The sequence below is a fragment of the Novosphingobium meiothermophilum genome, from assembly GCF_003171715.1.
GTDB lineage: Bacteria > Pseudomonadota > Alphaproteobacteria > Sphingomonadales > Sphingomonadaceae > Novosphingobium > Novosphingobium meiothermophilum.
The window spans coordinates 573,504-966,666 of record NZ_QGHL01000007.1; the positions used below are offsets into that span (position 1 = coordinate 573,504).

Annotated in this window: 354 protein-coding genes, 6 tRNA genes and 1 pseudogene (1 of these 361 running past the window's edge); 175 read left to right on the forward strand and 186 right to left on the reverse strand. The window is 63.6% G+C overall.

Annotated elements, in window-relative coordinates:
• The 6 genes from addB to ahcY form a co-directional block, all read right to left on the reverse strand.
• Positions 1-1,410: the start of a double-strand break repair protein AddB gene (gene addB, locus DKM43_RS06770; protein WP_109797668.1), read on the reverse strand. Its footprint begins 1,593 nt before the window's first position; 1,410 of the gene's 3,003 nt are visible here — the first part of the coding sequence; it begins with the start codon at positions 1,408-1,410; its stop codon lies beyond the left edge, outside the window.
• Complete coding sequence (locus DKM43_RS06775) at positions 1,410-2,132, reverse strand: nucleotidyltransferase family protein (protein WP_109797669.1); 723 nt, start codon at positions 2,130-2,132, stop codon at positions 1,410-1,412. The genes addB and DKM43_RS06775 overlap by 1 nt, the downstream gene beginning before the upstream one ends.
• Entirely contained in the window at positions 2,129-3,124 is a 996-nt protein-coding gene (locus DKM43_RS06780) for an aminoglycoside phosphotransferase family protein (RefSeq protein WP_109797670.1), read from the reverse strand. Before DKM43_RS06780 ends, DKM43_RS06775 begins: the two co-directional genes overlap by 4 nt.
• Positions 3,115-3,564 carry a tRNA (adenosine(37)-N6)-threonylcarbamoyltransferase complex ATPase subunit type 1 TsaE gene (gene tsaE, locus DKM43_RS06785; protein WP_109797671.1) on the reverse strand — a complete coding sequence of 150 codons (450 nt, stop codon included), beginning with the start codon at positions 3,562-3,564 and terminating at the stop codon, positions 3,115-3,117. Before tsaE ends, DKM43_RS06780 begins: the two co-directional genes overlap by 10 nt.
• Entirely contained in the window at positions 3,561-5,909 is a 2,349-nt protein-coding gene (locus tag DKM43_RS06790) for a sensor histidine kinase (RefSeq protein ID WP_109797672.1), read from the reverse strand. Before DKM43_RS06790 ends, tsaE begins: the two co-directional genes overlap by 4 nt.
• Before the next feature lie 158 nt (positions 5,910-6,067).
• Entirely contained in the window at positions 6,068-7,483 is a 1,416-nt protein-coding gene (ahcY, locus tag DKM43_RS06795) for an adenosylhomocysteinase (RefSeq protein ID WP_109797673.1), read from the reverse strand.
• 247 nt (positions 7,484-7,730) lie between these two features.
• On the opposite strand from ahcY, the gene DKM43_RS06800 reads away from it, so the two are divergent.
• Complete coding sequence (locus tag DKM43_RS06800) at positions 7,731-8,210, forward strand: peroxiredoxin (protein WP_109797674.1); 480 nt, start codon at positions 7,731-7,733, stop codon at positions 8,208-8,210.
• 66 nt (positions 8,211-8,276) lie between these two features.
• On the opposite strand, the gene DKM43_RS06805 is transcribed toward DKM43_RS06800, so the two are convergent.
• From DKM43_RS06805 to DKM43_RS06825, 5 genes are all read right to left on the reverse strand, one after another.
• On the reverse strand, positions 8,277-8,969 hold the full coding sequence (locus DKM43_RS06805; protein ID WP_236632427.1) for a TorF family putative porin: 693 nt from the start codon (positions 8,967-8,969) through the stop codon (positions 8,277-8,279).
• A 71-nt stretch (positions 8,970-9,040) separates the two neighbouring features.
• Positions 9,041-9,487: a hypothetical protein gene (locus DKM43_RS06810; RefSeq protein ID WP_109797676.1), complete on the reverse strand. Its 447-nt coding sequence runs from the start codon at positions 9,485-9,487 to the stop codon at positions 9,041-9,043.
• Between the two features lie 112 nt (positions 9,488-9,599).
• Positions 9,600-10,214, reverse strand: a complete 615-nt coding sequence (gene folE / locus DKM43_RS06815) for a GTP cyclohydrolase I FolE (protein ID WP_109797677.1) — start codon at positions 10,212-10,214, stop codon at positions 9,600-9,602.
• The gene (locus tag DKM43_RS06820; protein WP_109797678.1) at positions 10,214-11,764 is read right to left on the reverse strand and encodes a phospholipase D-like domain-containing protein; all 1,551 of its coding nucleotides are present in this window, start codon (positions 11,762-11,764) and stop codon (positions 10,214-10,216) included. The genes folE and DKM43_RS06820 overlap by 1 nt, the downstream gene beginning before the upstream one ends.
• Before the next feature lie 63 nt (positions 11,765-11,827).
• Positions 11,828-12,139, reverse strand: a complete 312-nt coding sequence (locus DKM43_RS06825) for an FtsB family cell division protein (RefSeq protein ID WP_109797679.1) — start codon at positions 12,137-12,139, stop codon at positions 11,828-11,830.
• A 154-nt stretch (positions 12,140-12,293) separates the two neighbouring features.
• Here DKM43_RS06825 and DKM43_RS06830 point away from each other — a divergent pair, with 154 nt between their 5' ends.
• From DKM43_RS06830 to DKM43_RS06840, 3 genes are all read left to right on the forward strand, one after another.
• On the forward strand, positions 12,294-14,234 hold the full coding sequence (locus DKM43_RS06830; protein WP_109797680.1) for an acyltransferase family protein: 1,941 nt from the start codon (positions 12,294-12,296) through the stop codon (positions 14,232-14,234).
• Positions 14,235-14,245: 11 nt separating this feature from the next.
• Positions 14,246-14,641, forward strand: coding sequence for a DUF2946 family protein (locus tag DKM43_RS06835; RefSeq protein WP_145960481.1), 396 nt, complete (start codon positions 14,246-14,248; stop codon positions 14,639-14,641).
• Positions 14,642-14,709: 68 nt separating this feature from the next.
• Entirely contained in the window at positions 14,710-16,809 is a 2,100-nt protein-coding gene (locus DKM43_RS06840; RefSeq protein ID WP_109798054.1) for a TonB-dependent receptor domain-containing protein, read from the forward strand.
• Positions 16,810-16,866: 57 nt separating this feature from the next.
• Here DKM43_RS06840 and DKM43_RS06845 read toward each other — a convergent pair.
• The 4 genes from DKM43_RS06845 to grxC form a co-directional block, all read right to left on the reverse strand.
• Positions 16,867-16,943 (reverse strand) — tRNA-Arg (locus DKM43_RS06845).
• 44 nt (positions 16,944-16,987) lie between these two features.
• Entirely contained in the window at positions 16,988-17,470 is a 483-nt protein-coding gene (locus tag DKM43_RS06850; protein ID WP_109797682.1) for a DUF1178 family protein, read from the reverse strand.
• Positions 17,467-18,312, reverse strand: coding sequence for a carbon-nitrogen hydrolase family protein (locus tag DKM43_RS06855; protein WP_109797683.1), 846 nt, complete (start codon positions 18,310-18,312; stop codon positions 17,467-17,469). Before DKM43_RS06855 ends, DKM43_RS06850 begins: the two co-directional genes overlap by 4 nt.
• An 11-nt stretch (positions 18,313-18,323) precedes the next feature.
• Entirely contained in the window at positions 18,324-18,590 is a 267-nt protein-coding gene (gene grxC, locus DKM43_RS06860; RefSeq protein WP_109797684.1) for a glutaredoxin 3, read from the reverse strand.
• A 159-nt stretch (positions 18,591-18,749) separates the two neighbouring features.
• On the opposite strand from grxC, the gene DKM43_RS06865 reads away from it, so the two are divergent.
• The gene (locus tag DKM43_RS06865) at positions 18,750-19,211 is read left to right on the forward strand and encodes an Hsp20 family protein (protein WP_109797685.1); all 462 of its coding nucleotides are present in this window, start codon (positions 18,750-18,752) and stop codon (positions 19,209-19,211) included.
• Between the two features lie 72 nt (positions 19,212-19,283).
• Here the strand turns inward: DKM43_RS06865 and DKM43_RS06870 are convergent, their stop codons facing one another.
• The 4 genes from DKM43_RS06870 to tpiA form a co-directional block, all read right to left on the reverse strand.
• On the reverse strand, positions 19,284-19,973 hold the full coding sequence (locus DKM43_RS06870; RefSeq protein WP_109797686.1) for a Crp/Fnr family transcriptional regulator: 690 nt from the start codon (positions 19,971-19,973) through the stop codon (positions 19,284-19,286).
• A gap of 72 nt (positions 19,974-20,045) precedes the next feature.
• Positions 20,046-21,677, reverse strand: a complete 1,632-nt coding sequence (locus DKM43_RS06875; protein ID WP_109797687.1) for a CTP synthase — start codon at positions 21,675-21,677, stop codon at positions 20,046-20,048.
• A gap of 170 nt (positions 21,678-21,847) precedes the next feature.
• Positions 21,848-22,216 carry a preprotein translocase subunit SecG gene (gene secG / locus DKM43_RS06880; protein ID WP_109798055.1) on the reverse strand — a complete coding sequence of 123 codons (369 nt, stop codon included), beginning with the start codon at positions 22,214-22,216 and terminating at the stop codon, positions 21,848-21,850.
• A gap of 109 nt (positions 22,217-22,325) precedes the next feature.
• Positions 22,326-23,096 (reverse strand): triose-phosphate isomerase, encoded by a 771-nt coding sequence (tpiA, locus tag DKM43_RS06885; protein WP_109798056.1) that lies wholly within the window; start codon positions 23,094-23,096, stop codon positions 22,326-22,328.
• A 240-nt stretch (positions 23,097-23,336) separates the two neighbouring features.
• Here tpiA and DKM43_RS06890 point away from each other — a divergent pair, with 240 nt between their 5' ends.
• The 5 genes from DKM43_RS06890 to trpC are packed head-to-tail and all read left to right on the forward strand — an operon-like array spanning position 23,337 to position 29,273.
• Entirely contained in the window at positions 23,337-25,277 is a 1,941-nt protein-coding gene (locus tag DKM43_RS06890; protein ID WP_109797688.1) for a peptidylprolyl isomerase, read from the forward strand.
• 48 nt (positions 25,278-25,325) lie between these two features.
• Complete coding sequence (locus tag DKM43_RS06895; RefSeq protein WP_109797689.1) at positions 25,326-26,852, forward strand: anthranilate synthase component I family protein; 1,527 nt, start codon at positions 25,326-25,328, stop codon at positions 26,850-26,852.
• Positions 26,853-26,858: 6 nt separating this feature from the next.
• The gene (locus DKM43_RS06900) at positions 26,859-27,446 is read left to right on the forward strand and encodes an anthranilate synthase component II (RefSeq protein WP_109797690.1); all 588 of its coding nucleotides are present in this window, start codon (positions 26,859-26,861) and stop codon (positions 27,444-27,446) included.
• Positions 27,443-28,435, forward strand: coding sequence for an anthranilate phosphoribosyltransferase (trpD, locus tag DKM43_RS06905; protein ID WP_201739799.1), 993 nt, complete (start codon positions 27,443-27,445; stop codon positions 28,433-28,435). The genes DKM43_RS06900 and trpD overlap by 4 nt, the downstream gene beginning before the upstream one ends.
• A gap of 49 nt (positions 28,436-28,484) precedes the next feature.
• Entirely contained in the window at positions 28,485-29,273 is a 789-nt protein-coding gene (gene trpC, locus DKM43_RS06910) for an indole-3-glycerol phosphate synthase TrpC (protein ID WP_109797691.1), read from the forward strand.
• A gap of 34 nt (positions 29,274-29,307) precedes the next feature.
• Here the strand turns inward: trpC and DKM43_RS06915 are convergent, their stop codons facing one another.
• The 3 genes from DKM43_RS06915 to DKM43_RS06925 form a co-directional block, all read right to left on the reverse strand.
• Positions 29,308-30,096: a DUF2189 domain-containing protein gene (locus DKM43_RS06915; RefSeq protein WP_109797692.1), complete on the reverse strand. Its 789-nt coding sequence runs from the start codon at positions 30,094-30,096 to the stop codon at positions 29,308-29,310.
• Positions 30,097-30,201: 105 nt separating this feature from the next.
• Entirely contained in the window at positions 30,202-32,775 is a 2,574-nt protein-coding gene (locus DKM43_RS06920; RefSeq protein WP_109797693.1) for an ABC transporter permease, read from the reverse strand.
• The gene (locus DKM43_RS06925) at positions 32,772-33,476 is read right to left on the reverse strand and encodes an ABC transporter ATP-binding protein (protein WP_109797694.1); all 705 of its coding nucleotides are present in this window, start codon (positions 33,474-33,476) and stop codon (positions 32,772-32,774) included. The genes DKM43_RS06920 and DKM43_RS06925 overlap by 4 nt, the downstream gene beginning before the upstream one ends.
• Before the next feature lie 68 nt (positions 33,477-33,544).
• Between DKM43_RS06925 and DKM43_RS06930 the strand changes: the two genes are divergently transcribed.
• The 5 genes from DKM43_RS06930 to lexA all read left to right on the forward strand — a co-directional run bounded on the left by DKM43_RS06930 (position 33,545) and on the right by lexA (position 36,864).
• Positions 33,545-34,249 (forward strand): arylesterase, encoded by a 705-nt coding sequence (locus tag DKM43_RS06930; RefSeq protein ID WP_109797695.1) that lies wholly within the window; start codon positions 33,545-33,547, stop codon positions 34,247-34,249.
• Positions 34,250-34,355: 106 nt separating this feature from the next.
• A complete protein-coding gene (gene moaC, locus DKM43_RS06935) occupies positions 34,356-34,829 on the forward strand; it encodes a cyclic pyranopterin monophosphate synthase MoaC (RefSeq protein WP_109797696.1) in 474 nt (157 codons plus the stop codon).
• A complete protein-coding gene (locus DKM43_RS06940; RefSeq protein ID WP_109797697.1) occupies positions 34,826-36,046 on the forward strand; it encodes a molybdopterin molybdotransferase MoeA in 1,221 nt (406 codons plus the stop codon). The genes moaC and DKM43_RS06940 overlap by 4 nt, the downstream gene beginning before the upstream one ends.
• Entirely contained in the window at positions 36,030-36,185 is a 156-nt protein-coding gene (locus tag DKM43_RS16460) for a hypothetical protein (protein ID WP_161554047.1), read from the forward strand. The genes DKM43_RS06940 and DKM43_RS16460 overlap by 17 nt, the downstream gene beginning before the upstream one ends.
• The gene (gene lexA, locus DKM43_RS06945) at positions 36,163-36,864 is read left to right on the forward strand and encodes a transcriptional repressor LexA (RefSeq protein ID WP_109797698.1); all 702 of its coding nucleotides are present in this window, start codon (positions 36,163-36,165) and stop codon (positions 36,862-36,864) included. The genes DKM43_RS16460 and lexA overlap by 23 nt, the downstream gene beginning before the upstream one ends.
• On the opposite strand, the gene DKM43_RS06950 is transcribed toward lexA, so the two are convergent.
• Complete coding sequence (locus tag DKM43_RS06950) at positions 36,855-39,422, reverse strand: ComEC/Rec2 family competence protein (RefSeq protein WP_109797699.1); 2,568 nt, start codon at positions 39,420-39,422, stop codon at positions 36,855-36,857. The two genes, lexA and DKM43_RS06950, sit on opposite strands and share 10 nt — an antisense overlap.
• 29 nt (positions 39,423-39,451) lie before the next feature.
• On the opposite strand from DKM43_RS06950, the gene gltX reads away from it, so the two are divergent.
• Complete coding sequence (gene gltX / locus DKM43_RS06955) at positions 39,452-40,915, forward strand: glutamate--tRNA ligase (RefSeq protein ID WP_109797700.1); 1,464 nt, start codon at positions 39,452-39,454, stop codon at positions 40,913-40,915.
• Between the two features lie 47 nt (positions 40,916-40,962).
• Entirely contained in the window at positions 40,963-42,249 is a 1,287-nt protein-coding gene (locus DKM43_RS06960; protein ID WP_109797701.1) for a citrate synthase, read from the forward strand.
• Between the two features lie 126 nt (positions 42,250-42,375).
• Here DKM43_RS06960 and DKM43_RS06965 read toward each other — a convergent pair whose 3' ends face one another.
• The 4 genes from DKM43_RS06965 to DKM43_RS06980 all read right to left on the reverse strand — a co-directional run bounded on the left by DKM43_RS06965 (position 42,376) and on the right by DKM43_RS06980 (position 46,372).
• Positions 42,376-43,782, reverse strand: coding sequence for a sensor histidine kinase (locus tag DKM43_RS06965; RefSeq protein WP_109797702.1), 1,407 nt, complete (start codon positions 43,780-43,782; stop codon positions 42,376-42,378).
• Positions 43,763-44,731: a hypothetical protein gene (locus DKM43_RS06970; protein ID WP_109797703.1), complete on the reverse strand. Its 969-nt coding sequence runs from the start codon at positions 44,729-44,731 to the stop codon at positions 43,763-43,765. Before DKM43_RS06970 ends, DKM43_RS06965 begins: the two co-directional genes overlap by 20 nt.
• Positions 44,732-44,740: 9 nt before the next feature.
• Positions 44,741-46,000 (reverse strand): hypothetical protein, encoded by a 1,260-nt coding sequence (locus DKM43_RS06975; protein WP_109797704.1) that lies wholly within the window; start codon positions 45,998-46,000, stop codon positions 44,741-44,743.
• A 66-nt stretch (positions 46,001-46,066) separates the two neighbouring features.
• Positions 46,067-46,372, reverse strand: coding sequence for an Hpt domain-containing protein (locus DKM43_RS06980; RefSeq protein ID WP_109797705.1), 306 nt, complete (start codon positions 46,370-46,372; stop codon positions 46,067-46,069).
• A gap of 191 nt (positions 46,373-46,563) precedes the next feature.
• On the opposite strand from DKM43_RS06980, the gene DKM43_RS06985 reads away from it, so the two are divergent.
• Complete coding sequence (locus tag DKM43_RS06985) at positions 46,564-49,014, forward strand: coiled-coil domain-containing protein (protein WP_236632428.1); 2,451 nt, start codon at positions 46,564-46,566, stop codon at positions 49,012-49,014.
• Positions 49,015-49,040: 26 nt separating this feature from the next.
• Here the strand turns inward: DKM43_RS06985 and DKM43_RS06990 are convergent, their stop codons facing one another.
• The 6 genes from DKM43_RS06990 to DKM43_RS07015 form a co-directional block, all read right to left on the reverse strand.
• Positions 49,041-52,457 (reverse strand): error-prone DNA polymerase, encoded by a 3,417-nt coding sequence (locus tag DKM43_RS06990; protein WP_109797707.1) that lies wholly within the window; start codon positions 52,455-52,457, stop codon positions 49,041-49,043.
• Positions 52,450-53,904 carry a UdgX family uracil-DNA binding protein gene (locus DKM43_RS06995; RefSeq protein ID WP_109797708.1) on the reverse strand — a complete coding sequence of 485 codons (1,455 nt, stop codon included), beginning with the start codon at positions 53,902-53,904 and terminating at the stop codon, positions 52,450-52,452. Before DKM43_RS06995 ends, DKM43_RS06990 begins: the two co-directional genes overlap by 8 nt.
• Positions 53,901-55,148: a putative DNA modification/repair radical SAM protein gene (locus DKM43_RS07000; RefSeq protein WP_109797709.1), complete on the reverse strand. Its 1,248-nt coding sequence runs from the start codon at positions 55,146-55,148 to the stop codon at positions 53,901-53,903. The genes DKM43_RS06995 and DKM43_RS07000 overlap by 4 nt, the downstream gene beginning before the upstream one ends.
• Positions 55,149-55,233: 85 nt before the next feature.
• A complete protein-coding gene (locus DKM43_RS07005) occupies positions 55,234-56,796 on the reverse strand; it encodes a DNA polymerase Y family protein (RefSeq protein ID WP_236632429.1) in 1,563 nt (520 codons plus the stop codon).
• A complete protein-coding gene (locus tag DKM43_RS07010) occupies positions 56,720-57,544 on the reverse strand; it encodes a hypothetical protein (protein ID WP_236632430.1) in 825 nt (274 codons plus the stop codon). The genes DKM43_RS07005 and DKM43_RS07010 overlap by 77 nt, the downstream gene beginning before the upstream one ends.
• Positions 57,545-57,746: 202 nt before the next feature.
• Positions 57,747-59,285 carry an amino acid permease gene (locus tag DKM43_RS07015; protein ID WP_109797711.1) on the reverse strand — a complete coding sequence of 513 codons (1,539 nt, stop codon included), beginning with the start codon at positions 59,283-59,285 and terminating at the stop codon, positions 57,747-57,749.
• A 274-nt stretch (positions 59,286-59,559) separates the two neighbouring features.
• Here DKM43_RS07015 and panB point away from each other — a divergent pair, with 274 nt between their 5' ends.
• Together panB and DKM43_RS07025 are read left to right on the forward strand one after the other, a co-directional pair.
• A complete protein-coding gene (panB, locus tag DKM43_RS07020; protein ID WP_109797712.1) occupies positions 59,560-60,429 on the forward strand; it encodes a 3-methyl-2-oxobutanoate hydroxymethyltransferase in 870 nt (289 codons plus the stop codon).
• A gap of 56 nt (positions 60,430-60,485) precedes the next feature.
• On the forward strand, positions 60,486-61,553 hold the full coding sequence (locus tag DKM43_RS07025; RefSeq protein WP_109797713.1) for a DUF475 domain-containing protein: 1,068 nt from the start codon (positions 60,486-60,488) through the stop codon (positions 61,551-61,553).
• A gap of 20 nt (positions 61,554-61,573) precedes the next feature.
• Here the strand turns inward: DKM43_RS07025 and DKM43_RS07030 are convergent, their stop codons facing one another.
• The 5 genes from DKM43_RS07030 to DKM43_RS07050 form a co-directional block, all read right to left on the reverse strand.
• Entirely contained in the window at positions 61,574-62,641 is a 1,068-nt protein-coding gene (locus DKM43_RS07030) for a CaiB/BaiF CoA transferase family protein (RefSeq protein ID WP_109797714.1), read from the reverse strand.
• Positions 62,642-62,712: 71 nt separating this feature from the next.
• Positions 62,713-64,335, reverse strand: a complete 1,623-nt coding sequence (locus DKM43_RS07035; RefSeq protein ID WP_109797715.1) for a tetratricopeptide repeat protein — start codon at positions 64,333-64,335, stop codon at positions 62,713-62,715.
• The gene (gene prsR, locus DKM43_RS07040; RefSeq protein WP_109797716.1) at positions 64,301-65,677 is read right to left on the reverse strand and encodes a PEP-CTERM-box response regulator transcription factor; all 1,377 of its coding nucleotides are present in this window, start codon (positions 65,675-65,677) and stop codon (positions 64,301-64,303) included. Before prsR ends, DKM43_RS07035 begins: the two co-directional genes overlap by 35 nt.
• Complete coding sequence (prsK, locus tag DKM43_RS07045) at positions 65,677-67,812, reverse strand: XrtA/PEP-CTERM system histidine kinase PrsK (RefSeq protein ID WP_109797717.1); 2,136 nt, start codon at positions 67,810-67,812, stop codon at positions 65,677-65,679. The genes prsR and prsK overlap by 1 nt, the downstream gene beginning before the upstream one ends.
• Positions 67,812-69,197 (reverse strand): TIGR03013 family XrtA/PEP-CTERM system glycosyltransferase, encoded by a 1,386-nt coding sequence (locus tag DKM43_RS07050; RefSeq protein ID WP_109797718.1) that lies wholly within the window; start codon positions 69,195-69,197, stop codon positions 67,812-67,814. The genes prsK and DKM43_RS07050 overlap by 1 nt, the downstream gene beginning before the upstream one ends.
• A gap of 242 nt (positions 69,198-69,439) precedes the next feature.
• Here DKM43_RS07050 and DKM43_RS07055 point away from each other — a divergent pair, with 242 nt between their 5' ends.
• The gene (locus DKM43_RS07055; protein ID WP_109797719.1) at positions 69,440-71,785 is read left to right on the forward strand and encodes a patatin-like protein; all 2,346 of its coding nucleotides are present in this window, start codon (positions 69,440-69,442) and stop codon (positions 71,783-71,785) included.
• A gap of 42 nt (positions 71,786-71,827) precedes the next feature.
• Here DKM43_RS07055 and dnaJ read toward each other — a convergent pair whose 3' ends face one another.
• On the reverse strand, positions 71,828-72,961 hold the full coding sequence (dnaJ, locus tag DKM43_RS07060) for a molecular chaperone DnaJ (protein ID WP_109797720.1): 1,134 nt from the start codon (positions 72,959-72,961) through the stop codon (positions 71,828-71,830).
• Positions 72,962-73,031: 70 nt separating this feature from the next.
• Positions 73,032-74,951, reverse strand: a complete 1,920-nt coding sequence (gene dnaK / locus DKM43_RS07065) for a molecular chaperone DnaK (RefSeq protein WP_109798059.1) — start codon at positions 74,949-74,951, stop codon at positions 73,032-73,034.
• Between the two features lie 167 nt (positions 74,952-75,118).
• Between dnaK and DKM43_RS07070 the strand changes: the two genes are divergently transcribed.
• The 3 genes from DKM43_RS07070 to DKM43_RS07080 are packed head-to-tail and all read left to right on the forward strand — an operon-like array spanning position 75,119 to position 76,598.
• Positions 75,119-75,658: a copper chaperone PCu(A)C gene (locus tag DKM43_RS07070; RefSeq protein WP_109797721.1), complete on the forward strand. Its 540-nt coding sequence runs from the start codon at positions 75,119-75,121 to the stop codon at positions 75,656-75,658.
• Entirely contained in the window at positions 75,655-76,149 is a 495-nt protein-coding gene (locus tag DKM43_RS07075) for a vgr related protein (RefSeq protein WP_201739800.1), read from the forward strand. The genes DKM43_RS07070 and DKM43_RS07075 overlap by 4 nt, the downstream gene beginning before the upstream one ends.
• A 23-nt stretch (positions 76,150-76,172) precedes the next feature.
• Positions 76,173-76,598 (forward strand): hypothetical protein, encoded by a 426-nt coding sequence (locus DKM43_RS07080; RefSeq protein WP_109797722.1) that lies wholly within the window; start codon positions 76,173-76,175, stop codon positions 76,596-76,598.
• On the opposite strand, the gene DKM43_RS07085 is transcribed toward DKM43_RS07080, so the two are convergent.
• On the reverse strand, positions 76,599-76,859 hold the full coding sequence (locus tag DKM43_RS07085; protein ID WP_109797723.1) for a glycine zipper domain-containing protein: 261 nt from the start codon (positions 76,857-76,859) through the stop codon (positions 76,599-76,601).
• A 216-nt stretch (positions 76,860-77,075) separates the two neighbouring features.
• On the opposite strand from DKM43_RS07085, the gene DKM43_RS07090 reads away from it, so the two are divergent.
• Complete coding sequence (locus tag DKM43_RS07090; protein ID WP_109797724.1) at positions 77,076-77,753, forward strand: cysteine hydrolase family protein; 678 nt, start codon at positions 77,076-77,078, stop codon at positions 77,751-77,753.
• Positions 77,754-77,764: 11 nt separating this feature from the next.
• Here the strand turns inward: DKM43_RS07090 and DKM43_RS07095 are convergent, their stop codons facing one another.
• The gene (locus DKM43_RS07095) at positions 77,765-78,325 is read right to left on the reverse strand and encodes a nucleotide exchange factor GrpE (protein ID WP_109797725.1); all 561 of its coding nucleotides are present in this window, start codon (positions 78,323-78,325) and stop codon (positions 77,765-77,767) included.
• On the reverse strand, positions 78,322-79,386 hold the full coding sequence (gene hrcA, locus DKM43_RS07100; protein ID WP_109797726.1) for a heat-inducible transcriptional repressor HrcA: 1,065 nt from the start codon (positions 79,384-79,386) through the stop codon (positions 78,322-78,324). The genes DKM43_RS07095 and hrcA overlap by 4 nt, the downstream gene beginning before the upstream one ends.
• Positions 79,387-79,464: 78 nt before the next feature.
• On the opposite strand from hrcA, the gene rph reads away from it, so the two are divergent.
• Genes rph through DKM43_RS07120 form a run of 4 tightly spaced genes read left to right on the forward strand, consistent with a single transcriptional unit; the run spans position 79,465 to position 82,864 of the window.
• On the forward strand, positions 79,465-80,181 hold the full coding sequence (rph, locus tag DKM43_RS07105; RefSeq protein WP_109797727.1) for a ribonuclease PH: 717 nt from the start codon (positions 79,465-79,467) through the stop codon (positions 80,179-80,181).
• Positions 80,181-80,813: an RdgB/HAM1 family non-canonical purine NTP pyrophosphatase gene (gene rdgB / locus DKM43_RS07110; protein WP_109797728.1), complete on the forward strand. Its 633-nt coding sequence runs from the start codon at positions 80,181-80,183 to the stop codon at positions 80,811-80,813. The genes rph and rdgB overlap by 1 nt, the downstream gene beginning before the upstream one ends.
• A 9-nt stretch (positions 80,814-80,822) precedes the next feature.
• Entirely contained in the window at positions 80,823-81,974 is a 1,152-nt protein-coding gene (gene hemW / locus DKM43_RS07115; protein WP_109797729.1) for a radical SAM family heme chaperone HemW, read from the forward strand.
• Positions 81,971-82,864, forward strand: coding sequence for a tyrosine recombinase XerC (locus DKM43_RS07120; protein ID WP_109797730.1), 894 nt, complete (start codon positions 81,971-81,973; stop codon positions 82,862-82,864). The genes hemW and DKM43_RS07120 overlap by 4 nt, the downstream gene beginning before the upstream one ends.
• 2 nt (positions 82,865-82,866) lie before the next feature.
• Here the strand turns inward: DKM43_RS07120 and DKM43_RS07125 are convergent, their stop codons facing one another.
• From DKM43_RS07125 to DKM43_RS07135, 3 genes are all read right to left on the reverse strand, one after another.
• Entirely contained in the window at positions 82,867-84,198 is a 1,332-nt protein-coding gene (locus DKM43_RS07125; protein ID WP_109798061.1) for a sensor histidine kinase, read from the reverse strand.
• Between the two features lie 93 nt (positions 84,199-84,291).
• Complete coding sequence (locus tag DKM43_RS07130) at positions 84,292-84,969, reverse strand: response regulator transcription factor (protein WP_109797731.1); 678 nt, start codon at positions 84,967-84,969, stop codon at positions 84,292-84,294.
• 127 nt (positions 84,970-85,096) lie between these two features.
• On the reverse strand, positions 85,097-85,393 hold the full coding sequence (locus DKM43_RS07135) for a PepSY domain-containing protein (RefSeq protein ID WP_109797732.1): 297 nt from the start codon (positions 85,391-85,393) through the stop codon (positions 85,097-85,099).
• Between the two features lie 135 nt (positions 85,394-85,528).
• Here DKM43_RS07135 and DKM43_RS07140 point away from each other — a divergent pair, with 135 nt between their 5' ends.
• Complete coding sequence (locus DKM43_RS07140; protein WP_109797733.1) at positions 85,529-87,334, forward strand: ABC-F family ATP-binding cassette domain-containing protein; 1,806 nt, start codon at positions 85,529-85,531, stop codon at positions 87,332-87,334.
• A 61-nt stretch (positions 87,335-87,395) separates the two neighbouring features.
• Here the strand turns inward: DKM43_RS07140 and DKM43_RS07145 are convergent, their stop codons facing one another.
• A complete protein-coding gene (locus DKM43_RS07145) occupies positions 87,396-89,222 on the reverse strand; it encodes a DUF885 domain-containing protein (protein WP_236632431.1) in 1,827 nt (608 codons plus the stop codon).
• A gap of 275 nt (positions 89,223-89,497) precedes the next feature.
• Between DKM43_RS07145 and DKM43_RS07150 the strand changes: the two genes are divergently transcribed.
• Entirely contained in the window at positions 89,498-90,070 is a 573-nt protein-coding gene (locus tag DKM43_RS07150) for a helix-turn-helix domain-containing protein (RefSeq protein ID WP_109797735.1), read from the forward strand.
• Positions 90,071-90,074: 4 nt separating this feature from the next.
• Positions 90,075-91,262 (forward strand): glycosyltransferase, encoded by a 1,188-nt coding sequence (locus tag DKM43_RS07155; RefSeq protein ID WP_109797736.1) that lies wholly within the window; start codon positions 90,075-90,077, stop codon positions 91,260-91,262.
• Between the two features lie 66 nt (positions 91,263-91,328).
• Here the strand turns inward: DKM43_RS07155 and secF are convergent, their stop codons facing one another.
• The 3 genes from secF to yajC are packed head-to-tail and all read right to left on the reverse strand — an operon-like array spanning position 91,329 to position 94,287.
• Positions 91,329-92,306 (reverse strand): protein translocase subunit SecF, encoded by a 978-nt coding sequence (gene secF, locus DKM43_RS07160; RefSeq protein WP_109797737.1) that lies wholly within the window; start codon positions 92,304-92,306, stop codon positions 91,329-91,331.
• Between the two features lie 15 nt (positions 92,307-92,321).
• Positions 92,322-93,929: a protein translocase subunit SecD gene (secD, locus tag DKM43_RS07165; RefSeq protein WP_109797738.1), complete on the reverse strand. Its 1,608-nt coding sequence runs from the start codon at positions 93,927-93,929 to the stop codon at positions 92,322-92,324.
• Between the two features lie 28 nt (positions 93,930-93,957).
• The gene (gene yajC / locus DKM43_RS07170; protein ID WP_109797739.1) at positions 93,958-94,287 is read right to left on the reverse strand and encodes a preprotein translocase subunit YajC; all 330 of its coding nucleotides are present in this window, start codon (positions 94,285-94,287) and stop codon (positions 93,958-93,960) included.
• A 250-nt stretch (positions 94,288-94,537) separates the two neighbouring features.
• On the opposite strand from yajC, the gene DKM43_RS07175 reads away from it, so the two are divergent.
• The 6 genes from DKM43_RS07175 to accC all read left to right on the forward strand — a co-directional run bounded on the left by DKM43_RS07175 (position 94,538) and on the right by accC (position 98,297).
• Positions 94,538-94,614 (forward strand) — tRNA-Pro (locus DKM43_RS07175).
• A 268-nt stretch (positions 94,615-94,882) separates the two neighbouring features.
• Positions 94,883-95,296: a holin family protein gene (locus DKM43_RS07180; RefSeq protein ID WP_109797740.1), complete on the forward strand. Its 414-nt coding sequence runs from the start codon at positions 94,883-94,885 to the stop codon at positions 95,294-95,296.
• Positions 95,297-95,369: 73 nt separating this feature from the next.
• Positions 95,370-95,729 (forward strand): hypothetical protein, encoded by a 360-nt coding sequence (locus DKM43_RS07185; protein ID WP_145960483.1) that lies wholly within the window; start codon positions 95,370-95,372, stop codon positions 95,727-95,729.
• Positions 95,730-95,870: 141 nt separating this feature from the next.
• A complete protein-coding gene (gene aroQ / locus DKM43_RS07190) occupies positions 95,871-96,326 on the forward strand; it encodes a type II 3-dehydroquinate dehydratase (protein ID WP_109797742.1) in 456 nt (151 codons plus the stop codon).
• 122 nt (positions 96,327-96,448) lie between these two features.
• Complete coding sequence (gene accB, locus DKM43_RS07195) at positions 96,449-96,940, forward strand: acetyl-CoA carboxylase biotin carboxyl carrier protein (protein ID WP_109797743.1); 492 nt, start codon at positions 96,449-96,451, stop codon at positions 96,938-96,940.
• Between the two features lie 10 nt (positions 96,941-96,950).
• On the forward strand, positions 96,951-98,297 hold the full coding sequence (gene accC / locus DKM43_RS07200) for an acetyl-CoA carboxylase biotin carboxylase subunit (protein WP_109797744.1): 1,347 nt from the start codon (positions 96,951-96,953) through the stop codon (positions 98,295-98,297).
• Between the two features lie 58 nt (positions 98,298-98,355).
• Here the strand turns inward: accC and DKM43_RS07205 are convergent, their stop codons facing one another.
• The 5 genes from DKM43_RS07205 to rsmI form a co-directional block, all read right to left on the reverse strand.
• The gene (locus DKM43_RS07205; RefSeq protein ID WP_109797745.1) at positions 98,356-98,583 is read right to left on the reverse strand and encodes a hypothetical protein; all 228 of its coding nucleotides are present in this window, start codon (positions 98,581-98,583) and stop codon (positions 98,356-98,358) included.
• Between the two features lie 84 nt (positions 98,584-98,667).
• Positions 98,668-99,282: a DedA family protein gene (locus DKM43_RS07210; protein ID WP_109797746.1), complete on the reverse strand. Its 615-nt coding sequence runs from the start codon at positions 99,280-99,282 to the stop codon at positions 98,668-98,670.
• Between the two features lie 25 nt (positions 99,283-99,307).
• Positions 99,308-100,255, reverse strand: coding sequence for a glutathione synthase (gene gshB / locus DKM43_RS07215; RefSeq protein WP_109797747.1), 948 nt, complete (start codon positions 100,253-100,255; stop codon positions 99,308-99,310).
• Between the two features lie 26 nt (positions 100,256-100,281).
• Positions 100,282-100,632, reverse strand: a complete 351-nt coding sequence (locus DKM43_RS07220; RefSeq protein WP_109797748.1) for a YraN family protein — start codon at positions 100,630-100,632, stop codon at positions 100,282-100,284.
• Positions 100,629-101,501, reverse strand: a complete 873-nt coding sequence (gene rsmI / locus DKM43_RS07225; protein WP_109798062.1) for a 16S rRNA (cytidine(1402)-2'-O)-methyltransferase — start codon at positions 101,499-101,501, stop codon at positions 100,629-100,631. The genes DKM43_RS07220 and rsmI overlap by 4 nt, the downstream gene beginning before the upstream one ends.
• A gap of 51 nt (positions 101,502-101,552) precedes the next feature.
• Here rsmI and DKM43_RS07230 point away from each other — a divergent pair, with 51 nt between their 5' ends.
• A complete protein-coding gene (locus DKM43_RS07230) occupies positions 101,553-102,722 on the forward strand; it encodes a penicillin-binding protein activator (RefSeq protein WP_109798063.1) in 1,170 nt (389 codons plus the stop codon).
• A gap of 89 nt (positions 102,723-102,811) precedes the next feature.
• The gene (parE, locus tag DKM43_RS07235) at positions 102,812-104,812 is read left to right on the forward strand and encodes a DNA topoisomerase IV subunit B (RefSeq protein ID WP_109797749.1); all 2,001 of its coding nucleotides are present in this window, start codon (positions 102,812-102,814) and stop codon (positions 104,810-104,812) included.
• A gap of 14 nt (positions 104,813-104,826) precedes the next feature.
• Here parE and DKM43_RS07240 read toward each other — a convergent pair whose 3' ends face one another.
• On the reverse strand, positions 104,827-105,606 hold the full coding sequence (locus DKM43_RS07240) for a hypothetical protein (RefSeq protein WP_109797750.1): 780 nt from the start codon (positions 105,604-105,606) through the stop codon (positions 104,827-104,829).
• Positions 105,607-105,846: 240 nt separating this feature from the next.
• Here DKM43_RS07240 and DKM43_RS07245 point away from each other — a divergent pair, with 240 nt between their 5' ends.
• Positions 105,847-106,692 (forward strand): AAA family ATPase, encoded by an 846-nt coding sequence (locus DKM43_RS07245; RefSeq protein ID WP_109797751.1) that lies wholly within the window; start codon positions 105,847-105,849, stop codon positions 106,690-106,692.
• 16 nt (positions 106,693-106,708) lie between these two features.
• Here the strand turns inward: DKM43_RS07245 and DKM43_RS07250 are convergent, their stop codons facing one another.
• Entirely contained in the window at positions 106,709-107,620 is a 912-nt protein-coding gene (locus DKM43_RS07250; RefSeq protein ID WP_236632432.1) for a L,D-transpeptidase family protein, read from the reverse strand.
• A gap of 185 nt (positions 107,621-107,805) precedes the next feature.
• On the opposite strand from DKM43_RS07250, the gene DKM43_RS07255 reads away from it, so the two are divergent.
• The 3 genes from DKM43_RS07255 to DKM43_RS07265 all read left to right on the forward strand — a co-directional run bounded on the left by DKM43_RS07255 (position 107,806) and on the right by DKM43_RS07265 (position 111,480).
• Complete coding sequence (locus DKM43_RS07255; RefSeq protein ID WP_109797753.1) at positions 107,806-108,987, forward strand: vWA domain-containing protein; 1,182 nt, start codon at positions 107,806-107,808, stop codon at positions 108,985-108,987.
• Between the two features lie 60 nt (positions 108,988-109,047).
• Positions 109,048-109,821, forward strand: a complete 774-nt coding sequence (locus DKM43_RS07260; protein WP_109798064.1) for an enoyl-CoA hydratase — start codon at positions 109,048-109,050, stop codon at positions 109,819-109,821.
• Between the two features lie 180 nt (positions 109,822-110,001).
• Complete coding sequence (locus DKM43_RS07265; protein WP_145960484.1) at positions 110,002-111,480, forward strand: hypothetical protein; 1,479 nt, start codon at positions 110,002-110,004, stop codon at positions 111,478-111,480.
• 12 nt (positions 111,481-111,492) lie between these two features.
• Here the strand turns inward: DKM43_RS07265 and DKM43_RS07270 are convergent, their stop codons facing one another.
• Together DKM43_RS07270 and DKM43_RS07275 are read right to left on the reverse strand one after the other, a co-directional pair.
• On the reverse strand, positions 111,493-112,692 hold the full coding sequence (locus DKM43_RS07270; RefSeq protein WP_109797755.1) for an exo-beta-N-acetylmuramidase NamZ family protein: 1,200 nt from the start codon (positions 112,690-112,692) through the stop codon (positions 111,493-111,495).
• Entirely contained in the window at positions 112,689-113,183 is a 495-nt protein-coding gene (locus tag DKM43_RS07275) for a DOMON-like domain-containing protein (RefSeq protein WP_330857621.1), read from the reverse strand. Before DKM43_RS07275 ends, DKM43_RS07270 begins: the two co-directional genes overlap by 4 nt.
• A gap of 96 nt (positions 113,184-113,279) precedes the next feature.
• On the opposite strand from DKM43_RS07275, the gene tyrS reads away from it, so the two are divergent.
• The 5 genes from tyrS to DKM43_RS07300 all read left to right on the forward strand — a co-directional run bounded on the left by tyrS (position 113,280) and on the right by DKM43_RS07300 (position 118,048).
• On the forward strand, positions 113,280-114,509 hold the full coding sequence (gene tyrS, locus DKM43_RS07280; RefSeq protein ID WP_109797757.1) for a tyrosine--tRNA ligase: 1,230 nt from the start codon (positions 113,280-113,282) through the stop codon (positions 114,507-114,509).
• Positions 114,510-114,650: 141 nt separating this feature from the next.
• Positions 114,651-114,989, forward strand: coding sequence for a PilZ domain-containing protein (locus DKM43_RS07285; protein WP_109797758.1), 339 nt, complete (start codon positions 114,651-114,653; stop codon positions 114,987-114,989).
• A 108-nt stretch (positions 114,990-115,097) separates the two neighbouring features.
• Positions 115,098-116,378, forward strand: a complete 1,281-nt coding sequence (locus tag DKM43_RS07290; protein ID WP_109797759.1) for an MFS transporter — start codon at positions 115,098-115,100, stop codon at positions 116,376-116,378.
• A gap of 42 nt (positions 116,379-116,420) precedes the next feature.
• Complete coding sequence (gene cysK, locus DKM43_RS07295; protein ID WP_109797760.1) at positions 116,421-117,338, forward strand: cysteine synthase A; 918 nt, start codon at positions 116,421-116,423, stop codon at positions 117,336-117,338.
• A 5-nt stretch (positions 117,339-117,343) separates the two neighbouring features.
• Complete coding sequence (locus DKM43_RS07300) at positions 117,344-118,048, forward strand: dienelactone hydrolase family protein (RefSeq protein WP_109797761.1); 705 nt, start codon at positions 117,344-117,346, stop codon at positions 118,046-118,048.
• A gap of 39 nt (positions 118,049-118,087) precedes the next feature.
• On the opposite strand, the gene DKM43_RS07305 is transcribed toward DKM43_RS07300, so the two are convergent.
• The 4 genes from DKM43_RS07305 to DKM43_RS07320 all read right to left on the reverse strand — a co-directional run bounded on the left by DKM43_RS07305 (position 118,088) and on the right by DKM43_RS07320 (position 122,060).
• Positions 118,088-119,890 carry an acyl-CoA dehydrogenase C-terminal domain-containing protein gene (locus DKM43_RS07305; protein ID WP_109797762.1) on the reverse strand — a complete coding sequence of 601 codons (1,803 nt, stop codon included), beginning with the start codon at positions 119,888-119,890 and terminating at the stop codon, positions 118,088-118,090.
• Positions 119,891-119,920: 30 nt separating this feature from the next.
• Positions 119,921-120,394 carry a MerR family transcriptional regulator gene (locus tag DKM43_RS07310; protein ID WP_109797763.1) on the reverse strand — a complete coding sequence of 158 codons (474 nt, stop codon included), beginning with the start codon at positions 120,392-120,394 and terminating at the stop codon, positions 119,921-119,923.
• An 85-nt stretch (positions 120,395-120,479) separates the two neighbouring features.
• Complete coding sequence (hisI, locus tag DKM43_RS07315; protein WP_269089609.1) at positions 120,480-120,863, reverse strand: phosphoribosyl-AMP cyclohydrolase; 384 nt, start codon at positions 120,861-120,863, stop codon at positions 120,480-120,482.
• Between the two features lie 426 nt (positions 120,864-121,289).
• Positions 121,290-122,060 carry a ComF family protein gene (locus DKM43_RS07320; RefSeq protein ID WP_236632434.1) on the reverse strand — a complete coding sequence of 257 codons (771 nt, stop codon included), beginning with the start codon at positions 122,058-122,060 and terminating at the stop codon, positions 121,290-121,292.
• Between the two features lie 123 nt (positions 122,061-122,183).
• On the opposite strand from DKM43_RS07320, the gene DKM43_RS07325 reads away from it, so the two are divergent.
• Entirely contained in the window at positions 122,184-122,915 is a 732-nt protein-coding gene (locus DKM43_RS07325; RefSeq protein WP_236632435.1) for a methyltransferase domain-containing protein, read from the forward strand.
• A gap of 3 nt (positions 122,916-122,918) precedes the next feature.
• Here the strand turns inward: DKM43_RS07325 and ppdK are convergent, their stop codons facing one another.
• The 3 genes from ppdK to DKM43_RS07340 form a co-directional block, all read right to left on the reverse strand.
• Positions 122,919-125,582: a pyruvate, phosphate dikinase gene (gene ppdK, locus DKM43_RS07330; protein ID WP_109797766.1), complete on the reverse strand. Its 2,664-nt coding sequence runs from the start codon at positions 125,580-125,582 to the stop codon at positions 122,919-122,921.
• A 75-nt stretch (positions 125,583-125,657) separates the two neighbouring features.
• Complete coding sequence (glyS, locus tag DKM43_RS07335; RefSeq protein ID WP_109798066.1) at positions 125,658-127,847, reverse strand: glycine--tRNA ligase subunit beta; 2,190 nt, start codon at positions 127,845-127,847, stop codon at positions 125,658-125,660.
• Positions 127,844-128,761: a glycine--tRNA ligase subunit alpha gene (locus DKM43_RS07340; RefSeq protein ID WP_109798067.1), complete on the reverse strand. Its 918-nt coding sequence runs from the start codon at positions 128,759-128,761 to the stop codon at positions 127,844-127,846. The genes glyS and DKM43_RS07340 overlap by 4 nt, the downstream gene beginning before the upstream one ends.
• A 131-nt stretch (positions 128,762-128,892) precedes the next feature.
• On the opposite strand from DKM43_RS07340, the gene DKM43_RS07345 reads away from it, so the two are divergent.
• The 6 genes from DKM43_RS07345 (at position 128,893) to DKM43_RS07370 (ending at position 134,098) form a co-directional block, all read left to right on the forward strand.
• A complete protein-coding gene (locus DKM43_RS07345; RefSeq protein ID WP_109797767.1) occupies positions 128,893-129,825 on the forward strand; it encodes a TraB/GumN family protein in 933 nt (310 codons plus the stop codon).
• 3 nt (positions 129,826-129,828) lie between these two features.
• Positions 129,829-130,749 (forward strand): TraB/GumN family protein, encoded by a 921-nt coding sequence (locus tag DKM43_RS07350; RefSeq protein ID WP_109797768.1) that lies wholly within the window; start codon positions 129,829-129,831, stop codon positions 130,747-130,749.
• 132 nt (positions 130,750-130,881) lie between these two features.
• On the forward strand, positions 130,882-131,487 hold the full coding sequence (locus DKM43_RS07355) for a 50S ribosomal protein L25/general stress protein Ctc (RefSeq protein WP_109797769.1): 606 nt from the start codon (positions 130,882-130,884) through the stop codon (positions 131,485-131,487).
• 172 nt (positions 131,488-131,659) lie between these two features.
• Entirely contained in the window at positions 131,660-132,229 is a 570-nt protein-coding gene (gene pth, locus DKM43_RS07360; RefSeq protein ID WP_109797770.1) for an aminoacyl-tRNA hydrolase, read from the forward strand.
• Positions 132,230-132,269: 40 nt separating this feature from the next.
• Positions 132,270-133,397 (forward strand): sterol desaturase family protein, encoded by a 1,128-nt coding sequence (locus DKM43_RS07365; RefSeq protein ID WP_161554048.1) that lies wholly within the window; start codon positions 132,270-132,272, stop codon positions 133,395-133,397.
• A gap of 245 nt (positions 133,398-133,642) precedes the next feature.
• Positions 133,643-134,098: a PEP-CTERM sorting domain-containing protein gene (locus DKM43_RS07370; protein WP_201739801.1), complete on the forward strand. Its 456-nt coding sequence runs from the start codon at positions 133,643-133,645 to the stop codon at positions 134,096-134,098.
• Positions 134,099-134,155: 57 nt separating this feature from the next.
• Here the strand turns inward: DKM43_RS07370 and DKM43_RS07375 are convergent, their stop codons facing one another.
• Entirely contained in the window at positions 134,156-135,673 is a 1,518-nt protein-coding gene (locus DKM43_RS07375) for a tetratricopeptide repeat protein (RefSeq protein WP_109797772.1), read from the reverse strand.
• Positions 135,674-135,788: 115 nt separating this feature from the next.
• Here DKM43_RS07375 and ychF point away from each other — a divergent pair, with 115 nt between their 5' ends.
• Both ychF and DKM43_RS07385 read left to right on the forward strand, forming a co-directional pair.
• Complete coding sequence (ychF, locus tag DKM43_RS07380; protein WP_109797773.1) at positions 135,789-136,889, forward strand: redox-regulated ATPase YchF; 1,101 nt, start codon at positions 135,789-135,791, stop codon at positions 136,887-136,889.
• A 52-nt stretch (positions 136,890-136,941) separates the two neighbouring features.
• Positions 136,942-137,400, forward strand: a complete 459-nt coding sequence (locus tag DKM43_RS07385; protein WP_109797774.1) for a MaoC family dehydratase — start codon at positions 136,942-136,944, stop codon at positions 137,398-137,400.
• A 20-nt stretch (positions 137,401-137,420) separates the two neighbouring features.
• Here the strand turns inward: DKM43_RS07385 and DKM43_RS07390 are convergent, their stop codons facing one another.
• Entirely contained in the window at positions 137,421-137,909 is a 489-nt protein-coding gene (locus DKM43_RS07390) for a hypothetical protein (RefSeq protein ID WP_109797775.1), read from the reverse strand.
• 1 nt (position 137,910) lies between these two features.
• Positions 137,911-139,752, reverse strand: a complete 1,842-nt coding sequence (mutL, locus tag DKM43_RS07395) for a DNA mismatch repair endonuclease MutL (RefSeq protein ID WP_109797776.1) — start codon at positions 139,750-139,752, stop codon at positions 137,911-137,913.
• Positions 139,753-139,952: 200 nt separating this feature from the next.
• Between mutL and DKM43_RS07400 the strand changes: the two genes are divergently transcribed.
• From DKM43_RS07400 to arsH, 12 genes are all read left to right on the forward strand, one after another.
• On the forward strand, positions 139,953-140,999 hold the full coding sequence (locus tag DKM43_RS07400; RefSeq protein ID WP_109797777.1) for a rod shape-determining protein: 1,047 nt from the start codon (positions 139,953-139,955) through the stop codon (positions 140,997-140,999).
• Between the two features lie 116 nt (positions 141,000-141,115).
• Positions 141,116-142,021 carry a rod shape-determining protein MreC gene (mreC, locus tag DKM43_RS07405; protein WP_109797778.1) on the forward strand — a complete coding sequence of 302 codons (906 nt, stop codon included), beginning with the start codon at positions 141,116-141,118 and terminating at the stop codon, positions 142,019-142,021.
• Positions 142,018-142,572 carry a rod shape-determining protein MreD gene (locus tag DKM43_RS07410; RefSeq protein ID WP_109797779.1) on the forward strand — a complete coding sequence of 185 codons (555 nt, stop codon included), beginning with the start codon at positions 142,018-142,020 and terminating at the stop codon, positions 142,570-142,572. The genes mreC and DKM43_RS07410 overlap by 4 nt, the downstream gene beginning before the upstream one ends.
• Positions 142,573-142,574: 2 nt before the next feature.
• Positions 142,575-144,704 carry a penicillin-binding protein 2 gene (gene mrdA, locus DKM43_RS07415; protein ID WP_109797780.1) on the forward strand — a complete coding sequence of 710 codons (2,130 nt, stop codon included), beginning with the start codon at positions 142,575-142,577 and terminating at the stop codon, positions 144,702-144,704.
• Positions 144,704-145,822 carry a rod shape-determining protein RodA gene (gene rodA / locus DKM43_RS07420; RefSeq protein ID WP_109797781.1) on the forward strand — a complete coding sequence of 373 codons (1,119 nt, stop codon included), beginning with the start codon at positions 144,704-144,706 and terminating at the stop codon, positions 145,820-145,822. The genes mrdA and rodA overlap by 1 nt, the downstream gene beginning before the upstream one ends.
• A 121-nt stretch (positions 145,823-145,943) precedes the next feature.
• Positions 145,944-146,019 (forward strand) — tRNA-Lys (locus DKM43_RS07425).
• 45 nt (positions 146,020-146,064) lie between these two features.
• Positions 146,065-146,140 (forward strand) — tRNA-Lys (locus DKM43_RS07430).
• Positions 146,141-146,534: 394 nt separating this feature from the next.
• Positions 146,535-146,900 carry an ArsR/SmtB family transcription factor gene (locus DKM43_RS07435; RefSeq protein WP_109797782.1) on the forward strand — a complete coding sequence of 122 codons (366 nt, stop codon included), beginning with the start codon at positions 146,535-146,537 and terminating at the stop codon, positions 146,898-146,900.
• An 8-nt stretch (positions 146,901-146,908) separates the two neighbouring features.
• Positions 146,909-147,424, forward strand: a complete 516-nt coding sequence (locus DKM43_RS07440) for an arsenate reductase ArsC (protein ID WP_109797783.1) — start codon at positions 146,909-146,911, stop codon at positions 147,422-147,424.
• Complete coding sequence (arsC, locus tag DKM43_RS07445; protein ID WP_109797784.1) at positions 147,421-147,852, forward strand: arsenate reductase (glutaredoxin); 432 nt, start codon at positions 147,421-147,423, stop codon at positions 147,850-147,852. The genes DKM43_RS07440 and arsC overlap by 4 nt, the downstream gene beginning before the upstream one ends.
• Before the next feature lie 10 nt (positions 147,853-147,862).
• Entirely contained in the window at positions 147,863-148,939 is a 1,077-nt protein-coding gene (gene arsB, locus DKM43_RS07450) for an ACR3 family arsenite efflux transporter (protein WP_236632436.1), read from the forward strand.
• Positions 148,936-149,691 (forward strand): arsenical resistance protein ArsH, encoded by a 756-nt coding sequence (gene arsH, locus DKM43_RS07455; RefSeq protein WP_109797785.1) that lies wholly within the window; start codon positions 148,936-148,938, stop codon positions 149,689-149,691. The genes arsB and arsH overlap by 4 nt, the downstream gene beginning before the upstream one ends.
• A gap of 92 nt (positions 149,692-149,783) precedes the next feature.
• Here the strand turns inward: arsH and DKM43_RS07460 are convergent, their stop codons facing one another.
• Genes DKM43_RS07460 through DKM43_RS07500 form a run of 9 tightly spaced genes read right to left on the reverse strand, consistent with a single transcriptional unit; the run spans position 149,784 to position 158,187 of the window.
• Complete coding sequence (locus tag DKM43_RS07460; RefSeq protein WP_109797786.1) at positions 149,784-150,809, reverse strand: acyl-CoA dehydrogenase family protein; 1,026 nt, start codon at positions 150,807-150,809, stop codon at positions 149,784-149,786.
• 15 nt (positions 150,810-150,824) lie between these two features.
• A complete protein-coding gene (locus DKM43_RS07465; protein ID WP_109797787.1) occupies positions 150,825-151,970 on the reverse strand; it encodes an acyl-CoA dehydrogenase in 1,146 nt (381 codons plus the stop codon).
• 30 nt (positions 151,971-152,000) lie between these two features.
• The gene (locus DKM43_RS07470; protein ID WP_109797788.1) at positions 152,001-152,756 is read right to left on the reverse strand and encodes an enoyl-CoA hydratase family protein; all 756 of its coding nucleotides are present in this window, start codon (positions 152,754-152,756) and stop codon (positions 152,001-152,003) included.
• A gap of 3 nt (positions 152,757-152,759) precedes the next feature.
• Positions 152,760-153,827, reverse strand: coding sequence for an NAD(P)H-dependent flavin oxidoreductase (locus tag DKM43_RS07475; protein WP_109797789.1), 1,068 nt, complete (start codon positions 153,825-153,827; stop codon positions 152,760-152,762).
• Positions 153,827-154,765, reverse strand: coding sequence for an enoyl-CoA hydratase (locus DKM43_RS07480; RefSeq protein WP_109797790.1), 939 nt, complete (start codon positions 154,763-154,765; stop codon positions 153,827-153,829). The genes DKM43_RS07475 and DKM43_RS07480 overlap by 1 nt, the downstream gene beginning before the upstream one ends.
• 14 nt (positions 154,766-154,779) lie before the next feature.
• Positions 154,780-155,574, reverse strand: a complete 795-nt coding sequence (locus DKM43_RS07485; protein ID WP_109797791.1) for a CoA-transferase subunit beta — start codon at positions 155,572-155,574, stop codon at positions 154,780-154,782.
• On the reverse strand, positions 155,574-156,470 hold the full coding sequence (locus DKM43_RS07490; protein WP_236632437.1) for a CoA transferase subunit A: 897 nt from the start codon (positions 156,468-156,470) through the stop codon (positions 155,574-155,576). The genes DKM43_RS07485 and DKM43_RS07490 overlap by 1 nt, the downstream gene beginning before the upstream one ends.
• Positions 156,467-157,417, reverse strand: a complete 951-nt coding sequence (locus tag DKM43_RS07495) for a VOC family protein (protein WP_109797793.1) — start codon at positions 157,415-157,417, stop codon at positions 156,467-156,469. Before DKM43_RS07495 ends, DKM43_RS07490 begins: the two co-directional genes overlap by 4 nt.
• Positions 157,418-157,422: 5 nt before the next feature.
• On the reverse strand, positions 157,423-158,187 hold the full coding sequence (locus DKM43_RS07500) for an SDR family oxidoreductase (protein WP_109797794.1): 765 nt from the start codon (positions 158,185-158,187) through the stop codon (positions 157,423-157,425).
• Between the two features lie 396 nt (positions 158,188-158,583).
• On the opposite strand from DKM43_RS07500, the gene DKM43_RS07505 reads away from it, so the two are divergent.
• Together DKM43_RS07505 and DKM43_RS07510 are read left to right on the forward strand one after the other, a co-directional pair.
• Entirely contained in the window at positions 158,584-159,768 is a 1,185-nt protein-coding gene (locus DKM43_RS07505) for a sulfotransferase family protein (protein WP_109797795.1), read from the forward strand.
• A gap of 80 nt (positions 159,769-159,848) precedes the next feature.
• Positions 159,849-160,190: a putative quinol monooxygenase gene (locus DKM43_RS07510; protein WP_161554049.1), complete on the forward strand. Its 342-nt coding sequence runs from the start codon at positions 159,849-159,851 to the stop codon at positions 160,188-160,190.
• A 94-nt stretch (positions 160,191-160,284) separates the two neighbouring features.
• Here DKM43_RS07510 and DKM43_RS07515 read toward each other — a convergent pair whose 3' ends face one another.
• The gene (locus tag DKM43_RS07515; protein WP_109797797.1) at positions 160,285-163,224 is read right to left on the reverse strand and encodes a TonB-dependent receptor; all 2,940 of its coding nucleotides are present in this window, start codon (positions 163,222-163,224) and stop codon (positions 160,285-160,287) included.
• A 475-nt stretch (positions 163,225-163,699) separates the two neighbouring features.
• Between DKM43_RS07515 and ribH the strand changes: the two genes are divergently transcribed.
• Complete coding sequence (gene ribH / locus DKM43_RS07520) at positions 163,700-164,119, forward strand: 6,7-dimethyl-8-ribityllumazine synthase (protein ID WP_109797798.1); 420 nt, start codon at positions 163,700-163,702, stop codon at positions 164,117-164,119.
• Positions 164,120-164,153: 34 nt separating this feature from the next.
• On the opposite strand, the gene DKM43_RS07525 is transcribed toward ribH, so the two are convergent.
• Both DKM43_RS07525 and DKM43_RS07530 read right to left on the reverse strand, forming a co-directional pair.
• A complete protein-coding gene (locus DKM43_RS07525; RefSeq protein WP_109797799.1) occupies positions 164,154-165,245 on the reverse strand; it encodes a hypothetical protein in 1,092 nt (363 codons plus the stop codon).
• Positions 165,239-166,333, reverse strand: a complete 1,095-nt coding sequence (locus DKM43_RS07530; RefSeq protein WP_109797800.1) for a phosphotransferase family protein — start codon at positions 166,331-166,333, stop codon at positions 165,239-165,241. The genes DKM43_RS07525 and DKM43_RS07530 overlap by 7 nt, the downstream gene beginning before the upstream one ends.
• A 352-nt stretch (positions 166,334-166,685) precedes the next feature.
• Between DKM43_RS07530 and DKM43_RS07535 the strand changes: the two genes are divergently transcribed.
• Positions 166,686-167,210, forward strand: coding sequence for a helix-turn-helix domain-containing protein (locus DKM43_RS07535; RefSeq protein ID WP_109797801.1), 525 nt, complete (start codon positions 166,686-166,688; stop codon positions 167,208-167,210).
• Positions 167,211-167,280: 70 nt separating this feature from the next.
• Here DKM43_RS07535 and eno read toward each other — a convergent pair whose 3' ends face one another.
• Positions 167,281-168,567, reverse strand: coding sequence for a phosphopyruvate hydratase (gene eno, locus DKM43_RS07540; protein ID WP_109797802.1), 1,287 nt, complete (start codon positions 168,565-168,567; stop codon positions 167,281-167,283).
• Between the two features lie 255 nt (positions 168,568-168,822).
• Here eno and DKM43_RS07545 point away from each other — a divergent pair, with 255 nt between their 5' ends.
• The 5 genes from DKM43_RS07545 to DKM43_RS07565 all read left to right on the forward strand — a co-directional run bounded on the left by DKM43_RS07545 (position 168,823) and on the right by DKM43_RS07565 (position 171,025).
• A complete protein-coding gene (locus DKM43_RS07545; RefSeq protein WP_236632439.1) occupies positions 168,823-169,449 on the forward strand; it encodes a hypothetical protein in 627 nt (208 codons plus the stop codon).
• Between the two features lie 11 nt (positions 169,450-169,460).
• Complete coding sequence (locus DKM43_RS07550) at positions 169,461-169,877, forward strand: phage holin family protein (protein ID WP_161554050.1); 417 nt, start codon at positions 169,461-169,463, stop codon at positions 169,875-169,877.
• A complete protein-coding gene (locus tag DKM43_RS07555; protein WP_109797804.1) occupies positions 169,874-170,179 on the forward strand; it encodes a hypothetical protein in 306 nt (101 codons plus the stop codon). Before DKM43_RS07550 ends, DKM43_RS07555 begins: the two co-directional genes overlap by 4 nt.
• On the forward strand, positions 170,166-170,699 hold the full coding sequence (locus tag DKM43_RS07560) for a hypothetical protein (protein ID WP_109797805.1): 534 nt from the start codon (positions 170,166-170,168) through the stop codon (positions 170,697-170,699). Before DKM43_RS07555 ends, DKM43_RS07560 begins: the two co-directional genes overlap by 14 nt.
• Positions 170,700-170,803: 104 nt before the next feature.
• On the forward strand, positions 170,804-171,025 hold the full coding sequence (locus tag DKM43_RS07565; protein ID WP_109797806.1) for a DUF4170 domain-containing protein: 222 nt from the start codon (positions 170,804-170,806) through the stop codon (positions 171,023-171,025).
• Positions 171,026-171,116: 91 nt separating this feature from the next.
• On the opposite strand, the gene greA is transcribed toward DKM43_RS07565, so the two are convergent.
• The 3 genes from greA to carA form a co-directional block, all read right to left on the reverse strand.
• A complete protein-coding gene (gene greA, locus DKM43_RS07570; protein WP_109797807.1) occupies positions 171,117-171,593 on the reverse strand; it encodes a transcription elongation factor GreA in 477 nt (158 codons plus the stop codon).
• A 133-nt stretch (positions 171,594-171,726) separates the two neighbouring features.
• Positions 171,727-175,050, reverse strand: a complete 3,324-nt coding sequence (carB, locus tag DKM43_RS07575; RefSeq protein WP_109797808.1) for a carbamoyl-phosphate synthase large subunit — start codon at positions 175,048-175,050, stop codon at positions 171,727-171,729.
• A 71-nt stretch (positions 175,051-175,121) separates the two neighbouring features.
• Positions 175,122-176,297, reverse strand: coding sequence for a glutamine-hydrolyzing carbamoyl-phosphate synthase small subunit (gene carA / locus DKM43_RS07580; RefSeq protein WP_109797809.1), 1,176 nt, complete (start codon positions 176,295-176,297; stop codon positions 175,122-175,124).
• Positions 176,298-176,457: 160 nt separating this feature from the next.
• Here carA and DKM43_RS07585 point away from each other — a divergent pair, with 160 nt between their 5' ends.
• The 3 genes from DKM43_RS07585 (at position 176,458) to rpoD (ending at position 180,878) form a co-directional block, all read left to right on the forward strand.
• The gene (locus DKM43_RS07585) at positions 176,458-176,913 is read left to right on the forward strand and encodes a GatB/YqeY domain-containing protein (RefSeq protein WP_109797810.1); all 456 of its coding nucleotides are present in this window, start codon (positions 176,458-176,460) and stop codon (positions 176,911-176,913) included.
• A 7-nt stretch (positions 176,914-176,920) separates the two neighbouring features.
• The gene (gene dnaG, locus DKM43_RS07590; RefSeq protein WP_109797811.1) at positions 176,921-178,810 is read left to right on the forward strand and encodes a DNA primase; all 1,890 of its coding nucleotides are present in this window, start codon (positions 176,921-176,923) and stop codon (positions 178,808-178,810) included.
• A 64-nt stretch (positions 178,811-178,874) separates the two neighbouring features.
• Complete coding sequence (rpoD, locus tag DKM43_RS07595; protein ID WP_109797812.1) at positions 178,875-180,878, forward strand: RNA polymerase sigma factor RpoD; 2,004 nt, start codon at positions 178,875-178,877, stop codon at positions 180,876-180,878.
• Between the two features lie 58 nt (positions 180,879-180,936).
• On the opposite strand, the gene DKM43_RS07600 is transcribed toward rpoD, so the two are convergent.
• A complete protein-coding gene (locus tag DKM43_RS07600) occupies positions 180,937-181,392 on the reverse strand; it encodes a DUF3237 domain-containing protein (RefSeq protein ID WP_109797813.1) in 456 nt (151 codons plus the stop codon).
• Between the two features lie 31 nt (positions 181,393-181,423).
• The gene (locus DKM43_RS07605; protein ID WP_109797814.1) at positions 181,424-182,716 is read right to left on the reverse strand and encodes a flavin-dependent oxidoreductase; all 1,293 of its coding nucleotides are present in this window, start codon (positions 182,714-182,716) and stop codon (positions 181,424-181,426) included.
• Between the two features lie 278 nt (positions 182,717-182,994).
• On the opposite strand from DKM43_RS07605, the gene rpiB reads away from it, so the two are divergent.
• From rpiB to rpsD, 6 genes are all read left to right on the forward strand, one after another.
• Positions 182,995-183,432 carry a ribose 5-phosphate isomerase B gene (gene rpiB / locus DKM43_RS07610; protein ID WP_109797815.1) on the forward strand — a complete coding sequence of 146 codons (438 nt, stop codon included), beginning with the start codon at positions 182,995-182,997 and terminating at the stop codon, positions 183,430-183,432.
• A gap of 14 nt (positions 183,433-183,446) precedes the next feature.
• Positions 183,447-184,757: a serine hydroxymethyltransferase gene (gene glyA / locus DKM43_RS07615; RefSeq protein WP_109797816.1), complete on the forward strand. Its 1,311-nt coding sequence runs from the start codon at positions 183,447-183,449 to the stop codon at positions 184,755-184,757.
• 4 nt (positions 184,758-184,761) lie between these two features.
• On the forward strand, positions 184,762-184,968 hold the full coding sequence (locus DKM43_RS07620; protein ID WP_109797817.1) for a hypothetical protein: 207 nt from the start codon (positions 184,762-184,764) through the stop codon (positions 184,966-184,968).
• A gap of 4 nt (positions 184,969-184,972) precedes the next feature.
• Positions 184,973-185,434, forward strand: a complete 462-nt coding sequence (gene nrdR / locus DKM43_RS07625; RefSeq protein WP_109797818.1) for a transcriptional regulator NrdR — start codon at positions 184,973-184,975, stop codon at positions 185,432-185,434.
• Positions 185,434-186,186 (forward strand): RNA methyltransferase, encoded by a 753-nt coding sequence (locus DKM43_RS07630; RefSeq protein WP_201739802.1) that lies wholly within the window; start codon positions 185,434-185,436, stop codon positions 186,184-186,186. Before nrdR ends, DKM43_RS07630 begins: the two co-directional genes overlap by 1 nt.
• A gap of 170 nt (positions 186,187-186,356) precedes the next feature.
• Entirely contained in the window at positions 186,357-186,968 is a 612-nt protein-coding gene (gene rpsD / locus DKM43_RS07635) for a 30S ribosomal protein S4 (RefSeq protein WP_109798072.1), read from the forward strand.
• A 93-nt stretch (positions 186,969-187,061) separates the two neighbouring features.
• Here rpsD and tgt read toward each other — a convergent pair whose 3' ends face one another.
• On the reverse strand, positions 187,062-188,189 hold the full coding sequence (gene tgt, locus DKM43_RS07640; RefSeq protein WP_109797819.1) for a tRNA guanosine(34) transglycosylase Tgt: 1,128 nt from the start codon (positions 188,187-188,189) through the stop codon (positions 187,062-187,064).
• A gap of 63 nt (positions 188,190-188,252) precedes the next feature.
• Here tgt and DKM43_RS07645 point away from each other — a divergent pair, with 63 nt between their 5' ends.
• Positions 188,253-189,020, forward strand: coding sequence for a TSUP family transporter (locus DKM43_RS07645; protein WP_109797820.1), 768 nt, complete (start codon positions 188,253-188,255; stop codon positions 189,018-189,020).
• A gap of 15 nt (positions 189,021-189,035) precedes the next feature.
• Here the strand turns inward: DKM43_RS07645 and DKM43_RS07650 are convergent, their stop codons facing one another.
• The 6 genes from DKM43_RS07650 to DKM43_RS07675 form a co-directional block, all read right to left on the reverse strand.
• Positions 189,036-190,226, reverse strand: coding sequence for a cytochrome P450 (locus DKM43_RS07650; protein ID WP_109797821.1), 1,191 nt, complete (start codon positions 190,224-190,226; stop codon positions 189,036-189,038).
• A gap of 62 nt (positions 190,227-190,288) precedes the next feature.
• On the reverse strand, positions 190,289-191,335 hold the full coding sequence (gene queA / locus DKM43_RS07655; protein WP_109797822.1) for a tRNA preQ1(34) S-adenosylmethionine ribosyltransferase-isomerase QueA: 1,047 nt from the start codon (positions 191,333-191,335) through the stop codon (positions 190,289-190,291).
• A gap of 41 nt (positions 191,336-191,376) precedes the next feature.
• Complete coding sequence (locus DKM43_RS07660) at positions 191,377-192,051, reverse strand: peptidylprolyl isomerase (RefSeq protein ID WP_109797823.1); 675 nt, start codon at positions 192,049-192,051, stop codon at positions 191,377-191,379.
• A 107-nt stretch (positions 192,052-192,158) separates the two neighbouring features.
• Entirely contained in the window at positions 192,159-192,671 is a 513-nt protein-coding gene (coaD, locus tag DKM43_RS07665; RefSeq protein ID WP_109797824.1) for a pantetheine-phosphate adenylyltransferase, read from the reverse strand.
• Positions 192,671-193,567, reverse strand: coding sequence for a polyprenyl synthetase family protein (locus tag DKM43_RS07670; protein ID WP_109797825.1), 897 nt, complete (start codon positions 193,565-193,567; stop codon positions 192,671-192,673). The genes coaD and DKM43_RS07670 overlap by 1 nt, the downstream gene beginning before the upstream one ends.
• A gap of 14 nt (positions 193,568-193,581) precedes the next feature.
• Positions 193,582-193,833 (reverse strand): exodeoxyribonuclease VII small subunit, encoded by a 252-nt coding sequence (locus tag DKM43_RS07675; protein ID WP_109797826.1) that lies wholly within the window; start codon positions 193,831-193,833, stop codon positions 193,582-193,584.
• Positions 193,834-193,905: 72 nt separating this feature from the next.
• Here DKM43_RS07675 and DKM43_RS07680 point away from each other — a divergent pair, with 72 nt between their 5' ends.
• The gene (locus DKM43_RS07680; RefSeq protein ID WP_109797827.1) at positions 193,906-194,304 is read left to right on the forward strand and encodes a DUF2177 family protein; all 399 of its coding nucleotides are present in this window, start codon (positions 193,906-193,908) and stop codon (positions 194,302-194,304) included.
• Positions 194,305-194,343: 39 nt separating this feature from the next.
• A complete protein-coding gene (gene purL, locus DKM43_RS07685) occupies positions 194,344-196,503 on the forward strand; it encodes a phosphoribosylformylglycinamidine synthase subunit PurL (protein WP_109797828.1) in 2,160 nt (719 codons plus the stop codon).
• Between the two features lie 101 nt (positions 196,504-196,604).
• Here the strand turns inward: purL and DKM43_RS07690 are convergent, their stop codons facing one another.
• Complete coding sequence (locus DKM43_RS07690) at positions 196,605-197,363, reverse strand: Coq4 family protein (protein WP_236632440.1); 759 nt, start codon at positions 197,361-197,363, stop codon at positions 196,605-196,607.
• Positions 197,364-197,495: 132 nt separating this feature from the next.
• Positions 197,496-198,380 (reverse strand): phosphoserine phosphatase SerB, encoded by an 885-nt coding sequence (serB, locus tag DKM43_RS07695; RefSeq protein ID WP_109797830.1) that lies wholly within the window; start codon positions 198,378-198,380, stop codon positions 197,496-197,498.
• Between serB and miaA the strand changes: the two genes are divergently transcribed.
• The 6 genes from miaA to DKM43_RS07725 all read left to right on the forward strand — a co-directional run bounded on the left by miaA (position 198,373) and on the right by DKM43_RS07725 (position 204,165).
• Positions 198,373-199,362, forward strand: coding sequence for a tRNA (adenosine(37)-N6)-dimethylallyltransferase MiaA (gene miaA / locus DKM43_RS07700; RefSeq protein ID WP_109798073.1), 990 nt, complete (start codon positions 198,373-198,375; stop codon positions 199,360-199,362). The two genes, serB and miaA, sit on opposite strands and share 8 nt — an antisense overlap.
• A gap of 187 nt (positions 199,363-199,549) precedes the next feature.
• On the forward strand, positions 199,550-201,298 hold the full coding sequence (locus DKM43_RS07705; protein ID WP_109797831.1) for an acetolactate synthase 3 large subunit: 1,749 nt from the start codon (positions 199,550-199,552) through the stop codon (positions 201,296-201,298).
• A 15-nt stretch (positions 201,299-201,313) separates the two neighbouring features.
• Positions 201,314-201,829, forward strand: a complete 516-nt coding sequence (ilvN, locus tag DKM43_RS07710; protein WP_109798074.1) for an acetolactate synthase small subunit — start codon at positions 201,314-201,316, stop codon at positions 201,827-201,829.
• A gap of 46 nt (positions 201,830-201,875) precedes the next feature.
• A complete protein-coding gene (gene ilvC / locus DKM43_RS07715) occupies positions 201,876-202,895 on the forward strand; it encodes a ketol-acid reductoisomerase (protein WP_109797832.1) in 1,020 nt (339 codons plus the stop codon).
• A gap of 182 nt (positions 202,896-203,077) precedes the next feature.
• Positions 203,078-203,410: an I78 family peptidase inhibitor gene (locus DKM43_RS07720; protein WP_109797833.1), complete on the forward strand. Its 333-nt coding sequence runs from the start codon at positions 203,078-203,080 to the stop codon at positions 203,408-203,410.
• Between the two features lie 104 nt (positions 203,411-203,514).
• Positions 203,515-204,165: a YceI family protein gene (locus tag DKM43_RS07725; protein WP_109797834.1), complete on the forward strand. Its 651-nt coding sequence runs from the start codon at positions 203,515-203,517 to the stop codon at positions 204,163-204,165.
• A 3-nt stretch (positions 204,166-204,168) separates the two neighbouring features.
• Here DKM43_RS07725 and DKM43_RS07730 read toward each other — a convergent pair whose 3' ends face one another.
• Complete coding sequence (locus tag DKM43_RS07730) at positions 204,169-205,302, reverse strand: epoxide hydrolase family protein (protein ID WP_109797835.1); 1,134 nt, start codon at positions 205,300-205,302, stop codon at positions 204,169-204,171.
• A 214-nt stretch (positions 205,303-205,516) separates the two neighbouring features.
• On the opposite strand from DKM43_RS07730, the gene leuA reads away from it, so the two are divergent.
• The 3 genes from leuA (at position 205,517) to DKM43_RS07745 (ending at position 209,490) form a co-directional block, all read left to right on the forward strand.
• Entirely contained in the window at positions 205,517-207,187 is a 1,671-nt protein-coding gene (gene leuA, locus DKM43_RS07735) for a 2-isopropylmalate synthase (protein WP_109797836.1), read from the forward strand.
• Between the two features lie 183 nt (positions 207,188-207,370).
• Complete coding sequence (locus tag DKM43_RS07740) at positions 207,371-208,417, forward strand: amidohydrolase family protein (RefSeq protein ID WP_109797837.1); 1,047 nt, start codon at positions 207,371-207,373, stop codon at positions 208,415-208,417.
• 92 nt (positions 208,418-208,509) lie between these two features.
• Positions 208,510-209,490, forward strand: a complete 981-nt coding sequence (locus tag DKM43_RS07745; protein ID WP_109797838.1) for an NAD(P)H-dependent flavin oxidoreductase — start codon at positions 208,510-208,512, stop codon at positions 209,488-209,490.
• Positions 209,491-209,565: 75 nt separating this feature from the next.
• Here DKM43_RS07745 and DKM43_RS07750 read toward each other — a convergent pair whose 3' ends face one another.
• The 3 genes from DKM43_RS07750 to DKM43_RS07760 form a co-directional block, all read right to left on the reverse strand.
• A complete protein-coding gene (locus DKM43_RS07750; protein WP_236632441.1) occupies positions 209,566-210,105 on the reverse strand; it encodes an AHH domain-containing protein in 540 nt (179 codons plus the stop codon).
• Positions 210,096-210,791, reverse strand: a complete 696-nt coding sequence (locus DKM43_RS07755) for a hypothetical protein (RefSeq protein ID WP_145960485.1) — start codon at positions 210,789-210,791, stop codon at positions 210,096-210,098. Before DKM43_RS07755 ends, DKM43_RS07750 begins: the two co-directional genes overlap by 10 nt.
• 226 nt (positions 210,792-211,017) lie before the next feature.
• Positions 211,018-211,509: a flavodoxin family protein gene (locus tag DKM43_RS07760; RefSeq protein WP_109797840.1), complete on the reverse strand. Its 492-nt coding sequence runs from the start codon at positions 211,507-211,509 to the stop codon at positions 211,018-211,020.
• Between the two features lie 60 nt (positions 211,510-211,569).
• On the opposite strand from DKM43_RS07760, the gene recJ reads away from it, so the two are divergent.
• The 15 genes from recJ to phoB all read left to right on the forward strand — a co-directional run bounded on the left by recJ (position 211,570) and on the right by phoB (position 232,132).
• Positions 211,570-213,348, forward strand: coding sequence for a single-stranded-DNA-specific exonuclease RecJ (gene recJ / locus DKM43_RS07765; RefSeq protein WP_109797841.1), 1,779 nt, complete (start codon positions 211,570-211,572; stop codon positions 213,346-213,348).
• Positions 213,349-213,426: 78 nt separating this feature from the next.
• Positions 213,427-213,501: transfer RNA gene (locus DKM43_RS07770), tRNA-Glu, on the forward strand.
• Between the two features lie 522 nt (positions 213,502-214,023).
• The gene (locus DKM43_RS07775; protein ID WP_109797842.1) at positions 214,024-214,992 is read left to right on the forward strand and encodes a DUF11 domain-containing protein; all 969 of its coding nucleotides are present in this window, start codon (positions 214,024-214,026) and stop codon (positions 214,990-214,992) included.
• Positions 214,993-215,015: 23 nt separating this feature from the next.
• Positions 215,016-215,501: a hypothetical protein gene (locus DKM43_RS07780; RefSeq protein ID WP_109797843.1), complete on the forward strand. Its 486-nt coding sequence runs from the start codon at positions 215,016-215,018 to the stop codon at positions 215,499-215,501.
• 78 nt (positions 215,502-215,579) lie between these two features.
• Complete coding sequence (locus DKM43_RS07785) at positions 215,580-216,641, forward strand: hypothetical protein (RefSeq protein ID WP_109797844.1); 1,062 nt, start codon at positions 215,580-215,582, stop codon at positions 216,639-216,641.
• 52 nt (positions 216,642-216,693) lie between these two features.
• A complete protein-coding gene (locus DKM43_RS07790) occupies positions 216,694-221,847 on the forward strand; it encodes a carboxypeptidase-like regulatory domain-containing protein (protein WP_236632442.1) in 5,154 nt (1,717 codons plus the stop codon).
• Between the two features lie 176 nt (positions 221,848-222,023).
• On the forward strand, positions 222,024-223,805 hold the full coding sequence (locus tag DKM43_RS07795) for a monovalent cation:proton antiporter-2 (CPA2) family protein (protein ID WP_109797845.1): 1,782 nt from the start codon (positions 222,024-222,026) through the stop codon (positions 223,803-223,805).
• A gap of 4 nt (positions 223,806-223,809) precedes the next feature.
• Positions 223,810-224,640, forward strand: a complete 831-nt coding sequence (locus DKM43_RS07800) for a universal stress protein (RefSeq protein ID WP_109797846.1) — start codon at positions 223,810-223,812, stop codon at positions 224,638-224,640.
• A 165-nt stretch (positions 224,641-224,805) separates the two neighbouring features.
• On the forward strand, positions 224,806-225,987 hold the full coding sequence (locus DKM43_RS07805) for a sensor histidine kinase (RefSeq protein WP_109797847.1): 1,182 nt from the start codon (positions 224,806-224,808) through the stop codon (positions 225,985-225,987).
• 74 nt (positions 225,988-226,061) lie between these two features.
• The gene (locus tag DKM43_RS07810) at positions 226,062-227,108 is read left to right on the forward strand and encodes a substrate-binding domain-containing protein (protein WP_109797848.1); all 1,047 of its coding nucleotides are present in this window, start codon (positions 226,062-226,064) and stop codon (positions 227,106-227,108) included.
• Between the two features lie 36 nt (positions 227,109-227,144).
• Complete coding sequence (pstC, locus tag DKM43_RS07815; RefSeq protein WP_109797849.1) at positions 227,145-228,527, forward strand: phosphate ABC transporter permease subunit PstC; 1,383 nt, start codon at positions 227,145-227,147, stop codon at positions 228,525-228,527.
• Entirely contained in the window at positions 228,520-229,803 is a 1,284-nt protein-coding gene (gene pstA, locus DKM43_RS07820) for a phosphate ABC transporter permease PstA (RefSeq protein WP_407938484.1), read from the forward strand. The genes pstC and pstA overlap by 8 nt, the downstream gene beginning before the upstream one ends.
• Before the next feature lies 1 nt (position 229,804).
• A complete protein-coding gene (gene pstB / locus DKM43_RS07825; RefSeq protein ID WP_109797850.1) occupies positions 229,805-230,620 on the forward strand; it encodes a phosphate ABC transporter ATP-binding protein PstB in 816 nt (271 codons plus the stop codon).
• A gap of 46 nt (positions 230,621-230,666) precedes the next feature.
• Complete coding sequence (phoU, locus tag DKM43_RS07830) at positions 230,667-231,353, forward strand: phosphate signaling complex protein PhoU (RefSeq protein WP_109797851.1); 687 nt, start codon at positions 230,667-230,669, stop codon at positions 231,351-231,353.
• 89 nt (positions 231,354-231,442) lie between these two features.
• Positions 231,443-232,132 (forward strand): phosphate regulon transcriptional regulator PhoB, encoded by a 690-nt coding sequence (gene phoB / locus DKM43_RS07835; protein ID WP_109797852.1) that lies wholly within the window; start codon positions 231,443-231,445, stop codon positions 232,130-232,132.
• Between the two features lie 8 nt (positions 232,133-232,140).
• Here the strand turns inward: phoB and DKM43_RS07840 are convergent, their stop codons facing one another.
• The 21 genes and pseudogenes from DKM43_RS07840 to DKM43_RS07940 form a co-directional block, all read right to left on the reverse strand.
• Positions 232,141-232,416, reverse strand: a complete 276-nt coding sequence (locus DKM43_RS07840; protein ID WP_109797853.1) for a DUF1467 family protein — start codon at positions 232,414-232,416, stop codon at positions 232,141-232,143.
• A 6-nt stretch (positions 232,417-232,422) separates the two neighbouring features.
• Positions 232,423-234,075, reverse strand: coding sequence for a ribonuclease J (locus tag DKM43_RS07845; protein WP_109797854.1), 1,653 nt, complete (start codon positions 234,073-234,075; stop codon positions 232,423-232,425).
• Complete coding sequence (locus tag DKM43_RS07850) at positions 234,072-234,854, reverse strand: type III pantothenate kinase (RefSeq protein WP_109797855.1); 783 nt, start codon at positions 234,852-234,854, stop codon at positions 234,072-234,074. Before DKM43_RS07850 ends, DKM43_RS07845 begins: the two co-directional genes overlap by 4 nt.
• Positions 234,838-235,569 carry a biotin--[acetyl-CoA-carboxylase] ligase gene (locus DKM43_RS07855; RefSeq protein WP_109797856.1) on the reverse strand — a complete coding sequence of 244 codons (732 nt, stop codon included), beginning with the start codon at positions 235,567-235,569 and terminating at the stop codon, positions 234,838-234,840. The genes DKM43_RS07850 and DKM43_RS07855 overlap by 17 nt, the downstream gene beginning before the upstream one ends.
• 4 nt (positions 235,570-235,573) lie before the next feature.
• On the reverse strand, positions 235,574-237,037 hold the full coding sequence (gene nuoN, locus DKM43_RS07860) for an NADH-quinone oxidoreductase subunit NuoN (RefSeq protein ID WP_109797857.1): 1,464 nt from the start codon (positions 237,035-237,037) through the stop codon (positions 235,574-235,576).
• Positions 237,037-238,578 carry an NADH-quinone oxidoreductase subunit M gene (locus DKM43_RS07865; protein WP_109797858.1) on the reverse strand — a complete coding sequence of 514 codons (1,542 nt, stop codon included), beginning with the start codon at positions 238,576-238,578 and terminating at the stop codon, positions 237,037-237,039. Before DKM43_RS07865 ends, nuoN begins: the two co-directional genes overlap by 1 nt.
• Positions 238,575-240,641, reverse strand: coding sequence for an NADH-quinone oxidoreductase subunit L (gene nuoL / locus DKM43_RS07870; RefSeq protein WP_109797859.1), 2,067 nt, complete (start codon positions 240,639-240,641; stop codon positions 238,575-238,577). Before nuoL ends, DKM43_RS07865 begins: the two co-directional genes overlap by 4 nt.
• Before the next feature lie 4 nt (positions 240,642-240,645).
• Entirely contained in the window at positions 240,646-240,951 is a 306-nt protein-coding gene (gene nuoK / locus DKM43_RS07875) for an NADH-quinone oxidoreductase subunit NuoK (protein ID WP_011445933.1), read from the reverse strand.
• The gene (locus DKM43_RS07880; RefSeq protein ID WP_109797860.1) at positions 240,951-241,568 is read right to left on the reverse strand and encodes an NADH-quinone oxidoreductase subunit J; all 618 of its coding nucleotides are present in this window, start codon (positions 241,566-241,568) and stop codon (positions 240,951-240,953) included. The genes nuoK and DKM43_RS07880 overlap by 1 nt, the downstream gene beginning before the upstream one ends.
• A 12-nt stretch (positions 241,569-241,580) precedes the next feature.
• Positions 241,581-242,066 (reverse strand): NADH-quinone oxidoreductase subunit NuoI, encoded by a 486-nt coding sequence (nuoI, locus tag DKM43_RS07885; RefSeq protein WP_109797861.1) that lies wholly within the window; start codon positions 242,064-242,066, stop codon positions 241,581-241,583.
• A complete protein-coding gene (gene nuoH / locus DKM43_RS07890) occupies positions 242,063-243,109 on the reverse strand; it encodes an NADH-quinone oxidoreductase subunit NuoH (RefSeq protein ID WP_109797862.1) in 1,047 nt (348 codons plus the stop codon). The genes nuoI and nuoH overlap by 4 nt, the downstream gene beginning before the upstream one ends.
• A complete protein-coding gene (gene nuoG / locus DKM43_RS07895) occupies positions 243,106-245,115 on the reverse strand; it encodes an NADH-quinone oxidoreductase subunit NuoG (protein WP_109797863.1) in 2,010 nt (669 codons plus the stop codon). The genes nuoH and nuoG overlap by 4 nt, the downstream gene beginning before the upstream one ends.
• Entirely contained in the window at positions 245,115-246,425 is a 1,311-nt protein-coding gene (gene nuoF, locus DKM43_RS07900) for an NADH-quinone oxidoreductase subunit NuoF (protein ID WP_109797864.1), read from the reverse strand. Before nuoF ends, nuoG begins: the two co-directional genes overlap by 1 nt.
• Positions 246,426-246,428: 3 nt before the next feature.
• Positions 246,429-247,097: a complex I 24 kDa subunit family protein gene (locus DKM43_RS07905; protein ID WP_109797865.1), complete on the reverse strand. Its 669-nt coding sequence runs from the start codon at positions 247,095-247,097 to the stop codon at positions 246,429-246,431.
• The gene (locus DKM43_RS07910) at positions 247,097-247,447 is read right to left on the reverse strand and encodes a nuclear transport factor 2 family protein (protein WP_109797866.1); all 351 of its coding nucleotides are present in this window, start codon (positions 247,445-247,447) and stop codon (positions 247,097-247,099) included. Before DKM43_RS07910 ends, DKM43_RS07905 begins: the two co-directional genes overlap by 1 nt.
• Positions 247,444-248,655, reverse strand: a complete 1,212-nt coding sequence (locus DKM43_RS07915) for an NADH-quinone oxidoreductase subunit D (RefSeq protein ID WP_109797867.1) — start codon at positions 248,653-248,655, stop codon at positions 247,444-247,446. The genes DKM43_RS07910 and DKM43_RS07915 overlap by 4 nt, the downstream gene beginning before the upstream one ends.
• A gap of 11 nt (positions 248,656-248,666) precedes the next feature.
• Positions 248,667-249,281 (reverse strand): annotated as a pseudogene (locus tag DKM43_RS07920) (NADH-quinone oxidoreductase subunit C); the annotation flags it as partial.
• Between the two features lie 13 nt (positions 249,282-249,294).
• Positions 249,295-249,855: a NuoB/complex I 20 kDa subunit family protein gene (locus tag DKM43_RS07925; protein ID WP_109797869.1), complete on the reverse strand. Its 561-nt coding sequence runs from the start codon at positions 249,853-249,855 to the stop codon at positions 249,295-249,297.
• Positions 249,852-250,238: an NADH-quinone oxidoreductase subunit A gene (locus DKM43_RS07930; protein ID WP_109797870.1), complete on the reverse strand. Its 387-nt coding sequence runs from the start codon at positions 250,236-250,238 to the stop codon at positions 249,852-249,854. The genes DKM43_RS07925 and DKM43_RS07930 overlap by 4 nt, the downstream gene beginning before the upstream one ends.
• 164 nt (positions 250,239-250,402) lie before the next feature.
• Positions 250,403-251,842 carry a coniferyl aldehyde dehydrogenase gene (locus tag DKM43_RS07935; RefSeq protein ID WP_236632443.1) on the reverse strand — a complete coding sequence of 480 codons (1,440 nt, stop codon included), beginning with the start codon at positions 251,840-251,842 and terminating at the stop codon, positions 250,403-250,405.
• Positions 251,843-251,860: 18 nt separating this feature from the next.
• The gene (locus DKM43_RS07940) at positions 251,861-252,667 is read right to left on the reverse strand and encodes a prepilin peptidase (protein WP_236632444.1); all 807 of its coding nucleotides are present in this window, start codon (positions 252,665-252,667) and stop codon (positions 251,861-251,863) included.
• 103 nt (positions 252,668-252,770) lie between these two features.
• Here DKM43_RS07940 and DKM43_RS07945 point away from each other — a divergent pair, with 103 nt between their 5' ends.
• Positions 252,771-253,967 carry an acetyl-CoA C-acyltransferase gene (locus tag DKM43_RS07945; RefSeq protein ID WP_109797871.1) on the forward strand — a complete coding sequence of 399 codons (1,197 nt, stop codon included), beginning with the start codon at positions 252,771-252,773 and terminating at the stop codon, positions 253,965-253,967.
• A 36-nt stretch (positions 253,968-254,003) separates the two neighbouring features.
• Here the strand turns inward: DKM43_RS07945 and DKM43_RS07950 are convergent, their stop codons facing one another.
• On the reverse strand, positions 254,004-254,540 hold the full coding sequence (locus DKM43_RS07950; protein WP_109797872.1) for an SH3 domain-containing protein: 537 nt from the start codon (positions 254,538-254,540) through the stop codon (positions 254,004-254,006).
• A gap of 114 nt (positions 254,541-254,654) precedes the next feature.
• Here DKM43_RS07950 and DKM43_RS07955 point away from each other — a divergent pair, with 114 nt between their 5' ends.
• Both DKM43_RS07955 and DKM43_RS07960 read left to right on the forward strand, forming a co-directional pair.
• Positions 254,655-255,674: a 2-hydroxyacid dehydrogenase gene (locus tag DKM43_RS07955; protein ID WP_109797873.1), complete on the forward strand. Its 1,020-nt coding sequence runs from the start codon at positions 254,655-254,657 to the stop codon at positions 255,672-255,674.
• 147 nt (positions 255,675-255,821) lie between these two features.
• Positions 255,822-257,135, forward strand: coding sequence for an ammonium transporter (locus tag DKM43_RS07960; protein ID WP_109797874.1), 1,314 nt, complete (start codon positions 255,822-255,824; stop codon positions 257,133-257,135).
• A gap of 82 nt (positions 257,136-257,217) precedes the next feature.
• Here the strand turns inward: DKM43_RS07960 and DKM43_RS07965 are convergent, their stop codons facing one another.
• The 6 genes from DKM43_RS07965 to DKM43_RS07990 all read right to left on the reverse strand — a co-directional run bounded on the left by DKM43_RS07965 (position 257,218) and on the right by DKM43_RS07990 (position 264,795).
• On the reverse strand, positions 257,218-258,627 hold the full coding sequence (locus DKM43_RS07965; protein ID WP_109797875.1) for an NAD(P)H-dependent flavin oxidoreductase: 1,410 nt from the start codon (positions 258,625-258,627) through the stop codon (positions 257,218-257,220).
• The gene (locus DKM43_RS07970) at positions 258,627-259,385 is read right to left on the reverse strand and encodes a class I SAM-dependent methyltransferase (RefSeq protein WP_109797876.1); all 759 of its coding nucleotides are present in this window, start codon (positions 259,383-259,385) and stop codon (positions 258,627-258,629) included. Before DKM43_RS07970 ends, DKM43_RS07965 begins: the two co-directional genes overlap by 1 nt.
• Positions 259,385-260,512 carry a peptide chain release factor 2 gene (prfB, locus tag DKM43_RS07975; RefSeq protein WP_109797877.1) on the reverse strand — a complete coding sequence of 376 codons (1,128 nt, stop codon included), beginning with the start codon at positions 260,510-260,512 and terminating at the stop codon, positions 259,385-259,387. The genes DKM43_RS07970 and prfB overlap by 1 nt, the downstream gene beginning before the upstream one ends.
• Positions 260,513-260,607: 95 nt before the next feature.
• Positions 260,608-261,156: a peroxiredoxin gene (locus DKM43_RS07980; protein WP_109797878.1), complete on the reverse strand. Its 549-nt coding sequence runs from the start codon at positions 261,154-261,156 to the stop codon at positions 260,608-260,610.
• Between the two features lie 87 nt (positions 261,157-261,243).
• The gene (locus tag DKM43_RS07985) at positions 261,244-263,778 is read right to left on the reverse strand and encodes a penicillin-binding protein 1A (protein ID WP_109797879.1); all 2,535 of its coding nucleotides are present in this window, start codon (positions 263,776-263,778) and stop codon (positions 261,244-261,246) included.
• 108 nt (positions 263,779-263,886) lie between these two features.
• Positions 263,887-264,795, reverse strand: coding sequence for an N-acetylmuramoyl-L-alanine amidase family protein (locus tag DKM43_RS07990; RefSeq protein ID WP_109798080.1), 909 nt, complete (start codon positions 264,793-264,795; stop codon positions 263,887-263,889).
• A gap of 620 nt (positions 264,796-265,415) precedes the next feature.
• On the opposite strand from DKM43_RS07990, the gene DKM43_RS07995 reads away from it, so the two are divergent.
• Positions 265,416-268,289 carry an Rne/Rng family ribonuclease gene (locus tag DKM43_RS07995; protein WP_109797880.1) on the forward strand — a complete coding sequence of 958 codons (2,874 nt, stop codon included), beginning with the start codon at positions 265,416-265,418 and terminating at the stop codon, positions 268,287-268,289.
• A 103-nt stretch (positions 268,290-268,392) separates the two neighbouring features.
• Here DKM43_RS07995 and DKM43_RS08000 read toward each other — a convergent pair whose 3' ends face one another.
• Positions 268,393-269,025 carry a class I SAM-dependent methyltransferase gene (locus DKM43_RS08000; RefSeq protein ID WP_109798081.1) on the reverse strand — a complete coding sequence of 211 codons (633 nt, stop codon included), beginning with the start codon at positions 269,023-269,025 and terminating at the stop codon, positions 268,393-268,395.
• Between the two features lie 455 nt (positions 269,026-269,480).
• Here DKM43_RS08000 and DKM43_RS08005 point away from each other — a divergent pair, with 455 nt between their 5' ends.
• Positions 269,481-270,356: a DUF481 domain-containing protein gene (locus tag DKM43_RS08005; protein WP_109797881.1), complete on the forward strand. Its 876-nt coding sequence runs from the start codon at positions 269,481-269,483 to the stop codon at positions 270,354-270,356.
• Between the two features lie 471 nt (positions 270,357-270,827).
• On the opposite strand, the gene DKM43_RS08010 is transcribed toward DKM43_RS08005, so the two are convergent.
• The 6 genes from DKM43_RS08010 to ahpC form a co-directional block, all read right to left on the reverse strand.
• Entirely contained in the window at positions 270,828-271,634 is an 807-nt protein-coding gene (locus DKM43_RS08010; protein ID WP_109797882.1) for an outer membrane protein assembly factor BamD, read from the reverse strand.
• 70 nt (positions 271,635-271,704) lie between these two features.
• Positions 271,705-272,139 carry an RrF2 family transcriptional regulator gene (locus tag DKM43_RS08015; RefSeq protein WP_109797883.1) on the reverse strand — a complete coding sequence of 145 codons (435 nt, stop codon included), beginning with the start codon at positions 272,137-272,139 and terminating at the stop codon, positions 271,705-271,707.
• A 101-nt stretch (positions 272,140-272,240) separates the two neighbouring features.
• Entirely contained in the window at positions 272,241-272,639 is a 399-nt protein-coding gene (locus tag DKM43_RS08020) for a c-type cytochrome (protein ID WP_236632445.1), read from the reverse strand.
• An 82-nt stretch (positions 272,640-272,721) separates the two neighbouring features.
• Complete coding sequence (locus DKM43_RS08025; RefSeq protein WP_109797884.1) at positions 272,722-274,203, reverse strand: ATP-binding protein; 1,482 nt, start codon at positions 274,201-274,203, stop codon at positions 272,722-272,724.
• 157 nt (positions 274,204-274,360) lie between these two features.
• A complete protein-coding gene (gene ahpF, locus DKM43_RS08030; protein WP_109797885.1) occupies positions 274,361-275,920 on the reverse strand; it encodes an alkyl hydroperoxide reductase subunit F in 1,560 nt (519 codons plus the stop codon).
• A 184-nt stretch (positions 275,921-276,104) separates the two neighbouring features.
• Complete coding sequence (ahpC, locus tag DKM43_RS08035) at positions 276,105-276,668, reverse strand: alkyl hydroperoxide reductase subunit C (RefSeq protein WP_109797886.1); 564 nt, start codon at positions 276,666-276,668, stop codon at positions 276,105-276,107.
• A gap of 340 nt (positions 276,669-277,008) precedes the next feature.
• Here ahpC and DKM43_RS08040 point away from each other — a divergent pair, with 340 nt between their 5' ends.
• The 4 genes from DKM43_RS08040 to DKM43_RS08055 all read left to right on the forward strand — a co-directional run bounded on the left by DKM43_RS08040 (position 277,009) and on the right by DKM43_RS08055 (position 282,218).
• Positions 277,009-278,139 carry an HlyD family secretion protein gene (locus tag DKM43_RS08040; RefSeq protein WP_109797887.1) on the forward strand — a complete coding sequence of 377 codons (1,131 nt, stop codon included), beginning with the start codon at positions 277,009-277,011 and terminating at the stop codon, positions 278,137-278,139.
• Positions 278,136-279,740, forward strand: a complete 1,605-nt coding sequence (locus DKM43_RS08045; RefSeq protein WP_407938485.1) for a DHA2 family efflux MFS transporter permease subunit — start codon at positions 278,136-278,138, stop codon at positions 279,738-279,740. The genes DKM43_RS08040 and DKM43_RS08045 overlap by 4 nt, the downstream gene beginning before the upstream one ends.
• Positions 279,740-281,218 (forward strand): efflux transporter outer membrane subunit, encoded by a 1,479-nt coding sequence (locus DKM43_RS08050; protein ID WP_109797888.1) that lies wholly within the window; start codon positions 279,740-279,742, stop codon positions 281,216-281,218. Before DKM43_RS08045 ends, DKM43_RS08050 begins: the two co-directional genes overlap by 1 nt.
• Positions 281,219-281,549: 331 nt before the next feature.
• Positions 281,550-282,218: a TetR/AcrR family transcriptional regulator gene (locus DKM43_RS08055; RefSeq protein ID WP_236632446.1), complete on the forward strand. Its 669-nt coding sequence runs from the start codon at positions 281,550-281,552 to the stop codon at positions 282,216-282,218.
• Here DKM43_RS08055 and DKM43_RS08060 read toward each other — a convergent pair.
• Positions 282,193-283,491 (reverse strand): YceI family protein, encoded by a 1,299-nt coding sequence (locus DKM43_RS08060; RefSeq protein ID WP_236632447.1) that lies wholly within the window; start codon positions 283,489-283,491, stop codon positions 282,193-282,195. The two genes, DKM43_RS08055 and DKM43_RS08060, sit on opposite strands and share 26 nt — an antisense overlap.
• Positions 283,492-283,673: 182 nt before the next feature.
• Here DKM43_RS08060 and DKM43_RS08065 point away from each other — a divergent pair, with 182 nt between their 5' ends.
• Positions 283,674-284,507, forward strand: coding sequence for a TIGR00266 family protein (locus DKM43_RS08065; RefSeq protein WP_109797891.1), 834 nt, complete (start codon positions 283,674-283,676; stop codon positions 284,505-284,507).
• A gap of 85 nt (positions 284,508-284,592) precedes the next feature.
• Here DKM43_RS08065 and DKM43_RS08070 read toward each other — a convergent pair whose 3' ends face one another.
• The 8 genes from DKM43_RS08070 to DKM43_RS08100 all read right to left on the reverse strand — a co-directional run bounded on the left by DKM43_RS08070 (position 284,593) and on the right by DKM43_RS08100 (position 289,678).
• Positions 284,593-284,811, reverse strand: a complete 219-nt coding sequence (locus DKM43_RS08070) for a hypothetical protein (protein ID WP_109797892.1) — start codon at positions 284,809-284,811, stop codon at positions 284,593-284,595.
• Positions 284,812-284,965: 154 nt separating this feature from the next.
• Positions 284,966-285,133 (reverse strand): hypothetical protein, encoded by a 168-nt coding sequence (locus DKM43_RS16465; RefSeq protein WP_161554051.1) that lies wholly within the window; start codon positions 285,131-285,133, stop codon positions 284,966-284,968.
• Between the two features lie 199 nt (positions 285,134-285,332).
• Positions 285,333-285,893: a cytochrome C gene (locus DKM43_RS08075; RefSeq protein WP_109797893.1), complete on the reverse strand. Its 561-nt coding sequence runs from the start codon at positions 285,891-285,893 to the stop codon at positions 285,333-285,335.
• A 24-nt stretch (positions 285,894-285,917) separates the two neighbouring features.
• On the reverse strand, positions 285,918-286,460 hold the full coding sequence (locus DKM43_RS08080; RefSeq protein WP_109797894.1) for a methylamine dehydrogenase light chain: 543 nt from the start codon (positions 286,458-286,460) through the stop codon (positions 285,918-285,920).
• A gap of 64 nt (positions 286,461-286,524) precedes the next feature.
• On the reverse strand, positions 286,525-287,130 hold the full coding sequence (locus DKM43_RS08085) for a redoxin family protein (protein WP_109797895.1): 606 nt from the start codon (positions 287,128-287,130) through the stop codon (positions 286,525-286,527).
• Positions 287,127-287,687 carry a MauE/DoxX family redox-associated membrane protein gene (locus tag DKM43_RS08090; protein ID WP_109797896.1) on the reverse strand — a complete coding sequence of 187 codons (561 nt, stop codon included), beginning with the start codon at positions 287,685-287,687 and terminating at the stop codon, positions 287,127-287,129. Before DKM43_RS08090 ends, DKM43_RS08085 begins: the two co-directional genes overlap by 4 nt.
• Complete coding sequence (locus tag DKM43_RS08095; RefSeq protein WP_109797897.1) at positions 287,687-288,895, reverse strand: amine dehydrogenase large subunit; 1,209 nt, start codon at positions 288,893-288,895, stop codon at positions 287,687-287,689. The genes DKM43_RS08090 and DKM43_RS08095 overlap by 1 nt, the downstream gene beginning before the upstream one ends.
• A 102-nt stretch (positions 288,896-288,997) precedes the next feature.
• Entirely contained in the window at positions 288,998-289,678 is a 681-nt protein-coding gene (locus DKM43_RS08100) for a TetR/AcrR family transcriptional regulator (protein WP_236632448.1), read from the reverse strand.
• 225 nt (positions 289,679-289,903) lie between these two features.
• On the opposite strand from DKM43_RS08100, the gene DKM43_RS08105 reads away from it, so the two are divergent.
• From DKM43_RS08105 to DKM43_RS08120, 4 genes are read left to right on the forward strand one after another with little or no spacing between them, the layout of a single operon-like run.
• Complete coding sequence (locus tag DKM43_RS08105) at positions 289,904-290,410, forward strand: (2Fe-2S)-binding protein (protein ID WP_109797898.1); 507 nt, start codon at positions 289,904-289,906, stop codon at positions 290,408-290,410.
• Positions 290,407-292,569 carry a xanthine dehydrogenase family protein molybdopterin-binding subunit gene (locus DKM43_RS08110; RefSeq protein WP_109797899.1) on the forward strand — a complete coding sequence of 721 codons (2,163 nt, stop codon included), beginning with the start codon at positions 290,407-290,409 and terminating at the stop codon, positions 292,567-292,569. Before DKM43_RS08105 ends, DKM43_RS08110 begins: the two co-directional genes overlap by 4 nt.
• A gap of 10 nt (positions 292,570-292,579) precedes the next feature.
• Positions 292,580-293,554, forward strand: a complete 975-nt coding sequence (locus DKM43_RS08115; RefSeq protein WP_109797900.1) for an XdhC family protein — start codon at positions 292,580-292,582, stop codon at positions 293,552-293,554.
• A complete protein-coding gene (locus DKM43_RS08120) occupies positions 293,551-294,120 on the forward strand; it encodes a nucleotidyltransferase family protein (RefSeq protein ID WP_109797901.1) in 570 nt (189 codons plus the stop codon). The genes DKM43_RS08115 and DKM43_RS08120 overlap by 4 nt, the downstream gene beginning before the upstream one ends.
• Before the next feature lie 55 nt (positions 294,121-294,175).
• On the opposite strand, the gene DKM43_RS08125 is transcribed toward DKM43_RS08120, so the two are convergent.
• Both DKM43_RS08125 and DKM43_RS08130 read right to left on the reverse strand, forming a co-directional pair.
• Complete coding sequence (locus DKM43_RS08125; RefSeq protein ID WP_236632449.1) at positions 294,176-295,105, reverse strand: response regulator transcription factor; 930 nt, start codon at positions 295,103-295,105, stop codon at positions 294,176-294,178.
• A gap of 28 nt (positions 295,106-295,133) precedes the next feature.
• Positions 295,134-298,580 carry a hybrid sensor histidine kinase/response regulator gene (locus tag DKM43_RS08130; RefSeq protein WP_109797903.1) on the reverse strand — a complete coding sequence of 1,149 codons (3,447 nt, stop codon included), beginning with the start codon at positions 298,578-298,580 and terminating at the stop codon, positions 295,134-295,136.
• A 362-nt stretch (positions 298,581-298,942) separates the two neighbouring features.
• On the opposite strand from DKM43_RS08130, the gene DKM43_RS08135 reads away from it, so the two are divergent.
• Positions 298,943-301,351, forward strand: a complete 2,409-nt coding sequence (locus tag DKM43_RS08135) for a TonB-dependent receptor (RefSeq protein ID WP_109797904.1) — start codon at positions 298,943-298,945, stop codon at positions 301,349-301,351.
• A 165-nt stretch (positions 301,352-301,516) separates the two neighbouring features.
• Here the strand turns inward: DKM43_RS08135 and DKM43_RS08140 are convergent, their stop codons facing one another.
• Positions 301,517-303,097, reverse strand: coding sequence for a tetratricopeptide repeat-containing sulfotransferase family protein (locus DKM43_RS08140; RefSeq protein ID WP_109797905.1), 1,581 nt, complete (start codon positions 303,095-303,097; stop codon positions 301,517-301,519).
• Positions 303,098-303,381: 284 nt separating this feature from the next.
• On the opposite strand from DKM43_RS08140, the gene DKM43_RS08145 reads away from it, so the two are divergent.
• Positions 303,382-304,014 (forward strand): hypothetical protein, encoded by a 633-nt coding sequence (locus DKM43_RS08145; RefSeq protein WP_109797906.1) that lies wholly within the window; start codon positions 303,382-303,384, stop codon positions 304,012-304,014.
• Here DKM43_RS08145 and DKM43_RS08150 read toward each other — a convergent pair.
• The 10 genes from DKM43_RS08150 to DKM43_RS08195 all read right to left on the reverse strand — a co-directional run bounded on the left by DKM43_RS08150 (position 304,011) and on the right by DKM43_RS08195 (position 314,325).
• Positions 304,011-305,045, reverse strand: a complete 1,035-nt coding sequence (locus DKM43_RS08150; protein WP_145960486.1) for a hypothetical protein — start codon at positions 305,043-305,045, stop codon at positions 304,011-304,013. The two genes, DKM43_RS08145 and DKM43_RS08150, sit on opposite strands and share 4 nt — an antisense overlap.
• 107 nt (positions 305,046-305,152) lie before the next feature.
• Positions 305,153-306,796 (reverse strand): AMP-binding protein, encoded by a 1,644-nt coding sequence (locus DKM43_RS08155; protein WP_109797908.1) that lies wholly within the window; start codon positions 306,794-306,796, stop codon positions 305,153-305,155.
• The gene (locus DKM43_RS08160) at positions 306,793-308,196 is read right to left on the reverse strand and encodes an aldehyde dehydrogenase family protein (RefSeq protein WP_109797909.1); all 1,404 of its coding nucleotides are present in this window, start codon (positions 308,194-308,196) and stop codon (positions 306,793-306,795) included. The genes DKM43_RS08155 and DKM43_RS08160 overlap by 4 nt, the downstream gene beginning before the upstream one ends.
• Positions 308,197-308,240: 44 nt before the next feature.
• Positions 308,241-310,466, reverse strand: a complete 2,226-nt coding sequence (locus tag DKM43_RS08165) for a TonB-dependent receptor (RefSeq protein ID WP_109797910.1) — start codon at positions 310,464-310,466, stop codon at positions 308,241-308,243.
• Between the two features lie 27 nt (positions 310,467-310,493).
• On the reverse strand, positions 310,494-311,000 hold the full coding sequence (locus DKM43_RS08170) for a cytochrome c (RefSeq protein WP_236632450.1): 507 nt from the start codon (positions 310,998-311,000) through the stop codon (positions 310,494-310,496).
• A 26-nt stretch (positions 311,001-311,026) separates the two neighbouring features.
• Positions 311,027-311,494 (reverse strand): c-type cytochrome, encoded by a 468-nt coding sequence (locus DKM43_RS08175; RefSeq protein WP_109797911.1) that lies wholly within the window; start codon positions 311,492-311,494, stop codon positions 311,027-311,029.
• A complete protein-coding gene (locus tag DKM43_RS08180; protein ID WP_109797912.1) occupies positions 311,491-312,048 on the reverse strand; it encodes a methylamine dehydrogenase light chain in 558 nt (185 codons plus the stop codon). Before DKM43_RS08180 ends, DKM43_RS08175 begins: the two co-directional genes overlap by 4 nt.
• Positions 312,049-312,051: 3 nt before the next feature.
• Complete coding sequence (locus DKM43_RS08185) at positions 312,052-312,639, reverse strand: thioredoxin fold domain-containing protein (RefSeq protein ID WP_201739803.1); 588 nt, start codon at positions 312,637-312,639, stop codon at positions 312,052-312,054.
• On the reverse strand, positions 312,639-313,133 hold the full coding sequence (locus DKM43_RS08190; RefSeq protein ID WP_109797914.1) for a MauE/DoxX family redox-associated membrane protein: 495 nt from the start codon (positions 313,131-313,133) through the stop codon (positions 312,639-312,641). The genes DKM43_RS08185 and DKM43_RS08190 overlap by 1 nt, the downstream gene beginning before the upstream one ends.
• A 1-nt stretch (position 313,134) precedes the next feature.
• The gene (locus DKM43_RS08195; protein WP_109797915.1) at positions 313,135-314,325 is read right to left on the reverse strand and encodes an amine dehydrogenase large subunit; all 1,191 of its coding nucleotides are present in this window, start codon (positions 314,323-314,325) and stop codon (positions 313,135-313,137) included.
• A 149-nt stretch (positions 314,326-314,474) separates the two neighbouring features.
• Here DKM43_RS08195 and DKM43_RS08200 point away from each other — a divergent pair, with 149 nt between their 5' ends.
• Positions 314,475-315,176, forward strand: a complete 702-nt coding sequence (locus tag DKM43_RS08200; RefSeq protein ID WP_109797916.1) for a TetR/AcrR family transcriptional regulator — start codon at positions 314,475-314,477, stop codon at positions 315,174-315,176.
• Here the strand turns inward: DKM43_RS08200 and DKM43_RS08205 are convergent.
• Entirely contained in the window at positions 315,136-315,600 is a 465-nt protein-coding gene (locus DKM43_RS08205) for an Lrp/AsnC family transcriptional regulator (protein ID WP_109797917.1), read from the reverse strand. The two genes, DKM43_RS08200 and DKM43_RS08205, sit on opposite strands and share 41 nt — an antisense overlap.
• A 188-nt stretch (positions 315,601-315,788) precedes the next feature.
• Between DKM43_RS08205 and ald the strand changes: the two genes are divergently transcribed.
• Positions 315,789-316,904: an alanine dehydrogenase gene (gene ald / locus DKM43_RS08210; protein ID WP_109797918.1), complete on the forward strand. Its 1,116-nt coding sequence runs from the start codon at positions 315,789-315,791 to the stop codon at positions 316,902-316,904.
• Between the two features lie 28 nt (positions 316,905-316,932).
• Here ald and DKM43_RS08215 read toward each other — a convergent pair whose 3' ends face one another.
• The 4 genes from DKM43_RS08215 to DKM43_RS08230 all read right to left on the reverse strand — a co-directional run bounded on the left by DKM43_RS08215 (position 316,933) and on the right by DKM43_RS08230 (position 322,931).
• A complete protein-coding gene (locus DKM43_RS08215) occupies positions 316,933-318,540 on the reverse strand; it encodes a phytoene desaturase family protein (RefSeq protein WP_109797919.1) in 1,608 nt (535 codons plus the stop codon).
• A gap of 90 nt (positions 318,541-318,630) precedes the next feature.
• Positions 318,631-320,421 carry a CshA/CshB family fibrillar adhesin-related protein gene (locus tag DKM43_RS08220; protein ID WP_161554052.1) on the reverse strand — a complete coding sequence of 597 codons (1,791 nt, stop codon included), beginning with the start codon at positions 320,419-320,421 and terminating at the stop codon, positions 318,631-318,633.
• A gap of 225 nt (positions 320,422-320,646) precedes the next feature.
• Positions 320,647-321,501 (reverse strand): p-hydroxycinnamoyl CoA hydratase/lyase, encoded by an 855-nt coding sequence (locus DKM43_RS08225; protein ID WP_109797921.1) that lies wholly within the window; start codon positions 321,499-321,501, stop codon positions 320,647-320,649.
• Between the two features lie 29 nt (positions 321,502-321,530).
• Entirely contained in the window at positions 321,531-322,931 is a 1,401-nt protein-coding gene (locus DKM43_RS08230; RefSeq protein ID WP_109797922.1) for an aldehyde dehydrogenase, read from the reverse strand.
• Positions 322,932-323,108: 177 nt separating this feature from the next.
• Here DKM43_RS08230 and DKM43_RS16470 point away from each other — a divergent pair, with 177 nt between their 5' ends.
• Entirely contained in the window at positions 323,109-323,372 is a 264-nt protein-coding gene (locus DKM43_RS16470; protein ID WP_161554053.1) for a hypothetical protein, read from the forward strand.
• On the opposite strand, the gene DKM43_RS08235 is transcribed toward DKM43_RS16470, so the two are convergent.
• Entirely contained in the window at positions 323,350-324,345 is a 996-nt protein-coding gene (locus tag DKM43_RS08235; RefSeq protein ID WP_109797923.1) for an NADPH:quinone oxidoreductase family protein, read from the reverse strand. The genes DKM43_RS16470 and DKM43_RS08235 overlap by 23 nt on opposite strands.
• 419 nt (positions 324,346-324,764) lie before the next feature.
• Between DKM43_RS08235 and DKM43_RS16475 the strand changes: the two genes are divergently transcribed.
• Positions 324,765-325,088: a UrcA family protein gene (locus DKM43_RS16475; RefSeq protein WP_161554054.1), complete on the forward strand. Its 324-nt coding sequence runs from the start codon at positions 324,765-324,767 to the stop codon at positions 325,086-325,088.
• 111 nt (positions 325,089-325,199) lie between these two features.
• On the opposite strand, the gene DKM43_RS08245 is transcribed toward DKM43_RS16475, so the two are convergent.
• From DKM43_RS08245 to DKM43_RS08255, 3 genes are all read right to left on the reverse strand, one after another.
• Positions 325,200-326,132: a response regulator transcription factor gene (locus DKM43_RS08245; protein WP_109797925.1), complete on the reverse strand. Its 933-nt coding sequence runs from the start codon at positions 326,130-326,132 to the stop codon at positions 325,200-325,202.
• Positions 326,133-326,134: 2 nt separating this feature from the next.
• Complete coding sequence (locus DKM43_RS08250; protein WP_236632451.1) at positions 326,135-327,847, reverse strand: ATP-binding response regulator; 1,713 nt, start codon at positions 327,845-327,847, stop codon at positions 326,135-326,137.
• A gap of 229 nt (positions 327,848-328,076) precedes the next feature.
• Complete coding sequence (locus DKM43_RS08255; RefSeq protein ID WP_109797926.1) at positions 328,077-328,280, reverse strand: hypothetical protein; 204 nt, start codon at positions 328,278-328,280, stop codon at positions 328,077-328,079.
• Positions 328,281-328,605: 325 nt separating this feature from the next.
• Here DKM43_RS08255 and DKM43_RS08260 point away from each other — a divergent pair, with 325 nt between their 5' ends.
• The 7 genes from DKM43_RS08260 (at position 328,606) to glgX (ending at position 340,255) form a co-directional block, all read left to right on the forward strand.
• Complete coding sequence (locus tag DKM43_RS08260; RefSeq protein WP_236632452.1) at positions 328,606-329,145, forward strand: cytochrome b; 540 nt, start codon at positions 328,606-328,608, stop codon at positions 329,143-329,145.
• A 320-nt stretch (positions 329,146-329,465) separates the two neighbouring features.
• Positions 329,466-331,877, forward strand: a complete 2,412-nt coding sequence (locus tag DKM43_RS08265) for a glycogen/starch/alpha-glucan phosphorylase (RefSeq protein WP_109797928.1) — start codon at positions 329,466-329,468, stop codon at positions 331,875-331,877.
• Positions 331,878-331,885: 8 nt separating this feature from the next.
• Positions 331,886-334,051: a 1,4-alpha-glucan branching protein GlgB gene (gene glgB, locus DKM43_RS08270; protein WP_109797929.1), complete on the forward strand. Its 2,166-nt coding sequence runs from the start codon at positions 331,886-331,888 to the stop codon at positions 334,049-334,051.
• 18 nt (positions 334,052-334,069) lie between these two features.
• A complete protein-coding gene (glgC, locus tag DKM43_RS08275; RefSeq protein ID WP_109797930.1) occupies positions 334,070-335,329 on the forward strand; it encodes a glucose-1-phosphate adenylyltransferase in 1,260 nt (419 codons plus the stop codon).
• A complete protein-coding gene (glgA, locus tag DKM43_RS08280) occupies positions 335,326-336,783 on the forward strand; it encodes a glycogen synthase GlgA (RefSeq protein ID WP_109797931.1) in 1,458 nt (485 codons plus the stop codon). The genes glgC and glgA overlap by 4 nt, the downstream gene beginning before the upstream one ends.
• The gene (locus DKM43_RS08285; RefSeq protein WP_109797932.1) at positions 336,780-338,408 is read left to right on the forward strand and encodes an alpha-D-glucose phosphate-specific phosphoglucomutase; all 1,629 of its coding nucleotides are present in this window, start codon (positions 336,780-336,782) and stop codon (positions 338,406-338,408) included. Before glgA ends, DKM43_RS08285 begins: the two co-directional genes overlap by 4 nt.
• Complete coding sequence (gene glgX, locus DKM43_RS08290; RefSeq protein WP_236632453.1) at positions 338,405-340,255, forward strand: glycogen debranching protein GlgX; 1,851 nt, start codon at positions 338,405-338,407, stop codon at positions 340,253-340,255. Before DKM43_RS08285 ends, glgX begins: the two co-directional genes overlap by 4 nt.
• Here glgX and DKM43_RS08295 read toward each other — a convergent pair.
• Positions 340,167-341,075: a helix-turn-helix domain-containing protein gene (locus tag DKM43_RS08295; RefSeq protein WP_161554055.1), complete on the reverse strand. Its 909-nt coding sequence runs from the start codon at positions 341,073-341,075 to the stop codon at positions 340,167-340,169. The two genes, glgX and DKM43_RS08295, sit on opposite strands and share 89 nt — an antisense overlap.
• Before the next feature lie 111 nt (positions 341,076-341,186).
• Here DKM43_RS08295 and DKM43_RS08300 point away from each other — a divergent pair, with 111 nt between their 5' ends.
• Positions 341,187-342,377, forward strand: a complete 1,191-nt coding sequence (locus DKM43_RS08300; protein WP_109797934.1) for a cytochrome P450 — start codon at positions 341,187-341,189, stop codon at positions 342,375-342,377.
• Positions 342,378-342,527: 150 nt separating this feature from the next.
• Positions 342,528-343,175 (forward strand): murein L,D-transpeptidase catalytic domain family protein, encoded by a 648-nt coding sequence (locus DKM43_RS08305; protein WP_109797935.1) that lies wholly within the window; start codon positions 342,528-342,530, stop codon positions 343,173-343,175.
• Positions 343,176-343,178: 3 nt separating this feature from the next.
• Here DKM43_RS08305 and DKM43_RS08310 read toward each other — a convergent pair whose 3' ends face one another.
• Positions 343,179-344,039, reverse strand: coding sequence for a LysR family transcriptional regulator (locus DKM43_RS08310; protein WP_109797936.1), 861 nt, complete (start codon positions 344,037-344,039; stop codon positions 343,179-343,181).
• 96 nt (positions 344,040-344,135) lie between these two features.
• Between DKM43_RS08310 and DKM43_RS08315 the strand changes: the two genes are divergently transcribed.
• The 4 genes from DKM43_RS08315 to DKM43_RS08330 are packed head-to-tail and all read left to right on the forward strand — an operon-like array spanning position 344,136 to position 349,304.
• Positions 344,136-345,299 (forward strand): isovaleryl-CoA dehydrogenase, encoded by a 1,164-nt coding sequence (locus tag DKM43_RS08315; protein WP_109797937.1) that lies wholly within the window; start codon positions 344,136-344,138, stop codon positions 345,297-345,299.
• Positions 345,299-346,903, forward strand: a complete 1,605-nt coding sequence (locus DKM43_RS08320) for a carboxyl transferase domain-containing protein (RefSeq protein ID WP_109797938.1) — start codon at positions 345,299-345,301, stop codon at positions 346,901-346,903. The genes DKM43_RS08315 and DKM43_RS08320 overlap by 1 nt, the downstream gene beginning before the upstream one ends.
• A 14-nt stretch (positions 346,904-346,917) precedes the next feature.
• A complete protein-coding gene (locus DKM43_RS08325; protein ID WP_109798087.1) occupies positions 346,918-348,789 on the forward strand; it encodes an acetyl/propionyl/methylcrotonyl-CoA carboxylase subunit alpha in 1,872 nt (623 codons plus the stop codon).
• A gap of 56 nt (positions 348,790-348,845) precedes the next feature.
• On the forward strand, positions 348,846-349,304 hold the full coding sequence (locus DKM43_RS08330; RefSeq protein WP_109797939.1) for a MaoC family dehydratase: 459 nt from the start codon (positions 348,846-348,848) through the stop codon (positions 349,302-349,304).
• Here DKM43_RS08330 and DKM43_RS08335 read toward each other — a convergent pair.
• Positions 349,279-350,178, reverse strand: coding sequence for a LysR family transcriptional regulator (locus tag DKM43_RS08335; protein WP_109797940.1), 900 nt, complete (start codon positions 350,176-350,178; stop codon positions 349,279-349,281). The two genes, DKM43_RS08330 and DKM43_RS08335, sit on opposite strands and share 26 nt — an antisense overlap.
• Positions 350,179-350,300: 122 nt before the next feature.
• Between DKM43_RS08335 and DKM43_RS08340 the strand changes: the two genes are divergently transcribed.
• Genes DKM43_RS08340 through DKM43_RS08355 form a run of 4 tightly spaced genes read left to right on the forward strand, consistent with a single transcriptional unit; the run spans position 350,301 to position 354,470 of the window.
• The gene (locus DKM43_RS08340; RefSeq protein WP_109797941.1) at positions 350,301-351,023 is read left to right on the forward strand and encodes a pirin family protein; all 723 of its coding nucleotides are present in this window, start codon (positions 350,301-350,303) and stop codon (positions 351,021-351,023) included.
• A gap of 30 nt (positions 351,024-351,053) precedes the next feature.
• Complete coding sequence (locus tag DKM43_RS08345; RefSeq protein WP_109797942.1) at positions 351,054-351,632, forward strand: nitroreductase family protein; 579 nt, start codon at positions 351,054-351,056, stop codon at positions 351,630-351,632.
• 43 nt (positions 351,633-351,675) lie between these two features.
• Positions 351,676-353,295 carry an NAD(P)/FAD-dependent oxidoreductase gene (locus DKM43_RS08350; RefSeq protein ID WP_109797943.1) on the forward strand — a complete coding sequence of 540 codons (1,620 nt, stop codon included), beginning with the start codon at positions 351,676-351,678 and terminating at the stop codon, positions 353,293-353,295.
• The gene (locus tag DKM43_RS08355) at positions 353,292-354,470 is read left to right on the forward strand and encodes a BaiN/RdsA family NAD(P)/FAD-dependent oxidoreductase (RefSeq protein WP_109797944.1); all 1,179 of its coding nucleotides are present in this window, start codon (positions 353,292-353,294) and stop codon (positions 354,468-354,470) included. Before DKM43_RS08350 ends, DKM43_RS08355 begins: the two co-directional genes overlap by 4 nt.
• A gap of 12 nt (positions 354,471-354,482) precedes the next feature.
• On the opposite strand, the gene DKM43_RS08360 is transcribed toward DKM43_RS08355, so the two are convergent.
• Positions 354,483-354,686 (reverse strand): hypothetical protein, encoded by a 204-nt coding sequence (locus DKM43_RS08360; RefSeq protein WP_109797945.1) that lies wholly within the window; start codon positions 354,684-354,686, stop codon positions 354,483-354,485.
• Between the two features lie 177 nt (positions 354,687-354,863).
• On the opposite strand from DKM43_RS08360, the gene DKM43_RS08365 reads away from it, so the two are divergent.
• A tRNA-Met gene (locus DKM43_RS08365) sits at positions 354,864-354,940 on the forward strand.
• Positions 354,941-355,014: 74 nt separating this feature from the next.
• On the opposite strand, the gene DKM43_RS08370 is transcribed toward DKM43_RS08365, so the two are convergent.
• From DKM43_RS08370 to DKM43_RS08385, 4 genes are all read right to left on the reverse strand, one after another.
• Complete coding sequence (locus tag DKM43_RS08370) at positions 355,015-355,857, reverse strand: ferredoxin--NADP reductase (protein WP_236632454.1); 843 nt, start codon at positions 355,855-355,857, stop codon at positions 355,015-355,017.
• Positions 355,858-356,222: 365 nt separating this feature from the next.
• Positions 356,223-357,434 (reverse strand): TolC family protein, encoded by a 1,212-nt coding sequence (locus DKM43_RS08375; protein WP_236632455.1) that lies wholly within the window; start codon positions 357,432-357,434, stop codon positions 356,223-356,225.
• A gap of 140 nt (positions 357,435-357,574) precedes the next feature.
• On the reverse strand, positions 357,575-357,778 hold the full coding sequence (locus tag DKM43_RS08380; RefSeq protein WP_109797947.1) for a YgaP family membrane protein: 204 nt from the start codon (positions 357,776-357,778) through the stop codon (positions 357,575-357,577).
• 13 nt (positions 357,779-357,791) lie between these two features.
• Positions 357,792-359,072, reverse strand: a complete 1,281-nt coding sequence (locus DKM43_RS08385) for an NAD(P)/FAD-dependent oxidoreductase (protein WP_109798089.1) — start codon at positions 359,070-359,072, stop codon at positions 357,792-357,794.
• A 227-nt stretch (positions 359,073-359,299) separates the two neighbouring features.
• Here DKM43_RS08385 and DKM43_RS08390 point away from each other — a divergent pair, with 227 nt between their 5' ends.
• The 6 genes from DKM43_RS08390 to DKM43_RS08415 are packed head-to-tail and all read left to right on the forward strand — an operon-like array spanning position 359,300 to position 365,904.
• Entirely contained in the window at positions 359,300-359,641 is a 342-nt protein-coding gene (locus tag DKM43_RS08390; protein ID WP_109797948.1) for a rhodanese-like domain-containing protein, read from the forward strand.
• 26 nt (positions 359,642-359,667) lie between these two features.
• Positions 359,668-360,726 (forward strand): efflux RND transporter periplasmic adaptor subunit, encoded by a 1,059-nt coding sequence (locus DKM43_RS08395; protein ID WP_236632456.1) that lies wholly within the window; start codon positions 359,668-359,670, stop codon positions 360,724-360,726.
• Complete coding sequence (locus tag DKM43_RS08400) at positions 360,723-363,953, forward strand: efflux RND transporter permease subunit (protein ID WP_109797950.1); 3,231 nt, start codon at positions 360,723-360,725, stop codon at positions 363,951-363,953. Before DKM43_RS08395 ends, DKM43_RS08400 begins: the two co-directional genes overlap by 4 nt.
• Positions 363,953-364,264, forward strand: a complete 312-nt coding sequence (locus tag DKM43_RS08405; protein ID WP_109797951.1) for an ArsR/SmtB family transcription factor — start codon at positions 363,953-363,955, stop codon at positions 364,262-364,264. Before DKM43_RS08400 ends, DKM43_RS08405 begins: the two co-directional genes overlap by 1 nt.
• Complete coding sequence (gene trxC, locus DKM43_RS08410; protein WP_109797952.1) at positions 364,257-364,718, forward strand: thioredoxin TrxC; 462 nt, start codon at positions 364,257-364,259, stop codon at positions 364,716-364,718. The genes DKM43_RS08405 and trxC overlap by 8 nt, the downstream gene beginning before the upstream one ends.
• 55 nt (positions 364,719-364,773) lie before the next feature.
• Positions 364,774-365,904, forward strand: coding sequence for a L,D-transpeptidase family protein (locus DKM43_RS08415; RefSeq protein WP_109797953.1), 1,131 nt, complete (start codon positions 364,774-364,776; stop codon positions 365,902-365,904).
• 61 nt (positions 365,905-365,965) lie between these two features.
• On the opposite strand, the gene DKM43_RS08420 is transcribed toward DKM43_RS08415, so the two are convergent.
• A complete protein-coding gene (locus tag DKM43_RS08420; protein WP_236632457.1) occupies positions 365,966-366,430 on the reverse strand; it encodes a VOC family protein in 465 nt (154 codons plus the stop codon).
• A 263-nt stretch (positions 366,431-366,693) separates the two neighbouring features.
• On the opposite strand from DKM43_RS08420, the gene DKM43_RS08425 reads away from it, so the two are divergent.
• Genes DKM43_RS08425 through DKM43_RS08440 form a run of 4 tightly spaced genes read left to right on the forward strand, consistent with a single transcriptional unit; the run spans position 366,694 to position 370,159 of the window.
• Complete coding sequence (locus DKM43_RS08425; RefSeq protein WP_109797954.1) at positions 366,694-367,920, forward strand: aromatic ring-hydroxylating oxygenase subunit alpha; 1,227 nt, start codon at positions 366,694-366,696, stop codon at positions 367,918-367,920.
• Between the two features lie 3 nt (positions 367,921-367,923).
• On the forward strand, positions 367,924-368,727 hold the full coding sequence (locus tag DKM43_RS08430) for an SDR family oxidoreductase (protein ID WP_109797955.1): 804 nt from the start codon (positions 367,924-367,926) through the stop codon (positions 368,725-368,727).
• 8 nt (positions 368,728-368,735) lie between these two features.
• Positions 368,736-369,647 (forward strand): acyl-CoA thioesterase, encoded by a 912-nt coding sequence (locus DKM43_RS08435; protein WP_109797956.1) that lies wholly within the window; start codon positions 368,736-368,738, stop codon positions 369,645-369,647.
• Positions 369,647-370,159 (forward strand): MaoC/PaaZ C-terminal domain-containing protein, encoded by a 513-nt coding sequence (locus DKM43_RS08440; RefSeq protein ID WP_109798091.1) that lies wholly within the window; start codon positions 369,647-369,649, stop codon positions 370,157-370,159. The genes DKM43_RS08435 and DKM43_RS08440 overlap by 1 nt, the downstream gene beginning before the upstream one ends.
• Here the strand turns inward: DKM43_RS08440 and DKM43_RS08445 are convergent.
• Genes DKM43_RS08445 through DKM43_RS16350 form a run of 7 tightly spaced genes read right to left on the reverse strand, consistent with a single transcriptional unit; the run spans position 370,105 to position 376,551 of the window.
• Positions 370,105-370,737 (reverse strand): FMN-dependent NADH-azoreductase, encoded by a 633-nt coding sequence (locus DKM43_RS08445; protein ID WP_109797957.1) that lies wholly within the window; start codon positions 370,735-370,737, stop codon positions 370,105-370,107. The two genes, DKM43_RS08440 and DKM43_RS08445, sit on opposite strands and share 55 nt — an antisense overlap.
• Positions 370,734-372,185, reverse strand: a complete 1,452-nt coding sequence (locus DKM43_RS08450) for a dihydrolipoamide acetyltransferase family protein (protein WP_109797958.1) — start codon at positions 372,183-372,185, stop codon at positions 370,734-370,736. The genes DKM43_RS08445 and DKM43_RS08450 overlap by 4 nt, the downstream gene beginning before the upstream one ends.
• Before the next feature lie 14 nt (positions 372,186-372,199).
• Complete coding sequence (locus DKM43_RS08455; protein WP_109797959.1) at positions 372,200-373,210, reverse strand: alpha-ketoacid dehydrogenase subunit beta; 1,011 nt, start codon at positions 373,208-373,210, stop codon at positions 372,200-372,202.
• A gap of 12 nt (positions 373,211-373,222) precedes the next feature.
• Positions 373,223-374,197 carry a thiamine pyrophosphate-dependent dehydrogenase E1 component subunit alpha gene (locus tag DKM43_RS08460; RefSeq protein ID WP_109798092.1) on the reverse strand — a complete coding sequence of 325 codons (975 nt, stop codon included), beginning with the start codon at positions 374,195-374,197 and terminating at the stop codon, positions 373,223-373,225.
• A gap of 14 nt (positions 374,198-374,211) precedes the next feature.
• Positions 374,212-375,561, reverse strand: coding sequence for an aromatic ring-hydroxylating oxygenase subunit alpha (locus DKM43_RS08465; RefSeq protein WP_236632458.1), 1,350 nt, complete (start codon positions 375,559-375,561; stop codon positions 374,212-374,214).
• Entirely contained in the window at positions 375,561-376,322 is a 762-nt protein-coding gene (locus DKM43_RS08470; protein ID WP_109798093.1) for an SDR family NAD(P)-dependent oxidoreductase, read from the reverse strand. The genes DKM43_RS08465 and DKM43_RS08470 overlap by 1 nt, the downstream gene beginning before the upstream one ends.
• Positions 376,323-376,335: 13 nt before the next feature.
• Positions 376,336-376,551: a hypothetical protein gene (locus DKM43_RS16350; protein WP_145960487.1), complete on the reverse strand. Its 216-nt coding sequence runs from the start codon at positions 376,549-376,551 to the stop codon at positions 376,336-376,338.
• A gap of 98 nt (positions 376,552-376,649) precedes the next feature.
• Between DKM43_RS16350 and DKM43_RS08475 the strand changes: the two genes are divergently transcribed.
• Genes DKM43_RS08475 through DKM43_RS08490 form a run of 4 tightly spaced genes read left to right on the forward strand, consistent with a single transcriptional unit; the run spans position 376,650 to position 380,132 of the window.
• Positions 376,650-377,408, forward strand: coding sequence for a TetR/AcrR family transcriptional regulator (locus tag DKM43_RS08475; RefSeq protein ID WP_109798095.1), 759 nt, complete (start codon positions 376,650-376,652; stop codon positions 377,406-377,408).
• Positions 377,405-378,622, forward strand: a complete 1,218-nt coding sequence (locus tag DKM43_RS08480; RefSeq protein ID WP_109797960.1) for a CaiB/BaiF CoA transferase family protein — start codon at positions 377,405-377,407, stop codon at positions 378,620-378,622. The genes DKM43_RS08475 and DKM43_RS08480 overlap by 4 nt, the downstream gene beginning before the upstream one ends.
• The gene (locus DKM43_RS08485; protein WP_109797961.1) at positions 378,619-378,981 is read left to right on the forward strand and encodes a Zn-ribbon domain-containing OB-fold protein; all 363 of its coding nucleotides are present in this window, start codon (positions 378,619-378,621) and stop codon (positions 378,979-378,981) included. Before DKM43_RS08480 ends, DKM43_RS08485 begins: the two co-directional genes overlap by 4 nt.
• On the forward strand, positions 378,981-380,132 hold the full coding sequence (locus DKM43_RS08490) for a thiolase (protein ID WP_109797962.1): 1,152 nt from the start codon (positions 378,981-378,983) through the stop codon (positions 380,130-380,132). Before DKM43_RS08485 ends, DKM43_RS08490 begins: the two co-directional genes overlap by 1 nt.
• A 93-nt stretch (positions 380,133-380,225) precedes the next feature.
• Here the strand turns inward: DKM43_RS08490 and DKM43_RS08495 are convergent, their stop codons facing one another.
• Positions 380,226-381,863: a class I adenylate-forming enzyme family protein gene (locus DKM43_RS08495; RefSeq protein WP_109797963.1), complete on the reverse strand. Its 1,638-nt coding sequence runs from the start codon at positions 381,861-381,863 to the stop codon at positions 380,226-380,228.
• Between the two features lie 8 nt (positions 381,864-381,871).
• Between DKM43_RS08495 and DKM43_RS16355 the strand changes: the two genes are divergently transcribed.
• Positions 381,872-382,084 (forward strand): hypothetical protein, encoded by a 213-nt coding sequence (locus DKM43_RS16355; protein ID WP_145960488.1) that lies wholly within the window; start codon positions 381,872-381,874, stop codon positions 382,082-382,084.
• A 46-nt stretch (positions 382,085-382,130) separates the two neighbouring features.
• Positions 382,131-382,829 carry a TetR/AcrR family transcriptional regulator gene (locus DKM43_RS08500; protein WP_109797964.1) on the forward strand — a complete coding sequence of 233 codons (699 nt, stop codon included), beginning with the start codon at positions 382,131-382,133 and terminating at the stop codon, positions 382,827-382,829.
• A gap of 7 nt (positions 382,830-382,836) precedes the next feature.
• Here the strand turns inward: DKM43_RS08500 and DKM43_RS08505 are convergent, their stop codons facing one another.
• A complete protein-coding gene (locus DKM43_RS08505; RefSeq protein ID WP_109798096.1) occupies positions 382,837-383,565 on the reverse strand; it encodes a ThuA domain-containing protein in 729 nt (242 codons plus the stop codon).
• Positions 383,566-383,736: 171 nt separating this feature from the next.
• Here DKM43_RS08505 and DKM43_RS08510 point away from each other — a divergent pair, with 171 nt between their 5' ends.
• Both DKM43_RS08510 and DKM43_RS08515 read left to right on the forward strand, forming a co-directional pair.
• Complete coding sequence (locus DKM43_RS08510; protein WP_109797965.1) at positions 383,737-384,642, forward strand: SDR family oxidoreductase; 906 nt, start codon at positions 383,737-383,739, stop codon at positions 384,640-384,642.
• 56 nt (positions 384,643-384,698) lie between these two features.
• Entirely contained in the window at positions 384,699-385,457 is a 759-nt protein-coding gene (locus tag DKM43_RS08515; RefSeq protein ID WP_109797966.1) for an SDR family oxidoreductase, read from the forward strand.
• Between the two features lie 93 nt (positions 385,458-385,550).
• Here DKM43_RS08515 and DKM43_RS08520 read toward each other — a convergent pair whose 3' ends face one another.
• Both DKM43_RS08520 and DKM43_RS08525 read right to left on the reverse strand, forming a co-directional pair.
• Complete coding sequence (locus DKM43_RS08520) at positions 385,551-386,900, reverse strand: aromatic ring-hydroxylating oxygenase subunit alpha (RefSeq protein WP_109797967.1); 1,350 nt, start codon at positions 386,898-386,900, stop codon at positions 385,551-385,553.
• Between the two features lie 80 nt (positions 386,901-386,980).
• Positions 386,981-389,485 (reverse strand): TonB-dependent receptor, encoded by a 2,505-nt coding sequence (locus DKM43_RS08525; RefSeq protein ID WP_109797968.1) that lies wholly within the window; start codon positions 389,483-389,485, stop codon positions 386,981-386,983.
• Between the two features lie 245 nt (positions 389,486-389,730).
• Here DKM43_RS08525 and DKM43_RS08530 point away from each other — a divergent pair, with 245 nt between their 5' ends.
• Genes DKM43_RS08530 through DKM43_RS08545 form a run of 4 tightly spaced genes read left to right on the forward strand, consistent with a single transcriptional unit; the run spans position 389,731 to position 392,885 of the window.
• The gene (locus DKM43_RS08530) at positions 389,731-390,303 is read left to right on the forward strand and encodes a nuclear transport factor 2 family protein (protein ID WP_236632459.1); all 573 of its coding nucleotides are present in this window, start codon (positions 389,731-389,733) and stop codon (positions 390,301-390,303) included.
• Positions 390,304-390,351: 48 nt separating this feature from the next.
• The gene (locus DKM43_RS08535) at positions 390,352-390,654 is read left to right on the forward strand and encodes a putative quinol monooxygenase (protein WP_109797969.1); all 303 of its coding nucleotides are present in this window, start codon (positions 390,352-390,354) and stop codon (positions 390,652-390,654) included.
• Between the two features lie 5 nt (positions 390,655-390,659).
• A complete protein-coding gene (locus tag DKM43_RS08540; RefSeq protein ID WP_109797970.1) occupies positions 390,660-390,956 on the forward strand; it encodes a putative quinol monooxygenase in 297 nt (98 codons plus the stop codon).
• Between the two features lie 18 nt (positions 390,957-390,974).
• Entirely contained in the window at positions 390,975-392,885 is a 1,911-nt protein-coding gene (locus tag DKM43_RS08545; RefSeq protein WP_109797971.1) for an outer membrane protein assembly factor BamB family protein, read from the forward strand.
• Positions 392,886-393,163 lie beyond the last annotated feature (278 nt).

Consider the following 393,163-nt stretch of genomic DNA (forward strand, 5'->3'; position numbering starts at 1 on the left):
GCCGCGCAAGACCAGATCAAGCTGGCGAACGCGTTCCAGCCAAGCTGCCCTGCCCGCACCGGGTTGCACCAGCGGGTGGCCCAGCAGCGCCAGCAGCGGCACCGGCGCGCAGCGCTGCGCCACCACTTCGGCAAGCAGGAGCAGCACGCGCCCGGCTGCCGTCTGCGCCAGAGGTTTGCCCGCAGTATCATCGGCAACGATGTTCCAGCGCCGAAGATGCGCGATCACCCGCGCCGCGAGCGACCGGTCCGGCGTGACGACAGCCACGCGGCGCTCAGGAATGGCCAGCGCCTCGCGCACCAGCACGGCAATGGCCTGCGCCTCTTCTTCGGGGTGCGCCGTCTCCATGACCCTGACCCCGGACATGCGCCGTTCCTTCGCTTCCAGCCTCGCCCACGAAGTGCTGGCTTCTGGCGGAAGAAACAGGTTGGAAATCGCGCGGCTGCGCTCCGGCGGGGCCGCTGCAATGCCTGAACGATGCCACGGCTCAACTTCTGTGCGGGCGATACCCATGCGATTGAGCAGCAGCTTCAGATGATACTGGGGGTGGGTGATGATATCGCCGCGCTCGAACACGCCGCCATGAGCGCCGCCCGCCGAGCCAAGCGAATCCCAGACCGCATCGTCCATTGCCAGATCAAGATCGGGCAGGATCACTCCGCCATCGGGCATATCAGCCACGACGCGCAGCAATCTGGCCACGGCGGGCGAGGCAGACGTAACCCCAGCCGCAACCACAGGATGGCGCGGCGGCGAATTGCGCCATGATTGCGCCGCATGATCGAGCAGGCGATTGCGCCGTTCTGGCGCGTCCAGCTTGCCCATCGCCTTGAGTTCTTCTTCCCACCGGAAGAACACCGCAGCAAAAAGCCGTGTCGCATCCTTCCAGTGATCCGATAGTTCGGCGGCAATACCGACCACCTCGTCCTTGAGGATATCGGGAGGATAGACACCTTCGACGAGGAGCCGGTCGATCGTCTGCGCGATGCCCCGCGCCTGACGCAGAAGCGCCGCCGCGCCCGGCGCCTCATCGCCCAGTTCGAAGCGCAGCAGATCAGCCAGTCTGAGCAGACGGAAGGTGGGATCGACTGCTGAGGGAATATCCGCGCCCGCCCCGATCGGATCAAGCAGCGGCCCCAGCGTCTCGTCGAGATCAAGATCGCCCACCACGGCCATGCGCGGCAGCAGCAGCCCCCCGCGACCGCCGCTGTCGCTCTCCCGCACGAAAGCCTCGGTCACGATCCGCACTGCCCGCTGGCTTGGCAGGAGCAGCGTCAGGCGGGCAAGGCCAAAGCGATCTTCGCGGTAGCGCGGGATCAGTCCGGAAACCAGCGCATCGGCAAAACCCCGATGGGCCGCGATCGACCAGACGCGCGGACCCGAACGCCGACGCGTTTCGTGCGCCGTCATCAATAGCGCTCTAGCGCCGCCTCGGTCGGCGCAATCATCTGCGGCTCGCCCACTTCGAACCAGAGGCCCTGATGCGCAAGGCCATGAAGCCGCCCTTCGGCCATTGCCCGTTGCCACAATGCCATGGTGCCGAACGCCCCTTCGGGCGCGTCGCGCAGCAGACGGTGCGACACAATCTGGATGCCGCTGTAGATGAAGGGCGCAACCCTCCCGGAACGACGGCGGGAGATGCGGCCCAGAGCGTCCATGTGAAAATCGCCCTTCCCGCGATAGTTGAATGCCCGCGCATGGGGCACCAGCAGAAGCAGGGCATCCATCCGCTCGGCATCCCAATGGTCGGAAAGATGCGCAAAGACGTTGCGCGGGCCGTCAAGCCACACGTTGTCGCTGTTCAGGCAGAAGAAGGGATCGGTGTCGATGAGGGGAAGCGCCTTGACCATGCCCCCACCCGTTTCCAGCAGGGCTGAACGCTCGTCGGAAATCGCGATGGCCGGTTCGTTTCGCTGCCCAAGATAGGCTTCCAGCGCATCGGCCAGATAGTGCACATTCACCACCGCACGCGCCACGCCCGCATCGCGCAGTTTGTCGAGCGCGTGATCGATGAGCGGCTTGCCCGCCACCTTGACCAGAGGCTTCGGGCGGGTGGCGGTAAGCGGTCTCATCCGCTTGCCCAGACCCGCCGCAAGGACCATGGCTACATCGCTGGCAAGCGGGCGGTTCATGGATCGAACCTTCCGCCTCCCGCCGCGCGCACTTCGGCCGGTATGTTCGCTGCAAACCACTGCGCCACCGGCTCAAGCGCCGGATGGGCCAGATCGCGTTCCATCGCTGCCCAGACCCGCGGAATGTAATCGAGATAGCGAGGCTTGCCGTCGCGCTTCCACAGGCGCACGAAAATGCCCACGATCTTGGCGTTGCGCTGAGCGCCCAGCCGGGCATAGTCGGCAAGGAACTCCTGCGCCGCAGCGGCTGCAAGACCGGCCTTGTCCAGATAATGGTCGACCATGCGCTGTTCCAGTTCGGCCGATACCTCGCGCCGGGCATCCTGAAGCAGCGACACCAGATCGTAGGCCGGATGTCCGACAAGGGCGTCCTGAAAATCAAGCAGCCCCTGCCGGTCCAATCCTCCAAGCAGCATGATGTTTTCGGCGTGATAGTCGCGCAGCACCGTGACGCCGGGGCGCTGGCGCGGCAGAAGCTGGGTCAGCACGCTCTCCCAGGCCGCGGCCCAGTCTGGCCCGTTCACGTAAAGCCCGCGCGTGGGCACGAACCAGTCGACGAACAGCTTGGCCTCGCGCTGATACTCGGCCAGCGTATAGCCGGTGAACGGACCGGGCGGCAGTCGGTGCAGTTCGACCAGCGCATCGACCGCGCGGCGGTAGACCTCGTCCTCGTCCTGCGGCCATGCATCAAGGTATTCACGCATCCGGATCGTTCCGAAATCTTCCAGCAGCACGAAGCCCCTGTCGGCGTCTTCTGCAAGGATGTGCGGCGCGCGCATTCCGTTTGCATCAAGCCATTTCGCCGCGCGCAGGAAGGGCCTGGGATCCTCGTTCGGAGGGGGCGCGTGCATCAGCATCGCGCTGGCATCCTGCCTGCGGATGCGGAAATATCGCCTGAACGAGGCATCGCCCGGCTGAGGTTCGATAACGCTGCCCAGCCATCCCGCCTTGGTCAGGAAGTCTTCGGTGCCGGGGGGAATGGTCAGGTCCATGAGCCTCGCTCTAGCCAATCGCGGCCCGGCAGGACAATGGCCCGCCTGCCGTTTTCCGTGGATTCCAGAAGGATTTGCAGGCACCCCGCCTCGTGCGCGAAGCCGCCGGCATGTTCGGGCCATTCCGCCAGCAGCGCTGCGCCCTGCCGGTAATCATCCAGCCCGATCTCAAGCGCTTCCGAAGGATGCTCAAGCCGGTAGAAATCGGCATGAACAAGAGGAATGCGCACGGCGGGCGGATCATACAGCTCGATGATCGCGAAACTTGGGCTGGGCACTTCGCCTTCGTGCCCCAGGGCCGCGATGATCGCGCGCACCAGTGTCGTCTTGCCCGCTCCCAGCCCGCCGGAAAGTGCGACCACATCGCCCGTGCGCAGATCATTCGCAATCCGCTTGGCCAGTGCACGCGAAGCGGCCAGATCGGGCAGATCGACGATCACGGCAGCACCACGATGGCGCTGGTGCCAAGGCCGGGTTCGGACATCAGTTCAAGACTGCCGCCATGCGCCTCAACCAGTTGGCGCACCAGCGGCAGCCCCAAGCCCTGCCGTCGTTCTGCGGTCTTGCCATCGACGCTGATCTTCAATCCTTCAAGCGCCCTTGCCAGCATGGCAGCATCCATGCCCTTGCCATTGTCCGAGACCACGACCTGCAAGCGGCCATCCTTGCGGCGCGATGCCTCGACGAGAATGCGTCCCCCATCAGGCGTCGCGGCAATGGAATTGTCGATCAACTGCCCGAACGCGCGGCGCAAGCGCCTCGCATCCCCGGTAATGGACCCGGCAGAACGGTCCCCCCTGAGATCAAGCGTCAATCCGGCAGCAGAAAGCCGCTCGGCCCGCTCGTGCACCACCTCTGTCAGCAAGGGCATGACCTCGACCCGTTCCTGCGCCAGCGGCAATGTGCCCGCCTCGCTTTGCGAAAGCTCAAGGACATTCTCGATCTGCTCGCCCAGTCGCTCGACCGATTGCAGGATCGCGGCGACATATTCGTTCTGCTGCGGGGTAAGTTCCCCGGCAATACCGCTCTGCAAGAGTTCGGCAAAGCCACCGATCGAGGTCAGCGGGGTGCGGAACTCGTAGCTCATGTTGGCGATGAAGCGGGTCTTGACCGCATCGGCCTCCATCAGCGCGGCATTGCGTTCGCGCAGTGCCGCCTCGGCCTTCTGGCTATCGGTAATGTCGAGCACGGTCAGCAGCCCGTTTCCATCGGGCAGCGGCACACCGGCAAGCGCAAGGTGCCGGCCATCGGCCAGTGCAAGCCTGCCACTGCGCTGCTTGCGTTCAAGCGTCGCGCTCTGGATCACCTGCGCGACAGTGCCGATCTGCGCGGGTCTCTTGAGTAGAGGCGCTACCTTGTTCAGCAGGACATCGGCGCGCGGGTGCGTGGAAAGGAACGCTTCCTCCAGACCCCAGTCTGCGGCAAAACGCCGGTTCCAGAGCTGAAGTTTTCCATCAGGCGCAAAAACGGCCAGCGATTCGAACAGGTTGTCAAACGTGGCGGTGCGCGTGCGCAGCAGCGTGTCGCGCGTGGCGGAAAGCTGCAACTGCTCGGTCCGGTCCTCGAAGATCATCAGCAAGCCGCCATCGGGCATGGGCTGGCCGACCACGCGAAGATGGGTTCCATCCGAAAGGTGCCATGCCTCTTCAACCGGAACGCGCGAGAGGAACCACGCCTGCCGTTCACGCCGCCACTCCGGAAAATCGCGCACTTCAGGCAGCCTGCCACCATCGCGCATCCGGTCCAGCACCCGGTCGAACGGCGGGGTATCGACCACCCAGGCCTGCGGCACGGCAAAGATTCGCAGAAACGGCTGATTGGCGAAAACAAGGTTCCGCTTCTCATCGAACTGGGCGATCCCGGCCGATAGCGTATCGAGCATCTCGCGCTGCGCCTCGCGGAAGCGGCGGAACTGGCGGATCAGTTCCTCCATTTCCTCGATGTCGACCGCGTATCCGGCAATGCCCTCCTCGCCCAGTGGCAGGTCGGTCACGCGCACGGCGCGGCGCTGCCCCTTGATCGTGGCCAGAAGCGATCGTTCGACAGGAACGCGCCGTGCCTGCGCCTGCCGGGCAACCTGCGCCGCACTCAACCCGTCGACCGGCTCGATCAGTTCGATACCCTTGGCAATGACCTCTTCCGCGCTCGCCGCGCCCACCGCCTTCACATAGGCGCTGTTGACCAGCCGCAGCCGCAGGTCCGGTCCGCGAAACCACATCGGCAGCGGAGCCGCTTCGATCAGACCCGCCAGCCCGGCAAAATCGGCCCTTGCCCTGCCCGCCTCTTCGCGCAGCCTGACAAGTTCCGCCTGGCTTTCCGAAAAGTCGAAAAACCAGACGAGCGCAGCCCCGCCAGGCGAAACCTGAGGATCGGCAAGGTGGCCATGGGCGGCAAGGCTGCCCCTGCCACCCTTCGGAACCAGCGCCATGCGAAAGGGGGCACCGGTCTTCTGCGCGGCGCGCACGGCATCACCAAGCCGGGAAAGCTGCACTTCATCGAGGCCGCAGCCATCGCCATCCAGCTCGGAAAGGAAGCCCGGCATGGCATCGAAGCCCAGCCACTGGGCCAGCCGCGCGGGCCCTTCGATCCTGCCATCGGCCCGCACGAGCAGTGGCAGCGCAGGGGATTCATCGATCATCCGGGCCAGTTTACGGGCCTGGCGCTGAACCGCTTCGCCCCGCCGTGCGCGCCTGCGGGCATCGAGCACGAGCCACAAGGCCCCAACCGTCCAAGCGGCGAGCAGTGCCCCGATAACTGCCAGTGCGGTCTGGTTAAACAACGGCATCGCCCATTCGCTAGGGCCTGCGTCGCACAATTACAATGGAGCGAATTCATGACAATGGCGCGAATTGATCGGCCCTGAACACATAAAGGCCCCCGCCGGATGGCGAGGGCCAATACTTGCAATACGCTCTCCCGCAGACCTTGCGGGAGAATGCACCATCAATAGCGGTAGTGATCCGGCTTGAACGGCCCGGCTTCGGGCACGCCGATGTAGTCCGCCTGCTTCTTCGTCAGCTTCGTCAGCTTGACGCCCAGTTTCTCAAGATGCAGCGCCGCCACCTTCTCATCAAGGTGCTTGGGCAGGACATAAACTTCGTTCTTGTACTGGCTGTTCTTGGTGAACAATTCGATCTGCGCCAGCGTCTGGTTGGTGAAGCTGGCCGACATCACGAAGCTGGGATGGCCGGTGGCGCAGCCGAGGTTCACAAGACGCCCCTTGGCCAGCACGATGATCTGCTTGCCGTCGGGAAACTCGACAAGATCGGTGCCCGGCTTGACTTCGGTCCACTTGTAGTTGTCGAGCGCCGAGATCTGGATCTCGCTGTCGAAGTGGCCGATGTTGCAAACGATGCTCATCGGCTTCATCGCCTTCATGTGCTCGGCGGTGATAACGTCTTCATTGCCTGTAGCGGTCACGAAGATGTCGCAGCGCTTGACCGCTTCTTCCATGGTGACGACTTCGTATCCTTCCATCGCAGCCTGAAGCGCGCAGATCGGATCGATTTCCGTCACCATCACGCGCGCACCGCCCTGACGAAGCGAAGCGGCGCTGCCCTTGCCTACGTCGCCAAAGCCCGCGACGCAGGCAACCTTGCCTGCCAACATGACATCGGTGGCACGGCGGATCGCATCAACCAGCGATTCCTTGCAGCCATAGAGGTTGTCGAACTTCGACTTGGTAACGCTGTCGTTCACGTTGATCGCGGGGAACGGCAGCTTTCCGTCCTTGGCGATCTGGTAGAGACGGTGGACGCCCGTGGTGGTTTCTTCCGAAACACCCTTGATGTGGGCCACCGACATGGTGAGATAGCCCGGCTTGCGCTTGAGGAACGCCTTCAGCGCACGGCAGAACTCGATTTCCTCGGCATTGGTGGGTTCGAACAGCTCTTCGCCTGCTTCGACGCGCGCCCCCCAGAGGGCAAACATCGTGGCATCGCCGCCATCGTCGAGGATCATGTTGGCAGTGCGGCCAGTGCCGTCATCCCAGTCGAAGATGCTGCCAACATAGTCCCAGTATTCGGCAAGGCTTTCACCCTTCACCGCAAACACCGGAATGCCCGCAGCCGCAATCGCGGCAGCAGCGTGATCCTGCGTCGAAAAGATGTTGCAGGTTGCCCACCGCACTTCGGCGCCCAGAGCGACAAGCGTTTCGATCAGCACCGCGGTCTGGATGGTCATGTGCAGCGAACCGGTGATGCGCGCGCCCTTCAGGGGCTGGCTGGGGCCGAACTCCTCGCGCAGCGCCATCAGGCCCGGCATTTCGGTTTCGGCGATCCTGATCTCGGCCCGGCCAAAGTCGGCCAGTCCGATATCGGCGATCACATAGTCTTTCTTGGCTTCAAGCGCGCTGGCCACGAAGTCTTCTCCTGCAAAAGTTGCGCGCGGTGCGCGCCTTGCCTCAGCCCATAGCGCGGTGCGATGCGCTGCGCAAACTGAATATAAAGATTTCTTTATATCGTCTGTCCGCCAAACGCTGACAAGCACCCGCAATGCGCGAACCAGATGTGCTGCGCGGTTGCGTGTGGCGGTGCCCGTCCTATATCCGGATGGCTGAACCAGTCAGGGCGCTTCTGCCCACGCTGCAACGAAAGGAAGAATGGGGATGACAATCGCTGTTGGAGACAAGCTGCCCGACGTGAAGATCGTCAAGGCAACCGCCGAAGGGCCGGAAGCGGTCCAGTCGGCCGAATATTTCAAGGGCAAGAAGGTTGCTCTGTTCTCCGTGCCCGGCGCGTTCACCCCGACCTGCTCGGCCAAGCACCTGCCGGGCTATGTTGATAAGGCGGCTGAACTCAAGGCCAAGGGCATCGACGAAATCGCCTGCACGGCCGTGAACGATCCGTTCGTGATGAAGGCTTGGGCCGCCGCTTCGGGTTCGCCCGATGTTACCATGCTCGCTGATGGCAACGGCGACCTTGCCGAAGCGCTGGGCCTTACGCTGGACGGAACCGGGTTCGGTCTTGGCAAGCGCGGCCAGCGCTTTGCCATGGTCGTGAACGATGGAGTGGTGGAAAAGCTGTTCGTCGAAGCGCCCGGCGAGTTCAAGGTGAGCGCGGCTGAATACGTGCTTGAAAATCTCTGATGCCAAGGCGCGGTCCCGGCTTCGGCCGGGACCGCATTTCCGGGCCATGCAGGCAGCGCCTTTGGATCAGAAGGAAAGCCGCACTCGTCCCACAACACGGTCGCCCGCGTTGCGCAAATCAGCAAAGGGCGAGATCGAAACCGCATTTGCCGTATCGATACTGGTGCCGACGTAATCCACGCCAAGCGTGAAGGGAAAACGGTTGAACTCGGCCCCGATTTTCCAGTCAGTGTAGTCGCCCACCGGGCGCAGTCTTGCAGAACGGGAATCGCGCGTGTCGCCCGTCGTGTGACCGATCGCGCCGAACACGCTGATCGGGAAACCCGGAAGGCCCGCGTCAGCCGTTGCTCTCAGATGGAGGTTGTCGCCACCTATGCTCGCTTGCTTGGGCGCATACCAGGCGCCCGCGCCGAATTGCAACGGACCGATCGAGTAACGCGCGCCAAGGCCGACCTCGGCGTAATTCATGGATTGGCGAGCACCGCCAAACACATGCCCCAGTGCTTCCGTCCGAATTGTAAACGGGCCTGAGTCCCAGTCCTTGCCCAAAACGAAGTCGGCCACGACATCCGCACCGGCATGTCTGGCAGAACCACGCAGCATCGCCACGCGCACCGAGGCGTCAAGACCGGCGAGACCCACGCGGGCATCGGCCGAAGCGGAGACATCACCTCCGCTCCAGCTCAGGCCGCGACGGACTTCATCCGTCGCAGCCTCGACACCGCCATCGACCGACTGGGCGAATACCGCACCCGGCACGCACGCAAGAACTGCGGCAATCAGGACAAGTCGATCATGGCGATGTCTGCAACTCACAGCTTCATGTGCCCTCAGCCTTCGCGCGATGCAATGGCCTTGTCGGCTTCGGCCATGATGACCGCGCGATCCTGCTCGACCATTGCCATCATCGCGCCGCGCAGTTCGTCGCCGCGGGCTTCGACCATGCGGTCGACACCGCTGTTGCGCTCCGAGCACCAGCCCGGCGCCGATCCCTTGAGCACGTTGGCGCGGGTCATGGTGCGCCGGGTCTGAAGCGCCGAGCCAACCTTGGCATCACGCTCGACCGAAAGCGAGACGGTCCACGTGCAGCGAAGCGAACCCGGCCGTCCGGCAACCCCGGCTGCGCCAATCTGCTTCATCTCGACGATGGTCGAACCCGAATAGTCGGCTGCGATCGGGCCGACCGGATGCTGGATAACGGTCTTGTGCTCCATGGCCTGAACCGGCGCAGCAATCGCCAGAGCAGCAGCCATGCCTGCGAACACGAAAGTCTTCATGTCTTTGTCTCCTGCTATGCCCCGGCCTCTTACCGGTGACACTTGACACATAAGACTCGCTCCAATGCCAACCAAGTGACGAAACTGTAATGTTTCTTTGCTGTCTTGCCGATCAATAGCCCATCAGGCTGAGAACTTCCTTGCGGCTGCGCTCATCCTCAAGGAAAGTTCCGATCAACCGGCTCGTCACCATTCCCACGCCGGGGGTTCTCACACCGCGCGCGGTCATGCAGGCGTGGCTGGCCTCGATCACCACCGCCACGCCGTGCGGGCGAAGGTTGTCCCAGATGCACTGCGCCACTTCGGCCGTGAGCCGTTCCTGGATCTGCAAACGGCGGGCAAATCCGTGCAGCACACGCGCCAGCTTGGAAATGCCGACAACCTTGTGCCGGGGGAGATAGGCAATCGCCGCCTTGCCGATTATCGGCGCCATGTGATGCTCGCAGTGGCTCTGGAAGGGAATATCCTTCAGCAGCACGATCTCGTCATAGCCGCCCACTTCCTCGAACTGGCGGGAAAGATGGGCCGCCGGATCTTCCTCGTAACCCTGACAGTATTCCCGCCACGCGCGCGCGACCCGCTTGGGAGTGTCGAGCAGCCCTTCACGCGCGGGATCGTCGCCTGCCCAGCGGATAAGCGTGCGGATTGCCTCCTGCACATCTTCCGGGACAGGCAATTTGCCGCGGGCCAGATCCTCGTCCTGATCGGCTTCGGACGGATTGCGCATCAAAACTCCCTTCGCTCTTCCGGCCGTCGCAGGAAACGACCCCTGAACAGACCGCGACGGTAGAAGGAAAGCATTTCCTCAGGCCGTTCCGGGTCCAGCACTTCATTGTCCGCCAGGGCCGCTTCCGCATCGCTGAGCTTGCGCGGAACGAAAGGCTTCAGGCGCTTTGCCCCCGTTGGAACCGAAGCGATCATCGCCGCCATCGATCCATTCCGGGCAAGCAGGTCCGCTACCCTTTCAGGCGCAAGACCGCAATGCTCCGCCAGCAGGGAAATGCGCAAATCGCGGATCGGCTGCATGCAATGCGCATTTCCGGGGCGGCGTGCATCAATGAAAACATCGCATTCGCTGTCCAGACCCATCGAGCGGTTGTTGAGGTTGGCCGATCCGATGCGCAGGATCTCGTCGTCCACAATCGTCAGCTTGGAATGGACATAGATCGGCCTGCCTTTCGCGGTGAAAGGATGCCACATCGAGAAGCGCCTGCGGTGATCCACCGCAGCAAGGGCAAGGAAAAGGCGCGTTCTGGCGCTGTCCATGGCAGTCTGTTCGAGCCACCCGTCGGAACTTTCCGGGCAGACAAGCACGATCTCCGGCGGGTCCGCTTCCTGGAGACGCAAGGCAATGGCTTCGGCGATCCGGCGCGAGGCGAAATACTGGTTCTCGAAATAGATGAAGCGCGATGCTCTTGCGATGTGCTCAAGAAACAGCGCCTCGATCTCGCACACTTCGTGGCTTTCGGCGTGCTGGGACCGCGTCCGGGCAATGCCGATCTCGACATCCCGGAACTCCGCCTCGATCCCTGATGGCCATGGCGACGCTTCCTGCGGATGGCAGGGTTGAAACGGCCTGCCTCCCGCCTGAATCCACCGCTCGCGCCCATATTCGCCAAGAACCTTTGCTGCCTCGCCCTCGATCAGCATGGTGCAATCGTGCCAGGGGCCGTGAGCCTTGCCCCCCGGCCTGCGCCGACGCGGATCATGGTCGAGATGCTGGCGCGTATCCCAGCGGTCTCCCGCCATGTCGATCCCGCCGCAGACGGCGAAGCGATCATCGATCACGGCAATCTTCTGGTGATGGCTGCATCCGATGGGATGCGCGCTGTCGAGCTTGAAAGTTATGCGCGGGTGCCGCCACCAGCGCAGCAGATCCAGCATCATGACCCCGCGAAAGAAGGCCCGCAACGCGCCGAAGTTCCATTTGAGCACACGCACTTCCAGACGCCTGCGACGGTTGACCAGCCAGACCACGAATGGTCCCAGCCTTGCCGGCGATACGCGTTTGCGCGGCAGGTTCCACCAACGCCTGCCGCCACCGATCAGGATGCGCGTGTCGAAATCCCAGCCGACGAGCAGGATGCGCTGGCGCGCCCGCATCATGGCCTCGCGCATCAGCGCGAAGTAATCCGCCGCGTCGATGACCGCGTGGGCGCGCGATGCGCGGGCATAGCGCCAGACTGAAGGCGACACCGCATCAGGCGCGCCACCCTCTCCCGAACAGTCGAGCGGATCGGGCTCTGTCAGGGGCGGACCCGACTGTTCAATCGCCATGGCAAGTCAGGCTGCCTGAACCGGCATGAGCGACACCGGACCCGGACAATGATTGCCCGCCCCTTATGGCTCCACCGGGATGACAAGCTCGTCGGGGTGCGCAACGTTCAGGTTCCGGCGCAGGAGCTCGCCGACCAGGTCAGGATCGGCATGGCGGGGATCGAGAAGTTCCACCCGGTTGCGCATTCTGTCCCGCTCTGCCGAAAGACGCGCTATCTCGGCCTCGCGCTGCTCAAGCAGCCGTGCCTTTTCGCCCCAGGCGATCAGCCCGCTTGGACCAGCAACACCGACCGCTCCGAGTGCGAGAACGCACACCAGCGCAAAGGACTGAAACAGGCTTTCTCTGGCACGGAAAACGGAGCGGCGCGCGGTCATGCGGCATTAGAATCACAATTGACCGACCGGATCAAGATTTATCCGCGATATCCGCATACTTACGCCAGCCCTGCCGCTCCGTGCCGCAACCGGACCTAAGCGGACCGGCGTTCATTCCCGAAAATTAACCCGCGCGCGCTAAGCCGTGCCTGCCATGGCTCATACCGCCTCCTACCGCCGCGACATAGATGGCCTGCGCGCGCTGGCAATTCTGCCGGTGCTGGGCTTCCACGCCGGATTGCCGGGCTTTTCCGGGGGTTTTGTCGGTGTTGATGTCTTCTTCGTGATTTCCGGCTTCCTGATAACCGGCATCATCGCCAGAGAGATCGACGAGGGCCAGTTTTCTCTACTGCGGTTCTACGAGCGCAGGGCCAGACGCATCCTGCCCGCGCTTCTGCTGATGATCGCGGTGGTCCTTGGGGCTGCTGCGCTGTTCTATCTTCCGGCAGACTTTGCCGGGGTGCCCCGCTCGGCCCTGATGACGCTGCTGTTCATGGCCAATGCGTGGTTCTTCACGCAGACCGGCTATTTCGGCGGACCTGCCGATTCCATGCCGCTGCTCCACTGCTGGTCGCTGGCGGTGGAAGAGCAGTTCTACCTTGCCTTCCCCTTCCTGCTCTGGGCTTGTGCACGATTTGCACCGCAATATCGCACAAGAGCGCTGGTGCTCGCCGGGCTGTTGAGCTTTGCCATTGCCTGGGCCAAGCAGGCCGATACCGATGGTTTTGCCTTTTATCTCCTGCCTGCAAGAGCATGGGAGTTGCTGGCAGGATCGCTGCTCGCGCTTCACCCGCCGGACACAACCGGCAGCCAGCGCAAGTCCGAGGCCCTTGCGCTGTTCGGTCTTCTCCTGATTGCAGGGGCGGTCTTTGCATACGACCGGTCCACCGTCTTTCCCGGAATCAGCGCGCTTGCACCCGTGGGCGGAGCAGCGCTGCTGATCCGCCATGCACCGGGCACCATGATGGGCCGCTTGCTGTCAACGCCGATACTCGTGGGCACGGGTCTGATTTCCTATTCGCTCTACCTCTGGCACTGGCCGATCATCGTTTTTGCCGATTACCTGACGGATGGACCGCAGAGGCCGCTGTTCAAGGCAGCAATCATCGCGGCAAGCTTTTTGACGGCGTGGGCAAGCTGGCGCTTTGTCGAAAGGCCGTTCCGCGATCCACGGCGGTTCGGCCAGCGCCGCATTTTCCGGCTTGCGCTGGGCGGTATGGGGGCGATTGCGGCCTTTGCGCTCGCCCTTGTCCCGCTCGGAGGCTGGCCTTCGCGCTTCCCCCCGGAAGTGACCCGGCTTGCTCAGGCCGCGCACGATATCAGCCCCAAGCGCGGCCGCTGCATTCTTGATGAAGCGGGAGCGGATCACCCCGATTGCATCCTTGGCGCGCCGGTCGCGCCGACAGCCGCCATCTGGGGTGACAGTCACGGCGTTGAACTCGCGTGGGCGCTGGGCGAAAGCCTTGCCAGTGAAAACCGCTCGGTCGTTCAACGGACGAGGGCAAGTTGCCCGCCGGTCAACGGCTATCATGTGGCGAACGATCCGGGCTGCGCCGCGGGCAATGCGCGGACCATGGCTTATCTTCTGGCCTCGCCGCAAATCTCCCATGTCTATCTGGCCGCGTTCTGGGCCAGCCCGGCCTATCGCCAGCCCGGCATTGCTGGCCGCATTGACGGCACAATTGCGCGGCTTCAGGCGGCAGGAAAGACCGTGACGCTGATCGGTCCGGTGCCGCCTCAGCCGTTCGATGTGCCGCGCCACCTTGCGCAGGCCGCGGCAAATGGGCGGCTCCATCTCGCGCGGGGTGCGCCTCTTGCCGATTATCACCATGAAACCGCGTGGCTGACTCAGCACTATTCCCGCTGGAAGCAGAAGGGCGTCCGCATCGTCGATCCCCTGAGCGTTCTCGCACAGGGCGCACACTCTCGTCTGATGGTGAACGGTCGTCCCGCCTATTTCGATTCGCATCATCTCAGCCTCGCCGGTGCAAGAGCGGTTGTGACTGCCGCAAGACTTGCCTCCGGTGCGCAGCTTGGCCTTGCAGTTTCTGCTTCTGCGCACATTGAGGATGACAAGACCACCGCACGGCACTAAGGGGCCGCGCCATGCGTAGCCTGCGCGCCCTCATGCTGACCTACCGCGCTTTTGCCCTGGCGTTCGTGCTGGGTGCTATGGCGATGAAGGCCGTCATGCCGGCGGGCACTATGCTGGCGCCCATCGGCAAAGTGCTTACCGTTGCCATCTGCGATGGTTCGGCAAACGCCCATGCCTCGCGCGATATAGTGGTTCCGGCGAAGAACGATCAAACACCCGGCAAGACCGAGCAGAGCTGCGCCTTCTCATCGCTTGGCAACGCAGCGCTTGGCCCGATTGATCCGGTCATCCTGACAGCGGCGCTGGTCTTTGCGCTTGCGCTGGCCTTTGCCGCATTGCCGGTCTTGCGCACACGGGCGGGCAATCGCCTCCGCCCGCCGCTGCGCGCACCGCCACACACCTCCTGAACGCTGCACCAAACCCCGTTTGAACGCCGCGCCTGATGCGCGGTGCGAACCTGTTCAGGATTTTTCCGATGATGACTTCCCGTGCCACGCTCGTCGTGTCCCTTGCGCTTGCCCCGTTCGCTTTTCCGACCATCGCCCATGCCGATGAGGCTGCCCCGCCCAACCCTGAAACGATCATCGTCACCGCGCCGAGGCTGACCGCAACGCAACTGTCGCAAAGCGATGGCGACACGCTTTCGACCGCGCCCGATGGCGCGGCATTCATCGCCCGCCAGCCCGGCGCGGCCCTTGTCGACAATGGCGCGCTGTCCGGTCAGGTGCAGCTTCGCGGCCTGTTCGGCGAGCGCATTCTCCTTCGCATCAACGGACAGCGCTTCGCTTCGGGCGGACCGAACGCCATGGACCCGGTCATGCACTATGCGCCCGCGGCTCTCATCGACCGGGTCGAGATTGCGCGCGGCATTTCACCCGTCCGCGATGGACCGGGGCTTGGCGGCGGGATCAACACCGTGCTCAAGCAGGTCAGGTTCGGCGATGGCGACACTCTTGCTCCGCAGGCAGACCTGACGGCCCAGTATCGCAGCGTGGATGACAGCCATGCGATGGGCGGGATGCTGGGCCTTGCCAGCAGCAGCCTGCGTCTCGGCGTCATTGCGTCGAAGGAAAAGGGGGATGACACCCGCTTCCCCGGCGGCCGGATTGCCGCAACCTCGTTCGACAGGACCGTCTATGGCGTGCAGGCGGGCCTGAAAGCGGGACCGGGCGAGTTCAGCTTCGAATATCGGCGTCAGGAAACAGGCAAGTCGGGCAATCCGCCCTTTGCCATGGACATCCTCTACTTCCACACCGATTTTGTCCGCCTGGGCTTCGAGGGCGATCTTGCCGAAAAGGTCAGGCTGGAAGTGCGCGCCAACTATGCTGGCGTTTCGCATCGCATGAACAACTTCACGCTGCGCCCGGTTGCCTCGCCAGCCATGCAACGCCAGTCCGATACCTATGCCGACACACTGACGGGCGATGTGGCCCTGCGCCTTGGCAGTGCGGACCGCAATGTTCGCATTGGCGCCGATTTCGAACTGGGAGACCGGGGCTACAAGCTTTACAATCCGGCCAACCCGGCCTTCTTCATCTATCCCCTCGACAGGGCCAAGGCGCAGAGGTTTGGCGGATTTGCCGAATGGCGGACCGGCATCGGGGCTATCGAGGCGGAGATCGGGCTGCGCGCCGACCGCCATTTCGCCAGCACCGAGGCACCGCGCACCGGGCCGGGCGTTCCTTCAGGCCCGACCAATCTTGCGCTGGCCTTCGCGCAGGCCGACCGCGAATGGCAGGGAACGACCGTGGACGCCTCTGTGCGCCTGTGGGCCGATGCGGGCGCTGTCACCCCGCGCCTGACGCTTGCCCGCAAGACACGCGCCCCCAGCCTCATCGAACGCTTCTCGTGGCTGCCGACCGAGGCCAGCGGCGGACTGGCAGACGGCAACATCTATGTCGGAAATGTCAATCTGCGTCCGGAAACGGCATGGATCGCAGAGGCAGGGTTCGATTGGCAGAATGAACGCGCCTACGCGCGCCCGGTCCTGTTCTACCGCCGCATCGACGGCTTCATTCAGGGCGTCCCGTTCGACGATACACCGGGTATCATCAACACCCCGGTCGAAATGGTCTCTGCGGCCAGTGGCGACCCGACCCCCTTGCGCTTTGCCAACACCGATGCGCGCATTTGGGGCGCGGACATCGCCTTCGGCGCAAGGATTGCCGGACCGCTCCGCATCGACGGGGTGGCAAGCTGGGTTGAGGGCAAGCGTCGTGATCTGGCCGACAATCTCTATCGCATGGCTCCGGCAAACGGACGCCTTGCCCTGACGTGGGAAGAGGCGCGCTGGAGCATCAGTGCCGAAGCGCTCGGCTCCGCCGCGCAGAATCGTGTCTCCACCACGAACAGCGAGGCCAGAACTGCGGGATATGTGCTTGCCAGTCTGTACGGACACTGGATTGTGCGGGATGGTCTGCGCGTGGATGCAGGCGTCGAGAACCTGTTCGATCGGCTCTATGTCGAACATCTCGCCGGTTACAACCGCATTTCCGGATCAGACGTCGCCCCCGGCGCGCGCCTTCCCGGACCGGGCCGATCCGCCTTCATCCGGCTGCGCTGGGCCTTCAACTGAAGCTGAAGAAGGGTGGCCTGCCCGGCGCAGGCCACCTTGGCCCCGCATGGGGTGGAATGGTGCGCCCGACGGGATTCGAACCCATGGCCCCCAGATTAGGAATCTGGTGCTCTATCCTGCTGAGCTACGGGCGCCCGCGCCTCCTTTAGGCAGGCGCCGACGCTCTGGCAACGCTCTTTCAGTTGGCTTCTTCGGGAGGAACAAACGGCACGAGCAGCGGCGCGACGGGAATCCCCTCCTCGATCAGATCGCGTGCCTCCTCGATCGTTGCCTGCCCGTGAATTGCCGCCGGATCCTTTTCGCCATAGTGCATCGCGCGCACATCGTCCGCAAACTTCCGGCCTACCCATGTCGAGGACTTGAGCGCTTCGGCCTGCATGGCGGCCACCGCTTTCAACATGGCCACCGCTTCGGGCGGAAGGGGGGCATTGGCCATGGCCTGCGGCGCAGGATCAGGCTGCCGTGACGGGGATGGCGCCGGCAACTGGTTGCCCTTGCGTCCCACGTTCGGCGCCATGACCGCCTTGTTCACATCCGGCGAACCGCACGAAGGGCACGCCACCAGACCGCGCGCGCGCTGATCCTCGTAATCAGCCGAGGAACCGAACCACCCTTCAAAGCGATGCCCCTGCGGCCCACATTGCAGATCGAAGACAATCATGCTGCCGATCTAGGTATTTCGCGCTTGTTGGCAAGGCTCGGCAATTGTCGACGCACTTCGTCCGTTCGGGCAGGGTCGATCAAGGCAAAGCCAAGCGAGGCTCCCTCGCCGCCATCGTAAACGACATCGCCCCACGGATCGATCACAAGCGAGTGGCCATAGGTTTCGCGCCCGTCCTCATGCCTGCCGCCCTGCGCCGCGGAAATCACCCAAGCGCTGGCTTCGACCGCGCGCGCACGCTGCATCAAATGCCAGTGCGCCTTGCCGGTCGGAACGGTGAATGCCGCCGGAATGCGTATGGCATCGCAGCGCAGCCGTCCCAGCGCCTCGAACAGTGCGGGAAAGCGCACGTCGTAGCAGATGGCCATGCCCAGCCTGCCAATCGGGGTGTCAACCACCACAACCGCATCGCCCGGCGCATAAGCGGCAGATTCGCGCCAGGACTCGCCCGTGGCAAGATCAACGTCAAACATGTGAATCTTGTCGTAGCGGGCGACAATTGCGCCATCCTCGTTGATCACGAAGCCACGATTGGCCCATCTGCCATCATCGCGCAGCACGGCGAGCGAGCCAAGATCTATCCAGATACGGTGGGCGCGTGCCGCCTGACGCGCGGCCGAAAGCACCGGATTTTCCGGTTCGGCCACGACATGCACCGTCGCCCGTGCCCGGTCGCGATCAAGCAGGCCGCACATTTCAGGCGTGAAGAGCATGCGCGCGCCCTGGCCAGCGGCATGTTCGGCCGCATCCGTTATCGTCTTGGCATTGGCCAGCGGATCGATGCCGCTGGTCATCTGACAGACGGCGACCTTTACCGGCCGCGAGGCCGACGCTGCCTTCATTGGCTCACTGTTCACAGGGCCAGTAACGCATCGAGTTTGCCCTGTGCTTCAAGCGCGGCCAGATCATCCGATCCGCCGATATGCCGGCCCGAAATGAAGATGGAAGGAACCGTGAGGTGATGCGGCGCGCGCTGGAGCATCTCGGCCTTCTTCGGGCCGCCCATCGTCACGTCGAACTCTTCGTAGGCGACGCCCTTGCTGTCGAGAAGGTGCTTTGCCCTGACGCAGTAGGGGCAGCCCCATTTGGTATAGATTTCGACCTTCGCGGCGTTCGACATTGGCACCTCATTCAGGGGTCTTGAAATGGCGATTTGGCTAACACACATGTCTGTTCGTGTCATGCGCCGCAAGCCGGGCATGACCATGAACCGTCCCTGCGCGCGCCATGATCCGGGCGCGCGGGGCAAGTGCAGATTGCTCAGAAAGAGGATATTGCCATGAACCGCTTTGATTTTACGCCCTATCGCCGCACCACGGTGGGTTTTGACCGCCTGTTTGACCTGCTGGAGCGTCAGGCCCGCGCCAATGCGGGTGACAACTACCCTCCCTTCAACATCGAGCGCAGCGGTGAGGATGCCTATCGCATCACGCTTGCCGTCGCCGGGTTCAAGGCCGAGGATCTCGACATTACCGCCCAGCAGAACCTGCTGGTCATCAAGGGTCAGAAGCCCGAACCGCAGGACCGCGAGTATCTCCACGTCGGGATCGCCAATCGCGGGTTCGAGCGCCGCTTCGAACTGGCCGATTTCGTCCGTGTCGAGAAGGCCGATCTTGCCGATGGCCTGCTGACGATCGACCTCGTGCGGGAAGTGCCAGAGGCGATGAAGCCGAAGAAGGTTCTCATCGGCGCGCAGAACCAGCTCACCGTGATCGACAGCAACAAGACCGAAGCCGCCTGATCCGGGTTCGGTCCAGGCGGTAGTCGGGGCGGGTCGCAAGACCCGCCCCTTTTGCCTTGTAAACCTTCGTCGTCACCACGCTTCGGCAACGTCCACCAGCGCATCCCGGTCGAGGATTGTCACCTTTCCGCTCTTGAGGGCGACAATCCCGTTTTCCGCCCATGCCGAAAGCTGGCGGTTGATCTGTTCGCGCGACATGCCGGCAAAGTTGCCCAGTTCGCTCTGGCTCAGTGCCAGCTTGAGCCGGTTCTGCTCCCCCGTGCCCTCGCCCATCATCAGGCGCAGCAGGAAACGCGCCAGCCTCGGACCCGATGTATAGGCACGATCTGCCTCGATCACGGCATTGTTCTGGCGCAGGCGCCGCGCCATCGCCTTGAGCAGGCGCAGGGCAAGGCCCTTGTGACGTTCGATAATCTCGGAAAATGCCGCGCGGGTGAGAACGAGCGCCTCGACCGGCTCGATAGCCTCAACCGTCGCCGTGCGCTCGCCGCCATCGAGAAAAGCAATCTCGCCCAGCACATGCCCCGGCTCTGCATAATCGAGGATGATCTCGCGCCCGTTTGCGGCGACCATGCTCACCCGCGCAAGGCCCTTGAGCACGATGAACAGCGTCGAGCCTTCCTCGCCCTGGCTGATGAGCACGTGTCCTGGCTTGAAAGTGCGCACCTGCCCGCGGGCGATGATGTCGGAAAGCTCGGCTTCCTCGCAATCGGCGAAAAGGCTCTGTGCCGTCAGCGCTTCGGCCAGCCGTGCTGCGTCCATTACCCGGTCCCCTGATCATCTGCATTGCAGATAATCGGGAAGGGTCCGGGTGACTAGCCCTTTCCGGGCAGACTATACCAGACGGGCCTGCTTCACGGCGGCCGCGATGAACCCGGCAAACAGCGGATGAGGTTCGAACGGGCGGCTCTTCAGCTCAGGATGGAACTGCACCCCAATGAACCACGGATGATCCGGCCGCTCGACGATTTCCGGCAGGAGACCATCGGGTGACATGCCGGAAAAGACCAATCCGCCCTGCTCAAGCCGCTCCCGGTAGGCCACGTTGACCTCGTAACGGTGGCGATGCCGCTCGCTGATCTCGGTTGTGCCATAGATGCTGGCCACGCGGCTGTTGCCGGCAAGCCTGGCCTGATAGGCGCCAAGCCGCATCGTGCCGCCCAGATCACCACCTTCTGAGCGCTTCTCAAGCCCTTCAGGCGTCATCCATTCGGTGATGATGCCGACCACCGGCTCATCGGTCGGCCCGAACTCGGTCGAAGATGCCCCGGCAATTCCGGCCGTATTGCGGGCGCCCTCGATGCAGGCCATTTGCATACCCAGACAGATGCCGAAGAACGGCACGCCGCGTTCACGGGCGAAGCGAACCGATGCAATCTTGCCTTCGGTGCCGCGCTCTCCGAAACCGCCCGGAACCAGGATCCCATGCAGCGGCTCAAGCGTCGCAGCGATTTCGGCATCGTCCTTTTCGAACAGTTCGGCATCGAGCCACTTGATCCGCACCCTGACGCGGTTGGCCATGCCGCCATGCACCAGAGCCTCGTTGAGCGACTTGTAGGCATCCTGCAAGCCGACATACTTGCCCACGACACCGATCGTTACCTCGCCTTCCGGATTCTGGAACCGGTCCACGATATCGGTCCAGCGCGAAAGATCGGGAAGCGGCGCGCTCAGGCCGAAATGGCGCAGAACTTCGCTATCAAGCCCTTCGGCATGGTATTGCAGCGGAACCGCATAGATGCTTGATGCATCAAGCGCGGGGATGACGGCCGATTTGCGCACGTTGCAGAACTGCGCAATCTTGGCACGCTCGCTTTCCGGAAGCGGTTTTTCGCAGCGGCAAAGCAGAATATCGGGCTGGATACCAAGCCCGGTAAGCTCGCGCACCGAATGCTGCGTGGGCTTGGTCTTGAGTTCGCCCGCCGCCGCGATGTAGGGCACCAGCGTCACGTGGACAAAGCACGTCTGATCGCGGTCGAGATCGTTATGCATCTGCCGCAGGGCTTCGATGAAGGGAAGACCTTCAATGTCGCCCACGGTCCCGCCGATTTCGCACAGCACGAAATCGAGATCCTCGGTATCGGCCTGTGCAAAGTCCTTGATGGCATCGGTGACATGGGGGATCACCTGCACCGTGGCGCCAAGATAGTCGCCGCGCCGCTCCTTGGCGATGATGTCGCGGTAGATGCGGCCCGAAGTGATGTTGTCGGCCTGACGCGCCGAAACGCCGGTAAAGCGTTCGTAGTGACCTAGATCGAGGTCCGTCTCGGCGCCGTCGTCGGTCACATAGACCTCGCCATGCTGATAGGGACTCATGGTCCCCGGATCGACGTTGAGATAGGGGTCGAACTTGCGGATGCGCACGCGGAATCCGCGTGCCTGCAGCAATGCCGCGAGGCTTGCCGCCATGAGTCCTTTGCCGAGCGAGGAGACCACGCCGCCGGTGATGAAAATGTACCGCGCCATGGGAGTCGGGCCTTAGCGTCAGAGGTTGCAATTGCGCAAGCGGTTGCGACTGAAATCGTCGCCGCAATCCACAAGCATGGTTGTGCGGGCGCCGAATCGCCCGCGCGGAATGCCCGGCAGCCACCGCAGGCAGTGGCCGGAAGCACGCCTTAACGGCGCGATAACGCAGTTTATTGCGCGGGCGCGTTGCCGGACGATGCGCCGGAAGGCGCCGCAGGCGCTGCCTCACCCTGCGCGGGTGCAAGCGGATCGGCAGCAGGCGCGTTCTGCACAGGCGCCACGCGCTCAAGCGAGGTGTCGATCTTACGGCCCGACGCGGTCCCTACGGCCAGCGCTGCCAGCGTAATGCTCAGCACCACGAACGCGGTTGCCAGAGTCGTCGTCAGCCGGGTCATGAAGTCTGCCGCACCCCGCGCCGACATGAAACCCGCCGGGCTTCCGCCTACACCCAGACCGCCGCCTTCGGACTTCTGCATGAGGATCACCACGACAAGAAGTGCCGCGACGATCGCCTGGACAATGGTAAGGAAAATGAACAGCGACATCGATCTCTACCTGAAGCGCGCTTGCACGCCGGAACTGGAGGCCATGTAGGCGGGCAAACCTTTCGGTGCAAGCCGCTGGATCACCCGCCAGGCCGTTTGGCGCTCAGGCTTCGCCCGAACCGGCCGCAGCCACGATCGGCAGAAACGTCTCTGCCGTAAGGCTCGCGCCGCCAACAAGAGCGCCATCGACACCCTCGGCCGCCAGCAGTTCGGCAGCATTGGCCGCATTCACCGAACCGCCGTAGAGAATGCGCACCGAGGACCCGGCTTCGCCATAGGCTGCGTTCAGCCGTTCGCGGATGGCCGCATGCATGGCCACAACATCCTCCACCGCTGCCACCCGACCGGTGCCGATGGCCCAGACAGGTTCATAGGCAACGGCAATCCTGCCCAGGGCCAGCGCGTCGGCAAGGCCCTCGCCCTGCGGAAGCGACCGGTCCACCTGCCCGGCAACCACAGCCTCGGCCTTTCCGGCATCGCGCTCGTCCAGCGTTTCGCCAACACAGATGATGACAGCCAGCCCCGCGGCAAGCGCCGCCTCGCCCTTTGCCCTGACAAGCGCGTCACTTTCGCCATGGTCCTTGCGCCGCTCGCTGTGCCCGACGATCACGAAGTCGGCGCCCGCATCAACCAGCATGGCCGGCGAAACGTCGCCGGTATGCGCGCCCTTCGCCTCTGTGTGGCAATCCTGCCCACCAACGCCCATCGCCGTCACGGCCTCGCGCAGGGCGCCGATCAAGGTGAAGGGCGGCGCAAGCGCCACCTGCACGTCGGGATAGCGCCCTGCGGCACGGTCGATCGCGCGGGCCTCGGCCAGCATGGCGCGCGTGCCGTTCATTTTCCAGTTGCCAACGATGTAGGGCCGATGCGGCATGATATTGCGATTCCCCTGAAAATCCGTCTCGCACACAGGGTGCGACTGCGACCAGCGCATTGAGTCGGCGGGCGGCTATCAAACTATGCGTGATTCTGCAAAAGCCTGGATCGAAGGATCGGCACTCGCACCGGCAGAGCAACGCGGGCATTGCGGTGAAGCCGTTTGGCTCCTAAGGCAGGCGCAGTTGGCCTTTGACGGGGCCATGGCCTTATCCGAACAAGAGACGATCGCCCGAAAATGCTCGGTTTTTTCCGCTCCGCGCTAAAGTCCCGCATCGGTGTTGCCGTTGCGCTCGTGTTTCTTGGGCTTATCGCCCTTGCCTTTGCCAGCGCCGATGTGACCGGAAGCGGCTTCGGCGGCATCGCCGGTGGTGACAGGGCGGCCAAAGTCGGCTCCGAGCGGCTGGGAACCGGAGAACTGGCCAAGGCGCTGACCAGTTCGTTCGAGCAGCAGCGGCAGGGCAAGCCCGGGCTGACGATGAAGGATTTTCTCGATGGGGGCGGGCTTGAAACAGTCCTGACCGGGATGACCGACCGGCTCGCGCTGACCGAATGGGGGCGCAAGAACGGCATGCTGGCCAGTGACCGCCTGATCGACAGCGAAATCGTCAAGATCAATGCCTTCCAGGGCGTGGACGGCAAGTTCAGCCAGCAGACCTACGAACAGCTTCTGGCCCAACGCGGACTGACCGACAAGCAGGTGCGCATCGATCTGGGGCAGGGTCTCGTGACCCGGCAAATCCTCCTTCCTGCCGCCTTCGGGGCGCAAATGGCTGGCGAAGCGGTGCAACGCTATGCCGCCCTGCTGACCGAACGGCGCACCGGCACGATCATCACGGTGCCGTCGCTGGCCTTTGCCCCGCCATCCCCGCCCGATGCGAAGACGCTCGAAGCGTTCTACAAGGCCAACCGTTCGCGCTACATGCAGCCTGAGCGGCGCACGATCCGTTATGCGATCGTCGATGAAACCAGCCTGAAGGGCATTCCGGCGCCGACCGAAGCCGAAATAACCGAAAATTACCGCGCAAACACGGCGGTTTATGCCCCATCCGAGCAGCGCAGCGTAACGCAGGTAATCGTTCCGACGGAGGCCGCGGCCAAGGCGCTTCTGGCCGAGGCGAGCGCGAAGGGATCGCTCGATGCCGTCGCTCGCAGCAAGGGACTGGTGGCAAGCCAGCTCAGCGCGCAAACGCCCACGACCCTTGCCAACCAGACGTCCAAAGCCGTCGCCGACGCAGCGTTTGCCGCGGCGCAGGGGGCGTTTGCCGCTCCTGCCAAATCGGGTCTTGGCTGGCATGTGGTGAAGGTCGACAAGGTTGACCGCAATCCCGGAAAGACTCTTGAACAGGCCCGCCCGGAGATCGTGAAGGCCCTTACTCTGGCAAAGCGGCGCAAGGCCCTTTCGGACCTTGCCGCGCAGGCAGAGCAGGAAGTCGATGGAGGAACCGGCCTTGCCGACGTGGCCAAGGCGCTCAATCTCACGCTTGCGACCACGCCGCCGCTGCGTGTGGATGGTTCGGTTCACGGCAAGCCGGGCGAACGCGTGGCTGAAGGTATCGCTCCGCTGGTACAGGCCGCGTTTGCGATGGAACGCGAAGGCGAAGCCCAGCTTGCCGAGTTGAAGGCCGGCGAACAGTTCGCCATTTTCGATGTCGGTGAAATCACGCCTGCAACCCCGGCACCGCTTGACGCCATCCGCGATGCGGTGATGCGCGACTGGGCAGTCGATCAGGGCGCCGCCAAGGCCAAGCAGGCTGCCGACAAGATCCTTGCCGCTCTCAACAAGGGCACCCCCCTTGCCGAGGCGATGAAGCTGGCCGGAGCGGCCCTTCCCGCGCCGCAGGCGGTTGACCTTCCGCGTCAGGCGCTCACGCAGATGAAGGGGCAGGTTCCGGCCCCCCTCGCCCTCATGTTTGCCATGGCAAAGGGCAGCAACAAGCGCCTTGAAGGCGCCGACAACGCAGGCTGGTATGTAGTGACGCTCAAGGACATCGTGCCGGGTGACGTAAAACGCTCGGACCCGGTCTTCACGCAGGCTTCGCGCGAGTTCAGCGACGATGTCGGAGCAGAGTATGCCGAACAGTTCCGTCTCGCCATCCGCAGGGACATTGGCGTGGAGCGCAATCAGGCGGGCATCACCGCTGTTCGCAACCAGTTGACCGGCGCCAACGCGCAGTAATCCGCCCGCAGTGACGAACGAAGCCGACTGATGAGCCCGACCGACATTATGACCCGGACCGAGCGCGATGCGGTGGAAAACCGCGACGAAGCGCTTGCCCTGCTCTCGCAAGGCAAGCCTGCGCTGATCTGGCGCAAGCTGATTGTCGATACGGAAACCCCGGTTGGTGCAGCGCTCAAGCTGATGGAAAGCGGGCGCGGTGATTTCCTTCTCGAATCCGTGCAGGGTGGCGAGGTCCGCGGACGCTACAGCCTGCTGGGGATAGACCCCGATCTCGTCTTTCGCGCCACCGGCACGCAGGCCGAGATCAACCGGATCTGGCGGCACGACAAGGCCGCCTTTGCGCCGCTGACCGGCGATGCCCTGTCAGAACTGCGCGCCCTTGTCGCAGCCTGCCGGATCGACGTTCCCGCAGCGCTGCCGCCCGCGCTTGCCTGTCTTGTCGGCTATTTCGGTTACGAGACGATCGGCCTTGTCGAGAAACTCCCGCGCGCCGCGCCGAGCGATCTTGTCCTGCCGGACATGCTGTTTACCCGCCCTACCGTGGTCATGGTCTTCGATCGTCTGTCGGACGAGCTTTTTGCCATCGCGCCGATATGGGCTGAAGGGGGCAACCCGCAGCATCTGCTCGAAGCGGCCGCCGAACGCATCGACAACGCCTTGCGCAGGCTGGGCGATCCGGCACCGGCCGACGCCCGGCTTGCCCAGAGCATCGACATCAGCCCGCAGCCGGTCATGGCCGCGGCCGACTATGCGCGGATGGTGACGCGGGCGAAGGACTACATCGAGGCTGGCGACATCTTTCAGGTGGTTCTTGCCCAGCGCTTTACCACACCTTTCCCGCTTCCGCCGGTCGCGCTCTACCGTGCCCTGCGCCGGGTCAACCCATCACCGTTCCTTTATTTTCTCGACATGCCGGGCTTTGCCCTGACCGGCTCCAGCCCGGAAATCCTCGTCCGTATCCGCAATGGCGAAGTTACCATCCGTCCGATCGCCGGAACCCGCCCGCGCGGCAAGACCGCCGAGGAAGACCGTGCCAACGAGGAATCGCTGCTTGCCGATCCCAAGGAACGCGCCGAACACCTCATGCTGCTCGATCTTGGCCGCAACGACGTAGGAAGGGTGGCAAAAGCCGGCACCGTCAAGGTGACGGAAAGCTACACGGTCGAACGCTACAGCCACGTGATGCACATCGTCTCGAACGTGGTCGGCCAGCTCGACACGAGCCGCGCCGACAGTGTCGATGCTCTCTTTGCGGGTTTTCCCGCTGGCACGGTCAGCGGCGCACCCAAGGTCCGCGCCTGCGAGATCATCGCAGAGCTGGAGCCGGAAACCCGCGGCGCTTATGCGGGCGGGGTCGGCTATTTCGCTCCCGATGGGTCGGTCGACAGTTGCATCGTCCTGCGCACCGGCATCCTCAAGGATGGGGTGCTCCACGTTCAGGCAGGAGCAGGCATCGTCGCGGATTCCGACCCGGCCTACGAACAGCGCGAATGCGAGGCCAAGAGCGGCGCGCTCTTCGCTGCCGCGCGCGAGGCGATCCGTGTCGCCACACAGGCCAAGTTCGGGCAGTAGGCAGCCATGATCCTCGTCATCGACAATTACGACAGTTTTACCTGGAACCTCGTCCATTACCTGATGGAGATGGGCGCGGAGGTTGAGGTCGTGCGCAATGATGCGCTCAGCGCCGATCAGGCGATCAGATCCGGCGCGCAAGGGTTCCTGCTATCGCCCGGTCCCTGCACGCCGAACGAGGCCGGTATCAGCCTCGATCTGGTAGGCGCGGCGGCCGATGCGGGGCTGCCCTTGCTGGGGGTCTGCCTTGGGCACCAGTCCATCGGGCAATACTTTGGCGGCAAGGTGGTGCGCGGCGGGCTGATGCACGGCAAGACTTCCCCGGTCACGCACGATGGCACCGGCGTTTTCGAAGGGCTGCCCAGCCCGTTCATCGCCACGCGCTATCACTCCCTGATCGTGACGGACATTCCCGATTGCCTTGCGGTCAACGCGCAGTCGGACGATACGCACGTCATGGGCTTTCGCCATGTCTCGCTGCCGATCCACGGCGTGCAGTTCCACCCTGAAAGCATCGCCACCGAGCACGGCCATGCCATGATCGGCAATTTCCTGAAGCTGTGCGGTATCAGCACCAATCCGGTTCCGGCATGATGCGGCTGCCGTCGCCTGCGCAACCGCTTGAGGAAGCCGAAGCCGAGGAAGCCTTCGGCGCGATCCTTGATGGCACCGTGGGCGACGAAGACATCGCGCAATTTCTGGTTGCCCTGTCCGACCGTGGCGAGACGGCAGGCGAAATTGCCGGTGCCGCGCGCGCCATGCGCGCCCGCATGATCCCGATCAGCGCTCCGGCCAATGCCATGGATGTGTGCGGCACGGGTGGAGACGGCCATCATACGCTCAACGTATCCACTGCGGTCAGCCTCGTCGTGGCCGCGTGCGGCGTGCCCGTGGCCAAGCACGGCAACCGCGCCGCCAGTTCCAAGGCCGGGGCGGCCGATACACTCGAAGCGCTTGGCCTGAACCTCGATCGTGCGGCCGAAACGGCGGAGAGCACGCTCAACGATCTGGGCATCTGTTTTCTGTTTGCCGCGCGGCACCATCCGGCCATGGGCCGCATCATGCCCATCCGCAAGGCGCTGGGGCGGCGCACGATCTTCAACCTCATGGGGCCGCTTGCCAACCCGGCAGGCGTGCGCCGTCAGCTTGTGGGCATTGCCCGCCCGGCCTATGTGCCCATCTATGCCGACGCGCTGAGCCGCCTTGGCACCGACCACGCGATGGTCGTCTCCGGCGACGAGGGCCTTGACGAACTCAGCCTAGCGGGCGGCAACGAACTGACCGAAGTGCGCGGCACCAATCTTGCCATGCGCCGCGTCCACCCGGCCGACGCCGGGCTGGGGCGCGCGCCTGTCGACGCGATCCGGGGCGGCGATCCGGCGCACAACGCCGCCGCCCTGCGCGCATTGCTGCTGGGTGAGGAAGGCCCTTACCGCGATGCCGTCCTGTTCAATGCCGCGGCCGCCCTGATCGTGGCGGGCGAGGCGCGCGATTGGCATGAAGGGGTCGAGGAGGCCGCGGAGGCGATCGACAAGGGCCTTGCCAACGCCTTGCTCAACTGTTGGATCGCGGCGCTTCAGTAAGTCCCCGCCCCGTGAAATCCTGCGACAAGACACGCCTGAAGGTGCCGCAATGACCGATATGCTGACCGAAATCTGCGATACGAAACGCGCCGAAGTCGCCGCCCGCAAGGCCGCCGTATCCACCGCCGATCTTGCCGCCCGCGCCAGCGCGCAGGGTGCGCCGCGCGGGTTCGAGGCGGCACTGCGCGCGAAGGCCGCCACCGGTTATGCCCTTATCGCCGAAATCAAGAAGGCCAGCCCTTCCAAGGGCCTGATCCGCAACGATTTTCAGCCCGCGGCCCATGCCCGTGCCTATCAGGCAGGCGGCGCCACCTGTCTCTCGGTCCTCACCGACACCCCCTATTTTCAGGGGCACGAGGACTATCTTGTCGAAGCCCGGTCGGCTTGCACCCTCCCGGTCATCCGCAAGGATTTCATGGTCGATCCGTGGCAGTGCCTTGAAGCGCGCGCAATGGGCGCCGATGCCATTCTCATCATCGCAGCCTGCCTGTCTGACCAGCAGATGGCGGAAATTGAAGCAGCGGCCCTTGAACAGGGGATGGACGCACTTGTCGAAGTGCATGACGAACAGGAAATGGAGCGGGCCAGCCGCCTGAAATCGCGGCTGATCGGCGTCAACAACCGCGATCTCAAGCGCTTTGTCACCGATCTTGCGACAACAGAACGTCTTGCTCCGCTCACCCCCGATGGCGCGCTGCTGGTCAGCGAAAGCGGCATCAACACCCATGCCGATCTTCAACGCATCGAAAGGTGGGGCGCGCGCACGTTCCTTGTGGGCGAAAGCCTGATGCGTCAGGATGATGTGGAGGCGGCCACGCGAGCATTGCTGGGCGGCTGACACCGCCCGGCACGCCAGCGTTCAGGCCGGGCGTTCAGGCCGGGCTGACCACGCGCCGGTAAAGGTGCCATGTCGCATGGGCCAGCACCGGCAGCACCACCAGCAGCCCAAGAAACAACGGAAGCAGCGCAACCAGCAGCAGCGCCGCGATCACGGCTGCCCAGACCAGCATGACAAAGCCGTTGCAGCGGATAGTGGCAAGGCTGGTGATGATCGCGGTCAGGAAGTCCACCTCGCGGTCGACCAGCATCGGCAGGCTGATGACGGTTATGGCATAGAAGGCCAGCGCCATGATTGCGCCAACCATGGTGCCCACGACGAGCATGGCGATGCCTGCCGTGGTGCCGAAAAGCGCCAGTGATTCGGTGCCGATCCCGGATTCGGCGAGAAAGATCGCGAAGATGCCATGGGCCACCATGAGCCAGAAGCCGAATGCCACAAACACGATCACGCCCATCGAAATGATCTGCTCGTCCCCGCGCCCGCGCAGCGCGCCAAGCACGGCCGCCCAGCGCATCGGCTCGCCGCTTTCCCGCCGTCGGCTCACTTCGTAAAGTCCCACGGCCACGAACGGCGCGAGCAGGGGAAAGCCCGCTGCCGCAGGCACCAGCCACGCCACCTGCCCGCCGCGAAACAGCACCGCCCAGATGAGCAGGCCCGCCACGACATAGATCCCGCCGAAGAACAGCCCGAAAACCGGACAGGCCGCAAAATCGCGCCAGCCCGCCAGAAGCGCCGCGCGCAGATCCTGAAGCGCGAGATCCCGCGCCACAGTTACCGGCGCAACCGGCGAACGCGCCCCTTCCTGAACCACCTCACCCATGGCCCAAACTCCTGCAATCCAATCCCGGTGCAAAAGGTGCGGCAATTGTGATCCAAGGGCAAGCGCGACTGACCGGCGATGAACGGCCCGCGGTCGGACGGCACCCTAAAGTTCACGCAGGGCCTGGGCCGGCCGCGTGCGCAGCAGGCCAAGCGAGCCGCCCACCGCAAGAGCCATGATCAGCCCCACGCCCGCCGCCAGCACGCCCAGAATGCGCGGCCAGTCCGGCAACCAGTCGAACTCGAACAGCCAGACCACGATGGCCCACGCCACCCCGCTCCCCAGAAGCAGCGCCAGCAGCGCAAGGATGGCGCCCAGCAGCAGGTATTCGGCCAGAAGCAAGGCCAGAAGCTGCCTGCGGCTTGCCCCCAGCACCCGCAGGATCACGTTGTCATAGGTCTTTCGCTCACGCGCGGCGGCGATCGCACCTGCCAGCACCGCCATGCCGGAAAGCACCGCAACGCTCGCCGCTGCAAGAATGGCCGTGCTCATCTGGCCGAGAATTGCGCGTGCCTGCCCCAGCACCGGACCGATCTCGATCACCGAACTGGAAGGCAGCGCCTTTACCAGACCGCCAAGGATGGCCGCGCGCGTCGCGGCGATCTTTTCGCCTTCGGGCAGGCTGATCGTGGCGGCAAGGTTGTGCGGCGCATCGGCAATGGCATTCGGGCTGAACACGAGCACATAGTTGAAGCCCATGTTCTCCCAGTCGATCCGGCGGAAGGAAGCAATCCGCGCGCTGCGCTCAACCCCCAGAATGGAAACGGATATCCGGTCGCCAAGTCTCAGGTCCAGCGCGGCGCGCAGATCATCGTCAACCGATACCAGCGGTTCGCCCGCATAGTCCCTTGGCCACCACTGCCCCTCGGTCAGGACATTTCCCTGCGGAACTTCGTCGGCATAGGTAAGGCCCCGGTCCCCGCGCAGGGGCCATGCGTTTTCCGGGATCTCCTTGAGATCGGCAACCCGCGTCATCCGGCCTTCCGGACCATAGGCGACGATGCTTCCGCGAAGCGCCGGAACCTTGCGGATTTCCGCGTCCGGTGCCGCGGAACGGATGATCGCATCGAAAGCCGCAACCCTCTCCTGCGGCAGATCGAGAACGAAATAGTCGGGCGCCCGGTTCGGCACGCGGCGCACGATATTGCCATCAAGACTCGTCTGGACCGCCGCGAGCAGCACGAACGCCGATAGACCGAAGCCAAGTGCCACGACCAGCGCCGATGTCTGCGCGCCGGGGCGGTGGAGATTGGCAAGCGCCATGCGGGAAATCGCACCTCTCGGCCGGGGCAAGTGCGCTGCGATCCGGGCGATTGCCCAGCCCAGCCCCGATAGCAGAAGAAACAGCGCGGCCGCTCCGCCAAGAAAGCCCGCGGCAAGGAGTTTCTGCGGCGCAGTCAGCACGGCCAATGCCGCAATTCCCCCCAGCCCGGCGACGACCGGCAACAGGGCGCCGCGCCAGCCCCCCGCCAGAGGGCTGATCCGCGCCCGCATCAGCGCCATGGCCGGAAACGCGCGTGCGCGCACGAGCGGCGGGGCAGCAAAGGTCAGTGCGATCAACGCCCCGTAGGCCGCCGCCACGGCCAGCGCGGGAACATCGACGACAAGACCCGTCTCGACCGGAAGCAGCCCCTGCAAGGCCCTTCCGATCAGGGGGGTCACGCTCACCCCGATGACCAGCCCGGCCAGGATCGCCAGCGCCGAGGCCACGGCAAGTTGCAAAAGATAGATGCGTGCGATGTCCCGGCTCGATGCGCCAAGGATCTTCAGCGTTGCGATGGAGCCGCGCCGCGCTTCGAGATAGGAATTGACTCCGTTGCCGATACCGATGCCCGCAATCGCCAGTGCCGCCAGCGCCACCAGCACCAGAAACTGGCCCATGCGCGAAACGAACCGGTCCAGACCCGGCGATGCCTTCTCCCGCGTGCGCACTTCATACCCGGCGAGCGGAAAACGCGCCTTGATGCCCTCGCCCAGCGCCGCAGGATCGGCCCCGTCAGCAAGCCGCAACCGCAACTTCCATCGCACCATCGAACCGGGCTGCACCAGCTTGGAGGCTTCGAGCGCTTCGCGGCTGATGATGACAGTAGGCCCCAGCGAGAAACCTTCGGCCAGTCTGTCCGGTTCGGCGGCAATGATGCCCCCAACCTTGAGCGATGCTTCCCCCACAAGCAGCGCGTCGCCCATCTTCACACCAAGCCGATCGGCAACGCCCGGTGCAATCCATGCCGTCATGCCCGTGGGCGCGCCCGCTTCGCGGACCGTGGCCGCTGATGCGCTGTCCTGAAGCGTGAAACGGCCATAAAGCGGCCAGCGGGCGTCAACAGCCTTCAGTTCCACAGGCGTGGTGCGGGTCTGCTCGCCCGGCAAACGTGCCATGGCCTGAAGCCTCGCGCCTTCGGAAAGCTCGCCCAGCGCGGCAATCGCGGCCCGCTCCTCAGGCGCTGGCGTGCGCGCGGCAAGCGTGAACTCCAGGTCGGCGCCAAGCATTTCCCTCCCGCGCGCAACCAGTTCGCGCTCGATCGCGCCGGTCAGCGTGCCGATTGCCGCCAGCGCCGCAGTGCCCAGCACCAGACAGACCAGCAGCAGCCGCAGACCCTTGAACCGCCAGTCCAGCCCGCGCCGTGCGATTCGCCAAGCCGCGCGCCACGTCAGCGCCGAGTCCGCGGCCTCGCTCATGCGGCAGGGTCCGATCCACTGTCCGATACGATCCTGCCATCTGCCAGACGCACGATCCGGCTGCACCGTGCTGCCAGCGCTTCGTCGTGCGTCACCATGATGAAAGTGGCACCCGCATCGCCAGCGCGGGCGAAAAGAAGATCCGCCACCGCTTCGCCGGTTGCATGGTCAAGGTTACCGGTCGGCTCGTCGGCAAAGAGGATGGCGGGGCGCGGAGCGAGCGCGCGGGCAATCGCCACGCGCTGCTGCTCACCCCCGGAAAGCTGCGCCGGATAGTGGTGAAGACGATGCCCCAGCCCAACCGCCGCAAGCTCGGCCTCGGCCCGCGCCATGGCATCCTCGATTCCGGCCAGCTCAAGCGGTGTCGCCACGTTCTCGACAGCGGTCATCGTGGGCAGGAGATGGAACGCCTGAAGCACGATGCCGATACGCCCCCGCCGCGCGGCCGCAAGGCCATCTTCATCCAGCGCCGCAAAATCGGCACCTGCCACATGAAGACTGCCGCTGCTCGCGCGCTCAAGTCCGGAAAGGATGGCCAGCAACGACGATTTGCCCGAACCCGAAGGCCCAAGTAGCGCCAGTGCCTCGCCGGACATGACGCGTAGATCGATGCCGCGCAGGATGTCCACCCTCGCCTCGCCAGTTCCAAGCGAAAGCGTGAGGGCGGAAGCGGTGATGACCGGAAGAGGAGAACTTGTCACGGGCCTCAGGTGGCATAGATTGGTTGCAGCGTGCAACCGGCACTTGGGTGCGCGCCGAAGGAGTTTCAATGCGCGTCGCAACCCTGATTTCCACCCTTTTTGCCTGCACCCTGATCGCGGCCTGTTCCTCGAACAGCGCGCAGGATCCCCAGGGTGCCGCTTCTGCCGCAGCGCGCGCGGCGCCCGTTCCGGCCGATGCGCCCGTCATTCTCGCTTTTGGCGACAGTCTCTATGCAGGATACAACCTGCAACCGGGCGAAGGCTTTCCGCCAAGGCTGGAAGCGGCACTCAATGCGGCTGGAACGCCCGCGCGGGTGGTCAATGCCGGGGTCTCTGGCGACACCACTGCGGCGGCACGGCAAAGGCTTGCATTCACGCTCGACAACCAGCCGGTAAAGCCCGCACTGGCGCTGGTCGGGCTCGGCGGCAACGACATGCTGCGCGGCCTTCCCCCTGAGGAAACCCGTGCCAATCTCGATGCCATTCTCGACGAGTTCGACAAGCGGAAAATCCCCGTGGTGCTGACAGGAATGCTCGCTGCGCCCAATCTGGGAGAGGACTATACCCGCCGCTTCAACCCGATCTGGCCAGAGCTTGCCAAGAAGCACAAGGCGGGCCTCGTGCCCTTCTTCCTTGAACCGGTGCTGGGCAATCGCGCGCTCATGCTTGAGGACAACATTCATCCCAATGCCGAAGGGGTGAACCGGATCGTCGCGGCAACGCAGGAACAGATTGCCAGGGCGCTCAAAGAGGCAACAGCCAAGGCGCAGTAAGCTGCCGAAGTCATGCGGAAGCCTTGAAAAGCTGCCACGATCCGGCCATTGCGGCCATGCGGCACACGCCGTTCAGCCAACCCAGATGCGCCACCGAGAGGACGGGATGAGCGGATTGAGCCACATTGATGCCGCCGGAACAGCCCGCATGGTGGACACCGGCGGCAAGCCCGAAACCCGGCGCGTGGCCATCGCCCGCGGCATGATCCGGATGAGCGCGGAAGCGCTGGCGGCGGTGCAATCGGGCAATGGCCCGAAGGGGGAAGTGCTGGGCCCGGCAAGAGTTGCCGGAATCATGGCTGCCAAGCGGACGGGCGACCTCATCCCGCTCTGCCATCCGCTTGCGCTCGATGCGGTGAATATCGATTTCGCGTTCGGCAGTGGCTGCGTGGAATGCACCGCCACGGCATCGCTTACCGGAAAGACCGGGGTCGAGATGGAAGCGCTCACTGCCGTGTCCCTCGCGCTCCTGACGATTTACGATATGGCCAAGGCGCTGGACAAGGGCATGGTGATCGAAGGCATTCGCCTGATCGAAAAGCGCGGCGGAAAGTCCGGCGTCTGGCGACTTGAGGAATGAGAGCGCCGCCCCTCCCCCTTGCCGAAGCGCAGGCACGGCTGCTGGCGCTTGCCCCGTCCCTGCCCGTGGAGGAGCGCAAGGTGGCAGACTGCCTGGGCCACTATCTTGGTGCGCCGCTGCGCGCACGGCGAATGCAGCCCGCCGCGCCGCTTTCCGCCATGGACGGCTATGCCTTGCGCAGCGCCGATCTGCCGGGGCCGTGGCGCATCATTGGCGAAAGTGCGGCCGGCCATCCCTTTGGCGGAACGGTCGGCACGAACGAGGCGGTGCGGATCAGCACCGGCGCAATCGTTCCCGAAGGCGCGGACATGGTCCTGCTTCAGGAAGATGCCGAACGTCTGGACCAGGACCTGCGCCTTGCCGGAGAGCAGCCATCGCCCCCGACCCGGCACGTTCGCCCGGCCGGCATGGACTTCGGGAAAGACACCATCCTGCTTGATACTGGCGAACGTCTGGGGCCGGCGCAGATCGCGCTTGCCATCGCGGGCGGGCATGCCGTCCTGCCGGTTCGGCGGCGGCTGAGGCTCACGGTCATCGACAGCGGCGATGAACTGGTTGCACCAGGACAGATGCCCCAGGCCCACCAGATCCCGGCAAGCAATGGTCCCATGCTCTGCGCCATGGCAGGGGCGCTGCCGGTCGATGTCCGTCACATCGGTCCGGTGCCAGACCGGGTCGAAGCGCTCGTCGCGGCCATCGAAAGCTCGCCGGACGCGGACATCATCGTCACCAGCGGCGGCGTTTCGGTGGGCGATCACGACATGGTGCGCCCGGCGCTGGCAAGGCTTGGCGCCTCGACCGATTTCTGGCGCGTCGCGATCAAGCCCGGCAAGCCGCTGCTGGTTGCCCGGCGTGATAGCAAGATCATTCCGGGCCAGATCATCCTGGGATTGCCCGGAAATCCCGCTTCAGCCTTCGTGACGGCATTCCTGTTCCTTTTGCCGCTGCTGCGAGCAGCGCTTGGCGCGAAGGCGCCATTGCCGCATCCGGTCACGGCACGTCTTTCGACCCAGATGGACAGGGGCGGCGGGCGCATGGAGTTCCTTCGCGCCTGCTGGGACGGAGCAGGCGTAAGCCTTCTGCCTTTGCAGGATTCGGGCGCGCTTTCGCCGCTGGCGCGGGCCAATGCGCTGGTCATGCGCCCTGCCATGGCAGAGCCGCTCGCCCCTGGAACAGATGTTCCGGTCTTCCTGCTCGAAAATGGCGGTATTGCTTGACGCGCTGATCAAAGTTGCTTATCCGTTCCGCATTCGTTCGCCGGTTAACGCAAATGTTCCGGCATGGGTAAGCGCCGCGATTTCGCCGGAAGTCGCTTTTGCGGAAGGTGCCGCCAATGTTGACACGCAAGCAGCATGACCTGCTCATGTTCATCCAGACCCGGCTTGAGGAAACCGGCATATCCCCTTCGTTCGAGGAAATGAAGGAAGCGCTCGATCTCAAGTCGAAGTCCGGTGTGCACCGGCTCATCTCCGCGCTGGAAGAACGCGGCTTCATCCGCCGCTTGCCCAATCGCGCGCGCGCGCTGGAAGTTCTGCGCCAGCCCGAAAGCGCGGTTGGCAAGGCTGCGGCTGCACCCCGTGAAGCCGCTGGTTCGATGGTCTCGGCAACATCCCTGCGGGCATCGCCGAAGCCTGCTCCAACGCCTGCCAATGATATCATCGAACTGCCGCTGCACGGCAAGATTGCCGCCGGCGTGCCGATCGAGGCACTGGAAACAACGGCAACTTTGCCGGTACCGGCCGCTCTGCTTGGCGCAGGGGAGCATTATGCGCTGGAGGTTTCCGGCGATTCGATGATCGAAGCGGGGATTTTCGACGGCGATTATGCCCTGGTCCGCAAGACCGATGTCGCCCGCGACGGCGAGATCGTGGTTGCGCTGGTGCGGGGTGAGGAAGCAACGCTCAAGTTCCTCCACCGCGAGAAGGGCATGATCCGCCTTGACCCGGCAAATGCGGCCTATGATCCCCAGTTCTACCGGCCCGAAGAAGTCGCGGTTCAAGGCAAGCTCGCCGGGCTTCTTCGCCGCTACCACTGATCCGCGTTCCCGGCCGCGTGAAGCGCTCCCGCGCGGCGTGACCGACAGCAGAAGGACCGGGCGTTCGGAGGTGGGCAAGCGATCCGGTTGCCCAAATGCCCCTGCCCCCGACTGTCCGCTCGCCGGGAATGAGCCTGCCCTTCTGCGGTGGTTGCTGTAGGCTTGCCCTGCGGCCGTTGCTTCGTGGCGGAACGCTTTTCAGGCGGTGGCCACGGATACCAGCCATGGCAGCCTTGCGTTTGAGACACAGTGCGCAGCGAAAGTTCGGCGACGCTGAAGGGCAATGCTCTGTGGCCTCGCGTTGAGTCCACTGCGCTTTTCAATCCTTCCGAGCCAAGGCCAAGGCTGATGGCTAGCCCGCCGGACCGGGCAAGGAAGGCCCTGTCTGCCTTGAGCAGACGGGGGCGGCAACTTGCAGGCAGGCGGCGATCCGAGATCACGATGTCGGATTTCTCGCAGGCCGCAGCAAGCGCCAGGTCATCGACGTAATTCGCTGACCGCGAAAGGAGCAGGGCAAGATAGCGCTGCCTGCCTGCACCATCCTTGCGGACCAGAACGGCGCTGCAGAAATCCTCCGAACAGCGCGCTCCTGACCATTCGTCCATCGCTCGCACTTCTCCGGCAATTCCCGCGGATTCGCGCAAGTTTTCGCTGACGTATTCACTGCGGCCATTGCGCAGCACGATCAGTTCGGGCCTTGCGGTATCATCCTGTGCGCCTCTTGCAACCATACCGTGCACGCGCCTGGCCGCAGTGGTCGTCGCCCCGGCAGTAGCAGCCTCGCGCAATGCGAGAAGGCCGACATGCCGGCCATCGCCGGTCACGAGGATATCGGGCACTGGCGCCAGAACCATGCCTGCGACTGCCACCGCAGCGGGCAAGGCGCCCCAATAGCGGACCGGCCCGGTCCAGAGCGCCAGCCACAGCATACCACCAATGAAGATGACAAATGCCGATGGCGCGCTCGCGGGAAGCATTGCGGCGGCACCGGGTTGCGATGCAACGAGGTGGGCCAGAGCCAGCAATGCTTCAAGGCTTTTGCCCGCAAACCACCAGACCGGCGCGCCGCCGCCAACAAGGTCCAGCATCAGTGCCAACCCGACAAGCGGCATGATGACAAACGTCGTGAGCGGAATGGCGATCACGTTGGCCAGTGCGCCGTAAACGCCCGCACGGTGAAAGTGGAACAGGCCGATCGGCATGAGAGCCATTTCGATCACCACACCGGTTGCCAGAAGCAGGACCGGGCCGCGCAGCAGCCTTGCCACTGGACCATGATCGTCCCGCGCGAGAAAGCTGCGGACCGGGGCTGCCGAATGGAATGCAATGATGGCGATGACGGCGGCAAAGCTCATCTGGAAACTGGGGCCGAGCAGCGCCTCCGGCCAGAACAGCATCACGATCATGGCCCCGGCAGCAACCATCCGCAACGACAGGGGATCACGGCCAAGCGCGAGCGCAGCCAGAACCAGCAGCGCACCGATACAGGAACGGATCGTAGGAACCTCTGCCCCCGTCAGCAGGGTATAGGCGACGCCTGCAAGAGCGCCGCAAAGCGCGGCGGCAATCGGCACGCGGATCCTGAGTGCGATCCATGGCACAAGCGCCAGAAGGCGCGCCACCAGCCAATACACCGCGCCAACCAGCGCGCTGACATGCAGGCCGCTGATCGAGAGCAGATGCGTGAGCCCGGCATCGCGCATCGCCTCTTCGTCGCCACGGGCAATCGCGCCGCGATCTCCGCTTGCCAGCGCTGCAGCTATGGCGCCCGGCGATCCGGACAGACTGGCCCGCACATGCGCTGCAAGCGATCGCTGGAGCTTGCGCAGGGCAAGACCATCGGGCGACGGACTGATGACCGCCACCTTGCCGAGCACGGTTCCGGTTGCGGCGATCCCATCGAACCAGGCGGTTCGCGCAAAGTCGTATCCGCCCGGAAGCATGGGCGGGGCGGGCGGCATCAAACGGGCGCGCAGACGCAGAACCGCACCTTCGGCAATCTCAGGCCCGTCCTCGACATCGGCGAGATTGACCCTGACCCGCACCGGACGGGCGAACTCTGCCAGACGAACCTGCAAGAGAAGCCGCGTCCTGCCCCTGGCCGGCTCCTCGCGCCGCTCCAGCAGGATTGCGTGAAGATCCGCTACCGCCGGACGCGCGATTCCGGGCTGGCCGACCAGCGCAGATTTCGTCCAGATCGTGGCGCAGCCCGCGCCGATCATGATTGCCATGCCGAAGAGGGCAAGGCGAAGATGCGGCCAGCGCACCGCATTCACACCCAGCACTGCCGCAAGCGCCATGCCCGAAAGCGCGCCCAACAAAGACAGCCAATGCCAGACCGTGGGCAATGCGATCCATGCAAGGATGCCGGCGGCAAAGCCGACGACGAGCCACAATCCACGCTCGAACGGATGCCGTTCAAGGAAATGATCGGCACGATCAAGCATGCTGGACAATCGCCGCAGGATGCCGCAATGCCGCGCGCGTCCGGCCGGGGCAAAGCCCGGATCGGCGGCGGAACGTTCTGCCGCAGGTCCAACTGCCGCCGGGGACGCCATGACATTCACAGGGAAGGAAAGCGCGGCCGATGGCAAGCGCCAGTGATACCGTTTCTGCAGGATCGCCCGCCAAGGGGCATGTCGTCACGCGCTTTGCGCCATCGCCCACCGGCTTCCTGCACATTGGTGGCGCCCGCACCGCGCTGTTCAACTGGCTCTATGCCCGCCACCACGGCGGCAAATACCTTCTGCGCATCGAGGATACCGATCGGGCCCGATCCACTGACGAGGCCATCGCGGCAATCTTCGACGGGCTGAACTGGCTGGGTCTGGGTGGAGACGAGGCGCCCGTTTTCCAGTTTGCGCGCTCTGCCCGCCACGCCGAAGTTGCCCATGCCCTGCTTGAAGCTGGCCATGCCTATCGCTGCTATCTGACCCCGGAAGAACTGGCGCAGCGCCGAGAGAAGGCCCAGGCCGAGCGTCGCCCGTTTCGCATCGACAGCGAATGGCGCGATGCGACGCCCGATCAGTGGCCGCACGACGCGCCATATGTCGTGCGAGTCAAGGCCCCGCGCGATGGCGAGACGACCATAGCCGATCAGGTGCAGGGCGCGATCACGGTCCAGAATACGGAACTGGATGATTTCGTCATCCTGCGTTCGGATGGAACGCCCACCTACATGCTGGCCGTGGTGGTCGACGACCACGACATGGGCGTGACCCACGTGATCCGTGGCGACGACCATATCAACAACGCCTTCCGGCAGCTTGTGGTAATCCGCGCGATGAACGCGATCGAAGGCGACTGGCCCGATCCGGTTTATGCGCACATTCCGCTGATCCATGGGGCGGACGGCGCGAAGCTTTCAAAGCGTCACGGGGCGCTCGGCGTCGATGCCTACCGCGATGAAATGGGGCTTCTACCCGAAGCGGTGTTCAACTACCTGCTGCGTCTGGGCTGGGGCCATGGCGACGAGGAGATCATCAGCCGCGAACAGGCCGTGGAGTGGTTCGACATCGCCGATGTGAACAAGGGCGCTTCCCGGTTTGACATCAAGAAGCTGCTCAACCTGAACGGGCACTACCTGCGCGAGGCAAACGATGCCCGCCTTGCCGGGCTGGTGGCGCCGCGACTGGCGGCTGCCGAACCCGGTTTCTCCTCCGAAACCGGGCTTGATCTCCTGACACGGGCCATGCCGGTCCTCAAGATCCGGGCGGCCGATCTCAACGAACTTGCCGCCGGGGCGGCATTCCTGTTCGCCCGGCGTCCACTCGCCATGACGGAAAAGGCCGCCGCGCTTCTCACCGAAGAAGCAAAGGCGCTCCTGGCCCAGGTCGTTGCGGCGCTGGAAGCCGAAAACGGCTGGACAACCGAGGGGCTGGAGGCCACGGTAAAACAAATGGCCGAGGAGCTTGGGACAGGTTTGGGCAAGATCGCCCAACCGTTGCGCGCAAGCCTGACGGGACAGACTACCTCGCCGGGTATTTTCGACGTATTGGCCCTGCTCGGGAAGGACGAATCGCTGGCGCGCATTCGCGATCAGTTGGTTTGACCGTGGGCAGGGCTTTGTAAGGGCACAAGAAAAAGGAGAGCTTAGGCGTGAGCGACAATCAGGCTTCGTTGACGGCAGGAGGCAAGTCCCTCGACATGCCGATCAAAAGCGGCACGATCGGACCCGACGTAATCGATATCCGCAAGCTCTATGCACAGACCGGGATGTTCACCTATGACCCCGGCTTCACCTCGACGGCAAGCTGCGATTCCGCACTGACCTATATCGATGGCGATGAAGGCGTTCTGCTTCATCGCGGCTATCCCATCGGCCAGCTGGCCGAACATTCCAGCTTCATGGAAGTCAGCTATCTTCTGCTCAACGGCGAGTTGCCCAGCCAGCAGGAACTTGCCGATTTCAGCCGCACCATCACCCGGCACACCATGCTGCACGAGCAGCTTTCCACCTTCTATCGCGGCTTCCGTCGCGATGCGCACCCGATGGCGATCATGTGCGGCGTGGTGGGCGCGCTTTCGGCCTTCTATCACGACAGCACCGACATTTCCGATCCGCAGCACCGCAAGATCAGCTCGCACCGACTGATCGCCAAGATGCCGACCATCGCGGCCATGGCCTACAAGTATTCGGTGGGGCAGCCTTTCGTCTATCCCGACAACAAGCTGTCCTACACCGGCAATTTCCTGAAGATGACTTTTGGCGTCCCGGCCGAGGAATACGAAGTGATTCCGGAAGTCGAAAAGGCACTGGACCGGATCTTCATCCTCCACGCCGACCACGAACAGAACGCATCGACCTCGACCGTGCGTCTGGCCGGTTCTTCGGGCGCCAACCCGTTTGCCTGCATCGCGGCGGGCATCGCCTGCCTGTGGGGCCCGGCACACGGCGGGGCCAATGAAGCCGCGCTCAACATGCTGAAGGAAATCGGCACGCCCGACCGCATCCAGCATTACATCGAGCGCGCCAAGGACAAGAACGATCCGTTCCGCCTGATGGGCTTCGGCCACCGCGTCTACAAGAACTACGATCCGCGCGCCACGGTGATGCAGCAGACCGTGCGCGAAGTCTTTGCGGCGCTGAACGTGCAGGATCCGCTGTTCGAAACTGCGCTGCGGCTTGAGGAAATCGCGCTGAGCGATCCGTATTTCATCGAGAAGAAGCTGTTCCCGAACGTCGATTTCTATTCGGGCATCATCCTCTCGGCGATCGGTTTCCCGACCACCATGTTCACTGTGCTCTTCGCGCTTGCCCGCACCGTGGGCTGGGTGGCGCAGTGGAACGAAATGATCAGCGATCCCGGCCAGAAGATCGGCCGTCCGCGTCAGCTCTACACCGGACCGACGCAGCGCGACTACGTCCCCCTCAGCCAGCGCTGATCGGAAGGCAGGCAACAAGGCGGCGGGATGGACGGGCTGAACAGCCTGTCCATCCCGCCGCTTCTGTTATCCAAGGGGTGATAATGAACAACAAAGGCGGCGGTGCAGAAGCGGTCGCGTGTTCGGCTATGCGCTGGCGCGCATCTCCTGACCGGAGGGTAGGCTCAGGACGAACCTGGCGCCGGTTGAATGGGGATCGTCCCTGGCAGAAACGACGGACAGGTCGCCATGCATGGCCCTTGCCAGTTTCCGGGAAATGTAGAGACCAAGGCCGCTCCCGCCATCGCCGCTGCGGCCGAGGCGCTCGAACTTGTCGAAAACCTTCTCCGCTTCATCGGGGGAAAGCCCGCTGCCCTCATCGCTGACTGCAAGCCATGATTGCCGCCCATCGCTGCCGCCTTCGATGGTGATCGTGGTTCCTTGCGGAGAATAGCGGATGGCGTTCCCGATCAGGTTCAGCAGGATCTGCAATACGCGCCGAAACTCGCCGCTGGCCGGAATGAGCGTATCCGGGCCGGGAACATGGACTGCTATACCCTTTTCCCTTGCGCGCACGCCCAGAATGCCCGCGGCGCGGCGCGCGCAATCGGCAAGGTCGATATCATCCACCGCCGGAGCGAAACTCTCGTCCTCGACCGTTTCCAGATCGGAAAGATCTTCCACCAGCGAAAGCAGGTGGCGGCCCGCATCGGCAATGTCGGCGGCATAGCCAACATACTGTTCCGCAATCGGTCCAGCCAGACGGGTCCGGATCGTCTCGGCGTTTGCCACGATGCGATTTATCGGCATGCGCAGCGCAGGTGCCAGCTTGCTGCCAAGCAACCCCTTCCAGTCAAGAGCCGCATCCTCGCTTGGCGCCTTCACGCCCTCCTCCGCCGCTTCTGGTGCCAGCACCGTGGTGGCCACCAGCAAGAGTTCGAAACCTGCCTGATCGAGCGGGAGGAGATGCGCCGTCCACTTTCGCGGCGAGCCGGAAACCGCGACCGTGCATTGATCAAGCAGCCGCCAGTGCAAAGGCTGGCGATGCGCATTGCCGGGCAATGTCACGAGATCGGTCCAGTATCGGCCAAAGCCCTGTTCCAGCCCGGCAGCCAGTTCGGCAAGGTCTGCCGCTTCGGCATGGCCCGAAATCACACGCTGTTCGGCATCAAGCACGATGTGCGCTTCGGCAAGTTGCCGCAAGAGCGAGGGATCGTGCAAAGCTCCGCCGCTGGCCGACCAGTGATCGGCCGAGAGACGCCACCGGGTTATGGCGATGCGGGTGCCATCCTCGCACGGGCTGACGCGCGCGTGGAATGTCAGCGGCTGGCCATCATCCTCCACGGCAATCATCTCGGAAAGCGTCGTGCGCGAATGTCGAACCTTGCGCACGAGCAATAGCAGCGGTGCGAGCGCCAGCGTGCCTGGATAGGCACCGCCAAGACGCACCTGTAACCCTGCAAGTGCCTCGTCCGCCTCGACGAGGCGGTCATGGGCATCGCAACGGCCGCTGATTGGCCCGACGCCTGTCACCTCAACCGCCTGCCCCGCCATGCGCGCCGGTCAGCATCGCGCCAGCGCGCGCAGGTGTAAGACCCGCAGGAACCGGCGGCGCGATTGTTTCCGGGAAGAACGCGGCAAAAGCGGTTGCGATCTGCTCCTGCCTGGCACCGGCAGCGATCATCGCCAGGAAAAACCGCGCCATCTGGCTTTCCGTGGTGCACATTATGGCCATTTCGCGGGTCAGCCCGGTCCGCACCGAGAGCGCCGTGAGAAAGAGCGCCGCGCCCGAATGCTCGATATCAAGCGGCCGTTCGCCGCCCGACTGGGGCAGCGACACTGAATAGGCCAGAAGGTCCAGTCGCGATGTTGCGGCAAGCCGCGCCTTGCGCAGTGCCGCCTCGGCAATTTCTGCCGCATCGCGGCCGGCCGGATCATCCGCCACGTAGGCGTGCATGGCAATCATGGCCATCTGGTGCAGTTCGTGCGGAAGCTCAGCCAAGGGGAGCTGCATCCGCCGCAGCCCCTGCCCCGTCCGGGCCTGCGCGGCAAGAAGGTTCATGCCTCTCGCGGCGACATCAGGATCGGGCGAAGCAATCAGTTCCTGCAACATCGGCGGCAGCACCGGATCAATGCCCTGCCTGCCGTGAAGACGGTCCGTAAGCTGCCATTCCAGCGCAAGCATGTGGACGTGATCTAGCAGGGCCTTGTTGCCCGTCAGCATCTCGGCAAGCCCCGGACCGGCTTCATGCGCCCAGCCCGCAGCATCGCGGTGCCCCGCCGCTTCCCCCAGCGCCTGCACAAGCTGCCGCGCCAGATCGGCCATGATGCCTCTGACACGCGCGATTACCTCGTCGCTGAAGATCGAGGTGTCGTCATTTCCAAGCAGGTGCCGCAGAATTGGGCCCATGTGAAACAGGGCCTGATCGGCATGAGCCAGATCTTCCGCCAGGCGCTGCTCGATAACTGCCGGATCGTCGTCAAGAATTGCAGTCGATGCCATGCGATGCTCTTAAGCCCCAGTGGTTAACTGCGGGTTAGGCGAAGCCTTGCCGAACTGAAGATCCCACATGCAACCACCGAGCAGGACCAGCACCGCGACGGCCATCGCAAGGTCGAAAGGCAGCAACAGGCTGGCGCACGCCAGAGCCAGCCCCGCGAGCAGCCGGTCCTTCAGGATCGAGGCCCAGCGCCGATGAGGCAGCGCGAGCGGAACGAGCCGCAAGCTTGCAACCAGCAGGAGAGGAACAAAGGCTGCTGCCCCCGCAGGAAGGCCCGTGATGAGGCGCAATTCGCTGCGCCAGCTCGCCAGTGCCACCAGTGAGGCGTCGATCAGCAGGTGAAATACCGCCGATCCGTGCCTTGTCAGCCCTGCCGCCAGCAACGAATCGCGCTCGACCCTGCCGATCAGGCTGGCGATGCGTTCGATAAACCAGCCCAGACCGACCAGCGCAAAGGCCGTGGCGTGGTATCCCAGCCAGCCCAGACCTGCGGCAAGAAGGAGCACGAGGCCCGCACCAAGCCCGACAAGACCGGGCCGGGTTCCGGCATGAAGCAAGGCCGGGCCGAAGCGCCGCACCCCCGCCACGGCCAAGCGCTCGCCCGGTATCGCCTTGCCCCCATCGCCCGGATCGGTATGCAGGCGCAGCCAGCGCTGCTCTGCCTGCAATGCCTCCGGTTCGCTGCGCACCATTGTCCAGCGGCCATCGTCAAGCATGGCGGAAGGTATGGCCCGCATCGCCGCGCGGGCCTGCACGGCAAGCCGCAGCAGCGCGGACTGCACGTTCCATTCGGGCGGCAAATCGGCAAGACTGGCCACAACACGCCCCGGAAGGCGCATCGCCGCCGCGCTGGCGTGGTTGAGATCGATCCTTTCGAAACCGAGTGGCAAAGCTGTTTCGATCGGCAAGGTCAGAACGGCCGGGCCGCTATCCAGAAAGCCGCGCACGGCATCGGGCATGGCCAGAAGGCCATCGCCCAGCACGATCACATCGTCTTCGGGCAGGATCAGCGGCACTAGGGCACGGGCAGTGGCCACGACATGAAACTGCGCCCCGCCCGCTTCGGCGCAATGCTGAAGGGCAACCAGTTCGGCGCTGATGCCTTCGGCCACGACCACGATACGCTTTGCACCAATATGCAGGGCAAGGCCGATCTGATGACGCAGAAGCGACCTTCCGCCCACAGGCAGAAGGCCCCGCAGCAGTCCGGGCTGGACGCCGGGCTGCGTGGAAGGGACATGTTCGATCAGCGATAGGATTGCGACCCGCAAGAAACTGCCTCCTGACCGCTATCGTAGGGGGTGCGGTCATTGCTGCCAAGGCCGCGCCACAAGTTGTCAGGAGTTAAGCGAAAGCTCCTCCAGCAGCTTCCGCAGGCGGCGCAGCACCGCCGGATCGCCCGGCGCGGTCTCGATCGCCTCATCGGCCAGCGCCATCAGGGCTTCCGCATGAAAACTGGCCGCAAGACCTTTGAGGCGCATGGCCGCAACATGCCAGTTGCCATCGCACCGCGCGCGGGCGAGCAGGTCGATCTGGCGCGCCGCGCTTTCGAGGAAGGCAAGGCGCAACTCCTGCACCAGATGCGGATCGTAGCCCGCCGCAGCGGCAAGGTTCGCATCGAGAGAGCCGCCTTCGTAAGCCATGTCCGGGTGCTAGGGGGGAACACGTTAAGGCGGGGTTTATGCCCCGGTTCAAAACATGTTATGCGATGCGCATGAACGGGGGAACACGGATCATTCCGATCGAAGACGCAGACCGCGAAGGCGGGCCGCGCAAAGCAGACTCGCTTGAAGCCAGCGAAACAATTGCGGGAATGGCGACACCGGCGCATGAAATGGCCACCGCAGATGCCCCGCAGGCAAATGCTTGCCCGGTCGGGACGCCCAGCGCCGGCGCCGGGTGGCCCGGCCTGATACCCGCCATCGTGGCAGCCGCCATTGTGATTGGCTGGACAGCGTTCTTCGTGCACGTGGCCATAATGCCCCAGACCGAGCCGATCCTGCCCCAGCATTGGGCATGGTGGATCAGTCAGTGGGCCGTGCCGGTCCTGCTCGTGATGGTCACGTTTCTGCTGTTCATGCGCACCAGTCGCAAGGAGGCCGCAAGGTTCGCTGATGTGGCCGCCGGGCTGTCGCGCGAATCGGAGCGGCTTGAGCAGCGCCTTCTATCGATCAATACCGAGCTGTCGCTGGCGCGTGATTTCGTGGCGGCGCAATCGCGCGATCTGGAAACGCTGGGCCGCGTGGCGGTTGAGCGTCTGTCCGCGAACGCCAGTCACCTTGAAAATCTTGTATCCCGCAACGGCATGCAGGTTGACCAGATTGCGCAGGTCTCCACCGCCGCGCTCGACAACATGGAAAAGCTGCGCGGCCAGTTGCCGGTCATTGCCAATGCGGCCAAGGACGTAACCAACAATATCGGCAATGCCGGGCGCACGGCCCATCTCCAGCTTGAAGAGCTGGTTTCAGGCTTCCAGCGCCTCAACGAGTTTGGTCTGGCCAGCGAACGTCAGGTCAATTCCTTCCGTGAACGGGTGGATGCTGCGCTTGAACGCTTTTCCGCCTCCGCCGAAAGCCTTGCAAGGCTGGCGGAAGATCGTTTCGAGGCGCTCTCGCGGCAAAGTGCGGATCATCTTGCCCTCCTCTCAAGCGCGGAACAGGACGCGCTCGACCGCTGGCAGGAGCGTTCCGCCATGCAGGCAGCGTCGCTTCGGGAAGCGTTCGCAGAGCTATCGGCCAGTCACGAGGGGCTGGTTGCCGATGCGGCCGGAAGGCTTTCCCGGTTCGAGGACGCGGCGCGCTCGCTCACCGCGATGCTGGAGCAGGAGGCCAAGGCCCTTGACGATGAGCTTGCGCGCAGGCGCGCCGATGCCGAGGCGCAGGCGGCGGCTCTGCGCACCGCGCTCGACGTCCGCCTTTGCGCGATGGATGCCGCCATCGAACAGCGCCGTCTTGCCATGGAGCAGGCCGCGGCCGAAGCGGCAGACGCGCTTGCCGCAAAACTTGCCGGGTTTGATCAGGCCATCGACGCACAGCGCAAGGCGCATCTGGTCGAGGTGGAGACTATTGCCGGACGGATCGAGGAAATCGCACAAAAAATTAAAGGTTTCTCCAGCGTTCTTCAGGAATCGGACAAGCAGGGAGCGCAGACGGCCGCGCTGCTCGACAGGGCCATGGCCGATCTCAACGCGCGATTGGGCGAAGTGCGCCATGCACTTTCGGGAACAGACCTTCAGCTTGGGGAACTGACGGATTCGGCTGTCAGGCTGCTGGAACTGGTGCAGGCCGGAAGCGAGCACACCCGGACCCAGATGCCCGAAGCGCTGCGCAGCACCGAAGCCGGGCTCAAGGGTTTGGAAAACCGCATCTTCACGCTGCGCGACACCTTGCGCGAAGCTGGAGACGGCGGGCGGACTCTTTCGGAAACAGTGGGTTCGGTGCGCAACGATGTTGCCGCCTCGCTGAAAGACATCGAAGCGGCGCAGAAGGTGCTGGCAAACCATGCCGCAAGGCGCAAGAGCGAGCTGGACGCGCTCAGGCAGGCGCTGGCAGATGCCCGCAGCGAAGGGGAAGCCGTTTCCGCCAGCATCGAAGCGCGGCTTGCCGGCGCCATATCCCAGCTTGCGGATGCGGCGGCAACGGCGGGGCAATCCCTTCAGGCAGGCACGGCAGAAGAGATCGAGGCTCTCGCCCGGCAACTTGGCGACCAGACGAGCGAGGCCATGAGCCGTGTGCTCAGAGGCCGCGCCGCCGAACTCGTGGGGCGGCTTGAAGAAGCCATCGATGCGGCTGCTTCCGCGAGCCGGGATACCGTGATCGAAATGCGCGATCAGCTCACCAAGGTGGATGAGCTGGCCGCCAATCTCGAAGCCCGCGTGAGGCAGGCGCGGGAACGCGCGGAAGAGCAGGTCGACAACGACTTTGCCCGGCGTGCGGCGCTCATCACCGAGTCTCTCAATTCATCGGCGATAGACATTGCCAAAGCCCTGTCGGTCGAAGTTTCGGAAACGGCGTGGGCCTCTTATCTGCGCGGCGATCGCGGCATCTTCACGCGCCGCGCCGTGTCGCTTCTGGAGAACGCCGAAGCCAAGGCGGTTCAGGCGCATTACGAGACGGATGGAGATTTCCGCGAGCATGTGAACCGTTACATCCACGATTTCGAAGCCATGCTGCGGCAGCTGCTGTCAACGCGTGACGGTAACGCGCTGGGCGTTACGTTGCTTTCGTCAGACATGGGCAAACTCTACGTTGCGCTTGCCCAGGGGATCGAGCGACTCCGGACATGATGCGGCGGCGCTGATGCAATTTGCGCCTAATGGAAATCGCGTGACCGAGGGATGATCCGGATATCGCGCGGATGAGAGCGGGCACCGGGGCCGCGCGCAGGGACCGGACGGTTGCATTCATCGGCGCGGGCGATGGGCGGCGCAAGCCGCTCGGCATCCGAAAGGGCATCAAGGCTGGCGCTGGCATCGGCCAGATGCACCGCGATGACATGAATCACCTCGTCATCGTATTCCACCCGCCCGCGCACCTCCATCAGCCGCGCGCCCATGATGACCTTGCGTTGCTTCTCCATCAGATCGGGCCAGATTACGAGATTGATGACCCCGGTCTCGTCCTCAAGCGTGATGAAGCACACGCCCTTGGCACTGCCGGGACGCTGGCGCACCAGCACCACCCCCGCCACCTGCACGCTGGCCCGATACTTGTGCTTCCTGAGGTCTGCCGCCCGCACGAAGCCCCGCTCGCCCAGCACGGGCCGCAGGAACGACAGGGGATGCGCTTTCAGCGAAAGCCGGTGCGTCTGGTAATCGGCCACGACTTCCTCCGCAAGCGGCATCATTGGCAACACGGCGCGACTGCGCTCCGCCCCTTCCGAGCGTGACGTCATGGCGGCAAAAAGAGGCAGTTCCTTCGACGCAATCAGACTGCGCGCATCCCACAGGGCTTGCCTTCGCGAAAGACCGAGCGAACCAAGCGCATCGGCGGCCGCCAGACGTTCGATCAACGCGGGCGACAACCCTGCCCGCTCCTTGATGCTGGCGGCATCGATGAACCTGCCCCCCTCGCTGCGCGCCGCGACCAGCATGGCCGCAGCATGTTCGGGAAAGCCGTCGAGCTGCCGCAACCCCAAACGCAGCGCCTGTCCTTCCTGCTCAAGCGTGCAATCCCAGTCCGAATGGTTCACATCCACCGGCAGCACGCTCACACCGTGACGGGCCGCATCGCCCACGATCTGCGCGGGGGCATAGAACCCCATGGGTTGCGAATTGAGCAGCGCACAGGCAAATGCTGCGGGATAGTGGCACTTGAGCCATGACGATACATAGACAAGATGCGCAAAGCTGGCAGCATGGCTTTCGGGAAAGCCATATTCGCCAAAGCCCTTGATCTGGTTGAAGCAGCGCGCCGCAAAATCGGGATCATATCCGCGCGCCACCATGCGGCCCACCATCATGTCCTCCAGTTCATGGACCATCCCGCGTGACCGGAAGGTGGCCATGGCCTTGCGCAGACGGTTGGCCTCAAGACTGGTGAACCTTGCCGCATCAAGCGCGATCTTCATTGCCTGTTCCTGGAAGATCGGCACGCCCAGCGTGCGCGCCAGAATCGAGGACAGTTCATCGGGCGGGCCATGTTCGGGGCCGGGCGCGGGAATCTCCACCCTCTCCTCGCCGCGCCTGCGCTTGAGATAGGGGTGGACCATGTCGCCCTGAATCGGACCGGGGCGGACAATGGCCACCTGAATGACGAGATCATAGAAGCAGCGTGGCCGCAAACGCGGCAGCATGTTCATCTGCGCGCGGCTTTCCACCTGAAACACGCCAAGCGAATCCCCCTTGCACAGCATGTCGTAAACCGCCGGATCCTCGCGCGGGACAGTGGCCAGTGTCAGGCTGCGGCCATGATGCTCCGACAGCAGATCGAGACATTTGCGGATGCAGGTAAGCATTCCCAGCGCCAGGACATCGACCTTGAGAATGCCGAGCGCATCGATGTCATCCTTGTCCCATTCGATGAAGCTGCGATCGGCCATGGCGCCATTGCCGATCGGCACGGTTTCGGTCAGCGGGCCTTGCGTGAGGATAAAGCCGCCGACATGCTGCGAAAGATGGCGTGGCATTCCAATCATTTGACGAGCAATTGCAACAACGCGCCGCAAGTAGGGATCGGCATCGTCAAGCCCGCTTTCGGCGAGATTGCGTTCTTCGATGTCCTTGCCCCAGCTGCCCCATACGGTGCGCGCCAGTGCACTCGTCACGTCTTCGGACAAGCCCATCGCCTTGCCCACTTCGCGGATCGCCATGCGCGGGCGATAGTGGATGACCGTGGCGCACAGCCCGGCTCGCTGGCGGCCATAGCGACGGTAGATATACTGGATCACTTCCTCGCGCCGCTCGTGCTCGAAATCGACGTCGATATCCGGAGGTTCCTTGCGCTCTTCGGATATAAAGCGGTCAAACAGCAGCGCGTGTTTCGCAGGATCGACCGCGGTGATGCCAAGGCAGAAACACACGGCGGAATTGGCCGCTGAGCCGCGCCCCTGACACAGGATTGGCGGATCGCAATTGCGGGCAAAATCAACGATATCCTTGATGGTCAGAAAGTAGGTTGCAAGGTTGAGCTTGCCGATCAGGGCCAGTTCGCGCCGCAGGGTTTCGGCCACTGCATCGGGCACGCCCTCAGGATAGCGTTCGCCTGCCCCCGCCCATGTCCGATCTTCCAGCCATGACTGGGGATCATGGCCATCCGGGCAAATCTCTTCAGGATATTCATAGCGCAGTTCGGTCAGGCTGAACCGGCAGGCATCGGCCACATCACGTGCCGCCTTGATGGCATGGGGCCAGCGCCGGAACAGGCGCACCATTTCTTCCGGCGACTTGAGGTGCCGCTCCGCATTGGGTTCGAGCAGATGGCCCGCAGCGGCAACGCTCGTCCGGTGGCGGATGGCCGTCATCACATCCTGCAACGGACGGCGATCCGGCGTGGCATAGAGCACATCGTTGGTGGCAAGCAGACAAAGCCCATGAGTGCGGGCCAGCGCATCGAGCCGCTCAATGCGGGCAATGTCATCACCCACGTGAAGATAGCTGGCGGCAAGATGCCGCAATGTGGGCAGGCTGTGGACAAGCCGGGGGAGAACTTCAGGAAAAGGCAGGGATTGGCTGTGGCCTGCCTGAGGAGAAACAGCAGGCGCTCCTCCCGGAAAGACGCGGACATTGCTTTCGGTTTCGACGGCAAACGCCTGATCCAGATCGCGCGGCGGAATCAGAATCAGGTGCACTCCCTCGGCATGGGCACAAAGCATGGCCAGATCGATCTCGCACACGCCCTTGGCCTGCCATTGTCCGGATCGGGTGGTCATGCGGCCGGCGGAAATGAGGCGGCACAGGCGGCCATAAGCAGCGCGGTCCTGCGGATAGGCAAGGAAAGCCAGCCCCTCGATCGTCTCGATCCGGCAGCCAATGACCGGGCGCAGACATGCCGCATCTGCCTCAAGATGCAGGCGCACCACGCCTGCCATGGTGTTGATATCGGCAATGCCCAGAGCATCATAACCAAGCCTGCGCGCCGTGGTGACAAGATCAACCGCGTCCGATGCACCGCGCAGGAACGAGAAGCAGCTTGCAAGGCCGAGTTCCACAAAGGCCGCAGGGGCGGGAGCACCTCCCTCGCCAACAGGTTCGACATGACGGCGACCGGGCGTGAGTGGCCGGTCAGGCATGAGACCCGGCGGCAGGTTTCGATAGCTCGGACAGCCTTGAAGCTATCTTATGCAAGTCATCGGAAAATCGGGCTTCCTCCGCCTCTCTCCCCTCGCCGTCGAGGCGCAGGAGATAGCTGGGATGCGTGGTGATCCACAGTTCGCTGCCATCATCGAGCCGATGCGCAGCCCCGCGCACCTGCTGCACGCTCACGGTTCTGCCCAGCAGACCGCGCGCCGCGCTGGCCCCCAGCGCAAGGACAAGGCGCGGACGCACCAGCGCACGTTCGCTGTCGAGCCACCAGCGGCACGTGTCGATCTCCCTTGCCGCCGGATTGTGGTGCAGCCGCTGTTTGCCCCGGTTCTCGAACTTGAAGTGCTTGACCGCATTGGTGACATAGGTCTGCCCGATGGGAATGCCTGCCCTTTCAAGGTGCGCCCGCAACACCTGCCCGGCAGGGCCAAGGAACGGACGCCCTTCGCGTTCCTCGATGTCGCCCGGCTGTTCGCCAACGATCATCAGCGCGGAGGTTTCAGGCCCCTCGCCCATGACGGCGCGCGTGCCGTTGCAGCCGATGGCGCAGCGCCGGCAGGCAAGGATTGCCGCGCCAATGGCCTCAAGGCTCTGCGGCCGCTCGCCGGTCTCCTGCGCTCCGGCCTGAACCATCTGCGCCTCGCGGGCCTGCGCTCCGGCAATCAGTTCGGGGATAAGCGCGGCCTCAGGCAGGTTCTTCCAGTATCTGCGGGGCATTTCCTTGAGCATCGCCCCCACCTTCAGGCGCGAAGGATTGAAGATCGCGGCGTAATATCCGCGCCACAGTGCCTCGACCGGATCGCCCGAAGGAGCATCCGCGCGACTGGCGGGCGGGCCTTCGTGCAAAGTATCGCCATCCCAGTGCAGGCTTGCGCGCGGAGTGAGGATCGACCAGCGCATGGCGGCAAAACGGCGCACGAAGAACCCGCCATTGGCGCGCAGGATGTGATGCTCCGGCTCGAACCAGGCGACATAATGCTCGCCATCCTCGTTCTCGACGCAGCGAAAACGGACAAAGGCGCGCATCTTGTGAATGTCGCGCCGCACCTGCCGGGCAAGGTCTTCCATCAGCCGCACATCGGCATCGGCCCTGTCTTCCATCAGGCGGGAATGCGACTGGAGCCGCCAGAGCACCCTGTAGAGAAGTGAAAATCTTTCAGAATCAGAATGAAGGATCACACTTTGTGCAAGTTGCAGGAAATTGCGCGAGGTGCGCGGCGGCGGTGCATCCGGCAAGGGCGGCGGGCTGTGGCGGCTGACCTGCGCGAACAGGTCCATGCGCTGATCGGCAGGCGTTTCCCACACGATCCGGTCTGGCAGCACACCGGCGCGGATCATGCCGCGCGCGGCATCGCGCCAGCCCTCGAAATCGTCGGGTCTATCGAGCGAGACATGGAACGTCTGGGCAAGCCGCGTGTCGCACACAGGCTTCATCCGAAAAGCTCCAGCTGCTGGCTGCGCGCGGCGGGGGCAACAAGGCTGCGCAGGTCTGCACGGTCGGTAAGCATGACCGGGCGCCAGTCTTCGGTAACGATGAAGGGGCGCACCTTGGCGAGCGAAACGGTCAGTCTGGCGACATCGGCAAGGCGCAGCCGCCGCTGGCGGCGGGCGGTAACGATCGCATTCACGGCCTTCACCCCCAGCCCCGGCACACGCAGCAGCTTCTCGCGCGGGGCACGGTTCACATCGACCGGAAAATCCCCGCGAAAGCGCAGTGCCCAGGCGAGCTTGGGGTCGATGTCGAGCGGCAGCATCCCGTTGCTGTCTGCGGCCTCCTGCACCTCGTGCGGGGCATAACCATAGAAGCGCATCAGCCAGTCGGACTGATAGAGCCGATGCTCGCGCATCAAGGGAGGGCGCTTCAGCGGCAGGACGGCGCTGGCATCAGGGATCGGGCTGAAGGCGGAATAATAGACACGACGCAGGCCGAAGCGGTCATAAAGAGTGCTGGCCCGGTCGACGATATCGGCATCGGTGGCCGCATCCGCGCCGACGATCATCTGGGTGGACTGACCTGCCGGGGCAAACTTCGGCGCATGGCGAAAGCGCTTGCGAGCGTCCCTGGCCTCGACGATGGCTTCCTTGAGCTGCCCCATCGCGCCTTCGATCTGCGGCGCGGACTTGTCGGGGGCAAGGCGCGTGAGGCCAGCCACGGTTGGCAGTTCGACATTGATCGAGACGCGATCGGCGTAAAGCCCTGCCCGGCCAACCAGTTCAGGATCGGCTTCGGGAATGGTCTTGAGATGAATATACCCACGAAAATCATGCTCTTCCCGAAGGATACGGGCAACTTCTATCAACTGCTCCATGGTATGGCTGGAGCTTTTGACAATGCCGGACGAGAGGAACAGCCCTTCGATATAGTTCCGGCGGTAGAATGAAAGCGTGAGATCCACCACTTCCTGCGGGGTGAAGCGTGCCCGGCGGGTATTCGCGCTTTTGCGGTTGATGCAGTAGTGGCAATCGAACACGCAATGATTGGTCAGCAGGATCTTGAGCAGCGAGATGCAGCGGCCATCGGGTGCATAGGCGTGGCAGATGCCCATGCCTTCAGTCGATCCGATGCCCTTTCCGCCCTTGCTGCTGCGCTTGACCGTGCCCGATGAAGCGCAGGAAGCATCATACTTCGCGGCATCGGCAAGGATTTCAAGACGTTCAAGAACACTGTGCTGCGGCATTCGTTCTTTATATGTTCTTTTCGGGATTGGCGCCAGCCCCGACCGAGAAACCTGAACCTCTGGGCAAGGTTCTGGCAGCAAGCGGTCAGGCGAAAAGGCCGTGGATGAACCATTCGGGAATCCCGCCGCGCCCATCGCCGATCACTCCGTGGCGATAGAGCCAGTAGCGGCGTCCCTTCTGATCCTCGATCCGGTAATAATCGCGCAGGCGCACCGTGGAACGTTCGCGCCACCACTCCGGGGCAATGCGTTCAGGCCCTTCGGCGCGGGCGATCTCGTGCACCTGTCCGCGCCAGCGGAAACGGCGCGGCAATCCGTCAGGGGTTTCGTAGATGACCGCGATCAATTCAGGTTTATCCAGAAGTTTCAGTGGCCTGTAGTGGAAAGCCAGCCATTCCTGTGAGGGAGGCGGATCGGCCAATGGTGGCTGCCAGCGCTGCGCGCGTTCGGGAATGTGGCTGGAATGGTGAATGGCGCGCTGGATCGCCTGCCCCCCCAGACGCACGGCAATGCGGTCGATGCACCCGGCAAGGCTTGTGCCGTGGCGTTCGGCAGCGGCATCAAGATCGGTCTGCGCCAGCAGAAGCGGCTCGGTCCATGATGCGCGCAGGCGGATCAGTTCGATGCCGAAGCCCGCATCGAGATCATCGAGGCGGGCAGCGAAGAGACGGCAGATGTGGGCCGGATCGCGCGAGGCGGCGGCCATCTCAAGGCAGCGGACAAGCACATCGCCATCGACCTTCCACATGCCCAGTTCGAGGCGGCGCGCGCCCTGCCCCAGCCCTTCGAGCAGGCGCGCCATGTCTGCGGCCAGATCGGCCACGACCTGATCGAGCAGACTGCGGTGGCGGATCGGCTCCATCAGGCGGCGCTGGACCAGCGGTGCAGGGACATCCGTTACCGGCAGCAGCGGTTCGGGACGCAGGCCGAAGATCTGGTCGAGCCGCAGCAGCGGATTGGCCGCAGCCGAGCGCGTGTTGCGGAAACGGCGCGCCAGATTCTCGCGCGCAAGACCGTCCAGATCGCCAAGCCGCTTCAGACCGAGCCGGCGCAGCAGCAGGATCACGTCCGCATCAAGGCGCAGCGCTGCAACCGGCAGAGGGCCGAGATACTGGCACGGATCGGCATCGGGCGGGAGAATGGCCGCGTCCGGGCCATGACGGGCCAGCGCCCATGCCGCCCCCGCCGTGGGTGCAATCGCGGCACGAACATCCAGCCCGCGCCCGTGAAAAAGATGCAGGGCATCGGCCAGCAGCGTCCTTTCTCCGCCGAACAGGTGGGCAACGCCAGTGGTATCGACCAGCAGGCCGTCGGGCGGGTCCAGCGCGCTCCACGGTCCCCAGCGCTGCGCCCACAGCGCCAGCTTTTCGAGAAAGGCCAGATCGCCTGCCGGATCGGCCGGGCGCACCGCCAGCGCAGGGCAAAGCGTGCGGGCATCGGCAAGCCGCATCCCCGCGCTGGCCCCGCCGGCCCGCGCCAGCGTGTTGGCGGCAAGAATGCGCGGCCCGTGCGCGGTATCCTCGACCAGCACGAGCGGCGCGGCATCGGCCTCTTCGCCGCGGGCGCAGCCCTCAGCCAGCCGCCAGCGATCGATCGCCAGATCCCTGCACCAGACCGCCATGATCCGGCGGGGCGGTGTGAGAGGCATCGGGCTGGTTGAAGGGGGCGGCGGTGAGGACGGCGGCGCCATCACACAGGGTCCATTGTCCGGGGTGAAAGGTATGAGCGCGCAGCAGGCTGGCGTTCCAGGCGGAAGGGCCGGGCGCCGCCGGGTTCCAGCGCGGCACTGGCGAAGGCGCGCAGGCCACCTGCCAGCGCATCCGTGCGGCACCAAGATCATGCCGGGCATCAAGCCGCACCAGCCAGAGCGGCACGTCATGTTTTTCCGCGGCAAGGGCAAGGCGGCGCGAAGCGGTGAAATCAAGCGCGCGCGGGTTGCCGGCCAGTTCGCCGATGACGAACGCCAGATCGCGGCAGCGCAGCCCTTCTTCGAGCGCGAACAAGGCATCCTGCGGCGAGGCGGCAGCAACGTGGATCAGGCGATGGCGCAGATCGGCAGGCAGTCCGGGCAGATAGGGACGACCGGAAAGCCGCATCGCGGCCTTGTCCTGCACCCACAGGAAGGGCCGGTGGTCGGCCGCTTCGCCCGGTGCGCCAGCCTGGGCAACGGCCTTCTGGCGCAGGGCATCGCGCGCCAGCGCAAGGGCCAGCCCTGCCCCGCTGGCATCGCCGGCGGGAGCGAAAAGCTCGGCATAGCGGCATCCGGTGGGGATCCCCGGTTGCCAGCGCGGCGTTCCGGCACTGCTTCTCAGGCCACGGGTCAGACCATTGGCCAGACCGGGTGGCAGAGGAGAGAGGCTTGGCGCAGCAGAGGCGATTTGAGCGTTTTCGATCATGCGATTCGTCCCTTTGTTCTTATTATGTTCTGTTTTTTGAAACGTGCAATCCATCAAGCCCTGCCTTCCTGTGCAAAGCATGGTGAAAAATGTCCGTTCGCCCCGGAACGAGGTCAGACAATGCGCGAGGGCAAGCAAAAGGGGCCACCCCATCGCGGAGCGGCCCCGGTTTCGAATTCAGGTCAAGGCCTGACCGATCCCTTTACCGGATCGGCGGGACCGGCTGGGGCGGTGCATCGGCATCGTCCTCGTGCACTTCGATCAGGCCGCGCCCAACATGGCTGCGGCTGCGGCTGTAGCCGAAATAGATCACCAGACCGAGCGCACCCCAGAGCGGCAACACCATCTTGGCATCGAACGGCAGCAGCAGATAGAGCGACAGCGTGCCGACAATCGCCAGCGGCGCAGTGAGCCAGATCAGTGGTGTGCGGAACGGACGATGCCGGTTCGGTTCGGTCCGGCGCAGAACCAGCACGGCCAGAGCCACCATGAAAAAGGCAAAGAGCGTTCCGGAATTGGAAATGTCGGCCAGCTTGCCCACGGGCAGGAATGCTGCGGCGGCTGCCACGAACACACCGGTAATGCCGGTGACGATGTGCGGGGTCTTCCACTTGGGATGGATGGTTGCCAGCTTTTCAGGCAGGAGACCATCGCGCGCCATGACGAAGAAGATGCGGGTCTGGCCGAAGAGCATCATCAGGATGACCGAAGGCAGCGCCATGCCTGCGGCAAGGCCGATCACCCCGCCAAGCTTGGTCCAGCCCACTTCCTTGAGAACATGGGCCAGCGCTTCCTTCGAACAGGCGAGCGGTTCCTGCCCCATTGCGGCAAGCGCGGCGCACTGATCGGCCAGCGCCTTGGAACCGGGTGCCAGAACCTCGCCGGCAGGGCCGGTCACGGGCTGCGCGCCGATGGCACCGATCGCGCCGCCCGCCACCAGCAGGTAGAAGATCGTGCAGATGGCAAGGCTGCCGATCAGGCCGATCGGCACGTTGCGCTGGGGATCCTTGGTTTCCTCGGCTGCGGTGGAGACCGCATCGAACCCGACGTAGGCGAAGAAGATCGACGCAGCCGCGCCGCCCACACCGATGATGCCCCAGCCGTTCGGCGTGAAGGGGGTGAAGTTCGCCTCGTTCGAGAGATACTTGAACGTGGCGAAGACAAAAAGGCTGAGCGCGCCGACCTTGATCGCCACGAGAATGGCATTGACCTTGGCGCTTTCGGAGGTGCCCAGCATGAGCAGCCAGGTGACAAGCAGACCGATGACCAGCGCAGGAAGATTGACCACCCCGCCCGCATAAGGGCCATTGGCAAGCGCGGCAGGTATCTCCAGCCCCACATAGTCTCGCAGAAGGCCGACAAAGTAGCCCGACCAGCCCACGCAGACTGCCGAGGCTGCAACCGCATATTCAAGAATGAGCGCCCAACCCACCATCCATGCCAGCAATTCGCCCATCACGGCATAGGTATAGGTATAGGCCGACCCGGAAACCGGCACCATCGAGGCCAGTTCCGAATAGCACAGCGCCGCCACTGCACAGACGAACCCGGCAATGACGAAGCTCCACATCATTCCCGGCCCGGCCTTCTGCGCGGCTTCTGCCGTCAGCACGAAAATGCCGGTGCCGATGATTGCGCCAACGCCAAGCAGGGTCAGTTGGACAGGGCCGAGCGAACGGTGCAGCGATTTCTTTTCTGCGGTTGCAAGAATGGCGTCGAGTGGCTTGACGCGACCGAACATGAATTTCTCCCGCCTTGGACTGGCCTTGAAACGTTATTCACCACTGAACACGACACGCCCTGAAGCGGTCCGTCCGAACAGCCAAACGGTTGCGCCAGTAACCAGCTAATGCCCGCGAAGCTAGCGGCAACGGGCCTTCGCGCAAGCCATTTTTCCCCAGCCTTGGACGTTTGCCCTTCATTCCTGCCCGCCCGGACCGGCACATTCGGACCCGGCCTTGCAGGTTTTGCAGGGGCAGGTAGAAGCATGGCCCCGCCTGAAAGGATGCGCTTCCATGTCAACGACCTTCCAGCTCGATACGGCAACCAGCCGCGCCAATCCGACGCCTGCGCCCATGAAGCGCCTGACGATACCGGCGATCCGGCAACGCAAGAAGGGCGGCGTTACCGCACAGCCCATCGTGATGCTGACCGCCTACACCGCGCGTCAGGCACAGTTGCTGGATGCCCACTGCGATCTGCTGCTGGTCGGCGATTCGCTGGGCCAGGTCATCTATGGCCTGCCATCGAGCGTGCCGGTGACGCTGGACATGATGGCAGCCCATGGCGCGGCGGTGGTGCGCGGCTCCTATCACGCGGCCGTGGTGGTCGACATGCCGTTCGGCTCCTATGAGGCATCCCCGGTGCAGGCTTTCGAAAGCGCATCGCGCCTGCTCAAGGAAACCGGTTGCGCGGCCGTAAAGCTGGAGGGCGGCGAGGCCATGGCCGAAACGGTTGCTTTCCTCAGTGCACGCGGCATCCCGGTCATGGGCCATGTCGGCCTTACCCCTCAGGCTGTCAACGTGCTGGGCGGATATAACGCGCGCGGCCGTAGCGAGGCCGAGGCGGCCAAGATCATCGGCGATGCACGGGCGCTGGCCGATGCCGGGGCCTTTGCCATCGTGATCGAAGGCGTGGTGGAGCCCATCGCCATTGCCATCACGCAGGCCGTGCCCTGCCCCACCATCGGCATTGGTGCATCCGCACAGTGCGACGGGCAGGTGCTGGTCACGGAGGACATGCTGGGCATGTTCGAGCGTGTGCCGCGCTTCGTGAAGATCTACGACAACATCGCCGACACCATTTCGGGTGCGGCGGCGCGCTATGCCGAAGAAGTGCGCGCGCGGACCTTCCCTGGCATTGAACAGACCTATCAACCCAAGTAAGCGCAGCATCATTCGCGCGCGGCGGGATCGGCGCGCCACACTTCGGGGGTTTCAGCTTGCTTCGTTTCTACAAGGGTTCGATCCTGTTCACGCTGGCCTGCCTTGCCATGGCCGTCGCCTATGGCTGGATGCAGACCGGGACGACCGGAGGCACGCTATCCCTGCTGTGGATCGTGTTCGTGCTGTCGATTCTGGAAATCTCGCTTTCGTTCGACAACGCGGTGGTCAACGCCGCCGTGCTGGAGGAAATGGACGAGGTCTGGCAAAAGCGCTTCCTGACATGGGGCATGGTGATTGCCGTCTTCGGCATGCGCATCGTCTTTCCGCTGGCAATCGTGGCGATAGCGGCCGGTCTGGGACCGGTCGAAGCGCTCAATCTCTCGCTCAAGGATCCCAAGCGCTATGAGGAGATCGTCAGCAGTGCGCATGTCGGCATTGCCGGTTTTGGCGGGGCGTTCCTTGCGATGGTGGGGCTTTCGTTCTTCTTCGATGGCGAAAAGGAAGTGCACTGGATCCGCTGGATCGAGGAAAAGCTGGCGCTCGTTTCAAACGTCAAGGCCGCTGAAATCGCGCTGCTGCTGCTGGTCATCTACGGCGTCTCGCTGATGCTGCCGCAGGCCGAGGCGCTGACCTTCATGGTTTCGGGCGTGCTGGGCCTTGTCACGTTCATCGCAGTGGAGGCGCTGGGCACCATCCTGGAAATGCGCGAGGAGGCGAACCGGGCCGCGGGGGCGGTGGTTCGGTCCGGGCTTGGCGGCTTTCTCTACCTCAACGTGCTGGATGCGTCCTTCAGCTTCGACGGCGTGATCGGCGCCTTCGCGCTTTCCAACAACATGGTGATAATCGCGCTTGGCCTTTCCATTGGCGCCATGTTCGTGCGTTCGATGACGATCATGCTGGTGAAGAAGGGCACGCTTTCGGAATACCGCTTCCTTGAACATGGGGCATTCTGGGCCATCATCGCGCTGGGGGCGATCATGCTGCTTTCGGCCAGGCTGCACATTCCCGAAACGATCACCGGCCTCATCGGCGCGGCGCTGATCGGCCTTTCGCTGTGGTGGTCGGTGCGGCACAAGCGGCTTTACCCCGATGAAGGGATCGAAGCCGCCGTGCGCGCCGACTGAGGATCAGTCCGGGCTGACAATCAACTCGCGGGGCGGCCAGCCAGAACGGGCCTGGGCGCAGGCGTGCCGAGAAAGCGCGGTGCAGGTGCGGGCATGACCATGCCTTCGTCCTCGACAAAGGTCTGCCGCTGCACATTGTGCGGGTGCTTCGGCGCCTCGCGCAGGCTCAGAACCGGGGCAAAGCAGATATCGGTGCCATCCATGATGGCGCACCACTCATCGCGGCTCTTTGTGCGGAAAAGCGCGGCGATCCGGTCCTTCAGCATGGGCCACCGGCGCGGGTCCATCTGGACGGCAAACTCAGGATCGTCCTTGAGGCCGGTCTTCTCCAGCAGCAGGGCATAGAATTGCGGCTCGATCGACCCGATCGAAATCCATTTGCCATCGCTGGTTTCATAAGTGTCGTAGAAATGCGCGCCGCCATCGAGCAGGTTGACGCCGCGCTCATCGCGCCAGCGGCCCAACCCAAGGAAGGTATAGGTCATGGCCGAAAGGATGGCCGCGCCATCAACCATGGCACAATCGATCACCTGCCCCTTGCCGGTGCGCTGCGCGGAAAATACGGCAGCCATCACGCCAAAGGCCATGAGCATGCCGCCGCCGCCAAAATCGCCCACAAGATTGACGGGAAACTGGGGCTTGCCGCCTGCCTGCCCGAAGCTGTGAAGCGCCCCTGCGAGCGCGATGTAATTGATATCGTGCCCGGCGAGCGGTGCCATGGGGCCATCCTGCCCCCATCCGGTCATGCGGCCATAGACAAGCCGGGGATTGTCGGCGAGCAGCACATCCGGTCCAAGGCCCAGACGCTCCATCACGCCGGGGCGATAGCCTTCCACGATGGCATCGGCCTCTTTTACCAGTTCGCGGATGCGGGCGATGGCGGCAGGATCCTTGAGATCGAGTTCGATGCGTTCGCGGTTGCGGTTGAGAATGTCGCGCTCGCCGCTATCGCCGACGCGATCCCCCTTCACCGGACGATCAATGCGGATGACCCGTGCGCCGTGATCGGCCAGCATCATGCAGGCAAACGGTCCGGGGCCGATACCTGCAAACTCCAGCACGGTCAGACCTTCGAGCGCTCCAGCCATCTTGAACTCCCCATTTTAATCGATCGGTTGAAACCGATAATCGGGTGCCCCATGGCTGTCGAGCGCAAAGTTCAGACCGGATTGCGCAGGCCGCCAGCGCTTAGGAGCGCTTCGATCCGCGCAGCACCTTCACGCTGTCCGCTGTCGGCAAGGCCTGCGCCAAGCAGTTTCATGGCCTGCGGATTGCCCGGATTCTGGCTCAAATAGCGTTCCAGCATGGTGTTGGCCTCGGCATGGCGGCCAAGACGCCGCAGCCCATCATCGATCCGCCTCAGCGCGGGCAGATTGAAGCGGATGAGCGCCGCCCGCCCGTAATGATCGAGCGCGCCGACGACATCGCCCGCCATGATCCGCGCATCGCCCGAAAGGAGCCATGCCTCGGCCGCCCCCGGCATGGCCGCGCGCAACCGGTCTGCGGCAACGATGGCATCGGTGCGCTGACCGGCACGCAGCAGGGCACGCACAAGGGGCACCGCATTTTCGAAGGTTCCCGGCGCCTGCCGCTCACGCAGGGCCAGAACGGACAGCGGCTGCCCGGACGGAAGCGGCTGCGGCGAAGCACGGCTGCCCCTTGCCGCCGCGTCGATCAGCGCCTGCGAACGGTCTTTCTGTCCAAGGCGTCCGTAGCTGACCGATACGACCTTCAGCAGATAGGGCGATGCGGATGGCATTTCGCTCCATCCCGCAGCCACCTCCATGACCTGCCGATCGAGGCCACGGCGTAGCAGCGCGCGGGCCAGCAGCGTTCTGGCCTGAAGATTGTCAGGCTGAACCCGCAACAGGCGATCGAAATGGGCGACCGCAAGGTTGGCATTGCCTGCGCGGTATTCGAGGATCCCGGCAAGCAGCATGGCCGCTGGAACTTCCTGCAAGGGCTTGCCTGCCCGGTCCAGAATCCGCCGGGCCAGATCGGTCTGCCCGGCTCTCGCCGCGAGGACAGCCTGAAGCCACAAGGCGCGGATATTGCCGGGGTCAACCTTGGCCAGCTTGCGGCAAACCACCAGCATGGCCCGGTATTGGCCAAGATCCCCAAGCGTTGCGGCATATTCGGCCAGCAGCGCCGTATCATCGGGCGCGTGGCGCAGACCTGCCTCGAACCACGGCAGGGCCGCCTTCAGGCCGAACTGGTCCCTGACCAGCAAGCCGCCAAGTTCCAGCGCGCGCGGATTCTCCGGCTCAAGCCTGACCGCACGCATCGCGGCCTCGATCGCCTGTGCCTGCTCTGCGCCGCGCAGCCGCAATCGGGCAATATCGACCCACAGCGCGCCATTGTCTGGATGAACCCGCAGGGACTGGTCGAATGCCCGCCCCGCCTCGCCAAGGCGGCCTTCGGCCAGTTCCAGCCGGCCGCGCAGGTGCCACCCATGTGCGGCCGTTTCGGGTGTGAAGTCGCCGCCGTAAAGCGTCTCGCGCGCTGATCGCAGGTTGCCTTGCGCCAGCAGCGCTTCCCCCAACAAGGCGCGCAGCCGGTTGGCGCTGGCAGCATCGTGCTTTACGGCATCGCGCAGCAGCACTTCGGCGGCCACCCCGTCGCCGCGACGGAGCGCCTGACGCGACGCTTCCTCGACCCTGCTTTCCTGCGCAGCGCCGTGCACCGGCCCGGTCGGCACGGCAAGCAACGCAGCCGGGATCAGCAGCAGGATCGCCGCCAGCCGCCGGTCAGGTCTGGAGATCGTATTGTTTGAGCAGATCATAAAGCGTTGGCCGGCTTATCCCCAGAAGACGCGCGGTGCTGGAGATATTGCCTTCGCTACGGGCAAGGGCATGGCGGATGACCTTGCGATCGGCGGCCTCGCGCGCGGACTTGAGATTGAGCGGCGAAGCCTCATCCGCGCCAGCGCCGGGAAGATCGAGGTCTGCCGCAGTCACCAGCTTGCCATCGGCCATGATGACCGCGCGCTTGATGCGGTTTTCCAGTTCGCGCACGTTGCCGGGCCAGTTCCAGCCGTCGATTGCGGCAAGGGCATCAGGCGCCAGCCCCTTGACCTGCGGATTCATTTCCTTGGCGAAGCGCATGAGGAACGTCTTGGCCAGCAAGGTGGCATCGCCGGGGCGTTCGGCAAGGCTGGGGATGCGCACGACGATTTCCGCAAGACGATAGTAGAGATCCTCGCGGAAGCGGCCATCGGCAATCATCGCCTCAAGATTCTGATGGGTGGCGCAGACGATCCGGGTATCAACCTCGATCGAACGGCGCCCCCCAATCCGCTCGATCGTGCGTTCCTGAAGGAAACGCAGCAGCTTGACCTGCAATTGCAGCGGTATGTCGCCCACTTCATCGAGGAACAGGGTGCCGCCGCTGGCCTGCTCGATCTTGCCCTCGGTGGTTTTCACCGCGCCGGTGAAAGCGCCCTTCTCGTGCCCGAACAGCTCGCTTTCGAGCAGGTTTTCCGGAATCGCGGCACAGTTGATGGCGATGAAGGAACCGCTCGCCCGGCCGGAGGCATCATGCAGCCCGCGCGCCAGCAGTTCCTTGCCGGTCCCGCTGGCGCCCAGCAGCATGACCGAGACATTGGTGTTCGCCACCCGTTCGATCGTGCGCGCCACCTTTATCATTTCGGGTGCTGCGGTAATCATGCGCCCCAGCACCTTGTTGTCGGAACTGGCCCTCAGCGCGAGATTGCGATTCTCAGCCTCGATCCGCGAAAGGTGCAGCGCCCGGCGCACAATGAGGCCCAGCGCGTCGATATCAACAGGCTTCTGGTAGAAATCGTAGGCACCCTTCTCGATGGCTCTGAGTGCGCTTTCGCGGGCGCCATGACCACTGGCGACAATGACCTTCGTTTCCGGGCGCAGTGCCATGATCTCGTCGAGAACGGCAAAGCCCTCGGTCGTGCCATCGGGGTCGGGCGGCAGACCAAGGTCGAGCGTAACGACCGCAGGCTCTTCCGAGCGGAGCAGCGTGATCGCGCTGGCACGGTCCCCGGCGATGAACACGTCGAAGTCTTCGTAGGCCCATTTCAGCTGGGCCTGAAGCCCCGGATCGTCCTCGACAATCAGCAGCGCCGGACGCCGGTCGGGCTTGTGTTCGCTCATCATGCAACCCTTTTGCCTGCGGGGTTCGCATCCCCGCCAATCGAATCCATCAGACCCTGCGTGGCAGCCAGCGGCAGGCGCACGGTAAACCGGCTGCCCAGCCCCTCGCGGCTTTCAACCTCCAGCTTGCCGCGCATCGCCCGCACCAGATCGCGCGCTTCGAACGCCCCTATGCCGAAGCCGCCGGGCTTGGTTGAAACAAACGGCTTGAACAGGCGGCTGCGGATGAAGTCCGCGCTCATTCCGCAGCCGGTGTCGATCACCTCTATGCAGCAGAAAAGGCCATCGCTGCGGCATTGCAGGAAAACGGCCATTCCTTCGGGGCTGGCATCGAGCGCGTTCTGGACAAGATGCAGGAGAACCTGTTCCAGTGCTTCGCGGTTGGCAAGGACGCGCACCGGGCTGTCCTGCGTGACGTGGACCCGCACCAGCCCCGGCGCATTGTAGCGCGCGGCAACGGCGTGGATGACTTCGGCGGCGTCCACATCCTCCACGCGCTCACCGCCGCTCGAACCATAGCGCGAAAGCCGCGCCAGCAGGGCATTGAGCTTGTCGGCCGAATTGCGCAGCGTGATGAGCATGTCGGCGCGGAAGGCGGGGTTCTCTGCGTGCCTTTCCGCATTGCGCGACAGCAGGCTGAGCTGGCTGGCAAGGTTCTTGATGTCGTGCATGACGAATGCCATGCGCCGGTTGAACTCATCAAAGCGGCTGGCTTCAAGCAGCGCGGACTGTCCGGCATGTTCGGCCAGATAGCTGGCAAGCTGCATGCCCACCACGCGCAGCAGATCGAAGTCCTCCCAGTCGAGCTTGCGCCCGACTGGCGGGCGGCCAAGGACGACAAGGCCCATCAGGCGGTCGAAATGCAGCAATGGCACCAGCGCCCAGGCCGAATGTTCGTCCATCAGCCACTGCGGCACGGCATCACGTTCGCCCTGGTGGTTCACGCCCGCACGCAGTTCATCAAGATCGACAATGAAGCCGCGCGTCTCGAAGAAGGAAACCGCAGGACCCGACATGGCTTCGGCGGGAACGTCCGCGGTGGGCCACTGCCAGCGCGATGCCAGCACCAGTTCGCCGGTCTCGGCCGGAACCAGCAGCAGCCCGGCGGCGCTGTCGGTGATATCGGCAATGGCCTGCACCACACGCTCGTGCAGCGGCGGGGCATGGGCGCCCGCGCGGCCGATGGTGCGGGTAAAGCGAAGCCATTCGGCCCGGTAATCATAACGATGCTGGAAGAAATGCTTGGCGAGCATGACCTTGAGCCAGCCCCGCACCCGCCCCGATGGCATGATCGCCACGATCAGGACACTGGTCACGAAGACGAAGCCCAGTTGGGCAAGCTGGCCGGAATTGCCGCCAAGCCAAGCGAGCGACTGGGCCGCGCTGACCATCAGCAGCATGTAGGCGCCGATCACCAGCAGAGAAAGCGACTGGAAGGCCACTGCCCGCGAAGGGGAGAAACGCAGCGCGGACCGTCCGCGCACCGCGCCGATCACCAGCAGAGCCGCTGCCCCGATCTGCGCCAGCCCGCGCAGGGCCGAAAGCTCCGGCGGCATCACGCGCGAAAGATAGGCGATGGTGTAAAGGTTGAGATCGTAGCCCCAGATCGTTGCCAGAGCCAGACACCACCAGCGCAGGGCCACGCGCTGCTGCGCCATGGCCCCGGCATAGAGATTGTGCACCAGCACAAGCGCACCTGTCGCCACCAGCAGGCGGAACAGCACGGCGATCTGGAACACCATGGCCAGCGCCGGCAGATTGCCCGTCTCGCGAAGGCCCGCCAGCAGGACAAGGGGCTGAAGCAGTTCCACGAAGACGAGCGCGAAGATCACCGGCCTGATCGGGGCAACGCTTGAATGGCGGCCATCGCGCGAAAACAGGGCGTAGGTCAGCCCGATCCAGCCCAGGTTGCGCAAGGTTTCGAAGAACTGGCCAAGTGCGGTTTCCGCCCCGATCCCGGCCACCACCAGCGCCCACGCGGCGGCAAGAATGAAGGCGGTGATTTCCGCCTTGCCGCCGCCGTCGCGTTCGCGTCTGCGCCGCTCTATCCGCCATCCGGCAAGCAACAGGAAGGCAAAGGCCGCGGTCACAAAGACCCACTGCCCGAAGCCCGCCCAGGAAAAGGGGCTGGCCATCAGCGCGCCCCTTCGTGCCAAAGCACGACGCGCAGGGTTTGCAGCAGGATCAGAAGATCGAGAAACGGCGTGTAGTTCTTGGCGTAGTAGAGATCGTATTCCAGCTTGTGCCGCGAATCCTCAAGCGATGCGCCATAGGGATAGTTGATCTGCGCCCACCCGGTGATGCCCGGCTTCACCATGTGCCGCTCGGCGTAATAGGGCAGCTTGTCTTCCAGATCCGCAACGAACTCCGGCCGTTCGGGGCGCGGTCCGACAAAGCTCATCTCGCCCTTCAGCACCGACCATGTCTGCGGCAGTTCATCGATCCTGAGATTGCGGATGATCCGGCCGACGCGCGTGACGCGCGGATCGTTCTGCTGCGCGAACTGCGCACCATTGGCTTCGGCATCGATCCGCATCGAGCGCAGCTTGATCAGCTCGAACGTCTGCCCATAGAGGCCGACGCGGGTCTGTCGGAAGAAGGCCGGTCCCTTGCTGTCGATCTTCACGAGCAACGCAAACAGCACGATCACCGGCAGGGTCAGGATCAGCAGCAGAAGGCTGGCGACAACATCGAAAATCCGCTTGGCCGCACTTGACAGCGCACGCCCTGACGAAAAGCCGTCGGAAAAGATGAGCCAGCTTGGGTTCACCGTATCGAGATCGACCCGGCCCGTCTCGCGCTCCATGAAGGTGGAGAAATCGTTCACGTGAACGCCAGTTGTCTTGATCCGCAAGAGATCCTTGAGCGGCAGGGCATTGCGCCGCTCCTCAAGCGCAAGCACGACCTCGCTGACGCCGAGATTTTCGACATAGCGGGTGAGATTGTTGATCGCATCGCGATGGATCGCCTCTTCCACCACGGGTGCGGCGCTGCTCATGCCGATATAGCCGACAATGGCAAACCCGGCTTCGGGCCGTTCGCCCAGCTTGCGCAGCCGATCTGCCCGCGCACCCGCACCCAGGACGAGCACGCGCCGACGAAATGCCGATGTGCCCAGCAGACCGCCCAGCAGCAGCCGGATCAGCACAAGCAGCGCCATGCCGATGAACATGGCGTAGAACAGATTGGAGCGCCACAAGGTGCGCCCCGGAAGCAGGAAATAGATGACCGACAGCGCGATGATGCCGAGACTGACCGCCACGAGCAGCCGCGCGGTGGCATAGCGCATCGAACGTAGCGCATCAGACCCATAGACGCCGACCGCGATCATGGCCGTCTGCACCATCACCGCAAACAGCAGCAGCGGCGTGGTCCTCATGGCCATCTGGCCCGAATCCATGCCGATCTGGTGGGCGCGCAGCAGCCAGCCGATCTCGCCCGCAGCAATCAGCAGGACGAAGTCCAGAAGGCCCAGCAGAAGGACCGAGTGCGGGATATAGTGTTTGAACAGGCGGATCATTGGCCTGGCGCTTGTCATCCCAAGGGGGCGCGCGAAATTGGCCCCTGCACTGGGCGCCTTACACCGCAAAGGGTAAAGCGTCGGTTACCCTGACAAGCCCGCTGGCAAGCAGACAATCAGGTTTTCATATTATTTTCAATAATATAAAGAAAACGCACCATTTATCCTGTCGGCCATTCTTACACGCATGATCCTGTCAGATCGGACTGGAACAGCAAGGGCGCCAATGCCACTATGCGACCATGCGGCAAAAGGAATTGCGGATCGCGCTCGTCTGTTATGGTGGCATCAGCCTTGCCGTCTATATGCACGGCGTCACCAAGGAGCTATGGCGCGCCACCCGCGCAAGCCGTGCCTTTCATTGCCCTGAAGATCAAGGCGCGAATAACATCAGGGGCGTGGAAGGCGTCTATCTCCGGTTGCTGCAAGACATTGCGCTGACGCGCGACCTGCGGCTGCGCCTGCTGCCCGACATCATATCCGGGGCCAGCGCGGGCGGCATCAACGGTGTGTTTCTTGCACAGGCCATCGTCACCGGGCAGAGCCTCGAACCGCTTACCGCCATGTGGCTTGAGCGGGCGGACATCGATGTGCTGCTTGATCCCGATGCGAAGCCGTGGAGCAAGTTCGCCAAGTTCTGGGCGCAGCCACTGGTGTGGTTCGTGCTGAAGCGTCCGGGCAATGTCGTCAGCAGCACGGTTGCCCCCGAAACGCGCTCCGAGGTGCGCCGCAAGGTTTCCCGGCTCATCCGGGCGCGCTGGTTTGCGCCCCCGTTCAGTGGCATCGGCTTCTCGCGCATGATCGCCGATGCGCTCGATGCCATGGCCGCGCATCCGATGGGCGATCCGCTGCTTCCCGAAGGCCACCCGATCGACCTGCTGGTGACTGCCACCGATTTCAACGGCCACCTTGAGGAACTGCGCCTCAACAGCCCGGAAGTGGTTGTCGAAAGCGAGCATCGCCTCTCTATCGGCTTTCGCCGCACGGCGGCCCGGACTGGCGACAGGACGCTGGCGCCCTGCCCCGAACTGGTTCTCGCCGCGCGCTCCACCGCCAGCTTTCCCGGTGCCTTTCCACCGCTCGTGCTGGAAGAGATTGACCAGCTCGTGGCCGAGCGCGGCGCGACCTGGCCTACCCGCCAAGCCTTCGTCGAACGGGTCATGCCCACCCACGCACGGCGCGGCACTGCCGAAACGGTTGCGCTGGTTGACGGGGCCGTGCTGGTTAACCGGCCCTTTGCCCAGGCTATCGACGTGCTGCGCGACCGTCCGGCACGGCGCGAGGTTGACCGGCGCTTCGTCTATATCGATCCCAGCCCCGATCACATGCGCATTGCGCCAAGGGGCGGGCGCACCGTGGGATTCTTCTCTGCGATTTTCGGATCGCTCTCGTCCATCCCGCGCGAGCAGCCCATCCGCGACAACCTTGAAGCGCTGGAACGCCAGTCACGTCAGCGCGCGCGCCTTCGCAGCATCGTCGATGCGCTGCGTCCGGAAATCGAGGAAACCGTCGAACACCTGTTCGGGCGCACCCTCTTCTTCGATCACCCGAACCAGCGGCGCCTAACCGCATGGCGCAACAAGGCGCAGCAGGCAGCCGCCGAACGCGCGGGCTTTGCCTTTCACGGATATGCCCAGACCAAGCTTTCGGGCATCGTTGCGGAACTGGCCGCGCTGATCCGCGAAGCGGCGCCGCAGGGCGCCAGCGAGGCCGAGATCGAAGCCGTGCTGTGGGAGCATCTTGCGCGACACGGGCTGGATCGGCTTTCCGCGCTGCGCGGCGGTGCAACGCACGAAGCGATCATCTTCTTCCGCACGCACGATATTTCGTTCCGCATTCGCAGACTCAAACTGCTTGCACGCAGGCTGACACATGACTGGGATGCCGGAGAGACCGTCGATCCGGCATCGCGTGAAGTGGCGCGCGATGCGGTCTATCGTGCGCAGGCGCTCTATCAGGGCCGCGAAGGGGTTGCCGGGCTTGGCCCCGGCTTTGCCGAGACCGCAGCCCTTGCCATGGTCGATCCGGGCGCGGTGCTCAACGCCATTGCCACGCGGCGCGATCTGGTCAGCCTCGATCTTCAGGTCGATGCCATTCTGGTGGCCGCGCTGGAGGGCATGGACAAGCCGCTGCGGCGGCGTTTCCTGCATGCCTATCTGGGCTTTCCGTTCTACGATATCGCCACACTTCCGCTGTTGCAGGGCGAAGGCATGGGCGAGTTCGATCCGGTCAAGGTTGATCGCATTTCGCCCGACGATGCCACCTCGATCCGCAAGGGCGGCACCTTTGCCTGCCTGCGCGGAGTGGAGTTCTTCAATTTCGGCGCGTTCTTCAGCCGTGCCTACCGCGAGAACGATTATTTGTGGGGCCGCCTCCACGGCGCGGAGCGCACGATCGACCTCATTGCCTCAACCGTGGAGCCGCCGCTTCCCGCAGATGTCATAGCCGGTTTCAAGCGCGATGCCTTTCTGGCGATCCTCGACGAGGAGCAGGGCCGCCTTCTCGCCGAGCCGGGCCTGGTTGACCGGCTGCGGGCCGAAGTCCTGACGGCATTCGGCAGTAACGCAGGCACACATGAAGAGGGCTGATGCGGCGCCCTGCCCCGTCCATTTGCGGGGCAGGATGGATCATCACTCGGTCAGATCGGTCCAGGCATCCTTGATCCGCTCGAAAAAGCCCTTTGACTGCGGGCATTCCTCGCCGGTTTCGGTTGCCTGAAACTCGCGCAGCAATTCCTTCTGGCGCGAGGACAGTTTTGTTGGCGTCTCGACGTGGATCTCGACGACAAGATCGCCGACACCGCGCCCTTGCAGAACGGGCATCCCGGCCCCGCGCTTGCGAAGCTGCTTGCCCGACTGGATTCCTGCGGGAATCTCGATCTTGTGGACGGTCCCGTCCAGTCCGGGAATTGCGATCTCGCCGCCGAGCGCCGCGGTGGTGAAGCTGATCGGACAGCGCGTGAGCAGAGTGGTGCCCTCACGCTCGAAGACCTTGTGGCGCTGGATATGGAGAAACAGGTAGAGATCGCCGGGAGGCGCACCGAAGGGGCCCGCCTCACCCTTGCCAGCCAGCCGGATACGCGTGCCGTTATCGACGCCCGGCGGAATTGTCACTTGCAGGCGCTGTTCGGCATCGACGCGCCCTTCCCCGCGGCAGGTCTTGCATGGGCTTTCGATCACCTCGCCCCGCCCATGGCAATTGGGGCACGAGCGTTCGACCATGAAGAAGCCCTGCTGCGCGCGGACCTTGCCATGACCGCCGCAAAGATTGCAGCGCCGTGCCGAAGTGCCCGGCGTTGCCCCCGATCCGCCGCAGGGTTCGCACTTCTGCGAAACCTCCACGGCAATTTCGGTGTCCTTGCCGTGGAAGGCATCCTCCAGCGTGATTTCCATGTCATAGCGCAGGTCTGCCCCGCGCCGGGCCTGCTGGCGTCCGCCGCCGCCGAAGGCACCGCCAAAAATCGTCTCGAAGATATCGCCGATGTCACCGAAATCAGCGCCCCCAAAGCCGCCACCGGCGCCAGCGCCGCCGCCCTGCTGGAACGCGGCATGTCCGTAACGGTCATAGGCTGCCCGCTTCTGCGGATCGGAAAGGCAGGCATAGGCCTCGTTGATCTGCTTGAACTTCGCCTCGCTTTCGGCACACCCCGGGTTCTTGTCGGGGTGATACTTCATGGCAAGCTTGCGATAGGCGGACTTGAGGACCTTGTCGTCCGCCGTGCGGTCAACTTCGAGCAGTTCGTAGAAATCGATTTCCGCCGACATTGCGGTTCCTTAGACAGACAACCCGCCGCCCGCGCATTCACGCAGGCGGCGGGCCGGTTTCATCGCAACATCACTTGTTCTCGTCGACTTCCGAGAACTCGGCGTCGACCACGTCGTCATCAGCCCCAGAGGCCTTATTGCCGGCCTCAGCACCCGGAGAAGCCGCAGCAGCCTGCTCCTTCTCGTAGATAGCCTGCCCCATCTTCATGGCCTTGTCGGTCAGGGCCTGCGTCTTCGCGGTCATGTCATCGACATTGCCGCTTTCGACCGCGGTCTTGGCCTCGGCAATGGCGGCTTCGATCTCTGCCTTCAGCGAAGCATCGACCTTGTCGCCGTTTTCTTCAAGCTGCCGTTCGGTTGCGTGGATCAGGCTTTCGGCGTTGTTCTTCGCCTCGGCCGCAGCGCGCCGCTTCTTGTCTTCCTCGGCGAAGCGTTCCGCATCCTTGACCATCTGCTCGATGTCAGCGTCCGAAAGACCGCCAGACGCCTGAATGCGGATCTGCTGCTCCTTGCCGGTGCCCTTGTCCTTGGCCGAAACGTTGACGATGCCGTTGGCGTCGATATCGAACGTCACCTCGATCTGCGGCACGCCGCGCCGCGCAGGCGGAATGCCGACAAGGTCGAACTGGCCAAGCAGCTTGTTGTCCGCCGCCATTTCGCGCTCGCCCTGGAAGACCCGGATCGTCACCGCCTGCTGGTTGTCCTCGGCAGTCGAGTAGATCTGGCTCTTCTTGGTCGGGATCGTGGTGTTGCGGTCGATCATCTTGGTCATGATGCCGCCCAGCGTCTCGATCCCCAGCGAAAGCGGAGTCACGTCGAGCAGCAGCACGTCCTTGACGTCGCCCTGCAGCACGCCCGCCTGAATGGCCGCACCCATGGCGACAACTTCATCGGGGTTCACGCCGGTGTGCGGTTCCTTGCCGAAGAAGTCCTTCACCACTTCGCGGACCTTGGGCATGCGGGTCATGCCGCCGACCAGCACGACATCATCGATGTCCTTGGCCGAAATACCAGCATCCGCCAGCGCCTTGCGGCACGGTTCAAGCGTGCGGTCGATCAGCTTGGCGACGAGCTTTTCCAGATCGGCGCGCGTCACCGTTTCGACAAGGTGCAGCGGAGTGGTGGCTCCGCCTTCCATGCGCGCGGTGATGAAGGGCAGGTTGATCTCGGTCGTCTGGGCCGACGACAGCTCGATCTTGGCCTTTTCCGCCGCTTCCTTGAGGCGCTGAAGGGCAAGCTTGTCGTTGCGCAGGTCCATGCCTTCCTTCGACTTGAACTTGTCCGCGAGGTATTCGACCAGCGCGGTGTCGAAGTCTTCGCCGCCAAGGAAGGTGTCGCCGTTGGTGCTCTTCACCTCGAACACGCCATCGCCGATCTCAAGGATCGAGATGTCGAACGTCCCACCGCCAAGGTCATAGACCGCAATCGTCTTGCCGTCCTGCTTGTCGAGACCATAGGCGAGCGCAGCTGCTGTCGGCTCGTTAATGATGCGCAGCACTTCAAGGCCCGCGATCTGGCCTGCGTCCTTGGTGGCCTGACGCTGCGCGTCGTTGAAGTAGGCCGGAACGGTAATGACCGCCTGCGTCACGGTTTCGCCGAGATAGGCTTCGGCGGTTTCCTTCATCTTCTGAAGGGTGAAGGCAGAGATCTGCGACGGGCTGTATTCCTGCCCGCCCGCCTTGACCCAGGCATCGCCGTTCTTGCCCTTCACGATGGTGTAGGGAACCAGCTCCGTGTCCTTCTGGGTCATCGGATCGTCGAAGCGGCGGCCGATCAGGCGCTTGACCGCAAAAATCGTGTTGTCGGGGTTCGTCACCGCCTGACGCTTGGCCGGCTGGCCGATCAGACGTTCGCCATCCTTGGTGAAGGCGACGATCGACGGCGTGGTGCGCGCACCTTCCGAGTTTTCAATAACCTTGGGCGTGCCCCCGTCCATCACTGCAACGCAGCTGTTGGTCGTGCCAAGGTCGATGCCGATAACTTTAGCCATGAGTTCCCCAGTTCCTTCCATTCAAGACACCGCGCGGGAAGCGATCCCCCTGCCGGGCAGACCGCCGATTGCGGCTCGATTGACCGCGATATAGGTGCGCTTGCGCTTGGCACAAGGCCCCCGCGCGCCTACCAGTTGCGACGCATTCAACATTGGAGTCGCAATCCATGCGCGTGGTCGTTTTCGCAGGTCTTTCAGCAGTTGCTCTGGCGCTTTCGGGATGTGGTCAGCAGGGTGCTGACCCTGTGCCGACGGCGACCGCCAGCATTGATGCAGAGCCCCAGAATGCGCCCGGTGTAACCATCAGCGATGCCATGGTGCGCCTGCCCGCGGCGCCCGGCCGCCCCGGCGTTGCCTATTTCGGCGTGACCTTCGGCGGAGAGGGTGCGCGCAGCATTGCCGGTGTCTATGTCGAAGGAGTAGAACGCACGGAAATGCACGAAACCGTGACCGAAAACGGCATTTCGAAAATGCAGCCCGTGTCATCGGTTCCGCTCAGCACCGGCCAACCGGTGCAGTTCAAGGCGGGCGGCCTGCACGTCATGCTGTTCGGCGTTGCCGATACGCTCAAGGCCGGTGAGACCACGGAGATTACCCTCACGCTCGACAATGGCGACAAGGTGAGCGCCCCCGCCCGCATCGAAGCCGTCGGCGGCGGCATGAGCGCGCCGATGGACCATTCCGCCCACGACATGAGCAAGATGTGACCGGCAAGGGCGCGCTCTGCCCTCCGGGCGGAGAGCGCCCGCTCACCGGCGGCGAGAAGGCCCTTGTCGCCGAGGTGTTCGGCCGCGCGGTCGATACCGGACCGGTCCGCATCCGGCGACGGCGCTGGTTTCCCTTTCAGCCCAGGGGCACGGTCATGGCGCCGACCGGCCATATCCACTTCACGCCGGACTGCGAACGCTATTGCGACGATTTTTCCTGCGCCAACCTTCAGGCGCAGGGGCTGTTCATCCACGAAATGGTGCATGTCTGGCAAACCCAGACGCGCGGGCGCTGGTGGCTGCCGCTGATGCGGCACCCGTTCTGCCGATACAGCTACACCTACCAGCCAGAGCGGCCGTTCGAGAGATACGGCATCGAGCAACAGGCAGAGATCGTCAGGCACTGGTTCATGGCCAAGAACGGCAGCCCATTAGCGCACGCCCCCCCAGTTGCGCTGCTGGATGACCTGTTGCCGTTTACGAATGCTTGAAACTTGCGCGGCAGGTTGCGTCAATGGCCTCGACACCTACGGACAGCACGCTGCATCTGTGGCGCAGCAAAACCATTGATGCTTTCGCGCAAGCCGAAGCTGCCGTGGATGCCATTGCCCGAAAGCTCAACGCCGTCCCGAAATGCGATATGCTGGGCCAGAAGATCGAGGCGATCCGCAAGGCCAAACACAATTCCTCCGTCAGCGAGGAGCGGAAGAAGAAGATCGATCAGTGTCTGGGGGAACTGTCGAAGCTGCTGGGCCTGCGCAATGATATTGTCCATTCGCCGATGGGCATCGAAAAGGCTGGCGAAAGGATTCTTGCCACTTTCGCCAACCCGAACCTCCAATGCGACTTTTCCGAATTTCGCCGTGTCATCCCGGCACCGCGTCTTCAGGCTCTGGCGTCGAAAGTCGTCAATCTTGCCAAGACCCTTGAAAGCGCCTGATCAGCAGCGCACTTCGTATTCACGGCCGCGACTGTCCACTCGGTAGCAGCGTCCGCGGTCCTTGCGCACCTGCGAGCCGGCTGCTGCGCCGACTGCCCCGCCGATCGCGGCGCCCGTTGCGATATCTCCGCCCGTGGCAACGCCAAGCCCGGCGCCCACTGCCGCGCCCAGAGCCGCGCCCTCACCGGTATAGTTGCGCGCGCAGCCACCCAGCGTGATGGCCGATCCGGCAATGGCAGCCGCGATGATGAACTTGTGCATGACTGATCTCCTGATCTTGCGAGAATCTCTGCGCAATCGACGGTAATCAGGCAGCGAGGTTCCGGATCATGCGACGAAGCGTGGCAGGGCTGCGTTTCTCCTGCCGGAATGCCCGCTTCGACGCTGACGACAGCCCTTCAATCGAACGGCAATCTTGCCCCTGACTGACGGGAATGCCTGCCTAATGGGAAGGCCTCACTCACGGGAAGGAATGCCATGCCGCACAATATCGACCATCACGCCATACTTGCCCGCTTTGCATCTGCGCGCGGCGGAAACGGGAATATCTTCAGGGACATCGACCCCACCCGGCTGGCGCACATCATCGTCGATATGCAGAACGGCTTCATGGAGGAAGGTGCGCCGGTCGAAGTGCCCGTGGCGCGCTCCATCGTGGACAACATCAACCGCATAAGCGCGGCCGTGCGCGCAGCGGGCGGATGCAACATCTTCCTGCGCTATACCACGCCGCCCGCAGGCGGGGCGAGCTGGTCCAATTTCATGGCGCGCATGGGCAAGGACGCCGATGCGCACCGCGAAGCCTTCACGCCCGGCCATCACTACTGGCAGCTCTGGCCTTCGCTTGACGTGACCGGTGATGACCTTGTCATCGACAAGCACCGTTTCAGCGGCTTCACGCCGGGCACCTGCACGCTTCATCAGGTCTTGCAGGCGCGCGGGATAGACACCGTGCTGATCACCGGCACCCTTACCAACTGCTGCTGCGAAAGCACCGCGCGCGATGCCATGCAGCACAATTTCCGCGTGCTGATGGCATGCGATGCCAATGCCGCGCTTTCAGACGAGGAGCACGCCGCAACGCTTCGCATCATGGCCATGGTCTTTGCCGATCTCTACGCAACCGACGAAGTGACCGCACTGCTGGGGCGATAGCGCGAACCGGCTCAGTCCGGCTTCTTTGCCACTGCCACCATTGCCGGGCGCAGCAGGCGATCCTTGATCATGTAGCCGGCCTGCAATTCCTGAATGACCGTTCCCGGCTCCGCGTCGGCCGAAGGCATTTCAATCATGGCCTGATGCTGGTGCGGATCGAGCGGCAGGCCCATGGCAGCGATGCGCACAATGCCGTGGCTGGAGAAGACCTTCTCGATCTCGCGGCCAGTGGCTTCCAGACCGGCCACGAGGTTCCTGAACCTGTCGTCCTCGCGAAGGTCAGCCGGAATCGATTCGAGCGCGCGCGAAAGGTTGTCGGCAACCGAGAGGATATCACGGGCGAAGCCGGTTGCGGCATAGGCGCGTGCATCGGCGATGTCCTTTTCCATGCGGCGACGCACGTTCTGGGTTTCGGCCTTGGCGTAGAGAACGTCCTGCCTGGCTGCTTCCAGTTCCTCGCGCAGCTTGTTCAATTCATCGTCTCCCGAAGGCTGATCGATCATATCTTCAGGCACGCCCTTGAGTTCAGCCGCAATCTCAGCGTCGGTGGGGCGCGTGTCGTTATCGCTCATTTTCTCGAAAACCCGTCTTGTCCGATGAATCTGCCCAAGGTCTGGGCGGTGAAATCAACCATGGGGACAACCCGCGCATAATTCAACCGCGTCGGCCCGATTACGCCGACAACGCCGACGACGCGCCCTTCTCCGTCGCGCCAGGGCGAGGCAATGACCGACGAGCCGGAAAGCGAGAACAGCCGGTTCTCGCTGCCAATAAAGATGCGCGTGGCTTGTGCCTCGCGCGCGGCATCGAGCACGCGGGCGATGGCCTCGGCGCTTTCCAGTTCCTCAAGCAGCTGCCGCACGCGCTCGATGTCATTCAGCGCCGCGTCATCCAGCAGGTTGGCCTGCCCGCGCACCACCATGACCGGCCGCGCGGCGGCATCCTGCGTCCACACCACCAGCCCGCGCTGCACCAGATCGGCGCTCGCCGCATCAAGCGCCGAGCGTCCGCTGGCGATGTCGGCGCGGACCACCCCGGCAGCCTCGCCCAGAGTGCGGCCCTGGAGGCGCCTTGTGAGATAGTTTCCGGCCTGTTCCAGCACGGCTGCGCCAACCGGTTCGGGCAGATCGATGATGCGGTTCTCGATCCCGCCATCCTCGCTGACCAACACGGCCAGCGCCCGCACCGGCGATAGCGGCACGAAGGAAATCTGCACAAGGCGCGGTTCGCGCTTCGGCACCATGACCACCGCCGCACCGGCAGAAAGTTCCGACAGGGCAAGGCTGGCCGCGGCAAGCGCGTTTTCGATGGTGCCGCCGCTGGCCAGACCGCGCTCGATCTGCGCGCGCTCTGCCTCGGACGGTTCGGCCACTTGCATGATGCCATCGACAAAGAGCCGCAGCCCCACTTCGGTCGGCATTCGCCCTGCGCTGGTATGCGGCGCGGCCAGCAGCCCTGCATCCTGCAATTCCTGAAGCACCGATCGGATAGAAGCAGGCGAAAGATTGACCGTGCCCGATCCGGCCAGCGTCTTGGAACCCACTGGCTGCCCGCTGGCGATGTAACCTTCCACCACAAGACGGAAAATCTCGCGGGCGCGGTCTGTCAAATCGGAAAGGGTCGGACCGTTCATGTGCGCTACTCTATTCACCGCTCTTGCAGGCTCAAGCCCGATGCGCCAGAGGCTGGCCAAACTTTTGAGGGAATCTCCATGCGACCTTCCGGCCGTGCGCCCGATGAAATGCGCCCCATCGTGATCGAAACCGCCTTTACCAAGCACGCGGAAGGTTCGGTGCTCGTTTGCTTCGGCGATACCAAGGTGATCGTCACCGCATCGGTGGAAGAGCGTGTGCCACCGTTCCTGCGGGGCAAGGGCGAAGGCTGGGTTACGGCCGAATACTCGATGCTGCCACGCGCCACCCACACGCGCGGCAGCCGCGAGGCCGCCAAGGGCAAGCAATCGGGCCGCACGCAGGAAATCCAGCGCCTTATCGGCCGAAGCTTGCGCGCCGTCACCGATCTCAAGAAGCTGGGCGAGCGTCAGATCACGCTCGACTGCGACGTGATCCAGGCCGACGGCGGCACCCGCACCGCCTCGATTTCGGGGGCGTGGGTCGCCCTGCGTCTTGCCGTGCAGAAGCTGCTCGACAGCGGCGCTATCAAGGAAGATCCACTGACCGAGAAAGTTGCCGCCGTATCCTGCGGGATCGTCAATGGCCAACCGGTGCTCGACCTTGACTACATCGAGGATTCGTCCGCCGATGCCGATGCCAACTTCGTGCTGATCGAAGGCGGCAAGATTGCCGAAGCGCAGGCCACGGCCGAAGGCGCAACCTACGACGAGGAAGGTCTGCTGCGGCTGCTGCGGCTGGCCCGCATCGGCTGCAACGAGATCTTCGCAGCACAGGAAAAGGCGGTTCGCGGCTGATGTCCTCGCCTCGTCTCGGCTCTGGCAAGCTGGTTATCGCCACGCACAACGCCGGAAAGCTCAGGGAAATACAGGCCCTGCTTGCGCCCTATGGCATAGAATGCCTTTCGGCAGGAGCGCTGGGCCTGCCCGAACCGGCAGAGACGGGCACGACCTTTGTCGAGAACGCGCTCATCAAGGCGCGTGCCGCGGCTGAGGCGGCCGGGCTTCCCGCGCTTGCCGACGATTCGGGGCTGTGTGTGGATGCGCTGGGCGGTGCACCGGGCGTCTATACGGCCGACTGGGCCGAGGCCGACGTTTTCGAAGGCGGACCGGGGCGGGACTGGTATATGGCCATGGGGAAGGTCGAGGGCAAACTTGCCGAACTGGGGCCGGATGCGCGGCGCACATGCCACTTTGCCTGTGTGCTGGCCATCGCATGGCCCGATGGCCAGAGCGCCGTTTATGAAGGCCGCGCGCAAGGCACGCTTACCTGGCCGCCGCGCGGCACGATGGGATTCGGCTATGATCCGGTATTCGTGCCGCTTGGAGACAACCGCACCTTTGCCGAACTCGACCCGGCGCAGAAACACGCGATCAGCCACCGCGCCGATGCCTTTGCCAAGCTGGTAGCGGACCAGTTTTCGGCTTAAGGCAGGCGCATGGCGCTTGCCCTCTACATTCACTGGCCGTTCTGTCTCGCAAAGTGCCCCTATTGCGATTTCAACAGCCATGTCCGCGAGCGGACCGACATGGCGGCATGGCAGCACGCGCTTGTTGCCGACATGCGCCATGAGGCGCGCCTTGTGCCCGGCCGGGCGCTGACCTCGATCTTCTTCGGCGGGGGAACGCCCTCGCTCATGCCGCCCGCACTGGTCGAGGCGCTGCTGCGCGAGGCAGAAGCGCTGTGGGGCTTTGCCCCCGGCATCGAGATCACGCTTGAAGCCAATCCCAGTTCGGTCGAAGCGGCCAATTTTGCAGCCCTTGCCCATGCGGGGATAAACCGTGTCTCGCTGGGCCTTCAGGCGCTTGACGACGAGACTCTGCGCTTTCTCGGACGGCTGCATGGCGTCACCGAAAGCCTTGCTGCGCTGGACCTTGCCCAAAGGCATTTCGGACGAGTCAGCTTCGACCTGATCTATGCCCGGCCCGGCCAGTCGATCAGCGCATGGCAAGGCGAACTCGCACGTGCACTTGCCTTCGGGACGGGGCACATTTCACTCTATCAGCTGACGATCGAGCCGGGCACCCGGTTCGCCACGCTGGTGCGCGAGGGCAAGCTTTCGCCGCTTGACGATGACGCGGCCGCTGATCTCTTTGCCCTCACCCGCGAGATGACTACCGCGGCCGGATTGCCAGCCTACGAAACCAGCAACCATGCGCGGCGCGCAGAGGAAAGCCGCCACAACCTGTCCTACTGGCGCTACGAGGATTATGTCGGCATTGGCCCCGGCGCGCATGGGCGCAGACTTGGCGCGGCCACCGTGCGCCACCGCAAACCGGAGAACTTCCTGCGTGCGGTTAGCGAACACGGCCACGGCATTGCGGAAGAGCGGGCGCAGAGCGTGCATGAACAGGCAACCGAGGCCCTGCTGATGGGCCTGCGCCTTGCCGAAGGCATATCCCCGCCGGAACTCGCCCGGCGCTTCGGTCTTGCGGTTGATGCCATGATCGACCGGGATGCCTGCGACCGCCTTGCCGCCATGGGTTTTATCGAGCGCACCCAAAGCCGCCTTGTCGTGACAGAAAAGGGAGCGCCATTGCTGGAAGCGCTGCTGGGCGAGATCGTGGCCGGCGATCTGGTGAGCACATGACGAAGGCCGACATTCTGGAGGCGTGGCATACACATCTGCGGTTGAGCCGCCGCCGTTCTGCGCATACGGTGCGCGCCTATGCGGCCACGGCGGCGCGGCTGCTCGATGCGCTGGGCGGCACGCAGGACTGGGCCTCGCTCGCCCGGATCGACGCTGCCACCCTGCGCAGCCACCTCGCCGCGCGGCGTGCCGAGGGCATAAGCAATACATCGGCAGCACGCGAACTGTCCGCGATCAAGTCGTTCATTGCCTTCGCGCGCGAACAGGCAGGCGAAGCGAACGCCAGCCGCCCCCGCCTGCGCGGGCCGCGCATCAAGAAGGGACTGCCGCGTCCCGTCACTCCCGATGAGGCGGTCAATCTGGCAGAGACCGTGGCCGAGGATGCAACGCAGCCGTGGATCGCGGCACGCGACCGCGCGGTATTGCTCCTGCTTTATGGCGCAGGAATGCGCATTGCCGAAGCTCTGGCGCTGCCTGCATCGGTGCTGCCACTGGGAGATGCCATAGTGATTACCGGCAAGGGCGGGCGGCAGCGCGTGGTGCCGCTCCTGCCTGTCGTGCGCGCGGGAGTAGATGATTACGTGCGGCAATGCCCCTGGCCGCTGGACAAGGACAGCCCGCTGTTTCGCGGGGCAAAGGGCGGGCCGTTGGCTCAGGGCATGGTGCAGCGCGCCGTGGCACGGGCGCGCATCGTGCTGGGCCTGCCTGCCACGGCAACGCCCCATGCGCTTCGCCACTCCTTTGCAACCCATCTGCTGGGGGCAGGCGCCGATTTGCGCAGCCTTCAAGAACTGCTCGGCCATGCCAGCCTTTCGTCAACCCAGATCTATACGCGGGTCGATGCGGCAACCTTGCTTGATGTCTATCGCAGCGCGCATCCACGCGCCTGAAGTTATCTCGCGCTTGTTGAAGCGGGACGCGGAAGTCGCAGGACGGCCAGCAATCCTCCCAGATCCTCGCTTTCCCGCAGTTCGACGCTGCCGCCATAGATTTCGGCAACGTCGCGCACGATCGCAAGGCCAAGACCCGTGCCCGGCTTTCCGGTATCGAGCCTGACGCCTCGGTCGAAAATGCGGGTGCGGGCTTCTTCAGGAATGCCCAAGCCATCGTCCTCAACCCAGATTTCGCAGAAGGCCGGATCGGTCGGCACGGCATCGACTGTGATGAAAACCGAACCGCCGCCATACTTGGCCGCGTTCTCGATCAGGTTGCCGAGGATCTCGTCGAGATCCTGCCGTTCGATCGATACTTCGGCCTGCCGGTTGCCATCCTTGTCGAAACGGACCTTGGGGTAAAGCCGCACCACCGCGCGTTCGACCGCCTCGACGCTTTCCCAGACCGGCGCGCGCGAAAGCCCCACTGCACGCCGCCCCACGGCGCGGGCGCGGGCAAGGTGATGATCGACCTGACGCCGCATGACCGCTGCTTCGCGGATCACCGTATCGGCCAGATCATCGGCCTTTGCCGTTGCCGCGTTCATCACCACGGTCAACGGCGTTTTGAGCGCATGGGCCAGATTGCCCGCGTGGGTGCGCGCCTCCTCGGCCTGACGTTCGGAATGTTCCAGCAGCGCATTCAGTTCCATCACCAGCGGCTGGACTTCCAGCGGCAGGGGATCGGTCACGCGGCTGGCCGTGCCTTCGCGCATCCTTGCGATGGCCTGCCGCACCCGGCGTAGCGGGCCAAGGCCGTAATAGGTCTGGAGACCCGCCATGCCGACAAGCCCGAAGCCAAGCACAAGGAAAGACCAGAACAGGATTGCGCGGATTCGCCGGATCTGCGCATCGATCTCGCCCCGGCTGGCAGCCACCTGAAACTCCCAGAGCGTGTTGCTGCCAGGCAGGATCACCGAACGCTTGATGACGCGGAGCTTCTCGCCATCGAACTGGTCACTGTCCTCGATGACCGGTTCCACGAAATTGCGGTCCGGGTTGCTGGTCAGCGTGCGGTCCCACAGCGAGCGCGAGGGGAAATCATCGTGCCCCTGCCCGGAAATCTGCCAGTAAAGCCCGCTGTTGGGTTCAAGAAAGCGCTGGTCGCCAAGCGGCCGGTTGAAATAGACCTCGCCATCGGGATCGACTTCGGCCGAGGCGATCATCGCCGTCAGCATATATTCAAGCTGTTCGTCGAAATTGCGCGTGATGAGGCTCGTCAGCGTCTGGTCAAGCGCAATGCCGCCGCCGATCAGCAGCACCGATATCCAGCCGACCGCAATCAGCAGCATCCGCCGCGCCAGCGATCCGGTGTGCGGCGCGGGCAGCGGCGATGATGGCAATGGGGGTGTCACCGGCCTTTCGGGCACCGCGCAGGGCCGCCCTTATCCGCGGGCCGGTTCTGCCGGATCGTCGAGACTGTAGCCAAGCCCGCGGATCGTGGTGATCACATCAGGCCCCAGCTTCTTGCGGATGCGCGTGACAAACACCTCGATCGTGTTGGAATCGCGGTCGAAGTCCTGATCGTAAATGTGCTCTATCAGTTCGGTGCGGCTGACGACCTTGCCCTTGTGATGCAGGAGATAGGACAGGAGCTTGTATTCCTGCGCGGTAAGCTTGACCGGCTCACCCTTGAGCGTGACGCGGCCGGAGCGCGTATCAAGGCGCACGTCACCTGCGGTCAGTTCGGATGACGAATTGCCCGATGCACGCCGGATCAGGGCGCGCAGGCGGGCAATCAGTTCCTCGGTCTGGAAAGGCTTGGCAAGATAGTCGTCGGCTCCGGCATCAAGCCCCGCGACCTTGTCGGACCAGCTGTCGCGCGCGGTAAGAACGAGCACGGGAAACTTTCGGCCTTCCTTGCGCCACATGCCGAGCACGGTCAGCCCGTCGATTTCGGGAAGGCCGAGGTCGAGAATCACCGCATCGTAATCCTCGGTAGAGCCCATGAAATGCCCGTCTTCACCATCGGTCGACAGATCGACCGCATAGCCATTGTGTTCGAGCGTGTTCTTGAGCTGCCTGCCGAGCGTGGGTTCATCCTCGACGATCAGAATGCGCATCTCTTGCCCCTTGCTGCGCGCCCGACGAGCGCGATCATGTGAAGCGGTAAATGGGACGGGAAACCTGAACGGTCAAGGAACACGGGCTTATGAACCGGTTCAGGAACCGCGCGCGCAACCGGGCCTGTTACCGGCTTTCGCCCAGCACCTGCCCGGTTCGCGCATCGACATCGACGAACATCACGCGGCCATCGCGGATGAACTTGAGGCGATAGACCATCGCTGTCGGATCATATTCGGGGCCAAGATACTGCATCCCCGGCTTGGTCGGCAAAATCCGCCGCTCTATATCGCGCAGGGAACGCACCGCCCCCGCGCGCAGATCGCGCCGTGCCTCGTTCTGCTCGTCCGGACGCTGCTGCGCCGAAATCGGCACCGGATATGCACCAAGCACGGCCATGAGAAGAAGAAGGGAGCGAAGCATGATGCGCCAATGCCTAAGCCTGCGGCCTTGAACAAGGTGTGAATGCAAAGAAGGTGTGCGTGAGGATGCAGCCACGTTGCGCCTGAAGTCCCCTCTTGCGTTGCGCATGATGCCCAGGGCCGCTAAGCGCGCGCCATGGCGGCACCAATACTCAGTTGGGAAGGGCTTGGCCTGCTTCAGGGCAATGGCTGGCTCTTCCAGAATCTCGATATTCACATCCAGCAGCGCGACAGGCTGGCCCTGATCGGGCGCAACGGCGCGGGCAAGACCACGCTGCTCAAACTGCTGGGCGGACAGATCGAGGCTGACCGCGGCACCCGCTCCATCCAGCCCGGCACGCGTATCGTGACGCTGGAACAGGATCCGTTCTTCACCGGCTTCGACACACTGATGGACTTTGCGCTTTCGGGCAAGGACGCTCCGCCCCGTCACGAGGTGGAAGCCATTGCCGGACAGCTCGGCATCGACATGAGCCGCAAGGCCGACAGCGCCAGCGGGGGCGAACGGCGCCGCGCGGCCTTGGCCCGCGCCTTGGCGAGCGAGCCTGACCTGCTGCTGCTGGACGAGCCGACCAACCATCTTGATCTTGCGGCGATCGACTGGCTGGAAGACTGGCTCCAGCGCTATCGCGGGGCCTTCGTGGTCATCAGTCATGACCGCACGTTTCTGGAACGCCTGACCAAGGCGACGCTCTGGCTGGACCGGGGATCGCTGCGCCGCAAGGAGATCGGCTTTGGCGGCTACGAGGCTTGGATGGAGCAGGTCTATGCCGAAGAGGCCCGCGCTGCCGACAAGCTGGACGCCAAGCTGAAGATCGAAGCGCACTGGCTTGAGCGGGGCGTTACCGCGCGGCGCAAGCGGAACATGGGACGGCTGGAGAAGCTTTACGAGATGCGCGCCCAGCGCGCAGCCATGCTCAATCCGCAGGGCACCGCGAAACTGGCACTGGCAAGCGACGACGAAGCCAGGAGCAAGGCCGTGATCGTGGCCGACAAGGTGAGCAAGTCGTTCGGCGACCGGCCCATCGTCAGGGACTTCACCCTGCGCATCACGCGCAAGGACCGCATCGGCGTGGTCGGGGCAAACGGCGCAGGCAAGACCACCCTGCTCAAGCTGCTCACCGGAGAACTGGCCCCCGACAGCGGCACGATAACCCTCGCCAAGACGCTGCAAGGCGTCATGATCGATCAGCAACGCAGCCTGATGGCCCCGGAAAAGCGTGTCCGCGACGTGCTTGCCGATGGCAGCGACTGGATCGACGTGCGCGGTGTGCGCAAGCACATCCAGGGCTATCTCAAGGACTTCCTGTTCGACCCCGGCCTGGTCGAAGCGCGGGTGGGGACGCTGTCAGGGGGGGAACGTTCGCGCCTGCTGCTGGCGCGTGAGTTCGCGCGCAAATCGAACCTGCTCGTGCTCGACGAGCCGACCAATGACCTCGATCTGGAAACGCTCGACCTCTTGCAGGAGGTGATAGCGGACTATGACGGAACGGTCCTGATTGTCAGCCACGACCGCGACTTTCTTGACCGGACGGTCACGATCACGCTGGGCATGGACGGTTCGGGCCGCGTTGATATTGTCGCGGGCGGCTATGCCGATTGGGAAAAGATCAGGAAGCAGCGCGAGGCGGGCAAACCTGTCGCAAAAAGCGGAGGAGAGAAAGCGACCAGCGCTGCGCCAACAGCCCCCTTGCCCGCACCGCCCGCAAAGAAGGGCAAACTGTCCTACAAGGACCAGCGGGACTACGAACTGTTGCCCGCACGGATCGAGGAACTCGACGCAGCGATTGCGCGCGGCGAAGCCCAACTGGCCGACCCGGACCTTTACGCGAAGGATCCGAAGAAGTTCGATGCCCTCATGACAGCACTCCAGAAGGTGCGCGCCGAAAAGGAAGCGGCCGAGGAGCGCTGGCTGATGCTGGCGGAAATGACCGAGGGCTGACATTTCCTTCAAGGCAGCCTGAAGCGCCTCCGCATCGACGCGGAGGCGCGACGCGCGGACGTCAGGCTTTCAGCAGGGCTGCCGTGCGCTCCTCGATCCGCTTTTCGAGTATCGAAAGTGGCATTGCGCCTTCGAGCAACACTTCGTGAAACTGCCGGATGTCAAACCGGTTGCCGAGCGCTTTCTGCGCCTTTTCCCGCGCCCGCAGCCACGCGATGTGCCCGATCTTGTAGCTGCACGCCTGCCCGATCGAGGTGCAGTAGCGCTCCACCTCGCGCAGGGTGCGCGGACGGGTGAAACCGGTAGTCCTAACCATATAGTCCGTTGCCTGCTCGCGGCTCCAGCGTTTTGTGTGCAGTCCCGTATCGACGACAAGACGCGTGGCACGGAACAGGAAGGACTGGAGATAGCCGGCCTTCTCGACTCCGTCATAGGCGCCCAGTTCATCGGCTACCTGCTCGGAATAGAGCGCCCAGCCTTCCGAGTAGGCCGAGAACCCGCCAGTCTTGCGGATCAGCGGAATGCTGGTTGAACGCTGGGCGAGGCTGATCTGGAGATGATGGCCGGGCGTGCCTTCATGATAGGTCAGCGAAGGCAGCGAATATTTCGGCCAGTCGGATACTTCCTTGAGATTGATCCAGTAGATTGCAGGACGCGTGCCATCCAGCGAAGCGGCATAATAATAGCCGTTTGCCGCCCCGTCCTGGATCTCGACCGGCACCGCGCGGATTTCGAGCGGCTGATCGGGCAAGGTGGCAAAGGCGCGCGGCAGCAGGGCATTCATCTTGGCCACCCCGGCGTTGAGGCTGGCAATCAGCGCGGCCCGTCCTTCCAGCGTATCGGCATAAAGCTGTTCCGGCAGGGTATTCAGCGCGGCAAGACGTTCGCCGACGGTGCCCTTGGTATATCCTGCTGCCTTCAGCACCTCATCAAGTTGGGCGGTCAATGCGGCAACCTGTTCAAGACCGATCCGATGGACTTCCTCAGGCGAGTAGTCGGTGGTCGTCGCCTGTCGCAAGGCAGCCGCATAGATTTCATCCCCGCGCGGAATGCGCCAGGCACCATCACCGGCCGCACTGGTCGGCTTCAACTGCTCAAGCAGAGCAATCTGGCGATCAATCGCCGGATAGACCCCATCCCGCACGGTCTCCTCGGCGCGGCGCTGCCAGTCGCCAGAAATCCCCTTGCGGGCGGCACGACGGACAAGCGACTGCACCATCAAGGAATCGCCCGGCTGCGGGCTGCGCAGCTTGCGCAATTGCAGAAGCGCAAGATCAAGCGACCAGGCAGGCGCGAGAATGCCTCTACCGGCCTGTTCGCGTTGCTCGGCAATATCGTTGTCGATCGCTGCGGGCAGCATGGCAAGACGCGCAAGATATGCCTCGGCATCCTCCACACTCTCAACCGGGTGGGTCGAATCTAGGAAGTCAGGAACACTGAAGGCCGCGCAAAAGCGCTGGGTGATGCGATAGGGCGACTGCGGATTGTCGACACCCAGACGCGGGCCATCGAGCCGCCGTTCAAGCTGATAGCGAACGACATCAAGATTGACCTTCATCGCCGGCGAAAGACGGTCGGGCCGGATTCTGGCAAGATCGGCCAAGGCGCGCCTTGTCTGCGCGATCGACGCTTCGCGCCCCGCAGCGCTGTTGTCGCCCAGCTTGAAGCGCAGCGATGCCATGTCACCCTTGTCCAGCCCCAGCGAGGTTGCATACTGCGGCGAAAGCATCATCTGATCGTTGAAGATGCGCGTGAACAGGGCATCGAGCCGGGCATCTTCCGACACGGGAGCCGCGGCGAAGGCAAGGCCGGGACGCAAGGCTACCGCGGCAGTGATAGCCGTCGAGCCCACAAAGAAACGGCGGGTAAGGTTGAAGGTCATACGCATCGTCTCCGAAGTGCGATAAATCGGCCTCGCGGTGGCATAATTTCAGATGCTTATCAAAGCATTTTCGTTGCATCTGTTACTGTGGCGGCAGCGTCCTTTCGCGTGGCGAAACGCATTTCAACCACAGGATGGAGTCGATCCGGCCGGAACCAGGAATCAAATGCCAGCAAGCGGAACGCAGCCGCTTTGTGCCATGCCTCCTCTTCAAGGGGCTTGTGTCGCCCTGCGGTTTGTAGGAAAGCAAAAAACACCGCTATGGTTAAACGGGTCGGGAAATGATCAATCGCATAAGGGATATCCGGCGCCAGAAGGGCATGACGCTTGCCGATGTGGCGGCGCGCTGTGATCCGCCAACGACCGCGCAGACCATTGGCCGACTGGAAACGGGGATGCGCTCGCTCTCGCTGGCATGGATGAACCGCATCGGCGCGGCGCTGGGGGTGGATCCGCAGCTTCTGGTCAAGGCTGACGAGGAAAGCCCCGCACGCATGGTAGCCCGGTTGGGGCCGCAGGGTGCCGAAGCGTTGGCAAGGCCGATGGACGCGATCCTGCCGGTAGCGCTCGATGGATCAGCGCGGCTCATGGCCATGGCGGTAGAGGCGAGTTCGGGCGAATATCGGGCAGGCGATCAGGTCTGGCTGCGCCAGATCGAACCCGATGATTTTGCCCGCGCCTTCAACCGCGACGTGCTGGCGCCGCGCCCCGGCGGGCGCTTCGTCTTCGGCCGCCTGATCGACCAGCGCGATGGCCGGGTGGCGCTGCTCCCGCCCGGCCCCGGCCAGCGGCAGGTGGTGATCGATCGGCCCGCATGGCTGGGCCTTGCCGAAATGCTCGTGCGCAAGCTGTAATCGCTTGAAACGCCTTCTTTCAATCTCGACGCTCTATCCCGCGCCGGGCCGCGCAGGCTTCGGCCGCTTCGTGGCGCGGCAGATGGAGGCGCTGGCAGCCCTTGACGACTGGCAGGTAACTGTCATCAACCCGATCGGCAGGCCGCCGGTGCGGATGGCGCGCTATGCCGCGCTCGATGCGATTCCCGAAATGGAAACGCATGGGCCGATCACCGTCCATCACCCGCGCTTCACGCTGGTGCCCGGCCTTTCCGGCCCGATCAACCCACGGCTCATCGCGCGGGCCATTGCCCCGCTGGCCCGGCGGCTGCACGGCGAAGGCCCGTTCGATCTGGTGGACGCGCAGTTCTTCTTTCCCGATGGACCGGCGGCCGCCAGCATTGCCCGGAGCCTTGGCCTTCCGCTTGCGATCAAGGCGCGCGGATCGGACATTCATCTGTGGGGCACGCGCAAGCTGGTGCGCCCCCAGATTCTCGAAGCAGCCCGACAGGCGACAGTCCTGCTCGCGGTTTCGCGCGCCCTCGCGCATGACATGATCGACATGGGAATGCCCGCAGAGAAAATCGCCGTCCATTACACGGGACTTGACCGGGAACGCTTCCGCCCTTTGCCGCGCGCCGGGGCAAGGCAACTGATTTCGGCCATACCGGCACTGCACGTCTGGTCAGTAGGCCGGATGCTGCTCAGCGTGGGGGCGCTCGTCCCGGTAAAGGGACAGGCTCTGGCGATCCGCGCGCTCACTCATCTGCCCGGCGATGTGCGGCTGGTCATTGCCGGAAGCGGCAGCGAGGAAGGTGCGCTGCGCGCGCTGGTGGGCGCGCTTGGGCTTGAGGACCGGGTCCAGATCATCGGCGCGGTGGACCACGATCTTCTTCCGCACCTCCTGTGCGCGGCCGATGTCATGGTATTGCCGTCCGAGCGCGAAGGACTTGCCAATGCCTGGATCGAGGCGCTGGCCTGCGGGACGCCAGTGGTCATTCCCGATGTCGGCGGAGCGCGCGAGGTCGTGTGCGATGCAAGTGCCGGCCGGATCGCTGCGCGCACCCCCGAAGCGATTGCGCAGGCCATTGCCGAAATCCTTGCCGATCCACGCTCGCAGGAGGCCGTCGCCGCCAATGCCGAGCGCTTCAGCTGGAGCGCAAATGCCGAAGCGCTCGCCGGATTGTATGAAAAGGCGGCGGCAAGGGCCTGATCCTCACCGCCGCCTTCAAATCCATCTGTCCGCCGGAACTGCCCGGCCTTGACGCATCCAGGAAGGTCAGGCCCTCTCGCGCGCCAGCCGCTCCTGCTTTTCCAGCGCCGTTTCGGTAGGAACGAAGCTGTTCGGATTGACCTTTAGCCAGATCAGGATCGGTGCGGCCATATAGACCGAACTGTAGGTGCCAACGAAAATGCCGAGCGTGATTGCCGCCGTAAAGCCGAAGATCACATCCGGGCCAAGCAGCAGAAGCGCAACAAGCGTGATCAGCAGCGAAACCGAAGTCACGATGGTGCGGGCCAGAGTCTCGTTCACCGACAGATCGAGCAGTTCCGGCATGGGCATCCGGCGGAACTTCTTCATGTTTTCGCGGATACGGTCATAAACGACGATAGTGTCGTTCAGTGAATACCCGATCAGCGTGAGCAGAGCCGCCACGATGTTGAGATCGAACTCCATCCCCGTAAGCGCGAACATGCCCAGCGTAAGCGACACGTCATGGACGAGCGCGAAAAGCGCGCCCACACCGAACTGCCATTCGAAGCGAAGCCAGATATAGGCTGCCACCGCGATCGAGGCGAAGCCCAGCGCCTTGAACGCATCCCACCCCAGTTCCTTGGACACCTTGCCCGAAACGGAATCGACGCCATCGATGCGCGCATCGGCGTGGTTCTTGCGGATCTCGGCGGTGATCGTGCGCGCCATCTTGTCCGAGAGCGAGGCATCGCTTTCGGCCCCTTCGGGCAGCTTCATGCGGATCGAGATCTCGTTCGGCTTGCCGAAGCGCTGGATCACCGGCTCGCCATAGCCGAGCTTGCCCACCTGCTGCCGCAATTCGGCAACGGGCGCCTCTGCGCTGCGTTCGAACGTGACGCGAATCATCTGGCCGCCGATGAAATCGACTCCGAGATTCAGCCCCTTCGACAGCACCAGCCCCCACGAGGCCGCGATCAGCAGCATGCTGACGATGTAGAAGGGCACACGCCACCTGAGGAACTGGATGTTCGTGTTGTCGGGGACAAGCTTGAGGAGTTTCACGGGATTTGCCTCCTCTTACAGGGCGATTTCAGTGGGACGGGCGCGGCGCAGCCACTGCGCCACCCACATGCGCGTGAGGGTGACTGCCGTGAAGACCGAAGTCATCACGCCGATGATGAGCACCACAGCGAAGCCCTTGATCGGACCTGAGCCGAACGCAAACATCAGAACGGCGGCAATCACGTTGGTGATGTTGGCATCGAAGATGGCGCGGCTCGCTTCGGAATAGCCAAGCTCCACGGCCTGCACGACCTTGCGGCCGCGATGCCGCTCCTCGCGGATGCGCTCGTTGATGAGCACGTTGGCATCGACCGCGGCGCCGATGGTCAGCACGAAGCCGGCAATGCCCGGCAGCGTCAGCGTGGTGCCGATAACCCCCATGATGCCGATGATCATCAGAACGTTCAGGATCACCGCCACGTTGGCATAGACGCCGAAACGCCCGTAGGTGACGAGAATGAAAACGATCAGCGCAAGCGTGCCCACGCCCATCGCGATCATCCCCTTGCGGATCGAATCCGCTCCCAGATCAGGCCCAACGGTGCGCTCTTCCACCACCTTGAGATCCACCGGCAGCGCGCCCGAACGCAGCGAAATGGCAAGCTGGTTGGCGCTTTCGGTGGTGAAGCGGCCCGAAATGATCGCGCTCCCGCCAAGGATCGGTTCGTTGATGACTGGCGCAGAGAGCACCTTGCCATCGAGGATGATCGCAAACTGCTTGCCCACGTTCTGCGTGGTCAGCTTGGCGAACTTGGCCCCGCCTTCAGTGTTGAAGGTGATGTTGACGACAGGTTCGTTGGTCTGCTGGTTATTGGTCTGCTGGGCATTGGTAAGCTGATCGCCGCGAATGCCGCCCAGCCGCTTGACGGCGATGGCGGGAACACCCCCGCCCTCGGCAGGATTGGCGAAAGGCACGATCTCGCTGCCCGGAGGCGCGATGCCCTGCGCCACGTCAGATGGCAGCGCGGTGGTATCGACCAGCTTGAACTCCAGCTTCGCGGTCTGCCCCAGAAGGTTCTTCAGCGCCTGCGGATCCTGAAGGCCCGGCACCTGCACGACGATGCGCGTGGGGCCGGAACGGATGATGGTCGGCTCCTTGGTGCCCAGCGCATCGATGCGCTTGCGCACCACCTCGACCGCCGTATCCATGGCCTGCGTCACCGCCTGATTGATGCCTGCCTCGGTGGGGGTCAGCACGAAGCGGTTTCCATCCGAAACGTTGATGTCCCAGTCGCGCTGTCCGGTCAGCCCTGCCCCGTTGGTGAGCGGCAGGATTGCCTCGCGGGCGGCATCGACCTGCGTGGCATCGGCCACGATGAACGTCAGCGCACCATCGCGATTGGAAATGTCGCCGATGCGGATCGGCTTGCTTTCCTGCTTCAACTTGTTCCGAACCGATTCTTCCATGCCTTCGATACGCTGGCGGCGCACCTGCGCAGGATCGGCTTCAAGCAGGATGTGGCTGCCGCCGGCGAGGTCGAGTCCGAGGTTGACTTTGGGTTCAGGCAGCGACGAAGGCCAGGAAAGGCCCGCCATGGAGGCAAGCGAAGGAATGGCGGCCGCAACGCAGACAATCGTCACGAACCAGAGCCAGATCACCTTCCAGCGCGGAAAATCGAGCATCGGCGGGCAGCTTTCGGATCAGGTTGGATCAGTCGTTGGCAGGAGCACTGCCGGGGGGCGGCAGAATGTCACCGATGGTGGCACGCACGGCCTTGACCTTAACATTAGGGCCAAGTTCAAGTTCGACATAGTGATCGTCGAGCTTGACGACCTTGCCGATGAGACCGCCTGCCGTGACCACCATGTCGCCCTTCTTCATGGCGGCAATCTTGGCCTTGTGCTCCTTCTGCTGGCGCATCTGCGGGCGCAGGATCAGGAACCAGAAGATGAAGCCCATCGCCACAAGCGGCAGGAAGCTCATCCAAGCGGGCGGCTGGCCGGCATTGGCGGCAGCGGCGGAAAGCGTGCTTAACATCATGTGTTCCGTTTCTGGGATCGGACCTGCGGGATTGCAACCGTGCCCGCAGCGGTTTTCACCCGGCCCGGCGCGGCTGCCTTCGAGGCGGGGCGGTTAGCAGCTTGGCGGCGGCAAGGCAATGAACCGCCATGCGATGGGCGGCAACCGTCCGGTGATGGTGAACGCAGCGGCCTTTTGCGAAAGGCACGGACTTTTGCAAAATCGACCGCTTGCCAAGCCCGCAAGCCCTGCCTATAGGCGCGCTTCCGGTCGGGACGTAGCGCAGCCTGGTAGCGCATCACACTGGGGGTGTGGGGGTCGGAGGTTCGAATCCTCTCGTCCCGACCAAATTGCCGACACATCACGGACTATTCCCTCACTGGCGCCGCGGGCACGGGCAGGCAGGATTTACTTCGACTGGCGCGGCGGGCGTGCGATTCTGCACGAGCTTTGCCGAAGCCCGAAGTCCGCTTCTCTTCTCGAATTGCTGGATCAGGGCGCACTGTGTCTCACCGCTGCCGCCCAAGCAAAGCGCTCGCGATGGCGTGGCGCTTTCCTACACGAACCAATTTGATTATCTGATGACGCGTCTTTCGACAGGTAGGGACGCGGTGTCATGTCTATTCTCGAAGCGATTATTTCTCCGGTTTCGGCAATCATCGACAAGGTGATTCCCGACAAGGAGGCGCGCGACAAGGCGAAGCTTGAGCTGTTGCGGCTTGAAGGATCGCAGGAGCTGGAACTTCTGCGCACGCGCATGTCGGCCATTGTCACGGAAGCATCCTCGACCGATCCCTGGACAAGCCGCGCGCGGCCGGGGTTCATGTATGTGATGTATGTGATGCTGCTCTGGTCATTGCCGATGGGCCTGATCGCGGCCTTCCGCCCTGAGGCGGCACAGAACATCGCGGCCGGAATCAACGGCTATCTTCATGGCTTGCCGGAACCGCTCTATGCGCTGTTCGGCACCGGATACCTTGGCTACACGGCGGCGCGCCAGTGGGGAAAGGCGAAAGGCACCGATCGCTAGTCCGGCAAAGCGCCTATGGCAGGGTATGAACTTGGTTAGTTTCTGGTAACTTCCGTCTGCTATGCCCTGCCTCATGAGCAATAGTCTTGTCAGTGCGATGCAGGTGGCGAAATCTGCCGGGACGGAACGGCTGCGCATCGGTGCCTGCGCCCTGCTGGCCCTGTCTGCTGTTCTTTCCGGTTGCGGCGGCAAGGAGACCGATCCGAAGATCGAAGCGCGCCTTGCCGCGGTGGAAGCCAAGGCTGCTTCAGCCGACCGGCGTGCGCGCGAGGCTGTCAATGCCGTGCGACAGGGAAACCCGGCGGCAGTCGCCAACTTTGGCCCGGACACCGGCTTCGGCGATGAGCAGGATGCAAATCCCTATATGGATCCGGGCAACGGCGGCTTCGAAGGCGGCAGCGAAGTGCCGGAAAGCCCTGCCATAGGCCAATAATGCCTCGGCTACGTTAAAGTCCTGCCCCCACGATATCGTCCCGCCGCTGACCTTGCTCCATCAGGAGCTTCGCGGCAGCACGGGCTTGCGTCACCCCGAACAACGGCTATCACGGCAGCCCCACATCTTCGAGGTGACTGCATGAGCCTGTCCGACGACACGCGGAGCGCGACCGTATTCGTGCTCAACGGCCCCAACCTCAACCTGCTTGGTCTGCGCGAGCCGGATATTTACGGCGCTGATACGCTTGATGACATCGCCGGGATGCTGGAAGATCGGGGGCGGACCCTGGGCCTTGAGATCGACATGCGCCAGTCCAACCATGAAGGCCATCTGGTCGACTGGCTGCACGAAGCGCAGGCCGATGGCGCAAAGGCAGTCCTGCTCAATGCCGGGGCCTATACCCATACGTCCATCGCGCTCCACGATGCGATCAAGGCCATCACCGTACCGGTGATCGAAGTGCATCTGTCCAACCCCCACCGACGCGAGGGGTTCCGCCATCGCTCCTATGTGGGCATGGCAGCGAAAGGCACGATCGCGGGCTTTGGCGCGGGCAGCTATCTTGTCGCGCTTGAAGCGGCAGCGCTGCTCTGACCGGCCTCGCGGCATAAGGTTTTTCCACCCCGCCGCCCCCGCCACCCCTTGCCAGCCTTGCATCTTGGCGGCATGGCGCAGGGCCTGAAACACCATTCGCATTCTTATCCGCGAGGAAAAACATGGGTCACGAGCGCGGCGACAAGGCCGAGAAGATGGCGATCGACAGCACGCTGGTGCGTGAACTGGCAGAGCTGCTGGCAGAAACGGGCCTGTCGGAGATCGAAGTGGAAGACGGCGAGCGCAAGATCCGCGTCGCCCGCCAGATTAGCGCGGCCCCGGTAGCACAAGTGGCCGTAGCCGCACCCGCACCAGCCGCCGCACCTTCCGCCGCCGCTGCGCCTGCTCCGGCGGCCCAGGCACCGACAGCCGCAGATCACGCAGACGCCGTGAAATCTCCGATGGTCGGCACCTGCTACCTTGCGCCAGAGCCGGGGGCGGCGAACTTTGTCACGGTGGGGCAGACGGTGAAGGCCGGGGAAACGCTGCTCATTATCGAGGCGATGAAGGTCATGAACCCGATCACCGCGCCTGCTGCGGGCGTGGTCAAGGCCATCCTCGTCGAGAACGCGCAGCCGGTCGAGTTCGACCAGCCGCTGGTCGTGATCGCGTAAAGGCCCGCTCATGGCCATCAAGCGCCTGCTTATCGCCAACCGAGGCGAAATCGCGCTGCGCATCCATCGCGCCGCGCATGAAATGGGCATCGAGACGGTTGCAGTGCATTCCACGGCCGATGCCGACGCAATGCACGTGCGCCTTGCCGATCATGCTGTCTGTATCGGCCCGCCTGCCGCCAAGGACAGCTATCTAAACGTGGCGGCGATCATTTCGGCGGCCGAGATCACCCATGCCGACGCGATCCACCCCGGCTACGGCTTCCTTTCGGAAAACGCCAAGTTCGCCGAGATCGTCGAAGCACACGACATCACCTGGATCGGCCCCAAGCCCGAACACATCCGCACCATGGGCGACAAGATCGAGGCCAAGCGCACCGCAGGCGCGCTCGGCCTGCCGCTGGTGCCCGGATCGGACGGCGCGGTATCCGATCTTGCCGAAGCCAAGGCAATTGCCGAGGCGGCGGGCTATCCGGTGATCATCAAGGCCGCATCGGGCGGCGGCGGGCGCGGCATGAAGGTGTGCCACAGCCCCGACCAGCTCGAAACGCTGATGCAGCAGGCAGGCAATGAGGCAAAGGCGGCGTTCGGCGATGCGACCGTCTATATCGAGAAGTATCTTGGCAATCCGCGCCATATCGAGTTCCAGATCTTTGGTGATGGCAGGGGCAACGCGATCCATCTGGGCGAGCGTGACTGTTCGCTTCAGCGCCGGCACCAGAAGGTTCTGGAAGAAGCACCCTCGCCCGTCATCTCGGCCGAAGAACGCAGCCGCATGGGCGGGATCGTGGCCAAGGCCATGGCCGACATGGGCTATCGCGGCGCAGGAACGATCGAGTTCCTGTGGGAGAACGGCGAGTTCTACTTCATCGAGATGAACACCCGCCTTCAGGTGGAGCATCCTGTCACGGAAGCGATAACCGGTGTGGACCTTGTGCGAGAACAGATCCGCATTGCCGATGGCAAGCCGCTTTCGGTGAGGCAGGAGGAGATCGAGTTCAAAGGGCACGCCATAGAGTGCCGCATCAATGCCGAAGACCCCTTCACCTTTGCACCCTCGCCGGGGCTGGTGAAGAGCTATCACGCTGCGGGCGGCATGCACGTGCGCGTCGATTCAGGCCTTTATGCCGGATACCGCATACCGCCATACTACGATTCGATGATCGCCAAGCTGATCGTCTATGGCCGCACCCGCGAAGGCTGCATCATGCGCCTGAAGCGTGCGCTGGAGGAAATGGTGATCGAAGGACCGAAGACCTCGATCCCGCTGCACCAGCGCCTGCTGAGCGAGCCGGATTTCCTGAGCGGCGACTATTCGATCAAGTGGCTGGAAGAGTGGCTGGCAAAAGACGCATGACACGCCCTTCCCTGCTGAAAGTGAAAAGCCCCCGCATCCACGGGGGCTTTTTTCTCATTCAGTCATCCTCGCCATTCAGTGGCAGACGCGCACGGATCGCGCGCCATGGCGGATCGGGCCGGTCGTTCTTCACCAGGATTGCCTCAACCTCGTCGAACTCTTCAAGTTCAAGTGCCTCGGTAACACTGAGCGGGAAATAGACGTTCTCGTCGTTGTCCATCCGCACCGCATAAGCGCCGCGCCCTTCTTCGCTGCGCGTGACGATGCATACTGCCTTTGCTGCCATGAATGCTGATACCTTTGTGTTTGATAGATTTGATATGCCAACGTGGCGCTGACAGCTATGTGATTGGTGCGGTGTCCCCTGCTGTCAAGCATCGCCGCCGTCACCCTTCGGCTTCCACGTCACCACCCGCCAGAGATAACCGGCGAGCACCACCGCAAGCGTCGCCGTGGCGACCGGCCCGGTAAAACGATCCAGTTCACTGAAATTGCGGCCAAGAAAATATCCTGCCCCTGCCAGAACGGCATTCCAGATGGCTGCCCCCGCGAAAGTGAACAGCAGAAAACGGACGTGGCCCATGCGGGTGAGACCCGCAGGTAGCGAGATCATGGTGCGCATGAACGGCGCAAACCGGACCGCGAAAACCACCCATTGCCCATGACGCCGGAAGAAGCGGACGATGGCCTCCACATCCTGCCAGTCCATGGTCAGCCAGCGGCCGAAGCGATCGACCAGCGGGCGCAGGCGCTCATACCCCAGCTTTCGGCCGACCAGATACCAGACGTAATTGCCAAGTGTCGAACCGGTCGTGGCCGCTGCCATGAGCGGCCAGAACTCCATCCGCCCCCGTGCCACGGCAATGCCGCCCAGCCCCATGATGACTTCCGAAGGGATCGGCGGAAACACGTTCTCGATGACCATCAGGAACGCGATGCCCCAATAGCCGCCTCCTTCGATCAGCCAGACGATCCATTCGTTCAACGGCCTGCACGCCCTGATATGCGGATCACAATCGGCGCTCGATCGCGTCCCAGATCATGCCCGCGGTATCGGTCCCGTTGAACCTGTCGATGGCGACAATTCCGGTTGGCGATGTCACGTTTATCTCGGTCAGCCACTTTCCGCCAATGACATCGATCCCGACAAAGATCAGTCCCAGCCGCTTGAGCTGCGGACCCAGCACGGCGCAGATTTCCTGCTCCTGCGGGGTCAGTTCCGTCTTTTCGGCATAACCGCCGACGGCCAGATTGGAACGGAACTCGCCCTCGCCCGGCTTGCGGTTGATCGCGCCCGCCACTTCGCCATCGACCAGAACGATGCGTTTGTCGCCGCTCGCCACTTCGGGAAGGAATGCCTGCACCATATGCGGCTCAGGCCAGGTCAGGTTGAAAACCTCGAACAGTGCGCCAAGGTTGTCACCCTCAGGCCCTACCCGGAAAATCGCCTTCCCGCCGTTGCCGTGAATGGGCTTCACCACCACCGCGCCGTGCTTTTTCTGAAAGGCACGCACTTCATCGACCGACCGGGTGACGATCGTGGGCGGCATGAAGCGGCGGTAGTCAAGCACCATGACCTTTTCGGGCGCGTTGCGCACGCTGCGCGGGTTGTTGACCACCAGCGTCTCGCCCTCGATCCGTTCAAGCAGGTGGGTCGCGGTGATGTAGCCCATGTGGAAGGGCGGATCCTGCCGCATCAGAACCACGTCGACATCGCGGCCAAGATCAAGCCTGCGCGTCGCGCCAGCGCTGAAATGATCCCCGACGACCCGCTGCACCTTCACCGGCACGGCATGCGCAATCAGCCGGTCGTCCTCGTCAAGCGTGAGCGAGCCGACATCGTAGTGAAACACCTCGTGCCCGCGGGCTTGCGCCGAAAGCATCAGGGCAAAGCTCGAATCCCCGGCAATATTGATCGATTGAAGCGGGTCCATCTGGACCGCAACACGCAAGGCCATGCACCACCATCCCGCAAACGCAGCCTTCAGGGCTGCCAGACATTCGCCATGTGGCGCGGCCAACGCCACGGTGCAAGAAGGATAACGTCGATCCGCAGATCGTCGCCCGCGAGCGCATAGCGGCTGGCCAGCGCCTCGGCAGCACGTGCCACGCGCCGCAGCCGGTGCGCATCGATCGCATCATCCAGCCCGCGTGCATCGCGCCGCCACTTCACTTCGACAAATGCCACGGTCCGCCCCTTGCGCGCGACGATGTCGACTTCTCCAGCCTTCAGCTTCACCCGGCGCGCAAGAATACGCCAGCCGCTCAGTCTCAGCCACCATGCCGCCAGTTCCTCGGCGCGCCGCCCCTGCCGCTCCGACCGCGCCCGGTTCAAGCCTCGCCTGCCCTTGCAACGCCAGCGCCAGCCCCTGCCCTGATTTCCATCGCCCGCGCATAAAGCGCCTTGCGGTCGAGTCCGTGTGCCTTCGCCACCTGTCCGGCCGCCTGCGATGGCGACATGACGGCAAGCGCGGCAACGAGTTCGGCATCAACCAGGTCTTCAGCGGGCGCCACAGGCACCCCCGGCGGCGCGATGAGCAGCACGATTTCGCCTTTGGCAGGAGACGCCCGGTAATGATCGGCAAGCGCCTGCGCGGTTCCGCTGCGGCATTCCTCGTGCAGCTTGGTCAGTTCGCGCGCCACGGCAACCTCGCGTCCGGGCAAGCCCTGCGCGATGGCATCGAGCGATGCCACCAGCCGCGGTCCTGTATCGTAAAACACGAGCGTAGCCGGAACCGCTGCCAGTTCGGCAAGAACGTCGCGGCGGGCCTTGTCCTTGCCGGGCAGGAATCCTGCAAAGAGGAAGCGATCGGTCGGCAGTCCCGCCATCGAAAGCGCCGTGATCACAGCGCTTGGTCCCGGAATGGACGTAACCGCAATGCCGCGCGCCCGCGCCTCGCGGACCAGCCGGTAGCCCGGATCGGAAATCAGCGGCGTTCCCGCATCCGATACCAGCGCGACCGCCGAATGGACCATTTCGGCAAGCAATCCTTCACGCGCGGCATCGCCTGCATGATCGTCATAGCGCCGCATCGGCTTGTGCAGACCAAGAAGATTCAGCAACTTGCCGGTTACGCGCGTATCCTCGCACGCAACCACCGCGCAGCGTTCAAGCGTTTCGACCGCACGACGGGTGATGTCGCCGAGATTGCCAATCGGGGTGGCGACAATGTAGAGACCGGGCTCAAGGGGTGGCATGTCCATGCGCATTTCCATGGACCGGCCATCCGGATGCGACAAGAGGGTGCGCGCGCAATGATCGAACGACAGGTGGGCGAGGAGCGGCTGGATGCCTTTCGCCATTCTCGCCGGATGCTGGTGGCGGCAATGCTCTCGCTGCTGGCAGGCTGCGCGGTCATTCCCAAGGGATCGGCGCCCGTCACCGAGCCGGTGGAAAAGGCACCCGACGCCAATGTCCTGCCCGCCGATTCCGGAAGGCACCGGGTTGCCCTGCTCGTGCCGCTCAGCGGAGACAATGCCGCGGTGGGGCAGGCCATTGCGAACGCCGCCACGATGGCGCTGCTCGATACAAACGCGGCAAACCTGCGCATCACTACCTACGACACCGCAACCGGCGCAGGATCGGCAGCGGCCCGCGCAATTGCCGATGGCAACAAGCTGATCCTTGGCCCGCTGCTGTCGGACGACGTGCGCGCGGTGGCCGTTGCGGCCCGCCCCGCCAAAGTGCCGATGATTACCTATTCCAACGACAGCGCGGTGGCGGCGCGCGATGTCTTTGTCATGGGGCAGTCGCCCGCGCAGTCGATCACGCGCACGCTGGACTTTGCGGCGGTGAAAGGCGTGCGCTCCGTAGCGGCCCTTATCCCGACCGGCGAATACGGACAGCGGGCCATGGCCGGGCTGGTCGAAGGGACGAAAGCCAACGGAATGACCGTGACCGCCATCGAAACCTATGATCGCGGCAACACATCGGTAGCCAGCGCCGTGCGCCGCCTGCGCGAGAAGGGCCGGTTCGATGCGCTGCTGATCGCAGATGGCAGCCGGATCGCGCTTCAGGCCGCGCCTCTCGCTGGCAAGGGCGTGCGTCTGCTGGGAACCGAACTGTGGAGCGGGGAAGGCAGCATCGCCAGTGCGGCGGCCCTGCGCGGCGCGTGGTTCTCTGCCGTATCCGACCAGCGCTTCGGCCAGTTCGAAACGTCCTACCGGACACGCTTCGGCGCAAGCCCTTCGCGCCTTGCAACGCTGGGCTATGACAGTGTCCTGCTGACGCTCAACGTTGCGCGCAACTGGAAGCCCGGAACCGTCTTCCCAACCGGCAAGCTCTATGATCCACAGGGCTTCATCGGGCTGGACGGCGTTTTTCGCTTCACCGCCACGGGCATGGCCGAACGCGCCATGGAAGTTCGCGAGGTGGGCGCGGGCACTTTCATCACGGTTGCACCTGCGCCCGCCAAGTTCCAGTAAACGAAGCGATCCGCATGGCCGGGATTTTCGCGGGATAAGGCTGCAAGCCCGCTTGCGTGCCGATTCCCGCGCGTTCTATACCCGTTCGCATGTCAGACGACCTTTTCGACAAGCTGCCCGCGTCCAGTCCGTCCGAAAGCTACGATGGTTCTGCCATCGAAGTGCTTGAGGGCCTTGAACCGGTCCGCCGCCGCCCCGGCATGTATATCGGGGGCACGGATGAACGCGCGCTCCATCACCTTGCCGCCGAAGTGCTCGACAATGCGATGGACGAGGCGGTTGCAGGCCATGCGAACCGGATCGAGGTCGTTCTGGAAGAAGGCAACCGCCTGACCATTTCCGACAACGGGCGCGGCATCCCGGTGGACGAGCATCCCAAGTATCCGGGCAAATCGGCGCTGGAAGTGATCCTCACCACGCTGCATTCGGGCGGCAAGTTTTCCGGCAAGGCCTATGCCACCAGCGGCGGTCTGCACGGTGTGGGCGTGTCGGTGGTCAATGCGCTGTCCACCCTCACGCGCGTGGAGGTTGCCCGCAACAAGGAACTTTACGCGCAGGAGTTTTCGCGCGGAAACCCGACGACACGGCTGGAACGGATCGGCAATGCGCCCAACCGGCGCGGGACACAGGTGACATTCATTCCTGATCCGGAAATCTTTGGACAGGACGCCAAGTTCAAGCCCGCCCGCCTTTTCCGGCTCGTGCGTTCAAAAGCCTATCTGTTTGCGGGCGTGGAAATCCGCTGGAAATGCGCGTCTGCACTCGCCAGCGAGGATGTGCCTGCCGAAGCCGTGTTCCAGTTCCCAGGCGGCCTTGCCGATCATCTGGCAGAACAGGTTTCCGGGCGCGAATGCGTCACTTCGGTGCCGTTTGCGGGTCGGCAGGATTTTCCCGCTGGTCCCGATGGCGAGGAAATGGGCCGGGTGGAATGGGCCATCGCCTGGCCGCTGTGGTCCGATGGTTCCTATTCGTGGTATTGCAACACCATCCCCACGCCCGATGGCGGCACCCATGAACAGGGTCTGCGTGCAGCCCTGACCAAGGGCATCCGCGCCTTTGCCGACCTGATCGGTCAGAAGAAGGCCAAGGATATCGCGCCCGAAGACGTGATGACCGGCAGCGAAATCATGCTTTCGGTCTTCATCCGCGATCCGCAGTTCCAGAGCCAGACCAAGGACCGGCTCACCAGCCCGGAAGCGGCCAGGCTGGTTGAAGCGGCGGTGCGCGACCATTTCGACCATTTCCTGACCGACAACATGGAGCGCGGCAAGGCGCTGCTGGGCGCGGTGATGGAGCGCATGGACGAACGCCTGCGCCGCAAGGCCGAGCGCGAGGTCAAGCGCAAGACCGCCACCAACGCGCGCAAGCTGCGCCTGCCCGGCAAGCTGACCGACTGTTCGGGCGAAGGCGATGGCGAGACCGAACTTTTCATCGTCGAAGGCGACAGCGCAGGAGGCAGCGCGAAGCAGGCGCGTGACCGCAAGACGCAGGCGATCCTGCCGATCCGCGGCAAGATCCTCAACGTCGCTTCTGCCTCGGCCGACAAGATCCGCGCCAATCAGGAAATCGCCGACCTTGCGCTCGCGCTGGGGTGCGGAATGCGCAAGGACTGCAATCCGGATGCCCTGCGCTATGACCGCATCATCATAATGACCGACGCCGACGTTGACGGCGCGCATATCGCAACGCTGCTGATGACGTTCTTCTTTCAGGAAATGCCCGAACTGGTGCGGCGCGGACACCTCTACCTTGCCCAGCCGCCGCTCTACCGCCTGACCAGCGGCAGTCTTTCGGCCTATGCCAGAGACGATGCCCACCGCGCCGAACTGAAGGCTACCAAGTTCAAGGGCAAGAAGGTTGAAGTCTCCCGCTTCAAGGGCCTTGGCGAGATGAATCCGCAGCAATTGCGCGAAACCACCATGGCGCCCGCAACCCGGAGCCTCATTCGCATCACATTGCCCCCGGAGTATGAAGGCCGCGCAGCGGTGAAAGACCTTGTCGACCGCCTGATGGGCCGAGATCCTGCCCAACGCTTCATGTTCATCCAGAACCGCGCTGCCGAAATAGACCCGGAACTGATCGACGCCTGATCAATTCGCCAAGATCAACCGCCCGCCTCGTCCTTTCGTCCGCCGCGCACGTCGAAGCGAATCTGGACCCATTCGCCGATCTGCGGCTTGCCGTTGATGCGGGGCGGGCGGACAAGGAACTGCCACGAGGCCTGCCGCAAGGCTCTGGCCAGACCTGATCCGGGCGGGCTTTCACCCAGTTCCTGGCAATCCTCGACGTGATACTTTTCCACCGTGCGACAGGCGATGAGCGCCCAATCGCCCTGCATCCGCCGCTGCGGGAGATAGGGACCGATCTCGGCATCAGTCGGTTCGCGATACCATTGCGCGGCATAGAGGCGCACCCCGCCCGGTCCCTGCCCCACGCTGGGACTGTCGCCTTGGCTGCCCCTGCTGCCGCCGGGCAACGCTCCGCCATCGAACTCGCGGCGCTGTATCCGGGAAATGTCGCTTGAGCGATAATCGTTACGCGAAAGTTCGATGAAGCCTTCCGGCCATTCGATCTTGCCCGGAACCTCGACTGCCGGAGAAGGCCTTGCGGCGGGCCGCGCCACTGCCTGCGCTCTGTCCTGCCTTGCGACTGCGGTTTCCTTCGGCTTGTCCGCCGCCCCGGCCTCGTCCTGGCCGGCCTGCGATAGGTTGATGGCGGTCAGCCGGGCGCTCTCGCTGCCACCGAAGCCGGTGATGGCCCCCATCGTCAGCATGATCCAGAACACCAGCGCGCTTGCCGCAAGGGCAAAGACAAGCGATCCCGCCCGCTCGCGCAGCGAAACCTGATAGCCTGACCTTGCCGGATCGCCGCCGCGCACAAGCATTTCCACCCGCGCCTACACGCGGGGCGTTTCCCCCGCAATCGCGCTTGCGGCATCAGCGCCTTCCAGCGACATTTTGACACGCCTATTCTGACGACTGCGTCATTTATCGGCCCCATTCCTGACGCAGCCGTCATTATAACTGGCAAAACCTGTCGCAAGCGTCAGTAATGGCGCACCCTCTTGCGCTGCATCAGGACAGGGCCTATCCCTTAACCAAACGATTAAGAACAGGAATCGCCGATGCGCTTTGAAGGCACCAGCAACTATGTCGCCACCGAGGATCTCAAAGTTGCGGTGAACGCCGCAGTCCTGCTTCGCCGTCCGCTGCTGGTCAAGGGTGAACCCGGCACCGGCAAGACCGTGCTGGCGCATGAAATCGCCAAGGCAGTGGATGCCCCCCTCATCGAATGGAACGTGAAATCCACCACCAAGGCGCAGCAGGGCCTTTACGAATACGATGCCGTCGCACGCCTGCGCGACGGGCAGCTTGGCGACGAGCGCGTCCACGATATCCGCAACTACATCAAGAAGGGCAAGCTGTGGGAAGCCTTCACCGCGCCCAAGCTCCCCGTGTTGCTCATCGACGAGATCGACAAGGCCGATATCGAGTTCCCCAACGACCTGCTGCAGGAACTCGACCGGATGAGCTTCGACGTTTACGAAACGCAGGAGCGCATCGAGGCGAAGGAACGCCCGATCGTGGTCATCACCTCGAACAACGAGAAGGAACTGCCCGACGCGTTTCTGCGTCGCTGCTTCTTCCACTACATCAAGTTCCCCGATCGCGAGACGATGCAGGCGATCATTGATGTCCACTTCCCCGGCATCCAGAAGACGCTGGTGACCAAGGCGATGGAAGTGTTCTACGAAATCCGCGAAGTGCCGGGTCTGAAGAAGAAGCCCAGCACGTCGGAACTGCTCGACTGGCTCAAGCTTCTGCTGAACGAGGACATGCCGCTGGACGTTCTTCAGAACCGCGACCCGACCAAGGCCATCCCACCGCTCCACGGCGCACTGCTCAAGAACGAACAGGACATCATGCTGTTCGAACGGCTGGCCTTCATGGCGCGCCGTCAGGGAAGCTGACGCAGGCTTTTTCCGGTCAGCTTACCCGGAAGCAATCGCGGCCAGCACGCTTGAGCGTGGCGCACCAGGCGTGGGCGCCCGGCGCGCTGACCCGCAGCCGCCAGTATTGGCGCGCCCCGACAACGGCGGGGATGACCGCCTTCTGGAAACCGGCCAGTTCCGGATGTCCTGTCACGAGCATCTGCCAATGCGCTTCTGCCTCGGCCTCGCTCAGGGCAGCGGCAAGCTGAATGGTCTGCTGTGCACCTGCCGCCACGGGCAAGGGTGGCGAAACCGGCCCTGCCGCAGCCAGCATGGGGCGCGGCGGCTGACCGGGAATGCCGGTGCGGCGAGCATCCGTATCGAGCGCCAGCAAGACCGCGCGCTCAGGCGAGGGCATCCGCTCATTCGTGACGACCACGGTTGTCGTCTCGGCCCGCGTGAGGCCGAAGAGCGAGCGGGCAAAGCCATAGGGAAGACGGATGCAGCCATGCGAAGCCGGATAGCCCGGCACATAACCCGCATGGATCGCAATCCCGCTCCAGGTCAGTCGCTGCATGTAAGGCATGGGCGCGTTGCTGTAGATGTTGGAGCGGTGCTTCACACGCTTCTGCAGTATGGGAAAAACGCCCGCGGGCGTGCCATGGCCACGCTTTCCGGTTGAAACCGGCGAAGACCCCCACGGCTGGCCATCCTTGAACACGTGCATCGTCTGCGAAGGCTTGCTGACCACGATCAGCACGCCGCTTTGCACCACTTCGCTGACCGGCGGTGGAACCATCGGCTGGCGTGGCGGCAGGGCGTCCGGCGAGACCGCAGCGCCAGACGGATCGGCCACCTGCGCCTGCGCAGGCTCGGCACTGCCCGGCGCCAGCCCGGAGACGACGCCAATACCGCCAGCCCCAAGGATAAGGCCCACGACCGCCAGGGCACCCGCAATCCGGTTCACGGTAAACATGCCTTAACCATGTTGTAAGGGTTTACGCCTCTGTGGCCCGGCTTCAATGCCAAACTGGCCCGTTGCGGGCCGATCCCCCGTGTAGGCCGGCCCCTGTTGATGGCCGATCATTGCAGGACTTGCCCATCCGCGCCCGAACGCTTAATCATTCGATTAAGCCAAGGGAGCCGGATCGGGTGTTTTTCAATTTCGTCGATGAATTGCGCGCTGCGGGCATCCCGGCCAGCTTCAAGGAGCATCTCGTGCTGCTCGAAGCGCTCGACAAGGATGTGATCGAGCAGACGCCCGAAGCCTTCTACTACCTGTCGCGCGCCACCTTCGTGAAGGACGAGGGCTTGCTCGATCGTTTCGATCAGGTTTTCAACAAGGTCTTCAAGGGCCTTCTGACAGACTATGGCCAGCGCCCGGTCGATATTCCTGAAGACTGGCTCAAGGCCGTGGCCGAGAAGTTCCTGTCCGAAGAGGAAATGGAAAAGATCAAGGCGCTCGGCTCGTGGGAAGAGATCATGGAGACGCTGAAGAAGCGTCTGGAAGAACAGGAAAAGCGCCATCAGGGCGGCAACAAGTGGATCGGCACGGGTGGCACCAGCCCGTTCGGCAATTCAGGCTATAACCCCGAAGGCGTGCGCATCGGCGGCGAAAGCCGCCACAAGCGCGCGATAAAGGTCTGGGAAAAGCGCGAGTTCCAGAACCTTGACAACACGCGCGAACTGGGCACGCGCAACATAAAGATCGCGCTGCGCCGCCTGCGCCGCTTTGCCCGCGAAGGGGCTGCCGACGAACTCGATCTGGAAGGCACGATCGAAGGCACGGCCCGGCAGGGCTGGCTCGACATCCGGATGCGCCCGGAAAAGCGCAATGCGGTGAAGCTGTTGCTGTTCCTTGATGTGGGCGGATCGATGGACCCCTTCATCAGGTTGGTGGAGGAACTGTTCAGTGCGGCCACCGCCGAGTTCAAGAACATGGAGTTCTTCTATTTCCACAACTGTCTTTACGAAGGCGTGTGGAAGGACAACAAGCGGCGCTGGTCCGAACGCACCAAGACATGGGACATCCTTCACAAGTATGGCCACGATTACAAGGTCGTGTTCGTGGGCGATGCCGCGATGAGCCCCTACGAAATCAGCCATCCGGGCGGCAGTGTCGAGCATTTCAACGAAGAGGCGGGCGCGGTCTGGCTGCACCGGGTAGCGCAGACCTATCCGGCAACCGTTTGGCTCAACCCCGTGCCGGAAAAGCAATGGGGCTATTCGCAGTCCACCAAGATGATCCGCGACCTTCTGGGAGGCGCCATGTATCCGCTGACACTGGAAGGGCTGGATGCTGCGATGCGCGAACTGACCCGCAAGAAACACTGAATTCGGGCGGGCGCTGCCAAGGGATATTGGCGCGGCCAGATGGAAAGGATGGGAGGCAGCATGACGGATCTGATCGTCAGAACCAATGATGGCCGGGGGCGGACAGACATCGTCCTCAACCGGCCGGACAAGTTCAACGCCCTGTCCGAGGCCATGCTGGCGGCGCTGCTGTCCGAACTTGAAGCCCTTGCCGCGGATCCGGCGCTGCGCGTTGTCGTATTGTCAGGGGCGGGCAAGGCGTTTTGCGCAGGGCACGATCTGGCCGAAATGCAGGCCAACCGCAGCCTCGACCATTTCCGCAAGCTCTTTGCCGCCTGCACCGAGGTGATGGAGGCCATAGTTGCCCTGCCGGTTCCGGTCATTGCCAAAGTGCACGGGGTGGCAACGGCTGCCGGGTGTCAGCTTGTGGGAGCCTGCGATCTGGCCGTGGCGGCGGAAAGCGCTCGTTTTGCCGTGTCGGGCATCAACGTGGGCCTGTTCTGCTCCACCCCGGCGGTGGCCCTCAGCCGCAACGTGCCGACCAAGCGCGCGTTCGAAATGCTGGTGACGGGCCGTTTCGTCGATGCCTGCGTTGCGGCGGAGTGGGGCCTGATAAATACGATCACCCCCAGCGAGACGCTTGATGATGCGGTGAACGATCTGGCCCAAACGATCATTTCCAAGAACCCCGACGCGATCCGCCGGGGCAAGGCCCTGTTTTATGCCCAGCGCGAGGTTCCGCGCGCCGAAGCCTATCGACTCGCCTGCGAAGTCATGGCCCGGAACATGATGGACGAGAACACCAACGAAGGCATCGAAGCCTTTCTGGCCAAACGCGAACCCGTCTGGCGATAGGCCCGGCATCAAACCGGATTTGCATCCGCAATGGTGCCCTGACCTTGTCCGCGCTTGCCAGCGCGCTTTTCTGGTCTATGTCTGGCAGATCGGTTCACAGGGGGCAGCGTGCAGGTGAAGAATGGGATGTTCGCAGTTGCGGCTGCGGCGCTTACGTTGAACGCCGTTTGCACGCCGGCCATGGCTGCGGCCGATACGGCCAGCACCAAGGCGCCATCCGGCCCTTCGGCCTTCGTACGGTGCGATGGATTTCCGAACAAGGCATCGACACTGGGCACCGTTGCCCGGCTGGTTGCAATCAGCGCCGTTGTTGGCCTGCTGCTTCCCTCGCGCGAGGCACCCGATCCCAAGAAGCGCGAAAACGGTGCCGACGGTGTCAAAGCCTGCGATGAGGCACTTTCCGGGCCGGAACCGGCAAAGGACGGCGGACGCCGGATCGAACTGATCTTCGGACGCGCCATTCACCGCATGGAAATGCAGGACTGGGACGGATCGCTTGCCGATATTCGTTCGGTAACGGCCGATCAGCCGGAACTGACTGCAACGACGGCATACCAGCAGAGCCTTGGCATAACCGCGATCGAGCTTGAAGCCATGGCCATGACCGGCAAGGGGGATTACGCAGCTGCCCACAGGCTCGGTCTTGAACTGGCCAGCCGCAATCCCTTCGACATTCGCGCGCAGCTTGCGGCTTCCCGCTACATCGGCATTGCGCGGGCCTATGGCCCGGCAGAAGCGGCAGCCTACGATCAGGCCGCACGTGCATGGCCGATCCTCCTCGTCGAACGGGCAGCAGCGCGAGCGGCCGCCGGGATGTTCGCGGAAGCTGCTGCGGATTATTCCGCCTATGTTGCCCTGCTCGCCACCATACCCAAGACCCGTCACTATGGATCGCAATCCCGTGCCGCGATTGCCTACCGGCTTGCCGGAAATGCGGCGGAGGGCGATCGGCTGATGAAGCTCGCCATGGAAAAGGCCGAAGCGGACATTGCCCTCGGCAAGACCGACTCGCCGGTCACGTCCACGAGCGAGGCGAACGACCTTTACACCATTCTCGTCGCGCTCGACTCCGGCCAAAGCACGCGCGCGCGCACGTTGTTTTCCGCAAGGAGCCGGTGGCCCAGCGTCGCCCCCGGACTTTTGGCAGGCGTGGCGCAAAAGCTTGATGCGCTTGCAACCCCGGCAGACAAGGCAAGCACGCCAATCCCCTCAGCCCATGATATTCTGGCGGCAGAAGAAGCCCGCACCGTGGCGCAGATCAATGATCCGGGCGAAAGCAACGGTGATCGTTTCGCCACCTATCGCGCGGCCTTTGCGCCCAACGAGTTTGCCAAGTTCGCAAGCAATGTCTGGAAAACCGACAAATCGCGCTACATCACCGCGCCCAAGACCGACCCGGAATATGGCGAAATCATCAGCACCGCGCGCGACGGTGGCGGCGCGCCTGCCACCTATGCCATGCTCCTGCATCTGGCCCTTGTCGCCAAAACGCGCGGGCACAGCCATTTCATGATGATGCCGGGGCAGACTTCGCTGAACGTGGCGCGGTTCAGGACGGGGATGCCGGGTGACGGCAGGGTCTTTGGCGATGTGTCCTACAAAGCGGATGAAGTGATTGCAGCGATCTCGCCCCTCATTCCCAAGCCGGTCAGGAAATAGGCGGCACCACCATCAGTAGAGCAGGAAAGCAGCGCGCTCGTCCGCCCAAGCTGCTTCATTCGCCCCGGCCACGGCATCGAGATCGGCTGGCATCGCGCCTTCATCGTCAACCCACTCGCGCAGCGCGGGGCCTCCATTGATGACGTCGATCGCCAGCTTGTCGAAGACATATTCGTAGGCAAAATCGCGCCACAGCGGATAATCTGGATAGAGGCGACGGATTGCCTTGAAGGCAAGCGCCTGCAAGCGCCACGGCCGGAACGCGTCATGATTGTAGAACGCGCCTTCGGCATGGACCATGAGCGCGCTGCAAAGAGCCTTGGCGTGCTTGTGGAACGTCGGCTCGAACCAGCATTCGCGGATTGCGCAGCCTTCCATCCACTGCGGGGCGAAGCCGCGCATTTCCGCCAGCACGGCCTTGGCATCGATGTCTGGTGCGCCGAACAGCACTTCCAGTGGCCGCGTGGTGCCGCGCCCTTCGGAAAGCGTGGCCCCTTCGATCATGACCGTTCCTGCATAGGCCCGCGCCATATTGAGGCTGGCGGCATTGGGCGAAGGGTTGATCCAGATGCGGCTTTCCGGCCAGCCGAATCCCGGTCCCCGATCAGGCGTCCAGCCTTCCATTGCGATCACGCGGTAATCCACATCGAGCCGGAAATGATCGATGAACCAGGCACCCATCTCTCCCAGCGTCATGCCGTGGCGCATCGGCATTGGCCCTGCGCCCACAAAGCTTTCCCAGCCCGGCACCAGTTTCGTGCCTTCGACCGGGCGTCCTGCCGGATTGGGCCGGTCAAGCACCCAGACCGCCTTGCCCGTGCCGCTTGCCGCTTCAAGCAGATAGAGCAGGGTCGTGACGAAAGTGTAGATGCGGCAGCCCAGATCCTGAAGATCGAACAGGAACACATCGGCACTGTCCATCATGCGCGCGGTGGGCCTGCGCACCTCGCCGTAAAGGCTGAATACCGGAATGCCATAGGTCGGGTTCAGCTCGTCGGCTGTTTCGACCATGTTGTCCTGCTTGTCACCCTTCAGCCCGTGCTGGGGGCCGAAAGCCGATGTCAGATTCACGCCGCAGGCGACCAGTGCGTCAAGCGAATGGACCAGCCCCGCAGTAACCGACGCAGGATGCGCAACAAGCGAAACGCGCCGTCCTTCTAGCGGTTTTCTCAGCGTGGGGTCGGCAAGCAGCCGGTCTATGCCATTTTTCATGGCGTCTGCGGTGCCTCAAGCCGGGCGGCGAAGCAAGACGGGTGATGAAAGTCGGGCTTTTCGTCACGATGCGCGATGGCCCAGTAGGACTTGGCCCCACCCTCCTCCTCGATCACCGCGCAAAGACCATAGTCCAACGGCCGCGCGAGCAAGGCTGCCAGCGGCAGGGCCACATCGAAGATCAGCACCGACCGGCCAATGCGCGGCGTGCAGACCGGATCGCGCGGCACGGGGCGCGGAGCCATGCCTTCGCGGTAGGCGACAAAATCATAGGCCGCCCAGCGCTGCGATGGCGAGAAGTTGAACTCGGCATAGGCCCGCGCCCCCGCCTCTTTTGCGAACAGTTCAAAGCAGGTGGTCTGCCACAGCCCGTCCGCGCGCCCGCTGGCGGCAAACGGGGGCAGGCGCAGCGCCTCAGTGCCTTCCACGCGCCAGCGCAGGGTCATCCAGTGCGCGTCGATTCCGGTTATGCGCGCCGCAATTCTGCGCACGGCCAACGGTCGGCTCGAAGGATGGGGCACAAGCTCATGCGTTTCCAATCGCGCAACTCCGTGCTAGGCGCGCCATCCCGATACCAGGTGGCCGAGATGACCGAATACAAATCTTCCCTGCTGCGCCTTCTTTCCGAACGAGGCTACATCCACCAGATGACCGACGCGGCCGCGCTCGATGCGCTGGCGGAAAGGGAGATCGTGCCCGGATATATCGGCTTCGATCCCACCGCGCCATCGCTGCACGTGGGCTCGATGGTGCAGATCATGCTGCTGCGCCGTCTGCAACAGGCGGGACACAAGCCCATCGTGCTGATGGGCGGCGGCACTGGCAAGATCGGCGACCCCAGCTTCAAGGACGAGGCGCGCAAGCTGCTGACCAACGAGACGATCGCGGCCAATGTCGCCTCTATCAAGACCGTGTTCGAACGCTTCCTGGCCTTTGGCGATGGGCCGTCCGATGCGATCATGCTCGACAATGCCGAATGGCTCGACCGGCTGGAATACATCCCGTTCCTGCGCGAAGTGGGACAGCACTTCTCGGTGAACCGGATGCTCAGCTTCGATTCGGTCAAGCAGCGACTCGACCGCGAGCAGTCGCTCTCGTTCCTTGAGTTCAACTACATGATCCTGCAGGCTTATGATTTCCGCGAGCTGTCGCAGCGCTATGGCTGCCGGTTGCAGATGGGCGGGTCGGACCAGTGGGGCAATATCGTCAACGGCATCGAGCTCACGCGCCGGATGGATGGCAAAGATGTGTTCGGGGTGACAACCCCGCTGCTCACCACCGCCGACGGGGCGAAGATGGGCAAGACCATGAACGGCGCGGTCTGGCTCAACGAGGATGCGCTGCCCGCGTGGGACTTCTGGCAATACTGGCGCAATACCGATGACCGCGACGTGGGCCGCTTCCTGCGCCTGTTCACCGATCTGCCGCTTGACGAGATCGCGCGGCTGGAAGCCCTTCAGGGCAGCGAGATCAATGCCGCAAAGATCGTGCTGGCCAATGAAGTCACCAGCCTTGTGCGCGGCGAAGCTGCCGCAAAGGCCGCCGAGGCGACTGCTGCGGCCACGTTTGCAGGGGGCGGGCTGGGTCAGGATCTTCCCGTTCTGGAAGTGAGCGAGGACAGCATCGGCATCGTCGATGCGCTGGTGGGCCTTGGCTTTGCGGCGAGCCGGGGCGAAGCCAAGCGGCTGGTTGCGGGTGGCGGCGCGCGTATCGATGGCGAGGCCGTTTCGGATGAAGGCCATCGTATCACCCTGACGGACAAGGAAATCCGCGTTTCTTCAGGCAAGAAGAAGCACGGCATCGTGCGCCGGGCCTGACAGGCGCGGCGAATCAGGGTTTCCCATTATCTAACGGCAAGGGCCTGCCGCTTCCGGCAGGGAATTGCCGCTGCTTTACCAATTGTTCGCCATTTCGGACCTATAGCCTCCTGACCGACAACCCAAGCGCCAGGAGGAACGATGCGCGGCGGAGCCCAGCTTTCAGTCACCGATTTGCGTCGTTCCACCCGGCACCCGGTAAACCTGCCGGTCATCGGCGAACATCGCACGCGCGGCGACATCATGCTGCATGTCGCGAACATCTCGACCACGGGCTTCATGGCGACCGAGATCGAGGATCTTGGCCGGGGCGAGCGGGTGACGGTGCGCCTGCCGTCAATCGGGCGAATCGAAGCCTTTGTAGTCTGGGCAGACGGGACGCGCGCCGGTTTCCAGTTTGAGCGGATTATCCGCATGGACGATTTCAACAAGCTGATCCGTTCGCTTCAGCCAGCACCAAAGCCGCGTTCATCGCGCTGACCCTGCAAGAAGAGCACAGCGACGGGCGCGCGGTCCGCCCCGGCATAGGGGCCAAGTATTGCTTGCTTGGCAACAGCCTGTCCGGCTGGCATTGGCTGCGCCGTGACCATGAACGACAACGCCACCCAGCTTCCCGCCTCGCCGCTTGCCATTCCAGATTACCGGCGTTTCTGGATCGCCCGGTTCTTCTCGGTGGTCGCGACGAGCGGCATGGTCGTGATTCTCGGCTACCAGCTCTACGACGTGGCCCGCAGCGCCTATGACATGCCGATATCGCAGGCCGCATTCCTGCTCGGCCTGCTTGGTCTCGCCCAGTTCCTGCCGTTGTTCATCCTCACGCCCGTGGCCGGGCTGGTGGCAGACCGGTTCGATCGGCGCAACGTTGCCACCATCTCGCTCTGCATCGATCTGACCGTGGCGCTGACACTGGCGCTGACCACCCAACTTGCAGTGCTTTCCCTGCCCCTGCTGTTCGGGCTGGCAGCGCTCCACGGAACGGCAAGGGTCTTCATCGGCCCCGCGCTGGCGTCGGTCGCGCCCAACGTCGTTCCTGCGCCACTGATGCCCAAGGCCATCGCCATCAATTCCATGGCATGGCAGATCGGTTCGGTCGGCGGTCCGGCCCTTGCCGGGATGCTGTTTGCCTCGCACCCGGCAGCGCCTTACTGGACGTCAACCGTGCTGCTGGGTCTGGCCGCCCTCAGCATAGCCTCGATCCGGCGGCTTCCTCCGCCCGAAAGCAACCGCGACAGCCATCCCTTGCGGCAGATGCGCGAAGGCTTCTCGTTCGTATGGAATGACCGCTTCCTCCTCGGATGCGTCACGCTGGATCTGTTTGCAGTGCTGCTCGGCGGCGCGACTGCGCTGCTCCCGGTCTTCGCGCGCGACATCCTGCTGATTGACGGCAAGCCTGTTGGCGCCGATGGCCTTGGGATCATGCGCGCCATGCCGGGGCTTGGGGCGGCGCTCGTCGCGCTGATCCTCTCGCGCCGCCCCATTACCAACAATGTCGGGATCAAGATGCTGCTGGGCGTGGCGGTCTATGGTGCCTTTACCATCGGCTTTGGTCTTTCGACGAACTATTATCTCTCGCTCCTCATGCTGATGGGGCTTGGCGCGGGCGACATGGTATCGGTGTTCATCCGCAACACGCTGGTTCAGTTGCACACGCCCGACGCGGTGCGCGGGCGGGTATCGTCGATTTCGGGGCTTGCCATTTCCGCCTCGAACGAACTGGGCGAGATGCAATCTGGCGTGGCGGCTGCGTTGCTTGGCGCAGTGGGCGCGGTGGCATTCGGCGGGATTGGGGCAATTGCCGTGACGGCCGCGTGGTTCTTCCTGTTCCCCGAACTGAAAAACGCGCGAACCTTTGCAGCCCGCTACAGATAGTCCTAAGCTGGGACAAAGACTTCACTACCAGGAGCACGCGCAATGAAAGCGGATTCGATCCTCGCCACCATCGGCAACACCCCGCACATTCGCCTTTCGCGCCTGTTTCCCGATCACGAGGTGTGGGTGAAGAACGAGCGCGCCAATCCCGGCGGTTCGATCAAGGACAGGATCGGCCTTGCCATGATCGAGGCCGCCGAAGCCGATGGCAGCCTGCGCCCCGGCGGAACGATCATTGAACCCACATCGGGCAACACCGGTATCGGTCTCGCCATGGTCGCGGCGGTCAAGGGCTACAGACTCATTCTCGTCATGCCCGAATCGATGTCGCTAGAACGGCGCAGGCTGATGCTGGCCTACGGCGCCACCTTCGATCTCACCCCGCGCGAGAAAGGCATGAAGGGCGCCATCGAACGGGCCAAGGAACTGGTCGAGCAGACGCCCGGTGCATGGATGCCCCAGCAGTTCGACAATCCGGCAAACGTTGCCGTTCACATCCGCACGACCGCGCAGGAAGTGCTCAGGGACTTCGCCGCCGATCCGATCGACGTGCTCATTACCGGCGTGGGCACGGGCGGCCATCTCTCCGGCTGTGCCGAGGAGTTGAAGAAGCACTGGCCTGCGCTCAAGGCCTATGCGGTGGAACCCACGCTTTCGCCGGTGATTTCCGGTGGGCAACCCGCACCGCATCCCATTCAGGGCATCGGTGCTGGCTTCATTCCCGGCAACCTGCATACCCAGGCGATTGATGGCGCGATCACCGTCGATCCGGCAGACGCCAAGGAAATGGCGCGCCAGTGTGCGGCGAAGGAAGGGATGCTCGTAGGCATTTCATCGGGTGCGACGCTTGCCGCCATCGCCCAGAAACTGCCGAGCCTGCCCGCAGGAACCCGCGTTCTGGGCTTCAACTACGATACGGGCGAGCGCTATCTCTCGGTGCCCGATTTCCTTCCGGAGTAGGTCCGATGGCGATGGAGCAGATCGACTATACCGACGGCGCAACCGAGCTGACCGGTTTTCTCGCAAGACCGCAGCAAACGCCCCGCGCCGCCGTGCTGGTTCTGCCCACCATCGCCAACTGCAATGCCCCCATGGTGCGCCGCGCCCAGATGCTGGCCGAGGCGGGCTTTCTGGCCATGATCGCCGACTTTTACGGCGTGCAGGTGCGCGATTTCGATCATGCGCGTGAACTGGCAGGGCCGTTGCGGCAGGATGTGGCAACCTATCGCCAGCGCCTGCGCGCAGGGCTTTCGGCGTTGACTGCCTTGATCGAAGCGCAAGACCTGCCAGTTGCGGCAATCGGTTATTGCATGGGCGGTCAGGCGGCACTGGAACTGGCACGCGATGGCGCCGATCTGGTATTGGCAGCCAGCTTTCACGGGCTGCTTGATACACAGGCCCCTGCCCAGCCCGGCGCCATCAATGCGCGCATCCTCGTCTGCCACGGCGATGCAGACCCTATGGTTCCGCGCTCGCAGGTCATGGCCTTCTGGGAAGAGATGGACGCGGCAGACGCAAGCTGGCACTTCCACAGCTACAGTGGCGTCCGCCACGGCTTCACCGATCCCGGCAGCGATGCGCGCGGCATGGCCGCAATCGGCTATAACGCCAGTGCTGACCGCCAGAGCTGGGCCGCACTCATGAACCTGCTCGACGAAGTGCTTGGCTGAACCGGGAAGGCCCGATGCCCTCCCGGTCCGATCGCGGCATCACGCAATCGCCAGCTGTTCCGGCGTAAGCGCCATGATCGTTTCCGCCCCCGCCTCGACCTGACGGCGCAGCGCCCCGGCCTCGGTGGTGAAGCGCGTGGCCCAGTGGCTCGCGCAGGTGAGCTTTGCTTCGTAGAAGGCCGTGTCGGCAGAACCATCGGCCAGAGCAGCGGCGGCAACCTTGGCCATGCGCAGCCACATGAGGCCGAGCGAAACGATGCCGGTCAGCGTCATGTAGGCATAGGCGCCTGCGCCGAGGTTGTTGGGATTGGCCATGGCGTTCTGCATGAACCACATGGTAGCGGCCTTCAGTTCGCCGTTTGCCTTGGCCAGACGTTCGGCCACCAGCCTGACCGTTGCATGATCGCTCTCTTCGGCACATTCGGCATCGACCAGCGCGAAAAACGCCTGAATCGCGCGGCCGCCGTTGAGCGCCAGCTTGCGCCCGGCAAGGTCCATCGCCTGCACGCCATTGGTGCCTTCATAGATCATGGCGATGCGCGCATCGCGCACGAACTGGTCCATGCCGTTCTCGGCAATGTAGCCATGCCCGCCCCAGACCTGCTGCATGTCGGTGGCGACCTTGTAACCCATGTCGGTGCCATATCCCTTGATGACCGGGGTAAGCAGGCTGATAAGGTCATCGGCCATCTGGCGCTCTTCGGCGGTTGCCGCCTTGTGCGAGAGATCAACCTGCAACGCGCCCCACAGGCACAGGGCCCGCATTCCTTCGATGAAGGTCTTGGCATCCATCAACATGCGGCGAACGTCCGGGTGGACGATGATGGGATCGGCCTTGGCCTCTGGCTCGGCCGGGCCGGTGAGCGCTCGGCCCTGACGGCGATCCAGCGCATAGGCCAGACCATTCTGATAGGCGACTTCGGCCTGCGCCAGCCCTTGCATGCCAACGCCCAGACGGGCCGCATTCATCATGATGAACATGGCGGCAAGGCCCTTGTTCTCCTCGCCAACCATCCAGCCCTTCGCGCCGTCGTAGTTCATCACGCAGGTGGCATTGCCGTGAATGCCCATCTTCTCCTCGATCGCCCCGGCGCTCACCGCGTTGCGCTCTCCCAGCGAACCGTCATCGTTCACGATGAACTTGGGCACGATGAACAGCGAAATCCCCTTGGTGGAATCAGGCGCGCCCGGCGTCTTGGCAAGGACAAGGTGGATGATGTTCTCGGTAAGGTCATGGTCGCCTGCCGAAATGAAGATCTTCGTGCCGGTGATGGCATGGGAGCCATCGGCCTGCGGTTCGGCGCGGGTGCGGATCATGCCAAGGTCGGTGCCGCAATGCGGCTCGGTAAGGTTCATGGTGCCCAGCCATTCGCCGCTCACCATCTTGGGCAGATACTTTGCCTGCTGTTCGGGCGAGCCCTTGGCAATGATTGCCGAGATCGCGCCGTTGGCAAGGCCGGGATACATCGCAAACGCCTGATTGGCGGTGGCGAGATACTTCTCCATGATGAAACCCATCACATGCGGAAGCCCCTGCCCGCCAAATGCTGGCGGCGCAGAGAGCGTTCCCCAGCCGCCTTCGACATACTGGCGGTAGGCTTCCTTGAAGCCCGTGGGTGTGGTCACGCTGCCATCGGGATGACGGGTGCAGCCTTCCTTGTCGCCCGAAAGATTGAGCGGCGCGACGACTTCGGACACGAAGCGGCCAGCCTCCTCAATGATCGCATCGGTCATGTCCCGGCTCGCGTTCTCGAAGCCCGGCAGATGCCCGTAGCTTTCGAGGCGGATCAGTTCGTTGACGACAAAGCGTGTATCCCGCGTGGGGGCGTTGTAGATCGGCATGGTCCTGTCCCTTGAAGAAAGACGTTTGATTCAGGCGTCCGGATTGCGGCCTTCGGCACGCTCACGGGCGATCACGAGGTCGACAAAGCTGGTCAGTTCCTCGATCGTTGCGGCAATGTCGGCCTGCTGCTTGCGCAGGTTCTCGATCCGCTCACGGCACTTGGCGATAGTGACGCGGCGCTGCTCGGCGCGGCCATCGCCCATGTCGTAAAGGTCGATCATGTCGCGGATTTCGGCCAGACTGAAACCGACATTCTTGGCCCGCATGATCCAGGCAAGCCGCGCCCTGTCGCGCTTCGAATAGATCCGCGTTAGGCCAATGCGCTCCGGGGCAATCAGGCCCTCGTCCTCGTAGAAGCGCAGCGCGCGTGCCGTCACCCCGAACTCGCTGGAAAGATCGGAAATGGTGAACTGGTCACGCTTAAGCGCATCGGGCTGTTCAAGATGGCCGGTATGGCCCGAATCCGCATGATCGGGGGACGCGGGCGAACTTTCGCCCTGCATTTGCCGGGCGGAGCCGGCAGAGGCACGAGTCGCGGTGACGGCTTGCTGTGACATGCCCTCACCCTAACTAACCTTTACGTAAGCGTCAATCAGTCACCCGCTCAAGCGTGCGGTCTCTCGCAATCCGGCGATAAAAGCACGACGGCGCCATCGTGTGACATGCCGGCCCTGCCGCCTCCACCCGCAGTTCAAGCGCATCCTGATCGCAATCGACCCTGATCTCGACAATCCGAAGCACGTGGCCTGAACTTTCGCCTTTCATCCACAACCGACCGCGCGAACGGGAGAAGAAATGCGCAAGGCCCGTTTCCAGTGTCCGGTCCAATGCTTCGGCGTTCATGTGCGCGAGCATCAGCAACCTGCCGCTCCGATGATCGACGGCCACCGCTGTCAGCAAACCTGCGGGGTCGAAACGGGGCATGAACTGGTTGCCTTGCTCGCGGCAGGCGGAATCTTCGGACGAGGACAAGGAACCGGGAGCCTTTCTGAAAGGATCAGGAGACGATGCGTGATCGGTCATGGCGGAATTGTTGCAGGATAACCACACAAGGTGGCAAAATCCATGATGAACACACAATGCGCTTTCCCAAACCCATCTGATGCGAGATGAAACGGCGTGGCTTGAGGGAGCCGCGATCTGAACAGCGCCAAAGTTCAGGGGAAACGCGATGAGGAGCCATCTGGCGTCTCTTGCAGCTGGCCAAACGGCCGCGCAGGGAAGCTGGTGGCAGGTGAGGGAAACGGCGGGACAGTCGGGGGGACTGTCGGTATCGCGATCATCGCGAACGCCCGCATAGATTCGTCACGAGGACGCCCGGAGCCGCTGGTTCCGGGCGTTTCCTTTTGCACCCTTCTCTGGCCCTGCGCCGCGCCAGCCCAGACAACACAATCCCGATCAAGCATCGATGGCGGCATTGTCCCGCAAACCGGAAAGCGCTTCATCCAGCACACGGGCAAAGCACGCAATGCGCACCTTGTCGGCCCCGGCCCTGCGCAGGGCCACCATGCATGCATCGGTTGTGGCTCCGCTGGTCATCACATCGTCAACAAGCAGGACATTCGCCCCTTTGAGCCGCGCCGCACGGCCGGAATGCGCACTGATGGCGCCGGACAGCGCCCGTGCCCGCGCCTTGCGATTCAAACCTCCCAGCGGCGGCGTCGGGCGGTTCCTAACTAGCCCATCAACAACGAGTTCCTGACCGGTCAGGCGAGCGATCTCTCTGGCCAGCAAGGCTGACTGGTTGAAGCCGCGCTGCATCATCCGCCAGCGATGCAGGGGAACTGGCACGACCAGCCATTTGCCTTGCATCGGCTGAAGGCGCGGCAGCATCATGCGCGCCATCATGGGGACCAGCCCGATCCGGCGCCCGTGCTTCAATGCCAGAACCAGCGCGCGCGAGGTCGCATTGTAGAGCGTAGCCGCCGCAATCCCTGCGTGGCGCGGCGGTTCTGCCATGCACGGGGCACATACCAGCCCCGTCTGCGCGCCCTGAACCTCGCCCAAAGGCCGCTGGCACAGATTGCAGCAGGTGCCGGTCGGAACCTCCAGCTTTCCCCAGCATACCGGACAGAGCCCGCCATGCGCGCCCACCGGATCACCACAGAGCGGGCAGCGCGGCGGAAACACGAAATCGACCAGGGACGCAAGAATGCGGGCAGGAGACACGCCCGCGATAGTTGCACAGCTTTGCATCTTGGCAAGGGGCGCGAAGATGGGCACTGCCCGCAAATGGCCAGCACCCCCCCGACAATTTTCGCACCGGAACGGCGCAAAGCCCGCAGGCTGCGCATGGCAATGCGACAAGAGGCTGATGACGCGCCGCGCTATATCATCGACGACATGGTCGACGATGTGCTCGACCGCCTTTCCTTTCTGCGCCACGATCCGAAGCGGGCGCTGGTGATCGGTGAATGGACCGGCAGACTGGCCAGCGCGCTGGCGTCGGTCGGCTGCTCCGTGCAAAGCCGCGACCCCGCGCTGGGGACAACGCCGATTGACGAGGAAGCACCCTTCCCGATTGCAGAGCGTTTCGACTTCATCGCCAGTCTCGGCACGCTCGACACGGTAAATGACCTGCCCGGCGCGCTGGTGCATCTGCGGCGCGCACTGGCCGACGGCGGCCTCATGATCGCCGCCTTTGCAGGAGCAGGCTCCCTGCCCGCGCTGCGATCCATCATGCTGGAGGCGGATGCGGACCGGCCTTCGCCGCGCATTCACCCGCAGGTGGATGTCCGCGCGGGCGGGCAGCTCCTGCAACGCTGCGGATTTGCCGATCCGGTGATCGACAGCCGCGGGGTTGAGGTGCGGTTCCGATCGCTTGACCAGCTTGTAGATGATCTGCGCGCGCAGGGGCTTGGCAACTGCCTTGCAACACCCGGATTGCCGCTGGGCAAGGCAGCGCTCGCGCGGGCGAAGGCTGCCTTTGCCGCCCGCGCTGATGCCGACGGCAAAGTCACGGAACGCTTCGAAATCCTCACGCTCAGCGGGTGGGCAAAAGCGCTTCGCCCACCCAAGTTCTGAACCTCAGGCCAGAGCCGCCTGCGCCGCCGCAAGCCTTGCGATGGGCACGCGGTAGGGGCTGGCAGAAACATAGTCGAGGCCGGTCTTCTCGCAGAAGGCGATGGATGCCGGATCGCCGCCATGTTCGCCGCAGATGCCAAGCTTGATGTCGGGCCGGGTCTTGCGCCCACGCTCGGCCGCCATTTCCACAAGCTGCCCCACGCCCTCGATATCAAGGCTGACGAAGGGATCGCGCGGATAGATGCCCTGATCGACATAGGGGTTGAGGAAGCGCGCGGCATCATCGCGGCTGACGCCAAGCGTCGTCTGCGTCAGATCGTTGGTGCCGAAGGAGAAGAACTTGGCTTCCTCGGCAATCTCGCCCGCCATCAGCGCAGCGCGCGGCAGTTCGATCATCGTGCCGACCATGTATTCCAGCGTGCGGCCCTTCTCGGCAAAGACCTCAAGCGCCACCCGGTCAACCAGCGCGCGCAGGATTTCCAGTTCCCTGCGCGTGGCAACGAGCGGGATCATGACTTCGGGGATCGGTGCCTCGCCGCTCTTCTCGGCCACGTCGCAGGCAGCCTCGAAGATGGCGCGGGCCTGCATCTCGTAGATTTCAGGGAAGGTGATGCCCAGGCGGCAGCCGCGATGCCCCAGCATCGGGTTGAACTCGTGCAATTCACCAGCGCGGCGCTTGAGGTGCTCGACCCCCAGTCCCGTTGCCTCGGCCAGTTCGGCAAACTCGGCATCGCCATGCGGCAGAAACTCGTGCAGCGGCGGATCGAGCAGACGAATCGTGACGGGCAGGCCCGCCATGACCTCGAAGATCGCCTGGAAATCGCTGCGCTGTTCGGGCAGGAGCTTGGCCAGCGCCTTACGCCGCCCGGCCTCATCCTCGGCAAGGATCATCTGGCGCACCGCGCTGATGCGCCCGGCCTCGAAGAACATGTGTTCGGTGCGGCACAGACCGATGCCCTCGGCGCCGAACTGGCGCGCAACCTGACAATCAAGCGGAGTTTCGGCATTGGTGCGCACCTTCATGCGCCGGTGCCTGTCGGCCCAGGTCATCAGCGTGCCGAAATCGCCCACCAGTTCCGGCTCGACCGTGGGCACCATGCCCGCCATGACATCGCCGTTCGAGCCATCGAGGGTGATGACATCGCCCTCCTTCACCTCGCGGTTGCCGATCCTTGCCGTGCGGCTGGCCATGTCGATCGAGACGCCTGCCGCACCGGAAACGCAGGGGCGGCCCATGCCGCGCGCCACAACCGCCGCGTGCGACGTCATCCCGCCGCGCGCCGTGAGAATACCCTTGGCCGCGTGCATCCCGTGAATGTCCTCAGGCGAGGTTTCCACACGCACGAGGATCACGGCCTCGCCGCGTTCTGCGCGGGCCTGCGCGGTATCGGCATCGAACACCACTGCACCCGAAGCCGCGCCGGGCGATGCCGGAAGGCCCTTCGTCAGCACGTCACGCGCCGCCTTGGGATCAAGCGTGGGGTGAAGCAACTGGTCAAGCGCCATGGGGTCGATGCGCTTGATGGCCGTTGCCTCGTCGATCAGCCCTTCGCCCACCATGTCGACAGCCATCTTCAGCGCAGCCTTGGCGGTGCGCTTGCCGGAACGGGTCTGGAGCATCCACAGCTTGCCCTGCTCCACCGTGAACTCGATGTCCTGCATGTCGCGGTAGTGCTTTTCGAGCAGTTCGAACACCGCGGCGAGTTCGGCATAGGCCGCAGGCATCGCCTCTTCCATCGACAGCGGCTTGGCCCCTGCCCGCTCGCGCGCGGCTTTGGTCAGGTATTGCGGGGTGCGGATGCCCGCCACCACGTCCTCGCCCTGCGCATTGACCAGCCATTCACCGTAATAGGCTTTCTCGCCCGTGGCGGGATCGCGCGTGAAGGCAACGCCGGTGGCCGAAGTCTCGCCCATGTTGCCGAAGACCATGGCCTGCACGTTGACGGCAGTGCCCCAGTCGTGGGGAATGTCATTGAGCTTGCGATAGACCTTGGCGCGATCCGATTCCCATGAATCGAACACCGCACCGATCGCACCCCAAAGCTGTTCGTGCACGTCCTGCGGGAACGGACGGCCAAGCTGGTCTTCCACAATGGCCTTGTATTCGCCCACCAGCGCCTGCCAATGTTCGGCACCAAGTTCAACATCGTTGAAGAAGCCGTTGTCTTCCTTCACGATTTCCAGCGCGTCCTCGAACCGGTGATGGTCAAGCCCCAGCACCACGTCGGAATACATCTGGATGAAGCGGCGATAGCTGTCCCAGGCAAAGCGCGGATCGCCCGAACCGCTTGCAAGGCCCTCCACCGTCTGGTCGTTGAGACCAAGGTTGAGCACGGTGTCCATCATGCCGGGCATCGAAACACGCGCGCCGGAGCGCACCGAAACCAGCAACGGATTTGCCGCATCACCGAACACCCGGCCAGTCGCCTTCTCGATATGCGCAACGCCTGCGGCCACGCCTGCGCGCAGGGCATCGTCAAAGGTCTTGCCGCTGGCGTTGTAGGCGGTGCAGACCTCGGTGCTGATGGTGAAGCCCGGCGGCACCGGCAGGCCGATCCCGGCCATTTCGGCAAGGTTAGCGCCCTTGCCGCCAACGATGGTCTTGTCCCTGGCCCGCGCGTCCGAAGACGATGCACCGACGCCGAAGTGGAATACGTATGCGCTCATTTGGCCACCAAGGCTCCCTGCGTGTGTCTGTTCTTTGCAGGCCGTTGTGGAGTCGGCCTGCTTTTGCCGCGGCTATTACCCTTCTATGCGCGAAAAGTCCGCAACTTTGTGCACCGCAGCACGGAAGCGGTCCAGCAGCGCCAGTCGGCAGGCGCGCTTGTTCGCATCCGCATCATTGACTGTCACCTGATCAAAGAATGCATCGATCGGTCCGCGCAAGGTGGCCAGCGCGGCCATGGCGGCTGTGAAGTCCTCGGCGGCAATGGCGCTTTCGGCCTGCGGTTCGGCGGCATCGAGGGCGTCGATCAGGGCCTGTTCGGCAGGTTCGCGATCATAGGCAGCCTCGGCAGGAGCGCATTCCTCCTTTTTGAGGATGTTCGCGGCGCGCTTGTAACCGGCAAGCAGGTTGACGCCATCCTCGGTGCCTACGAAGGCCTGAAGCGCACGGACGCGGGCGAGCAGGCGGACAAGATCGTCCTCCCCACCGAGCGCAAACACCGCATCGATCAGATCGTGGCGGACTCCGGCTTCGCGCTGCTGGACTTTGAGGCGGTCTGCGAGGAATTGAGCTGCCAAAGCAGCCCGGTCGACTATCAGATGCAGAATTTTCGGATTGCTAATCTCTTTGTCAAAGTAGGCATCGACTTCTGCCTGCTTAATGACCGTCCCAAATTTTTCTGCGACCTTCTTGTCAGCTTCGAAAGCCTTTATTTCGGGTAAATTACTAATAGCCCTCGCAAGCAAACCTGCCTGTAATAGAAGGGTATTAGCGACACTTGCGATCTGCAGCCGGAGGCCGTTCAATTGCAGAATTGACAATATCCCCAATGCCGCACGCCGAAGAGCGTATGGATCCTTGGATCCTGTTGGCATCTCATCAACGACGAAAAAGGACACAAGCGTATCCAGCTTGTCCGCCAATGCCACCGCTACCGTCACCGGCGCAGTCGGCACGTCATCGCCCTGCCCGACCGGCTTGTAGTGATCGCGGATGGCCTCGGCCACGGCATCGGGCAGGCCCTCGGCACGGGCGTAGTATCCGCCCATCAGGCCCTGCAATTCGGGGAACTCGCCCACCATTTCGGTGACGAGATCGGCCTTGCACAGCTGCGCCGCCTGCCGCGCCAGCGCGGGATCGCAGTTTGGCACGATGCCTTCGCTGGCCAGCCATTCGGCCAGATTGGCAACGCGTTCGACCTTGTCGGCCACGGTGCCCAGCTTTTCGTGGAAGGTGATGCGCGCCAGCTTTTCGGCGTGCAGTGACAGCGGCTTCTTCTTGTCCTGCTCCCAGAAGAAGCGGGCATCGGAAAGGCGCGCGGCCAGAACCTTGCGGTTGCCGTCGATAATGGCCGCGCCGCCGTCCTTCGCCTCGATATTGGCGGTGCAGACGAAGGCATTGGCGAGCTTTCCGCCAGCATCGCGGCAGATGAAATACTTCTGGTTCACCCGCGCGGTAAGCTGAATCACTTCGGGCGGCACATCGAGGAAGGCTTCGTCGAAACGGCCGAGCAGCGGAACCGGCCATTCGGTAAGGCCCGCATTCTCGATCACCAGACCTTCGTCCTCGACCAGCACAAGACCGACAGCATCCGCAGCGGCCCTGGCCTTTTCGCGCACCATGGCTTCACGCTCGACATGATCGACGATGACGTGGGCCATGCGCAGCTTTTCGGCATAATCCTGCGCGCTGCCGATGGTGATTTCACCGGGGCAGTGGAAGCGGTGGCCGCGCGTGACGTAGCCCGATTTCACGCCGCCAATCTCGCATTTCACCAGTTCCTCGCCCAGCAGGGCCACGATGCCCGAAAGCGGGCGCACCCAGCGCAAGGATTCGGTGGAGAGCGAGGCCGCCCCCCAGCGCTGGCTCTTGGGCCAGGGGAAGGCGCGGATGATGGCCGGGATCGCCTCGGCCAGAACGTCCTTCGTGGCGCGCCCCGGCTTTTCGGTCACGGCGAACCACACGCCGTCGCGTTCGGTAAGCTGGTCCTTGGTCAGGCCGGTCTTGCGCAGGAAACCTTCCAGCGCCTGTTCGGGGGCGCTGGTGCGCGGACCCTTGACCTCTTCGCTGACGGCCTCGGTCGCCAGAGGCAGATCGCGCGCGACAAGCGCAAGGCGGCGCGGGGTGGACCAGACGGTGATTTCGCCTGCCTTCAGTCCGGCTGCATCCAGTTCCTTGCGGAACAGCCTTTCCAGATCGGCGCGCGCGCCCGCCTGCATCCGGGCGGGGATTTCTTCCGAGCGCAGTTCGAGAAGGAAATCGCTCACTTGCTCCACTCCGGATACTTTGCCGCCCACTGCTGGGCATTCTTTTCCATGTATGCCTCGCAGCTTCCGCGAGCGAGATCGCGCACCCGGCCCATGTAGCTGGCGCGTTCCTGCACCGAGATCACGCCGCGCGCCTGCAGGAGGTTGAACAGGTGGCTGGCCTCGATCGCCTGTTCATAGGCGGCTATAGGCACACCTGCTTCAAGGCTGCGCTTGCATTCCTCCTCGGCACGGCGGAAGCCTTCGAACAGGCTGTCGGTATCGGCAACCTCGAAGTTCCATTTTGACATCTGCTTCTCGTTTTCGAGAAACACCTCGCCATAAGTCACGCCGTGGTTGTTGAAGGCGAGATCATAGACGTTGTCGACGCCCTGGATGTACATGGCAAGGCGCTCAAGCCCATAGGTCAACTCGCCCGCAACCGGCTTGCAATCGAAGCCGCCCATCTGCTGGAAATAGGTGAACTGGGTGACTTCCATCCCGTCGCACCACACTTCCCAGCCAAGGCCCCATGCGCCGAGCGTGGGGGATTCCCAATCGTCTTCCACGAAGCGGATGTCGTGCACCAGCGGATCGATGCCGATTTCGGCCAGCGATTGCAGGTAAAGTTCCTGAAGGTTCTCCGGCGAAGGCTTCAGGATCACCTGATACTGGTAGTAATGCTGCAACCGGTTGGGGTTCTCGCCATAGCGGCCATCGGTGGGACGGCGGCACGGCTGCACGAAAGCCGCGTTCCACGGTTCCGGGCCGAGCGCGCGCAGCGTGGTGGCCGTGTGGAAGGTGCCCGCCCCCATGCGCATGTCATAAGGCTGGAGGATCAGGCAGCCCTGCTCGCTCCAGAAAGAATGAAGGCGCAGGATCATGTCCTGCAGGCTCAGGGGTGCGCGGGGAGGCGTTTGCTTCGTGTCGGCCATGGTGCGCGCGGCTTTGGCCGATGCTTGGCGCCAAATCAACCGGGCTTTGATCCGGCAGAACCCCGAACCGGCAGGGCTTGCGGCAATTTCCTTCATTTCCTTGCAAGCTCTTTGCGGGCACAAGGCGGGCGATGATCCAGATACTCCGCCGCCTTTGCGCCGCGATTGCCCTTTCAGCCCTTGCCCTTGCCGTGCCGTCCGGCATTCCGGCGCAGGCCCGCCCCGCCAAGGCCGCGCCCGCCCTGCAACAAGCCCCTGCCGCGCAGCCACTGCGCCCGGCGCTGTGGAAGGTGGCCGATGCGGATACGACGATCTACCTGTTCGGCACGGTTCACGCCCTGCCCAAGGGTCTGGTCTGGTTCGAGGGCGCCGTGGCGCAAGCCTTTGCCGCATCGGACGAACTGGTCATGGAAATCCCGGACGTTTCCCCGGACGCGCAGGCGCGGGCGGCCCTTTCGCGCGGGACATTGCGGGGCGAGACCCTGCGCTCCCTCATGGATGAGCAAAGCCGCGCGGCCTATGAAGCCCTGCTGGCGCGGCTCAACATCCGTCCCGAAACCTATGACGGGCTGGAGCCGTGGCTGGCGGCCATTTCGCTGGCGGTCCTGCCCTATGCGCAGGCGGGCTATCTGGCACAGGACGGCGCCGAAGCCACGTTGGGAACTGCGGCCAAAGCGCAGAACAAGGCGCGCAATGCGCTGGAGAGCGTGGAATACCAGATCGCCATGTTCGCCGATCTCCCGCGCGCGGCGCAGCTGCGCTTCCTCGATGCCACCGTGCGCGATTTCAGCGCTGCGTCCGGCGTGATCGCCCGCATGACCGAGGTCTGGGGCAAGGGCGATACCGAAGCGCTGGGCCGCCTGCTCAATGCCCAGATGACTGACGCCGACCTTGCCGAAGCGCTGCTTTACCAGCGCAATCGCAACTGGGCCTCATGGATACGCCAGCGGCTCGACCGTCCCGGCACGGTATTCGTAGCGGTGGGTGCCGGGCATCTGGCAGGGGCCGACAGCGTGCAGGATGCGCTTGACCGGCTCGGCATCACGGCGCAGCGAGTGCAATAGGGGATGACGTGGCTGCCTCGATCATTTGCCGGGCGCCTGCTGCTGGCGATTGTCCCCGCGCTGGTGCTGGGCGTGCTCGTCCACTGGCTGGAACGCAAGGCGGAGCCTGCCCCCCATACGGCGCGGGTCGCCCTGTGGGAGATTGCCGACAGCACCGGCGCGGCGCGCGGCTACCTGTTCGGGACCGTCCACGCCCTGCCCCCGGACACACCGTGGCTGCGCCCGCAAATCGCCGCGGCTTTGGCCGCATCCGACCGGCTGGTGCTGGAGATTGCCGAACCGCTCAACCAGAACATTGCCGGAAAGGCGCTGGCCGAACTGGCCGGAACGCCCGATCTTCCGCCACCATCAAGACGCGTGCGCGCCGCCTATCGCGACGAACTGGCGAAGGTCTATCGCAAGCTGGGCCTGACCGATGCGGATTTTGCCGATACCGAAAGCTGGGCGGTGGCGCTTCAGCTTGCGGCGGTTTCAGGCCGGAAGGCCGGCGCGCGGCCGGAACTGGGCGTGGAGCCTGAATTGCGGCGACTGGCGGCGGGCAAGCCGGTTGCCGGGCTGGAGACGCTGGCTGGCCAGTTCGGCGTGTTCGACACCCTGCCCGAACGGCAGCAGCAGGTTCTGCTGGAACAGGTCATTACAGAGGCCGCCAGCGACGGCAGCGAGGAAGCCGAAATGATCGCGCTGTGGCTGAAGGGCGACGATCTGGGCCTTGCGGTTGAAGCGAACAAGGGCTTCCTTGCCGACCCAGCGCTGCGACAGGCCCTGCTGACAGCGCGCAACCGCGATTGGGCGCAGCAGATCGATACCATGCTGAAAGCCGGGGCAATGCCCTTTGTGGCCGTGGGAGCCGCGCATCTTGCGGGAGCAGATAGCCTGCAACGCCTGCTCAGCGCGCATGGATGGACAATCCGGCGAGTGCCATGAAAACACCCCGCCCCGGCTGCGCGCTTGCATTTTCCCGCAGAACCGCTAAGGGCCGCCGCTTCCCCGTCATGGTCATCCCTGGAGGCGTGGCGGTGGGAACGTGAAAACGCATTCTCGAAAAGGTACTGACAAATGAGCGAGACGCTGCATCTGTCGGCCGAGACGCGCGACCGGGCTGGCAAGGGAGCCTCCCGTGCACTGCGTCGTGAAGGCCGCACCCCCGCCGTCATCTATGGCGACAACAAGGAACCGCTGGCAATCCACCTTGAAGAAAAGGCGCTGGTGAAGGCGCTGGGCACTGGCCACTTCTTCAACTCGGTGGTGGAGCTGACCGTTGGTGGTGAAACCGTCCGAACCCTGCCCAAGGATGTGGCCTTCCACCCGGTGACGGACCGTCCGCAGCACGCCGATTTCCTGCGCGTCTCGAAGGACTCGGTTGTCCATGTCAACGTGCCGGTGGCCTTCATCAACGAAGCCAAGTCGCCCGGTCTCAAGAAGGGCGGAATCCTCAACGTTGTCCGCCACGAGCTGGAAATGATCTGCGCGCCGGATTCGATCCCCGATGACATCGTGGTCGACGTTGCCGGTTATGAAGTGGGCGATTCGATCCACATCAGCGCCGTCACCCTGCCCGCAGGCGTGAAGCCCGCAATCACCGACCGCGATTTCACCATCGCGACGATCGTGGCCCCCTCCTCGCTGAAGAGCGAAGAAGGCGATACGACGAAGGAAGGCTGACAGCCTCCTCGGTGCGTCAGCAATCGCCGGCCAACGAAAGCAGCCCCTTCCGTTTCATGCGGGAGGGGCTCTTTCGTTGCGGCCATCGCTCCGGCCCTGATAAACCGGCGCTCATGGAGCGGCTCTGAGAAGCTCTCCGGCGCAAGCCAACTGCAACGAAGGATCAGGACAGATGCAACTGTGGGTCGGTCTCGGCAATCCCGGACCGCAATACGCCCTGCACCGCCACAATGTGGGCTTCATGGCGCTTGATACCATTGCCGAAGTTCATGGCTTCGGGCCGGTGCAGAAGAAGTTTCAGGGCTGGTTGCAGGAGGGACGGATCGGTTCGCACAAGATCCTGCTGCTCAAACCGGCAACCTTCATGAACGAAAGCGGCCGCTCTGTGGGCGAGGCAATGCGGTTCTACAAGCTGGGGCTGGACGCGCTGACGGTGTTTCATGACGAACTCGATCTCGCCCCCTTCAAGGTGAAGGTGAAGCAGGGCGGCGGGACGGCGGGGCACAACGGGCTGCGCTCGATCGACCAGCATCTCGGCGCCGATTTTCGCCGCGTCAGGCTGGGCATCGGCCACCCCGGTCACAAGGACCGCGTGACCGGGCACGTGCTGGGCAACTTCGCCAAGGCAGAGCAGGACGATCTGGTTGAAATGCTGGGAGCAGTCGCGGCCGAGGCTGGGTGGCTTGCCGATGGCGACACCGTGCGTTTCATGAATGACATAGCGCTGCGGCAGAACGGCTAGATTAGCCAATCCTTCGTGCTTTGCGGCTATGCCAGCGCGCATGACCGCAGAGCAATGGCTGAACCGCATCTTCACCGACAAGGCCCCGCGCCGTTTCGGCACCGGGTGGATCAGCGGCGTTCTGGCCGTGCTGCTGGGGCTTCTGGCAGTGGCAGCAGTGCTTTGCCTGCACTTTCCGCAGTGGCTTACCTTGCCCGAACTGCGCAGCCACTATCCCCTTTGGCTGGTGCGCAGGGTCATTGATGGCGCCATTCTGCTGACGATGGCGCTGGCCGGTCTGTCGATGCTGCTGCGCCGCAGAAAGGCGCTGGGTCTGGCAGGACTCGTGCTGGCGGGCATTGCGCTTTCCCTCGGCGCTGGCGGTGTAGCAATAGGGGCCGCGCCCGAAAGTGCGATCTATCTGGGGCTGGACTGGTTCGTTCTGGGCGTGCTGACGATGGCAGCGCTTTTCGTGCCGCTGGAACGCGCCTTTGCGCTGCGGCCTGCGCAGGGCCCGTTCCGGCCGGGCTGGCTGACGGATACGACCTATTTTTTCATGAGCCATGCGCTGGCACAGGTCATGTCGCTTCTGGTGCTGGTTCCCGCCACGCGGGCGGGCCAGGCGCTGGCGATTGCGCCAGTGCAGGGTGTTGTCCGGGGCTTGCCTCTGGCGGCGCAGTTCGCGCTTGTCGTTCTGGTTGCCGATCTTGCCCAATACGCCGTTCACCGCGCCTTCCATGCCGTGCCGGTCCTGTGGCGCTTCCACCGGGTGCATCACAGCGTCGTGCGGATGGACTGGCTTGCCGGATCACGGCTTCACCTGATCGACGTGATCGTCACGCGTGGGCTGGTGCTGGTGCCGATCCTTGCGCTGGGGTTCGATACGCCCGCCGTCTATGCCTATCTCGGCTTTGTCTCGGTACATGCGGTGTTCATTCATGCCAACTTTGCCCCGCGCAGCGAATGGCTGGAACGCTGGATCGTCATGCCGCGCTTTCACCACTGGCACCACGCGATCGAACAGGAAGCGCGCGACACCAACTTTGCCGTGCACCTCCCGATGATCGATCGGTGGCTTGGCACTGCCTACCTGCCGGGGGATCGCTGGCCGCAGGGATATGGTGTGGATGGAATGGACGTGCCCGAAGGCTATGCCCGGCAATTTTTCTGGCCATTACGACGGTGTTGAGCAACCTCAGCCGATCCTTCCTCCCGCTGCATCGGCCACCGGGTGGGGCATTTAACCCGGACCGGACCGGATCTTCGCATCATCGAATGCAGGCCAGAAACAATTCAGAAGCATGAATCTGTCGGCAGAACTGACATGCGATGAAGCGATTCAAGGCCGTTAACCATGCAAGTAGCTGATATTGATGATTTGGCACGGGCTTTGCTGAGTATCGTGTCAACCAATTCCAGGATGTGGAGGTTGAAATGACCAAGAAGCTTCTCGCCGCTGTTGCCACGGTTTCCCTTTGCGCCGCGACCGCAACCCCTGCCCACGCCACGTGGTGGCTGCTGAGCGGTCTGACCTCGTGCAAGAAGTCGTCGAAGACCTGCTCCAGCAGCAGCAGCTCCAGCACGACCACCAGCACGACCACGGGCGGCACCACTACGACTTCGTCCGGCGGGACGACCACTGGCGGCACCACCACGGGTGGAACCACTACCGGGGGCACGACCACGGGTGGAACCACCACGGGAGGCACCACGACGGGCGGAACCACGACGGGCGGCACCACCACCGGCGGAACCACGACGGGCGGCACCACCACCGGTGGCAGCACGGGCGGCACGCAGGTGCCTGAGCCGGGAATGCTCGGCATGATGGCGCTGGGCCTTCTCGGCGTCGGCTATGCCCGGTCGCGCAAGATCAAGCAGCGCGGCTGAGGCCAGCTCGTCATTCAGCATCGGGGCGCGGCGCGAAATGCACCGCGCCCCTTTCTCCTACCCTGCCGCCGGATGCCCCCACCGCGCAAGGCTCTGGCGAAAGACCGGATTACGCGGATCGCTGTCTGCCGCCTCCTGCAAGAGCCTGCGCGCAGCATCAGGCTGCTTGCCGGCCACTGCCCGCACATATCCGGCAAGATGGACGAGATCCGGATCGCCGGGCACCAGCCCGCGCGCCCGGTCGGCAGCCGCAATTGCCTCGTCGGCCTTGCCCGCCCTGCTCAACGCCAGCGCAAGGCGGCGATAGACTTCTCCGTCCTGCCCCATCCCCACAAGCTGGCGATACAGGGCCACGGCTGTCGGCCAGTCCTCTCGCTCGGCAGCCTCGGCAGCCTTTGCGGCAAGGTCCAGCGCCACCGCACGCTGCGGGGACAGACGCTTGGCCTTCCATTCATCGGCTTCGGCATCGCGGTCCAGCGCGCGGGCGGCCGCCTCGGCCAGTTCCAGTTCGGGATCATCGGCAATGAGGCTTTCAGCCAGCGGCCTGACGGTCTGATACGCTGCCGCAGGATCGCCGGTGGCCATCTGCGCGCCTGCCATCATCAAGCGCACGCGGGGATTTCCCGGTGCACGCAGAAACGCCCGCTGGAACATGGCGCGCGCCTGTTCGCGCTGGCCAAGAAACAGCAGGGCCTCGGCATAGGCGAGCCCGTTGGCCGACAGCGGATCGAGTGACCCCTCCTGCCGTGCAAGCAGGCTGCGAACGGTCTGCCAATCCTGCTTGCCGGCCGCCACGCGCACCTTGAAGGCCACGACGCGCGCGTCGTTCGGAACGAGCGCCGCCGCCTTGGCGACCATCCTGGCCGCGCGGTCCAGCTCGCCCGCATCCTCATAGGCACTGGCGCTGGCCAGCCACGGCTCCGGCACGTTCGGGAACAGTCGGGCGGCTTCGGCAAAAAGCTTCTGCGCCTCGTCAAAGCGGCGACGGCGCACCGCGACCTCACCGCCAACCATGAGCGTATCGTAATGTGCGGGGGCAATCCTTGCCATGGCCTGCGCGCGCTGTGCGGCTCCCGCCACGTCATCGGCACCCAGCAGGAACATGGCGTGATCGCGCAGCAACAGCACGTCGTCTCCGGCGGCCTCTCCTCTCGCGAACGCCTCGATTGCCGCCGCAGTGCGCCCTCTGGCAAGATGCGCCGCGGCGCGCAGCCGCCACGCCTGCGGCGAGGGATCGTCGCCAAGCAGCTCAAGACCCTGTTCGATCGATCCGCGAAGGAGCGCTGCTTCCGCCTTGAGACGCGCAAGCTCGTCCCCCTTCATGCCCAGCCGTTCAAGCCGCGCGGCGCTGGCCGAAGCGCCGATACCATCGCCCATGCGCAGTTGCACGCCCGCAAGCATAACCAGCAGATCGCGGCTGTCGCCCTTTTCGGCAAGCGCCGCCATGAGATCGACCTTGGCCGCTGCCAGTTCCATGCGCGCAATTTCCTCGCGCGCCCGCGCGGCCTTGTCCACGCTCTCGCCGCCGCACGCCGAAAGGCCAAGCGCAAGTGCCAGAAAAACCGTCCGTTTCATGGAGCGGGCTATGCCACGCAAACCCTGAAACAATGGTGAAACCGCAAGCCCTGCGGCAGAGGTTTCCAAATGCCGCCACGCCCGCTAAAGGCCGCGCCAACCAAGGAGCATGAGAATGGGTTTTCGTTGCGGGATCGTCGGCCTTCCCAATGTCGGCAAATCGACGCTGTTCAACGCGCTGACCGAAACGCAGGCGGCGCAGGCCGCCAACTATCCATTCTGCACGATCGAACCCAACGTCGGCAACGTGGGCGTGCCCGATCCTCGGCTCGACACGCTCGCACTGATCGCCGGCAGCCAGAAGATCATTCCCACCCAGCTTGGCTTCGTGGACATTGCCGGCCTGGTGCGCGGGGCATCGAAGGGCGAAGGTCTGGGCAACCAGTTCCTCGGAAACATCCGCGAGGTTGATGCCATCGTGCACGTGCTGCGCTGCTTCGAGAATGACGACATCCAGCATGTCGACAACCGCGTCGATCCGATCTCGGACGCGGAGACGGTCGAGACCGAACTGATGCTCGCCGATCTCGAAAGCCTCGAAAAGCGCGTTCCGGCCGCCGAGAAGAAGGCCAAGGCAGGTGACAAGGAAGCCAAGGTCATCGCCTCGGTGCTGGGTCAGGCGCTCGACCTGCTGCGCGAAGGCAAGCCCGCGAGGCTGACCGAGCCGAAGGACGACGAGGAAGCCCGCGTGTTCCGGCAGGCGCAACTGCTGACCGCCAAGCCCGTGCTTTACGTCTGCAACGTCGAGGAAGAAAGCGCGGCCACCGGCAATGCGTTTTCGGCGCGCGTGTTCGAAAAGGCCAGGGCCGAAGGTGCCAACGCCGTGATCGTCTCGGCCGCGATCGAAGCCGAACTGGTCGGCATGGATGCGGATGAACGCACCGTGTTTCTTGAGGAAATGGGCCTGCACGAAACGGGTCTGGCCCGCGTGATCCGCGCCGGATACGAATTGCTCCACCTCATTACCTTCTTCACCGTCGGCCCCAAGGAAGCCCGCGCGTGGACCGTGCATAAAGGCGCGAAGGCCCCCGAAGCGGCAGGCGAAATCCATTCCGACATGCAGCGCGGCTTCATCCGCGCCGAAACCATCGCCTATGATGATTTCGTGGCTCTGGGCGGCGAAGCGGCCGCGCGCGATGCCGGCAAGCTGCGGCAGGAAGGCAAGGAATACGTGGTGAAGGACGGCGATGTCCTGCACTTCAAGTTCAATGTTTGAAGCCGTTTAATCGCGCAATTGACTTTGCGGCGCGAGCCGCCATGCTTCGCCCATGATGTATTTCGAGGATATTGAACCGGGCACGGTGCAGCGCTTCGGCCGCTATGCCGTGACCCGCGAAGAGGTGATCGATTTCGCGTCGAAATATGATCCGCAGCCCTTTCACCTGAGCGACGAGGCAGCAGCGCAAACGCACTTCGGCAGGCTCTCGGCCAGTGGCTGGCACACCTGCGCGATGACCATGGCCATGCTGGTGGAAAACCTCAAGGAGCGCCAACAGGCCGGACTTGGCTCTCCGGGGCTGGACGAAATCCGCTGGCTTCGGCCGGTCTATCCCGGCGATACGCTTTCGGTCGAGACCGAGGTGGTTGACAAGAAGCGCAGCTCATCCCGTCCGGAAATGGGAAGTTTCCGTTCCAACGTGCGCGTTTACAATCAGGATGGTGTGGTGGTCATGACGATGAAATCGATCGGCCTGATCCGCGTGCGCGACAGCGAAGCCGCCACCTGACCCTTAACGCTTCTGCCCCTTCAGATCGTCTTGCACTGAACGTCACCGGTTGCTTCATAAACCGGGCGTTCGAAGGCGTCGGTAATGACAAGCCTGCCCTTAAAGCGGTCTTCGGTGCCAACCGACTGGACCGGGCCTGTCGGGGTCAGCGAAAGGGCATGCGTCTTGCCGGTATAGCGGCTCCTTCCGCCCTTGGGCAGTTCGGCCGCCCCTGCATCGGGCGCCAGCACTTCGACTTCACCCTTGAGCTTGATAACGCCGCGGGTGTCCTGCGCGAGAAGGATCGCACCGATCCCCCCGCCATCGGCCACGAAGGCGCAGCCCGTGCCATGCAGTTTGTGTCTGGTGATGTCAGGATAGAGGATGGGCTGCGGCTCGATGGCTTCAAGCGGCGGCTTGCCGTCCTGCGCGGCCTTGACCGCGGCGATGGCTTCCTCATCGCTTGGGCCGCTTTGCGAACATGCCGAAAGAGCAAGGGAAACCAGAATGATGCGGGCCATTCCTGCCATATCACTTTCTCCCGAACAGTCTCTCGATGTCGCCATGCGCCAGCTTCACCCAGGTAGGCCGCCCATGATTGCACTGGCCTGAGCGCGGGGTTGCCTCCATCTCGCGCAGCAGTGCGTTCATCTCCGCCACCGAAAGCGCCCGGCCCGCGCGGACCGACCCGTGACAGGCCATCGTCGCCAGCACGAGATCGAGCTTCTCGCCCAGCAGCAGCGCATCGCCATGCCGCGCAAGGTCATCGGCCACATCGGTGACGAGCCGCGCCGGATCACCCTTGGCAAGCGCGGCAGGCACCGCGCGCACCAGCACTGCGCCCGGACCGAAACGCTCAAGCGCAAGGCCGTAGCGGGCGAGCTGCGGCGCGGCGTCCTCCAGCCTGTCGCACGCCGGCTCGTCGAGTTCGACGACTTCGGGAATGAGCAGCGCCTGCGATGGTGCACTCCCCTGCCCCGCACCCGCAGCGCGCAGCCGTTCCAGCACGAGCCGTTCGTGCGCGGCGTGCTGGTCGACGATCACAAGACCATCCTCGGCCTCGGCCACGATATAGGTATTGGCAATCTGACCGCGCGCAACGCCAAGCGGATGCAGGGCGGCATCGGCAACAGGCTCCGATGCCGCTTCGGCCCGCGCCTGCGGCGGCGCCATGATGGCCTGTTCGTAGCCTCGCCAGGCAAGCCCGGCTTCCGAAACGCGCGGTCCGGGCTGCCACGGCCGGGAGAAGATGCTGCCCTGAAGCCCAGGCGGGGCAAAGGGCGCCACGGATGCCTCTTCGGCCGGCGCAACCGGTTCCGTCTGCCACGCTGCCATGGCGCTGGCGGAAGGGGTCTGGGCGCTGCGCCGATCGCCCGTGGCCAGCGCATGGCGCAGCCCCGATACCACCATGCCCCGCACCAGCGCCGGATCGCGAAAGCGCACTTCCGCCTTGGCCGGGTGCACATTCACATCGACTTCACCCGGCGGAACCTGAAGGAAAAGCGCCAGCACGGCATGGCGATCACGCGCGAGCATGTCGGCATAGGCCCCGCGCACCGCGCCGATCAGCAGCCGGTCCTTGACCGGGCGCCCATTGACGAAAAGATACTGGTGATCGGCAACGCCCCGATTGTAGGTGGGCAAGCCCGCGATGCCGGTAAGGTGATAATCGCCGCGCACCAGATCGACCATGACGGAATTGCCCGCAAGCTCGCGCGCGACAAGCTGCGCGACCCGCGCCTCCAGGGTTTCGCCGCCAAGCACGTTGAGCGCGCGGCGGCCATCGTGTTCAAGCGTGAAGCCGAGATCGGGGCGCGCCATGGCAAGGCGGCGCACGGCATCGGAAGCGGCCGCCCATTCCGATCGGGGGCTGCGCAGGAACTTGCGGCGGGCGGGGATCTTCTCGAACAGGTGCTCCACCCGCACCCGCGTGCCGGGCGGAACAGCGGCAGGGCCTTCGTCGACCAGAATGCCGTTGTCCACCACGCGCTTCCAGCCATCGGTCGCCCCCCGTGCACGGCTTTCGATCGTGACGCGGGCAACCGAGGCAATCGAAGGCAGGGCCTCGCCGCGAAAGCCAAGGGTTTCAACCAGTTCGATGGCGCCTTCTGCACCGATCAGGCTTTCCGGCAGCTTCGATGTGGCGTGCCGTTCGAGCGCCAGCGCCATTTCCTCAGGCCCCATGCCGCAGCCATCATCGGCAACCTCGATCAGCGTCAGCCCGCCATCGCAAAGCCGGATATGGACATGGCTGGCACCCGCATCGATGGCATTTTCCACCAGTTCCTTGAGCGCGCTGGCGGGCCGTTCCACCACCTCGCCCGCGGCGATGCGGTTGATCAGCGTTTCGGGCAGGCGGCGAATGACAGGCATGGTCCGTTCATGACTAGCGATGAAGCCGACTTATTTCGAGACAAGTGGTGAAGTTATCCCACCAAACCCGCATCAAGGCCGCATAAACCGATGTTCTTTGGCCGTATCGCCTGCTAGGAAGCCGCCAACTGCGGGCGCTCACTTTCGAGGGGTCTGGCGCGTGCCCGTGCGCCAAACCATAGATAATCACGGATTTCCTGATGGCTTCGATCTTTTCCCGATTCTTCAAGTTTGGTTCCCAGAATATCGCCATCGACCTCGGCACCGCGAACACGCTTGTCTATGTGCAGGATCGGGGCATCGTGCTCAACGAACCGTCGGTGGTCGCGATCGAGACGATCAACGGGATCAAGCGGGTCAAGGCCGTGGGCGACGATGCCAAGATGATGATGGGCAAGACGCCCGACAACATCGAGGCAATCCGCCCCCTGCGTGACGGCGTTATTGCCGACATCGAAGTGGCCGAAGAGATGATCAAGCACTTCATCCGCAAGGTGCACGGATCGAAGAGTCTGCTGCGCTATCCCGAAATCGTGATCTGCGTGCCATCCGGTTCCACCAGTGTTGAACGCCGCGCCATCCGCGATGCCGCCAGCAATGCCGGAGCGAGCCAGGTTTACCTGATCCTCGAACCCATGGCCGCTGCGATTGGCGCCGACATGCCCGTGACCGAACCGGTCGGCTCGATGGTGGTGGATATTGGCGGCGGCACCACCGAAGTGGCGGTGCTCTCGCTGCGCGGGCTTGCCTATACCACCTCGGTTCGCGTGGGCGGCGACAAGATGGATGAGGCCATCGTTTCCTATGTCCGCCGCCATCATAACCTGCTGATCGGCGAAGCGACGGCAGAGCGCATCAAGAAAGACTATGGCATAGCCACCGCTCCGGCCGATGGCGTGGGCGAAACCATCCACATCAAGGGCCGTGACCTCGTGAACGGGGTGCCCAAGGAAATCACCATCACGCAGGCCAATATCGCCGAAGCCCTGTCCGAACCGATCGGCGCTATTGTCGAAGGCGTGCGCATCGCGCTGGAGAACACCGCCCCCGAACTCGCCGCCGACATTGTCGATCAGGGAATCGTGCTCACGGGTGGCGGTGCGCTGATCCGGGGGCTGGACGAGCACCTGCGCGAAGAAACCGGCCTTCCGGTGAGCGTGGCGGAAGATCCGCTTTCATGCGTGGCGCTGGGCACCGGCCGGGCGATGGAAGATCCCGTCTATCGCGGCGTGCTGATGACTGCCTGATGGCATAACGCTTGGGCTGAGGGCTTTGGGCTTGGCAAGGCTGGGCTTAGGACGCTGGCAAAGTAAGGGTTGCAACACGGCGCAGGGGGGATGCGCCGTTTTGAAAGGGTGATCGGATGGCGCGGTCGCAGGACCGGCGCCCAGGCCATTCGCGCAGGGCGCAGAACGGGATATTCACCGGCTACGTGGTCGTCATTCTTGGCGTCGTGGCGGGCCTTGCCGTGCTTGTCTTGTCGATTGTCCGCCCGGAGACTTTCGCCTTTGCCCGCAGTTCCGCGGCCGAGGTCGCCCGCCCGATGGGACGCGCCGGCGCTGAAGGGCGCGCGGCGGGGCAAGGCGTGTTTGCGGCCATCGGCGCGTATTTCAAGGCCGGACAACAGAATGCCGAACTGCGCCGCGAGGTTGAGGCGGCCCGTGCCAACGCCGTTTCGATGCAGGCCCTCAAGGACGAGAACCGGCGCCTCAAGGCCCTTCTGGGCATCGTCGATCCGGCGCGACCGCCGGTTGCCACGGCTCATCTCATCGGATCGAGCGGGGCAAGCACCCGGCGCTTTGCCGTCATCGATGCAGGCACGCGCCACGGCGTGATTGCCGGACAGCCGGTGCGCGCCGCCTCCGGCCTGATCGGACGCGTGACCGAAGCCGGCCCTTCCACCGCACGGGTGCTGCTGGTGACGGACCCGGACAACGTGGTGCCGGTGCGCCGGGCAAACGACGGACTTGCCGCTTTTGTTCAGGGAGCCTCCAACGGCCGCGTCGAAATCCGTCTGATCAACATGGGCGTCAATCCCGTAAAGAAGGGCGATGTCTTCGTGACTTCGGGCGCGGGCGGCCTTTATCCTCCCGGCATACCCGTGGCCGTGGCCACCGCCCCGACCCGCGACGGAGCGACCGGGCACCTCGCCGCCGATCCGGCCGATCACGTCTATGTTGTCGTCGAACAGGCGTTCAGTCCGCAGGCCAGAGCCGAATATGAGCGGCTGCAAAGGGAAGGCGCCGCCAGCGCCGCCACAGCACCATGATCCTGCGCACGCTTGGCAAGGCTCCAGAAGACCTGTTGCGCCGACGGATCAACCGCGCGCCATTGCCGGCGTTGGCGATCGGCCTGCCGTGGGCCTCGATCATGCTGGCATCGATGGCCAGCTTCTCGCCGGTCATTGCATCGGCGCCGGTCATGCCACCGCTTGCCTACATGCTCTTCCTCACCTGGCGCCTGATGCGACCGGGCCTGCTGCCGATCTGGGCTGGGCTGCCCCTGGGCCTGTTCGACGATCTCTACTCTGGCCAGCCCTTCGGTTCGGGCATCATGCTGTGGTCGGCGACAATGCTGGCAATGGAATTGATCGATGAACGGTTTCTCTGGCGCGGGTTCGGACAGGACTGGTTGGCGGCCAGCGGGCTGATCGCTGCCTACCTGCTGCTCTGTTCGGCCTTTGCCGCGCTGGCGACCGGCTATCCGCTGCCGCTCGTGATCGTGCCGCAGGTCCTGGTCTCGATTGCCCTCTATCCGGTGATGACGCGCGTGGTGTCACTGCTTGACCGGATCCGGCTGCTGCCCCTGAAAAGGCTTTGAGCATGGGCGCCAGCAAATCGGCCCAGAAACTGCCGCTGACGTCCGCCATCCTGACCAACCGCTTCGAGCGGCGCACCTTCGTTCTCGGCGCGTTGCAGACCGGTGTCGGGGTGCTGCTGGCAGCGCGGCTGAGCTATCTCGCAGTTGCGCAGAACGAGAAGTATCAGGCGGCCTCCGAGAGCAACCGCGTCAACCTCACGCTCATTCCGCCCCGGCGCGGCTGGGTGCTCGACCGGTTCGGCAGATCGCTTGCAGCCAATCGCGCCGATTTTCGCGTCGACCTGATCCCCGACCGCGTCATCGACGCGGACCGGACCATGCAGACGCTTTCCAGCCTGCTTGATCTGTCACCTGATCGGGTGCGCGACATCCGCGACAAGCTCGACAAGGCGCGCGGATTTCAGCCGGTCGAAGTAGCCGCCAGTCTCGACTGGGAAAAGTTTGCCGCCGTGAGCGTGCGTTTGCCCGAACTGCCGGGCGTGATCCCGCAGAAGGGCTATTCCCGGTTCTATCCGGCGGGCGCCTCGGTGGGGCACCTCATCGGCTATGTCGGCACTGCATCGGCGGAAGACTACGAAAAGGAACGCAACCCGCTGCTGGTCACGCCGGGCTTCAAGATCGGCAAGGACGGGCTTGAAAAGCACTTCGAGGCGCGCTTGCGCGGCGTTCCGGGGGCGCGGCGGGTGGAAGCGACCGCATCGGGCCGCATCGTGCGCGACCTCGGCACGCGCGAAGACGTGCCGGGAAAGCCCATCCAGTTGACCATCAACGCCGGCCTTCAGGAATATGCCGCCCGGCGGATCGGGCTGGAATCGGGCGCTGTCGTGGTAATGGATTGCGAAAGCGGCGACATTCTGGCCATGGCATCGATGCCCAGTTTCGATCCCAACAGCTTTTCCGACGGCATTGGCCGGATCGAATGGAAAATGCTGTCCGAGGACGATCACGTGCCGCTGCGCAACAAGGTGCTGCGCGGACTTTATCCGCCCGGATCGACCGTGAAGCCGATGGTGGCCATGGCCTTTCTGGAAGCGGGGCTCGATCCTTCCGCAAGCGTCGGATGCAGCGGCGGCTTGCGCGTGGGCAATCGCGTGTTTCACTGCTGGAACCGGCGCGGACATGGCTCGGTCGACATGGCCAAGGCGATCTACCAGTCTTGCGATGTCTATTTCTATCACTTCGCGCAGAAGATCGGGATGGACGCGATTGCCGCCATGGCACGCAGGCTGGGCCTGGGGCAGGAGTTTCCGATGCCCTATCCGGGCCAATCCTATGGCACCGTGCCCGATCCGGCATGGAAGCTGCGCAAATACAAGAAGGAGTGGGCGGTTTACGATACCGTGAACGCCACGATCGGTCAGGGCTACATGCTGGTCAATCCGCTCCAGCAGGCGGTGATGGCATCGCGCATTGCATCGGGCCGCAATGTCATGCCGCGCCTGCTGCTCGACCGCAACGCCCCTCTGCCTGCGCACATGGGCTTCAGGCAGGATCACCTCGATTACATTCACGCCGCGATGAGCGAGGTCGTGAATGGACGCGGCACCGCCGGACGCGCAAAGCTGCCGGTGGATGTCCTCATGGCGGGCAAGACGGGAACCGCCCAGGTTGTCGGCCTCAACATCGCCAATGGCAAGAGCGGTCTGTGGAAATACCGCGATCATGGCCACTTCATCGCCTTCGCGCCCTTCGACAAGCCGAAATATGCCTGTGCGGTGGTGATCGAACATGGCGGCGGATCGAGCGCCGCCTATCCGATCGCGCGCGACGTCATGACCTACATCTTCGATCCCGCAAAGGCGATGGCGGTGCTTGAAGACTTCGAGAAGCAGTGGGGCGGCAACGTTCAGCAGCGCATGGCTGCACGCTATGCAATGTTCGCGCAGAAGTATGGCGCTTCTGCTCCGGCAGCGCCTGCGCCTGATGACGACAGCCTTACCGAGCGCATCGGGGATGAACGCAAGCCTCGCGAACCTTCAGCCGCGCAGACCGCTGCGACTGACCCTCGCCCGGATGCCGATGCCGAAGCCGGAGCACCGCAACCGGCACCGGCAACACCCAGGCCGTCATCCCCTGGGGCGGCGTCCGGCACCGCAGCCAATCCGGCCGCTCCGGCCGCAGGAGGGCAGTGATGCCGCGGGCCTATGTTCCGGCTGTCATCGCGCGCCAGCCGTGGGGCGTGCTCGTGCCACTCATCGCGCTTGTCGGCTTTGGCTCTGCGGTGCTTGATTCGGCAGCGGGCGGGCGGTTCCAGCTCTGGTCGCTGTCGCATCTGGTGCGCTTTTGCGTCTTTCTCGTCATGGCGATGGTCATCGCCCGGCTGCCAAAGGAATTATTCCGCCAGGCCGCCCTGCCCGTTTACGGCGTGCTCTGCGCATTGCTGGTGCTGGTGGAACTGATCGGCGGCATCGGCGGCGGGAGCCAGCGCTGGCTCAATCTGGGTTTCATGACGCTTCAGCCCTCCGAACTTATGAAGCCGGGGATCGTGCTGGTGCTGGCATGGTTCTATTCGGTGCTGCCAATCGGTGAAACGCAAAGCTGGCGGGCGTTGATACCAGCGTCGGTATTGCTGGGCATTCCGGCAGGTCTCGTCATGCTCCAGCCCGATCTTGGCACCGGCCTTTCCATCACTTTCGGCGCAGTGATCGTGATGTTTCTGGCGGGCCTGCCGCTCAGATGGTTCATCGGTGCGGGGCTGGCGGGTATCATTGCCGCGCCGATCGCGTTCTTCACCCTGCTGCACGATTATCAGCGCCGCCGCGTGCTCGTGTTCCTTGATCCTGAAAACGATCCGCTGGGGTCGGGCTATCACATCACCCAATCCAAGATCGCAATCGGATCGGGGGGCCTGTGGGGCAAGGGCTTCGGCAATGGCTCGCAAAGTCATCTCAACTATTTGCCCGAATCGCACACGGACTTCGTTTTCGCCACAATGGCCGAGGAATGGGGCCTGATCGGAGGATTCTTCGTGCTGGCGGTGTTCGGCCTGATCTTTCGCTGGGGGCTGCGCGTGGCCAAGGACGCACCCGACCGGTTCTCGCGCCTGCTGGCCGCGGGCATGACGATGACGATCTTTTTCTACATGTGCATCAACCTGATGATGGTCATGGGGCTTGCGCCGGTCGTGGGCATTCCCCTGCCCTGGATGAGCCACGGCGGATCGTCGATGATGACCAACATGATCTGCATCGGCACGATCATGGCGGTGGAACGCTGGAACCGCACCGCGCCCCGCGGCCTTTCCGGCTGACGGTAAAGGAGGCCGCTGTTGCGCCGAAGCGCATGAGGTTATCCAATGCGCAAAATGGGGCTTGGCAGGGCCAAAAAAATCGCTATTGGGGCGGCTCCCGAACGGGAATGCCGCATGGCATGGACGCATAGCTCAGTTGGTAGAGCAGCTGACTCTTAATCAGCGGGTCCTAGGTTCGAGCCCTAGTGCGTCCACCACCATCCGTCTTTGCAGAGCCTGTTTCACGGCCTGCCCACGGACATGGACGCATAGCTCAGTTGGTAGAGCAGCTGACTCTTAATCAGCGGGTCCTAGGTTCGAGCCCTAGTGCGTCCACCATTTTCATCCCTTGAATAGAGCAACTTACACCGCAGAGCGGTTGTTCTTACACTGACGGACGAAGGTCGTGTAAAGGCGGTATAAGTCGCGCACGTTCTCTGAACAGAACCACCGATGCCGTGCCGCGGCCATATACCGACAAGCAATTGCCTGTGGCCAGACGGTCTAGAGCGCGACGAACCACCATGCTCGGCATGCTCACAATACGGGCAGCCGAAGTCGGGGCCGGTTAGCGTTGCATCAATCTGTGCCGCTTTGCTTAACCCGGAATTGGCGACAGCCCGGTGCTTCATGACGCTGGCCATGCCCTCGCCATCAATTCGATACTTTCCGAAGAATCGATTGACGTAAGGTCGCAGACCTCATATTTCGACGTCGCTCGAAGGATCGACGAATGACGAATAATCTGGCCACACAAGTCTGGGCGGTCGATGCGTTGGGGGCGCTCGCGCATGAAACCCGGCTCGGCGTATTCCGCATGCTGGTGAAGGCAGGCCCGGAGGGCATGATCGCTGGCGCCATTGCCGAACATCAGGGGGTTCCGCCATCCACGATGTCGCATCATCTGGCGACACTGGAGCGGGCGGGGCTGGTCCAGTCGCAACGCGAAAGCCGCCTGATCCGCTACCGCACGGACTATGCCGGAATGCGCCGCCTGCTCACCTTCCTGATGCAGGATTGCTGTGAAGGCGCGCCTGAAATGTGTGCCGATCTCATCGGCGGCATCACCTGCAACGCCGATCAACCCGTTACCGTGTGAGGCACGCGATGTCTGACAGGATCTACAACGTCCTCTTCCTCTGCACAGGCAATTCCGCACGCTCGATCATCGGCGAAGCGGTGATGAACAAGCTGGGCGCGGGCCGCTTCAAGGCGTGGAGCGCGGGCAGCCAGCCCAAAGGCGAAGTTCACCCCATGGCATTGTCGGTCCTGAACGGGATGGACTACGATACCACGGGCGCGTATTCAAAGAGCTGGAACGAGTTTTCCAAGCCCGGATCGCCGGAGTTCGATTTCATCTTCACGGTCTGCGACAATGCCGCAGGCGAAGCCTGTCCGGTGTGGATCGGCCAACCGATGACCGCGCATTGGGGCATAGAGGACCCGGCCGCCGTCGAAGGCGAAGGCCAGCGCGACGCATTTCTTCAGGCCCTGCGCTATCTGACGAACCGGATCTCGCTGTTCCTTACGCTGCCGCACACCAGCATCGACGAAATGGCAATGCGGCAGAAGCTGAAGGAAATCGGCCAGACCGAAGGTGCCAGCATCGGAGCAAGCGAATGAACACCGATATCGTGATCTATCACAATCCCGAATGCGGCACCTCGCGCAATGCGCTGGCGATGATCCGCAATGCCGGGATCGAGCCGCATGTGGTGGAATATCTCAAGACGCCGCCTTCGCGCGCCATGCTCGAAAGCCTGATCGAACGGGCTGGCATATCGCCGCGCGCGCTGCTGCGCGAAAAGGGCACGCCCTATGCCGAACTCGGCCTCGACAATCCCGATCTCACCGAGGCGCAGTTGATCGACGCGATGATGGCGCACCCGATCCTGATCAACCGCCCTCTGGTTGTCTCGCCGTTGGGGGTGAAGCTGTGCCGCCCGTCAGAAGAAGTGCTCGACCTGATCCCGGCTGAGCAGCGCGGAGCCTTTGCCAAGGAAGACGGCGAACAGGTGATCGATGCCGCGGGCAACCGCGTGGCTGGCTGAACGGAAAAGCATGATGACTGTTCCTGCCAAGCGCGAGCGACTCTCGTTCCTCGACCGGTATCTGACCTTGTGGATCTTTCTCGCCATGGCGGTCGGCGTGGGTCTGGGGGCAACCTTCGATGGCCTGCCCGCAGCGATAGACCGTCTCTCGTGGGGGACGACCAATATCCCCATCGCCATCGGTCTGGTCCTGATGATGTATCCGCCACTGGCGCGCGTGCGCTATGAAGAACTGCCGCGCGTGTTCGAGGACAAGCGGGTTCTGGCGATCTCGCTGGTGCAGAACTGGATTATCGGCCCGGTGCTGATGTTCGCGCTGGCGGTCATCTTTCTCGGCGACAAGCCCGAATACATGACCGGGCTGATCCTGATCGGGCTTGCCCGCTGCATCGCCATGGTGATCGTGTGGAACCAGTTGGCGAAAGGCGACAACCAGTATGTCGCCGCGCTGGTAGCGTTCAACTCGGTGTTCCAGATCCTGTTCTTCAGCGTTTACGCGTGGTTCTTCCTCGGCTTTCTGCCGCCGCTGTTCGGGCTGGAAGGCAGCGTGATCAAGGTCAGCTTCGGGACCATTGCCGAAGCGGTGCTGATCTATCTGGGCATCCCCTTCCTTGCCGGGTTCCTGACGCGCAAATGGCTTGTCAGGGCCAAGGGCAGGGAATGGTATGAACAGACCTTCCTGCCCCGGATCGGTCCGGTAACGCTCATCGCGCTGCTTTTCACCATCGTTGCCATGTTCAGCCTCAAGGGGGGCGAAATCCTGACGCTGCCCGGCGATACCATCCGCATTGCCATTCCGCTGACGATCTACTTCGTCGTCCAGTTCACGATCAGTTTCTTCATGGGGAAACTGATCGCCAGCGATTATCCGCGGACGACTGCGGTGGCCTTCACCGCAGCGGGCAACAATTTCGAGCTGGCGATCGCGGTTGCCATCGCGGCCTTCGGACTGGCATCGCCAGTCGCCTTTGCGGCAGTCATCGGACCGCTGGTTGAGGTGCCGGTGCTGATCCTGCTGGTGAACGCCGCCTTCTGGTTTGGGCGACGCTGGTTCACAGAGAGTGTTCCGTCAGAGACACGGGCATGAGCGGCGCCCCTTTTCAGCGCCTGCGCACGCTGGCCGATCCTGACCATTTGCCCGCACTCAGGCCCGAATACGTCCACCGGCGTCCGGCCATCGGGCTTGGACCGCTTGATCCCCCGCCTCGGTTCCTGCTGCTTTACGGATCATTGCGCGAGAGGTCCTATTCGCGCCTCGTGATCGAGGAATCGGCGCGGCTATTGCAATTCTTCGGATGCGAGACGCGCATTTTCGATCCCGCAGACCTTCCCTTGCCCGATCAGGTGGCAGGCGACGACCACCCGGCAGTTCATGAACTGCGCGAACATGCGCTCTGGTCGGAAGGGCAGGTCTGGTGCAGCCCCGAACGCCACGGCCAGATCACCGGGATCATGAAGGCGCAGATCGATCATCTGCCGCTGGCCTACAAGGGCTTGCGCCCCACGCAAGGGCGCACGCTTGCGGTGATGCAGGTCTGCGCTGGATCGCAGAGCTTCAACAGCGTCAACACGCTGCGCATCCTTGGACGCTGGATGCGAATGTTCACCATCCCCAACCAGTCGAGCGTCGCCAAAGCCTATGACGAGTTCGACGAAACCGGGCGGATGAAGCCATCAAGCTATTATGACCGCATTGTCGACGTGATCGAGGAACTGGTGCGTTTCACGGTGCTCCTGCGACCGCACGCCGAGCAACTGGTCGATCGCTATTCCGAAAGGAAGGAGCGGGACGAGCCGGTCGAGACGCCAGTTGAAAAGGCGAACATAGCCGGCGCCTGATTCTCAGGTGCCGGTCGCAGGCAATCGGCTCTTGCGGCCTTGCGTCTTGCTCGCTCTCAGCAAGCTGGAGCCTCGTTTACGCTGTTGGTTTCCTATCCGGCCTGCCGCGCAAAAGTCTGATCGGCGCCAAGCGGCTGGGCGAACATGCGCGCGGCAATGCGGCTGCGGTGAAATGCGGGTGTTCCCCATGCGGCCTTGAGCGCCAGCGCGCGCTTGAGGAACAGGTGGACATCCACTTCCCATGAATAGCCCATCGCGCCGTGAACCTGGATCGACGCGCGCGCGGCCTGCTCGGCGGCTTCCAGCGCAACGATCTTGGCATGGCTGACACGCGCCCGCGAATGCAGGTCTGAATGGCCCACATCCGCCGCCGCGGCGAGCACCACGGGCCGGGCGAACTCGATCGCGGTCTGCGCGCTGGCGAGGTGATGCTTTACCGCCTGATAGGAGCCGATCGGCTTGCCGAACTGGGTGCGCTCCCTGGCGTAGGCAACGGCAAGATCGACCGCCCGCTGCGCCAGCCCAAGCCCTTGCGCCGCTGCGAAGAGCGCAGCCCGGTCCAGCGCCTGCGACCAGTCGGCAGGGCCAAGGTCTTCAGCCTTGCCCGCATCCCACTCGATGTGGAACAGGCGGCGCAGTGGATCGATGCACGCGGCCGGCGTAAGCCGAACCTGATCGGGCTTTGCCAGCCAGACGCGCCCATCCTTCTCGATAAGGATTGCCGCCGCGACATCGGCATTGGCGACAACCGGATTGATGGCAGGCGCCACCGCGATGATTGCCGCCGGATCGGCAAGGACCGGGTGGCCCGGCGCAAGACTTGCCAGCAGCGGCGCGCCAACACCCGCGCTTTCGGCCAGCGGTTCGGGCAGCGCGACATAGCCTGCCTCGATCAGGATCAGAGCGAGGTCCAGTTCGCTCAATCCCATGCCGCCAGCCGCTTCGGGCAGGAGCAACAGGGTGAAACCGTTCTCGACAATCTGCGCCCAGCGCGAAGCGTCAAAGCCTGCGCCCTGCTGCATCATCCGGTGCCAGTGATCCGGGGTGCAGGTATCGCCCAGCAGCGTGCGCGCCGTTTCGGCAAACATCAGCTGTTCGTCGTTCAGGGTGAAGTCCATTTGCCTGTCCCCCCTTCAGCGCGGCAGGCCGAGCATACGCTCGGCAATGATGTTACGCTGGATCTCGTTCGACCCGGCATAGATCGGCCCGGCCAGCGAAAAGATGTAATCGTCAAGCCAGTCGTGCTCGCCAGTTGGCGGCAAAAGCTCCGCCTCGGCGCCGAGAATTGCCAGTGCGGTCTCGTGCAGGTGGATGTCCATTTCCGACCAGAAGATCTTGTTGGTCGAAGCCTCCGGCCCGATCTTCGCGCCCGCCATCAGGCGCGACGCGGTCTGGTAGATGTTCAGCGCATAGCTTTCGGCGTTCATGTGCGCACGGATCACATCGGCCTCAAGCACTGGATCACACGTGTCCTTGCGGTCCTTCCACAGCGCGGCAAGGGCAGCCGCAGCCTGCTGGAATCGCGCCGGGCTGCGCAGCATCAAGCCGCGCTCGAAGCCTGCGGTGGCCATGCAGATGTGCCAGCCCTGCCCTTCCTCGCCCAGACGGTTAAAGGCAGGCACACGCACGTTGTCGAGAAAGATTTCGGCAAAGCCCACGTGCCCGTTGATCTTGCGGATCGGGTTGCGGGTCACGCCCGGCGCATCGAGCGGGAAGAAGATCAGGCTCATTCCCTTGTGCCGCTCGCTCCCCGGTTCGCGGAACAGACCGAAGGCCCAGTCGGCAAAGGCGGCGCGGCTCGACCAGATCTTGTGGCCGTTCAACACGTATTCCTCGCCTTCTCGCACCGCCGTGGCCCGAACGCCTGCAAGGTCTGATCCGGCCTGCGGTTCCGACCATGCCTGCGCCCAGATCTCCTCGCCGCTTGCCATTGGCGGCAGGAAGCGCTGCTTCTGTTCGTGGGTGCCGAACTCCATCAGCGTGGGGCCAAGCAGAAAGATGCCGTTCTGGTTCACGCGCCCCGGCGCGCCTGCGCGGTAATACTCTTCCTCGAAGATCAGCCACTGAATCAGATCAAGCCCGCGCCCGCCGTATTCCTTTGGCCATGTGACCATGCCCCAGTCACCGCTTTTCAGGGTGGCTTCCCACTTGCGGTGGGCCTCGAAGCCTTCGCGCGTGGCATCATAATGCTCAAGCGGATGCTTCGGCACGTGCACTTCCAGCCATGCGCGCACCTCGGCGCGGAACGCCTGCTGTTCGGGAGTGTAGGTCAGGTCCATTATCAGAGCGCCATCATCAGAGTTGGGCCATCAGAACTGCGCTGCCTTGCCGGTATGGACAAAGGCATCGCGCGCCTTCTGGCTGTCCTCGTGCATGTACATTTCCAGCGTGAAGCCCTGTTCCCAGCGATAACCCCGATCCACGTCGCGCGGCTCAAGCCCGTTCAGCGCCTCCTTGGCGATGACCAGTGCCTTGCGGCTCTTCGCGGCAATCACCGCACAAAATGCGCGTGCTTCTTCCACCAGTTTCTCGCGCGGCACGACCTTCTCCACCGCGCCCAACCGATAGGCTTCCTCGGCCGGGATATTGCCGCCGGTAAAGAACGCCGCGCGCACTTTGTGCAGCGGCAACATGCGCGAGAGGTGGCTGGCCCCGCCCATCGCACCACGATCGACTTCGGGCAGCGAGAAGAACGCATCATCCGCTGCAATGATCGTATCGCTCGCCCCGCAAATGCCGATACCCCCACCGATCACGAACTTGTGCGCGGCCACTACGACCGGAACTTCGGCATCGCGGATGGCCTTGAACGTCAGAAAATTGCCGCGATTGAGAACCGTGATGCGTTCGGGATGTGCCTGCATCTCCTTGATGTCCACCCCGCCGCAAAAGCCGCGCGCGCCTTCCGCCGCCCGGATCAGCACGCAGTTCACTTCGGGATTGTTTGCCGCGGCGGTGATGATGGCGGGGAGCGACATCCAGGTTGCGCTGTCGAAAGCGTTTACCGGGGGCACGTCGAAAACAATTTCGGCTATTCGATCGCGGATTTCGGTTGTTATCGGCATTTGTCAGCCCCGGTTGCAGAGCGCGGCAATACGGGCGCGCGCTTCGGTTTCGATACTTTGCAGCAGATCAGCGCAGGTCGGCAGGTCCTTGAGGCGTCCGGCCACCACGCCTGTTGCCATCAGCCCGTTTTCGGCGTCGCCCGATACGACCGCGCGCTGGATCATCATCGGGGCCGCCGCCGCCATGATCGCTTGTGCCAGCGGCATTTCGCCATGCGATGTCATGGCGCGGGCGGTGCCGATCACCTGCCCCCAGCTCATGCCGTTCTGGCGCTTCATCTCAAGCCCCGCCTCCATCGCGCGCGCCCACATCGCCAGCGTGCCCGATCCTTCGATCCGGCGCAGCAACGGGTTGAGGATCATGCGCTGCGGAATGCCGTCCACCTTGGTTGAAACCGCAATATCCGCAGTGCCCGCCTTGACGTAGGCCGCCTTGGGCGCCTGCGGCACCGGGCTTTCCGCCGTCATCAGAAAGCGCGTTCCCATGGCGACCCCGACTGCGCCGAAGGCGAGAGCGGCCGCCAGCCCGCGCCCGTCGCCAAAGCCGCCTGCCGCCACAACCGGCACATCGACCGCGTCCAGCACCTGTGGCAGCAGCACGGTTGTAGGCACCGCGCCGGTGTGCCCGCCGCCCTCGCCGCCCTGCACGGTAATCATGTCGCAGCCCAGCTGGACCATCTTTTCCGCGTGCTTCACCGCGCCCACCGTGGGGATGCACAAGATGCCCGCATCGCGGAACGCGCCAATCATCTTCGCATCCGGCCCGCGTCCGAAGCTGACCGCGCGCACCCGATCACGATTGGCAAGGATCAGCTTCACGATCTCGGCGGCGCCGGGCTGAAAGCTGTGGAAGTTCACACCGAAATGGTGCGGGGTCATATCGCGCAGGCGGGCAATTTCCTCGGCCGCCTCCTGCGGATTCATCACCGCGCAAGCCAGAAACCCGAAGGCCCCGGCATTGCTCGATGCGGCCACCAGTTCAGGCCTGGCGACCCAACCCATAGCGGTCTGGATCACCGGCAGACGGCAGCCCAGCCGCTCGGTCAGGACAGTGGCAAGCGTATCGGCCATCAGGATTGATCGGCCCTGTTTGATGCTGCGGCGTTTGCTGCTGCGGCGTTCGCCGCCGCGGCCGACTTGCCGCTTACGCCCGCAATCGAATTGCCGGTGACGAGATCGTTCTGCGCATGGGCGAAGTGGTGCATGTGATAGACCGCATCCATCGCCGCACGCTTGCCGCGCAGTTCCTCAACGTGGTTGATCGCCTGCTTGGTCAGCCAGTTGCCCAGACGTCCCTGAGATGCCAGCTTGGCGGCCCATACCACCGTCGCCTCGCGCAGCTGATCGCGCGGCACCACCTTGTTGACCATGCCGAAATCATAGGCACGCTGCGCGCTCATCCGCTCGCCCAGCAGCAGGAACTCCTTGGCCACGCGCGGCGGCAGTTCAAAGGCATGGGCAAAGTATTCCACCCCCGGAATGCCCATCAGCGGATTCACCGGATCCTGAAAGAAGGCATCTTCCGAAGCCACGATCAGATCGCACACCCACGCCAGCATCAGCCCGCCCGCAACGCAGGCACCCTGCACCATGGCGATGGTCGGCTTCGGAATATCGCGCCAGCGGCGGCACATGCCAAGGTATTGCTCCTGCTCGCGGGTATAGAGCAGTTCGGCGGCCGGCTTGTTCGTGTGCGGCGGCAGCATCAGCCGCTTGTCGAACTCGTGATGCAGATCGCGCCCCGGCGTGCCGATGTCATGGCCTGCCGAAAAGTGCTTGCCCTCTCCAGCCAGCACGATCGCCCGGATAGTGTCGTCCTGCACCGCACGATTGAACGCATCGTCGAGCGCATAGGTCATCTGCCCGTTCTGCGCATTGTTGAACGCGGGGCGGTTCATCGTGATCCAAGCCACCGCGCCTTCCACTTCATAGCGCACCGGCTCGTCTGTCTCGTAGGTGATATCCACCAGCTTGGGTTCGACCAGTTCGTTGACAGGCAGATCCTTCATCGCCCCTCTCTCCCTTATGCCGCAGCGCGCTTGGCGGGCGGATTGTCCTTGATGACACTGGCGCGAATGTTGTGCGGATCGAGGCTGGCGATTACTGCCAGCTCTTCGGCCGTGGGCAAGCGCGTCTCGGCCAGCTCATCGGCCCGGCACAGCTCGAACCCGGTTGCGGCCTGCACGTCTTCGAAGGTCACACCGGGATGCAGCGAGATCACGCGGATGCGGTGATCGGGACCGCCAAAGTCCATCACGCACAGGTTCGTCACGATCCGGCGCAGATCAACGCCCGAAAAGTTGCCGCCTGCAATGCGCTTGGCCGGATTGTAGCCAACGCCCGAAATCATATCGACCTGCGGGACGAAAACGCGCGGGCCATGTGCAGGAAAGAAGAAGGAGTTGGGGTGATAGATCGTGTTGCCCGGAAAGCCGCGCACCCCCAGCATCTGCGTCTTCGGCTTGTCGTAGCTGCCGCCCATGTAGGACAGGTTGATCTGGCCGAAGCGGTCTAGCTGCGTCGGCGTTACCATCGCATGACGGCGCCCAGACCATACCGCGCTGTCGAAAAAGCGGGAAAATGGCAGGTATCCGGCAGGCTTGCGCGCATCATAGGCGCGTGGCCCCAGCGGAACGGGCTGTTCCACCAGATAGGCTTCGCCATCGGTCATCATCAGTTCGGGCGTATGCGTGAGCTTGGCCAGCCCCGCGGCAAGGCGCGGCACCGGACCGACACCAGTCGCGACGATCTCGCCGTTGTCGCGGAAAGCTTCGGAACAGGCGACCACGCACAGATCAACAAGAGAAATGTCGCTCATCAGAAAATCGGCAGCGCAAGAGCCGCTACCGCCTCCTTTCCGCCAATGGATTGAAGATAGGCTGCTTCGGATGCGGCCACGAAGCGATCGGCAACGGCGCCCCATTCCCCCGGATCTCGCGCGGCATCGGCGTAAGCCTTGAATGCCTTCATGTCCCAGCCATAGTGCGGGGGCATCGAACTGGGGTGCGCACCGCAAGGCATCTCGACCACACCCGAAACAAAGCAGCGCTCGAACAGGTTCGCCTGCGCGCTTTCGGGGTAATGGTCTTCCATCCGGTCAACCAGTTCCTCGCAAGAGACGTAAGTCCTCGCGGCGGCCTTGGCGAACCACTCGTCATAATAGACGTCCGGCCCGAAAACCTGCACGTTCCCGCGCCAGTCGCTGCGGTTCACATGGATGAGCGCTGCGTCCAGCTTCAGCGCGGGCATGGCGATCAGCGTTTCGCCATCGGCATAGGGTGACTGAACGGTTTTCAGCCTGCCCAGTTCGGCAAGATCGGTGCCAAGGCCGACGCGCGTCGGCAGGAAGGGCAGGCCAAATGCGGCCGCCTTCAGTCCCCACTGGAACATGCCTTCGTCCAGTTCCAGCACTTCCAGGACGCCGCTTTCGCGGGCCTTCCTGAACCACGGCTCCAGCGGAATGGCATCAAGGCTGACAAAGGCGAAGACCAGCTTCTTCACCTTGCCTGCCGCGCAGAGCATTCCCACGTCCGCGCCGCCATAGGCGACCACGGTAAGATCCTTGAGGTCCGATCGCAGGATCTCGCGCACCAGCGCCATCGGCTTGCGCCGGGGGCCCCAGCCGCCAATCCCGATGGTCATGCCGTCGGACAACTGCGCGACGATCTCGGCCGCGCTCATCCGCTTGTCCAAAGTTCTGCCAGAAAGGCTCACGCCTCAGCTCCCTGTTCCTGCGCCTGCTGTTCCTGCGCCTGCTGATCCTTGAGGGCCTTCTGCCAGGCCCACTCATGCCCCCACACGCTGATCGCCTCGTGGCGGGTTGTTTCCCAGGTGGCCGGATCGATCACCAGACTGTCGCAGCCGATTTCCAGATCGAAGCCCGAAGGCGTCTGCACATAAAAGCCGGTGGTCTCGTCATTGACATGCCGGCCCAGCGTTGCGCTTTCAGGGTAGCCAAGGCGCTTCATCCGGTCGTGCGCCTTGCCCACCTCGATCAGGTTGGGCAGTTCCAGCATGATGTGGACTGCGCCCGAAGGCGGGATCGGGCCTTCGCCGAACGCGATCGAATGATGCCGTCCATTGGCCGCATGAAGGAAGGCAAAGCCCATCGAAGGGCCATCGGGACCAAACAGATGGAAGCGCGGCATGTCGGTCTGGCCGAAGCCCAGAACCTCGCAGTGGAAGGCAATAGTCTCGTCGAAATTGGGGGCGGAGAACACCGCATGGCCCATGCCCATCTCGCCGGTGACAAAGCCCGGCACGCCAATGGGCGAGACGAACGGCACAACGGTGCGGGCATCACCGCAGTATAGTTCCAGCCCGTTGCCCGCCGGATCGCTGGTGCGCAGCATGGCTTCGGCCCCGCGCCCGGCAGCTTCCGCATCGCTTGCCCACTCGACCGGACGACCTGCCGCCGCGATCCTTGCCGCCAGCGCGTCAAGCGTGGCGCGGTCCGCCACTTCATATCCCGCCGCAACGAACCATTCACGCTTGCCCGGCTCGATGCGGAAGCGGAAAACGCGGTCATCCACACGATAGAGCGCCGCGCCATCGGCCGCGTCGTCCACTCGCATCACGCCAACGAACTGTGTCAGGAACCGGTCCCATTCGTCGGGCTGTGCCGTTTCCACTACCACATAGCCCAGTGCCTTGATGGACATGGCGCTTATCCTTTCACCAGATCGAGGAAATACGGACGTTCACCGCCGCCATCGACATTGATGCGCGCGCCGCTGACCCATGACGCAAGGCCAGAACACAGCCAGAGCACCGCACCCGCGATGTCATCGCCCGTGCCCATGCGCTGAAGCGGCATGGACCGACCAACCGCCGCCTGCGCCTCGGCATCGCCATAGGTCGCCTCGGCGTTCTCGGTCTGCATCAGTCCGGCGATGATGGCGTTCACGCGCACGCCGTCCGGGCCCCATTCCTGCGCCAGGCTCTGCGTAAGGCTGAGGAGGCCCGCTTTGGCCGCACCATAGGCCGCTGTCATCGGCGATGGACGAATGGCCGAAACGCTGGCGATGTTGACAATGCTGCCCGCACCACGCGGCTGCATGTGCGCAAAGGCGGCCTGCGCCATGTACATCGCGGCGTGAAGGTTCAGCTTCAGGATCGAATCGAAAAAGCGGGGACTTGCCGTGGCCGCAGCCGCCTGCGGCGATCCGCCCGCGTTGTTCACCAGAATGTCCAGTCGCCCGTGCGTCGCCACCACGGCATCGACCAGTGCCCTTGCCTGATCGGCGTCGCGGATGTCGGCGGCCTGAAACACGACACCTTCGGGCAGACTGTCGGGTGCAGTGCGGCCACAGACCGTAACCTGCGCACCCGAACGGGCCAGCGCGGCGGCGATATGCCGCCCGAGCCCCCGCGTGCCGCCGGTGACGATGGCCACCTGCCCCGACAGGTCAATATGATCTGCGCCCTGCACCGCCGCTACTCTCCCATCCCGTTTCGGTGCGGAAATTGCCCGCTTCCACAGATTCGAAATCGCCAATATCGAAAGTCTATGGGCTTATCAATTGACGATTTGCGTATTCAATGCAACCATAAATTACGAATAACCCGCAGATTGATTGAGCCGAGACAATCTTCCCTTCGTCCACCGCCCCCCCACACGGATGGGCGGGTGCGACCGACGCGATGTGTCACCACCATGCGACAAAGGGAGCCATAGGCTGGCGCCGCCAGGCCCTATATCCGCATTCATTCCGCCGATTTTCATTTGCATGCCACCTATCACGGTGACAAAAGACTGCCACTTGCGGACATTTCGTCATATTATTTTACGCAAGATGGCAATTTCCCGTGCGAGAGGCTGGACCCTATGGCAACGATACCCGCTGCGGCCGCAGATGCGCCGCTCTTCGACCGTGAAACCCTGCTTGCCGCCGCGCGCGAACGCACGGGGCTGTCGGACTTCGGAGATACGTGGTTCCTTGAACCGATGGACCGCTACATCATGGCCGCCAATGCCGAGGGCAAGCTCACCGAGTCCGGTTTTGCCGGACAGACCGAAGCCATCCTCAAGGGCCTCGCCAGTCGGCTGCGCATGGTCGAGGACATCAAGCGTCATCCCGAAATCCTTGACGAAGAGGTCGAGGTCGCCGCGATCATCCTCGGCCTGCCGCGCACTGGCAGCACCATCTTCCACCGCCTGCTTGCCTCCGCGCCGGGGATGACCGCGATCCGCTGGTATGAGGCGCAGAACTATGCCCCCCTGCCCGGCGACGAGCCGGGCAATCCCAAGGCTCGCCGTGCCTATGCGCAGGCCATGATCGAGGGCTGGCTCAATCTCTCGCCGGAACTTGCATCGATCCACCCGCTCGATCCCGATGCGCCCGACGAGGAAATCATCATCCTCGGCCAGCTTTTCATTACCACCATGGTCGAGGCGATGACATTCGTCCCTTCCTTTGCGAAGTGGCTCAACAGCTATGACCAGTCAAAGGGCTATGCCGACCTCAAGACGATCCTGAAGTATCTCCAGTGGCAGGATCCTTCGCGGCGGGGCAGGAAATGGATTCTGAAAAGCCCTCAGAACCTGCCCTATACCGATGTGATCGCCAATGCCTTTCCCGATGCAGTGCTGGTGATGACCCATCGTGATCCGCTGGAGGTTGTGCCCAGCTACGTCAGCATGGAAGCGGCGCTCTACAAGCTGAACTCGGTCCATTCCGATGAAGCGGTTGGCGCTTTCTGGTTCCCGCGCCTGGCCGAATGGATGCAGCGCTTCGAGGAGGCCCGCGCGCGCATCGGCGAAGAACGGTTTATCGACATCGATTACCGCGAAGTGGCGAAGGAGCCGCTGAAGCAGGCCACGCGCGTGCTGGCCCATATCGGCATTGCGATCGACGACAAGATCGAGTCCGCGCTTGCCGAGTTCATGGCCGGCAACAAGCGCGAGCAGCGCCCGATGCACGACTATTCGCTTGACCGCTTCGGCCTGAATGAAGCCGAAGTGCGCGATGCTTTCGCTTCCTATCGCGCCCGGTATATCACCCGGACCTGATGCAAAGGCCAATTCCGCGTCGCCCTGCGCCGCGTCTAGCATCCCCGGAAACGAAACCGGAAAAGAAAGGACACGCGGACATGGAGCGGGTGACACTCTGGGGCTGGATTGATTTCGCGGGCAAGGATGCGGCGCAGATCGTGCGCGGCGGGGCGCAGTTCATTCGGCCCACCTATGAAGAGCGCGGCTGCATTCACTACGTGTGGAATGCCGATCCGCTGAAGCCGGACCGGATCTGGGTGTTCGAGGAATGGGAAAGCGTGGCAGATCTGGCCGAACATCTGGCCGGACCGCTCTATCGGGCCATGGCAGGCTATCTTGCCGAAGCGGGGATGACCGGCGCCGAAGTGGACAAGTATAGGGTCGTGGCCAAACAGCCGGTCTATGACGGTAGCGGCGTGCCGCAGGCTGCATTCGACTGACCTTGCCGGGTGCCATCGGCACAAAAAAGCGCCGGAGCCACAAGGGCTCCGGCGTCAGGTGTTTCGCGTCTGGTTGACGTCGAAATATGCAGGATCAGAACTTGAAGCCCGCTGCCACGCCATAGCGGCGCGGTTCCAGCGTGAAGATGTTGGTGAAATTGCCCGATGACTGGTCGGTCACGTAAAGGCCGGTGATCGGGTTGGAATTGGCGAGGTTCTGAACGAAACCGCGCACAAACCACTTGGAATCCGGACCGTCGAGCTGAATCTGCGCATTGACCTGCGTGTAGCTGGGAATGCGGTTCACGTTGCCGTTGAAGATGCTGCCAGTGGACGTTCCCGTCAGGATGAAGTCGGCACGCGGCGTCAGCTTCAGGTCGCCCAGCGGAATGGCATATTCAGCACCGCCTGCCACCTTGTAGTTCGGCGCGCCGGGGAGCTGATTGCCCTTGATGTTCACCGGGATACCTGACGTGAAGACCTGAACCCCGCCGAACGGAGCGCCGCCGCCCGTGGCTGCCGCAACCCCCACCAGCGCGTCGCAGATGCTGAACGCGCCGGTTGATGCAATGCCGCTGTTGGCGCCGAACGAGGTGGTCGGCTGCAGGTTGGCCCCGCCCACCACTCCGGGGATGAGACCGGCGTTGATCTGCTGGTTCACCGTGTTCACGAAGGCATTCACCCCCGCCACGCTGCCGCTGGTAGAGGCGACGGCGCAGTTTGCGGCGTTCGTGATGTCCTTGATGATGACGGCATCGGCGCGCCCGCCGCCAAAGTCGCGCGGATTGGCAAGGAACTTGTCCTGCGAGACCTTGGTGTTCAGGTAGCTGGCCGAGATGTTGACCATCATGCCGCGAACCGGACGCATGACGGCTTCGGCTTCAAGGCCCCAGATGTTGGCGTTCACGTTATCGTTGACCGAGGTGCGGGCAACGATGCGCGAGAGCTGGAGGCCCTTGTACTTGTAGTAGAAGCCAGTGAGGTTGAGCGTCAGCGCACCGAACTGGTTCTTCGACCCGATTTCGAAGGCGTCGATGAACTCAGGATTGAAGGTTTCGGGCACGGTGAAGATCGGCGAAAGCGGCGGGTTGATGCCGCCCGACTTGTAGCCGCGCGAGTAGGACAGATAGACAAGATTATCAGGCGTGATCTGGAAATCGAGCACGGCACGGCCAGTGATTTCCTGGAAGCTGGCCCTGCGGTTCTGGAACGGCTGGTTGCCAGCCTGGCTGAGATCCGCATCAAAAGTGCCGAAGAACGGCGAGTTATACGCATTGGCCGTACCATGCGGCGTGAGCCAGTTGAACAGCGTGGTGCGCGCCCGGATGCGCTTGTCGTCATTGTTGTAGCGCAGGCCCAAGGTCAGCTTCACGCGGTCGTCGAACTTGTAATAGGCTTCACCGAAGAAGCCGTAGCTCTTCACGTCGAGCTGATCGGTGTTGTTGCGGAAGAACGGCGTTGCCAGGTAGGACGGCGGCGCACCTGCTCCGAGGGCACTGAACGCACCAACGACGCCAGAGAAGTAATCAAGACCGAAGGCGTTGACGTAATAGCTGTTCTCGGAAAGCGTGAACTTGCTGTAGATGCCACCCAGCAGGAAGTTGAACTTGCCGTCCCAATCCGAACTCAGGATGGCTTCAGCCGACCAGCTGCGGTTATCCTGATTGGAACGGTCGAAGTCCAGCGGGGTCATCCCGCAGACCTTGTTTCCGCCATACACGCCGCGGCCGGTTTCATCAGGCGCGGACGTGCAGATCACGCCTGCCGGACCATTGGGCATGAGCGCCGAGGCAACGGGGCCAAGATACTGCTGAAGCGCGGGGCCAAGCAGCCCGGCCTGCGCAGCGGCAAGGTTATTGAGCGTGGGCTGGATCAGCGCGCGGCTCTGCACCGAGTTGTTGTAGTCCTGGCTCGAATCGATCTTCACATCCTGATAGTTGCCGGTCAGCTTGAGGCTGAGGCCACCACCCAGTTCCTGATCCCACGAACCGACGACGATCAGTTCCTCGGCAAAATAGGACGGCCGGGTATCGGTGTTGACAACGCGCGGATCGGCCGGATTGACGACACCGGCATAGGTATCGGTCCCGTAGATGCTCGGAAGTGCAAAGGCAGAAGGCAGGCCGCGGATGGCGAAGAACTCGCGCGAGGGCAGGATCGAGGCGAGCGTCGAGTTGCCATTGGTGGTCTCGTTCGTCAGGCGCGAGTTGAGACAGCCCAGCACACCCGTCGGATCGCGCTGGCAAAGCTGCTTCTGGATACGCATGCGGCTGTCGCGCTCGTGGAAATACTGCGCCATCAGGTCGATGGTCGTGCCGGTGCCCGGCTCGAACCGCAGCGACCCGCGGATGCTGTACATGTTGCGGTCATCGATCCGTGAATTGTCGAACAGGTTTTTGGTGTACCCATCGCGGTTGAGATAGAAACCGGCGACGCGCACACCCAGCGTATCGGTCAGCGGCAGGTTGACCATGCCGCGCAGGCGCACGGAATTGTAGTTGGCATATTCCGCATCACCCGATGCGCCGAAAGCCGAAAGATCGGGCTTTGCCGTATTCAGATCGACCACGCCCGAAGTTGCGTTACGGCCGAACAGCGTGCCCTGCGGGCCGCGCAGCACCTGCACCTGCGCCAGATCGTAGAACTCACCCTCGAACAGACGGGTGGCAAAGAGCGGCGAGGAGTTGATGTGGATGGCGGTTGCCTGATCGCAGCTTACGCCAACGCACAGATCGCCAATGCCGCGGATCGTGAAGCTCGACGAGGTGAAGTTGGTCTTGGTGAAGGTGATGTTGGGCAGCGAAAGCTGCAGGTCGAGAGTGTTGCGGATCTGCTGCTTGTCGAGTGCTTCGGGGCTGAACGCGCTTACCGCGATGGGAACATCCTGAAGCCTTTGAGCCTGACGCTGGGCGGTAACGATGATTTCCTCGACGCCAAAACCGTCTTCGGAAGATTGCGGTGCATTCTGGGCAAATACAGGCGACGAAACAGCGGCGACACATACGCCGGCCAGCAGGGAAAGCTTACCCCTCATAGCTCAGACCTCTCTCTCCAGCGGCCCCCATCATTTACCGCGGGTGGCCTGATGCACAGGACATATCGGGACGGAATCTTTGTCAACCGCATAATTAAAAATGTGGCATTCCGTAGGGGAATGAAGAAGCGCCTGTAACCAAATAACCGCGATCTGCGCTCAGGAATGAGACAGTCTCGTGTGCTTGAAGCGCAAGCAAGGATCATCATGATGTGAAATTGCCGAATCAGAAGGCAAAATTGCGCGCTCTTCTCACCGAATCGCTTCCCGCATCTGTCATTTCGTTGCCAGCCCCGTCAGTGCCGAGGCGCCGAGCCCGCACGCGCTGGGCTTGGCCGCGCGAAGCCCCTGCTCGTTGCGCGCGTGGCCTTTGGGAATGGCAATTTCTCCGACTTGCCTCTAAGAGGCGCGCGAACACGGCGCCGCGCCAGCGCGCCTTGCCGTAACGCTTTTCCTGCTTGAGGACATCATTTCCATGGCCAAGTTCCTGATCGTCGAAGCCCGCTTCTATGACCACCTCAACGACATGCTTGTGGCCGGAGCGAAGGCAGCCCTGAAGCAGGCCGGGCACGAAGTTGAGGTGCTGACGGTGCCCGGCGCGCTGGAAATCCCCGGCGCGATCGCGCTGGCTGATGGTTCGGGCGACTATGATGGCTATGTCGCCATCGGCGTGGTGATCCGCGGTGAAACCTACCACTTCGAGATCGTGGCCGGGGAAAGCGCGCGCGGAATCATGGCGCTCACCATGGATGGCCTTGCCATCGGCAACGGCATCCTGACGGTCGAAAACGAAGCGCAGGCGCTTGTCCGCGCCGACCCCAAGCAGAAGGACAAGGGCGGCGAAGCGGCCAAGGCTGCGCTGGCCCTGCTGGCCCTGCGCGAACGCTGGGCCTGACGAGCGGGCAAGCAGCCCGCTCGCCTGCCCGCCCTCAGCCTGCGTCGAGGTACTCCGTAAGCCCCATGGGCGCGTAGGGACCGATCACCAGTTGCTCGAAGCCGCCTATCCCCACCTCGCCTTCGCTGGTGGTGACGCGCGAGATGATCTGCACGTGGAGGTTCTCCATCGTCGCCGCCATCGGGTCTAGTTCCTCGATCGCAAAGTCTTCGCGCTCTACCGCAAGGGGACCATGATAGAGACCGTGACCCCATCTGGGGCTGGTATAGCCCAGTCCACGCATCTGGAAGCGCTGCAATGGCTCGAAAGTCAGCGTCAGTGCGCCATCCGGCCCCTGGATCGTCAGCGTCCCGCCCGAAGGCCAGCGCGTTCCCGGCGCAAGCTGTGCGTGCATCACCGCCGAGGGCGTTTCATGAAAGCCGTTGTGCCCTGCCCCGTCCGGCGCGATGACTGCGCGCGTGTTCCAGGGCGCGCCGTGCCGATCGGCATTGATGTGGAAGAAAAGGCTGCGTGAAGGCAGGTTCACCGGCGTCCATTGCCAGAAGAAGCTGCTGACCACGCCGTGTCCGTGCGGCTGGGCATCGGGCGCGCCAACCGGCCGCACGCCCCAGCTGCGATCGCGCGTTCCAACCATGCCGGGCGCCAGCTCTATCCGCTTGCCATCGACCTCGATCCAGCCCGCATAGCGCCCGTTTTGCGTCATCCGGGTATAGTCCATGAAAGTGCGCGGACCGATACGATAGGTGAAGCGCGGCTCCTCGATCGGAAATGCCCGCCCGGTAAAGGTGATGTCGGCTGCCAGCCCTTCGCCGTTTACCCGCACCCGCAGAACCTTCAGCGGCTCCACAACCTCGATGCTGATCGGCCCCACCGTCAGATCGAGCCGCTCCATGTTCAGCTCGCGCGAGGCGTGAAGATTGTATTGGATACCGTCCCTGATGCACGCGAAGTGGGCATCCGCCACGTTCAGGTGCGGATAGATGCCCAGTGCCACGGCAAAGAAGCCCGAACCATCGGGGGCGTAGCCGTTGAAGAAATACCGGTCGTAGAAGTTGCGATCGGTGCCGGCATAGGCAACCGGTTCGGGTGTCTGGTGAAGGGGAAAATCATCGCCGCGCGTCAGCATGAGGCAGGCTCCATCCGGCGCTTGAGAGCGCCGATGCTGTCATGTTCGCGCGCCAGTTCGCAGGCCCCGCGCGCCATCGAAAGGAAATTGGCATCGCCGCGCTCGGTGCGCACGACAAAGGCCGCGCTGAACACGGCCGTTGCAACGCCGTGCAGCGCCCCGATGCGGTAATCGTCGAAGATCTCTTCGCACGTCAGCGGTACGCCCCGGCGGGTCATTTCCGCGCAGTAGAGATCAAGCAGCGCAGCCTCGTTCGGACGTCGCAGCGCCGAACCGATGCCGCAACCCAGAAAATAGCCTACATCGGTAAGACCGCAGCCAGTCGCACAGGTCTGCCAGTCGACGAGGGCTATCGGCTCGGCCCCACCGCGAATGCCGAAAAGCATGTTGTCGAGGCGGAAATCCCCGTGAAGCAGGCTGCGCCGGGTGTGCTGGCGATCGAACCACAGAGCGAGATTGTCGTTCAGCGCCTCGCATACCGCCATGAGCTCTGGCGCCAGAGTATCGGCATAGCGTTCGCGGAAGATGGCCTGCGCCTGCGGATAGAGCATGCGCAGGCTGGCCTGCGCCTGAGGATCGGGCTGGAGCCAAGCGGCATCGAGCGCCGGATGATCGAGGCTTGGCGCGTGCAGCGCAGCTGCCTGCCGGATCGCCTCTTCGGCATCCGAAAGCGTGCATCCGGAAAGCTGGTTGCCAGCAGAGCAAGGCCCCAGATCCTCGAACAGGAGGATGAAATCGCACCCGTTGTCATCCAGCAGCGCAGCGTGGACCTGCGGCACGCGCATGGCGATGTGCCGGGCCATTTCGCGGTAGAACAGCACCTCCTTGCGATAGAGCGAGAATGCCGCTGCGGTCTGGCGGCTGGTGGCATCGCTTGAGGGAAACTTGGCCGCAACGGTTGCCGGCGCACGGGGCGGCGCGCCATTGTAGCTGAGCGTGAACCGCACCGTGTCGCCCACCTGCCCGGTGCCGATGGATTGCCACGAAAGATCGGCAATGCGCGCATCATCCAGCAATCCGGCGCCCGCCAGTTGCGCCTCAAGCCATGCAGGATCGACCTCGTCCGGTCGCGTCGGAAAATCCGCCATGGTCCTCTCTCCCTCCGTGCAAGCTGGCAGAGGCAGACAGCCTTGGGAAGAGAGCATGACTTGACGGTTGAGATCACCAGTTGCCGGACTGCGTTCCGGCAGCCCTTCCAGCCAGGTCGAACCACAACATGGCAATGAAACTGTTCCAGAACGGCGGAATCATCCTGCTTCGGTCACTCCGAAAAAGAACCATATCGCCGTTTCTATTATATTTTTTCGGGCAATCTGAGCTGACTAAGCAATTTTCCTTAGTGCTTCACCGAATGGCCCCAATCCCGGACTTGCCCGATCCCTTGGAGAGTTGGCGGCTGGCGCCGTCCAAGGGCAGTTTCGCATCGGGAGTGGCAGCAGGATGGGCACCGATCAACTCAAGGCCAAGGCTCGGCGGCTGATTGCCGCGGCGAATGAACTTCTGGCGATCGCACACGAACTTGAGCTGAACAACGAGGACGGAGCGGAGGAGGATCATCCGTCCGCGCGCAATATCAAGGACAGTCCGGTCTGGGCCGAAGTGGCGCGCGCAACCTATCGTGACAGGCGCAAGCGCGGCGAGATTTTCAACGACCCTGCCCTGTTCGGCGAACCGGCATGGGACATCCTGCTCGACCTGTTCATTGCCGCAAAGGAACGCAAGCGCCTGCCGGTAACAAGCGCCTGCATCGGCGCGGCCGTCCCGGCAACCACGGCCCTGCGCTGGCTGACGGTTCTGGAAGACAAGGGCCTGATCGTTCGGGAGAACGACAATGCCGATGCCCGCCGCGTTTTCGTGCGCCTGTCGAGCGAAGGCTACGAGAAGATGGTCACCTACTTCTCAGACGTTGCTGCCGACATGCGCAGCGACGAACAGATCGACCTTCCCGCCAAGCGCATCGCCTAGACGAGCATCATCGGGAAAGGGGCGGTGCCGCAGCATTCCGCCCCTTTGATCCGTATGTTCGCTTCCAGCCTCAGGCGCTGAGGCGTCCGAACGCGGCCGCACCCGCATAACGGGCCGAAACGCCCAGTTCCTCCTCGATGCGGATGAGCTGGTTATACTTGGCAAGCCGGTCCGAACGGGCGAGCGAGCCGGTCTTGATCTGGCCGCAGTTGGTGGCGACAGCCAGATCGGCAATGGTGGCATCCTCGGTCTCGCCGGAACGATGCGACATGACCGCAGTGTAGCCATTGCGCTGCGCGATCGATACGGCTTCGAGCGTTTCGGTCAGCGATCCGATCTGGTTGACCTTGACCAGCAGCGAATTGGCCAGCCCCTTGCCAATGCCCATTTCAAGGCGGCGCGGGTTGGTCACGAACAGGTCGTCACCCACAAGCTGCACGCGCTTGCCGATCTTGGAGGTAAGCGCAGCCCAGCCTTCAAAGTCATCCTCACCCATGCCATCCTCGATCGAGACGATCGGGTAAGCATCGCACAGCGCCGCAAGGTAATCCGCCATGGCTTCGGGCGAAAGCGAAAGCCCTTCGCCGCTGATCTCATACTTGCCATCGCGGAAGAACTCGGTGGCCGCGCAATCAAGCGCAAGCTGGATGTCGGTGCCCGGCTTGAATCCGGCCTTTTCGACCGAAGCCATGATGAAATCGAGCGCATCGCGCGTGCTGGCAAGATTGGGCGCAAAGCCGCCTTCATCGCCGACGGCGGTGGCAAGGCCCTTGTCCTTCAGGCCTTTCTTGAGCGTGTGGAACACTTCCGCACCCCAGCGCACGGCCTCGGCCAGCGAAGGCGCGCCGACCGGCATGATCATGAACTCCTGAAAATCGATCGGGTTGTCGGCATGTTCGCCGCCGTTGATGATGTTCATCATCGGGACCGGAAGAACATGCGCGGCAACGCCGCCGACGTAGCTGTAGAGCGGCAGGCCGCGCGCATCCGCCGCGGCCTTGGCCACCGCGAGGCTGGTGCCGAGAATGGCATTGGCGCCAAGCCGGCTCTTGTTCTCGGTGCCGTCCAGTTCGATCATGGCAAGATCGATGTCGCGCTGGTCTTCGGCGTCCATGCCGAGGATGCATTCGGCAATATCGGAATTGACCGCTGTGACCGCCTTGGTCACGCCCTTGCCAAGATAGCGCGCCTTGTCGCCATCGCGCAGTTCGACTGCTTCGTGCGCGCCGGTCGATGCCCCGGAAGGAACGGCTGCGCGGCCGAAGCTGCCATCCTCAAGCAGGACATCGACTTCGACCGTGGGGTTGCCACGGCTGTCGAGGATTTCACGCGCATGAATGTCGATGATCGCGGTCATGGTTTGCTCCCTGCAATACGGCGGCACAGCCGCGCCTTGGGTCTGGCGCGGCTCCTATCTGCTGGAACCTTGGCAGGCAAGCCGCGTTTGCAGTGCAACATGCCTTCCGGCACCTGCATTTGATCCCAAGGCGCTTGCAATCGGCTGGCCGGGTCTAGCATGATTGCCGCAAGTGCCCATATCATGGGGGAATGGTCGAAGACCTCAGCCGCCTGTAACCAGACGCACTGCATTACGATCGAAGGGAAACGAGACATGGCCGACAGCACTGCGACTCCTGAGACTTCCGCCGCACCCGAAGCTGCTGCCGCGGACGACACGCAGAAGAAGCGCACCGTGAAGAAGAAGGTCGAAGAGGTTGTCGCGACCGTTGTCCCGGCGGTGGAAGACAGGGTCGAGACGGCGAAGGGCCGCTTCAGCAAAGCGATCGAGGAAGCCCGCGCCGGAGCCGAGGCGCTCAAGGAAGAGGCGCTGGGAAAAGGCGCCGACTATGCCGGCGACATCAAGGCCAAGGTATCGGGCACGACGGCAGAATGGGTTGGCGAGGCCAGGGTCTATGCCGCGCAGGCCAAGGAAAAGGGTGCAGCGCTGGCTGTGGAAGGCAAGGCCCGCGCCAGCGATGCGCTTGGCGCACTGGGCAAGACCATTTCCGAGACCGCACCCACCATCGACGAGAAGCTGGGCGTGCAGTATGGCGATTACGCCCGCAGCGCAGCGCGCTCGATCCAGGAAACGGCGGCAAAGCTCGAAGCCAAGGATCTGGGCGAGCTTGGCGAGGACGTTAAGGAATTCGTGCGCAAGAGCCCCGGTGTCGCCATCGGCATTGCTGCGGTTGCCGGGTTCACCATCGCCAGACTGCTGTCCAGCCGCTCTGACGACTGACGCCGGTCCCCGTGCAGGATGATGAAAGCCCGGCGGGCGCCGCGCAGGCGAACGATGATGCACACGCCCTCTCGGCAGAGCATGGCGGCGCAGAGAGCATTGGTGCTGCCTTTGCCACGCTGATCGAGGATGGGCAGACCCTCATCGAAGCCGAGATCGCCTATCGCAAGGCGCAGGCTGCCTTTGGGCTGGCTGAGGCAAGGGCAATCGCCGTCCTCTTCCTGCTGGGGCTGGCCTTCGGGTTCTTCACGCTCATGGCACTGGTGGTCGGCCTGCTCATGGCGCTGGCAACCTATGTTGGCGTGTGGGGCGCGCTGGGGATGGTGGGCGCGGGTCTTGCGGCTCTTTCAGGCTTAAGCCTGCTGCTGGCGCTGCGCCGGATCAAGGCGGCCAAGGCCGCACTGCAAGCCGGAAGCGAAACGCAATGAGCGATCCGCAAACCATTGCCGATGCCCGTCGCTTGCGTGACGAAGCACTCGGCATCGTGCTGAGCGACGTGCAACTGGTGAAGCTTGAAGCGTCCCCGGCGCGGATGAAGCAGCGCGCACTTGATGAGGCCGGCACGATGCTGGGCAATGCCCGCGATGTCGCTGCGGAAAGCAAGGGGGTGATTGCCGCAACGGTGCTGGCGCTGGGGGGATGGTTCCTGCGCGAACCGCTGCTGCGGCTGGTCGGACGCCTGGCAAACAGGTTCACTGGCGGGGCAAACGATGGAGATGATGATGCATGATGATCCTGAGACTGCACCCGAAGCGCCGAACCTGCGCGAGAAGGTGATCGCCGCGCGCGAGCGGCTGGCCGAGCGCACCGCAGGCTCGCGCTCTGTGCAGAGCCTGAAAGGTGTCGTCGAAGAACATCCGGTTGCATCGGTGGCGGCCGGTTTGCTGGTTGGCGCCCTGATTGCCAGCGCCCTGCCCCCGTTGCGGCGGCGTATGGACAAGGCAGCATCGCAGACCACCAGCAGGACTGAAGGTGCTGTGGATGGTTTGCGGCGGAGCGCGGCGGGACTGGTTTCGGTCGCGGGCAAGTTCGCCCTCGATTACGCCGCCAAGGCGCGAGAGGCAGGACGCGAAGGGCTGAACAAGGCCGAATCAGCCGGTGAGGCTCTGGGCGAAAAGGTGGCCGAAGGCAGCGAGGAAGCACGGCGCAAGGCCATTGATCTTGCCGAAATCGCCCGTGCGGCGGCAATCGAGGCCAGCGAGGCCGCACTGCGAAAGGTCACCGAACTGGCAGGCCGGATCAAGCCCTGACCATTGCGGCGCAAAAGGGTGCCATCTACGACCAAGGCCGACTTGCGCTTAACCCGACTTTTTGCGAGGGGCAGCCGCGAAACCTCCCCAAAGGATAATCGCCAATGCAAAAGCTGCACCTCGTGATGGGCGGGCGGGTGAAAGACCCGCAGGGCCTTGAGTTCGTGGACCTGAAAGCCATCGATATCGTGGGCGTGTTCCCCGATTATGCCAGTGCCGAGGATGCCTGGCGCGGCGCGGCCCAGAAGACAGTGGACGACGCCGAGATGCGTTATGTCATCGTTCACCTGCACCGCCTGCTGGAACCGTCGCTCAAGCAGGACTGAATGGCCAGCAGGGTTGGCCCACAAAGAAAAAAGAGGCCCCGGAAGGATATTTCCGGGACCTTTTTTGGTTTTCAGACGAAAGCGCGCTGCTTCAGATGAACTCGATCTTCTGGACGAGGTAGAACTTGTCACCAGAAGGGACCGTGACCTCGATCTCGTCGTCAACCTTGCGGCCGATCAACGCCTTGCCCAGCGGCGAATTGTAGCTGATCATCCCCTTTTTGGCGTCCGCCTCATAGGGACCGACGATCTGGTATCTGACCGGCTTGTCATCATCGTCAAGCAGCGTGACCGTTGCCCCGAAGATGATCTTGTCGCCCGAAAGCGTCGAAGGATCGATCACCTGTGCGCGGCTCAGGCGGTCTTCCAGATCGGCAATGGTCGCCTCGACCTGGCCCTGACGTTCCTTGGCCGCGTGATACTCCGCATTTTCCGACAGATCGCCATGCGCGCGCGCTTCTTCGATGGCATCGACGATCCGGGGGCGCTCCTCGCGCAGCGCTTTCAGCTCGGCAGTCAGCTTTTCGTAGCCTTCCGCAAGCATCGGCAGCTTTTCCACACTCGCCATCCGTCAACCTCTTTCCTGTCATGCTCCCCCGGTTCCCGTCAGGGCCGCCAAGGGAAAACCTGCCCCCGCCGACCGGCGCCGGATGCGCCGTGCCGGACCTTCTCGATGCGAATGCCGGGAAACTCGTAAGGGTTCAGTTATAATAGTCCTGCAACGAACGCACTTCAAGTTCGGTGGTCCGCAGGGCCTCGATCGCTTCGGCTGCCGCGACCGATGCGGCCGCCGTCGTGAAATAGGGCACCTTCGCACCCAGCGCCGAAGCTCGGATCGATTGCGAATCCTTGTGGCTCTGCCAGCCTTCGGTGGTGTTGAAGATCAGCGTGATTTCGCCGTCGATGATCCGGTCCACGATATGCGGACGGCCTTCCGCCACCTTGTTCACCCGCTCTACCACGACCCCGGCATCCGCAAGGTAGCGCGCCGTGCCCCCGGTGGCGACGATACGGAAGCCCAACCCAGCAAGCTTGCGCACCGCAGGCAGCACGACCGGCTTGTCGCTGTCCTTGACCGAGACGAAGAGCGTGCCGCCCTGTGGCAGCCTGACCCCGGCACCAAGCTGCGACTTGGCAAAGGCCACCGCAAAGGTGCTGTCGACGCCCATGACCTCGCCGGTGGACTTCATTTCCGGCGAAAGCACCGGATCGACACCGGGGAAGCGCGCAAACGGAAACACTGCTTCCTTGACGGCCATGTAGTCGATCTCGCGCTTGACCGGCGGGAGGTTGGCCAGCTTTTCGCCCGCCATGATCCGCGCGGCGAACTTGGCGATGGGCGTGCCCACGGCCTTGGCCACGAAGGGCACCGTTCGGCTGGCGCGCGGGTTTACCTCGATCAGATAGACCTCGCCGTTCTTGATCGCGAACTGAATATTCATCAGCCCGCGCACGTTGAGGCCCCTGGCGAGCAGAACGGCCTGCCGTTCCATCTCGGCAATGACTTCAGCGGGCAGACTGTAGGGCGGCAGAGTGCAGGCACTGTCGCCGGAATGGATGCCGGCTTCCTCGATATGCTGCATCACGCCCGCAACCGTCACCTGCTCACCATCGCACAGCGCATCGACATCGCATTCGATGGCATCGCGCAGATACTGGTCGATCAGCACCGGGCTGTCGCCCGAAACCTGCACGGCCGTGGCGATGTAGTCGTCAAGCTGGGCCTGACTGTCGACGATCTCCATGGCGCGGCCGCCGAGCACATAGCTGGGGCGGATCAGCACCGGATAGCCGATGCGGCTGGCCACGGCCACGGCTTCGTCGCGGCTGCGCGCGATGCCGTTCATGGGCTGCTTCAGGCCAAGCTTGCTCACGAGTGCGGCAAAGCGCTCACGGTCTTCGGCAAGGTCGATGGAATCGGGCGATGTGCCGAGGATGGGAATGCCCGCATCCTGCAATGCCTGCGCCAGCTTGAGCGGAGTCTGCCCGCCGAACTGCACGATCACGCCGACCAGTTCGCCCTTCGACTGTTCGACCGCGAGGATTTCGAGCACGTCCTCGGCCGTCAGCGGTTCGAAGTAGAGGCGGTCCGAGGTATCATAATCGGTCGAGACGGTTTCCGGGTTGCAATTGACCATGATGGTCTCGAACCCGGCTTCCTCAAGCGCGAAACAGGCGTGGACGCAGCAGTAGTCGAACTCGATGCCCTGCCCGATGCGATTGGGACCGCCGCCAAGAATGACCACCTTCTTGCGGTCAGATGGCGCCGCTTCGTTCTCCGGTTCACCGAACAGCGCGCCTTCATAGGTCGAATACATGTAGGGCGTGACCGCCTCGAACTCGGCGGCGCAGCTGTCGATCCGCTTGAACACGGGCCGCACGCCCAGCTTGTGGCGCAGCGCCCGCACTTCGGCCTCGCTCGTCGCGCCGGCCATGGCGTTCAGCACATCGTGAAGCAGGCCCGATCGCTTGGCCTGGGTTTCACCCAGCCCCCCCGCGACGCCGACCGAGCGGACGGCAAGCGTGGCAAGGCGCTTGTCGGAAAAGCCCATGGCCTTGAGCCGGCGCAGACCGGCCGCGTCATTGGGCAGGCCATCGCGCTGGATGATCTGCTCTTCCGCAATGATTTCAGCGATATGACGCAGGAACCACGGCTCATACTTGGTCACGGCATGGACTTCGTCGACCGTCAGCCCTTCGCGGAAGGCCTGCGCGATGACGAGCAGGCGTTCGGGCGTGGCGCGGGCGAGCGCGGCGGTGATCTCGTCGCGGCTGGCGCCTTCCAGTTCGACCACGCGGTTGAAGCCATCAAGCCCGGTTTCCAGCCCGCGCAGGGCCTTCTGCATCGATTCCTTGATATTGCGCCCGATCGCCATGACCTCGCCGACCGACTTCATCGCCGTGCCGAGCAGCGGTTCGGAGCCCTTGAACTTTTCAAAGGCAAAGCGCGGGATCTTGGTAACGACGTAATCGATGGTGGGTTCGAAGGCGGCCGGCGTGGCGCCGGTGATGTCGTTGGTAATCTCGTCGAGCGTATAGCCCACGGCGAGCTTTGCCGCGACCTTGGCGATGGGAAAGCCGGTGGCCTTCGATGCCAGCGCCGATGACCGCGAGACGCGCGGGTTCATCTCGATCACGATCAGGCGGCCGTCCTTGGGATTGACCGCGAACTGCACGTTCGAACCGCCGGTTTCCACGCCGATCTCGCGCAGCACCGCGATGCTGGCGTTGCGCATGATCTGGTATTCCTTGTCGGTCAGGGTCAGCGCCGGGGCGACCGTGATGGAATCGCCCGTGTGAACGCCCATCGGATCGACGTTCTCGATCGAGCAGATGATGATACAGTTGTCCTTCTTGTCGCGGACAACCTCCATCTCGTATTCCTTCCAGCCGAGGAGCGATTCCTCGATCAGGACTTCGGTGGTGGGGCTGGCTTCAAGCCCGCCCTTCACGATGCGGACGAACTCTTCCTTGTTGTAGGCAATGCCACCCCCGGTGCCGCCCAGCGTGAAGCTGGGGCGGATGATCGAAGGCAGCCCCGTGCGCTCAAGCACGGCCAGCGCTTCCTCGACGGTATGGGCAATGCCCGAACGCGCCGATTCCAGGCCGATCTTGTCCATCGCATCGCGGAAGCGCTGCCGGTCTTCGGCCTTGTCGATGGCATCGGCATCCGCGCCGATCATCTGCACGCCGAACTTTTCCAGCGTGCCATCGCGGAACAGCGCCAGCGCGGTGTTGAGCGCCGTCTGCCCGCCCATTGTGGGCAGGAGCGCATCGGGGCGCTCCTTCTCGATGATCTTGGCCACGATTTCCGGCGTGATCGGCTCGACATAAGTGGCATCGGCCATGTCCGGATCGGTCATGATCGTAGCCGGGTTCGAGTTGACCAGAATGATGCGATAGCCCTCTTCCTTGAGCGCCTTCACCGCCTGCGTGCCCGAATAATCGAATTCGCAAGCCTGGCCGATGACGATCGGCCCGGCGCCGATGATCAGGATCGAGGAGATGTCAGTGCGTTTGGGCATTATCGCTCTCGTGTTTCAGCCCCTGTCCCGTGTCGATCGCGCCGGGAAAAGGAATATTCTGGGTCAGCCGCTCAGCCGAGCGACGCTACAAACTTCTCGAACAGGTAGAAACTGTCCTGCGGTCCCGGCGATGCTTCCGGGTGATACTGCACCCCGAATGCCTTCTTGCCCTTCACCGCGATGCCGCAGTTCGAGCCGTCGAACAGCGAGACGTGGGTTTCAATCACGTTTTCAGGCAGCACGCCCGGTGCGTTGTCCACCGCGAAGCCGTGGTTCATCGAGGTGATTTCCACCACGCCGTCCTCGATGCGCTTGACCGGGTGGTTCGCGCCGCGGTGGCCCTGATGCATCTTGGTGGTGCGCGCGCCAGCGGCCAGTGCGAGCATCTGGTGGCCGAGGCAGATGCCAAAGATCGGCATGTCCATTTCGAGCAGCTTCTGGATCACCGGCACGGCATAGGCGCCCGTCGCCGCCGGATCGCCCGGACCGTTCGACAGGAACACGCCATCGGGCTTGAGTGCAAGGATCGCCTCAAGCGCGGTTTCGGCCGGAACCACCGTGACGGCTGCGCCCGCCTTCACGAGATTGCGGAAGATGTTGTCCTTCGCGCCGAAGTCCATGGCGACGACATGAGGGCGCTTGTCATGCGGTGAGCGGCCATAGCCCTTGCCCAGATGCCAGACCGAGCCTTCCCATGTCTCCTGACCGTCGCGAGTGACGACGCGGGCAAGGTCCATGCCTTCAAGGCCGGGCCAGGTGCGCGCGCGCTCGATCAGCGCGGGAATATCGAAATTGCCCTTGGGATCGTGGGCAATCACCGCGTTGGGCGCGCCGGAAAGGCGGATGCGGCGGGTAAGCGCGCGGGTATCCAGCCCGGAAATGCCTATCTTGCCCTGCTTTTCCATCCACTGCTGAAAGGTGCCGGCGGCGCGGAAGTTGGCAGGGGCGGTCACGTCCTCGCGCACCACGCAGCCCACCGCACCGGGCACGCCGTGGCTTTCCATGTCTTCCGGATTGGTGCCGACATTGCCGATGTGCGGGAACGTGAAAGTCACGATCTGGGCGGCATAGGAAGGATCGGTCATCACTTCCTGATAGCCCGTCATCGCGGTGTTGAAGCACACCTCGCCCACGGCCGCGCCCGTCGCGCCGAAACCACGCCCCCACGCAACAGACCCATCGGCTAGAACAAGGACTCCCGTCGCACCTTCAGGTTGAGGCGCGTGCGAAAGTGCGGGGTCGGCCATGATTTGGGGCGCTCCGTTGGCAGGGGTTCTGGCGATGTTGCTAAGGGGCGGCGGTTAGCCCCGCATCGTCGCAGCGTCAACCTAGCGATTCCCGAAAGTTTCGCCTAGATGAGAGGTTTCCCGCTTTTCCGGCGGACAACTTCACAGGACATACGATTCAATGATCCGCGATACCATCAAGGCCGCGCAGGTTTCGGCCATGAAGGCGGGCGACAAGCCCCGGCTTGCCGCCGTCCGCCTGATCCTTGCCAAGCTCAAGGACAAGGACATCGAAATGCGAACGGCCGCCAGCGTGCCCGACGACGATGCGCTTGTCACCGACGTGCTGCAGAAGATGGCCAAGCAGCGCCGCGAATCGATCACGCTTTATGAGCAGGGCGGCAGGCAGGAACTGGCTGACGTGGAAAACGCCGAACTTGCCGTGATCGAGGAGTTCCTGCCCGCACAGATGAGCGAGGATGACGTCAAGGCCGCGATTGCCGCGATCATTGCCGAAACGGGTGCGGCCGGGATGAAGGACATGGGCAAGGTCGTCGCCACGCTGAAGGCCCGGCATGGCACCCAGCTGGACATGGGCAAGGCCAGCGGACTCGTGAAGGCGGCGCTTTCGGCCTGATGCGCAAATGACTCTTTCCCCGCAATGGCTCGATGAACTGCGCGCCCGCGTCTCGCTTTCGGGACTGATCGGGCGCTCGGTCCGCGTGACCAAGGCGGGACGAGAGTTCAAGGCGTGCTGTCCGTTCCACAACGAAAAGACGCCCAGCTTCACCATCAACGACGAGAAGGGCTTCTACCACTGCTTCGGCTGCGGCGCGCACGGCGATGCGATCCGCTGGATGACCGACCATCAGGGCCTGCCCTTCATGGAAGCGGTCAAGGAACTGGCGGCGCAGGCCGGAATGGAGGTGCCCGCCCCCGATCCGCGCGCCGCGAAGAAGGCCGAGCAGCAAAAGTCGCTGCATGACGTCATGGCGGCAGCGCAGGATTTCTTCGTGCGCAGTCTTGCAGGCGAAAGCGGCGAACAGGCCCGGCGCTATCTCGCCTCGCGCGGCTTTCCCGCAAGCGTGGTGCGCGACTTCGGCTTCGGCTTTGCGCCCGACAGCCGCACCGCACTGAAAGAGGCGCTGTCCGCCTTCCCTGACGAGATGCTGATCGAGGCGGGCCTCAGGATCGTGGTGGAAGGCCCCGATGGTCAGAAGAAGGAGCCTTACGACCGGTTCCGGGGCCGCCTCATGCTGCCCATCCTCGATCCGCGCGGGCGCGTGATCGCTTTTGGCGGACGCATTCTTAGCGCCGAAAAGACGGATGCGCCAAAGTATCTGAACTCGCCCGATACGCCTTTGTTCGACAAGGGACGCACGGTTTACAACCTGCACCGCGCGGGGCCTGCATCGCGCCATTCGGGCCGCGTGGTGGTGGTCGAAGGCTATATGGACGTGGTGGCCCTTGCGGCAGCGGGGATCGGCGAGGCGGTCGCGCCGCTCGGCACGGCACTCACCGAACATCAGATCGAGCGGCTGTGGCGGCTGGTGGAAACCCCGACGCTCTGCTTTGATGGCGATGCGGCGGGCCAGCGCGCCGCGATGCGGGCGATTGCCCGTGCCCTTCCTCTGCTGCGCCCCGGCCACTCCCTGCGCATCGTCACCCTGCCCGCGGGCATGGACCCCGATGACGTGGTGAAAAGGCAGGGCGCGGCCGCCATGGAGGAACTGCTGGCGGGCGCGCGCAGCCTTGTCGATGTGCTCTGGGAGGCAGAGCGCGACGCCGCGCCGCTTGTCACCCCGGAGGACAAGGCAGGACTGAAGGCGCGCCTGCTGGCACATTGCGAGACGATCCAGCATCCCGACATCAAGGCGCTCTATCGCCGCGAACTGACTGAACGGTTTGGCGAACTTGCCTATGGCCGCAAGGAACGCGCAGCCTTTGCTCCCCGGCAGAATGGCCCGCGCGGCGGCTTGGGCGCCCGCGCACAGCCGTGGAAGCCCGCGCCTGCGCCGCTGCTGGCCGATGAGGACCGCGCAAAGATGCTGCGCGTAGGCACCGGGCCGAGCCAGAACCTTCTGACAGCCGTTCTGGCAGGGCTGATCCGCCACCCACGGGAAATTGCGCGCCACGCCGATGCCCTTGCGCGGATCAAGCCTGATGATCCGGCGCGCTGCGCGCTGATCGACGCGCTGCTTGTGCAGGCGGAAGCCGGCGGCCCGCTTGAAAGCGACACTCTTGCCACCATATTGCAGCAGCGGGGGCTGCGGCTTCCTTCGGCGCAGGATTACGCCGGAATGCGATTCGGTTTTCTGACCGGCAATACCGATTCGGCAGCGGAAGAACTTGCCGAAGCGGTGGCCCTGCTGGTCGAGCTTCCGGCGGTCGAGGCAGCGCTCGAACAGGCTACGAAGCGGCTGGAAACCGAGCTTTCCGACGAAACTTTCGCTGAACAGCAAAGATTGTTGCAGCGAAGGCTGGCATTGCTTGCCCGTTTGGGGCAGATGGGCCGTGCTCGTGCTGCGTTATAATTATAGCGACAGGCGCACGCCGGGCCAGCCAGGCCCGGCTTACAGATGGTGGTACCGGGGTTAGATGGCTTCGAACGACAAGACCGAAAGCGGCGATGCACCGCTGATCGACCTTAACGACGCTTCGGTGAAGAAACTGATTGCCCGCGCCAAACGTCGCGGCATCATCACCTACGACGAACTGAACGAGGCCCTGCCCCAGGATCAGATGTCTTCCGAACAGATCGAGGACATCATGGCCGCGATCTCGGAGATGGGCGTCAATATCGTCGAAAGCGACGAAGACGCAATCGACCCTGAGGAAAAGGCGCAGGACGACGAACTCGACGAGGTGGAAACCGTCGAGGACCGCCCAGATGTCATCAAGCGCAAGGAAACCGTCGAACGCACCGATGACCCGGTGCGCATGTATCTGCGCGAAATGGGCGCGGTCGAACTGCTCAGCCGCGAAGGCGAAATCGCCATCGCCAAGCGGATCGAGGCCGGGCGCGACACCATGATCATGGGCCTGTGCGAAAGCCCGATCACCTTCCACGCCATCATCCAGTGGTCCGACGCGCTGAACGCGGGCGAAATGCAGCTACGCGAGATTCTCGATCTCGACGCCATGCTTTCCAAGGAGCCGCAGCCGGAAAACCTTTCCGAGGACGGTGACGACGCCGAGCCGGAGATCAGCGAAGCGACCGCAGGACCGACCTTCAAGGAAGAAGAGGACGTCGAGGAGGAAGAATCCGCCGACGACGAGGACGACGAACTGCGCGAGCGCCGGGCACGTCCGGCCGAGGAAGAGGAAGAGGATAACACCCTCAGCCTCGCCCAGATGGAAGCGCAGCTCAAGCCTGCCGCGCTTGAGCGTTTTGCCGAGATCACCTCGCTGTTCCGCCAGTTCGAGAAGATTCAGGCCGAACGCCTTGAATCGCTTGGCCTTGGCATCGATTTTCCGCCTGCCAAGGAAGCACAATACCAGAAGCTGCGCGAAGACCTTACAGCGCAGGTGGAATCGGTGCAGTTCCACGCATCGAAGATCGAATACCTTGTCGACAATCTCTATGCTTTCAACCGCCGCCTGACCACGCTTGGCGGGCAGATGCTGCGGCTGGCCGAACGGCACAAGGTACCGCGCAAGGACTTCCTCGACATGTATGTCGGGCGCGAGCTTGACGATGGCTGGCTGCAAAGCCTTGCCAGCCGCGACAAGCGCTGGGCCGCCTTTGCCGCCAACGAGGCCTCTGCGGTCGAACGCATCCGCGCCGAGATTGCCGATATTGCGGCGGCCACCGGCATGTCGCTTCCGGAGTTCCGCCGCATCGTCAACATGGTCCAGAAGGGCGAGCGCGAGGCGCGCATCGCCAAGAAGGAAATGGTCGAGGCGAACCTGCGTCTGGTGATCTCGATCGCCAAGAAATACACCAATCGCGGCTTGCAGTTCCTCGACCTCATCCAGGAAGGCAACATCGGCCTGATGAAAGCGGTCGACAAGTTCGAGTATCGCCGGGGCTACAAGTTCTCGACTTACGCCACATGGTGGATCCGGCAGGCGATCACGCGCTCGATCGCGGATCAGGCGCGCACGATCCGCATCCCGGTCCACATGATCGAGACGATCAACAAGCTTGTCCGCACCAGCCGCCAGTTCCTGCACGAACAGGGCCGCGAACCGACGCCGGAAGAAATGGCCGAACGCCTTTCGATGCCGCTCGAAAAGGTGCGCAAGGTGATGAAGATCGCCAAGGAGCCGATCTCGCTCGAAACGCCGATCGGCGACGAGGAAGATAGCCATCTGGGCGATTTCATCGAAGACAAGAACGCGATCATCCCCGTGGATGCGGCCATTCAGGCGAACCTGAAGGAAACCGTCACCCGCGTGCTGGCCAGCCTCACCCCGCGCGAGGAGCGCGTGCTGCGCATGCGCTTCGGTATCGGCATGAACACCGATCACACGCTGGAGGAAGTGGGGCAGCAGTTCTCGGTCACGCGCGAACGCATTCGCCAGATCGAGGCCAAGGCGCTCAGGAAACTGAAGCATCCCAGCCGCAGCCGGAAGATGCGCTCGTTCCTCGACCAGTAAGCGGCCGCAGGCAACGATCAAAGGGGCGGCGGACCGGGTGTTCGCCGCCCTTTTTGCGTCAGTCGACCCGATAGACGCTGAGGCGCACCGTGTTCCCGACCTTGCCGCCCGTGGCGAGGAACAGTTCGCGGTTCACCCATTCCCAGGAAGCATGTCCGCTTTCCAGACGGATGGCAGTGCGCATATAGTATTCGGAAGGGTCGACCTGCTCTCCGGCGGCAATGCGGGCATGAACCGCCGCCGAGGCATGGCGGATGCCCCGGCTGACCACTTCGATCACTGCGCCGTCGGCTGTCTCCACCGCATAGCGCGCATCAAGATCGGCGATCCCGCCTTTCAGAACCGTCTGCCAATCGGCCCCGACCGGCAGGATGCGCCCGTTGAGGAGCGGACCGCGCGCGGTGCCCCCCACGATGGGAATGATCCGGCGCACGCCCTTGGGCGATTCGCCCATTTCATGCGGTGGTGAAAGCTCGACGACGAAATCGCTCGCATGGGTCAGCGCAATGCCCATCAACCTCTCCCCCAACCGTCTTCAGCGCACGTCACGCCGGAACCCGCGCCACTTTCGCACCGGCTGGAATGGTGCGCGGCGCTGCGTTCAGGCGGTCTTTGGCAAAACCTGCTGCCTGCTGATAGGCCAGCATGAAGGCGCTGCGCTCGTGCGCCGGAATGACGTCGTCGATATTGTCGAACTGCCCGCCGCAGCGCTCGTCAACCATGTTGAGCAGACCGAACGGCCCCGCGCCGCGATTGCGCATTGCCACCTGCCCGATAGGTTCGCAGAACGCCGCATCGAACGCGGCAAGCGCGGCGGGCGTCACGCCCTGTTCCAGCATGATCCGCCCCATCTGGCGTGCATCCATGATCGCCTGCGACGCGCCGTTCGATCCGGTCGGATACATCGGATGCGCGGCATCGCCGATCAGGCAGACGGGGCCATCGACCCATGTCGGCAGGGGATCACGATCAATCATCGGGTTTTCATAGGCGACTTCGGACTTTGCAAGCAGCGTGGGAAGATCCAGCCAGTCATAGACAAAGCCATCAAACTCGTGCGCGAACTCGGCCAGTTCGACCGGGCGGAACCAGCCGGACTTGGTCCAGTCATGGTCGGTGTCGTAAGTCTGTTCGGCAATCCAGTTGATGTCGGCAAGGCCATCGGCATCGGGGTGCGAGATCGGATAGAGCACCACCCGGTGACGGCTGGTGCCAAGCCCGACAAAGGATGAGCCGGTCCGGATCGGAACGCCCCGCGCCGTGCCGCGCCACATGATCGTGCCGCCCCAGTGGATTGGCGGCTGGTCGGGATGCATCTGCGCGCGCACCGCGGAATGAATGCCGTCCGCCCCGAACAGCAGCGTGCCCGGCACTTCGTGGCGCGCGCCTTGCGCGTCTTCGACCAGCGCTGTCACCCCGCCGCTGCCGTCCTTGCGGTAGCCGGTGATCTTCTCGCCGAGGCGCACCGCCTGCGGTCCCATCCGCTCGATCACGTTGCGATAGAGCAGCATGTGGAACGCGCCCCGGTGCACGGCATACTGGTGCCAGTTGTATCCTGCCAGCTTGCCCCGTGGTTCGGCATAGATCTCGCGCCCGTTCAGGCCCACCAGCGCCCATTCGCGCGCCGGAATGCCCACGGCATCCATTTCGGCCTCGCCAATGCCAAGGTCTTCAAGTTCGCGCACGGCGTTGGGCTGGAGATTGATGCCAACGCCCAGCGGCTTCAACTCGCGCACGCTTTCGAACACGGTGGCTGCCACACCGATTTCGTGAAGCGTAAGCGCGAGCGCAAGCCCGGCAATGCCGCCTCCGGCAATCAGCACCTGTTCCTGCGGCATGGCATGTCTTTCCGTCGATCGGGGCGCCTCGCCGGCGCGTCCCGTAGTTTCGCCCCGCGCCTCTACCGGCACTGCCTGCGCAACGCAATTGCGCCAAGACATGCCTTGCCTGAACACTTCGCGAAGTCGGCGCTTTGCCCGATCAGGCCCAGGCGCACGCCGGACAAGCCCGTTGGGGCAGATTTCCCTTGGCGATTTGCGGTGGCTTGTTCCGCGCTGAAGGCTTATGGGCGCACGGACGAATCCGGCCTTCGTGCCACGATATGAAACGGACCCCAATGCGCATCGCCATCGCTTCCGATCACGCCGCTGTCGATCTCAAGGCGGAACTGCGCGAATACCTGATCGGGCTTGGCCACGAGGTTGCCGATCTCGGACCGGAAACCGCCGACCGCGTGGACTACCCCGATTTCGGCTACAAGCTGGCCTCGGTCGTGGCCGAAGGCATTGCGCAGTTCGGCGTGGCACTGTGCGGATCGGGGATCGGCATTTCCATTGCGGTGAATCGCAACCCCGCCTGCCGCTGCGCACTGGTCGGCGAACCGCTTTCAGCAGCCCTCGCGCGCGAACACAACGATGCCAATGTCATTGCCATGGGCGCGCGGCTTACCGGCACGGACATGGCCAAGGCGTGTCTCGATGCCTTTCTTTCCACCGAGTTCGGCGGCGGACGCCATGCTGGCCGTGTCGAAAAGCTTTCCAACCCCGCAATCTGAAGGAGCCCAGACCGATGACCACCGCAACCATGGCGCCGGAAATCCGTAAAGCCGGCTTCTTCACCGAGCACCTTGAAACGGCGGACGCGGAAGTTTTCGCCGCGATCAAGGGCGAACTGCACCGCCAGCAGACCAAGATCGAACTGATCGCATCGGAAAACATCACCAGCCGCGCAGTGCTGGAAGCGACCGGATCGGTCTTCACCAACAAGTATGCCGAAGGTTATCCGGGCAAGCGCTATTATGGCGGCTGCGAATATGCCGATATCGTCGAAAATCTGGCGATCGAGCGGGCAAAGAAGCTGTTCGGCTGCAATTTCGCCAACGTCCAGCCCAATTCGGGCAGCCAGATGAACCAGGCGGTGTTCCTTGCACTGCTTCAGCCCGGCGACAGCTTCATGGGGCTTGATCTCAACTCCGGCGGGCATCTCACCCACGGCAGCCCCGTGAACATGAGCGGCAAGTGGTTCAACGTGATCCCCTATGGCGTGCGCCCGGACGATCACCTGATCGACATGGACGAAGTTGCCCGCCTTGCCCGCGAGCACAAGCCCAAGCTCATCATCGCAGGCGGCACCGCCTATTCGCGCACGTGGGACTGGGCCGCTTTCCGCGCCATCGCCGACGAGATCGGCGCATGGCTGCTGGTGGACATGTCGCACATTTCCGGCCTTGTGGCTGGCGGCGCACATCCCTCGCCTTTCCCGCACGCGCACGTTGTAACCAGCACCACGCACAAGTCCCTGCGTGGTCCGCGTTCGGGGATTATCCTGACGAACGACGAGGAACTGGCCAAGAAGTTCAACACCGCCGTGTTCCCCGGAATGCAGGGCGGCCCGCTCGTCCATGTGATCGCAGCCAAGGCCGTGGCCTTCGGTGAGGCACTTCGCCCTGAGTTCAAGGCCTATGCGCATCAGATCGTGAGCAATGCCAAGGCCCTTGCCGAAAGCATTGCCGATGCGGGCCTTGGCATCGTTTCGGGCGGAACCGACAACCACCTCATGCTGGTTGACCTCACCGCCAAGGATGTGACCGGCAAGGCCGCCGAGAAGGGCCTCGACCGGGCATGGCTCACCTGCAACAAGAACGGCGTTCCCTTCGACAAGCGCTCGCCCTTCGTTACATCCGGTATCCGGCTGGGCACGCCCGCGGGCACCACGCGCGGCTTCCGCGAGGAGGAGTTCCGCACCATCGGCAAGCTGATTGTCGAGGTGGTGGACGGTCTTGCCCGCAATGGCGATGAAGGCGATGGTCAGGTGGAACAGCGCGTGCGCGACCGTGTGGCCGAACTGTGCGCAAAGTTCCCCATCTATCCGGAGTTGTGATGCGATGAACGACAGGGATGATCTGGCTACCCGCGCGAAAGACGAAATCGCAGGAATGGCTAAGCAGGGCCTTGCCCACCCCTCGACCCGCCCTGTGCTGACGGGTGCGGCCATCGGCGCGGTGGCGGGGGCCGTGCTGCCCGTGGTCACGATCCCTGTCGGCGTCATTGCAGGTGCGGGCTACATGCTGTGGAAGCGGATCAGCCGGTAAGCCGATGCGTTGCCCGTTCTGCGCCCATGACAACAGCCAGGTAAAGGACAGTCGGCCAAGCGAGGACAATACCTCGATCCGCCGCAGGCGCCAGTGCGAAGGCTGCGGCGCGCGCTTCACCACGTTCGAACGCGTGCAACTGCGCGAAGTCGTGGTCGTAAAGAGCGGAGAACGCCGCGAACCCTTCGACCGGGCCAAGATCGAGCAGTCAGTGGCGCTGGCGTGCCGCAAGCGGCCCGTCGCGCAGGAGCGGCTCGACCAGCTTGTTTCGGGCATCCAGCGCCAGATCGAGACAATGGGCGATGCCGAAGTGCCATCAAAGGTCATTGGCGAGATGGTGATGGAAGGGCTGCGCCAGCTTGATAGCGTGGCCTACATCCGTTTCGCCAGCGTCTATCGCGATTTCACCGAAGCGCGCGACTTCGAGGAGTTCGCCAGCAGCGTCCGCGAGGTCGGAAACCAGTGATGGCGCAGGCAGAAGACAAGCGCCAGCCCGTGATCGTGCTGGTGCGCCCCCAGCTTGGCGAAAACATCGGCAAGGCCGCGCGCGCCATGCTGAACTTCGGCCTGACGGACATGCGCCTTGTTGCCCCGCGCGATGGCTGGCCCAATCCGGCGGCCGGGCCTGCCGCCGCGGGCGCCGATCTCGTGCTGGAACGCGCCAGCGTGCACGAAACGCTGGCCGAAGCGGTGGCCGATTGCAGCCACGTCTATGCCACCACCGTGCGCAAGCGCGGCGTGACCAAGCCGGTGCTGACGCCGGAACAGGCGGCCAAGGACGTGATCGCCGCACCGGGGCGCAGCGCCATCATCTTCGGACCCGAACGATCCGGACTGGAAACCGATGACGTGGCGCTCGCGCGGGCCATCATCACCGTGCCGATCAACCCGGAGTTCGGATCGCTCAATCTGGCGCAGGCGGTGATCCTGTGCGCCTATGAATGGTCCAAGCATGTCGATCTCGTGCAGCCCACGGCCGAAGACCTGCTGCCCCCTGCTCCGCAGGAAGAGTTTGAAGGCATGTTCGAACAACTGGTCGCCATGCTGGAGCCGCGCGGCTATTTCGAGCCTGAGGCACGCGCGGTAGCTACCCGGCGAACGCTGCGCACCATGCTGACGAAGCCCGGCTGGAACCATCTGGAACTGCGCACCTTCCGCGGCGTGCTGAGCACACTGCGGCGGCGGCCCGGTTCCAGACCGGGCGATCCGCGCGATTAGACACCCCGCCTCTTGACATCAGCGGCTTTGTCTGTTCAAGGCCGCGCTTCGCAATTGGCCCTGCACTCCCGGTGAAGCGGCGGCCGCATTCAGCAGCAGGCTGAATGGTGCGGTTCCGGGACTTGAAGCATCGGCGCGTTGCCGGTGCATGGCAGATTGAAAGGCAGCGCATGTCCAAGCGCAAGGCATCAAAGTACAAAATTGACCGCCGTCTTGGCGAGAACATCTGGGGTCGTCCGAAGTCGTCGGTCAACCGCCGTTCCTATGGCCCCGGCCAGCACGGCCAGCGCCGCAAGAGCAAGGTCTCGGACTTCGGGATCCAGCTCCGCGCCAAGCAGAAGCTCAAGGGCTACTACGGCGACGTGACCGAAAAGCAGTTCAAGCGCACCTATCAGGAAGCGTCGCGCATGAAGGGCGATACCGGTCAGAACCTGATCGGCCTTCTGGAACAGCGTCTCGACATGGTCGTCTATCGGGCCAAGTTCGCACCGACGATCTTCTCGGCCCGCCAGATCGTTTCGCACGGCCACATCTATGTGAACGGCGTGAAGTGCAATATCGCCTCGCGCCGCGTTCGCCCCGGCGACGTGATCAGCCTTGGCAAGAAGGCCAAGGAAATGGCGCTTGTCGCCGAAGCGCAGGCCCTGCCTGAGCGTGAGATCCCCGACTACGTTGCCGCCGACGGCGACAAGGTCACCTTCACGCGCGTGCCCTCGCTCGACGAAGTGCCCTATCCGGTGAAGATGGAACCCAATCTGGTCGTCGAGTTCTACTCGCGCTGATCGGTTTTCCCGCACGCGGGAGCAAACAGGAAAGGCGGGTGCGCAAGCCCCGCCTTTTTTGTTGTCCGGCAGAAAGGGGCAGATGCCTCTGGTTCAGCGCCCGGCGCAATAATCGCGCCGGAAATCGGCGGCAAAGGCGGCAAAGCGGCCTTCGGCAATGGCTGCGCGCATACCGGCCATCAACTGCTGGTAGAACCACAGGTTATGTTCGGTCAGCAGCATGGCGCCGAGCATTTCGCCCGCCTTGTGCAGGTGATGCAGATAGGCCCGGCTGTATTTCCGGCAGGTGGGGCAAGGGCAGCGTTCATCGAGCGGCCCGGTATCTTCGGCATGACGGGCATTGCGCAGGTTGAGCGGACCGTTCCAGGTAAATGCCTGCCCGTTTCGGCCTGACCGTGTGGGCAGAACGCAATCGAACATGTCCACCCCGCGCTCCACCGCGCCGACCAGATCATCGGGTTTGCCCACGCCCATGAGGTAGCGCGGCCGGTCAGCAGGCAGTTGCTGGGGCGCAAAGTCGAGCGTGGCAAACATGGCCTCCTGCCCTTCGCCCACGGCAAGGCCGCCAATGGCATAGCCATCGAAACCGATCTCGATCAGCGCATCGGCACTGGCCTTGCGCAAGCCTTCGTCCAGCGCGCCCTGCTGGATGCCGAACAGGGCAGCGCGGCTTGCGTGTTCCTCGCCTGCATCGAAGGCTTCGCGGCTGCGCCGTGCCCAGCGCATCGACATTTCCATTGATCTTGCAATGACAGCGCGCGGCAGGTCGGCGCGCGGGCATTCGTCAAAGCACATCACGATGTCCGAGCCGAGAAGGCGCTGAATCTCCATCGAACGTTCCGGGCTGAGCAGATGGCGCGATCCGTCGAGATGGCTGGCGAAAGTCACGCCTTCCTCGGTGATCTTGCGAAGCTCCGAAAGGCTCATCACCTGATAGCCGCCGCTGTCGGTCAGGATGGGGCGGTCCCAGCCGCCGAACTTGTGCAGCCCTCCCAGCCGCGCGACACGCTCGGCTCCGGGGCGCAACATCAGATGATAGGTATTGCCCAGAATGATGTCGGCCCCGGACGCTCGGACGTCCTCCATTTTCATCGCCTTGACCGTGGCCGCCGTGCCGACCGGCATGAAAGCCGGCGTGCGGATTTCACCGCGCATCATGCGGATGGTGCCGGTGCGGGCCTTGCCGTCGGTAGCGTGGATGTCGAATGCGAAACGGGTCATGGGAAGCGGGATCCGGCAAAAAAGAGTGTTGCGGCCCTTAGGCGCAATCGCCAAGGGGCGCAAATGCTTGACCCGGTAACGCTCGACCTCTGGTTCTATCCCGCGCTGACGCTGGTGGCGGTGCTGACGGGTTTCATCGATGCCGTAGCCGGTGGCGGCGGACTGGTGATGATGCCGGTGCTGCTGTCGACCCCCCTGCCCCCGCACGTCGTGCTGGGCACCAACAAGGTGCAATCGATGTGCGGCACGGCCATGGCCACCTGGCGCTATCACCGCGCCGGGCTGTTCAGCTTCCGTGCTAGTGCGCCTGCGGCTGCGGTAGTGTTCTGCGGGGCCTTTGCCGGATCACTGGCAATCCAGCGGCTGAGCGCGGATGTGCTCAAGCTGGTGGTTCCGGTCCTCCTGATCGCGGTGGCGCTCTACACCGTGCTTTCGCGCAGCATGACCGACGAGGACCGCCACGCCCGGCTTACCGAGCGCGGTTATCTGCCGGTCGGCGCAGGCGTGGGGTTTTACGACGGCTTCTTCGGCCCCGGTGCAGGGCAGTTCTTCGCCACAACGCTGGTGGGCCTGCGCGGGCTGGGCCTGACGCGGGCGACGGGACTGACGAAGTATCTCAACGTCACCAGCAACATTGCCAGCGTTATCGTCTTCAGTCTGGGCGGTCAGGCGATGTGGCTGCTTGGCCTGTGCATGGGCGCAGGCGCAATGACCGGCGCGTGGATCGGCTCGCACTTTGCCACGCGCTTCGGCGCAAGGCTCATTCGTCCCTTCCTCGTCGTCGTCAGCATCGGATTGACCGTGCGACTGGTCTGGGGCTGGTTTTCCTGAGCGGCAGGCCCCCAGCTAGGCGGGCCAGACCAGCGGCAGCGAGGTGCAAGCCCCGACATTGCCGCCTTTCATCTTGACCGGACGATCGGGCGCAAGACTGAACTCAGGCATGCCGCCAAGCCATTCGCGCAGGAACACGATCACTTCCATGCGCGCCAGCCCAGCCCCGACACAGCGATGCGCGCCGGTGCCCATGGTGGTGTGGCGAATGGGCGTCAGCCCCCGGTCAAACCGCACTTCCTCCGGCGCATCGAAGCTGCGCGGATCGAGATTGTGCAGCACACTTGGCAGATAGACGAGATCGCCCTTGCGGATGACCGTGCCATCGATCTCCACATCGTCCACCGCATTGCGGCTGACGGCAACCGTCGGATAGCGGCGCATCAGTTCGTCCGCCGCATCCGGGATAAGTTCCGGTCGTTCGCGCAGAAGGCGCTGATCTTCCGGATGACGCGCAAGATGCAGCGCGACCATGCCGATCATCGCCGCGACGGTATCCAGCCCGCCAAACAGCAGATTGCGGCACATGCGCCGCGCCTCGTCCACGGTCCACGGCCTTCCATCGACAGGTTCGGACAGGATGCGGCTGAACAGATCATCCCCCGGCTCAGCCATGCGCTTCTCGATGAAGGGCCAGAGGTAATCATCGGCTGCCTGTTTCAGTCCTTCCACGGTGATCGAACCATCAGGACGGGTCAGTTGCACCCCAAGCTGGCGCAGGCGCGGCCGGTCCTCCAGCGGCACATCGATCAGCGTCAGGAAGATGTTGAGCGGCAGGACTTCGGCAAAATCCGCCACGAAGTCGCACTCTCCGCGCGGACGCAGCGCTTCCATCAGTTCGCACGCCACGGCCTCGACCTTGGGTTCCAGCGCCACGACGAAACGCGAGGCCAGCCCTTTCATTACGGGGGTGCGAAACGCCTTGTGTTCGGCGCCATCCTGCTGGAGCGGGATGAACTGCATGACTTCGCCAAGCCCCGGCGTGACGGCAAGGCACTGGTTCGAAAGGCGTTCGGCATCGCCCCAAAGCTCCCGCACCACATCGCCGCGCGCGGCAATCCAGTGCCCGCCGTTGGCCGTAGTCCACACCAGCCCCGGCCCGTCTAGCAGGCGCTTCCATGCCGCAAAGTAATCCTGCTCGACGCCCGGAGGATTGAAAATATCGAAGTCCACCACCCTGTCGGCCGGAACATGTGCCGGAATCATTGCGCTCTCCCGTTGTCGTTGGCGGGAAAGCTAACGTGCCGCAGATTGGGGCAAACTGCGCTTTATGGCAGGAGCAGGCTCGAATCTCCGTAGGAATAGAAGCGGTAGCCCTGCGCAATGGCATGGGCATAGGCGGCCTGCATCCGGTCAAGCCCCATCAGCGCCGAAACCAGCATGAACAGCGTGGACTTGGGCAGGTGGAAGTTTGTCATCAGGCCGTCGATGGCGCGGAATGTGTAGCCGGGCGTGATGAAGATCGAGGTATCGCCTTCGAACGGACGGATCACCCGGTCCTCGCCGGCCGCACTTTCCAGCAGACGCAGCGATGTGGTGCCCACAGCGATTACCCGGTGCCCGGCGGCGCGGGCGGCATTGAGCCTGTCGGCACTGGCCGCATCAAGCGTTCCCCACTCCGCATGCATCTGGTGGTCCTGCGTGTCATCGGCCTTGACCGGCAGGAACGTGCCCGCTCCCACATGAAGGGTCAGCGTTTCAGTGCAAATGCCGCGCGCGGCAATCGCCTCCATCAGGCGCGGGGTAAAGTGCAGCGCCGCCGTGGGCGCGGCAACCGCGCCGTCCTTGGCGGCAAACATCGTCTGATAATCCTCGCGGTCCTGCGCATCGGTGGGGCGCTTGCCCGCGATATAGGGCGGCAGCGGCATCTGTCCGGCACGCTCCAGCAGCACTTCGACCGGCTCCTCGCCGGGAAAGAACAGCGTCCAGCTGCCATCCCCAAGGCGGCTCTCGGCGAAGGCATTCACGCCTGCGCCAAAGCGGATCTCATCGCCTTCGCGCAGCCGCTTTGCATTGCGCACGAACGCCTGCCAGCGCCGCAGATCGATGCGCTTGTGCAGCGTGGCGCCGATCCGTGCCCCTTCCCCGCCATTCGCGCCGGGCCGTTCGCCCTCAAGCTGCGCCGGGATCACCCGCGTATCGTTGAACACCAGCACATCGCCGGGATTGAGCAGCGAAGGCAGATCAAGCACCGTCAGATCGCGGAAAGGCCCTTCGGGCCCCACGCCCAGCAGCCGCGCCGAATCGCGCGGACGCGCCGGGCGCAGCGCGATGTTTTCCTGAGGCAGTTCGAAATCGAAAAGATCAACACGCATGGCGCGCCCCTAGCCGGAAACGGCGCGCGGTGCGACTCCCGTCAGTTTGACGAAGAATTGCTGAGCATGTCGGCGGTAATCGTCCGCGTCGGGCGTTGCGCCTCGATGGCAGGAACGGGCTTGTTGTCGGCCGCGATGGATGCCTGCACGATCTTGGTCGGGTTCGCGGGCGGCTCGCCGCGCGCAATCGCATCGACATATTCCATCCCTGCGATGACGCGGCCGAAGTTGGTGTATTTGTGATCGAGCGCGAAGCGCGGATAGAACACGATGAAGAACTGGCTGTTGGCGGTGTTCGGCTCGTTGGTGCGCGCCATCGAGACCGTTCCGCGCAGGTGCGGCACCGAATTGAACTCGGCCACAAGGTCGGGAAGTTCGGATCCGCCCTGCCCGGTGCCGGTCGGGTCGCCCGTCTGCGCCATGAAGCCTTCGATCACGCGGTGGAAAATGATGCCGTTGTAGAAGCCCCGGCGGGCCAGAAGCTTGATGCGCTCGACATGGGCAGGCGCCCATTCCGGCATGAGCCGGATGGCCACGCGACCGCCATTGGACAGATCGAGGTAGAGGATGTTCTCGCGGTCAACTGACTGATCGGCATTGACCGCATAGTTCACGATCTTTGGGGCGGCGGCGCCGTCCTTCGTGTCCTGCGCGGCTGCGGGGGAAGCGATCAGGGCAGCGCCAAGCGCAAGTGCGGTAAGAAAGCGCGAAACCATGAGAACACCCAACTTCCGAAAATCCGTCCAGCGCCGATAGTGCCCCAGCGCTGTCGCTGCAATGAACGATTGCGATCTGTTGCCGCACCTGCACGCCCGCGGGCCGGTCAATAATCTCCGAGCCGTCCGAGTTCTTCAACGCGGGCGATCACTTCGGCCCGCACCGTGGGGGTCACGAAATCGGCAATCTCGCCGCCGAACAGCGCGATTTCCTTGACCAGCTTGGAGGCAATGGGTTGCAGGCTGACATCGGCCATCAGAAACACCGTCTCGATCTCGGCATCCAGCTTCTGGTTCATGCCTGCCATCTGGTATTCATACTCGAAATCGGCCACGGCGCGCAGGCCGCGCACGATCACGCTGGCCCCCTGCGCCCGCGCGAACTTCATCAGCAGCGCATTGAAGCCAACCACCTCAACGTTGTCGATTCCCTGCTCAGCCACTTCGCGGCTGACCATGGCCATCCGCTCATGCGGCGTGAACATCGGGTTTTTCGACGGGTTGGTCGTCACCCCGATGATGAGCTTGTCGACCAGCTTGGCGCCGCGCCGGATAATGTCGAGATGCCCGCGGGTGATCGGATCGAACGTGCCCGGATAGACGCCGATGCGCTGCGCCATCAGTGATTCCTCTCGACGATGAAGCGCGCCAGTTCGCGCAGCAGATCGGCCTCGGGGCCATAACTGGAAAGATGCTGTATTGCCTGATCGACAAGGAGCCGCGCCTGTTCGCGCGCGCGATCGGCGCCAAGCAGCGACAGGAAGGTTTCCTTGCCCTGACGCTCGTCCTTGCGCAGCGCCTTGCCGGCCGCTGCCTCGTCGCCTTCGGCATCGAGCAGATCGTCGGCAATCTGGAAGGCAAGGCCGATGTCGCGGGCATAGCCGCGCAGGTGCGTTCGTCCTTCCGGCGGCACGCGGCCAAGGATCGCCCCCATTTCGACCGACGCCGAAAGCAGTGCTCCGGTCTTCAGCTGCTGGAGCCGCGTCACGGTAGGCAGGTCGAAGCTGGAGGTTTCGGCCACGATGTCCATCATCTGTCCGCCGCACATGCCGTTCATGCCGCTGGCTGTGGCGAGCGTGCGGATCAGTTCGATGCGGGTAAAGGGATCGCCGCTGGTTGCCGGATCGGACAGCACCTCGAACGCAAAATCATGGAGCGCATCGCCCGCCAGCACTGCCGCCGCCTCGTCGAAAGCAAGATGAACCGTCGGCTTGCCATGGCGCAGGGCATCGTTGTCCATGCAGGGAAGATCGTCGTGAATCAGCGAATAGACGTGGATCGCCTCGATCGCGGTGCCCACCCGCACCGCCGCCTCGCGCGCAACGCCGAACATGCCCGCTGTCGCACAGACCAGAAGCGGGCGCACCCGCTTGCCCCCGCCGATCGTGGCATAGCGCATCGCCTCGACCAGCCGGTCGCGCGGGTCGCCCGGAACCGGAAGCAGGAGGTCGAAGCTCTTGTCGATATCCTCGGCAATGGCCTTGAGCGCAGGTTTGAGCTGACCGGTTTCAGCCATGCGGATGCTCCCGCTCAACCCTGGGCTTCGTCGAAGGGGCGCAAGGACTGCGCCTTCCCTTCGCGGTCGGCCACAATGGCCTCGATTCGCACCTGTGCCGCATCGAGCCGGGCCTGACAGTGCGCCCGCAGGGCATCGCCGCGCGCATAGAGATCGATCGATTCATCCAGCGGTGCATCGCCGCTTTCAAGACGTCTGACGACGTTTTCCAGTTCCTTGAGCGCTTCCTCGAAGCTGAGCGCGGCAATGTCTGTTCCGGTTCCCATTGGGGAAGCATTGACGGCGGCTTGGGGTATGGTCAAGCATCCATGCGCAACTTGCCGGGGGACCAATCGGGTATGCAATACATCATCGCCTATGTCGCGGCCGCCGTGGTCTTTGGCGCGCTCGATGCCGTGTGGCTCGGCTGGGCCGGATCAAGGCTCTATCGCCCGGCGCTGGGCGATCTGCTCGCACCGCAGTTCCGGCTGGCACCGGCCATGGTTTTTTACGTGCTCTACCTGGCGGGGATGATCTGGTTCGCGGTGCGTCCCGGCCTTGCGCAGGGGATCGGCGCGGCGGCGCTGAACGGCGCGATTCTCGGCGCGCTGTGCTACATGACCTATGATCTCACCAGTCAGGCCGTGCTTGCGCGCTGGCCCGTTCACGTGACCGTGATCGACGTAATCTGGGGAACCTTTGCCACGATGGTGGCGGCATCGGTGGCCACGTGGGCCGCGCTCAAGTTCGCGGGTTAGGACTAGCCTAGGGCGCGCGGCAGCGCTAAGGCGCGGCGCATGTCCGAGATCACCGCAGATGTCGTCGCCGCCCACGGGCTGTCCGAGGAAGAATATGCCCGCGTGCTTCACGCACTGGGACGCGAGCCGAACCTTGTCGAGCTTGGCATCTTCTCGGTCATGTGGTCTGAGCACTGCTCCTACAAGTCGAGCCGCATCCACCTGAAGAAGTTGCCGACGCAGGCCCCATGGGTGATCTGCGGCCCCGGCGAGAATGCCGGCGTGATCGACATCGAGGATGGTCAGGCTGCCATCTTCAAGATGGAAAGCCACAACCACCCTTCCTACATCGAACCTTATCAGGGTGCCGCCACCGGCGTTGGCGGCATCCTGCGCGACGTGTTCACCATGGGTGCGCGGCCTGTGGCGAACATGAACGCGCTGCGCTTCGGGCGTCCCGATCATCCCAGGATGAAGCATCTCGTGCAGGGCGTGGTCGCGGGCATCGGCGGCTATGGCAATTGCGTGGGCGTGCCTACGGTGGGCGGGGAAACCAATTTTCACCCGGCCTATGACGGCAACATCCTTGTCAATGCCATGACCGTGGGCGTCGCCGATCAGGACAAGATCTTCTATTCCGCCGCCACGGGTCTCGGCAATCCGATCGTCTATGTCGGCTCGAAGACCGGGCGCGACGGCATTCACGGCGCAACCATGGCTTCGGCCGATTTCGACGAGAAGTCGGAAGAAAAGCGCCCCACTGTGCAGGTGGGCGATCCCTTCACCGAAAAGCTGCTGATCGAGGCCTGCCTTGAACTGATGGCGACCGATGCGATCGTTGCCATTCAGGACATGGGCGCTGCGGGCCTTACCTCTTCCTCGGTGGAAATGGCCAGCAAGGGCGGCGCGGGCATCCGCCTCGACATGAACAAGGTGCCCTGCCGCGAAGAGGGCATGACCCCTTACGAGATGATGCTCTCGGAAAGCCAGGAGCGTATGCTCATGGTGCTCAAGCCCGGCAAGGAAGCCATGGCCGAAGCCATTTTCCGCAAGTGGGAGCTGGACTTTGCGGTGATCGGCGAAGTGACCGACACCGGCCACATGGTGCTGGAATGGAACGGCGAAGTCGTCTGCGACATCCCGCTGGGTCCGCTTGCCGATGATGCGCCGCTCTATGACCGGCCAGCCCTTTCGCTGGCCGATTACAAGGCGTGGGCGAATGTCGCGCCGCTTGGTGCGGTGCCCGAAAGTTCCGACCTTGGCGCCGATCTGGTGAAGCTCATGGGCTGCGCCGATCTGGCCAACCGGCGCTGGATCTTCGAACAGTATGATTCGCAGGTCGGAGCGGACACGCTCCAGAAATCGGGCGGCGATGCGGCGGTGGTGCGCGTCCACGGCACGCACAAGGCGCTGGCGATCAGCACCGATTGCACCCCGCGCTATTGCTACGCCGATCCCTATGAGGGCGGAAAGCAGGCCGTCGCCGAAACCTGGCGCAATATCTGCGCGGTTGGCGCAAGGCCGCTGGCAATCACCAACTGCCTGAACTTCGCCAACCCGCAGCGCCCTGAAATCATGGCGCAGATCGTTGAGGCGCTGCGCGGCATGGGCGATGCCTGCCGCGCGCTCGATTATCCGATCGTTTCGGGCAACGTCTCGCTCTACAACGAATCGAAGGCCACAGGCGGTGGATCGGCCATCCTGCCCACGCCTGCCATCGGTGGTGTCGGCCTGATGCGCGATCATACGATCATGGCCACGTTCCCGTTCAAGTCCGAAGGTGACGTGATCTGGCTGGTTGGCCCGGAAGGCAGCCACCTTGGCCAGTCGCTCTACCTGCGCGAGATTCACGGCCGCGAGGCAGGCGATGCACCTTCGGTTGATCTGGCGCTTGAACGCGGAAACGGCGAGAGGGTGCGCGAATGGATCGCGGCGGGAAGGCTGACCGCCGTTCACGACATTTCGGATGGCGGCCTGCTCGTCGCGCTGGCCGAAATGGCGCTGGCCGGAAACCTTGGCTGCGTGCTGGAGGTATCTCTGTCGACCGCCGCAGCCTTTGGCGAAGACCAGTCGCGCTATGTCGTCACCACGAAGGCCGGGGATGTGCTGGAAGGCGCCACGCGCCTTGGCACGGTGGGCGGCACCACAGTGGCTGGCGCAAAACTGCAAGACCTGCGTGAAGCCAACGAAGCCTTCTTCCGCGACTGGATGGAAGCCTGATCCTGCGCTCACTGATCCGGTGAAGTCCGGTCGGGCTTTGCCCGATCCAGTCATGACTGCCCCCCGCGCCCTTCAAGGGAACCGCGGCGTGCGCGTCCGGTTCAGGCCGCAGCGTTCTTTGCCTGGGCGTTTTTGCCCAACAGATCGTAGGGATCGATCCCCATGCTGCGCCAGATCGCATGGCATTGCTGGTAATACACGGCAGGCGTGATGTTCAGTCGCTGGCGCACGTCTTCGATCGGCAGCGGAAGAAGTTCGCTGATCGACTGTTCGCACAGGCGCGGGCACGCCTTGCCCAGCTTCTGGCCCTCGCGCACCGCGCGCAGCACCGGAGCGCTGCGCCGGGTGTTGCGGTTGATGTTCATGCCCGCAAGATAACCGATGAACAGGTGCGCGGGCGCAGGCTGCTGGCTGTAGGTGAAGGCCAGAACACAGGCTTCGCCCAGCGCATCACGGCCATACCCGGTCAGCACGTGCAGCATGTCGTGCACATCACGCATCCGGTTGAGATACCAGTTGAACTGGTCGTCGAACCGCTCACGCTTGCTGGCAAAGCGTTCAAACTCGTCCACCAGCCCTTGCGCCGAAAGCCCTTCGCTTTCCATGAAGTCGCAATAGGCGTGGGCAAGCGATCCCTTCGGCGTACGGCGCAGCGTGGCATGATCGTCGAGAATGCCCGGAAGCCAAGGTTCCTTGCGGCGCAGGGCCTGTCCACGCTCTGTCCGCAGGAAGCGTTCCGCACGCTCGCGCAAGTCGCGGCCCGGCAGCGCCTCGAAGATGTTGAACACCTCTTCGGTGTTCTCCTTGTCCTTCAGCAGCAGCCGGAAATGATGCCACGCCTTGAGCGGACGCATCCGCATTTTTGGACGTCGTTCATCGAAAATCGGCAGGTCAGCGCCAAGGCCGGCGCTTTTCGAGCCTGACATGACGTTCACGGCGTTTCTCCCGGCAGCATTCTCCTGCTCAATACTAACAGGAGTGTAAATACTCCGTCAATCCGCAACCCACTGGTCGCGCGGCACGCCCAGCAGTGAAAGTATGGCCGTAAGGTCGCCCCGGTCGACCCAGCCATCGGCTGCGGCGCGTGCCTTGGGCTTGGCGCGATAGGCAATGCCGAAACTGGCCGCCTCGATCATGGGGATGTCGTTCGCCCCGTCTCCGGTGGCAAGGCTGAGTGCCCCCTCGCCCGCGCGCGCGGCTTCTTCCAGCAGAACCTGCTTCTTGACCGTGCTGTCCACGATCGCGCCAAGCAGCCCGCCCGTCAGCACGCCCTTATCGATCGCCAGTTGATTGCCTACCACGCGATCGAAACCCAGCATCCCGGCGACGGGATCGGCGAACGAATGGAAACCGCCCGTCACCAGAACGGTGCGGCAGCCCTGCGCCTTCAGCGTGGATACCAGCGTGCGCGCGCCGGGCATCGGGCGGATGCGTTCATCAAGGCACTGCCGGATCGCTGTTTCGGGCAAGTCCTTGAGCAGGCCGACCCGTTCGCGCAGCGCCGAAACGAAATCGAGTTCACCCTGCATCGCGCGTTCGGTAATGGCGGCGATATGCTCTTTCAGACCGGCGAAATCGGCCAGTTCGTCGATGCATTCCTGCCCGATCATGGTCGAATCCATGTCGGACACGAAGACCTGCGGCACTGTTATGGTGCCTTCAGCCAGCAGCAGGTCGCTTTCGGGAAAGCACTGGTCGAGGATCTGGCGGATGCCCGCCGGATTTCCTTCGACCACTTCAAGCTCCAGCACGTCCTCGCAGGTATCGAGCATTCCCGCGCCCGCCACTTCCCAGTCGCGCGCTTCGATCATTTCCATCGCCAGCGAGAGATTGTCTCCAAGTGTCTCCGGGTCTGCTATCAGGCGCGCGATGATCAACTCGGTTTCCTTCCCTTGCTGTAATGAAAACGGCGTCGAAGACGGCGAAGGCGCCGTCAAGCCTCCGCTCGCGCTCATTGCAGGACCGACCGCCAGCGGCAAGAGCGATCTGGCCGTAAGGATTGCGCACCGCATCATGGCAAGGGGCCAAGAGGCGGTCATCATCAATGCTGACAGCGCGCAGGTCTATGCCGATCTTCAGGTATTGAGTGCAAGGCCATCCGAAGCGGAGATGCAGGGCGTGCCGCACCTGTTGTTCGGCACATGGGACGGCGCCACCGCATGTTCGGCTGCCGACTGGGCCGATGCAGCGCGGCGCGAGATCGCGGTGGCCCATGCGCGCGGTGCCCTGCCCATTCTGGTTGGCGGCACCGGGCTTTACATCCGCACGCTGCTCGACGGCATTGCCCCCGTTCCCGACATCGTTCCCGCCGTGCGCGCTGCGGTGCGCGCCATGCCGCTGGCGGAAGCCTATGACGCCCTCCGGCATGAAGATCCCCAGCGCGCCGCCCGTCTCGCCCCGGCCGATGCCCAGCGCATCACCCGCGCGCTAGAAGTGGTGCGTTCCACCGGCAAACCCCTTGCCCACTGGCAAAAGCAGATCAGCGGCGGCATCGGCGGGGCCGTGCGGCTGATGCCGCTGGTTCTGATGCCGGAACGAAGCTGGCTTTATCAGCGTTGCGATCGGCGCTTTGCATTGATGTGGCAGGACGGAGCGATTGCCGAAGTGGAACGCCTGCTGGCGCGAAGCCTGCCCGAATCACTGCCCGTCATGCGCGCCATCGGGGTGCCGGAAATCGCCGCTTTCCTGCGCGGCGAATGCTCGCAAGCCGAAGCCGTCACGCTCGGCCAGCAGGCAACGCGCAATTATGCCAAGCGGCAATATACCTGGCTGCGCAACCAGAGCGACCGGCGCTGGCCGCGCGCAGAGTTCGAAAATTGCATTGACACTGACGATGCTGTAAGTTTATTGCGTATTTAACTGCTTGACACCACATTTTATGTCAAGTAGCAGGCCGTCAACTGCTTGATCCTTGTCCGCATCGATCAAGTGCCCGGTAGGGAGAGATGGCCCGGCGCAGTTCCTGCTGCAGCCGGGCCAAGTTTTTGGTTTTTCGCAAGCGCTGTCGCGGCTATCGGCCCGGCAGTGCCTGGAAGGATGAAGTATCGTGACAAGCGAGCGCAGCGGCGCCGAAATCCTGGTTGAAAGCCTTGTCGCCAAGGGAGTCGAGGTCGTGTTCGGCTATCCCGGCGGGGCAGTGCTGCCGATCTACGATGCGCTTTTCGGCGATGAACGCATCCGCCATATCCTCGTCCGGCACGAAGCAGGCGCCGCCCATGCCGCCGAAGGCTATGCCCGCGCGACCGGCAAGCCCGGCGTGGTGCTCGTCACCTCCGGCCCCGGTGCGACCAATGCCGTTACCGGCATTGCCGATGCCTTCATGGATTCGATCCCGATGATCGTCCTTACCGGACAGGTCCCCACGGGACTGATCGGTTCCGATGCCTTTCAGGAATGCGATACTGTCGGCATTACCCGGCACTGCACCAAGCACAACTATCTGGTGAAAGACCCGTCCCAGCTTGCAGCCACGATCGACGAGGCTTTTCGCATTGCGACCGAGGGGCGCCCCGGACCCGTGGTAATCGACATTCCCAAGGACGTGCAGATCGCCACGGCGGCGTGGAGCGGCAGCGCCCCGCAGCAGCGCAACCGCTATGCCCCGCAGACCGAGGGTGCAGCCGCCGAAATCGCGCAGGCCATCGACATGATCGCCAGCGCCAGGGCGCCAGTGTTCTATACCGGCGGCGGCGTCATCAATTCCGGCCCGCAAGCCACGCGCCTGCTGCGCGAACTGCAATCGCTGACCGGCGCCCCCGTCACCTCGACCCTCATGGGGCTTGGGGCATTTCCCGCCGATCACCCCGCCTGGCTGGGGATGCTGGGAATGCACGGCACCTATGAAGCCAACATGACGATGAATCAGGCAGACCTGATCGTTTGCGTTGGCGCGCGTTTCGATGATCGCGTCACCGGCCGGCTCGATGCCTTCGCGCCCAAAAGCCGGAAGATCCACATCGATATCGACCGCGCCTCGATCAACAAGACGGTGCAGGTCGATCTGCCGGTCATCGGCGATTGCGGCAAGGTTCTGGCCCAGCTTGTCGAGGCATGGCTCGAACGCGGCTACAAGGCGCAGGACCTGTCAGACTGGTATGCCCGCATCGACGGCTGGCGCGGTCGCAAGAGCCTTGCCTACCCGCGCAAGCCGAACGTGATCATGCCCCAGTATGCGGTGGAACGGCTCTACGAACTGACCCGACACCTCGATCCGATCATTTCGACCGAGGTGGGCCAGCACCAGATGTGGGCGGCCCAGTATTTCCACTTCATGAAGCCCAACAAGTGGCTCACCTCCGGCGGCCTCGGCACGATGGGCTATGGCCTTCCGGCGGCAATCGGCGCGCAGGCTGGCAGCCCCGATGCACTGGTGATCGACATTGCCGGTGACGCCTCGATCCAGATGAACATTCAGGAAATGGGCACGGCCACTCAATATCGACTGCCGGTCAAGGTCTTCGTGCTCAACAACGAATGGATGGGCATGGTTCGCCAGTGGCAGGAACTGACCTACGAAAGCCGCTATTCCAACTCCTATTCCGACAGCCTCCCCGACTTCGTGCGACTGGCCGAAGCCTATGGCTGGAAAGGCATCCGGATTTCCGACGAGAGCGAGCTGGACGCGGGCATTCAGGCCATGATCGATCACGATGGCCCGGTCTTCGTCGATTGCCTTGTCGCCAAGGAAGCCAACTGCTTCCCGATGATCCCCAGCGGCGCAGCGCACACCGACATGATCCTCTACGGCGATGAAGTGGCCGGCACGATGGACGACGAAGCCAAGGCGCTGGTCTGAGGAACCCTTGAGATGATGCACATTCCCCAGGCGGCACAGGAACGCCACGTTCTGACGATCACGGTCGACAACGAAGCAGGCATCCTTGCCAAGATCGCCGGGCTGTTCACCGCGCGCGGCTACAATATCGACAGTCTGACCGTGGCCGACATTACCGACGGCCACGATGTCAGCCGGATCACCATTGTCACCCACGGCCCGCCCCCGGTGATCGATCAGATCCGCGCCCAGCTCGAACGGCTGGTGCCGGTCCACAAGGTCACTGATCTTACCGAAGTCGGCCCCTTCGTCGAGCGTGAACTGGCGCTCATCAAGGTATCGGGCAAGGGCGAGAACCGCGTCGAGGCGCTTCGTCTGGCCGATGTGTTCCGCGCCAAGGTGGTCGATACCACCACCTCAAGCTTCATCTTCGAACTCACCGGTGCCCCCGACAAGATCGACAGCTTCGTTGCGCTGATGAAGGAGCTTGGCCTCGTCGAGGTGGGCCGCACCGGCATCGTCGGCATGATCCGCGGCGCAACCGCCGCCTGAACCTTTCACCTGCCATTTCAACTATTCACCAAAGATTGGGAACGACATGAAGGTCTATTACGACGCAGACTGCGATCTGAACCTCATCACGGACAAGAAGATCGCCATTCTTGGCTATGGTTCGCAAGGGCACGCCCACGCCCAGAACCTTCGCGATTCGGGCGTCAAGGAAGTGGCCATTGCGCTGCGTCCCGGTTCGGCCAGCGCAAAGAAGGCCGAAGCCGCCGGTTTCAAGGTTCTGCCGAACGCCGAAGCGGCCGCATGGGCCGACATTCTGATGATCCTTGCGCCCGACGAGCATCAGGCCGCGATCTATGCCGACGATCTGCACGCCAACATGAAGCCGGGCGCGGCGCTGGCCTTCGCCCATGGTCTCAACATCCACTTCGGCCTGATCGAGGCGCGCGCCGATATCGATGTCATCATGATCGCGCCCAAGGGTCCGGGACATACCGTGCGCAGCGAATACCAGCGCGGCGGCGGCGTGCCCTGCCTCATCGCCGTCCATCAGAACGTCACCGGCAATGCCCATGACGTCGCGCTCGCCTATGCATCGGGTGTTGGCGGCGGCCGTTCGGGCATCATCGAAACCAACTTCCGCGAGGAATGCGAAACCGACCTGTTCGGCGAACAGGCCGTGCTGTGCGGCGGCACCACCGCCCTCATCCAGGCCGGTTTCGAAACGCTGGTCGAGGCTGGCTACGCCCCGGAAATGGCCTATTTCGAGTGCCTCCACGAACTCAAGCTGATCGTCGACCTGCTCTATGAAGGCGGCATCGCGAACATGCGCTATTCGATCTCGAACACCGCCGAATACGGCGACATCAAGACCGGTCCGCGCATCATCACCGAAGAGACCAAGAAGGAAATGAAGCGCGTCCTGGCCGACATCCAGTCGGGTCGCTTCGTCAAGGACTTCGTGCTCGACAACCGCGCCGGGCAGCCTGAACTGAAGGCTGCCCGCGGTCTAGCCCGCCGCCATCAGATCGAGGAAACGGGAGCCCGCCTGCGCGCCATGATGCCATGGATCGGCGCGAACAAGCTGGTTGACCAGACCAAGAACTGATCCGACGCTCCCGCTCCCTGGCACGCGAAAGGCACGGCCACTCGCGCGCCGGGGCGGAGCAACCGGATTGGCAGCTCCCTTCGCGGCTTAACCAAGCGGCATCAGGGAGAAGCGAAAGTAGTGGACGCGAATTAAATCCGCGTTATCTCCATTTCGGAAACAAATCCGAAAAGGGTCGCTACTTGCACAAGAGATCAATCTGCGCGCTGCTGGCGTGCCTTCTGGGCAGTGCCGCGCACGCTGCCCGTCCGGACGAGGACATGGGCAGTCGCCAGCCCGCTCCTCCGGCCAAGGCCACGCGCGCTGCCAACGACACCTGCGGCTTCTCCGGCGTGCTGCCGCAGATCGGCCAGCCGCTGACGCCGCAGATGCAGGCAGAGATGCTGCGCGCAAAAGGACCGGCGAAGTTGCGCCTGATCCGCCCCGGTATGGTGATCGCGCAGGATTTCCAGCCCGACCGCCTGAACCTCATTCTCGACAAGGATGGCGACATCGTGACCGCCCGCTGCGGCTGACCTGCCCCCAAGGGCGATCCTGCCCGGAATGCGTGGAAAGACCTTGTGCCCCACCGGGCGCTTTGGCATCCCCTGCAAAACCCTCATTTGCAGGAGCATCCCCTATGCCCAAGCTGTCGCGCGTTCTCACGCTTGCCTTTCCGCTGGCACTTGCTGCCGCTGCCGCGCCGATGGTTGCCCAGATGCCTCAGGTTCCCGGTCAGCCCGACAAGGCGCGCGTCAGCGCCGGAACCTATACCACCGATCCCGGCCACTCGCTTGTGGCCTGGAAAGTCAACCACTTCGGCTTCAATGACTACTTCGGCCTGTTCGGCGATGTGGCCGGCACGCTGGAACTTGACCCAGCCAACCCCGCAGCCGCCAAGGTGGCCGTGACGATCCCGGTGGCCAAGGTTGTCACTGCCAGCGCGGGCCTTACCAGCCACCTTCTGCGTCCTGGAAAGGATGGCAAGGCCGCCGATTTCTTCGGTGCGGAACCGGCCGATGCCCGTTTCGTGTCCACCAGCGTGGTTCCCGGCTCCGACGGCATGAGCGCGAAGATCACCGGCGACCTTACGCTCAACGGCGTCACCAAACCCGTGACGCTCGATGCCACCTTTGCCGGTGCGGGCACCAACCCCTTTACCAGGGCGGCAACCGTCGGCTTTCACGCCAAGGCGGTCATCAAGCGTTCGGACTTCAATGTAAGCTATGCCCTTCCCTTCGTTGCGGACGACGTGCACCTCGACATAACGGTGGCCTTCGAGAAAAAGTGACCCTTATTCCATGAGGCCAAAGGCAGCCCGAAGTTCGGCAACGAAGGCTTCGGGCTGCTCCCAGGCGGCGAAGTGCCCTCCCTTTTCAGGCTCGCCCCAATGAACCAGCTTCGGACAATGCCGCTCGAACCATTTGCGCGGTGCCGGGATGATCTCTTTGGGAAATGCGCTTGCCCCTACCGGAAGCGGAATGTCCTTCGGGCCGAAACTGCCAAAACTTTCCCAGTAAAGTCGGGCCGATGACGCACCCGTGGCCGTGAGCCAGTAGAGCATGATGTTGTCGAGCATGTCGTCGCGGCTCAGGGCATCCTCCGCCCTGCCTTGGTTGTCGGTCCACGCCCACATCTTCTCGTAGATCCAGCCCGCCAGCCCGGCTGGCGAATCGACAAGGCCATAGCCCACCGTCTGCGGACGCGTGGACTGCTCCTTCGAATATCCCGAATCCCAGTCCTGATAGTGCTGCATCTTCATCAGCGCACGGGCTTCATCAGGAGCGGGTGCGGCCATGTCCTCAGGCAAAGGGCGGGCAATGGGCATGTTCAGGTGAATGCCCGCGCAGCCCTTCACCTGCTGCACCGCAATCGCGGTCGTCACCGCCGATCCCCAATCGCCCCCTTGTGCATACCACCGCTCGTAACCCAGGCGCTGCATCAGGACGCCCCACGCCTGCGCGATCTTCTCGACGCTCCAGCCCTTTGCCGCAGGCTTGCCGGAAAATCCGTAGCCAGGCAGGCAGGGCACCACGACATGAAAGGCATCGGCAGCCGTCCCGCCGTGCTCCTCTGGCCGGGTCAGCGGCGCGATGCAGCGCCGGAACTCAAGAATCGAACCCGGCCAGCCATGCGTGAGGACCAGAGGACGCGCGCCCTCATGCGCGGACCGGACATGCACGAAGCGGATGGCCACGCCATCGATTTCGGTTTCGAGCATGCCCCATGCGTTCAGCATGTCCTGGCAGGCATACCAGTCGTAGCCGTGGCGCCAGTAGGCGACGAAATCCTGCAAGGCCGCAAGCGGAACGCCCTGCGACCAGTCGTCGACGGTCTCCTTTTCCGGCCAGCGGGTCATGTCGATCCGCAAGTGCAGATCCTCGATTGCACTGCGGGGAATATCGACGACGAAGGGCCTTACCGTCATGAGCCTGCTCTCCCGATGATTTTGTTGCGCGAACATTCTGGACAAGCGTGCCGCAAATCACCATAGGCTTATCGCATGTTTGCTCGACTGGACCTTACCCTGCGACTTATCCGCCCTTGGGCGTGAGCTGACGCGCGGGTCTTCCCGGCGCGCACGGCGCCCAAGGGACGAACAGCCAGACCCCACGAAATCCAGATCAATCGAGTGCCCTTTCATGACCATGCTCAAGAACCCATCGGCCAAGTATCGTCCGTTTCCGCAGATCGACCTGCCCGATCGCCAGTGGCCCAGCCGCACGATCACCAAGGCGCCGCGCTGGCTGTCCACCGACATGCGCGATGGCAACCAGTCGCTGATTGATCCGATGGACGCGGAAAAGAAAAGCCGCTTCTTCGATCTGCTGCTGAAGGTCGGCCTCAAGGAAATCGAGGTCGGTTTCCCGTCCGCTGGTGCGACCGAGTATGACTTCATCCGCGGACTGGTGGATTCTGGCCGCATTCCCGACGACGTCTTCGTGCAGGTTCTCACCCAGTCGCGCGAGGACCTCATCAAGACCTCGTTCGAAAGCCTGGCGGGAGCCAAGCAGGCGATTGTCCATGTCTATAACGCGGTGTCGCCGCTGTGGCGGCAGGTCGTGTTCGGCATGGACAGGAAGGATGTGAAGGACATCGCCATCGCGGGCGCGCAGTTCCTGCGCGATCAGGCAGCGCGCTTTCCGCAGACCGACTGGCACTTCGAATACAGCCCGGAAACCTTCTCGACCGCCGAAGTCGATTTCAGCATCGAATGCTGCGAAGCGGTTATGGAAGTGCTCCAGCCCACGACCGACAAGCCCATCATCCTCAATCTGCCCGCCACGGTCGAGGCCGCAACCCCCAACATCTACGCCGACCAGATCGAATACTTCTGCCGCAACCTGCCAAACCGTGATCGCGCAGTCATCTCGCTGCACACGCACAACGATCGCGGCACCGGCGTTGCTGCGGCAGAACTTGGACTGATGGCCGGCGCAGACCGCGTGGAAGGCTGCCTCTTCGGCAATGGGGAACGCACGGGCAATTGCTGCCTCGTCACAGTGGGCCTCAACATGTACACGCAAGGTGTTGATCCTGAACTGGATTTCTCGAACATTGATGAAGTGATCCAGACGGTCGAATACTGCAACCAGATCCCGGTGCATCCGCGCCACCCCTATGGCGGAGAACTGGTGTTCACGGCCTTTTCTGGAAGCCATCAGGACGCGATCAAGAAGGGCTTTGCCGCGCAGGAACAGCGCAACGACCAGCTCTGGTCGATTCCCTATCTGCCCATCGATCCCGCCGATCTCGGCCGCAGCTACGAAGCGGTGATCCGCGTGAACTCGCAGTCCGGCAAGGGCGGCTTTGCCTGGGTGCTCGAACAGGATCAGGGCCTGAAGCTGCCCAAGAAGATGCAGGCACATTTCTCGCGCCATGTGCAGGAACTGGCCGACGAACTGGGCCGCGAACTGCACGCTGCCGACATCTGGGCCGTATTCCGCAAGACCTACCGGCTCGACGCGCCCCAGCACCTTCAGCTTGTCGATTATGACGAAACGCGCGGCCCCGATGGCACGCGCATCTTTGCCGGCAAGATTGCAGTGGATGGCAAGGTGCAATCCGTTTCAGGGCGCGGCAACGGGCTTATCTCTTCGGTCGTCGCAACGCTGAAGGATGGCTTCGGCGTCGAGATCGACATCACCGACTATTCCGAACATGCCATGGGGTCGGGCAGCAACGCGCGCGCTGCGGCCTATGTCGAATGCCGCACCGGCGATGGCCGCACCATCTGGGGCGTGGGCATCGACGAGGACGTCGCCACCGCCAGCGTGCGGGCCGTTCTGAGCGCCGCCAACGCCGTCGGTTGAGCGTGAATTGCCTTCCTGCCGGGGCGCAGCATGCAAGAGATGCTGCGATGCCGCGTCCCGGCGGAGTGCTCCGGCGCGGCTAAACTCGCATTCAATCGCTCGCTTAAAACGCGCTTGCGGCGGCCAGCCAATGCGCCATAGTCCTTCCCTGCCCGCAAGAGGCGTGAACAAGGGACAGGACCAATGGCTGAAGAAGCGATTCTCGAACCCGATCTGCCGATCATCGATCCGCACCATCACCTGTGGGATCTTCGTCCGCTGATCGCCTCGTTCCCTGAGCCGCGCCATCCCTTCATCGAGACGCTGACGCATTCGGCCTATTATACGTTCGACGCCCTGCTTGCCGATGCGCGGGGCGGCCACAACGTGATCGGCACGGTCTATATGGAATGCGGCGCCTTCTACCGCGCCGGCGCCGATCCGGCGATGAAGCCGGTGGGCGAGGTCGAGTTCGTGAACGGCGTCGCCGCGCAGGGGGCCAGCGGTCTTTACGGCCCGTTCCGTCCATGCGCTGCCATCGTGGGTCATGCCGATCTCATGCTGGGCGATGGCGCGCGCCCGGTGCTTGAAGCCCTGATGGCGGCAGGCAATGGCCGGTTCCGGGGCATTCGCCAGCAGGCAGCGTGGGATGCCGATCCCGATGTGCTTGGCCCTGCATTTCATACGCCGCCGGGTGTCTATCTGGCCGATCAGTTCCGCACCGGGATGCGCCATCTGGGCGAACTTGGGCTGACGTTCGACGCATGGCTGCTCGAACCCCAACTGGGCGATGTTCTCGATCTCGCGCGCGCCTTCCCGAATCAACCCATCTGCCTTGATCACTGCGGTAGTCCGCTGGGCATGGGGAGCTATCACGGACGGCTGCACGAAAGGTTCGACATCTGGCGCACGAATATCCGCGCATTGGCCCAATGCCCGAACGTCAGCATCAAGCTTGGCGGTCTTGCCATGGCGTTCTGCGGCCTTCCCGAACAGGGGCCGATGGCCGGGCTTTCGTCCGAAACGCTGGCGGCCATGTGGCGCCCGTATATCGAAACGTGCATCGATGCCTTCGGGCCGGATCGCGCCATGTTCGAAAGCAACTATCCTGTCGATAAATGGGGCGCCAGCTACAACGTGCTATGGAACACCTTCAAGCGGCTTTCCCACGGTGCCTCAGATGCCGAGAAACATGCGCTTTTCGCCGGAACGGCGGCCAGCTTTTACGGCATCGGGGACATGCTTGCCTGAACGTTTTTAGCCCCGCCCCCTTTGACAAGCGCAGAAGCATGGCCTAGCGATTTAATCGTTCGATTAAATCTTGCGTGAAGGACCGGACCCCAATGCCCCTTCCCCCGATGTTCTCCAATCTCCGGCTGCCGGTGATTGCCTCTCCGCTGTTCATCATTTCCTGCCCGGAACTGGTGATCGCGCAGTGCAAGGCCGGCATCGTCGGCTCGTTCCCCTCACTCAACGCGCGCCCGATCAGCCAGCTTGATGAATGGCTTCATCAGATCACCGAGGAACTGGCCGCCCATAACCGCGCCAACCCGGACCGTCCCGCCGCGCCCTTTGCGGTCAACCAGATTGTCCACAAGACCAACAATCGTCTCGACGAAGACATGGCGCTTTGCGAAAAGTGGCAGGTGCCGATGCTCATCACCTCGCTCGGCGCGCGCGAGGATGTCTATGCGGCGGCCCACCGCTGGGGCGGTATCGTGCTGCACGATGTCATCAATGACCGGTTTGCCCGCAAGGCGGTGGAAAAGGGCGCCGACGGTCTGATACCGGTTGCAGCGGGGGCAGGAGGCCATGCAGGCGCGCAATCGCCCTTTGCCCTGATGCAGGAAATCCGCGAATGGTTCAGCGGCCCAGTGGCGCTTTCGGGCGCTATTGCGCATGGTCGATCAATCCTTGCTGCACAGGCACTTGGCGCCGATTTTGCCTATATCGGTTCAGCATGGATCGCCACCGAGGAAGCCCGTGCGGAAGCGGCCTACAAGCAGGCTATTGTCGACGGTCGGGCGGATGACATCGTCTATTCCAACCTTTTCACCGGCGTTCACGGAAATTATCTGCGCGCCTCCATCGTCAATGCAGGGCTTGATCCCGATAACCTGCCGGTGAGCGACCCCAGCAAGATGAACTTCGGATCGGGCGGCAATACCGAGGCGAAGGCATGGAAGGACATCTGGGGATCGGGACAAGGCATCGGCGCGGTCACGGCCGTGGAACCGGTGGCTGCGCGCGTCGACCGGCTTGAAGCCCAATACCGCGAGGCCGCAGCCGCGCTGGAGGCAAGCAGCGCGCCATTTCTGAGGTAGCCCTCCTTCCTGCGCCGCCCCGCAATACATTCCAGGGGCGGCGGATGGCGGCCCGGTCGTATGCCTGGCAGGAGATCAGGCAGCGCAGGTCACTTCGGCGGTTTCCTGCCAGAGAAGATCGGCCATTTCATCAAGATGGCTGAAATCAAGCGCAGGGTCGCGCGTGTTGAGCGGCAGGCGCGCCCAGTATCGGGGATCAAGAAACCGGCGGCGCAGGGCGCGTTGCAAGAGATCGAAGCGCATGAGCGCAACGTAGTCAGCGCCGCCGTGCCGTCCCCGCTCGCGCGACCAGTCAGCCTCGATCTGGGCGACCCGCTCGATGACGAGTTCGTTGTAGGCACGGTGCGGGCCACGATGAAGCGGAAGACCGATGCGCGTGGCCGCTTTCTCGGACGCTGGAAGCAATTGCCCGTTGCGCCGGAAATCGTGGATTCCCAGCCGATCCACGCCAAGTTGCGCCACGAATTGCGAAAGCGATGCCAGATTGAGGATCTGGCGCGGCACGAGGTGATGGCGCTGGAGTTCAGGCGAATAGCCTGGCTGTCCGGGAACGTTGACGCTCCCGAATGGCAGCCTGCGCCGCCTTGTCCCTGAAGTTGCCAGATTCAGTCGCACCGCGCCAGAATAGGACCGCCGCCTTCCACCTCAAGAAAGACTGCTCCCGTTCCGGCAAGAACTGCCTCGGTCGGCCCCGACAGCGGGCCGTGTGCAACCAGCCAATCGACTAGCCGCATGGCGACCTTCGGCAGGGCTACCGACGCCCCTCCACTATCAGATTCGATTATCAATTCCTGATTAATCAGAAACTTAAGACCTTCTGTTCGCAACTTACCTGACGTTTCGCGGTGGAGCGCGACCAAGGCAGGCGTGGGAAACGGCCCGCCTTCCAGCCACGGGCTGACCGCCTTCTCGAAGAGATCGGTCCTGACCGCGAGCCTCGCAGGAAGCCATACGACAGCACTTGCCGCCCCCGTGCGGACAAGATCCCGCAAGAGAGCAGCGGTTACGCGAATCACGGGGAGAAGCCTTTCGGCCCCGGCCAGATGCGGCCCCGGCGCAAGTGTGAGAACGGCCTTATCTTGCAGATCGGCGGCGGTTACCCCCAAGTGCGCGGCAACATCCGGTTGTGGCACCGGATTCCCGCCGCTCAGTCCCTTGAGATCAAAGGTCAGACCGTCCTTGAGCAATTCGAGCCAGCCGACCTTGCCAGCCGGAACCGCTGCCCCGCCCCCTGAAGCATCGATCACCGAAGCATCGATTCCCGACGCATCGATCCCTGAATCATCGGCACCGTGGGTCACGGCAAAACCGGCACCGTTCGCCGCCGCGGCGATAATCGCTTCGGATGATGGGCATTGCGATGGCGCGTAAAGCAGCGCTGCGACAGGTGCGCAATCGGATGGCCGGTCAATGGCGTCCACAGGCACCCCTCATTACAGAACCGTTTCTCTGCCACATAAGCCCAGCCAGCGTCGAGTCAGCACACCTTATGGATTGGTGCAAAGCCGAGCATATAGACCGCAATGCTCAGAATACCCCTAATGCCAGACCCGCAGAAACGGCCTGTCCCAGTTCGCGACACTTTTCCAGATCCGCGTTCTCCAGCGTCTTGGGCACCAGAATCTGCTGCGGAGCCTGAGCTTTGGTGCAGATGATCAAAGGCTCTGCCACCCGGCGCAGACGCCTGCCGGTCACGATCCGGTCAATCTGGCGTTCCGCCCCCGATCCATCCGAACCGGCGGCGATGATGGTTGCATAGGCGCGGCCTTCTATCCGGCCCAGCAGCGGAAAATAGCAGCGGTCGAAGAATGCCTTCATTTCGCCGGTCATCGAACCCAGATTCTCCGGGCAGCAGAACAGGTAGCCCGCAGCGGCCAGCAGGTCGTCCGGGCCGGCCTCTTGCGCACCAAGCAGGCGAACCGGCGCGGCCTCGACCGAGGCCCCGACACAAGCCGCCTGCGCCACCGCGCGCGATGCCCCGGTGCGGCTGTGCCAGACAATCAGCAACCCTTGCGCCATCCGCTGGTCCTTTGCTCTGCGGCCCTTCCCGACCCCTGCCGCATGGTATAGCGCAGGGGCATGATTCCGGTCACTGCGATAACACGATCTCTTTCAGGACAAGCCTGGCGCTGGCGCGGCGGCAATATGGACATCGGCACCTTCGGGCCGGATACCCTTGACGATATCGTTACCCAGTTGCTCCTCTCGCGCGGGGTTTCGAGGGATGATCTTGATCGCCACCGCCGCCCTACCCTGCGCGATTTCCTGCCGGACCCATCGATCTTCCGCGACATGGACGCCGCCGCAGCGCGGTTGAGCGATGCCGTCATCCGCGGGCAGCGGATCACCATCTATGGCGACTATGACGTTGATGGCGCGACCAGTGCCGCCCTGCTGATCCGCCTGCTGCGCGATATGGGCGTGGAGGCAGGGCACTATATTCCCGACCGCCTTCTTGAAGGGTATGGGCCTTCGGGCGAAGCGCTGGTGCGCCTGGCGCACGAAGGCAGCGAGCTGATCGTCACGGTCGATTGCGGCGCGATGGCGCACGAAGCGCTGACCATGGCGCAGGCCGCCGGGGTGGACGTGATCGTGGTCGATCATCACAAGTGCGCCGCGCAATTGCCGCCCGCCGCCGCACTTGTGAACCCCAACCGGCTTGACGAATCCGACGAGGCCGCGGCGCATGGCCACCTTGCCGCCGTTGGCATGGCCTTCCTTCTGGCCGTGGCAACCGTGCGCGAGCTTCGGGCGCGGGGCTGGTTCGACAAGGGCAAGGCGCCCGATCTCATGGCGCTGCTGGATCTCGTGGCGCTTGGCACCGTGGCTGATGTCGCGCAGATCAAGGGGCTGAACCGCGCACTTGTGGCGCAAGGACTGAAGATCATGGCCCGGCGGCAGAACATCGGTCTTTCCGCGCTGATCGACGCCAGCCGACTGAGCCGCGCGCCGACATGCAGCGATCTGGGCTTTGCGCTTGGACCGCGCATCAATGCAGGCGGACGGGTCGGCGAAGCAACGCTGGGCGTGCGTCTTCTGACCACCGAAGACCCTGCCGAAGCGCGGGAGATTGCAGGCCAGCTTTCGCGCCTGAATGAAGAACGGCGGGCAATCGAGCAGGAAGTGCAGGCCGCCGCCGAGGCCCAGATCGCTGCGCAGCATAACCGGGCGGTAATGGTGCTAGCCGGATTTGGCTGGCACCCCGGCGTGATCGGCATCGTGGCGGGACGCATCAAGGAAAAGACTGGCAAGCCCACGCTGGTTATCGCGCTGGGCGCCGATGATGACGGCAGGGGCAAGGGTTCGGGCCGCTCGGTAGCAGGGGTTGATCTGGGCGCCGCCATCATCGCCGCGCGGGAGGCCGGCCTGCTGGTGGCAGGCGGCGGCCACGCCATGGCCTGCGGGCTGACCATCGAACCTGACAGGCTTGGTGCGCTTGCCGACTGGCTTGACGAGCGCCTCGCGCGCGATGTGCTTGCCGCCCAGGCCGCGCAATCGCTGCTGCTGGATCTTTCGCTCAGTCCTCGCGGCCTCACGCCGGCACTGGTGGAAACACTCGATGCGGCAGGACCGTTCGGGGTCGGCTGGCCGGGGCCGCGGGTTGCAGTCGGGCCGGTCCGGCTGGTGAAGTGCGATCTGGTGGGATCAGACCATGTGCGCATGGTGGCGGCCGGATCAGACGGTGGATCGTTCAAGGCCATTGCCTTCCGCGCAGCCGAGAGTGCGCTTGGTCAGGCGCTGCTGCACGGTTCGCGCGGGCGGCTGCTGTGGCTCGCCGGGCGCGCGAAGATCGACGATTGGGGAAGCCGTCCGGCAGCGGAACTTCACGTAGAGGACGCCGCTTTCGCTGACCGCTAATTTTTCTGCAAATCCATGCTTGACGCCCCGCGATGATGTCCTTAGAGGCGCGGCTCTGCCCAGCGGCACTAGCCCAGTGGCCCCTTCGTCTAGCGGTCAGGACGCGGCCCTTTCACGGCTGAAACACGGGTTCGATTCCCGTAGGGGTCACCACTCTCCGGCATGTTGCGGAGAGTCTTCCGGGCAAAGGTTGGCTCGCTTCTCGAAGGAAGCGAGTGCCCTTTCCACAGCACCAATGCCGAACGCGGATCATGTCCGAAGGGAATTAATGTTTCCTGGCGCTTGACCCGACGCTGCTGCCGCTGACAAGCGATGCACCGGCTTAGGCGGGTGCGCCGCGCGGCGCTGCCAGATCAATCCGCAAACGCCAGATCAATCCGCAAACGTCCTCTCCGCTTCCCATAGCCAGACTGATTCGTGGATGATTCGATCAAAGCGCATCCTGACGCATGGCTCGATGCGGCTGCTCGCCATCCCGGCAAACTACTGTTTTTGATGAGGTCTTTTGATGCTGTCCACGAAGGCTCCTGCCCCTTGGCAAATGCACCTCCTGACCTTGTTTGAGAACGTTTACAACTAAAGTTAAATCACCATTTTCTCTCATTAAATCAGATAGCTAAGTAGTTTCACTTAGTGGTTTATTCTTTGGTAACTACGCGTCGGGATAAGGGCCGCATGAAGAACGCTCGCACCCCTCTCGTCCTTGGCGCGCTCGCCGCCACTGCAATCGGTTCCACTCAGGCCAGCGCCGCGGGTGTCACCGCTGGCACGCTGATCCAGAACACCGCCTCGGCAAGCTACGGCAGCGGCAGCGCAACCACGACGGTCAGCTCCAATACCGTGACCATCCGCGTTGACGAATTGCTGGACGTTGCGGTCAGTGCGCTCGATGCCGGATCAGTGACGCTCGCCGACACGGCCGTGCTGAGCTATCGCGTGACCAATTCCGGCAATGGGAACGAAGCCTTTGCGATCAACGTCTCGCCCACCGTTTCCGGCAACGGCTTCGATGCCGCGGTGCAGACCATCGCAATCGATACGAACGACAACGGCATCTATGAACCGGGCATCGATACCGTCATCACCAACGGCGGATCGACTGCGGAACTGGCCCCGGATGCGGCCGCGCGCATCTTCGTGATCGTCGCACTGCCGGGCGGCACGGCCGATGCGTCAGCCAGCCAGGTCCGCGTGACGGCACAGGCGCTCACCGGGTCGGGCACGCCGGGCACCAGCTTTGCCGGTCAGGGCCAGGGCGGCGGAGATGCGGTCGTGGGGGCGACCACGGCCAATGCCAATGCCCTTGGCGCGCTTCTTGCCAGTTCGGCCAGCGTCACGCTCACCAAATCCTTTGCCATTCTCGATCCGTTCGGAGGGGCCAAGCCCGTGCCCGGCGCGACCGTGACCTTCACCATTCAGGCCGCCGCCAGCGGCAGCGGCACGGTCAGCGATCTTCGCGTCACCGACGTGATCCCGGCCGGAACGACCTATGTCGCCAACTCGCTGACACTTGAAGGCGCTGCGCTCAGCGATGCTGCCGACAGCGACGCCGGAACGGCTTCGGCAAGCGGCATCGACGTGGCTATCGGCGCACTGCCCGGCGGAAACAGCCGCACCGTGACCTTCAAGACCACCATCAACTGATCCGCAGCGCGAAGGACACCGAGATGAACAGGTTCGCATCCGCTATCACGGCTTTTGCCCTCGCCATTCTTGCCATGGGCGCCGCACCGGTGGCGGCCCAGCAGGCGACCCCGGCGGTGACGCTAGAGGGTCTGGTCAAGCTGGAGAAGACCATCGAGGAGAACGGCAAGCAGAAGGTCGTTCTCGAAGAACCCAAGGTTGTCGTTCCGGGCGACAAGCTGCTGTTCACCACCCGCTACAGGAATGCGGGCACGCAGCCGGTCGACAATTTCGTAGTCACCAATCCGGTTCCCGATGCGGTCCGGGTTGCCGACGAAAGTGCCCTGCGCGAGCAGGTTTCGGTCGATGGCGGCAAGTCGTGGGGGCGTCTTGCCGATCTCACCGTCAAGGGAGAGGACGGCAATCCTCGCCCCGCCACGGCAACCGACATCACCCATATTCGCTGGACCGTTCCCGTCATCGCCCCAGGCGCAAGCGGGATGGTCGAGTATCACGCCATCGTTCGCTGAAGGCTGCGAAACGAACCGCCGAGGCTTGCTGGCGGACAGTAAAGCAGGCCGATCAAGAAGCTACTAGGGATCGTCAACATGAAATGCACCAGCAAGCTGCTGGCCGCAACCAGCGCACTTGCGCTCTTTGCGTTCGGCTCAAGCGTGGCGCACGCAGCCGGGACGACTGCGGGCACCACCATCACCAACACCGCCACGATCAACTACCAGGTCGGTGGCATTTCCCAGAACGCCGAGACTGCAAGCGACACGCTGACGGTTGACCGCAAGATCAACCTGACCGTTGCTGAAACAGGAAACTCGACCACGGTCGTGACCCCCGGCTCGGTCTCGCAGGTGACGACCTTCACCGTTACCAACACCTCGAACGCGGCGCTCGACTTCGCGCTTGAGGCACTGCAGATGGACGGCGGCGCCGGACCGCACGGTGGCACCGACAACTTCAACGTGTCGAACGTGCGCATTTTCGTCGATACCAACAACAACGGCATCTTCGATTCCGGCACCGACACGCTCGTGACCTACCTTGACGAGATGGCCGCGGACGAAACCCGCCGCGTGTTCATCGTCTCGGACGTGCCGCTGGGCCGCCCGAACGGTTCGGTCGCCGTCGTGGCGCTTCGGGCCACGGGCCGCGAGGCTGGCGCAAGCGGCACGCTGGGCGCAGCTCTGGTCCAGACCACGGGCGCCAACACCGCAGGCATGGATACCGTCTTTGCCGACGTGACGCCGGGCACCGACGATTCGGCCCGCGATGCCGCTCATTCGGCGCGCGATTCCTACACCGTCGCCACGGCTGAACTTACGGTTGCCAAGACCAGCCGCATCGTCAGCGATCCGGTCAACGGCACCACCAACCCGAAGATGATCCCCGGCGCAGTGGTGGAATACTGCATCGCGGTTTCGAACGGGACGGGCGCCACGACGGCCGCATCGATCAACGTGAACGACCCTTTGCCGAGCGAAGTGACTTATCTGTCGAGCTTCGGCGTGAAGGTGGACGGCACGGTGTCGGCCGGCGTCTGCCAGGCCGATGGCGCGACTGCCGGATCGGAAAGCGGCGGTGTCGTCAGCGGCACGATCGCCACCCTGCCGGGCGGTGCCACCAAGACCGTGCTGTTCCGCGCGACGATCAACTGAGCCTGATGCCGGCCCTGCCCCTGCCCTCACGGCAGGGCCGGCACATCTCATCATGAAGTTGACCAGACCTTCCGAGATGATGAAGCGCCTGAAAGGTCTGCTTGCAGCGATGTTGCTGATCGTGCCCGGCGCGCATGCGCTGGCGCAGGACACGATCACCAACACCGCATCGGCCGAATGGTCCGATCACGGCAAAACCGCGCGGACGGTCTCGAACACCGTATCCTTTGCGGTCGAGCGCCAGTCGCTCACCATCCAGACCCTGCGGTATCTGCCCGATGGGCTTGGCACGATTTCGGTGGCCATGCCCAACTGCGGGCAGCGCAGCCTTGCGCTTTCGGGCAAGGCCAGCACGCTTTCCCTGAACGGGACGCTACAGCCCGCCAACAGCTTCCGGATCGGCGAACTGCTGTATGCGCGCATCACCGCGCCGCAGGCCAACACCTCGCCCACGGCCATCGATCAGCTCCAGATCCGCGTCACCAGCTCGTCCGGCGACGAGGAAGTGCTGACCCTGATGGAGACTGGCGCGAATACCGGCCAGTTCCTTGCCGTCATCCCGACCAGCGCAATCCCGCCAAGCCCCGTGCAGCGCGATTGCCAGCTCAGCGCGCGCGATGGCGATACCATCACGATCACCGTGGCCGACAGCCGCATCCCGCTAGGTTCGGCCGTGGCCAGCAGCGTCAACGTGCTGGCAGACCCTTATGGCCTGGTGTTCGACAGCGCCGACGGTTCGCCGGTCGATGGCGCAACGATCACGCTGATCGACGAGGCCACCGGCCAGCCGGCCGAAGTCTTTGCCGACGACGGAATCACCTCGTGGCCCTCTACGGTCGTGACCGGGCAGCCCGTGACCGATGGTGCCGGCAACGTCTATCCCATGCCTGCGGGCGAATACCGCTTCCCGCTTGCACGGCTTGGCCGCTACCGCCTGCGGATCGTTCCGCCTGCCCCCTATGTGGCGCCATCGACCGTGCCGGTCGAGAACCTGCGCAACTTCCGCAGGCCCGAAGGCGACCTTGTCGACCTGACCGAGGCATCCTTCGGCGGGATTGTCACGCTCACCTCGCCGCTTCCCGTGCGGGTCGATATTCCGGTCGATGGTCCATCGGCGCCGGTCAGTCTGACCAAGACCGCCTCGCGCGAGCGGATCAATCCGGGCGATGCCACCTTCTTTACCGTGCAAGTCGGCAACCCTGACAGCAAGCGGCCGCTGTTCAACGTGACGCTTGAGGACACGCCTTCGCGCTGGCTGCGTTTCTCGCCGTCTTCGGTGCGGATCAACGGACAACGCCGGGACGGGGCAGCGACGTTCTCTGCCGATGGCCGCCGCATGACGATTGCCCTTGGCCGGATCGATCCGGGCGCACAGGTCAAGGTGACTTATGCCATGACCGCCAGCCCCGATGCGCCAGCCGGGGAGGTTCTGAACATCGTCAGGATCACCGACGAACGGGGTGCTTCCGCCACTGCGCAGGCCCGCGTGCGGATCGAGGACGAAGTCATTGCCAGCCGCATGACGCTGATCGGTCGTGTGACCGCGGGCGCCTGCACCACCGATCCGGCCCAGCGGCCCGGCATTCCCGGCGTCAGGGTCATGCTTGAGGATGGCAGCTTTGCGATTACCGACGGCGATGGCCGCTATCACTTCGAAGGACTGACCCCCGGCACGCATGTGGTGCAGGTGGCCGGCCAGACCCTTCCCCAGGGCGGACGGTTCATCGACTGCGCGCGCTCCACCCGCAGCAGCGGCAGTGCCATCTCGCGCTTCATAACCGGTCAGGGCGGCTCGCTTGTCGTTGCCGACTTCACGGCTGAACTGTCGGCCGAAGCGCTGGCGGCCCAGGCAAAGGCGGCAACGGAGAAGGCCGCGCAGGCGGCGGCATCGAAGGATCAGGACAAGGCCGCGCCTGCTGCCAAAGCTGATGCAGGCAAAGATGATGCCAGCGATCGCAAGGCCGCGGGTGCCGATACCGACTGGCTGGCGCTGGGCGATGGTCCCACCGATTTTCTCTTCCCCACGGCCGACCACAATCCGCGCACCCCGGCGATCCGCGTGGTGATCCGCCATCGCAGCGGCGAAAGCGTCGATCTGCGGCTGAACGGCAAGCCGGTGGATCCGATTGCCTTCGACGGAGCGCGCACCTCGCCGCGCGGCTATGCCGTCAGCGTCTGGCGCGGCCTGCCGCTTGAGGGGGAAACCACCGTCCTGACTGCAAGCGTGCGCAATGCCGAGGGCAAGGTCATGGGGGACCTGCGGCGCGAGGTGCATTTTGTTGAAGTGCCTGCCCGTGCAATTCTGGTGCGCGAGAAGTCAAAGCTGATCGCCGATGGCACGACCCGCCCGGTCCTTGCCATCCGCATCGTAGATCGCAACGGACGCCCGGTCCATGCCGGGATCACTGGCGAATTAACGCTCAACCAGCCCTATGAAAGTGCGCAGGCCCTTGATGCGATGCAGGTCCGCACACTCTCCGGCCTTGATCGCGCCGCGCCCACCTTCATGGTCAAGGGCGACGATGGCATGGCCTATGTCGAACTGGCGCCAACGATGGTCAGCGGCCCGCTGCGCGCCGAGTTCACCTTCAAGGACGAGGCAATGACGCGCCGCCAGACGGTGGAAAGCTGGATCGAGCCGGGCGAACAGAAGTGGACCCTGGTGGGCCTCGCCGAAGCGGCGGGCGGCAAGGATTCGATTGCGCAGCGCATGGAGCGCAATGGCCGGTTCGACAGCGATCTGGGCGAGAATGCCCGCGTGGCCTTCTATGCCAAGGGGCGTGTTCTGGGGCGCTTCCTGCTGACGGCAAGCTATGACAGCGCAAAGCAGCAAAGCCAGCAGCGCCTGCTCGGCACTATCGATCCCAATGCCTATTATACGGTCTTTGCCGATGGCTCGAACCGGGGCTTCGATGCAGCCAGCCGCGACAAGCTCTATATCCGTCTCGAAGCGCGCGCCTTCTATGCGATCTACGGCGACTTCGTGACTGCCTTCGACCAGACCGTTCTGGCCCGCTATCAGCGCACCATGACCGGCGCGAGCGCCGAGGGCGTTTTCGGCAAGGTTCACGTGCAGGGCTTTGCCGCGCGCACTGGCGACACGCACCGCCGCGACGAGTTTCAGGGCGGCGGCATTTCCGGGCCCTATCGCCTGTCTAGCCGGGGCGTGATCGCCAACAGCGAAATCGTCACGCTTCAGGTGCGCGACCGGTTCCGCTCGGAAGTCATCGTCGATACGCGCACCCTGACCCGCTTCGTCGATTACGACATCGACCTGCTTTCGGGCACGATCAGCTTCCGCGAGCCGGTATTGAGCCGCGACGCAGATCTCAACCCGCGCTTCATCATCGTCGATTACGAGGTCGACCGCGCGGCTGGCGGCAAGATCAATGCCGGTGTGCGTGCCGATGTGACCACGGCGGAAGGCCGCCTGCGCATAGGCGCGACCGCCATCACCGATACCGGCAGCGCTCCGTCCGCCAATGCCGCTGGCGCGCGCACCGATCTTGCCGCGCTCGATCTGCGAGCCCGCATCGGGGATACCACCGAAGTGCGCGCCGAACTGGGCGCCAGCCGCGCCGCAGGCGAATACGACAGCGCGTGGATTGCCGAAATCGAACATCACGACGGCGCGCTCGACCTGCTCGGCTATGTCCGCTCGGCGGACCGCAATTTCGGTGTCGGCCAGCTCAACATGGCAGAGCGCGGGCGCCGCAAGGTCGGTGTCGATGGTCGCTACCGCCTGAACGAAGCCTTCGCGGTGACGGCCAGCCTCTGGCTTGACGACAGTCTGACCGACGCCGCCCAGCGCAAGGCCGCGCAGGTGAATGGCGTGTGGCGCAGCCGCGCCACCGAGGCGCGACTCGGCATGGCCATGTTCGATGATCGGCTTGCCGACGGCACGAGCGCCCGCTCGACCACGGTGGAAGCTGGCGCGACCCGCAAGCTGCTCGACAACCGTCTGGAAATCAGCGGCGCCACCAGCCTTGCCCTCGGCACGGCGGAAAGCGTCGATCTGCCTTCGCGCTATCGCATCGGCGCTGCCTTTGCGGTGACACCCTCGATCAAGCTGCTTGGAACCTACGAGCGCGCCGACGGCAAGGCCGTTTCGGCCGACACGTTCCGTGCCGGTTTCGAGGTTGGTCCGTGGGAAGGTGCGCGGATCCTCAGCACACTGGGCCAGCAATCAATCAGCGAACTGGGCAAACGCAGCTTTGCCGCCTTCGGGCTGACCCAGTCGCTACCGGTCAGCGCCGCCCTCACGCTTGATGCCACGCTCGACAGTTCCACGACGCTTGCCGGAATCGATGCGCGCTCGCTGGTCAATCCCGAACAACCCGCCTCGAGCGGCGGCAATCTGGGCGATGCCGGCACGATCGCCGAAGATTTTTCCGCCGTAACCTTTGGCGCCACCTGGCGGCATGACCGCTGGAGCGTGACCGGCCGTGCCGAACTGCGCGATGGCCAGCTCGCTGATCGCCGCGGCATGATCTTCGGCGCAATCCGGCAGCTTGGCGAAGGGCGCATGGCCGGCCTCGGCTTTGCCTGGACGCGCGCCAGCGACGAACGCGGGATGACAAGCCGCATTTTCGATGCCGCGCTTTCCCTCGCGCACCGCCCGTCCGACAGCCGGATTGCACTGCTGTCGAAGGTGGAGTTCCGCAGCGACGAGATCACCGGAGCCGCAGCCCAGCCCGGCGAGCCGACCGTGCCCGAACAGACCGCCATCGTGAATGCAACCGATGCGCGCTCCAGCCGCCTCATCGGCAGTCTTTCGATGAACTGGACGCCGATGGAACGCTCCAGCAACGAGACCGGCGAAGAAAGCAGCCCCGGATACATGCGCAGCGAACTGGGCCTGTTCGCAGCCGTGCGTCACACATTCGACCGGATCGACGCTTTCGATCTTGAAGGGACCACGCTGATCGGCGGGATCGATGCGCGGCTCGGCCTTGGTCCGATGGTCGAAGTGGGGGCCGTCGCCACCATCCGCCACAGCCTGACGATGCACACGACATCCTTCGCGCTTGGGCCGCAGGTGGGAATCAGCCCTGTAACCAACACGCTCATCACCTTTGGCTACAACTTCACCGGTTATCGCGACCGCGACTTTGCGCAGGCGCGCCAGACCACCAAGGGCTTCTCTGTCGGAATCCGCATGAAGTTCGATTCCGACAGTCTCGGCTTCCTCGGCCTGCGTCGCTGATCGGCGAGAGAACAGAACCACGCAGCAATATTTTGTTGAGCAGCACGCCGCTTTTCTGATGCAGTCGATGGCCTGCCGGGCTACCCCTGCGCCATGTCGAATGCTTTTGCGACCATCGCGGCCAAGCCGTTGAAATTGGACAACCATCCCGCCACCAAGCGATTGGCGCACCACTGATGGAGGCGCATTCTCCCCTGCCCTATCTGCGAGAGGGCCTGATCTTTCTGGGCGCGGCCGGACTGGCTGTTCCCCTGCTCAGCCGTCTGAAGATCAGTCCGGTGCTCGGCTATCTTCTGGCCGGAAGCATTGTTGGCCCCTTCGGCCTTGGCCTGCTGACGGCAGACCACCCGTGGCTCGCCCGCTTCGTGGTGGCCGACATCGACGGGGTGCGCCATCTCGCGGAGATCGGCGTTGTCTTCCTGATGTTCATGATCGGCCTTGAACTGTCGATCGAACGCCTGTGGGCGTGGCGGTCGCAGGTTTTCGGCCTTGGTTCGCTCCAGATTCTCGTCTGCGGCGCCCTTGTCACGTGGATCGGGCTGAGCCTGGGATTGCCGTCCGATACGGCGCTGGTCGTGGGCATGGCGCTCTCGCTGTCGTCAACCGCCATCGTGCTCCAGTTGCTGATGGATGGGCGGCGGCAGACAACACCGGCCGGCCGCACGGGATTTGCCATTCTTCTCATGCAGGATCTGGCCGTGGTGCCGATCCTGTTCATGGTGGGTGTGCTGGCCGAACCGGGAGACAGTGGCCTTGCCAGCGGGCTGGCCGCAGCGCTTGGCAAGGCCGCCCTTGCCATCATCCTGATTTATGTTGTCGGCCGGGTCGTGTTGCGTCCGGCCCTGCGGCAGGTGGCTGCGGCACGCAATGCCGAAATGTTCACGGCCGCCGTTCTTCTCGCAGTGGTCGGGGTGGCTGCGCTTACGGCCGGGTTTGGCCTGTCGATGGCACTGGGCGCACTGCTCGCAGGATTGCTGCTGGCCGAAACCGAATACCGCCACCAGATCGAGGTCGATATCCAGCCCTTCAAGGGCCTGCTGCTGGGCCTGTTCTTCATGTCGGTCGGCATGGGCATCGACTGGCGCTTCGTCGTCGCTGACCCGCTGCGGATCATGGCCGCGGTGATCGCGCTCTGGCTGCTCAAGGCCACGGTCATCACGGGCCTTGCCCTGCTGTTCCGGCAACGTTTTGCCGTGGCGCTCGAATCCGGGCTGATGCTTGGCCAGAGCGGCGAGTTCGCCTTTGTCATCCTTGCTGCGGCAGTCAGTCTGGGGTTGATCGGGGGCGCTGTCGAACAATATGTGCTGATGCTGGCTTCGATCAGCATGCTGCTGACCCCGCCCGTGGTTGAGGCAGGCCAGCGGCTTGGGCGCTTCCTGCAACGCCGCGCAACCGCACAGGCCAGCGCAACAGCGCAAGACGAGCTCGCCGACAGTTCAGGCCATGTCGTGATCGCGGGCTTCGGCCGCGTGGGGCAGACAGTGGCGCAGGTCGCGGCGGCGGCAGGTCTGGATTTCGTGGCGGTTGACAGTGATGTCGGGAAACTGGCGCCCCGCCTTCCCGAAAATGCCGAGACCAGGGGCCGCGTCTTCTTCGGCGATGCCTCGCGCGCCGACATTCTCGCAAGGGCCGGCATCGCACGGGCCAGCGCGGTTGCCGTAACGATGAACGATCCCGCCGCCGTCACCCGCATCGTGCGGGAGATCCATCACCGCTGGCCCGGCATCCCGATCCACGCGCGCGCGCGCGACGAAGAACATGCCGCGCTGCTGCGTGAACTGGGTGCCAGCTATTCCACGCCCGAAGCGGTGGAGGCCAGCCTGCAACTCGCCGCCAGAATGCTGGAGGACAGCGGATTCACCGGCGAAACGATCTCGCGCTTTCTGGCCGAACAGCGCACAATGGCCGAAGCGCGGGCGGGCGGCCCAGTCGAAGCGGCCCACCAACGAGGAGAGTGAGAGGATGAACCGACCGGAAGGCCCCGTGCTTGTGGGAACCGACCTCAGCGCACGTTCGGATCGCGCAATTGATCGCGCGTTTCAGCTTGCTCAGGAATGGAACACGCGCCTTGTCGTGGTCCATGCCATCGAGGCGGGCAGCCCGCTGGTCGATGATACCGCGCTTGCGGACCGGGCCATTAGGGCCGTCCTGCCCGAACCGCATTCCACTATCGTCGATATTCTTCCCTCGATCGGTCCGGCACCGTCAACCATCAGCGCTGCGGCGCGGTCATCGGGCAGCCGCCTCGTCGTGACCGGGGTGGCCCGCATGAACCATGTCGGCGATTATTTCGTCGGAACGGCCGTCGATCACATGGTGCGCACTGCCGATGTTCCGGTTCTGGTGGTGAAGCAGCGGCCGCACCAAGCCTATCGTGCAATGCTTGTCGCCACCGACTGCTCGGACTGCTCGCGCCATGCCCTGCTGCACGCCGCGCAGATGTTTCCGCACATTCCCATGCACCTCGTCCACGCCTTTCATGTGCCCTACGAGGGCTGGCTCAAGTCCGACGAAACCCGCGCCGACATCACCAGAACCGCCGAAGCGGAGGTGAACGCCTTCCTCGACGATGCGGATATTCCCGATGAGATCCGCAGCAGGATCACCACGCATGTCGATTACGGCGAAGTTCACCGGGTCGTGATGGCCGCAGCCGGACGCCTTGGCGCCGATCTCGTCGTTCTGGGAACACATGGCCGCAGCGGCTTCATCCGTTCGGTCATCGGCAGCCGCGCCGAGGAACTGCTCCGCGCCGTGCCGCTCGACACGCTCATGATCCGTGCAGGACATTGATCGTGCCGCGAACCGGGATCGGGATCGCTGCCTGTCCTGCTGCACCTGTGTGACGGGCGCGCCTGCTTGCTTGCACGAGGCGGCATCGCTCGACTAGTGCCCGATGCGCGGCGGGGTTGAACCCTGCGATTCGGACCAACAGGCAACCGACACGGTCTCTTGCTCATGAAAACTCTGTCGCTGCCCGTTCCCAGCGTCATCGTTGCGGTCTGTGCCGCAATCGTCATGTATCTTGGCGGCGCGAACCTGTGGATGGCCATTGCCGTCCTCCTCGTGTGGGTCGCCACGCTCTGGCTGGCCCGGCCTGAACCCGTGGTCGAACTGCGTGGCCGTGATGATGGCAGCGTGTCGCGTCAGGCGATGGTCGAACTGGTCGAACCGTTCGGGCTGCCGGTTCTCATGCTTGATGGGCAGCGTATCGCCGCCGCCAATGCCGCTGCCCGTGAAGAGCTGGGCGCGCATATCGTGGGGCAGGATGCGCGCGTAGCCCTTCGCCATCCCGAAGCCGTGCGCCTGCTCGACAAGCCGCAGGGGCGCGCGCTCGTGCGCGGGCTGACAGGTCCACGCAGTATCTGGCAGGTCAGCCGGGTGCCGATTGACGAGCGCTTCTCGCTGATCGAAATGGTCAACCGCACGGCCGAGGCGGACATCAGCCGGGCGCATACCGATTTCGTGGCCAACGCCAGCCACGAATTGCGCACCCCCCTCGCCTCGATCATCGGCTATATCGAAACCCTGGCCGACCCGGACGCGAAAGTGGACGAAGCCACCGCCGCCCGTTTCCATGCCACGGTGCTGCGCGAGGCCCGACGATTGCAGAGCCTCGTCGAGGATCTCATGTCCCTTTCGCGCATCGAGGCCGAAAAGCATGAGCTGCCACGCGACCGGATCGACCTTGGGCAGATGGCCGGCACGATTGCCAGCGAAGTCGCCATGACGGTGGGCGAAGGCCGGTTGGAAATCGAGACCACCGACGCAGTCGTGCTGGGTGATCGCCAGCAACTCGATCAGGTGATCCGCAACCTCATCGACAACGCCTTCAAGTATGGCAGCCAGACCGAGCCGGTGAAAGTGTCGATCACCAGAAGTGCGAACGATGCCGAACTGCGTGTCATCGACAAGGGGGAAGGCATCCATCCCGATCACCTCCCCTACCTCACGCGGCGTTTCTATCGCACCGATCCGGGGCGGAGCCGGGCCGCAGGCGGCACGGGTCTGGGCCTTGCAATCGTCAAGCACATTGTTGAACGACACCGAGGAAAGCTCGATATTTCAAGCACATTGGGGGCAGGAACGACCGTGACCGTGCGCATTCCGCTGGCTCCGCAACAGAATGTTGCTGAGTAAACATCATTGTCATAAACCTGTCACGCTGCCGTCGCATTGGCCGAAACTCTTTCTGGCACTAAAGGCTGCGCACCATGTCGATGATTCGCACATTCGTTCTTTCCGCCACGGCCCTTTCGGCGCTCGCGCTTGCAGGTTGTGGTTCCCAGCAGTCCGCAACGCGCGATCAGGTCCGCGCGGTCGGCTCCTCCACTGTCTATCCTTTTGCCAAGGCGGTTGCTGAATCGCTGGCCAAGGCAGATCCCAGCCTGAAGTCGCCGATCATCGAATCCACCGGAACCGGCGCGGGGATGAACCTGTTCTGCGGCGGCGTGGGCGCCCAGTTCCCCGATATCGCCAATGCCTCGCGCCGGATGAAGCTTTCCGAATTTGAAAGCTGCGCGGCCAATGGCGTGAAGGAAATCGTCGAGATTCAGGTGGGCCTTGATGGGGTGGCCTTTGCCGAAGCCAAGGGCGGCCCCGGCATCAAGCTGACCCCGCAGGATGTTTACAAGGCGCTGGCCAAGAACCCCTATGGCAAGGCGCAGACCTACAAGACCTGGAAGGATGTGAATCCCTCGCTCCCGGCCGAGCCGATCCTTGTTTACGGGCCGCCGTCCACATCGGGCACGCGCGACGCGCTGAAGGAACTGATCCTTGCCAAGGGCTGCGACGAAAACCCCGAAATGAAGGCGCTCAAGACGAGCGACAAGGCCGCGCACGAGAAGATCTGCACCGAAGTGCGCGACGACGGGGCCTATGTGGATGCGGGCGAGAACGACAACCTGATCGTCCAGAAGATCGAGGCCAATCCCAAGGCGATCGGCATTTTCGGGTTCTCCTATCTTGAAGAGAACAGCGGCCGCATCAAGGGCCTGCCGATGAACGGCATCGAGCCGACCTATGCCACGATTTCGGACTTCAGCTATCCCGGCGCGCGCCCGCTCTACATCTACGTGAAGAAGGCGCATCTCAAGGCAATCCCCGGTTTGCAGGCTTTTGTCACTGAATGGTCAAAGCTCTGGGGCAAGGATGGCAAGCTTGCCCGGCTCGGCATGGTCGTTGCGCCTGACGATGTCCTTGCGGCGAGCGCAAAGGCTGTTAACGAGCTTCCGGTTCTTGACGGCTCGCAACTGAAGTAATCCGCAAAGCGGAAAACAGGGGAACATCCGGAAGTCATGTCGCCAGCCATACTGCTTTTGCTCGCCCTAGGGCTGAGCCTTTTCGGCTGGCTGGCGGCACGGTCCCGCGCATGGGCTTTCCGGCGCGAGGCTCCGGGTGTTCGTCTCCATTCCCTGCCGAACTTCCACGGGTGGTATGTGGCCCTGTGGGTCGGCGTGCCCACGGTCATCTTCGTGGTGCTGTGGAATGCCATCAGCCCCGCGCTTGTCACTGCGCAGGTTCTTGCCGACCCGGCGGCGGCGGCTCTTCCCACTTTCGGCTTCGAGCGGGAAACCATGCTTGCCGAAGCGCGCGCGGTGGCGGAAGGCAGCGCTTTCGGCGTGTTCAATGAACAGGCGCAGGCGCTGGTCGAACCTTATCGCTCGGCCCTCGGCTTCTACCGCACGATCGGTTTTGCGGTGGCGGTGCTCATCGCCTTTGCTGGCGGCGCCTTCGCCTACACGCGTCTCAAGCCCGATTTCACCGCCCGCACGCGTGTCGAGCGGTCGGTCATGGCGCTCCTTCTGCTGGCCTCGCTGGTGGCCATTCTCACCACGGTGGGCATCATCGTCAGCCTCGTGTTCGAGACGGTGCGCTTCTTCGGAATGGTTTCGCCGATCGATTTCCTGTTCGGCACCCACTGGTCCCCGGACCCGATGAGCATGGGCGCGCCTGACGGACGCGATTATGGCGCGATCCCGCTGTTCTGGGGCACGATCTACATCGGCGCCATCATCGCCATGATCGTGGCTATTCCGCTCGGCCTGATGAGCGCCATCTTCCTCACCCAATATGCCAGCAATACGGTCCGCAAGGTGATGAAGCCACTGCTTGAGATCCTCGCGGGCGTTCCCACGGTCGTCTATGGCTATTTCGCCGCGCTCACCGTTGCCCCGCTGGTGCGCGACATGGCCCACGCCGTCGGCATTTCCAGCGCATCGACCGAAAGCGCCCTCGCGGCCGGTCTGGTCATGGGCATCATGATCATCCCGTTCGTCTCGTCGATGGCGGACGATTCCATCGCGGCGGTGCCGCAGGCACTGCGCGACGGCAGCCTGGCGATGGGGGCCACAACCGCCGAAACGATCCGCAAGGTCATCGTCCCGGCAGCGCTTCCCGGCATCGTTGCAGGCGTTATGCTGGCGATCAGCCGCGCCATTGGCGAGACGATGATCGTGGTCATGGCTGCGGGCGCTGCCGCCAACCTTTCCGCCAATCCCTTTGAAAGCATGACGACCGTGACCTTCCAGATCGTCGCCATGCTTACGGGCGAAGGCAGCTTCGATCATCCTGCCACGCTCTCTGCCTTCGCGCTGGGCATGGTGCTGTTCCTTGTCACCCTGACGCTCAACTTCATCGCGCTGCGTGTGGTCAAGCGTTACCGTGAAGCCTATGACTGAGACCGCGCCGATGACCTCCGCTGGTTCCGACATTGAAGCCCTTCAGGCCCGCCGACGGGCCATGATGGAAGGCGGACTGGCCGCGCGCCGCAAGGCTGACCGGCGCTTCCGCTGGCTGGGGTTTTCCGCCGTTGCCTTTTCGGCGCTCATGCTTGCGCTGCTGCTCGTGAACATGGCCTCGGCCGGTTTTGCCGGGTTCCAGCGCAGCGAAGTGACCTTCCCCATCCAGATGGCGGGCGCGATGCAGATCGATGCTGAACGTCTTGCCCAGCCCGATCCCATGGGCGGGCTTGAACTTGCCGGGCTGGAAAAGGTTGTCGACAATGCTGCGCAGCAGGCTTTCGGACCGGAAGCCGGCACCGCGATAGCCGATGGTGCATGGCGCGAAGTTGCCGACATGCTCATCGCCGATCCGGCATTGCTCGGCCGGACGATCACGGTTTCCCTGCCGGCCAGCGACCAGCTTGCCAAGGCCCAGCGCGGCGATGGCGATCCGCAGCTTCAGGCCGTGGCGCGCAAGCTGGAAAGCGAGGGCAAACTTGTCCGCCGCTTCGACAAGGGTTTCCTGCGCCGCTCGGACGCCACCAGTCCGCAGTCGGTGGGCATCTGGGGCGCGCTCAAGGGATCGATGCTTACGATGTTCGTCACGCTCGTCCTTGCCTTCCCGGTCGGCGTTCTGGCCGCGCTCTATCTTGAGGAATACGCGCCGCGCAATCGCTGGACCGATCTCATCGAAATCTCGATCAACAATCTGGCCGCCGTGCCATCGATCATCTTCGGCCTTCTGGGCCTTGCGGTCTTCCTTGCCATCTTCCCGCACTACCGTTCGGCCCCGCTGATCGGCGGGATGACCCTGGCCCTGATGACCATGCCGGTCATCGTCATTTCCGGCCGCAACGCGATCAAGGCCGTGCCGCCATCGATCCGCGATGCCGCGCTGGCCATTGGCGCAAGCAAGGTGCAGGTCGTGTTCAACCACGTGCTGCCGCTGGCCCTGCCCGGCATCCTCACCGGCACGATCATCGGCATGGCCCGTGCTCTGGGCGAAACCGCGCCGCTCCTGATGATCGGGATGCGCGCCTTCGTCGCCAGCCCGCCGTCCGGCTTCACCGCGCCGTCAAGCGTCCTGCCGGTGCAGATTTTCCTGTGGTCCGACGAGATCGACCGCGGCTTCATCGAACGCACCAGCGCGGCAATCGTGGTGCTGCTCGTCTTCCTGCTCCTGATGAACGGTCTTGCGATCTATCTGCGCAACCGCTTCGAAAAACGGTGGTAAAATGAACGCTGAAGCGATTCCGACGCAGGCACAAGCCGCAGAGAAGCCCTATTTCGACGCGCCCCTGAAGATGAGCGCGAAGAACGTGTCGGTCTTTTATGGCGAAAAGCGTGCGATCGACGATGTCTCGATCGAGATACCCCAGCGCTATGTCACGGCTTTCATCGGCCCGTCGGGCTGCGGCAAGTCGACCTTCCTGCGCACGCTGAACCGCATGAACGACACCATCGCCAACGCGCGTGTCGAAGGCGAAATCCTGCTCGACGGCGAGGACATCTACAAGTCGGGCATGGACGTGGTGCAGTTGCGCGCGCGGGTGGGCATGGTGTTCCAGAAGCCCAATCCCTTCCCCAAGTCGATCTACGAAAACATCGCCTACGGACCGAAGATTCACGGCATCACCGGCAGCAAGGCTGAACTTGACGAGATCGTCGAACAGTCGCTGCGCCGCGCCGGTCTGTGGGACGAAGTCAAGGATCGCCTCTCCGACAGCGGAACGGCTCTTTCCGGCGGACAGCAGCAACGTCTGTGCATCGCCCGCGCCATTGCGGTCGATCCCGAAGTGATCCTGATGGACGAGCCTTGCTCTGCGCTCGACCCCATTGCCACCGCGCGCATCGAGGAACTGATCGACGAACTTCGCGCCCGCTATGCCATCGTCATCGTGACCCATTCGATGCAGCAGGCCGCCCGCGTCTCGCAGCGCACGGCCTTCTTCCACCTTGGCAAGATCGTAGAATACGGCAAGACATCAGACATATTTACCAATCCGCGTGAAGAGCGCACCAAGGACTACATCACCGGCCGGTATGGCTGATCCGGCCGGGATGGCTGCACCGCACTAGGGCGACGAGAAGGACAACATGGTGGCCGAACATACCGTCAAGGCATTCGACGAGGACATCACCCGGCTTCGCGGTCTGGTGGCGGAAATGGGCGGTCTTGCCGAACTGTCCGTCTCTGAAGCGATGGACGCCCTGATCCGCGGCGACCACGATCTGGCCGCAGGTGTCATTGCGCGCGACAAGCGCATCGACCAGCTTGAAGCGGAAGTCGACAAGCTGGCCATCCGCGTCCTGGCCCTGCGCGCGCCCATGGCAGACGATCTGCGCGAAGTGATTGCCGCACTGAAGATCGCAGGCGTCATCGAACGGATTGGCGATTATGCCAAGAACATAGCCAAGCGGGTCGGCATAATCGAAGGCCGCAAGCGGTTCGAACCGCTCACCCTGCTTCCGGCAATGAACGAACTGGCGGCCGACATGGTGCATGATGTGCTCACCGCATTTGCCGCACGCGACCCTGTGACCGCCGCCGAAATTGTTCAGCGCGATGCCAAGGTAGATGCCTTCTACGATTCGATCTTCCGCAATCTCGTTTCGTTCATGGTGGAAAATCCCGCAACGATCAGCAGCGCCGCGCAGCTTTTGTTCGTTGCGCGCAACATCGAACGCATCGGCGACCATGCGACCAACATCGCGGAAATGGTCTATTATGCTGCCACGGGGTCAAACCTGCCCGAACGCGAGGAAGTGCTTCCGCCTGCCTGACCACGGCTGCCCTGTGCCTCTTTTCGGCAATGGTCATACTGCGGTAACATTGCACGTGCTTTGGCAAGCTGACTGTCAAGGAGGTTTGCGTGCCCGCTCCGAAGCTGCTTCTGGTTGAAGACGATACGGCTCTGGCCGAACTGGTCGAATACCGCTTTCGCGGCGAAGGCTATGATGTCCGCACCACGGACGATGGCGATGAAGCCCTGCTCCTGGCCGCCGAAGATGCGCCCGATCTTGTCCTGCTTGACTGGATGATCGGCGGCACCAGCGGCATCGAGGTTTGCCGCCGCCTGCGCCGCAACAAGGAAACGGCGCATGTTCCCATCATCATGCTGACGGCCCGTTCCGACGAGGATGACCGCATCCGCGGGCTGGAAACCGGTGCCGATGATTACGTGACCAAGCCGTTTTCTCCGCGCGAACTCATTGCGCGCGTCGGGGCTGTGCTGCGCCGCGTCCGTCCCGCGCTTGCGGGCGAAACGATCAATGTCGGTGACCTTTCGCTTGATCCCACGGCCCACCGCGTGACACGGCGAGGCAGCGCAATGAAAGTCGGCCCGACCGAGTTTCGCCTGCTCAAGCATTTCATGGAGCATCCCGGCCGCGTGTTCTCGCGCGGGCAGTTGCTCGACGCGGTCTGGGGCAGCGGCAGCGACATCGAACTACGCACGGTTGACGTGCATATCCGCCGCCTGCGTCAGGCCATCGCCATCCCCGGCGCAGCCGACCCTGTGCGCACGGTCCGTTCGGCCGGCTATGCGCTTGAGGCCGTCTGAACCGAAGCTCAGTTGTGCGCCATGTAGGTGGTGATATCGAGATCGGCCACCGTTATCCAGCCATGGATGTAGTTCGCATAATAGAATGCGAACAATACCGCTGAAACCACCGTCGCCCTGATCACGATGCGGCGCGGGTTGAAGTTGCTTGGCGCGCTGTCGGCCTGTCCTGCCACCTTGGCATGTCCGGTCTCGTCCGGTGTCCTGATGCCGAACGGCAGGACAAGAAACGCCGCCATGACCCAGAACAGCCCATAGATCGCGATGATCGACGTAATCTTCATCGGTCTTCAGCCTTCGCGCAGCAGAACCTGGACGAGCGGCTTCTTGCCGGACCAGCGCTGCCCGGCCCGGCGCGCTGCCAAACGCACCGCCTCGGACACCGCCGAGCGATCCTTCTTGCGATCCCCTTTGAGGCCGCGCACCGCCTCGGCCACTTCCACCTTGGCTTCGGCCATGAAGGCTTCCATGTCTTCATCAAGCGGAATGCCCAGCGCGGCGACCTCCACATCGGAAACCAGCCTGCCATCATGGCGCACCGCCAGAGCAACGGTAATCAATCCGTTCTGCGACAGCTTGCGCCGCGTGACGACACCATCGCCATCGGCGGGCGCGATGATGTCACCGTCCAGCACCAGACGGCCCGCGCGCTCTTCGGAAACCTTTTTCGGGCCATCCGGGGCGAGCCGGATAAGATCGCCGTTCTTCTGGAGAATGGCGCTCGGAATCCCCTCTTCAAGGCCGAGCCGGACCTGCTCTGCCATGTGGCGCATTTCCCCATGGACCGGCACGAGAATATCCGGCCGGAGCCAGTCATAAAGCGCCACCAGTTCCGGACGCCCCGGATGGCCCGAAACGTGGATCATCGACTGCCGGTCTGTCACAATGCGCACGCCCTTGGCGACAAGCGCATTCTGGATACGCCCGATGGCAATTTCGTTGCCGGGAATCTGGCGGCTGGAGAAGAGGACCGCATCGCCCGCCTCCAGACGCACGGGATGCTGATCGGCCGCAATCCGCGCCAATGCGGCGCGCGGCTCTCCCTGCCCGCCGGTTGCCACCACCAGAAGTTCGCCCCGCGGGACATCCATGGCGTCATCGACATGAACCAGATCGGGCAGGCTTCGCAGGTAGCCGCACGACTGCGCCACCCGGATGATGCGATCAAGCGAGCGCCCGGCAACGCAGAGGCGCCTTCCCGTGGCTTCGGCAACTTCGCCCAGCGTTTGCAGGCGCGCGACGTTGGACGCGAAAGTTGTCACCACCACGCGGCGGCCTTTCTGTTCCGCCACGGCCTCCATCAGCCCTGCCCGCACCTCGCCTTCTGAGCCGGACGGGCGCGGGTTGAAAACGTTGGTGGAATCGCAGACTAGCGCGAGGATCCCTTCATCGCCGAGCGCGGTCAGTTCCTCCTCGGTCGTGGGCGTGCCGACGAGCGGCTCGTCATCCAGCTTCCAGTCACCGGTATGGAAAACCTTGCCATGCGGCGTGTCGATCAGCAGCGCGTTCCCTTCCGCTATCGAGTGCGCTAGCGGCACGTAGCGAACACCGAACGGGCCGAGCTGGAACCGGTCAAGATGGTCGATCACGTTCAGCTCGACCTCGTCCTCTATCCCCGCCTCGACAAGCTTTTCGTGAACCAGCTTGGCGGTAAAGGGCGTTGCATAGAGCGGCACGCCCAGATCCTGCGCGAAGTAGGGGACGGCGCCGATATGATCCTCGTGCGCATGGGTGAGGACGATGCCGACCAGATCGTCAAGCCGTTCCTCGATGAACTCAAGATCGGCGAAAACCAGATCGATGCCGGGATACCACGGATCGGCAAAGGTCATGCCCAGATCGACCATCAGCCATTTCCCGTCGCACCCGTAGAGGTTGACGTTCATGCCGATCTCGCCCGATCCGCCAAGGGCGATGAACAGCAGTTCCTTGCCCGGCTTCACGACGCCTTCACCCGCTGCGCAAGGATGGCAAGGCCATCAAGCGTGAGGTCGGTATCAACATGATCGAATATGTCGGTGTGATCGCCGAAGAGCACAGCCAGCCCGCCGGTGGCCACGACCTTGGCCGGCCGCCCGATCTCTGCGCGGATCCGTGCGATCAGGCCCTCCATCATCGCGACATAGCCCCAGAACACCCCGATGTGCATCTGGTCTTCGGTATTGCGCCCGATCACGCTGCGTGAGCGCGTGGGCGCTTCAATGGCAATGCGCGGCAGCTTTGCCGCGGCATTCACCAGCGCATCGAGCGACAGGTTGATGCCGGGGGCAATGATCCCGCCCTTGTAGGCACCGTTGAAATCGACCACGTCAAACGTCGTCGCCGTTCCGAAATCGACGACAATCAGATCACCCGCATATTTGGCATGGGCCGCAATGGCATTGACCGCCCGGTCCGCCCCCAGCGATCGCGGCTCGTCGATGTCCGCATCGAAGCCCCATTCCACTGGCGCCTGGCCCGCCACGAGCGGGTCCTGCCGGAAATACTTCTGGGCAAGGACGGTAAGGTTGTGCAGCGCGCGCGGAACAACCGTCGAAATGATGATCTGATCGACCGCAGAAGGCTCAACCTCCTGAAGTTTCATAAGCTGGAGCAGCCAGACCGCATATTCATCGGCCGTGCGGCGCGGATCGGTCGCGACGCGCCACCGGGCCCTGATCTCACGGCCTTCAAACAGGGCGAACACGATGTTGGTATTGCCGACATCAACCGCGAGGAGCATTGGAACCCACCATTTCTATGTCACCTGCGTGAATCGCACGGACGGTTCCGTCCGCCAAGCGCATAAGCGCCACGCCATCGTCATCTATCCCGGCAAAGCTGCCTGTGATCGTGCTCTGGTCCCGATCCCTCACCGATACAAGTGACCCGGCAGGCACCGCCCGTGCAATCCATTGCTGGCGAAGCATGGGCCATTCACCGTAGTGCCAGCGGTCCACCGCGTCACGCAGCCGCACTGCAAGTTCTGTGGCGAAACGATCACGCGGCACATCGCAATGATGATCGGCAAGCGATGTGGTTCTGCGATCCGGCACCTGCGGCGCCTGAACGAGGTTGATTCCGATCCCGATGACGACGCTGGAGCCGTGGCGCTCAAGCAGGATGCCGCCCAGTTTCGCCTCGTCCAGCAGGAGATCGTTCGGCCATTTGAGCAGCAGGCCCTGCAACTGCGGCGCACAGGCGATCACAGCCTGATGGGCCGCAACGCCCGCCACCAGCGCAAGCGTTTGCGGCTGCGGATCACGATCGTTCAGATGAACGACAGTCGAACCCATGAAGTTGCCATGACCATCAGACCATGCGCGTCCTGCGCGCCCGCGCCCTGCACTTTGCCGGTCCGCCACCAGCCAGTAGCCTTCGACAGGATGCTCGCCGCGACCAAGACGGGCCAGAAGCTCGCCATTGGTCGAGGCAATATCGGCTACGGTTTCGATCAACGCTTCAGCCGACCGGGAACAACGAAGCCGCCGCGTAACCGGCAAGCGTGCCCAGACACTTGGTGCCCAGATAACCCAGCGGCGAGATGGCAAGCACCGACAGGAGAAGGAGAACGGTGTGCGAGGTTTCCCCCCGGCCCTTCACCACGTCGGCCGCTTCGTCGAAATACATGACCTTCACAACCTTGAGGTAATAGAAGGCTCCGATAACCGATGCCGCGATACCGATGGCTGCGAGCGCGATCATGTCGGCCTGCACTGCGGCCTGAAAAACGACGAACTTGCCCCAGAAACCGAACAGCGGGGGAATGCCGGCAAGGCTGAACATCACCGACGCGAGCGCCAGTGCCAGCCAAGGCCGCGTCTTCGAAAGCCCCGCAATGTCCGAGATAGCCTCGACCTGTTTGCCGTTCTCGTCACGCAGCAGCAGCACCGCCACGAACCCCGCAACCGACATCGCCACGTAGATCGCCAGATAGACAAGCATGGCAGAAGCACCTGCCTTGGTGGCAGCCGCAAGACCGATGAGCATGAAGCCGACATTGTTGATCGACGAATAGGCCATAAGGCGCTTGATGTTCTTCTGACCGATAGCGCCCAGTGCGCCGATCACGATCGAAAGCAGCGCCGCGAAGATCACGACCTGCTGCCAGGCGTGCGGCTGACTGCCGAATGCCTCGAAACAGACGCGCATGAGCAAGCCAAGCGCGGCAACCTTTGATGACGTGGCAAAGAAGGTCGTCACCGGGGTCGGCGCGCCTTCGTAAACGTCGGGCGTCCACATGTGGAAGGGCGCCGCGCTGATCTTGAATGCCAGACCTGCCAGCATGAAAATCACGCCGAAGGTCGCGCCGGTCGAAAGCCCCGCCGCCAGCGCCGCATTGATCCCGGCATAGCTGGTTGTGCCGGTGAAGCCGTAGGTCAGGCTCATGCCGAACAGGAGTATGCCCGAAGCGAGCGAGCCCAGCACGAAATACTTCAGGCCCGATTCGGCCGAACGCTCGTCCGTGCGCAGGAACGACGCCATGACGTAGGAGGCAAGGCTGCTCAGTTCCAGCCCGATGTAGAGCGCCAGAAGATCACCGGCGGCCACCATCATGCCCATGCCCAGCGACGCGAACAGCACCAGCAGCGGGAACTCGGCCCGCATGGCCTTGGCCCCGTCAAAGAACGACTGCGCAACGATCAGCGTCACGCCCGCCCCGGCATAGATCAGCAGCTTTGCGAATGCGGCAAAGGCATCGGCGCGGTGCTGGCCGCCAAACGCCGCAACGTCTGCCCCGCCTGCCTGCCCCCAGAGCGCGGGCGCCACCAGAACCGCGGCGGCAGCAAGCGCTGCAACTGACAGGATCGAAACAAGCCGCGATGCCTTGTCGCCGCTCCACGCCGCCACGAGCAGCAGGACCAGTCCGGACACGGACAGCAGGATTTCCGGCGCGGTAAGCGCGAGTGAACGGGCGAAGTCCATCAGTGCGCCCCCTGATGCGCAGAATTGTGTTCGGTTGCGTGGGCAGCCATCGGCTTGCCTGCGGTGGGCTGGGCATCCCCCTTCGGCCTCGCCTGCGCAAGGCGTGCATCCAGCGCGGCAATATCCTTGCGCATGGGCGCGATGAAGCTTTCAGGATAGACCCCCATCCACAGCACAACGGCGGCAAGCGGCACCATCATCGCCCATTCACGCTTGTCGAGATCGGCCATCGCGGCTGCGTCGGCGTTCTTCTGCTCGCCATAGGCAATGCGGCGATAGAGATAGAGCATGTAGGCAGCGCCCAGAATGATCCCGGTGGTGCAAATCAGGGCAACCCAGCTTGAGATCTGGTAGACACCCATAAGCGAAAGAAACTCGCCCACGAAGCCGCTCGTGCCCGGAAGTCCGATCGAAGCCATCGTGAACAACAGGAGGAACACCGCGTAGTAGGGCATATTGATGGAAAGGCCGCCATACCGGCTGATTTCGCGTGTATGCAGACGATCGTAGATCACGCCGACGCTGAGGAAAAGCGCGCCTGCCACCAGACCATGGCTCAGCATGATGAGCATCGACCCTTCAAGGCCCTGCTGGTTGAACGCAAACAGCCCGACCGTGACAATCGCCATGTGCGCGACCGAGGAATAGGCGATCAGCTTCTTCATGTCGTGCTGCACCAGCGCGATCAGCGAGGTGATGACCACGGCGGCCATCGACAGGAAGAACACGAGCGGAGCGAACTGGGCCGAGGCTTCCGGGAACATGGGCAGCGAGAAGCGGATGAAGCCGTAGCCGCCCATCTTCAGAAGCACGCCCGCAAGGATAACCGAACCACCGGTTGGTGCCTGAACGTGCGCATCGGGTAGCCACGTGTGAACCGGCCACATCGGCATCTTCACGGCAAAACTTGCAAAGAACGCCAGCCAGAGCAGCGTCTGCGCATGCACCGGGAAGTTGTAGGACATCAGCGTCGGGATGTCGGTCGTGCCTGCCTCATTCACCATCCAGAACATCGCGATCAGCATCAGCACCGAGCCGAGCAGCGTGTAGAGGAAGAACTTGTAGCTGGCGTAGATGCGATCAGCCCCGCCCCAGATACCGATGATGAGATACATCGGAATGAGGCCAGCCTCGAACATGATGTAGAACAGGAACAGGTCCTGCGCGGCGAAGACGCCAATCATGAGCGTCTCCATCAGGAGAAACGCCGCGTAGTATTCCCCCTGCCGCTTGTCGATCGACTCCCAGCTTGCCCCGATGCAGATGGGCATGAGGAAAACCGTGAGCGCGATGAGCAAAAGCGCAATGCCATCAATGCCAAGCTTCCACGAAAAGCCCGCAAACAGCGCCGCATTCTCGGTGAACTGCCACTGCGCGCCGCCAATGTCGTAATTCGCCCAGAGGATGACACCCAGCACGAAGTCGATCAGCGTCGCAACAAGCGCCACCGTGCGGGCCTGTTCGCGCGGGACCACAAGACACGCCACCGCGGCCACGAGCGGCACCAGCAGCATCAGCGAGAGGATCGGAAAACCCGTCATTGTGCGATCACCCAGCTGATCGCGCCGACAAGGCCGACGAGCATGACCAGCGCATAGCTATAGAGATACCCCGACTGGAGCTTGGCGGCGGCGCGGCTGCCCAGGGCAACCACCGATGCGGCACCATTGGGGCCGAAACGGTCGATGATGCCCTGATCCACAACCTTCCAGAACACGCGGCCAAGCCACATCGCCGGAACGACGAAAACGTAGTGGTAGAGTTCGTCGAAATACCACTTGTTGAGCAGAAACTTGTAGAGGAACCCGAACTGTTCGACGAACGCCGCAGGGAACTTCGTGTTCCTGATGTAGGCATACCAGGCGATGAACAGGCCGGTGAGCATGACGCCGAACGGCGCCCACTTCACCCACAGCGGAACCTCATGCATCGCGTGGATCGTGTGCTCGGCGAAGACGAGCGAACCTTTCCAGAAATGGCCGGTGCCTTCGCTGACGAAACTGTGGTGGAAGACAAAGCCCGCCAGAACGGCGCCGATCGACAAAACGCCCAGTGGGACGAGCATGTTGAGCGGGCTTTCGTGCGGGTGATAGCCCGCGGTGCCGTCGCCATGTCCGTCTTGAGGCTCGTTGGCGTGATCGTCACCGGCATGATCGTGCGCATGGCCATCGTGACCGTGTGCATCGTGACCGTGTGCATCGTGGACCGCATGCTGGATGTGCTCGGACTGCTCCCAGCGCGGCTTGCCATGGAAGGTGAGGAACACCAGACGCCACGAATAAAAGCTGGTCAGCAGCGCGGCAAAAATGCCGATGAAAAACGCGAAGTGCCCAAGTTCGGTGCCCTTGGCGTAAGCCGCCTCAAGGATTGCATCCTTCGAATAGAAGCCCGCAAAACCGAACACATCGACAATCCCGACGCCGGTAATGGCCAGCGTCCCCATCATCATCGCCCAATAGGTAAGCGGAATGCTTTTGCGCAGGCCACCATAATAGCGCATGTCCTGTTCATGGTGCATGGCATGGATCACCGAGCCGGCGCCAAGGAACAGCAGCGCCTTGAAGAAGGCGTGGGTGAACAGGTGGAACATGGCTGCGCCATAAGCCGAAACGCCTGCGGCAAAGAACATGTAACCAAGCTGCGAACACGTCGAATAGGCGATCACGCGCTTGATATCGGTCTGCGTGGTGCCGACTGTGGCCGCGAAGATGCAGGTCATCGCCCCGATGAAGGTCACGAAGGCGAGCGCCGTCGGGCTGACCTCGAACATGGGCGACAGACGACAGACCATGAAAACCCCGGCCGTCACCATGGTAGCCGCGTGGATCAGCGCCGAAACCGGCGTCGGGCCTTCCATTGCGTCGGGAAGCCAGGTGTGCAGACCAAGCTGCGCCGACTTGCCCATCGCCCCGATGAACAGGAGAATGCAAAGCACCGTCATCGTATCGAAGCGGGCGCCGAGGAAGCCGATGGTCGATCCAGCCATGCCGGGCGCGGCTTCAAGGATCGCCGGGATCGACACCGTGCCGAACACCAGGAACGTTCCGAAGATGCCCATCATGAAGCCAAGGTCGCCCACGCGGTTGACCACGAAGGCCTTCATCGCAGCAGCATTGGCGGACGGCTTCCTGAACCAGAAACCGATCAGCAGATACGAGGCAAGGCCGACCCCTTCCCATCCGAAGAACATCTGGACGAGATTGTCCGCCGTCACCAGCATGAGCATGGCGAAGGTGAACAGCGAGAGATAGGCGAAGAAACGCGGCTGATCCGGCTCATCGCTCATGTATCCCCATGAGTAGAGGTGGACGAGCGCGGAGACGCTCGTGATGACGACAAGCATGACCGCGGTCAGCGTGTCGACCCGCAGCGCCCAGTCGAAATCGAGCGAGCCAGACTTCACCCACTGCAACACCGGGGTGACGCTGGCCTCGGCATGGCCGCCCATGAAGGACAGGAAAATCGGCCACGACAGCGCGCACGAGATGAACAGGGCACCAGTGGTCACGACCTTTGCAGGCACAGCACCAAGGCGCTTGTTGCCAAGCCCGGCGATGATCGCTGCCAGAAGCGGCAGAAATACGATGATCAGGATGGAAGACATAAGCTCAGCCCTTCATCCGGTTGACATCGTCAACGGCAATCGTGCCGCGTCCGCGGAAATAGATGACGAGGATGGCAAGCCCGATAGCCGCTTCGCCCGCCGCCACGGTCAGCACGAACATGGCGAAGACCTGACCGACAAGGTCGTGCAGGAAGGCGCTGAAGGCCACGAGGTTGAGGTTGACCGAAAGCAGGATCAGTTCGATCGCCATCAGGATGATGATGACATTCTTCCGGTTGAGGAAGATGCCGAGCACGCCGAGCACGAACAGGATCGAGCTTACGACGAGATAGTGTTCGATGCCGATCATCAGATCTGGACCCCCTTGCCCACTTCCGGCTGGAGATTGATCGTCGCCTCATCGGGGCGACGTGCATTCTGCTTCGCTATGTTCTGGCCGCGCGTGTCGGTGCGCTGGCGATGCGTGAGCACGATTGCGCCAATCATGGCCACGAGAAGCACGATGCCCGCAGCTTCGAACAGGAACAGGTAGCGGCTGTAGAGAAGCGCGCCGATCGCCTCGATGTTCGACATGCCCGCAGCCTGCGGAGCAGAGCCATCGGCCTTGCCCAGTGCCACCCCCCCTTTGCCATGCACGACGAGGCCGACGAACAGTTCAACGAACAACACAACCGCAAGCGCAAGCCCAAGCGGAAAGTTCCTGATGAACCCGGCGCGCAGTTCGGCAAAGTCGATGTCGAGCATCATGACCACGAACAGGAACAGCACCGCGACTGCGCCGACATAGACGATGACGAGCAGCATCGCGATGAACTCCGCACCCACCAGCACCATCAGGCCGGCAGCGTTGAAGAACGCGAGGATCAGCCAGAGCACCGAATGCACCGGGTTGCGCGCGAGGATCGTCACGGCTCCGCTGAAAATGCAGAGCGTGGCAAAGAGATAGAAGGCAAATACCTGAATCATTTGCGCGGCCCCCTAGCGATACGGCGCATCGGCTTCAAGGTTCGCGGCAATCGCCCGCTCCCACTTGTCGCCGTTCGCAAGCAGCTTGGCCTTGTCGTAGAGCAGCTCCTCGCGCGTTTCTGTCGCGTATTCGAAGTTCGGCCCCTCGACGATGGCATCGACCGGGCAGGCTTCCTGGCAGAAGCCGCAGAAGATGCACTTGGTCATGTCGATGTCATAGCGTGTGGTGCGGCGGCTGGCGTCCTCGCGCGGCTCTGCCTCGATGGTGATCGCCTGCGCCGGACATACGGCCTCGCACAGCTTGCATGCAATGCAGCGCTCTTCACCGTTGGGATAACGGCGCAGCGCATGTTCACCACGGAAGCGCGGGGACAGCGGGTTCTTCTCGAACGGGTAGTTGATCGTCGCCTTGGGCCTGAAGAGATACTTCAAGGTCAGCCAGTGCGCCTTCACGAACTCCCACAGGGTAAAGCTCTTGATGAGCTGTCCGACAGTCATGCGAAGTGTCCGGTAGCCATGAGGTAGCCGCTGACGAGGAAGACGAACAGCAGCGAGACGGGCAGGAAGACCTTCCAGCCCAGACGCATCAGCTGGTCATAGCGGTAGCGCGGCACGGTGGCCTTCACCCAGCTGAAGATGAAGAAGAAGAACAGAATCTTGAGGAGCAACCACACGAAGCCGGGCACAATGTAGAGCACCGGAATATCGAGCGGCGGCAGCCAGCCCCCGAAGAACAGCGTGGCGTTGAGCGTGCACATCAGCAGCACGTTGGCATATTCGCCAAGCCAGTAGAGCGCGAAGGCCATCGACGAATATTCGGTCTGATAGCCTGCCACCAGTTCGCTTTCCGCTTCGGTCAGGTCGAACGGTGCGCGCGCGGTTTCCGCCAGCGCCGAAATCAGGAACATCACCCACATCGGGAAGAGCAGCGGGTTGAACCAGAAGCCGTTCACCAGCCCAAGGCCATGGCCCTGCTGCGCCTTGACGATATCGTTGAGGTTGAACGTGCCCGCCCAGAGCACGACTGTGACGAGAATGAAGCCGATGGAGACTTCATAGGAAATCATCTGCGCCGAGGCGCGCATCGCCGAAAAGAAGGGATACTTCGAGTTGGACGACCAACCCGCAATCACCACGCCGTAAACACCGAGCGAGGAAATCGCGAGGACATAGAGCAGGCCAACGTTGATATCGGCGAGAACCGCGCCCGAATTGAACGGGATGACCGCCCACGCCATCAGCGCCACGGTAAAGGTGATGATCGGCGCGATGAGGAACAGGCCCTTGTTCGCGGCCGAAGGAATGATGGTTTCCTGTAGGAAAACCTTGAGACCATCCGCGAAGGACTGGAGAAGGCCGATCGGCCCCACCACGTTCGGGCCCTTGCGCAGCGCCATGGCCGCCCAGATCTTGCGGTCTGCATAGATGATCATGGCAACGCCCAGCATCAGCGGAAACGCGATCAGCAGAATGCCGCAGATGGTGGCAATGCCCCAGGCCCACTCGTAGGAGAGGCCAAGACCCATGAAGAACTCGGTCATTCCGCGGCCTCCGCTTGAGGTTCACCGTGGAGAAGTTCCGCCGAACAGCGCTGCAATGTCGGGCTGGAACGGGCGATGGCGTTGGTCAGGTAGCGATCCTTGATCGGGTAGGCTTCGATCACGCCTTCCGCCTTTGCATCCGCGGGAGCGTCAGGAAGCGGTCCGTAATCGGCCAGACCTTCAACGCCCAGCGCCGGAACCTCGGCAACCATTGCTGCGCGAAGCTCGTCGAAGCTGTCGAAGCCGACCGAGACGCCCAGCGCATCGGCCATGGCGCGCAGGATCGTCCAGTCCTCGCGGGCATCGCCCGGAGCGAACACGGCCTTCTCGGCATACTGCACACGGCCTTCAGTATTGACATAAGTGCCGTCCTTCTCGCTGAACGCAGCGGCAGGAAGGATCACGTCGGCAGCGTGCGCAGCCTTGTCGCCATGATGGCCAATGTGGACGATCATGCTGTCAGCAAACTTGGTGAAGTCCACCTCGTCCGCGCCCAATGAAATCACCATCTTCGGCTTCGCGGCTACAAGGTCGGCAATGCCGCCCTTCTGCGCATATCCCAGCATCAAGCCACCCATGCGGCTTGCGGCCATATGGATCACGTTAAACCCGTTCCAGCCTTCACGGACCAGATTGAACCTTTCGGCGAAGGCCAGGCCCGCGCCAAGCGCGCCCTTGCCCAGCGCCGCGCCGCCCAGAATGATCGCAGGCTTCTGCGCAGCCGCGAATGCCTCGCTCACCGCCGCAGGCAGATCATTCAGAACGGCCAGATCATTGCCAAGGAAGGTCGCCGGATAGGTTGGATTCCACTGCGGGCCAATGATGAAGACCTTCGCGCCCTTCTTCGCCGCCTTGCGCAGCCGGGGATTGAGCAGCGGCGCTTCATCGCGGATCATCGATCCAACGATCAGCACTGCGTCGGCATCCTCGATCCCGGCAATGCCGCTGTTGAAGTTCACCGCAGCAAGGTTCGACGTGTCGTAGGCAAGGCCCGTCTGACGGCCTTCCAGCAGCGTCGAACCCAGCGCTCCCGCCAGCTTCTTTGCCGCAAACATCGTCTCGCAATCGACCAGGTCGCCCGCGATCACCGCGACAGCCGAGCCGGGATTGATCTTCGCGACAGCCTCGAATGCCTCGGCCCACGTGGCCGCAACCAGCTTGCCATCACGCCGCAGCCACGGCTTGTCGAGACGGCGCCGGGTCAGCCCGTCGACCATGTAGCGTCCACGGTCAGACAGCCATTCCTCGTTCACGTCGTCGTTGACGCGCGGCAGGATGCGCAGCACTTCGCGGCCGCGGCTGTCGAGCCGGATGTTTGATCCGAGCGCGTCCGAAACGTCGATCGACAGCGTCTTCTTCAGCTCCCACGGCCGCGCTTCGAATGCGTAGGGGCGGCTGGTCAGCGCGCCGACCGGGCAAAGATCGATCACATTGGCAGAAAGCTCGTGCGCGGCAGCCTTTTCGAGATAGGTCGAAATCTGCATGGTCTCGCCGCGATAGAGCGCGCCGATCTCGTCAACGCCTGCCACTTCCTCGCTGAAGCGCACGCAGCGGGTGCAGTGGATGCAGCGCGTCATCACCGTCTTGATGAGCGGACCCATATACTTCTCGGTCACGGCGCGCTTGTTTTCGTGATAGCGCGACGTGCCGCGGCCATAGGCCACAGCCTGATCCTGAAGGTCGCACTCGCCGCCCTGATCGCAGATCGGGCAATCGAGCGGGTGGTTGATGAGGAGGAACTCCATCACCCCTTCCCGCGCCTTCTTGACCATTTCGGAATCCGTGCGGATGTCCTGCCCTTCACTCGCGGGCAGTGCGCAGGAAGCCTGCGGCTTGGGCGGCCCCGGCTTCACTTCGACCAGACACATGCGGCAATTGCCGGCAATGCTCAGCCGTTCATGATAGCAGAAGCGCGGGATTTCCTTTCCGGCCAGCTCGCACGCCTGCAAGACAGTAGCGCCTGCGGGGACTTCGATCTCTACGCCGTCGACTTTGACCTTTGGCATTATTCTGCTGCCTCCCGGACATCGCCCGCGCGTTCAGCGATGCGACGTTCGATCTCTGGGCGGAAGTGGCGGATCAGGCCCTGGATCGGCCATGCGGCCGCATCTCCCAGCGCACAGATCGTGTGGCCTTCGACCTGCTTGGTCACGTTGAACAGCATGTCGATTTCCTCGACCTCTGCATCGCCGGTGCGCAGGCGTTCCATCACGCGCCACATCCAGCCGGTGCCTTCGCGGCAGGGGGTGCACTGGCCGCAGCTTTCGTGCTTGTAGAAATAGGAAAGGCGGCTGATCGCGCGGACGATGTCGGTGGACTTGTCCATGACGATGACGGCGGCGGTGCCAAGGCCCGAACCCAGCGCACGCAGCCCGTCGAAATCCATCGGCGCGTCCCAGATTTCGGCAGCGGGAACCAGCGGAACGGATGAACCGCCGGGGATCACGGCGAGCAGGTTGTCCTTGCCGCCACGGATGCCACCGCAGTGCTTCTCGATAAGCTCGCTGAACGGGATGCTCATCTCTTCCTCGACCACGCAGGGCCGATTCACATGGCCGCTGATCTGGAAGAGCTTGGTGCCCTTGTTGTTCTCGCGCCCGAAGGACGAGAACCACGAAGCGCCGCGCCGCAGGATCGTGGGCGCAACCGCGATCGATTCCACGTTGTTGACCGTGGTCGGGCAGCCATAGAGACCCGCTCCTGCCGGGAACGGCGGCTTGAGACGGGGCTGGCCCTTCTTGCCTTCGAGGCTCTCGATCATCGCGGTCTCTTCGCCGCAGATGTAGGCACCCGCGCCGCGATGGACGAAGACGTCGAAATCGTAACCCGAACCGGAAGCGTTCTTGCCGATCAGACCGGCGTCATAGGCCTCCTGCACGGCGGCGAACAGCGTTTCGGCTTCGCGGATATATTCGCCGCGAATGTAGATATAGGCGGCGCGCGCGCGCATCGCGTAGCCGGCGATCAGCGCGCCTTCGATCAACTTGTGCGGATCGTGGCGGATGATCTCGCGGTCCTTGCACGAACCGGGTTCGGATTCGTCGGCGTTGATGACGAGGAAAGACGGACGGCCGTCCCCATTCTTATCTTTAGGGCTTTCCTTGGGCATGAACGACCACTTCATGCCGGTGGGGAAGCCCGCACCGCCACGGCCGCGCAGGCCCGACGCCTTGATTTCCTCGATGATCGCGTCCTGCCCGCGCTCCATCAGGGCCTTGGTATTGTCCCAGTCGCCGCGCTGGCGAGCAGCAGCGAGATTCCACGGCTGGAAACCGTAAAGATTGGTGAAAATGCGATCCTTGTCAGCGAGAGCCATGGCTTACCACTCCCCCCGGTAATCGTGGTTCTCGTTGACCATGGCGGTCAACGTGCTGAGAGCGCCTGCCGGTTCGACCGTGTGCCGGCCGGGAAGCTGCGTTCCGGTCTTGGGCTGTCTGCCTGCGGCCAGTTCGTCGAGAATACGCTCCATGTCGGCGGGCGTAAGATCTTCGTAGTTGTCGTCGTTGATCTGCACCATCGGGGCCGAGGCGCAATTGCCCATGCACTCGACCTCGGTGAGGGTGAACATTCCGTCAGGCGTGGTGTGGCCCTTCTTCAGGCCCTTGGCCTTGCAAGCCGCCATGATATCGTCCGACCCGCGCAGCATGCACGGCGTCGTCCCGCAGACCTGCACGTGGAAACGGCCGATCGGGGCAATGTTGTACATGGTGTAGAAGGTTGCCACCTCGACCACGCGGATGATCGGCATGTCGAGATAGTTTGCCACATATTCCATCACGGGAATCGGCAGCCAGCCTTGCGTGTTCAGTTCCGCACCAACCTGGCGCTGCGCCAGATCGAGCAGTGGCATCACCGCCGAGCGCTGGCGCCCTTCGGGATAGCGCGCGACGATCTGCTTCGCCTTTTCGGCGTTCTCGGCCGTCCAGGCAAAATTGCCCCAACGCGCCCGCAGTTCGGGGCTGTCAGGTTCGATGTAGCGGTCAGCCATTAGCGAATGAACTCCACCCGAGAGCACTTGTCGCCCTCGAAAGAATAGACTGCGATCACGTCGAACGGCTCGACCAGCGCCGAACCATCGGTCGCGGGGCCGCGCGTCACATGCTCACGCACCAGCACGAAGTTGCCGATGGCCTGAGCCTCGACGATCTCGGCACGGTTCTGCGGCCAGCGCGCGAATGCCGCGGCAAGCCCCGCGCGCGTGCCCTCCTTGCCCGCGCGCACCACATCGCCGCGATAGTTTGCCTCGCAGGCATCCTCGGTCATGTAGGATACGTAGGCATCCACGTCCTGCGCGTTGTAGGCGGCGATCATGGCCTTGGCCGTTTCAAGATGGCTCACCGGTCGCACTCCCCGAACACGACGTCGATCGCACCGAGGATGGCGGTGGCATCCGGCAGCATGTGGCCCTTGCACATGAAGTCCATCGCCTGAAGGTGGCTGAAGGCGGTCGGCCGGATCTTGCAGCGATAGGGCTTGTTCGACCCGTCAGAGACCAGATAGACGCCGAATTCGCCCTTGGGGCTTTCGGTCGCCACATAGACTTCGCCCGCCGGAACGTGGAAGCCCTCGGTATAGAGCTTGAAGTGATGGATCAGCGCTTCCATCGACTGCTTCATCTCGGCGCGCTTGGGGGGCACCACCTTGCGATCGGTGCTGGCAATCGGGCCTTCGGGCATCTGGGCAATGCACTGGCGCATGATGCGGGCCGACTGGCGCACTTCTTCCACGCGGACCATGAAGCGGTCATAGCAGTCACCGCTGGTGCCGACGGGAATGTCGAACTCCATGCGGTCATAGACATCGTAGGGCTGGCTCTTGCGCAGGTCCCACGGAATGCCCGAACCACGGATCATCGGCCCCGAAAAGCCCCAGCGCAGCGCGTCTTCCTTCGAAACGACGGCAATGTCGACGTTGCGCTGCTTGAAGATGCGGTTGTCGACGACGAGGCTCATGGCATCCTCGAACAGCGGGAACAGACGCTCGTCGATCCAGTCCGCCATGTCGGTCAGCAGCTTGAGCGGAACGTCCTGATGCACGCCGCCGGGCCGGAACCATGCCGAGTGCATGCGTGCGCCCGATGCCCGTTCGAAGAAGTTGAGGCAGTCTTCGCGAATCTCGAAGAGCCATAGGTTCGGCGTCATCGCGCCAACGTCCATGACGTGGCTGCCGAGGTTGAGCATGTGGTTGCAGATGCGGGTCAGTTCGGCGAACAGAACGCGCAAATACTGGGCGCGCAGCGGCACCTCGATGTTCAGCAGCTTCTCGACCGCGAGCACATAGGAATGCTCCATGCCCAGCGGCGAGCAGTAGTCGAGCCGGTCGAAGTAGGGCAGCGCCTGGAGATAGGTCTTGTGCTCGATCAGCTTCTCGGTGCCGCGATGCAGCAGGCCGACATGCGGATCGATGCGCTCGATGATCTCGCCGTCAAGTTCCATCACCATGCGCAGCACGCCATGTGCCGCCGGGTGCTGGGGCCCGAAATTGATCGTGTAGTTGGTGATGACCTCGTCGCCGGTGGTCGGCGACTGTTCCAACGAAAGGCTCATGCCTTCGCTCCTTCCGCCTTCTCGTCGCCGGGCAGCACGTAGTCCGCCCCTTCCCACGGGCTCATGAAGTCGAACTGGCGCAGATCCTGGGCAAGCTGCACCGGCTCATAGACAACGCGCTTGTCCTCTTCGGAATAGCGCAGTTCGACATAGCCCGTCAGCGGGAAGTCCTTGCGGAAGGGATGCCCCTGAAAGCCATAATCCGTAAGGATGCGGCGCAGATCGGGATTGCCCGCAAAGAGCACGCCGAACATGTCGTAAACTTCACGCTCATACCATCCGGCATTGGGCCACAGCGTGGTCACGGTCGGCACCGGGCTGGCTTCGTCGGTCGAAACCTTCACGATCACGCGGTGGTTCTTCGTGACCGAAAGCAGGCAATAGCAGACCTCGAACCGCTCTGGCCGCTGGGGATAGTCAACCCCAACGATGTCCATGAGCTGCTGGTATTCGTGGGTATCGCGCAGAAGGCGCAGCGCATCCTCGATCCGGTCGCGAACGACCGTGAGCAGGATTTCGCCGTTGGCCTCGTGCGAGGACAGGAGCATGTCACCAAGGGCTGCTGCCAGCGCATCGCGAACACCTTCGTTCGACGACCAGCGCGGCGCGGAATGAAAAACCGTCATTGCCGTTGCTCCCTCAGCGCTCGATCGTGCCGACGCGGCGGATTTTCCGCTGAAGTTGCATCACGCCGTAGAGCAGGGCCTCGGCAGTCGGCGGGCAACCGGGAACATAGATGTCAACCGGCACGATACGGTCGCAGCCACGCACCACCGAATAGCTGTAGTGGTAATAGCCGCCACCGTTGGCGCACGAACCCATCGAGATCACATACTTGGGATCCGACATCTGGTCATAGACCTTGCGCAGGGCAGGCGCCATCTTGTTGCACAGCGTTCCCGCCACGATCATCACGTCCGACTGGCGCGGGGACGCGCGCGGGGCAACGCCAAACCGCTCCATGTCATAGCGCGGCATGTTCACGTGGATCATCTCCACCGCGCAGCAGGCCAGACCGAAGGTCATCCACCACAGCGAGCCGGTGCGCGCCCACTGGAACAGTTCCTCGGTGGAGGTGACGAGAAAGCCCTTGTCGCTGACTTCGGCATTGAGACTGTCGAAGAATGTCTGATCCGGCGCGGTGATCGCCCCTTGCGCGGATGGCACGAGCGGAGAAGAAGTGGTGGCCATGTTGCTCATTCCCAATCCAGCGCGCCCTTCTTCCAGGCATAGATGAAGCCGATAATCAGCTCCGCGAGGAAGATCATCATGGTGGTCCAGCCTTCCCAGCCCGTTGCGCCAAGGCTCACCGCCCAGGGAAACAGGAACGCGGCTTCAAGGTCGAAGATGATGAACAGGATCGCCACGAGGTAGAAGCGCACGTCAAACTGGCTGCGTGGATCCTCGAAGGCGGGGAAGCCGCATTCATACTCGCTCAGCTTCTCGGCGGTGGGGTTGTGCGCCCCGGTCAGGCGGGCCACCCCCATCGGCAGAAAGACGAACGCGATGGACAGTGCCAGAGCGATCCCAAGGAAAATGAGGATCGGCAGATATTGAGCCAAGTATGAAGACTGGTCGACCAAAGGGCTGACTCGCGTAGCTGCTGGTATCGCCAGCGCCCTAGTCCCGACATCGCCATCGCGCAAGTGGTGTGCACTGCACTATGAGCCGATTTGACCGCCCTTTTTCCGAAGCCTCGCACGGCGGCGGCGCGGTTCGCGGCGGGAACCGCGCCCCTGGCATCACTCTATTTCAGCTGCATCTTCAGCGTGCGTTGCGTGGCCGCGCCATAAGGCGGCTTGAGGCCCGCAATCCGGGCAAGGTCGAGCTTCGGCTGGCGATAAACCGCACGCGCATGGCTGAATGTGCGGAAGCCTTCGACGCCATGGTAGCTGCCCATGCCCGATGGCCCCACGCCGCCAAACGGAAGATCATCGGCCGAGACATGAAAAATAACATCGTTGACCGTCACCCCGCCCGAAATGGTCCGGGTCAGCACGCGCTCGCGCTCGGCCTCGTCCTCGCCGAAATAGTAAAGCCCCAGCGGCCGGTCATGGGCGTTGATGTAATCGATGGCCTCATCGATCGCGCGATAGGTCTTTACAGGCAGGACAGGCCCGAAAATCTCGTCCTGCATCACCTTCATGTCGTCGTTCACGTTGCGCAGGATCGTCAGCGGCAGCTTGTTGCCGTTCGATCCCTCGAAGTTCTCGTTGCCGGGATTGACGACGATGGCTTCGGCCCCCTTGGCCACGGCATCCTCCACCAGCCCGGTCAGGCGGTCACGGTGGCGCCGATTGATGACCGAGGTGTAGTCGTCGTTCGCCAGCAGGGTGGGATACATGCGGGCGACGCTTTCCTGCACCGCGCCGATGGCCTTGCCTTCCATGTCTTCAGGCACGAGCATGTAATCGGGGGCAAGGCAGATCTGCCCTGCATTCATCATCTTGCCCAACGCGATGCGTTCAGCCGCCCGCGCCACATCCGCACTGCGGCCCAGCACCGTGGGCGATTTCCCGCCCAGTTCCAGCGTGACCGGCACAAGATTGTCGGCGGCGGCATGAAGCACGTGCTTGCCGATCGATGTTGCCCCGGTGAACAGGAGATGATCGAACGGCAGCGAACAGAAATCCTGCCCGGTCCTCGGCCCGCCCAGCACCACTGCCACCTCGTCCGCGCCGAAATACCTTGGGAACAGTTCGGCCATCAGTTCGGAGGTGCGCTCGGTGAACTCGCTCGGCTTGACCATCGCCCGGTTTCCGGCGGCAAACGCCTGCGCCAGCGGCCCCATGGTCAGTCCCACGGGGAAGTTCCACGGCGCAACGATTCCGATCACCCCCTTGGGCTCATAACGCACTTCGGCCTTTGCCCCCAGAAGGCCCAACGGAAAGTTGACATGCCGCTTTTCAGGCTTGGCCCATGCCTTCATCCGCTTTTGCGAATAACGGATGAGGCTGAGCGAGGGCATGATGTCGGTCAGCATCGACTGTTCATGGCTGCGGTGGCCGAAATCGGCGCTCATCGTTCTGGCAAAAGCCTCACCGTTCTCCAGCATCATCAGAGCGCAGCGTTCAAGCCGGTCCTGCCTCACGGACAGAGGCTCTGGCCGTGCGGCGGTAAAGGCCGCGCGCTGGCGGTGCAGAACCTCGACCATATCGTCGCGGATGGTTTCCCTGAACATCTTCATCTCCCCCGGCGAATCGCGTTATCCAGCCCCCTGCATCAGGAACAGCGGCCATGCCGTAACGGCAAGGCAGGTTCCCAGCGGCAGGGCCGTGTCGGAAGCGATACTACGTTTGCTGACAAGCATGACAATAGCCGCAAGCAGCCCCGCAACGCTCGCCCCCAGCATGGTCTGGACCACGCCAAGCGGCCCCAGCCACAAGCCGATCGCACCAAGCAGCGGCGGATCGCCCGCCCCCATGCCGGTCCGCCCGCGGACCCGTTCATAGGCACGCGCAATCAGCCAGAGAAGCGCAAAGCCGAGTATCCCGCCTGCGGCGGCATGCACCAATGGCGCAATGCCCTGTGCGAACCACGCACGCGCGGCTGCAACCGCAAGGCCGCTCAGCGCCAGCAGTCCCGTAAGCACGCGCGGCAGCCACAGGTGCCTGAGATCGAGAAGGCCGAGCAGAAGAAGCTGCCAGCCCAGCAGCATCGCGGCCAGCACCCCGTCCTCTGCCGCAAAGGCGACCGCGCCCACCGCCACGCCCGCCCCGCCCAGTTCGCAGGCAATCTGCCAGCCGCCGATACGAGCATCGCAGGTCCGGCACTTTCCCCTGAGCACGGCGAACGACAGCACAGGGACGAGTTCCCACACCGAAAGCGTGCGGCCGCAGCCGTCACAGGCGGATCGTCCAACGACGACCGATCTGCCCATCGGCAGGCGGACCAGCGCAGCGCCAAGGAAACTGCCAATGATGGCGCCCAGCACCGCAGCCGCGGCAACCACCGTCCAGAGCGGCAGGAGCGTAACCGTCGCATCCGCGATGCCTGTCAGTTCTGTCATCATGGGCCCTTTGCCCGATTTGCTTTCGCTGCAGTGCAGCACTAGATAGGGAGCCGCAACCCGGTGCCCCGCGACATGGGGCCGAAAAACAAGAGGCCGTCAAGCCATGGCACAGTTCTCCTCCGCCGATCCCATCGTCATCCTTTCCTATGCCCGCACGCCGATGGGTTCGATGCAAGGCGCATTGGCAGATGTCGCGGCCACCGAACTTGGCGCAACCGCGGTAAAGGCTGCGGTCGAGCGCGCAGGCGTCGCCCCCGACAGCATCGAGCGCATCTACATGGGCTGCGTCCTTCCTGCTGGACTTGGTCAGGCCCCCGCCCGTCAGGCCGCGATCAAGGCTGGTCTGCCCAAGTCGGTCGAGGCCACCACGGTCAACAAGGTCTGCGGATCGGGCATGCAGACGATCATCATGGGCGCAGAAGCCCTCGCTGCGGGCAGTGTCGATCTGATCGTGGCGGGCGGCATGGAATCGATGACCAACGCGCCCTATCTCCTGAAAAAGCATCGCTCAGGCGCGCGCATCGGCCATGACACGGCCTACGACCACATGTTCCTCGACGGGCTTGAGGATGCCTACGATGCCGGGCGCGCCATGGGCACCTTCGCGCAGGACACCGCAAATGCCTATCAGCTCACGCGCGAACAGCAGGATGCCTATGCCATCGAATCGCTCCGCCGTGCGCAGACGGCCGTGGCTGACGGCTCGTTCGCTGACGAAATCGCCCCCGTTACGGTCAAGACCCGCAGCGGCGAAGTGATCGTCGATACTGACGAAGCCCCGGCCAAGGGCCGCCCCGACAAGATCCCGTCGCTCAAGCCCGCCTTCGCCAAGGACGGCACCATTACCGCTGCGACATCATCGTCCATTTCGGACGGCGCGGCAGCCGTGGTCCTGACGCGGGAAAGCGTGGCGAAGGCGGCAGGTCTCAGCCCGGTCGCCCGGATCGTGGCGCTTGCCGCCCATGCACAGGAGCCGAAGGACTTCACCACGGCTCCGGTGGGCGCGATCAACAAGGTTCTGGAAAAGGCAGGCTGGTCCATCGACGATGTCGACCTGTTCGAAGTGAACGAAGCCTTCGCCTGCGTCGCCATGTTCGCGATGCAGGATCTCGGCATCGGCCACGAAAAAATCAACGTCAACGGCGGGGCAACGGCGCTTGGCCACCCCATCGGCGCGTCGGGCACGCGCATCGTTACCACCCTGCTGGCGGCGCTGAAGAAGCACGGCAAAAGCAAGGGCGTCGCGAGCCTGTGCATCGGCGGCGGCGAGGCAACGGCGCTGGCGGTCGAACTCGTCTGACTGCCGCTGAAAATAGCCGCTGAAATCTGACCAGGATTAAGGCTTGTCCGCGCCCCAGACGCCGGTGGCGCGGACATAGCCCTTGCGCCCGTCCACATCGAACGCGCACCAGCCATCGGCGCAGGTATCGATCGTGCCGATCACACCGGGAGCAGCCCGCCACAGCAGTCGGCCCGATCCGTCTTTCTTCTCGAACATCGGCGCCGGCGCGCCCCTGACGATCCCGGCGCGGTCGCGCGTCAGGAACTGTGCAAGCACCCACCCGCGCGCGCCATCAGGGTCTTCGACCAGACGCCAGCCACCGATCAGGCGAAGCACCTTAAGCGGCACGCCCTTGCGCACATATGTCCAGTTGATCCGGTATTCGCGGCCCGGACCCACGCGCATGTTGACCTTGTCCTTGGCGGTAGAGGCCCAGTAGGGCACTTCGTCGGCAGCCCCCTGCGCGGCTAGCGGAGCCGCCGGCAGGACAATCATCGCAGGCAGCCCCGCCGCCAGACAAAGCGCCGCAATCAGCCGCAGGCGAGATCGGATCTTGCCTTGCGCGCCATTGTTTGGATCGGACTCGTTCATGCCGGGCAAGTTGCAAAATTGTGCGCAAAGGGCAACGGGGATGCACGGCCTGTCCACCGCAAAGCCCGATGCATCGGCTTGACCGTTCGCCTCAAGCGCGCCTAGCTTCACGCCATGCCCAGTTCTGCCGATTATCGCCCGACCCGCCGCGTGGAAGGCAAGCCCCGCGTGGTCGTCACGCGCAAGCTCCTTGCCGAAACCGAAGCGCGCATGACCGAACTGTTCGACGCGCGGTTCAATGCCGAAGACCGTCCGCTCTCGCGCGATGCCCTGATCGAGGCGATGCAGAGCGCGCATGTGCTTGTCCCCACCGTAACCGACCGGATCGATGCCGATCTCATCGCCAGCGCCGGACCGCAGCTTGGTCTCATCGCCAATTTCGGCGCGGGCACCGAACATATCGATCTTGCCGCCGCCCGCGCCCGCAGGATCATCGTGACGAATACGCCGGGAGTCTTCACCGACGATACCGCCGACATGACGATCGCGCTCATCATCTCGGTCAGCCGTCGTCTCAATCATGGCGGACGCATTCTGCGGGCAGGCAAGTGGGAAGGCTGGGCACCATCGACCATGCTGGGACACAGGCTTTCCGGCAAGACGCTGGGCATTCTCGGCATGGGGCGGATCGGACAGGCCGTGGCGCACCGCGCGCGGGCTTTCGGGCTGAACATTGCCTATCACAGCCGCCACCGCCTGCCCGAAGCGCTGGAAACGATGTTCGGCGCACGCTTCGTTCCCGATCTCGATGATCTGGTGGCCGAAGCCGATATTCTTACCCTGCATTGCCCCGCATCTGCCGAAACACATCACATCATCGATCGGCGCCGCATCGCGCTGATGAAGCCGCAAGCCTATCTGGTCAACACGGCGCGCGGTCAGCTCGTCGAGGAAGAAGCCCTGATCGAAGCGCTTGTCGAGGGGCGCATCGGCGGCGCAGGTCTTGACGTTTTCGAGCATGAACCCAAGGTCGACCCGCGCCTGCTTGCCCACCACAACGTGGCCATCCTGCCGCACATGGGCAGCGCCACTTTCGAGGGCAGGCTGGCCTCCGGCGACAAGGTCATGGCCAACATCCGCTTCTGGGCCGATGGACACCGCCCGCCCGATCAGGTGCTCGAAGGGCTGGTTTAGGGCGGCTGCGCCCGTTGCGGTTCATTTTCGCACAGCTGCCGTTCCTGCCTGATCTTGTGGAAGTGTGTCCTGTTCCTCTAATGCCCCGCCGAGGGGAAAGGGCGGGGCGCACAAGGTGCCTGACCGCTGCCGGGGAGAGAACGATTGATGCGCAATGTCATGAAGGCAGGTCTCGCACTCGCTCTGGCGCTGCTGCCGGTCGCGGCGCACGCACAGGCTGATCTGGTCACTGTCGAGGATGCAGCCGATACCGGCGATACCGCGTGGATACTGGTGTCCTCGGCCTTCGTGCTGATGATGGCCATGCCGGGACTGACGCTGTTCTATGGCGGTCTGGTGCGCGCCAAGGGCTTTCTGGCGGTTCTGGTGCAGGTCGGCGCGATTGCTGCCCTCGCCTCGGTGCTGTGGATCATCGTCGGCTACACCCTAGCCTTCGGCGACGTATCTGGCGGCTGGCTTGGCAGCGGAAATGCGTGGATGCTGCTGAACATCGGCAATGTTCGGGCAGGCACCACCATTCCGGAAAGCGCCTTCGCCCTGTTCCAGATGTGCTTTGCCCTCATCACCCCCGCGCTCATGGTCGGTGCCTGGGTCGATCGCGCCCGGTTTGGCTGGGTGGTCGCCTTCTGCGCCCTTTGGGGCCTGATCGTCTATGCCCCTGCGGCCCACTGGATCTGGGGTGGCGGTTGGCTTTCGACCAAGTTCGGAACGCTCGATTTCGCGGGCGGGATCGTGGTCCATACCACCGCAGGGGTTTCGGCACTGGTCGTGGCGCTGCTGCTGGGCAAGCGCGCCGGTTTTCCCCGGACGCTGATGTTGCCGCACAGTCCGGCGCTGACCATGGCGGGCGCGGCATTGCTGTGGGTGGGCTGGTTCGGCTTCAATGGCGGATCGGCACTGGCCGCCAACGACGATGCGGCATCGGCCATCATCAACACCCACCTTGCTGCCAGTGTGGCGGCGCTGGTCTGGCTCCTCATCGAAAAACTGTCGGTCGGCAAGTCCACCTCGATCGGTTTTGCCACGGGGGCCATCGCGGGCCTTGCCACGGTCACGCCCGCCGCAGGCTACATCGCGCCGGGGGCTGCCATGATCTTCGGCGCACTTGCGGCTGCGGTCTGCTACCCGATGATCCACCTCATCAAGCACCGGCTCGAAATCGACGATTCGCTTGATGTGTTTGCAGTGCACGGGGTTGGCGGGATGCTTGGCTCTTTGCTGCTGGCAGTATTCATCTCGCCCATGCTTGGCGGCACCGGCTATGCCGAAGGCATGGGCCTTGGCAGCCAGCTTGTCGCGCAGCTTGCGGGGGTGGGCATCGTCGCCCTGTGGAGCGCGTTCGGCACCGTGATCTGCGCGCTGATGGTCTCGATGGTCATCCCGATGCGCGTAACCGAAGACGAAGAACGCGACGGGCTGGACATTTCAAGCCACGGGGAAAGGGCGTGGGAACTGGACTGACCGGTTTCCTGCGCCTGACGCCAGTTGAAAAGGGCGGGTCGTCTGAACGGCCCGCCCCTGTTCGATCCGCAATCGCAACAGCTCAGTCGCCGGTCAGGATACGGTCCACCAGTTGCTTCACGGTGGGCGTGAAGTTGTTGGAATAGAACGGGTCCTGCTTGAAGCGATAGGCCGCATGGCCTGCAAACATCAGGTTCTGGTTGATGTCTCCGCCATGGGCAATGTCCTGAAGCGTCTTCTGGATGCAGAAGCTGCGCGGATCGGCCAGACGCCCGGTGGTGTAATCATCGTGGTCCTTCCACGAAGAGAACCCGCAGTGCGAGAGGCAGCCCATGCAGTCCTTCTGGTCCTGCTGGATTTCCTCACGCTCGGCAGTCGTCACGAACACCATCGTATCATCCGGCGTGCGCAGGGCATGGATGAACCCCGCCGCGTGCCATTCGCGCGCACGGGCCAGATCGTTGGGCGTCACCCAGAAGTTCTTGCCGCGCACGCCCACGTCAAGCTGCGCGGTATGCTCTCCAGCCGCAACGCGAGAATAGGGGATCTGCCGTTCCGAGCGCGCTTCGAGCGCGCGCAGGAAAGGATTGCGCACGGCCGACGAGTAGAACCCCGTGGGCGAGAACCGGTGTAGCAGCACGTCGCCCGGCTCAAGCGTGCGCAAGTGGTCCTTCCATGCCTGCGGGATCGGGCTTTCCTGCGTCAGCAGCGGCCGGGTGCCGAACTGGAAGGCAATGCTTCCCAGTTCCGGATTGTCGATCCAGTCGTTCCATTCGCGCAGGAACCAGACGCCGCCGGCCATCACGATCGGCACGTCATCGGCAACGCCCTCGGCGCGCATCACGTCACGCAGCGCCTTGACGCGCGGATAGGGGTCTTCCGGCTTCTTCGGATCTTCGGCGTTCGACAGGCCATTGTGACCGCCCGCCAGCCACGGGTCTTCATAGACGACAGCGGCCAGAAGGTGCGAAACCTTATGATACGCACGCTTCCACAGCGCGCGGAAGGCCCGGCCCGAAGAGACGATGGGCAGGTAGTTGACATTGAACCGCGCGGCAATCTCGGACAGACGGTAGGGCATTCCCGCACCGCACGTCACACCGGTGACTAGCCCCTTGGTCCTTTCCAGCACGCCTTCGAGCACGGCCTGCGCCCCGCCCATTTCCCACAGCACGTTGATGTTGATGGCGCCCTGCCCGTTCGCGATCTCGTAGGCGCGCTTCACCTGTTCGACGCCGCCGTCGATCGCATACTTGATCAGTTCCTCGTGGCGCTCCCGCCGCGTGAGGGCATGATAGACCTGCGGAATGATCTTGCCTTCGGCATCGTAACTGTCAGCGTTCACCGCACTCACGGTGCCAATGCCGCCAGCAGCGGCCCACGCACCGGAACTCATGTGATTGGTTGCAGCAACCCCCTTGCCGCCCTCTACCACCGGCCAGACTTCACGGCCGCCGTAAACAATCGGCTTCAACCCCTTGAACGCAGACATCAATTTCCTTTCAACGCGCCTTTCGCGTCTTGCCCTTTTGCCACAGCGACGCGGCAAGGCCGGATCGCGCCCGGCTCCGGCCGCGCATTGGCGACCGTGAACTGGGCATAATAACCCGCAATTTCGGGTTTACGGTGAAATTGCTCCAAACGAAAGCCCACTGCTTCCATCTCGCATATCAGCAATTGCGGCGGGATCCCGTGCTGATCGGTTGACCGGTCGACATCGACCACCACCACCTTGCCGCCGGGCTTGAGCGAGGGCCACAACCGCCAGAGAAAGGCATAAGGCTCGCTCACTTCGTGATACATGTGGACGAGGAACACGCGGTCAAAGCTCGCATCCGGGAGGCGCGGATCGTCCGCCGCGCCCGGCTTGATCGAGACATTGTCGCGCCGGTCAGCCTCGACGCGCGCACCGAGCCGCCGCAGGGCGTCGCCATCAATGTCCTGCGCAAGAACGCGCCCCTTCGGCCCCACCCGTTCCGACAGACGGACGGTGTAATAGCCTTCACCCGCACCGATATCGGCAACACTCATGCCGGGCTTTACCCCCGCGAGGTCCATGACGGTGTTGGCCTCGTTGCGATCGTCACGGTCCCGCTCGTTCGAAAAGGCATTGGCGCCAAGACCGGAAACCGGGCGATCCGCTCTGGGAAAGGCGCGCGCGGTTTCCGCCCGATCATCCTGCTGCTGCGGCTGACAGGCAAGAACAAACGCCGCAAGGGCCGTGGTCAGAAGGGCCGAAGCCCGTGCCATCAATCGTCGTCCTCTACGGAAACCTTCTCTCCGGTAACTTTCTGCGAAAGCGCGGCGGCCATGAACGGATCAAGCGCACCGTCAAGAACTTCGCTCGGGTTGGTGGATACCACACCGGTGCGAAGGTCTTTCACCTGCTGGTAGGGTTGCAGCACATAGGACCGGATCTGATGTCCCCAGCCGATTTCGGTCTTGGCCGCATATTCGCCGCTGGCCGCAGCCTCGCGCTTGGCGAGTTCGGCTTCGTAGAGCCTCGCCTTGAGCATCCCCATCGCTGTCGCGCGGTTCTTGTGCTGGCTGCGGTCGTTCTGGCTTGCCACGATGATGCCGGTCGGAATGTGCGTGATGCGCACGGCGGAATCGGTGGTGTTCACGTGCTGCCCGCCCGCACCAGACGCGCGGTAGGTATCGATCTTCAGGTCGGCAGGGTTGATTTCCACCTCTATGTTGTCGTCGATCTCCGGATAGACCCAGACTGAACTGAACGAGGTGTGGCGCCGGGCCGAACTGTCGTAGGGGCTGATCCGCACGAGCCGGTGAACCCCGCTTTCGGTCTTGGCATAACCATAGGCATTCTCGCCCTTGATGAGCAGGGTGCAGCTCTTGATGCCGGCCGCTTCGCCAGCGTGATAATCCACCAGATCAACCTTGTAGCCATGGCGTTCGGCCCAGCGCGTGTACATGCGCTGGAGCATTTCGGCCCAGTCCTGGCTCTCGGTGCCGCCTGCACCCGCATGGACTTCGAGGAAGGCGTTGTTGGCGTCAGCCTCGCCCGCAAGAAGTGCCTGGACCTTGTCCTGATCGGCGCGATCGGCAAGGGCGGCAAGCGTTGCCAGCCCCTCGTTCACGGTATCCTCATCGCCCTCGGCTTCGCCCAGTTCGATGAACTCGATGGCATCGGCCATTTCCTGGCTGATCTGGTTGACCGTTCCGATTGCCGCTTCGAGCCTGCGCCTCTCGCGCATGACCTCTTCGGCCATCTTGGGATCATCCCAGAGCCTGGGGTCTTCGACGCGGGCATTCAGCTCGTCGAGACGGCGCACCGCGCGCTCCCAGTCGAGGAACTTGCGCACCAGCGTCAGCGCGGCATTGATGCGGTCGATATGGGCCTGCCCTTCGGCACGCATGGCGATCCAACTCCGGAACTATGAAACAGCAAACAGACTGCGCCGCTTAGCGAAGCGGGCAGGCATGTAAAGCCCAACTATGCCGCAAGGGAGGATCAGCGCGCCGGTTTCAGCTTGCGCACGGCGGCCAGCGTCAGCTTCACATGATCGCGGTAGTCCATGTCGGAATGGACCATGACGATCCTGCCATCGGTCCCGATGACATAGCTTGTGCGCTTGGTAAGTCCGATAGGAATGCCGACCGCCTTCAGGGCAACATCGTAGCCCTTGATGACTTCGGGGCTAGCGGCCGCAACGGCAAACTTGTCGCGGCAGGCTTCGGTGGAAAACTTCTGCAGGGTGGCGATGTCATCGTTCGACATGCCGATCACGGTGGCACCGGCGGCGGCAAAATCGGCCGATGCTTCGGCAAAGGCGTGGGCTTCGAGGGTGCAGCCCTGCGTGAAAGCCTTGGGATAGAAGTATAGCACCACCGGACCCTTCTTCAGGGCATCGGCAAGCGAGAAGGTGAACGGCTTGCCTGCAAGCGCTCCCTTGGCCACAAAGACCGGGGCCTTTGCCCCGGCGGCAAGTTCGGCGCTGGCGGGGGCAGCAATGCCAAGGGCAAGGGCGGCTGCGGCGAGGAGCGATGCTGTTCTGGTCATGGGCATTCGATACCAGAGCCATCACCACCGCGCCAATGCCTTTGAGGGCATGAACGCCCGAAAGGCGCGGCGCGCCTGTCCGGACGATCAGTAGATCCCACCCTGCTCTTCAAGGAAGCCCTGCTCTGCCGGTCCGGCATCATCGCCGCCATCCACGATGCCGCGCGCGGCGCGGGCGCGCTTGATGGCGTCGATCACCGCCTGCTTGGCGGTCAGCTCGCCTTCGCGGGCGGTGCGCCGCGGCTCAGTGTCAGGCTTGAACGCTTCCCAGATGATGGCAGCCTTGGCCACGCTGTTGTCAGGCGTTCCGCCGAAAACCCGCTTGCCCGAAACGCGGTCGATCCTGACCATTCGGATACCTTCAGGAGCCTCGAAGGGAATGCTTTTCCAGCGCGCGCGGGTTTCCTGCACGAACTGCTTGAACACCGGGGCGGCAATGCGGCCCCCCTGCGCATAGCCACCAAGGCTTCGCGGCTGGTCATAACCGATATAGACCCCGGCGATGACATCGGGCGATCCGCCGACAAACCAGACATTGGTCGGCCCGGAGGTCGTCCCGGTCTTGCCGAAAAGCGGCAGGCCGAGATCGCGCAGCGTGACTGCCGTTCCGCGAACGACCACGCCTTCGAGCATGTGAACCACCTGATAGGCCGTGCGCGGGTCCAGCACCTGCTTGCCCCCTGGCTGGAAGCGCGGCATGGGCTTGCCGTCCCATTGCGCCATGGTGCAGCCTTCGCAGCGGCGGGTGTCCGCACGCCAGATCACCTTGCCGTTGCGATCCTGCACATAGTCGATCACGCTGGGCGCATACTGGCGTCCGTGGTTGGCCAGCGCGGCATAGGCATTGACCATCTTGAGCACGGTCGTGTCGCCAGCCCCCAGCGACATTGACAGGAAGGGCGGATAATCGCCAATCCCAACGGTCTTGATGGTGCGCACGACCTTGTCCATGCCCACATCGTTGGCGACCCGGACCGTCATCAGGTTACGCGACTGTTCGAGCCCCCAGCGCATGGTATGGCTGCCCGAACCGCCCTCGTTGCCGAAGTTGCGGAAGCACTTCTCGCCCAGCGCTGCGCCCTGATAGACGCAGAACGTGCCATCCACGACCATCGAGGCCGGCGTCATCCCGTTGTCGAGCGCGGTGGCATAGACAAAAGGCTTGATCGTCGATCCCGGCTGTCGATTGGCCTGCGTTGCGCGGTTGAACGAACCAAGGCGGGCATCGAAACCGCCCTGCATCGCCAACACCCGGCCATTGCGCGGGTCTTCCACCACCATCCCGCCCGAAACTTCGGGGATCACCCGCACGGCATAGGTATCGGCACTGACCGGCGCGGCGGCGGTCACGTCGCCGGGGCGGATGGCATCGGGCAGATTGACGATCGCCGCGGTGCGGCCATCGGCAAAGCCGATCGTTCCGCTGGATCCGCTTCGTTTCAGCAGAACGCCGATGCGCCAGTTCTGATAGTTGATTCCGATGTTGCTTGTGATGAGTTCGGTCTGCCAGCGGTCGTCATCAAGGTTGATGTGCGCGATCGGCCCGTGCCAGCCGCGCCCGCCCGAATAGCGCAGCAAGGCGGTGCGCAGGGCATTCTGCGCAGCGGTCTGCATCTGCGTATCGAGCGAGGTGCGCACCCACAGCCCGCCCGCATAGACACTGTTGGGGCCGTCCTCGGCCTGCTCGCCGAACTTCTCGATGAGTTGCCGCCTCACTTCCTCCAGGAAATATCCGGCATCGGCAGTGTAGTTCTCCGCCCGGCGCGGCTTCAGGCCCAGCGGCATGGCCTTGGCCTGCGCCGCCTCCTGCGGGCTTGCCCAGCCATTGCGGACCATCTGGTCGAGCACCCAGTTGCGCCGATCGAGCGCCATCTGCTCGTTCTTGGCGCGTCCATAGCGTTCCGGGGCCTTGGGCAGGATCGCCAGAAATGCGGCTTCGTGAAGGTGCAGATCGCCCACGTCCTTGTCGAAATAGGCCCGCGCCGCGGCCTGCACGCCAAAGCTCTGCCGCCCCAGCGGGATCTCGTTCAGATAGAGTTCGAGGATCTGCTCCTTGTTCAGCACGCCTTCGATCCGGCGGGCGAGGATGATTTCCTTGAGCTTGCGCGAAATCGAATATTCGTCGCCGATCAGGATGTTCTTGGCGACCTGCTGGGTAATGGTCGATCCGCCGCGAGCACGTTCGCCCGAACCGTATTTGGTCACATAGTCGATCACCGCAGCGCCGAAGCCGAGATAATCTATGCCGCCATGGGTCCAGAAGGTCTTGTCCTCGGCGGCAAGGAAGGCATTTATCATCGGCTTGGGAAAGTCGACGAAGCGCAACTGCACGCGCCGTTCGCGGGCATAGCTCGATACGATCTCGCCATCGACGCCGCGCACCATCGTGGGCAGGGGCGGCTGATAGGTAAGGAGCTTTTCCGCCGATGGCAGGGTGCGCACCACCGTGACCCACAGCACCAGCCATGCGACAAGGAAACCGGCGATCAGGTAGCCGCCCAGCCTGAACCAGCGGCTAGTCCGCCAACGCTGCCGGAAGCCTCCGGTCAAAGCCTGCCAACTTGCCTTGCTGCCACCACGCAGGAGCCGAAACCGCGATTGCCGGGATGTGTCATCAGCCATGATGCGTCGCCTCTAGCACGGCCTCGCGCCTGCAAGCCAGCATCTTGCGGCGCATAGCTGGCAAACCCGGCAAGGACGCCACGCGCCGCAGTGGTGCAGCCTTTTTCACTACTGTGCCGTCGGGCTGGAAGCAGCCTCGACCTGATCGATCGGCGCGGCCTGTTCCTCGGCCAGAAAGATGCCGATGGCCCTGGCAAGGGCATTGGCAAAGGCGCGTCTCCACGCGGCATCGGCCATGGCCCGCGCATCATCGGCATTGCTGATGTATCCCGCCTCGACCAGCGCGGAGGGAAGGTCCAGAGATTTGAGGACGACAAACGCCGCCTCGCGCTGCGGCGTGGCGTGGAACCGGATGCGTTCGCCCGCCTCTCGCACCACCAGTTCGCCAAAGCGCAAGGATCGTGCGCGGGTTTCGCGGCGCGAAAGATCGACCAGAATCGAGGTCACCGCCTCGCCCTGATCGGCCAGACGCACGCCGTTGAGGACATCGGCGCGGTTCTCGCGGGCGGCAATGGCTTCGGCTTCGGCGTCCGATGCCTTGTCGGACAGCGTATAGACAGTCGCCCCGCGCGCCGAGGGCACCGCCGCCGCATCGGCATGGACTGACACGAAAAGATCAGCGCCCAGCCTGCGTGCGATCTGCGCGCGTTCCTGCAAGACCAGAAACCTGTCATCGTTGCGGGTAAGGGCCACACGAATGCGTCCCGTTGCCAGCAAGGCATCGCGCAGCGATCTTGCCATGGCAAGCGTGAGATCCTTTTCCCGTTCCCCGCCCGAACCGCTGGCGCCCGGATCATGACCGCCGTGCCCGGCATCGATCACGACCAGCGGACGGCTGGTGTCAGCCGGGCCTTCGATCGGAGGCAGCGGCATCTCGCCGGTGCGCCGCGACAGTTCCATGCGCACCACGTAGCGCGGCGTGATATCGGCAACACCTGTTGAAAACAGCGCCCACATGGCGGCAGCCGCCGCAACCGGGGCAGCAAAAACCGCAGCGATCAGCCCCAGATCATCCATGCCCTTGCCCCATCCCTGCCAGCCTATGCCCCGCACGCTGCTGCGTGGTCCAGCGCGAAATGATCCGCATGGTTAATGGCTTGCAGCACGATTGTTTTAATTGCCGCTTTGCATTTGCGGTGCTAGCAAACCTTTACCGGGGCGTGTCGGCGTCGGCCATGTTTGAGCATTTGCTTGCGTCCCGGACGTATTCCCGGATGGCTTGCATCCCCAATGCCGGACGGGATTGCCGATTCACCACTCCCCGCACAGGTGGACAGGGCGACCGCGGCAAAGCGGCGCCTTAATCCGCACCACAAGGTTGATGCCGTTGATGATGAGCCGTGTTCCGTTCCTGCCAAGCTGCCTCGCCGGGGCAGTTGCGGCTTGGACGCCTGACGGCACGCGCAATTCGCCGCGAATTGTCATCACAGCAGACACACACCAACCGCCGCCGGACGGCGAGCGCAGGAATGGCGCGCACTATGCGCACAGCTTCCCATGGCTCCGATCCGGCAAATCCGCATTCGTGAACACTGCCCGCTCTGGCTTTGCCGGGCGCGGCATCGTTTGCGCATACCACATGATCCGCGCCAGCCTGACAGGGGAATCCCGGCGGCGGCGCGGCTGGAGAATGAATAATGACCACGCGCATGCTTATCGATGCGCGCCACCAGGAAGAAACCAGGGTGGCGGTGCTGAAGGGCAACCGGATTGAAGAGTTCGACTTTGAATCTGCCGATCACAAGCAGATCAAGGGCAATATCTACCTCGCCAAGGTAACACGGGTAGAACCCTCGCTACAGGCAGCTTTTGTCGATTTTGGCGGAAACCGTCACGGGTTCCTCGCCTTCAGCGAGATTCACCCGGACTATTACCAGATCCCCAAGGAAGATCGCGAGGCACTGCTGGCCGAAGAAGCGGCCCATGCCGAGGAAGAAGCCGCCCTTCGCGCCGCCGAGGACGCGGAGGATGACGATTACGCCGATGGCTATGATGCCGACGGCTATGATGCCGAACAGGGCGTCACCGAGGTCGACACGTCCGAAAAGGATCAGGTGGCCACGATCGAAGGCGGCGTCGTCGAAAACGGCTTCGACCATGACGTCGAGGACGCCGAAGATACCGGCAGCTCCGCAGAGGAAGGCGAAGACGGCGAAGGCGAAGATGGCACGGGCGGGCGTCCGCGCGGGCGTCAGGGTCGTCGCCGTCAGGGGCGCAGCCAGGGCAAGGAAGCCGACGAGCTTCGCGCCAAGCGCATGGCACTGCGCCGTCGCTACAAGATCCAGGACGTCATCCAGCGCCGTCAGGTTCTGCTGGTGCAGGTGGTCAAGGAAGAACGCGGCAACAAGGGTGCCGCGCTGACCACCTATCTCAGTCTTGCCGGGCGCTACTGTGTGCTCATGCCCAATTCGAGCCATGGTGGCGGTATCAGCCGCAAGATCAGTTCGTCCGCCGACCGCAAGCGCCTCAAGTCGATCATCGCCGAACTCGAACTGCCGCGCTCGATGTCGTGCATCGTGCGCACCGCAGGCTTGCAGCGCACCAAGCCGGAGATCAAGCGCGACTTCGACTACCTCGCCCGTCTCTGGGACGAGATCCGCGAACGCACGATGAAGTCGGTCGCCCCGGCGCTCATCCATTCGGATTCCGACCTGATCAAGCGGGCGATCCGCGACATCTACAACCGCGAGATCGAGGAAGTCGTGGTCGAGGGCGAGCAGGGGTATCGCGCCGCCAAGGACTTCATGAAGCTGCTGATGCCGAGCCACGCGAAGCGGGTGAAGCAGTATGCCGATCCGGTGCCGCTGTTCCAGCGATATGGTGCCGAAGACCAGCTTACCGCGATGTATGATCCGGTGGTCCAGCTCAAGTCGGGCGGCTATCTGGTCATCAACCCGACCGAGGCGCTCGTCTCTATCGACATCAACTCCGGCCGCTCCACCAAGGAGCACGGGATCGAGCAAACGGCGGTTGCCACCAACCTTGAGGCCGCGCGCGAAATTGCCCGCCAGCTCCGCCTGCGCGACATGGCCGGGCTTGTAGTCATCGACTTCATCGACATGGAATACGGATCGAACATCCGCAAGGTCGAGAAGGCGATGAAGGAGGCGCTCAAGAACGATCGCGCCCGCATCCAGGTGGGCCGCATTTCCGGCTTCGGCCTGATGGAAATGAGCCGCCAGCGCCTGCGCACCGGCGTGCTTGAAGCCACGACCCGCGCCTGCCCGCACTGCGATGGTTCGGGTCTGGTCCGCACCGCATCGTCGGCCGGGCTCTCCGCGCTGCGTCTGATCGAGGATGAGGCCGCCAAGGGCAAGGGCAATGTCGTGTCGCTCTATGCCAGCCAGGAAGCGGCCATCTATGTGCTCAATGCCAAGCGCGCCGATCTGACCGAGATCGAGGAACGCTACGGCGTTACCGTTGAAGTGATCCCCGAAGGCGAGAACGAGGGCGCGAAGATGCGCGTGGCCTCGCGGGGGCCCAAGCCGGACTTCGTTCCCCGGTTCGAACCGATCATCGAGCCGGAGGAAGACGAAGATGTCGTGGACGAGAGCCTCGACGAGGAAATCGAGGAAGAGGAATCGCGCGCGCGTGCGCCGCGCGGCGAGAATGCCGACGAGAACGGGGAACGCAGCGATCGCCGCAAGCGCCGCAAGCGCCGCAGGGGTCGCAAGAACGACCGGCGTGACGAGGACGCCGCAAGCGAAGCCCAGCCTGCCAACGAAGATGGCGCCGATGATGCTGCTTCGGACGAGGACGGCGAAAGCGCCGAAACCCGGCAGGATCAGCAGGGTGCAGAGGACGAGAATGATCGCACGCCGCGCAAGCGTCGTCGGCGTGGTCGGCGTCGGCGCACCCCGCGCGACAACGAGGCTGCGATCTCAGAAGCTGGCGAACCCGCGGAGGTCTCCGCCGGTGAAGACGCGGCCGATGGCGGGCCGGAAGCGGCATCTTCGGATGAGCCGAAAGGCAGCGCCACTGACACCGCTCCTGCTCCCGCGGAAGCGGCCGCAGAGGGTGAAGCAGAGGCCATAGCGCCTGCGGCCAAGCCAAAGCGCACCCGCCGGAAAAAGGCCGAACCCGTGGCAGAAGCTGTGGAAGAGGCTGGGGCCGAGACTGCGCCTGCCGCGCCCGCAGTAGCCGATGAAGCCACAACAGCCGCCGATGCAGCGACTGAGGCCGGACCCGTGGCCGAAAAGCCGAAGCGGACCCGCCGCAAGAAAGTGACGGCAGCGGAAGAGCCGGTGGCCGCCGAAGCTGTCGAGGCCGCAGCCGAACCGGCAGCGCCTGCACCCGAAAAGCCCAAGCGCACCCGCAAGAAGAAGGTCGAAGCCGTTGCCGCCGATGCAGCCCCTGCCGAAACCCTGACGGCGGAAGCACCGGCCGAAGCCGCAGCGGAGCCGGTCGCCGATAGTTCGGCCGAAGCGCCTGCTCCGCAGGACACGGCTGCCGAGGCGGCAGAACAGCCCGCACCGCGCCGGGGCTGGTGGCAGCGCACTTTCGGCGCCTGAGCCGCCGCAATCCGCACCAGATGAAAAGGGGCCTTTGCCGCACAACCGGCAAAGGCCCCTTCTTCGTTTCAGCGGATGCAGCGCCTGCTTGGCTGGCCCGGTTTCAGGCGCGTTTCACCGCGCTGCCCCATTCCATCCACGCGGCCCACTTCGGCATTCCCGGCATGTATCGATGCCCTGGTGCCTCAAGCTGGAACCCCTGTTGCAGCACCGGCGCGGTAACAGGGCGAGTCAGATGGCACCCTCCCATCAGGGGAACCCAAACAGGTTCGATCCGGCGCTGCCACTTGGCGACGCCTGCATCGGGGCTGAGACCGTGTTCAAGGAACAGCAAGGTTCCCTTTGGTTTGAGAATGCGATGCAGTTCGCGCATGACCTGGGCCGGATCGTTTACCGAACACAGCGTGTAGGTGCAGACCACCGTATCGAAACTTTCGTCGGGAAAGGGAATATCCTCACCCACGCCTGCCCGCAGATCAGCCTGCCAGCCCTTTCGCGCGGCGGCCTCGCGCGCATAGTCAAGCAGCTTGTCCGAAGGGTCCAGCCCGGCAAACCCGGTTACGCGCGCCGGATCATAGAACTGCTGGTTGAGACCCCCACCACAACCCAGTTCGAACACCCGTCCCTGCGCCTGCGGCACAATGCCCGCGCGCAGTTCCATGATCGCAGGCGATGCACAAGCGCATTTGATGATGCGCGGAACCACCTTTTCATCCCAGAATGCCTTCAAACCCACGACCCTCTCCTCCTTGTTCCGGCCTTCATCAATGCTTTGACGGCTGATGCCAATCAATCGTGGCCCCGCTGCCGTTTCATACCGTGGCGCGCCCAAGATGGCTTGCGCCGCGGATCTGGAACTGGGAATACTGCAATGCACAAGGGTTCTTGCAACTTGTCACTTTGGCGGCAATGATTGGCACGCGCCGCGTTTATGCCCGCCCCCGCCTGCAATTTCAGCGGAACTTTTCGTTCATGCCCGCCTGCCCTGCTCCCGCCTGCCCTACCCCCGTTTTCCCTGCGACCGCTTGTCCCGCGCCTACCTGCCCCGCACATACCCCGCTGGTCCGGACAGTGCTTGTCGCGACTGTGCTTTTGGCGTGGCCAGCCTGCGCCCATGCACAGGCTGCACAGGCCGCACCGTCCCCTCAGGCACTCGCACCAGCGTCCGTCCTGCCGGATGCCGTCGCTGTGATGATCGACACGGCCCTTGCCTCGCCCGACAAGGCAGAAGCCGACGCCGTCATCCGCACTGCCAAGCGCGCGCTTCCCGATTTTGAAGCTGCGATCGACGCGCACGTCGCGCAGTGGTCGGCAGTTCGGCAAGCGGCGATCATGCCTTCCTCACCTGCGGCTGCGGCAGCAGCTCCTGCGCCAGAGAATAGGCAGGATGCGGCTGCGCAAGCGGCGGGACCAGCGCTGGCTGAGACGCTCAAGTGGACGGGAGAAGGCGAAGTCGGGGCCTTCGTGAATACCGGCAATGCACCGGGCATAGGACTGGTGGGCGCATTCAAGCTGCGCGTCGAAGGCGAAAACTGGCGCGTCGCGACCAATGCCCGCGCCGATTATCAGGAAACCGCCGGTCTGGTGACGCGTGAACAGTATCGTTTCTCGGCCGAACCGAACTACAAGTTCAACGACCGAAGCTATGTTTTCGGGCTGGGCCAATATGAGAAGGACCGCTTTCAGGGTTTTGCATCGCGCTACAGCCTTTCAGGTGGCCTTGGATACAACCTGCTCAATGGCAAGGACAACCGCCTGAGCATCAAGGCGGGGCCAACCTGGCGCGTGACCGAGCCGGTTCAGGCCGAAAGGACATCCGTTGTCGCCGGCCTTGCCTCGCTGGAAGCCAAGATCAAGTTGAGCGAGACCCTTCAGTTCAGTCAGGATGCCAACGCCTATGTCGATGGCGAAGGCAGCACGTTCTATACTTTGGCCGCACTCGATTCGCGCCTGATCGGAAAGCTTAAGGCACGGCTTTCCTACATGATCCAACACGAAACTTCACCGGAACTTGGACGACTTGGGACCGATACGACCAGCCGGCTGACTTTGGTCTATGGCTTCTGAACTGAAAAGGTTGAAAGCCTTGTAGCCGATCTGCCTCAACTGTGTTGTATTTGTGCCTGGTCACAGATGACAGTAAGGGGTGTTCGATGCGAGGACGATTTGCGAGGCACGTTTGCCTTCACGCCGCATGCATGGCTACAATGCTGTCAGGATTTGCCTTTGCGCAGACAGACGGCGAAGGCTGCCAGCGACAGTATGAGCAGCAATCACGCGCCGTTTGCGATGCGCCGGTGCGTGCCAGATATCGTGATCGCTGTCTGGCCTCGCTTGCCCAACATCGTGATCGCTGTCTCGCGAACCAGCGTTTGCGAGCTGAAAGAACAGAAGCGCGCAAGCAGCGCTACGAAGAGGCGAAGGAGCGGGCAAGCGCGCGGCGGATTCCATCGAACTGAGGGCCCGCCGAATCAAGTCAGCCACTGATTCCGCAGCGCAATTGCGTGAGGACTGCCTATTGATACGATAGTGCCGAAATCAGGCAGCCTTTGTTCCAGGCGCGTATCTGTTCATCAGATTGTAGGCGCGCTCATACCACTTGCTGCCGGGGTAGTTCGCGCCAAGCACAGCCGCCGCCTTCTGCGCTTCTGCCGGCAAGCCAAGCGAAAGGTAGCTTTCGACCAGACGGTAGAGGGCTTCGGGAGCGTGGCTGGTGGTCTGGTATTTCTCCGCAACCGTGCGGAACCGCAGCGTTCCGGCAAGCCACTTGCCGCTGCGCTGGTAAAGACGGCCGATCTCCATTTCCTTGCCTGCAAGGTGGTCGTTGATAAGGTCAATCTTAAGGCGCGCATCGGCGGCATAATCGGTATTCGGATAGCGGCGCACCAGCTCGTTCATCGCGGTAAGCGCCTGCTGCGTGATCTTCTGGTCACGGGTCACGTCCGAGATCTGCTCGTAATAGCACAGCGCGATCAGATAATAGGCGTATGGCGCGTCCTTGTTGCCGGGGTGGATCGACAGGAAACGCTGCGCCGATTGCACCGACTTGGAATAATCACGCGAGACGTAATAGCTGAACGCGCTCATCAGCTGGGCACGGCGCGCCCACGGCGAATAGGGATGCTGACGCTCGACCTCATCGAAAAGGGCCGCGGCCTGCTTTGCATCGCCGCGATCGAGGCGATCCTTGGCGGCGGTGTAGAGCGTATCCACATCGCGCGCGACATAGGCCACGTCCTTCTTCTTGTTGCCGCCACCGGCGCAGCCCGCAGTCAGCCCCATGGCAGCGGTGGCAAGGGCGAGAACGGCGAGGCGCAGCGGCGCGCGCGAGGCATTGGCGATCATGTCCGCCCTATAACCAGCGCATGTGTGAACGCCAAGTGAAGTATGCGCCCTGACAGAAGATCGCCGCAGTTCACTGTGCGTCGAACGGCGGCTCCACCGCGATCGGATCGGCCAGAGTGATCGTATCGAGGATGGCCGCGGTCTCGTCGCGCAATTGCAGCATCAGCCCGCGCAGGCGGCATTCGGCCTCAGGCAGGCAATTGGTGCAATGTTCATAGGCATTGCGGCTGGCGCACGGGACCAGCGCAAGGCTGCCGCGCGTCAGACGAATAATGTCGCCATAGCGGATATCGACCGGCGGAACGCCAAGTTCATAGCCCCCATCGCGCCCACGGTGCGAAATGACGATCCCCTCGCGCGCCATTTCGGACAGGATGACCGTCAGAAACTTGCGCGGGATGTTCTGCGCCTTCGCGATATCGTCAAGCCGCACCGAGCCTTGGCCGTAGTGATCGGCCAGATGCTGCAAGGCCCTGATCGTATATCGCGTCTTCTGCGAAAGCATGGCGCAGAAATGGACGCTCCAGCGCCAATGTCAACGGACTTGGTAGAATTACCGGCAACGGAGTGAAGTTTTGCAACCTCACATTATCGCCAAAGCGTCCCTCAACGGGCGGATTGCTCCAGAAAGGCAATCAGATCGGCCCTGTCCTGACCGTTTGCCATTGGCGGATAGGCCATGCGGTTTCCGGGGACGTAGCGCGCTGGCGCGGCCAGATAGGCATCGAGCGTGGCAGCGTTCCAGACCACGGCCTTGTCCTTCATCGCCTGTGAATAGACGAAGCCCGGCGCCGTGCCCGACGTGCGGCCGATGATCCCTTTCAGGGACGGACCAAGCCGGTTCGCGCCTGTGCTCAGATCATGGCACGCAGCGCAGCGGGCAAAGACTGTCCGCCCCCGCGCAGGATCGCCCTTGGCGGGCGTCACCGCGGGGGCAGCCCCCTGCGCAAAAGCGGTTCCTGTAATGGCAACCACGGCAGCAGTAACGAGGGCCAGGCGCATCATCGATCAAATCCTTCAAGCTGCGGCGATAGATAAGCGCCGCCCCCTGTCGCAGGGCTTAACCGGCCGGTGCCAGCCGACGGCATCACGCTTCGAGCGGGGCAGTGGTCAACCCCAAGGCCGGAATACCGACCGACCGCCTTCCTCCGTAATCGGTTCTGAAGACGATAAGGTTGTTCTTTTCCAGATGTTCGAGCAACCGCCGGATGCGCCCGGAAGATCGGGTTCCGTAGATTTCGGCAAGGCGTTCATCATCCGGGCATGGCGCGCCTTCGATTGCTGCGCGGGCCAGCAGCAGAAACGGGGCGAGCACGTCATCGGGCACATCGCGCGCGATACGCAGCAAATCCTGCCAGCGCGGGTCCGCATCATCGGCAATGCCGGCCACGGCCATGGCGAAGCGTCGCCGGAAAGTGGCGAGGTCCATGCCCGGAAGGATGCGCAGCATGCGGCAACGCACGGTAAAATCCTGATAGAGCTGCGCCGCCGGCTGAAAGGTGCATTCCGGCTCCTGCGCCATGTCCGCAAGGATCCCGGCTATGCTGGCGGCGGTTTCGTCGGCTTCGAACAGGCTTGGCGCAACCGGCGGTTCCACCTTTTCGGCAGCGGGCACAAACCCTTCGATCTGGCCGATCAGTTCCTCGCTTGCCGCCTGCGAGGCTGGCCGCGCTGCGGCTGGCGGCTCTGCGGCGCGCGGCATCGGCTCCATCGCCAGCGGTTCGGCCAGCAGCAGCGATTCCATGTCTGCCCCGGCAGCTTCGGGCAGCGGCATCAGGCCCTGCACCACATTGCGCGCGCGGGTTTTCACATCGGCGATGCGCACCCCCACCGGGCGGCGCGCGATGGCAGGACCAAGCCCCAGAAAATGCCCGCGTTCAAGATCGCGGATCGCTTCCGCCTGCCGCCGCTCCATGCCCAGCAGATCGGCGGCGCGCACCATGTCAATATCAAGGAAGGTGCGGCCCATGAGGAAGTTCGAGGCTTCGGCCGCCACGTTCTTGGCCAGCTTGGCAAGACGCTGGGTGGCAATCACGCCTGCCAGCCCGCGCTTGCGCCCCCGGCACATCAGGTTGGTCATGGCCGAAAGGCTGAGGCGGCGCACTTCGTCCGATACGTCACCGGCAGCAGCAGGCGCGAACATCTGCGCCTCGTCCACCACCACCAGCGCGGGATACCATTCCTCGCGCGGGGCATCGAACAAAGTGTTGAGAAACACAGCGGCGCAGCGCATCTGCGCTTCAAGTTCCAGCCCGTCGAGCGCGAGCACCACCGAGGCACGGTGCTTGCGGATGCGCGCGGCCAGCTTGGCAATTTCCGTTCCGTCATAGGCGGCCCCATCGACAACCACATGGCCAAACGGCTCTGCCAGTGAAACGAAATCGCCCTCAGGATCGATCACGACCTGCTGGACGATGCCCGCGCTCTCTTCCAGCAGGCGGCGCAGCAGGTGCGACTTGCCCGACCCGCTGTTGCCCTGCACCAGCAGGCGGGTGGCAAGCAGTTCCTCGACGTCGATCCTGACAGGGGCGCCGGAACGGTCGGCACCGATGACGATAGTTGCGCTCACGAGCTGTCTCTGGCGAAGCGCATCACAACACGCAAGCCCGCGCCGCACCTGTTTCCCCCGCCTTGTGCGCACGCAAACGGCGGCGCAGCCATTGGCTGCGCCGCCGCCCTGCACCGGCTGAAGCGCTGGACTTGCCCCGACCTTGGCCGGGGATGCCTCAGCCGTGACGGATCAGGTGATCGAAGGCGGAAAGCGCGGCCTTCGATCCTTCGCCCATGGCAATGATGATCTGCTTGTAAGGCACCGTGGTGGCATCACCGGCAGCAAAGATGCCGGGAATGCTGGTTGCGCCGCGCGCATCGATCTCGATCTCGCCGCGGCCGCTGAGCGCCACGGTTCCCTTCAGCCACTCGGTATTGGGGACAAGGCCGATCTGCACGAAGATGCCTTCGAGTTCGATGGTGTGGACTTCCTCACTCTGGCGGTCCTTGTAAACCAGACCCGTAACGCGGCTTCCGTCGCCCAGCACTTCGGTCGTCAGGGCCGAGGTGATGATGGTGACATTGGGAAGCGAGCGCAGCTTGTCTTGCAGCACCGCATCGGCGCGAAGCTGGCTGTCGAACTCGATCAGCGTCACATGCGCCACGATCCCGGCCAGGTCGATGGCCGCCTCGACACCCGAATTGCCGCCGCCGATCACCGCCGTGCGCTTGCCCTTGAACAGGGGGCCATCGCAGTGCGGGCAATAGGCCACACCCTTGTTGCGATACGCCTCTTCGCCGGGCACGCCCATCTGGCGCCAGCGCGCGCCGGTGGAGAGGATCAGCGTCTTCGCCTTCAGGCTTGCGCCGTTTTCCAGACGGATCTCGTGAAGCCCATCGGCTCCTGCTGGCACCAGCGACGTGGCCGTCTGGAGGTTCATGACGTCGACGTCGTAATCCTTCACATGCGCTTCAAGCTGTGCAACCAGCTTCGGTCCTTCGGTGTGCTGCACCGAAATGAAGTTCTCGATGCCCATGGTGTCGAGCACCTGCCCCCCGAAGCGTTCGGCCACCACGCCGGTGCGGATGCCCTTGCGCGCGGCATAGATGGCGGCAGCAGCGCCGGCAGGCCCGCCCCCGACCACGAGAACGTCGAAAGGAGCCTTGGCGGCGATTTTCTCCGCTGCCCGTGCCGAAGCGTTGGTGTCCAGCTTTGCCACGATCTGCGTCAGATCCATGCGGCCCGAACCGAAGGGCTGGCCATTTAGGAACACCGTGGGGACGGCCATGATCTGGCGCCGCTCGACTTCGTCCTTGAACAGCGCGCCGTCGATGGCAACGTGGGTCACGTTGGGGTTGAGTGCGGCCATGATGTTCAGCGCCTGCACCACGTCCGGGCAGTTCTGGCAGGTGAGCGAGAAGAACGTCTCGAAGTGCAGAGGCCCTTCAAGGCTGCGCACCTGTTCGAGCAATTCGGCATCTTCCTTGGGCGGATGGCCGCCCACGTGCAGCAGCGCCAGAATGAGCGAGGTGAACTCGTGCCCCATCGGCAGCCCGGCAAAGACCGCCTCGGCGCGGCCTTCGTCGGCGCGGATGGCGAAGCTGGGAACGCGGGCATCCGTTCCGTCGAAACGGGTCGTCACCTGCGCTGACTGCGCGGCAATTTCCTCGATCAGCGAACGCAGCTCGGCCGACTTTGCACTGTCGTCGAGCGTTGCGACCAGTTCGATCGGACGACGCAGGTTGCCAAGATAAGCCTTGAGCTGGGCAGTGGTGGCGGAATCGAGAACGGGCATGACAGGAACCTTTCGGGCAGACGGACCCGCGCGTCACCGCATGGTCGGCGCACGGGGGATCAACCGGGACATGAACGGGATCAGGTGGCGTGGAAACCGGCGGGCCGCCCGTCAGCGGCGCGGCCCATCCGGAAGAAAGGGCAGGATGTTCAGCTCCACGCGGCGAACATCCTGCCGCAAGGCATCAGATCTTGCCAACGAGGTCGATCGACGGGGCGAGCGTTGCCGCGCCTTCTTCCCACTTGGCCGGGCAGACCTGGCCGGGGTTTTCGCGCCAGTACTTGGCGGCCTTGATCTTGCGCAGCAGTTCGGCGGCATTGCGGCCCACGCCTTCGGGGGTGATTTCCACAAGCTGGATCGTGCCGTCGGGATCGGTCACAAAGGTGCCGCGGTCAGCAAGGCCCACGCCTTCGCGCAGAATGCCGAAATTGTTGGAAATGGTGTGGTTCTGATCGCCCAGCATGTAGTAGTTGATCTTGCCGATGGCGGGCGAGGCATCCGCCCACGCCTTGTGGCAGAAGTGCGTGTCGGTCGACACCGAATAGACTTCCACGCCCATGGCCTGAAGCTCGCCATAGATGTTGGCGAGGTCTTCCAGCTCGGTCGGGCAGACGAAGGTGAAGTCAGCCGGGTAGAAGAAGAACACGCCCCACTTGCCCACAACGTCAGCATCGCTGACATCCACGAACTTGCCCTGGTGGTAGGCGGTGGCCTGGAACGGCTTCAGCTTGGTTCCGACAATCGACATTGTGCTCTTATCCTTCTCTAGGTGGATGGGTGAACCGGATTACGCGGGCTCAGGTAGTGCATCGGCAGCGGATTTTCCAATGAGCAATTCCGCCTTCATTGATTGAGCGTGTCGATCAATAGAGGCATTTTGATTCCGCTTCTCCATGAAAAATCGGCCATGACCTTTCGGGCAGGGAGGGCAGCGCCCGGCGAAACGCCCCGGCAGAGGCTGACTTCGCCGCAAGATGCAATTTTCGCACCACCCCTTTCGCTTTCTGCACTTGAAATCCTGCGCGCCTTCAACCAAGTGACGCCTAACAACAGAACGGCATCGTTCAATTAAGGCGAATGGACCCCCGATGGCTGCCCCGACCGCTTCAGACACAGGCGAAACCGAAGACCGCCGCAGCAGGACAATCGGACGCATCGCGCTTGGCGTGATTGGCGCAGGCGCCCTTTATGGCGCATGGGCGCTCTACGATTACCAGACGAACGGCCGCTATTTGCAGGAAACCGATGACGCCTATGTGAAGGCCGATGCCGTCACGATCAGCTCAAAGCTTCCGGGCTACGTCAGGACGGTTGCCGCGCACGACAATCAGGTGGTGGCAAAGGGCGCCTTGCTGGTAGAGATCGACCCGACCGACTACGCCACACGGCTGGCCCAGTCGTCTGCGCAGGTCGATGTCGCAAAAGCCAGCGAGGCAGCGGCGAACGCGGCCATTGCCGAGGCGCAATCGGCCGTCGGTCAGGCTGGCGCCGCGCTGGCCGCGGCCGAGCGCGACCTTGCCTATCTCGACGGCGAAGTTGCCCGGATGCGCCCGCTCGTAGCCAGCGGGGCCGAACCGGCGCAGGCATTCGCGCAGCTCAGTGCCAATCGTGACAAGGCGCAAGCCGATGTGGCGGCCAAGCGCGCCACCCTTGCCGCCGCCCGTGACCGTGTGGCCAGCGCCCGCGCGCAGGCCGGGCAGACGGCCGCGCAGATCAAGGCCGCTCTGGCCCAGCGCGACGCGGCTGATGTCGATCTGGCCACGACCCGCATTGCCGCACCCATTGCCGGCAAGGTCGGTAATGCCACGGTGCGCGTCGGACAGTTCGTCCAGCCGGGCCAGCGTCTGATGACGCTGGTTCCGACCGACGCCGTCTATGTCGAGGCCAATTTCAAGGAAACCCAGATTGGCCTGATGCGCCCAGGCCAGCCGGTCCGGGTTCAGGTGGATGCGCTGCCCGATGTCGATTTCAGGGGCACGGTGGAGAGCATAACGCCGGGAACGGGCGCCAACTTCTCGCTCATCCCGCCGCAGAACGCCACGGGCAACTTCACCAAGATCGTGCAGCGTGTGCCGGTGCGCATCCGCATCAATGCCGGCCCGGAATCGCGCAAGGTGCTGGTGCCCGGCCTCTCGCTGACGGTGGAAGTCGATACAAGGGCGGCCAAGTCCGCGATCAAGGCGATCCGCGACGAACAGGACCGGGTCTCGTCAAGGTGAGCGCAGACGCCCTTCCTGCGGCGGCCGCGCCACCCCCGGTTCCGCCTGCTGCGCCACCGCGTTCTGCCGGCAAGGCAGACCTCACCGCATGGCTGGGCGTCGCTGCGGGTGCCATCGGCTCGCTCATGGCCACGCTCGACATTTCGATCGTCAATGCTTCGCTGCCAACGATTCAGGGCGAAATCGGCGCATCCGCCACCGAAGGGACATGGATCGCCACGGCCTATCTCGTGGCCGAGATCATCATCATTCCACTGACCGGCTGGCTTGAACGCGTCTTCGGCCTGCGCCGCTTCCTGATGATCGCGACGACGCTGTTCACCGCGTTCTCGATTGTCTGCGGCCTTGCCGATTCGCTGCTCATGATGATTCTGGGCCGTGTCGGGCAGGGTTTCACGGCGGGAGCAATGATCCCGACCGCGCTGACCATCATCGCCACGCGCCTGCCGCCCAGACAGCAGCCTATCGGGACGTCGCTGTTTGGCCTTACCGTCATCATGGGGCCGGTGCTCGGTCCGCTCGTGGGTGGGTGGCTGACCGAGAACCTGAGCTGGCACTATGCCTTCTTCGTCAACATCCCTATCAGCCTGCTGCTGATGACCCTGCTTCTCATCGGCCTTCCCAAAGGCCAGATGAAGCTGTCGGAACTGGTGAATGCAGACTGGCTCGGCGTTGTCGGCCTCATCCTTGGTCTTGGTGGCATCACGGTGGTGCTTGAGGAAGGGCACCGCGAACAGTGGTTCGAATCCGCCTTGATCTGGCAGTTGAGCGGCGTGACCCTCCTTGGCTTCCTGCTGGTGGGGCTTGGGCAGGTCTATGCCCGGCGCCCGGTCATAAAGCTGGCCTTGCTGCGCAAGCGCGAATTTTCGGCCGTGTTCATCCTCGCCCTGGTTCTCGGCGCGGTGATGTTCGGAACGGCCTATGTGATCCCGCAGTTTCTTGCTGCAATCGCTGGCTATAATGCCATGCAGGCCGGGAAGATCGTCTTTCTTTCGGGCATTCCGGCGATGATGATGATGCCGCTGTTCCCCATTCTCATCACGCGCGTCGATCTGAGGATCATCGTGGGCATCGGCGTCGGTCTTCTGGCGATTTCGTGCGCGCTCGACATCAATCTTACCGCCGAGGCGCGCGGTGATGATTTCGTGATGACCCAGCTTCTGCGGGGACTTGGCACGGTATTCTGCATGATGTTCCTGAACCAGGCCGCGATCAGTTCGGTCCCGCGCGAGGATGCGGGCGATGCTGCCGGTCTGTTCAACGCCGGTCGGAACCTTGGCGGCTCCATCGGCCTTGCCCTTCTTGCCACCCTTCAGGACGAGCGCTGGGAGATGCACCGCTGGAATATCCACAGCAGCCTCAAGGCCAATGACCCCGCGATACAGGACTGGCTCGGCCAGCAGGCTGCGAACTTCGGCGGTGGGCCGGAAGGACTGGAGGCGGCATTCCGCTCGATTGACGGACAGGTTCTGCGCGATGCGCTGGTCATGTCGTTCAATGATGATTTCCTCGCCCTCACGATCGGCATCCTGATCGTCTGGCCACTCGTCCTGCTGCTTCGTCCCCTGCCCAAGGGCTACCACGCAAAGGCCGCGCACTGATGTTTTCCCTGTCCCGCCGCTTTGTGTCCGCTGCATTGACAGCCGCCCTGCTCTCAGGCTGCGCGACTGTCGGCCCTGACTTTGCCGGAGCGCCCGACGCCGCGCCGCAAGCTGCCGCGCGCGGAGCCTTCCTGCGGGCGGATGCCGGCGCATTCCCCAAGACCGCGCCCGACGCCGGCGCCCGCTGGTGGGAAGCGCTTGCCGATCCGCAGCTCGACCGGTTGATCGAGCGCGGCCTTTCCGGATCGCCCGATCTTGTCGCCGCGAATGCCCGCGTGGCTCAGGCCCGCGCCACGCTGGCCGCCACGCGCACAGCGGTTCTGCCCACGATCAATACCTCGTTTGCCGCACCCTATCTCAACGTGCCCGGCAATATCGCGGGCGGAAACGGCGGCGGACGCGACGAGATCAACGCGTTCAATCTGGGTTTCGATGCGTCGTGGGAAATCGATCTGTTCGGCGGCACCCGGCGCAAGCTGGAAGCCGCCAAGGCCCGCGCCGAACAGGCGGAAGCGGCAGCGGCCGATGCCCGTGTCACCCTGTCGGCAGAGATTGCCCGCGCCTATGTCGGCCTCAGGGCACGGCAGGCACTGGCCGCGCTTCAGCGCCAGCAGGCCGGGATCGACCGGGAACTGGCTGCGCTTGCCCAGCAGCGCTTTGCCGCCGGAATGACCGGTGAGCAGCCGGTCAATGCGGCAAGGGCACGCGCCCTTGCCACCGAGGCAGACCTTGCCCAGAGCGAGGCCGAAATCAGGGTGCTGGCCGATCAAGTGGCTGTGCTTACCGGTCAGGAACCCGGCACGCTTGACGAACCGCTCGCAGGCGACGGAGCAATTCCGTTGCCGCCGGCGCAGGTTGCCATCGGCGATCCCGCGCAAATGCTGCGCCAGCGCCCCGATATCCGCATCGCCGAACGCAAACTTGCTGCCGCCAGTGCAGATATCGGCGCACGCATGGCTGACCGCTTCCCCAAGATCACTTTCCTTGGCCTGCTTGGTCTTGGCGGGCAGGATATCGGCGATGTGCTGGATCCGGGCGGCATTGTTGGCATTGCGCTGCCCCAGATCAAGTGGACCCTGTTCGATGGCGGGCGCGCCAATCGTCAGGTGGAAGCGGCACGCAGCGCCTATGCAGAAGCCGAAGCGAACTACCGATCCGCCGTTCTAGCCGCCCTGCAAGACGCCGAGAGCGCGCTTGGGCGCTTTGGTGCAAGGCGTATCGGGTTTGGCAAAGCGGTGGACGCCGAAGCGCGTGCGCGCAAGACACTTGGCCTGCAATCGCAGAGGCTTGCAGCCGGGACGGTGGCGCGCCCCGCCGCGCTTGAGGCGGAGCGCGAGGCGATCGAGGCCGCCAAGGCCGCTGCATCCGCGCGGGCCGAACTGACAACCGCGTTCATCGCGGTGGAAAAGGCTCTCGGCCTTGGCTGGATGACTGACGATCACACGCCCGGTCCTGGCGCACCCGGAGCCAATAAATGAAACGATTTCGCCCCATTTATACCCTATTGACACCCTGCGGCATTAAGGCACTCTTTCCCCGCAAGAACTCGCTGAGACGAGGAGATGGGACGGATGCGCTGGATCGCCGATGCGGGAATGCGTTTTTGGCAGGCTTACCGGGAAGGGCTGGAAATGTCCTGCCCTCTGCACAACAGCATGGCCGAAGCCATGGCGGATCGTATGGTAGCGCCAACCCCGTGCGAGCGGGATCGCAACCATGACGCAGCCGCTCTCGCCGCAGCAACCGGAAGCCAGACAGTCCACTGAGACATCTTCGTCCGCGGGCGCGCATTCCGGCTGCGGCGACGTATTGAGCGAACAATCGGGAAGCGCGCGGGTCCGGCGCGGCCGCCCGTCGCTTGAAGAGGCCAGACAACTCCCGTCACGCATTCTGGATGCCGCCTGGCAAGTGCTTTGCCAGTCCGGCTTTGAGGCATTCACTTTCGACCGGCTCGCCCGCCACGCCCGCATTGGCAAGGCGACCATCTATGCCCGCTTTTCCGGCAAGCGCGAACTTCTTGAAGCCCTGCTGGCCCGCAAGCTGGAAGAGCGCAGTCTGCGCATCATGGCAATCGGTGCCGGGCTGCCCTTGCAGGAGGCGTTCTGCATGCGCGCCGCCGCCATAATGGACGTTCTGCATTCGCACGAAGGCCAGATGATGGAGCGTCTGGTCGACTGGTGCGATCAGGAGTTCGGCGATGCCGAACACAGTTACCGTCAGGCCATGTATGCCGACGCGATTGAAAATGTCTCGGCCGAACTTGGCGTGATTGCCCGGCAACAGGGACTGACCATCAACGACCCCGGCCTTGCCGCGCGTTTCTGGATCGAGGGCGTTCTGGGCCATGTGCGCATGGTTGGTGCCTCGCGTCCGCCCCTGCCTGCCGAAACACAGGCTTGGGCGCGCGCCTATTCGGATTTCTTCTTTGCCGGGCTGCGCAATGCGGCCAGTATCACGGACCGCGTCGCACCGCGCTGAACCGGAAATCGACCGCCACGGCATCCTTCAGCTGATCGGTGGCAGACCATTCCGCTTCGCCCACGCCAAAATCCAGCCGCTGCAATCGGGCTTGCCCAGTGGCGAAGGCCCTGTCCCCGTCGATGCGCAAGGCAAAGCTGAGCGTGAGCGGCCGACTGCGCCCATGGAGCGACAGCGTGCCTTCGGCGGCATAGCGCCCTTCGCCGGTCTGGCGGATGGCCCGGCTCGCGAACTCGGCCCTGGGATAGCTGCCGATGCCGAAGAAACTGTCGCTTCTGAGCATGTCATCGCGCTGCGCATCGCCGCTTTCGACCGAAGCCAGATCGATGGTCGCGCGGATGGTCGAGCCTTTGAGATCGGCCGGATCGAACATGATCGTCGCCTCCCAGCGCTTGAACGTCCCGGCAATCGCCTCATTGCCATAGTCGGACGTAAAGCCCAGCCGCCCGCCGGGCTGCACGGACCATGGCACTGCCCTGGCGGGCTCTGCGGCCGTCTGCGCGCTTTCATCGGGTGCCGGGGCGTCGGTCTGATCTGCGCGCGCCCCCATGCTCTCCGGCGCGGCGCCCTCGTCCGACGCCTCGCTGGCAAGAGCCATGCTTGCCGGTTCGGACAGGCTTGCTGCGGGCGCAGCGGGCGGGCGGGGCGCAAAGCTCATCCCACGTCCAGCGACAAGCGCGGCAATGCCCGCAAGCAAGGCCAGAGCCGCCACTGCGCTGGTTGCCCGGCGCGACGCGCCGAATGCTGCGGGCAGCATCCTTCCGATCACGTCCTCGCGCCGGATGTGATGATAGAGCGCTCCGCCAACATGCAGCACGACCAGCCCCAGCGTTACGGGGCCAAGCAGGCCATGAAGCGCTTCGGCCGGTTCGTGCCAGCCCTGCCCCAGCGGCAGATCGGGCCATGGCACCCGGCCGAAGAGCATTGTCTTGAGCCGCACTTGCGCCGTGGAGACAATGATCCACCCGGTCAGCGGCCCACCAATCATCACCGCATAGAGCAGACCGTGAACCGCGCTGGCCGCCCGCATCTGCAACGGGTTGCCGGGCACCGGCGCAGGCCGCGCCAGCGCAAGCCGCACCCCCAGCCTGCCGATGCTCAACAACAGGATCAGAATGCCAACGGATTTGTGGAACTGGTATCCGGCAAACTGCGCCGCGCCCTTGGGCAAATGCTCCAGCGCACTGCCCAGCCCCACCTGAAACAGCAGGACAAAAGCAAGCGCCCAATGCAGGACAATGGCCAGCGCACTATAGCGTGAAGGCTGCAACACCAGGATCGCTCCGCTCCTTTGAAACCTTGCCGAAAGTCTGCCCGAAGGCAGAAATCCGTCCCAGGCCGGATCGCCGGCATGACCAGCGTCATACCAGCGTCGATGAATGTGCGGTATGCCCCCTTAAGCCGTAGCTGCAAATCACCATATCGACCGCATCAAGAACCAACCCGGAGACAATCATGTCGAGAAGCCCCTGGCAGCACCACCGCAGCGCCTCCGTTGCCGATGATATCGACTTCGAGATCAAGGGACACGAACTGCAATTCGTCGAGATTGAGCTTGATCCGGGCGAAAGCGCCGTGGCCGAAGCGGGCGCCATGGTGTGGAAGGATGCCGCCGTGGGCATGACCACGGTCTTCGGTGATGGCAGCGCAAACGATCAGGCAGGCTTCATGGGCAAGCTTCTGGGCGCAGGCAAGCGGCTCGTCACCGGCGAGAGCCTGTTCACCACGGTGTTCACCCACAACGGCCACGGCAAGGCGCGCGTAGCCTTTGCTGCGCCCACGCCGGGAGAAATCCTTCCGGTCAAGCTCTCAGACATTGGCGGCACGCTGATCTGCCAGAAGGACAGCTTCCTTGCTGCCGCGCGCGGCGTGTCCATCAGCGTTGCGCTTCAGCGCCGGGTCATGACCGGCCTGTTCGGCGGCGAAGGCTTCATCATGCAGAAGCTTGAAGGCGATGGCTGGGTATTCGTGCAGATGGGCGGGACACTCGCCGTGCGGGATCTGGCGCCGGGCGAGGAACTCCACGTGGATACCGGATGCCTTGCCGCCTACACGCCGTCAGTCGATTTTGACCTTGTTACCCCCGGCGGGGTGAAGTCGGTCCTGTTCGGCGGCGAAGGGCTGTTCTTCGCCAGGCTGCGCGGCCCCGGCAAGGTCTGGATCCAGTCGCTGCCCTTCTCGCGTCTTGCCGGGCGGATGCTTGCCGCTGCCATGCCTTATGGGGGGCAGAACCGCGGCGAAGGCTCCGTGCTAGGAAGCCTCGGCGATTTCATCGGCGGCAATCGCTGAAATTGGAACTGATGGCGCCGTTCCGGCTTGCGCACACAACAATCTGCCCTAACGCGGCACCGAGCTTATCTCCGCAGGTAAGCGATCAGGAGGACGCCACAAGACGGAGGTTGGGCCGGGTCTTCATCGGGAAAGCGCGGTCATGCGCTTCGCCCTCGATGGAGGCCCGAAGACAATCGACCGCCATGGCCAGATGCAGAGCGGCCATCGCCGCGCCGTGACGGTCAAGATCATCGAGCGCCCCCGCAAGGGTCTCGAAAACTTCTGCGAGTGGCTTTGCTGCGACCTGCATCACCATGTTCATCCTGCCTTTTGGCATCTTGGGACTGGCGCAGCGTCAATTGCGCTGTCCGCCTTCCAAGTCCGTTCCTGCGCCGTGTGGTAGCCAAAATTGCCGCGTCAGGAAGCGAAGAATGCACCGGATATGATGAAACCCTGCGACCGGAAACAAAGCCGGTTCAGCGGATTTTGACAATATTACTTACTTCACTGACAGTTACGGGGTCCTCACGTCCGACCGGCAATGAAACAGCACGGGCCTGAAGCGGTTCAGAAATCTGCTCCGAATTGAGCAAACCACCCAAATGTTCTGCACCAACTTGCCGACTCTGCCCGTCGCGAATCATGACGCGATGAGATGAAGGGAAGCACAAGCTGAGTCAAAAGGACAAAAATCAAGATTGCAGATCGATTCGTTACGTAACGAAATCTCCCCCCACATCAGCATTAACCTTCAAATCATAGCCGCCCCTTCCCCAATTCAATCATTGTCGTGCGATACAGCTGCGGCACGGACCATCGAGAGCAGAAACCTCGCCCGCCGGATCACCGCTGGGCATAAAGCTCGCGGAGCGATGCAGGCGCGCCGCAGCGCCGTATTGCAGTTGCGACATGGCGCTTGCGCTCGGCCACCAGCGAGGCGTCTGTCAGCGCGAAGCGCCGCTCGCGCTCCACTTCGGCGGCCGTAAACGGCGTGGTCCCCGCCAGCACGCTCTCGCCGCCCAGTGCAAAGACCATGAAGTTGAGGAGATCGGCAAGTTGCTGGTTGTCGGTGATCCGGCTTTTGGCAATGTTGGGCAAGCGCAGGAGATAGGCGCGGGTTTCATCCGTGCACATCAGATAGCCCACCCGCCCGCGCAGTTCCGGCAGCTTTGCCGGAGCGGAAAGACCATGCACACCGTGGCACCCGGCACAGTGCTCGACATAGTCGCTGCGGGCAAGGTCGGGATCGCTCAGGGCGGCAAGACCCCTTGCCGCGGTGGCTTGCCTTGTCGGGGAACGGAGCGCGGCTGCCTCACCGCTTTTCGCACAAAGTCCTGCGGGAACCAGCATTGCACCGGCCAGAACCAGCGCTGCCAGAATGCGTCGTTGCACCGCTCCGATCATGCCATGTCCGTCACACCGGCACTGTCAGGCCGCGCCAATCATCATGGCAGTGGAGCAGTGATACTCCATGCTGCTCGTGCCGAAGCACCAGATCACGTTGTTGTTGAGCTGCGGCAGGTAAAGCTGGGTTTCGCGATCGGTGTTGTCGCAGCCACACTGACCGCAGGCGGGCTTGCCGCAGCAATCGCGATAGGCGATCATGTAGGCCTTGCCATCATCGGGATTGATGCATGATCCCACCCACGAAATGGGCGAAGGCTCGGACCCTGCCGGACAGGTATGCACCCCTCCCCCGCAACAGGTGCACAGCGATCCGTCGATGGCGCAGTAACGCCAGTAATTGCACTTGGTATCGTCGCTTGTCTGGGCCGTGCGGGCAAACGCTGTCTTGGCCTCTGGCGAACGATCGGGCTTGGCGGCTTCGGCGCGACTTACCGGCAGAAGGGGAAAGACCGGCGCAGCCACCAGCGCCGCCCCCAGCCGCGAGAGGATGCCGCGCCGCGAGGTGCCCCCTGCAAACCGCCGCAGCAGTCTTTCGCCAGCCGCATCGGGATTGAACCTCACCATTGCCAGTTCCCCTTTTCCTGCCCAGCGCCCTGTCCCGTCACCACCGCTGCGGCCTTGCGTCGGTTCAGGCCGCAGCCGCCTTGTTCAGTCCCGCGATGTAGTCCTGCACTGTGGCAATCCCCAGTTCATGTGCCACCACCAGGCTCTCCAGATGCTCGCGGCTGTTGACCAGCCCCTTGGACAGGATGACCCCTTCCGCATCCAGCAGCACCGCATAGGGCAGCTTCCCCACGGCAAACGCCTGCCCTGCTTCCGGCCCGTTGATGAAGCGATAGCCTTCCAGCCCGTGCGCCGCGATCATCGCCCTTTGTGCATCATCGCTGTCATCGACCACGAACATCAGTTCGACACGTTCGGCCCGTGCAAACGACCGCGCTGCCGGGATCAGCCCCTTGCACAGCGGGCAAGTGGCCGAAACGAACATGAGCAGGCGCAACGGAACTCCCTTTGCCGGTCCGCCGACGAACACTGCATTCCCATCGAGATCGCGTGCAGGCACGGTTGGCGCCTTTGCGCCAACTGCCGGTCCGCCAGCCGTCTGCAAGGCTCCGGCAGGGGCCACCCGCATGTGAAGCACACCCACCTGCCGGGCCAGCGCCAGCAACGCCACAACCAGCGCGATGATCGCCGCCCATGCCAGCACCAGCCCCGCGATCAGCACCGTTGTCATCGTCCGTTCCTTTCAGATGGCAGCATCGATGCGGCCAGCGGCATCGCAGCAAGCGCGGCAAGCATGTTGACCAGAACCGTCAGCAGATGCAGCGCCACGCCGCCTGCCATGGCAAGCATCCATGCGGCCGAACCGGCTGGGGGCAGCGCCCAGAACGCGGGCAACACCAGCGCGGCCAGCACAAGGTTGCGGATCACCAGCATCCGGCTGAGCGGTTGGCGCAGTTCGGACCGCCCGCAGCCGCAATCAATGTGCGAACGCCCTCGCCCGATATTCACCGCCATTGCGCCTGCAAACAGCAGCAGCAGGGCCGCAGCCGGCAGTGCTGCGGCTCCAACCCCTGCGATCAGCAAGGCACCGACTGCGATTTCGGCCAAGGGCAGCATCGCGGCCATCGGCCGAACGAGCGAGCCCGGAAGCAAGCGGTAGTTCGCCACCACCCCGGCAAAGGTGCCGCGTGCGCGCAGCTTCGCGATGCCTGCGGTCAGGAACCCTAGCCCGTTCCCGACCGCGCCCACGCCGCCCAGAATGGCAAGCGCGGAAAACCACACTGGCATCACTGCGCCGCTCCTGCCATCGGCTCGAACACGGTGATCAGCCCGCCGCCCGCATTCTCGATCGTGTGCTTTACTTCGCCGGTGCGGGAATCGATGATGGTGGCATTGTTGTCCATTCCGTTCACCATGATCATCGCGGCATCGTCCTGCGTGATCTCTATGTTGCGCGGGTGGCCCTTCACCGGAAGGCGCCTGACCACCTTCTTCGCCGCAAGATCGACGCCCCAGATTTCTTCGGCGCCTTCCTTGTGGCTCCAGTATTCGCCTTTGTGCATCAGCACCCACAGCGTATTGCTTGGCCGGTGGAGCGCCATCGGCTGCATACCGCCGGGATACCAGGCAATGTCGAGCGGACTGGTATCGGCGCTGCGCATGCCGCCCGCCTCCTGGATCGAGAACGGGGCACTCACTTGCGGTGCAGCCCCCATCGTTGCCGTCCACACCTTCCCGGTATAGCTCAGCATGACCGCCTGCTTCCTGCGCCGGTCATAGACCACGTTCGAGAAGATCGGGTCTGCCGCCGCATCGAAGAACTCGGCCGAGCGCGTGATGTCATGCCCTGCTCCCCTGATGGCAACCGTCGCGATGGTTCCATCGGCGCAGAGCGCGGAAAAGCCCACGCCGGGATTTGGGATGAGGCTGGCGCAGCCCGGCAGTTCGATTGCGCGAACAAACCTGCGCTTCGCCAGATCGATCACGTTTACCGATGAGGCTGGATCGAAGTTGTAGTCGTATGCTGTCCGGCCATCATCGCTCAGCACGAAATTGGTATTGAATCCGCCGATGATCAGGCGCCCCGGAGTGGGGATCTCGGCCAGCAGTTTCAGAGTGCGGCTGTCATAAACCGAAACGAGATCCTGCCGGGTTCCGCGATTGCCCTTGGTCCACATCGTTTCGGCCACGTAGTAAAAACGGCCCGCCGGATCGATCGCCAGATCGGAATCGCGGCTGGTGGAAACCATTCCCAGCATCCTGCCGCTTGCTGCATCAAAGATGCTCGATCCGCCAGACCCCCACGGGCCGCGAACAAAGAACCAGCCCGCCTTGGGTGGCTCCAGCGTGTTCACGCCCGGCTCTTCGGCTTCGGCAATGACTGCTTGCGCCAGCACCGACCCGACCCCAAGGCCGAAGCTGGCAGCCCCGCCGAGACCTGCAACCAAAAGCCTGAATGCCAGCCCAAATCTTGCGCCATGCATTTCCCGCTTCATCGTGTCCCCCGTCAAGAGCGCTGCGGCACCAATGCTTGACGATCGTCCAGAGTCGGTCAAGCGCCTTGTTGCACTTGCGAAAGAAAGGTTCCTTCGCCCGTGTCAGGCCCGGTTCGCAAGTCCGGTGATCTGCGCGGGCGTGATCGTCTTTGCCAGCATCACCAGTGAATGGGCGGCAATCGCAGTGAAGGCCGACATGCGCCCGGCCCACGGCTTTTCATAGCCCAGAAAGGGCGTTGCCCCTTCCATCGAGGCGCTGATGAACAGGGCCACGTCGCGCACGTCCTGCGCGCTCAGCGCCGGATTGAGTTCAGCCACGTAAACCGCGATGAAATCATGCACCCGCTGGTAGAACAGGCGCACCCGGTCGGCCACGAAGCCATTGTGGTTGGCCAGCGCCCACAATTCGGTAAACAGTCGCGTGGTGCGCTTTCCGGCAATATCGTCAAGGCACATCACCACGATCAGGCGCAACCGCTCTTCCGCGTCCAGCCCCGGCTGGCGCACGGTGCGCTCCAGCAGCTTGTCGTAATTGGCGATGATATCGTCCAGCAGGGTCTGGATCAGCAGTTCCTTCTTGGGGAAGTGATAGCTGACATTGCCCACCTTCATGCCGCATTCGGCCGCGATGCGCCGGATGGTGAATGCGCCCGCCCCCTCATCGATCAGCACGCGCAGTGCGGCCTTGATGATCGTATCCACCGTCTCGGCCCCGCGCGCATAGGTTCCGGGGCGCGGTGCGGACGGCAGATCGGTTTCAAGAGGTTCGGGGCGTGCGGCCATGGCTGACCGCGCATAACACCATGTTGGACCCAGCGCCAACGCTGATCCGCAGAGGAAAAGGGCGCGTCCATCTTTCGCACCCTGCCCAACAAGGCGCTTGACCCACAATGGCCGGGCCGACACAGTTCCACGCAAAGTGCGGAGGCTCTGGCGCGCCGGGCTTGTCGGCTCGCCCGCGCTCATGCTTTTCTCCTCACGCCGATCTTTTTTCGGGGAATCAACCTGATGAGCCTGTCTTTCACCGTGAACGGCCGCAAGCGCACGGTCGATGCCGATGCCGACAAGCCGCTGCTCTGGGTTCTGCGCGAAGACCTTGACCTGCCCGGCACCAAGTTCGGCTGCGGTGCGGGCCTGTGTGGCGCCTGCACTGTCCACCTTGATGGCGAGGCCGTCCGTTCCTGCCAGACGACACTGGCCGATGCGGCGGGCAAGGCTGTCACGACCATCGAAGGCATTGCGACGAACGCTCTCGGCAAGCGCGTTACCGAGGCGTGGGCCGCGCTTGACGTGCCGCAGTGCGGCTATTGTCAGGCCGGACAGATCATGTCGGCCACCGCGCTGCTGAAACAGAACCCCAAGCCGACGCCTGAAGACATCGACGGCTGGATGAGCGGGAACATCTGCCGCTGCGCCACCTACCTGCGCATCCGCGCTGCCATCCGCAAGGCCGCCGGTCTGCCGGCCGATCCTGCCGACGCCAATGTCGTTCCCGCCGGGGAGGCGCTCGCATGACCGACGCTGCTCTGGTCTCGCGCCGCTCGTTCCTTGTCGCCTCGCTGGCAGGCAGCGCAGCCCTTACGCTTGATGCCTCGGTCGTGCTGGGGGCTGCTGCGCCGGGCACGCCTGCCGAAGTGCTCAATGCCTTCGTGTGCATCAATGCCGATAACACCGTGACCATTGGCGCCAAGAACCCGGAGATCGGCCAGGGCGTGAAGGTCATGCTGCCCATGCTCATCGCCGAGGAAATGGATCTGGTATGGGATCAGGTTCGCATCGAACAGACCGATGCCGACGAAAAGCGCTATGGGCCGCAAGTGGCAGGGGGCAGCACCGCCACCCCGCGCAACTGGATCCCGATGCGGCAGGTCGGCGCCGCCGCGCGCCAGATGCTGGTCATGGCGGCTGCGCAGAAGTGGGGTGTCGATCCCGCCGCGCTTTCCACGGCAAAGGGCGCGGTCCTGCACGTGTCGTCGGGCAAAAGCGCCACTTATGCTTCGCTGGCGAAGGACGCAGCCGCGCAGACCCCGCCCGATCTGGCCAAGGTGCTGCTGAAGGATGCCAGTGCTTTCCGCATAATCGGCACGTCCAAGCGCGGCGTCGACGTTCCCCGGATCCTCAAGGGCGAACCGCTCTTCGGCATAGACACGCGCCTGCCCGGCATGGTCCACGGCGCGATCGTGAAATGCCCTGCGCATGGCGGAACCGTAGCCTCGTTCGATGACGCAGCCGTCAGGGTCATTCCGGGTGTGCGCGGTGTTGTGGCCGTGAACAGCGGCTACGTTCCCGAAGGTCAGAACGACACGCTGGTAATCGTCGCCGATAGCTGGTGGAAGGCAAGCAAGGCCCGCGAAAAGCTCGTGGTGAAGTGGAACGATGCCGAAGTGGCAGGATTCTCCACCGCCGGATACGAAGCCGATGCGGCCAGGCTGATCGGCGGTGCGCCACAAACCAGCGTTTTCAAGGCAGGCGATCCCGATGGCGCGCTGGCCAAGGCCGCCAAGGTCGTCACGGCTGATTACGAATACCCCTTCCTTGCCCATGCCCCGCTTGAGCCGCAAAACTGCACCGGTCTGTTCAGGGACGGAAAACTTGAACTGTGGGCGCCCAGTCAGGCCCCGGCGGGCGGGCGCGCCGAAACCGCAAAGCTGTGCGGTCTTTCGCCCGATGATCTGACAATACACATGACCCGCATCGGTGGCGGCTTCGGGCGACGCCTGATGAACGACTACATGGTCATTGCCGGGCAAGTAGCCAAGGCCATGCCTGGCGTACCGGTCAAGGTGCTCTATGACCGCACCGATGATTTCCGGCACGACTTCTATCGTCCCGCAGGCTGGCACCGTCTGACCGCCGGGCTGGATGCCAAGGGCGATCTTGTCGCGCTCAAGGATCACTTCGCCACCTTCGGCACCGATGGCAAGCCCATCCGCGCCGCACAGATGGCACCGACGGAATATCCGGCACCGGTCGTGCCCAATGTCGATCTCGGCGTCAGCTACATGGCCACCAACCTTGCCACCGGCTGGCTGCGTGCGCCTTCGTCAAATGCCATGGCCTTCGTTTTCCAGTCGTTCCTTGATGAGGTTGCCGAAGCGGCGGGAATGGATCTTCCCGAACTCATGCGCCGCACGCTCGGCCCCGCGCGCGAGATCGAGGGAGAACGCTCGAAGTTCCACACCGGCCGTGCGCGCGGCGTGATCGATGCGGTCTGCAAGGCGGCAGGCTGGAAGGGCCGCGAGAAGGGTCGCGGCTTCGGCTTCTACTACAGCCATCTGGGCTATTTTGCCGAGATCGTCGATATCTCGATGGCTGATGGCGCGATCCGGGTCGACAAGGTCTGGGTCGCCGGTGACATCGGCGCGCACATCATAAACCCGCTCAATGCGCTCAATCAGGCTCATGGCTGCGTGATCGAAGGGCTGGGACAGGCGATGATCGGCCAGAAGATCGTGCAGGAAGCGGGCGTCGTCACGGCCGAAAACTTCGGTGATTTCGCGCTCATGCGGATCGATGCCGCCCCGCGCGAGATTGCGGTCGAGTTCGTGAAGACCGATTTTCCGCCCACCGGCCTTGGCGAACCCGCCCTCCCCCCAGTCATTCCGGCGCTGGCCAACGCGATCTATTCGCTCACCGGCAAGCGCCATCGCCGCCTTCCGCTGGAACTGGCATAACCTCGATCGAATGATCGCCACCACACCGCCAGACATCCTGCGCTTTCTTGCTGCCCGCGCCGCCGAAGGCGTGGAATGCGTGCTGGTGACACTCGTGGCCCTGACGGGCGGTTCGTCGCGCAGCGTGGGCACACAGATGGCTGTTGCCGCGGATGGGCGGCGCATTGGCTCGTTTTCGGGCGGCTGCATCGAGGATGCGGTTGCGGCAGAAGCACTTGAATCGCTGGCGGACAGTTGGGGCCACGTGGTGCGCTATGGCTCCGGCTCGCCCTATATCGATATTCGCCTGCCCTGCGGCGGGGGAATCGATCTGCTGTTTACCCCGCGCCCTGATCCGCATGCCGTGGCCGCAGCACTCGCCCTGCTGGACCAGCGCAAACCCGCCAGCCTGCGGCTCGATTGCGATGGTATTTCGCTGGCTGATGCCGGGATGCCCACGGGCTGGAACGGTTATTGCCTGACACTGACCTATCAGCCAGCGCTGCGTGTCGTGGCGCTGGGTCAGGGCGAGGATCTGGCGGCCTTTGCGCGCCTTGCGCAGGCATTCGGCACCGTCATCGTTCCGCTGACGCCCGATGTCCCCACACAGCAGACGCTGGTCGACGCTGGCATGGCGCCAATTCACCTCCACAGCCGCACGACCTTGCCCGCAGTAGCCACCGATCCATGGACGGCCATCGTCTTCCTGTTCCACGGGGGGGACTGGGAAGAGTTCCTTCTGCCGAAGGCGCTGGCCCTTCCCGCTTTCTATCATGGCGCCATCGGCAGCCGCCGCAGCCATGCCGCGCGCCTTGCCGCACTGCGGGCTGCGGGCGTTCCGGAAAACCGGATAAACACCCTGCGCGGCCACATCGGGCTGATCCCCGCCACCCGCGATCCGGCAACGCTTGCCATCTCGATCCTTGCCGAAATCGTTGCCGAATACAATGCGCTGGCCCATTGGGCGACATGGATGGGTGAACCGCTCAGCCTGCCCGGACAATGAAGCAAACGCCGCGCATTGCAGCACTGTTGCTTGCCGCCGGGCGCGGCACCCGCTTCGGCGGCGGCAAACTGGCCGCCGATCTTGGCGGCAAGCCGGTTGCCGCCCACGCCGCACAAGCGCTGGCCAGCCTCCCCTTCCGTCACCACATGGCCGTGGTCTCTGCCCGGACGCCCAACCTGCCCGGCTTTGAGCGGATCATGCTGACACCGGCAGATGCCCCCCTTTCAAGGTCGATCGCCGCAGGCATCGGCGCGCTTGCGAAAACGGACTGCGATGCCGTGCTGATCGCGCTGGCGGATATGCCCCTTGTGCCGGCAGCGCATTTTGCGCAGCTCATCGGGCACTTCGATGGCGACCGCATCGCAACGCAGGTCGATGGCCGCAGAATGGTCCCGGCGATCTTCGCGCGAAAGCACTTTGCCGCGCTGGCAAGCCTTGAGGGCGATCGCGGGGCGGGCGGGATGCTGCGCGCCGTTCCGGCGGTCAACCTTCCGGCCGTGCAGGCGCTTGATGTCGATTGCCCGGACGACCTTGCCCTTGCCGCCCGGCACTTTCAGCAACACTAGCAGCGCGCCAGTCGTCGCTGCGTCACCCTTTGCTATGGCCGGCCATGCAGCCGCATCACGCAATGGCCCTTACGGCAAAGGCAGCGGCGGCTGCGCGGGTTTCCACGCCCAGTTTCTCGAATACCTGTTCAAGGTGCTTGTTCACCGTGCGCGGGCTGATGCCAAGGATTTCGCTGATGTCGCGATTGGGCTTGCCATGGCTGATCCACAGAAGCACTTCGGCCTCGCGCTGGGTCAGCCCGTAGCGCTCGCGCAGCCGCTCCACATCCGCGCCTTCGCGCAGCAGGTTGAGCCGGATCAGCCATTCGCCCGCGCGCGGCGTTCCAACCAGCACAAGTTCGATGGTCTCCCCGGCGCAGTCGAAACGCACCGAAGAACCGGGGCACTGTCCGGGCGCGATCAGCCTTGCCAGCGGCGCGGCGAAGGACTGCGGCAGTTGGTCTGCGCTTCCAGACCGCTCTATCAGCCGCTCTACCTGCGGTGTCGCCCACAGCAGTTCGCCCCCTTCCCGCACCGCCAGCAGATGCCGCCCCGTGGCATCAAGCGCACTGCGGCCCGACTGCGATACCCGTGCAGAGGCAAGATGCACTCGCATCCGCGCCAGCAGCTCGGCAATGGCCACAGGCTTGCGCACATAGTCCACGCCGCCCGCTTCGAGCGCGCGGACGGCATGTTCGGTCTCGGTCAGGCCGGTCATGAAGATTACCGGGATATCGGCAAGGCAGGGCCGCTGCTTGATCGTGCGGGTGGTTTCGAACCCGTCCAGCCCCGGCATGATCGCATCGATCAGGATCAGATCGGGCGCCGCATGATCGAGCAGTTCGAGCGCATCGACACCGTTCGTGGCGATAAGCACAGTCATCCCGGCCTGTTCGATGGTATCGATGAGAAAGTGAAGCGATTCGGGATTGTCGTCGACCACCAGCACGGTATCGCGCGCCGCAGCAGCGGTGCGGATCAGTTGCGAAAGTGCGCTCTGTGCCAAGAGCCCGCCTCCTTCTTCGGCAACCATCCTATCGAACATGCACCACCCCCCGTCGCAAGGCTTCACGCATTCCCTTGAAATCAAAGCATTCCAGACATTTGCGCAGATGACCCACAAAGCGGGCGGCATCGGGCACCTGATCTTCAAGCTCGGCAAGCCGGTTCTGGATGGCGCGCACGTTGCCGATGCGCGCCAGCCCGTCGATTTCGGGCACGAAGGGCAGCGCAGCCTGCGGCAGGCGCAGTTCGGTCATCCCGTCGGATGGTGCCTCGCGCCGCGCGGTGCCTTCCGCCGGCGAACCGTCGGCCGTGGTCCACGAAAGATCGAGCTGCCACGCCAGCACGTCCAGCAGGCTGTCGAGCGCGATCGGCTTGGTCAGGAACATGTCGTGAGCATCCTGACCATCGCCGCCGCGCCGGAACTGGTGCGCATCGGCCGAAACCATAACGATACGCAAGGCATCCCCATGCGCGGCGCGCAAGGCCGCGGCTGTCTGCCACCCGTCCTTCACTGGCATCGAAATGTCGAGCAGCGCGATATCCGGCCGGGTGGCTCCAGCCAGCGCGATGGCCGCTTCGCCATCGCGCGCGCCGATCACCTCGAAGCCCAGCGGACGAAGGAGGTTCTCGATCACCGCGGCCTGCGCGGCGTCGTCATCGGCAATCAGCACCGTGCGGCGCCTGCCCTCATAGCCGGTGATGACATCGGCCCGGTGGCTCTGCACAGGCTGCGTCACCGGCCGTGACAGCATGAGCCTCAGCGCAAACCGGGTGCCCTCGCCTGGCGTGCTCTCCAGCGAAAGATCGCCCCCCATGACGTGGACCAGGGTCGAGGTGATCGCAAGGCCAAGCCCGATGCCGGGCTGCCCCGTGACGGAAGCCCCCTTGCCTCGCTCGAACGCGCCGAAAATGCGTTCCTGATCCTCTTCGGCTATCCCCACGCCCGTATCGATCACCTCGAACGTGGCAATCTCGCCGCGCCAGCCGATGCGGAACGTGACCGAGCCTGCCGGCGTGAACTTGATGGCATTGGAAAGCAGGTTGATGAGCACCTGCCGCAGCCGCTTCTGGTCTCCGCGCACGAACTCTGGCAGGGCCTTGGGCACTTCCAGCGTGAAGGCAAGACCCTTGGCACCTGCCTGCGGCCGGAACATGTTGGCGATCTGCTCGACAAAGGCCGGCAGGCGGATCGTATCGCGCGAAAGCCGCAGCACGCCCGCCTCCACCTGCGCGATGTCAAGCAGGCCGTCGACGAGGTTCGACAGGTGCTCGCTCGACCGGCAGATGACCCTGCCCGCATCCTGCGGCTTCAGATCGCTTCCGCGTTCCAGCAACTGGGCATAGCCATAGATCGCGTTGAGCGGCGAGCGGATCTCGTGGCTGACCGACACAAGGTAGCGCGTCTTGGCGGCATTGGCGGCCTCGGCGACCTCGCGCGCTTTCTGCAACGCGGCGTCGGTTTCATCATGCGCGGCTATCTCGGCTTCCAGTTCGGCCAGATGCCGCCGCGTTTCCTCCTGCGCGCCGCGCCTGCTGGCATGGGCCAGCACGATGATCCAGCTTCCGAGGCCTGAGACGAAGCAGAACACGATGAACACGCCCAGCAGGATGGCCCAGACATGCGATGCCAGCGCCGGATGGGTGCGCACATATTCGCGCCCGATCAGCCCCAGCACCAGCGCGTTGGCGCCGATGAACACGCCCAGCACCCCAATGAAGTGGCCCGTGGCCGTATGGACATAGCGCGCAAGGCGCCGGGGCAGCATTCGCTCGGCCAGATTGGTGAATTGCTCGGTGGCCCGGCTTCCCTGCTTGCATATGTCGTCGCAGCGCATTTCCAGTGTGCAGCACAACGAGCAGATCGGTCCGCCATAAAGCGGGCAGTGCGCGGTATCGCATGTCTGGAAGGTGTTGCGGCAGATGCTGCAAGTCTTTTCCGCTTCCTCCTCCGCTGCGCGCTCGCGGGCAAGATAGAACCGTCCGCGTGTGAGCGCGGCAATCGCGGGTGCGGCCGCAAACGCCACGCCAAGCCCGATAAGCGGTGCAAAAGCCTGGGCCACTGCGCCGAACAGGTTGATCTGGCACATGACCGAGGCAATGATTGACAGCAGCATCGCTCCGATGCCTACCGGGTTTATGTCGTAGAGATATGCACGCTGGAACTCGATGCCCCTGGGGCTGAGCCCCAGCGGCTTTGACACCGCAAGGTCCGCCGCCAGCGCGCCGATCCATCCGGCTGCAAGGCTGGCATAGAACAGCAGCACCGCCTCCATCGAACGGGTGATGCCGAAGAACAGGAGCATCGTGGCAAGGCCCACGTTGAACAGAAGCCAGACCACCCGGCCTGAATGGCTGTGGGTGAGGCGCGAAAAGAAGTTGGACCATGCGATCGAGCCGGCATAGGCATTGGTGACGTTGATCTTGAGCTGGCAGACCACCACGAGCAATACCGTCGCGATCAGGGCAGAACGCGTGCTGCCGGTGATCTGTTCAAAAGCATGGCTGAAGAGGCCGGTCGGCGTCTCGACCATGGCGGGCGGCAGACCACCCGCAATCGCCCATGCCGCAAGCACCGATCCCAGCAGCATCTTCAGACCGAAGATGATGGTCCAGCCCGGCCCGCCCAACACAACCACCGTCCACCAGCGGCGCGGACCGATATCCTCGATGCCTGGCAGAAAGCGCAGGAAATCCGCCTGCTCGCCAATACGCGGAAGAAGCGAAAGCAGGACCGAAACCGCCAGCCCGAACGCGATGACCGGGGGGCGCGGCGCATAGATGCCCGTGAACTCGGCCCACTCGCCCAGCACCGCATCACCCTGCCACAATACAAAGACCGCGGGTGCAAGCTGCAACACCAGCCAGAGCGGCTGGGTCCACAGCTGGAACCGGGCAATCGCGCTCATCCCGTAGAGTGCAACCGGGATCACCACCAATGCGCACAGGAGATAGGCCGCTTCCAGCGGCATTCCCGTCGCCGTGCGCAGGGCAACGGCCAGAATGCTCGCCTCGACCGCGAAGAGCAGAAAGGTGAACGTAGCATAGATCAGCGAAGTGATCGTTGAACCAAGATAGCCGAAACCGGCGCCGCGCGTCAGCAGGTCGATGTCAAGCCCCCGCCGTGCCGCCTCGGCGGCGATCGGCAGGCCAACGAGGAACATCACCGCGCAGGCGGCAATGATTGCGGCAAGGGCGATCGTGGAACCGTAAAGCAGGGTAATCGTCGCGCCAATCGCCTCGCAGGCCAGAAAGGCGCTGGCACCAAGCGCAGTGTTGAGGACCGTAGCAGGGGTCCAGCGCCGCGCCGCGTCGGCAGTGTAGCGCAGCGCATAATCTTCCAGCGTCTGGCTGGCGACCCACTGGTTGTAGAGGCGCTTTTCCGGAACGATCCGCGCCGACAAAGGACTTGCTATCGAAGTGCGCGCGCCCGCACGCCGCGTTGCGGCAAGCGATCGGACAACCGACCGGCGCGGCATCACCCTTGATCGCCTTGCCGCAGCCTTGCCGCGAATGGCAGTGCTGCGCAGGAACACAAATGCTGCCGCTGGACCGGAACCGGTTTCATGCTGCCGATAGTGCAGGTGCTGGCACCGCGAGAGGATGGGCCGATTTGCGTATGCACGGCCCGCTACCGACAGGCGCCACCTGAAAGCCTACGTCAAATGGCCCATAGGCCGCGCAGGATAAGTGCGTAGCTTGCAACCAGATCGGAGAAACGCACCGGGTAATTCACGGTGGGTCACGAGTGGTGAGAAGTCGAAAACGGTTCCGGCAAGACAGAGAACCGACGGCGGGGATGACTGAGACCAGGAGACAAGAAGCAACAAGTGAGGGTCTGATGATTTTTTCCCAGAAGCGTTACGCGCTGCTTTCTGCAAGCGCCCTGGCCAGTGTCCTTTCCGGGCTTGCAGCCACGCCCGCACTGGCGCAGCAGGCCCCTGAAGCCGATGCCGCCGAAGCGGCCGATGCCCCCGGCAACGAAATCATCGTGACCGCGACGCGCCGTTCGATCTCGTTGCAGAACGCGCCGATCAACATCTCCGCCGTCACCGCCGAGAACCTGAAGAACGAGCGCGTCGACGATGTGCGCTCGCTTGCCGCCTTCACGCCGGGCGTGACCATTCAGGACACCGGCCCGCGTTCGACTGGCGCAATCGTGCTGCGCGGGCTTTCGGCGAACGACACCAGCACCTTCGGCGCCAACGGCGACAACACGCTGGCCACCTACCTCGGCGAAATCCCGCTCTATCAGGATTTCAAGTTCATCGACATGAACCGGGTCGAAGTCCAGCTTGGGCCGCAAGGCACGCTTTATGGTCTGGGCACGCTGGCCGGCGCCATCCGCTATATTCCCAACCGCCCGAACCCCGACAAGTGGGAAGGCACCTTCCACGCCCGCGTCTATGATGTGGCCGAAGCCAAGGATCCCGGCTTTGTCGTGGATGGCGCCATCAACATCCCGATCATTCCGGGCAAGGTCGCGTTCCGTTCGGCCACCGGCTACTTCAACGATCCGGGCTTCATCGACTACATCTATCTGCTCAAGCAGCCCGGTATCTCCAATCCGCAGCCGCGCCGCCCTGGCACCTTCTTCGGCCCCATCGGCACGCCAGCGGAAATCGCGGCGAACTTCACGACCTACGAAGACGCCAACTTCGAACACACCTTCACCACGCGCAACCAGCTTGGCATCTACCCGACCGACTGGCTGAAGCTGACGCTCAGCTACGTTCACCAGCGCACCGATACCAACGGCCGACAGGCCAATGGCGGCGGCGTTTTCGGCACCGGCAAGTATGAGGCGCCATGGCGCTATCTCGAACCGGCCAACCGCAAGACCGATCTTTTTGCCGCCGAACTTGAGGTCGATCTCGGCGGCATCGCGCAGCTCGTTTCGGCCACTGCCTTCACCCGGCAGAAGTTCCGCAGCCAGACCGACGTGACCGACCTGCTGCTCGACCTCGATTACGACTACGAACTGTTCCCCAACTTCTCGGGCTACACCCGGTCGAACGGCCAGAACGAACAGTTCAACCAGGAAATCCGGCTTGTCTCGACCCATGGCGGCCCGATCAGCTGGGTTCTGGGCGGATTCTACAACAGGCTGGAAACCGAATCCGACTATCGCGAGATCGTGCCCGGCTATCCGGCATGGGCAGGCATCAACCGCCCTGACGAAGTGGAATACGCCTCGTTCGTCAACACGAAGACGGTGGAAAAGGCCGTGTTTGGCGAAGTCACGCTTCAGCCGCTTGATGCCCTCACCCTCACCGCAGGTGGCCGCTATTTCAAGTATGATGCCTTTGCCATCGGCGGTCAGGCACTGCCGCTGTTCCAGCCCTTCCCGCAGATCAACTTCCGGTCGCGTTCGGGCGATACGGCGGATGACGGCTTTGTCTGGAAGTTCAACGGCTCCTACAAGTTCTCGCCCGATCTGATGGTCTATGCCACCTACAGCAAGGGCTATCGCATCGGCGGCGTCAACCGCGTGGCGCCTTGCGTGCTGCCGCTGCCGCCTGGCCAGAACCTGTGCGCCCTGCCCGATGAGCTCGGCTATCGCCCGGACACGACCGAGAACAAGGAAATCGGCATTCGCGCCAGCCTGTTCGGGGGCAAACTGCGCACGACGCTTTCGGCCTTCCACATCGACTGGAGCGGTATCCAGCTTCGCGGCCAGACCCAGAACGGCGCCATTGGCATCATCGTGAACGGCGGCAAGGCGGTTTCGAAGGGGATCGAGTGGACCTTCAATGCCCGGCCGATCGAAGGCTTCACCATCAACGGCAATTTCTCCTACACCGATGCCTATCTCACCGAAGGCGTGCCGCGCCTTATGCAGGTTTCGGGTGGTGGGCGCGTTGATGCGGTGGCCGGCGACCGCCTGCCCGGCTCGACCCGGTATTCCGGCTCGATCGGGGCGAACTACGAGTTCCCGGTGGGCGAGGATACCATGACGCTGAGCTGGACGACGACCTATACCGGCGACATCCTGACGCGCGTGGGCGCCCGTGCGGGTGGCGAGAAGCTTCCGGCCTTCACCACGATGCGCGGCTCCATTGCCTATCGCCTCGATGAGACGCTGGAGTTCCGGCTCTATGCAGACAACATCTTCAACAAGTTCGCGGTGGTCTCGGTTTCGAACGACCTTACCCGCCGCATCGTGAACGATGGTGTGGTCTCGCGCTTCTATGCGAACTCGGTGCTCGCACCGCGCAAGATCGGCTTCGAAATGACCAAGACGTTCTGACCTTTCACCCCGGTCCGCCGGCAAGCGGTCCGGGGCACGCTTTTCCTGCGAGGACTTGGGCCACCGTTCGCAAGTTCGGTGGCCCTTTTTTGTCTGGCGATAATGAAGGCTGGAAAGACGGCAAACGTTGCCGGCCGAAAGAGGGACAGCCCTGCCCTCGCGGCGTCAATCGAGCGGAATGCCGTTTGCGGTGAAGAACGCCATGACCTCGCCGAGGTGCGCTTCGTAATCGCGCCAGCGGCCGATGGAGCGGGCATTGATGGGGGCGCGCACCTGCTGCGCACTGGGGGTTGCCACCGCGGCCGTATTGCGATGGAAATCAAGGCAGGCCGGATCCCATTCAAGCTCGCAATAGGCAAGCATCCGCCGGGTCTGCACTTCCTGATCGGCAACGAGCCATTCGTAGGTCACTTCATGGACCCGGCCCGGAAAGCGTTGCCGCCAGAACCCCATGAGGCGCTGGAACAGAAGCACATATCGCGCTGTGTCCATCAGATCATAGGACCAGCGGTAATAGGGTGATCCCGTGGCGAACAGGTGCTTGTAGTTCGACCAGACGCTGTCCATCGCGCCGCGCCGCAGGCACAGCACCTTCGCCTTGGGAAAGGCTTGCAGGATCCAGCCGATATAGAGGAAGTTCAGGGGAAACTTGTCGGTGAAGCGCGCGGATTGCGCCCCGGCATTCTGCCGCGCGCGCGCAAGATACAGTTCGCCCAGCGTCTGTGCCGAAAGGCCGACACTGGCCTCGACCGTTGCAGGATCAAGCACCGTGCGCGTTTGTGTCTGCGCCATTTGCTTCACCGCCAGCGGCATGGCCTGCAATTCGCCCGCCGATGTCACCTGCGGGTGCGACGAGACGATACGGTCCACCAGCGTGGTGCCGGTGCGGGGCAGGCCGACAACAAAAAGCGGCGCATCCTCGATCATGCTGTCGCAGCGCAGCGGAAGTTCATGGGCAAAGATCCGGCGCACCGCATCGAACAGCGTTTCATCGGCGGCCGGATCATAGCCGATCTGCGCCCGGTGCAGTGCGTTGCCCTTGGCAAGATGAGCAAAGACCCGGTCATGCTTGCCCATGTCCTCAAGCGCGGCGGCGGCGGCATAGTGAAGCCGCACCTGTTCCAGCGTATCGGGCCCGGTGGCCAGCGCGGCTTCGATCCGCGCCACGCCCTGCGGGGTTGCCCGGCGCTTCAGCCCGGCCAGTCCCAGATGCGCGCGTCCGTGTGCCGGTTCGCGCGCAAGGATTGCCTCATACTGGCGCGCGGCATCTTCAACCCGGCCGAAAAAGCCCAGCGTGCTGGCCAGATTGAACCGGTATTCGACCATGTCGGGCTGCGCGGCCACGGCCTGCTCGAACAATGGCAGGGCCTCGTCATGCGCGCCAAGCCGGGCAAAGACGCAGCCGATCGTATCATTGACCAGCGGATCGTCCGAACCGGCAGCCGCCGCGGCGCGCGCCGCGGCAAGGGCATCGCCTTCGCGCCGCGCCAGCAGAAGGATGCGCGCCTGCTGGGCCAGATACTCCGCCCGGTGCGGCGCATCGGCGGGCGCTTCGCGCACCACCGCCCCGATCGCCTGCACGGCATCGCGAATGCGCCCGGTTTCGGCCAGCGCAACGGCCACCACAAAGCCTGCTTCCACGTCGCGCGGATTGCGCGTGAGCGCCTGTCCTGCTGCTGCCAGCGCGCGCGGCATATCCCCTTCGCCCAGAAGCGCGCGCAGGGGCGAAAGCGCCGCCCCTGCCATCAGCAGTCATCCCCCCGCCCCGGGCAGAGACTGCCGCATCGCCCTCGCGGCATCGGCAAGACCGGGATGTTTGCCACTCTTGCCCTGTGCCCCTTTCGTTACGCCCCGCATGGCAGACTAGCTTCGTGCCCGTGCTTCCCTGCTACGTCAAATGGCGCAGTGCGCGGGCAGGCCGGTTTGGAAACCTTGGGTCCAGACAGGACAAGGAGACGGATGCGCGGGTTATCGCGGGCTTAACCTTCTTTCTTGGGCGCGCGCTAAGCCGGGCATGGTCATATCGCCGCATGACCATGCGCGCCGCCTGCCTGCTTGCCGCCACCCTTGCCCTGGCCCCGGCAGGGCTTGGCGTGCAGGCTGCGCCCATGATCGAAAGCCCTCACCATGCAACGCGCTTCGGGCCATTCGTTGTGCTCTCGGCAGAGCGGGCAAGGCTGGTCGGCGTGACCGACAGCGAATCTCCGGCCGCATTCCTGGCGATGATCGCGGCCTATCCGCGCCTTGCCACGCTGGAACTGGTTGATTGCCCCGGCACGCGCGACGACATCGCCAATCTGCGGCTTGGACGGCTGATCCGCAGGCACGGGCTGGCAACCATCGCCCCCGCGGGCGCTTCGATCCGGTCCGGCGCGGTTGACATCTTCCTTGCCGGAGCCCCGCGCAGGGCTGCGCCCGATGCGCGCTTTGCGGTTCACTCGTGGCTTTCGGCCGACGGCCGCGAAGCCCCCTCGCCGTCGCGTGGCGCGATGGCCGACGATCCTGCCCGCGCTGCCTATGTGCGCTATTATCGCGACATGGGTCTTGGCGAGGTGCAGGCTGGCGCATTCTATGCGCTGACGGTATCGGTTCCCAATCGCCAGATGCTGCACCTTGGCCCGCGCGATCTGGCGCGCTTTGCCAGCCTTTCGCCGTTGTCCTAACCGACCTTTGCCGCTCCGCACGCCTGCGCCAGCGCAACGATGCTGGCAGGGCCATCCTTGCCGCCAAACGCAATGGCGGTCTGGTTTCCGGCCACAACGATCTCGTCAAAGCGCAGCAGCGCCTGCAATTCCCTCGCAGTCAGCGGATGGCCCTTGCCGTCCTTGCCCGGTTCCACCGGAAAGCGGGCGAGCAAGTGCCCGCCGCCATAGACCTCGGCCACGTTGTCGGGGCCATTCACCGCCCGCATGAAGGCGCGCGCCTGATCGGCGGCGGCATCCTTAACGCTGGCATGAACGGCGCCATTGCGGAACAACGCGTGGATCTGACCCGCACGGCAGGTCACTTCCAGACTGAAGCTCGCCAATTCATTTCCGGGAAAGCCTGAAACCGATGCAAACGCCTGATAGCTTCCGCGCGCCGGATCGGGGGTAAGCAGGCCGGGCGCGAAAACCCAGCGCGACTGGACGGGCGGCCTTGGCCGCGCCTGGGTTTCCACGGCCATGCGGCTGGCCCGTATGGGCGAGGCTGCGCCGCAGACAAGCGCGTTCGTGGCTGAAAGCGATCCGTTTCCGGTGAACCAGAATGTCCTGTCGCCCGCCTTCACCGTAACCGAACGGGCCGAGCGGATAAGACCATACTGTTCGGCAGAGAGATAGCCGGCAACGTAATCGGCAACGCCGGTCCGGCCAAGCTGTCCCTTGTCTTCAAGGGTCACGCCAAACTCGGCCCAGGCCGATTGCGATTCCACCGATATGCGCAGCACGGCGGGGCGCAGCGCGGAAATCGTCTTCATCAGTCCGGTGCTGTCCTCGGCGCGAAAGGTGCCGAAGACAAGCCGCCGCCCGCGCAAGTCGTTGGCATCGCACTGCACGCCCAGCATTGCGCCGGACTGCGCCTTGCCGGCCGAAACCAGCGCCATGTTCCCAGCCTCTGCCAGCCGCCAGTCCGCCTGCGAGGAAACGACACCTGCGGCGAATGCGGACACGGGCATCGTGGCAAGCATCAGGGCGAGACCCGTCAATGTGCCCATTGGCGTGGATGCGGAGCGCGACATTGTTTTCAAACCCCCTGCTCAATTCCGGTTGAGCCGGTGTTAACCAATTGCCGCAAGCATCCGCTTACCACGCGATTACGCAATCACCCTGATGCACCCGCGTTCGCGCGCAGTTCGGCTTCCATCATCTTGCGCATTTCGAACTTCTGCGCCTTGCCTGTCACGGTCATGGCAAAGGCATCGACGATGCGGACATGGCGCGGCACCTTGTAATGCGCGATGCGGCCGCGGCAGTGCGCCAGCACGTCTTCAGGGCCAAGCACATGGCCTGCCCGCGCGATCACCCAGGCGCAGACCTCCTCGCCGAACTTGTCATCGGCCACGCCGAACACCTGCGCATCCTGCACCGCCGGATGCGTAAGCAGGAACTCCTCGATCTCGCGCGGGTAGATGTTTTCGCCGCCACGGATGATCATGTCCTTGATCCGGCCGGTAATCCGCACATAGCCATGCGCGTCCATCGTGGCGAGATCGCCCGAATGCATCCAGCCTTCGGCATCGATGGCCTCGGCGGTCTTTTCAGGATCGTCCCAGTAGCCCAGCATCACGGCATAACCGCGCGAGCAATACTCGCCCTGCGCGCCCACCGGCAGGGTTTCGCCATCCGGCCCCACGATCTTCGCTTCGGCATGGGGGTGAACGCGCCCCACCGTGCCCACCCGTTCCTCGATGGGATCATCGGTAGCGGTCTGGGTCGTCAGGGGGCTGGTTTCGGTCATGCCATAACCGATCGTCACCTCGGTCATGTGCAGCCGGTCCATCACCTGCCGCATGGTCGTGACCGGGCATGGCGATCCGGCCATGATCCCGGTGCGCAGGGTCGAAACGTCATGATCGGCAAGATCGGGGTGAGCAAGAATGGTGATGAACATGGTCGGCACACCATAAAGCGCGGTGCACCCTTCGGCCTGCACGGCTGCCAGCGCCTGCCCTGCATCAAAGGCTTCGCCGGGATAGACCATCGCCGCCCCGCTGGCGAGCGCTGCCAGATTGCCCAGCACCATGCCGAAACAGTGGTAGAGCGGCACCGGAATGCAGATCCGGTCACGCTGGTCCAGCCTGATCGTGCGGGCAGTGAAATGCCCGTTGTTCAGGATGTTGCGGTGCGTCAGCGTCGCGCCCTTGGGAAAGCCGGTCGTGCCGCTGGTGAACTGGATGTTGATGGGATCGTTCTGGTGAAGCGTCCGGGTCGCCGCCTCCAGCCGCTCCGGGTCGGGCGCGGCACGCAAGGCTTCCCATGGCTCGAAGCCCGCATGCGCTTCATCCCCCAGCACCACGATCCGGCGCAGCAGGGGCAGCCTTTCGCCGCCCAGTTCGCGCAGCATCCCCACATAGTCGCTGGTCTTGAAGCGCGAAGCAGTGACGAGGAAGCTGCACCCCACCTTGTTCAGCGCATAGTCCACCTCGCTTGTGCGATAGGCCGGATTGATGGTGACAAGGATGGCACCGATACGCGCCGTGGCGAACTGGAGCACGGTCCATTCCGCGCAGTTGGGCGCCCAGATGCCCACCCGGTCGCCCTTGGCCACACCGCGGTCAAGCAGCCCGGTCGCCACCCGGTCCACCTCTTCGTCAAGTTCGCGCCATGTCCAGCGCACGCCCTGATGCCGCGATACGAGCGCGAGGTCATCGCCCCACGCGCGCGCCGCATCGCGCAGCGCCTGCCCGATGGTCTTTTCCAGCAGCGGCTCGTCCACCGCGCCCTTGGCATAGGAAAGCCCGCTCATCGCTTGATGTTCACAACCTGGGTCTGGGTATATTCCGCCAGCCCTTCCACCGATTGCTCAACCCCCAATCCGCTGGATTTGAACCCGGCCATGGGAATGTGCGGTCCGATGGCAATGTGCTGGTTGACCCACACCTGACCGCTTTCGATCCGCGCCGCAATGCCAGCGGCGCGCTCCACGTCCTTCGACCAGACCGAGCCGCCCAGCCCGTATTCGCTGGCATTTGCGCGGGCGATCACGTCCTCGACATCGTCAAACCGGATAAGCGGCAGGATCGGGCCGAACTGTTCCTCATCGACGATCCGGTCGCCATCGGTCACGTCGCGCACGATGGTCGGGCGGATGAAGTATCCGGCGCGCTCCATCACCTCGCCGCCTGCCACGATCGTGCCTTCTTCGCGCGCGGCCTCGAGGAAGCCCTTCACCTTCTCGAACTGCATCGCATTCTGGATCGGGCCGATCTGGGTGCCCTGCTGCAAGCCGTCATCCACCACGGCCGCTTCGGCAAGGCGTGCCAGTTCCCCGCACATCGCATCATAGATGTCGGCGTGGACGTAGGCCCGCTTTACCGCAAGGCAGACCTGCCCGTTGTTGAGGAAGGCATTGCCGAAAATCGCCTGTGCGGTTTCGCGCACGTCAACGTCCTCAAGCACGATGGCGGGGTCGTTGCCGCCCAGTTCAAGCGTCACCCGCTTGAGGGTATCGGCGCCGCTTGCGGCAATGCGTTTGCCGGTTGCGGTCGATCCAGTGAAGCCCACCTTCGCCACATCGGGATGCGCGGTCAGGTGCGGTCCCAGATCGTTGGCATCGGTGATGATGTTGACCACGCCTGCCGGAAACACCTCGCGGCAGATCTCGCCAAGGATCAGTGCGCAGACGGGCGTCGTCGGCGCGGGTTTGAGAACGATGGCATTGCCCGCAAGAACGGCCGGGCCGATTTTCCAGCAGGCCACCAGCAGCGGAAAGTTCCACGCGATGATGCCGACAACCACGCCCAGCGGACGGTGCTTCACGGCGATGTAGCCGCTCTCGTCGTCCTGAATCACGCGATCGGGCAGTTCCAGCGAAGCGTAGTGGCGCAGATAGCCATCGGTCCACGCCAGTTCGCCCATGGCCTCGGCCAGCGGCTTGCCCTGCTCCATCGTCAGGGCGCGGGCGATCTCGTCCTTGCGCGCGGCAATGGCGTCGGCCAGTTCCACCAGCTTTGCCTGCCGTTCACCCCACGGCAGGGCCGACCAGCCCGGAACCGCCGCCTTTGCCGCGGCAATCGCGGCATCGGCCTGTGCCGCGCTGGCGCGGGGAACCGTGCAGAACGGCTCCCCGGTGGCGGGGTTGATTACGTCCATCGTCATGTCGCCATCGACGAGCTGGCCGCCGATCAGCAGCTTGTAGTCAGCCATTTTCCTCTCCCGGCCCTTTTCAAGGTGCCTTGCGTGTTACCCTGTCAGAACTTCATCCCCACGCTCACCCCGTAGGTGCGCGGGTTGCCGATATGGTTGTAATCAAACCCGAACCCGGCCAGCAGATCGACGCGCGAGGTGAAATAGAACTTGTCCGTCAGGTTCTTGCCCCAGATCGAGGCATTGAACCGCCCGTCAGCGCTTTCCCAGTCGATATGCCCGCCCACGATGGCATAGCCGGGCTGCCGCAGCCGGGGCACGTTGAGCACTTCGAAGAACTGGCTCGACTGATAGGCAATGTCCGGGTGGAGCGAGAGCTTGCCCATCTCGCCATCCATCACCGTCAGGTCGATCGTGGTATTGAAGGTGAAGCTGGGTGCGTTGAGCAGCCGGTTGCCCGCCACGTTCACCCCGCTGACGATTCCGCGCTGGACCTTGGTGGAAAGCACGCCCAGTCCGGAATTGATCGTCAGCCGGTCGCTCGCCCTGATCCTCAGCTCGGCCTCACCGCCGAAAATGCGCGACTTGGGAATGTTGAGCAGCGTCTGCGCAGCGGTGTTCGGATCGATGTTGATGAACTGCTGGTTCTTGTAATCATAGTAGAACGCGGAAAGATTGAGGGTGATCCGCCGGTCGAGGAACTGCGTCTTCACACCGGCTTCGAACGAGGTGACTTCCTCCGGCCGGGCAATCGAAAGCTCCGAAGGATCGAAGAATGCCTGCGCATTGAAGCTGGGCGCCCGATAGCCGCGGCTTACGCTGGCATAGACGAGGTTGCCGCCGGGCAGCTTGTAGTCCAGCCCGATCTTGCCGGAAAGGTTATCCTGCGAAAAGCGGAGCGAGGACAAGGGGATAAGATTGACCACGAGCGATCCGTCCACGCCCAGCGCATCCGAGGTGAAGTCGGTCTGGCGCCCGGTATCGTGCGTGAAGCGCAAGCCCCCGCGCAGCACCACTCGGTCCGACACTTCGTATTTCACGTCGGAATAGAGCGCGTAGCTGTTCTTGACCTGATTGAAGCTATTGCGGAACAGGCATCCCAGCGGCAGACCCACCGCGCAATCGTTGGCTGTGATCCCCGGCAGACCATCGGAATCAATGTCCTTGCCGATTTCGAAGGTGGTCTGGTTGAACACCTTTTCGTGGTGGTAATAGGCGCCAAGGATGAAATCGAACGGCCCGCCGGTATTGCTGGTCAGGCGCAGGTCCTGCGCAAACTGGCTTGCCCGATCGAGATAGGGGATCTCAAGCAGTTCGCTCGCCGTGCCGTCGGTATCCTCGTAGAAGAAGAGATTGCCCTTGTCCCATGCCGTGATGCTGGTGACGGAAAGCGTATCCGAAACATCGAACGTGCTCGTCAGCGCTACCGAGTATGTGCGCGCGCGGCGCTTCTCGTCGATGTTCGAGGCGATCTCGCGTGGGCCGAGGCCCGGCCGGTTCACGGCTTCGGGCTGGGCATAGATCCCGTAATTGTAGGGGTTCTGGAAGCTGGTGGATGCGCGCAACACGAAGCGCACGGTCTCGCTCGCCTCGAAGTTCAAGGTGGCACGCACGGCATATTCATCGACCGAGGCGAGATCGGGCTTGCCCGGCACCACGTTCTTGAACCACCCGTCGGCCCGCGCGAAAGTGCCCGCCAGGCGCAGCGCCGCCTTTTCGCCGAGCGGCAGGTTGACCGCGCCGTTCACATCGACACGGTTGTAGTTGCCGTAGCCTGCGTTGATATAGCCGCTCGTCTCGCCCAGCTTCGCACCGGCTGCAATGATGTTCACCGCGCCGCCGGTCGTGTTCTTGCCGTAGAGCGTGCCCTGCGGGCCGCGCAGCACCTCGACCCGCTCAAGATCATACATGGCGACGCCGAGGAAGGCGAAGTTGCCCTTGTAAACCTCGTCGTAATAGGTGGCCACCGGGCTGGACTGGTTGAGGCTGTAGTCCGACATCGACACGCCGCGCAGCGAGAAGATCGGCGTATTGTCGCCCACGATCGAGGTAAGCTGGAGGTTGGCAACCTTGGTGACGAGATTGTCCACGCTGTTCACCCGCGCCCTGGCGAGCGTATCGCCGCCGATGGCGGAAACCGAAATCGGCACGGATTGCAGGCTCTCCGCGCGCTTGGTCGCGGTTACGACGATCTCGCCCGAAAGCGGGTCATCCGCAGCCTGCGTGTCCTGCGGGGTGTTCCCATCCTGCGCCATGGCGGGCACCGCGAAAACAAGGGATGCAGCGGCCACCCCGGCCATTGCAATCCCGCGATAAAGACGTTCCCTCATCACTTGCCTCCCAAAGTCAGGCGCCCGTCAGGGCAATCGTGTTCTTTCCTGCGAGAACGAGGCCTGCGACGGCCCCTGCTCAGACGTTCCGGTCTCAGCAAAACCTGCCACCAGTCGCGCTCTTGTCTCGGCGCGTTCCAGTCGCAGGGGAGTGCGGCGCAGGCGCCCGATCTCTTCCGCCGTGTAGGGCCGGAAATCGACGGGAACGTGCGCCGGATCAAAGGTGTAGAGCGTCCAGTTGACGAGGTTTGCCAGCCGCGCGTCATCAAGATCGACGGTCGCCACGCCCGGCACGCGGGCCAGAAACTCGCGCCCGCCCGGCACGGCCAGAAACCGCGCCACTTCGTGCTTCATCGGCGGTGTCGTGCGCGCATCACCCCCGCCGTCCGGGCGATGGCACCCCTGGCATTTCAGCATGTAGTCGATGCGCGCCGATCGGGGATTGCTCACCCCGCGCATGGTCTGCTGCGCTGCTCCTGCCACCGCTTCTGCCTTTACCCCTGCGCCAGCCAGAACCGCCACCGCGGCGGCCATGGCTGCACCTAGGGGCAAAGCGCGCTTCACCGGCCGCCTGCCCCGGCATGAAGCCTGCCGACATCGGCACCGCTCAAGGCGGAGCCGGAAGCGCGCAGTCCGGCAACCTCGGCTTCCGTAAAGGGCCTGAAGGCCGGGCCACTGGTTGCAATCACCGTGCCTACATGGTTGAGCACCGCCGCAACCGCCGCATCATCCAGGGCCTGTGCGGGCATGATGCCGCGATAGGGCTTGCCCTCTACGGTGATCGGACCGGAAACGCCGCGCGTCACCACCAGCGCCAGATAGCGCCGCCCTTCGGGCTTCGCGGCAAGATTGCGAAAATCGGTGGCAAGCGGCGGAAAAGCTCCCGGAACACCCGCCCCTGTCCGCGTGTGGCATGCAGCGCAGCGGCCATAGATCGCACCGCCATCGGGCGCTGCTGCTGCGGGCATCGTCAGCCCGGCAGACAGCAGTGCGGCGAATGCCGCCAGAAGAGCCGTGCTCCACCTCATCGGGCAGCGTCCTCGGCCACGCCAATGATGACCGCGGTCGAACAGTTGTAGATGCTGCTCGCGGTGCCCAGACACCAGTTGTAGTCATTGTTGGCCTGCGGGCGGACCTGCGGCCGGTCTCCCTCGTTGCGGTTGCACAGGCACTGCCCGCACGATGACACGCCGCAGCAGTCGTTATAGCTGATGACATAGGCGCGCCCGTCAGCCGGATTGGTGCAGGTGCCGACCCACGTGATCGGAGACATTTCCGTGCCCGGCGGGCAAGCGCTCGCCGATCCGCCACAGCACGAACAGAGGAACCCGTCGATGGCGCAATAGCGCCAGTAATCGCAGCTTGTCTGGTCGCCGGGATCCTGCGGGTTGCCGGAATGAAGCGGCGCATGTCCCGATCCGCCGCCATGCGGACCGGAACTGGCCGCACGGGCCACGGGAAGCACCGGGAACATTGCCGCACCGGTGATTGTCGCGCCCAGCCAGGCCAGCGTGCTGCGCCGCGATGTGCCGCGTGCGATCCGGCGCGTCAGCCGCTCGGTCCACTTGTCGAAACCGCCCATGGTTCAGGCTCCCTTCCTGCGGGCAAGAAAATCCTGGATCGAGGCAACGCCCCGCTCCTTTGCTTCAAACAGGCTTTCCAGATGCTCGCGGCTGTTGACGAGACCGAGCGAGGCAACCCGGCCCGCTTCATCCAGCAGCACGGCATAGGGCAGCTTGGAGACGCCGAAGGCCCGTCCCAGCGCTTCGGAAAGCACCACCGGGACCGTGTCCAGCCCATGCTCAGCGCGCAGGCGCTGGTATTCAGCCTTGCTGCCATCACCAGCCACGACCAGATCGAGCCAGTCCGCCTCCGCGCTTGCCGCCGATCGCACTACGGGCAGCAACGACTTGCATACCGGGCAATCGGGCGAGGCAAAGAACAGCAACTGGCTGCGGCCCGCACGCTTGCCCGCAATCTGCACGGGCGCACCGTCGATGGCGGTCATGCTCATCGGGCTGGCGACCTCGCCCACTTCAACCTTCTGGTGCAGCGTAAGCGCGCCTGCGGGGGCTATGCGTTCATGCAGGATGCCGACCTGACGGGCGAGCGCGGCGATGAGCAGCCCCTCGACGATCACGACGGTCCACAACAGGATCTGCGAAGTCAGCATCACGATTTCCTCCACCGAGGATAGGGAATGGCAAGAAGTTCCGAAGCGCCGAGATAAAGCGCGAGCAGTGCGGCCGCAGCGAAGGGCGCATCGATCCCGGCCCCGTTGAATGCAGCGCCAGGCAACCCGGCCACGGAAAGCGCCAGCACGGAAAGAACGGCGGGGCGGGCGATCAGCGGCCAGTCGACCGGCTTTTCGCGCACTACCAGATCACAGCCGCAATCAAGCGTGCGCCCGCGGTGGCGCTTCAGCGCCACGGCATAAGCCGCCCAGACAAGCGCCGCGATCAGCGCGCCCGTGGCCCGCAGGCCCGGCAGGACGAGCATCACACTTGCCGCAAGTTCAAGGCATCCGGCAACGATCAGGAGAGGCATGCCCTGCTGCGAAAGCCCGGAAAGTCGTGCCGCGGCCGCTGCCAGACGCTGGCTCGCCAGCGCCTTGTGCAGGGCCGAACCGGCCAGCAGCGCTGCCAGAAAGAAGACCACCGGCGTCATCTCAGGGCACCGTCACAAGGATGGGGTTGGCACCGCCTGCCGTGCCGAGCGAGCGCACGAAGGCACCGCTTGCCGCATCGTGCACGTCGATTTCGCCATCGGCGCGGGCCACGATCAATTGCGGGCGGGTTTCCCTGGTTACGCCGATGGCCACGGCCTGCGCACGCAAGGCAATGCGCGCAAGGCGGGTTTTCTTCACCGGATCGGCAACCCACACCTCACTGCCGCCGTCCTTGTGGCTGCCCTCGCGCCCGTTGGGGCTCATCAGCACATAGAGCTTGCCAGCCGCGTCGCCGGCGATGACCTGCCAACCGCCCGGCCGCCATTCGGGCGCGGCGCCTTCGGCGCTGCCCAGATCAAACGCGCCGGGCAGAGGCTTGCCCACATCGCCCGAAAAATCGAAGCCCTGAATGCGTCCGCGATAGGTGACGAACCACGCGGTTCTTCCCTGCCAGGCGGGCGTGCCGAACATCGGCTGGTTATCGATGTCATGCACCTTCGCCACGACCTTCGACGAGATCGCCTGCCCATCCGGCCCCAGCTTCACGCTGAACAGCGAGCCATCGGCGCAGAAGCTGGAAAATCCGCGTTCGCCGGTAGGATAGATCTGCGCACAACCCGGCAGGTCGATTTCGGAAATGACCTTGCGGGCATCGAGGTCGATCACGCTGACCGACTGTGCGGGGGTAAAGTTGGCGATCAGCGCCCACTTCTCGCCATTGGTGAACTGGAAGAGCTGGGGATAGGTGACAGACTGCTGCCGCTTGCCGCCCGGCAACACTATTTCACCCTTCGGAAGAAGCGTCGTGTCATCCCATATGGTAACGACGTCGGTCCTTTCACCCTGGGTCAGCCGCGAGTAGAAGGTCTCTGCCGTGAGCACTTCACCGCGGCGGGGAGAGACGAGCATGTTGGCGAATTGCGCGGCGCGCACCATGCCGCGCACGGGGCGTTCGGCGCTGGACGTATCGACCAGCATGACGCGCCCGTCGAGGATCGAATTGAAGTGGAAATCATGGATCAGCACCCAGCTTGCCGGCCAGGCGTCAGGCAGGGCTGCGATTGCCGGAATCGGTTCTTCGGGAAGGGCGGCAGGGAACGCGCCCTTTTGCGCAGGTTTTGCCGTTTCGGCAGCACTTGTAGCTGACAGACCTGCGGCTGAGATGGCCAGAGCCAGCGCAAACGACCTCATCCGAACACTCCCCAAGGCACCGGCAGGCATCGCCGGAAACACCAGGATAGTCTCAAACAGGCAACAAATCTGTCAAGTGACCTAAATTAGTCGGGCGACAAGTTTTTCCAGTGCTGTAAACTGGCCAAAGTGATTAGAGGTTTTGCAAGATGAATCAGGAGCATACCCCCCCTTCCACCGTATCGGACATGATCATGCCCGAACGCGAGGGCGGCTATGTCAAAGGCAACGAAACACGCGAACTGATCCTGCGGACCGCACTCTCGATCCTCATCGAGGAGGGCTATCGCGCCATGTCGATGCGCCGAGTCGCGGCAGCCTGCGACATGAAGTTCGGCAACCTCACCTATCACTACCGCAGCCGCGAAGACCTCGTGCGTGAACTCACCGACGCGGTGATCCGCGCCTACGAAGCCGAATTCGTGACGATCATGCACATGCCCGGCGTGCCGCCTGAAGAACGCCTGAGGCGCATCTGCATGCTTGTTCTGGACGATATCCGATCGCGCAAGACCACGCGCTTCTTCCCCGAACTGTGGGCGCTGTCGAACCACGATCCCTTCGTGCTGGAGCGGGTTCAGGAACTCTATGTCCGCGCCCGCGCGCCGCTGGTCGACATCGTGGCCGAAATGCGCCCCGACCTTTCACCTGAGGAGCGCGAGATCGTGGCCCTGTTCATTTCCGGATCGATGGAAGGGATGACCATCTTCGCGGGCAATGAAAAGCCGTTCGAGCCGCGCATGCCACAGATCGAGCGGATCGCGGTGCACAGCTTCTGCCTGCTGGTGAAGACGATCACATCCGAACAGATCAAGGGGCTTGAATTACCGGATAGCCCTGCATCCGCTTGATCCGCCGTAACGAGAAGCTTGACCGCATGGCCGAAACGCCCGGCAGCCGTGCAAGGCATTCGCGATGAATCCGGTCGTAATGGTCAAGGTCGCGCGCTGCCACGCGCAGGAGATAGTCTGCCGTGCCGGACATGAGATGACATTCGAGAATGTCATCGAAATCGCCCACGGACCTTTCGAAACGGTCCATCGCCTCGCGGCTCTGGCTGGTCAGCGTGATCTCCACGAAAACCTCGACCGTCAAGCCCAGCCGCCGCGGCTCCAGCCGCGCGCCATATCCGGCAATCGCACCGTCCTGCTCAAGCGCCTTGATCCGGCGATGACATGCCGAAGGCGAAAGGGCGACCTTCTCCGCCAGTTCCGCGATCGACAGCGAGGAATCGTCCTGTAACGCCAGAAGCAAGGCAAGGTCGGCCCGATCCATGCAAAATCTTCCCGATTATTCCGCCAAAAGCGAATAATATCACCGCATGATGCTTTTCAAATGGGCAAAATAGGCAAAACTCGCCGCAAGTCTTGCAGTATTCTTGGTAGCACAAGGCCGCGCGGCTTCACCCCGATGGGACAGGCAACGCAAAGGCGGCCGAACTGCAAGAGCAAAGGAAACCCGTCATGCGCGTTGGCACCGTCCGGGAAATCAAGAACCACGAATATCGCGTCGGCCTCACGCCAGAGAGCGTGCGCGAACTTGTCGCCCATGGCCATGAAGTCTGGGTAGAAAGCGGGGCAGGCAGCGGCATTGGCGCCAGCGATGCCGATTACGAAGCGGCCGGGGCCGCAATCCGGCCCGATGCCGCCAGCGTTTTCGCGGGCTGCGAGATGATGGTCAAGGTCAAGGAACCGCAGGCCGTGGAACGCGCCATGCTGCGCAAGGGCCAGATCCTTTACACCTATCTGCACCTCGCCCCCGATCCGGAACAGACCGCCGATCTGGTCCGATCCGGTGTTACCGCCATTGCCTATGAAACCGTGACCGGTCCGGCCAATGCCCTGCCCCTGCTCAAGCCGATGAGCCAGGTTGCGGGCCGCATGGCCATTCAGGCAGGGGCGACCGCGCTTGAAAAGGCCCATGGCGGACGCGGCGTTCTGCTGGGCGGCGTGCCGGGGGTGCTGCCGGCCAAGGTGGTGATCATCGGCGGGGGCGTCGTCGGCTTCAATGCGGCACAGATGGCCGTGGGTCTGGGCGCTGACGTGACCATCCTCGACCGCGATGCCGAAGTGCTCGAAAGGCTCGACAACCACTTCGAAGGCCGCGCGCGAACCCTCTATTCGGGCAAGGCTGCGCTGGCGGCTCATGTCGCCACGGCCGATCTGGTGATCGGCGCGGTGCTCATCCCCGGCGCCGCCGCGCCCAAGCTGGTGACGCGCGACATGCTTTCCACCATGCAGCCGGGCGCGGTGCTGGTCGATGTCGCGATCGATCAGGGCGGCTGCTTTGAAACCAGCCGCGCCACGACGCATGCCGAACCCACCTATATGGTCGATGGCATTGTGCACTATTGCGTGGCCAACATGCCGGGCGCGGTGGCGCGCACCAGCACTTATGCGCTGAACAATGCCACCCTGCCCCATGCCCTGCGCATTGCCGACATGGGCTGGAGGGCCGCGCTCGCTGCCGATCCGCACCTTGCCGCCGGGCTGAACGTCCACGAAGGTCGGATCACTTATGAGGCGGTGGCACGCGATCTGGGCTACGAATACACGCCCGTGGCCGAAGTGCTGGCCTGATAACGGCGCGGAAAAGGCAAGGCTGGCGTCACCTGCGGTGCAGCAGCTTCCACAGCACGGACCTGTCGCGCAGGATTTCCCGCGCGGCATTGTGCCCCGGCGCGCCGGTCACGCCGCCGCCGGGGTGCGCGCCCGATCCGCACAGGTAAAGCCCGCGGATCGGCGCGCGATAATCGGCATGGCCCAGAACGGGCCGCGCGGCCCATAGCTGATCGAGGCTCATCCGCCCGTGGAAGATGTCGCCGCCCACCAGCCCGAACTTGCGCTCAAGGTCGAGCGGTGAATGAATCTGCCGCGCAATCACGCTCTGCCTGAAGTTGGGTGCGTGGGCGGTGACGGTGTCGATAATCAGGTCGGCCACCTCTTGGCGGCAATCGTCCCAGCTGCGCCCATCGGGCAGAACCGGGGCGAACTGCTGACAGAACAGGCTGGCGACATGGCACCCCGGCGGCGCAAGGCTGTCGTCGAGGGTTGAAGGAATCAACATCTCCACGATCGGCGCGCGCGACCAGCCGTGCGTTCTGGCATCGTCAAAGGCTCGGTCCATGTAATCCAGCCCCGGTGCAATCACGATCCCGGCAGTATGGTGCTCGGCCAGCGCCTTGCCGGGCAGAACGGAAAAATCGGGCAGTTCGCTCAGCGCAACGTTCATGCGGAAGGTGCCCGATCCGGTCTTGTAGCTGGCCATGCGACGCCGGAAATCGGCATCAAGATCGGCTTGATCCACCATCTCCCGGAACAGCAGCGCCGGTCCGACGTTGGCCGCCACCACGGGCGCATGCAGTTCCTCGCCGCTTTGCAGCCGCACCCCGCGCGCGTGGCCCTGTTCGACCAGCACCCGTGCCACGGGCGATTCAAGACTGATCTCGACGCCAGCCTCGCGGCAGGCGGCTGCCATGGCCGTGGTGATCGCCCCCATCCCGCCAATCGCGTGGCCCCACACGCCAGCCTTGCCGTTCACCTCGCCAAACACGTGGTGCAGCAGGACATAGGCCGATCCCGGCGTGGAAACCCCGGCGAAGTTGCCCACCACGGCATCAAAGGCAAAGGCGGCCTTCACCCGCTCGTCAACGAACCAGCCGTCAAGGAACTCGCGGGCAGAGCGGGTGAATATTTCCAGCAGATCGCGCTGGGTTGCACGGTCAAGCCGTGCCAGCGGCCAGCCCTGAAGCGCCGCTGCCTGCATGGCGGCCAGCCCCCCGCCGGGACCGGGCGGGGTTTGCAGGGCAAGATCGCGCAGCACCGCCGCAAGCCTTCCCAGAGCGGCATCATAGCGCGGATAGCTTTCGGCATCGGGCGGAGAAATCCGCGCGAACTCAGCTCTCGTTCGCCCCTCACCCAGTTTGAGATAGCTGTCCGCAAACGGCAGGAAGTTGCCCACCTTGCGCTCCACCACGCGGTAGCCGTGATCGCGCAGGCGCATGTCGGCAATGACCCTGGGCTGGAGAAGGCTGACGGTGTAGCTGGCCGTGGAATTGCGGAAACCGGGATGGAACTCCTCGGTCACGGCCGCGCCGCCCGCAATCTGCCGCCGCTCCAGCACGCGCACCCGCATTCCTGCCCGCGCGAGATAGAACGCGCAGACAAGGCCGTTATGGCCGCCGCCGATAATCAGCGCATCGTAATGTCCGGGCAAGTCGCGCTCCGTGGAAGTCAGGTCTGAACCCGACCCTTATCCGCACCGGCACGCGCCGTCAGCGATTTCCTGAAGGCTGCCCTTGGGCCGCTAGTCCATCCGGGCGCGGAAGCGGATGGTGAAGCTCGGCTGGGTCGTGGCTGTGGCCGCAGACATGGTTCCGGTCGGCGCGATCCTGATGCCCCTGACCTGCGGATCGAAAGCGCCCGTGGGCGTATAGGTGAAGGGTGCGCCGCCACTGGCCTGCGAGGAATACGTGACCATGGTCGAGGCGTTGAAGGTGTTCAGGCCGCTGGCGGTGGTGCCATTGGTGAACGTTACCGGCGTGCCCGTGGCAAAGGCCATGTTGGATGGCATCCGGTCCACCAGCACGATCGTGCTCGAATCGACCGTGCTGGCCCCGATGTTGCGCACGGTGATGGCATATTCCACGATCGCGCCCGGCATGGCCTTGGGATTGGCTGTGCCGTTCACCGGATCGGAAATCACGCTGCTGGTTTTCTGGATATCCAGCACCGCAGTGCTCCGCCGCGTGTTGGTGATCGTGCAGGTCACAAGATCGCCGAGATTGGGCGTGATGGTGCCGGGCACCACGGTCGGCAGGGTCGTTCCGGTTCCGCTCGATGCGTTGGTGCAGGCCATGGTGGCCGTGTAATTGCGAAGATCACCCGTCCCCGCTGCGATCTCGTCGAGCGTATAGGCTTGTCCTGCCAGCAGTTGCACGACGCCCGTATCGCCGCCCGTCACCGTGCCCGATGTGCCACTGGTCGTCGCCTGGGCCACCACGGTCGTGCCCTGCATCATGCGCACCGTGAATTGATCTCCGGCGAAGCGCCTGCCCCCCGATCCCAGCGCCTTCAGCAGCCTGACACGGGGATGGGCACCGTTGGTAAAGGTGCAGAGCAAAGCCTCGCCGAATTGCAGGGTGCCGAGGTTGAACTCGGTTGCTGCAACGTTGTTGGGCAGTCCGGGACGGGTCGCGCCCGCGGTATTGGTGCAGGTCAGGCTTGAGGCATATTGCGTAAGCGTGCTCACGCTGCCCGATGCCATGACTTCGCGAACGGTCAGCGCAACGCCCGATGCAAGGCTCAGCGGCGTGGCCGAGAAAGGACCGTTGCCGGTTCCCGAAGTGGTGCCGCTGGCCATGACCGTGCCGCCCGAACTGCCCACGATCTCGAAGCGAAACTGGTCGGCAGAATTGATCCGCGGCCCCACGATGGTCTTGCGCAGACGGATCGTGGCGAAGCGCACCGCGAACATCACGCCCTGAAGCCCGCCCGCCACGGTTTCCACCGTCACGGTCGTCGGGCTGTTCGACCCCACGATATAGGCCCCAACAGTGCCGCCAACCCCGGTGATGTTGACCGATGACGAGCCGACCCCGCTGATGGCGGGAAACGTGCTGCCACTGATCGGCGGAACACTGTCGAGCAGGGACCATGCGGAACCGTTAGTGGTATAGCGCAGCGCCTCGCCCTCGTTGCTCGATTCCGCATCCGCCACGATGAAGGCATAGGCTGTTACTGCCGCTGCGCCCGGCGGCGGGGTGATGCTGATACCCGAAAGCGTGATCAGGCGTGTGCCTGCCGCTGCGGTATAGAGCACGGGCCGCCCCGGAATGCCGATGAAGGCCGTATTGCCAAAGGCCGCCCCCGACCATGAAGGCGCCGCCACGGCATTGTAGGCCGTGGTCGTTCCGCCTGTCACGCGGGCGTTGAACGAAAGCGTCGATCCATCAGGCAGCGCGAACGAAAGGTTCTGCCCCGAAGCAGAACGCGCCGTGGTATCGTTGTAATTGGCAAGGTTCAGCCAGCAGTAGGTTTCCCAGCTTGAAGGAGCCGTGCCCTGGCTTGCCGCAGGCGAACAGTTCTGTGCACGCACGGCCCCGCCCCATCCAAGGGCTGCCGCGCAGAGAATCACCGCCACGATCGCGCGGCACAGACGAGATAACGAAACCATGCCGCACAACTACAGATATGACGGTAAAAACCCTGTTAACCGTGGTCCGCTCCATCGCCCGTGCCGCTTGCGGTTTGCGAAACGGAAAAACCCCGGCCGCTGGGCGGACCGGGGTTCATCCCAAGCAGGCAGGTTCACGCCAGAAGATCAGCGCTTGATCTGGCTCGTATCGAACGTGCCCAGACCGGGCTTGAAGCTCTTTTCGTCAAGAAACTGGCGCGTGGCTTCCTTGCGCGCTTCGACTCCGCCAAAACTGTGCAGCGCTTCCTGGGCGCGGATCAGATAATCCTCGGCGTTGTCATAGGTCATCTCGGTCATGCGACGCACGGCCCACTTCGTCGCACGAAGGGCATGTCCGTCCTTCTTGCACAGCGCCTCGGCAATCTCCAGCACACGGGCCTTCAACCGCTCCGCCGGCACCGCTTCGGTGACTAGCCCCTGCTCCTCGGCCTGCTTGCCGGTGAGGTTCTCGCCCATCATGGCATGATACATCGCCTTGCGCAGCGGCATGAGATCGGCAACCACCTTCGAGGCGCCGCCACCCGGCAGGATGCCCCAGTTGATTTCCGAAAGGCCGAACTGGGCTTCTTCGGCGGCAATCGCGATATCGCAGGCAAACAGCGGCCCATAGCCGCCGCCGAAGCACCAGCCATTGACCATGGCGATCGTCGGCTTTTCATACCAGCGCAGGCGTTCCCACCACGCATAGGCTTCGCGCTGCGACTTGCGGATCGCCCACAGCCCCTGCGCCTCGGTTTCGCGGAAGTATTCCTTGAGATCCATGCCGGCCGACCAGGCTTCGCCCTCGCCGGTCAGGACGAGCACCTTCACGTCCTCGCGGAACTCAAGGTCTGCAATCACCCGGCCCATCTGGCGGTTGAGCTTGGGGCTCATGCAGTTGCGCTTTTCCGGGCGGTTGAACGAAACCCACGCGATGCCGTTCTCGACGGTAAAGGCGACGGTATCTTCTTCCGCGCGTTCGATCTTCTGCTGTTCAGTCATGTTAGATCCTTGAAGGAAAGTGTGCGATTTCAGATGGGATAGTGGCCGGGCTGGGTTTCCATCGTGATCCAGCGCAGTTCGGTGAAGCTGTCGATCCCGGCCTTGCCGCCAAACCGGCCATAGCCCGACGCGCCAACCCCGCCGAAAGGCATCTGCGCCTCGTCATGCACGGTCGGGCCGTTGACATGGCAGATGCCCGAACGGATCTGCCGCGCAACGCGCAGGCCGCGGGCCGTATCACGGGTGAATACGGCAGCGGACAGTCCGTATTCGGTATCGTTGGCCAGCGCGATGGCATGATCCTCGTCGCGCGCGCGGATCACGCCCACCACCGGGCCGAAGCTTTCATCGCGAAACAGTTTCATGTCCTGCGTCACGCCATCAACCACGTGGGCAGGCATGAGCACGTTCTGCGTGGTCTCGCCGCCGGTCAGGAGCCGCGCCCCCTTGGCCAGCGCATCCTCGATCAGGCTGCGGCAGTGCGCCACGGTCTTGGCATCGACGACCGCGCCCAGCGGAGTCGTCCCCTCGCGCGGATCGCCAACCGCCATTCCGGCCACTTTGGCACGGAACTTTTCGGCAAAGGCATCGGCCACCGCATCGACCACGATGATCCGTTCGGTCGACATGCAGATCTGGCCCTGATTCATGAAGGCACCGAAAGCCGCAGCCTTCACCGCCTCATCGAGATCGGCATCTTCCAGCACGATCAGCGGCGCCTTGCCGCCCAGTTCCAGCAGGCAGGGCTTGAGGTGCTGCGCGGCGCGCACCGCGATGATCCGTCCCACGGCAGTCGATCCGGTGAAATTGATCCGCTTCACCTGAGGCGCATCGATCAGCGCGCCCACCACTTCGGGCGCATCGGCCGGGGCATTGGTGACGACATTGACCACGCCTTCGGGAAAGCCTGCTTCGGCAAATGCCTCGATGATGAGCGAATGGGTGCGCGGGCACTGTTCGCTGGCCTTGAGGATCACGGCGTTGCCGCAGGCCAGCGGCACCGCAATCGCGCGCACGCCAAGGATGATCGGCGCATTCCACGGGGCGATACCCAGAATAACCCCCACCGGCTCGCGCAGGGCCATGGCAAGGCAGCCGGGCTTGTCGGAGGGGATGACTTCGCCCGAAATCTGCGTGGTCAGCGCGGCGGCCTCACGCACCATGCTTGCCGCAAGACCAAGGTTGAACAAGGCCCATCCCTTGGTGGCGCCAATCTCGTTCATCATCGCATCGACGAAAGCGTCGGCGCGTGCCTCAAGCGCCGCGGCGGCCTTCATCAGCACGGTCCGGCGCGCATTCGGCCCCATAGCCGCCCATGCGGGAAAGCCCGCCTCTGCCCTGGCGGCAATGGCCGGGATTTCGGATGGCTGCATGGCCGGTGCACTGGAAGCCACTTCCCCGGTCAGCGGATTGATGCGTTCGAACTGCATGGCTGCTCTCCCAAATATGTTATGTTTTATAGCAATTGCGATCAGGGCTTGCAACAGCGGATTGCAGCCGGAGACGGACTTTCCCGACCCTGCACAAATGTGCAGGTGCAAGAATTGCCCTTATACTTTCGGCCAATGAAGCCTGTGCCACCGCCCAGTCACTTGCATTGAAATCACATGGAAATCGGGGTTGCCCCCCGCTACCGGCTCTACGACGTCATGCAAGTTGCACTATCTGCAATCATAGCATCGGATTTCGCACTTGCAGAAGAACGGGGAAACGCCCATCTCGGACGGGCCTTTCAGGCATCCTCTCCCAAACTTCAAAGGGCCGCCCGGCAACGGAGCGGCCCCTTTTTTGCTCATGCGGCGGTTCAGTCTGTGCGCGGCCTTATCAGCTTTGGCGGGATGAGCGTGCTCAATCAGGATGCGGCAGGATGACGCTTCTGCCAATCACTGTCCGTTCCTCCATCGCGCGATAGGCATCGGCCCAATCATCAAGCGGATAAGTGGCTTGAACATGGGGGCGAATGCGCCCGGCCTCGGCAAGGCCGAGAATGCTTTCGATGTTCTGTGCACCCTTTTCCGGAAAACGGCGCCCATATTCCCCGGCCCTCACGCCGATGACGGAAAATCCCTTGATGAGCGGTATGTTGACGCCAATCTGCGGGATGCGCCCGGCCGCAAACCCTACCACCAGAAGGCGCCCGTCGAAGGCGATGCAGCGGGTGCATTGATCGAAAGCGTCTCCGCCAACCGGATCGAAGATCAGATCGGCACCCTTTCCGCCGGTAATGTCGAGAACCTGCTCCCGCAGGCTGATCGGCGCACCATCGATGACATGATCCGGCCCATAGAGCGCGGTGATCGCATCGCGCTTGGCCTTGGTCGATGCCGCCGCAATGACCTTCAGCCCCAGCGCCATGCCCAGATCGACGGCAGCCAGCCCCACCCCGCCCGCCGCGCCAAGAACCAGCAGCCACTCTCCCGGCTGGGCCATGCCGCGCCGCACCAGCGCAACCCACGCGGTGAGATAGGCGGCCCGCAGAGCCGCCCCTTCCGCCATGGAAAGCGGCTGGGGCAAGGGCATGATCGCCTGCTTGTTGAATGCGCCGAACTGGGCAACGCCCCCGGTCAGCCCGCCAACGATCACCTTGTCCCCTTTGTGCCATCGCCCCCCGCGCGGGGCATGGACAACGGTTCCCGCCGCCTCCATCCCCGGCACGAACGGCAGGGGCGGCTTTGCCTGATAGGCTCCGCGCGTCATCAGGAGGTCGGGAAAGCCAAGTGCTGCCGCTTCGATGCGGACGAGCACTTCGTCGGCGCCCGGCTGCGGGATGGGCACGTCCACCACGCCAAGGCCGCCAAGATCATCGCTCAGCCGCTGGACCTGAAGTGCACGCATCATCGTCATCGCATTCTCCCCGCATCGAACCTGAAAGATAGGCCGCTCCGGGCCAAGAGCGAATTGATGACGGATTGCAGGTTTGCTGCATTGCAGCATTTCCACGCGCTGGCTCGTCCCTCCGCCGCCGGACGGCAATGCGCCAGACCAACCCCCTGACTTGTCTGGATTTTCGGACATACGTCCTAAGTGAGGGTATTACAGGCTGCTGCGAATGTATGAAGTTTCACGGTAAAGCCGCCGTGCATTGCTGCGAAGCAAAAGACGAAATATCTGATTTTTCGAGATATTTTTCAAAATTCGCTTGTTTCAGCGACGAGCCCGGATTATCTGGAAGGTGGATGGATATAACGGGCAATCCGCCATCTTCTCAAATGGAAGCCGGACCAACCGGTTCCAGCAAGAGATTGAACGCAGGAGAATACGCCATGAACAAGCTTTTCGCCGCCGCCGCGGCGCTTGGCCTGCTGTCTGCGCCGCAGATCGCATCCGCCAGCCCCAGCCGCGCGCCCCAGACCGTCAACATTTCGGTCAACGCTGATGGTCTTGACCTCAGCCGCCCCTCAGACGTGCGCACCCTGCGCAACCGCATCGCCGATGCGGCTGCCGAAGCGTGTGATCCGGCCGATCGCATGATCGTGACCCCGATGCCTGACTACGCCTGCCGCCGCGCCGCTGTCGCCAGCGCCGAACCCATGGTGCAGGAACTGGCGCAGGCCGCTCAGCGCGGCGCCATGGCACGTCGCCGGTAAGAGCGTTCGGGAACGCAGCAGCCGCAGCCTGCGGCCAAGGCCACGACTGAGGCAACAAAACGCCGGACGGCGGATCTCTGCCGCCGCCCGGCGTTTTTCTTCACAGCAAGCTCAGTTGCCCAGCACCTTGATCGCTACGGCTGCGGCAGCCGCACGGGTTTCAACGCCGAGCTTCTCGTAAATCCGTTCGAGGTGCTTCTGCACCGTGCGCGGGCTGATGGCGAGCACTTCCGAGATCATGCCGTTGGATTTGCCATAGCTGATCCAGAGCAGAACTTCGGCCTCGCGATCGGTCAGGGAAAGGCGCTGTTGCAGGCGGCTGACATCGGCCTTGGGGTTGAGTTCGTTGAGCCGGATCAGCACTTCGTTCTCGCGATATCTCGCAATGACCACGAGTTCGAGCGTGCAATCGCCCTGCTCGATGCGCGCTGAAGCGCCCAGTTCATCGCGCGCGAGCAGCCGCGCCAGCGATGCGCGCATAACTTCGGGCAGTGCGCGCTGTTCGCGGTCCCAGCCGGGGCTGAGCCGGGCAATCGCCTGTTCGGCCATTGGCGTGCACCACAAGAGGTTGCCGTCGGCATCGGTGGCCATCATCAGGCGCCCGGTAGCATCAAGCCCCGCCGCCCCGGCGTGCATGGCGCGCGCATGGCCGATATGCACCCTGACACGCGCCAGCAGTTCGTGAACGTTGACGGGCTTGCGCAGATAATCGACGCCGCCCACCTCGAACCCCTCGATCACATGCTCGCTCTCGGTCAGGCCCGTCATGAACATGACCGGCACATGCGCCAGTTCGGGGCGCTGCTTGATCCGCGCGGTTGCCGCAAAGCCGCCGATGCCCGGCATGACCGCATCCATGAGAATGAGATCGGGGGTGACGTGCTGGAGCAGTTCCAGCGCCGCCTCCCCGGAGATCGCCACCAGAACGGTTATGCCGGCACCCTCCAGCGTGTCAGTCAGGAAGCGGAGCGAATCCGGCTCGTCATCGACAACGAGGACCGTATCGCGCCGGGCGCCTGCGCCAATCCCTCCTGCGCCGCTCATCGTCAGAACTCCTCCAGAATGCGTTTGATTGCCGCAAGATCGAACCGATCGAGACAGGCATAGAGCCGCGCCGCCAGTTCGTCCGCCGATGGTTCGGCCTGCTCAAGCTCGCGGATTTCACCCTCCAATGCGCGCACATGGCCGATCTGCACAAGCGATTTGATCCGCTCGACATGTGCGCGCACTTTGGCAGACCTGCCCGCGGCCGCTTCTTGCGGCGAAGCTGACTGACCCGATGCGCCGGAATTGGCACTGTCATCCGCTTCCGCCGGATACTGCCATTCAAGCCCAAGCTGGCGGCCGATCGCGTCGATAAGAGCCGAAAGCTCGATCGGCTTGATCAGGAAGGCATCGTGATCGGCCTCGCGCCCCGCCACGCCGTGCCGTTCAAAGGCGTTGGCCGAAAGCATCAGTATCTTCAGATCGCGGCCCTTGCGCGCCCGCAGCGCCGCGGCGACCTCCCAGCCGGTCATCCCCGGCATGCTGACATCGCAGATCACGGCATCGAAATGGCCCTGCTCGGCAAGGGCCAGCGCCGCAGGACCATCGCTCGCCTCGGTCACCGCGAAACCGATCTCGCCAAGGGTCATGCGCAGCACGGCCAGATGATCGCGGTCATCGTCTACCAGCAGGATCGCCCGGCGCGGTCCGGCATAGCCGATCGGGCGCAGGCGCTCCGCCGAACGCTCTACCAGCCCGGATACCGGCGGGGCCATGAGCGTCAGGCTGAACCGGCTGCCTTGGCCGGGGCTGCTTTGCAGCGAAAGGTCGCCGCCCAGCATCCGGGCAATCGCAATGGTTATGGCAAGACCAAGACCCGCGCCCGAACTGCTGCCGGGTGCCGGGGTCGTTGGTGTCACACCTCGGCTGCCCTCCTCGCCCGCATCACTGCCGCGCTGGAACGGCGAAAAGATCGCCTGCTGGAGTTCGGGCGCAATTCCCGGCCCGGTATCGCTGACCACGAAAGTCGCCGTCTGCCCGGACCAGCGCAGTTGCAACCCGATCTCGCCGCGCTCGGTGAACTTTACCGCGTTGGACACAAGATTGATAAGGGCCTGTCGCACGCGACGCTCGTCCATGCGAACAAACTCAGGCATACGGTCCGGCAGGTCGAGCCGAAAGACAAGGCCCTTCTGTTCGGCAAGCGGCGCAAACATTTCCGCCACCTGTTCCACCAGTGCGTCCAGGCGGACGACCCCGTTGTCGATCCGCACGACGCCCTGTTCCACCGAAGCGATATCGAGCAGCCCCTCTACCAGATTGGTGAGATGCTCGGCGCTGCGGCGGATGACCCGCGCGGCGTTACGCGGATCGATGTCCGCCCCGCGCTCCACCAGTTGGGCGTATCCGTAAATGGCGTTCAGCGGTGAACGTATCTCGTGGCTTACATTGGCAAGGTAGCGGCTCTTGGCGAGGTTTGCCTGTTCGGCAGCGTCGCGCTGACGGGTCAGTTCGGCAACCTCGTCAACCTCGGACCGTGCGGGCGCAGATACCGGCGATGGATCGTTCCCGCCAGCGCGTGAGGTCAAGGCGACACCAGCAGTGCCGCCACGCAACGCCAGCGCCACAAGACCGGCCGTACTCGCCATCATCATGATCGTGCGAACCGGGCTGATCGAGCCGAGGTAGAGATCAAGACCCGCAAGGGCGATGCCAAGCACCCCGGCGGCGAGAGCCGCGCTGCGAAAGCCAGAAAAGCCCGGAAAGCCACACACGCCACCGCTATTGCGCCTTGGGCGCCCTTCGGCAAGCCTGTAGCGGTCAACAAGACCACCTTTCCTGCGTCAACCGGAGAGCGGAGCATCAACGCTGGCTCGCCCGGAGCGAGCCGCCAGACAACCGGCGCACAGGCTGCGACCCGATGCCGCCCCGACCGATGCTGCTCCGGCCGATGGTGCCCCGGCAGATGATGCCCCGGTCCGTCTGGCTTGCGTCAGAGCCTGGTCAGATCACGTTATCGCGCTGCAAACGTTGCAGCAGTCGCACGGCAACCGAATGCCGGATGGCCTTGCCCTCGCGCAGCTTGACCCACGTGTTCAGGCCGATGCCGAAGTGGTTCTGGATCACTTCCGGTTTCTGGCTCTTGAGCATCGACGCCATCTTGCTGACGACGGCTGGCTCCACTTGGGTGAGACGCTGGGTAGTCATTTTCCCTCACACAGTTGGCTTGTTTGGTTGTCCCGATGCCGCGCAATCTATTTTTTGCACTGCGGAATCGCCCATACGTCATTTGCCGCATGGAATTACTGGACAGACGTCATAGTTTCGACTGCTACCAGTTGAGTGGCCATCAGGCTTGCGCGAACATTGCGCAACTTTTCCCAAAACGTGGCCCTCATCCAGCTGCCACCGCTATTCCGCTAATGCCCCTTGGTGAAGGGACTTCATGGTGGCAGGATGGCGCTGCGTCGGCGCCTTGCGTGTTGGCAAGGGCAGGCAGACGGGATCGGAAACTGACTTCAAGGAGGGTCAATTGGCAACGTTGGCTTCGGGCGGAGAACTCCTCCGCTACAATACGGTCGCTAGAACATTTCATGCCATCATCGCCGTGCTGGTGATCCTGAACCTCATCGGCGGGATCGGGCACGAAGCTTTCGAGGACATCTTCAACCCGATCCCGCTGCACAAGGCGACGGGAATCGTGATCCTGCTGCTGACGCTCGCCCGGATCGGATGGCGCCTCACGTGGACCATGCCGGATTGGCCCGCCACGATGAGCAGCGTGCAACGCGCCGTTGCCCGCATCACGCACGGCTTGCTCTATTTCCTCATGCTCGCCGTGCCGATTACCGGCTGGATCATGTCCTCGGCGGGCAAGTATCCCATTTCGATCTACGGCCTGTTCGACTGGCCCAAGCTGCCCGTGGCCAAAGGTTCGGCCCTTGCGGAAGCCGCGCACGAAGGGCACGAAGTGCTCGGACTGCTCATGGCGGCGCTTGTCGTGCTGCACATTGGCGCGGCGCTGCATCATCACTTCGTCATGAAGGACAACATCTTGCGGCGCATGCTCTGACGCGCAGACGTATTCTGGCCGACAGGCTGCCCGCCTGTCGCTAGAAGCGCGGGCGTGACACAAGACGGGCGGGGCACATTCATGGATCGAAGCGCACGGCAGCAGCTCTTGCGCACCGCTCGCTGCGTGGATTACGTTCGCCTGGGAAGTGCGATGATCTGCCTTGCAAACCGCCCCTTGCCATCGACGCACGCATCCAGACGCGCGTCGTGGGAATCCAGAAGCGGCATCATGGCTGGAAAGGCCCGGCGCAACGGGCGCGGGATCACGCCGGGCACAATTCGCCCGCTGCCCCGGCCCATCAGGGTGGGACACGTGCTATGAGCCTCGACAGCAATTCCAGGGCCGCGCAACTCGATGCGCAGATCATCGACGTTCTGCGCAAGCGGGTGGGCAAGGACGAACGCGCCGCGAAACCGCATGACTGGTATACCGCCACGGTCCTGACCTTGCGCGATGCGATTATCGATCGCTGGATGGAATCGACCCGCGAAACCTACGAAAAGGGGGCAAAGCGGGTTTACTACCTCAGCCTCGAATTCCTGATCGGACGCCTGCTGCGCGATGCGCTTTCCAACATGGGCCTGACGCGCGACATGGAAAAGGCGCTGCGCGAACACGGCCTTGACCTTGCGGCGCTGGAGAATCTGGAACCCGATGCTGCACTGGGCAACGGCGGGCTTGGGCGTCTGGCCGCCTGCTTCATGGAAAGCCTCGCCAGCCTCGGCATTCCGGCCTACGGTTATGGTATCCGCTACGTTAACGGCATGTTCCGCCAGCGCATAGACGATGGCTGGCAGGTGGAACTGCCGGAAACCTGGCTGAGCCACGGCAACCCGTGGGAGTTCGACCGCCGCGAAAGCGCCTATGTCATCGGGTTTGGCGGTGAAGTGGTGGAAACCGGCGATGGGGTTGAATGGCGCCCTGCCGAACGGGTCGAGGCCAGCGCGGTCGATACCCCGGTGGTCGGCTGGCGCGGCAAGCGCGTCAATACCCTGCGCCTGTGGACCGCCCATGCCTTCGATCCGCTGCGGCTGGATGCCTTCAATGCGGGCGATCACTTCGGCGCCATGGCCGAACAGGTCCGTGCCGACAGTCTGGTGCGGGTGCTCTACCCGGCAGATTCAACACCGGCCGGTCAGGAGCTGCGCCTGCGGCAGGAGTATTTCTTCACCTCGGCCTCCATTCAGGACATCGTGCGACGGCACGTTCAGTTCCATGGCGATGTCCGCAGCCTGCCGGAAAAGGCGGCGATCCAGCTTAATGATACGCACCCGGCCGTAGCCGTCGCCGAACTCATGCGCCTGCTGGTCGATGCCCACGGGCTTGAGTTCAACGAGGCATGGGAACTCACCAAGGGCACGGTCGCCTATACCAATCACACGCTCCTTCCCGAAGCGCTGGAATCATGGCCCCTGCCGCTGTTCGAACGGCTGCTGCCGCGCCACATGCAAATCGTCTATGCCATCAACAGCCGCGTCCTGCGCGAGGCGCGCAAGGCCGGAATGGATGATGCCGCAATTGCCGCCATCAGCCTGATCGACGAGGCAGGCGAACGCCGCGTGCGCATGGCAAACCTTGCCTTTGCCGGCGCACACAGCGTCAATGGCGTGGCCGCGCTCCATACCGACCTGATGAAGTCGACGGTGTTTTCCGATCTTCACAGGCTCTACCCCACGCGGATCAACAACAAGACCAACGGCGTAACGCCGCGCCGCTGGTTGCAGCAGTGCAATCCCGGCCTCACTTCGGTGCTGAAGGACGCCATTGGCGATGCTTTCCTTGATGATGCGGAAAAGCTCGCCGATCTGAATGCGCTGGCCGAGGATGCCGCCCTTGGCGAACGCATCGCCGAGGTAAAGCGTTCCAACAAGATCGCCCTTGCGCGCCATATCAAGGACTTGATGGGCGTTCGGCTTGACCCCGATGCCCTGTTCGATGTTCAGATCAAGCGCATTCACGAATACAAGCGCCAGCTTCTGAACCTGATCGAGACTGTCGCGCTTTACGACCAGATCCGCAGCCACCCGGAGCGTGACTGGGTTCCGCGCGTGAAGATCTTCGGTGGCAAGGCAGCGTCCAGCTATCACAACGCCAAGCTCATCATCAAACTGGCGAACGACATCGCCCGGCGCGTCAATTCCGACCCCTCGGTCGGCGGGCTGCTCAAGGTCGTCTTCGTGCCCAACTACAACGTCAGCCTTGCCGAACGGATCATCCCGGCGGCCGACCTGTCGGAACAGATCTCGACTGCGGGGATGGAGGCTTCGGGCACCGGCAACATGAAGTTCGCGCTCAACGGTGCGCTGACCATCGGCACGCTCGACGGTGCCAATATCGAGATCAAGGACCGCGTTGGCGACGCGAATATCGAGATTTTCGGCCTGACTGCCGCCGAAGTCGAAGAACGGCGTGCCACCGGCTATGTCCCGCGCGAGGTGATCGAATCATCGCGCGAATTGCAGCAGGCGGTTGCCGCCATTGCCACGGGCGTGTTCTCGCCCGATGACCCACAGCGCTACGCGGGCCTCATGGGCGGGATCTACGATCACGACTGGTTCATGGTTGCCGCCGATTTCGACAGCTATCATGCCGCCCAGCGCCGCATAGACCAGCGCTGGGAAGACCAGGCCGGGTGGCGCGCGGCGGCCATCCGCAACATTGCCAACGTCGGCTGGTTCTCGTCCGACCGCACCATCCGCGAATATGCGCGCGACATCTGGGGGGTCTGACAGCAACAATGAAACCATCGGCGCGCGCCATCGAAGCCCTGCTGGAAGGGACGCACGCCGATCCTTTTTCGGTCCTTGGCATTCACGAAGGACCGGAGGGCGCCTTTGCCCGCGCCATCCTGCCCGGCGCGGAAGAAGCCGTTGCATGGTCGCTTGCCGGAAAGAAACTGGGCAAGCTCATCCGCGTTGACGGGCGGGGTCTGTTCGAAGGCAAGGTCAAGGGGCCGCGCCAGCCGGTGCGCTATGCCTGCAAGGCGGGCAAGCATGAATGGCTCGTCACCGATGCCTATTCGTTCGGCCCCGTGCTTGGGCCGATGGACGATTTCCTGATTGGCGAAGGCACCCACCTGCGGCTCTTCGACAAGATGGGCGCTCACCTGATCGAGCACGAAGGCGCTTGCGGGGTCCACTTTGCGGTCTGGGCACCCAATGCCCGGCTGGTGAGCGTGGTGGGCGATTTCAACGACTGGGACCATCGCCGCCATCCGATGCGCCGCCGCGCGGATACCGGCGTGTGGGAGATCTTCATTCCCGACATCGGCGAACACCGCACCTACAAATACCGCGTGGTGAGTGCCGATGGCACTGTCCTGCCGCTCAAGGCCGATCCCTTCGCGCAGGCATGCGAGTTCCGGCCCAGCACCGCCTCGATCACTGCCCACCCGGTGAAGATGGATTGGGGCGATGACGCCCACCGCGCCCACTGGGCCAGCGTTGACGCGCGCCGCCAGCCCATGTCGATCTACGAAGTCCACCCCGGATCGTGGCAGAAGCCGCACGAGGAAGGCTTCTACTCGTGGGACGATCTGGCTGAGCGGCTCATTCCCTACGTGGCGGAGATGGGCTTCACCCATATCGAGTTCCTGCCCGTTTCCGAGCATCCCTATGATCCGTCATGGGGCTATCAGACAACCGGTCTTTACGCACCGTCGGCGCGCTTCGGCCCGCCCGAAGGCTTTGCCCGGTTCGTGGATGGCGCACACCGCGCCGGGATTTCGGTCCTGATAGACTGGGTTCCCGCCCATTTCCCTACCGACGAGCACGGGCTGGTGCGCTTTGATGGCACCGCGCTTTATGAACACGAAGACCCGCGCCTTGGCTTCCATCCCGACTGGAACACGCTGATATACAATTTCGGTCGCCGCGAAGTGGCGAGCTTCCTTGTCAACAACGCCCTGTTCTGGGCCGAGCGCTACCATGTCGATGGCCTGCGCGTCGATGCGGTCGCCTCGATGCTCTACCGCGATTACTCGCGCCCGGACGGCGAATGGATTCCCAATGCCGAGGGCGGCCGCGAAAACTGGGAAGCGGTCGATTTCCTCAGGGCCATGAACCGCGCCGTCTATGCCAGCCATGCCGGTTTCATCACGATTGCCGAGGAATCAACCGCATGGCCCGGTGTATCGCGGCCCGCGTTCGATGAAGGTCCGCGCGAAAATCTGGGTTTCGGGTTCAAGTGGAACATGGGCTTCATGCACGACACGCTCCAGTACATGGCGCGCGATCCCATCCACCGCCGCTATCACCACAACGAAATCACCTTCGGCCTGACATACGCCTTCTCGGAAAACTTCGTGCTGCCGCTCAGCCATGATGAGGTCGTGCACGGCAAGGGCAGCCTGCTTGCGAAGATGAGCGGCGACGACTGGCAGAAGTTCGCCAATCTGCGCGCCTATTACGGGATGATGTGGGGTTATCCGGGCAAGAAGCTGCTGTTCATGGGGCAGGAGTTCGCCCAGCGCCGCGAATGGAGCGAGGCGCGCGGGCTGGACTGGAACCTGCTGGATGCCCCGGCGCACGAAGGCGTGCGCCGCTGGGTGCGCGATCTCAACCGCATCTACACCACGCGCCCGGCCCTGCACGCCCGCGACTGCGAGCCGGAGGGCTTCGAATGGCTGGTGGTCGATGATGCGCAGGCATCGGTCTTTGCCTGGCTGCGCAAGGCGCCGGGGGCGCGGCCCGTGGCCGTTATCTGCAACATGACCCCGCAGGTCCACGATCATTATCGCCTGCCGCTGCCGCATGACGGAGAATGGCGCGAAGTGCTGAACAGCGATGCGCAGGACTACGGGGGAAGCGGCATCGGCAATCTGGGACAGGTCGAGGCAGCGGACGGAGCGGCGTTCATCGTGCTGCCGCCGCTGGCCACGCTGATCCTTGAATATCAGGGATAACAAGGGAAGGAACAGGGGATGCGCGACAGTTACTCTCAGCCGCTGGCCCGCGACGCCATGGCCTATGTCCTTGCGGGCGGACGCGGCAGCCGCCTGAAGGAACTGACCGATAACCGCGCCAAACCTGCCGTCTATTTCGGCGGAAAATCGCGCATCATCGATTTCGCGCTGTCGAACGCGATCAATTCCGGCATCCGCCGGATCGGTGTGGCCACGCAATACAAGGCGCACTCGCTCATACGCCACATGCAGCGCGCATGGAACTTCATGCGCCCGGAGCGCAATGAAAGCTTCGACATCCTGCCTGCCTCGCAGCGTGTGTCGGAAGATCACTGGTATGAAGGCACAGCCGATGCCGTGTTCCAGAACATCGACATTATTGCCTCCTATGCGCCCAAATACATGGTCATTCTGGCGGGCGATCACATCTACAAGATGGATTACGAACTGATGCTGCGCCAGCACGTGGACAGCGGCGCCGATGTCACGATCGGCTGCCTGGTGGTCCCGCGCATGGAGGCCACCGGGTTTGGCGTCATGGCCGTGGACAAGGCCGATACCATTACCGCCTTCGTCGAGAAGCCCGCAAATCCGCCCGGCATCCCCGGAAACGAGGACATGGCGCTGGCATCGATGGGCATCTATGTTTTCGAAACGAAGTTCCTGTTCCAGATGTTGCAGGAAGACGCCGACGATCCCAATTCCTCGCGCGATTTCGGCAACGACATCATCCCGAAGATCGTGAAGAACGGCAAGGCCGTGGCCCACCGCTTCACCAATTCCTGCATCCGCGCGGCCGAGGAAATCGAGGAATACTGGCGCGATGTGGGAACGATCGACGCCTATTTCGAAGCCAATCTCGATCTTACCGACGTGGTGCCGAAGCTCAACATGTATGACCGCGACTGGCCGATCTGGACCGATCAGATCATCGCCGCGCCTGCCAAGTTCGTGCATGATGAGGATGGGCGGCGCGGTATGGCGATTTCGTCGCTCATCAGCCAGGACTGCATCGTTTCGGGCGCGCTGGCCAAGCGCAGCCTCTTGTTCACGGGCGTGAAGATGGGATCGTTCTCTTCCTGCGAGGAAGCGGTCATCCTGCCCTATTGCAACATCGGGCGTGGCGCGCGGCTCAAGCGGGTGATCCTTGATTCCGGCGTGCGTATCCCCGAAGGTCTGGTCGTGGGCGAAGATCCCGAACTTGACGCCCGCCGCTTCCGGCGTTCCGACAGCGGGGTCTGCCTCATCACCAAGCGGATGATCGACCAACTGAAATGACGATCCGGGTTCTCTCCGTCGCATCCGAGGCCGTCCCGCTCATCAAGACCGGCGGCCTTGCCGACGTGGCAGGTGCGCTTCCCGACGCGGTTGCGCCCCACGGGGCTCAGATGACGACGCTTCTGCCCGGCTATCCGTCCGTGATGAAGGCGCTGTCGCGTCCTCGCGCGGTCCACACGTGGGACAGCCTCCTGGGCGAGAAGGCGCGGCTCGTGGCCGGGCATCTGGGCGATCATCCGCTGCTGGTGCTTGATGCCCCCGCCTATTTCCTGCGTGACGGCGGCCCCTATGGCGATGGCGCGGGGCGCGACTGGTCGGACAACTGGCGCAGGTTTGCCGCATTCGGGCGGGCTGCGGCGGATCTCGCCGCAGGGGCGGCAAAGGGGCGCAGCTTCGATCTCGTTCACGCGCATGACTGGCAAGCCGCCATGGCCCTTGCCTATCTGCGCTTCGCCCCGTCCGCCCAGGGGCGGCGCATCCCCTCAGTCATGACGATCCACAACATGGCCTTTCAGGGCCACTACGGCGCCGACATTTTCCCTGCCCTCGCCCTGCCCCCGCACGCCTTCGCGATGGACGGGGTCGAATACCACGGAGGCGTGGGCTTTCTGAAGGCGGGCCTCGAAGCGGCAAGCGCGATCACCACCGTCAGCCCGACTTACGCGCGCGAAATCCGCACGGCCGAGTTCGGGATGGGCCTGGAAGGGCTGATCCTCAGCCGCGAGGGACGGGTCCACGGCATCGTCAACGGGATCGATACGGCGCAGTGGAACCCGCAGACCGATCCGGCCCTTGCCAGCCGGTTCAGCGCAAGGACGCTGGGCAAGCGCGAGGCCAACAAGCGGGCGCTTGAAGCAGAGTTTGCGCTGGAGCCGGGCGAAGGCCCGGTCTTCGTCGTCATTTCCCGCCTGACCTGGCAGAAGGGCATCGATGTCCTGCTGGAATGTGTCGATCATCTGGTCGGCCTTGGCGGCCGCCTTGCCTTGCTCGGTTCGGGCGACAAGGCGATGGAAAACGCTTTCCACGCCGCCGCCATGCGCCACCCCGGCAAGGTGGGCGTGCGCATCGGCTATGACGAGGCGCTTTCGCACCGGATGCAGGCAGGCGGGGATGCCATCCTCGTGCCATCCCGCTTCGAACCCTGCGGCCTCACCCAGCTCTATGGTCTTGCCTATGGTTGCGTGCCGGTCGTCGCCCGCACGGGCGGCCTTGCCGATACGGTAATCGATGCAAACCTTGCGGCCGTCATGGGCGGCGTTGCAACCGGCATCCAGTTCAACGGCGTGCACCATTCCTCGCTTGCCGACGCCATAAGCCGTGCCGTAACGCTCTACGCGCAGCGCGATGTCTGGCAGGCAATCCAGCGTGCCGGCATGAAGACAGACTTTTCGTGGAACCGCTCTGGTCGCGCCTATGCGGAACTCTATGCCAGCCTCCTTGCGGAGAACACATGACCCGTATCGTCCCGTCCCAGCCCTATTCCGGCCAGAAGCCCGGCACCTCCGGCCTGCGCAAGAAGGTCAAGGTGTTCCAGCAACCCGGCTATGCCGAAAATTTCATCCAGTCGGTTTTCGATGTGGTGGAGCGCGCACCCGGCAGCACTCTGGTCCTTGGAGGCGACGGGCGCTACCACAACCGCACCGTCATCCAGCAGGCTATCCGCATGGCCGCTGCGAACGGATACGGCAAGGTTCTGGTTGGCAAGGGGGGCATCCTTTCCACACCCGCGGCTTCCAACGTGATCCGCAAACATGGCGCGTCGGGCGGTCTGATCCTTTCGGCAAGCCACAATCCCGGCGGGCCGGACGAAGACTTCGGCATCAAGTACAACATCGCGAATGGCGGCCCTGCCCCCGAAGGCGTGACCGAGGCAATCCATGCCCGCACCCAGACGATCGACCGCTGGCTCACCGTGGACGCGCCGGATGTCGATCTCGACACGCTTGGCACGACGCAGATAGGCGCCCTCGCAGTCGAAGTGATCGATCCGGTCGCCGATTACGCGCAACTCATGGAATCGCTTTTTGATTTCAGCGCGATCCGCGCCCATGTTCAGTCCGGTTTCAGCATGGCCTTCGATGCAATGAGCGCCGTGACCGGACCATATGCGATCGAGATTCTCGAAAACCGGCTGGGCTTTGCCAGGGGCACCGTGCGCAATGGCATTCCGCTTGAAGACTTTGGCGGCCATCATCCCGATCCAAACATGGTTCACGCACATGAACTGTTCGAAACGATGTTTGCGCCCGATGCACCGGATTTCGGCGCAGCCTCCGACGGCGATGGCGACCGCAACCTGATCGTCGGGCGCGGGCGTTTCATCACCCCGTCAGACAGTCTCGCCATGCTTGCCGCCAATGCCCACCTCGCGCCGGGCTATGCTGGCGGGCTGAAGGGCATCGCGCGTTCCATGCCCACCAGCGCCGCGGCGGATCGGGTGGCCGAAGCGCTCGACCTGCCGTGCTTCGAAACGCCCACCGGGTGGAAGTTCTTCGGCAATCTGCTCGATTCTGGTATGGCCACGATCTGCGGCGAGGAAAGCGCCGGAACCGGCAGCGACCACGTGCGCGAGAAGGACGGCCTGTGGGCCGTGCTGCTCTGGCTCAATATCCTTGCCGTGCGCGGGATCAGTGTGGATGCGCTGGCACGCGACCATTGGGCACGGTTCGGCCGCAACTACTATGCCCGCCACGATTATGAAGCCCTGCCCACAGAAAAGGCCGATGCCTTGATGGCACAGCTTAAGGAATCACTCTCAAGTCTGTCCGGCAAGGTATTCGGTACACTGGAAATTGCCGAGGCCGACAACTTCTCCTACCGCGATCCCGTCGATGGCTCCACCAGCAGCAATCAGGGCGTGCGCGTGATGTTCAGGGGCGGATCGCGCGTGGTCTTCCGTCTGTCCGGCACCGGCACCGAGGGCGCAACCTTGCGGGTCTATCTGGAACGCTATGAACCTGTCGGCGGCGATCTGGACCGAGAAACCCCCGAAATGCTGGCCGATCTCATCGCTGCTGCTGACGCAATCGCGGGGATCACCCACCACACCGGCCGCACCGCCCCCGACGTGGTGACGTGACGCTCAAGGCCATTGCAGAAGGGGTCCGGATCGCGGATGGCAGAACCCGCTTCACCGTCCGCTCTCCTCGTGCCGAAGCGCTCGACCTTTGCCTGTTCGAAGGCGCTGCCGAACAGCGCGTTCCCATGGTCCGGTCAGGAGAGATCTGGACCGCGGAAATCGCGCGGGACCTGCGCGGAGTGCGGTATGGCTACCGCGCTGCGGGAGAATGGAACCCTCGCGCCGGTCTCTGGTTCGATCCCGCAAAGCTGCTGATCGATCCCCATGCGCTGGAACTGGACAGGCCATTCATCCATGATAGCAGATTATCCAGCTATGGCTTTGATACGGCAGGAATAGTTCCGAAAGCCATCGTCACCGCTCCGCAAGCGGTCATGCCCCAACCGCCGCTCTTCCGCCATGGCGGGCTGATCTACGAACTCAATGTGCGCGGTTTCACCATGCTGCACCCCGATGTGCCCGAAGCCATCCGGGGCACCGTGGCCGCGCTGGCGCACCCGGCCATCATCAGCCATTTCCAGCGCATGCGCGTCTCGGCGGTGGAACTCATGCCGGTCGTTGCCTGGATCGATGAACGCCACCTGCCCCCGCTCGGCCTCAGGAATGCCTGGGGTTACAATCCCGTCGCCCTGATGGCGCTTGATCCGCGTCTGTGCCCCGGCGGCGTGGCCGAACTGCGCGATACGGTGGCGGCCCTGCGCCATGCGGGCATCGGCGTGATCCTTGACATCGTGCTCAATCACACCGGCGAGTCCGATGTCCTTGGCCCGGTCATCTCGCTGCGCGGTCTTGACGATGCGGCCTATGCCAAGGCGCCGGACGGAAGCCTGATCAACGACACGGGCTGCGGCAATACGCTCGATTTCGGCAATCCGGCGGTCCGCGCACTTGCGCTCGATACTCTGCGCCATTTCGTGAGGCATTGCGGCGTCGACGGTTTCCGCTTCGATCTTGCACCCGTTCTTGCGCGCAGCCCCGGCTTTGCGGCGGATGCGCCGATCTTTGCAGAGATTGCCTCCGATCCGTTGCTGGCGGACCGGGTGATGATTGCCGAACCCTGGGATATCGGCCCCGGTGGATACCAACTGGGACGTTTCCCGCCCAACTGGCTGGAATGGAACGACCGCTTCCGCGATGATGTGCGCCGCTTCTGGAAAGGCGAGGCGGGACTGGGCCTGCTTGCGACGCGGATCGCCGGATCGTCCGACATTTTCGGCAAGGCGTGCCGCTCGGTCAATTTTCTCGCCGCACACGATGGCTTCACGCTCGCCGACACGCTCGCCTACGCGCAGCGCCACAACCATGCCAATGGCGAGGGCAACCGCGACGGGCACGGCGAAAACTTCAGCTGGAACAACGGCGCGGAAGGGCCAACCGACGATCCATCGATCCTTGCCCGCCGGGCTGCCTTTGCGCGCGCGATGCTGGGCACGCTGTTCATCTCCACCGGCACCATCATGCTGACGGCGGGCGACGAGTTCGGCCGCAGCCAGCGCGGCAACAACAATGCCTACGCGCAGGACAATCCGATCACCTGGATCGACTGGCAACGGCGAGATCTGGCGCTTGAACGCCATGTCTGCGAACTGTCTGCATGGCGCAGCGCCATGATCCCCGTCTTTGAACGCTTCCCTGAAGATGGCGCGTGGCAGCGCCTTGATGGAGATGCAGCGCACGGCAGAGAGGCCCGGATGCAACCCGCGGACTGGGAAAACCCTCAAACGCCGGGCTTTGTCTGGCAGAATGCAGCATATGGCTTCACCGTTCGGCGTGTGCCTCCGCAGGCCGTTCCTGCTCCAGCAGCGCCTTGCGGAAATCGCTTGCCGTCTGCCCCGTCCGCGCCTTGAAGAAACGCGCAAAGTAGGCTGGGTCGGCAAAGCCAAGGGCATAGGCCACCTGCGCGACGCTCGCCCCGGTGAACGCGAGGTTGCGCTTGGCTTCGAGCAAAAGACGATCATGCACGAGGTCGGCGGGCGCCTGTCCCGTCAGCTTGCGCGTGGCGCGGGTCAGCGTCGACGCGGTGGTCCCAAGTGCCGCGGCATAGGCGGGGATCGCGCGGTGTTCGCGGTAATGCCGCTCGATAAGCGCCCTGAACCGGGCGACCAGCGCGCTGTGCAGGCTATGCCCGCCGGGATTGTCCGCGCGTGCGGCAGCTTCAAGCGAGGTGACAAGGATTAGCGCGACTTGCGCCAGAACGCCGGTTCCCGCCTCTTGGCCATTGCGCAAGGCAGAGGCGAGATCTGCCAGGAGCCAACCGAGCCGGGCCGCAGTTGCACAGCCGCCATCTAGCGAAAGCGCCTGCGTCTGCTGAATAGCTGCCAGGCCGGCGAGCAATCCGGAAAGGCGCGGATCATTGACCAGATCGGCCGCCAGCGAAAGAACCCAGCCTTCCACCCCAGGGTCAAAATGGAAGGCATGAACGCAGGCCGCCGGCACGAGTATGAGGGCCGGGCCGCAGAGCCTGCTGCGGCCAGCTTCGCCGCGCACTTCGGCTGAGCCGGTTTCGACCAGCAGAACCTGCACCATGTGCGGGTGAGCATGGGGGGCAATGGTCCAATCGTGCAGACTGGACCGATCGAAGATACGCTCAAGATGAACGAATTCAGCCGGAATTGCCGCCCCTTGTTCACCGTAAAGGGCGAAACGGTCAATCTCGGTTCCGCGCATGCCATGAGAGTGCCGACTTGCGCGAAATGTGCAAGCATTTGCGCGCAAGCTGCGTGGCTGCACACGGCGATGCATGGCAGCATCACCTGACCTGAGAGAGGAAACCTGCCCATGGCAACCACGCTTTCGCGGCTGCAATTCCGCTTTGATCCCTATTCCCCGGCGATCGATGCCGATCCCTTCCCCGCCTACAAGGTGCTGCGCGATGAATACCCGTGCTTCTGGTCGGAAGATGCAGGAAAATGGGTGCTTTCACGCTATGCCGATGTGCTGAATGCCCTGCAGGACTGGCGCACCTATTCATCGGCCAAGGGCAATCTGGTCGACGAGTTTCCCGGCCGTGCAGGATCGACGCTGGGATCAAGCGATCCGCCCCGCCACGATCGTCTGCGCGCCCTCATACAGTCCGCTGTGACCAAGCGGGCGCTGGAACACATCATCGCTCCGGCGCGCGCTTCTGCACAGGCGCATCTTGCCGCCCTGAACGGCAAGGCGGAGTTCGATCTGGTCGGCGATTACACCTCCAGGGTTACGGTCGACCTGCTGTTCACGCTCTTTGCATTGCCTGAGGAGAATGCCGATCTGGTGCGCCGCAATGCCGTGCTGATGGTCCAGACCGATCCGGCAACGCGCCGCAAGGGGCCAGAGCATCTGGCGGCCTTCGCATGGATGGCAGACTATGCAGAACGGCTGGTTCGGGCGCGCAAGGCCAATCCGGGCGAGGATCTGCTGTCCAACTTCATCACCGCCGAGATCGACGGCGAGAAACTGCTCGACAAGGAAGTGCAGCTTACCGTTACCACGCTCATCATGGCCGGAATTGAAAGCCTTTCAGGCTTCATGGCGATGTTTGGCCTGAACCTTGCCGACCATCCCGATGCGCGCCGGGCGCTGGTTGCGGACCCGGCCCTGATCCCTGATGCCATCGAGGAATCGCTGCGCTTCAACACATCGGCGCAGCGATTCCGCAGGACACTCACCCGCGATGTGGAACTGCACGGACAGGTAATGAAAGCGGGGGATCAGGTCATCCTCGCCTATGGATCGGCCAACCGCGATGAAAGGATGTTCGAGAACCCTGACACCTACGACATCGCCCGCAGGCCGCGACGGCACCTGGGCTTTGGCGGCGGCGTCCATGCCTGCCTTGGCGCCATGATCGGGCGCATGGCCACGCAGATTGCCTTCGAGGAACTGCTGAAGACGGTGCCGGAGTTCTCGCGCATGGATGCCGCGCTCGACTGGATGCCCTCGTCCACCTTCCGCAGCCCCAAGGCGCTGCGGCTGCGCAAAGGCGGTTGAACGTTCCGGATCGTCCGCTCGCCAGCCGGTTCCATCAACAGAAGGCATGTCGGGCACGGCTCGTCGCAAGGGCGGGGCGTCAGCCTTGCAGATGCAATGTGTCGCATACAACTTTCAAAGCGGGATAAGCATAACCGGGGTCTCGCAAGCATGATTTCGCAACGGCGCGGTTTTCTGGGCGCCATGGCAGCAACAATGGGCAGCGCACTGCTGGGCGGACCGCTGTCCACCGCGCCCGCAATGGCCGTCACACCGGTGCGCGAGCCGGAACTTTCGCCCTTCGCTCGCCCTGCCCTGCCCGCGCTGGTTCAGCGTGCAGTGGCCGCACTCGATGCCCACGGCGCGCATATCCGCCACCGTGATCTGGTCGGACTGGTCGATTTTTCCAGAGCATCTCGCGAAACGCGCTTCCACCTGATCGACATCGAAGGCGGAAAGGTTTTGTCCTCGCACCTTGTCTCGCATGGCAGCGGTTCCGATCCTGCCAACAGCGGCTGGGTGCAGCGGTTTTCCAACCGGGTCGGCTCCAACGCCTCCAGCCCTGGCGCATTCCTGACCGGCGTAACCTATGTCGGCAAGCATGGCCGCTCGCGCAGGCTGATCGGTCTGGAAGATGCCAACAGCGCGGCGCTGGAACGCGGCATCGTCATCCATGCCGCCAGCTATGTCAGCGATGCCATGGCCCGCACGCAGGGCAGGATCGGGCGCAGCCAAGGATGTTTTGCCTTTTCCGACAGCGATATCGGCAACGTTCTTGAACGTCTCGGCGAAGGCCGTCTGCTCTACGCGGTGAAGTGACCTTCAGGCAAAGGCGGCGCGGCAAGCCTCGGCCAGGGGGCTGACTTCCTCAGCCAGATGGGGCCGCTCTCTGGCAGCGATCAGGCCAAGCGTGCGGCGGAAGTCGTAATCGGCAAGGCGGATCGGGACCACGCCTTCGCGCGCCAGCGATTGCGGCGCTGTCGTCACCCCCATGCCTGCGCGCACCATTTCGATGCAGCGGTCATCGTTGGCCGAACGCAGGAAGAACGGCGGACGCACCCCGCGCTGGGTGAACCAGCGGCTTGTCTCTCCCAGAAGCTCGCAGCTTCGGCGCGCGATCATCGTTTCGGCCGCCACATCGCGCGCATCCAGCAGCGCGGCCCCGGCCAGTGGATGGCTCTGCGGCAGCAGCAGCCGGTAGCCTTCCTCAAGCAGGGTTTGCGAAGGGCGCTCGGCGTCTTCGGGCCGCAGCAGCGTGATGATTGCATCCACCTGCCCCTCGGCCAGCTTGCGCCGCAATTCCGCATCGGTCCCTTCGGAAAGTATTAGCGGCTGCACACCTGCATAGCGTCGCACCATGGCGGAAAGCATTGCCGTCGCAATCGAGGGCAGCACGCCCAGTCGCAGCGGCGCGCGCGGCGCCGGCGCTTCGGCAAACGCGGCTTCGGCCGCGCGGAACTCGCGCTCGATCGTGCGGGCGTGGGTCACAAGGCGCGCACCTGCCTCGGTAAGACGCACCTGCCGTCGCTCGCGCAGGAACAGACGGGTTCCGGCAAGCCGTTCAAGCTCGGCAATCGCAGCAGACAAGGCAGGCTGCGAAATGGCAAGCCGCTCGGCCGCACGTGTAAAGTTGCCCGTTTCGACCACAGCGAGGAACTGCCGCAGGTGCGCACGCTTCATCATAGGAAAAACCTATCGCAAACCCCGATTGAAATCAATTTTGAGCGAAGGTTTGCCGATGGTATCCTTGCCGGTGAAAAGCTTGCAGAGGATGCCCAGATGCGCGCCACGCCCGATTTCGACTTCGGCCTGACCGAAAGCGCCCTGATGATCCGCGAGGCGGCAGGCCGCTTTGCCGATGAACAGATCGCCCCCCTTGCCGCCGAGATCGACCGCAACGATCGTTTTCCGCGCGAGTTGTGGGAGCCGATGGGCGCGCTGGGGCTGCACGGCATCACGGTAGAGGAAGAATGGGGCGGGCTTGGCCTCGGCTATCTCGACCATGTGATCGCGGTCGAGGAAGTGAGCCGCGCCTCAGGCTCGGTCGGTCTGTCCTACGGCGCGCATTCCAACCTGTGCGTCAACCAGATCCGTCGCTGGGGCAATGACGAGCAGAAGGCGAAGTATCTGCCGAAGCTGATTTCGGGCGAACATGTGGGCAGCCTCGCCATGTCGGAAGCCGGAGCCGGATCGGACGTCGTTTCGATGAAGCTGCGGGCAGAGCCGGTGGCTGGGGGATTCCGCCTCAATGGCACCAAGTTCTGGATCACCAACGGCACTTATGCCGATACGCTGGTCGTCTATGCGAAGACCTCGCCCGATGCAGGCAGCCGGGGGATTACCGCTTTCCTGATCGAAAAGGACATGCCGGGTTTCTCCATCGGCCAGAAGATCGACAAGATGGGCCTGCGCGGTTCCCCCACGGCGGAACTGGTGTTCGAGGACTGCTTCGTTCCAGAAGAGAACGTCATGGGCCCGCTCCATGGCGGCGTTGGCGTGCTGATGAGCGGGCTGGATTACGAGCGCGTGGTTCTGGCAGGAATGCAGATCGGGATCATGCAGGCGTGCCTCGATACCGTCATCCCCTATGTGCGCGAGCGCAAGCAGTTTGGCCAGCCCATTGGCACGTTCCAGCTCATGCAGGCCAAAGTGGCCGACATGTATGTGGCGATCCAGTCGGCACGGGCCTATGTCTATGCGGTGGCCAAGGCGTGCGATGCCGGGCAGACCACGCGCTTCGATGCGGCGGGGGCCATTCTTCTGGCGAGCGAGAACGCCTTCCGCGTGGCCGGCGAGGCGGTGCAGGCTCTGGGCGGCGCGGGCTATACCAAGGACTGGCCGGTGGAACGCTACCTGCGCGACGCCAAGCTGCTGGATATCGGCGCGGGGACCAATGAAATCCGCCGCATGCTGATCGGCCGTGAACTGATCGGGGCGCGGTGATGTCTGCCCCTGTCCTCTCCTCCAGTATCGACCTGTCCTCGGAACAGGCGCAGGCGCGCGCGGCGCATAACCGGGCGCTGGCCGAAGAGCTTCGCGCCCGCGTGGCAAGGGCCGCGCTGGGCGGAGACGCACGCAGCCGCGAACGCCATGTCGCGAGGGGCAAACTTCTCCCGCGCGACCGGGTCGAGCGTCTGCTCGACCCGGCATCGCCCTTTCTCGAAATCGGCCAGCTTGCCGCAAACGGCATGTATGGCGATGAAGTGCCGGGCGCGGGCATCATTACCGGCGTAGGGCGGGTTTCCGGCCGCCAGTGCATGATCTTTGCCAATGATGCCACGGTCAAGGGCGGCACCTATTTCCCGATGACGGTGAAGAAGCACCTGCGCGCGCAGGAAATCGCCGCGGAAAACCGTCTGCCATGCATCTATCTGGTGGACAGCGGCGGGGCGAACCTGCCCAATCAGGCGGAAGTTTTCCCCGATCGCGACCACTTCGGCCGCTTCTTCTACAATCAGGCGAACATGAGCGCGCAGGGCATTGCCCAGATCGCCAGCGTGATGGGCAGTTGCACGGCTGGCGGCGCCTATGTTCCGGCGATGTCGGACGAGACGGTGATCGTGCGCGAACAGGGAACGATCTTTCTGGCCGGTCCCCCGCTGGTCAAGGCGGCCACCGGCGAGGAGATCAGCGCCGAAGCATTGGGCGGCGGCGATCTTCACGCGCGCAAAAGCGGCGTGGTAGATCATCTGGCCGACAATGACGAACATGCGCTGACGATCGTGCGCGACATCGTCTCGCATCTGGGCGCGGCCCTGCCCTCGCCCGCCGTGCAAGGCGCAGAGGCAAGACCGCCGCTCTACCCCGCCGAGGATCTCTACGCGATCATCCCCGAAGACGTGCGCGCGCCCTATGACGTGCATGAAGTGATCGCGCGGATCGTGGATGGGTCCGAGTTCCACGCGTTCAAGGCGCATTACGGCACCACACTGGTTTGCGGCTTTGCCCATATCCACGGGCTTCCGGTGGCAATCCTTGCCAACAACGGCGTGCTCTTTTCCGAAAGCGCGCAGAAGGGCGCGCACTTCATCGAACTGGCCTGCCAGCGCCGCATTCCGCTCCTCTTCCTCCAGAACATTTCGGGCTTCATGGTGGGCGGCAAGTATGAGGCCGAAGGCATTGCCAAGCATGGCGCAAAGCTGGTGACGGCTGTGGCAACCGCGCAGGTGCCCAAGATCACCGTGCTCATCGGCGGCAGCTTCGGCGCGGGCAATTATGGCATGTGCGGGCGCGCCTATGGCCCGCGCTTCCTGTTCACCTGGCCCAATGCCCGCATCAGCGTGATGGGGGGCGAGCAGGCCGCCAGCGTGCTCGCCACGGTGCACCGCGATGCGGACAAGTGGACACCGGAGGAAGCCGAAGCCTTCAAGGCCCCGATCCGCCAGAAATACGAGGACGAAGGCAACCCCTATTATGCCACGGCAAGGCTGTGGGACGATGGGGTGATCGACCCGGTGCAGACGCGCGACGTGCTGGGGCTTGCGCTGGAGGTCTGCATGCAGGAACCGATCACCGAGGCGCCCCGCTTCGGGGTGTTCAGGATGTGATGAGGGAGAACAAGATGATCCGATCCCTCCTAATCGCCAATCGGGGCGAAATTGCCTGCCGCGTGATCCGCACCGCGCGTCGGCTCGGCATTCGCACGGTCGCCGTCTATTCCGATGCTGACCGCCATGCGCTGCATGTCCGCTCGGCCGATGAAGCCGTGCACATTGGCCCTGCGCCCGCGCGGGAGAGCTATCTGGTGGGAGAGCGGATCATTGCCGCCGCGCTTGCCACAGGGGCAGAGGCAATCCATCCCGGCTATGGCTTCCTTTCCGAGAACGCCGCATTTGCGCAGGCGGTGATCGATGCGGGGCTGGTCTGGGTCGGCCCGAAGCCGCATTCGATCACCGCCATGGGCCTGAAGGATGCGGCAAAGGCGCGGATGATCGCAGCGGGCGTGCCGGTGACACCGGGCTATCTCGGCGAGGACCAGAGCCTTGAGCGCTTGCAGGCCGAGGCCGATACCATCGGCTATCCCGTGCTCATCAAGGCCGTGGCGGGCGGCGGCGGCAAGGGGATGCGCCGCGTGGATGCAGCGGCCGATTTTGCCGAAAGCCTCGCCTCGTGCCGCCGCGAGGCTGCATCCTCGTTCGGCGATGACAGGGTGCTGATCGAGAAATACATTCTTTCGCCCCGGCACATCGAAGTGCAGGTATTCGGCGATGCGCATGGCAATGTCGTCCACCTGTTCGAGCGCGATTGCTCTCTCCAGCGGCGGCACCAGAAGGTGATCGAGGAAGCCCCTGCCCCCGGCATGGACGAGGCCACGCGCGAGGCTGTGTGCGCCGCAGCGGTGCGCGCGGCGAGGGCCGTGGACTATGAAGGCGCAGGCACCATCGAGTTCATCGCCGATGGCAGCGAAGGGCTGCGCGCCGACCGCATCTGGTTCATGGAAATGAACACGCGGCTTCAGGTGGAGCACCCCGTTACCGAGGAGATCACCGGGGTCGATCTGGTGGAATGGCAGCTGCGGGTGGCAAGCGGCGAGCCTTTGCCCATGCGGCAGGAAGACCTGCGCATCAAGGGCTGGGCGATGGAAGCGCGCCTCTATGCCGAGGATGCCAGCCGGGGCTTTCTGCCCAGCATCGGCCGGGTCGAAGACTTCCACTTCCCGCACCATCATGCGCGGATCGACACCGGGGTGGAAGCCGGGGCAGCCATCACCCCGTTCTACGATCCGATGATCGCCAAGGTCATTGTCCACGGCGAGACGCGATGCGCCGCCATCGCGGCCTTGCGCGAAACGCTGGAGCAGGGCGTGGTCGGGCCGCTTGTCACCAACAGCGGCTTTCTCTGGCGGCTGCTGGGCCATGCTGCGTTCGAGGCAGGCGTGGTGGATACCGGCCTGATCGAGCGCAATCTTGAAACTTTGACCGCGCGCCCGCAGCCTTCGCCGGAAGGACTGGCCATGGCCGCACGGCGGCTGGTCGGCTCGCCCGGCGTTAACCCGTGGGGCAGTCAGTCAGGCTTGCGGATGAACGGTCCGGCCCGGCGCGAGGTGCGCCTTGCCGACCAGTTCGGCCGGCACTTCACCGTCGATCTCCTGCCGGAAAACGCAGTGGACTACTGGCCCGGCGAGCATGAGACCGCCGTCGACGAAGCGGGTGAACGCTTCATCCTGAAGCTGGCGCGCACCGTGGGCGGTGTGGGCGGCGCAGCATCCGATGGCGCAATCCTTGCCCCGATGCCGGGCAAGGTCATTTCGGTCGATGTGGCAGCGGGCGAGTCCGTTACCAGGGGACAGAAGCTCATGGTGCTTGAAGCGATGAAGATGGAACACGCCCTCGTCGCGCCGTTCGATGGCCTTGTGGCCGAACTCAACGCCGCCCCCGGCACGCAGGTGCAGGTCGAGGCGCTGCTGGCCAGGATCGAAAAGGCGGGTAATTGACCGTTTTCCTCGGCCCGAAAGAGACGGGATGGGACGGAACAGCAGAGGACGGGAATATGGCGGGGCGTTACTTTGATCAGTGGCAGGTTGGCGACAGGATCGCGCACGAAATCCGGCGCACGGTGACGGAAACCGACAACCTGCTGTTCTCCACCATGACGCACAATCCGCAGCCCTTGCACATCGATGCCGAAGCCGCAAAGGCCAGCGAATTCGGGCAGCTTCTGGTCAATGGCACCTTCACCTTCGCGCTGATGGTCGGCCTTTCGGTGGGCGACACCACTCTGGGCACGCTGGTGGCGAACCTTGGCTATGACAAGCTGGTCATGCCCGCGCCCGTGTTCATCGGCGACACCATGCGCGCGACGAGCGAAGTGGTGGAACTGCGCGCCAGCAATTCGCGGCCCGATGCCGGTATCGTGACCTTCCGGCACGAACTCATCAACCAGCGCGACGAGGTGGTTTGCCGCTGCCTGCGTTCGGCCCTGCTCAAAAAGTCGCCAGCCGCTGCCTGAAGGCTTCGCGCAACCAGTTCTGCGCCGGACCGCCGGGGCAATCGCGGCGCCACAGCGCATGAAAGCGATAGGCCATGCCCGGCCATTCAGGGATCGCCAGCCGCTTGAGACGACCGGAGGCGAGATCGTTCGCGACCAGATGCAGCGGCATGTTGCCCCAGCCAATCCCTTCGCGCATCAGCGCATGGCGCGCGCCAAGATCGCCCAGCCGCCATGTACTGTCTGAAAAGACCGAAAAATCGCGCCCCTCGGTAAGTTTCGAACGATCGGTCAGCACAAGCTGGCGGTGTTTGCGCGCCTCGCCGGGCGGGATCATATCCATCCGCGCCAGCGGGTGATCGGGCGCGGCAACCGGCACCAGATCAATCTCGCCAATCGCCTCGCGCTGAAGATCGGGCACACCGACAAGTTCCGGACCGCCGATGCCTAGCTGCGCATCGCCATCAACCACAAGGCCCGCGATGGTCCCCAGCGCCTCGACATGCAGGCGCAGCAGCACGGTAGGAAACATCTCCTGAAAGCTACGCAGGATGGCGGCAAGCAGCGGGGTGGGAAACATGACGTCGATGGCAAGGCCCAGTTCCGCCTCAAGGCCCCGGCTGAAATTGCGCACGCCCGCCATGAGGGCATCGACATCATCGGCAACAGCGCGCGCCTGTGCCAGCATGGCCTTGCCTGCGGGCGTCAGCACGGGCCTTCGCGATCCTTCGCGGTCGAACAGGGTGACGCCAAGCTGGCTTTCCAGCGTGACGATGCCATAGCTGACCGCAGAGATGGCCCGGCCCAGCCTGCGCGCAGCGGCGTTGAAGCTGCCTTCATCGACCACGGCAAGGAACAGGCGCAACTGGTCGAGCGTGGGCTGGCCGACGTCCATCAGCAACCTTTCTAATTATTCGAACATCCTGATTGATTTTATCAGGATAAACTGAATGGATAGCAAGGACTATATCCCCTCCATCACGGCAGCGGCTGCGCTGTCAGACCGGAGAAATCGCCATGACCACACTCGCAAACAAGGCCCATATCGAACTGCGGCCCTTCGCTTCGCTTGGTGCTGCAAATCACGGCTGGCTTGATGCCCACCACCATTTTTCCTTCGCAGGATACCATGACCCGGCGCGCGTTCACTGGGGCGCGCTGAGGGTGTGGAACGATGACCGCATCGCCCCCAGAAGCGGCTTTCCCACACACCCGCACAACGACATGGAAATCATCACCTATGTCAGCCAGGGCGCGATCACGCACCGCGACAGTCTGGGCAACGAGGGCCGCACCGAAGCGGGCGATGTGCAGGTCATGTCGGCCGGAACCGGCATCGCCCATTCCGAGTTCAATCTGGAGGACGTGGAAACCCGCCTTTTCCAGATCTGGATCATCCCCGACCGGCGCGGCCACGCGCCAAGCTGGGGCGCTCGCCCTTTCCCCAAGGGCAGCCGTGAGGGCCGCTTCGTCCCGCTCGCATCGGGTATCGCCGGCGATACAGATGTGCTGCCGATCAATGCCAATGCCCGCGTTCTGGGCGCAACGGTCAAGGCCGGGGAAACCGTGCGCTACGCCCTGACCGAAGATCGTCACGCCTATCTGGTTCCGGCGAAGGGCAAGGTGCGCATCGGAGACGTTGAAGCCAATGCCCGCGACGGTGTGGCCATGACCGGCCTGACCGAGATCGTCGTTACCGCGCTGGAAGACGCCGAACTTGTGCTTGTCGACGCAGCCTGAAATCCAACTGGTTCAATCAAGGAGTATCCCATGTCCCGCAATGCTTCGCCCAAGGTTCTGCCGCTCATCGCCAGTCGCTGGAGCCCGCGCGCATTCGATCGCTCGGCCGTGCCGCAGGAGGATCTCGACGTGATCTTCGAGGCTGCCGGCCTTGCCCCCAGTGCCTACAATTACCAGCCGTGGCGCTTTGCCTATGCCCACCGGGACGATGCGCATTTCGAGGCGTTCCTATCCGCGCTGGTGCCGTTCAATCAGAGCTGGGCCAAGGATGCAGGCGTTCTGGTCTATGTCGTCTCCGACATGTTCATGCGTTCGGATCAGGGCAGCAACCCGAACCACAGCCACAGTTTCGATGCGGGCGCGGCATGGGCCAGCGCGGCCTTGCAGGCGCAGCACATGGGCTATCACACTCACGGCATGACCGGGGTGGACTTTGACAAGGCCGCGCAGGTGCTGAACCTGCCCGAAGGTTTCCGCGTGGAAATGGCCTTCGTGATCGGCAGGCAGGGCGATGTGAAGCAGTTGCCCGAAATGCTGCGGGAGCGTGAAGTGGTGAGCGACCGCAAGCCGGTGGGCGCGATTGCCTTTGCCGGGCCGTTTACTGCCTAACGCACAAGTGGCGTCGCCCGCCGGAATTGGCTAGGGCGGCGCCATGCTTCGCATCAATGAACTGAAACTGCCCCTCGATCATACGCCCGAAGACCTACCGGCGGCCATCTGCGCGCGCCTTGGCATTGCGCCGGAAGCGCTTGAACGCTTCCACATCTTCCGGCGCGGCAACGATGCGCGCAAGAAGCACGCCATCCTGCTGACCTATGTGGTCGATTGCGTGATCCGCGATGAGGCCCAAGTGCTTGCCCGGTTCGCGGACGATCCGAACGTCAAGCCCACGCCCGCCACGACCTACCGCTTTCCCGTGATGGCCCCGCAAGGCTGGGACGGAGAGCGTCCGGTGGTGATCGGTGCCGGGCCGTGCGGCCTCATGGCCGCGCTGATCCTTGCCCAGATGGGCCTGAAGCCCATCATCATCGAGCGCGGCAAAGCCGTGCGCGAGCGCACCAAGGACACCTGGGGCCTGTGGCGCCGATCGGTGCTGGAGCCGGAATCGAACGTGCAGTTCGGCGAAGGCGGAGCGGGCACGTTTTCCGATGGCAAGCTCTACAGCCGCATCAAGGATCCGCGCCATCTTGGCCGCAAGGTGCTGGTCGAGTTCGTGAAAGCCGGCGCGCCCGACGATATCCTGACCGAAGCCCATCCCCATATCGGCACCTTCCGGCTTGTCACCATGGTGATGAGCATCCGCGAGACGATCGAAAGCCTTGGCGGGGAATACCGCTTCCAGACACGGGTAGAGGATTTCGCAATAGAAACGGCCGCAGATGGCACCCGTCAGCTGGTCGGCCTGCACCTGTCGGACGGATCGTTTCTGCCCGCGCGCCATGTCATCATGGCAGTGGGTCATTCCGCGCGCGACACGTTTCATGTGCTGCATGACCGGGGCGTTCACGTGGAGGCCAAGCCCTTTGCCATCGGCGTGCGCATCGAGCATCCGCAAAGCTGGATCGATACCGCGCGCTATGGTCCCAGTGCGGGCAACAAGATCCTTGGCCCGGCGGCCTATTCCATCTCGCACAAGTGCAGCAACGGGCGCACCGTCTATTCCTTCTGCATGTGCCCCGGCGGGCGCGTGGTGGCGGCCACAAGCGAGGAAGGACGCGTTGTCACCAACGGGATGAGCCAGTATTCGCGCGCCGAGTTCAACGCCAATTCCGGCATCGTCGTCGATATCGACCCCAGCCGCGACTATCCGGGCGGTCCACTTGCGGGAATTGCCTTCCAGCGCCATTGGGAAAGCCTTGCCTTCGAGGCAGGCGGAAGAAACTACATGGCCCCCGGCCAGAAGCTGGGCGATTTTCTGGCAGACCGGCCTTCGACCGCGTTCGGCAACGTCATTCCCAGCTACAAGCCGGGCGTCCACCTCACCGAACTGAAGAAGTGCCTGCCCGATTTCGTGATCGAATCGATCCGCGAGGCACTGCCCGCCTTCGGCCGCATGGTGCCGGGCTATGACCACCCCGATGTGGTCATGACCGGCGTCGAAACGCGCACATCATCGCCGGTGCGCATCACGCGCGGCAAGGATTGCCAGAGCCTCAACACACGCGGTCTCTATCCGGCGGGAGAAGGCGCAGGCTATGCGGGCGGCATCCTGTCCGCCGCTGTCGACGGGATCAAGGTGGCCGAAGCGCTGGCCGCAGACGTGCTGAAGTGACTGCAGAGAACCACGACGCCATCGTGATTGGCGCAGGCGCCGCCGGGATGATGGCTGCGCTGACAGCAGGGCAACGCGGGCGGCGCGTTCTCCTCGTCGATCATGCCGAAGAACCGGGCAAGAAGATCCTCATTTCGGGCGGCGGGCGCTGCAACTTCACCAACATCCACACCGCAGCCGATCGCTACATTTCGGAAAATCCGCATTTTGCGCGCTCGGCCCTCGCCCGCTATACGCCCGCAGACTTTCTCGACATGGTGAACCGCCACGGCATCGCATGGCATGAAAAGACGCTGGGCCAGTTGTTCTGCGATCATTCCGCACGCCAGATCGTCGAGATGCTCATGGCCGAATGCCGGTCTGGCGGCGTGCGCTTTGCCTTCGGCCATCCGGTGTCGGCGCTCGATCACGCTGATGGCTCCTACCGCGTTACGCTCGACGGGAAGGAACACCTTGCGCCTTGCCTCGTGCTGGCAACGGGCGGGCTGTCCATCCCGAAGATGGGTGCCACCGGGTTCGCCATGGACGTGGCGCGGCGCTTCGGTCTGCCCGTGGTGCAGACCCGCCCTGCCCTCGTTCCCTTCACACTTGGCGAGGACGAAGCGCTGTTCCGCTCGCTTTCGGGGGTATCGGCCAATGTCGTTGCGCGCTGGGGCAAGGCCGCGTTCCGGGAGGCAGCGCTGTTCACGCACAAGGGCCTTTCAGGCCCGGCCATGCTCCAGATCTCGTCCTACTGGCAGCACCGCACACCGATAAGCGTCGATTTCCTGCCCGATGCGGCGGCTGACTGGCTGATCGAGGAAAAGCGCGCGCGCCCGAAGGCCGGCCTGCGCTCCGCGCTGGCCCGCCGCTTGCCCGAACGCCTTGCTGATGTGCTGGCCGAACGGCTTGAACTGGAAGGCGAACTTTCAGCCTGCCGCGACGCAGCGCTACGCACGGTGCAGAAGCGGTTGGCGCAATGGCCGTTTCACCCCACCGGCACGGAAGGCTATGCCAAGGCGGAAGTCATGGCGGGCGGGATTTCCACGGCCGCGCTCTCGCAAAAGACGATGGAGGCCCGCAAGGTGCCGGGCCTTCATGCCATCGGTGAAGCGGTGGACGTGACGGGCTGGCTGGGCGGCTACAATTTCCAGTGGGCATGGGCCAGCGGCCGCGCTGCGGGAGAAGCCATCTGACCGATCCCCAGATCAGCCTTCGACAAGATCGAGATAGGCCACCACGTCGTTGTCCGTGGCAATGAACAGCCCTTCCTGCACGGCTTCGGGCTGCGCGGCCGCCAGTTCCAGCGCGCGCTGCAAGGGACCGTAGAACAGCGTATCGGCCGCCCCGCCCTCAGGCCCGTCGGACAGGTGATAGAGCCGGACACTGGCATCGTGGAAGGTCGTGCGCATGGCAATGCCTATGCCACCTCGGGGCCGGATTGTCATCGCACCTGCGCAACCGGGGCCATGGCCGCTTCATCGGGAAAAAATCGCCTCAAACCAGTTGACCCCGCCCGCCCCTGCGGTTAGGAGCGCGCCCTGCCCGGCAGACACAGCACGTCTGCAACCTGACGGGCCGATTGACGGGGCGGAGTAGCTCAGCAGGTTAGAGCAGCGGAATCATAATCCGCGTGTCGGGGGTTCGAGTCCCTCCTCCGCTACCACTTTTCAATGATTTGCGAATCGGCTTTGAACCGGTTGTTCAGCATCTTGCAAGACCTGTGCTGCGGGTGTCCGGTTATCCCACAAACGCCCGCTCGATCACGAAATCACCCGGTTTGGCGTTGGCGCCTTCGGCAAAGCCCCTTACCTCAAGCATCTCGGCAAAGTCGCGGATCATGGCCATGCTGCCGCACAGCATCAGCCGATCGGTTGCCGGATCGAGCGCGGCGGGGCCGTGCAGTCCTTCGAACAGGCGCCCCGTTGCGATCAGATCCCCGATGCGCCCGGTCGTGTGAAACGGCTCGCGCGTCACGGTTGGAACATAGACCAACTGGAGCAGGGCCTGATCCTGAACCAGAGGATCGCCGGCAAGCTGGCTTTCAAGCTCTTCACGGAAAGCCAGATCGCTGACCTGACGCACGCAGTGGACAAGGATGATCTGGCCGAAGCGTTCGTAGATGTCAGGATCGCGGATGAGCGACAGGAACGGGGCCAGCCCTGTGCCGGTCGAAAGAAGGAACAGGCGCTTTCCCGGCAGAAGTGCATCGGTGACCAGTGTGCCCGTGGGCTTGCGGCCAAGATAGATCTCGTCGCCCGGCCGGATGTGTTGCAGGCGCGAGGTGAGCGGACCATCGGGCACCTTGATCGAAAGGAACTCCAGTTCCTCCGCCCAGGCCGGGCTGGCGATGGAATAGGCGCGCAGCAACGGCCGCCCTTCCACCGACAGCCCGAGCATGACAAACTCGCCCGATCGGAAGCGGAACGAGGCCGGTCGCGTAATCGTGAAGCTGAACAGGTGTCCGTTCCAGTGCCGCACGGAACATACCTGCTCCACGCTCAGCGTGCCGGTTGGCGTGAGCGCTGCGGGAACCGCAGGCGGTGCATTGATCGCGGATTCAATCACGGTATGCATGGTCATGTGCGAACCTCCCCGTATCGCGCCATTTCGCCGGTGCCAGCCGGATGGATCGCGCGCGGCCTTCTTGTTCGAGGCGCTTTTGCCAAATGCGCTGCCACGCGGGGATGCCGGCCGAGATCGCCGCAACCCACGCCCCGGAAGGCGCAAGAAAACCAATCGTCAGACTTCTGGAAACACAACTGGCGCGCAACAACCGGCAACGCCCGACAGGAGCATGACAGCCTTGCTCCCCTCCGCACAAGAGGCGCGAACATGCCCACAAGTGCTGGAAATACGTTTGCGCTGCGATGAACGCGCACCCACAAATGTGGGGGAACGGCGCATTATCGTGCGGTCAATCCTGCGGAGTGAGGCGGGTCGCCGTGTCAGGAAGGCAGGTTGCCAGTGAGCGCATTGAGCCGCCAGGCGGCAACCGTCTGCATCGCTTCGGCATCAAGGAGCGCCGCCTGTGCGGCAATGGCCTCGCGTTCGGCGTCCAGCACGGCAAGCGTGGGACGTGCGCCAACCTGAGCCTCCAGCCGCGTGCCGCGCAGCGCTTCTTCTGCTGCCTCGGTCTGGAGCCGCGAGGCTTCGACCATACGGCGCGCCGTGACCAGCCCCTGCCATGCCTCTATCACCATGCCGTCGAGCGCGAGCGTGGCCTGCCTCAGGCGCGCCTCGCTGGCATCGAGATCGGCATCGGCCGCACGGATCTGCGAGGCAACCCGGCCGCCTGCAAACAGCGTCCAGCGCCCGCGCACGCCAACTGCCACCGAATCCGCGCGATAACCGGGAAAGAACTGGTCGCGCACGTGGGCTGCCTCGGCAAAGGCGCCCACCGTGGGCATTCCTTCGGCCTTGGCCGCACTCACTCCGGCGCGGGCAACATCGACACCGGCCTTCGCCTGACGCAGTGCCGGATTGGCCTGCCGGGCAAGGTCGGTAGCCTCATCCAGCGTGGGCGGAGTGGGCGGAAGCGCAGGAAGCGGCGCCAAGGCACCGGGAACCTGTCCGGTCAGTCGCTCATAGGCGGCCTCTGCCGCGATACGCCGACCTTCGGCCTGTGCCAGTCCGGCGAGGGCTTCGGCCTTGCGGGCGCGGGTTTGCGCCAGATCGCTGCTGGCAATCTCGCCAACCTTGAAGCGCAGGCCCGCCTGGCGTTCGGTTTCGGAAAGCGCCTCGACCAGCTTGCCGTAACGTGCCTCAAGCTTGCGCGCAGTCAAGACCTCGGCATACGTGGCAACGGCATTGACCACGGTTTGCAACCGCGCCTGTTCTGCGCCAAGGCGTGCCACTTCCGCACCGCCTTGCGCCTGACGGATCGCAGAAGCCACCCGCCCCCCTGCATAGAGCGGCAATTCGGCCGTGGCTTGCACCGCCGTCGGTCGGACATTGTCTGCGGTAAGACCGAAGTAGCCGCCATTGTCGATACGCCCGGCGCCATAGGAGCCTTCGACCCTTAAAAGCGGATTGCCTTCCGACTTTGCCCGGTCAAGCCGGGCACTCGCCGCCGCTTCACCGGCCTCTGCCTCGGCAATCGAGGGGGCGTTCGCCAAGGCAGCGGTGATCGCGGCGGCGAGGTCCTGTGCGGCGGCCATGGGAGAGACCGCAACGCAGGAAAGCAGCAGGGCAAGAGGTGTCAGAGGGCGCATTTCAGGCTCGTTTCACTGGCAGATCCAACTGGCCGACGTCAGTTGCAGGCATCGCTTTCAGGCGGGGCCGTCTTTGGCAGCACCGCTTACTTGAAGGCGTTGCCCGGACGGATGCCAAGCTTCTTGAAGATCGCCGCTGCCGGGCAGAACCCGGTGAAGCTGGCCTGGAACATGTTCAGCCCGGCAAAGGCCGTAAGCCAGAGAAAGCCGGGATGGACCCAGTGCGCCAATGCAAGGCTGGCCAGAACCACCAGCCCGGCAAATCGGAAAACAGCGGAATCGAGCGTCATGGCACGGATCTCCTTATTTGAACCGCAGCTTGCGGATGCCAAGTGCGTGCATGGCGAGCTTTTCGTAGAACGGCTCGCTCGTGCCGCGCCGCACCTTGTGGAGGAAGTATTTCTCGAACCCGATCTTGGCGAGATGGACCCACTTGCCGCTGGATGACCAGTTGAGGTTGCGCGGCGGGATCTGCGGCTGGGCCACGAAGGCCACGCCGCCGTCGCCGAAGTCGGCAAGGCAGACGGCATTCCAGGTGGCTTCCTCGACCGGCTCCTTGCCGGCAAGCTCAAGCGCAAGGTTGTGGGCGATGGCCGTAACCATCGATTCGATCATGAATCCGGTCTTGGGCACGCCAACCGGCACCGGCGTGGGGCCGATCGGCGGGATGGCCACGCAAACGCCCAGCGAATAGACGTTCTTGAACGTGGGGTTGCGCTGGTGCTTGTCGGCCAGGATGAAACCGCGCGGATTGGTCAGCCCTTCGATCCCCGCCACGGCATCGACACCGCGGAAGGCAGGCAGGATCATCGAGTAGCCGAACGGCAGCGTGTGGGAGGCCTTGACCGAACCGTCGTCGGCCACTTCCTCCACGTGCATCGTGCCTTCCTCGACCTTGGTGATGCGCGCGTTGGTGATCCACTTGATGTGGCGATCGCGCAGTTCGCTTTCGAGCAGGCTCTTGGTGTCGCCCACCCCGTCAAGGCCAAGGTGGCCGACATAGGGTTCAGGGCTGACATAGGTCATCGGCACGCGGTCGCGGATCTTGCGGCGACGCAGTTCGGTGTCGAGGATGAGCGCGAACTCATAGGCCGGGCCATAGCACGAGGCACCCTGCGCCGCGCCGATGATGATGGGCTTGGGATCTTCGCAAAAGCGGTCGAAGGCATCGGCGGCATGTGCGGCATGGTCGGTGCGGCAAACACTCACGGTATGCCCTTCAGGCCCCAGCCCCTCAACCTCGTCGAAGGCCAGTTCCGGGCCGGTGGCAATGACCAGATAATCGTAATGGAGCGACGTGCCGTCATTCAGCTCGACCCGGTTTTCCGCCGGATGCACCCGCTTTGCGCCAACTGCGGTGAAGCCGATGCCCTTCTTCTTCATGATCGGCGGCAGATGCACCTTGATGGCATCAGGCTCGCGCCAGCGCACGGCAACCCACGGATTGGACGGAACGAACCAGTAGTCCTCCTGATCGTTCACGACCATGACCTCGGCCTTGCCCTTTACCGCATCGCGGATTTCATAAGCAGCGATGGTTCCGCCAAGGCCGGCTCCGAGGACGATAATCTGCGGCAACGACATTTCACCTTCTCCCGATTCTGCCGCGAGCGCGCACCGAACCAAAATCCGGTGCATTTGCGGGCGGCAATCGCATCGATTCACCGGGTCAGCACATCCAACCTGCGTCGGCCCCTGACCAGCATCGGACTTGACTTATATAAGATGATTACGATATGAGCAAGGGGTAATATGGATCAATCAGCAATGGCCGCACCGGCGGCGGGGCTGGAAGAAGAAGGGACAGGCTGATGGTTTTCGGTTTCGGCAAGAGCGGACCTGCTCACAAGGAAGTCACCGCGCAGGAGCTTCACGCCATGATTCAGGCCGGTGAAGCGCTGGTCGTGGACGTGCGCGAATCGAACGAATTTGCCGACGGGCACATTCCCGGCGCGATCAACATGCCGCTTTCCACTTTTCAGGCGTCCAAGCTGCCCGATCCCAAGGGGCGCAAGCTGATCCTGAACTGCCTTGGCGGCAAGCGTTCGGCGATGGCGCTCGACAAGTGCAGCACCGCGCAGGCTGCTGTGGACACGCACCTCGCGGGCGGGTTCGGAGCTTGGCAATCAGCCGGTCTTCCGGTCGAGCGCTGATTCGGCAGGCAATGGGGAGCGGAACGATGCGGGCAATTCTATCGGCTTTCACAGCTGCCGGGGCGCTGGCGCTCAGCCTCCCGCTGGGAGGATGCGGCAGCAGTGAAGAGGCCGCGCAGACGGCAAAGGCCCCGGCGGGGCCGCGCATCGTCCTGGCCCCTGCCGACACGGCAGACTGGCAGGATGTCAGCGCCGAGATCGCCACGGTCGATCAGGCGCAGGTCATGGCGCGCATCCCCGGCATTCTCACCAGCCTTTCCGTGAAGGAAGGCGACATGGTGAGGAAGGGGCAGGTCATCGGGCGAATCGTCGACAGCCAGCTTGGCTATCAGGCGGGTGCCTATGGTGCGCAGGCCGCCGCAGCGCAGGCGCAGGCCGCACAGGCCGCCGCCGAATTGCAGCGCGTAAAGTTCCTCCACGAAAACGGCGTCTATGCCAAGGCGCGCCTCGATCAGGCGCTGGCCATGGCCAGCGCTGCGCAGGCGCAGGTCCGAGCCGCACAGGCCCAGCAGGCCGCTGTCGGCGCCGTAGCGGGCCAGGGCGCGATCGTTGCTCCTGCCACCGGGCGCGTGCTGCGTGCCGATATTCCGGCAGGCGCCCCCGTGGCACCGGGAATGCCGATTGCGGTCATTACCGCCGGTCCAACCGTAGTGCGGCTGGAAATGCCCGAATCGCTGGCAGGCAAGGTGCACGCAGGATCGCGCGTCATGGCCAGCGGCATTGGCGAAGGACGGGTCACGAAAGTCTATCCTTCCGTCAGCGCCGGCAAGGTGGCAGCCGATGTCGACCTTCCCGGCATAGACAACAGCCTGATCGGCAAGCGTGTTGCCGCCAAGGTCGAAACCGGCACGCGCAAGGCGCTGCTGGTGCCTCGCTCCTACATCACCACGCGCTACGGCATCGATTACGTGACCGTTCTGGCAAAGGATGGCAGCGCCACGCAGGTGCCGGTGCAGACTGCGCCCTCTGCCGAAACTGGCAAGGTCGAACTGCTCTCCGGCGTGGGTGCAGGTGACACGCTTGTCGGGCCTGCCGCCGCCACGGCTGATGCCCCTGCCGCAACTTCCACGGGTGCAGGCAAATGAATCTGGGCATTTCGGGCAGGCTGACCAAAGCGACCATTCAGTCGCCGCTGACGCCGCTGCTGCTGCTGGCAGCCATGATCGTCGGGCTTATCGCAACGATCACCATCCCGCGCGAGGAAGAGCCGCAGATCAAGGTGCCGATGGTGGACATCATGGTCCAGGCGCCGGGCATCTCCGCCTCGCAGGCCGTCGAACTCGTCGCCAAGCCGCTGGAAGCCATCGTCAAGAGCGTGGACGGCGTGGAGCACGTCTATACCCAGGCGCAGGATCACGGCGTGATGGTGACGGCGCGTTTCCTCGTCGGCTCCAATCCCGAAGATGCAGCCATCCGCATCGGCGAGAAGATCGAGGCCAACAAGCATCGCATTCCCGCAGGGATCCCCTTCCCGCAGGTCACGGTGCGCGGCATCAACGATGTGCCCATCGTCGTGCTGACGCTGACACCCAAACCCGGCGCGGCAGGCCAGTGGGACGATCAGGCCCTCGCCGAACTCGCAGGCAAGCTGCGCACAGAGATCGCCAAGGTTGACAATGTCGGCCTCACCTTCCTCACGGGCGGACAGCGCATGGCGCTGCGCGTGGTGCCCGATCCGGCAAGGCTGGCGCTCTACCGGGTGCCGCTGGGCAACGTGATCGAGGCGGTCACTCAGGCCAACCGCGCGTTTCCTGCCGGAACCGTGCGCGAAGGCGGGCAGGCGGCGCTCGTCGTCGCAGGCCAGACCCTGCGCGATGCGCAGGAGCTTTCGGCCCTCACTGTCCGTTCCGTCAGCGGTGCGCCGGTCCTCCTCTCGGACGTGGCGCGCGTTGAGCAGGCCCCGACGCAGGATCAGGCCCGCTCGTGGCGTTGGGCCAGAGACGCTGACGGCCACTGGGCAATGACCCCGGCCGTCAGCCTTGCCGTTGCCAAGCGCGCAGGCGCAAACGCCGTGACGGTTTCCGAAAGCGTCGTGCGCCGCGTGGAATCGCTGAAAGGAACGCTGATCCCGGCAGGCGTCGAGGTTTCGGTCACGCGCAATTACGGCGAGACGGCCAACGAAAAGGCCAACGAGCTGATCTTCCACCTTGCGCTTGCCACTGTCTCGATCGTGGCGCTGATCGGCTTTGCCATCGGCTGGCGCGAGGCGGGCGTGACCGCAATCGTCATTCCCACCACGATCATGCTGACGATGTTCGCCTCGAACGTGATGGGCTTCACCATCAACCGCGTCAGCCTCTTCGCGCTGATCTTCTCGATCGGCATCCTCGTCGACGATGCCATCGTCATGATCGAGAACATCGCCCGCCACTGGGCCATGGACGATGTCGGCAAGGAAGGCGGACGCGACCGCATTCAGGCCGCGATCGAGGCCGTTGCCGAAGTGGGCAACCCCACCGTGATCGCTACGCTCACGGTCGTGGCGGCCCTGCTGCCGATGCTTTTCGTATCGGGTCTGATGGGGCCATACATGGCGCCTATCCCGATCAATGCCTCGGCGGCCATGATCTTCTCGTTCTTCGTCGCCGTCATCATCGCGCCGTGGCTCATGATCCGCTTTGCCCGCAAGGCGCTTGCCCATGGCCATCATGGACACGACGAACAGGGCGGCAAGCTGGGCGCGCTTTATCGGCAATGGGCCGTTAAGGTCATCGCCACGAAAGAAGGCGCCAAGCGCTTCCTGATCGGCGTGGGTGTGGCAACGCTGCTGGCGTGCTCGATGTTCTATTTCAAGGCAGTGACGGTCAAGCTGCTGCCCTTCGACAACAAGAGCGAAGTGCAGCTTGTCGCCGACCTTCCCGAAGGCACCAGCCTCGAAGAGACCGCGCGCGTTCTGGAACAGACCGCCGCCATCGCCCGCAGTGTGCCCGAAGTGGTTTCGATGGAAGCCTATGCCGGCACATCGGCCCCGTTCAATTTCAACGGTCTGGTGCGGCACTATTTCCTGCGCAACCAGCCGGAAATGGGCGACCTGATGGTCACGCTCCTGCCCAAGGGCGATCGTTCGCGCTCAAGCCACGAAATTGCGGTGGATCTGCGCGAAAAGCTGAAGGGCGTGGCCCTACCCGCCGGAGGTTCGCTCAAGGTGGTGGAAACGCCACCGGGACCGCCCGTGCTCGCCACGCTGCTTGCGGAAATCTACGGACCGGATGAAGCGACCCGCCGCAAGACCGCCGAACAGGTCGAGGCGATCTTCCACAAGGTGCCCTTCATCGTCGATGTCGACAACAGCTTCGGCCAGCCCCGTCCCACGCTGCGCCTGACTCCCGACAGGGCCAAGCTTGACCAGTATGGCCTGTCAGAACGGCAACTGTTCGACAGCATCGGCGCGCTCATGGGCACGCAGGTCGTGGGCTATGTCCAGCGCGAGGATGGGCGCGATCCGCTGCCGATCGAGATTGCGCTCGACCAGTCGCAGCGCACCTGGTCTGCCGCGATGGCTGCAACGCCGGTGGCCGTGACACCGGGCGGACAGCTCATCCAGCTTGGCGAACTTGTCACCGCCGAGATGGTTCCGGGAGAACGGGCGCTCTTCCGTCGCGACGGGCGCGGCGCGGCCATGGTCACGGCTGAACTGGCCGGGCGCTATGAAGCACCGATCTACGGCATGCTGGCGGTCGATGATGCCATCGAATCGTTCGACTGGAAGGCACACGGCCTTGAAAAGCCCCAGGTGATCCTGAACGGACAGCCTGAGGATGAAAGCCGGACCGCGCTCCTGTGGGATGGGGAATGGGAAATCACGTGGGTGACGTTCCGCGATATGGGCGGTGCGTTCATGGTGGCGCTGCTGGGCATCTACGTGCTGGTCGTGGGGCAGTTCCGCAGCTTCACCCTGCCGCTGGTCATTCTCACGCCCGTCCCGCTCACCCTCATCGGGATCGTGCTGGGGCACATGCTGTTCGGCGCGCCCTTCACGGCAACCTCGATGATCGGCTTCATCGCGCTGGCCGGGATCATCGTGCGCAACTCGATCCTGCTGGTGGATTTCATCCGCCACACCCGCACCGCCGACAAGAGCCTGCGCGACACCCTGCTCGAAGCCGGGATGATCCGCTTCAAGCCGATCGTGCTGACGGCGGCCGCCGCGATGATCGGTGCGGCCGTCATCCTGACCGACCCGATCTTTCAGGGTCTGGCCATTTCGCTGCTGTTCGGCCTTGCCTCCTCCACCCTGCTGACCGTCCTGGTCATCCCGGCGATCTACATCGTGCTGCGCGATGATGGGCGTCCGTTCGCGGAGAAGGGCTGATGGCCCCGGCCGATCTTTCCCAGCTCAAGGCCAATGCCGGACGCATGGCCAGCCGCCTAAAGCTGATGAGCCATCCCGAACGGCTGATGATGCTGTGCCGGATGGATGAAGGGGAAGTATCGGTCAACGGGCTGGTCGAGTTGTCGGGCCTTTCGCAGTCGTCGGTATCGCAGCATCTGGCCATGCTGCGCGAAGAGGGCGTGGTGAGCATCCGGGGAGAGGCGCAGACCCGCTTCTACAGCTTGCGCGATCCGGTGGTGCGCGGAATCATCCACGCCCTGTGCGAAATCTGCGGAGACAACCATGCCTGATGCTGCACACGCAGAAAGCGTCATCATTGCCTGCCCTTCCTGCGCGGCAAGGAACCGCGTGCCCAAGACGCGGCTTACTGCCGGTGGCACCTGCGGCAAGTGCGGCGCGCCGATCTTTGCAGGTCATCCCGTCGTGCTTGATGCCGCAAACTTCGATGCCCATGCCGCGAAAAGCGACCTGCCCCTGCTGATCGATTTCTGGGCCTCGTGGTGCGGGCCGTGCCGCCAGATGGCCCCGGCCATCGATGCTGCGGCCCGGATGCTTGAACCGCAGGTCCGGCTCGGCAAGCTGGATACCGAGGCACAGCAAGCCATCGCCGCGCGCTTCGGCATCCGCTCCATCCCTACTCTTGTGCTGGTGCACAAGGGCCGCGAGATCGCGCGGCAATCGGGCGCAATGCCCGCCAATGCCATCGTTGACTGGACCCGGCGAAGCCTGGCGGCGGGAGGCTGAACGCCGGGCATTGCACACCATGGCGTTATCCTTGTGGTGGTGGTAACGCTTTGCCATGACGGCAAAGTTCACATCGCTGCTGACCACCGTTTGCGCTGTAAAGGCGCTTGCCTGCACAGCTCCGGCCTGCGCGCATGAATGGACGACGTCCGAAGCACGTATCCTTCGGCAGTTCGCTGCGGCCGCGCCCGAAGATGCGCTGCCCGTGCCCGACATGCGGGCGCTTGATGCGGCCTTGCCCGGCGGTCCGGGGCCGGCTCTGGATGCGGCGGCAACCGATCTGGCCTTGCGCCTTGCAAGGCTGCACCTGCTGGGCGCGGCATCGGCACAGCAGAAGGCTGGATGGCGGATTGCCGATACCGATCAGGATACCGATGTGGCGGGCTGGCTCGAACGGTCGCTTGCCGGCGGAAGCCTTGCCACTTTCCTAGTCGCAGTCCGTCCGGCGCATCCCGATTATGCTGCCCTGCGCGCAGCCTATGCCCGCGAAACCGATCCTGAACGCCGGGATGTCATCGCGCTGAACATGGAACGCTGGCGCTGGCTTCCGCGCACGCTGGGCGAAAGCTACGTGCTGGTCAACATCCCCACGTTCGAGGCGCGGCTCTGGCGTGATGGCAAGCCTGCCGGAAGCTGGCCGGTGATCGTCGGCAAGCCATCAACCCCCACCCCGATCTTCTCGGCCATGATAACCGGGGTGAACCTCAATCCGTGGTGGAACATTCCGGCCAGCATCGAACGCGAGAAGCGCGGCCGCTTTCCGGCAAGTCAGGGTTATGTGCGGGTCGGAGGGCAATGGCGGCAGAAGCCGGGTCCGAACAATGCCCTGGGCCAGATGAAGCTGGTCATGCCCAATCCCTACAGTGTGTACATGCACGATACCCCGGCGAGGAACCTTTTCGCAAACCAGACACGCGCCTACAGCCATGGCTGCATCCGCACTGGCGATGCCATCGGCTTTGCCGCCACGCTGCTGGAAGGCAGCAAGAGCCGCGAGGATATCGACGCGGTAGTGCAGGCGCGGACCACGGTCACGTTCAATCTTGCCCGGCCGCTTCCGGTCTATGTTGCCTATTTCACCGCGACACCGGCAACCGATGGCACCGTGACCATCAGCCCCGACCTTTACGGGCGGGATGCCAAGTCCGGTTTCACACCGCCTCCCAACGGACCGTGCGGTGCCTGAAAGCCCCCACATCCCATCGTGCGGCTGACCTACAGGCCGGGCTGACCGCGCCGCTGACTCGTCAGAAGCGCGTGGCCCACCATGCTTCCATCATCGGGCGCAGTTCGCGGCCGACCAGTTCGATCACCGGCCCGCCATCGCGCACAAGATAGGCCATGCTGCCATGACGGTGGCGCGGCGATGCCCCGGCCACCAGGAGACGCCACCCCTGAGCGCATAGGTGTTCCACGCCATCGCCCACATTATCGACCCAGACGCCGATGTGCGAACGGTCGATTGCGCGCAGGCTGTCATAGGGCGTGCCGGGCATGGCCTCGACCAGTTCAAGCCGCAAAGGGCCTGAGCGGGCATAGGCCACCTTCAGCCGGGCTTCGCCGCGACCTGCTTCGGGCGTCCAGACGGGCAAGGGATCGAAGGCGCGGACCTCGCTCCATTCGGTGCCGCTGGCCACGCCGATCTGCGCCATCGCTGCGGCAATATCATCCACGATGAGCCCGTGATGGAAAATGTCAGAGAGAATATCCACGCCGTCCTCCAGCCTGCCTCACCCATGCCTGCGCTGCGTCGCGCTGCCATTGCGCGCCACCTTGCACGAGCATCCGCAACGAACAAGCGGGAATCACACCTGACGCCAAATTGCGCAGCAAGGCTTCTGGCTGCACCACCCTCAATAAATTACTGTTTATACGAGATAACTTTGCCCCCTTGCAACTCGTCCGCGCGTCATTTACAAGCATACATGACTGTTTTATTTTTATAACGACAAGCCGATGGCGGAAGAGGGACAACATGCTTGATCTGGCCGCAAACCCCGGACACGAAGAAGACCTTGCCCGCATGGAGTGGGAGCGGGACCGCAAGGATCCGCCCGAAGGCTTCCCTGCCCTACCCACCATTCCCGCCGCGCGCTATGTCGATCCCGATTTCCTTGAGCTGGAACGGCAGGCCATGTGGAACAAGGCATGGCTTTATGCCGGGCATACCGATCAGTTGCCCGAACCCGGCTCGTGGTTCCTCACCCGCAACACGGGCACTCCGATCGTGGTCTGCCGCACACTGTCGGGCGAAGTGAAGGCGTTCTACAACACCTGCAAGCATCGCGGTGCGCCGCTGGTCAAGGAAGATGCGGGCACCTCGCGGGGCTTCGTCTGCGGCTACCACGGCTGGAGCTACACGCTCGACGGAAAGCTTACCGCGGTGCGTGACAGGCGCGATTTTCCCGATTTCGACATGGCATGCCATTCGCTTTCGGCGGTGCGCTGCGAATTGCTTGGCTCGCTTATCTTCCTCAACTGCGATCCCGATGCCCAGCCGCTGATCGAACATATCGGTCCGATGGCAGCCCAGCTTGAGGAATTGCAGCTTGAAACACTCCGGCTGGTCGACAGCCGCAGCTACGAGGTGGACTGCAACGTCAAGGTGCTGCTCGACGCCTTCCTTGAGGTCTATCACCTCAAGTCCATCCACGAAAACACCGTGGACCGCTTCCTCGATCACCGCGCAATGATCGTCACGCTCTGGCCCAATGGCCACAGCCGCATGGTCACGCCCAATCGCCGCCCGGACTGGGTTGACCCTGGCACCAAGGGGATGCCGGAAATCCCCACCGTTTCCGAGTTCACCGCCAAGAACAACATCAGCTATCACATCTATCCCAACTTCGTGATGCCGCCTGCGCCTACCGGCATTCCGCTGCTTCAGTTCTGGCCGCTGGGAACGCGCCGCACGCGCGTGGTCTCAAGCTGGGTCGCGCCCGATCATGATCCGGCCAACCCTCACCCCCTGTGGGAAACGCGCATCAAGAACTGGGAGCGCATCCTTTACGAAGATCTGCAATTTGCTCCGCAGATTCAGGAATCAGTTGAAGGTCCGGGCTTTTCGGGGATGTCGCTCAACTATCAGGAACGGCGCATCTATCACTGGCATGAAGAGCTGGATCGCCGCATCGGCATCGACAAGGTGCCCGAAGCCATGCGGGTCAAGCCCGTCCTCGCGCCCTTCGTGAAGCACGACTGACGCATGGCGGACCTTGTCGGCAAGGTTGCCATTGTCCTTGGCGCTGCAAACCGGAACAACATGGCGCAGGTCATCGCGCGCCGTCTGGCGGCCGATGGTGCTAAAGTGGTCGTCGCCGGGCGCGCGCCGGAAGCGCTTGAGGAACTGGCGGCCGAAATCGGCGGCCATGCTGTAAGCCATTGCGACATCACCAGCGAGGATGATCTCGCCCGGCTGGCCAATGCCGCGAAGGATCGCTTTGGCGGTCTCGATATCGCTGTCAACGCCACAGGATGGGGCCTGCTCAAGCCGTTTCTCGATACCACGCGCGAAGAAATCGAGCGCATGGTGGCCTTGCAGCTTACCGGGGCGATGCTGTTCTATCAGGCCATGCTGCGGGTGATGCGCGATGGCGGATCGCTGATCCAGATCTCGTCGGCCACCGCTTCGATCATGCTTGAGGATCACGCCGCCTACATGGGCACCAAGGCCGGCGCCGATCACATCATCCGCTGCGTCGCCAACGAGTTCGGCAAGCGCGGCATCCGGGCCAACTCGGTCGCCCCCGGTTTCACCGCCACACCGATGACCGGAAAGGCCAGCGCCACGCCCGGCCTGATCGAGGCGTTTGCCGCCGAATACCCGCTGGGCCGCGTCGGCACGAGCGAGGACGTGGCCGAAGCCGTGGCGTGGCTCGCCAGCGATGCCTGCTTCATGACCGGTCAGGTGCTTCAGGTAAACGGCGGGCTGACCTTGCGCCGCAATCCCACCAACGCCGAAATCGGTGCGTCCGTCCGGGCCGCGCGCAAGGCTGCGGCCGCCCGGTGACGGCTCAAGTGACCGCTCCTGTTCAGCTGCCGCCCTTCCCCGACGATCCCGATCTTGAGCGTGAGGCCCTGTTCCGCTTTGACGTGACCGGACCGGACCGCTTTCGTTCACCCCCTTTGCCCAGCGGCCTGCTGCGGCTCTATGGCGGAATGATCGTGGCGCAGGCGCTCGAAGCCATGCGGCTGACGGTTCCGGCGGAAAAGGATGTGCACGCCCTGCACCTGTTCTACCAGCGCGCCGGGATGACCGACCGACCGCTCGATTTCGCGGTGGAGCGCGATACCGATGGCCGCAGCTTCGCCCAACGACGCGTGGCCGTGACGCAAGATGGCACGCCCGTCGCCTATGCCATGGGATCGTTTCAGGTGGCAGAGGCAGGGGCATCGCAGCAGGAAGCCATGCCCGATGTTCCCGGCCCCGATGGCCTTGAACCGCTGCCCTCGATCCTTGCCCGCAGGCTGGAGGATGTGCCCGCGCGGCATCGCCCGTTCTGGTGCCGCCGCCAGCAGTTCGAATGGCGGCCCGTCGAGGATTTCGTCATCGGCGATGCTGCGCCCCGCCCTGCCCGGCGCCACTTCTGGCTGCGGGCGAATGCGCGCGTTGAAGGACCGCTTCATGTTCACCAGCGCCTTCTGGCCTATGCCAGCGATACCCATATCATGCAGACCGGCCTGCGCCCCCTCGGCATTGCCTGGACCGACGATCACCTTCAGACTTCCAGTCTCGATCATGCGATCTGGTTTCACAATCCGTTCCGCATCGACGATTGGCTGCTCTACGCGCTCGACAGCCCGGTTGCATCGGGCGCACGGGTAATGGGCACGGGCATGCTGTTCACGCGTGATGGCACGCTTGTGGCAACGGTTGCCCAGCAGGGCCTGGCACGGATTCTGGAAAGCCGCCGCGAAGGAAAGATATGATGGCCCACACCGACCTTTCGCCGCTCGGCACGCCGTGGCTATGCTTTGACGACCTCAAGGTGGGGGACAAGCGCCGTTCGCATGCGCGGACCGTCACCGAAGAGGAAATCGTCAGCTTCGCGCGCACTTATGATCCGCAGTGGTTCCACACAGACCCAGAAGCCGCGCGCGCATCGGTGTTCGGACAGGTCGTGGCCAGCGGCATCCATGTGCTGGCCCTGTGGCGCCAGCTCGATCACACGATCAACAGCGACATCGATTTCGTCTGCGGCGTGGGCTGGGAACACCTGCGGCTCAAGCGCGCGGTGCGTGCGGGCGATACGATCTACGTGACGAGCGAGATCATCGCGCTCGAACCCTCTCGCAGCGGCAAGGAGCGCGGCACCGCCGTAACCCGCTATGCCGTACTGCTTGAAGATGGCACCGAATGCGTGACCTTCGAGAGCATCAACCTTGTCTACACGCGCGAGGGGCGCAGCAGGGCGTCGGCAAGCGCATCCGCATCGGCATAGGCGCGCCGCATCGCCGCTTCCACCTGCTCCGGCGTGCCATAGGTTGGGCGCACTTGCACTTCATGCACATCGGCAATACCGATGAAGCCGAGCCACGCCTTCATGAAGGCCGTCTGGAAATCCAGTTCCGCGCCGGGCTGACCGGGGCGAATGTCGAGCGCGCCCGAACAGACAAGGATGGCACGTCGGCCCGCCGCCAGCCCCGTCACGCCGCTGGCATCGGCGGTAAAGGCAAGGCCCGGCTGGGTCAGCACGTCTATATACTGCTTCAGCCGCCAGGGCACGCCGAAGTTCCACATCGGCACGCTGAACACGATCGTATCGAACGAGAGGAAATGCTCCACCGTCCGGGCAATATCATCCCATGCCTGGCGCACCTGCGGATCAACCTCGCGGCCTTCGATCAGCGCATAGCGACCTTCGATGGCCGCGCCATCGAACTGCGGCAGGTGCGCCGTTCGCAGATCAATCCTCTCGACCTCCGGCACACCAAGCGCTGCTATCAGTCGGTGCGCTACCATGTCGGAGCGGGACCGCGTGCCGCGCGGGCTGCCCATCACATGAAGCAATCGCTTCATGCCAGCAGTTCCGGCTGTTCGATCAGGCGAGCAAGAGCCGCCATGAAGCGCCCGGCATCGGCGCCATCGATGGCGCGGTGATCGCAGCTCAAAGACAGGTTCAAAACCGGCACAATGCGGATGGCACCATCATCGTCAATCGGTTCTGGCCGCGCCGTGCCCACGGCCAGAATCGCGCCCTGCGGCGGGTTGATGATGGCATCGAACTGCTCCACTCCGAAGCTGCCGAGATTGGACAACGAGAAGCTGCCGCCGGCAATCTCCTCAGGCCGCAGCTTGCCGGTGCGCGCCTTCTGCGCCAGCCCCTTCATGGCAGCCGCGATCTGCGCCAGCGAAAGATCGTCCGCGCCGAACACAATAGGAGTTACCAGCCCGCGATCGGTGGCAACCGCCACCGAAATATCGGCCTGATGGAAGCGATGAATATCGTTGCCGTGAACCTGAATATTCACTGCTGGCACCTCCAGCAGGGCAAGGGCCGCCGCGCGGATCAGATAATCGTTGACGCTCGGCTTGTCCGCCGTGCTCGCGGCGCGATGCGCCAGCAGACGGTCTGCCCTCACCCGGCGGCGCACGTAGAAATGCGGGATTTCCTGCTTGGACTGGCTGAGCCTGCGCGCAATGGTGCGCCGCATCGACGACATCGGCACGATATCGGGCGCCCCCGGTCCACCGGTTGAGACGACAGCGACAGCAGGGGCCTGCGCAGCCATGGGAGCGGCACTTGCTGCCGAAGTAAGCGGCTCAGGCGTAGCAGGCCGGGCATTGGCAATTGCCGCCAGCACATCTGCCTTGCGCACACGGCCCCGCGGGCCGGTTCCGCTCACCTTGGCAAGATCAAGCTCATGCAGCATGGCCAGACGGCGCGCCACGGGCGTTGCCATGACCGGGCCATCCGGCAGAAGCGGAAATACCCCGACCAGGGCAGGCTGCACCGGCGCGCGGGCTGCCTGATGCACGTCCTGCGCGCTGATGCGGCCATTGCGTCCGCTGCCCTGCACCCCTGCCAGATCGACGCCCAGTTCCCGCGCCTGCACCAGTGCAGCCGGGCTGATCGCAATCCCTTCGGGAACCACGATTTCCGCAGGTGCAGCCGCTGCGGGCGATGGTGCAGCGGCAGGCTGTCCGGCATCGGGATCGAAGCTGGTATCAGACGGGCGGAACGCGGCGATCAGCGCATCAATTTCAGCAGCATCCGCTTCGCCGCCGTCCGAAAGAACGGCCAGCAGTGCACCCACGGGATAGGTTTCGCCCGCCTTTGCCAGAATGCGCACGAAACGCCCGTCGGCCTCGGCTTCAACCTCGTTGGTGATCTTGTCGGTTTCGATCAGGGTCAGCACCGTGCCGCGCGTGAAAGGGGCGTTTTCCGCCACCATCCATTCGGCGATGGTGCCTTCGGCCATCTCGATGCCCCACTTGGGCATGGTGAACGCCTTGAGCTTGGCCATGGTGCGCCCCCTGCTCAACGGAATGCAAGGGTGCGACGGACCGCGCCCTCGATCGTCTGCGGCGATGGCAGCCACGCCCGTTCAAGCACGCGCGAAAAGGGGATCGGCGCGTGCGGGCCTGTCACCATTTCGGGCGGAGCCTTAAGGCTGGTGAAGGCGCGGGTCGATACCAGTGCGGCAATATCGGCGGCAAGGCTGCACCGCGGCGGGCTTTCGTCAACCACCACCAGCCGGCCGGTCTGCTCCACCGAATCGAGGATTGCGTCCTCGTCCATCGGGCTGGTCGTGCGCAGATCGATAAGGTCCATGCCGATGCCTTCGGCAGCCAGCTTGTCGGCGGCCTTCTCGGCAAAGTTGACCATGCGTCCGCAGGCCACCACGGTCACATCGCCGCCTTCGCGCACCATGCGCGCCTGTCCGAAAGGAATGCGGTATTCGCCGTCGGGCACTTCGCCCTTCACGCCATAAAGCGCCTTGTGTTCGAAGAACATGACCGGGTCATCGCCGCGCAGAGCTTCGGTCAGCAGGCCCTTGGCATCTGCCGGTGTGGTCGGCAGCACCACTTTCAGGCCCGGCATTGCCGTCAGCAGGGCATAGACAGACTGGCTGTGCTGCGCCGCCGTCTGCATCCCTGCGCCATAGACCATGCGCACCACGGCGGGGCACTTCGTCTTGCCGCCGAACATGTAGCGAAACTTGGCCATCTGGTTCCACAGCTGGTCAAGGCTGACGCCCACGAAATCGGCAAACATCAGTTCGGCCACCGGACGCTTTCCCGCAAGCGCGGCCCCTGCCGCCGCGCCAACGATGGCGCTTTCGGAAATCGGCGTATCGATCACCCGGTTGGGACCGAACTTTTCCCAAAGGCCCGTCGTCGTGCCCCAGATGCCACCGATGGCCTCTGGCCCTCCGGCCGTGCCGTTGCCGCCGACAATGTCTTCGCCCAGCACCAGAATATCGGGGTCGCGCTCCATTTCCTCGTGCAGGGTGCGCAGGATCGCCTCGCGAATGTTCATTACCGCCATGATCGCAAACCCTCAGTAATATTCGGCGTAAACGTCGTCGGCGACAGTCGCCGGATCGGGATCGGCGGCGGCACGGGCTTCGGCCACGGCCTCGTCGATCAGGGCGAGCACTTCGGCATCCACCGCATCCAGTTCCGCCCCGGTTAGCAGCCCGGCCTCGGTCACGGTCGTGCGGAACGCCTTGAGGCAATCGCGCTTCTCGCGGATGCGATCAAGTTCGCCGGGGCCGCGATAGCGCTGGGGATCGCCCTCGAAGTGGCCGTAGAAGCGCTCGGTATCCAGTTCAATGGCCGCCGGGCCATGGCCCGCGCGCACATAGTCGAGCAGTTCGCGGAAGGTCTCGTAAGTGTCGAAGAAGTCGCAGCCGTTTGCTCGCCACGCCTTCATGCCGAAGGCTTCGGCACGGCTGGCGATGTCCTGCGCCGTGCCCACCGCGTATTGAAAGCCGGTGTGTTCGGAATAATGGTTGTTCTCGAACACGAAGATTGCCGGGGCCTTGGTCACGACGGCAAGGTTCATCGCCTCGAACGTGGTGCCCTGGTTGCATGCGCCATCACCGGAGAAGGTGATGCCGACCCGGCCCTTGCCGTCCATCTTCGCCGCCAGTGCAGCCCCGACCGCCTGCGGCGCGCCGCCGCCAACGATGCCGTTGGCGCCCAGCATCCCCACATCGAGATCGGCAATATGCATGGAACCGCCGCGCCCCTTGCACAGACCTGCGGCCCGGCCATAGATCTCCAGCATCATCCCCTTCACATCGCAGCCCTTGGCGATGCAGTGACCGTGGCCGCGATGGGTGGAGACGATCTTGTCCTCCACCGTCAACTGGTCGCAGATGCCCACGGCAACCGCTTCCTGCCCTGCATAAAGGTGCGTGAAGCCTGCGATCTCGCCGGTCTTGATCTCGTCGTGCAGGCGTTCCTCGAACGCCCGGATCGTGCTCATGCGCCGATAGGCGCCCAGCAGCGCATCGTGCCCCAGTTGCAGCATGGCGGTTCCTCTCAGATGTCGTCCGGGCCTTTGCCGCCGGGACCGTAGATGTAATCGTCCAGCACCTTGTGGAAGTGCCGGATGCGCAGTTCCTGCTCGCCGATCCACAGGCCGGGGAAGCTGTCCGACTTCATGCCGAGCTGCACCGTAGGCAGGTTGTAGGCATCCTGATCCAGCACCTGGCCGATGCTGCGGTCGCCATGCTTGAAGCGCCTGTGCCTTGGCCGTTCGGGCCATTCCTCGCCCTGCGGCACAAGTTCGAACACCCACACATCGTAAAGCATCTTGTTGGGATCGGTAGCGTGGGGGCGCTGACGGAACATCAGGATGTCGTCGGCATGAACATTGAGCGCGACATTCGGGAAGATCATGTAATGGTAATCGTCGGTCAGCTGATCGTCGTTCAGCGCCGAATAGTCCTTACCCTGCGCAGCGCCGTGCTTGCGCTTGAACAGTTGCACATCGCGCCGGATGTCGGATACGCGGCCTTCGTATTCGGCCGGGTCCATCCCTGCGTTGCGCATGATCTCGTCGATCGCGGGCGGGATCTGGCTGGGCATGGCCACGCGCGGGGAAATCGTGGCGAAGGGAACGAGATAGCGGTTGTGCCGCTCGTAGCAGTCGATCTGCACGTTCACGTCATCGAGATACCACAGCAGCTGCGGGTGAATGCCCTGCACGTGGTAGGTCTCGTTGAAGGCATCGACCGAAGCCTTCCAGTTGCAGTCCCACTCCATCGTCACGTCGCGCTTCCACGCCATGCGTTCGGGGTGATAAGGCTCCAGATGCTCCTTCAGCGGTGCGATATAGTCGTCGAAAGGCTCGACTTCGGGGTTGAGCGAATACCACACGAAGCTGTTCCATTCCGTGCACGGCAGGCTCGGCAGGGTCATCCCCGGAGGCCCCCCTTGCGGGAAGGTGCACAGGTCGGGCAGACGCTCGATCTTGCCGTCCAGCCCGTAGGTCCAGTGGTGATACATGCAGCGGAACTGTTCGGCATTGCCCAGCCCTTCGGGCCGCAGGCGGTTTCCGCGATGCAGGCACACGTTGGGGAAGCAGCGGATCGAACCATCATGCTGGCGCACGATCAGGACCGATTCCTTCCCGATGTCGGTGCAGATGTAGTCACCGGGGTTGGGAATATCGTCGGCCCGGCCGCCCAGCAGCCAGACCTTGGTCCACACCCGCTCCCACTCCAGCTTCATGAAGCTTTCCGAGTAATAGCGTTCGGCGGGAATCACATCCGTGCCCAGTTCCGGGTCGGGCGCCTTCTCGACCGGCGTGCCGCCTTTGCAATCCGCGGGATCGACGCGGATCACGTCGACGACGCGCTTCACATCCATCCGGGCGGTGTCCCACATCAGAAGTGCGTCCGGTTGGTGAAGGCACCATCGACAACGAGGTGCGAACCATTGCACCAGCTTGCCGCATCGCTGGCAAGAAAGGCGATGGCCTTGGCGATTTCCTCAGGGCGGCCCAGGCGCCCTGCGGGCTGCTGGCGAAGCTGGGACTGGTAGAACTTTTCCATCGTCCCCTTGATCATGTCCCAATTGCCGCCCTCGAACTCGACCGGACCGGGCGAGACGACATTCACGCGAATGCCATCCTTGCCGTGAGCAAGCGCCAACTGCTTGCCATAGGTGATGAGCGAGGTCTTCATCGCGTTGTAGGCTTGCGGACCACCCATCGCCTCAAGCGCAGCGGTGGAAGCCACCAGCACGATCGCGCCGCGCTGCTGCTCGGTCATTTTCGGAATGACGGCCTCGACCGCGCGAACCGGCCCCATCACGTCGGTCTCGAATGCGTTATACCAGTATTTCTCGCTGCCGATGCCGCCACCGGCCGAGCTGAGCGGGATCAGCACGTCAACGCCGTCCAGTTCCTCGATCGCCCATTCCAGCCAGGCCTTGTATTCTTCGGCACGCTTCACGTTCACCGGCTTGCCGACCACCTTCGTGCCATAGCGCGAGAGCGAGGCGACCGCGTCCTTCACCGAATCCTCGCCGCGCGCGCTCAGGGCCACATCGCAGCCTTCGCGGGCAAGCACTTCGGCCACGGCATAACCGATGCCGCGCGCACCGCCGACAACGATGGCCTTCTTTCCTTGCAGCCCAAGATCCATGCCCTGCCCTTCCTCATTCGCAGCAATCAAATCCGAGGGAAGAAAGGTCGGTCAGCCGAGCGGTGGCATGAGCCTCCGAAGCGTCGCCTGCCGATGCGCCACATGCCGCCTGCGTCTTCTCGACGCTCGCGGGGCGCATCATCCTGTCTCCCTGATGGCGCACTCTATTGAACGGGCCGGAGAGTGCAAACAAAAAAACATGCTTGAATGCTTTTTTCTTATCGCGCATGGTCCGACAAGGCCGCGGAACGGCAGGCCGGAAGCGTGTTTCCGGAAAGGATGATTCCGCGCGTGGGGAGAGACCGGCGCACGGCCGGCATGAAACGGATGGCGCTTACGAAACGGCGGGCACTGCCCGCGCATCACAGCGACGCGCAAGCGCCCGGCAACGCTGCCGCAGCGTCCGCTGCCCCTGCCGAAAAGGTCGGCAGGCAAACCCTCAAGAGCGCGGCCACGCAGGCCCGCCTGATCGAGGCGACGATCACCTGCCTGGTCAAATACGGCTATGCCAAGACCGTGACACCGCTCGTCGCTGCCGAGGCCGGTCTTTCGCGCGGGGCGATGCTGCACCACTTTGCCAATGGCGATGCACTGATCCGCGCGACGATCATTGAACTGCACAACCGGCGGCTCAATGCCTTCCGGCGCGCCTCGCAGGCCCATACCGGCGATGTCCGCGCGATGGTGCGCGGCTACTGGCAGCAGTTGGAGAAGCCGGGCTTCATCGCCTTTCAGGAGCTTGCCATGGCAGCGCGCACGGACACGGGCCTTGCCGCCATCCTGCACCCGCTTCAGGCGGAGTTTGCCGCGCGCTTTCAGGCGCTTGCCGGGCAGCTCTATCCGGACTGGATCAGCCAGCCCGAAAGGCTTCGCCTTGCCATGGCGCTGTCGCAGATCCTCATGGAAGGCATACGCATCGCCAGCCTGACCGGCGCGATGGATGACGAACAGATTGATCCGCTGCTCGATTTTCTGGAAATGAGCGTCATGGCCCTGCGCCCTGACCGGCTCCTTCCTTCCGGCGCGGCCACGCCAGCCGCCACAATGACCCCGCACCCGAACCAGATGGACGACACCACAGCATGACCCAGACCAGAACCGGAGGACAGGGAAAAGGACCGCTGGCCGGCGTGCGCGTGCTCGATCTCACCAGTGTCCTGATGGGTCCTTATGCCACTCAGATCTTTGCCGATCTGGGCGCGGATGTCATCAAGATCGAAGGCCCGGCAGGTGATACGACACGGGCCATCCCGCCCGGTCCCGATGCCACGCGCGGGGCGATGTTCCTCAATGTCAACCGCGGCAAGCGCAGCCTCGCGCTCGATCTCAAACAGCCCGCCGCGCGCGAGGCGGTCCTGCGCCTTGCCGCATCGGCCGATGTGTTCATCCATTCGATGCGCGCGCAGGCGATTGCCCGGCTGGGTCTGGACTACGAGGCCCTGCGCAAGGCCAATCCGCGCATCATCTACGCCAACCTTTATGGCTATGGCCGCAGCGGCCCCTACCGCGATTATCCTGCCTATGACGACATTGTGCAGGCGGCATCGGGCATCGTCGATCTTCAGGCCCGGCTTTCGGGCGGGGAACCGACCTATGTCGCCAATGTCATTGCCGATAAGGTAAGCGGCCTGACCGGCGCCTATGCCGTCATCGCCGCGCTCTTTGCGCGCGAACGCACCGGCCTGGGGCAGGAAGTCGAAGTGCCGATGTTCGAGACGATGGTCTCCTTCGCCGCGGTCGAGCATCTTGTCGGCGCCCTGTTCCAGCCGCCACTCGGCCCGCCGGAATACCCCCGCGCCACATCGCCCTCGCGCCGTCCCTATCGCACCGCAGATGGCCACGTGGGCGTGATGATCTACAACGACAAGCAGTGGCAGGCATTCTTCCGCGAACTGGGTGATCCCGAATGGTCGAAAGATCCGATGTTCGCTTCGTTGCGCAGCCGCACGCAGAACATCGGCGCGGTTCTCACGCGTGTCGCGCAGGTCATGGAAACGCGCACTACCGAGGAATGGATGGCGCTGTTCCGCCGTGCCGAGATTCCTGCCACGCCCATCGCTTCGCTTTCGGACCTGCTGGATGATCCCCACCTTGTCGAAACCGGGTTCTGGCATGAACGCGAGACTGACCTCGGCACCCTGCGCTTTCCCGGCATTCCCACCGCCTTTTCCGAAACCCCCGGCGCCATTGGCGAGCCGGGACCAGCCCTTGGAGCAGACAACATGACCGTGCTTGCAGAGGCGGGTTATTCCGCCGACGAGATCGAAGCGCTTCTTGCCAGCGGCGCGGTGGTGCAATGACCGGGGCTGCGCAGGTCTGGGACGAGGCACTGGCACAGGGGCGCTTCCTGCTGCAACGGCCGCAGGGCGGTGGCAAGGCCGTGTTCCCCCCGCGCGAGCTGGCACCCGGCACGGGAGGCGATCTGGAGTGGTTCGAGGCTTCGGGACGCGGCACCGTCTATTCCGTCACATGGATACAGCGGCGTCCGCCCGAAGCGCCTTATAACGTGGTGCTGGTCGATCTTGAGGAAGGCGCGCGGATGATGGGCCGGGTCGAAGGCGTGACCGAGGAAAGCCTGCGCATCGGCATGGCCGTGCGCGCGCGCATCGCTGAGGGACCGCTCGTGGTGTTCAACCCCGTGCAGGAAGGACAGGGCTGATGGGCGACACATTTCCCCGTGGCCGCACCGCCGTTGTCGGCTCGGCCACGTTCGGCGTGGGTGAAATGCCCGGCTATTCAGCGCTTGAGATCGCGGCCAATGCGGTCAGGCGTGCGCTTGCCGATGCGGACATCAGCCTTCCCGAAGTCGACGGGCTGTTCATCGCCCTGCCCGATGACCTGTTCGGCGGCCTCTCGCTAGCGCAATACCTTGGCATCCATCCTCGATTCACCGACAACAACCGCGCAGGCGGAGCCTCTTTCATGAGCCACCTCGTCACGGCGGTGATGATGCTCGATGCAGGCTATCTCGATTGCGCGGTCATCGCCTATGGTGCGAACCAGCGCTCGTCAGGGGGCAAACTTTCCACTCCCGCCCGGCCCGACCGGTGGGATGCGCCCTATGCGCCGATGTATCCGCTTTCGTTCTATGCCCTCGCCGCGGCGCGCCACATGCATCAGTATGGCACCACGCGCGAACAGCTTGCCGAAGTGGCCGTTGCCGCGCGGGGATGGGCCAATACCAATCCCGAAGCGTTTGCCAAGGGGCCGCTCTCGGTCGAGGATGTCCTGTCCTCGCGCATGATAAGCACGCCCATTTCAGCGCGCGATTGCTGCCTTGTAACCGATGGCGGGGCGGCGCTCGTCCTCACCCGGATGGACCGCGCCCGCGATTGCCCGCAGCCGTCCGTGCCGATCCTCGGCGCAGCGGCGGCCACCTGGTACAACTCGCTGACGCAGGCCGAAGACGTCACCGTTACCGCCGCTGCCGAATCCGGCCCGCGCGCCATGGCCATGGCCGGGGTAACCCCTGCCGAGATCGACGTGGTGCAGCTTTATGATGCTTTCACCATCAACACGGTGCTGTTCCTTGAAGACCTTGGTTTTTGCGCCAAGGGCGAAGGCGGCGCCTTCGTATCGGGCGGGCGCATCGCGCCCGGCGGCACCCTGCCGGTCAACACCAATGGCGGCGGCCTCTCGTGCTGCCACCCCGGCATGTATGGCATGTTCGCCATGACCGAGGCGGTGCGCCAGATGCGCGGGACGGCCGCGAACCAGATCGACGGGGCCAAGATCGCCCTTGCCCATGGCAACGGCGGCACCCTGTCGGCTCAGGCCACGGTGATTTTCGGCGCCCCCGGCACCGCCTGATCGCGCAGCCCCATCACGGAACAAGGGCCTGAAGCCGCACAGACCATGCAGCTTCAGGCCCCTCCCTCATAACCGGTCAGGCCGTTATGCAGTTCAGGCTGACTGCAACTGCGCGATCAGGTCATCGCGCAGACGGAACTTCTGGATCTTCGATGTCGACATCGGCCATTCGCTGACAACGCGCACATGGCGCGGGATCTTGAAGCTGGCCAGCTTGCCCTTGCAATGCGCGATCAGTTCGGCCTCGCTCGCTTCTGCACCTTCCGCCAGTTCAACAAAGGCGGCCGGAACCTCGACATAACGGGGATCGGGAATGCCCACGACCTGCGCAAGCTTCACCGCCGGGTGGGTCTGGAGCATGGCCTCGATCTCGGCAGCGGCCACGTTCTCGCCACCCACCTTCAGCATGTCCTTGGTCCGGCCGTGGAACATCACGTTGCCATTGGCGTCAATCGAACCGATATCGCCGGTGTGAAACCAGCCATCGCGCAGGGCCTCTGCGGTCTTTTCCGGCGCGTTGTAATAACCCTTGAGCATGTTCGGCCCGCGCAGGACAATCTCGCCGCGCTCGCCCGCTGCGCAATCACGCCCGGTTTCCGGATCGACTATGCGCACTTCCCACTCGTCCAGCGGCACGCCGCAGCGTTCGGTCCGCGTCTCGTAGCTGTCGGACAGGCGGCTCGTCGATACGGTCCCCGCCGCTTCGGTCAGGCCATAGGTGCCCACCTGAATGGTGTGCGGCATGGCCGCCTTGACCGCTTCCTTGATCCATTCCGGCTGCACGGCGAAGTTCGAGTTCATCACCCTGAGGCGGGAAAGGTCGGTATCGCGGAAGGTCGGGTGGTTGATAAGATCCTGCATGATCGTGACGAAGCTGGGATAGGCAATCGTCGCCCCCTCCCTGCCCAGCATCTCCAGTGCGCGACCGGCATCGAAATGCGGCACGGTCATGTAGCATCCGCCCAGATCAAGGATCATCACCATCGGCAGGATGCCCGCGATGTGGAAGATCGGCAGCGGCGACCATACCTTGTCCTCGCTCGTGCATTCATAGCGCACGCCAAGGTTGCGGCTGTTGCCCACCTGCCCGCGATGCGAGATCATCGCGCCCTTGGGGCTTGATGTCGTGCCCGACGTATAGAGGATCATCGCGATGTCCTGCGGATCAACCGCCGCGATCCGCGCGTCCAGCAAGGCCTCGTCCACCGTGTCGCCTGCCGCCAGCACGGTCGAGCGCGACAGCATGGCCGGGCTGCGCGCCTCGTCGAGCGAGACGATCGCACGCAGCCTGGGTGCCTGCGTCAGGGCAAGGCCAGCCTCGGCGCTCTGTCCTGCCAGTTCCGGCAGGGCTGCTTCGACCCGTTCGGCATAATCGAGCGAATCGGTGAGGCGCCCTGCGGTTATCAGCACCACCAGATCGGCATCGCGCGTGACATAGGCCAGTTCATGCGCCTGATACCGCGCGTTGACCGGCACCGCCACCGCCCCTGCCATGGCAATACCGAAGAACGCCTCGATGAAATCGATGCACGTGGGCATGAACAGCCCGACATGCTGGCCCGGCTCGACGCCCAGCGCGATCATGGCCCGTGCCCAGCGGCGCGCTGCCCGGTCAAGTTCGCGGTAGGTCAGGCGCTGGTCGGGAAAGACGATGGCTTCGCGGTCGGCGAATCGCTGTGCCGAGGCGTGGAGCATTGCGCCGATGGTGCGGATTGGCTGCCGGTTTTCCATTCATCCCCTTGCCCGACGGGCTTTTTCAGGCAACCCTGCTGCTGCATCGCCTGCCGCAACCGGTTCCGTTGTTGTTTCCCGCCATCTACAGCACCGCCATAAAAAAGACAATCATATCTGTCTTTTTTGTGCGCCCCGCCGGCTTGCTTTTGGCCATTATGCAGGCATTCTTGCCGAATTGGCCACCATCGCGCTATGGCATGTCCCGGCACCGGCCATGAAACGTCGGCGCCACCGAGCAAACCAGACAGGATCAGGCGAACAAGAATGCCGCTTTCCCGCACCCGGATCGCCCGTCCCGCGCGGCAGCCGCGCCCCGCCGGCGAGAAAGGCCCGCAATTGCAGGCCGCCAAGGCCGCGCAGACCCGCGCCCGGCTGATCGAGGCGACAATCCGCTGTCTGGTGAAGTTCGGCTATGCCAATACCACCACACCCAAGGTTGCCGAGGAGGCGGGGCTGTCGCGCGGGGCGATGATGCACCACTTCGAAAACGGCACCGCGCTTATCAAGGCCGCGATTGCGGAACTTCATGACAAGCGCCTGCGCGCTTTCCGCCGAGCGGCCGACAAGCCCGTGCATGAAGTCACCGATCTTGTCGAAACCTACTGGCGCCAGTTGCAGAAGCCCGCCTTCATCGCCTTTCACGAATTGGCCGTTGCCGCCCGCACGGACGCTGATCTTGCCAGCATTCTCAAGCCCTTGCAGGATGAATTTGCGGAAAAGTTCAATGCGCAGGCCGAACAGCTTTTCCCCGAATGGGCCAGCTCTCCCGAAAACTTCGCCCTCGCGATGACGCTCTCGCAAACCATCCTCGAAGGTATGGCCATCAGCCTGCAAACCGGCGGAATGGACGCGCAGAAGGTTGAACCGATGCTGCGCCATCTGGAGCAGCAGATAGCAAACCTGGCACCGCCTGCACCCAACCCTGAGATGCAGGCACAGGCATCCGACCCGCAAGCTGCCTGAGGCCCCGTCAGGCGAGCCGCAAGCCCCAGCGGATCCCCCGGCGCAGCAGTTCGTAGAACACCGGGTAATTCCATGCGCAGCGTTGCGGATGGGGCCAGAAGGGCGCGACCGGCTGAAGATCATAATGCCCCCGGCAATGGCCCAGCGTGAGATAGAGGACCGCCCCTTCCCCTACCTTGCGTTCATAAAGCACCGGCACTTCGTGCTCGTTCCATTCGCTGTCGCGAAACTCCGGGCATGATCCGGCAAAGCTGGTGTGGAGCAGCACCGCAAGGTCTGCCCGCCGCCGGACGAGATAAAGTTCGTCCTCCACGCGGAAGGCGCGCAGTCCTTCAGTCATGGCATGGTCACTGCGCGTTACTTCCACCTTGAATGGCGCGATCGGCGGATGCCCGGCAAACTGCGAACCAAGCAGATCCATGAAGTGCGGGGCCTCGTCGGGCGTTTCGCACACGCCATCGTCGGCAAACCTGAGCAGCGCATTGGTGCCGTGCAGCGCAAACCACCGCCCTCCGCGCACCAGAAAGTCTTCCAGCATTCCGGTCTGCGCCGGATCGGGTATGACATCGCAGGTATAGGTCAGCAGCAGGTCCGCTGCCGCAATCGCCGTGCTGTCGGCATAGTCGGTCGAAACGGTCGTGCGGATCCGGGCATTCTCGGCCAGAAGCTTGAGCAGTTCCAGTCTGGCGAAATCGATGTCATGATACTTGCCCGAAGCCACCAGATGCACGCGCATGTCCTGTTCCTCCCCCGCCGTCGGACGCCGTGGCGCCACCCGGCACGATAAAAATACAATCAAACCTGTTTGTCTTTTTTATTGCACCGCGCTAATCTGTCCGGCAACGGATTTCGACGGATCAAGCCAACCGATCGAACCGCAAGGGGAGAGCTTTTGAACGCGCCGAACATGAACCAGCCGCGGGTCTTCCGTCCTGAACCGGGTGATCCCGGCCGCCCGCGTCGCGGGCTGGACGATGAGACGCTCGCCCAGCAGACGAGCGTCTTCCGCGAAGACCTGCTTGAAGGGCACACCATCCTGATTTCAGGCGCGGGCAGCGGCATGGGCAAGGCTGCGGCATTTCTTGCCGCGCGTCTTGGCGCAAATGTCGCGATCTGCGGGCGCGACAGCGCCAAGCTGGATGGCACGGCCAGCCTGATCCGCGAACATACCGGCCGCGAGGTGTTCTGCCAGTCCACCAACATCCGCGATGCCGATGCGGTGGAAAACCTCATCGGCCGGGTGCACGAACACTTCGGCGGGCTGGACACGCTGGTCAACAATGCCGGCGGCCAGTTTCCGCAAGATGCCATCGACTTTACCCGCAAGGGCTGGCTCGCGGTCATTGACACGAACCTCAACGGCACCTGGTGGATGATGCAGGAAGCTGCCCGGCGCTGGCGCGCCGATGGCAAGCCGGGGCACATCATCAACATCGTCGCCAATGTCGAACGCGGTATGCCGCAGGCGGCGCACACCTGCGCCGCGCGCGCAGGCGTGATCTACCTGTCCAAGACGGTCGCCACCGAATGGGCGCCGTTCGGCATCCGCGTGAACTGCATCGGCCCCGGCGTGATCGAGACGGAAGGCTTCCGCATGTATCCCGAAGAGGCGCTTGCCCGCTTCCACAAGGCCAACCCCATGAAAATGCGCGGCAATGCCTGGGACGTGGCCGAGGCCATTGCCTATCTGGCCTCGCCCGCTGCGCGTTTCATCAACGGCGATCTCATGATTATCGACGGCGGACAGGCCCAGTGGGGTGTGGTCTGGCCAGCCGGAATGCCCGATTACTTCGCGGAAGACGGCGCGGCCTGACCGGCCCTTACCCGCACCGCGCAAGCATGACGACAACACATGGGACAGGAGAACATATGGGCCGGGTAGCAGGCAAGGTCGCTCTGGTGACGGGTGGCGGATCGGGGCTTGGCGCCGCTGATTGCGCAGCGCTTGCGCGCGAAGGCGCCACGGTGGTCGTCACCGACATCAACCTTGCCGCGGCGCAGACCGTGGCCGACACCATCGGTGGCGGCGCCATCGCGCTGGCGCACGATGTATCGAGCGAGGAACAGTGGCTGGCAGTCATAGGCGAAGTCGAACAGCGCTTCGGCCGCCTCGATGTGCTGGTCAACAATGCCGGGGTCGTGCTCAGCGCCGATGTCGAGGAGACATCGCTCGACAAGTTCCGCTGGGTCAACTCGATCATGATCGATGGCGTCTTCCTCGGCATGAAGTATGCCATACCCCTGATGAACAAGGGCGATGGCGGGTCCATCATCAACATGTCCTCGGTGGGAGCGCTGCTGGGCTATCCGATCTTCTTCGCCTATTCGGCCGCAAAGGGCGCAGTGCGTTCGATGACCAAGTCGGTCGCCGTCATGGCGCAGGTCAAGGGCTACAAGATCCGCTGCAATTCGGTTCACCCCGGCGCGATCGAGACGCCCATGGTGCAGGAAGCAGAGGGCCGCATCGGGCAAGCCAAGGAGATTCCCGCTGGCGTCCTGCCCTATGGAACGCCGGGCCACCCCGATGATGTGGCCGCGCTCGTCGTGTTCCTCGCCTCGGATGAATCGCGCTTCATCACCGGCGCCGAACTGGTCATCGACAACGGCGTCACCATCCGTCCGTTCTGAACGGACACCTATCCGGGCCAACCGGGTCGCAAGGAAAGGGGGCGGTGCCAATCCGGCGCCACCCCCTTTCCCGTATCCCGCGAATTGATGCGTTCAGTCTGCCGCCATCATCCGGTCGAGTTCGGCATGGAAGTGGCGCAAACGGCCCTCCTGCTCGCCCCACAGCGGCCCCTTGAAGCCGCGCGAATGGGCACCCTTCTGCACGACCGGCAGCAGGTCGCTGTCCTGATCGAGCACTTCGCCAAGGCAGGGCGGCTCGCCCAGTTTGGTGTGAACGATTTCGGGGCGCGTCCTGCCCGAAAGGTCCACGTCCTCGGCCAACCCCATCCAAGCCGGCGCCGAATAGCCCGGCGCATCGACATGGCGGTAGAGGATGCAGGTGTCGTAGGTGAACTGGTTCGGATCAGTGGGATGGGGAATGAACCGGTGCAGGAACACTGCTTCGGGATGGCAACCGATCTGCACGTTGGGGAAGATCGAATAGACCACCGAGTCCGAAAGCTGGCTGTCGCTGAAGCGCTCATAGCGCAGCCCAAGCTGTTCCGAGCGGCGGCGTTTGGCCTGCTGCACGGCCGCGCGAGTCTCGCGCGCGGTGCCGGTGAAGGTCGATGGGTCAATACCGGCGTCGCGCAGCATCATCTGGATACCGGGATTGACCGATTCTTGATCGGCAAAGCGCGGCGAAGGCTGGGCGAAGGGCACGAACTGGCGGCTCAGCCCGCCCGGCCAGAGATCGATCTGGGTGCGATCATCCATCAGGCACTGCGTCTGCGGATGGACCGCGTGCAGGTGATAGATTTCGGCAAAGGCATCAACCCCGCCCTTCCAGTTCGCGCCCCAGTCGGAACGGCGATGCTGGACCACATACATCTGGTCGATCTCGTAAAGCTCAAGCTGCGGCAGGATCGGGCCAAGGAACTCGCGCAGCGGCTTTATGCCGGGGTCCATCGAGATGAACACGAGGCCCGCAGCCACTTCGCAGCGCACCGATGAAAGATCGGTCCCGTGGCACAGCACTTCGGGCCGGAAGGTTTCCGCGTCCGTCACGGAAATGTTACGGCCATCAAGCCCGAACTTCCAGCTATGGAACGGGCAGGTGAACTGGTCGAGCGAACCGAAATCGCCAAAGACAAGCTGGCTGCCGCGATGCGGGCAGACGTTGTAGTGGGCATGCACCGCATCGCCTTCACCGCGCACGACGATGAAGCTTTCCGGCCCGATATCGAACTTCATGAAATCGCCGGTTTCGGGAATGTCCGAAAGCGGCCCGGCCAGAAGCCAGCTTCGTGCGAAGACCTTTTCCCATTCCTCGCGCGCGAAGGCAGGGTCGGTATAGCGCTCCGGCCCCGGACGGGCCGTGCCATTGTCGATGCGGGGGGCGCGATCGTTGAATGGATGATGGGCGCCCGTGTGGATGTCCCACAGATCGAAATCGGTCTTCATCTTCAACTCCCGTTGTCATGAACGGCCGCACCCACCGATGCGGCCGTCATGGTATTGCAGTCATCCCTCCCGGCGGAACCTCAGGGACCGCGGAACTTCACGCCCACTTCCGCACCGAAGTAGCGCGGCGCGCCGAAGTTCGAGTTGAGCCACAGCCCGGCCACGTTCTGCGAGGCGATGCGGTAGCGCTCGTCCGTCAGGTTGCGGCCCAGCACGCGGAAGTAATACTCATCGTCCGCCTGCGCGATGGTGAGCGAAGCGTTCACGAGCGTGCGGGCATTCAGGAACGTGTTGCCCAGCGGATCGTCGATTGCCTGCGTGTTGAGGTTACGGCTGGTATAGGCCGCCGAGGCATTGGCCACGAACTTGAAGTTCGAGGTGATCGGCGTCTCATAGGTGCCATCGATCGTCCACTGCCACTTGGGTGCACGGTCAAGCGGTGCAGTTGCCAGATCATAACCGGCCGTGGGCGCGGTATAGCTGTCATAGGCCGCGTCCTGATAGCCAAGCACGCCGCGCAGCGAGAAGCCCTTGAACAGGCGCGCGGTTGCTTCCGCCTCGATGCCCTTCACGGTCGCGCTTGCCGCGTTGACGAAGATCGTCACCTGGTTGGGCTGACCGTTCACCACCAGCGGCACGTTGAGCTGCTTCTGGAGATCCTTGTACTTCACGTAGAAGCCGGTCAGGTTGAAGCGCAGACGCCGGTCGAACAGTTCGGTCTTCACACCGGCTTCATAGCTGTCGGCCGTTTCCGGGCGGGTTGCGCGCGCTGCGGTGCGGAAGGCGTTGAGGTCAGCGCCAAAGGCAGCAAAACCGCCGATCTGGTCGTTGAAGCCGCCGCTCTTGAAGCCGCGCGAATAGGTCGCGTAGGCGAAGATGTCGGGCGTGGCCTGCCAGCCAAGGCTGGCGCGCCATGTGGCGCGGCGGGCGCTGTCATCCACGCGGACCACCCCGGCCGGATATTTGAACACGCTCGCATCAAGCGCTTCGTTGATCTGGATCGAAGGGTCGAACCCGCCACCAAGCTGCGGAATGAACACCTGCTGGCGTCCATACCACTCCTTGTCTTCCCAAGTGTAGCGCACACCGGCGGTGAAGGTCACTTCCGGAGTGATCTTGTAGGTGCCTTCGGCAAAGGCCGCGCGCGAGCGCGACTTCTGCGCGTTGCACAGGATGTAGGGCGTATCGTTCCAGTTGCCGAAGGGCAGCGGACCGGATGTCAGATCGAGGAAGCCAAGGATCTGCGCCACGCAGAAATCGATGGTCTCGCGCTGGTAGAAGCCGCCCAGCACCATATCAAAGGGACCGCCGAAATCGGTGGCAAAGCGCAGTTCCTGCTGGAAGGTTTTGCGGTTGTCGTCGCGCGTCGCATCGAAGAACGACAGCGGCTGGCCATCGGCGGCAATCGGCGCGGCACCCGCATAGGAGTTGGGAATGCGCGATTCCTGACGGCGCCAGCCCGTGACCGAAGTCAGCGTGCCGAAATCAAAATCGATGTCGCCGTTGAGATAAAACCCGTCAACCGAGATGCGCTGTCCGTCGCGCATCTTGATAAGGCCGTCCTGACGATAGGTGATCGCGGCATTGTCGAGCGGATCGCTGCTTGCCGGGTTGCGCCGCACGGTGCCGAGAAGATCGGTCAGGAAGGGATTGGTGCCGGTATACTGATCGTTCTCGTTGACCGAAGGCACGGTGTCCGAACGGTCGCGCAGCCACTCGTATTGCGCCAGAAGGCGGACCCGGTCGCTCGGCTCCCACAGCAACTTGGCGCGGAAGTTCAACACATCCTTGCCGCCGGCACGCGCACCATCAAGGCAGCCCGAACGGCCGTTGAACTTGTTCGGCACAAAGCCCGTTACCGGACCATAGCAGGCGCCATTGCGGTAATAGCCGTCGCTCTTTTCCGCGCCGCCCACGAAGCGGAAGGCAAGGGTGTCGCCGATCGGAACGTTGAGCGCGGTCTGGAAGCGCTTGGTCTCGAAGCTGCCGTATTCCGCGCGGGCATCAACACCCACAACGCCGAGTTCGGGCCGCTTGGTGCGCACGGTAACGGCGCCGCCCGTGGTATTCTTGCCGAACAGGGTGCCCTGCGGACCGCGCAGCACTTCGACCTGCGCCACGTCGAACACATCAAGAAGCTGCGTCTGGACCGAGGACACCACGAAGTCATCGACCAGCACCGCCACCGGCGGCTCGAAATAAACGATGATCGAGGTCTGGCCGACGCCGCGCATGGCGAACGAGGCGGCGTTGAAGTTGGTGATCGTGTTGGCCGAGAAGTTCGGCACGAAGGCGGAAAGATCGCCCAGATCGCGCGGGCTGACCTGACGGATAAGCTGGCTGTCAACGGCCGAAACGGCAACCGGCGTCGATTGCAGGTTCGAATCGCGGCGCAGCGCGGTAACGACGATTTCGCTCAGTCGGTCCGAATTGTCGGTGGTTTCGGTTGCCTGCTCCCCGGCCTGCGGCTCGCCTGCTTCCGCGGCGGTGCTGGCGTATGCCGGAGCAGACAGAATTGATGGGGCCAACGCCGATGCGACAAGGGCACAAGCAGCGGTGGACCGCCGCAGATAACTGCTGATCATCTGTCTCTCCTCACTCCCCGCCATCCTTGCGGGTTGCGTGCAGATTAGCCGCGCGCAGATATTTTGCAAGCAGACATGTATGTTTTTTTCGTCGACGCGGACGAACCGCACGCGCACACCGCGCCGCGCGCCGCGCGGATGCGTGAAATTGCAGCTTCCCATACATTCATGATTGTTTTTGAAAGGCCATCGCGTATCATCTGGCAACGTCGGCCCGCAGAGGCCCGTTCGGGAGAGCAGCGCGCATGGCCGGAACCTTGGCCGACCTTGAAACCCGTATTGCCCGGCTGGAGGCCGAATCGCAGATTCGCCAGCTTGTCGCGCATTACAGTTTCGACATCGACGACCGCCGCATCGATCAGGTCCGCGAACTGTTCGCACCCGATGCCGTCCTGCGTTCGCACGACGGGGTGATGCACGCCGAAGGCGTTGATGCCATCATGGCCCAGTTCGACGGGCGCTTTGCCGTGCTTGGCCCCGGCCACCATGTCATGCACGATATCCAGATCGATTTCGAAAGCGATCACGCCGCACGCGGGCGGGTTTCGGGTCATGCCGAGCTGTGGCGCAATGGCAGGATGATGGTTGCCGCCATCCGCTATGCCGATCGTTATTGCCGCACCGAAAGGGGCTGGAAGTTTGCCGAACGGGTGATCGGCTTCCTCTATTACGTCCCCGTCGAACACTATGCCGGAATACTGGGGCGGCCTGATCGCAACCATGCCTATGCCAGCCCCATGCCGGCCGACTTTCCCGAAAACCTGCCCGATTGGCAGTCCTATCACCAAGGCCGGTTTCACGGCCCCCGCGAAACGTGAAGTCTGCGAAGCGCAAGAACCACAAGAATACTTTTGGAGAGAACCCGGATGCCCTTCAGTTTCCTTTCCCGCTTCCGCATTGCCGAAGGCAAGGAAGCCACTTTCGTCACTCTTGCCCGGCAGATGGAAGCCCTCGCCGCAACGGAGCCCGGCACGCTGGGTTACAAGTTCTACCGGCTGGACGAGCCGGGCATGTTCGCCGTCTATGAAAGTTTCGTCGATGAGGCCGCCGATCAGGCGCACATGGCCTATGACCACAACAAGCCGCTGATCGAACAGATGATTGCCTGCATGGACGGCAGCTACACCCGCGAACTGCTCCATGATCTTCCCGCCATCGAGGACAAGTGACCGTAATGAGCAAGAAAAGCTTCATCGCCCGACTGCGCACCCGGCCGGAAACGCGCGAACGCCTCATCGCGCTCCAGACCGAACTCAAGGCGCTGGTGTTCGAGCACGAGCCTGATGCGCTTGTCTATGAGCTGTTCCAGTCGGAAACAGACCCCGATCTGTTCCAGTGCGTTGCCACATTCCGCGACGATGCCGCCTTCGAGAAGCACATGGAGATCGACTTCCATGACCGGCTCGTCCCGCCGATCCTCGAATGCCTAGCCGAGGACATGAGCATCGCCTTCTATCGCTCGCTCGACTGATCCCTGCCGGAGAGATTGATGTCTGCCCCCCGAACCCGCATCACCCGCCGCCTTCTGGCCTTCTGCCTGCCCATATTCGCCGCAGGCGGGATTGCCACGGCATCGCTGCTCAATGCCGCGCCGCCCCAGCGCATCAAGTCGCATGAGGACTTGCAAAGCTACGACACGCCCCGCATCGATCCGGCAACCGCGCCCGGTCGGCCGCTGTTCGAACAGCACTGCGCCATGTGCCACATGGGCGGCGTGCCCAAGGCACCCAGCCCTGCATTCCTCGCCATGGTTCCGCCGGATTCCATCGTCCGCTCGCTTACCGACGGGGTGATGCGCTCGCAGGGAGCCGTGCTGACCGAACAACAGAAGGTGGAAGTCGCCGAATACCTCACCCGCACGCCCTTTGGCGCATACCAGCGCCCCGCCCCGCCGAAGCAATGCAGCGGCGAAGCAGCCAGGTTCGACATGACCGATACGCCCGCACCGATCGGATGGGGCCGCGACAACCGGCGCTTCGTGCCCGCAGACGTGGCGCAGCTTCCTGCCGCCGATGTTCCGAAGCTGAAGCTCAAATGGGCCTTTGCCTATCCCGCATCCAACCGTGCCCGTTCGCAGCCCACGCTCGCATGGGGCACGCTGTTCGTCGGCAGTCAGGACGGCACCGTCTATGCCTTCGATCCCGACAGCGGCTGCGCCCGCTGGACCACCCGCCTCAGCGCCGAGGTGCGCACCGCCATTGTCGCCGACCCCGACACCAAGCGCCTCTATTTCGGCGATCTTCTGGGCAAGGTCCATGCGCTTGACGCAATGACCGGCAAGGAACTCTGGGCCGAACGGATGAGCGATCATCCCGATGCCACGATCACCGGCACGCCCACGCTGGGTGGCGGAATGCTCTATGTTCCGGTGTCCTCGCTTGAAGTGGTTCAGGCGGGTGATCCGGCCTATGCCTGCTGCACCTTCCGCGGCTCGGTCGTCGCGCTTGATCCTGCCACGGGGCGCGAAGTCTGGCGCGCGTGGACCGCTGGAGAACCGCGCCCGCATGGCACCACTGCCGCAGGCACGCCGATCCTCGGTCCGTCAGGCTCTCCGGTCTGGAACAGCCCAACCTACGATGCGGCAAGGGGCCGTCTCTATTTCGGCACGGGCGAAAACTATTCCAGCCCCGCCGATGACAGCTCCGATGCGGTCTTTGCCGTGGACGCCCGCACCGGGCAGCAGATCTGGCGCACCCAGCTTACACCCAAAGATGCGTGGAACGTGGGCTGCATGGTAGGCAATGATTCTTGCCCGGCTGAAAATGGGCCAGACTATGACGTGGCCGCATCGCCCCTGCTGGTGAATGCCTCGAACGGCCGCGAGATGCTGGTCATCGGCCAGAAATCAGGCGAGGCCAGGGGCCTTGATCCCGAAACAGGCAAGATCGTGTGGTATACGCGCGTGGGCCATGGCGGCACGCAGGGCGGTGTCCACTTCGGCATGGCGGCCGATGGCGGCACGGTTTTCGTGCCCGTGAACGACATGGCCGATACCTATGATGCGCGCGTCTATGATGCAAAGCTGCGCGGAGCGGGCCTCCACGCCCTTGATGCAGCCAGCGGCAAAGTCTTGTGGTTCGCCAAGGCGCCCAACCGGTGCAAGGGCGTCAAGTTCTGCGATCCCGGCATCTCGGCGGCCGTCACTGCCATTCCCGGCGCCATCTTCGCCGGACATCTTGATGGGATGCTGCGCGCCTATGACAGCCGCACCGGCCGCATCATCTGGCAGTTCGACACCAAGCAGACCATGCCCACGATCGACGGCAAGACCACCAAGGGCGGCAGCATGAGCGGCCCCGGCGCCGCCGTCTGGAAAGGCAAGGTCTTCGTCAACTCCGGCTACGGGATGTACAGCCACATGGCTGGGAACGCGCTGATGGTGTTCGAAGCGCAACGGTGAAGCGTCACCGGCGGCCACATGGCCCTGCAACCATGACACCGCCCCGCGCAGTCACCGGCTGCGCGGGGTGTCTGCTTTTGCAAGGCGTTGAAAATCTTCGGACAAGCGGTGATTCGTGTCAGTGCACTGCTGATGCATGAAAGATGTCATTGCACTGCATGTCTGGCTGCCAAGCGACAGGCTTCTAGGTTTCGTGGACAAAGCTTGACTGTTGGCTCGGGCGTTGATTCAAGGCTGTCTTTTGGAGGCAGCCTTGGGCGAGCGGATTGGCGTTACGG

Coding starts and splice junctions, on each gene's coding strand:
- DKM43_RS06775 (WP_109797669.1), bottom strand. CDS start 2,132: ATGAACCGCCCGCTTGCCAGCGATGTAGCCATGGTCCTTGCGGCGGGT.
- DKM43_RS06780 (WP_109797670.1), bottom strand. CDS start 3,124: ATGGACCTGACCATTCCCCCCGGCACCGAAGACTTCCTGACCAAGGCG.
- DKM43_RS06790 (WP_109797672.1), bottom strand. CDS start 5,909: ATGCCGTTGTTTAACCAGACCGCACTGGCAGTTATCGGGGCACTGCTC.
- DKM43_RS06800 (WP_109797674.1), top strand. CDS start 7,731: ATGACAATCGCTGTTGGAGACAAGCTGCCCGACGTGAAGATCGTCAAG.
- DKM43_RS06810 (WP_109797676.1), bottom strand. CDS start 9,487: ATGAAGACTTTCGTGTTCGCAGGCATGGCTGCTGCTCTGGCGATTGCT.
- folE (WP_109797677.1), bottom strand. CDS start 10,214: ATGCGCAATCCGTCCGAAGCCGATCAGGACGAGGATCTGGCCCGCGGC.
- DKM43_RS06820 (WP_109797678.1), bottom strand. CDS start 11,764: ATGGCGATTGAACAGTCGGGTCCGCCCCTGACAGAGCCCGATCCGCTC.
- DKM43_RS06825 (WP_109797679.1), bottom strand. CDS start 12,139: ATGACCGCGCGCCGCTCCGTTTTCCGTGCCAGAGAAAGCCTGTTTCAG.
- DKM43_RS06830 (WP_109797680.1), top strand. CDS start 12,294: ATGGCTCATACCGCCTCCTACCGCCGCGACATAGATGGCCTGCGCGCG.
- DKM43_RS06835 (WP_145960481.1), top strand. CDS start 14,246: ATGCGTAGCCTGCGCGCCCTCATGCTGACCTACCGCGCTTTTGCCCTG.
- DKM43_RS06840 (WP_109798054.1), top strand. CDS start 14,710: ATGATGACTTCCCGTGCCACGCTCGTCGTGTCCCTTGCGCTTGCCCCG.
- DKM43_RS06850 (WP_109797682.1), bottom strand. CDS start 17,470: ATGATTGTCTTCGATCTGCAATGTGGGCCGCAGGGGCATCGCTTTGAA.
- DKM43_RS06855 (WP_109797683.1), bottom strand. CDS start 18,312: ATGAAGGCAGCGTCGGCCTCGCGGCCGGTAAAGGTCGCCGTCTGTCAG.
- grxC (WP_109797684.1), bottom strand. CDS start 18,590: ATGTCGAACGCCGCGAAGGTCGAAATCTATACCAAATGGGGCTGCCCC.
- DKM43_RS06865 (WP_109797685.1), top strand. CDS start 18,750: ATGAACCGCTTTGATTTTACGCCCTATCGCCGCACCACGGTGGGTTTT.
- DKM43_RS06870 (WP_109797686.1), bottom strand. CDS start 19,973: ATGGACGCAGCACGGCTGGCCGAAGCGCTGACGGCACAGAGCCTTTTC.
- DKM43_RS06875 (WP_109797687.1), bottom strand. CDS start 21,677: ATGGCGCGGTACATTTTCATCACCGGCGGCGTGGTCTCCTCGCTCGGC.
- tpiA (WP_109798056.1), bottom strand. CDS start 23,096: ATGCCGCATCGGCCCTACATCGTTGGCAACTGGAAAATGAACGGCACG.
- DKM43_RS06890 (WP_109797688.1), top strand. CDS start 23,337: ATGCTCGGTTTTTTCCGCTCCGCGCTAAAGTCCCGCATCGGTGTTGCC.
- DKM43_RS06895 (WP_109797689.1), top strand. CDS start 25,326: ATGACCCGGACCGAGCGCGATGCGGTGGAAAACCGCGACGAAGCGCTT.
- DKM43_RS06900 (WP_109797690.1), top strand. CDS start 26,859: ATGATCCTCGTCATCGACAATTACGACAGTTTTACCTGGAACCTCGTC.
- trpD (WP_201739799.1), top strand. CDS start 27,443: ATGATGCGGCTGCCGTCGCCTGCGCAACCGCTTGAGGAAGCCGAAGCC.
- trpC (WP_109797691.1), top strand. CDS start 28,485: ATGACCGATATGCTGACCGAAATCTGCGATACGAAACGCGCCGAAGTC.
- DKM43_RS06915 (WP_109797692.1), bottom strand. CDS start 30,096: ATGGGTGAGGTGGTTCAGGAAGGGGCGCGTTCGCCGGTTGCGCCGGTA.
- DKM43_RS06920 (WP_109797693.1), bottom strand. CDS start 32,775: ATGAGCGAGGCCGCGGACTCGGCGCTGACGTGGCGCGCGGCTTGGCGA.
- DKM43_RS06930 (WP_109797695.1), top strand. CDS start 33,545: ATGCGCGTCGCAACCCTGATTTCCACCCTTTTTGCCTGCACCCTGATC.
- moaC (WP_109797696.1), top strand. CDS start 34,356: ATGAGCGGATTGAGCCACATTGATGCCGCCGGAACAGCCCGCATGGTG.
- DKM43_RS06940 (WP_109797697.1), top strand. CDS start 34,826: ATGAGAGCGCCGCCCCTCCCCCTTGCCGAAGCGCAGGCACGGCTGCTG.
- DKM43_RS16460 (WP_161554047.1), top strand. CDS start 36,030: ATGGCGGTATTGCTTGACGCGCTGATCAAAGTTGCTTATCCGTTCCGC.
- lexA (WP_109797698.1), top strand. CDS start 36,163: ATGTTGACACGCAAGCAGCATGACCTGCTCATGTTCATCCAGACCCGG.
- DKM43_RS06950 (WP_109797699.1), bottom strand. CDS start 39,422: ATGGCGTCCCCGGCGGCAGTTGGACCTGCGGCAGAACGTTCCGCCGCC.
- gltX (WP_109797700.1), top strand. CDS start 39,452: ATGGCAAGCGCCAGTGATACCGTTTCTGCAGGATCGCCCGCCAAGGGG.
- DKM43_RS06965 (WP_109797702.1), bottom strand. CDS start 43,782: ATGGCGGGGCAGGCGGTTGAGGTGACAGGCGTCGGGCCAATCAGCGGC.
- DKM43_RS06970 (WP_109797703.1), bottom strand. CDS start 44,731: ATGGCATCGACTGCAATTCTTGACGACGATCCGGCAGTTATCGAGCAG.
- DKM43_RS06980 (WP_109797705.1), bottom strand. CDS start 46,372: ATGGCTTACGAAGGCGGCTCTCTCGATGCGAACCTTGCCGCTGCGGCG.
- DKM43_RS06985 (WP_236632428.1), top strand. CDS start 46,564: ATGGCCACCGCAGATGCCCCGCAGGCAAATGCTTGCCCGGTCGGGACG.
- DKM43_RS06990 (WP_109797707.1), bottom strand. CDS start 52,457: ATGCCTGACCGGCCACTCACGCCCGGTCGCCGTCATGTCGAACCTGTT.
- DKM43_RS06995 (WP_109797708.1), bottom strand. CDS start 53,904: ATGAAGCCTGTGTGCGACACGCGGCTTGCCCAGACGTTCCATGTCTCG.
- DKM43_RS07000 (WP_109797709.1), bottom strand. CDS start 55,148: ATGCCGCAGCACAGTGTTCTTGAACGTCTTGAAATCCTTGCCGATGCC.
- DKM43_RS07005 (WP_236632429.1), bottom strand. CDS start 56,796: ATGCCTCTCACACCGCCCCGCCGGATCATGGCGGTCTGGTGCAGGGAT.
- DKM43_RS07010 (WP_236632430.1), bottom strand. CDS start 57,544: ATGATCGAAAACGCTCAAATCGCCTCTGCTGCGCCAAGCCTCTCTCCT.
- DKM43_RS07015 (WP_109797711.1), bottom strand. CDS start 59,285: ATGTTCGGTCGCGTCAAGCCACTCGACGCCATTCTTGCAACCGCAGAA.
- panB (WP_109797712.1), top strand. CDS start 59,560: ATGTCAACGACCTTCCAGCTCGATACGGCAACCAGCCGCGCCAATCCG.
- DKM43_RS07030 (WP_109797714.1), bottom strand. CDS start 62,641: ATGGCTGGAGCGCTCGAAGGTCTGACCGTGCTGGAGTTTGCAGGTATC.
- DKM43_RS07035 (WP_109797715.1), bottom strand. CDS start 64,335: ATGATCTGCTCAAACAATACGATCTCCAGACCTGACCGGCGGCTGGCG.
- prsR (WP_109797716.1), bottom strand. CDS start 65,677: ATGAGCGAACACAAGCCCGACCGGCGTCCGGCGCTGCTGATTGTCGAG.
- prsK (WP_109797717.1), bottom strand. CDS start 67,812: ATGGCCAGCCCCTTTTCCTGGGCGGGCTTCGGGCAGTGGGTCTTTGTG.
- DKM43_RS07050 (WP_109797718.1), bottom strand. CDS start 69,197: ATGATCCGCCTGTTCAAACACTATATCCCGCACTCGGTCCTTCTGCTG.
- DKM43_RS07055 (WP_109797719.1), top strand. CDS start 69,440: ATGCGGCAAAAGGAATTGCGGATCGCGCTCGTCTGTTATGGTGGCATC.
- dnaJ (WP_109797720.1), bottom strand. CDS start 72,961: ATGTCGGCGGAAATCGATTTCTACGAACTGCTCGAAGTTGACCGCACG.
- dnaK (WP_109798059.1), bottom strand. CDS start 74,951: ATGGCTAAAGTTATCGGCATCGACCTTGGCACGACCAACAGCTGCGTT.
- DKM43_RS07070 (WP_109797721.1), top strand. CDS start 75,119: ATGCGCGTGGTCGTTTTCGCAGGTCTTTCAGCAGTTGCTCTGGCGCTT.
- DKM43_RS07080 (WP_109797722.1), top strand. CDS start 76,173: ATGGCCTCGACACCTACGGACAGCACGCTGCATCTGTGGCGCAGCAAA.
- DKM43_RS07085 (WP_109797723.1), bottom strand. CDS start 76,859: ATGCACAAGTTCATCATCGCGGCTGCCATTGCCGGATCGGCCATCACG.
- DKM43_RS07090 (WP_109797724.1), top strand. CDS start 77,076: ATGCCGCACAATATCGACCATCACGCCATACTTGCCCGCTTTGCATCT.
- DKM43_RS07095 (WP_109797725.1), bottom strand. CDS start 78,325: ATGAGCGATAACGACACGCGCCCCACCGACGCTGAGATTGCGGCTGAA.
- hrcA (WP_109797726.1), bottom strand. CDS start 79,386: ATGAACGGTCCGACCCTTTCCGATTTGACAGACCGCGCCCGCGAGATT.
- rph (WP_109797727.1), top strand. CDS start 79,465: ATGCGACCTTCCGGCCGTGCGCCCGATGAAATGCGCCCCATCGTGATC.
- rdgB (WP_109797728.1), top strand. CDS start 80,181: ATGTCCTCGCCTCGTCTCGGCTCTGGCAAGCTGGTTATCGCCACGCAC.
- hemW (WP_109797729.1), top strand. CDS start 80,823: ATGGCGCTTGCCCTCTACATTCACTGGCCGTTCTGTCTCGCAAAGTGC.
- DKM43_RS07120 (WP_109797730.1), top strand. CDS start 81,971: ATGACGAAGGCCGACATTCTGGAGGCGTGGCATACACATCTGCGGTTG.
- DKM43_RS07125 (WP_109798061.1), bottom strand. CDS start 84,198: ATGCTGCTGATTGCGGTCGGCTGGATATCGGTGCTGCTGATCGGCGGC.
- DKM43_RS07130 (WP_109797731.1), bottom strand. CDS start 84,969: ATGCGCATTCTGATCGTCGAGGATGAACCCACGCTCGGCAGGCAGCTC.
- DKM43_RS07135 (WP_109797732.1), bottom strand. CDS start 85,393: ATGCTTCGCTCCCTTCTTCTTCTCATGGCCGTGCTTGGTGCATATCCG.
- DKM43_RS07140 (WP_109797733.1), top strand. CDS start 85,529: ATGGCGGCACCAATACTCAGTTGGGAAGGGCTTGGCCTGCTTCAGGGC.
- DKM43_RS07145 (WP_236632431.1), bottom strand. CDS start 89,222: ATGCGTATGACCTTCAACCTTACCCGCCGTTTCTTTGTGGGCTCGACG.
- DKM43_RS07150 (WP_109797735.1), top strand. CDS start 89,498: ATGATCAATCGCATAAGGGATATCCGGCGCCAGAAGGGCATGACGCTT.
- secD (WP_109797738.1), bottom strand. CDS start 93,929: ATGCTCGATTTTCCGCGCTGGAAGGTGATCTGGCTCTGGTTCGTGACG.
- yajC (WP_109797739.1), bottom strand. CDS start 94,287: ATGATGTTAAGCACGCTTTCCGCCGCTGCCGCCAATGCCGGCCAGCCG.
- DKM43_RS07180 (WP_109797740.1), top strand. CDS start 94,883: ATGTCTATTCTCGAAGCGATTATTTCTCCGGTTTCGGCAATCATCGAC.
- DKM43_RS07185 (WP_145960483.1), top strand. CDS start 95,370: ATGAGCAATAGTCTTGTCAGTGCGATGCAGGTGGCGAAATCTGCCGGG.
- aroQ (WP_109797742.1), top strand. CDS start 95,871: ATGAGCCTGTCCGACGACACGCGGAGCGCGACCGTATTCGTGCTCAAC.
- accB (WP_109797743.1), top strand. CDS start 96,449: ATGGGTCACGAGCGCGGCGACAAGGCCGAGAAGATGGCGATCGACAGC.
- accC (WP_109797744.1), top strand. CDS start 96,951: ATGGCCATCAAGCGCCTGCTTATCGCCAACCGAGGCGAAATCGCGCTG.
- DKM43_RS07205 (WP_109797745.1), bottom strand. CDS start 98,583: ATGGCAGCAAAGGCAGTATGCATCGTCACGCGCAGCGAAGAAGGGCGC.
- gshB (WP_109797747.1), bottom strand. CDS start 100,255: ATGGCCTTGCGTGTTGCGGTCCAGATGGACCCGCTTCAATCGATCAAT.
- rsmI (WP_109798062.1), bottom strand. CDS start 101,501: ATGGACATGCCACCCCTTGAGCCCGGTCTCTACATTGTCGCCACCCCG.
- DKM43_RS07230 (WP_109798063.1), top strand. CDS start 101,553: ATGATCGAACGACAGGTGGGCGAGGAGCGGCTGGATGCCTTTCGCCAT.
- parE (WP_109797749.1), top strand. CDS start 102,812: ATGTCAGACGACCTTTTCGACAAGCTGCCCGCGTCCAGTCCGTCCGAA.
- DKM43_RS07240 (WP_109797750.1), bottom strand. CDS start 105,606: ATGCTTGTGCGCGGCGGCGATCCGGCAAGGTCAGGCTATCAGGTTTCG.
- DKM43_RS07245 (WP_109797751.1), top strand. CDS start 105,847: ATGCGCTTTGAAGGCACCAGCAACTATGTCGCCACCGAGGATCTCAAA.
- DKM43_RS07260 (WP_109798064.1), top strand. CDS start 109,048: ATGACGGATCTGATCGTCAGAACCAATGATGGCCGGGGGCGGACAGAC.
- DKM43_RS07265 (WP_145960484.1), top strand. CDS start 110,002: ATGGCTGCGGCCGATACGGCCAGCACCAAGGCGCCATCCGGCCCTTCG.
- DKM43_RS07270 (WP_109797755.1), bottom strand. CDS start 112,692: ATGAAAAATGGCATAGACCGGCTGCTTGCCGACCCCACGCTGAGAAAA.
- tyrS (WP_109797757.1), top strand. CDS start 113,280: ATGACCGAATACAAATCTTCCCTGCTGCGCCTTCTTTCCGAACGAGGC.
- DKM43_RS07285 (WP_109797758.1), top strand. CDS start 114,651: ATGCGCGGCGGAGCCCAGCTTTCAGTCACCGATTTGCGTCGTTCCACC.
- DKM43_RS07290 (WP_109797759.1), top strand. CDS start 115,098: ATGAACGACAACGCCACCCAGCTTCCCGCCTCGCCGCTTGCCATTCCA.
- cysK (WP_109797760.1), top strand. CDS start 116,421: ATGAAAGCGGATTCGATCCTCGCCACCATCGGCAACACCCCGCACATT.
- DKM43_RS07300 (WP_109797761.1), top strand. CDS start 117,344: ATGGCGATGGAGCAGATCGACTATACCGACGGCGCAACCGAGCTGACC.
- DKM43_RS07305 (WP_109797762.1), bottom strand. CDS start 119,890: ATGCCGATCTACAACGCCCCCACGCGGGATACACGCTTTGTCGTCAAC.
- DKM43_RS07310 (WP_109797763.1), bottom strand. CDS start 120,394: ATGCAGGGCGAAAGTTCGCCCGCGTCCCCCGATCATGCGGATTCGGGC.
- DKM43_RS07325 (WP_236632435.1), top strand. CDS start 122,184: ATGGCAATGCGACAAGAGGCTGATGACGCGCCGCGCTATATCATCGAC.
- ppdK (WP_109797766.1), bottom strand. CDS start 125,582: ATGAGCGCATACGTATTCCACTTCGGCGTCGGTGCATCGTCTTCGGAC.
- DKM43_RS07340 (WP_109798067.1), bottom strand. CDS start 128,761: ATGGCCGACACGAAGCAAACGCCTCCCCGCGCACCCCTGAGCCTGCAG.
- DKM43_RS07345 (WP_109797767.1), top strand. CDS start 128,893: ATGATCCAGATACTCCGCCGCCTTTGCGCCGCGATTGCCCTTTCAGCC.
- DKM43_RS07350 (WP_109797768.1), top strand. CDS start 129,829: ATGACGTGGCTGCCTCGATCATTTGCCGGGCGCCTGCTGCTGGCGATT.
- DKM43_RS07355 (WP_109797769.1), top strand. CDS start 130,882: ATGAGCGAGACGCTGCATCTGTCGGCCGAGACGCGCGACCGGGCTGGC.
- pth (WP_109797770.1), top strand. CDS start 131,660: ATGCAACTGTGGGTCGGTCTCGGCAATCCCGGACCGCAATACGCCCTG.
- DKM43_RS07365 (WP_161554048.1), top strand. CDS start 132,270: ATGACCGCAGAGCAATGGCTGAACCGCATCTTCACCGACAAGGCCCCG.
- DKM43_RS07370 (WP_201739801.1), top strand. CDS start 133,643: ATGACCAAGAAGCTTCTCGCCGCTGTTGCCACGGTTTCCCTTTGCGCC.
- DKM43_RS07375 (WP_109797772.1), bottom strand. CDS start 135,673: ATGAAACGGACGGTTTTTCTGGCACTTGCGCTTGGCCTTTCGGCGTGC.
- ychF (WP_109797773.1), top strand. CDS start 135,789: ATGGGTTTTCGTTGCGGGATCGTCGGCCTTCCCAATGTCGGCAAATCG.
- DKM43_RS07385 (WP_109797774.1), top strand. CDS start 136,942: ATGATGTATTTCGAGGATATTGAACCGGGCACGGTGCAGCGCTTCGGC.
- DKM43_RS07390 (WP_109797775.1), bottom strand. CDS start 137,909: ATGGCAGGAATGGCCCGCATCATTCTGGTTTCCCTTGCTCTTTCGGCA.
- mutL (WP_109797776.1), bottom strand. CDS start 139,752: ATGCCTGTCATTCGCCGCCTGCCCGAAACGCTGATCAACCGCATCGCC.
- DKM43_RS07400 (WP_109797777.1), top strand. CDS start 139,953: ATGGCTTCGATCTTTTCCCGATTCTTCAAGTTTGGTTCCCAGAATATC.
- mreC (WP_109797778.1), top strand. CDS start 141,116: ATGGCGCGGTCGCAGGACCGGCGCCCAGGCCATTCGCGCAGGGCGCAG.
- DKM43_RS07410 (WP_109797779.1), top strand. CDS start 142,018: ATGATCCTGCGCACGCTTGGCAAGGCTCCAGAAGACCTGTTGCGCCGA.
- mrdA (WP_109797780.1), top strand. CDS start 142,575: ATGGGCGCCAGCAAATCGGCCCAGAAACTGCCGCTGACGTCCGCCATC.
- rodA (WP_109797781.1), top strand. CDS start 144,704: ATGCCGCGGGCCTATGTTCCGGCTGTCATCGCGCGCCAGCCGTGGGGC.
- DKM43_RS07435 (WP_109797782.1), top strand. CDS start 146,535: ATGACGAATAATCTGGCCACACAAGTCTGGGCGGTCGATGCGTTGGGG.
- DKM43_RS07440 (WP_109797783.1), top strand. CDS start 146,909: ATGTCTGACAGGATCTACAACGTCCTCTTCCTCTGCACAGGCAATTCC.
- arsC (WP_109797784.1), top strand. CDS start 147,421: ATGAACACCGATATCGTGATCTATCACAATCCCGAATGCGGCACCTCG.
- arsB (WP_236632436.1), top strand. CDS start 147,863: ATGATGACTGTTCCTGCCAAGCGCGAGCGACTCTCGTTCCTCGACCGG.
- arsH (WP_109797785.1), top strand. CDS start 148,936: ATGAGCGGCGCCCCTTTTCAGCGCCTGCGCACGCTGGCCGATCCTGAC.
- DKM43_RS07460 (WP_109797786.1), bottom strand. CDS start 150,809: ATGGACTTCACCCTGAACGACGAACAGCTGATGTTTGCCGAAACGGCG.
- DKM43_RS07465 (WP_109797787.1), bottom strand. CDS start 151,970: ATGGACCTGACCTACACTCCCGAACAGCAGGCGTTCCGCGCCGAGGTG.
- DKM43_RS07470 (WP_109797788.1), bottom strand. CDS start 152,756: ATGCCGATAACAACCGAAATCCGCGATCGAATAGCCGAAATTGTTTTC.
- DKM43_RS07475 (WP_109797789.1), bottom strand. CDS start 153,827: ATGGCCGATACGCTTGCCACTGTCCTGACCGAGCGGCTGGGCTGCCGT.
- DKM43_RS07480 (WP_109797790.1), bottom strand. CDS start 154,765: ATGAAGGATCTGCCTGTCAACGAACTGGTCGAACCCAAGCTGGTGGAT.
- DKM43_RS07485 (WP_109797791.1), bottom strand. CDS start 155,574: ATGAGCGACATTTCTCTTGTTGATCTGTGCGTGGTCGCCTGTTCCGAA.
- DKM43_RS07495 (WP_109797793.1), bottom strand. CDS start 157,417: ATGTCCATCAAGGCACTGGGCTATGTGGTAGTGGAAACGGCACAGCCC.
- DKM43_RS07505 (WP_109797795.1), top strand. CDS start 158,584: ATGGCAACGATACCCGCTGCGGCCGCAGATGCGCCGCTCTTCGACCGT.
- DKM43_RS07510 (WP_161554049.1), top strand. CDS start 159,849: ATGGAGCGGGTGACACTCTGGGGCTGGATTGATTTCGCGGGCAAGGAT.
- DKM43_RS07515 (WP_109797797.1), bottom strand. CDS start 163,224: ATGAGGGGTAAGCTTTCCCTGCTGGCCGGCGTATGTGTCGCCGCTGTT.
- ribH (WP_109797798.1), top strand. CDS start 163,700: ATGGCCAAGTTCCTGATCGTCGAAGCCCGCTTCTATGACCACCTCAAC.
- DKM43_RS07525 (WP_109797799.1), bottom strand. CDS start 165,245: ATGCTGACGCGCGGCGATGATTTTCCCCTTCACCAGACACCCGAACCG.
- DKM43_RS07530 (WP_109797800.1), bottom strand. CDS start 166,333: ATGGCGGATTTTCCGACGCGACCGGACGAGGTCGATCCTGCATGGCTT.
- DKM43_RS07535 (WP_109797801.1), top strand. CDS start 166,686: ATGGGCACCGATCAACTCAAGGCCAAGGCTCGGCGGCTGATTGCCGCG.
- eno (WP_109797802.1), bottom strand. CDS start 168,567: ATGACCGCGATCATCGACATTCATGCGCGTGAAATCCTCGACAGCCGT.
- DKM43_RS07545 (WP_236632439.1), top strand. CDS start 168,823: ATGGCCGACAGCACTGCGACTCCTGAGACTTCCGCCGCACCCGAAGCT.
- DKM43_RS07555 (WP_109797804.1), top strand. CDS start 169,874: ATGAGCGATCCGCAAACCATTGCCGATGCCCGTCGCTTGCGTGACGAA.
- DKM43_RS07560 (WP_109797805.1), top strand. CDS start 170,166: ATGATGATGCATGATGATCCTGAGACTGCACCCGAAGCGCCGAACCTG.
- DKM43_RS07565 (WP_109797806.1), top strand. CDS start 170,804: ATGCAAAAGCTGCACCTCGTGATGGGCGGGCGGGTGAAAGACCCGCAG.
- greA (WP_109797807.1), bottom strand. CDS start 171,593: ATGGCGAGTGTGGAAAAGCTGCCGATGCTTGCGGAAGGCTACGAAAAG.
- carB (WP_109797808.1), bottom strand. CDS start 175,050: ATGCCCAAACGCACTGACATCTCCTCGATCCTGATCATCGGCGCCGGG.
- carA (WP_109797809.1), bottom strand. CDS start 176,297: ATGGCCGACCCCGCACTTTCGCACGCGCCTCAACCTGAAGGTGCGACG.
- DKM43_RS07585 (WP_109797810.1), top strand. CDS start 176,458: ATGATCCGCGATACCATCAAGGCCGCGCAGGTTTCGGCCATGAAGGCG.
- dnaG (WP_109797811.1), top strand. CDS start 176,921: ATGACTCTTTCCCCGCAATGGCTCGATGAACTGCGCGCCCGCGTCTCG.
- rpoD (WP_109797812.1), top strand. CDS start 178,875: ATGGCTTCGAACGACAAGACCGAAAGCGGCGATGCACCGCTGATCGAC.
- DKM43_RS07600 (WP_109797813.1), bottom strand. CDS start 181,392: ATGGGCATTGCGCTGACCCATGCGAGCGATTTCGTCGTCGAGCTTTCA.
- DKM43_RS07605 (WP_109797814.1), bottom strand. CDS start 182,716: ATGCCGCAGGAACAGGTGCTGATTGCCGGAGGCGGCATTGCCGGGCTT.
- rpiB (WP_109797815.1), top strand. CDS start 182,995: ATGCGCATCGCCATCGCTTCCGATCACGCCGCTGTCGATCTCAAGGCG.
- glyA (WP_109797816.1), top strand. CDS start 183,447: ATGACCACCGCAACCATGGCGCCGGAAATCCGTAAAGCCGGCTTCTTC.
- DKM43_RS07620 (WP_109797817.1), top strand. CDS start 184,762: ATGAACGACAGGGATGATCTGGCTACCCGCGCGAAAGACGAAATCGCA.
- nrdR (WP_109797818.1), top strand. CDS start 184,973: ATGCGTTGCCCGTTCTGCGCCCATGACAACAGCCAGGTAAAGGACAGT.
- DKM43_RS07630 (WP_201739802.1), top strand. CDS start 185,434: ATGGCGCAGGCAGAAGACAAGCGCCAGCCCGTGATCGTGCTGGTGCGC.
- rpsD (WP_109798072.1), top strand. CDS start 186,357: ATGTCCAAGCGCAAGGCATCAAAGTACAAAATTGACCGCCGTCTTGGC.
- tgt (WP_109797819.1), bottom strand. CDS start 188,189: ATGACCCGTTTCGCATTCGACATCCACGCTACCGACGGCAAGGCCCGC.
- DKM43_RS07645 (WP_109797820.1), top strand. CDS start 188,253: ATGCTTGACCCGGTAACGCTCGACCTCTGGTTCTATCCCGCGCTGACG.
- DKM43_RS07650 (WP_109797821.1), bottom strand. CDS start 190,226: ATGATTCCGGCACATGTTCCGGCCGACAGGGTGGTGGACTTCGATATT.
- queA (WP_109797822.1), bottom strand. CDS start 191,335: ATGCGTGTTGATCTTTTCGATTTCGAACTGCCTCAGGAAAACATCGCG.
- DKM43_RS07660 (WP_109797823.1), bottom strand. CDS start 192,051: ATGGTTTCGCGCTTTCTTACCGCACTTGCGCTTGGCGCTGCCCTGATC.
- coaD (WP_109797824.1), bottom strand. CDS start 192,671: ATGGCGCAGCGCATCGGCGTCTATCCGGGCACGTTCGATCCGATCACC.
- DKM43_RS07670 (WP_109797825.1), bottom strand. CDS start 193,567: ATGGCTGAAACCGGTCAGCTCAAACCTGCGCTCAAGGCCATTGCCGAG.
- DKM43_RS07675 (WP_109797826.1), bottom strand. CDS start 193,833: ATGGGAACCGGAACAGACATTGCCGCGCTCAGCTTCGAGGAAGCGCTC.
- DKM43_RS07680 (WP_109797827.1), top strand. CDS start 193,906: ATGCAATACATCATCGCCTATGTCGCGGCCGCCGTGGTCTTTGGCGCG.
- purL (WP_109797828.1), top strand. CDS start 194,344: ATGTCCGAGATCACCGCAGATGTCGTCGCCGCCCACGGGCTGTCCGAG.
- DKM43_RS07690 (WP_236632440.1), bottom strand. CDS start 197,363: ATGCGGATGCGTCCGCTCAAGGCGTGGCATCATTTCCGGCTGCTGCTG.
- miaA (WP_109798073.1), top strand. CDS start 198,373: ATGATCAACTCGGTTTCCTTCCCTTGCTGTAATGAAAACGGCGTCGAA.
- ilvN (WP_109798074.1), top strand. CDS start 201,314: ATGCACATTCCCCAGGCGGCACAGGAACGCCACGTTCTGACGATCACG.
- ilvC (WP_109797832.1), top strand. CDS start 201,876: ATGAAGGTCTATTACGACGCAGACTGCGATCTGAACCTCATCACGGAC.
- DKM43_RS07725 (WP_109797834.1), top strand. CDS start 203,515: ATGCCCAAGCTGTCGCGCGTTCTCACGCTTGCCTTTCCGCTGGCACTT.
- DKM43_RS07730 (WP_109797835.1), bottom strand. CDS start 205,302: ATGACGGTAAGGCCCTTCGTCGTCGATATTCCCCGCAGTGCAATCGAG.
- leuA (WP_109797836.1), top strand. CDS start 205,517: ATGACCATGCTCAAGAACCCATCGGCCAAGTATCGTCCGTTTCCGCAG.
- DKM43_RS07740 (WP_109797837.1), top strand. CDS start 207,371: ATGGCTGAAGAAGCGATTCTCGAACCCGATCTGCCGATCATCGATCCG.
- DKM43_RS07745 (WP_109797838.1), top strand. CDS start 208,510: ATGCCCCTTCCCCCGATGTTCTCCAATCTCCGGCTGCCGGTGATTGCC.
- DKM43_RS07760 (WP_109797840.1), bottom strand. CDS start 211,509: ATGGCGCAAGGGTTGCTGATTGTCTGGCACAGCCGCACCGGGGCATCG.
- recJ (WP_109797841.1), top strand. CDS start 211,570: ATGATTCCGGTCACTGCGATAACACGATCTCTTTCAGGACAAGCCTGG.
- DKM43_RS07775 (WP_109797842.1), top strand. CDS start 214,024: ATGAAGAACGCTCGCACCCCTCTCGTCCTTGGCGCGCTCGCCGCCACT.
- DKM43_RS07780 (WP_109797843.1), top strand. CDS start 215,016: ATGAACAGGTTCGCATCCGCTATCACGGCTTTTGCCCTCGCCATTCTT.
- DKM43_RS07785 (WP_109797844.1), top strand. CDS start 215,580: ATGAAATGCACCAGCAAGCTGCTGGCCGCAACCAGCGCACTTGCGCTC.
- DKM43_RS07790 (WP_236632442.1), top strand. CDS start 216,694: ATGAAGTTGACCAGACCTTCCGAGATGATGAAGCGCCTGAAAGGTCTG.
- DKM43_RS07795 (WP_109797845.1), top strand. CDS start 222,024: ATGGAGGCGCATTCTCCCCTGCCCTATCTGCGAGAGGGCCTGATCTTT.
- DKM43_RS07800 (WP_109797846.1), top strand. CDS start 223,810: ATGAACCGACCGGAAGGCCCCGTGCTTGTGGGAACCGACCTCAGCGCA.
- DKM43_RS07805 (WP_109797847.1), top strand. CDS start 224,806: ATGAAAACTCTGTCGCTGCCCGTTCCCAGCGTCATCGTTGCGGTCTGT.
- DKM43_RS07810 (WP_109797848.1), top strand. CDS start 226,062: ATGTCGATGATTCGCACATTCGTTCTTTCCGCCACGGCCCTTTCGGCG.
- pstC (WP_109797849.1), top strand. CDS start 227,145: ATGTCGCCAGCCATACTGCTTTTGCTCGCCCTAGGGCTGAGCCTTTTC.
- pstA (WP_407938484.1), top strand. CDS start 228,520: ATGACTGAGACCGCGCCGATGACCTCCGCTGGTTCCGACATTGAAGCC.
- pstB (WP_109797850.1), top strand. CDS start 229,805: ATGAACGCTGAAGCGATTCCGACGCAGGCACAAGCCGCAGAGAAGCCC.
- phoU (WP_109797851.1), top strand. CDS start 230,667: ATGGTGGCCGAACATACCGTCAAGGCATTCGACGAGGACATCACCCGG.
- DKM43_RS07840 (WP_109797853.1), bottom strand. CDS start 232,416: ATGAAGATTACGTCGATCATCGCGATCTATGGGCTGTTCTGGGTCATG.
- DKM43_RS07850 (WP_109797855.1), bottom strand. CDS start 234,854: ATGCTCCTCGCGGTTGATGTCGGCAATACCAACATCGTGTTCGCCCTG.
- nuoN (WP_109797857.1), bottom strand. CDS start 237,037: ATGGACTTCGCCCGTTCACTCGCGCTTACCGCGCCGGAAATCCTGCTG.
- DKM43_RS07865 (WP_109797858.1), bottom strand. CDS start 238,578: ATGACGGGTTTTCCGATCCTCTCGCTGATGCTGCTGGTGCCGCTCGTG.
- nuoL (WP_109797859.1), bottom strand. CDS start 240,641: ATGTCTTCCATCCTGATCATCGTATTTCTGCCGCTTCTGGCAGCGATC.
- nuoK (WP_011445933.1), bottom strand. CDS start 240,951: ATGATCGGCATCGAACACTATCTCGTCGTAAGCTCGATCCTGTTCGTG.
- DKM43_RS07880 (WP_109797860.1), bottom strand. CDS start 241,568: ATGATTCAGGTATTTGCCTTCTATCTCTTTGCCACGCTCTGCATTTTC.
- nuoI (WP_109797861.1), bottom strand. CDS start 242,066: ATGACTGTCGGACAGCTCATCAAGAGCTTTACCCTGTGGGAGTTCGTG.
- nuoH (WP_109797862.1), bottom strand. CDS start 243,109: ATGACCGAGTTCTTCATGGGTCTTGGCCTCTCCTACGAGTGGGCCTGG.
- nuoG (WP_109797863.1), bottom strand. CDS start 245,115: ATGCCAAAGGTCAAAGTCGACGGCGTAGAGATCGAAGTCCCCGCAGGC.
- nuoF (WP_109797864.1), bottom strand. CDS start 246,425: ATGGCTCTCGCTGACAAGGATCGCATTTTCACCAATCTTTACGGTTTC.
- DKM43_RS07905 (WP_109797865.1), bottom strand. CDS start 247,097: ATGGCTGACCGCTACATCGAACCTGACAGCCCCGAACTGCGGGCGCGT.
- DKM43_RS07915 (WP_109797867.1), bottom strand. CDS start 248,655: ATGAGCCTTTCGTTGGAACAGTCGCCGACCACCGGCGACGAGGTCATC.
- DKM43_RS07925 (WP_109797869.1), bottom strand. CDS start 249,855: ATGAGCAACATGGCCACCACTTCTTCTCCGCTCGTGCCATCCGCGCAA.
- DKM43_RS07935 (WP_236632443.1), bottom strand. CDS start 251,842: ATGAAGATGTTCAGGGAAACCATCCGCGACGATATGGTCGAGGTTCTG.
- DKM43_RS07940 (WP_236632444.1), bottom strand. CDS start 252,667: ATGATGACAGAACTGACAGGCATCGCGGATGCGACGGTTACGCTCCTG.
- DKM43_RS07945 (WP_109797871.1), top strand. CDS start 252,771: ATGGCACAGTTCTCCTCCGCCGATCCCATCGTCATCCTTTCCTATGCC.
- DKM43_RS07950 (WP_109797872.1), bottom strand. CDS start 254,540: ATGAACGAGTCCGATCCAAACAATGGCGCGCAAGGCAAGATCCGATCT.
- DKM43_RS07955 (WP_109797873.1), top strand. CDS start 254,655: ATGCCCAGTTCTGCCGATTATCGCCCGACCCGCCGCGTGGAAGGCAAG.
- DKM43_RS07960 (WP_109797874.1), top strand. CDS start 255,822: ATGCGCAATGTCATGAAGGCAGGTCTCGCACTCGCTCTGGCGCTGCTG.
- DKM43_RS07965 (WP_109797875.1), bottom strand. CDS start 258,627: ATGTCTGCGTTCAAGGGGTTGAAGCCGATTGTTTACGGCGGCCGTGAA.
- DKM43_RS07970 (WP_109797876.1), bottom strand. CDS start 259,385: ATGGCACGGGCTTCGGCCCTTCTGACCACGGCCCTTGCGGCGTTTGTT.
- prfB (WP_109797877.1), bottom strand. CDS start 260,512: ATGCGTGCCGAAGGGCAGGCCCATATCGACCGCATCAATGCCGCGCTG.
- DKM43_RS07980 (WP_109797878.1), bottom strand. CDS start 261,156: ATGACCAGAACAGCATCGCTCCTCGCCGCAGCCGCCCTTGCCCTTGGC.
- DKM43_RS07985 (WP_109797879.1), bottom strand. CDS start 263,778: ATGGCTGATGACACATCCCGGCAATCGCGGTTTCGGCTCCTGCGTGGT.
- DKM43_RS07990 (WP_109798080.1), bottom strand. CDS start 264,795: ATGGATGATCTGGGGCTGATCGCTGCGGTTTTTGCTGCCCCGGTTGCG.
- DKM43_RS07995 (WP_109797880.1), top strand. CDS start 265,416: ATGACCACGCGCATGCTTATCGATGCGCGCCACCAGGAAGAAACCAGG.
- DKM43_RS08005 (WP_109797881.1), top strand. CDS start 269,481: ATGATCGACACGGCCCTTGCCTCGCCCGACAAGGCAGAAGCCGACGCC.
- DKM43_RS08010 (WP_109797882.1), bottom strand. CDS start 271,634: ATGATCGCCAATGCCTCGCGCGCGCCGCTGCGCCTCGCCGTTCTCGCC.
- DKM43_RS08015 (WP_109797883.1), bottom strand. CDS start 272,139: ATGCTTTCGCAGAAGACGCGATATACGATCAGGGCCTTGCAGCATCTG.
- DKM43_RS08020 (WP_236632445.1), bottom strand. CDS start 272,639: ATGATGCGCCTGGCCCTCGTTACTGCTGCCGTGGTTGCCATTACAGGA.
- ahpF (WP_109797885.1), bottom strand. CDS start 275,920: ATGCCCGTTCTCGATTCCGCCACCACTGCCCAGCTCAAGGCTTATCTT.
- ahpC (WP_109797886.1), bottom strand. CDS start 276,668: ATGTCGATTGTCGGAACCAAGCTGAAGCCGTTCCAGGCCACCGCCTAC.
- DKM43_RS08040 (WP_109797887.1), top strand. CDS start 277,009: ATGGCTGCCCCGACCGCTTCAGACACAGGCGAAACCGAAGACCGCCGC.
- DKM43_RS08050 (WP_109797888.1), top strand. CDS start 279,740: ATGTTTTCCCTGTCCCGCCGCTTTGTGTCCGCTGCATTGACAGCCGCC.
- DKM43_RS08065 (WP_109797891.1), top strand. CDS start 283,674: ATGTCGAGAAGCCCCTGGCAGCACCACCGCAGCGCCTCCGTTGCCGAT.
- DKM43_RS08070 (WP_109797892.1), bottom strand. CDS start 284,811: ATGAACATGGTGATGCAGGTCGCAGCAAAGCCACTCGCAGAAGTTTTC.
- DKM43_RS16465 (WP_161554051.1), bottom strand. CDS start 285,133: ATGATTCGCGACGGGCAGAGTCGGCAAGTTGGTGCAGAACATTTGGGT.
- DKM43_RS08075 (WP_109797893.1), bottom strand. CDS start 285,893: ATGATCGGAGCGGTGCAACGACGCATTCTGGCAGCGCTGGTTCTGGCC.
- DKM43_RS08080 (WP_109797894.1), bottom strand. CDS start 286,460: ATGGTGAGGTTCAATCCCGATGCGGCTGGCGAAAGACTGCTGCGGCGG.
- DKM43_RS08085 (WP_109797895.1), bottom strand. CDS start 287,130: ATGACAACGGTGCTGATCGCGGGGCTGGTGCTGGCATGGGCGGCGATC.
- DKM43_RS08090 (WP_109797896.1), bottom strand. CDS start 287,687: ATGCCAGTGTGGTTTTCCGCGCTTGCCATTCTGGGCGGCGTGGGCGCG.
- DKM43_RS08095 (WP_109797897.1), bottom strand. CDS start 288,895: ATGAAGCGGGAAATGCATGGCGCAAGATTTGGGCTGGCATTCAGGCTT.
- DKM43_RS08100 (WP_236632448.1), bottom strand. CDS start 289,678: ATGGCCGCACGCCCCGAACCTCTTGAAACCGATCTGCCGTCCGCACCG.
- DKM43_RS08105 (WP_109797898.1), top strand. CDS start 289,904: ATGAGCCTGTCTTTCACCGTGAACGGCCGCAAGCGCACGGTCGATGCC.
- DKM43_RS08110 (WP_109797899.1), top strand. CDS start 290,407: ATGACCGACGCTGCTCTGGTCTCGCGCCGCTCGTTCCTTGTCGCCTCG.
- DKM43_RS08115 (WP_109797900.1), top strand. CDS start 292,580: ATGATCGCCACCACACCGCCAGACATCCTGCGCTTTCTTGCTGCCCGC.
- DKM43_RS08120 (WP_109797901.1), top strand. CDS start 293,551: ATGAAGCAAACGCCGCGCATTGCAGCACTGTTGCTTGCCGCCGGGCGC.
- DKM43_RS08130 (WP_109797903.1), bottom strand. CDS start 298,580: ATGCCGCGCCGGTCGGTTGTCCGATCGCTTGCCGCAACGCGGCGTGCG.
- DKM43_RS08135 (WP_109797904.1), top strand. CDS start 298,943: ATGATTTTTTCCCAGAAGCGTTACGCGCTGCTTTCTGCAAGCGCCCTG.
- DKM43_RS08140 (WP_109797905.1), bottom strand. CDS start 303,097: ATGGCAGGGGCGGCGCTTTCGCCCCTGCGCGCGCTTCTGGGCGAAGGG.
- DKM43_RS08145 (WP_109797906.1), top strand. CDS start 303,382: ATGACCATGCGCGCCGCCTGCCTGCTTGCCGCCACCCTTGCCCTGGCC.
- DKM43_RS08150 (WP_145960486.1), bottom strand. CDS start 305,045: ATGGGCACATTGACGGGTCTCGCCCTGATGCTTGCCACGATGCCCGTG.
- DKM43_RS08155 (WP_109797908.1), bottom strand. CDS start 306,796: ATGAGCGGGCTTTCCTATGCCAAGGGCGCGGTGGACGAGCCGCTGCTG.
- DKM43_RS08160 (WP_109797909.1), bottom strand. CDS start 308,196: ATGGCTGACTACAAGCTGCTGATCGGCGGCCAGCTCGTCGATGGCGAC.
- DKM43_RS08165 (WP_109797910.1), bottom strand. CDS start 310,466: ATGAGGGAACGTCTTTATCGCGGGATTGCAATGGCCGGGGTGGCCGCT.
- DKM43_RS08170 (WP_236632450.1), bottom strand. CDS start 311,000: ATGGCCGCCGCGGTGGCGGTTCTGGCTGGCGCAGGGGTAAAGGCAGAA.
- DKM43_RS08175 (WP_109797911.1), bottom strand. CDS start 311,494: ATGAGGTGGAGCACGGCTCTTCTGGCGGCATTCGCCGCACTGCTGTCT.
- DKM43_RS08180 (WP_109797912.1), bottom strand. CDS start 312,048: ATGGGCGGTTTCGACAAGTGGACCGAGCGGCTGACGCGCCGGATCGCA.
- DKM43_RS08185 (WP_201739803.1), bottom strand. CDS start 312,639: ATGCTGACTTCGCAGATCCTGTTGTGGACCGTCGTGATCGTCGAGGGG.
- DKM43_RS08190 (WP_109797914.1), bottom strand. CDS start 313,133: ATGACGCCGGTGGTCTTCTTTCTGGCAGCGCTGCTGGCCGGTTCGGCC.
- DKM43_RS08195 (WP_109797915.1), bottom strand. CDS start 314,325: ATGAGGTCGTTTGCGCTGGCTCTGGCCATCTCAGCCGCAGGTCTGTCA.
- DKM43_RS08200 (WP_109797916.1), top strand. CDS start 314,475: ATGAATCAGGAGCATACCCCCCCTTCCACCGTATCGGACATGATCATG.
- DKM43_RS08205 (WP_109797917.1), bottom strand. CDS start 315,600: ATGGATCGGGCCGACCTTGCCTTGCTTCTGGCGTTACAGGACGATTCC.
- ald (WP_109797918.1), top strand. CDS start 315,789: ATGCGCGTTGGCACCGTCCGGGAAATCAAGAACCACGAATATCGCGTC.
- DKM43_RS08225 (WP_109797921.1), bottom strand. CDS start 321,501: ATGACTGAACAGCAGAAGATCGAACGCGCGGAAGAAGATACCGTCGCC.
- DKM43_RS08230 (WP_109797922.1), bottom strand. CDS start 322,931: ATGCAGTTCGAACGCATCAATCCGCTGACCGGGGAAGTGGCTTCCAGT.
- DKM43_RS16470 (WP_161554053.1), top strand. CDS start 323,109: ATGGAAATCGGGGTTGCCCCCCGCTACCGGCTCTACGACGTCATGCAA.
- DKM43_RS08235 (WP_109797923.1), bottom strand. CDS start 324,345: ATGACGATGATGCGTGCACTTCAGGTCCAGCGGCTGAGCGATGATCTT.
- DKM43_RS16475 (WP_161554054.1), top strand. CDS start 324,765: ATGAACAAGCTTTTCGCCGCCGCCGCGGCGCTTGGCCTGCTGTCTGCG.
- DKM43_RS08245 (WP_109797925.1), bottom strand. CDS start 326,132: ATGAGCGGCGCAGGAGGGATTGGCGCAGGCGCCCGGCGCGATACGGTC.
- DKM43_RS08255 (WP_109797926.1), bottom strand. CDS start 328,280: ATGACTACCCAGCGTCTCACCCAAGTGGAGCCAGCCGTCGTCAGCAAG.
- DKM43_RS08265 (WP_109797928.1), top strand. CDS start 329,466: ATGAGCCTCGACAGCAATTCCAGGGCCGCGCAACTCGATGCGCAGATC.
- glgB (WP_109797929.1), top strand. CDS start 331,886: ATGAAACCATCGGCGCGCGCCATCGAAGCCCTGCTGGAAGGGACGCAC.
- glgC (WP_109797930.1), top strand. CDS start 334,070: ATGCGCGACAGTTACTCTCAGCCGCTGGCCCGCGACGCCATGGCCTAT.
- glgA (WP_109797931.1), top strand. CDS start 335,326: ATGACGATCCGGGTTCTCTCCGTCGCATCCGAGGCCGTCCCGCTCATC.
- DKM43_RS08285 (WP_109797932.1), top strand. CDS start 336,780: ATGACCCGTATCGTCCCGTCCCAGCCCTATTCCGGCCAGAAGCCCGGC.
- DKM43_RS08295 (WP_161554055.1), bottom strand. CDS start 341,075: ATGCGCGGAACCGAGATTGACCGTTTCGCCCTTTACGGTGAACAAGGG.
- DKM43_RS08300 (WP_109797934.1), top strand. CDS start 341,187: ATGGCAACCACGCTTTCGCGGCTGCAATTCCGCTTTGATCCCTATTCC.
- DKM43_RS08305 (WP_109797935.1), top strand. CDS start 342,528: ATGATTTCGCAACGGCGCGGTTTTCTGGGCGCCATGGCAGCAACAATG.
- DKM43_RS08310 (WP_109797936.1), bottom strand. CDS start 344,039: ATGATGAAGCGTGCGCACCTGCGGCAGTTCCTCGCTGTGGTCGAAACG.
- DKM43_RS08315 (WP_109797937.1), top strand. CDS start 344,136: ATGCGCGCCACGCCCGATTTCGACTTCGGCCTGACCGAAAGCGCCCTG.
- DKM43_RS08320 (WP_109797938.1), top strand. CDS start 345,299: ATGTCTGCCCCTGTCCTCTCCTCCAGTATCGACCTGTCCTCGGAACAG.
- DKM43_RS08325 (WP_109798087.1), top strand. CDS start 346,918: ATGATCCGATCCCTCCTAATCGCCAATCGGGGCGAAATTGCCTGCCGC.
- DKM43_RS08330 (WP_109797939.1), top strand. CDS start 348,846: ATGGCGGGGCGTTACTTTGATCAGTGGCAGGTTGGCGACAGGATCGCG.
- DKM43_RS08335 (WP_109797940.1), bottom strand. CDS start 350,178: ATGGACGTCGGCCAGCCCACGCTCGACCAGTTGCGCCTGTTCCTTGCC.
- DKM43_RS08340 (WP_109797941.1), top strand. CDS start 350,301: ATGACCACACTCGCAAACAAGGCCCATATCGAACTGCGGCCCTTCGCT.
- DKM43_RS08345 (WP_109797942.1), top strand. CDS start 351,054: ATGTCCCGCAATGCTTCGCCCAAGGTTCTGCCGCTCATCGCCAGTCGC.
- DKM43_RS08350 (WP_109797943.1), top strand. CDS start 351,676: ATGCTTCGCATCAATGAACTGAAACTGCCCCTCGATCATACGCCCGAA.
- DKM43_RS08360 (WP_109797945.1), bottom strand. CDS start 354,686: ATGCGCACGACCTTCCACGATGCCAGTGTCCGGCTCTATCACCTGTCC.
- DKM43_RS08370 (WP_236632454.1), bottom strand. CDS start 355,857: ATGACCATGCATACCGTGATTGAATCCGCGATCAATGCACCGCCTGCG.
- DKM43_RS08375 (WP_236632455.1), bottom strand. CDS start 357,434: ATGGCCGCCGCACAGGACCTCGCCGCCGCGATCACCGCTGCCTTGGCG.
- DKM43_RS08380 (WP_109797947.1), bottom strand. CDS start 357,778: ATGACGCTCGATTCCGCTGTTTTCCGATTTGCCGGGCTGGTGGTTCTG.
- DKM43_RS08385 (WP_109798089.1), bottom strand. CDS start 359,072: ATGTCGTTGCCGCAGATTATCGTCCTCGGAGCCGGCCTTGGCGGAACC.
- DKM43_RS08390 (WP_109797948.1), top strand. CDS start 359,300: ATGGTTTTCGGTTTCGGCAAGAGCGGACCTGCTCACAAGGAAGTCACC.
- DKM43_RS08395 (WP_236632456.1), top strand. CDS start 359,668: ATGCGGGCAATTCTATCGGCTTTCACAGCTGCCGGGGCGCTGGCGCTC.
- DKM43_RS08400 (WP_109797950.1), top strand. CDS start 360,723: ATGAATCTGGGCATTTCGGGCAGGCTGACCAAAGCGACCATTCAGTCG.
- DKM43_RS08405 (WP_109797951.1), top strand. CDS start 363,953: ATGGCCCCGGCCGATCTTTCCCAGCTCAAGGCCAATGCCGGACGCATG.
- trxC (WP_109797952.1), top strand. CDS start 364,257: ATGCCTGATGCTGCACACGCAGAAAGCGTCATCATTGCCTGCCCTTCC.
- DKM43_RS08415 (WP_109797953.1), top strand. CDS start 364,774: ATGACGGCAAAGTTCACATCGCTGCTGACCACCGTTTGCGCTGTAAAG.
- DKM43_RS08425 (WP_109797954.1), top strand. CDS start 366,694: ATGCTTGATCTGGCCGCAAACCCCGGACACGAAGAAGACCTTGCCCGC.
- DKM43_RS08430 (WP_109797955.1), top strand. CDS start 367,924: ATGGCGGACCTTGTCGGCAAGGTTGCCATTGTCCTTGGCGCTGCAAAC.
- DKM43_RS08440 (WP_109798091.1), top strand. CDS start 369,647: ATGGCCCACACCGACCTTTCGCCGCTCGGCACGCCGTGGCTATGCTTT.
- DKM43_RS08445 (WP_109797957.1), bottom strand. CDS start 370,737: ATGAAGCGATTGCTTCATGTGATGGGCAGCCCGCGCGGCACGCGGTCC.
- DKM43_RS08450 (WP_109797958.1), bottom strand. CDS start 372,185: ATGGCCAAGCTCAAGGCGTTCACCATGCCCAAGTGGGGCATCGAGATG.
- DKM43_RS08455 (WP_109797959.1), bottom strand. CDS start 373,210: ATGGCGGTAATGAACATTCGCGAGGCGATCCTGCGCACCCTGCACGAG.
- DKM43_RS08465 (WP_236632458.1), bottom strand. CDS start 375,561: ATGTGGGACACCGCCCGGATGGATGTGAAGCGCGTCGTCGACGTGATC.
- DKM43_RS08470 (WP_109798093.1), bottom strand. CDS start 376,322: ATGGATCTTGGGCTGCAAGGAAAGAAGGCCATCGTTGTCGGCGGTGCG.
- DKM43_RS16350 (WP_145960487.1), bottom strand. CDS start 376,551: ATGCGCGATAAGAAAAAAGCATTCAAGCATGTTTTTTTGTTTGCACTC.
- DKM43_RS08475 (WP_109798095.1), top strand. CDS start 376,650: ATGGCGCTTACGAAACGGCGGGCACTGCCCGCGCATCACAGCGACGCG.
- DKM43_RS08480 (WP_109797960.1), top strand. CDS start 377,405: ATGACCCAGACCAGAACCGGAGGACAGGGAAAAGGACCGCTGGCCGGC.
- DKM43_RS08485 (WP_109797961.1), top strand. CDS start 378,619: ATGACCGGGGCTGCGCAGGTCTGGGACGAGGCACTGGCACAGGGGCGC.
- DKM43_RS08490 (WP_109797962.1), top strand. CDS start 378,981: ATGGGCGACACATTTCCCCGTGGCCGCACCGCCGTTGTCGGCTCGGCC.
- DKM43_RS08495 (WP_109797963.1), bottom strand. CDS start 381,863: ATGGAAAACCGGCAGCCAATCCGCACCATCGGCGCAATGCTCCACGCC.
- DKM43_RS08500 (WP_109797964.1), top strand. CDS start 382,131: ATGCCGCTTTCCCGCACCCGGATCGCCCGTCCCGCGCGGCAGCCGCGC.
- DKM43_RS08505 (WP_109798096.1), bottom strand. CDS start 383,565: ATGCGCGTGCATCTGGTGGCTTCGGGCAAGTATCATGACATCGATTTC.
- DKM43_RS08510 (WP_109797965.1), top strand. CDS start 383,737: ATGAACCAGCCGCGGGTCTTCCGTCCTGAACCGGGTGATCCCGGCCGC.
- DKM43_RS08515 (WP_109797966.1), top strand. CDS start 384,699: ATGGGCCGGGTAGCAGGCAAGGTCGCTCTGGTGACGGGTGGCGGATCG.
- DKM43_RS08520 (WP_109797967.1), bottom strand. CDS start 386,900: ATGAAGACCGATTTCGATCTGTGGGACATCCACACGGGCGCCCATCAT.
- DKM43_RS08525 (WP_109797968.1), bottom strand. CDS start 389,485: ATGATCAGCAGTTATCTGCGGCGGTCCACCGCTGCTTGTGCCCTTGTC.
- DKM43_RS08530 (WP_236632459.1), top strand. CDS start 389,731: ATGGCCGGAACCTTGGCCGACCTTGAAACCCGTATTGCCCGGCTGGAG.
- DKM43_RS08535 (WP_109797969.1), top strand. CDS start 390,352: ATGCCCTTCAGTTTCCTTTCCCGCTTCCGCATTGCCGAAGGCAAGGAA.
- DKM43_RS08540 (WP_109797970.1), top strand. CDS start 390,660: ATGAGCAAGAAAAGCTTCATCGCCCGACTGCGCACCCGGCCGGAAACG.
- DKM43_RS08545 (WP_109797971.1), top strand. CDS start 390,975: ATGTCTGCCCCCCGAACCCGCATCACCCGCCGCCTTCTGGCCTTCTGC.